The sequence below is a fragment of the Streptomyces sp. NPDC085866 genome (genome assembly GCF_044541035.1).
Taxonomy (GTDB): Bacteria; Actinomycetota; Actinomycetes; order Streptomycetales; family Streptomycetaceae; genus Streptomyces.
This window is the reverse complement of sequence record NZ_JBITSQ010000009.1, coordinates 1-451,923: the sequence shown is the minus strand read 5'-3', so window position 1 is coordinate 451,923 and position 451,923 is coordinate 1. Positions and strand designations below refer to the sequence as shown.

405 protein-coding genes, 1 tRNA gene and 20 pseudogenes (1 of these 426 only partly in view) are annotated in these 451,923 nt (G+C 71.4%); 209 read left to right on the top strand and 217 right to left on the bottom strand.

Annotated elements, in window-relative coordinates:
- Positions 1-58: the start of a hypothetical protein gene (locus tag ACIF83_RS25165; RefSeq protein ID WP_399730150.1), read on the bottom strand. The gene continues 236 nt to the left of window position 1, outside the view; 58 of the gene's 294 nt are visible here — the first part of the coding sequence; the start codon lies at positions 56-58; its stop codon lies off the left edge, out of view.
- A gap of 118 nt (positions 59-176) precedes the next feature.
- Here ACIF83_RS25165 and ACIF83_RS25160 point away from each other — a divergent pair, with 118 nt between their 5' ends.
- Positions 177-512, top strand: a complete 336-nt coding sequence (locus tag ACIF83_RS25160; RefSeq protein WP_399730147.1) for an FG-GAP repeat protein — start codon at positions 177-179, stop codon at positions 510-512.
- On the top strand, positions 482-859 hold the full coding sequence (locus tag ACIF83_RS25155; protein ID WP_399730144.1) for an FG-GAP repeat protein: 378 nt from the start codon (positions 482-484) through the stop codon (positions 857-859). Before ACIF83_RS25160 ends, ACIF83_RS25155 begins: the two co-directional genes overlap by 31 nt.
- Here ACIF83_RS25155 and ACIF83_RS25150 read toward each other — a convergent pair.
- Positions 854-1,885: a saccharopine dehydrogenase family protein gene (locus ACIF83_RS25150; protein ID WP_399730142.1), complete on the bottom strand. Its 1,032-nt coding sequence runs from the start codon at positions 1,883-1,885 to the stop codon at positions 854-856. The two genes, ACIF83_RS25155 and ACIF83_RS25150, sit on opposite strands and share 6 nt — an antisense overlap.
- Before the next feature lie 104 nt (positions 1,886-1,989).
- Here ACIF83_RS25150 and ACIF83_RS25145 point away from each other — a divergent pair, with 104 nt between their 5' ends.
- On the top strand, positions 1,990-2,934 hold the full coding sequence (locus ACIF83_RS25145) for a helix-turn-helix domain-containing protein (protein ID WP_399730139.1): 945 nt from the start codon (positions 1,990-1,992) through the stop codon (positions 2,932-2,934).
- A 39-nt stretch (positions 2,935-2,973) separates the two neighbouring features.
- Entirely contained in the window at positions 2,974-3,312 is a 339-nt protein-coding gene (locus ACIF83_RS25140; protein WP_399730137.1) for a hypothetical protein, read from the top strand.
- Positions 3,313-3,319: 7 nt separating this feature from the next.
- On the opposite strand, the pseudogene ACIF83_RS25135 reads toward ACIF83_RS25140, so the two are convergent.
- Positions 3,320-3,496, bottom strand: a pseudogene (locus ACIF83_RS25135) (IS5/IS1182 family transposase); the annotation flags it as partial.
- Positions 3,497-3,775: 279 nt separating this feature from the next.
- On the opposite strand from ACIF83_RS25135, the gene ACIF83_RS25130 reads away from it, so the two are divergent.
- Positions 3,776-4,591, top strand: coding sequence for a class I SAM-dependent methyltransferase (locus ACIF83_RS25130; protein ID WP_399730190.1), 816 nt, complete (start codon positions 3,776-3,778; stop codon positions 4,589-4,591).
- 94 nt (positions 4,592-4,685) lie between these two features.
- Here ACIF83_RS25130 and ACIF83_RS25125 read toward each other — a convergent pair whose 3' ends face one another.
- From ACIF83_RS25125 to ACIF83_RS25110, 4 genes are all read right to left on the bottom strand, one after another.
- A complete protein-coding gene (locus ACIF83_RS25125; protein ID WP_399730135.1) occupies positions 4,686-4,922 on the bottom strand; it encodes a DUF6192 family protein in 237 nt (78 codons plus the stop codon).
- Positions 4,923-5,164: 242 nt separating this feature from the next.
- Positions 5,165-6,496: a cytochrome P450 gene (locus ACIF83_RS25120; protein ID WP_399730133.1), complete on the bottom strand. Its 1,332-nt coding sequence runs from the start codon at positions 6,494-6,496 to the stop codon at positions 5,165-5,167.
- A gap of 133 nt (positions 6,497-6,629) precedes the next feature.
- A complete protein-coding gene (locus ACIF83_RS25115; RefSeq protein ID WP_399730131.1) occupies positions 6,630-6,908 on the bottom strand; it encodes a hypothetical protein in 279 nt (92 codons plus the stop codon).
- Positions 6,909-7,556: 648 nt separating this feature from the next.
- Positions 7,557-8,360 carry a DUF427 domain-containing protein gene (locus ACIF83_RS25110; protein ID WP_399730129.1) on the bottom strand — a complete coding sequence of 268 codons (804 nt, stop codon included), beginning with the start codon at positions 8,358-8,360 and terminating at the stop codon, positions 7,557-7,559.
- 302 nt (positions 8,361-8,662) lie between these two features.
- Here ACIF83_RS25110 and ACIF83_RS25105 point away from each other — a divergent pair, with 302 nt between their 5' ends.
- Complete coding sequence (locus ACIF83_RS25105; protein WP_399730126.1) at positions 8,663-8,818, top strand: hypothetical protein; 156 nt, start codon at positions 8,663-8,665, stop codon at positions 8,816-8,818.
- 219 nt (positions 8,819-9,037) lie between these two features.
- Here the strand turns inward: ACIF83_RS25105 and ACIF83_RS25100 are convergent.
- Positions 9,038-9,338 (bottom strand): annotated as a pseudogene (locus ACIF83_RS25100) (transporter); the annotation flags it as partial.
- A 129-nt stretch (positions 9,339-9,467) separates the two neighbouring features.
- On the opposite strand from ACIF83_RS25100, the gene ACIF83_RS25095 reads away from it, so the two are divergent.
- Entirely contained in the window at positions 9,468-10,688 is a 1,221-nt protein-coding gene (locus ACIF83_RS25095) for a PP2C family protein-serine/threonine phosphatase (RefSeq protein ID WP_399730123.1), read from the top strand.
- A 371-nt stretch (positions 10,689-11,059) separates the two neighbouring features.
- On the opposite strand, the pseudogene ACIF83_RS25090 reads toward ACIF83_RS25095, so the two are convergent.
- Positions 11,060-11,575 (bottom strand): annotated as a pseudogene (locus tag ACIF83_RS25090) (GNAT family N-acetyltransferase); the annotation flags it as partial.
- 400 nt (positions 11,576-11,975) lie between these two features.
- Complete coding sequence (pknB, locus tag ACIF83_RS25085; protein WP_399730121.1) at positions 11,976-13,919, bottom strand: Stk1 family PASTA domain-containing Ser/Thr kinase; 1,944 nt, start codon at positions 13,917-13,919, stop codon at positions 11,976-11,978.
- A gap of 650 nt (positions 13,920-14,569) precedes the next feature.
- On the opposite strand from pknB, the gene ACIF83_RS25080 reads away from it, so the two are divergent.
- The 6 genes from ACIF83_RS25080 to ACIF83_RS25055 all read left to right on the top strand — a co-directional run bounded on the left by ACIF83_RS25080 (position 14,570) and on the right by ACIF83_RS25055 (position 19,903).
- The gene (locus ACIF83_RS25080) at positions 14,570-15,841 is read left to right on the top strand and encodes a hypothetical protein (protein ID WP_399730118.1); all 1,272 of its coding nucleotides are present in this window, start codon (positions 14,570-14,572) and stop codon (positions 15,839-15,841) included.
- Positions 15,842-16,248: 407 nt separating this feature from the next.
- Entirely contained in the window at positions 16,249-16,740 is a 492-nt protein-coding gene (locus tag ACIF83_RS25075; protein WP_399730115.1) for a hypothetical protein, read from the top strand.
- A 420-nt stretch (positions 16,741-17,160) separates the two neighbouring features.
- On the top strand, positions 17,161-17,364 hold the full coding sequence (locus ACIF83_RS25070) for a hypothetical protein (protein WP_399730112.1): 204 nt from the start codon (positions 17,161-17,163) through the stop codon (positions 17,362-17,364).
- Positions 17,365-17,720: 356 nt separating this feature from the next.
- Positions 17,721-18,137 (top strand): hypothetical protein, encoded by a 417-nt coding sequence (locus ACIF83_RS25065; protein ID WP_398140567.1) that lies wholly within the window; start codon positions 17,721-17,723, stop codon positions 18,135-18,137.
- Between the two features lie 268 nt (positions 18,138-18,405).
- On the top strand, positions 18,406-19,107 hold the full coding sequence (locus tag ACIF83_RS25060; protein WP_399730109.1) for a DUF6193 family natural product biosynthesis protein: 702 nt from the start codon (positions 18,406-18,408) through the stop codon (positions 19,105-19,107).
- A 208-nt stretch (positions 19,108-19,315) separates the two neighbouring features.
- Positions 19,316-19,903: a histidine phosphatase family protein gene (locus ACIF83_RS25055; protein WP_399730187.1), complete on the top strand. Its 588-nt coding sequence runs from the start codon at positions 19,316-19,318 to the stop codon at positions 19,901-19,903.
- Positions 19,904-20,198: 295 nt separating this feature from the next.
- Here ACIF83_RS25055 and ACIF83_RS25050 read toward each other — a convergent pair whose 3' ends face one another.
- Both ACIF83_RS25050 and ACIF83_RS25045 read right to left on the bottom strand, forming a co-directional pair.
- Positions 20,199-20,603 (bottom strand): cupin, encoded by a 405-nt coding sequence (locus ACIF83_RS25050; protein ID WP_399730107.1) that lies wholly within the window; start codon positions 20,601-20,603, stop codon positions 20,199-20,201.
- Positions 20,600-22,048 carry an MFS transporter gene (locus ACIF83_RS25045; protein WP_399730184.1) on the bottom strand — a complete coding sequence of 483 codons (1,449 nt, stop codon included), beginning with the start codon at positions 22,046-22,048 and terminating at the stop codon, positions 20,600-20,602. The genes ACIF83_RS25050 and ACIF83_RS25045 overlap by 4 nt, the downstream gene beginning before the upstream one ends.
- 57 nt (positions 22,049-22,105) lie before the next feature.
- On the opposite strand from ACIF83_RS25045, the gene ACIF83_RS25040 reads away from it, so the two are divergent.
- Positions 22,106-22,774, top strand: coding sequence for a TetR/AcrR family transcriptional regulator (locus tag ACIF83_RS25040; protein WP_398140564.1), 669 nt, complete (start codon positions 22,106-22,108; stop codon positions 22,772-22,774).
- Positions 22,775-23,010: 236 nt separating this feature from the next.
- Here the strand turns inward: ACIF83_RS25040 and ACIF83_RS25035 are convergent, their stop codons facing one another.
- Entirely contained in the window at positions 23,011-23,406 is a 396-nt protein-coding gene (locus tag ACIF83_RS25035) for a hypothetical protein (protein ID WP_393479916.1), read from the bottom strand.
- A 160-nt stretch (positions 23,407-23,566) separates the two neighbouring features.
- Positions 23,567-24,319: an ANTAR domain-containing protein gene (locus tag ACIF83_RS25030; RefSeq protein ID WP_399730103.1), complete on the bottom strand. Its 753-nt coding sequence runs from the start codon at positions 24,317-24,319 to the stop codon at positions 23,567-23,569.
- A gap of 212 nt (positions 24,320-24,531) precedes the next feature.
- Here ACIF83_RS25030 and ACIF83_RS25025 point away from each other — a divergent pair, with 212 nt between their 5' ends.
- Complete coding sequence (locus tag ACIF83_RS25025; protein ID WP_399730100.1) at positions 24,532-24,864, top strand: helix-turn-helix transcriptional regulator; 333 nt, start codon at positions 24,532-24,534, stop codon at positions 24,862-24,864.
- A gap of 200 nt (positions 24,865-25,064) precedes the next feature.
- On the opposite strand, the gene ACIF83_RS25020 is transcribed toward ACIF83_RS25025, so the two are convergent.
- Together ACIF83_RS25020 and ACIF83_RS25015 are read right to left on the bottom strand one after the other, a co-directional pair.
- The gene (locus ACIF83_RS25020; protein ID WP_399730097.1) at positions 25,065-25,304 is read right to left on the bottom strand and encodes a hypothetical protein; all 240 of its coding nucleotides are present in this window, start codon (positions 25,302-25,304) and stop codon (positions 25,065-25,067) included.
- Between the two features lie 244 nt (positions 25,305-25,548).
- The gene (locus ACIF83_RS25015) at positions 25,549-26,673 is read right to left on the bottom strand and encodes a S8 family peptidase (RefSeq protein ID WP_399730094.1); all 1,125 of its coding nucleotides are present in this window, start codon (positions 26,671-26,673) and stop codon (positions 25,549-25,551) included.
- 533 nt (positions 26,674-27,206) lie between these two features.
- On the opposite strand from ACIF83_RS25015, the gene ACIF83_RS25010 reads away from it, so the two are divergent.
- Together ACIF83_RS25010 and ACIF83_RS25005 are read left to right on the top strand one after the other, a co-directional pair.
- Complete coding sequence (locus ACIF83_RS25010; protein WP_398140559.1) at positions 27,207-28,091, top strand: nuclease; 885 nt, start codon at positions 27,207-27,209, stop codon at positions 28,089-28,091.
- Positions 28,092-28,475: 384 nt separating this feature from the next.
- Positions 28,476-28,982 carry a hypothetical protein gene (locus ACIF83_RS25005; protein WP_399730091.1) on the top strand — a complete coding sequence of 169 codons (507 nt, stop codon included), beginning with the start codon at positions 28,476-28,478 and terminating at the stop codon, positions 28,980-28,982.
- Between the two features lie 150 nt (positions 28,983-29,132).
- Here the strand turns inward: ACIF83_RS25005 and ACIF83_RS25000 are convergent, their stop codons facing one another.
- From ACIF83_RS25000 to ACIF83_RS24990, 3 genes are all read right to left on the bottom strand, one after another.
- Positions 29,133-29,501 carry a nuclear transport factor 2 family protein gene (locus ACIF83_RS25000; RefSeq protein WP_399730088.1) on the bottom strand — a complete coding sequence of 123 codons (369 nt, stop codon included), beginning with the start codon at positions 29,499-29,501 and terminating at the stop codon, positions 29,133-29,135.
- Positions 29,502-29,765: 264 nt separating this feature from the next.
- Entirely contained in the window at positions 29,766-33,551 is a 3,786-nt protein-coding gene (locus tag ACIF83_RS24995) for a type VII secretion system-associated protein (RefSeq protein ID WP_399730085.1), read from the bottom strand.
- The gene (locus ACIF83_RS24990; RefSeq protein WP_393479895.1) at positions 33,548-33,955 is read right to left on the bottom strand and encodes a hypothetical protein; all 408 of its coding nucleotides are present in this window, start codon (positions 33,953-33,955) and stop codon (positions 33,548-33,550) included. Before ACIF83_RS24990 ends, ACIF83_RS24995 begins: the two co-directional genes overlap by 4 nt.
- 688 nt (positions 33,956-34,643) lie before the next feature.
- On the opposite strand from ACIF83_RS24990, the gene ACIF83_RS24985 reads away from it, so the two are divergent.
- On the top strand, positions 34,644-35,210 hold the full coding sequence (locus ACIF83_RS24985) for a MepB family protein (RefSeq protein ID WP_393479892.1): 567 nt from the start codon (positions 34,644-34,646) through the stop codon (positions 35,208-35,210).
- Positions 35,211-35,699: 489 nt separating this feature from the next.
- Positions 35,700-36,068 carry a hypothetical protein gene (locus ACIF83_RS24980; protein WP_393480230.1) on the top strand — a complete coding sequence of 123 codons (369 nt, stop codon included), beginning with the start codon at positions 35,700-35,702 and terminating at the stop codon, positions 36,066-36,068.
- Between the two features lie 213 nt (positions 36,069-36,281).
- Here ACIF83_RS24980 and ACIF83_RS24975 read toward each other — a convergent pair whose 3' ends face one another.
- The 5 genes and pseudogenes from ACIF83_RS24975 to ACIF83_RS24955 form a co-directional block, all read right to left on the bottom strand.
- Positions 36,282-36,938: a hypothetical protein gene (locus ACIF83_RS24975; RefSeq protein WP_398140555.1), complete on the bottom strand. Its 657-nt coding sequence runs from the start codon at positions 36,936-36,938 to the stop codon at positions 36,282-36,284.
- 78 nt (positions 36,939-37,016) lie between these two features.
- Positions 37,017-37,145, bottom strand: a pseudogene (locus ACIF83_RS24970) (IS630 family transposase); the annotation flags it as partial.
- 111 nt (positions 37,146-37,256) lie between these two features.
- A complete protein-coding gene (locus tag ACIF83_RS24965) occupies positions 37,257-37,592 on the bottom strand; it encodes a hypothetical protein (protein ID WP_393479887.1) in 336 nt (111 codons plus the stop codon).
- Positions 37,593-37,710: 118 nt separating this feature from the next.
- Positions 37,711-37,809 (bottom strand): annotated as a pseudogene (locus ACIF83_RS24960) (helix-turn-helix domain-containing protein); the annotation flags it as partial.
- Positions 37,810-37,886: 77 nt separating this feature from the next.
- A complete protein-coding gene (locus tag ACIF83_RS24955) occupies positions 37,887-38,438 on the bottom strand; it encodes a nucleotidyltransferase domain-containing protein (protein ID WP_399730081.1) in 552 nt (183 codons plus the stop codon).
- A gap of 131 nt (positions 38,439-38,569) precedes the next feature.
- On the opposite strand from ACIF83_RS24955, the gene ACIF83_RS24950 reads away from it, so the two are divergent.
- From ACIF83_RS24950 to ACIF83_RS24935, 4 genes are all read left to right on the top strand, one after another.
- A complete protein-coding gene (locus ACIF83_RS24950; protein ID WP_399730078.1) occupies positions 38,570-38,965 on the top strand; it encodes a DUF6000 family protein in 396 nt (131 codons plus the stop codon).
- Complete coding sequence (locus tag ACIF83_RS24945) at positions 38,932-39,126, top strand: DUF6000 family protein (RefSeq protein ID WP_399730075.1); 195 nt, start codon at positions 38,932-38,934, stop codon at positions 39,124-39,126. Before ACIF83_RS24950 ends, ACIF83_RS24945 begins: the two co-directional genes overlap by 34 nt.
- A 414-nt stretch (positions 39,127-39,540) precedes the next feature.
- Positions 39,541-40,665: an FAD-dependent oxidoreductase gene (locus ACIF83_RS24940; protein WP_399730072.1), complete on the top strand. Its 1,125-nt coding sequence runs from the start codon at positions 39,541-39,543 to the stop codon at positions 40,663-40,665.
- Between the two features lie 198 nt (positions 40,666-40,863).
- Positions 40,864-41,112, top strand: coding sequence for a hypothetical protein (locus ACIF83_RS24935; RefSeq protein WP_399730069.1), 249 nt, complete (start codon positions 40,864-40,866; stop codon positions 41,110-41,112).
- 286 nt (positions 41,113-41,398) lie between these two features.
- Here ACIF83_RS24935 and ACIF83_RS24930 read toward each other — a convergent pair whose 3' ends face one another.
- From ACIF83_RS24930 to ACIF83_RS24920, 3 genes are all read right to left on the bottom strand, one after another.
- A complete protein-coding gene (locus tag ACIF83_RS24930; protein WP_399730066.1) occupies positions 41,399-42,160 on the bottom strand; it encodes an SDR family oxidoreductase in 762 nt (253 codons plus the stop codon).
- Between the two features lie 38 nt (positions 42,161-42,198).
- Positions 42,199-42,891: a thiamine pyrophosphate-dependent enzyme gene (locus tag ACIF83_RS24925; RefSeq protein ID WP_399730063.1), complete on the bottom strand. Its 693-nt coding sequence runs from the start codon at positions 42,889-42,891 to the stop codon at positions 42,199-42,201.
- Positions 42,892-43,576: 685 nt separating this feature from the next.
- Positions 43,577-44,140: a dihydrofolate reductase family protein gene (locus ACIF83_RS24920; protein ID WP_399730060.1), complete on the bottom strand. Its 564-nt coding sequence runs from the start codon at positions 44,138-44,140 to the stop codon at positions 43,577-43,579.
- Between the two features lie 348 nt (positions 44,141-44,488).
- On the opposite strand from ACIF83_RS24920, the gene ACIF83_RS24915 reads away from it, so the two are divergent.
- Positions 44,489-44,989 (top strand): hypothetical protein, encoded by a 501-nt coding sequence (locus ACIF83_RS24915; RefSeq protein WP_399730057.1) that lies wholly within the window; start codon positions 44,489-44,491, stop codon positions 44,987-44,989.
- Positions 44,990-45,190: 201 nt separating this feature from the next.
- On the top strand, positions 45,191-45,571 hold the full coding sequence (locus ACIF83_RS24910) for a VOC family protein (RefSeq protein ID WP_111004697.1): 381 nt from the start codon (positions 45,191-45,193) through the stop codon (positions 45,569-45,571).
- 206 nt (positions 45,572-45,777) lie between these two features.
- Here ACIF83_RS24910 and ACIF83_RS24905 read toward each other — a convergent pair whose 3' ends face one another.
- A complete protein-coding gene (locus tag ACIF83_RS24905) occupies positions 45,778-46,569 on the bottom strand; it encodes a class I SAM-dependent methyltransferase (protein ID WP_399730054.1) in 792 nt (263 codons plus the stop codon).
- A gap of 91 nt (positions 46,570-46,660) precedes the next feature.
- Positions 46,661-47,803, bottom strand: a complete 1,143-nt coding sequence (locus ACIF83_RS24900; RefSeq protein ID WP_399730051.1) for an ISL3 family transposase — start codon at positions 47,801-47,803, stop codon at positions 46,661-46,663.
- Positions 47,804-47,816: 13 nt separating this feature from the next.
- Here ACIF83_RS24900 and ACIF83_RS24895 point away from each other — a divergent pair, with 13 nt between their 5' ends.
- Complete coding sequence (locus ACIF83_RS24895; protein WP_398140547.1) at positions 47,817-47,990, top strand: hypothetical protein; 174 nt, start codon at positions 47,817-47,819, stop codon at positions 47,988-47,990.
- A 302-nt stretch (positions 47,991-48,292) separates the two neighbouring features.
- On the opposite strand, the gene ACIF83_RS24890 is transcribed toward ACIF83_RS24895, so the two are convergent.
- The 5 genes and pseudogenes from ACIF83_RS24890 to ACIF83_RS24870 all read right to left on the bottom strand — a co-directional run.
- Positions 48,293-49,765 carry an FG-GAP-like repeat-containing protein gene (locus tag ACIF83_RS24890; protein WP_393479850.1) on the bottom strand — a complete coding sequence of 491 codons (1,473 nt, stop codon included), beginning with the start codon at positions 49,763-49,765 and terminating at the stop codon, positions 48,293-48,295.
- A gap of 281 nt (positions 49,766-50,046) precedes the next feature.
- Positions 50,047-51,207 carry an oxygenase MpaB family protein gene (locus tag ACIF83_RS24885; protein ID WP_399730047.1) on the bottom strand — a complete coding sequence of 387 codons (1,161 nt, stop codon included), beginning with the start codon at positions 51,205-51,207 and terminating at the stop codon, positions 50,047-50,049.
- Positions 51,208-51,302: 95 nt separating this feature from the next.
- Positions 51,303-52,355 carry a polyprenyl synthetase family protein gene (locus tag ACIF83_RS24880; protein ID WP_393479845.1) on the bottom strand — a complete coding sequence of 351 codons (1,053 nt, stop codon included), beginning with the start codon at positions 52,353-52,355 and terminating at the stop codon, positions 51,303-51,305.
- On the bottom strand, positions 52,348-52,632 hold the full coding sequence (locus ACIF83_RS24875; RefSeq protein WP_393479844.1) for a polyprenyl synthetase: 285 nt from the start codon (positions 52,630-52,632) through the stop codon (positions 52,348-52,350). The genes ACIF83_RS24880 and ACIF83_RS24875 overlap by 8 nt, the downstream gene beginning before the upstream one ends.
- A gap of 237 nt (positions 52,633-52,869) precedes the next feature.
- Positions 52,870-53,100 (bottom strand): annotated as a pseudogene (locus tag ACIF83_RS24870) (response regulator transcription factor); the annotation flags it as partial.
- A 72-nt stretch (positions 53,101-53,172) separates the two neighbouring features.
- Between ACIF83_RS24870 and ACIF83_RS24865 the strand changes: the two are divergent.
- The 3 genes and pseudogenes from ACIF83_RS24865 to ACIF83_RS24855 all read left to right on the top strand — a co-directional run.
- A complete protein-coding gene (locus ACIF83_RS24865; protein ID WP_399730043.1) occupies positions 53,173-54,204 on the top strand; it encodes an ABC transporter permease in 1,032 nt (343 codons plus the stop codon).
- Positions 54,205-54,456: 252 nt separating this feature from the next.
- Complete coding sequence (locus ACIF83_RS24860; protein ID WP_393479839.1) at positions 54,457-54,978, top strand: GNAT family N-acetyltransferase; 522 nt, start codon at positions 54,457-54,459, stop codon at positions 54,976-54,978.
- An 89-nt stretch (positions 54,979-55,067) separates the two neighbouring features.
- A pseudogene (locus ACIF83_RS24855) lies at positions 55,068-55,169 on the top strand (IS5/IS1182 family transposase); the annotation flags it as partial.
- A gap of 4 nt (positions 55,170-55,173) precedes the next feature.
- Here ACIF83_RS24855 and ACIF83_RS24850 read toward each other — a convergent pair.
- On the bottom strand, positions 55,174-55,932 hold the full coding sequence (locus ACIF83_RS24850) for a class I SAM-dependent methyltransferase (protein WP_399730039.1): 759 nt from the start codon (positions 55,930-55,932) through the stop codon (positions 55,174-55,176).
- Between the two features lie 104 nt (positions 55,933-56,036).
- On the opposite strand from ACIF83_RS24850, the pseudogene ACIF83_RS24845 reads away from it, so the two are divergent.
- A pseudogene (locus ACIF83_RS24845) lies at positions 56,037-56,176 on the top strand (site-specific integrase); the annotation flags it as partial.
- A gap of 3 nt (positions 56,177-56,179) precedes the next feature.
- On the opposite strand, the gene ACIF83_RS24840 reads toward ACIF83_RS24845, so the two are convergent.
- Complete coding sequence (locus ACIF83_RS24840; RefSeq protein WP_399730036.1) at positions 56,180-57,289, bottom strand: FAD-dependent monooxygenase; 1,110 nt, start codon at positions 57,287-57,289, stop codon at positions 56,180-56,182.
- 166 nt (positions 57,290-57,455) lie between these two features.
- Here ACIF83_RS24840 and ACIF83_RS24835 point away from each other — a divergent pair, with 166 nt between their 5' ends.
- Positions 57,456-58,418 carry a TetR/AcrR family transcriptional regulator C-terminal domain-containing protein gene (locus ACIF83_RS24835; RefSeq protein ID WP_393479835.1) on the top strand — a complete coding sequence of 321 codons (963 nt, stop codon included), beginning with the start codon at positions 57,456-57,458 and terminating at the stop codon, positions 58,416-58,418.
- 78 nt (positions 58,419-58,496) lie between these two features.
- Here ACIF83_RS24835 and ACIF83_RS24830 read toward each other — a convergent pair whose 3' ends face one another.
- A complete protein-coding gene (locus ACIF83_RS24830; protein ID WP_399730033.1) occupies positions 58,497-60,722 on the bottom strand; it encodes a hypothetical protein in 2,226 nt (741 codons plus the stop codon).
- A gap of 433 nt (positions 60,723-61,155) precedes the next feature.
- Here ACIF83_RS24830 and ACIF83_RS24825 point away from each other — a divergent pair, with 433 nt between their 5' ends.
- The 3 genes from ACIF83_RS24825 (at position 61,156) to ACIF83_RS24815 (ending at position 64,057) form a co-directional block, all read left to right on the top strand.
- On the top strand, positions 61,156-62,295 hold the full coding sequence (locus ACIF83_RS24825) for an anion permease (protein ID WP_398140538.1): 1,140 nt from the start codon (positions 61,156-61,158) through the stop codon (positions 62,293-62,295).
- A 41-nt stretch (positions 62,296-62,336) separates the two neighbouring features.
- Positions 62,337-62,564 carry a hypothetical protein gene (locus ACIF83_RS24820; protein ID WP_393479827.1) on the top strand — a complete coding sequence of 76 codons (228 nt, stop codon included), beginning with the start codon at positions 62,337-62,339 and terminating at the stop codon, positions 62,562-62,564.
- Positions 62,565-62,881: 317 nt separating this feature from the next.
- On the top strand, positions 62,882-64,057 hold the full coding sequence (locus tag ACIF83_RS24815; protein ID WP_399730030.1) for a hypothetical protein: 1,176 nt from the start codon (positions 62,882-62,884) through the stop codon (positions 64,055-64,057).
- Between the two features lie 20 nt (positions 64,058-64,077).
- Here ACIF83_RS24815 and ACIF83_RS24810 read toward each other — a convergent pair whose 3' ends face one another.
- A complete protein-coding gene (locus tag ACIF83_RS24810; protein ID WP_399730181.1) occupies positions 64,078-64,446 on the bottom strand; it encodes a nuclear transport factor 2 family protein in 369 nt (122 codons plus the stop codon).
- Between the two features lie 361 nt (positions 64,447-64,807).
- Positions 64,808-66,427 (bottom strand): amidohydrolase, encoded by a 1,620-nt coding sequence (locus tag ACIF83_RS24805; RefSeq protein ID WP_399730027.1) that lies wholly within the window; start codon positions 66,425-66,427, stop codon positions 64,808-64,810.
- A 185-nt stretch (positions 66,428-66,612) separates the two neighbouring features.
- On the opposite strand from ACIF83_RS24805, the gene ACIF83_RS24800 reads away from it, so the two are divergent.
- Positions 66,613-67,572 (top strand): Lrp/AsnC family transcriptional regulator, encoded by a 960-nt coding sequence (locus ACIF83_RS24800; RefSeq protein WP_398140534.1) that lies wholly within the window; start codon positions 66,613-66,615, stop codon positions 67,570-67,572.
- 336 nt (positions 67,573-67,908) lie between these two features.
- Here ACIF83_RS24800 and ACIF83_RS24795 read toward each other — a convergent pair.
- Positions 67,909-68,097, bottom strand: a pseudogene (locus ACIF83_RS24795) (kinase); the annotation flags it as partial.
- An 85-nt stretch (positions 68,098-68,182) separates the two neighbouring features.
- On the opposite strand from ACIF83_RS24795, the gene ACIF83_RS24790 reads away from it, so the two are divergent.
- Positions 68,183-69,007 carry a M55 family metallopeptidase gene (locus ACIF83_RS24790; RefSeq protein ID WP_399730024.1) on the top strand — a complete coding sequence of 275 codons (825 nt, stop codon included), beginning with the start codon at positions 68,183-68,185 and terminating at the stop codon, positions 69,005-69,007.
- An 89-nt stretch (positions 69,008-69,096) separates the two neighbouring features.
- Here the strand turns inward: ACIF83_RS24790 and ACIF83_RS24785 are convergent, their stop codons facing one another.
- A complete protein-coding gene (locus tag ACIF83_RS24785; protein ID WP_399730021.1) occupies positions 69,097-70,710 on the bottom strand; it encodes a phospholipase D-like domain-containing protein in 1,614 nt (537 codons plus the stop codon).
- Between the two features lie 200 nt (positions 70,711-70,910).
- Between ACIF83_RS24785 and ACIF83_RS24780 the strand changes: the two are divergent.
- Positions 70,911-71,008 (top strand): annotated as a pseudogene (locus ACIF83_RS24780).
- A 21-nt stretch (positions 71,009-71,029) separates the two neighbouring features.
- Here ACIF83_RS24780 and ACIF83_RS24775 read toward each other — a convergent pair.
- A complete protein-coding gene (locus tag ACIF83_RS24775) occupies positions 71,030-71,389 on the bottom strand; it encodes a hypothetical protein (RefSeq protein WP_398140531.1) in 360 nt (119 codons plus the stop codon).
- A gap of 454 nt (positions 71,390-71,843) precedes the next feature.
- On the opposite strand from ACIF83_RS24775, the gene ACIF83_RS24770 reads away from it, so the two are divergent.
- Together ACIF83_RS24770 and ACIF83_RS24765 are read left to right on the top strand one after the other, a co-directional pair.
- Entirely contained in the window at positions 71,844-72,536 is a 693-nt protein-coding gene (locus ACIF83_RS24770) for an alpha/beta fold hydrolase (protein ID WP_399730018.1), read from the top strand.
- A gap of 165 nt (positions 72,537-72,701) precedes the next feature.
- Positions 72,702-73,490 carry a hypothetical protein gene (locus tag ACIF83_RS24765; RefSeq protein ID WP_399730015.1) on the top strand — a complete coding sequence of 263 codons (789 nt, stop codon included), beginning with the start codon at positions 72,702-72,704 and terminating at the stop codon, positions 73,488-73,490.
- 168 nt (positions 73,491-73,658) lie between these two features.
- Here the strand turns inward: ACIF83_RS24765 and ACIF83_RS24760 are convergent, their stop codons facing one another.
- The 3 genes from ACIF83_RS24760 to ACIF83_RS24750 all read right to left on the bottom strand — a co-directional run bounded on the left by ACIF83_RS24760 (position 73,659) and on the right by ACIF83_RS24750 (position 75,475).
- A complete protein-coding gene (locus tag ACIF83_RS24760) occupies positions 73,659-74,129 on the bottom strand; it encodes a ricin-type beta-trefoil lectin domain protein (RefSeq protein WP_393479803.1) in 471 nt (156 codons plus the stop codon).
- Between the two features lie 62 nt (positions 74,130-74,191).
- Entirely contained in the window at positions 74,192-74,671 is a 480-nt protein-coding gene (locus ACIF83_RS24755; protein ID WP_393479801.1) for a hypothetical protein, read from the bottom strand.
- Positions 74,672-75,148: 477 nt separating this feature from the next.
- Positions 75,149-75,475, bottom strand: coding sequence for a hypothetical protein (locus ACIF83_RS24750; protein ID WP_393479798.1), 327 nt, complete (start codon positions 75,473-75,475; stop codon positions 75,149-75,151).
- Between the two features lie 164 nt (positions 75,476-75,639).
- On the opposite strand from ACIF83_RS24750, the gene ACIF83_RS24745 reads away from it, so the two are divergent.
- Both ACIF83_RS24745 and ACIF83_RS24740 read left to right on the top strand, forming a co-directional pair.
- Positions 75,640-76,143, top strand: a complete 504-nt coding sequence (locus tag ACIF83_RS24745; protein WP_393479796.1) for a DUF1877 family protein — start codon at positions 75,640-75,642, stop codon at positions 76,141-76,143.
- Between the two features lie 144 nt (positions 76,144-76,287).
- Positions 76,288-77,979, top strand: coding sequence for a tetratricopeptide repeat protein (locus ACIF83_RS24740; protein WP_399730010.1), 1,692 nt, complete (start codon positions 76,288-76,290; stop codon positions 77,977-77,979).
- Positions 77,980-78,073: 94 nt separating this feature from the next.
- Here ACIF83_RS24740 and ACIF83_RS24735 read toward each other — a convergent pair whose 3' ends face one another.
- Positions 78,074-78,847, bottom strand: coding sequence for a helix-turn-helix transcriptional regulator (locus ACIF83_RS24735; RefSeq protein WP_399730007.1), 774 nt, complete (start codon positions 78,845-78,847; stop codon positions 78,074-78,076).
- Positions 78,848-78,968: 121 nt separating this feature from the next.
- Here ACIF83_RS24735 and ACIF83_RS24730 point away from each other — a divergent pair, with 121 nt between their 5' ends.
- From ACIF83_RS24730 to ACIF83_RS24705, 6 genes are all read left to right on the top strand, one after another.
- Positions 78,969-79,517, top strand: coding sequence for a DUF2231 domain-containing protein (locus ACIF83_RS24730; protein WP_393479788.1), 549 nt, complete (start codon positions 78,969-78,971; stop codon positions 79,515-79,517).
- A gap of 75 nt (positions 79,518-79,592) precedes the next feature.
- Positions 79,593-80,051: a hypothetical protein gene (locus ACIF83_RS24725; protein WP_399730004.1), complete on the top strand. Its 459-nt coding sequence runs from the start codon at positions 79,593-79,595 to the stop codon at positions 80,049-80,051.
- A 266-nt stretch (positions 80,052-80,317) separates the two neighbouring features.
- The gene (locus ACIF83_RS24720; RefSeq protein ID WP_399730001.1) at positions 80,318-81,061 is read left to right on the top strand and encodes a class I SAM-dependent methyltransferase; all 744 of its coding nucleotides are present in this window, start codon (positions 80,318-80,320) and stop codon (positions 81,059-81,061) included.
- 677 nt (positions 81,062-81,738) lie between these two features.
- Positions 81,739-82,263, top strand: a complete 525-nt coding sequence (locus ACIF83_RS24715; RefSeq protein ID WP_399729998.1) for a hypothetical protein — start codon at positions 81,739-81,741, stop codon at positions 82,261-82,263.
- 170 nt (positions 82,264-82,433) lie between these two features.
- Positions 82,434-82,925, top strand: coding sequence for a cupin domain-containing protein (locus tag ACIF83_RS24710; RefSeq protein WP_399729995.1), 492 nt, complete (start codon positions 82,434-82,436; stop codon positions 82,923-82,925).
- Positions 82,926-83,068: 143 nt separating this feature from the next.
- A complete protein-coding gene (locus ACIF83_RS24705; protein ID WP_393479776.1) occupies positions 83,069-83,551 on the top strand; it encodes a DUF4232 domain-containing protein in 483 nt (160 codons plus the stop codon).
- A gap of 87 nt (positions 83,552-83,638) precedes the next feature.
- Here the strand turns inward: ACIF83_RS24705 and ACIF83_RS24700 are convergent, their stop codons facing one another.
- The 3 genes from ACIF83_RS24700 to ACIF83_RS24690 form a co-directional block, all read right to left on the bottom strand.
- Entirely contained in the window at positions 83,639-83,788 is a 150-nt protein-coding gene (locus ACIF83_RS24700) for a hypothetical protein (RefSeq protein WP_399729992.1), read from the bottom strand.
- 39 nt (positions 83,789-83,827) lie between these two features.
- Positions 83,828-84,145, bottom strand: a complete 318-nt coding sequence (locus ACIF83_RS24695; RefSeq protein ID WP_399729989.1) for a hypothetical protein — start codon at positions 84,143-84,145, stop codon at positions 83,828-83,830.
- Positions 84,146-84,320: 175 nt separating this feature from the next.
- Positions 84,321-84,509 carry a hypothetical protein gene (locus tag ACIF83_RS24690; protein WP_393479769.1) on the bottom strand — a complete coding sequence of 63 codons (189 nt, stop codon included), beginning with the start codon at positions 84,507-84,509 and terminating at the stop codon, positions 84,321-84,323.
- A gap of 214 nt (positions 84,510-84,723) precedes the next feature.
- Here ACIF83_RS24690 and ACIF83_RS24685 point away from each other — a divergent pair, with 214 nt between their 5' ends.
- Positions 84,724-85,863: a glutathione-independent formaldehyde dehydrogenase gene (locus tag ACIF83_RS24685; protein ID WP_393479767.1), complete on the top strand. Its 1,140-nt coding sequence runs from the start codon at positions 84,724-84,726 to the stop codon at positions 85,861-85,863.
- Between the two features lie 113 nt (positions 85,864-85,976).
- On the opposite strand, the gene selD is transcribed toward ACIF83_RS24685, so the two are convergent.
- Positions 85,977-86,996, bottom strand: a complete 1,020-nt coding sequence (gene selD / locus ACIF83_RS24680; protein ID WP_398140521.1) for a selenide, water dikinase SelD — start codon at positions 86,994-86,996, stop codon at positions 85,977-85,979.
- Positions 86,997-87,068: 72 nt separating this feature from the next.
- On the opposite strand from selD, the gene ACIF83_RS24675 reads away from it, so the two are divergent.
- The 7 genes from ACIF83_RS24675 (at position 87,069) to ACIF83_RS24645 (ending at position 96,523) form a co-directional block, all read left to right on the top strand.
- A tRNA-Sec gene (locus tag ACIF83_RS24675) sits at positions 87,069-87,163 on the top strand.
- Between the two features lie 42 nt (positions 87,164-87,205).
- A complete protein-coding gene (gene selA, locus ACIF83_RS24670; RefSeq protein WP_399729984.1) occupies positions 87,206-88,558 on the top strand; it encodes an L-seryl-tRNA(Sec) selenium transferase in 1,353 nt (450 codons plus the stop codon).
- Positions 88,549-90,351, top strand: a complete 1,803-nt coding sequence (locus ACIF83_RS24665; protein ID WP_399729981.1) for a SelB C-terminal domain-containing protein — start codon at positions 88,549-88,551, stop codon at positions 90,349-90,351. The genes selA and ACIF83_RS24665 overlap by 10 nt, the downstream gene beginning before the upstream one ends.
- 79 nt (positions 90,352-90,430) lie before the next feature.
- Positions 90,431-93,718 (top strand): formate dehydrogenase, encoded by a 3,288-nt coding sequence (gene fdh, locus ACIF83_RS24660; RefSeq protein ID WP_399729978.1) that lies wholly within the window; start codon positions 90,431-90,433, stop codon positions 93,716-93,718.
- Positions 93,715-94,647, top strand: a complete 933-nt coding sequence (locus tag ACIF83_RS24655) for a 4Fe-4S dicluster domain-containing protein (protein ID WP_393479754.1) — start codon at positions 93,715-93,717, stop codon at positions 94,645-94,647. Before fdh ends, ACIF83_RS24655 begins: the two co-directional genes overlap by 4 nt.
- A 26-nt stretch (positions 94,648-94,673) precedes the next feature.
- Entirely contained in the window at positions 94,674-95,576 is a 903-nt protein-coding gene (gene nrfD, locus ACIF83_RS24650) for an NrfD/PsrC family molybdoenzyme membrane anchor subunit (protein WP_399729975.1), read from the top strand.
- Positions 95,577-95,758: 182 nt separating this feature from the next.
- Positions 95,759-96,523: an SDR family oxidoreductase gene (locus tag ACIF83_RS24645; RefSeq protein ID WP_399729972.1), complete on the top strand. Its 765-nt coding sequence runs from the start codon at positions 95,759-95,761 to the stop codon at positions 96,521-96,523.
- A gap of 12 nt (positions 96,524-96,535) precedes the next feature.
- Here ACIF83_RS24645 and ACIF83_RS24640 read toward each other — a convergent pair whose 3' ends face one another.
- The 7 genes and pseudogenes from ACIF83_RS24640 to ACIF83_RS24610 all read right to left on the bottom strand — a co-directional run bounded on the left by ACIF83_RS24640 (position 96,536) and on the right by ACIF83_RS24610 (position 104,320).
- Entirely contained in the window at positions 96,536-97,495 is a 960-nt protein-coding gene (locus tag ACIF83_RS24640) for a redoxin family protein (RefSeq protein ID WP_393480225.1), read from the bottom strand.
- Positions 97,496-97,620: 125 nt separating this feature from the next.
- A pseudogene (locus ACIF83_RS24635) lies at positions 97,621-97,734 on the bottom strand (GNAT family N-acetyltransferase); the annotation flags it as partial.
- A 28-nt stretch (positions 97,735-97,762) separates the two neighbouring features.
- A complete protein-coding gene (locus ACIF83_RS24630) occupies positions 97,763-98,134 on the bottom strand; it encodes a DUF6193 family natural product biosynthesis protein (protein ID WP_399729969.1) in 372 nt (123 codons plus the stop codon).
- A 529-nt stretch (positions 98,135-98,663) separates the two neighbouring features.
- Positions 98,664-100,499 (bottom strand): GMC family oxidoreductase N-terminal domain-containing protein, encoded by a 1,836-nt coding sequence (locus ACIF83_RS24625; protein ID WP_399729966.1) that lies wholly within the window; start codon positions 100,497-100,499, stop codon positions 98,664-98,666.
- Complete coding sequence (locus tag ACIF83_RS24620) at positions 100,496-101,935, bottom strand: hypothetical protein (RefSeq protein ID WP_399729963.1); 1,440 nt, start codon at positions 101,933-101,935, stop codon at positions 100,496-100,498. The genes ACIF83_RS24625 and ACIF83_RS24620 overlap by 4 nt, the downstream gene beginning before the upstream one ends.
- Complete coding sequence (locus ACIF83_RS24615) at positions 101,932-102,618, bottom strand: FadR/GntR family transcriptional regulator (RefSeq protein WP_393479740.1); 687 nt, start codon at positions 102,616-102,618, stop codon at positions 101,932-101,934. The genes ACIF83_RS24620 and ACIF83_RS24615 overlap by 4 nt, the downstream gene beginning before the upstream one ends.
- A gap of 121 nt (positions 102,619-102,739) precedes the next feature.
- Entirely contained in the window at positions 102,740-104,320 is a 1,581-nt protein-coding gene (locus ACIF83_RS24610; protein WP_399729960.1) for a hypothetical protein, read from the bottom strand.
- Positions 104,321-104,610: 290 nt separating this feature from the next.
- Between ACIF83_RS24610 and ACIF83_RS24605 the strand changes: the two genes are divergently transcribed.
- Both ACIF83_RS24605 and ACIF83_RS24600 read left to right on the top strand, forming a co-directional pair.
- Positions 104,611-106,155, top strand: a complete 1,545-nt coding sequence (locus tag ACIF83_RS24605) for a carboxylesterase/lipase family protein (RefSeq protein WP_399729957.1) — start codon at positions 104,611-104,613, stop codon at positions 106,153-106,155.
- Positions 106,156-106,292: 137 nt separating this feature from the next.
- Positions 106,293-107,522 (top strand): annotated as a pseudogene (locus tag ACIF83_RS24600) (serine hydrolase domain-containing protein); the annotation flags it as partial.
- A gap of 138 nt (positions 107,523-107,660) precedes the next feature.
- On the opposite strand, the gene ACIF83_RS24595 reads toward ACIF83_RS24600, so the two are convergent.
- Positions 107,661-110,462: a SpoIIE family protein phosphatase gene (locus ACIF83_RS24595; RefSeq protein WP_398140513.1), complete on the bottom strand. Its 2,802-nt coding sequence runs from the start codon at positions 110,460-110,462 to the stop codon at positions 107,661-107,663.
- 32 nt (positions 110,463-110,494) lie between these two features.
- Positions 110,495-111,610, bottom strand: coding sequence for a PP2C family protein-serine/threonine phosphatase (locus tag ACIF83_RS24590; RefSeq protein ID WP_393479733.1), 1,116 nt, complete (start codon positions 111,608-111,610; stop codon positions 110,495-110,497).
- Between the two features lie 205 nt (positions 111,611-111,815).
- Between ACIF83_RS24590 and ACIF83_RS24585 the strand changes: the two genes are divergently transcribed.
- Positions 111,816-112,889: a fatty acid desaturase family protein gene (locus tag ACIF83_RS24585; protein WP_399729953.1), complete on the top strand. Its 1,074-nt coding sequence runs from the start codon at positions 111,816-111,818 to the stop codon at positions 112,887-112,889.
- 79 nt (positions 112,890-112,968) lie between these two features.
- Here ACIF83_RS24585 and ACIF83_RS24580 read toward each other — a convergent pair whose 3' ends face one another.
- From ACIF83_RS24580 to ACIF83_RS24570, 3 genes are all read right to left on the bottom strand, one after another.
- On the bottom strand, positions 112,969-113,913 hold the full coding sequence (locus ACIF83_RS24580) for a chitinase (protein WP_399729950.1): 945 nt from the start codon (positions 113,911-113,913) through the stop codon (positions 112,969-112,971).
- A 371-nt stretch (positions 113,914-114,284) separates the two neighbouring features.
- Positions 114,285-115,373 carry a sugar ABC transporter substrate-binding protein gene (locus tag ACIF83_RS24575; protein ID WP_393479726.1) on the bottom strand — a complete coding sequence of 363 codons (1,089 nt, stop codon included), beginning with the start codon at positions 115,371-115,373 and terminating at the stop codon, positions 114,285-114,287.
- On the bottom strand, positions 115,370-117,901 hold the full coding sequence (locus ACIF83_RS24570; RefSeq protein ID WP_399729946.1) for a SpoIIE family protein phosphatase: 2,532 nt from the start codon (positions 117,899-117,901) through the stop codon (positions 115,370-115,372). Before ACIF83_RS24570 ends, ACIF83_RS24575 begins: the two co-directional genes overlap by 4 nt.
- A gap of 189 nt (positions 117,902-118,090) precedes the next feature.
- Here ACIF83_RS24570 and ACIF83_RS24565 point away from each other — a divergent pair, with 189 nt between their 5' ends.
- The 3 genes from ACIF83_RS24565 to ACIF83_RS24555 are packed head-to-tail and all read left to right on the top strand — an operon-like array spanning position 118,091 to position 121,279.
- The gene (locus tag ACIF83_RS24565; protein WP_393479721.1) at positions 118,091-119,179 is read left to right on the top strand and encodes a substrate-binding domain-containing protein; all 1,089 of its coding nucleotides are present in this window, start codon (positions 118,091-118,093) and stop codon (positions 119,177-119,179) included.
- Between the two features lie 40 nt (positions 119,180-119,219).
- Positions 119,220-120,002, top strand: coding sequence for an ATP-binding cassette domain-containing protein (locus ACIF83_RS24560; protein WP_399729943.1), 783 nt, complete (start codon positions 119,220-119,222; stop codon positions 120,000-120,002).
- A gap of 5 nt (positions 120,003-120,007) precedes the next feature.
- Positions 120,008-121,279, top strand: coding sequence for a sugar ABC transporter permease (locus ACIF83_RS24555; protein WP_393479716.1), 1,272 nt, complete (start codon positions 120,008-120,010; stop codon positions 121,277-121,279).
- Positions 121,280-121,321: 42 nt separating this feature from the next.
- Here ACIF83_RS24555 and ACIF83_RS24550 read toward each other — a convergent pair whose 3' ends face one another.
- The 6 genes from ACIF83_RS24550 to ACIF83_RS24525 all read right to left on the bottom strand — a co-directional run bounded on the left by ACIF83_RS24550 (position 121,322) and on the right by ACIF83_RS24525 (position 126,281).
- Positions 121,322-122,968, bottom strand: a complete 1,647-nt coding sequence (locus tag ACIF83_RS24550) for an APC family permease (RefSeq protein ID WP_393479714.1) — start codon at positions 122,966-122,968, stop codon at positions 121,322-121,324.
- Positions 122,969-123,076: 108 nt separating this feature from the next.
- The gene (locus tag ACIF83_RS24545; protein WP_393479712.1) at positions 123,077-124,033 is read right to left on the bottom strand and encodes a hypothetical protein; all 957 of its coding nucleotides are present in this window, start codon (positions 124,031-124,033) and stop codon (positions 123,077-123,079) included.
- A gap of 92 nt (positions 124,034-124,125) precedes the next feature.
- Positions 124,126-124,884: a PIG-L deacetylase family protein gene (locus ACIF83_RS24540; RefSeq protein WP_399729938.1), complete on the bottom strand. Its 759-nt coding sequence runs from the start codon at positions 124,882-124,884 to the stop codon at positions 124,126-124,128.
- Positions 124,885-125,272: 388 nt separating this feature from the next.
- Complete coding sequence (locus tag ACIF83_RS24535; protein ID WP_393479710.1) at positions 125,273-125,503, bottom strand: hypothetical protein; 231 nt, start codon at positions 125,501-125,503, stop codon at positions 125,273-125,275.
- A 144-nt stretch (positions 125,504-125,647) separates the two neighbouring features.
- On the bottom strand, positions 125,648-126,061 hold the full coding sequence (locus ACIF83_RS24530; protein ID WP_393479707.1) for an arsenate reductase ArsC: 414 nt from the start codon (positions 126,059-126,061) through the stop codon (positions 125,648-125,650).
- Positions 126,062-126,092: 31 nt separating this feature from the next.
- Positions 126,093-126,281, bottom strand: coding sequence for a hypothetical protein (locus ACIF83_RS24525; RefSeq protein ID WP_393479705.1), 189 nt, complete (start codon positions 126,279-126,281; stop codon positions 126,093-126,095).
- Between the two features lie 81 nt (positions 126,282-126,362).
- Here ACIF83_RS24525 and ACIF83_RS24520 point away from each other — a divergent pair, with 81 nt between their 5' ends.
- Complete coding sequence (locus ACIF83_RS24520) at positions 126,363-126,707, top strand: hypothetical protein (RefSeq protein WP_399729933.1); 345 nt, start codon at positions 126,363-126,365, stop codon at positions 126,705-126,707.
- Positions 126,708-126,728: 21 nt separating this feature from the next.
- A complete protein-coding gene (locus ACIF83_RS24515) occupies positions 126,729-127,502 on the top strand; it encodes a hypothetical protein (protein ID WP_399729930.1) in 774 nt (257 codons plus the stop codon).
- A 309-nt stretch (positions 127,503-127,811) separates the two neighbouring features.
- Here the strand turns inward: ACIF83_RS24515 and ACIF83_RS24510 are convergent, their stop codons facing one another.
- The 8 genes from ACIF83_RS24510 to ACIF83_RS24475 form a co-directional block, all read right to left on the bottom strand.
- Positions 127,812-128,423, bottom strand: coding sequence for a TetR/AcrR family transcriptional regulator (locus ACIF83_RS24510; protein ID WP_393479700.1), 612 nt, complete (start codon positions 128,421-128,423; stop codon positions 127,812-127,814).
- 47 nt (positions 128,424-128,470) lie between these two features.
- The gene (locus tag ACIF83_RS24505) at positions 128,471-129,370 is read right to left on the bottom strand and encodes a 3-hydroxybutyryl-CoA dehydrogenase (RefSeq protein WP_399729927.1); all 900 of its coding nucleotides are present in this window, start codon (positions 129,368-129,370) and stop codon (positions 128,471-128,473) included.
- Between the two features lie 36 nt (positions 129,371-129,406).
- Positions 129,407-130,579 carry an acyl-CoA dehydrogenase family protein gene (locus ACIF83_RS24500; protein WP_399729924.1) on the bottom strand — a complete coding sequence of 391 codons (1,173 nt, stop codon included), beginning with the start codon at positions 130,577-130,579 and terminating at the stop codon, positions 129,407-129,409.
- Positions 130,580-130,617: 38 nt separating this feature from the next.
- Positions 130,618-131,790, bottom strand: coding sequence for an acyl-CoA dehydrogenase family protein (locus tag ACIF83_RS24495; protein ID WP_393479693.1), 1,173 nt, complete (start codon positions 131,788-131,790; stop codon positions 130,618-130,620).
- Between the two features lie 44 nt (positions 131,791-131,834).
- Positions 131,835-133,889 (bottom strand): acetate--CoA ligase family protein, encoded by a 2,055-nt coding sequence (locus tag ACIF83_RS24490; protein ID WP_399729921.1) that lies wholly within the window; start codon positions 133,887-133,889, stop codon positions 131,835-131,837.
- 1 nt (position 133,890) lies between these two features.
- A complete protein-coding gene (locus ACIF83_RS24485; RefSeq protein WP_399729918.1) occupies positions 133,891-134,082 on the bottom strand; it encodes a ferredoxin in 192 nt (63 codons plus the stop codon).
- Positions 134,083-134,214: 132 nt separating this feature from the next.
- Positions 134,215-135,468, bottom strand: a complete 1,254-nt coding sequence (locus ACIF83_RS24480) for an NADH-ubiquinone oxidoreductase-F iron-sulfur binding region domain-containing protein (RefSeq protein WP_399729915.1) — start codon at positions 135,466-135,468, stop codon at positions 134,215-134,217.
- A complete protein-coding gene (locus ACIF83_RS24475) occupies positions 135,465-135,893 on the bottom strand; it encodes a hypothetical protein (RefSeq protein ID WP_398140498.1) in 429 nt (142 codons plus the stop codon). Before ACIF83_RS24475 ends, ACIF83_RS24480 begins: the two co-directional genes overlap by 4 nt.
- Positions 135,894-136,299: 406 nt before the next feature.
- On the opposite strand from ACIF83_RS24475, the gene ACIF83_RS24470 reads away from it, so the two are divergent.
- The 9 genes from ACIF83_RS24470 to ACIF83_RS24430 all read left to right on the top strand — a co-directional run bounded on the left by ACIF83_RS24470 (position 136,300) and on the right by ACIF83_RS24430 (position 147,661).
- Complete coding sequence (locus ACIF83_RS24470; RefSeq protein WP_399729911.1) at positions 136,300-137,478, top strand: aromatic ring-hydroxylating dioxygenase subunit alpha; 1,179 nt, start codon at positions 136,300-136,302, stop codon at positions 137,476-137,478.
- Positions 137,479-137,649: 171 nt separating this feature from the next.
- A complete protein-coding gene (locus tag ACIF83_RS24465; RefSeq protein WP_393479678.1) occupies positions 137,650-138,774 on the top strand; it encodes a spermidine/putrescine ABC transporter substrate-binding protein in 1,125 nt (374 codons plus the stop codon).
- Between the two features lie 3 nt (positions 138,775-138,777).
- Positions 138,778-139,671: an ABC transporter permease gene (locus ACIF83_RS24460; RefSeq protein ID WP_399729908.1), complete on the top strand. Its 894-nt coding sequence runs from the start codon at positions 138,778-138,780 to the stop codon at positions 139,669-139,671.
- A complete protein-coding gene (locus ACIF83_RS24455; protein WP_399729905.1) occupies positions 139,668-140,549 on the top strand; it encodes an ABC transporter permease in 882 nt (293 codons plus the stop codon). Before ACIF83_RS24460 ends, ACIF83_RS24455 begins: the two co-directional genes overlap by 4 nt.
- 3 nt (positions 140,550-140,552) lie before the next feature.
- Positions 140,553-141,623, top strand: coding sequence for an ABC transporter ATP-binding protein (locus ACIF83_RS24450; RefSeq protein ID WP_399729902.1), 1,071 nt, complete (start codon positions 140,553-140,555; stop codon positions 141,621-141,623).
- Between the two features lie 33 nt (positions 141,624-141,656).
- Positions 141,657-142,970, top strand: coding sequence for a flavin monoamine oxidase family protein (locus ACIF83_RS24445; RefSeq protein ID WP_399729899.1), 1,314 nt, complete (start codon positions 141,657-141,659; stop codon positions 142,968-142,970).
- Positions 142,963-144,384, top strand: a complete 1,422-nt coding sequence (locus ACIF83_RS24440) for an aminobutyraldehyde dehydrogenase (protein ID WP_399729896.1) — start codon at positions 142,963-142,965, stop codon at positions 144,382-144,384. The genes ACIF83_RS24445 and ACIF83_RS24440 overlap by 8 nt, the downstream gene beginning before the upstream one ends.
- A gap of 156 nt (positions 144,385-144,540) precedes the next feature.
- Positions 144,541-144,741, top strand: a complete 201-nt coding sequence (locus ACIF83_RS24435; RefSeq protein ID WP_393479662.1) for a DUF6229 family protein — start codon at positions 144,541-144,543, stop codon at positions 144,739-144,741.
- 97 nt (positions 144,742-144,838) lie between these two features.
- Positions 144,839-147,661, top strand: coding sequence for a type 2 lanthipeptide synthetase LanM family protein (locus ACIF83_RS24430; RefSeq protein WP_399729893.1), 2,823 nt, complete (start codon positions 144,839-144,841; stop codon positions 147,659-147,661).
- A 10-nt stretch (positions 147,662-147,671) separates the two neighbouring features.
- On the opposite strand, the gene ACIF83_RS24425 is transcribed toward ACIF83_RS24430, so the two are convergent.
- Positions 147,672-148,646, bottom strand: a complete 975-nt coding sequence (locus ACIF83_RS24425) for a phosphotransferase family protein (RefSeq protein WP_399730178.1) — start codon at positions 148,644-148,646, stop codon at positions 147,672-147,674.
- A 289-nt stretch (positions 148,647-148,935) separates the two neighbouring features.
- Here ACIF83_RS24425 and ACIF83_RS24420 point away from each other — a divergent pair, with 289 nt between their 5' ends.
- Complete coding sequence (locus ACIF83_RS24420; protein WP_393480220.1) at positions 148,936-149,877, top strand: Ig-like domain-containing protein; 942 nt, start codon at positions 148,936-148,938, stop codon at positions 149,875-149,877.
- Between the two features lie 120 nt (positions 149,878-149,997).
- Here ACIF83_RS24420 and ACIF83_RS24415 read toward each other — a convergent pair whose 3' ends face one another.
- The 4 genes from ACIF83_RS24415 to ACIF83_RS24400 form a co-directional block, all read right to left on the bottom strand.
- Positions 149,998-150,582 (bottom strand): DUF6434 domain-containing protein, encoded by a 585-nt coding sequence (locus ACIF83_RS24415; RefSeq protein ID WP_393479658.1) that lies wholly within the window; start codon positions 150,580-150,582, stop codon positions 149,998-150,000.
- Positions 150,583-150,623: 41 nt separating this feature from the next.
- Positions 150,624-151,565 carry a CU044_5270 family protein gene (locus ACIF83_RS24410; RefSeq protein ID WP_393479656.1) on the bottom strand — a complete coding sequence of 314 codons (942 nt, stop codon included), beginning with the start codon at positions 151,563-151,565 and terminating at the stop codon, positions 150,624-150,626.
- The gene (locus ACIF83_RS24405; RefSeq protein WP_393479655.1) at positions 151,558-152,205 is read right to left on the bottom strand and encodes an RNA polymerase sigma factor; all 648 of its coding nucleotides are present in this window, start codon (positions 152,203-152,205) and stop codon (positions 151,558-151,560) included. Before ACIF83_RS24405 ends, ACIF83_RS24410 begins: the two co-directional genes overlap by 8 nt.
- A gap of 116 nt (positions 152,206-152,321) precedes the next feature.
- The gene (locus tag ACIF83_RS24400; RefSeq protein ID WP_399729888.1) at positions 152,322-154,037 is read right to left on the bottom strand and encodes a protein kinase; all 1,716 of its coding nucleotides are present in this window, start codon (positions 154,035-154,037) and stop codon (positions 152,322-152,324) included.
- A 210-nt stretch (positions 154,038-154,247) separates the two neighbouring features.
- On the opposite strand from ACIF83_RS24400, the gene ACIF83_RS24395 reads away from it, so the two are divergent.
- Complete coding sequence (locus ACIF83_RS24395; RefSeq protein ID WP_393479651.1) at positions 154,248-154,970, top strand: FAD binding domain-containing protein; 723 nt, start codon at positions 154,248-154,250, stop codon at positions 154,968-154,970.
- Here the strand turns inward: ACIF83_RS24395 and ACIF83_RS24390 are convergent.
- Entirely contained in the window at positions 154,964-155,542 is a 579-nt protein-coding gene (locus ACIF83_RS24390; RefSeq protein WP_393479648.1) for a TetR/AcrR family transcriptional regulator, read from the bottom strand. The genes ACIF83_RS24395 and ACIF83_RS24390 overlap by 7 nt on opposite strands.
- Before the next feature lie 87 nt (positions 155,543-155,629).
- Here ACIF83_RS24390 and ACIF83_RS24385 point away from each other — a divergent pair, with 87 nt between their 5' ends.
- Positions 155,630-156,421: an SDR family NAD(P)-dependent oxidoreductase gene (locus ACIF83_RS24385; RefSeq protein WP_393479646.1), complete on the top strand. Its 792-nt coding sequence runs from the start codon at positions 155,630-155,632 to the stop codon at positions 156,419-156,421.
- On the opposite strand, the pseudogene ACIF83_RS24380 reads toward ACIF83_RS24385, so the two are convergent.
- Positions 156,416-157,782 (bottom strand): annotated as a pseudogene (locus ACIF83_RS24380) (molybdopterin-dependent oxidoreductase); the annotation flags it as partial. The gene ACIF83_RS24385 and the pseudogene ACIF83_RS24380 overlap by 6 nt on opposite strands.
- Positions 157,783-157,935: 153 nt before the next feature.
- Here ACIF83_RS24380 and ACIF83_RS24375 point away from each other — a divergent pair.
- Positions 157,936-158,406, top strand: a complete 471-nt coding sequence (locus tag ACIF83_RS24375) for a GreA/GreB family elongation factor (protein ID WP_399729884.1) — start codon at positions 157,936-157,938, stop codon at positions 158,404-158,406.
- A 20-nt stretch (positions 158,407-158,426) separates the two neighbouring features.
- On the opposite strand, the gene ACIF83_RS24370 is transcribed toward ACIF83_RS24375, so the two are convergent.
- Positions 158,427-159,359, bottom strand: a complete 933-nt coding sequence (locus tag ACIF83_RS24370) for a Dyp-type peroxidase (protein WP_399729882.1) — start codon at positions 159,357-159,359, stop codon at positions 158,427-158,429.
- 69 nt (positions 159,360-159,428) lie between these two features.
- Positions 159,429-160,061 (bottom strand): DUF1345 domain-containing protein, encoded by a 633-nt coding sequence (locus ACIF83_RS24365; protein WP_393479638.1) that lies wholly within the window; start codon positions 160,059-160,061, stop codon positions 159,429-159,431.
- A gap of 125 nt (positions 160,062-160,186) precedes the next feature.
- Here ACIF83_RS24365 and ACIF83_RS24360 point away from each other — a divergent pair, with 125 nt between their 5' ends.
- The 3 genes from ACIF83_RS24360 to ACIF83_RS24350 all read left to right on the top strand — a co-directional run bounded on the left by ACIF83_RS24360 (position 160,187) and on the right by ACIF83_RS24350 (position 163,100).
- Entirely contained in the window at positions 160,187-161,233 is a 1,047-nt protein-coding gene (locus ACIF83_RS24360; RefSeq protein ID WP_399729879.1) for a hypothetical protein, read from the top strand.
- Positions 161,234-161,255: 22 nt separating this feature from the next.
- The gene (locus ACIF83_RS24355; protein WP_399729876.1) at positions 161,256-161,990 is read left to right on the top strand and encodes an aquaporin; all 735 of its coding nucleotides are present in this window, start codon (positions 161,256-161,258) and stop codon (positions 161,988-161,990) included.
- A gap of 162 nt (positions 161,991-162,152) precedes the next feature.
- Positions 162,153-163,100, top strand: a complete 948-nt coding sequence (locus ACIF83_RS24350) for a RimK family alpha-L-glutamate ligase (RefSeq protein WP_393479630.1) — start codon at positions 162,153-162,155, stop codon at positions 163,098-163,100.
- A 63-nt stretch (positions 163,101-163,163) separates the two neighbouring features.
- Here ACIF83_RS24350 and ACIF83_RS24345 read toward each other — a convergent pair whose 3' ends face one another.
- A complete protein-coding gene (locus ACIF83_RS24345) occupies positions 163,164-164,657 on the bottom strand; it encodes a long-chain fatty acid--CoA ligase (RefSeq protein ID WP_398140479.1) in 1,494 nt (497 codons plus the stop codon).
- 148 nt (positions 164,658-164,805) lie between these two features.
- On the opposite strand from ACIF83_RS24345, the gene ACIF83_RS24340 reads away from it, so the two are divergent.
- Positions 164,806-165,987 carry a PucR family transcriptional regulator gene (locus ACIF83_RS24340; protein ID WP_393479625.1) on the top strand — a complete coding sequence of 394 codons (1,182 nt, stop codon included), beginning with the start codon at positions 164,806-164,808 and terminating at the stop codon, positions 165,985-165,987.
- Positions 165,988-166,119: 132 nt separating this feature from the next.
- On the top strand, positions 166,120-166,275 hold the full coding sequence (locus ACIF83_RS24335) for a DUF6131 family protein (RefSeq protein ID WP_393479622.1): 156 nt from the start codon (positions 166,120-166,122) through the stop codon (positions 166,273-166,275).
- 30 nt (positions 166,276-166,305) lie between these two features.
- Here ACIF83_RS24335 and ACIF83_RS24330 read toward each other — a convergent pair whose 3' ends face one another.
- The 4 genes from ACIF83_RS24330 to ACIF83_RS24315 form a co-directional block, all read right to left on the bottom strand.
- A complete protein-coding gene (locus ACIF83_RS24330) occupies positions 166,306-166,455 on the bottom strand; it encodes a MarR family transcriptional regulator (RefSeq protein ID WP_393479619.1) in 150 nt (49 codons plus the stop codon).
- A gap of 27 nt (positions 166,456-166,482) precedes the next feature.
- Entirely contained in the window at positions 166,483-166,770 is a 288-nt protein-coding gene (locus ACIF83_RS24325) for a DUF1905 domain-containing protein (RefSeq protein ID WP_386579901.1), read from the bottom strand.
- Between the two features lie 160 nt (positions 166,771-166,930).
- Positions 166,931-168,568 carry a sigma-70 family RNA polymerase sigma factor gene (locus ACIF83_RS24320; protein WP_393479616.1) on the bottom strand — a complete coding sequence of 546 codons (1,638 nt, stop codon included), beginning with the start codon at positions 168,566-168,568 and terminating at the stop codon, positions 166,931-166,933.
- A 171-nt stretch (positions 168,569-168,739) separates the two neighbouring features.
- Positions 168,740-169,525, bottom strand: a complete 786-nt coding sequence (locus tag ACIF83_RS24315) for an SDR family NAD(P)-dependent oxidoreductase (RefSeq protein WP_393479613.1) — start codon at positions 169,523-169,525, stop codon at positions 168,740-168,742.
- 87 nt (positions 169,526-169,612) lie between these two features.
- On the opposite strand from ACIF83_RS24315, the gene ACIF83_RS24310 reads away from it, so the two are divergent.
- Positions 169,613-170,464 (top strand): helix-turn-helix transcriptional regulator, encoded by an 852-nt coding sequence (locus tag ACIF83_RS24310; protein WP_393484943.1) that lies wholly within the window; start codon positions 169,613-169,615, stop codon positions 170,462-170,464.
- A gap of 6 nt (positions 170,465-170,470) precedes the next feature.
- Here the strand turns inward: ACIF83_RS24310 and ACIF83_RS24305 are convergent, their stop codons facing one another.
- Positions 170,471-171,295 carry an inositol monophosphatase family protein gene (locus ACIF83_RS24305; protein WP_399729867.1) on the bottom strand — a complete coding sequence of 275 codons (825 nt, stop codon included), beginning with the start codon at positions 171,293-171,295 and terminating at the stop codon, positions 170,471-170,473.
- A 99-nt stretch (positions 171,296-171,394) separates the two neighbouring features.
- On the opposite strand from ACIF83_RS24305, the gene ACIF83_RS24300 reads away from it, so the two are divergent.
- Complete coding sequence (locus ACIF83_RS24300; protein ID WP_399729864.1) at positions 171,395-172,375, top strand: Lrp/AsnC family transcriptional regulator; 981 nt, start codon at positions 171,395-171,397, stop codon at positions 172,373-172,375.
- A 228-nt stretch (positions 172,376-172,603) separates the two neighbouring features.
- On the opposite strand, the gene ACIF83_RS24295 is transcribed toward ACIF83_RS24300, so the two are convergent.
- Entirely contained in the window at positions 172,604-173,587 is a 984-nt protein-coding gene (locus ACIF83_RS24295; protein WP_398140475.1) for an ArsR family transcriptional regulator, read from the bottom strand.
- Positions 173,588-173,644: 57 nt separating this feature from the next.
- On the opposite strand from ACIF83_RS24295, the gene ACIF83_RS24290 reads away from it, so the two are divergent.
- Positions 173,645-174,949 (top strand): MFS transporter, encoded by a 1,305-nt coding sequence (locus ACIF83_RS24290; RefSeq protein WP_399729861.1) that lies wholly within the window; start codon positions 173,645-173,647, stop codon positions 174,947-174,949.
- Positions 174,950-174,967: 18 nt separating this feature from the next.
- Here ACIF83_RS24290 and ACIF83_RS24285 read toward each other — a convergent pair whose 3' ends face one another.
- On the bottom strand, positions 174,968-175,909 hold the full coding sequence (locus ACIF83_RS24285) for a LysR family transcriptional regulator (RefSeq protein ID WP_399729858.1): 942 nt from the start codon (positions 175,907-175,909) through the stop codon (positions 174,968-174,970).
- Positions 175,910-175,980: 71 nt separating this feature from the next.
- On the opposite strand from ACIF83_RS24285, the gene ACIF83_RS24280 reads away from it, so the two are divergent.
- Together ACIF83_RS24280 and ACIF83_RS24275 are read left to right on the top strand one after the other, a co-directional pair.
- Complete coding sequence (locus ACIF83_RS24280) at positions 175,981-176,868, top strand: SDR family NAD(P)-dependent oxidoreductase (protein WP_399729855.1); 888 nt, start codon at positions 175,981-175,983, stop codon at positions 176,866-176,868.
- On the top strand, positions 176,868-177,095 hold the full coding sequence (locus ACIF83_RS24275; RefSeq protein ID WP_393484951.1) for a short-chain dehydrogenase: 228 nt from the start codon (positions 176,868-176,870) through the stop codon (positions 177,093-177,095). Before ACIF83_RS24280 ends, ACIF83_RS24275 begins: the two co-directional genes overlap by 1 nt.
- Positions 177,096-177,120: 25 nt before the next feature.
- On the opposite strand, the gene ACIF83_RS24270 is transcribed toward ACIF83_RS24275, so the two are convergent.
- Entirely contained in the window at positions 177,121-178,572 is a 1,452-nt protein-coding gene (locus ACIF83_RS24270) for a purine-cytosine permease family protein (RefSeq protein ID WP_399729852.1), read from the bottom strand.
- A 247-nt stretch (positions 178,573-178,819) separates the two neighbouring features.
- On the opposite strand from ACIF83_RS24270, the gene ACIF83_RS24265 reads away from it, so the two are divergent.
- Positions 178,820-179,707, top strand: coding sequence for a serine hydrolase (locus tag ACIF83_RS24265; RefSeq protein WP_399729849.1), 888 nt, complete (start codon positions 178,820-178,822; stop codon positions 179,705-179,707).
- 22 nt (positions 179,708-179,729) lie between these two features.
- Here ACIF83_RS24265 and ACIF83_RS24260 read toward each other — a convergent pair whose 3' ends face one another.
- Positions 179,730-180,434: a DUF4232 domain-containing protein gene (locus ACIF83_RS24260; protein ID WP_393484954.1), complete on the bottom strand. Its 705-nt coding sequence runs from the start codon at positions 180,432-180,434 to the stop codon at positions 179,730-179,732.
- Positions 180,435-180,690: 256 nt separating this feature from the next.
- On the opposite strand from ACIF83_RS24260, the gene ACIF83_RS24255 reads away from it, so the two are divergent.
- The 4 genes from ACIF83_RS24255 (at position 180,691) to ACIF83_RS24240 (ending at position 186,269) form a co-directional block, all read left to right on the top strand.
- Positions 180,691-181,770 carry an NAD(+)/NADH kinase gene (locus ACIF83_RS24255; protein WP_393484955.1) on the top strand — a complete coding sequence of 360 codons (1,080 nt, stop codon included), beginning with the start codon at positions 180,691-180,693 and terminating at the stop codon, positions 181,768-181,770.
- A 97-nt stretch (positions 181,771-181,867) separates the two neighbouring features.
- Positions 181,868-182,671 (top strand): intradiol ring-cleavage dioxygenase, encoded by an 804-nt coding sequence (locus ACIF83_RS24250; RefSeq protein WP_393484956.1) that lies wholly within the window; start codon positions 181,868-181,870, stop codon positions 182,669-182,671.
- A 267-nt stretch (positions 182,672-182,938) separates the two neighbouring features.
- Entirely contained in the window at positions 182,939-185,182 is a 2,244-nt protein-coding gene (locus tag ACIF83_RS24245) for an ATP-binding protein (RefSeq protein WP_393484957.1), read from the top strand.
- Between the two features lie 307 nt (positions 185,183-185,489).
- Positions 185,490-186,269, top strand: coding sequence for a CAP domain-containing protein (locus ACIF83_RS24240; RefSeq protein ID WP_393484958.1), 780 nt, complete (start codon positions 185,490-185,492; stop codon positions 186,267-186,269).
- A 29-nt stretch (positions 186,270-186,298) separates the two neighbouring features.
- Here ACIF83_RS24240 and ACIF83_RS24235 read toward each other — a convergent pair whose 3' ends face one another.
- The 5 genes from ACIF83_RS24235 to ACIF83_RS24215 form a co-directional block, all read right to left on the bottom strand.
- Entirely contained in the window at positions 186,299-186,625 is a 327-nt protein-coding gene (locus ACIF83_RS24235; protein WP_399729844.1) for an SCO4225 family membrane protein, read from the bottom strand.
- Positions 186,626-186,731: 106 nt separating this feature from the next.
- Complete coding sequence (tatA, locus tag ACIF83_RS24230) at positions 186,732-187,010, bottom strand: Sec-independent protein translocase subunit TatA (protein ID WP_393484960.1); 279 nt, start codon at positions 187,008-187,010, stop codon at positions 186,732-186,734.
- A 115-nt stretch (positions 187,011-187,125) separates the two neighbouring features.
- A complete protein-coding gene (locus ACIF83_RS24225; protein ID WP_399729841.1) occupies positions 187,126-188,805 on the bottom strand; it encodes an LCP family protein in 1,680 nt (559 codons plus the stop codon).
- A gap of 213 nt (positions 188,806-189,018) precedes the next feature.
- Positions 189,019-189,378, bottom strand: a complete 360-nt coding sequence (locus ACIF83_RS24220) for an ArsR/SmtB family transcription factor (protein WP_393484238.1) — start codon at positions 189,376-189,378, stop codon at positions 189,019-189,021.
- A 131-nt stretch (positions 189,379-189,509) separates the two neighbouring features.
- Positions 189,510-191,633, bottom strand: a complete 2,124-nt coding sequence (locus tag ACIF83_RS24215; protein ID WP_399729837.1) for a peptidoglycan recognition protein — start codon at positions 191,631-191,633, stop codon at positions 189,510-189,512.
- Positions 191,634-192,169: 536 nt separating this feature from the next.
- On the opposite strand from ACIF83_RS24215, the gene ACIF83_RS24210 reads away from it, so the two are divergent.
- Positions 192,170-192,871: an esterase/lipase family protein gene (locus tag ACIF83_RS24210; protein ID WP_393484232.1), complete on the top strand. Its 702-nt coding sequence runs from the start codon at positions 192,170-192,172 to the stop codon at positions 192,869-192,871.
- 274 nt (positions 192,872-193,145) lie between these two features.
- Complete coding sequence (locus ACIF83_RS24205; protein WP_399729834.1) at positions 193,146-195,035, top strand: ATP-binding cassette domain-containing protein; 1,890 nt, start codon at positions 193,146-193,148, stop codon at positions 195,033-195,035.
- 4 nt (positions 195,036-195,039) lie between these two features.
- Here the strand turns inward: ACIF83_RS24205 and ACIF83_RS24200 are convergent, their stop codons facing one another.
- Positions 195,040-195,945, bottom strand: coding sequence for a YegS/Rv2252/BmrU family lipid kinase (locus ACIF83_RS24200; protein WP_393484226.1), 906 nt, complete (start codon positions 195,943-195,945; stop codon positions 195,040-195,042).
- A 48-nt stretch (positions 195,946-195,993) separates the two neighbouring features.
- Positions 195,994-197,583: an FAD-binding oxidoreductase gene (locus ACIF83_RS24195; RefSeq protein WP_399729830.1), complete on the bottom strand. Its 1,590-nt coding sequence runs from the start codon at positions 197,581-197,583 to the stop codon at positions 195,994-195,996.
- A gap of 83 nt (positions 197,584-197,666) precedes the next feature.
- Here ACIF83_RS24195 and ACIF83_RS24190 point away from each other — a divergent pair, with 83 nt between their 5' ends.
- Positions 197,667-198,275 (top strand): TetR/AcrR family transcriptional regulator, encoded by a 609-nt coding sequence (locus ACIF83_RS24190; RefSeq protein ID WP_393484220.1) that lies wholly within the window; start codon positions 197,667-197,669, stop codon positions 198,273-198,275.
- The gene (locus ACIF83_RS24185; protein ID WP_399729827.1) at positions 198,272-199,852 is read left to right on the top strand and encodes a glycerol-3-phosphate dehydrogenase/oxidase; all 1,581 of its coding nucleotides are present in this window, start codon (positions 198,272-198,274) and stop codon (positions 199,850-199,852) included. The genes ACIF83_RS24190 and ACIF83_RS24185 overlap by 4 nt, the downstream gene beginning before the upstream one ends.
- A gap of 6 nt (positions 199,853-199,858) precedes the next feature.
- Here ACIF83_RS24185 and ACIF83_RS24180 read toward each other — a convergent pair whose 3' ends face one another.
- Positions 199,859-201,220 (bottom strand): tannase/feruloyl esterase family alpha/beta hydrolase, encoded by a 1,362-nt coding sequence (locus ACIF83_RS24180; RefSeq protein ID WP_399729824.1) that lies wholly within the window; start codon positions 201,218-201,220, stop codon positions 199,859-199,861.
- Positions 201,221-201,516: 296 nt separating this feature from the next.
- Here ACIF83_RS24180 and ACIF83_RS24175 point away from each other — a divergent pair, with 296 nt between their 5' ends.
- Both ACIF83_RS24175 and ACIF83_RS24170 read left to right on the top strand, forming a co-directional pair.
- Positions 201,517-202,749, top strand: coding sequence for a cytochrome P450 (locus ACIF83_RS24175; protein WP_399729821.1), 1,233 nt, complete (start codon positions 201,517-201,519; stop codon positions 202,747-202,749).
- 20 nt (positions 202,750-202,769) lie between these two features.
- Entirely contained in the window at positions 202,770-205,049 is a 2,280-nt protein-coding gene (locus ACIF83_RS24170; protein WP_393484208.1) for an FUSC family protein, read from the top strand.
- Between the two features lie 251 nt (positions 205,050-205,300).
- Here the strand turns inward: ACIF83_RS24170 and ACIF83_RS24165 are convergent, their stop codons facing one another.
- The 16 genes from ACIF83_RS24165 to ACIF83_RS24090 form a co-directional block, all read right to left on the bottom strand.
- Positions 205,301-205,699 carry an ACT domain-containing protein gene (locus tag ACIF83_RS24165; RefSeq protein WP_393484205.1) on the bottom strand — a complete coding sequence of 133 codons (399 nt, stop codon included), beginning with the start codon at positions 205,697-205,699 and terminating at the stop codon, positions 205,301-205,303.
- 25 nt (positions 205,700-205,724) lie between these two features.
- The gene (locus ACIF83_RS24160) at positions 205,725-206,648 is read right to left on the bottom strand and encodes an L-tyrosine/L-tryptophan isonitrile synthase family protein (RefSeq protein ID WP_398141175.1); all 924 of its coding nucleotides are present in this window, start codon (positions 206,646-206,648) and stop codon (positions 205,725-205,727) included.
- A 27-nt stretch (positions 206,649-206,675) separates the two neighbouring features.
- Complete coding sequence (locus tag ACIF83_RS24155; protein WP_399729816.1) at positions 206,676-207,905, bottom strand: cytochrome P450; 1,230 nt, start codon at positions 207,903-207,905, stop codon at positions 206,676-206,678.
- A gap of 9 nt (positions 207,906-207,914) precedes the next feature.
- Entirely contained in the window at positions 207,915-209,741 is a 1,827-nt protein-coding gene (asnB, locus tag ACIF83_RS24150; RefSeq protein WP_399729813.1) for an asparagine synthase (glutamine-hydrolyzing), read from the bottom strand.
- A gap of 352 nt (positions 209,742-210,093) precedes the next feature.
- Entirely contained in the window at positions 210,094-211,482 is a 1,389-nt protein-coding gene (locus ACIF83_RS24145) for an MFS transporter (protein WP_399729810.1), read from the bottom strand.
- Positions 211,445-212,329, bottom strand: coding sequence for an ABC transporter ATP-binding protein (locus ACIF83_RS24140; RefSeq protein ID WP_399729807.1), 885 nt, complete (start codon positions 212,327-212,329; stop codon positions 211,445-211,447). Before ACIF83_RS24140 ends, ACIF83_RS24145 begins: the two co-directional genes overlap by 38 nt.
- Positions 212,326-213,396, bottom strand: coding sequence for a FecCD family ABC transporter permease (locus ACIF83_RS24135; protein WP_399729804.1), 1,071 nt, complete (start codon positions 213,394-213,396; stop codon positions 212,326-212,328). The genes ACIF83_RS24140 and ACIF83_RS24135 overlap by 4 nt, the downstream gene beginning before the upstream one ends.
- Positions 213,397-213,398: 2 nt before the next feature.
- Positions 213,399-214,463 carry an ABC transporter substrate-binding protein gene (locus tag ACIF83_RS24130; RefSeq protein ID WP_399729801.1) on the bottom strand — a complete coding sequence of 355 codons (1,065 nt, stop codon included), beginning with the start codon at positions 214,461-214,463 and terminating at the stop codon, positions 213,399-213,401.
- A 143-nt stretch (positions 214,464-214,606) separates the two neighbouring features.
- Positions 214,607-215,230 (bottom strand): sigma-70 family RNA polymerase sigma factor, encoded by a 624-nt coding sequence (locus ACIF83_RS24125; protein ID WP_393484182.1) that lies wholly within the window; start codon positions 215,228-215,230, stop codon positions 214,607-214,609.
- A gap of 169 nt (positions 215,231-215,399) precedes the next feature.
- The gene (locus ACIF83_RS24120) at positions 215,400-216,047 is read right to left on the bottom strand and encodes a hypothetical protein (RefSeq protein WP_399729798.1); all 648 of its coding nucleotides are present in this window, start codon (positions 216,045-216,047) and stop codon (positions 215,400-215,402) included.
- 157 nt (positions 216,048-216,204) lie between these two features.
- On the bottom strand, positions 216,205-216,714 hold the full coding sequence (locus ACIF83_RS24115) for a copper chaperone PCu(A)C (protein WP_399729795.1): 510 nt from the start codon (positions 216,712-216,714) through the stop codon (positions 216,205-216,207).
- Positions 216,711-219,008: a heavy metal translocating P-type ATPase gene (locus tag ACIF83_RS24110; protein ID WP_399729792.1), complete on the bottom strand. Its 2,298-nt coding sequence runs from the start codon at positions 219,006-219,008 to the stop codon at positions 216,711-216,713. The genes ACIF83_RS24115 and ACIF83_RS24110 overlap by 4 nt, the downstream gene beginning before the upstream one ends.
- A complete protein-coding gene (locus ACIF83_RS24105; protein ID WP_393484173.1) occupies positions 219,008-219,259 on the bottom strand; it encodes a hypothetical protein in 252 nt (83 codons plus the stop codon). The genes ACIF83_RS24110 and ACIF83_RS24105 overlap by 1 nt, the downstream gene beginning before the upstream one ends.
- Positions 219,260-219,429: 170 nt before the next feature.
- Positions 219,430-220,086 carry a ScbR family autoregulator-binding transcription factor gene (locus ACIF83_RS24100; RefSeq protein ID WP_393484170.1) on the bottom strand — a complete coding sequence of 219 codons (657 nt, stop codon included), beginning with the start codon at positions 220,084-220,086 and terminating at the stop codon, positions 219,430-219,432.
- A gap of 277 nt (positions 220,087-220,363) precedes the next feature.
- On the bottom strand, positions 220,364-221,602 hold the full coding sequence (locus ACIF83_RS24095; protein ID WP_399729787.1) for a cytochrome P450: 1,239 nt from the start codon (positions 221,600-221,602) through the stop codon (positions 220,364-220,366).
- Positions 221,603-221,723: 121 nt separating this feature from the next.
- Positions 221,724-222,407 (bottom strand): ScbR family autoregulator-binding transcription factor, encoded by a 684-nt coding sequence (locus ACIF83_RS24090; protein WP_398141186.1) that lies wholly within the window; start codon positions 222,405-222,407, stop codon positions 221,724-221,726.
- A 393-nt stretch (positions 222,408-222,800) separates the two neighbouring features.
- Between ACIF83_RS24090 and ACIF83_RS24085 the strand changes: the two genes are divergently transcribed.
- Complete coding sequence (locus ACIF83_RS24085; protein WP_399729784.1) at positions 222,801-224,747, top strand: acyl-CoA dehydrogenase; 1,947 nt, start codon at positions 222,801-222,803, stop codon at positions 224,745-224,747.
- A gap of 94 nt (positions 224,748-224,841) precedes the next feature.
- On the opposite strand, the gene ACIF83_RS24080 is transcribed toward ACIF83_RS24085, so the two are convergent.
- Positions 224,842-225,447 (bottom strand): TetR/AcrR family transcriptional regulator, encoded by a 606-nt coding sequence (locus tag ACIF83_RS24080; protein ID WP_393484161.1) that lies wholly within the window; start codon positions 225,445-225,447, stop codon positions 224,842-224,844.
- A gap of 80 nt (positions 225,448-225,527) precedes the next feature.
- Here ACIF83_RS24080 and ACIF83_RS24075 point away from each other — a divergent pair, with 80 nt between their 5' ends.
- Entirely contained in the window at positions 225,528-226,349 is an 822-nt protein-coding gene (locus tag ACIF83_RS24075; RefSeq protein ID WP_398141188.1) for an SDR family oxidoreductase, read from the top strand.
- A gap of 39 nt (positions 226,350-226,388) precedes the next feature.
- Here the strand turns inward: ACIF83_RS24075 and ACIF83_RS24070 are convergent, their stop codons facing one another.
- Positions 226,389-228,851 carry a SpoIIE family protein phosphatase gene (locus tag ACIF83_RS24070; protein ID WP_399729780.1) on the bottom strand — a complete coding sequence of 821 codons (2,463 nt, stop codon included), beginning with the start codon at positions 228,849-228,851 and terminating at the stop codon, positions 226,389-226,391.
- A gap of 176 nt (positions 228,852-229,027) precedes the next feature.
- On the opposite strand from ACIF83_RS24070, the gene ACIF83_RS24065 reads away from it, so the two are divergent.
- From ACIF83_RS24065 to ACIF83_RS24055, 3 genes are all read left to right on the top strand, one after another.
- Positions 229,028-231,094 carry a SpoIIE family protein phosphatase gene (locus ACIF83_RS24065; RefSeq protein ID WP_393484152.1) on the top strand — a complete coding sequence of 689 codons (2,067 nt, stop codon included), beginning with the start codon at positions 229,028-229,030 and terminating at the stop codon, positions 231,092-231,094.
- A gap of 92 nt (positions 231,095-231,186) precedes the next feature.
- Positions 231,187-232,665: a glutamate-cysteine ligase family protein gene (locus tag ACIF83_RS24060; RefSeq protein ID WP_386578705.1), complete on the top strand. Its 1,479-nt coding sequence runs from the start codon at positions 231,187-231,189 to the stop codon at positions 232,663-232,665.
- A gap of 90 nt (positions 232,666-232,755) precedes the next feature.
- Positions 232,756-233,439 (top strand): DUF6215 domain-containing protein, encoded by a 684-nt coding sequence (locus ACIF83_RS24055; protein WP_393484149.1) that lies wholly within the window; start codon positions 232,756-232,758, stop codon positions 233,437-233,439.
- 12 nt (positions 233,440-233,451) lie between these two features.
- On the opposite strand, the gene ACIF83_RS24050 is transcribed toward ACIF83_RS24055, so the two are convergent.
- The 5 genes from ACIF83_RS24050 to panD form a co-directional block, all read right to left on the bottom strand.
- Complete coding sequence (locus ACIF83_RS24050) at positions 233,452-234,351, bottom strand: EamA family transporter (protein ID WP_399729776.1); 900 nt, start codon at positions 234,349-234,351, stop codon at positions 233,452-233,454.
- Between the two features lie 204 nt (positions 234,352-234,555).
- Positions 234,556-235,683, bottom strand: a complete 1,128-nt coding sequence (locus tag ACIF83_RS24045) for a hypothetical protein (RefSeq protein WP_399729773.1) — start codon at positions 235,681-235,683, stop codon at positions 234,556-234,558.
- On the bottom strand, positions 235,680-236,432 hold the full coding sequence (locus tag ACIF83_RS24040; protein WP_398141191.1) for a TauD/TfdA family dioxygenase: 753 nt from the start codon (positions 236,430-236,432) through the stop codon (positions 235,680-235,682). Before ACIF83_RS24040 ends, ACIF83_RS24045 begins: the two co-directional genes overlap by 4 nt.
- A gap of 35 nt (positions 236,433-236,467) precedes the next feature.
- Positions 236,468-237,886, bottom strand: a complete 1,419-nt coding sequence (locus tag ACIF83_RS24035; protein ID WP_399729770.1) for a DUF6002 family protein — start codon at positions 237,884-237,886, stop codon at positions 236,468-236,470.
- 135 nt (positions 237,887-238,021) lie between these two features.
- Positions 238,022-238,441, bottom strand: coding sequence for an aspartate 1-decarboxylase (gene panD / locus ACIF83_RS24030; RefSeq protein WP_393484134.1), 420 nt, complete (start codon positions 238,439-238,441; stop codon positions 238,022-238,024).
- Positions 238,442-238,719: 278 nt separating this feature from the next.
- Between panD and ACIF83_RS24025 the strand changes: the two genes are divergently transcribed.
- Entirely contained in the window at positions 238,720-239,328 is a 609-nt protein-coding gene (locus ACIF83_RS24025; protein ID WP_393484131.1) for a flavin reductase family protein, read from the top strand.
- Positions 239,329-239,361: 33 nt separating this feature from the next.
- Here the strand turns inward: ACIF83_RS24025 and ACIF83_RS24020 are convergent, their stop codons facing one another.
- Positions 239,362-240,138, bottom strand: coding sequence for a cache domain-containing protein (locus ACIF83_RS24020; protein ID WP_393484128.1), 777 nt, complete (start codon positions 240,136-240,138; stop codon positions 239,362-239,364).
- Between the two features lie 38 nt (positions 240,139-240,176).
- A complete protein-coding gene (locus ACIF83_RS24015) occupies positions 240,177-240,938 on the bottom strand; it encodes a FadR/GntR family transcriptional regulator (RefSeq protein ID WP_393484126.1) in 762 nt (253 codons plus the stop codon).
- Positions 240,939-241,048: 110 nt separating this feature from the next.
- On the opposite strand from ACIF83_RS24015, the gene ACIF83_RS24010 reads away from it, so the two are divergent.
- The 15 genes from ACIF83_RS24010 to ACIF83_RS23940 all read left to right on the top strand — a co-directional run bounded on the left by ACIF83_RS24010 (position 241,049) and on the right by ACIF83_RS23940 (position 254,388).
- Positions 241,049-242,080, top strand: coding sequence for an ABC transporter ATP-binding protein (locus ACIF83_RS24010; protein ID WP_393484123.1), 1,032 nt, complete (start codon positions 241,049-241,051; stop codon positions 242,078-242,080).
- 59 nt (positions 242,081-242,139) lie between these two features.
- Positions 242,140-243,333, top strand: coding sequence for an ABC transporter substrate-binding protein (locus ACIF83_RS24005; protein ID WP_393484121.1), 1,194 nt, complete (start codon positions 242,140-242,142; stop codon positions 243,331-243,333).
- 3 nt (positions 243,334-243,336) lie between these two features.
- Entirely contained in the window at positions 243,337-244,230 is an 894-nt protein-coding gene (locus ACIF83_RS24000; protein ID WP_399729765.1) for an ABC transporter permease, read from the top strand.
- Positions 244,231-244,242: 12 nt separating this feature from the next.
- Positions 244,243-245,058: an ABC transporter permease gene (locus ACIF83_RS23995; RefSeq protein ID WP_399729762.1), complete on the top strand. Its 816-nt coding sequence runs from the start codon at positions 244,243-244,245 to the stop codon at positions 245,056-245,058.
- A gap of 210 nt (positions 245,059-245,268) precedes the next feature.
- Positions 245,269-245,790, top strand: coding sequence for an FG-GAP repeat protein (locus ACIF83_RS23990; RefSeq protein ID WP_399729759.1), 522 nt, complete (start codon positions 245,269-245,271; stop codon positions 245,788-245,790).
- 49 nt (positions 245,791-245,839) lie between these two features.
- Positions 245,840-246,688, top strand: coding sequence for a DMT family transporter (locus tag ACIF83_RS23985; RefSeq protein ID WP_399729756.1), 849 nt, complete (start codon positions 245,840-245,842; stop codon positions 246,686-246,688).
- Positions 246,689-247,015: 327 nt separating this feature from the next.
- Positions 247,016-248,197 (top strand): ATP-binding protein, encoded by a 1,182-nt coding sequence (locus ACIF83_RS23980; RefSeq protein WP_399729753.1) that lies wholly within the window; start codon positions 247,016-247,018, stop codon positions 248,195-248,197.
- Positions 248,194-249,036: a roadblock/LC7 domain-containing protein gene (locus ACIF83_RS23975; RefSeq protein WP_398141199.1), complete on the top strand. Its 843-nt coding sequence runs from the start codon at positions 248,194-248,196 to the stop codon at positions 249,034-249,036. The genes ACIF83_RS23980 and ACIF83_RS23975 overlap by 4 nt, the downstream gene beginning before the upstream one ends.
- Positions 249,033-249,416 (top strand): DUF742 domain-containing protein, encoded by a 384-nt coding sequence (locus tag ACIF83_RS23970; protein WP_145884578.1) that lies wholly within the window; start codon positions 249,033-249,035, stop codon positions 249,414-249,416. Before ACIF83_RS23975 ends, ACIF83_RS23970 begins: the two co-directional genes overlap by 4 nt.
- Positions 249,417-249,419: 3 nt before the next feature.
- The gene (locus tag ACIF83_RS23965; RefSeq protein ID WP_393484100.1) at positions 249,420-249,980 is read left to right on the top strand and encodes an ATP/GTP-binding protein; all 561 of its coding nucleotides are present in this window, start codon (positions 249,420-249,422) and stop codon (positions 249,978-249,980) included.
- 13 nt (positions 249,981-249,993) lie between these two features.
- Positions 249,994-251,355 carry a cytochrome P450 gene (locus tag ACIF83_RS23960; RefSeq protein WP_393484097.1) on the top strand — a complete coding sequence of 454 codons (1,362 nt, stop codon included), beginning with the start codon at positions 249,994-249,996 and terminating at the stop codon, positions 251,353-251,355.
- 96 nt (positions 251,356-251,451) lie between these two features.
- A complete protein-coding gene (locus ACIF83_RS23955) occupies positions 251,452-252,699 on the top strand; it encodes a cytochrome P450 (protein WP_393484094.1) in 1,248 nt (415 codons plus the stop codon).
- Positions 252,696-253,493, top strand: a complete 798-nt coding sequence (locus tag ACIF83_RS23950; protein ID WP_393484091.1) for an enoyl-CoA hydratase/isomerase family protein — start codon at positions 252,696-252,698, stop codon at positions 253,491-253,493. Before ACIF83_RS23955 ends, ACIF83_RS23950 begins: the two co-directional genes overlap by 4 nt.
- 92 nt (positions 253,494-253,585) lie before the next feature.
- Positions 253,586-253,984: a DUF4440 domain-containing protein gene (locus tag ACIF83_RS23945; protein WP_398141203.1), complete on the top strand. Its 399-nt coding sequence runs from the start codon at positions 253,586-253,588 to the stop codon at positions 253,982-253,984.
- Positions 253,985-254,013: 29 nt separating this feature from the next.
- Positions 254,014-254,388 carry a hypothetical protein gene (locus ACIF83_RS23940; RefSeq protein ID WP_398141204.1) on the top strand — a complete coding sequence of 125 codons (375 nt, stop codon included), beginning with the start codon at positions 254,014-254,016 and terminating at the stop codon, positions 254,386-254,388.
- A 120-nt stretch (positions 254,389-254,508) separates the two neighbouring features.
- Here the strand turns inward: ACIF83_RS23940 and snpA are convergent, their stop codons facing one another.
- Positions 254,509-255,192: a snapalysin gene (gene snpA, locus ACIF83_RS23935; protein WP_398141205.1), complete on the bottom strand. Its 684-nt coding sequence runs from the start codon at positions 255,190-255,192 to the stop codon at positions 254,509-254,511.
- A gap of 187 nt (positions 255,193-255,379) precedes the next feature.
- On the opposite strand from snpA, the gene ACIF83_RS23930 reads away from it, so the two are divergent.
- The 3 genes from ACIF83_RS23930 to ACIF83_RS23920 all read left to right on the top strand — a co-directional run bounded on the left by ACIF83_RS23930 (position 255,380) and on the right by ACIF83_RS23920 (position 258,732).
- Positions 255,380-256,348 (top strand): LysR family transcriptional regulator, encoded by a 969-nt coding sequence (locus ACIF83_RS23930; protein WP_393484080.1) that lies wholly within the window; start codon positions 255,380-255,382, stop codon positions 256,346-256,348.
- A 111-nt stretch (positions 256,349-256,459) separates the two neighbouring features.
- Positions 256,460-257,317 (top strand): alpha/beta fold hydrolase, encoded by an 858-nt coding sequence (locus ACIF83_RS23925; RefSeq protein ID WP_393484077.1) that lies wholly within the window; start codon positions 256,460-256,462, stop codon positions 257,315-257,317.
- Positions 257,318-257,430: 113 nt separating this feature from the next.
- Complete coding sequence (locus tag ACIF83_RS23920; protein WP_399729745.1) at positions 257,431-258,732, top strand: hypothetical protein; 1,302 nt, start codon at positions 257,431-257,433, stop codon at positions 258,730-258,732.
- A gap of 36 nt (positions 258,733-258,768) precedes the next feature.
- On the opposite strand, the gene ACIF83_RS23915 is transcribed toward ACIF83_RS23920, so the two are convergent.
- Positions 258,769-260,328, bottom strand: coding sequence for a hypothetical protein (locus ACIF83_RS23915; protein WP_398141207.1), 1,560 nt, complete (start codon positions 260,326-260,328; stop codon positions 258,769-258,771).
- A 761-nt stretch (positions 260,329-261,089) separates the two neighbouring features.
- Between ACIF83_RS23915 and ACIF83_RS23910 the strand changes: the two genes are divergently transcribed.
- The 4 genes and pseudogenes from ACIF83_RS23910 (at position 261,090) to ACIF83_RS23895 (ending at position 264,499) form a co-directional block, all read left to right on the top strand.
- Positions 261,090-261,740 (top strand): DedA family protein, encoded by a 651-nt coding sequence (locus ACIF83_RS23910; RefSeq protein ID WP_393484243.1) that lies wholly within the window; start codon positions 261,090-261,092, stop codon positions 261,738-261,740.
- Positions 261,741-262,017: 277 nt separating this feature from the next.
- Positions 262,018-262,112, top strand: a pseudogene (locus ACIF83_RS23905).
- Positions 262,113-262,241: 129 nt separating this feature from the next.
- Positions 262,242-263,357 carry an aromatic acid exporter family protein gene (locus tag ACIF83_RS23900; RefSeq protein WP_399729741.1) on the top strand — a complete coding sequence of 372 codons (1,116 nt, stop codon included), beginning with the start codon at positions 262,242-262,244 and terminating at the stop codon, positions 263,355-263,357.
- On the top strand, positions 263,354-264,499 hold the full coding sequence (locus ACIF83_RS23895) for a PP2C family protein-serine/threonine phosphatase (RefSeq protein WP_399729738.1): 1,146 nt from the start codon (positions 263,354-263,356) through the stop codon (positions 264,497-264,499). The genes ACIF83_RS23900 and ACIF83_RS23895 overlap by 4 nt, the downstream gene beginning before the upstream one ends.
- A gap of 36 nt (positions 264,500-264,535) precedes the next feature.
- Here ACIF83_RS23895 and ACIF83_RS23890 read toward each other — a convergent pair whose 3' ends face one another.
- Entirely contained in the window at positions 264,536-265,357 is an 822-nt protein-coding gene (locus tag ACIF83_RS23890) for an aminoglycoside adenylyltransferase domain-containing protein (protein ID WP_399729735.1), read from the bottom strand.
- A gap of 10 nt (positions 265,358-265,367) precedes the next feature.
- Positions 265,368-265,718: a DoxX family protein gene (locus ACIF83_RS23885; protein ID WP_399729732.1), complete on the bottom strand. Its 351-nt coding sequence runs from the start codon at positions 265,716-265,718 to the stop codon at positions 265,368-265,370.
- Between the two features lie 61 nt (positions 265,719-265,779).
- Between ACIF83_RS23885 and ACIF83_RS23880 the strand changes: the two genes are divergently transcribed.
- The 9 genes from ACIF83_RS23880 to hypA all read left to right on the top strand — a co-directional run bounded on the left by ACIF83_RS23880 (position 265,780) and on the right by hypA (position 273,365).
- On the top strand, positions 265,780-266,676 hold the full coding sequence (locus ACIF83_RS23880) for a LysR family transcriptional regulator (protein ID WP_393484061.1): 897 nt from the start codon (positions 265,780-265,782) through the stop codon (positions 266,674-266,676).
- A 184-nt stretch (positions 266,677-266,860) separates the two neighbouring features.
- Positions 266,861-268,417: a hypothetical protein gene (locus ACIF83_RS23875; protein ID WP_399729729.1), complete on the top strand. Its 1,557-nt coding sequence runs from the start codon at positions 266,861-266,863 to the stop codon at positions 268,415-268,417.
- A gap of 57 nt (positions 268,418-268,474) precedes the next feature.
- Positions 268,475-269,536: a hydrogenase expression protein HypE gene (locus ACIF83_RS23870; RefSeq protein ID WP_393484057.1), complete on the top strand. Its 1,062-nt coding sequence runs from the start codon at positions 268,475-268,477 to the stop codon at positions 269,534-269,536.
- A gap of 76 nt (positions 269,537-269,612) precedes the next feature.
- Complete coding sequence (locus ACIF83_RS23865; RefSeq protein ID WP_393484055.1) at positions 269,613-271,406, top strand: nickel-dependent hydrogenase large subunit; 1,794 nt, start codon at positions 269,613-269,615, stop codon at positions 271,404-271,406.
- Positions 271,399-271,971: a NifU family protein gene (locus ACIF83_RS23860; protein WP_399729725.1), complete on the top strand. Its 573-nt coding sequence runs from the start codon at positions 271,399-271,401 to the stop codon at positions 271,969-271,971. The genes ACIF83_RS23865 and ACIF83_RS23860 overlap by 8 nt, the downstream gene beginning before the upstream one ends.
- Positions 271,968-272,564: a DUF5947 family protein gene (locus ACIF83_RS23855; protein WP_393484050.1), complete on the top strand. Its 597-nt coding sequence runs from the start codon at positions 271,968-271,970 to the stop codon at positions 272,562-272,564. Before ACIF83_RS23860 ends, ACIF83_RS23855 begins: the two co-directional genes overlap by 4 nt.
- A gap of 21 nt (positions 272,565-272,585) precedes the next feature.
- Entirely contained in the window at positions 272,586-272,792 is a 207-nt protein-coding gene (locus ACIF83_RS23850) for a hypothetical protein (RefSeq protein ID WP_393484047.1), read from the top strand.
- Between the two features lie 59 nt (positions 272,793-272,851).
- A complete protein-coding gene (locus ACIF83_RS23845) occupies positions 272,852-273,001 on the top strand; it encodes a hypothetical protein (RefSeq protein ID WP_386578740.1) in 150 nt (49 codons plus the stop codon).
- 7 nt (positions 273,002-273,008) lie between these two features.
- Positions 273,009-273,365 carry a hydrogenase maturation nickel metallochaperone HypA gene (gene hypA / locus ACIF83_RS23840; RefSeq protein WP_393484043.1) on the top strand — a complete coding sequence of 119 codons (357 nt, stop codon included), beginning with the start codon at positions 273,009-273,011 and terminating at the stop codon, positions 273,363-273,365.
- Positions 273,366-273,423: 58 nt separating this feature from the next.
- Here the strand turns inward: hypA and hypE are convergent, their stop codons facing one another.
- The 7 genes from hypE to ACIF83_RS23805 form a co-directional block, all read right to left on the bottom strand.
- Positions 273,424-274,413, bottom strand: a complete 990-nt coding sequence (hypE, locus tag ACIF83_RS23835; RefSeq protein ID WP_393484240.1) for a hydrogenase expression/formation protein HypE — start codon at positions 274,411-274,413, stop codon at positions 273,424-273,426.
- Between the two features lie 103 nt (positions 274,414-274,516).
- Positions 274,517-275,662, bottom strand: a complete 1,146-nt coding sequence (gene hypD, locus ACIF83_RS23830) for a hydrogenase formation protein HypD (RefSeq protein ID WP_393484040.1) — start codon at positions 275,660-275,662, stop codon at positions 274,517-274,519.
- On the bottom strand, positions 275,659-275,955 hold the full coding sequence (locus tag ACIF83_RS23825; protein WP_393484038.1) for a HypC/HybG/HupF family hydrogenase formation chaperone: 297 nt from the start codon (positions 275,953-275,955) through the stop codon (positions 275,659-275,661). The genes hypD and ACIF83_RS23825 overlap by 4 nt, the downstream gene beginning before the upstream one ends.
- Before the next feature lie 3 nt (positions 275,956-275,958).
- Complete coding sequence (hypF, locus tag ACIF83_RS23820) at positions 275,959-278,361, bottom strand: carbamoyltransferase HypF (protein ID WP_399729719.1); 2,403 nt, start codon at positions 278,359-278,361, stop codon at positions 275,959-275,961.
- The gene (gene hypB, locus ACIF83_RS23815; RefSeq protein ID WP_393484033.1) at positions 278,358-279,083 is read right to left on the bottom strand and encodes a hydrogenase nickel incorporation protein HypB; all 726 of its coding nucleotides are present in this window, start codon (positions 279,081-279,083) and stop codon (positions 278,358-278,360) included. The genes hypF and hypB overlap by 4 nt, the downstream gene beginning before the upstream one ends.
- Positions 279,084-279,144: 61 nt before the next feature.
- Positions 279,145-279,735 (bottom strand): hydrogenase maturation protease, encoded by a 591-nt coding sequence (locus ACIF83_RS23810; protein WP_399729716.1) that lies wholly within the window; start codon positions 279,733-279,735, stop codon positions 279,145-279,147.
- Complete coding sequence (locus ACIF83_RS23805) at positions 279,732-281,459, bottom strand: hydrogenase maturation protein (protein ID WP_393484027.1); 1,728 nt, start codon at positions 281,457-281,459, stop codon at positions 279,732-279,734. The genes ACIF83_RS23810 and ACIF83_RS23805 overlap by 4 nt, the downstream gene beginning before the upstream one ends.
- Before the next feature lie 706 nt (positions 281,460-282,165).
- On the opposite strand from ACIF83_RS23805, the gene ACIF83_RS23800 reads away from it, so the two are divergent.
- Together ACIF83_RS23800 and ACIF83_RS23795 are read left to right on the top strand one after the other, a co-directional pair.
- A complete protein-coding gene (locus ACIF83_RS23800) occupies positions 282,166-282,585 on the top strand; it encodes a DUF2267 domain-containing protein (protein ID WP_393484024.1) in 420 nt (139 codons plus the stop codon).
- 160 nt (positions 282,586-282,745) lie between these two features.
- A complete protein-coding gene (locus ACIF83_RS23795) occupies positions 282,746-283,858 on the top strand; it encodes an AI-2E family transporter (protein ID WP_393484021.1) in 1,113 nt (370 codons plus the stop codon).
- Between the two features lie 100 nt (positions 283,859-283,958).
- Here ACIF83_RS23795 and ACIF83_RS23790 read toward each other — a convergent pair whose 3' ends face one another.
- The gene (locus ACIF83_RS23790; RefSeq protein ID WP_399729712.1) at positions 283,959-284,516 is read right to left on the bottom strand and encodes a TetR/AcrR family transcriptional regulator; all 558 of its coding nucleotides are present in this window, start codon (positions 284,514-284,516) and stop codon (positions 283,959-283,961) included.
- A 95-nt stretch (positions 284,517-284,611) separates the two neighbouring features.
- Here ACIF83_RS23790 and ACIF83_RS23785 point away from each other — a divergent pair, with 95 nt between their 5' ends.
- The gene (locus ACIF83_RS23785) at positions 284,612-285,769 is read left to right on the top strand and encodes an FAD-dependent monooxygenase (protein WP_399729709.1); all 1,158 of its coding nucleotides are present in this window, start codon (positions 284,612-284,614) and stop codon (positions 285,767-285,769) included.
- A gap of 178 nt (positions 285,770-285,947) precedes the next feature.
- Here ACIF83_RS23785 and ACIF83_RS23780 read toward each other — a convergent pair whose 3' ends face one another.
- The 5 genes from ACIF83_RS23780 to ACIF83_RS23760 all read right to left on the bottom strand — a co-directional run bounded on the left by ACIF83_RS23780 (position 285,948) and on the right by ACIF83_RS23760 (position 289,948).
- A complete protein-coding gene (locus tag ACIF83_RS23780) occupies positions 285,948-286,604 on the bottom strand; it encodes a hypothetical protein (protein WP_399729706.1) in 657 nt (218 codons plus the stop codon).
- Positions 286,605-286,674: 70 nt separating this feature from the next.
- Positions 286,675-287,178 (bottom strand): molybdenum cofactor biosysynthesis protein, encoded by a 504-nt coding sequence (locus tag ACIF83_RS23775; protein ID WP_399729703.1) that lies wholly within the window; start codon positions 287,176-287,178, stop codon positions 286,675-286,677.
- Positions 287,179-287,187: 9 nt separating this feature from the next.
- The gene (locus ACIF83_RS23770) at positions 287,188-288,084 is read right to left on the bottom strand and encodes a hypothetical protein (RefSeq protein WP_399729700.1); all 897 of its coding nucleotides are present in this window, start codon (positions 288,082-288,084) and stop codon (positions 287,188-287,190) included.
- A 42-nt stretch (positions 288,085-288,126) separates the two neighbouring features.
- Entirely contained in the window at positions 288,127-289,302 is a 1,176-nt protein-coding gene (locus tag ACIF83_RS23765; protein ID WP_399729697.1) for a DUF2306 domain-containing protein, read from the bottom strand.
- Positions 289,303-289,417: 115 nt separating this feature from the next.
- Complete coding sequence (locus ACIF83_RS23760; RefSeq protein ID WP_398141225.1) at positions 289,418-289,948, bottom strand: PadR family transcriptional regulator; 531 nt, start codon at positions 289,946-289,948, stop codon at positions 289,418-289,420.
- A gap of 170 nt (positions 289,949-290,118) precedes the next feature.
- Between ACIF83_RS23760 and ACIF83_RS23755 the strand changes: the two genes are divergently transcribed.
- The 3 genes and pseudogenes from ACIF83_RS23755 to ACIF83_RS23745 all read left to right on the top strand — a co-directional run.
- Positions 290,119-291,318 carry a hypothetical protein gene (locus ACIF83_RS23755; protein ID WP_399729694.1) on the top strand — a complete coding sequence of 400 codons (1,200 nt, stop codon included), beginning with the start codon at positions 290,119-290,121 and terminating at the stop codon, positions 291,316-291,318.
- A gap of 45 nt (positions 291,319-291,363) precedes the next feature.
- Positions 291,364-291,984, top strand: a complete 621-nt coding sequence (locus tag ACIF83_RS23750) for a hypothetical protein (protein ID WP_393483997.1) — start codon at positions 291,364-291,366, stop codon at positions 291,982-291,984.
- Between the two features lies 1 nt (position 291,985).
- Positions 291,986-292,474, top strand: a pseudogene (locus ACIF83_RS23745) (phosphotransferase); the annotation flags it as partial.
- A gap of 136 nt (positions 292,475-292,610) precedes the next feature.
- Here ACIF83_RS23745 and ACIF83_RS23740 read toward each other — a convergent pair.
- From ACIF83_RS23740 to ACIF83_RS23715, 6 genes are all read right to left on the bottom strand, one after another.
- Positions 292,611-293,066 (bottom strand): DUF5959 family protein, encoded by a 456-nt coding sequence (locus ACIF83_RS23740; RefSeq protein WP_399729690.1) that lies wholly within the window; start codon positions 293,064-293,066, stop codon positions 292,611-292,613.
- 11 nt (positions 293,067-293,077) lie between these two features.
- The gene (locus ACIF83_RS23735) at positions 293,078-295,366 is read right to left on the bottom strand and encodes a lantibiotic dehydratase (protein ID WP_399729687.1); all 2,289 of its coding nucleotides are present in this window, start codon (positions 295,364-295,366) and stop codon (positions 293,078-293,080) included.
- A gap of 101 nt (positions 295,367-295,467) precedes the next feature.
- The gene (locus ACIF83_RS23730; protein WP_399729685.1) at positions 295,468-295,716 is read right to left on the bottom strand and encodes an acyl carrier protein; all 249 of its coding nucleotides are present in this window, start codon (positions 295,714-295,716) and stop codon (positions 295,468-295,470) included.
- A complete protein-coding gene (locus ACIF83_RS23725) occupies positions 295,713-296,864 on the bottom strand; it encodes a threonine/serine dehydratase (RefSeq protein WP_399729682.1) in 1,152 nt (383 codons plus the stop codon). The genes ACIF83_RS23730 and ACIF83_RS23725 overlap by 4 nt, the downstream gene beginning before the upstream one ends.
- Positions 296,861-298,465, bottom strand: a complete 1,605-nt coding sequence (locus ACIF83_RS23720; RefSeq protein ID WP_399729679.1) for an amino acid adenylation domain-containing protein — start codon at positions 298,463-298,465, stop codon at positions 296,861-296,863. Before ACIF83_RS23720 ends, ACIF83_RS23725 begins: the two co-directional genes overlap by 4 nt.
- Positions 298,465-300,789, bottom strand: coding sequence for a lantibiotic dehydratase (locus tag ACIF83_RS23715; RefSeq protein WP_399729676.1), 2,325 nt, complete (start codon positions 300,787-300,789; stop codon positions 298,465-298,467). Before ACIF83_RS23715 ends, ACIF83_RS23720 begins: the two co-directional genes overlap by 1 nt.
- A 267-nt stretch (positions 300,790-301,056) precedes the next feature.
- On the opposite strand from ACIF83_RS23715, the gene ACIF83_RS23710 reads away from it, so the two are divergent.
- The 3 genes from ACIF83_RS23710 to ACIF83_RS23700 all read left to right on the top strand — a co-directional run bounded on the left by ACIF83_RS23710 (position 301,057) and on the right by ACIF83_RS23700 (position 302,958).
- Complete coding sequence (locus tag ACIF83_RS23710) at positions 301,057-301,308, top strand: MbtH family protein (RefSeq protein WP_393483078.1); 252 nt, start codon at positions 301,057-301,059, stop codon at positions 301,306-301,308.
- Positions 301,301-302,071 (top strand): 4'-phosphopantetheinyl transferase family protein, encoded by a 771-nt coding sequence (locus ACIF83_RS23705; protein ID WP_399729673.1) that lies wholly within the window; start codon positions 301,301-301,303, stop codon positions 302,069-302,071. The genes ACIF83_RS23710 and ACIF83_RS23705 overlap by 8 nt, the downstream gene beginning before the upstream one ends.
- Before the next feature lie 146 nt (positions 302,072-302,217).
- A complete protein-coding gene (locus ACIF83_RS23700) occupies positions 302,218-302,958 on the top strand; it encodes a Type 1 glutamine amidotransferase-like domain-containing protein (RefSeq protein ID WP_393483083.1) in 741 nt (246 codons plus the stop codon).
- A 37-nt stretch (positions 302,959-302,995) separates the two neighbouring features.
- Here ACIF83_RS23700 and ACIF83_RS23695 read toward each other — a convergent pair whose 3' ends face one another.
- Both ACIF83_RS23695 and ACIF83_RS23690 read right to left on the bottom strand, forming a co-directional pair.
- Positions 302,996-303,604: a response regulator transcription factor gene (locus tag ACIF83_RS23695; RefSeq protein WP_399729670.1), complete on the bottom strand. Its 609-nt coding sequence runs from the start codon at positions 303,602-303,604 to the stop codon at positions 302,996-302,998.
- Positions 303,601-304,212, bottom strand: a complete 612-nt coding sequence (locus ACIF83_RS23690) for a LuxR C-terminal-related transcriptional regulator (protein WP_393483088.1) — start codon at positions 304,210-304,212, stop codon at positions 303,601-303,603. Before ACIF83_RS23690 ends, ACIF83_RS23695 begins: the two co-directional genes overlap by 4 nt.
- A gap of 470 nt (positions 304,213-304,682) precedes the next feature.
- On the opposite strand from ACIF83_RS23690, the gene ACIF83_RS23685 reads away from it, so the two are divergent.
- From ACIF83_RS23685 to ACIF83_RS23660, 6 genes are all read left to right on the top strand, one after another.
- On the top strand, positions 304,683-307,775 hold the full coding sequence (locus tag ACIF83_RS23685) for a type 2 lanthipeptide synthetase LanM family protein (protein WP_399729667.1): 3,093 nt from the start codon (positions 304,683-304,685) through the stop codon (positions 307,773-307,775).
- A gap of 102 nt (positions 307,776-307,877) precedes the next feature.
- The gene (locus tag ACIF83_RS23680; protein ID WP_399729664.1) at positions 307,878-308,081 is read left to right on the top strand and encodes a hypothetical protein; all 204 of its coding nucleotides are present in this window, start codon (positions 307,878-307,880) and stop codon (positions 308,079-308,081) included.
- Positions 308,082-308,215: 134 nt separating this feature from the next.
- Positions 308,216-311,131: an AAA family ATPase gene (locus ACIF83_RS23675; RefSeq protein WP_399729661.1), complete on the top strand. Its 2,916-nt coding sequence runs from the start codon at positions 308,216-308,218 to the stop codon at positions 311,129-311,131.
- A 76-nt stretch (positions 311,132-311,207) separates the two neighbouring features.
- Positions 311,208-311,987 carry a calcium-binding protein gene (locus ACIF83_RS23670; RefSeq protein WP_399729658.1) on the top strand — a complete coding sequence of 260 codons (780 nt, stop codon included), beginning with the start codon at positions 311,208-311,210 and terminating at the stop codon, positions 311,985-311,987.
- A gap of 143 nt (positions 311,988-312,130) precedes the next feature.
- Complete coding sequence (locus tag ACIF83_RS23665; RefSeq protein WP_399729655.1) at positions 312,131-312,352, top strand: hypothetical protein; 222 nt, start codon at positions 312,131-312,133, stop codon at positions 312,350-312,352.
- A gap of 166 nt (positions 312,353-312,518) precedes the next feature.
- Positions 312,519-313,964, top strand: coding sequence for an alpha/beta hydrolase (locus tag ACIF83_RS23660; protein WP_398140991.1), 1,446 nt, complete (start codon positions 312,519-312,521; stop codon positions 313,962-313,964).
- A gap of 127 nt (positions 313,965-314,091) precedes the next feature.
- On the opposite strand, the gene ACIF83_RS23655 is transcribed toward ACIF83_RS23660, so the two are convergent.
- Positions 314,092-314,964 carry a helix-turn-helix domain-containing protein gene (locus ACIF83_RS23655; RefSeq protein WP_398140992.1) on the bottom strand — a complete coding sequence of 291 codons (873 nt, stop codon included), beginning with the start codon at positions 314,962-314,964 and terminating at the stop codon, positions 314,092-314,094.
- A gap of 247 nt (positions 314,965-315,211) precedes the next feature.
- On the opposite strand from ACIF83_RS23655, the gene ACIF83_RS23650 reads away from it, so the two are divergent.
- From ACIF83_RS23650 to ACIF83_RS23630, 5 genes are all read left to right on the top strand, one after another.
- On the top strand, positions 315,212-315,631 hold the full coding sequence (locus ACIF83_RS23650; RefSeq protein WP_393483109.1) for a hypothetical protein: 420 nt from the start codon (positions 315,212-315,214) through the stop codon (positions 315,629-315,631).
- Positions 315,632-315,765: 134 nt separating this feature from the next.
- Positions 315,766-316,641, top strand: coding sequence for a hypothetical protein (locus tag ACIF83_RS23645; RefSeq protein WP_399729651.1), 876 nt, complete (start codon positions 315,766-315,768; stop codon positions 316,639-316,641).
- A gap of 19 nt (positions 316,642-316,660) precedes the next feature.
- Positions 316,661-317,848: a hypothetical protein gene (locus ACIF83_RS23640; RefSeq protein ID WP_399729648.1), complete on the top strand. Its 1,188-nt coding sequence runs from the start codon at positions 316,661-316,663 to the stop codon at positions 317,846-317,848.
- Complete coding sequence (locus ACIF83_RS23635; protein ID WP_393483117.1) at positions 317,845-318,534, top strand: ABC transporter ATP-binding protein; 690 nt, start codon at positions 317,845-317,847, stop codon at positions 318,532-318,534. Before ACIF83_RS23640 ends, ACIF83_RS23635 begins: the two co-directional genes overlap by 4 nt.
- Positions 318,531-319,823 carry an ABC transporter permease gene (locus ACIF83_RS23630; protein ID WP_399729645.1) on the top strand — a complete coding sequence of 431 codons (1,293 nt, stop codon included), beginning with the start codon at positions 318,531-318,533 and terminating at the stop codon, positions 319,821-319,823. The genes ACIF83_RS23635 and ACIF83_RS23630 overlap by 4 nt, the downstream gene beginning before the upstream one ends.
- Positions 319,824-319,931: 108 nt before the next feature.
- Here ACIF83_RS23630 and ACIF83_RS23625 read toward each other — a convergent pair whose 3' ends face one another.
- From ACIF83_RS23625 to ACIF83_RS23610, 4 genes are all read right to left on the bottom strand, one after another.
- Positions 319,932-321,182 (bottom strand): MFS transporter, encoded by a 1,251-nt coding sequence (locus ACIF83_RS23625; RefSeq protein WP_393483123.1) that lies wholly within the window; start codon positions 321,180-321,182, stop codon positions 319,932-319,934.
- A gap of 73 nt (positions 321,183-321,255) precedes the next feature.
- Positions 321,256-322,485 (bottom strand): cytochrome P450, encoded by a 1,230-nt coding sequence (locus ACIF83_RS23620; RefSeq protein WP_393483126.1) that lies wholly within the window; start codon positions 322,483-322,485, stop codon positions 321,256-321,258.
- Entirely contained in the window at positions 322,482-329,882 is a 7,401-nt protein-coding gene (locus ACIF83_RS23615) for an amino acid adenylation domain-containing protein (RefSeq protein ID WP_399729640.1), read from the bottom strand. The genes ACIF83_RS23620 and ACIF83_RS23615 overlap by 4 nt, the downstream gene beginning before the upstream one ends.
- A gap of 160 nt (positions 329,883-330,042) precedes the next feature.
- Entirely contained in the window at positions 330,043-336,327 is a 6,285-nt protein-coding gene (locus ACIF83_RS23610; RefSeq protein WP_399729637.1) for an amino acid adenylation domain-containing protein, read from the bottom strand.
- A 457-nt stretch (positions 336,328-336,784) separates the two neighbouring features.
- On the opposite strand from ACIF83_RS23610, the pseudogene ACIF83_RS23605 reads away from it, so the two are divergent.
- Positions 336,785-336,961 (top strand): annotated as a pseudogene (locus ACIF83_RS23605) (5'/3'-nucleotidase SurE); the annotation flags it as partial.
- Between the two features lie 240 nt (positions 336,962-337,201).
- Here ACIF83_RS23605 and ACIF83_RS23600 read toward each other — a convergent pair.
- On the bottom strand, positions 337,202-338,230 hold the full coding sequence (locus ACIF83_RS23600; protein ID WP_399729633.1) for a peptidase: 1,029 nt from the start codon (positions 338,228-338,230) through the stop codon (positions 337,202-337,204).
- 25 nt (positions 338,231-338,255) lie between these two features.
- Entirely contained in the window at positions 338,256-338,783 is a 528-nt protein-coding gene (locus ACIF83_RS23595; protein ID WP_399729631.1) for a WxL domain-containing protein, read from the bottom strand.
- 847 nt (positions 338,784-339,630) lie between these two features.
- Between ACIF83_RS23595 and ACIF83_RS23590 the strand changes: the two genes are divergently transcribed.
- On the top strand, positions 339,631-340,194 hold the full coding sequence (locus tag ACIF83_RS23590; protein ID WP_393483143.1) for a DinB family protein: 564 nt from the start codon (positions 339,631-339,633) through the stop codon (positions 340,192-340,194).
- Positions 340,195-340,316: 122 nt separating this feature from the next.
- A pseudogene (locus tag ACIF83_RS23585) lies at positions 340,317-340,409 on the top strand.
- Between the two features lie 443 nt (positions 340,410-340,852).
- Here ACIF83_RS23585 and ACIF83_RS23580 read toward each other — a convergent pair.
- The 6 genes and pseudogenes from ACIF83_RS23580 to ACIF83_RS23555 all read right to left on the bottom strand — a co-directional run.
- A complete protein-coding gene (locus ACIF83_RS23580) occupies positions 340,853-341,698 on the bottom strand; it encodes a lysozyme (RefSeq protein ID WP_393483145.1) in 846 nt (281 codons plus the stop codon).
- Positions 341,699-341,855: 157 nt separating this feature from the next.
- A complete protein-coding gene (locus ACIF83_RS23575; protein ID WP_399729627.1) occupies positions 341,856-343,718 on the bottom strand; it encodes a M1 family aminopeptidase in 1,863 nt (620 codons plus the stop codon).
- 240 nt (positions 343,719-343,958) lie between these two features.
- Positions 343,959-344,651 carry a YoaK family protein gene (locus ACIF83_RS23570; RefSeq protein WP_399729624.1) on the bottom strand — a complete coding sequence of 231 codons (693 nt, stop codon included), beginning with the start codon at positions 344,649-344,651 and terminating at the stop codon, positions 343,959-343,961.
- A 75-nt stretch (positions 344,652-344,726) separates the two neighbouring features.
- Complete coding sequence (locus ACIF83_RS23565; protein ID WP_399729621.1) at positions 344,727-345,383, bottom strand: 1,4-alpha-glucan branching protein; 657 nt, start codon at positions 345,381-345,383, stop codon at positions 344,727-344,729.
- A 27-nt stretch (positions 345,384-345,410) separates the two neighbouring features.
- Positions 345,411-346,043, bottom strand: a pseudogene (locus ACIF83_RS23560) (NDP-sugar synthase); the annotation flags it as partial.
- A pseudogene (locus ACIF83_RS23555) lies at positions 346,039-346,267 on the bottom strand (hypothetical protein); the annotation flags it as partial. The pseudogenes ACIF83_RS23555 and ACIF83_RS23560, both read right to left, overlap by 5 nt.
- Positions 346,268-346,999: 732 nt before the next feature.
- On the opposite strand from ACIF83_RS23555, the gene ACIF83_RS23550 reads away from it, so the two are divergent.
- Positions 347,000-347,905, top strand: coding sequence for an SGNH/GDSL hydrolase family protein (locus ACIF83_RS23550; RefSeq protein ID WP_393483158.1), 906 nt, complete (start codon positions 347,000-347,002; stop codon positions 347,903-347,905).
- A gap of 77 nt (positions 347,906-347,982) precedes the next feature.
- On the opposite strand, the gene pgm is transcribed toward ACIF83_RS23550, so the two are convergent.
- Positions 347,983-349,623 (bottom strand): phosphoglucomutase (alpha-D-glucose-1,6-bisphosphate-dependent), encoded by a 1,641-nt coding sequence (pgm, locus tag ACIF83_RS23545; protein ID WP_393483160.1) that lies wholly within the window; start codon positions 349,621-349,623, stop codon positions 347,983-347,985.
- A gap of 196 nt (positions 349,624-349,819) precedes the next feature.
- Between pgm and ACIF83_RS23540 the strand changes: the two genes are divergently transcribed.
- The gene (locus ACIF83_RS23540) at positions 349,820-350,437 is read left to right on the top strand and encodes a DUF4328 domain-containing protein (RefSeq protein WP_399729616.1); all 618 of its coding nucleotides are present in this window, start codon (positions 349,820-349,822) and stop codon (positions 350,435-350,437) included.
- Between the two features lie 4 nt (positions 350,438-350,441).
- On the opposite strand, the gene ACIF83_RS23535 is transcribed toward ACIF83_RS23540, so the two are convergent.
- Positions 350,442-351,284, bottom strand: coding sequence for a chitosanase (locus ACIF83_RS23535; protein WP_398141003.1), 843 nt, complete (start codon positions 351,282-351,284; stop codon positions 350,442-350,444).
- 271 nt (positions 351,285-351,555) lie between these two features.
- Here ACIF83_RS23535 and mgrA point away from each other — a divergent pair, with 271 nt between their 5' ends.
- The 4 genes and pseudogenes from mgrA (at position 351,556) to sph (ending at position 354,627) form a co-directional block, all read left to right on the top strand.
- Positions 351,556-352,599 (top strand): L-glyceraldehyde 3-phosphate reductase, encoded by a 1,044-nt coding sequence (gene mgrA / locus ACIF83_RS23530; protein WP_398141004.1) that lies wholly within the window; start codon positions 351,556-351,558, stop codon positions 352,597-352,599.
- 103 nt (positions 352,600-352,702) lie between these two features.
- A complete protein-coding gene (locus ACIF83_RS23525) occupies positions 352,703-352,885 on the top strand; it encodes a hypothetical protein (RefSeq protein WP_393483171.1) in 183 nt (60 codons plus the stop codon).
- Between the two features lie 109 nt (positions 352,886-352,994).
- Positions 352,995-353,448: pseudogene (locus ACIF83_RS23520) on the top strand (cation:proton antiporter regulatory subunit); the annotation flags it as partial.
- A 195-nt stretch (positions 353,449-353,643) separates the two neighbouring features.
- Positions 353,644-354,627, top strand: coding sequence for a sphingomyelin phosphodiesterase (sph, locus tag ACIF83_RS23515; protein ID WP_399729611.1), 984 nt, complete (start codon positions 353,644-353,646; stop codon positions 354,625-354,627).
- Here the strand turns inward: sph and ACIF83_RS23510 are convergent.
- The 7 genes from ACIF83_RS23510 to ACIF83_RS23480 all read right to left on the bottom strand — a co-directional run bounded on the left by ACIF83_RS23510 (position 354,600) and on the right by ACIF83_RS23480 (position 361,796).
- A complete protein-coding gene (locus tag ACIF83_RS23510; protein ID WP_393483405.1) occupies positions 354,600-356,237 on the bottom strand; it encodes an MFS transporter in 1,638 nt (545 codons plus the stop codon). The genes sph and ACIF83_RS23510 overlap by 28 nt on opposite strands.
- Before the next feature lie 155 nt (positions 356,238-356,392).
- The gene (locus ACIF83_RS23505) at positions 356,393-356,866 is read right to left on the bottom strand and encodes a MarR family winged helix-turn-helix transcriptional regulator (RefSeq protein WP_393483176.1); all 474 of its coding nucleotides are present in this window, start codon (positions 356,864-356,866) and stop codon (positions 356,393-356,395) included.
- Positions 356,867-356,938: 72 nt separating this feature from the next.
- Positions 356,939-357,937, bottom strand: coding sequence for an MASE1 domain-containing protein (locus tag ACIF83_RS23500; protein WP_393483179.1), 999 nt, complete (start codon positions 357,935-357,937; stop codon positions 356,939-356,941).
- Between the two features lie 59 nt (positions 357,938-357,996).
- A complete protein-coding gene (locus ACIF83_RS23495) occupies positions 357,997-358,866 on the bottom strand; it encodes a PP2C family protein-serine/threonine phosphatase (RefSeq protein WP_398141005.1) in 870 nt (289 codons plus the stop codon).
- Between the two features lie 105 nt (positions 358,867-358,971).
- Positions 358,972-359,565, bottom strand: coding sequence for a DUF998 domain-containing protein (locus ACIF83_RS23490; RefSeq protein ID WP_399729606.1), 594 nt, complete (start codon positions 359,563-359,565; stop codon positions 358,972-358,974).
- A gap of 196 nt (positions 359,566-359,761) precedes the next feature.
- A complete protein-coding gene (locus ACIF83_RS23485) occupies positions 359,762-360,454 on the bottom strand; it encodes an alpha/beta fold hydrolase (protein ID WP_393483188.1) in 693 nt (230 codons plus the stop codon).
- A 133-nt stretch (positions 360,455-360,587) separates the two neighbouring features.
- Positions 360,588-361,796 (bottom strand): hypothetical protein, encoded by a 1,209-nt coding sequence (locus ACIF83_RS23480; RefSeq protein ID WP_393483191.1) that lies wholly within the window; start codon positions 361,794-361,796, stop codon positions 360,588-360,590.
- Positions 361,797-361,940: 144 nt separating this feature from the next.
- Between ACIF83_RS23480 and ACIF83_RS23475 the strand changes: the two genes are divergently transcribed.
- A complete protein-coding gene (locus tag ACIF83_RS23475) occupies positions 361,941-363,386 on the top strand; it encodes a glyceraldehyde-3-phosphate dehydrogenase (protein WP_399729602.1) in 1,446 nt (481 codons plus the stop codon).
- Between the two features lie 76 nt (positions 363,387-363,462).
- Here the strand turns inward: ACIF83_RS23475 and ACIF83_RS23470 are convergent, their stop codons facing one another.
- The 3 genes from ACIF83_RS23470 to ACIF83_RS23460 form a co-directional block, all read right to left on the bottom strand.
- Positions 363,463-365,400, bottom strand: coding sequence for a collagenase (locus tag ACIF83_RS23470; protein ID WP_399729599.1), 1,938 nt, complete (start codon positions 365,398-365,400; stop codon positions 363,463-363,465).
- Positions 365,401-365,549: 149 nt separating this feature from the next.
- The gene (locus ACIF83_RS23465) at positions 365,550-366,503 is read right to left on the bottom strand and encodes a LysR family transcriptional regulator (protein WP_393483200.1); all 954 of its coding nucleotides are present in this window, start codon (positions 366,501-366,503) and stop codon (positions 365,550-365,552) included.
- A gap of 196 nt (positions 366,504-366,699) precedes the next feature.
- A complete protein-coding gene (locus tag ACIF83_RS23460) occupies positions 366,700-367,587 on the bottom strand; it encodes an NAD(P)-dependent oxidoreductase (RefSeq protein ID WP_399729596.1) in 888 nt (295 codons plus the stop codon).
- Positions 367,588-367,653: 66 nt separating this feature from the next.
- Between ACIF83_RS23460 and ACIF83_RS23455 the strand changes: the two genes are divergently transcribed.
- The 6 genes from ACIF83_RS23455 (at position 367,654) to ACIF83_RS23430 (ending at position 373,946) form a co-directional block, all read left to right on the top strand.
- Entirely contained in the window at positions 367,654-368,004 is a 351-nt protein-coding gene (locus ACIF83_RS23455) for a winged helix-turn-helix transcriptional regulator (protein WP_393483206.1), read from the top strand.
- A 215-nt stretch (positions 368,005-368,219) separates the two neighbouring features.
- Positions 368,220-369,746: an alpha-N-arabinofuranosidase gene (locus ACIF83_RS23450; RefSeq protein ID WP_399729593.1), complete on the top strand. Its 1,527-nt coding sequence runs from the start codon at positions 368,220-368,222 to the stop codon at positions 369,744-369,746.
- A 12-nt stretch (positions 369,747-369,758) separates the two neighbouring features.
- Positions 369,759-371,051 (top strand): glycoside hydrolase family 27 protein, encoded by a 1,293-nt coding sequence (locus ACIF83_RS23445; RefSeq protein WP_393483212.1) that lies wholly within the window; start codon positions 369,759-369,761, stop codon positions 371,049-371,051.
- A gap of 2 nt (positions 371,052-371,053) precedes the next feature.
- The gene (locus ACIF83_RS23440; RefSeq protein WP_399729590.1) at positions 371,054-372,061 is read left to right on the top strand and encodes a LacI family DNA-binding transcriptional regulator; all 1,008 of its coding nucleotides are present in this window, start codon (positions 371,054-371,056) and stop codon (positions 372,059-372,061) included.
- A gap of 98 nt (positions 372,062-372,159) precedes the next feature.
- On the top strand, positions 372,160-372,729 hold the full coding sequence (locus tag ACIF83_RS23435) for a TetR/AcrR family transcriptional regulator (RefSeq protein ID WP_399729587.1): 570 nt from the start codon (positions 372,160-372,162) through the stop codon (positions 372,727-372,729).
- 35 nt (positions 372,730-372,764) lie between these two features.
- Positions 372,765-373,946 (top strand): GDSL-type esterase/lipase family protein, encoded by a 1,182-nt coding sequence (locus tag ACIF83_RS23430; RefSeq protein ID WP_399729584.1) that lies wholly within the window; start codon positions 372,765-372,767, stop codon positions 373,944-373,946.
- Between the two features lie 25 nt (positions 373,947-373,971).
- Here ACIF83_RS23430 and ACIF83_RS23425 read toward each other — a convergent pair whose 3' ends face one another.
- The 3 genes from ACIF83_RS23425 to ACIF83_RS23415 all read right to left on the bottom strand — a co-directional run bounded on the left by ACIF83_RS23425 (position 373,972) and on the right by ACIF83_RS23415 (position 377,026).
- A complete protein-coding gene (locus ACIF83_RS23425; protein ID WP_399729581.1) occupies positions 373,972-374,643 on the bottom strand; it encodes a class F sortase in 672 nt (223 codons plus the stop codon).
- 110 nt (positions 374,644-374,753) lie between these two features.
- Entirely contained in the window at positions 374,754-375,407 is a 654-nt protein-coding gene (locus tag ACIF83_RS23420) for a hypothetical protein (protein ID WP_393483224.1), read from the bottom strand.
- Between the two features lie 215 nt (positions 375,408-375,622).
- The gene (locus tag ACIF83_RS23415) at positions 375,623-377,026 is read right to left on the bottom strand and encodes a glycoside hydrolase family 43 protein (RefSeq protein ID WP_399729578.1); all 1,404 of its coding nucleotides are present in this window, start codon (positions 377,024-377,026) and stop codon (positions 375,623-375,625) included.
- A gap of 273 nt (positions 377,027-377,299) precedes the next feature.
- On the opposite strand from ACIF83_RS23415, the gene ACIF83_RS23410 reads away from it, so the two are divergent.
- Both ACIF83_RS23410 and ACIF83_RS23405 read left to right on the top strand, forming a co-directional pair.
- Positions 377,300-378,301, top strand: coding sequence for a hypothetical protein (locus ACIF83_RS23410; protein WP_398141017.1), 1,002 nt, complete (start codon positions 377,300-377,302; stop codon positions 378,299-378,301).
- 102 nt (positions 378,302-378,403) lie between these two features.
- A complete protein-coding gene (locus tag ACIF83_RS23405; RefSeq protein WP_393483232.1) occupies positions 378,404-379,279 on the top strand; it encodes a hypothetical protein in 876 nt (291 codons plus the stop codon).
- 76 nt (positions 379,280-379,355) lie between these two features.
- Here ACIF83_RS23405 and ACIF83_RS23400 read toward each other — a convergent pair whose 3' ends face one another.
- Together ACIF83_RS23400 and ACIF83_RS23395 are read right to left on the bottom strand one after the other, a co-directional pair.
- On the bottom strand, positions 379,356-380,564 hold the full coding sequence (locus ACIF83_RS23400) for a cytochrome P450 (RefSeq protein WP_399729574.1): 1,209 nt from the start codon (positions 380,562-380,564) through the stop codon (positions 379,356-379,358).
- Complete coding sequence (locus ACIF83_RS23395) at positions 380,561-381,271, bottom strand: tRNA-dependent cyclodipeptide synthase (protein WP_399729571.1); 711 nt, start codon at positions 381,269-381,271, stop codon at positions 380,561-380,563. The genes ACIF83_RS23400 and ACIF83_RS23395 overlap by 4 nt, the downstream gene beginning before the upstream one ends.
- Before the next feature lie 189 nt (positions 381,272-381,460).
- On the opposite strand from ACIF83_RS23395, the gene ACIF83_RS23390 reads away from it, so the two are divergent.
- The 4 genes from ACIF83_RS23390 (at position 381,461) to ACIF83_RS23375 (ending at position 384,631) form a co-directional block, all read left to right on the top strand.
- Complete coding sequence (locus ACIF83_RS23390) at positions 381,461-382,327, top strand: fructosamine kinase family protein (protein ID WP_399729569.1); 867 nt, start codon at positions 381,461-381,463, stop codon at positions 382,325-382,327.
- Positions 382,328-382,506: 179 nt separating this feature from the next.
- Positions 382,507-382,698, top strand: coding sequence for a putative ATP-grasp-modified RiPP (gene tgmA, locus ACIF83_RS23385; protein ID WP_014670659.1), 192 nt, complete (start codon positions 382,507-382,509; stop codon positions 382,696-382,698).
- A gap of 17 nt (positions 382,699-382,715) precedes the next feature.
- Entirely contained in the window at positions 382,716-383,699 is a 984-nt protein-coding gene (tgmB, locus tag ACIF83_RS23380) for an ATP-grasp ribosomal peptide maturase (protein WP_393483243.1), read from the top strand.
- 35 nt (positions 383,700-383,734) lie between these two features.
- Positions 383,735-384,631: a Gfo/Idh/MocA family protein gene (locus ACIF83_RS23375; protein ID WP_399729565.1), complete on the top strand. Its 897-nt coding sequence runs from the start codon at positions 383,735-383,737 to the stop codon at positions 384,629-384,631.
- On the opposite strand, the gene ACIF83_RS23370 is transcribed toward ACIF83_RS23375, so the two are convergent.
- Positions 384,628-384,954 carry a hypothetical protein gene (locus tag ACIF83_RS23370; protein WP_393483248.1) on the bottom strand — a complete coding sequence of 109 codons (327 nt, stop codon included), beginning with the start codon at positions 384,952-384,954 and terminating at the stop codon, positions 384,628-384,630. The two genes, ACIF83_RS23375 and ACIF83_RS23370, sit on opposite strands and share 4 nt — an antisense overlap.
- A gap of 44 nt (positions 384,955-384,998) precedes the next feature.
- Positions 384,999-385,907, bottom strand: a complete 909-nt coding sequence (locus ACIF83_RS23365; protein WP_393483251.1) for a GNAT family N-acetyltransferase — start codon at positions 385,905-385,907, stop codon at positions 384,999-385,001.
- A 227-nt stretch (positions 385,908-386,134) separates the two neighbouring features.
- On the opposite strand from ACIF83_RS23365, the gene ACIF83_RS23360 reads away from it, so the two are divergent.
- A complete protein-coding gene (locus tag ACIF83_RS23360; protein ID WP_393483254.1) occupies positions 386,135-387,241 on the top strand; it encodes a PP2C family protein-serine/threonine phosphatase in 1,107 nt (368 codons plus the stop codon).
- 33 nt (positions 387,242-387,274) lie between these two features.
- Here ACIF83_RS23360 and ACIF83_RS23355 read toward each other — a convergent pair whose 3' ends face one another.
- Together ACIF83_RS23355 and ACIF83_RS23350 are read right to left on the bottom strand one after the other, a co-directional pair.
- Positions 387,275-387,715 (bottom strand): Lrp/AsnC family transcriptional regulator, encoded by a 441-nt coding sequence (locus ACIF83_RS23355; RefSeq protein ID WP_399729560.1) that lies wholly within the window; start codon positions 387,713-387,715, stop codon positions 387,275-387,277.
- Between the two features lie 37 nt (positions 387,716-387,752).
- The gene (locus ACIF83_RS23350) at positions 387,753-389,102 is read right to left on the bottom strand and encodes a transaminase (RefSeq protein WP_399729557.1); all 1,350 of its coding nucleotides are present in this window, start codon (positions 389,100-389,102) and stop codon (positions 387,753-387,755) included.
- A gap of 279 nt (positions 389,103-389,381) precedes the next feature.
- On the opposite strand from ACIF83_RS23350, the gene ACIF83_RS23345 reads away from it, so the two are divergent.
- The 3 genes from ACIF83_RS23345 (at position 389,382) to ACIF83_RS23335 (ending at position 392,935) form a co-directional block, all read left to right on the top strand.
- On the top strand, positions 389,382-389,849 hold the full coding sequence (locus ACIF83_RS23345) for a hypothetical protein (RefSeq protein ID WP_393483261.1): 468 nt from the start codon (positions 389,382-389,384) through the stop codon (positions 389,847-389,849).
- A 486-nt stretch (positions 389,850-390,335) separates the two neighbouring features.
- Entirely contained in the window at positions 390,336-391,586 is a 1,251-nt protein-coding gene (locus ACIF83_RS23340) for a serine hydrolase domain-containing protein (RefSeq protein WP_399729554.1), read from the top strand.
- 116 nt (positions 391,587-391,702) lie between these two features.
- The gene (locus tag ACIF83_RS23335) at positions 391,703-392,935 is read left to right on the top strand and encodes a cytochrome P450 (RefSeq protein WP_399729551.1); all 1,233 of its coding nucleotides are present in this window, start codon (positions 391,703-391,705) and stop codon (positions 392,933-392,935) included.
- A gap of 118 nt (positions 392,936-393,053) precedes the next feature.
- On the opposite strand, the gene ACIF83_RS23330 is transcribed toward ACIF83_RS23335, so the two are convergent.
- A complete protein-coding gene (locus ACIF83_RS23330) occupies positions 393,054-394,592 on the bottom strand; it encodes a helix-turn-helix domain-containing protein (protein WP_399729548.1) in 1,539 nt (512 codons plus the stop codon).
- Positions 394,593-394,909: 317 nt separating this feature from the next.
- On the opposite strand from ACIF83_RS23330, the gene ACIF83_RS23325 reads away from it, so the two are divergent.
- From ACIF83_RS23325 to ACIF83_RS23315, 3 genes are all read left to right on the top strand, one after another.
- Positions 394,910-395,530, top strand: a complete 621-nt coding sequence (locus ACIF83_RS23325; protein WP_399729545.1) for an L-threonylcarbamoyladenylate synthase — start codon at positions 394,910-394,912, stop codon at positions 395,528-395,530.
- 112 nt (positions 395,531-395,642) lie between these two features.
- A complete protein-coding gene (locus ACIF83_RS23320; RefSeq protein ID WP_393483274.1) occupies positions 395,643-396,398 on the top strand; it encodes a dienelactone hydrolase family protein in 756 nt (251 codons plus the stop codon).
- Between the two features lie 148 nt (positions 396,399-396,546).
- On the top strand, positions 396,547-397,746 hold the full coding sequence (locus ACIF83_RS23315; RefSeq protein WP_393483277.1) for a glycoside hydrolase family 64 protein: 1,200 nt from the start codon (positions 396,547-396,549) through the stop codon (positions 397,744-397,746).
- A 55-nt stretch (positions 397,747-397,801) separates the two neighbouring features.
- Here ACIF83_RS23315 and ACIF83_RS23310 read toward each other — a convergent pair whose 3' ends face one another.
- Positions 397,802-400,195 (bottom strand): M4 family metallopeptidase, encoded by a 2,394-nt coding sequence (locus tag ACIF83_RS23310; RefSeq protein WP_399729542.1) that lies wholly within the window; start codon positions 400,193-400,195, stop codon positions 397,802-397,804.
- 299 nt (positions 400,196-400,494) lie between these two features.
- Between ACIF83_RS23310 and ACIF83_RS23305 the strand changes: the two genes are divergently transcribed.
- The 4 genes from ACIF83_RS23305 to ACIF83_RS23290 all read left to right on the top strand — a co-directional run bounded on the left by ACIF83_RS23305 (position 400,495) and on the right by ACIF83_RS23290 (position 403,170).
- Positions 400,495-400,800: a hypothetical protein gene (locus tag ACIF83_RS23305; protein WP_399729539.1), complete on the top strand. Its 306-nt coding sequence runs from the start codon at positions 400,495-400,497 to the stop codon at positions 400,798-400,800.
- A gap of 24 nt (positions 400,801-400,824) precedes the next feature.
- Positions 400,825-401,028 carry a MerR family transcriptional regulator gene (locus ACIF83_RS23300; protein ID WP_399729536.1) on the top strand — a complete coding sequence of 68 codons (204 nt, stop codon included), beginning with the start codon at positions 400,825-400,827 and terminating at the stop codon, positions 401,026-401,028.
- Positions 401,029-401,088: 60 nt separating this feature from the next.
- Positions 401,089-401,217 carry a hypothetical protein gene (locus ACIF83_RS23295; RefSeq protein ID WP_399729533.1) on the top strand — a complete coding sequence of 43 codons (129 nt, stop codon included), beginning with the start codon at positions 401,089-401,091 and terminating at the stop codon, positions 401,215-401,217.
- 150 nt (positions 401,218-401,367) lie between these two features.
- Positions 401,368-403,170: an alkaline phosphatase family protein gene (locus ACIF83_RS23290; protein ID WP_399729530.1), complete on the top strand. Its 1,803-nt coding sequence runs from the start codon at positions 401,368-401,370 to the stop codon at positions 403,168-403,170.
- Between the two features lie 44 nt (positions 403,171-403,214).
- On the opposite strand, the gene ACIF83_RS23285 is transcribed toward ACIF83_RS23290, so the two are convergent.
- Positions 403,215-405,620 carry a zinc-dependent metalloprotease gene (locus ACIF83_RS23285; RefSeq protein ID WP_399729527.1) on the bottom strand — a complete coding sequence of 802 codons (2,406 nt, stop codon included), beginning with the start codon at positions 405,618-405,620 and terminating at the stop codon, positions 403,215-403,217.
- A gap of 3 nt (positions 405,621-405,623) precedes the next feature.
- Here ACIF83_RS23285 and ACIF83_RS23280 point away from each other — a divergent pair, with 3 nt between their 5' ends.
- Positions 405,624-407,126: a metallophosphoesterase family protein gene (locus tag ACIF83_RS23280; protein ID WP_393483293.1), complete on the top strand. Its 1,503-nt coding sequence runs from the start codon at positions 405,624-405,626 to the stop codon at positions 407,124-407,126.
- A 91-nt stretch (positions 407,127-407,217) separates the two neighbouring features.
- Positions 407,218-408,297, top strand: a complete 1,080-nt coding sequence (locus tag ACIF83_RS23275) for an LLM class flavin-dependent oxidoreductase (RefSeq protein WP_399730173.1) — start codon at positions 407,218-407,220, stop codon at positions 408,295-408,297.
- A 153-nt stretch (positions 408,298-408,450) separates the two neighbouring features.
- Here ACIF83_RS23275 and ACIF83_RS23270 read toward each other — a convergent pair whose 3' ends face one another.
- Positions 408,451-409,425 (bottom strand): TauD/TfdA dioxygenase family protein, encoded by a 975-nt coding sequence (locus ACIF83_RS23270; protein ID WP_399729524.1) that lies wholly within the window; start codon positions 409,423-409,425, stop codon positions 408,451-408,453.
- A gap of 56 nt (positions 409,426-409,481) precedes the next feature.
- A complete protein-coding gene (locus ACIF83_RS23265; protein WP_399729521.1) occupies positions 409,482-411,056 on the bottom strand; it encodes a glycoside hydrolase family 32 protein in 1,575 nt (524 codons plus the stop codon).
- A 180-nt stretch (positions 411,057-411,236) separates the two neighbouring features.
- Here ACIF83_RS23265 and ACIF83_RS23260 point away from each other — a divergent pair, with 180 nt between their 5' ends.
- The 4 genes from ACIF83_RS23260 to ACIF83_RS23245 are packed head-to-tail and all read left to right on the top strand — an operon-like array spanning position 411,237 to position 415,931.
- Positions 411,237-412,646, top strand: a complete 1,410-nt coding sequence (locus ACIF83_RS23260; protein ID WP_393483409.1) for an extracellular solute-binding protein — start codon at positions 411,237-411,239, stop codon at positions 412,644-412,646.
- Complete coding sequence (locus tag ACIF83_RS23255) at positions 412,643-413,665, top strand: carbohydrate ABC transporter permease (protein ID WP_399729518.1); 1,023 nt, start codon at positions 412,643-412,645, stop codon at positions 413,663-413,665. Before ACIF83_RS23260 ends, ACIF83_RS23255 begins: the two co-directional genes overlap by 4 nt.
- A 14-nt stretch (positions 413,666-413,679) precedes the next feature.
- A complete protein-coding gene (locus ACIF83_RS23250) occupies positions 413,680-414,534 on the top strand; it encodes a carbohydrate ABC transporter permease (RefSeq protein ID WP_393483304.1) in 855 nt (284 codons plus the stop codon).
- Entirely contained in the window at positions 414,531-415,931 is a 1,401-nt protein-coding gene (locus ACIF83_RS23245; RefSeq protein WP_399729515.1) for a glycoside hydrolase family 32 protein, read from the top strand. The genes ACIF83_RS23250 and ACIF83_RS23245 overlap by 4 nt, the downstream gene beginning before the upstream one ends.
- Here ACIF83_RS23245 and ACIF83_RS23240 read toward each other — a convergent pair.
- Both ACIF83_RS23240 and ACIF83_RS23235 read right to left on the bottom strand, forming a co-directional pair.
- Complete coding sequence (locus ACIF83_RS23240) at positions 415,894-416,976, bottom strand: LacI family DNA-binding transcriptional regulator (protein WP_393483309.1); 1,083 nt, start codon at positions 416,974-416,976, stop codon at positions 415,894-415,896. The two genes, ACIF83_RS23245 and ACIF83_RS23240, sit on opposite strands and share 38 nt — an antisense overlap.
- 73 nt (positions 416,977-417,049) lie before the next feature.
- Complete coding sequence (locus ACIF83_RS23235; protein ID WP_399729512.1) at positions 417,050-417,925, bottom strand: helix-turn-helix domain-containing protein; 876 nt, start codon at positions 417,923-417,925, stop codon at positions 417,050-417,052.
- A gap of 149 nt (positions 417,926-418,074) precedes the next feature.
- Here ACIF83_RS23235 and ACIF83_RS23230 point away from each other — a divergent pair, with 149 nt between their 5' ends.
- Positions 418,075-418,938, top strand: a complete 864-nt coding sequence (locus ACIF83_RS23230; RefSeq protein ID WP_399729509.1) for an oxidoreductase — start codon at positions 418,075-418,077, stop codon at positions 418,936-418,938.
- A gap of 154 nt (positions 418,939-419,092) precedes the next feature.
- Here the strand turns inward: ACIF83_RS23230 and ACIF83_RS23225 are convergent, their stop codons facing one another.
- Positions 419,093-419,860, bottom strand: a complete 768-nt coding sequence (locus ACIF83_RS23225; protein WP_399729506.1) for a dienelactone hydrolase family protein — start codon at positions 419,858-419,860, stop codon at positions 419,093-419,095.
- Positions 419,861-420,257: 397 nt separating this feature from the next.
- On the opposite strand from ACIF83_RS23225, the gene ACIF83_RS23220 reads away from it, so the two are divergent.
- On the top strand, positions 420,258-420,692 hold the full coding sequence (locus tag ACIF83_RS23220; protein ID WP_393483319.1) for a cupin domain-containing protein: 435 nt from the start codon (positions 420,258-420,260) through the stop codon (positions 420,690-420,692).
- Here the strand turns inward: ACIF83_RS23220 and ACIF83_RS23215 are convergent, their stop codons facing one another.
- The 4 genes from ACIF83_RS23215 to ACIF83_RS23200 form a co-directional block, all read right to left on the bottom strand.
- Entirely contained in the window at positions 420,693-423,032 is a 2,340-nt protein-coding gene (locus ACIF83_RS23215; protein WP_399729502.1) for a SpoIIE family protein phosphatase, read from the bottom strand.
- A 54-nt stretch (positions 423,033-423,086) separates the two neighbouring features.
- Complete coding sequence (locus ACIF83_RS23210; protein ID WP_393483324.1) at positions 423,087-423,554, bottom strand: peroxiredoxin; 468 nt, start codon at positions 423,552-423,554, stop codon at positions 423,087-423,089.
- Entirely contained in the window at positions 423,551-423,931 is a 381-nt protein-coding gene (locus tag ACIF83_RS23205; RefSeq protein WP_393483327.1) for a DoxX family protein, read from the bottom strand. Before ACIF83_RS23205 ends, ACIF83_RS23210 begins: the two co-directional genes overlap by 4 nt.
- A gap of 169 nt (positions 423,932-424,100) precedes the next feature.
- Positions 424,101-424,625: a MarR family winged helix-turn-helix transcriptional regulator gene (locus ACIF83_RS23200; RefSeq protein WP_399729498.1), complete on the bottom strand. Its 525-nt coding sequence runs from the start codon at positions 424,623-424,625 to the stop codon at positions 424,101-424,103.
- 174 nt (positions 424,626-424,799) lie between these two features.
- Between ACIF83_RS23200 and ACIF83_RS23195 the strand changes: the two genes are divergently transcribed.
- The 3 genes from ACIF83_RS23195 to ACIF83_RS23185 all read left to right on the top strand — a co-directional run bounded on the left by ACIF83_RS23195 (position 424,800) and on the right by ACIF83_RS23185 (position 426,716).
- Complete coding sequence (locus tag ACIF83_RS23195) at positions 424,800-425,180, top strand: hypothetical protein (RefSeq protein WP_399729496.1); 381 nt, start codon at positions 424,800-424,802, stop codon at positions 425,178-425,180.
- A gap of 40 nt (positions 425,181-425,220) precedes the next feature.
- Complete coding sequence (locus tag ACIF83_RS23190) at positions 425,221-425,763, top strand: hypothetical protein (RefSeq protein ID WP_393483332.1); 543 nt, start codon at positions 425,221-425,223, stop codon at positions 425,761-425,763.
- 194 nt (positions 425,764-425,957) lie between these two features.
- Positions 425,958-426,716, top strand: coding sequence for an XRE family transcriptional regulator (locus ACIF83_RS23185; RefSeq protein WP_393483335.1), 759 nt, complete (start codon positions 425,958-425,960; stop codon positions 426,714-426,716).
- A gap of 47 nt (positions 426,717-426,763) precedes the next feature.
- Here the strand turns inward: ACIF83_RS23185 and ACIF83_RS23180 are convergent, their stop codons facing one another.
- The 7 genes from ACIF83_RS23180 to ACIF83_RS23150 form a co-directional block, all read right to left on the bottom strand.
- On the bottom strand, positions 426,764-428,089 hold the full coding sequence (locus tag ACIF83_RS23180) for an MFS transporter (protein WP_399729492.1): 1,326 nt from the start codon (positions 428,087-428,089) through the stop codon (positions 426,764-426,766).
- 150 nt (positions 428,090-428,239) lie between these two features.
- Positions 428,240-429,190, bottom strand: coding sequence for a VOC family protein (locus ACIF83_RS23175; RefSeq protein ID WP_399729489.1), 951 nt, complete (start codon positions 429,188-429,190; stop codon positions 428,240-428,242).
- Positions 429,171-430,286: a 4-oxalomesaconate tautomerase gene (locus tag ACIF83_RS23170; RefSeq protein WP_399729486.1), complete on the bottom strand. Its 1,116-nt coding sequence runs from the start codon at positions 430,284-430,286 to the stop codon at positions 429,171-429,173. Before ACIF83_RS23170 ends, ACIF83_RS23175 begins: the two co-directional genes overlap by 20 nt.
- Positions 430,283-431,065 carry a 4-carboxy-4-hydroxy-2-oxoadipate aldolase/oxaloacetate decarboxylase gene (locus tag ACIF83_RS23165; protein WP_399729483.1) on the bottom strand — a complete coding sequence of 261 codons (783 nt, stop codon included), beginning with the start codon at positions 431,063-431,065 and terminating at the stop codon, positions 430,283-430,285. Before ACIF83_RS23165 ends, ACIF83_RS23170 begins: the two co-directional genes overlap by 4 nt.
- Positions 431,062-431,820 (bottom strand): PIG-L deacetylase family protein, encoded by a 759-nt coding sequence (locus tag ACIF83_RS23160; RefSeq protein WP_399729481.1) that lies wholly within the window; start codon positions 431,818-431,820, stop codon positions 431,062-431,064. The genes ACIF83_RS23165 and ACIF83_RS23160 overlap by 4 nt, the downstream gene beginning before the upstream one ends.
- Positions 431,821-431,928: 108 nt before the next feature.
- Positions 431,929-432,579, bottom strand: coding sequence for a GntR family transcriptional regulator (locus ACIF83_RS23155; RefSeq protein WP_399729478.1), 651 nt, complete (start codon positions 432,577-432,579; stop codon positions 431,929-431,931).
- Positions 432,580-432,666: 87 nt separating this feature from the next.
- Entirely contained in the window at positions 432,667-433,530 is an 864-nt protein-coding gene (locus ACIF83_RS23150) for a LysR family transcriptional regulator (RefSeq protein ID WP_393483355.1), read from the bottom strand.
- A gap of 155 nt (positions 433,531-433,685) precedes the next feature.
- On the opposite strand from ACIF83_RS23150, the gene ACIF83_RS23145 reads away from it, so the two are divergent.
- Positions 433,686-434,498 (top strand): EamA family transporter, encoded by an 813-nt coding sequence (locus tag ACIF83_RS23145; protein ID WP_399730170.1) that lies wholly within the window; start codon positions 433,686-433,688, stop codon positions 434,496-434,498.
- Between the two features lie 99 nt (positions 434,499-434,597).
- Here the strand turns inward: ACIF83_RS23145 and ACIF83_RS23140 are convergent, their stop codons facing one another.
- Both ACIF83_RS23140 and ACIF83_RS23135 read right to left on the bottom strand, forming a co-directional pair.
- Positions 434,598-434,792 carry a hypothetical protein gene (locus ACIF83_RS23140; RefSeq protein ID WP_399729475.1) on the bottom strand — a complete coding sequence of 65 codons (195 nt, stop codon included), beginning with the start codon at positions 434,790-434,792 and terminating at the stop codon, positions 434,598-434,600.
- 155 nt (positions 434,793-434,947) lie between these two features.
- Positions 434,948-435,112 (bottom strand): hypothetical protein, encoded by a 165-nt coding sequence (locus tag ACIF83_RS23135; protein ID WP_399729472.1) that lies wholly within the window; start codon positions 435,110-435,112, stop codon positions 434,948-434,950.
- Between the two features lie 137 nt (positions 435,113-435,249).
- Between ACIF83_RS23135 and ACIF83_RS23130 the strand changes: the two genes are divergently transcribed.
- The gene (locus ACIF83_RS23130; protein WP_399729469.1) at positions 435,250-436,293 is read left to right on the top strand and encodes a zinc-binding dehydrogenase; all 1,044 of its coding nucleotides are present in this window, start codon (positions 435,250-435,252) and stop codon (positions 436,291-436,293) included.
- A gap of 4 nt (positions 436,294-436,297) precedes the next feature.
- Here the strand turns inward: ACIF83_RS23130 and ACIF83_RS23125 are convergent, their stop codons facing one another.
- Positions 436,298-436,948: a TetR/AcrR family transcriptional regulator gene (locus tag ACIF83_RS23125; protein ID WP_399729466.1), complete on the bottom strand. Its 651-nt coding sequence runs from the start codon at positions 436,946-436,948 to the stop codon at positions 436,298-436,300.
- A 229-nt stretch (positions 436,949-437,177) separates the two neighbouring features.
- Here ACIF83_RS23125 and ACIF83_RS23120 point away from each other — a divergent pair, with 229 nt between their 5' ends.
- The 5 genes from ACIF83_RS23120 (at position 437,178) to hemC (ending at position 442,393) form a co-directional block, all read left to right on the top strand.
- On the top strand, positions 437,178-438,650 hold the full coding sequence (locus ACIF83_RS23120; RefSeq protein ID WP_393483367.1) for an MFS transporter: 1,473 nt from the start codon (positions 437,178-437,180) through the stop codon (positions 438,648-438,650).
- Between the two features lie 79 nt (positions 438,651-438,729).
- A complete protein-coding gene (locus tag ACIF83_RS23115) occupies positions 438,730-439,374 on the top strand; it encodes a LuxR C-terminal-related transcriptional regulator (RefSeq protein ID WP_399729463.1) in 645 nt (214 codons plus the stop codon).
- A gap of 173 nt (positions 439,375-439,547) precedes the next feature.
- A complete protein-coding gene (locus ACIF83_RS23110) occupies positions 439,548-440,501 on the top strand; it encodes an ATP-dependent DNA ligase (RefSeq protein ID WP_393483413.1) in 954 nt (317 codons plus the stop codon).
- Positions 440,502-440,607: 106 nt separating this feature from the next.
- Positions 440,608-441,384, top strand: a complete 777-nt coding sequence (locus tag ACIF83_RS23105; protein ID WP_393483373.1) for an NPP1 family protein — start codon at positions 440,608-440,610, stop codon at positions 441,382-441,384.
- Positions 441,385-441,457: 73 nt separating this feature from the next.
- Positions 441,458-442,393 (top strand): hydroxymethylbilane synthase, encoded by a 936-nt coding sequence (hemC, locus tag ACIF83_RS23100; RefSeq protein ID WP_094222204.1) that lies wholly within the window; start codon positions 441,458-441,460, stop codon positions 442,391-442,393.
- A 6-nt stretch (positions 442,394-442,399) separates the two neighbouring features.
- Here hemC and ACIF83_RS23095 read toward each other — a convergent pair whose 3' ends face one another.
- From ACIF83_RS23095 to ACIF83_RS23080, 4 genes are all read right to left on the bottom strand, one after another.
- A complete protein-coding gene (locus ACIF83_RS23095; protein WP_393483378.1) occupies positions 442,400-442,939 on the bottom strand; it encodes a hypothetical protein in 540 nt (179 codons plus the stop codon).
- A gap of 189 nt (positions 442,940-443,128) precedes the next feature.
- Complete coding sequence (locus tag ACIF83_RS23090; protein WP_393483381.1) at positions 443,129-443,986, bottom strand: ABC transporter permease; 858 nt, start codon at positions 443,984-443,986, stop codon at positions 443,129-443,131.
- Positions 443,946-444,785 (bottom strand): ABC transporter ATP-binding protein, encoded by an 840-nt coding sequence (locus tag ACIF83_RS23085; protein WP_393483384.1) that lies wholly within the window; start codon positions 444,783-444,785, stop codon positions 443,946-443,948. Before ACIF83_RS23085 ends, ACIF83_RS23090 begins: the two co-directional genes overlap by 41 nt.
- A complete protein-coding gene (locus ACIF83_RS23080; RefSeq protein ID WP_399729458.1) occupies positions 444,782-445,234 on the bottom strand; it encodes a MarR family winged helix-turn-helix transcriptional regulator in 453 nt (150 codons plus the stop codon). Before ACIF83_RS23080 ends, ACIF83_RS23085 begins: the two co-directional genes overlap by 4 nt.
- 194 nt (positions 445,235-445,428) lie before the next feature.
- Between ACIF83_RS23080 and ACIF83_RS23075 the strand changes: the two genes are divergently transcribed.
- Complete coding sequence (locus ACIF83_RS23075; protein ID WP_393483390.1) at positions 445,429-446,244, top strand: RNA polymerase sigma factor SigF; 816 nt, start codon at positions 445,429-445,431, stop codon at positions 446,242-446,244.
- A gap of 91 nt (positions 446,245-446,335) precedes the next feature.
- Here the strand turns inward: ACIF83_RS23075 and ACIF83_RS23070 are convergent, their stop codons facing one another.
- Positions 446,336-446,692, bottom strand: a complete 357-nt coding sequence (locus ACIF83_RS23070) for an ANTAR domain-containing protein (protein ID WP_399729455.1) — start codon at positions 446,690-446,692, stop codon at positions 446,336-446,338.
- Between the two features lie 127 nt (positions 446,693-446,819).
- On the opposite strand from ACIF83_RS23070, the gene ACIF83_RS23065 reads away from it, so the two are divergent.
- Positions 446,820-447,629 (top strand): VOC family protein, encoded by an 810-nt coding sequence (locus ACIF83_RS23065; protein ID WP_393483396.1) that lies wholly within the window; start codon positions 446,820-446,822, stop codon positions 447,627-447,629.
- A 66-nt stretch (positions 447,630-447,695) separates the two neighbouring features.
- Here ACIF83_RS23065 and ACIF83_RS23060 read toward each other — a convergent pair whose 3' ends face one another.
- The 3 genes from ACIF83_RS23060 to ACIF83_RS23050 are packed head-to-tail and all read right to left on the bottom strand — an operon-like array spanning position 447,696 to position 450,614.
- Entirely contained in the window at positions 447,696-447,878 is a 183-nt protein-coding gene (locus ACIF83_RS23060; RefSeq protein ID WP_398141049.1) for a hypothetical protein, read from the bottom strand.
- Between the two features lie 58 nt (positions 447,879-447,936).
- Positions 447,937-450,078: a glycogen debranching protein GlgX gene (gene glgX / locus ACIF83_RS23055; RefSeq protein ID WP_398141055.1), complete on the bottom strand. Its 2,142-nt coding sequence runs from the start codon at positions 450,076-450,078 to the stop codon at positions 447,937-447,939.
- Positions 450,079-450,101: 23 nt separating this feature from the next.
- On the bottom strand, positions 450,102-450,614 hold the full coding sequence (locus ACIF83_RS23050) for a pep a2 (RefSeq protein WP_393483399.1): 513 nt from the start codon (positions 450,612-450,614) through the stop codon (positions 450,102-450,104).
- Positions 450,615-450,918: 304 nt separating this feature from the next.
- Between ACIF83_RS23050 and ACIF83_RS23045 the strand changes: the two genes are divergently transcribed.
- A complete protein-coding gene (locus ACIF83_RS23045; RefSeq protein WP_097256616.1) occupies positions 450,919-451,218 on the top strand; it encodes a DUF5133 domain-containing protein in 300 nt (99 codons plus the stop codon).
- A 109-nt stretch (positions 451,219-451,327) separates the two neighbouring features.
- Positions 451,328-451,923, top strand: a 596-nt coding sequence (locus ACIF83_RS23040) for a maltotransferase domain-containing protein (RefSeq protein ID WP_393483402.1), incomplete at its 3' end; no start/stop codon positions are given.

The window sequence follows — 451,923 nt, the reverse complement described above, 5'->3', positions numbered from 1 at the left end:
CCAGGCTGGCCGTGGTGGGGGCTACCTCCAGACGTGCGGCCAGTTCATCGGCGGTCATGGGTCCGTCGAACAACAGATACGACAGCAAGGAGAGGTGGCGGGGCGCCAACGACTGGGACGGCAGCGCCTCGGAAGCCGATCAGCCCGCCGCCGCGGGCTCGAACGGAGATTCCACCATGCCGCACGTCACCGTGCACATCAGCGAAACCGCCCTCGACGGGAAGGCCCATTCCTCAGCACCGGCGCGTCATCGGCGGGGCGCCGACCCGTCGTTCACCGTACGGTACGGCAAGGCCGCCGGACTGCCCGCCACGGGCACCAAGTACACCCAGGACAGCGCCGGTGTGCCGGGCGCCGACGAGGACTACGACAGCTTCGGCGCCGCCGTCGCGGTGGGCGACGCGACCGGCGACGGCTACGCGGACATCGCGGTCGGCGCCCGTACGAGGGCGTGGACGGCCACCGAAGCGTCGGCGACATCGTGTTCTTCAGGGGCAGTTCGGCCGGACTGACCACGAACGGGGCCCAGTCCTTCCACCAGGCCACGCCGGGCGTACCGGGCGCCGCCGAGGCCGGCGACCACTTCGGCTCCTCGCTGCGGCTGCGCGACATCAACGGCAACGGCAGGGCGGACCTGGCGATCGGCGCGGTCGGCGAGGACGTGGTGCCCGGGGGGTACGACGACGGGGCGGCGTGGGTGCTGCGCGGCACGACCTCGGGCCTGACGGCCTCGTACGCAACCGCCTTCAACGCGAGCGACTTCGGCTATCCAGTGGTCGAGTTCGCAGAGGATCGGCCCGGTCATCGGTCCGTAAGGCGCGCCGTCCGCGGGGCCGTGCGGGCGGGCCGCCCGTTATGAGTGCATTTCCAGGGTGATGTGCGGGGTCAGTGCGCTCAGGAAGTCGGGCGCGTCGAAGATCTCGCCGGCGGAGGCCACGCCGACCGTCTTGGCCTGGCCGGTGAGGATGCGGTCGACCGCTTCCACCGCGAGCGGTGCGGTGACGGCGTAGATGTCCTGGCCCCGGGCGACGGCGCGCCGCCTGGTGTCGCCGGAGCGCACGACGACGTCGACGAGGAAGGTCTGTGCGGAGCGCCCGTATGCGTCGACCGCGGTGGGAGTCGGCGCGTCCGGGGCCACGACACCGCCGGCCGCTTCGGTCGTCATGTAGGTGCGCACTTCGGGGATGGACAGGTGGCTGGGGATGGTGACGACGTCGGCCATTGTGAACTCGGCGATGACGGCCCGGGGGCCCATCGGTTCGGGGAAGGACCACTTCAGGGTGGGCAGTTCGTCGTCGTGGTACTCCAACTGCCCGTTCGTGAAGCGGACGCGGCGGCCGCCACGCCGCTCGACGGAGACCTTGCCCGCGGCGCGCGTGCCCTCCGTGGGCTCCCAGCTGTTCAGACCGTACGCGATGTGCGCCTCGTCGGCCTCGGTCCAGTCGCCCATCGCGGCGGTGGCCAGCAGGTCGCCGAGGCCGCCGTAGAAGGCCATCGCGGGGACGATCACCGTGCCCACGTCGTGGGCGCGGTCCGCAAAGTGCGCGAAGGTGTCGGCGTTGGCCTCGATCTCGGCCGCCACATCGACGTATGGGATTCCAGCGCGCAGGGCTGCTTCGATCACGGGGGCGGCCGTCGTGGCGAAGGGCCCCGCACAGTTGATGACGGCTGCCACTCCGTCCAGCGCGCGGTCGAGCGAGACCGAGTCGTCGACCGACGCAGGACGGACGTCGAGTCCGGGGCACTCGTCCGCCAGCACCTTCAGCTTGTGGACGTCGCGCCCGGCCAGGACCGGGACGAATCCGCGCTCCTGAAGGTGTGCCACGACGAACCGGCCGGTGTGCCCGTATGCGCCGTACACCGTCACCGTCTGCCCCGCTGCCATGACTTCTCTCCTGTGCTCGGAACTGGTCAACTGCTAACCATCCTGGCGTGATTGAACTGTCAACCATGAGTGTCTGGAACGACATGTGCCGTACAGTTTCGGACATGCGAGCTGTCGCGCTGGCCGTCACCGACGGGATGCTGCACTTCGAACTGTCCGTGGCCCACGAGGTCTTCGGCTCCGCCCCGGCTGCGGTCACCGTCCCCTGGTACGACCTCACGGTCTGCGGGCCGGACATCGTGCCCTTCGGCCGGTTCCACCTCGAGCCCGACCACGGCCTCGACCACCTCCGGAGCGCCGACACCGTGATCGTCCCCGGCTGGGCCGACGTCGACGTGGACCCGCCCGCCGAACTGATCGACGCGGTGCGTGCGGCCCACGACGCGGGCGCCCGCGTGGCCTCCCTGTGCACCGGCGCGTTCGTCCTGGCCGAAGCCGGCCTGCTGGACGGGAAGCGCGCCACCACCCACTGGGCGCACACCGACGTCCTGGCCGCCCGCTACCCCGAGGCGGATGTTGACCCGGACGTGCTCTACGTGGACAACGGGAGCGTGCTCACCTCCGCCGGCAAGGCCGCCGCGCTGGACCTGTGCCTGCACCTGGTCCGCCTCGACTACGGCTCGTCGATCGCCAACGCCGTCGCCCGCCGCCTGGTCGTCCCACCGCACCGGTCCGGCGGCCAGGCCCAGTTCGTCACCGCCCCGGTGCCCGCCCAGGACGACCACCCGCTCACCGCCCTGTTCCCCTGGATCGTCGAGCGGCTCGACCAACCGCTGACCGTGGAGGACCTGGCCCGCCGGGCCCGGATGAGCTCACGCCACCTGGGCCGCCAATTCCGCGCGGCAACCGGCACCACTCCCCTGCAATGGCTGCTGGCCCAACGGATCCGCCACGCCCAGGAACTGCTGGAGAGAACTGACGACAGCATCGACACCATCGCAGCGGCCACCGGCATGGGCACCGCCACGACACTGCGCCGTCACTTCAACCGCACTCTCGGCGTCCCCCCGGACACCTACCGCCGCACCTTCCGCTCACGAATCCTCTAGGTTCTGTCCGGCAGATCATGGCCTCTTAGGCTGTCGGTCATGCACAGCACGTTGACGGAGCACGCCCGGTGTCTTTACGGAGACGAGTACCGACCCACGCCAAAGTGCGCGAAGGAGCACGCGGAGTTCTACTTCGTGGAGGAGCTGACCTTTGCCGATGCGGATGCAATCCTGGCCATGCTGCGGGAGCTTTGTCCGCACCTGGTCGACGGTTGCCTGCCGGTGTGGGTTCGGAACCTGGCGTATCGGCTCGTGCTGTTGCAGCGGCCGGATGAGCCGGCGCTGTTGCGGGAGGCGGCACAGAGCCTCTGGGCGCACGGCCCGGACTGGGACGACATCGCGGTGGACTTGGAGAGGCGGGCCGACCTGCTGGAATAGGCGTGACTTACGGTCTGAGCCACAAGCGGATCGAGGCAGCGGTGACGGTGCCGGTGAAGACGTAGGAGTGTTTGTCGTAGCGCGCTGCCGCGGCTCGGGAGTGCTTGAGCTGGTTGATGGTGCGCTCGACCTCATTGCGACGCATGTACATCTCCTTGTCGAAGCCGGCGGGTCGGCCTTGTCCGCGCGCACCTGCTGGCCGCCGGCAAAGACCTGGCGAGTCGGCCCAGCGTCTCCGTCGCCCGCCTCGACGCACAGGAAGCCCGACCTGGTGGACGACTCGTTGAGCCGACACGATCGATGTGGATGATCGATTCCAAGGGGTTTGGTGTTCGCAGGCGGTCGGTGCGCGCATGACCGGCTGGCCGCGCATGAACCTGGCTCCACTCATCAGGCCCCCTTGGAATCGATCATCTAGGCTGGCGCGGTGACTGATGAGCAGGAGCGGGTGCAGCCGTCGGGAGTGTGGGCCACGGCGGTGGGGGTGGCCAGGGTGCGGGCGCTGGAGACCGAGCGGGAGAACGCGCTGTTCCGCGACCCACTGGCACAGGCCTTCGCCACCGTCGGCGGCCTGTGGCCCTCCTCGCCGTCGCTGTCCGATGACGAGGCCGCGCGACGCCGCCGGCTGGCCGTGTCGTTCTCCATCGTCATCAGGACGAAGTTCCTCGACGACCTGTTGCAGCAGGCCTCCGCGTCCGGGGTCCGGCAGGTCGTGCTGCTCGGCGCCGGCATGGACAGCCGGGCCTTCCGGATGGACTGGCCCGAGGGCACCCGGCTGTTCGAGGTCGACACCGCCGCGCCACTGGACTTCAAGGATTCGGTGCTGCGCCAGGAGCGGGCCGTCGCACGCTGCGAGCGGATCACCGTCGCGGTGGATCTGCGTGAGGACTGGCCAGGCGCGCTGGCCGCCGCAGGGCACGACCCGGCCGTGCCGACCGTGTGGATCGCCGAAGGACTGCTGATCTATCTGCCCGAGGATGCGGTGGACCTGCTGCTGGCCCGGATCACCGCGCAGTCGGCGGCAGGCAGTCGGATGGGGCTGACGTTGGGCTCGCGCGGCGTGATCGAGCGCTTCGGCGCGGACGCCGTGCCGGGATCGGCGGCGTCCATGTGGGTCTCGGAAATGCCCGACGACCCGGTGGGCTGGCTGGCCGGGCATGGCTGGGAGGCCAACAGCCACACCCTGCGCGAGCGCGCTGCCGCCTACGGCCGCCCGATCAGCACCCCGCCGCAGCGCGAGGAGCGGCCCGGCGGACTGATCTCGGCGGTCCGCCGGTAGAGCGCCTCCCGGTTCCCTGGATGATCGATTCCAGGGGCCTGATGAGTGGAGCCAGGTTCATGCGCGGCCAGCCGGTCATGCGCGGACTAACCGCCTACGACCACTGAACCCCTTGGAATCGATCGTCTAGAGGCTGACGACGAATCGCCGGTTCGAACGGCTCCTCATTGAACGCGACGTCCGGGCGGCGCAGTAGCCCCGTCGTCACCTCGGTCGCGACGACCGTGGGGCGGCGCAGGATGTCCGGGGCGATGGCGGCGGCGACGTCGTCCTCGCGGGACAGATCCGCCGCTGCCCTCACCTTGTCCTCGGGACCGGCGGACGACGGCATTCACGCATGGCCCACGGCTTCCGCAGCCGGCGTGCGCAGTACGGGGAGGGGTTTGGGTTGGTCTCCACGGGAGGCCGACTGGAGCAGTCCGGCGATGACGATGATCTGTGCGACTCATCCGGTCTCTGTGTTGAGTACCACCCGATCGAGACACCCGTTCCACGCATACCGCTCGGGATCGGAAAGACACCAGCTGCTGGGAGAACAACTGCGCTGCGGCTATGGGTGGTTGGTGACGGGGTTCACGGTGTGCGCTGTTCGGCGTGCATCAGCAGCGGGCCTGGAGTGAGCGTGGTGAAAGCGCGTGGACGGACGGTGTGGGACCGCTCCGGGCACAGGCGCCAGCGGGGCAGGATGGCAGCCAGGGTCAGGTGGACTTCGGCGAGGCTGAACGCGTTGCCGATGCACTTGTGGGGGCCCGCGCCGAAAGGCAGGAAGGCGGAACCGATACCGGTGTAGGACAGCTCCGCCTCGGGCCGGTCCGGATCGAAGTCGTCCGGGCGGGGGTGATGGTCGGGTGCGTGGTGGAGGGCGTAGGGGCTGTAGAAGACGTAGGCGCCCTCCGGGATGCGGTGTCCCCCGAGTTGAGCGTCGGTCGCGGCCCGGCGTGGGGTGAGCCAGGCCGGTGGGTACACGCGCAGGGCCTCGGCGACGACCCGGCGCAGGAGGCCGAGACGGGGCAGGTCGTACAGGGTGGGGGGCTTGTCGCCGAGTTCTTGGCGGAGTTCGGTGTGGAGGCGTTGGTCGACGTCGGGGTGCGCGCCCAGCAGGTGCAGGGTCCAGGCGAGGAGAGCAGCGGTGGTGTCGGTGCCCGCGAGGAGGAGGGTCATGACCTCGTCGTGGATCTGCTGTTGGGACAGGGGCTGGCCGGTGTGTTCGTCTCGGGCGGCGAGCAGCGCGGTCAGCAGGTCGGGGCTGGGGGTGGGGTCGTTCCGGCGGTCGTCGATGAGTTGCGCCACCAGGGCGTGCAATCGGCGTACGGCGGTGGTGTAGGCGCGGTTTTCGCGGGTGGGCAGTACGTGGAGCCAGCTGATGGGCAGCGCAGCGCGCTTGCCGACGCCGGCGAAGGCGATGGGCAGGTGCGTGGTGATCTCGTGGACCGCGTTGTCGGGCAGGCGTGCCGAGTACAGGCAGCGGGTCATGGCGGAGGCGGCGACCCTGTACATCTCCCGGTCGATGCGCAGGCGTTGGCCGTGGCGCCAGGCGGTGCTGCGTTCCTCGGCGACAGCGGTCATGATCTGGGCGTAGTGCTCCATGCAGTGGGGATGGAACAGCGGCTGGAGCGTGCGGCGCTGTCGCATGTGCGTTTCGCCTTCGCTCGTACCCAGGCCGTTGCCCACCAGGACGCGCACGGTCTCATACAGCGGGCTGCCGGTCTTGGTGAACTCCTGGTGCCGTACGACGAGCAGCTCGTGGACCAACCTGGGCTGGTTGACCAGGTATCCCTGGATCGGGCCCAGCCGAAGGGCGACCAGGTCGGCCTGTCCGCGCAGGGAGTCGAGGAACCGCAGCGGACGGAAACGCAGTTGCCAGGCATGTCCGAGCAGGGGAAGACCACCTGGGGCAGTGGCCAACGTCGCGGGGCGGGGGCGGGGGTCGGTGTCAGTCAGGGAGGGCCCGGCAATCATCGTCAAAATGCCCTTTCGATGCATCGTTCACTGGGTGTGCCGCCGACGTGGGATGCCGCGCTTACGGTTGTCCATGCGGCTAGGCGCGGTCCTGCGGCACGCTGTCCTGCACGTATGGCGGTGCCGTCGGATCCGTCCACGCGGCGATCTGCTCGTCGTGACCCCTGTGACGGTCCGGCGCCCGCAGCGTTTCTTCGAGAGCGCGCTGCAAGGCGCACCAGGCCGCGGTCCGCCCATGCACTGCGTCGCGGTCGTGCCGGTCGTCCCACACGAAGAACCACACACTGAAGTCGTTGATCGCGCACACGGCCGGCGCCGGCGCCCCGACGTGGTATCCGGTCGGCACATCGATCTCCAAAACCTCAATCGTGCATGACCTCTGTGCTGACATCGAGCGCGTCCTTTCCCCGTCGTCCACCCAAGGACAGGCCGCGCGTCCAACGTGCGGGAACCGGCCTGACGAAGACCATCACCCGCTGCAGCCACCCCGAAAGGCGCCCCGCACAGCGCACAGGCGCACGCGAAGGAGCATCGCGTGTCGATCCGACGCCTTCGCCCAGCCGCGCTCCCGACAATGCGCGGTCCGCGGCGCTCACCTGAGGGACGAGCGAATCGGCCCGAAGAAGGACGGCCTGTAGGGTGCACGGCTGAATGCCCCGCACCAGCGGCTCAAGTCCCAGACAATCGTCGGTTTTCGCCGCGGAGATCCAGGCGATGCAGCTTGGCCCACACCAGAGCCCGTCTTTACTCGGCGAAGCCGACCTGGCCGACCACATCGCCTTCGAGTGTTCCGGCGCAGCGGCAAGGGGCGCTCCCAACTCTGTATGACATGCGAATGCGCCCCAGCGCCTTCGCGGCGGATTCTTTTCGCCGGTCACCTAGTTGGGCTGCGAATGATTCTGGGAACACGGCGAAGGCGTCGCCACAGGCCCATCGCGGCGTGGCCGAGCATGGACTGGCGCAGCCCAGAGACGGATGCGTCGGTCGTCTCTCATCATGCGTGCTGCTACTCCGAGAGCGTCTTGGTGAAGTGGGTGACGGGGCGTTCCTGGCGTTCGCCGTCCACGGTGATGTCGACCGCTTCGTTGTAGAAGGCGAGAAGCCCCTTGATCGGGCCCACCGCGGGCAGCGGGTCCGGGTAGCTCCAGACGACGTTCGGCGGGATGTCGGCCTCGCCGCGCCACGACCAGTACTCGGCGGTGCCCTTGTAGGGGCAGCCGGTGTGGTGGTCGTTGGGTTCGAGCAGGTCGAGTCGTACGTCCTCGCGCGGGACGTAGTACCGCGTGGGCAGACCGGTCTCGAAGAGCAGCACCGGGCGCCGTGTGTCGGCGACGACCGTACCGTCGATCTCGACCTGGACGTGGCGGCTGCTGGGGATGGCGTCCACGCGCTTGTGCGGGTCGCGGGGGTGGATGAAGATCTCTTCCTCCTCCTCGTACCAGTGGTCGAGCCCCTTGCCGCTGCGCCGGAACCACTCGAAGGCGATGTGGTCGGCCAGGTCGGCGGAGGGGAAGGTCCAGGCGGCGTTCTCCAGGAGTTCGCCGTCGACTGCGAGGTCGTAGAAGATCTGCGATCCGGTGTGGGCACCTGTCGGCGGGCTCTTCGCGGGGCGCAGCAGGTCCTCGCGGACCTCCGTGCGGGGGAACGCATACAGCGGGACGGGGGCACCCGGCTCCCAGACGAGGACGGGGTGCCGGCTGTCGACGACGGTGACGTCGCCCCTGCGGCCGCGCACCCAGCGCTCGCTGGGCTCCCACAGGAGGCCCTCCGGTGTGGTCCGCACCGCTTGCGCGGAGGGGAATGTGCTCAAGAGCGGATCTCCTTCGGCTCGATCACGCACTGACTTCGGCGACGTGGGGGGCGGTACTCCCGCGAGGCCGTGAGCTGTCGGGGCGGCCAAACACCCGCAGGTACTCGTCGACGTTGCTACCGGCCCGCTCCCACACTGACACGGGTTCGAAGTAGGAGCCGTCCGGGTCGGCCAAGGCCGGCAGCGGTTCCACGACCGTGTCCAGGCGCGGGTGGACGAACACAGGTGCCGCCGGGGCTCCGGCTCTGCAGGCTCGCGTCATCGGTGTCCCGGCGGAGCACAGTGATCACGGAACTGATGGCGTGCTCCAGGAGGAGCTTCTCCTGTCGGAGCCGCGTCTCGAACTGCCGTACGAGTTCGATCCGGGCGACTACGAGCAGATCCTGCACGATGTGCGTCACCACATCGCGCCCCGGCTGGGCCGGCAGCCTGCCGCTGCGAAAACGGCGGCGGCCTGAACCGCCGACGGCTGTGGCGGACGGGCCGGGGCGCCTCACCCGTTCGCCGGCTCTCCGAGCAGCTTCCAGGTGGGGCTTCGGTCGGCCTTCCCGCCCAGATCTGTCGCGGTGACGCCACCTCCGTCACCCCGGACTCGCGGCACCGCCTCACCTCGGCGGCGACCTTCTCCACGCCGTCGATCACCGCCAAGTCACGGATTCGGGAGCCATCGGAGAGCCGACGGCGTGCACGTCGTAGCAGGTGAAGTCACGGGCAACACAGACCGGCCGAGGCCCGCTCCACAAAGACCTGGGACGCGGCCGGGCCCCCGAGCCGGTCGTCGACCAGGCTCCGGAAGACGTCCTTGTGAGCCATCAGCCACGTCATGCAGTGGAGGCCCCGGTTGATCAGGCCTGCGTCGGTACCGCGCATGTACTCGACGATCACGGGCGAGCTGTTCTCGTCGAGTCCGAGCGAGTCGATCCGCCCACCCTCGACGCAGTCAATGACGGCCGTGATCTTGATACCGGACCGGCTGATCGCCTGGCCGGCGCATGAGGTGCGTCCGGTGGAGCCCCGCTGACCGCCCTGGCCGCCGCTCTCGCCCTCGCCGCGGGCCTGCCTGACGTGAGAGAGGACGGGATCGGGGTGAGACTGGGCACGGAAGGGGTGATCCCCGTGTCGGACCTGCCGCACACCGTGTCCTCCGGTCCCGACACCGCCGTCGACGAGCATCGGCTGGAAGAGCTGATCATCGAGGCGCAAACGGCCCTGCCGGTCGAACTGCCCGCCCTGGCGAACCGGTGCGCCTCGGCCCTCGGCCTGGACACCGCGCTGATCTACCTCGTCGACCTGCAACAACGGCTGCTCATCCCACTCGCCGAGGCCTTGGAGCCACTGCCGGTGGACGGCTCGTCGGCCGGCTGGGCGTACCGAACGGTGTCCCCGCGGGTGGCCGAGGCCGACGACGGCTTGATCGTCTGGATGCCTCTGGTCGACGGTGCGGAGCGGCTGGGCGTGCTCGAGGTGCGGACCGCCTCTCTCGACGGGGTGCTAATGCGCCGCACCCGCATGCTGGCCCACCTGTTCGCCATGCTGATCACCTCCAAGCGCGCCTACAGCGACTGGCTCGCCGCCCGCACCCGCACCGCGACCATGCAATTGCCCGCCGAGATGCTGCGGGCCTTCCTGCCACCCCACACCATCGGCAGCAGCAGGTGCGTCTCGACCGCCGTCCTCGAACCGGCGTACGACGTCGCCGGCGACGCCTTCGACCACTCGGTGGTCAAGAACATCCTGCACACCATGATCCTCGACGCCATGGGTCACGATCTGACCGCAGGCCTGACCACGTCGATCGCCATGGCTGCGGCGCGCAACGCCCGCCGCAGCGGTGGAGACCCGGCCGATGTCGTAGGCGCCGTGGACCGGGCGCTCGCCCGGTGGGTGCCCGACCACTTCTGCACCGGCGTACTGTGTCGGCTCGACGCCGAGACCGGGGTGCTGCGCTGGGTCAATTGCGGTCATCCCCCACCGCTGCTGATCCGTGGCGAGCGGGTGCTCGACGGGGCGCTGGACAGCCCCCCACAGCCGCCGATAGGCCTGGCCGGCCCACTCGCCCCGGCAGCCCGGCAGGTCCATGAGACGACTCTGCAACCGGGCGATTGCGTCCTGCTCTACACCGACGGTGTCGTGGAGGCTCGCGACGCGGACGGTGCGGAGTTCGGCCTCGACCGGTTCACTGACTTCATCATCCGCTCCAATGCCGAGGGCCAGCGCCCGGCCGAGGTGCTGCGGCTGCTCATCCACGCCATCCTCGATTACCAGCGCAACCAATTGCGGGACGACGTGACCATCCTGCTCTTCGAATGGCGCCCGCAGCACCGGTGACGCGGTAGTACGCCGAGGCTCGCTGTGCTCGTGCGCCACCTTAACCTCTGCACTCACCCCGAGCAGCACGACGCTGTGCAAAGCTCACCCGCCCCGCACGCGCATCCACGTCAGCTGTGCCTCACCGACCACTCGCCGGGTGCGGAAACCGCTTGTCCGGCGGCTGGGTACGTACGCGAGTGTGACGTCGTTTCGACGCGAGATCGGGCGTCGCGCGCTTGACGACTACGCGATGCGCGCGGCTTCGGAAGTCACCTGCCTTCGCCGGCCCGCCAAGCCGCGGAACGAGACGCTGCCTGGTCGACGGTGGAGGCCGGAATGCCGATCACATCCAGCCGTCTGGTGTAGGCCGTGCGCATCGCTGCGGGGGTCCGGTACAGCACGCACTGGCGAAGCGGCCCTTCGGGCACGCTCGGATCCTCGAAGTCGTCGGCCGGGTCGTGGGTCATGCCGATGCGGCGCATCACCGACTGGGAACGGAGGTTGTTGACGGTTGTCGACGCAACGACTTCCGGTAGTCCGAGTGCCTCGAAGCCGAAAGCCAGGCAGGCCAGCGCAGCCTCGGTGGCGTAACCGTGACCCCACGCCGAACGCGCCAGCCGCCAACCGATGTCCACTCCCGCGAAGGGCATGTCCTCGCCCACCTCGTCCAAGCCGACGCGGCCGATGAACTCGCCGGACTCCCGTGCTTCCAGCGCCCACCATCCAAAGCCTCGCTCATCGAAATCGGCCTGCATCTCTGCCACCGTGGCATCGCTTTGCTCACGTGTCAGCAACTCCCCCAGGTGTTCTCGGACTTCGGGATCGGCGTTCATCGCCGCCCATGGTGCGAGGTCGGACTCCCGCCACCGGCGCAGGAGGAGACGGTCAGTACGCAGTTCGGGCATGCGGCCCAGCCAACCCGATCAAGATCGGGGTGTCGATCGGTTATGTCGAGTGCCCTGCCGGCTTCCTGGCGGCCGTCCGGGAGCGGATTCTCTCCACCGACTGGTCGTCCGCCACGACACCGCCTCCCGCCCAGCCAGCCCAGACCGTGCCTGACAACCTGACCATGGCGGCCGAAGTGACACCGAGACTCATCGACCGTGGCCCCGCACAGCGCCGCGGGCTACGCCTCGCTGCGCGAGACGTCACGTGCCGTCGAGCGGCGCCTGGCCGAAGCAGTGCCGATTGGAGGCGGCGACCTGCTGGAGCGAGTGGAGCATCCTGCCGGCGTGGGCTGCGCCACTGCTCGGGCGACGGACCGATGAAGGGACGGCCCGCGCCCGCCCACGGCGGGAGGCCCTGTCACGGCGCGCCGGACGAGACCCAGATCCTGATGGTGCCGCCGGGATCGATGTGGCTGGAGCTGCTCGGCTCCTGCCTGACGACCTCGCCGCTCGGCCAGACCTTGTCCGGGACGCGTTGCACCTTCAGCTTGAAATGCCCGATGTCCGCGCAGATGCGGGCGTTCGCCACGGTCATGTACTGGAGTGACGGCGCTTCGGGTTGTTCATCGGTCGCGATGTCGCAGCCGGAGAGCTCGCCAACGGCTCTGGGGTCACCGCCCGTGGAGATCCAGACCTTGACGGTGCCGCCGACGGCGATGTCCTCCGTTCCCGGCTCCTGTCGTGCCACCTGGCCGGCCGGTATGAGCCGGTCCTGGACCTTCCCGGCCTCCTCCAGTTTGAGATGGGCGATGTCCGCGCAGATCCGGGCGGCGGCCGGGGTCCTGCCCTTGAGCCAGGGAGTGGAGACCTTCCCGTGCTGCTCCTCGACCTCGCAGTCGGCAAGGTCGCCCTTGGCCCTGGGATCACCGCCCGTCGACACCCAGATGGTGATGGTGCTACCCCGCTTGACCGACTGGGAGATCTCCGGTTCCTGCCGCGTGACGGTGTCCTTGTCGTACTTGGCCCCGGTGGTGGTCTTCTGGTCGATCTTCAGTCCGGCGATCTCCGCACAGGTCTGCGCCTCGGCGGGCGACATGCCCGTGAACGAGGGCGGGTTGAAGCCGCCGCCCAAGGAAGGCGTCGGATCGCACGAGAGGTACGTTCCGGTCGCCCGCGGATCCGGGGTGTGGGCGAAGTCCGGGAACACGTACCGCGCGCCGAACACGCTCGCGGCCACCAGGAGCACGCCGACGGGAACCGAGGTCCAGGCGACGATCCTGGCGTTGCGCAGGGTCCGCCGGCGAGCCCGCTGCCTGCTCGCGACGAAGCGGAAGGTCGCAGCGAGGGCGTCGGCCGCGTCGGCGTCCGCAGCACCGGTGCGGACCGTGAATGTCTCGGCTGCACCGGTGTCGACGGTGACGTCCTCGGCCGTGGACGTGGGAACGGAGTGCAGCGCGTGGGTGGGTGCTTCGCCCGCGGCGACCCGGCGGATGTCATCGGCCATGGCGCGGGCGCTCGGGTAGCGTCCGGCGGGATCCTTGCTGAGGGCGCGGGCCACGACGGCGTCGACGGACGGTGGCAGCGACGGGTTGAGCGAGGACGGGACCGGCGGCGGCTGCTGGACATGCTGGTAGAGCACGCTCATCGTCGACTCGCCGTCGAACGGCGTTGTGCCGGTGACCAGTTCGAAGAGCATGCAGCCGACCGAGTAGAGGTCGGAGCGGGCGTCGGCGGGCTTGCCCTGCGCCTGCTCGGGCGAGAGGTAGTGGGGCGTGCCGAGCACGGTGCCGGTCCGGGTCATCGCGGTGGCATCCGACTGCAGCGCACGGGCGATGCCGAAGTCCATCACCTTTACCGCGCCGTCGTCCGTCGTCATCACGTTGGCGGGCTTGATGTCCCGGTGGATCAGCCCCTGCTGGTGGCTGCACTCCAGGGCGTCCAGCACGGCCGAGGTCACAGCCAGCGCGCGGTCCAGCCGGACCGTGCCACTGGCGGGGTCCGCGGCCCGTTCCCGGATGAGCTCGCGCACCGATCGGCCCTGTACATACTCCATGACGATGTACAGCACGACTCCGTCGGGCCCGGTGTCCTCACCGCTGTCGTGCACGGCCACGACATTGGTGTGGTTGAGCGCCGCGACCGCCTGGGCCTCACGGCGGAAACGCTCGCGGAAGGAGGGGTCACGGGCCAAGTCCGCGTGCAGCGTCTTCACCGCGACGGTGCGTCCCAGCACCGTGTCGTGGGCGCGGTACACGGACGCCATGCCGCCCTCGCCGAGAGGCGCCTGCAGGACGTAACGGCCTTGCCCGACCGAGCGAATCGGTCCCACCACGTGCAAGTTCTCGGTCTCCTCGACGTCCATCGTCCCGCCACTTCCCCGCAACTGCCGCCTCGGTGCGAGGCCCCCACCGTGCGAACGTCGACGTCGGTGTCGCCCCGCCAGCCGAGCGTGGCGATCGCCACCCCTGTCGACGAGCCTTCACCGATCGTCACCAGTGCTTTCCCAGCCACACGACGTGGGTGGTGTGCATGACAAGCGACCGTAATGTGCGAGTGTAGCCGAGTCGGACCGTTTACCCTCTGCCTGCGTTCGCCTCGGTGCCCACCGACCGGTCGCCCAGCAGTTGTGTGCAGGCGTACGAGAGCCGCTACTTCGTCGACGGCACCCTCCCGCCGGCCGGTACGACCTGCTGCCAGGACAAGCCGCCGTTCCCGGCACCCGAACCCGTCGGCGGCATCGCCACCGGCGAAGGCGCGCCAGCGGCCGAAGTGCCGGGCGTCAGCCCTTCACACAGACGACCTGCTTTGCGCCACATGACGTACCAACGCACCTTCTCTGGCTGCCGACGCACGCCGCGACGGCTGGGTCAGGCAGAGAACGATCCGGCCTGCGGGCGCAGCTGAATTTTCGCTTGTTCGTCATCTCCAGGCCGCCATTGATGCCATGTCGCGCTCCCTGGGCATCCAGTTCACTGGAGCGCCCCCCCTCAACCGGACCTGAAAGAGGGACGCATGTCGAGACGCATGCTGAAGCGCGGGTTTGTCACGCTCGTCGCCGTCGGCCTTGCCTCTTCCGTAATGTCGACCACCACGGCATCGGCGGCCGGCACCCCGCTGACGCTCGCCGTGTTCGGCGACTCGCCGTACGGCAAGTCGGCGTACGCGCCCGCGGGGCAGACCGCGGACACCTCGCAGTTCCAGCAGACCCCGGCATTCATCGGCACCATCAACAGTGACCCGACGATCAGCGACGTCGTCCACGTAGGCGACATCCACTCGGGAAAGGAGTTCTGCACCGACGCCTACGACGCCTCGATCGCCTCCGTGTGGCAGACCTTCACCAAGCCGCTCGTCTACACGCCGGGCGACAACGAATGGGCCGACTGCCACAAGGCGTCGAGTCTCGCCTCGCCCGGTCAGGGCGGCGGCTTCTACGACGCGTCCTCCGGTGCCATCAACTACCTCGGCACGAGCGGCCTGTCGACCAACACGGCAGACTGCGTCAGCTACCACTGCGGCAACCCGCTCGACAACCTCGCCAGGGTCCGGCAGGACTTCTTCGCGCAGCCCGGCCGCACCCTCGGCAGCGGGACACTGAACGTGGTGTCCCAGGCCACCGCCTACGACCCTAGGCACCCGGGCGACGCGCAGTACGTCGAGAACGTGAGGTGGGCGCAGCACGACATCGTCTTCGTGACCATCAACGTGCCGGGCGGCTCGAACAACGACGCCGACCCCTGGTACAAGGTGCCGACCGCGACTCAGGCGCAGACCGACGAGCGAACCAACCGAACCGCGGCCGACGTCCGCTGGCTCGATGCCGCCTTCCACGACGCACGTGCCAGGCACGCCAAGGCCGTGCTGATCACGGCACAGGCCGACATGTGGGACCTCGACGGTAAGACCAAGGACCACCTGACGAACTTCGAGCCGATCATCAGCGAGGTCGCGGCGAAGACGACCGAGTTCGGCCGTCCGGTGTTGATGCTCAACGGCGACTCGCACCTGTACCGCTCCGACAACCCGCTGTCGCCGACGGCGACGTGCACCAGCGAGACGGACCCGGCCACCGGCGCCGGCGTGTGCGCCCACGACCCGGGCAACAACGCCTGGAACGAGCACCCTTACTACAACGTCCCGAACTTCCACCGGATCGTCGTGCACGGCAGCACCACCCCGCTGGAATGGCTGAAACTGACCGTAGACCCGAACGCCAACTACCCCGTCACCGACACAACCTACGGCCCGTTCAGATGGCAGCGGATGCCGCAGCCACAGCTGTAGTACCGCTGAGCGCACACGACCGGTCAGGGTGTCCCATGTGGAGTCCTGGCCGGTCGCGTCCCCAGAGCGTTGCTGCTGGGCGCCGGCCCATTCCTGCCAAGTCGGTTGTCGGAACGGGGGTCGTCGAGGTCTCCAGGCATGGGCACGCCGTGGTACCTGGCACTCGAATACCGGCTGCCTCACAGTCAGGAGGGCTCGCTCGCGTGGAAAGGTGGTCGTCAGGAACCTGAGGGTGTGGGGCGTCGACGCTGCGCACCGTCACCGCACCGCTGCCGAGAGGGCCCGTGCAAGTTGTGAGGATCCGCGGTGCCGGGGCGCTGTCCCCGGCCCTGACCACGGCAAGCTTCCCAGAGACGGGTGCGACCGGTACGGACCTTCACCTGGAGGGATCGCCGGAGAACGTCGACGTGGCCGGTCACTCCGTAGCCTTCGACGCCGACCGCGGGCTGTGGTTCTGCGACATCCCCGTGGCGCCCGGGCACGGCTACGCATCGCTGATCCGACTGGCCCTGGTGCGGTACCAGCCGGATTCGCTGGCTGACCTGCACCTCTCGCCGGTGGTCGTGCTCGATTTCCTGCCACTGCTGCCGGACCGTGAGGTGCGCGTGGAGCGAATCTCGGCCACGACGTACGCGGTGACGGTCACCGGCCCCGGTTACCTTTCGACCGGGGCCGGTGCCTCGCCGACTCAGGTCGTAGTGACCGCAGAAGAACAAAACCCGGACCTGCTTGACGAGATCGGCTGGAGCGCCGCCCAGACCGGCGTGGTCCTGCAAGCCGCCCCACCCGAGCAGCGCGGTCCCTCGGTTGGTCGGGGCAGGTCGAGCTGCCGGGCAGTGCCGGCGCCGACCTGGCCCACTGGCGCCTGTTGGTGGAGGAGTTCGAACGACCACAGTTGAACGCGTTCAAATTTGCTGTCATGATGCGTCTTGCCACCTGGAGGACGCTGGGCGAGAGGATCACGGTCATGACGAGCTCGCTTCTCACGCCGCGAGGCCGTGTCCGCACACGCATGGCCGACAGGGGAACGGCTGCGGGGAGCACGGCCCCAACGCGGATTCTCGACTGGCAGCATCCGAATGTTTCCTCATTGCTCCGATGGATCGACCTCCCGGCGGATACGGGGGAAGCCTCAGATCCCGCCCACCGGATAGCGGCCCTGCGTCAGGCTCACCGCTGGGTCGCCGCAGTTGTGCAGCCGGTGTACTCGGTTCAGGACGAGCGGCCCGTGTCGGAGGTGCTGCGCCGCCGCCGCGGCTCGTGCAGTCAGCGGTTGTGGTGGTTTCACCAACGCCGGCGCGGAGACGCTCTTCGAGGCGTTGTCCAGGACAGCGATCGACTGGGGCGGCGCGACGGTCTGCCCGGCCACCGGCGCCGCGTGCGATCTCTCGGCCTATGTCCTGGCGGACCTCGGCCACTTCGACTCGCGTGACGAACTCTTCGCCCAGCACGGCCAGACCCTGTGCGGGATGGCGAGACTGCTGGCCGAGCCCGTCCTGAGTCGCCGTTCGGCGGGCGCCTAGGCCGCGCCCGACAGGTCTGCCCACACGGTGACGGCCCGGTCGACCACCACCCGTACCAGCTCCAAGGTAAGCCGGTGTCAGGTGCACGTTGGGCACAGGCCTGCGGACTTGGGTAGCCCGAAGGCCGCGCACGGCCCCTGCCTGCCGGTCAGATCCGCCTCGCCCTCGAAGGCGTGGCGTGCTCTGTACGATCGCCCACTGCGCTGCTCGGCCTCACACATAGGCCGAGCTCCGAACATCTGCGCCCGTTACTGCTGCGACCCGTAGTCCGGATGAAAGTGACTGCATACGGCTCCGCCGGTTTCACAGTTCCTCCTACGGTAGGGAGAGATACGAGAGGTGAAGGGGCGAAGAACGTGACGACGTGGGGGCTGGTCATCGAGACGACCGTGGGTGCTGGGGAACGCAAGCACACCGAGGCACACGTGGTGGCTCACATCACCGGACTGCGTGAGGAGGCACTCGCAGAGCTGGAACGGCGGGCGCGGAGCTACTCACCCGAGCACCCAAGGAGCCCCCAGCGCCGTCGGCTCCTGCGACAGAACGACGGGTTCCTGCTCGTCATCGACGGGGCGTGGCAGTCGTTCGTCACCCGGTTCACGGCGGCGGAGCTGCTGGAGGACTCTGCTGCGCCCACCGTCCCGGAACCTGTGGTGGAGGCGTCGGCCGTGCCTGTCGCTGCATCGGCCGAGCCGGTGGAGCAACAGGTCGAGCGGTACGCGGACGGGGTGCCCGTCAAACCGGCGTGGCTGGGGCGCGACGACCTGCCATGAGTATCCGACCAGTAGGGCTCCGCCACCCCGAAGCCGGGGTGGCGGGGGTTCGCGACCACCAGGACGATGAGAACGCCGGAGCATGGATCGAAGATGACGCCGCGTCGACGGGCACACGCCCTGCAACGGCAGTCGGGATGGCCGGCCGGCTGCGCGTCGAAGCCGCCGAGGCCGACCGGAACATCAGTGTCCGACTGCGGCGGCGTGGAAACCTGGCAGACTCGATCACATATCCGAGCAGGTTCCCGGCGCAACGCCGAACGATGTCATGCACGAGTACGCGCTTCTCTATCCCGACGTGGTGCGGGCGGGGTCTCTGCTGAACGCTCTGCAGGCGGAAGCGGATCGGGCGGCCAGCGGACTCACGGTCGAGTCGACGTCCTCACCAGGCTGGCGTCGCGTGGCCGCGGAGGCGGCACTCGGGGATCGATCAGCGAATGTTCTGATGGCACAGCGGGAGCGCACCTTCTCCGTCGACTGCTGGGCCGGCGCGGTCCGCATGGCCACCGGCCGTACCGGCGACTTGTCTGAAGTGGCCGGAGCTTTGCGCTCCTGGCTGCGAGTACCCCGGGTACGCGAACTCGTGGCGCAGTGGCCCTTCCTGCGGCCCTGGACACTGGCCGAGGCCCATGAACGCGGCGAAGCTGTGCCAGAGCGATGGCGCCAACTACGCGAGGCCGCCGCGCGCATGCAGAACACCGCTCTGCACGAGCTCGTGGAGGCGGCCTTCGAGCAGCCACGGCTTCGGGTTCTGTCACCTGGCCGGAGTATGCACTGGGTCAGCTTCAGCCGCCGGGCAGCGCCGCCCATCTGCCGTGACCTGCCTCAGGTCATGCCGTTCGGGGACGGCCGCTACCACGTGCGGTTCGTTGACGGCCGGCTCCAGGAGGTGGACAGCGCGGCCGAGGCCGTCGAGGTGATCGTCGACAGCCTCCCTGACGACGCTGTGCCGCGGCCTTCCGACAGGTGACGCGATCACGCACTGGTCTTCCTGAAGCGGCGCCGGCAGATCAGTGAGCAGACCCGGGAGAAGGAGCGGACCGCATCACCGCGGGCCGGATCTTCCTCAAGTGGTCATCCCGGTCGGTGAGTCAGCCGTCGCAGATGAAGGTGCGGGCGGTGGCAACGAAGGCGAGGAGCGCTCGGCCATGTCGCATGGTCAGATATCGTGCGCGGCCATGGGCGAACTGATAGTGATCAGGCATGGCCAGACCGAATGGAGTTTGTCGGGACAGCACGCCGGCCGCACCGACATTCCGCTGACCGACGCGGGCGAGGCCGCGGCCAAGACACTCGCTCCGAGGCTGGCCCGACGCCATCTGGTGGCGGTGTTCAGCAGCCCGCTGAGCCGCGCTATGCGGACGGCCGAGCTGGCGGGCCTGACCGGCGTCCGGCCCGATCCCGATCTGATGGAGTGGGACTACGGCGGCTACGAGGGCCTGACCGCGGCGCAGATCCAGGAGATGAAGCCGGGTTGGGACCTGTGGCGGGACGGCGTCATTCCCGGCGACGACGACCATCCTGGCGAACAGCTCCTGCAGGTGGCAGCGCGCACGGACGCGGTGCTGGACCGGATTCGGCCGCTGCTGGACGACGGCGATGTCGCCGTCGTCGCGCATGGTCATCTGGCGCGCGTGCTCACGGTGCGCTGGCTCGGCCTCGACGCCTCGGCCAGCCGGGTGCTCGGCCATCCACATCCAGGCACTCTTGGCTTCCTGGCCACCGAGGACGGGCAGCCGTTCCTCGCCGCCTGGAACGTCCCGTAACGGCAGAGCCGCTGCCTCACGCCTGCCGCGAGAGGCGCCGGAAGCACATGAGCGCCGCGGCGATCCCAGCGACGGAGAAGTGCTCCGCTTCCCGCCTGCACGATTCCCTCCTCGCAGTCGTCAACTACCGGTGTGGCACCGCCTGCTCCACGGCCCCACTGGGCGGCGAGACCGGTCCTCCCGGTCCCTCTGCCGCAGCCGGCGCGCTCCGGGTCCGCTGCGCAAGCACCCCTCTGAGCGCGTACTGGGCGAGGTTGTGGTGGCCCGGCAGCGCATCTGCCGGGTCACATTCCGCTCAGCGAGTGCCAGTGCGTTTTTCGAGGCGGGTGCCGTGGCGATGGGTGATCGACATCAGGTTGCTGGGGGCATGCAGCTCCAGGCGGTGCCAGCGACCGCGCGGGACGATCACGGCGGTGCCCGCCTGCAACTGCACCATGTCCTCGTCGCCGTCGGGCGCGGCGGGGCGGAAGTAGAGGCGGATTCCGCCGGTCAGGCAGCACACCGCCTCTTCGGCCTCCGGGTGCATCTCCCAATGGTCCGCGTGGACGTCGGCGTCGGTCTCCACGTGGAACGTCGCGATCTGCCAGGCGCCCAAGTCGTCGCTCGTCATCCGCCGTTCGGCAGCCTGGACGCCGCCGTCGGGGTGCATGTGCAGCGCCGAGGTGAACAGGTCGACGGGTGAGATGGGTGTCGTCGTCATGACGGCGTTCCTTCCAGTCGGTTCTCTGCGGGGGTGGCGCGCCGCAGCGCAGGTGTCTCGGTCCTGCGGCGGGGCAGCACGCCGATGGCCACGACCGCCGCGATCACGAAGAGGGTGGCGGCGATGGCCAGGCCCAGGGCGTAGCCGTCGTTGAGGGTGGCAGGGTTGGCGGCCGTGCCGGTGCGGCGCGCGGCGATGGTGGCCAACACGGCCAGGCCGATGCAGCCGCCCAGTTGGCGGGAGCTGTTCATGAGGCCGGAGGCCATGCCGGCCTCGCGGGGGGCGACGCCGGTGGTCGCGGCGGCGACGATCGGGGCGATGACCAGTCCGACGCCGACACCGGTGATGATGCACGGGCCGAGCACGTCGGTGAGGAAGCCGCCGTCGGGGCTGATGAAGGCGAACCAGGCCAGGCCGGCGGCTGCGAGGAGGGCGCCGGGCACCAGGGATGCACGGGGGGTGCGTGCCGAGGTGACACGGGTCGCGACGAGGCTGCCCGCGACCAGGCTCGCGGAGAAGGGCAGGAACGCGGCGCCGGTCGCTGCGGGACCCATGCCCAGAACCTGCTGCATGTACAAGGACACGAAGTAGAACGCCGCGAACTGCCCGGCAGTGGAAAAGAACACCAGCACATTGGCGCCGGCGACCCAGCGGTTGCGCAGCAGGCCGAGGCGCAACAGCGGTGCGGGAGCCCGGGATTCAGCGACGACGAAGGCGGCCAGGAGCACGGCCGCGGCGACGAGCATCGCCCACGTGGCACGCGAGCCCCACCCTTGGGCGTCGGTGCGGACGACACCGAGTACCAGCAGCCCGACTCCACCGGTCGCCAGGACGGCGCCGAGCACGTCCGGCCTCTCGCGCCGGGCGGGGCGTGCATCGGCGGGCACGCCTGCGAGAACCAGCGCGAGGGCCACCACCACGATGGGCAGATTGATCAGCATCACCCAGCGCCAGCCCGCATATTGGGTCAGCAGACCACCCGCCAGCACCCCCAGCGCTCCGCCCGTGGCGTTCACCCCGCTCCACACTCCGAGCGCGCGTACGCGCTGCGGGCCCTCGGTGAACGAAGTGGTAAGCATCGCCAGCGAGGCCGGGGTGGCTGCGGCGGCCCCCAGACCTTGCCCGGCGCGGGCGGCGATCAGTTGCCAGGGAGCCTGGGCCAGCCCACCCGCCAGCGAGCACAGCCCGAAGACGGCCAGGCCCAGCACGAACAGCCGACGCCGGCCGTACAGGTCGCATGCGCGGCCCCCCAGCAGCAGAAATCCGCCGAGTGCGAGCGCGTATGCGTGCACGACCCACGACAGGTCGAGTGGTGCGAACCCTAACGCGGTGCGCATTGCGGGCAGTGCGACGTTGACCACTGACAGGTCCAAGGCGACGGTGAACTGTGCAACGGCCACTGCCGCCAGAACCGCTCCGGGCCGCCCTCGCGAGTTTTTATACATGTAAAGAAAATAGCCTCGGGGGATCACCGCTGTCGACACCTGGGGGAAGATGAGGGCATGCCGCAACCGCCCGCACCGCGCAGAACGCTCGGCCGACCTCCCCGCATCTCCCGCGAGGAGGTCGTCACAACAGCCCGCCGGATCGTGGACGCGGAAGGCGTGGACCGGCTGACCATGCGGCGGCTGGCCACGGAGATCGGCAGCACGCCGATGGCGCTCTACCACCACGTCCGCAACAAGGAAGAACTGCTCGTCCTGCTGCTGGACGACTACGCCGCGCGGACGCTGCACCGCCCGGAACTGCCTGCCCAGCCTCGCGAGCGGGTGGTCGTCGCCGCTGCCGCGATCCACGAGGCGCTCGCCGCCTGTCCCTGGATCGTGGAGGTGCTGACCGCCGACGACCTGATGTCCACATCCGCCTTGTGGTTCGTGGAACAGATCGTCGACGGCCTGGTCGGGTGCGGACTGACCCCCGAGCGGGCCGTACACGGATACCGCACGATCTGGTACTACACCGCCGGAGAGATCGTGGTCCGGACGACGGCGGCCCGGAGGCGCGCAAACGACGACCGTCCCACCTACCGGGAGCGAGTCTTCGCCGATCTCGACCCGAGCGAGCTTCCCCGTTTGGCGCAGGTCGCCGCGCATTGGGCACCACTGACCGCCGAGAACACCTACCTCGACGGACTCCGAGCCCTGGTGGAAGGCCTCCTCGCTGCCCGCTGACGAGTCTCCCCGAGGAGATGCACCTGACCGCCGACCGGACGCTCCCGGCGTGGATCCCAGGGCCCTCAAGTACCTGCAAGCGATGACGAACTCAAGTGGTCAGCGCATCCCCGAGCCGTGGTGCCGCGGAGCCGGGGGCGACGATCCGCCGACAGCGACGGCTGCGGCGCCCGAGGACTACCACGGCCAGCAACGCGGCTGTGGTGGAAACGAACAGGTCAGTACCCTGCCGCTGCTCATGCTTCTTCCACACCCCGACCGTCAGCACTGGCTCCGACGCCCAGGCACCAGCGCGCCGCGGCCTCAAGTTGCAGCAGGTTCAGCCCGGTCTCCCGGACCAGCTGATCATTGCTCAGTCCCATGCGGTGCTGCTGCATCGCCCGATCGATCATCGCCACCCACAGCTCCTCGGTGACGAAGGGGCGCTCGCCGTACTGCCGCTGGAGTTCGGCCAGGTGATCCGCGCAGCAGGCGGTCACGATGCGGATGCCGTCCTGCTGGGGGTCGACCGGGTGAGCGAACGATGAGTCCTTCACCTGCCCGTTCACAGCCTGCCCAGGGGCGATAGACGCCCGGCAGAGGTCGCAGAACGAAGGAAGCACAGGACCCTCACCTCCGAGGCCGTCGTCCATCACTGACTCCTCCGGCGGGTTCGTGGACAACCCGCCGAGACTCGCGCGCGTGCAGCACCCGCAAAGAGCTGTTCGGCCGATCCCTCTTCGATGTCGGCCCCGGCAGTCCGGCAGGCCCGGGCGCCGACAGGCTGCACAATCCGAACACGCCTCTCCGTGCTCACGCCTCGTCTGGTGAAGTCGCTGCTTGGCTCCCTTCACCGTCCTCCTGGACAGAGTGCCGCCTCGGCATCCCATCGGAACCCGCATGGCCCGTGCGAAGAGTGGCCACGGCCCTGCCCACCTCCTGCTGGACCGCGTCGGACATCGGCCGGCCCCGAACCGCAGTCACCAGTTCCCCGGCGACCACGGCGAGTTCGCTGTCCGTGTTCTGGGAGACCGCGACCAGCACCTGCCACGCGTCCTCGGCGCCGAGACCGTACCTGGCCGTCAGGATCCCGATGGCCTGATCGATGACAGGGCGCGTCTGCACGGCCCGACGAAGCTGAACGAGCTCGGCACGCAGGTCACCGTCGCCGACCGGGGCATCCTCCACAGATACTGCGGCCGGCAGGTCGGGGGTGCATGCCGGATGGCTCGAGACTCGGTGCTGAAGCGTGAACAGCGGCCAGGTGTCCGTGACGCCCAGCAGGCGCTGCACCAGGGGGCTGGCAGCCTGAATCGTCACCGTCTTACCCGCCGCCAGGGCGCGGTGCCGTGCGGCCAGGAAACAGCTCAAGCCGGAGCAGTCGCAGAACACTGTCCCCTTCAAGTCGAGATCCACACCGTAGGTGCTCCGCCTGACGGCGTCCTGCAGCGCGGCTTCGAGTGCCGCTTTCACGCTGATGTCGATCTCGCCGCGAATCGTCACACGGACACGCCCGCCGTGGGGTGACACGTCGATCAGGAGATCCTGCGGTGCTGCACCGGCCACGGCGGAGCAGCTCCTCAGTGGTGATCCGCTCACCGTCTCCACCCCCCTGGCCCGCTGCCGGGGAATCTTCGGCTCCCACATTGGCCGCCTCCTCCGCTGGCGCCCACTGACTCCGAATTCAGGTTCGACTCGCCGACCATAGCCTGTCAAGGAATACGGGAAATTTATTTCGCCCTTTTGGATGCGTGAAAGGTACGTCCTACCCTGGATCCATGGGAGAAGTGCCTGAGCCACACACTGGGTGGACGTTCCTCACCAACCACGCCCGGGTCCTCGCTGCGATCGCGAGCAACAGCCGGCCCCGCGTCCGCGACATCGCTGCACACTGCCGGCTCACCGAACGCGCGGTCCAGAAGATCATTTCTGACCTGGAGGCGGACGGTTACCTCACCCACAACCGCGAAGGCCGGTCCAACGTCTACCAAATCCAGCCGGGAACCATCCTGCGCCACCCGGCCGAGGCGACCCTGACCGTGGCGGACCTGCTCTCCCTCCTGGTCCAGCACGACACCAAGCACACCGAGGGGTCCCGAGAGACCGGATGACAGCCCGACTCGGGTAAGCGGCGTGGCCGAATCTGAGCCGCTGACCCGACCGGGATCGTACGGTTCAGTCGTTCCGGGGAACTGGCTGTGCGGAGGCGCTATGCGCTCGCATGGGAATCCAGCCGCTGTCGAGGAAGGCCCGCGCCGATCCCGCTCGTCTCCAGCACAGCCAGGGTCGCGTCCCGGCTCACCCAGAGGTTCTAGGCGTTCTGCGCGGTGGAGTCGGGGTTGCGGCCGAGCAGGTGGCCGCCCTCACTGACCATGGTCCCCAGCGCCGGGCGGAAGGCCAGGCGCGGTCGCCTGGCCCGGCAGGAGCCGCGGGGTACGCGGCTCTCTACCTCCGGCAGAGCGCGGCTGCCCGGTCGCCAGACGAGGGCGACGGTCCGCTTCACGTCGATCAGGTCCCGGCCGACCAGGAACCGGCCGGCGCCGAGCACCACGGACTCGGCGGGGCCAGGTAGGGGTGAACTCGCTCCAGACTGTCTGCCAGGTACGGACGATCGCCGGTAGCGGCCCCCCCCCCCCCGGATCGGAGGAGGCGAACGTGTCCGGAGTCTGCTCGGCGGCCGTCCCGGCGACGACCCGGTCAGCATGGTGTGGGCGCGGTGGCCGCGCGCCTTGCGCCTGCCAGTCGGGGGAGGCGCGGCTCTTGGGTGGCCCTGCGACCGGGGCGGCCTGGGCGGGTCAGAGGCCCCCGGTGTTGAGCAGCCGGTTGGGAGTGTCGGAGCGGACGCCGCGCACGACACCGCGGGTGGCCGTGTGGTCGAGCCAGACGTGGACCTCGTTGGCCGTGGCGTGCGGGTGTGCCGACAGGTACAGCGCGATCACGCCGGTCGCATGCGGCGCGGCCCAGGACGTCGCGCCGTCGATGTCCGTGGTCGTACCGCCGCCGGCGAGGGCGGCGGTCACCTTCTGGCCGGGGGCGTACAGGTCCACGCAGCGTCCGTAGCCCGATCCGTAGGAGTCGGTGTCGCTCCACGCACGGTCGTTCGAGGTGGAGGCCGCCACGACGATCGTGCCGGGGACGCCGGCCGGGGAGTGCTTGCAGGCGTCGTCATGGAAGTTGCCGGCCGAAACCACCGTCGGGATCCCCGCGTCGACCATCTTCTTCACGGCGGACTCCACGGCCGCCGACCGGTGGTCGAAGTTGAGCGACATGTTCACCACCGCAGGCTTCTGCGCGTGCGCGGTGACCCACTTGACCGACTTCACCACGGCCGCCTCGGCCGCCGCCGGGGAGCCACCGCCCTCGCTCTCGCACAGGACGCCCTGGACCCGTACGAGCTCCGCCTTGGGCGCCACTCCGTACTTCGCCCCGCCGATGATGCCCGCGACGAATGTGCCGTGGCCCATCCCTCCCTCGCTGAAGCAGTCACCGGAGTCCTTCGGGCCCACGAAGTCGGCGCCGAGGTGGGCGCGTCCGCCGAACTCCTTGTGGGCGATGTCCATCCCGGTGTCGATCACGTAGACGTGAACGCCCTTGCCCGTGGCGGTGGTGGTGAGCTTCCCGTTCAGCGGCCGCGACCGCTGGTCCAGAATGTCCAGGTTCCACGGCACGTGCCGGGTGATGGGCGACACCCCGGTCTGCGCCTTCCCGGACAACTTTCCCACGGTGCCGGGAGATGTCGCCGCCGAGCCGGACGACACCCCGTCCCCGGAGAGCGCCACGGACTCCCCCTTCCTGTGCACGGGGAGCTTCCCACCGCTCCCCCCGGCCGCCGCGCCGGCTTCCCCGCCGCAGGCCGAAGCCCCGAGCACCATGGCCATGGCCGCCACCACGAGACCGGCCTTCTTCACGTTCCGCGTCACAACGCCCCCCGACATCCCCGCTTCGTACACAATCAGCGCACAAGACGACGACAGGAAGCCGGCGGTTCCAGCCGGGCATTCGGGCGGGTCGGTTCACGCACTCGGCGGAAGCCTGTCCGGCCGCTCACGGGGCGGGACTTGATGCCGGTACCCCGGAGAGCCCTCCCCCATCCTGCAAAGACCTTTGAGGCCACCGGAGAGGCCATGTCCCAATACCTCGGATGCTCCGACACCGGGGCGGAACTCGCCGCCGAGCTCCTCAAAGGAGTCCGCAAGGGGTGTCCCATGGCACCACAGCCCTCCTCGGGGCGACAGAACTGGTGCGCGCTTGTCGAGCAGCCGCGCCCATCGCCGTAGCCGGCAGCCTTCGAGGACTCGGTCGCAGGCGCCTCGGCGCGCGCTGCCGGGCTCAAGAGGTGGCCCTGCTGCTGAACACTCCCGGCCTGACGGGTGAGGAATGGCCTCGGCGATCGCCTACATGTGTACTGTGCGTAACCAGTGAACACTGACGGTGATGCTGTGAGGGAGTCGCCATGTCGATGCTGCTGATCAGAGGAAAGTTCAAGGTTGAGGGGGGCGCCAAACCCGATGGCGACACCCTCCCGTTCATCCCGGACAACGTGGCCGACTGGAGGCTCGTGCCCGGGGAGGGGCAGATCGTGCCCAAGGCCGACGGCCGCGCGAGCATCCGGCTCGAAGGAATCGACGCCCTGGAGACCCATTACGGCGAGAAGCAGCACGTGGAGCACCAGCCGCGGGGCCTCGCCCACGAGGCCGCGGACGAGCTGCTGAAGTTCCTCGGCTTCGACACCGTCCTCCGGGCCGACGACGAGACCGTCGCCACCACGCCGGACACCGTGCCCGGCTGGATCCTCACCCGGGGCGCCGACACCTTCGGCCGCTGCGTGGCCTTCGTCGGCAAGGGCACCCCGCCGGTGTACAGCGGCTACTGGATCGACGTCGACGACGACCTGTTGAAGCGGACCGCCAACCACCACCTGCTCCTGCTCGGCCTGGCCTACCCGACCTTCTACTCGGGCCTGCCCGTGTACCTGCGCGAGCTCCTCACCGACGCCTCGGAGAAGGCGAGGGCGTCCGCGAAGGGTGTGTGGAAGGTCGACAAGACCCTCGACGGGGCGAAGGTCACCGGAATGACCTCGCTCACGGACGACACGACCGGCGCGGTGATCCTGCCGAAACTGTTCCGCCGCCTGAAGGACTACCTGGACTTCATGGGCGCCGACTCGTCACTGTCCTGTTTCCGAGCCTTCCTGGCCGGGGCCACGGACGACGAGTACCGCCTCCTCCCGGACTCCGAGACGCTTCACAGAGGTCTGCACCAGATCGTCGAGGTCACCGCCGACAACACCGTGAAGATGACCCGCCCGGCCAGGGAGATCGTCTTCAAGGAGAAGTGAGCGGCAACCCGCCGGGGCTCAAGGCCCCGGCGGGCCGGCGCCCGCCCGACTCGGCAACGCCCGGCTCATGCCTCCCGGATGAACAGATGGGCTGGAGCGTGCAGGCCACCACTGCCAGTGACGGATCACCAGCAACATCCAGCGTGGAGAACGGAAACGCAGGTGGTGTCTCCGGAGGGGTGGGTGCGGTGCGGGTGTTGTCAGTGGGATCGGCTTGGATGTGGCTGTGTCCGTCTATGAAGTGATCCGCCAGCTGCCCGAGATCTCGGTCGTTCGTGATCGCTCCCGAGCCATGGCCATGGTGGATGCCATCATGAGCCCGGCCTGGGATTCCCGGTTCACTCATTCAACTCCCGGTGGTCGCCGACGGAGGAGATGGCCTCCATGCGAGACGGCTGCGGCAATGACTACTCGATCGTCTTCGCACCGGCGGGCGCCTATGGCCGGGGCTTCGATCACGAGTCGCCGATGAGCCCCTATCGGTTGGCGACCCCAGCACCGTGGCCCGGGCTGTTCGACGGAGTGCCCGAAGTGTTCCTCCCTCAGGTCACAGAGCCCGCCTTCAGCGAAGTCGACGGGACGCCGCGAGCCACGGTGTGCTTCTGGCGCGAACGGTCCGACACCGGGTGGAAGTGCGGTGCCGTCAAGGCTCTGCCGGAGGGAGTGGAGGACGACGGAGGCGCGGAGTGGCTCTTCGATGTTCTCCTTGACGGCCGGCCAGAGGCATACCAGCAGTTCGCGGAGGAGTACTACGAGGTGGCGGTGAGCCTCGAGGCCGTGCGTCACGTCTATGCCTTGCGGCCTCTCACACAGAGCGTCGTGTCATCGCTGAACCCCGATGTTGACCTTGCCAGCCTTGATGAGGACATGGCCCAGATCGGCTATCCCTGACGGGCGTGAGAGCCTTCGGCGACGGCGGCGCGTTCGTCGTCGGTCAGCGGGATACCGGTGGACAAGGGCCAGCTCCCCCGGGTGGCCGCCTTCTGGCCGACGAGGTTGTCCGGGCAACCGCTGACATTCGATCGTCCCCCGGGCGAAGGCTCATGCCTCGGGGATCCGGTCGAGGAAACCGAGGACGGAGGTGATCCGGCCGTCCTCGGCCAGGGTGACCACGTCCGAGCCCGCGACCGGCGCCAAGCCGTCGGCGGTGGACACCAGCTCCCAGCCGAAGCGAGCGATGTGGTGGTTGCCGTCCACCTCACCCACCAGCCTGAACTCAAAACCGGGGAACTGCTCCTGCGCCGCACGGATGACCGCCGCAATCTCCTCATGACCACGCACATCAGCCAACGGGTCCGTATACGTACCGTCCTCGGACCACGCCACGGCCACCGCCTTGGCAACCGCATCAACGCCCACACCGTTCCACGCCTCGAAGTAACGGGTGACAGCAGCAACGTAGATCGACATGACAGGACTCCCGTTCCGGTGAAATGGCATACCACTCAAGACAATTGACCCGGGCTTCGGACCGGAGTGCGCCGGCCCGAAACCCGATGACCCCACCATGCCCCGCCCCACCCAGACCGCGCGACTACCACCCAGGTAATGACCACCGCCCCACCGACACAAGTCGCCCGCCCCACACTGGAGCAGGCAGCAGCTCAGGAGCGAATACAGCTCTGCCCCTGAGACGCGCGGAGGGCGTCCCGGCCTTGCCCATGCGGCGTGAGTTCAGCCGTAGGCAAGCAGCGCCGAGGCAGGGAGCTGCACGGGATGCGGGCCTTCGTTGTTGACGACCACAAACGTCGCCGGGGGCAGCTGTTTCAGAAGTTCGCCCATCATCGCCTCGGTCAACCGAGCCTCCGAATCGAAGCTCAGGACGTCGGTCGACGCGTATGCGCGCGAGGTGTAGACGAAGACGGCAGGACGCCCGTCGTAGATCATCGCGACACTGAGATGACGGTCGTCGCCGCCCGAGGTGATGTACCAGACGCGGCTTCTGCGCAGTTCGGCCGCGAGTAGAGGGAGAACGGGTTCCCCGCCGACGTACCGGGCGCACAGGCCGGCGATCTTGTCTTCCGGGGGAAGGGGCGGGTCGGCGGGGGCGGGCGGACGTGCAGACGGAGGCGGTGGCTCCGGGGGCGCAGCCGGCCGGACGGACGGGTTTCCGCGCGGCCGGGCCGGTACCGCTGCCTCGTCCGTGCGGCGGTTTGATCTGGTGAACCGGTAGGGGACCGGTGAGGCCGGGTTGATGTGGATCGTCGCCCCCACAGGGAGCGACTTCAACAGGTCCGCGCCGGAGACACGGGTGGTCGTGATGCCGTCGGGAAGATGGTTCGGCGAGCTGAAGACCAGGGGCTCCGGGGTCGCCGTCGTGAACGGGGGTGCCTGAGCCACCGCGACCGTGATCGACCTGAGTGCACGCTCCACCGCCGACTCGGGCCCGTATCCGGTCAGGGCCAACTGGGCGGCCTCGTCCAGCGGGTCCGTGGGCACCGGGAAGTTCAGGGCGACGGGCGAGGGTCGGTAGTGCTCGTTGGCCTGGTATCCGGCGATCTCGCCGTCGGCACCGACGCTGAACGCGCCCTGGATGCCATACCCCGGCACCTCGCCCTGGGGATCGAAGGCGGGGTCGATGGCGTAGAGATAGCCTCCGGCCATGCGCCGTGCCGCGGCTCTGAGTTCGTCGGTCACCGGAGGGATCTCCGCCTTCACCTCGGCCGCTGTCCGCACACGGGAACGGGAGGCTTCCCGCAATTGGGGATCGATGTACCGGGCACACACCTCCTGTGCCCGTGCGTCGTCTCCCGCCTGGCGCAGGGCTTGTGCAAGGTTGTGTGCCGTGGTGGCGAGCTCCATGCCGCCGGGGCGGGCGCCCTGGACTTCTTTCAGAGCCAGCGCCTCCTCCAGAACGCTCACCGCCCGCGCCGGATCGCCGTACTCGCCATACATGGTCCCGAGGTTGGACAGTGCGCTCGCCAGTTCCTTCGCCGCGCGCGCGTCGTCGCTCATGCCGCGCAGTGTGCTGACGGCCTCCTCCAGATGGCGCCGCCCCTCCGGGGACCCGCTCGCGGCCAGGGTCGTCCCCAGCTGGTTGAGCGCGCCCGCGAGATCCAGGGTGGCGTCGGAATCGTGCGCGGCCAGTGTGCGCTGGAGTTCGACCGCTTCCTCCGCGTGAGGGAGCGCCTGGCTCGTCCGCCCGAGATCGTGCAGGACCACTCCGTAGGCGCGCAGTACCTGCACCAGGGCATGGCGGATCTCCGGCCGGTCGTCCGCCGCCAGGTGGCTCCGGTACGCGGCCAGGGCCCCGGCGAGATAGGGCTCTGCCTGATGTGGACGATGTGCCGCCGAGAGCTTCATGCCGTAGTCGGCGCGTGCGCCGGTCAGTGCCAAGTCGTAGCGGCCGGGGTGCTGTTGCGCTGCCTCGCCGTACAGCGACAGCGCTTCCGCGGAGCATCCGGCGGCGGCGTGCGTCTGCCCCAGGGCGTGCAGCCGCTGGGAGTGCGCGTTCAGGATCTCCGCGCGCTCCGCGATGTCCAGGGGTTCCGGGGAGGATTGGGACGTCCAGGCGCCCTCGACCGCTACGGCACTGAGTTCGAGCGCCGCGTCGTCCATTCCGGCTGCGGCGAGTTCGCGGCTCGCTCGTGCCATGGCCTGCGCGATACGGCCGTTGACCGCCGCGTCCCCGGACTCCGCCATCCGGTGTGCCAGGTCCACCGCGTCGCCCGCCACGGTCGAGGCACGCTGGGGGTCGCCGGTCCGCTGGAGCCCCCGGGCGTACCGGGCGAGTGCCGTCAGACGTTCGCTCGCCTGCCAGGGGCCGTCGCCCTGCCATGCATGCGGCGCTGCTTGGACGAGTCTGCCGTAGACGTCCACCGCGATTCTGGCCAGGCTGCCGCTGCCTGCCGGGAAGCGGAGCAGGTGGGAGAGTGCCTCGAGTTCCTTGATGCCCAGCCGGGACGCGGGATCGGCTCCGCCGCGCCCGGCGACCGCCGCACTGATCTGCTGCTCGAACCGGTCGGTGGCCGTTTCCAGCGCGGCCGGCACATAGCCTCGGGGATGGTCGAGGATCAAGGTGCGCAACGCACCGTCGATGCGCTCGGGGACCGTAGCCGAAGCCGCCGATTCCTCCCCCGCCGTCCCCAGCGCTCTGATGAGGACGCGGGCGCAGTCCCTGCCCTCGAACCAGTCGTCCGTTCCGCACAAGGTGCCGAACAGCCGCTCGGCTTCCGCATCCGACCGGCTGCCGGCCGCCAGCGTGTGCAGGACCGAGTCGGCCAGCCGATCCGGCCCGGGGGCCCGCCACAGCGATCGGTCACCGCCGGGGTACAGAGCTTGTAACTGCCTTCCCTTCCTGGCGAGTTCGTTGTCCGTCGCAGTCGTTTCGACACGCTGCAGCGCCCGCAGCACGGCTTGTTCGTCCGGCGGGGCGTACAGGCAGACGAGCGCAAGGAGCAGGCGCGCACGGTCCAGGCTGAGGGACAGGCCCGCGGCGCTGAACGCGCCTGCGACATAACGCTGTTCATGTTCGACCAGCCCCGTGATCGGATGGTCCCGGTGCTCCAGAAGGGCGGCCCGTCCCTCCGTGGCGTCGAGGACGCGCAGGAGTGCCGCGGCATACAGATGCAGAGTGGTCGGTACGACGGTGGGGCAACCCTCGGTCATCGAGCGCGCCGTTCCTGGGGCAAGACTCATGCCCGCCTGCTCCGCGGCCGCTGCGAACCGCGCGGTCGCGTCCCGCCACACCTCGCCGATTCCGGCCGCGCTCATGCCCTCCGTGACGGGTGCCAAACGCGTGACCCGGCGCTCGATCCAGTGATGGCGTTGGCTGCCCACGGAGAGTTCCTCCCACCACTCTCCGGTGTCGCGGGCGAGCAGGAGGATCTTCACCGGCGGAACGCCGTGCGCGGTGGGCAGTTCTGTGACCGTGCGGAGCAGTTCCTCGATCCGCGACCGGTGTACCTCCGCGGAGTCGACCACGAGCAGAGCTCGACCGGACAGCCGTGGCAGAGCCGCGACAGCCGCCAGCTGTCGGTCCCAGCGTCGGATCGACCGCGAGAGCGACCCGGTCAGCGCCGCGCCGCCCGCCGCGTACGGGCTGGGAGCGGGCTCGAGGTCGAGGACACCGGCTGTCCAGCCCAGCTCCCGGAGCCTTGCGCAGACCTGCAGAGCGAGCGTGGTCTTGCCCTGGCCCGAAGGCGCGCAGACGAGTCGAAGGGCGGTGCCACGGCCGTCGCGCGCCCAGTCGACCAGCTGTGCCTCCTCGGGGCGGCTCACCAGAGGGTGCAGTCCGGCCTCCGGGGCGAGCCAGGTCCATGGCCGGTCCGTCAGGGCGGTCCGCTCCGGACCGAAGAGCAGGCGCTCGGCGTCGGCGCGGGAGGCGGGAGGGCCGGGTTCCACGTGGTGGCCGTCGGCGTAGTAGATGACGATGTTTCCGTCACCTGTCACGACGACCGAGTCGACGATGTGCTCCGCGGCCACCCAGCGGTCGCCCGAGCCTGTCGTGTCCGCTGTCACCCGGTGATCCGGTTGTTGTCGCCAGTGACCACGGTGCCGCCCGTCATGTGGCCGACGTTCACGGACCGTTCGCCCAGTGTCGTGACGCGCGCGCCCGACCGGGCCAGCAGGGCGCCGAGTTCGGCGATCAGCTCCGGATCCTGTTCCAGGATACGGCGCAGTTGTCCGCGCAACGCGGCCTGGAAGTCGGGGTCCTGGGGATCCTCGGCCAAGTCGCGGACAGCGGATTCGAGTTCCGGCCGATGCCGGTTCCGTCGTGTGAATCGCTGGAGGATCTCCCGCCCGAGCGTGACGGTCGCGTCCGCCGCCTGCTCCCTGGCCCGGGTGAGCACCGCGCTCCCGTAGGCACCGATCGCGGTCACCACGTATGGCGTGATCTCCGCTGCGGTCAGACTGGCATCCATTGCGCGACCTCCGGTCACACTCGGTCGGCGTCACCCCGGGCGAGCACGCACCGGTGACCTTCCCTGAGGTCAACAGTAGCCGCGCCCACGGGGCGCCGCGGCGCGAAGATCCGGGTTCGCCCGGCCCTCGCCTGCCGCTGCGAAGCACCTCCATCGGGATGCGGCGCATCATCCATGCGCGCACGATGGGAACAGGCCCCTCGGGCAGCTGGAGACGGGGGCGGTTCGCTGGACCAGCTGTTCGACACTCTCCTGGCCGAGCCGACGGACGGCATGTGTGAGGACGACACCGCCCTGCTCAGCGACTTCCTCAAAGAACCGGCTCAGCGACTTCCTCAAGGATGCGGGCCGTACGCACCTCGACGAACGCCAGCGCATTCATGACAGCCGACGGTCAGCCTGGGCGAGGCGGCTGGTCGTGCAGGGCTGTGCCACCCCGGCGCGCTCGAAGATCTCGATCGATCGTTGCAGCGCGCACGTTCGCGTCCTCGGCGTGCGCCTGTTGGACGGCGCGGGCCCTAACCTTCGTTGTGGTGTGAATCGGTGTCGAGCCTGCGCCCTCCCCCCGGCCGCAGTAGCGTCTCCACGGCGGCGAAGACTGTCCGCCACCGACGACCACCACCTGCGTGAGGTCCTGCCGTTCAGTGGGGCGGGACGGCGACACGGACGAGGGTGGCAGGATGGCGGCATGGTGACGAATCTGCCGTGGGCCGGGCTTCACGGTGATCTGCAAACGGCAAAGGCGCTGGTGTACGACGCCAGTGGTTTCGCTTGCTCGCTGCCCGTGCCCGAACCGGAAAGCGCCGAGTACGCTGCGTGCGCGTTCACACTCGATGGCCGCTCGATCCGGTTCCGCGTGGCCAAGACCACCCCGACGAAGGTGGGCCAGTTCGTCACCGTGTGGCAGCGGTCCGAGAAAGGGCCGATCCGCCCCTTCGACACCGACGACGATGTGGACCTCTTCGTCATCAGCAGCCGCCACGAGGACGGCTTCGGCCAGTTCGTGTTCCCTGCCGAGGTGCTGTGCGAACACGGCGTCGTCTCCCGCAACGGATCCGGCGGGAAGCGCGGCTTCCGCGTGTACCCGCCGTGGGTGACCACGACCAACCGGCAGGCCCGCACCACGCAGGCATGGCAGGTGAACTACTTCCTCCACCTCGGCCAGGACGGACCTGCCGACCTGACACGCGCCCACGCCCTCTACCACCCGGTCCCGGATCAGCAGCAGGGGCAGACGGACGTCGTACGTCCCTGAACGGGAGTTCAACACGCGCTGCGATGCTGCCCGAGTCGTCGTGTAGGGCGCCGCTGAAGAGGTTGAAGGCGTTCCGGATGAGCACCGCCCGGCGCTCGGTCCGTCGGCCTCTTCGGCTGCGCCTGCGCACATTCGATCCGATACTGCTCTGCCAACTCCTCGAACTGCCCGGCAGCAGCCGCGCTCATCGTGACTGGCCGGGTTTCACCCACGACACCGCGCACCGGGGCGGGCACGGCCAGCCTCTTCGGCCAGCTGCCAGCAGTTCTTGCGCTCGACGCCGGACAGCAGTCCGAGGATGAACGCCCCTGCCGTCGCCCGCGGTTTCCACTCGGCGAAATCGGCCCGCGATGCGGGTCGCTCGAGGCGGCTGATCCACCTGTCAATCCCTTTGCGCGACAGAGCAGGTCACCCCTAGCGTGCAAGCGCATAGGAACCGTGCGCCAGGACAGCGCGCCACACGCATGAGGAGCAACCGCCGTGGGAACCATGGTCTCGGTCAGGGGCTGGCTGGAGTGTGACGACGGACAGCTGGCCCAGATCAAGGAGATCGTGGAAGCAGACGATCCGGAGCACACCTACAGCGGGGGCTGGGCCTTCCCCGCTCGGCAGTACAACGACGTCAGGTGGGCTTTCTACGGGGGCCACATCCGCGCGGTGTCCCTCGACTGGTTCGAGGAGAGGTTGCGTCAGATCGCCCGGATCCCGGCCTCCTACCAGGATGACGAGTACGACGAGAGGCCCCGGGGGCTGTTTCTGGTCAGCCACGACGTCGACGGCATGAGCGAGTGGAGGGTCCACAACGGCGGCCTGGTGATCGGCCTCCCGGAAGGGGACTACCACTACCTCGACGCCTAGCTGGATCACGAAGTCGCACTGCAGTACTAGGTGATGATGATTCGATACCTCGGCGATGAGCCGGCAGCAGCTCGGTGATCGTCTCCGGTCACAGCACTAGTGCCGTGACCGCATAGGTTCGCCGGGTTGCCGGTTGGGACGGGTGGCCCGGTGTGCTCTCGCCGCGGTAGGGGCACGATCATCAGCCTGGCCCCGGCTGAGGCCGATCCGCTCCTATGACCGCGGTGTGCTGTCCGAGCGCCACGTGGTGAGACGAGGGTGCCCGGGCAGTTCGGCGCGGCCGGTGGCCCACAACAGGGTGAGCCAGGGATCCGCGCCGCCCGGAGCCTGTGGAAACAGACGGGCGAGCACCCGCGAGCAGAGAGCGGAGGGCGGGGTCCAGGCAAGCCCGAAGCCTTCCGCCAGATCGTGCATGTGTACCAGCGTCTCTTGCAGCCCCAGCGCCGCGAAGCCTTCGGGGTCCGACACCCCGGCGGCGTGGTGGGCGCGGACCCGGGGCGGCGTGGTACGCACCATGGCGACCAGCAGCGCGCCGCACGCCTCCAGCACCTGCACCAGGCCGGCCGGACCCGCATCACGGTCCGCGTAGAGGAAGACCGTGGGTCCGTCTGGCCTCTTCTGGCTCAACGCGATGGGCACATGGGTGTCCAGCGGTGGGCTCTGCGGCCCCAGCTGCACGGCGTAGTAGAACAGGTCGTTGGCGAGGTGCTCGGCGGTCTCCCAGCAGTCCCACTCCAGCGAACCGGCCTTACCGCCCCACCCCTCCGGGGGTGCGTCCCGAAGGACGCCCACGGCGAGCCGCACGGCGAGGTCGACGTCGTCCGCGGTGACGGGAGACAACACTGATCCGGTTTCGACTGATCGAGACATCGCAGCAGCGTATCTCGGGGGAAGAGGGCAACCCCTTCCAGCTTCCGAGGATCTGGTGCTGTGACCCCGGGGGCCAGGTCAGGCCGCAAGCCGAAGGGGTCTGCCTCCCCAACGGATGTGTTTCTCGCTGCGGATGCGGGCGCGTTCGCGTCGTTGGGCAGCGAGGACGTCGGGGTGGCGGGCGTTGTTGTTGCGCCAGCGCAGGTGCGGTGGGCCGGGTGGTGGCCGTCTCCGGTGATGCCATACCCGCCCCCTGTCGAACGCCTTCACTGGCACCCAGCGCAACGATCAACCCTGCAAAGGTTCCCGGTCACAGCACTAGCTCTCACCGCCCGACACCGCCCGGAAGCCACGGTCTTGAATCACCGGGAAGGCGTCCTGTGTGGTGGCCACCCACGCGTCGATCTCGGCAGGGGACGTCCGGATGGCGCTGATCAACTGTTTGAGCACGTCCAGCTTCGGCTTGCCGACATTCAGGCTGAGTTGCTCCCACGATACCTCTCGGTACGGCATGCGCAGCTGCCACCAGAACCGCATGAGGTAGCGGCACTCCTGTGGCTCGCGGTCGTCCGCAAGGCGATCATGGATCACCGCTTGGACGCGCCGCCGCTGATCATCGTCCCGAAAGCCGTTCCTCAGGTCCGTCAAGGTCACTGTCGGACACTAGCGCCGCATCAGGCAATGTTCACCCTGTCCATGATCCGGCGAAGGCATTCGTCGGCGGCGTGCTTGTTCCGCCAGATGATGGTGCCCTGCTCCTTGTAGGTCGAACGATCTTCGCCACGGGCATGCCCTGGGCCGCCGGCAGCACCATCTGAGCCCGCCGCCAGGTCACCACCGAGCCGGAACCGCGGCGAACGATTCTCAGCAGCCACTGGCCCTCATCGCCATCGCTCTCACGTCAACGCACCCGTTCTGCCACGCGCAGACGTTAGCTGCTGCGCGTCTTCAAGCCCTCATGCCGGGCCGGGTGTCCTGCTCTCCCAGAGCTTCCTGCAGCCGGGTGACGTCCTCGGCGTCCTTCCTCCGGCGAGGTCGGCCCGGAACCCAGACCGGCATCATCTGCTTGATTTCGATCTGGGCGCGGGGACTGATGATCCGGCACTGCAGCGCCCCGATACGGCCAGGAGGAGCATCGAGCATGCCCTCCGGCCACACCTCCCCCGCCCAGGGCCCGCCAGCGACCACAACGCCGCCGGACCGGTTCTTACTCAAGAGGGCGAAACTACTCTCCACCCTCTGCTTGCAGAAATCGAGCTGCTGGTCAGAAGGCGCCCCGGACAGAGGTTCATAGCCGGAACACAGCAGCCCGTCAGCCAGAGCGGAGGCGTCATCCGCCCAGGCGAACCAGTCAATGTCCACATGGTCACGCGTGACCTCGCCGATGAAGAAGTCCATGGCCCAGCCCCCGCGGAGCCACACCTCCACACCGAGGGCCTTCGCGATCTCCACTGTCTCGCCGATCAGCCGAAGCTGCCGAGCGCTGCGATCCCTGTCCACAACCGTGCAGGCTACGCGGCAACCCCAACCTCAACAGCTCGATTTCCATCTGCGACAAGGGGGCGAACGTTGTCTGATGCGGCACTAGCAACCTCGTTCACTGCGTCTGACGTGTCCCGCAGGCGCTGAGCATGTGTGCCGAGGCATGGCAGTTGTCACTTGCGAAGCAAGCTACTTGGCATGAGTCCGGGGGAAACATGGCAGGTGCTTACTGTGGCGGAGCGCCTCGTTCACCTCTGCAGAAGGCTGCAGCGAGGAGGCCCTGGAGGCGCACTCAAGAGGCCCTGCCCGCTGGTCACTTATGTTGGCGAGCGGGCCGAACCGAGCTCCGCGAGCGCCTGGAAGATCTCCTGCCGGCCAGCGAGGTCTGCTGCGCGGGCTTGGTGTACTGCGTGACCCTGGCCACCTTCGGCACGCCGGATGACGCTGACCTGCTGGCCGCCTACACCTCGATCGCTACCTCCGTCGTCCCGACCTCGCCTACGACCAGCCTGTGGCACTGGGTGCGCTGCTGTACATCGACCTGAACCTCGGCGCCGACCAGGCCGCGCGCTTTCTGGCCCCCAGCGGCCCCTGGCATCAGTGGCTCCAAGGCACGCCCTCAGGCAGCGTGTCCAGGCGCCACGGGAGAGTCCGGCGCGGTACATCACCCACTGCAACTGATGGTCCACCACACCGGGTGCTCTAGCGCTCCCTGGTGACAGCAAGCCTGCCGATGTGTCGACCGTGGCCTCGACGCCGAACGAGAGAGCTTCAGCCGCCGGTCAACCGATCAGCTCGGGGGCCTTGCTGGGCAGCGGCTGCTGTGCCGCATCCTTCGACTCCCACAGCTGGGCTGCGCCCCATCTGCGGTTTGAACTCCCGCTCCGATCGCCGCGGATTCGGAGGGCGGCAGGCTGACCGATTGCCGGGTTGACAGCTTGGAGCGGCCCCAGGAGGTCGGGCCGCCGAAGTCCGGCGTCGGTTGGGGGAGATGACCTGGCCGGCACGTATCGGGGGCCTGTCGGTCCGGTGTCGGCGGCTTGTCGGCGGGGTCCGGCACCTTTCCATCAGATCCTGCCGGGTGCCCGTCCGGCAGGCGTACGACAGGCAAGGAGTCACCATGAGCAATGACGTCACGATCATCGGTGCCGGACTCGGCGGCCTGACTCTCGCCCGCGTCCTGCACGTCCACGGAATCCCGGCCACGGTCTATGAGGCGGAGTCCTCCCCGAGGGCGCGCGCGCAGGGCGGGATGCTCGACATCCACGACTACAACGGCCGGCCGGCTCTCCAGGCGGCGGGCCTGATGGACGAGTTCCGCGGTCTGATCCTGGACGGCCGCGAGGCGACGCGGTTCCTCGCACCGGACGGGACCGTTCTGGTCGACGTGCCCGACGACGGCACGGGCGAGCGCCCCGAGGTGCAGCGCGGCGAGCTGCGTCAGATCCTGCTCGACTCGCTCCCGGCCGGCACCGTCCGGTGGGGTCACAAGGTCAGCAGTGCCCGTGCTCTGGGCGAGGGCCGGCACGAGGTGACCTTCGCCGATGGCGCCACCGTCGTCACGAGTCTGCTGGTCGGCGCGGACGGTGCTTGGTCCCGGGTCCGGCCGCTGCTCTGCGACGCCACGCCCGAGTACACCGGCAGGTCGTTCGTCGAGACCTATCTGTTCGACGGCGACACCCGGCACCCGGCCACCGCGAAGGCGGTCGGCGGCGGCTCGCTGTTCGCGCTCGCGCCGGGCAAGGGGATCCAGGCTCACCGGGAGCGAGGCGGAACCCTCCACACCTATGTGGCGCTCTCCAGGCCGCTCGAGTGGTTCGCCGACATCGACTTCACCGACTCCGCCGCGGCGACCGCGCGGATCGCGCGGGAGTTCGACGGCTGGGCACCGGAGCTCACCGCACTGATCACCGACAGCGAGACCACACCGGTCCTGCGGCCCCTCCACGTCCTGCCGATCGAGCACCGGTGGGACCGGTCGCCGGGAGTGACCCTGCTCGGCGACGCCGCCCACCTCGCGGCCCCGAACGGCGAAGGCGCCAACCTGGCCATGTACGACGGCGCCGAACTCGGCAAGGCCATCGCCGCGCACCCCGATGACGTCGAGACCGCGCTGAGCGGATACGAGCAGGCCATGTTCCCCCGCAGTGCCGCAGCCGCCGCCGAAGGCGTCCAGCTCAACGACCTCCTCTTCGGCGATGACGCGCCCCAGCGCCTGATCACCATGTTCGAGCAGGGCCGGTGAGCCGCTCAAGTCCCGCACCGATGCTCTGCTTCCCGTCCTCGCTCACCCCTCACCGCCTGGGCACCTTCGCTCCGCCGGCCGCGGAAGCCACTCACGCCGAGCGGGCGGTAATGCCGTGGTACCGGACGTGTGTCGGGGCTGTCCATTCGGTGTCGGCTGCTTGTCGGTGAGATTTGGCCGCTTTCAAGAGATCCCGCCGTGTACTCGCACTACCACGCCGACCACCTCGGCGGGTCATCCCTCTCCCACAACATCTACATCCACTTTCCGGACCACGGCACGCTGACGCTGGTCGACATCAACCTGCCGGGCTGGGTGCCGTTCCAGAGCTTCAATCTCAACGAGGACGTCCCCAGCTCCATCGCCGCCCGGCCAAGGTCCTGGTCTACCCGTGGAAGCACCACGTCGGCGGCCACATGGGCCGGATCCGTACCCGTGACGACATGACCGTCCATCAGCAGTACATCGCGGACCCCGTCGGCGGGGTCAGGGCCGCGCTCACCGACGTCGACCCCGCACCCTTCTTCGCCAAGTACGGCGAGGGGCCGCCACCTGCCGAGATCCCAGGTGCCCCGGGTCCGGCATCGTCCACGCCGGAGACCCGGGCGACAGTTGAGGACAGCTCCGCGGCCAGTCGCGTCGCCTCCACTGTCCGAGGCGTCGCGGTTGATGGCATGCCGGGCCCTGAGCAGACAGTTCACAGGCTCCGTCGTGTGGCTCGCCGTGGCCTCGGTCAGAAGCCTTTGCGTACACCGCCGTCGATCGACAGCATCACACCTGTGAGGTACGACGCGGCGGGCGACAGCAGGAAGGCTGCGCTGCGGCCGAATTCGTCCGGGGCTCCGTAGCGGCGCAGTGGGACGCCGGCGATAGCGCGCTCGCGGGCCGCGGCGGGATCGCCGGCGCGCGCGTCGAGTTCGCGCACCCGGTCGGTTTCGATGTGGGCGGGCACGAGGCCGACGACGCGGATGCCTCTCGGACCCAGCTCGTTCGCGAGGTTCTTCGCGTACCCGGCCAGGCCCGGCCGCAGCGCATTGGAGATCGCGAGGCCGGGGATCGGCTCGTACACGGAGCTGGAGAGGACGAAGCCGATGGCACCCCCCTCGCCCAGCTTCGCGGCGACGGCGCGGGAGAGCCGCACCGCACCGAGGAAGACCGACTCGAAGGCGGCGCGCCACTGGTCGTCCTCGATGGTGTCCGACGTACCTGCCGGAGGCCCGCCGACGCTGATGAGCACCCCGTCCAGCCGCTTGAACGCATCGCGGGCCGCGGCGATCAGCCGATCCGCAGCCCCGGGGTCGGCGTTGTCGGCCACGACGCCCACTGCCTGCCCCGGGCCGCCGAGCTCCGCCTCGGTAGCGGCCACCGTTTTCTCGCTGCGGCCGCTGACGACCACCCTCGCGCCGTCCGCCACCAGCTCGCGCGCGGCTGCCTTGCCCAGTCCGCGGGTGCCACCGGTGACGATGTACACCCGGCCCTCCAGTCCGAAGTCCATGACTTCCGTTCCTTGCCAGGGGGTGCTGACCACGTGTCCTACAGCATCGCCGTCTGGGGCTGTGTGGGTACGACGATGACGGTGGTGGTGCCGGCGGTCAGAGCCGACTTGAACTCCCGTTCCAGGTCCTCGGTGGTCTCCACGTCGACGGCTCGGCATCCGAAGCCGCGCGCGACGGCGGCGACGTCGAGTCCGGGCAGGTCGAGTCCCGGAACGCCCGGGGTCTCCTCCAGCGCCGCGAACGACTTGAGGATCGAGTACTCGTGGTTGCGCATGACGACGTAGACGATCGGGAGGTTGTGCTGGGCCGCCGTGTAGATGGCCTGCACGGAGTACTGGAAGGAGCCGTCGCCGATCAGACCGACCACCGGCCGCTCCGCGCCCCGGTCCCGGTCGCCGAGCGCGACACCCACGGCGGCCGGGGTGCCCCAGCCGATGCCTCCGCTGGCCGTGGCGAAGAACGAGCCGGTCCGGTTGAATGCAGCTCGTCGCAGGTCATGGGCAGCCCCGGCACCACGCCCCGCAGCCCGTCCAGGTAGATCTCGTCCTGGTAGTCGGCGAAAGCCACGATCCGGCCCTCCTTGACGCTGCGCCCGCCGGGTGCGGGCCCTTGCAGTCCACAGTGGGAGGGTGCCGTGCGAAAGCCGCCAAACGCAGGAATCTGGCTCATGAGGCGGGACCGTGCAGGGTGATGTACCAGCGTTGCCGACACAGGACGCGTCGGCGCTCATCAGCGGCCTGGGCCGTCTCCTGACTCAGCCGGCGAAGCCGATGTCTCGTAAATGATCTTTAGCTCAGGCGGTGCGCAGTTGGTCACCGGGTAGCGGGAGGCCGGGGGGAACGTAACCGTCGCCGTCTTTGGGGTCGTTGGCGTGCAGCCCTGCACGCAGCTGGTCAGGCAGGAGGGCAACACGGGCCGTGTCGGACAGGCTGCGGGGAAGGTCGGTATCAGGGCCAATCCAGGAGTCGGCGTCCTCAACCGGGGAATCTGCCTCGTATGCGTCGATGACGTCGCTGATCTCCGCGAACCACGGTGAACTCCGTGGCTGCGGCACCGGGTCTACGCTCCTCGTGGCCCCCTCCCCAGGCGACACAGCCGGTGACGGAGGTGACTGCACATGCGGCCGGCACGGTCCGGACCGCCCCATCGACATAGCGTCGAGTCTGTCGCTGCACTCTGGATTCCCCTTTGACACGCCACCGTGACCTGAAGACCGGGACGCGGTCCTTCGCACGCTGGTTCCAGGTCGTGGACCGTAGCGACATCGATCGCCAGCGAGATGATCAACCGCAACGACTGCAAAGCCTGGGCGGAATCCGGCGCCAAGGCCGCCGTCGGCAACACGAAGACGACGGACCCTGACCATGTCAAAGATCATTTACGGGTCGACCCTTGGGGCCCGGCGAACGAGCCGGCTAACGCACCACGCGGTAGCGGAGGTAGACGACTCCCGAGCTGAAGGTGCGGGTCTCGACGAGTTCGAGATCCACCCGGCGCTCGTGCTGGGGAAAGAACGGAATACCACCGCCGACCAGCACCGGGTAGACCCTGGCCCGGTACTCGTCGATCAAACCCAGCGCGGCGGCCTCGGCGGCGAGAGTCGCGCCACCGATCGCGATGTCACCCTCCCCCGGCTCGGCTCGCAACCGCTCGATCTCCTCCGCCAGGCCGCCGGAGACCAGGCAGGCATTGCCCTGCACCGCCGGCAGCGTGGTGGAGAACACCACCTTGGGCAGCGGCTTCCAGATCGCGGCCCACTCGAGCATGGAGTCGTCGAGCGATGGATCCTGGTCGGCGGTCTCCCAGTACAACATCGTCTCGTACAGCCGTCGCCCCAACAGGTAGACACCGACCTCTCGAATCTCGTCGGTGACGAAGCGAAAGACCTCCTCGTCGGGCGGTGTCCAGCCGAAGTCACCGTCCGGCCCCACGATGTAGCCGTCAAGCGAGACTCCCATCGAATAGGTCACCCTGCGCATCAGAAGTCCTCCTCGGTAACGGGATCGACAGTACGACCGCCGGACACCGCATGCCCATAGCGGCTCGCGGGATCCCCTGGGCCGAGTCACCTCACGAGATCATTTCATTGAGAAAACCTCAGTGAGTCACGATTACCGGATGCTGAGGAGTAAAAATACGGCGTCAGGATTTCCGAAGACCGACAGGTGCGACAGAATTGCACCGCTCGTTGGCACGCTGCGGTCAATTTTATTGATCGGCACCGCCACTCGCTCAACTTGCGCGATCGGAACCCGCCTTGGCCTCTGTCGCAATCGAGCACGTCGGCGACGAGCTGCTGATCGCGACCGTCGCCTACGATGTCCACAATGCCGTGGTCGATGGGATCGTGGAAGTGGTCGCCGGTGGGGTGCGGGATCGGCACGGGCATGGTGCGCGGGGTCGAGGAGGCGTTCCAGTTGAAAGTCTGGCTGGAAGGGCTGTTCAGAAAGGAGCGGTCCCTTACGGCGGATGAGACCTCGCCCGAACACGCGGCGGAGAGCCAGGAGGGGATCTCACCCGAGGAACGCGCGGCTCTGCTCGTCGCAATCCTCGACGACCCGACGGCGCGCGAGGACGAGAAGTCCGACGCGGCGATGGACCTGGAGTTCCATTCCGACCCGCTCGTCGAAACGTGCCTGATCCGTATCATTCGCGCCGAGGCCTTCACCAGCGTGCTGGCACAGCAATGCGCGGAGTCCCTTGGCGGGATCTGGGCCAGGACCGGCCGAGTGGACCCGGCCTTCATGACGGAGCTGCGGGGTGCGGCGAAGGACGAAGTCTTCGGCATCCTCGGCATCCGTGCCCCGCACCTGCTGCTCCCTAGCTAGGGCGCATCCGAAGTCAGCTGCCCCACTGCGCGGCCTACGGTCCTCGCCCGGCGGCCGGCCGGGCGAGGCGAGGACCCCAAAAACCCTTCGCACCTGCTCGCCTCCCCCGATACGGTCTCGAGCGCGTTCCCACTGCGGGGAGCCCAAGAGCTCCGCGCGCGGCCGCCCCGGCAGTTCCCACGCTGAGAGTAGGTTTCGTCCATGGCATGTCGTATCAGTGAGCTCGTGCTCGGTTGCCGCGACCCCGAGGTGCTGGCGCGGTTCTGGTGCGAGGTCCTGGACTTCGTAGTGCTCGATCGCGAAGGGGACGACTGCATCGAGATCGGGCCGCGCGAAGGGTTCGGCGGCCCGCAGCCGACGATCATCCTCAGCCGCAGGGACGAGCCGGAGCCGGGGAAGTCCCGGCTGCACATCGACGTCAACGCCACCGACCGCGATCAGGACGCCGAGCTCGAACGCCTCTTGAAGCTCGGGGCGCGCCCGGCCGACATCGGCCAGACCGGCGAGGAGCAATGGCACGTTCTCGCCGACCCCGAAGGCAATGAGTTCTGCCTGCTCAAGGCCCGCCTCAACCCGCTCTGACGGCTCTGTGTCCCCGGTGCGGCCCTAGCGCCTCCAGAGGATCTGCAAGACCGACTGGCCCGGCCTCCTCTACGGCCTCGTCGCCAAGACCGTACTCGATCTCGCCTCCGTAACCCGGCTCAGCGAAGTTGGTGGGGGTCGGGCTGGCACAGCGCTCCACTTGGCCATTCGGAGACACGGCCGTCTCGGCCGGCCCCACGGCTGGGTCAGCCCGGCTTGACCGCCAGCGTCGCAAAGTAGTTCGACATGTATTGAGCGGATGCGTTGGATTGGTGCGGCGCTTCCGCGAAGCCGGTGAGGACGAACCCCGCGGCGAGTTGCCCGCCGATCTGGTCGGTGAGGGTGTGGCTGTATTCAAGAGGGGCATCAGCGCCGAACTTCGTGGCGCGTTCCTCGGCGGAGTACTGCGTGACATCGCTGTAGGGCAGCTTGTGCACGACGATCAGCTCGCCGCGCTCGTCGAGCGCCTCGTGGTCGAACAAGTACACATCAGGGTTGAGGAAGCCCACGAGCAGAGTTCCGCCCGGTCGCAGGACGCGGAAGCACTCACGCCACACCGGTGCCAAGTCTGGTACGAACACGTTAGAGACCGGATGGAATACGACGTCGAATGTTGCGTCACCGAAGGCGCTGAGGTCGCGCATGTCGCCCAGGACGGTGCGCAGCTCGAGTCCGTCGCGCGCCGCCACCATCTGGTCCAGGCCGAGCTGACGGGGTGAGTTGTCGAATACGGTGACCCGCGCCCCTGCGGCGGCGAGGATCGGACCCTGCTGGCCACCGCCGGAGGCCAGGCACAACACGTCCTTGCCGGTCAGGTCCGTCGGCAGCCAGGAGCGGTCGACTGGCTGACGCCCCATGAGAACAATCGACCAGTCGCCCATGCGGGCGCGCTCGACCTCCTCAGCACTCACCGGCCTCGACCACTCGTTGCCCTCTTGGACATACTTGTCCCAGGCTGCCCGATTGTGACCAACGGGGTCGACGACAATGTCCTGCACGTTTAACTCCCTGCTACAGCCAAGCGGACCTGCGGTACTGACAGTTCGGTGCCGCTAGCCAATACCATTGCATCGTGCGGGCTCAACGAAATTAGCGGGCATCGAGGTGTCCACGGGCTCGACGGGTGGTCGCGCAGCGGGTGCGTAAGGGCTGGTTGCCGGGGTTGCGGAAGCCGTAGGCGTCGCGGGCGATGGTCTTGATGACCCGGTTGGCGCCTTCGGAGCCGGCGTTGGTGATCCCAGTGTGCAGAAACGCAAGCATCTCTGGCCACCATGTCTCGACCGTTGTGGCTAGGCGCTGCAGTTCGGGAAGGTCGACGTCGGCGCATCGGCGGTAGAACCGGTACAGCAGATCGCGGACCTGTTCCCGGTCCAGGCGGGTCCGGGCGGTGGCAAGCAGGTCCGGGAGGTCTTCCTTGGCGTTCCACGCAACGGTGATCGGCGCGCCGATCACCCTGGGCAGGTTGGACAGCTCGTCGAGGAGAGCGTCGACGTGCTCGCCGCGTATCCGGACGGCGGAGCGGGTGAGCCGGTTGCGTAGTTCCCACTCGCGGTTGCCCTTGCGGCCGCGCCGGCCGCGGTGGGTCACGGTGATCCGGCGGCGGACCTCGGTGAGGGTCTGGTTCGCCAACTGCACCAGGTGGAAGTGGTCCACGACCAGGGTGGTCTGCGGCAGGACCCGGTGGATCGCCGACTTGAAGATCGTGCACATGTCGATCGCGACGTACTGGACCGCGTCGCGCCAGGCTTGGTCGCGGTCGGCCAGCCAGTCGATTGACCGCCTGGCGGTGCGGCCTTCGACCTGCCCGAGCAGGCCCTGCTTGCCGGACAGGTCGACGAAGCCGACGTGCCAACGGTCCACGGCGGTCTGCCAGATCCGGGTAACCTCGTCGGGGATCCATCTCGGCCGGCTCGGCGGATCGCGTCGATACCGAGCGCCTGCACCGGCTCGGGCTGGGCCGGCAGCACCGCCCGGGCGTGACTGGTGAACGCCGCCGCAAACGACCGGCCGGGAGAGCGCATAGTCGCGGGCCGCCTGGACGACCGTGCGGCCCTGATCGGCCACCGCCGCCCCGGCCGCAGCCCGTAATCGTGTGGTTAGCCGCTTACGTGGCGGCACTGGCGGGACCGACTCGGTGAACGAGCGACGCCGGCACGCCAGCTCGTCGCAGCGCCAGCGGCGCTTGGTGCGTGATGACGTCACCGCAGAGGACTTGATCACCGCAGCTGCCATGGCCTGTCGCCCCATGCCGCACCTGCCTCGTGAAGTAGGCGCAGCTCTCGCCGTCCGGCACGTGGCGGTCTACCTGCACGGACTGCGCCCTGAAGGCGCGGCACCCCTGCCCGCGGCCGCACCCACCCCCGAGGGCATCGGCCGGTACGTCGCCATGGAGCGGCGTGATCCGAAAGAAACGCCCTGACGGCTGTCCCGTAAGGCCGGCAGTTCGGCCTGGCCGCGGTCGCGGTGGTGTGGCCGTGCCACACCACCGCGAGGTTATCGACCGTGTCGGTGTCCCGGAGGCCGGCACCCAGGTCCCAGCGGGAGAAGCCAGATCAGAGACACCCCCGATGCACGCAGCCACTGGCAGACGATCAAGACGCATGGCTGGGCCGCATCAATCCGTGCTGAACCGTCGTCGACCAGTAATCGGCCGCCGAACCCACACGCCGAATCCGAGTCACTGCCTTCGAAGCACCAGAGGCACCAGAGGCACCAGGGGACCTACGGAATCACCAGCCCCGGCCCGTTGTCCCCGCCCAGGTTCCTTCCGAATTCCGCTCCCGCGGCCGGTGCCCCCAGATCCACCGGGTTCTCCGCGAAGGCCCGCGAAGCCGTCAGACCGGAAGCCGTGCCGCGCAGCAGCCACACCGCACCGCCGTTCGCGACCCTGCCCAGGTCCTCCCCCGGCGCACCCGCGGCCAGGTCCGCCTTCCCGTCCCCCGTCACGTCCAGCAGCCGTACCGAGCCGCCGAACAGGTCGCCCTTCTCCACGCTCCCCGGCACACCCGGTGTGTTCTGGTGGAACGCCTGCGCGCCGGTGCCGGTGAGCCCGCCCCTGCCGCCCTTGAGCAGCACCACCGAGCCGGCCTTCGCCACCGAGCCGATCGCCTCGCCCGGGTCACCGACGGCCAGGTCCGCGTATCCGTCGCCGTTCACGTCGGCCGCGCTCAGCCGGGCCCCGAACTGGTCGCCCTTCTCACTCTCGCCGGGCACGCCTGCGGTCTCCTGCGTGATCGTCTTCGTACGGGTCGTGCTGGGCCCGGCCGGCGAGCCGTAGTAGATCTTGACCGTGCCCGGGTCGTCCTCCAGATACGTTTCACCGTTCGGGAAGACCCTGGTGGCGAGGTCGGCGTAGCCGTCCTTGTCGAAGTCGCCGACGGCGGTGGTGTTCGCGGAGGGCAGCCGCCCCGGGACGGTGGACAGGCCCTGTCGCGTGCCGAGCCACAGCTTGCCGCCCTCGGCGTGGTCCTCGTAGACGTAGAACGTGGCGAGGTCGTCGATGCCGTCGCCGTTGAAGTCGCCTGCCGCGGTGGAGCAGATCGTGTTGTCGGTGCTGAAGACGGTCAGCTGCTGCTCGCGCGCGGGTGACCCGTTCCGGCCGAACGGGCCGTAGAGCACCGCGCGGAAGTCGAAGTCCTCGGCGTTGCGCATGAACAGGTCCGTGTGTCCGTCGCCGTCGAAGTCGCCGGCGGTGACGTCCTCGCCGACGAATGCGTTCGCGGGTGCGGGGACGCGGGCCGCGCCCTTGCCGGAGATGCCCGTACCGCTGCCCCATAGGACGATCACGGAACCGCTGATGTTGTTCGCCGGCTGGTGCTCGTTCGTCACCACGGCCAGGTCGGTCAGCCCGTCGCCGTCCAGGTCGCGGGGGATCAGGGCGTAGCCGAAGCCGTGGTTGTCGCCGGAGGTACCGGGCACGCCCGGGGTGTCCTGGGTGATGACCGTGGTACGAGCCGGGCCGAGGCCGTTCGCCGAGCCGTAGCTGATCGCGACGTAGCCCGCCCAGGAGTGGCCGCCCACCGTTGCGGCGGGGGCGGCGACGGCGAGGTCCTGGTAGCCGTCGCCGTTGAAGTCCTCGCGCACGGTGGCGGCGCCCTCCCCGGCGAACGCCGTGTCCCCGGCGAGCGGCACCGTGAACGCCCCGATCAGCGCGGCGGCTGCGGCGGTTGTGACGGCCGGTCTGCGGATGCCCACGGTTCCTCCTTGAAGCGCGAGCGGTGGCATGGCGCGAGCGCACGCGGGTGAGATTCGACTGTGAGACACGCGGCAACGGCCGATGGTTGTGCGGTGAACGGCGCGTGAACGCCTCGCACGACGTCGTAAGCCCGGAACCGCGTGTGGTGCCGGGCCCCGATGAAGCCGAATGCGTCAGTTGGTCGCGTGCGCTCCCGCCGGCGCGTTCGCTTCTGCCCACGCGGTCGGGGCTCGCGAGCAGTCCCGCCCCTGCTCACCTACGCACGCGAGCGCCGGGATGATCAAGAGACTGTGACGGCCGGTGGGGTCCACCGGTGGATGCGGGGCGTCGCGCTGGAGATGCCGTAGTCCTTCTTGAGCTGTTCGGGGATGGCGTAGTGCATGACGCGTCCGCGGGTGAGGGAGGACAGCTCGAGCACGGTGGTGAGGTGGCCGAGACGGTCCAGGGCCCAGGCGCCGAGCGGGGAGCGGTCCTCGATGGTCTCCAGGACGCCGAGGAGATGGGGTACGGCCTTGACGACGGTGTCCCACGGTGTGTGCGGTACGTGCAGCCAGTCGGCGCAGGTGTCGCCGACGAGGTGGCGGATCAGGGCGGAGACGATCGGGTCGAAGAAGGTGCCGGGTACCACCTCTTCGTAGAGGTCGATGAGTTGCCGGGTCAGGTGGGCGCCCTCCTCGGAGGGGCCCATGTGCCGGATCATGTAGCGGTCGAGGAAGTGGCGGGCCTCGTCGAGGGACTTGGGGACGGCGTCCTGGTCGACGCCGAGCATGGCGCCGACGACACGCCAGGCGTAGTAGTAGGCTTCCGCGCCTTCCTGTGACATGTGGATGCCGAGGCGGTGCAGGCTGTCCAGCACGAGCAGCGAGAAGAACATCTGCCCGCCGATCATGTCCTCCTGGTTGATCGGCGTGCCGAGTACGTCGGTGTCCCACCGGTTCTCGCGCCTGAGGTGGTGGCGGATGGAGGCGTGCAGGAGGCGGACCTTCTGTGCGGCGGGGATGAAACGGCTGCCGGCTTCGAAGGCGTCGGGCTGCATCAGGTAGACGGTGAACTGGCCCGTCTCCGCCATTCGCTTGGCCGGGTACTTCAGCCCGTGGGTGGTGGACAGCAGCTTCGCCACGTGCGGGACGACGTAGCAGGCGGGCATGGAGGCGAAGGACAGGGCGGTGGAGATGTGCACGTTGTTGTCGATGAAGAACAGCCGAGCCTGCTCCATCTCGGCCCAGTCCACCCAGGACGGCGGGACACGAGTGGCCTCGAGGTAGTCCCGGGCCACGTCGGGCAGCCCGTCCGGGAGGGGGGCGCCTGCCGTGGAGACGTAGCGCATCAGGGTGTTGAAAGTGCCCACCTCGCCGCGTTCGAAGAGCGCGGCGACGGTGGCGTCGGCGAGTTCGTCACCGACGTTCCGCAGGGCGTCCATCGATGCTTCGGTGTAGGTCATGAGGGGGCTCCTTGTCTTTCGCGGGATCGTCCGCGAGCGGCGGGAGGGGCTGGGGACGACTCAGGTCGGCGAGGGGGGCGGCGTCGGTGTGAGGGTCAGGACAGGCGGTTCGCCGCTGACTGCGCCAGCGAGGTCAGCGCGCCGGCGGCGTGCGCCGGTACGTCCAGCTCGTGCAGAGCGTCCAGTGCCTCCTCGACCCGAGCGCTGATCAGGGCCTCGATGCGGTCGGGTGCCTTCAGTCTGCGCATCACCTCGCGGACCGTGTCCAGAGCAGCCACGTCGAGGCCGCGTCGGCCCAGCAGGGTGCGGAGTCGTTCACGGTCGTTGTCGTCGGCGAGGCGCCAGGTCTCTGCCAGCAGGGCGGTGGGCCGGTGTCCGCGTACGTCGTCGGCGCTGGCCTTGCCGGTGCGTTCCGGGTCTCCGAACAGGCCGAGCAGGTCGTCGCGTAGCTGGAATGCCTCGCCCAGCGGCAACCCGTACGCGGAGTAGCCCTCGCGCAGCCGCTCACCGGCCCCGGCCAGGGCGCCACCGATCAGCAGGGGTTGCTCGACGGTGTACTTGGCGGTCTTGTACCGAATCACCTTCAGGGATACCTCGGTGTCCGGGCCGACGCCGGTGCGCAGGATTTCGAGGCACTCCCCTGCGATCAGTTCCCTGGCCATCACCGCCCACAACGGGCGGGCCCTGGCGAGGTAGGCGGCCGGCAGACCGCTGGTGGCGAACAGCTGCCCGGCCAGCGCCGTCAGCAGGTCTCCCACCAGCATCGCGAGCGACCGCGCGGCGCCATCGGCGTGCGGACGGTGCCGTACGGCACCGCGCAGGGCGATGTGTGCGGTGGGGCGCCCGTGCCGCAGCGGGCTGTCGTCGATCAGGTCGTCGTGCACGACCGCTGCGGCGTGCACCAGCTCCATGGACGCCGCCGCCCGCACCAGCGCGTCGTTGTCCGGCTGTCCCACCGCACGCCAGCCCCAATAGCAGAACGCTGCCCGCAACCGTTTGCCGTCGGCGACCGTAGCCTCGAGCTGATCTGCCACCGGGGCCAGCAGCGGGTCGACAGCGGCGAACTGGTCGGCCTCCTGGGCGACGAACCGATGCAGCACCTCGTCGACGCGGGTCTTGAACGCCTCCGCCTCCCACCGGTCAGACATCGTCCGCCGCTCGTCGTGCCAGGGCGTGCCGGGCGAGGATCTCCAGGTGGGCCGGGGGTACCGCCGCGTACCGGTCCAGCACCAGGCGCCCACGCGCCATGAGGTCCTGCTCCGCCTGCGCCGCCAGCTCCCCTGCGTCCGAGCGGCGCAGCAGGCCCCGCACCGTTCCCATGGCCGAATCCAGCGTGCTCACCGCCAGATCGGCCAGCCCGGCCACCAGCAGCACCGCCTGCTCGTCCAGGCCCCTGCGCCGTCCCGATTCTGTTTCTCGCGTCATGCGCTACCCCCACCCACAGCACGTCCGGACGGCGCCGGTCACGCGCCGCTTCTTCGAGCATCCCGCCGGACCGGGTGCGAGGGCGGAGGAACTCACGATCGGGCGATCACCTCGATTGACCGTACGGATCACCGTTGTTGCAGGCCCCGGGGTCGCTGCCCGGGGAGAGTATTGAGGCAGGGGACGTCGTTGGCCTCCAGGCGGCCGGGAGCGTGGATGCGGATGAGGCGGAGATGTTCATTCGCCGCCGGGAGCGACCAGGCCCGTCTCGTAGGCGAGGACTACGGCCTGGGCGCGGTCACGGAGCGCGAGCTTGGCGAAGATTCGGGCGACGTGGGTCTTCACGGTGGCCTCGCTGAGGGTGAGGGCCTCGGCGAGCTCGGTGTTGGACAACCCGCGGCCCATCAGGGCCAGCACCTCGCGTTCACGGGGGGGCAGTGGGGCCAGGTCGCGGTGGATCGGGGGCGTGCGGGCCGCGGCTGCCGCAGTGGCGGGGCGGCGTGCCGGGCCTCCCCGGTCGGCCTGCTCGGGGTGGCGACGGTGACCTTCTCGACCGGTCTGTGGGCCACCATGGTCTCCTACAGCGACGCGGTCGAGGGCGTCGGCAGGACTCAGGTGGTGGTCTGGCGAGGGGAATCCAGGTTCGGGCAGACCGTGCCGGAGCACGGCGACGCCGCGACTCAGGCTTTGTTGCGCTCGCTGCCGCACGCGGCGGACGTGTCAGGCGTGGGCTTCGCCGGCGTGCGGTTGCTCGGGCAGAGCCAGGACGTGTCGATCGAGTGGGCACGCGGGGGCCGGTCCGTTCTCCAGGACGACCACGCCAGAGGCCGGTGGATGCGCAGGCCCGGCGAGGTGGTGGCCTCCGGCAGGTTCCTGTCCAAGTACGGTCTGCGCATCGGTGAGTCCTTCACGCTGGCAGCGGCGAACGGCCGGCACGAGCGCGTGACCCTCGTCGGCGAGGTCATGTCCGGACCGGCGGACTGGATGCGCGCGGACTGGGCGACGGTGACCGCCCTGGCACCGGACGCGCAGGCCAACCAGTACTGGGTGCGGCTCGCCCCCGGAGCCGATGTCGGCGCCTATACGAAGGCCGTTCGGGCCGCCGATCCCGGGCTCTACCCGACCGAGCAGACCTCGGTGAACGCCGGGGTCGTGACGGTGATCAGCTCCGCGTCCACGCTCACCCTGATGCTGACGGTGGTCGCCGCGATGGGGGTGTTCAACACGGTCGTGCTGAGCGCCCGGGAGCGGCGGCGCGATCTGGGCATGCTGAAGTCGATCGGCATGACGCCACGGCAGGTCACGGTGATGATGGTGGTGTCCATGGCCGGGCTGGGGCTGGTCGGCGGGATCCTGGGCCTGCCGCTGGGTGTCGCGGCGTACCGTGTGGTGATCCCGATGACCGAGCACAGCTCCCATCTCGCCTTCCCCGCGCGGATGCTGGACGTGTGGCATCCGTGGACCGTGGCGCTGCCTGCGCTGGCCGGGGTGGCGATCGAGGGGCTGGGAGCGGTGATACCAGCGCGTGCGGCGGCCCGGCAGACCATCGCACGGGCGTTGCATACCGAGTGAGGGCCGCGTCGCGTCGGGGCGGTCCTCCGGCAGGGCCCTGGTGGCAGGCTTCCTCTCGGAGCACGTCGAGGACCTGGCCTCGTACTAGTTGCAGCCAGGGCAGGACCATCGGGCGCAGCGCGTGACGCAGGTCGTAGCCGGACGGGAGCAGTCGGTCGAAACCGAGGGCACGCAGGCCCTGTGCCGGTTCACCGAGATCCTCGTTCGCTCGCCCACACGAGCACCGTCGGACGGACGTGCGAAGATCTCTGGGTGAATGATCTACGTGTCCGCTCCGCCTCCGAAGCCGACTTGGCTGCCCTCGTCCGTCTTCGCGACGAGGCGGCACGCTGGATGCTCGCCCGCGATATCACCGGGCAGTGGCTGCCCGGAGAGTTGGGCGAGGAGCACTTCCGCCGTGTCATGGCACACGGCGAGGTCTGGCTCGCGGAGGTCGGCGGGCGCATCGCCGGTGCCTGGGAGCTGTGGTGGGAGGACGAAGACGCCTGGGGCCCGCAGCCGCCCGTGGCCGGATACGTGCACCGTCTCATGGTGGACAGGGGTGTCGCCGCGCCCGGCACGGGGAGGCTGCTGCTGAGCGCGGCGGAACACCGAGTGGCTGCGGTGGGACGGACATGTGTGCGCCTGGACTGCTTGGCCGGCAATGCACAGCTCAACGCCTATTACCAGAAAGCCGGTTACCGCCCCGTGGGCCGCAAGGAGGGCAAGCCGCAGCCGAGCGGGAGGCCCAAGTCCTTCACGCTGCTGGAGAAGGAGCTCCTGACGGCAGGGTAGGCCGGAAATGGGGCGACCCTTTCTGATCAGCGCCTGCGTCGACTCCACGGACGTACCAGCCCGTCAGCACGCCTCCGGCACTCAACGGCACCCGGTTCGAGCCGCTGACGGCCCGCATCCGCGTCGAGCGATGCGGGCCTGGCCGCCCTGGAACCCGGCCTGGGCAAGTGGTCACGGACGAGGGAAAGAGCCGCGTCAGCGCAGTTCGAGTGTGAGCAGCGGCTCAGCGAACACAGGTGCCGGTGCGCCCGGATCTGCGGCGACAGCCTGCTCCAGTCGCTGGAAGCCTGCCTCCAGCTCGTCGGGGCTGAGCTGCGCGAAGAACGAGAGGGTGCGCAGGCGCAGCCGTTCGAGCATGGCGCCGCGGGTGCCCGAGGACGGCTCGGTGACCGTGCCGAAGCCGGCAACGCGCCAGCCGGCCGACGTGAACGTCTCGATGACTTCGTGCAGTGGCTGAAATATCGCGGCGTCCGCCTCGTAACCGCGGGGGAAGTACTCCAGCCACCACGGCCGGGGGTGGTGGTCGCTGAAATTCGTGCGCAGGAGCAGCCGTCCTCCGGTCCTGAGCACCCTGGCCAGCTCCCGGGCTGCCCGGGGCCTGTCCTGGACGTGGTGCCAGGACCAGCCCATGAGAGCGTAGTCGGCGCTGTCGGACGGCACGGGTATCTCCTCGGCGGTGCCTGGGAGATACCGCACACCGGGATGCCGGGACTGCGCTTGCGCAACCTCGCGCATGCGAACCGATGGCTCGACGCCGATGACCGGCCCGAACGCTCGTGCCAGCGCGGGGGTGAACCTGCCGGTCCCTGAGCCGACGTCCAGCCCCGCCAGCGGACGCCGTTCGGGCAGTGCCGCTTCGAAAGCGCCCATCCATACATCCAGTTGCTGCTGGGTCAGCGCGCGACCGCGCGCATAGTCCTGATGCTGCTCCGAGTCGTAGTCGATCGATCTCATCGCTTCTCCCCGCGTTGGCCGGACGACCGCAAGTATCGCACCGATATATCGATTTGATACATCGGAACGATATTCGTCGTCGCGTCACTCCACAAGGACGCCTGGTCGTCAGCCTCCGTGACGTCTGCCCGGACACCGGCTTCGCCCGGCTGTCGTACGGGCAGGCCCGCGCCTTGCTCGACGCGTACACCGCCGTACGGGTCCGGGCACCGCTTGGGACCTGCACGAGTACCGTCCCGGCGGGAGATCAGCTGTCCAGCGAGAGTGCGTTCTTGGCGTGCTCGACGGATTCCTCCGAGGCGGGTCCGCCGGGATTCTCGGTGGCCAGGGCCTGGTTGAGGGTGACGAAGTGGCGCATCCGCAGCTCGTGGCGGGCATACGCGGTGCGGTGGTCGCCGTCGGCCCGGGCAAGGCAATCGGCCAGCACATGGGCACCCACGAGGGCCAGGCTGGTGCCCTGCCCCGAGAGGGGGGAGGGGCAGTAGCCGGCGTCTCCGAGCAGGGCCACCCGGCCCCGCGACCACTGGTCCATGCGGATCTGGGCCATGGTGTCGCAGTAGAAGTCGGGCGCCTTCCGGGCGGCCTCGGCCAGGCGGGTCCCTTCCCACCGCATCGACGCGAGCTTGTCCACGACGAGCTGCCGCAGAGTGCCGCCGTCGCGGAGGTCGTGGGCGAGAGGGGCGGACTCGAAGCCGAAGGCGATCCTGAGTTCGGCGTTGTCGCGTACGGGCATGATGCCGAAGCCCGCGTCGCCGTCCCGCAGCCACATCTGCCAGTCGTCCAGGCCGAGGAAGTTGTCCGCGCTGAACACCGAGAGGTAGCTCCCCAGGTGGTGGGCGAAACGCTCCTCCGGACCGAAGGCCAGGCGCCGTACTGTGGAGTGGAGGCCGTCGGCCCCGACCACGAGGTCGAAGATGCGGGACGGTCCGTGCGCGAAGTCGACGCGCACACCGGCCTCGTCCTCGTCGAGCGCGGTGATGCTGTCGCCGAATACGTACTCGACGTCTGCGCGCGTGTGCTCGTACACCATCCGCACCAGGTCCTCGCGCAGCACCTCGAGGTCTTCACTGTCGAGCCGGCCGCTGCTGAAGGTCGCCTCGGTGGAGCGGCCGACCTCGCGGCCGTCGGGGTCGAGTATCGACATGCCGCGCATCCTGGTCCGTACGCGGCTTGCCTGCTCCAACAGGCCCATCCGCTCGACGACTTCGAGCGCGACACCGCGGATGTCCACGGCCTGGCCGCCGGGGCGTTGGCCCGGAGCGCGTTCGACGACGGTGGGCACAAAGCCGTGCCGGCGCAGCCAGTAGGCGAGGACGGGTCCGGCAATTCCGCCGCCGGAGATGAGTACGGTGCGCATGAGAAGCTCCTCCAGTGCTTTGTACGGTGTACGCACTCTGAACGTACGTCGTACGCACAGCCGCCTCAACTGGCAAAAAGCTAGACGTGCACTAGGACAGAGGCCTTCTGTTCGACGTCGCCGCTGCTACCCTCTGCACTAGTACAGGAGGGGAAGGCGGCAGAGCGTGACAAAGGCCACAGGGACAGCCGGTGATCCGCCCTATCTGCGCATCGTCGCCGTGATCCGGCGGCGCATCGCGGACGGTGAACTCGCCCCCGGGGACCGGGTTCCCTCGACCCGTCAGATCGCCGAGGAATGGGGCGTCGCGCTCGCCACCGCCACCAAGGCCCTGACCACCCTGCGTCTGGAGGGACTTGTCGAGGCCCGGCCCCGGATCGGCACGGTCGTCGCCGGGACAGCGCCCGCCGTGCCGACCCGCAGACGCCCCTCACCCGCCGCGGACCCCGAGCAGGAGCTGAACCTCGACCGGATCGTCCGTACTGCCATCGAGATCGCCGACGCCGAAGGGCTCTCGGCGCTCTCCATGCGCGGCGTCGCGGCCCGGCTCGGCGTCGCGGCGATGTCGACCTACCGGTACGTCCCGAGCAAGGAAGTCCTCGTCCTGCACATGGCCGACGCCGCGTTCGGCGAGGAGTCCTACCGCGCGGACGCCCCCGAGGATTGGCGTACTCGCATCGAGATGGGTGCCCGGACCCTGTGGAGCCTGTACCAGAAGCACCCGTGGCTGGCTCAGCTCGGCTCCCTCACGCGTCCGTTGCTCGTACCCAATCTGATGGTCCACGGCGAGTGGGTGCTGGGCGCCCTCGACGGCCACGGACTCGACCCCACGACGCTGTTCGACATCCACGTCCTGCTCTACAGCCATGTCCAGGGCCTGGCGGTGCACCTGGAATTGGAAGCGCACGCCGAAGCCGCCACGGGTCAGTCGGAGGACCAGTGGATGGACAGCCGCGCCCCCGCCCTCCGAGAACTGGTGGAATCCGGCCGCTTCCCGACCTTCACCAAGGTGGTCGGATCCTTCGAGGAGGGCTACGACCTGCGTCTCGACGCGCTCTTCGAATTCGGCCTCAAGGCACTCCTCGACGGCCTGACTTCCATCATCGAAGGTCAGGAAGCCGTCGCGTAGAGACGTGAACGAGTTCAGTCACCGGAATGTGTCAGGGGACTCCGCATCAGGATGTCGTCGAGGCCGGGCGCGCGCCGTTCAGAGCTCCAGTTCCGCCAGCACGCGCCGGGCGACGACGCGGAACTCCGAGTCGTTGTGCATGATCTCGGTCTGGATGCCCGAGCCCACGACGCGGCGTGCCCCGTTGGCAAGTGTCTGCACGCGTTTGAGTTGGGTGGGGGTGAATGCGGTGGGGCCGAGAGCGGCGAGGGCCTCCAGGGCGGTCAGCGCGGAGTTCAGGGACGCGCCTGGCTCGACAGACCGCAGGATGCGGTCGGCAAGGTCGGTGAGCGCGATACCCGCGGGGCGGTCACTGCCCGGGTGCGCGGCCACCAGTGCGTGCGCGGCGACCGCGGTCATGTCCGATCGGTCGAGCATCGGCAGCAGGTGCGAGGTGGCCGGCTGCGCGGCGGGCCCGAGGAGGGCGGCGACCTCGGCCGCGCGGTTGGCGGTTTGGTGGCCCCAGGGATCGGTGGCCCAGGTCAGGCCCTCGATGACCATGGGCAGCACTAGTTCCTGATCGCCAGTCAGCTCCCATACTGCAGCGGCCGCTGCCAACCCCGCTCGGACGGCGGGGATGGTGGTTCGGGTCTCCGCCGGTTCGGACAGCAGTGCCATGAGCTGGGGAAGGAGCGCGCGGGCCTGTTCGCCGACCGAGGCGGCGGCTTGGACGCACTGGTCGCGCGTACCGCTTTGCTCGCCGAGCGCCGGCCCCAAGACGGCGATCAAGGGTCCGGCGTCGTTCGTCAGGGTGTGGAGAGCGGTCGCGGCCGCCTGGCGGTCCGGCCTGGGGCCGGCCCCGGCGCAGGCTCGCAGGGCGGTGACAACGCCGGGGTCGAGCTCCGCATCGGCGACGGCGGCGAGCGCACGGCTGACCGGTACGGCGTGATGAGGCAGGGCCGCCGTCAACTCGGGTATCGCGGCCCGAGCCGAAGGCCCCCAACCGGCCAGGAGACCGGCGAGATGGGCCGGCTCGTTGGCGGCCGCGAGGCCGCCGGCCAGCAGTGACTGACGCTCGCGAGGTGTTGAGGCGTCGGCGGTCGCTACGGCCAGCCGTGCGCGGACCGTGTCGAGCAGCGCCGGAGTGCACGGCAGCGGAGCCGGGGGACGTTGCAGGGTGAGCTGGAAGGCGGCTTTCAGAGCGTGTGGCCGGTCCGCCAGCCGTTGCGCGAGGAGATCCGCCGACTCGGGCGCGCCCAGTGCCACCAGTGCCGCCAAGGCGCGGTCAGCCAACTCGTCTGTCCCCTCGGCGAGGCGGACCAGCGCGGGGACCGCCTTTGGGGCGGGCTCGCCCCAGTCGCGCACCGCGGTGATGACATCGCCGGCGGTGGCCGGTGTGTTCAGCAGCGGCAGCATCGCCGGCAACAACCGCGCCGGGGCTGTCCTGGATCGCAGGGCGAGCGACTCGGCCGCTCGGGTCGCCTCCGCCACCGCCGTCCGGGCATCCGCGTCAACGCGCAGAGCCTCCACCGCGCGATCCAGCGCCGAGACGACGACTTCGATCGCCGCATCCGCATCGCCGCGCTCGTACAGGTCAACGGCGAGGGCCTTCAGCGGCTGCCGTTGCCACTGACCGCCTGCCGTGTGCGGCCCCAGCGGCGACAGCGCCGCCACGACAGCGGCCAGCTCCCCGTCCCACGGGCGACCGGTCTCCACACAGGCCAGAAGCGCCGCCACACGCACCGGCGGCGGCTCTGTCATGCGCAGGCCGGCCGTACACAGCTCCTCGGATGCGTCCCTGTCGACCAGCACGCACGCGATGAGCACGTCCGCTCGCACCACCGGATCAGCCTCCACCTCCCAGCGCTGCCGCAACGCCGCCCAGCCGGCCGACCCCGCCGCCGACCCGCACTGGGCCACCGCCCAGGCCGTGCACTGCCGTACCTCGGCACCGGAGTCCGATAGCAGGGGCAGCAACAGCGGCAGTTGCGCGACGACAGCCGCACGCGCCGCACCAGGCTGGTCCAGGCCGTGCTCGTCCGCACTCTCAGCGACGGCGCCCAGCATGCCGAGCAGGTTCGCACGGCGCACCCCCGCCGCCGCGAAGCGAGCCAGGAAGGGGACGGCCGCCACCGTGGCCTCGTACACCGTGCCCTGATGCACGATGCTGCTCCACAGTTCCTCCTCGGCCTCTGCCGCAGCCTCCTCGTCCGCGCGTGTCACCGCGCGCAGCAGACCGGGCACATCATCGGCGGTGCCATAGGCATGGCCGAGTTCCGGCCAGGCAACCCGGTCAAGGTCTGCGAGCACGGCGGCAAGATCCATGCCGTGGATCCTGTCACGTGGGTCCGACACCACGACATGGCCGCCCCCTCTCTTCAGCTGAGCTCGTGCACCCCGTCGTAGAACTCGTTCCGCAGGGTGGGCTGCGGAGCCGCAGCGGTCCGGTGCCGGTTTCCGCGCCGTCACCGTCGGCGGATGCTGCCGGACGCGAAGCCCGTGGCCGTCGGCGGTGGAGTGGGCCGGCGTGCCGCCCACCGCCGCAGGCAGCACGGGCGCCGTGCAGCAGCCGGACCCTGACGGCCGATCCGCCGTCGGCGGACTTCTCGCGCATGACGTCGCCCGGGCCGTGCCTCGGCCGTAAGCGGTCCCCGAGGTCGCGGGCTCCGGAAACGCCGCTTAGCGTGTAAGGCAAGGCGCGTCCGGGCGGGCACGCACGGCAGGCGCGAGGTCCGGCCCTCCCTCGTGAGGTTTCCCAGTGGGTACCGTCTCGTTCCTTCTCATCGTCGTGGTTCTGACAGCTCTGGCCTTCGACTTCACCAACGGCTTCCACGACACCGCCAATTCGATGGCGACGTCGGTGGCCACCGGCGCCCTGAGACCACGCGTCGCGGTGGCGGTCGCGGGTGTGCTCAACCTGGGGGGCGCATTCCTGTCCACGGCCGTCGCGAAGACCATCTCCGGTGGCATCGTGGACGACTCGAAGGTGTCCCTGGTCATGATCTTCGCGGGTCTCGTCGGCGCACTCCTCTGGAACCTGATGACCTGGCTCGCCGGGCTGCCGTCGAGTTCGTCGCACGCTTTGTTCGGGGGGCTGATCGGCGCCGTGTGGGTCGGTGCCGGCGGATCCGCCGTGCAGTTCGGGGTACTCGTGGAGAAGATCGTGATCCCTGCCGTCCTCTCGCCGATCGTCGCCGGCGTCGTGGCCGTGCTGGCGACCTACCTCGCGTACGTCATCACCGGGCGGGCGGGGCCTGATCGGGTGCGGAACGGATTCCGCAAGGGGCAGGTCGGTTCGGCGTCGCTGGTCGCGCTGGCGCACGGCACCAACGACGCGCAGAAGACCATGGGCGTCATCACTCTCGCTCTCATCTCGGCCGGGGTACTGCCGCACGGCTCCGGGCCGCCCTGGTGGGTGGTGCTCACCGCTGGTCTGACGATCGCGCTCGGCACGTACATGGGTGGCTGGCGGATCATCCGCACCATGGGCAAGGGCCTCACCGACATCGAGGCGCCACAGGGCTTCGCGGCCGAGACCAGCGCCACGGCCGTGATCCTCGCCTCCTCCCACATGGGCTTTCCCCTGTCGACCACGCAGGTGTGCACCGGCAGCATCCTGGGCGCGGGCCTGGGGCGCAGACTGGCGCAGGTGCGGTGGGGCACAGCCGGGCGCATCGCCCTGTCGTGGCTGCTGACGCTGCCCGCAGCGGCGGCCATCGGCGGCGCCGCGGCCTGGATCGCAGATCACGGCCCTCTCGGTGTGGCCCTGGTGGCGGCCGCGGCCGCCGGCTCGGCGACCGGGTTCTGGGCCTTGTCGCGCCGCCGCCCCGTGACTGCTGACAACGTCAACGAACTGCCCACTCCGCTTCCCCAGCAGGCGGAGAACCCGGCGGCGTGAACGGGGCGGCCGTCCGGTTCACGGGCAGAGGGAGGCGACGGATGGACATCGACTGGAGTGCCTTCGGCGGCGTCTTCGGCGTAAGCCTCGGTATCACGCTGCTCACGGTCGTGCTGTTCTCGCTCGGCATCGCCGCCTGGCCCGGCGGCACCGGCGAGGAGCGGACGCGCCGTGCCAACCGGCCGATCGGCACCGCGGTGGCGGTGTTGTGCTTCTGCGCGTGCCTGGCGGTCGCCGCCTACGGGATCGCCCTGATCGTCGGCGGCTGACAGAGGAGTGTCGCCTCCGGGTGGCTGCCGGCGGCGCCACTTCGCACAATGCCAACCGTGATCAGCGACAGCTGCCGGACCTCGGCCCGCTTGCATACCGAGGCCGCGGCGCCTCGCGTCGCTGCACGCCGATGGCGCCCGGCGACGTCGTACATGGACGCGCGCGGTGCGCAGTCGTCCGCTCGTGCGGGCCCGGCTTGCGACGGCGGCTGCGACACGGCCGGGCCCAGCGGGAGAGGACCGGCCGTGAACAGGGACTGCTGCGCGCGGGCGCGCCTATGATGCGTTCAGGTCATGCATCGTGCGGGGCCGTTCTGTTGGGGGTTAGTCTGCGTCGGATCACCTGGGCCCGGGACCTGCCGTTGCGGTACGCGCTGGTCGAGGAGGAGTGGGACGGCGAACAGACGCTGTGGGCCCGCTTCGCCGACCTTGAGGGACTGTTCGCGGAGGGCCCGCCCGCGAAGGAGACGCTGACCATCGTCGGGTGCAGGCCCACCGGGCGACTTCGCAAGGCCGTCGAGCAGTGCAGGCTCTCCCCCGTGCCGCTCGGCGACCTGGAACTCATGGTCGAGGACGTGGCAGCCGGCACGGTAGACGAGTGGCCCCACGACCACTGGTGGTCGCTGGCCGATGTCCTGGTGGTCGACGCCAGAGCCGGGTCGGACGATGACGCGCTCGTCGACGTCGTCGTCGAGGCCGCGGTGTACGACGGGCCGGGTGCAGACGAACCCGCCGCCACCGATGTACGCGCGTTCAACGGGGTCTCCGGTGACCTCATCGGGCGTGCCCGGCGGGTGGAAGGCTTGTACCGGGAACGCCCCGACCCCGATCCGTTGCATCTCATCGGCTGCGAGCCCTCACCGCCGCTGCTCGCCCGACTGGTCCGACCCCGGCACGGTGGAGACGGCAGCCCCGTGGAGCTGTGGGCGTTGGACCGTACGGGGCGGCCGATCCTCGCCCAGGAGAAGCTGAAACTCCGCGTCGACGAGTGCCGCCCCTCCGCCCTCGGCGGCACCCTGATCGACGTGACCCTCCGGCACGGCTCGGAAGACCGACGGCCGCCGGGGACCCGGCCGGTCTGGGACGCCTGGTACGAGGGCCGTCCACGTGAGGGCAACGCGTGGGCGCGGTTCCCGACCGACGGGCGGCACGAGTGGCTGCGGTTCACCGAGCCGCACATGGGACCGGAGGTACCCGGTACGGTGTGCCGGCTGGACGGGCGGTACGTGACCGACGTGCCCGGGTTGAAGTGCGCCCTGGGCGAGGCCATCGCCGGTCCGGGGTATCACTTCAACCAGTGCTGGGCGGTGCTGCGGGGGTGCCCATGCGGCGGCAACCTTCTCCGGGCGCCCTTCACCCTGGTATGGCACGACGCGGACGTCGCCCGAGAGGCACTTGCCTCCATCAGCGTGGACACCGCCGGAGAACTCACCTACTACGAAAGTGTCGTCCGCTTCCTCCAAGGGCTCGGCATCACAGTCCTGCCGCGCTGACTTGATGGAGGAGCGAAGGCTCATGCCTCGGGGATCCGGTCGAGGAAACCGAGGACGGAGGTGATCCGGCCGTCCTCGGCCAGGGTGACCACGTCCGAGCCCGCGACCGGCGCCAAGCCGTCGGCGGTGGACACCAGCTCCCAGCCGAAGCGAGCGATGTGGTGGTTGCCGTCCACCTCACCCACCAGCCTGAACTCAAAACCGGGGAACTGCTCCTGCGCCGCACGGATGACCGCCGCGATCTCCTCATGACCGCGCACATCAGCCAACGGGTCCGTATACGTACCGTCCTCGGACCACGCCACGGCCACCGCCTTGGCAACCGCATCAACGCCCACGGCGTTCCACGCCTCGAAGTAACGGGTGACAGCAGCAACGTAGATCGACATGACAGGACTCCCGATCCGGTGAAATGGCATACCACTCAAGACAATTGACCCGGGCTTCGGACCGGAGTGCGCCGGCCCGAAACCCGATGACCCCACCATGCCCCGCCCCACCCAGACCGCGCGATTACCACCCAGGTAATCGCGCTCCGGCACGGAGTCGGGGACGGGCCCGGCATGAAGGGCCCGGGACGTTTGTGGGGTCAGTTGTGACCACTGAGTCGGCAACTGAGGCGCGGGGAGATCCACGTCCACCAGCACGCCGTCGCGCTCGACCAGGCGGCCGGCGACGAGAACCTTGTCGACAAGGCCGGGGTGGCCGGCGGAGACGATCGTGGCAGCCGGAAGGACGACCGCGACCGGGTTACCGCATGCCGTCGGGTGTGACGAGGAGGCCACCGACGAAGGTGTGGGTGGGGTTGAGGTCGCGCAGGGCGTCGCCGTGGCAGAGGGCGGGGTCCAGGTCCCAGATGGTCAGGTCGGCGAGGCGGCCGGGGGTGAGGGTGCCGCGCAGGCTCTCCTCGCCGAGCAGCCGGACGGCCTGGGTGGTGTGCAGGGTGAGGGCTTCGTCGTAGGTGATGGCATGTTCGGGGCCCTTGACACCGATCACGGTCTGCCGGGTGGTCATGCCCCAGACGGAACGCATGGCACCGAACTGGCCGACGGGGAAGTCGGATCCGGCGCTGACCTGGGCGCCCAGGTCGAGCCAGCCGCGGGCAGGGAAGAGGCGGGCGACCCGTTCCGGGCCCCAGAAACCCTCCTCCACCTCGGCGGTGTCGTGCAGCAGCGGCTGCTGGATGGTGACGGGAACACCCAGGGCGACGGCGCGGGCGCGCTGTTCGGGACCGGCCAGCCCGCCGTGCTCCATCACCATCGTGCCGGCGGGCAGACCGGGGTTGCGCTGAAGGACACGTTCGTAGACGTCCAGGAGGATGCGGACCGCACGGTCGCCGTAGGCGTGGGTGCCGACCCGCCAGCCGCGCCGGACCACGGCCTCGACCGCCTCGACCAGCGCGTCGGGATCCCAGGTCAGCGTTCCGGAGAAGGCGTGGTCACAGGCGTACGGCTCCTCGGTGGCCCCGGCCTCCAGGCCGCCGTCGAGCCCGAACTTCACTCCCCACACCCGCAGCCACGGGTCGGAGCCGTCGCGCCAGTCCTCCATGGCGTCGAGCAGGTCCTCCACCTGCGCCTTGCTGGTCAGGCCGAGCGCCGAGATCAGGGCCCGCACCCGGGTGCTCAGCGCCCCTGCCTCGCGAGCGGCCAGCAGTACGGCGTAGTCGTCGGGGGTGACCGCGCAGTCGCGCACGGTGCCGATGCCGGTGGCGGCGTACTGACCGCCGGCCAGGCGCAGTCCCTCGATGCGCCGGGCCCGGTCCGGGTCGGGGAGCAGGCGCTCCACCAGGGGCATGGCGTTGTCGACAAGTCGTCCGTTGAGGTGGCCGTCGCCGTCGCGGCCGATGACACCGCCCGGCGGTACGGGGGTGTCCTCGGTGATGCCCGCCAGGCGCAGCGCGTAGGTGTTGACGACGTCGTTGTGGCCGCCGCGCTTGACCAGGACCGGGTGCCGGTCGGTGGCCCGGTCCAGTTCCGCCGCGGTGGGCAGGCGCCGCTCGGCCAGGTTGAGTTCCTGCCAGTTGGTGGTGGTGCGGATCCACTCGCCCTCGGGGGTGGTCGTGGCCCGCTGCCGGATCAGATCCAGGAACTCGGGGATGGTGCGGGCCTCCTGGACGGGAACGTCGTGCGCGCCGTACCCGGCGAGGATCAGGTGGGTGTGGGTGTCGTCGAAGGCGGGCAGCACCGTGGCGCCCGGCAGGTCGTGGACGGTGGTGCGTGCGCCCACCCGGTCGTCGAGACCGCTCGGGTCGGGGGACACGGCCGCGATGCGGTCGCCGCGCACCGCCAGCGCCCGCTGCGGGGGCTGACCCGGCACCAGCGTGTGCACCGCACCGGCCCGGATGAGCAGATCAGCTGCTCGATCAGTCATTGCCTTCTCCCATCGCCATCTCAACGTCGTCGTCTGGGGCGGGTCAGGTGCCGATGGTGAACCGCTCCGCTTGTTCAACCCCGCCCGCTGACACAGAACGTTGTATGACCCTTCAGCCGATCCGCGTACACTCGGCGGCTTGCAGCACAGGAAACATGTCACGGTAGCGCCGTATGATGCAGATCATGCGCCAGACGCTGGACGAAACGGACCGCCGGATCGCGGCCGCCCTGCTTGCCTCGCCGCGGGCCTCCTGGCGCGAGGTGGCCCGCTGCCTGGACCTGTCCGAGCGCACCGTCGTACGCCACGTCGCCCCCCTGTACGCCGACGGCACCCTGCGCGCGACGGTCGTGCGCAACCCGGCATGTTTCCCGCACCTCATCCCCATCGCCCTGCGTATCCGCTGCCGCCCCAACAAGATCCTTCAGGTCGCCCGCGCGCTGGCCCGCCGCAGCGACACCGTCTGGGTCGACATCCTCGGCGGCGGCGACGAGATCTCCACGATCTCCTTCCTCGCCGGCCCCGACGCCCGCAACACTCTGCTGCTGCGCGATCTGCCCGCCACCGAAGCGGTCGGCACCTGGACCTCCCACACGCTGCTGCGGGTCTTCCCCACCGCGTTCCGCTGGACCGCCGGTCTCCTCTCACCCGACGAACTGGCCCAGCTCACCCCCGACACCACCCCGCCCACCGCGCCGCCCGCGCCCGTCGACATCGACACCGCACTGATCACGGCACTGACCGAGGACGGCCGGGCCACCTACACGGACCTCGCCCGCCGCGCCGACACCACCGCCCTCACCGCCCGCCGGCGCCTCGACGCACTGGTGCGCGGCCAGGTCGTCCGCCTGGCCACCGAACTCGACCTCGCACTGCTCGGCGCGCACGCCGAAGCCCTGCTGTGGATCGCCGTGCGGCCCGGCGCGCTGCAGGAGACCGCGCAGGCCCTCAGCGCCCACCCTCACGTCCGGTTCTGTGCCGCCACCACCGGTCCCGCCAATCTGGTCGTCGCGGTCGCCGCCGCCGACCTCGACGCCCTGTACACCTTCCTCACCGACTCCGTCGGCCCCCTGGACGGGGTCACCGCCATCGACACCACCCCGCTGCTGGCGACCGTCAAGCGGACGGGCCTGGTCCGCCACTGAGGAGGGTGGAGGCATCCGCCGTATCCACGGTGAACTCATCGACCAGTCCGGCGTCCTGAGCAGAACGACGCAGCAGTCGGTCAGCAGACCGGTCCGAGAATCCGCGAACCCACGGGCTTTTGATCGGCCCCAGGCCGAACCAGGGCCCTCCACCTTCTCGCTCCACCGCACCGACCGGCGTGCGTCACGGACAGGCGACGCGACGGTCAGCACCCGAGCGATGGAAGAGCCCGACCTGCTCGTTGACGACATCCGAGCCCTCTTCCGATTCCTGAGCAGCACAACCCCGTCCTGACGAGACGAGCATCGGCTGCACCCCGCGTCTGCCGTCGGGGCCTCGATGCCGCCGGGCAGCAGATCGCGTTCCCGGCGCCAGCCGCGCATCTCCGCCTCGCCGTAGTGGCCGGCGTACAGGATGCCCTCCACCACGACGTGGAATCCGACGTCGAGGGCGTAGCGGACGGTCGGGTCGATCAAGCCGATGTTCGCGGCGCCGGGCCGGTCCCGTTCGCGCAGGACGACGCGACACCCACTACCGCGCTTCCCCGGCCACGAGCGATGATCCGCCTGGACGCCCGGGATGCTGGTGGCTGTTGAGGGGAGCGCACGGATGAGGGTCTTCATCTCGTCGGACATGGAGGGCACCGCGGGGGTCGTCGGCTGGGACCAGTGCCGGCCGACGGGCTCCGAGTACGGCTACTACCGGGATCTGCTGGAGCAGGAGGTCAACGCGGCGATCGAGGGCGCGGCGGCGGCCGGCGCACGGGAGTTCCTGGTCAACGACTCGCACTCGGCGATGGCCAACCTGCGTCCGGACCGCCTGGCGCACCGGGCACGATATCTGTCCGGCCGGCACAAGCCGCTGTACATGATGCAAGGGCTCGACGAGTCGTTCGACGCGGTGTTCTTCGTCTCGTACCACGGCTCCATGTCCGGTGCCCCGGCCACGCTGTCGCACACGTACAACCCGCGTGCGATCGCCGAGGTCCGGCTGAACGGTGTGCCGACCGGGGAGGCCGGGATCAACGCCCTGGTCGCGCTCGGACACCGGGTACCGGTCGTGCTCATCACGGGCGACGACGTCACCGCCGCGCAGATCGAGCCGTTCTGCCCCGGTGTCCACGCGGCGGTGGTGAAGACATCGGTCTCCCGCTTCGCCGCCGACAGCCTGCACCCGGAACAGGCCCGCGAGGTGATCACGGAGGCCGCCGGTGCCGCGGTGCGACGACTGGCGGACGCCCGACTACCCGCCATCACCATGCCCGCCACCCTGACCGTCCGCTTCCGCAACGCCGACCTGGCCGAGATGGTGACCTGGATCAACGGCGTGGTACGGGCTGACGAACTCACCGTCCGCCTACGCGACGACGATCCCGTCCGCCTGTACCGCACCTTCGTCACCATGGTCCTGCTCACCCGGGGCATCGCCGAATAACTCGCGACCCGGTGTTCAAGCCGGTCGAGATGGCTTCGAGCGGGTGAGTGTCCGGCCTGTCCGCGGACTTCCCTGCGGACAGCGGGACTTCAGATCTGGCAGATCCCCCGCTCGTAGTCGACCGTGGCGGACTCCTTGGAGTAGGACCACTGCGGGCTCAGCAGCTGGGCGTCGAGCTGCTGGGCGGCGTGGGGGCTCTCGACGATGTACCCGAAGTCCTGCAACCACGCCGGGTAGAGGTTCTTCGAGCCGATGTAGAACGCGGAGCCGTCGACCGAGACCAGCTTGTGGTGCTGGGCGTAGGGGTGTCCGTCGGCCCACTTCGCGCTCGCGGAGCTGCGGAAGGACGCGAGCTGCAGGTTGGAGCAGAGTGCCGCCGTGGCGCTGCGCTCGTCCCCGGTGACCTGGCTGAGCCGGCTGCGCAGTACGTCGCTGATCTCGGAGAGGGACTTGATCTGCGAGTAGCCTCCACTGCCGACCGCGCCGCGGTTGGCAGGGTCGCTGACGACGATACGCACCTTGACGCCGGCGGCGAGCTTCGCGGCGAGGGCGTCGTAGACGCGGGTGTCGTAGCGGGGCAGCGGCGGGCAGGTCGCGTTGAGGTCCTGCTGCGAGATCTCGATGTGGCTGGTCGCGCTGGAGATCAGTGAACGCAGGGCGCTCTCTTCGGGGTTGACCGTGTCGTAGTCGCGGTCGGCGTTGGTGTTGTCGTGCAGCCCGACCACGCATCGGGTGCCGGACGTGGACGGCAGGGTCGGATGCCAGGTGGAGGTGGGGTCGGTGTCCTGGATGCCCACGCCGAGCCCGCCGACGGCGATCACCGGTACGTCGCCGGTGGCCGGGACGGCACGCGGGTTTGTGTCCCGCTCCATGGTCGCCATGCAGTCCCCTCCGCCGGAGGCGGCGTACCAGACGCTGGCGATGTTGCTCTGGTTGCGGCAGGTCCAGCCCCACAGCTGGTCCAGGTACCGGCCGGCCGTACCGGCGGCGGGGCCGGTCAGGGCGAGGTCGACGTCGGTGACCGGGTGGGCGGTGTCGAGGTAGTCGCCCTTCCAGTCGTTGATGCCGCCGGCGATCGCGGACTCCCCGTCGACGACGAGGAGTTTGGAGTGGTTCCACGAGAAGGCGGTCTTCGACGTGGTCATCGAGGCGACGTTCAGCGTGACGGCGTCGGCGGCCGGGCCGAGCTTGCTGCGCAGGTCGTCCCGGTACTTCGAGGGCAGCACGTTCATGTGGTACAGCGGTGCGGCCCCGACGAGGACGCGGACCTTGAGCTTGTGGCCGGAGGCCACGGAGGACTTCAGGCCGGCGACGATGGCGTCCTGGAAGGCGCCGTCCGGGAAGGGCGCAAGAGTCGAGATGTCGACGGTCCGCGTCGCCCGGGAGATGTTCTCGGTCATCTTCGCCAACAGCCGCTTGGTGCCGACGCGGTCCTTGCAGTCGGCGTCGCCCCAGCAGCCGGGCGTCTGGAGCAGCCAGCCGGCGGGGTCACCGTCCGCGGCGTCGAGCCGGTTGCCGCTCGTCCGCTCCCACACGTCCCCTTCGAGGCCGGGCGAGACCTCGCGCAAGGTGCGCTCCACGGCGTCGAGATGTGGAGTTGTCGTGTCGGCGGCGGTGGCGGGTGCGGCGGGCAGCACGGCCAGGGAGAGGGCGGATATCAGTGTGACGCGTGCCAGACGGTTTAAGCGGGAGGAAATGATCACCCAGAGAAGTTACCAGGCAGTACATCCGGCGGACCTGCGGGGACCACGCCCCGTCGGACGGGAGACACGTACGTTGCGTCGCGTGGACACGTATGACATGGCCGGGGCCTGGGCATGCCAGAGGCACGTCAGGGCGGCGTCAGTGGGTCCTGTCAAGGTTGTTCACGTGAACGGCGCGGGTCACCCGAAGCCGGGAGCAGGGAGAGGTGCCCGGAGTGGTTGATCGGGGACCAGCGAGCACGCCTCAAGGTCGGGCCTCACAAGGCCCACGCAGGTTCGAATCCTGCCCTCTCCGCCAGTACGACTCCGGACGCACCCCTCATTCATTGCCAGCCGGCGTCCACGGCTTCTCGAGGGGCGGCGGTCCGTCCCAGGCGCTGCGGAACTTCTCCTTCAGGCTTTTGGGCGGGGCTTCCTTCTCCCCCTGTGAATGCATGAGCCGCGCCGTGGTCACACGTATGTGGCACTCCCGGTGCCGCTGCCGCAGCAGCACCACCCACGCACCGTCCGGGGCGAGGAAGGCATGCCGCGCCGGCTTGTCTCCCGGGCGCGCGTGCCGAGCGAGCACCTGTGGCACGTAGTGCAGGGCTGCGTCTTCGGCTACTGCTGCGGCGCGTGCCTCATCCCCCTCGATGTGGTGGGTGCCCACCAGCGTCCAGCGATGCAGCTTCAGTTCCACGCCTCTTTCCACGCGCTCTGTCACTCGAGTGTCCTCTTCGATGAGGACGTACCACTCATCAGTCATGGGCGGTGCCTGCCTGTCTTGCCGGGTCGGACGGGCTGACGAGCGGTCGCACGAGCCCCACCGAGGCCACCGGTGCAGACGCTCTTCGGCCAGCATGAGGCGTGCCGGTTGTTCAGCCCCGCGAATCCTGGCATGTGGATCACCAACAGCAGACACCAGGGGCTCTCCAAGAACTGCCGCGTCGCGTACGAGCTGTCACGGCGAACTCCCCCCGACGTCGGCGGATCGTGCACCGATAAACCTGTCTGCACTTGCGCGTCAACGACAGTTGAGGATCAGGTCCCAGAACCGTGCGAGTACGGGACCGGGTTGGTGGTTCGGCCGCTGGTGAACGCCGATGCTCGGGAAGGCCCTGTCCGCATATGCTCCGGCCATGGTTGATCAACACATGGTCGACGTCGGCGGGGTTCGGCTGGCCTATCAGGTGTCGGGTCCGCCGGATGCTCCACCGCTCGTACTGTTGCACGCGATGGGCGAGAATGCCGCCGACTGGGCGACGGTTGGGCCGACCCTCGCCCGGAGTCGGCGGGTGTACGCCCTCGATCTTCGCGGTCACGGCCGAAGCGACTGGCCGGGGGACTACTCGCTCGAACTCATGCAGGCCGATGTGCTCCGCTTCCTGAACGCACTGGGACTTGACTCAGTGGATCTGATCGGGCACTCCATGGGCGGGATCGTGGCCTACCTGCTCGCGCAGGACTGTCCGCAGCGGGTGAGCCGGCTCGTCCTGGAGGACGTTCCCATCCCGCCCCCACGGAAGCGGACCACCCCGACCAGGCCGGACGGCACCCTGGCCTTCGACTGGGAGATGGTGCTGGCAGTCAGACGGCAGATCGACGTGCCCGATCCCAGGTGGCTGCAGCGACTCAGCCGGATCAACGCCAAGACCCTCGTGCTTGGCGGCGGCCCGAACAGTCATGTTTCCCAGGACGGCGTCGCCGAGCTCGCCCGCTGCATCCCCGGCGCGCGAGCGGCCACCATCCCCGTTGGCCACCTGATCCACCACGCAGCCCCGGAGGCGTTCGGCGAGGCGGTTTCGGCGTTCCTGGAGGAGCGCCTCCGCCCTGCCCACCGATCATGAGCGCGGTCACAGGCCGTGCCGTGGGGATCGCCGTACGGGCACCGCGCCGGCCGAACGGCAGCCGCGATCCGGCTGTGACTCCGCTCATGATCCGCGAGTCTGAATGACTGTCACAGCTGACGTATACGCTGCGAGCGATCTACGTCCAGCTGACCGGAAGGCAAGATGACCCGCACCCCTCGTCCGACGGTCGAAGCGATACTCGCCGTGCTTCCCGAACTCGGTCCCCACGCGCGCGACGCGGTCATATTGCATCCCGAGCGGGCAGAGCCGGACTGCCGGAACAGTTCCATCGGCGGACCACTGCTGTGGCCGAGTGGCGAACCGTGGCCCGAGTGCTCCTTGCCCGACGTGAACTGCCCTGCCGACGCGCCTGCCACGGCCATGGTGCCGGTCGCACAGATCTTCCGACGTGACGTGCCGGGACCCTGGTGGCCCGCCGGTATCGACCTCTTGCAGATCCTTTGGTGTCCCAATGAACACTGGGATCCTCCGGCCCAGCAGGCCGACGTCAGCCCTGTGCTCGAGGTTCGATGGCGTCAGGCCGCCGACGTGGTCGACCAATTGACGACTCCGCCGCCGCCCTCCCGGTACGAGGAGGACGGCTACCTGCCGCAGCCATGCGCCATCACCGCCGAGCGCGTGACCGACTTCCCTTTCCGTGAGGAGCTGTCGGCAGAGCTCCGTCCGCGGCTTGAGGAACTGGTCCGCGAGACCGGCGACGGCGGTGACGTCATCACACGCCTCGCCGGCTGGAAACTCGGCGGCTGGCCAACATGGCACCTGACGCATCCCACAGTCTTTGCCTGCCGTGACTGCGGCACGACCATGACACTCCTGTTCACCGTGGCCAGCGACGACGAGACAGGGGTTGTCGTCGGCCGGTGGGGAGACTTGCGCATCTTCACCTGCCCCGCCGACTACCGTCACGCGTATCAGGTAGACCTGCACTGACCTGCGGCTCATCCCCCGCGGCACGACCCATCGGACGGGCTCCAGCTGGTCCCGCTCCGGAAGTTGGCGGGAAGCGCCCCGGAGCCGGCTGACCCGAAGACCACGGCCGAGGGGCCGGTACCCGACGGCACACCGTCCGGTACCGGCCCCTGGGCAGGGCTTCGGCGCTCAGTACCAGAGCTGGTACTTGTTGCCGTCGTTGCACTCGTGCATGTAGACGGAGTTGCCGTTGCTGTCGAGGCACTCCCGGGTCTGCCGGTTGCGCAGCTTCCAGTTGCCGCCCCCGACGCTGATCTCGTCCCAGCGCTGCCAGTTGTTCCCGCTGCACGGCTCCATGTAGGCGTCATGGTCGGTGTAGGCCGTCAGGCAGTAGCCGGTGTCCGCCGAGCTCTTCTCGAGCCAGCTGCCGTCGCCCTGGTGCACGTCGTGCCACTGGGTCCAGACGTCCGAGCTGTAGGACACCGTGACGTCGTCCGGGTGGTTGCCGGCCCACGTCACCATCAGGGCCTTGCCCGAGTCACGGTGCACCCAGTGCACGTCGCCGTCGGCGTGCGCCGCCGTGGTCATGGTCAGCGCCAGGACCGGTGCGAGCGCGGCGGTTCCGAGAACCTTGGCTATGCGGGCGGTGTTGATGCGCATGGGAAATCCCCCTGTGTGTCGTTGTTCGTGGTCGAAAGGGTGTACGGGAAAGAGCCGACAGCTCAGTACCAGAGCTGGTACTTGTTGTCGTTGTTCCAGCCGCCCGGGCCGAGGTAGACGCTCCTGCCGTTGCTGTCGAGCCAGCGGCCCGTCTGCTTGTGCTGGAGCTTCCAGGAGGAGCCGGTCCAGCGCTCGTACCAGCGCTGCCAGTCGTTGTTCGGCTGGCAGGGCTCCATGTACACGTCGTCGTCGGAGTAGGCGGTCAGGCAGTAGCCCCGCCAGGCCTGGGCCTGCGGCTTCATCAGCCAGGTGCCGTCGTTGCTGTTGTACTGCTCGTACCAGCCGTGGCCGACGTCGCACCCGTTCATGCCGACCTCGTACGGCTGGCCGGCGCCGTTGATGACGATGGCCAGGCAGTTGTCCGACGGCCGATGGTGCCAGGTCACGACACCGTCGGCCGACGCGGTGCCCGCACCGGCAAGGGTGAGCGCCGCAACCGCGAGCGCGGTCACAACTGCCTTGCGGGCATGCTTGATTGACATGGGTTCCCCCGGAGACTGGTGGTCGTTTCGGTGGCGAGCGTAATGGGCCGTTCGCCCTCCGCAGGACGCCCCGAACCGTCCCGCGCCGTCTCGGGACAGCGCGTCCCGCACCCCGTACGTCCCGCACCCCGTACCGTCCCGCGCCGTGGACCGTCCCGCGCCTCGGATCGTCCCGCGTCGTCTCGGGACGGCGCGTCCCGCGTCCCGGGACGGCGTGGGACGGAACCCCCTCGGCCTGGCAGCGGTTGATGTCGGGAACGCAATGCATCGCCTGGTTGGCCATGGCCCGGCCGAAGGAGGAGGTTGGTGCGTCAGTAGTTGCGACCCAGCTGTAGATGGCCTAGGCCAGGGCGTCTTGGCCGGCGGGGGTGCTCCTGCCCCTGGGACAGGCCGCAGCCACCGGCGGGCGTACGGCTTCGAGTCACCTAGCCGGAACCAAGAGCGGCCCGTCGTTGCCACCGGCCGTGCCGAGCCTCCTCACGGCCGCGAACCCTGGCGGTGCATCGGTGGCCGATCGAGGACTTCGACGTACATGATCCGGCCGTCCACGACGTCCAGGCACAGCATGCCTCGCGAGGGCAGGAGCGGCACGCAGCGGTGGCCGGCACCATATGGCTGCCCCTGCGGATGAGGTGCGGTCTGGAAGCTCTGGCAGAACTCGTCGCCACAGCCGCACTCTTCGACCAGACGAAGATCCCATGCACAGATGGCCAGCTCGCGTTCGCCCTCGTTCTCCAGGAGAGTGATCAGCTCTGCGACGAGATCCGGGAACACTTCGCGGACGAGGGGGTGGTCCTGCTCCATGAGCGGAGGCTAGCCGGATGCGTCGTCCAGCGCGCGGGAGATTGTTTGCGGGACAGCCCTTGGCCGGCTGCACGCGGCGGCCCCCACCCGGTGTCAGTGCCCAGGGATACGCTTCCGGCTTTGACGGCCCGCGCACGTCGGGTCGCTTCTGAAGAGGGGGTGCCATGAGCTTCCACATGCATCTGCGCGCCGTCCGGAGCTCCGAGGTCCGGCTCGATTACGCCTGGCTGGAGGAGTTCATGGGGGCTGCCTGGGACTGGGACGTCCATCGAGCGGAGTTTGCCGCGGGGATTGCGGAGTCCATCGAGAAGGACTTCGGTTCGGTGCACAGACTCTACGAGGCGGGCAGTGGTCTCTCCGAGGGGCGAGAGGGAACGTGGGAACTGCCCGTCTTCGGCGGTGACATCGTCTACCACCGTGACGAAGAGCAACCGCCCTTCGTCCATCTGAGCCCGGACATGGTGCGGCAAGCGTCAGCCTTCCTCTCGGAGGTCTCGTTCGACGCTCTCTGGGAGTCGGCGGGTCCCAAGTTGCACAGAGCGTTCGGTCCCGACTGGGCTGAAGAGGATGTCAGGGACATCTACATCCGGCACCATGCTGACCTCCGCGCCTTCTACCAGCGCACCGCCATGGCCGGAGATGCAGTTGTCAAAGCGTTCTGGTACTGAGGGCCGTCCCGGACGCCGCGTCCGGGTATTTTTTCTGCATGAATGGGCGGTATCGCCGCCGTCCGTCGCTAGGGTCGTCGCACCGGCCACCGTCGTGCCGTCCCAGCAACCGGGGCGGCCGGCCGACAGCCTTGAGGAGCTCGTATGCAGTACTACGACCTCGGCAGCCACGGCCGGCGCGTGACGACGTCGTCCGCCGAGGCGCAGAATTGGTTCGACCGTGGGCTGAACTGGACGTACGCCTTCAACCACGAGGAGGCGATCCGCTGCTTCGAGGCCGCCGCCGCGGCGGATCCCGACTGTGCCATGGCGGACTGGGGCGTGGCCTACGCGCTCGGTCCCAACTACAACAAGCCCTGGGAGTCCTTCGACGAGCAGGACCTGGGGCGGAGCGTGGAGCGTGCGCACGCCGCCGTACAGCGCGCCCACGCGAAGGGGGTCGGCGCCACCCCCGTCGAGCAGGCGCTCATCGACGCATTGCACGCTCGCTATCCACGGGCCCAGTCCCCCGATGCCGAGGACTGTTCCGTGTGGAGCGCCGCCTACGCCGACAGCATGGGCTCCGTCCACCGACTGGCGCCCGACGATCTCGACGTGGCCACCCTGTACGCCGACGCCCTGATGAACCTCACGCCCTGGCAGCTGTGGGACATCCGCACGGGCAGGCCGGCCCCGGACTCGCGCACCACCGAGGCCAAGGCGGTACTCGATCGGGCGATGGCCACGGAGGCGGGTGCCCGGCACCCGGGCCTGCTTCACATGTACATCCACCTGATGGAGATGTCCCCGACCCCCGAGGCCGCCCTGTCGGTGGGCGACCGGCTGCGCGGCCTGGTGCCGGACGCGGGACATCTCCAGCACATGCCGTCCCACCTGGAAGTGCTCTGCGGCGACTACCGCCGGGTGGTCTCCGACAACGAAGACGCGATCACGGCCGACGAGAAGTTCCACGCCCGAGCCGGGGCGATGAACTTCTACACCCTGTACCGGTGCCACAACTACCACTTCAAGATCTACGGCGCGATGTTCCTCGGCCGCTTCCAGGACGCGATCGACACGGCGGACCGGCTCGAAGCGGCCGTGCCCGAGGAACTTCTGTGCGTGGACAGCCCGCCCATGGCGGACTGGCTGGAGGGCTTCCTCGCGATGCGGGTGCACGTGCTCATCCGCTTCGGCCGCTGGGACGACATCCTGAGCCTTCCGTTGCCCGCCGACGCGCAGCTGTACTGCGTGACCACGGCCATGCTGCGGTACGCGCGCGGAGTCGCACTCTCTGCCACCGGCCGGGTCGACGAGGCGGACGCGGAACGTGAACTCTTCCGCGAGGCGGTCGCCCGGGTCCCGCAGACACGAATGCTGTTCAACAACACCTGCACGGACATCCTGGCGATCGCCGCGCAGATGCTGGACGGAGAGCTGGCCTATCGCAAGGGGAAGCACGAGACGGCGTTCGCGGCACTGCGCCGGTCGATCGAACTGGACGACGGGCTTCCGTACGACGAGCCGTGGGGGTGGATGCAGCCCACCCGGCATGCATACGGCGCACTGCTTCTCGAACAGGGCCTGGTCGCGGATGCCGAGGCCGTCTACCGCGCCGACCTCGGACTCGACGACACGCTGCCGCGCCCACTGCAGCACCCGGGCAACGTCTGGGCCCTGCACGGTCTCCACGAATGCCTCGTGCGGCTCGGCAAGGAGGGTGAGGCGCTGATCGTTGCCCAGCAGCTGAAGATCGCCGCGGCCATGGCGGACGTTCCGATCGAGGCGTCCTGCTTCTGCCGTCTGGAATCCGCCTCGGGTTCCGCGTCCGGGGACGGTTGCTGTACCGAGGGGTAGCGAGCGGCACAGACCGCGGCCCCGGAGCCGGTACGGAACGGCTGCCTCGTCCCGCCCGGACCATGAACAGAGCGAAGGTCGCTCTTATGCGTCATCAGCCCTGAGCCGGCCGATCATCACGATCGGCGCCGCTCGGGCCCAGCCGTACGCAGCATTCCCCGGGCTCGGCGGCGAGGACGGCCTGGATTCCGTTGACCTGCAGGCCGTCGAGGTAGCCGCTGAGGAACGCCTTGTTCATGCCACACACCAGCTCGGGGGCTTTCGCGGCCAGCGGGTGGAAGGGGCAGTTGTGCAGGCGGAGCTGGGTCGGGGTTTCCCGGACGGGCTCGTAGCCGTACCGGTCCAGCAGGCTCTCGCAGGCGGTCAGCCCACGCTCGGGGCCCAGTCGGCCCGGGCGGGTCTCGTCGCGGGCGGCCTCGCCCATCTGCCGACCGCGCCGCTCGGCGGTCCGTACGGCCGCCTGCGCGGCGTTTTCGCCCGCCTCCTCGGTCAGGACGGCGTCCAGGAGCAGATCCGCCAGGAACTCGTGGCGCCGGTCGGGGATGCTCACGGTGATCTGGGCATCGGTGGGCTCGTACACCTTCGGCTGTCTGCCGACCTTGCGGATCCCGCCGGGCGTTTCGTAGCGGGCCCGCAGCAGGCCGGCGTCGACGAGTTTGTCGAGATGGAAGGCGGCGAGTTTGCGGGAGATGCCGACGCTGGCGGCGGCCTCGTCGCGGGTGACGGCGCGACGGGCGCGCCGAACGAAGGTGAACATGCGCCGCCGCGAGTCCTCGCTCAGGACGCTGACGGAGTCGATCGCGGTGTCGACCGCGGTCCCGGCGACGGTCTCGGTCGCGTCAACTTGCGGAGTCAGGTCTGGAGCCACGAGACCACGGTAACTCCCATGTGGGCGGGCACAAGAGCCGTTTTGACGCCCTGTGCTGTGCATCTTGACGTCCCACCCCAATAAGGCCAACAATTGCTGGTGAAACTAGTGGGAGGTTGCGATGGTCACTGAGTCGCGGCTTCAGGCGAAGCGTCCGGTCAGCGCCTCTCTCGCCGGCCCGTACGGCCACCCGTTCCACCCGATCCTGGTCACGGTGCCGATCGGCGCCTGGGTGACCAGTCTGGTGTTCGACATCGCTTCCCATGTCGTGCACCGTCCCGGATTCCTGACCCAGGGCTCGGAGTGGTTGATCGCTGTAGGCGTGATCGGAGCTCTGTTGGCGGCCGCGGTCGGATTCCTCGACCTGTTCGCGATTCCGACCGGCACTCCGGCCCATCGCACCGCCTTGGTCCACATGACGCTGAACCTGGCGGTGACCGCCGCCTACGCCGTCAACTTCCTGTGGCGCCACAGCACCTACACCGATGGCGGGAGTGTCGGCGTCGGCAAGCTCATCCTGTCCGCGCTCAGCGTGGCGGCCCTGAGCGTCTCGGGTTTCCTGGGCGGCAAGCTCGCCTACCGCTACGGCGTACGGGTCGCGGACGAGAGCACCCAGGCCGAGGGATTCATGCCGGACCACAGCGCGCGTAACGCAGGCTCCGGCATGTGACCGGCCCACACGCACCGTCCACGGCCGCCGGTGTCGCCCGGCTGCCTTCGACACGGTCATCACCAGGAGTTCCCCATGGACATCGCCGCACTGATCGCCTGGGTGGTCACCGCCCTCGGCGGGTTCTACATGCTCGGCACCTGGATCCAACGGGGCGGAGTCCAGCAGCAGCAATCCGGTACCAGCCACCTGCCCGCACCGGCCGTGTTCGGGCACTTCGCCCTGGCCGCGATCGGGCTGGTGGTGTGGATCATCTATGTCGTGGCCGACAAGACCGCCCTGGCCTGGACCTCGTTCGCTCTACTGCTGCCGGTCGCCCTGCTGGGATTCGTGATGCTGGCCCGTTGGATCCCTGTATACCGAGACCGCGCCGCCGCCGGAGCGACACCAGCTACGGCAGCAGCTCAGGGAGCGGAAGGGGCCGTCCCTGCCGAAGGCCACTTCCCGCTGCCGGTCGTGATTGCCCACGGGCTGTTCGCCGTGGCCACCCTCGTCCTGGTCCTGCTCACTGCCCTGGGCATCGGCGGCAGCTGACGAGCCGAGCACTCGTGCGCGTGCGACTGACGATGCGGTCGGGCCCGCCACAGCCGCGCCCGCATCGGCTTCGTCCGCTGCCAGTCGGTGTGAGGTGGTGTTGGGCGATACGAGGGTCACCGGGCCAACTTCTTTGTGTCATCAGCCAGTACGGCGGCCGGACAAGGGCGGAGCAGACTCTCTGCCACGACCGCGCCCCGGCGAGCCTCTGCATCCGGAGGGCGGGCGTGGCCACGTACAGGACGATTCACTGGAGGGGGCAGCACGTGAGCGTGCAGCAGTACGACGAGATCGGCGAGGCATTCGAGGGGTTCAAGTCCCTGCCGCTGATGCGCTGCGGGGAGGTACCGAGCTTCCTGGGCATGGTCGGGGACGTGAGCGGCAAGTCGGTTCTCGACCTGGCGTGCGGCACCGGCTTCTACAGTAGGGAGTTCAAACGGCGCGGTGCCACGGAAGTCTTCGGAGTCGACATCTCGGTAGAGATGATCGCCGCCGCGCGGGAGATCGAGCAGCGTGACCCGCTGGGTGTGCGTTACGAGGTCGGTGGCGTGGCCGAACTGCGGCCGCTCGACCGGCGCTTCGACATGGCGGTGGGAGTGCAGTGCCTCAACTACGCCGCGGACGTCGCGGAGATGGAGCGGATGTGCCACAACATCCACCGGGGCCTGGTGCCCGGTGGAGAGTTCTTCGTGCTGGCCCAGAAGCCCGACTACCGGTTCGACTGCGCGTCCCTGGACAAGTACGGCTTCCTCTGCGAGCCGACCGGCGAGGAAATCGAGACGGGTCCGCAGGTCCGGGTCACAGCTCTCCTCGACCCGCAGCCGATCAGCATCGTCTCCGCGGTCCCGCGCCGCGAGGTCTACGAGAAGTGTCTGCGGGCGGCCGGGTTCAGTGACGTGGAGTGGGTTCCACTGGAGGTGTCCGAAGCCGGCATCCGTGAGTTCGGCGAGGACTTCTGGGCAGACCTCCTCGCGCACCCGCCGCTGGAGATGCTGCGCTGTCGTGCCTGACCGACAGACTGGCCGGACCTTGAGTACGGTTCCGCGCCGCGGAAGGCCTCGGGAGGCCCGAACTCGCTGGAGCTGTCCGGGTGCAGCCAGGGAGGTGGCGGCGGCGATGTCCGCCCGGCCGGTGTCCTGGTGGCGGATCTCGTTGTAGATGTCGGCGGGGAAGCTCCGATCGGGACCGTATGGCACAAGGCGGTTCCTGGAGAGGCATTACTGAGGCGCCTCCCTGGAGATCCAGAGGGAGGCTGTCGCCGATGGCCTGCGCGCGGCAGTCAACCGAGTACGCGTGCCCGCTCCTTGCCGCGCGACTGCGCCGATCCGCCGCGCTCCCCCGCCGACCTACCGTCTCCGCATGCGTGAGGAGACCGACTGGAGAAGCCGGCCAACGAGCCGGCCAAGCTGTCCTGATCGGGACACTGCAGGTTCAGGGGGCGTTTACGCAGGTCACAGCACATAGTTGACGGGCCGTCATGTCGCGCGGACGTGCACCGAAGCCCCGCCCCCGAGCCGGCTGTCAAGGCCGCGTCAAGACTACCCCCCTCACCGCTCTCAGCCGGATAAACGTTCACTCAAGGGAGCCCTCGGTCGGGCAAAGAGGTCTACTCGCATAGATGATCCCGGTGCTGTCATGCTCACGATCGCCCGGAATTCTGCCGGGCACCGCACCGGGAGACCCCCACATGTCCCGAACACCGCGCGCCCTGGTGACCACCCTCTCCACCCTCGCACTCGCCGCCGCGGGCCTCACCGTCACCACCGGCTCCGCCCACGCCGCGAGCTGCAGCCAGGCCTACCTCCCCCTGCCCGACCCGGTCTGTACGCCCGGCGCCCTCAACCCCGACGTCACCCAGGACACGATCGACTCGACCATCTGCGTCTCCGGCTGGACCGCGACCGTACGCCCCTCCACCTCGTACACCAACGCGCTGAAGAAGAAGCAGATCGCCGAGTACGGCTACTCCGACACCAGCCTCTCGGACTACGAGGAGGACCACTTCGTCCCGCTCGAACTCGGTGGCGCTCCGAGGAGCGAGGAGAACCTCTGGCCCGAGCCGCACTACGGCGACGGCACCTCCTCCGAGAAGGACAGCGTCGAGAACAAGCTGAAGAAGGCCGTCTGCGCCGGTGAGGTCAGCCTCGACGACGCCCAGAACGCCATCATGACCGACTGGACGACCGCGCTCTCCAGTCTCGGCCTGGGCTGAGCCGTCGCTGCCGGTAGGGGGCCGACGTCCTCCCCTGGACCAGCCGGTCCCCTACCGCTCCTGCCGCGGAGGCAGGTCAGGTGCCTCCGCGGGCACGGAGAGCTTCGGAGGGACTGCTGCCGTACCAGGACATGATCCGGAAGCAGTGATCCCTGGGCCACAATGCCCCCATGACCGATGATCTGTCCCGCATTCCCGCCCGTCCGCTGCTGCGTAGCCCCGAGGACGGTGAACTCATAGACGTCGCGGGTGTCGCACACTTCTTCCGGCTCACCGGCGAGCACACGGGCGGGCACTTCGCCTTCGAGGAGTTCAGCCTCGCCCCCGGCACCATCGGTGCCAGGCCGCACGTGCATGAAGGCCACGACGAGTACTTCTACGTCCTGGAGGGCGAGTTGACGCTCCACACCGGGGACGGCGAGGTGACCGCCGGTGCCGGGCATCTGCTCGCCGCGACCCGCGGCACCCCGCACGGCTTCCGCAATGCAGGATCGGTCCTCGCTCGCGCCCTGTGCCTCTACACCCCTGCCGGTTACGAAAACTACTTCCGTGACGTCCACGCCGCCGTGAGCGCGGGGGCCGAAGCCACCGATGAGCTGCTGGCCGAGTTCCGCAGCCGTTACCGGACCAAGTCCTACCAAGCTCCCGTGGACAGGCCCTGAAGCGTGTCTCTTTGACGCGACCCGTCCGCCGGAACCTCCCGAAGAGAAGCTGCATCTACCTGTCCGCAGAGGCAGCGGGCCTCTCCACGGGGGATGTTTTGATAGCACAGCGAAAAGCAACGATCCTGATACTCGTCCTGGGGGTGCTGCTCGAGTTGACCGCCTGCCTTTGGGTTCACCCCCGCCCCGCCGCCTGCGGATCACCTCAGCTGCGCTGGAAATGGACTCGCCTGTCCGACAAGCCGGCAGGCGCGCCGGCGGCCATGCTCAGCGCCAGGAACAGAAGTGCAAAGCCCTGCGCTTTCGACGGCTACCCGCAGATGCATGTCTGGGTCGGCAAGGCGCAGGACGTGGAGTCGGAGCCGAAGAAGGAGGCCATACCGGTCCGGCTGGTACTGAACCCGGGCCAGACGGTCGACTTCCCGCTCTTCTACCAACCGAACGACGTCCCGGGCGAGAGCTGCTGGATCGCGGGGAACTACAACGCCTCCAGCGACGTGGCGGCGCCCCACCCCGCCCAGCACGACTACGGTTCCTTCGTGCACGTGACCAACGCGGAGGGACACCGACTGCCGACCCAGGTGTGCAGCGACACCATCCGGTTGGGCCTGCCTCACCTGCGCTGAAAGTTGTCCCGTAAGTGATCTGTGGAGTGTTGGCCGACCTGCTCGTCGTAGCGGGATCGGTGTGTGCAGGTCGGCGACGCAGAGGGGTCAGCTCTGGTTCACCGGCCACACCGCTGCCGGGTCGCAGTGGGCCGGGCACGCCAGCAGGTAGACCTCGTTGCCGAGAAACAGCCCGTAGGTTTCGGCTCCGACACCGTAGGGCTGCTCTGGTCGGCCGGGATGGACGGCGAATTCCATGTCCTCCGGCACCTGGCAGAGGTACACCAGATCGGCGCCTCACGCGCACCTGTAGTACTCGGGATCCTGCGCCCAGGAGGGCGTGCCGCCCATCTTGAAGGTCTGGGCTCCCAGCCCTCGCGGGTTGGGGGTGTCGGTGAAGGGGCGCAGCGTCAGCGGCAGGGCGCACAGGGACGGTTCGGCCTCCGCCGCCGGCAGCGCCGCGTGGCGCTGGAGCAGCACACGCCAGAACGGGCGTGGGTGGGGCGGCTGCGGAGCGTCCCAGTACCGGGGTACGAGCCGACCATTGGCCAACTCGGGGTCGGATGCGTGGCCCTCCGGGTACGAACGGGGGGCGGCGCACCGGGAGGAGGTCATCCCGGTACGGAGCAACTGGATACACATCGCGGAACGTGGGTGGAGGCATGTCTCGGACATCCGGTTGGCGCCGGCGCAGCCGTGTGCCCCAGCGGCCGTGGACCGCATGATCGCCAGACTCTCCGAGGAGCGGCTGATCATCCTGGCGTGAGGCCGACCAGGAGCCCAGGCAGGGTCAGCTGTCGGGAACGCCCTCGGAAAGTCCCTCGGCGAACTCCCACCAGGCGAGGGGGATCCAGTCGCCGTCCACGAAGGCGTCGACGGACGAGCCGCGGCCGCTGATGGCCACCGGTGTGCCCGGCGGGTACATGGTGCCCGAGATGCCGGGCACCGGGACGAGCAGGGTCCCGAAGCGCTGATTCACTTTCCTCGTCCTCCCATTCGGCGCGAGGTTGAAATCGGAATTTAATTGACAATAGCTGGACTGTTTCATGTTCCTCTACAGGGGGACCATGAGAGTTGGGTCACGTGAGGCGAACGGCCGCGACCTTTCTACTGCCCGTTCGCACAAGGCTACGTTCGGTTGACGGCTGTTTGGCCTCCGGCAGCGAGCACGCACCGCTCATCGGAGGTGTCATATGAAGGCTGTCGTCTACAAGGGTCCGTTCGAAGTAGCGGTGGAAGAGGTGCAGAAGCCTCGACTTCAGCACCCGAACGAGGTGATCGTACGGGTGACGTCCACCGCCATATGCGGCTCTGACCTGCACATGTATGAGGGGCGTACCGCCGCCGAACCGGGCATCGTCTTCGGCCACGAGAACATGGGCATAGTCGAGGAGCTCGGCGAGGGGATCACCTCTCTCAAGAAGGGCGACCGCGTGGTCATGCCCTTCAATGTCGCCTGCGGTTTCTGCAAGAACTGTGTGGCCGACTACACCGGATTCTGTCTCACCGTGAATCCGGGCTTCGCCGGTGGTGCATACGGCTATGTGGCGATGGGGCCGTGGACCGGAGGCCAGGCCGAATACCTGCGCGTACCGTATGCCGACTTCAACTGTCTGAAGTTGCCGGAAGGCACCGCGAACGAGTCCGATTTCATTCTGCTCGCCGACATCTTCCCGACCGGCTACCACGGCAACGAACTCGCCCAGGTCTCCCCGGGTGAGAGTGTCGTGGTGTACGGCGGCGGGCCCGTCGGACTCATGGCCGCCTACTCGGCGATGATCCGCGGTGCGTCGAAGGTGTTCGTCGTCGACCGCGTGCTCGAGCGGCTGCAGAAGGCCGAGGAGATCGGCGCGATCCCGATCAACTTCGCCGAGGGCAACCCGGTGGAGCAGATCAAGGAGCAGATGAACGGCGAAGGCACGGACAAGGGCATAGACGCGGTCGGCTACCAGGCCATGGCCAGGGGCGAGAACCGTGAGGAGCCCGCGGCCGTGCTGAACTCGATCATCGAGACCGTCCGGCCGACCGGAGCGCTGGGCATACCCGGCCTCTACGTGCCGGCCGACCCGGGGGCACCGGACGAGCAGGCCAAGCACGGCCGGCTCATGGTCTCGATCGGCAAGCTCTTCGAGAAGGGGCTGCGTCTGGGCACCGGGCAGTGCAACGTGAAGCGCTACAACCGGCAGCTGCGCGACCTCATCATCTCGGGGCGTGCCCGGCCGAGCTTCGTCGTCTCCCATGAGCTGCCTCTGGCCGAGGCGCCCACGGCGTACGAGAAGTTCGACAAGCGCGTCGAGGGCTACACCAAGGTGGTTCTGCACCCGGGGCAGTAGCTCTTCCGCGGCGGCGCCCGCCGGCCGGGGCCAGCCCCGGGTCGGCGGGCGCCGCTCCGCCCTGCTGCGCCTGCGAGAACGCATCGACACGGCCGTCGCCCTTACGGCCGGGCTCAGCGGATCACCAGGGCGTGCTCGCCACGCGGCAGCAGCTCGCCCACGACGGGCGCGCCGGGGATTTCGCCGGCCACCAGCAGGCCGCCGGAGGTCTGTGCGTCGGCCAGGAGCAGCGCCTCGTCCTCGCTCACCGCCGACAGGTCGGTGTGGGGGCGTACCCATGCGAGATTGCGCCGGGTGCCGCCGCTGACGTGCCCCTCGCTCAGCGCCTGCCGGGCCCCGTCGAGGTAGGGCACGGCGTTCGCGTCGATCAGTGCCGTGACCCCGCTCGCCCGCGCGAGCTTGTAGGCGTGGCCGAGCAGCCCGAACCCGGTGACGTCCGTCGCGCAGGTGACCCCGGCGGCCAGCGCCGCTTCGGCCGCCTCCCGGTTGAGCCGTGTCATGGCCTCGACCGCGTGCGGGAACACCTCGCCGGTGGCCTTGTGCCTGCTGTTCAGCACGCCGATGCCGAGCGGCTTGGTCAGGGACAGCGGCGCACCCGGTTTTCCGGCGTCGCTGCGCAGCAGACGGTCCGGGTCGACCAGGCCGGTGACCGCCATGCCGTACTTGGGCTCGGGGTCGTCCACGCTGTGGCCTCCGGCGACGTGACAGCCCGCGGCCGCGGCCACGTCCAGGCCGCCGCGCAGCACCTCGCGGGCCAGGTCGAGCGGGAGGACACCTCGCGGCCAGGCCAGCAGGTTCACGGCGAGGAGGGGACGTCCGCCCGTGGCGTACACGTCCGACAGCGCGTTCGCCGCGGCGATGCGGCCCCAGTCGTAGGGGTCGTCGACCACGGGCGTGAAGAAGTCGGTGGTCGCCAGCACCGCCGTGCCGTCCGGCAGCAGGACGACGGAGGCGTCGTCGCCGTCCTCCAGCCCGACCAGCAGTTGGCCCACGGGATCGCGGACCGGTACGGCGGCCCCGAGGCCCCGCAGCACCTCTTCCAGCTCGCCCGGCGGGATCTTGCAGGCACATCCGCCGCCGTGCGCGTACTGGGTGAGGCGGACGGATGCGCCGGGCGCCGTCGGTGAGGTCATGCAGATCATGATTCCGGATGCGTTCCGTTAGCGCCCGTATACAGCATTTGCGAAGATGGCCGCGTGGCGCGGGGAGGCGTGTCCGGCCTGGTGACCGGCCCGGTCTTCAAAACCGTTGAACGGCAGGAGCTGCCGTTGGCGGGTTCGATTCCCGTCCGCCTCCGCCACGCGTGCCCCGCAGGACGGCCACGGTGAGAGGAAGGGGTGCCATGAGCGATCCGCGCCGTCGCATCCCCGGCACCGACGTCGTGCTGGCCGAGCCGCGCATCGCCGGCGCCGTCCGGAGGCTGGGGCGTCCTCTGGTGAAGGCGGCTGTCGCGGAGGCCCAGCGACGCGCACGAACCGGAGAGATCGCTCCCGAGGACGTGGTGGACGCCGCGCTCGGGCGGCTGCCCGAGCGGGCCTGTGGCCTGCGGCCGGTGATCAACGCCACCGGTGTGCTGGTGCACACCAACCTGGGCCGGGCGCCGCTGTCGGTTGCCGCCCGGGACGCCGTGATGGCCGCGTCCGGATGCACGGACGTCGAGTTCGACCTCGGCGAAGGCCGCCGGGCCCGCCGCGGACGCGGGGCGCTCGCAGCCCTTGCCGAGGCCGTGCCCGATGCCGGAGCGGTGCACGTGGTGAACAACAACGCGGCCGCGCTGCTCCTGTGCGCCCTGGTGATGGCTCAAGGACGGGAGATCGTGATCAGCCGGGGTGAACTGGTCGAGATCGGCGACGGGTTCCGCATTCCGGAGCTGCTGGCTTCCACCGGCGCGCGGCTGCGCGAGGTCGGCACGACCAACCGCACCCATGCCCGGGACTACGCCGAGGCCGTCAACCCCGACACCGGCTTCCTGCTCAAGGTGCACGCGTCCAACTTCCACATCAGTGGTTTCACCGCGGCGGCGGCCGTGGCCGAGCTGGCGGCGCTGGGACCCCCGGTGGTGGTGGACATCGGTTCCGGTCTGCTCGGCCCGCATCCGGTGCTCCCGCAGGAGCCGGACGCCACCACCGCGCTGCGTGCCGGGGCGGCGCTGGTGACGGCCAGCGGGGACAAGCTGCTCGGCGGTCCGCAGGCCGGGCTGCTGCTCGGTGAAGCGGGGCTGGTCGAACGACTGCGCCGGCACCCTGCGGCCCGGGCCCTGCGCGTGGACAAGCTGACCCTGGCCGCGTTGGAAGCGACCCTGCGGGGTCCGGAGCCGCCCGTACGCACCGCACTGGCCGCCGACGCGACCACCCTGCGCGAGCGTGCCGCCCGGCTGGTCGAACGGCTGCGGGCCGAGGGAGTACCGGCGGAGGTGCTGCGCACGGAGGCGGCCGTGGGCGGTGGCGGTGCGCCCGGGGTGACCCTGCCCAGCGCGGCCGTCGGCCTGCCCGCGCCGTACGGCCCGTTGCTGCGCACCGGCGCGGTCCCGGTGATCGGCCGGGTGGAGCGTGGACGGTGCCTGCTGGATCTGCGCACGGTCGGCGCGGAGGAGGAGCAGGCGGTGCTGGAGGCCGTACTCGCCGCACGGCGGTCGCACACGAGCAGTGGACGCCCGGACGCGGACGACCACGGAAGTGAGCGGCCGTGCACGTGATCGCGACCGCCGGCCATGTCGATCACGGCAAGTCGACGCTGGTGAAGCTGCTCACCGGGATGGAGCCGGACCGCTGGGAGCAGGAGCGCCGGCGCGGGCTGACCATCGACCTGGGTTTCGCCTGGACGACCCTGCCCGACGGACCGGAGGTGGCGTTCGTCGACGTGCCGGGCCACGAGCGGTTCGTGCCCAACATGCTCGCCGGTATCGGCCCGGTCCCCGCGGTGCTGTTCGTGGTGGCCGCCGACGAGGGCTGGATGCCGCAGTCGACCGAGCATCTGCAGGCACTGGACGCGCTGGGCGTGCGGCATGCGCTGCTCGCCGTCACCCGCTGCGACCTGGCCGACCCGGAACCGGCCCGGCGACAGGCACTGGCCCGCCTGGCGGCGACCGGCCTGGGGCCGGTCGACTCGGTGACGGTGAGCGGGCGCACCGGCGAGGGCCTGGACCGGCTGCACGAAGGACTGCAGCGGCTGGTGGGAGGCCTGCCACCAGCCGATCCGGATGCGGACGTGCGGTTGTGGGTGGACCGCTCGTTCAGCATCGTCGGCGCCGGCACGGTGGTCACGGGAACGCTGACGGCGGGCACCCTGCGCAGGGATGCGGAGCTTCAGCTGGCGTCCACCGGGGCGGTGACGCGGGTGCGCGGCCTGCAGACGCTGGGCCGGGACACGACCGAGGTCCGCGCCGTGGCCCGCGTGGCGGTCAATCTGCGCGGTGTCGAACACCGGGCGATCGGCCGCGGCGACGCGCTCCTCACTCCGGGCCGGTGGCTGACGACGGCCGAGGTCGACGTCGCGCTGCGCGGCGCCGACGGCAGCGGGGGTGACGCCGGCGAGCGCCGTGACCTTCCACGTGAGCTCGTGCTGCACGTGGGATCCGCCTCCGTCGCCGCCCGGATCCGGCCGCTGGGGACGCACAGCGCCCGGCTGCGGCTGGCCCGGCCCCTGCCGCTGCGCGTCGGCGACCGCGCGTTGCTGCGCGATCCCGGCCGGCACCGGATCGCCGCCGGTGTCGACGTACTCGACGTGACGCCACCCCGGCTGACCAGGCGCGGAGCCGCACGGTTGCGCGCCGCGGAGCTGGCCGGGCTCGCCGATGCGCCACCGAGGGCGGTGGCCGAGGCCATGCTCCGACGGCGGCGCTTCGCGACCGCGGGCGAGCTGCAGGCCATGGGGCTGCCTGAGGTCGGCGAGCCGGTGGGCGACGGCCTGAGGGTTCATCCGGGCGTGTGGCGCGAGTTGGTCGGCTCCCTGCGTGCCGTGGTCGACGAGTGGCGCGACGAGCATCCTCTGGAGTCCGGCATGCCCGTGGAGGCGGTTCGACGGCGGATGCGGCTGCCCGGCGCCGGCGTCGTGGAACGGCTTGCCGGTGCGGCGTCGCTGCCGGTGGTGGAGGGGCGGGTGTGCGTGCCGGGCAGCCTCGCGGTGCTTCCCGAACCCGTCGAGACGGCGATGGCCGCGCTGACCGTCGAGTTGCGGGCTGACCCGTTCGCGGCGCCGGACGCCGCAAGGATGGCGGAACTGCGGCTCGGGGCACGGGAATTGGCTGCTGCGGTGCGCGCCGGCCGTCTGCTGAAGGTGGCCGACGGTGTCTTCCTGCTTCCCGACGGCGACAGACGGGCCGCCGAAGTGCTCGCGGAACTGCCCCAGCCGTTCACCCTCAGTCAGGCGCGGCAGGCGTTGCGCACCACGCGGCGGGTCGCGGTGCCCCTGCTGGAGCTGCTGGACCGCCGGGGTGTCACCGAGCGGCTTCCGGACAACACCCATCGTGTGCGTACCGTGCCGGCCTGATCGGTGTTCCACATGCCCCTGGCGGTTCCCGGCGTTACGTTGGCTGCGACGGCGCAAAGGCACGAGGCGGGAGATCGCCATGGGCCTGTGGCAGTGGATCGACGGATGGCCGGTGTACCGGCAGCTCACCGGTGACGATGCGCTGGGCCGGGGAAGCGCGGCGCGCTCGCGCAGCACCGAACGGATGTCCGCCCGTACCGAGCAGGCCGACAGGGTCGTACGGTCCGTGTGCCCGTACTGCGCCGTGGGCTGCGGCCAGAAGGTCTACGTCAAGGACGAGAAGGTCGTCCAGATCGAGGGCGACCCTGACTCCCCCGTCTCACGCGGCCGGCTGTGCCCGAAGGGCTCGGCCAGCAAGCAGTTGGTGACCGGCCCCGGCCGGATCAGCGCCGTCCTGCACCGGGCGCCGTACGGCACGGGGTGGGAGCGGATCCCGCTCGACCGGGCGATGGACATGATCGCCGACCGGGTCATCGCGACCCGTCGGCAGACCTGGCAGGACACACATCAAGGTGTTCCCGTCCGGCGCACGCTCGGCATCGCCTCGCTCGGCGGAGCGACGCTGGACAACGAAGAGAACTACCTGATGAAGAAGCTCTACACGGCACTGGGCGCGATCCAGATCGAGAACCAGGCGCGGATTTGACACTCCGCCACGGTTCCCGGTCTGGGGACCTCGTTCGGCCGTGGCGGAGCCACGACGTTCCAGCAGGATCTGGCGGAGGCGGACTGCATCGTCATCCAGGGCTCGAACATGGCCGAGTGCCATCCGGTCGGCTTCCAGTGGGTGGTGGAGGCCAGGGAACGGGGTGCCACGATCATCCATGTCGACCCCCGCTTCACCCGCACCAGCGCGCTGGCCGACGTCCACGTGCCGCTGCGGGCCGGGACGGACATCGCCTTCCTCGGCGCCCTGATCAACCATGTGCTCAGCAACGACAAGGACTTCCGCGAGTACGTCGTCGCCTACACCAACGCGCCGGCGATCCTGCGCGAGGACTTCGCCGACACCGAGGACCTGGACGGGCTGTTCTCCGGCTTCGACCCGGAGAGCCGGCACTACGAGACGACCAGCTGGATGTACGAGGGAGCGCGGGCCTCGGCCGCGGCCGGTGACCGGGACCGGTGGCCGGCATCGGGCGACGAGGGCGAACAGGGCGCGGCGGCCCGGCAGCACGGAGGCAAGGAGCTGCGCGAGAGCGGCCGCGCGCACTCGTACGGCTCGGGCGGTCCCGCCCTGGGCGGGAAGCCGGCCATGGACCCGACGCTGCAACACCCGCGCTGCGTGTACCAGGTGCTCAAGCGGCACTTCGCCCGCTACACGCCGGAGTTGGTCGAGGACGTGTGCGGTGTCCCCCGCGAGCTTTTCGCCCGGGTGGCCGACGCGATCACCGCCAACTCCGGGCGCGAGCGGACCACGGCGCTGTGCTACTCCGTCGGCTGGACCCAGCACACGGTCGGGGTGCAGTACATCCGTACCGCGGCCATCCTGCAGTCGCTGCTGGGCAACATCGGGCGGCCGGGAGGCGGCATCCTGGCCCTGCGCGGACACGCCAGCATCCAGGGGTCGACGGACGTCCCCACCCTGTTCGACCTGCTGCCCGGCTACATCCCCATGCCTCACGCCCACCAGCACCAGGACCTGGACGCGTTCGTGGCCGCGGACGCCGGCACGACCGGCTTCTGGGGCAACATGCGCGCGTACGTGGTGAGTCTGCTCAAGGCTTGGTGGGGGGACGCGGCCACCGAGGACAACGACTACCGCTTCGACTGGCTGCCCCGGCTGACCGGCGACCACGGCACGTACCAGACCGTGCTGAACCAGCTCTCGGGCGAGTGCAAGGGATACTTCCTCGTCGGAGAGAACCCGGCGGTCGGATCGGCCAACAGCAAGCTGCAGCGCCTCGGCCTGGCGAACCTGGACTGGCTGGTCGTGCGCGACCTGCGGCTCATCGAGAGCGCGACCTTCTGGCAGGACGGGCCGGAGATCGAGACCGGTGAGCTGCACACCGAGGAGATCCCGACGGAGGTGTTCTTCCTGCCGGCCGCGGCGCACACGGAGAAGGACGGCAGCTTCACCAACACCCAGCGGCTGCTGCAGTGGCACCACACGGCGGTCACCCCGCCCGGGGACGCCCGTAGCGACCTGTGGTTCTACCACCACCTCGGACGGATCATCAGGGAGAAGCTCGCCGGCTCCACCGAGCCACGCGACCGTCCGCTGCTCGACCTCACCTGGGACTACCCGACGTCGGGTCCGCTGGCCGAACCGAGCGCCGATGCCGTGCTGGCCGAGATCAACGGGTACGGCCAGGACGGGCAGCCCCTGTCGTCGTACACCCTGCTGCGGGACGACGGCTCGACCTCCTGCGGCGTCTGGATCTACTGCGGCGTCCACGCCGACGGACACAACCACGCGGCGAACCGCCGGCCGCACGACGAACAGAGCCGGGTCGCCCCCGACTGGGGCTGGGCGTGGCCGGCCAACCGCCGCATCCTCTACAACCGGGCGTCGGCCGACCCCGAGGGAAGGCCGTGGAGCGAACGCAAGCGGTATGTGTGGTGGGACGCCGAGCAGGGCCGGTGGACCGGGGACGACGTCCCGGACTGCGAAGCGGACAAGCCTCCCGACTACCGGCCGCCCCCGGACGCGACAGCCCAGGACGCCCTGTCCGGGACCGACCCGTTCATCATGCAGAGCGACGGCCGCGCCTGGCTGTTCGCGCCGGCCGGGCTGACCGACGGCCCCCTGCCCGCGCACTACGAGCCGTACGAGTCGCCGGTGGACAACCCGCTGTACGGACAGCAGACGAACCCGGCGCTGCAGGCCTACGACCACCCGGCCAACCGGTACCACCGGGCCGGGAGCGAGGTGTACCCGTACGCGTTCACCACCTACCGGCTCACCGAGCACCACACGGCCGGCGGCATGAGCCGTACGCTGCCCTATCTCTGCGAGCTGCAACCGGAGTTCTTCTGCGAGATCTCCCCCGAACTCGCCGCGGAGCGCAGCCTGAAACACCTGGGCTGGGCGACCATCACCACGGCCCGTACGGCGGTCGAGGCGAGAGTGCTGGTGACCGACCGGATCAAACCGCTGCGGGTCCGGGGCCGCACCATCCACCAGGTGGGACTGCCCTACCACTGGGGTCCGAACGGTCTGTCGACGGGAGACGCGGCGAACGAGCTGCTGTCCGTCGTCCTCGACCCGAACGTACGCATCCAGGAGTCCAAGGCGGCGACCTGCGACATCCGGCCCGGCAGGCGTCCACGGGGCCCGGCACTGCGGGCCCACGTGGCGGCCTACCGGCGGCGCGCCGGCCTCCCCGAGGACATCCCGCCGGGCGCAGGAGAGGGGCAGCGATGACTTCCGACCGCAACAGGCTGTCCGGCCCGCTGGCCGACCCCGCCGCGGACGCCGGCTACCCGGACACCCACCCGCCCCGGATGGGCTTCTTCACGGACACCTCCGTCTGCATCGGCTGCAAGGCGTGTCAGGTGGCGTGCAAGGAGTGGAACCTCCTTCCGGCCGAGACCGAGGAACTCGACCTGCTGGGGCAGTCGTTCGACAACACGGGCGCGCTGAGCGCCGACAACTGGCGGCACGTGGCGTTCGTCGAGCAGAAGGTGGCACCGGACCGGCCGCCGGTCGACCTGGGCATGCCGGCCGTCGGGCCACCACCCGGGCACGACGCGGGCTCCGGGGACGGCCAGGTGCGCTGGTTGATGTCCAGCGACGTGTGCAAGCACTGCACCCACGCCGCCTGCCTGGACGTCTGCCCGACCGGGTCTTTGTTCCGCACCGAGTTCGGGACCGTGGTGGTGCAGGAGGACATCTGCAACGGCTGCGGATACTGCGTGCCGGCGTGCCCGTACGGCGTGATCGACATCCGCCCGGGCGACGGCCGGGCCTTCAAGTGCACGCTGTGCTACGACCGTTTGGGGGCGGGCCGGGAACCGGCCTGCGCCCAGGCGTGCCCGACCGACTCCATCCAGTTCGGCCCGCTGGAGGAACTGCGCGAGCGGGCCGACGGGCGGGTGGCCGAGCTGCACGAGCGCGGGGTGGACCAGGCACGGCTGTACGGCCGAGATCCGGGGGACGGTGTCGGCGGCGACGGCGCGTTCTTCCTTCTGCTGGACGAACCCGAGGTGTACGGACTGCCACCGGACCCGGTGGTCACCACTCGTGACCTGCCGTCGATGTGGCGGCACGCGGCCACGGCCGCGGTCGGTGTGGCGGTGAGTGTGGCGCTGTCCTTTCTGGGGCGGGGGACGTGGGAGAGGACGAGGTCGTGACAGGCCGCGGTGAGCGGGAACGGCCCATGGTTCCGCGCGCGGAGTTCCGGTCGTACTACGGCCGGCCGATCCTCAAACGTCCCACCTGGAAGGTGCCGGACGTGCCGGGGTACCTCTTCCTCGGCGGCACCGCCGGTGCGTCGGCGACCATGGCCGCGGTGGCCGAGCTGACCGGTCGTCGGGAGCTGGCCGGGGCGGGCCGGCGGGTCGCCGGCGCCGCGTCCGTGGCCGGCGTCGCCGCCCTGGTCCATGACCTCGGCCGTCCCGAGCGCTTCACGCACATGCTGCGCGTCCTCAAGCCCACCTCGCCGTTGTCGGTGGGCTCCTGGATCCTCGCTCCGTTCTCCACGCTCGCCACCGCCGCGGCCGCCTCGCAGGCCACCGGAAGGCTGCCCGGGCTCGGCCGCGTCGCCGGACTCGGATCCGCCGTCCTGGGGCCGGCGATGTGTACGTACACCGCGGTCCTGCTCTCCGACACCGCCGTGCCGGCATGGCACGACGCGTACCCGGAACTGCCGTACGTCTTCGCGGGCAGCGCGCTGACCAGCGCCGCGGGTGCGGCACTGCTCTGTGCGCCCGGCGCGGACCACGGTCCGCCGATCCGGATGGGCCTGCTCGGCGCGTGCATGGAACTGGCCGCGGTGCGCCGCATCGAGCGACGGCTCGGGCTGGTCGGTCAGCCCTACGTCACGGGCCGGTCCGGGCGGCTGCTGACCCTGAGCAAGGCGCTGGTCGTGGCCGGAGCCGGCCTGTCGCTTCTCACCGGGTGTCGGGCGGCTCCGCTGCTGGCCGGAGGGGCGTACCTGGCAGCGGGACTGTGCACCCGGTTCGGCGTCTTCGCGGCGGGTGTCGCATCCGCTCAGGACCCGATGTACGTGGTGACCCCGCAGCGGCGGCGCCTCGGGGCGGGGGGTGTGGATGCCGCCTAGGTCGTGTCCGAGGGGCCGTTCCTTGATCACTTCTTCGTGTCGCAGGATCCAGGCACCGGTACCAGAATCGAACTGCGGTCCGGAAGAGGCGCTCAGGGGTGCCCGGAGTCCTGCTTTTGCGGCCCGGGCCCCTCACCCCCTGACCGCCCCCGACACCCCCGTCACGCAAGGAGTCACGCCTCATGGTCACCGCCGTCCCCGACACCCTGGAAGGCAAGCCCGTCTTCGTCGGCGGCGCGTCCCGCAACCTCGGTGCGCTGATCAGCCGCACCCTCTCCGACGCCGGCGCCCGTGTGGCCGTGCACTACAACAGTGAATCGTCCGCGGCCAAGGCCCAGTCCGTCGTCGACGAGATCACGGCCAAGGGCGGCGAGGCGTTCTCGCTGCAGGGCGACCTGACACAGCCCGATCAGGTCGAACGGGTCTTCGACGAGGTCGTGAACCGCTTCGGCTCGCTGCACGCAAGCGTCAACACGGCAGGGATGGTCGTCAAGAAGCCTCTCGTCGACGTCACGCCCGAGGAGTACGACCGCATGTTCGCGGTCAACTCCAAGGCCGCGTTCTTCGTGATGAAGGAGGCCGCAAAGCGAATCGAGGACGGCGGCAAGATCCTCACCGTCGTCACCTCGCTGCTGGCCGGCTACACCGGCCTGTACTCCCTCTACGCCGGCAGCAAGGCACCGGTCGAGGACTTCACCCGCGCCCTGTCCAAGGAACTCTTCGGCCGGAACATCTCCGTCAACGCCATCGCTCCCGGGCCGATGGACACCGGCTTCTTCTACCCGGCCGAGACCGACGACTCCGTCGCCTACCTGAAGGCCCAGGCCATGAACGGCGACCTCACCAAGATCGAGTACATCGTCCCCTGGGTGAAGTTCCTGCTCACCGACGGCTGGTGGGCCAACGGCCAGGTCTTCTTCGTCAACGGGGGCTTCACCACCCGTTGAATTCACGGAAGTTCATGCCACGGGGTTGTCACGCAGCCACGCCAGAACCTGCTGGGCATGCACATCGGGCGGGAAGATCGGGTAGAAGACATGCTCGATCACCCCGTCACGGATGACGAGGGTCAGCCGCTTGAACAGCGTCGTCCCGTCCACGTCGAACGTGGGCAGGCCGAGGGCCGCGGCCAGGTTCAGCCGGGGATCGGAGAGCATCGGGAACGGCAGGCGGAGTCGCTCTACGACCTCGCGTTGATAGGCGGTGTCCTGGCTGGACAGGCCGAAGACCCTCCGCGCGCCGGCCGCAAGAAGCTCTTGATGGTGGTCGCGGAAATCGCAGGCTTCGGTGGTGCAGCCCCGTGCTCCGGGGATGGAGTCCCAGCCGTCGGGGAGGTCGGCATCCGGGCGTCCCGTGAGCGGGTAGATGTAGACGATCGTGCGACCGGAGCCAAGGGCATCGATCCGGACGGTCTCGCCCGTGGTGCCGGCCAGTTCGAGGTGGGGTGCCTTCAGACCGGGAAGATGGTCGGCCGCGCCGTCGTCTTCCGGGACGGGCAGGTCCGCAGGCAGGCGGTGGAAGTCGCTCATGGTGTTTTCTCCGTCGTCGGGCGCTGGGCAGCTGCTGTTGCGATGGGCGGCCTGCCTCAGATGCCGTATCAGGGTCGCTCGGCGGCTGGTCAGGGCCTCGATCCGCTCGGTCAGCTCGTCAATGGCCGCCCGATAGCCGGCCAGCGACGCCGGACAGTCGTCGGCGTGCTGCTGTCCGGACGCCAGACACTCCAGGAACGGCCGCGTGCGCTCGACGGGAATGCCGAGGCTGCCGAGAGCCCGGATCTCACGCACCATCCGCACGTCGTCCTCGTCGTAGTCCCGGTACCCGTTGGCGAGACGGCGCGGCGTGATCAACCCGAGCGACTCGTAGTAACGCACCGCTTTGATTGTCACGCCTGCGCGTCCGGCCAGCTCGCCGATCTTCATGCCGCTCATCTCCACGAACGCTAGACCTTGACCTCGAGGGCAAGGTCAAATCGCTCTCCGGAGACTCTCACGGGGTGCCGTGGGCCGGGCCCAGGGCCGGCCCCTGCGAGCCTGGCGCCAACTCCGTTGACGAAGCCGATCAGGGTGCCGTCTTCCCACGCACAGACCCAGCCGAGGCTGTGACGTTCAAGTCGCGCTCGCCAGCCGGTCTGAGCAACCGGGGGGCCGAAGCCGTCGGCGCCTCAGCCGCTGAGGTCGTCTTCCTTGTCACAGGTCATCGGATCCGGCGACGGCTGGACCGAGACCCTCGGGAAGGCGGGCGATCGCAAGGGCGACAGCCTGTTCAGCGGTCTCGGCTTCACCGATCACCCCCTCGTGGAGGAACTTCCGAACCTGATAGGGGCGGCCGTTGTACGCGGGGGTCACAGCAACCTCGACCCTGGACGAATGGCTGGTGCTCGCGCTGAAACCCAGCGTCCAGTGGCTGGAGAACGCAGACGGCTGCCGAAGCCTCGGCTCCGCATGGGCCGCTTCCACGAGCAGGCCGAACTCGGGGAAACCTTGCTCACCGGCAGCTTGCTCCCGCAACGGCCGCCACTGGAGGTCGACCACTGCGGCCGGCCCGATTTCATGCGCCATCGCCAGCTCACCCGAGGACAGAAAGGGCAGGCCACTGCCGCCGGAACGACGTCCGTGAGGTCCGGAGTCGATCCCCGGATGAATTCGACTCCTCGACTCCCTCCGCCCACCAGGAACAGGCGCGTGTCTGCCGCGAGGAGAACGTCGAGCGGTCGGCGGAACGGAACCGGAGGCGGGCTGACCGCCACGACAGACGTCCCCCGGTCGCCGGGCACCACACTCACCTGCCTGGGATTGTCTCCAACTCCCGCTCTGGGGGGTCGACTTGGTCATGGCAGCTTGCTTCCGCCTCCACTGCCGCCGAGTCTGTGACCGGCTACCAACGGGATGGTCCCAGTGAGCATGGGGGTGCTTGCCATGGCGGCAGTGGACGTGTCGAGGATCGATCGTCGCGTGCGGGCCGAAGTGGCGCTGAGACGGGCTGGCCCCACTCCATGGTCTCGACACCATCGTGATCGACGGGACCCCTGGCCATCATGAAGATGCCTCCCTGGCAGGCGACCCTTCTCCCACTTGGCGGTCCTGGTTCTCACGCCCGGACAGCCGCCTCGGCGATCGCCAATGCCCCCGCCATGATGCTCAGTTGGGGATTCACCTGAGGGCAGCTGGGGAGCACAGAGGCATCCGCGAGCAGTACGCCGTGTACTCCGCGGAGCCTGCCCCACGGGTCGGCCGGGAAGCGGTGCGGGTCCGCGCCCGCGGCGACCGTGCCGGTGGGGTGGTAGGCCGAGAGATGGAGGTGGCGTGCGCTCGTGCCGGCCAGGACGGCGTCCAGTTCCGTGAGGCTGCGTACCCGGGGTGTCCGGGGGATGCCGGTGAGCACTTCCTCGGCACCGGCGGCGAACAGCAGCTCTCCCATGGCGCGCACCGCGCTCAGCAGGCGGCCCGCGTCGCGCTGGTCCAGGTCGTAGCGGATCAGTGAGCGGTCGCGGCCGAGGACGCGACCGGAGGGGCGGTCGGCGATCATGGCGCCCAGCGTGGCGAGCCGGTCTGCGGTCTCCAGTTCGCGGCGCAGTTCGGTGCCCAGTCCGGGGAGGATGAAGGAGCCCATGCCGGGCGGGGTGGCGGTGGCCTCGATGAGGATGCCTCGCGAGTGGTGCTCTTCGACCCCGACGCTCTGCAGCACGCCTTCCCAGGCGGTGACCGGTTCGGCGAAGCGTCCGGCGAGGCTCGTGGCCGGGTGGACGCTGAGATTGCGGCCGAGGCGGGGGTGCCGGCCCAGGCCGGAGCGGCGTAGGAGCGGTGGGGACTGCAGCGCGCCCGCGGCGACGACGACCAGGGGCGCGAGGATCTCGAAGCCGCCGTTCGCCTCGCAGCGTGCCCGTACCCCTGCCGCGCGGGGGCCTCCGGGCCGGTCCGTGTCGACGAGGATGCGCTCGACTCGGGCTCCGGTGACGATTCGGGCCCCCGCGGCGCAGGCTTCGGGCAGCACGGACAGCTGCACGCTCTGTTTGGCGCCGGTCGGACAGCCCACCACGCACTGGCAGGAGCCCTGGCAGCCGGGGGCGTTACGGCGCAGGGGCGCGGCCTGCCAGCCGAGTTCACGCGCGCCGCCCAGCGCGATGTGGCCGTTGTTGCCGAGGACGTCGACGGGTTGGACGGCCACCCGCAGGGTGCGCTCGGCCTCCTCCAGGTACCGGTCGAAGCCGTCGGCGGGAGTGAATCCGAAGTCCTTGCTCCAGCGGGCCAGGACGTGGCCCGGAGTGCGGTAGCAGGTACCGGAGTTGACGACCGTGGTGCCGCCGACTGCTCGGCCCGTCGGCAGCAGCAGCGGTGGGTTGCCGACGGCGACGGTCGCTCCGCCGTCCCGGTAGAGGTCGGTGAAGCGGTCCAGGGGCGGGCGCCGGCCGAACGACTCGGTGGAGTGGTGCTGCCCCTCCTCCAGGACGACGACGTCCAGTCCGGCTCGGGCCAGGGTCCGTGCGGCCGTCGCCCCGCCCGCGCCCGAGCCGATGACGACGGCGTCGGCGGTGGTGCGAGCGGGCCAGTCGGGCGCCGGTGTCAGGTCGAGCGGCGGGTCCTGGCGGGTGAGGCCGCGCGGTGTGGGACCGTCCTGGAGCATCCGCTCTGTGCCGGCGGCCAGGAGGACGGGCACCTTCAGTACGTCGAGGAGTGGGAGAAGGGCGGGCCGTGCGGCCAGTTCGGCCAGTACGGATTCCCGTTCGGGCGTGGTGAGTGCGCCGAGCGTGCGTCCGGTGCGTGCCATGGCGTAGGCGTCCACCCCGCGCGCTGCTGCCCTCAGGCCGGCCCGCGCGGCGAGTGGCATCGCGGTGAGGACCGTCTCCAGTCTGGCGGGGACGCGACGGGGCCAGTCGGCTGTGCCGTCGTCGGCGATCAGGGCGGACACGAGGCCGGTGAGAGTCATCGTGTGCCCACCTCCGCGTGAGCCGTGCCCTCCAGCGTCCACTCGGCCTCGGTCCGCCAGCCGCCGAACCACCACCGCTCCAGCAGGACGTGCGCGTCGGCACGCTCGCTGTTGTGACATGTGGCGTGTTGGCCGTCGGGGTCGGTGTAGTCGAGGGCGAGGGTACGGTCCGCTCGCTGGGTGACCTCGACCCGGATCCGGCGCAGGCCGGTGCGGCCGGTGACCGTCCACGTGGGCAGGGCGACATCGGCGCGGAAACGCCCCGCTCCGGCCCAGCCGGCCGCCGACCGCTCGGGGCGGCGCGGCCACGTGCGACCCTGCCGGCGCAGTCGGAGGAAGACCAGAGGGGGAAGCCGGCGCAGGCCCGGGCGCATGGAGACGGCGGCCACGATCTCCAGGACGTCCCCGCCGCCGAGGTCGGCGTGCAGCCAGGCCCAGCGGCGGGCGTTGCCGTGGCCGTAGATGCGGGCGGAGGCGCCCGGGGCGGCGGTGAGGGTCAGCGTGGTGTCGTCGTGGGTGAAGGTGCCGTCGTAGGTGGCCCTGGCCGCGGGGAGTATCTGGGCGGCCGGAAGCAGGGGCCGGCGCCAGGACCAGCGCGGGAAGGTGAACAGCGGTTCGTCCGTGGGACGTTCGGTCAGGTCCCAGCGCAGGGCGCCGCCCTCGGCCGCTCCGGACAGGCGTCCGGGTCGCACCGCGACCCCGTCGGCGCTGAAGCCGGAGTCGTCGGGAGTCCGCTTGGCGGGTCCGAAGCGGGCGTGCCGCACGGGGCCGTCCTTGGGGAAGACCGCGGCCCACCCGTGCGCGTACGGCTCGGATCCGTCGGCCGGCGCGGTCAGTTCGTGGTGCAGCCACAGTCCGCTGCCGGTGGCCGGGTCGGTGATGGTGGTGTACCAGACCTCGGTACGGCCGGGTTCGCCGCGCCAGCGGGGCGCGAGGAACGCGTCGGGATCTTCCTGCCGTGGGAAGCGGAAGCCGGCCAGGAAGGGGATGAGTTGCGTGCGGAGGGGGAAGCGGAGGGTGCCGGTGCCGATCCGCTCGCCGTCCTCGTGGAGGGTGTACGGCAGCACGGTCATCGAGGCCACGGGCCTGCGCGGGGTGACGGACTTCCAGCCGTCGAGGGTGAGTCGGCGGCCTTCGGCGGTGAAGGTGATGCGGTAGCGGATACGGCGTCGTGCGAGCGGTGAGATCTCCAGCTCTCCCTCGGCGCACGGGTCGTCGGCCCAGCCCGCGATCCGTATCCGGCCGGTGGCGCGGGCCTCGGTCGTACCGAGGAGGCGGAGAAGGCGGTCGGCCGAGACAGTCAGATCGAGGCGGACCCGGCGCGTACGGTCCTCGTCGTCGAGCCGCAGCGTGCCGAGCATCGTCTCGCGAAAGACCGTGCCACGAGCGGGTGAGCCGGTGTCCGCGGCCGTGCGTGAGGTCGTCTGCCTGCTCATGAGAGCCCCTCCAGCATGATCCGCTCGGTCGCCGTCAGGTACTGCCCGGCCGCCCGCCGGGCGGCGGCCTCGTCGCCGCACGCCACCGCTTCGACCACCGGCTCCAGGCGCCCGCGAGCGACCCCGGCGTCCGTGAACGGGCCCCTGAGTGCGGCACGCACCGGCAGATAGGCGTTGAAGAGGGTGTTGGTCAGCAGGACGTAGACGCGGTTGCCGGTGGCGCGGGCCAGGGCCCGGTGGACCTCGATGTCCGCGAGCTGTACGGCATCGGCGTCCGCCGCGTCCCCCACGGCTGCCAGGAGGGCGCGCAGCTCGGCCCGCTGCCGGTCGGTCGCCCGCGTCGCGGCCCGCTCGGCGATCAACGCGCCGATGCTGCGCCGTACTTCGAAGACCTCGCCGATCCAGTCGGGGCTGTGCCGTACGAGCATGGGCAGCAGGTCGGCCCCGCCCAGGCGCAGGTAGTCCCGCACACGGGTGCCGACGCCGTGCCGGGTCTCCAGCAGTCCGGCCTGCATCAGGCGGCCGAAGGCGTGCTTGAGGGTGGTGCGGGTGACGCCGTAGCCGTCGGCGAGCGTGCGCTCGGGCGGCAGGTAACTGCCCGCCGGGTGGCGCCCGGTGAGGATGTCCTCACGCAGTCGGTTCTCCAGAACATCGACGATGGTCTCGCGGGGCAGTGCCTCCACGCCGTCCTCCCGAGTGGCTCAGTGGATGAGCCACTCAACCAATAGGCGCTCGTGGAGTCAATGGTCCAGCCGCGACGAATGGGAGTTCATCCGAACTCCGTCAAGACGCGGCAGCTGACGCTCAGTTGCCGTCGTGCACGGTGGTGAGGCCGTTGAACACTCCGACGTAGGCCGTACCGTCGGGGCCGAGAGTGATCGGGGCCCAGTTGTTGTCGTAGTCGATGCCGGTGCCCACCAGTTGCTTGAAGCGGGTTTCACCCGTGCGGAAGTCGACGGCGGTCAGGTACCAGGCGTCGATGCCCAGCGGGTTCGGGTCCTTCGTGTACAGGTACAGCAGGCCGTTGGCGGTGGACAGCTTCGGCACGGTGGAGGGTGAGCGTTCGCCGCTCTCCCACACGGTGTCGCAGCCGCTGCCGTCCTTGCGGACGTCGATGCGGGTGACTCCGCCGATGACGCTGCGTCCGAAGGTGAGCGAACTGATGTTCTCGTAGCCGTAGTTGTTCTCGACCACGAGGCTGTTGCCCCAGCTGATCAACGAGTTGTCCGTGGTGGAGGCTCCGGAGCCGAAGACGGGGATCTCGCAGACCAGGCGGCGGTCGTCCGGGACGGCGGCGTCCCGACGGTAGACCAGGACGTGCATGCGGTCGTCGGCGTTGTCGGTGATGGCGACGTACTTTCCGCCCTCGCCGAAGATGTCCGGTGTGGTGCCGGATCCCTGGTTGACGGAGCCGGGTTTGGTGCCGGTTCCGCGGTCGTAGGTCTGCCGCCAGACCACCTCGGGTGTGCCGTCGGCCGTGGCACGGAAGTCGTACAGAGCGTGGTCGGAGACGATGGCGACGCCGTCCTCGGAGACGGAGAAGGAGTTCTGGATCTCCTCGCCGGCGAGCCGGACGGACCGGATGGTGCCGGAGGCGGGGTCGACGGTCCCGACACGGCCCTGCCGGGTGACCCACCAGATGCGGCCGGCCCAATCGGGCATGACGGACGTGACCGGGTCGCATTCGCCGCTGGGGTGCAGGTTGGTCCAGGTGACGCAGTCGTGGGGTACGTGACTGCCGAGGTCCCAGTCGTCGGTGACGCTGAAACTCCAGGTTCCGTCAGGGGCCTGGCGGTGCGCCAGGCGCAGGAGGTGCTGGCGGGAGTCTGCGAGCACCAGCCGGTCCTGGTCGTCGAGGTAGGAGTAGGCGCCGCCGGACGTGTCCTTGAAGATCCGGGAGAAGTCGAGACGGGTGATCGCCTCGACGGTGGACGGCCGTTGCGGCAGCTTGTACTCGGCCAGGGTGGCAAGAGTGTGCGGGTCGAGCAGCTTGACCAGGAAACCAGTGAACGTCCCGCAGACAGTGACGATCCGGCCCTCACGGTCGAAGGTGACGTTGGCGCACTCGCCACCGAGCAGCGCCATGCGTTCGCTGCCGACCTGGGGTTGCCTGCCGAGCGGGCCGTTCCACGGGTAGGTGGCGCTGCCCCAGGCATCGGCGTGCATGCCGCTGCGTCCGTTGGCCGCGAGAAACGGGTGCTGCGGGGGCTGCTTGCCGGACAGGGGCCGGGCGATGGTGGGGGCGCCGTCGTAGGCGTCGACCAGCCGGTGGCCCGGCGCCTTGGGTATCGGCTCGGCCTGGGCGGGGGCGGGCCCGGCGACGGCTGTGGCTGCCGCCATGGTGAGGGCGACGGCCAGGGCACGGCTGAGTCTCCTGCGGGACATGCGACTCCTCGGGTGCGTACGACAGTGGTCGCGCCGACGGCGACCATAGGAGCGCCGTGTCGAGGAGTCCACAGAAAGATGAGGATTGTTCATGATCCTGCAATGACCTGGGCAGGGGCGTGTTGTCGTGCGTGCGGAGCCGCCCAGTGCGACCGCGGCGGCCTGCTCCGTAAATGACTGGCCCTCGGCCTGACTCGGCGGGATGATCCCCGGTGGCAGCTGTGCGACCGCCGCCCTGGCACAAGGGGGGCCGCGTACTGGTGCTTTCTCCTGCCCGGGAAGGGACTGTGATGACCACTGCCGCGTCCGAGCCGACCGGTTCCGAGCCGGAGCCCGAGGTGCGCACTGCAGCAGGGGTGCTGCGCGGCAGCGCGGACGAGGGCGTGGCGGTCTTCCGCGGCATCCCCTTCGCCGAGTCGCCGGTGGACCAGCTCCGATTCGCCGCACCACAGCCGGTGACGGGCTGGGACGGCGTACGCAGGGCCGTGTCGTACGGCCCGCCGCCTCCGCAGGCAGGGCACTTCGGCATGGACGCGCTGGCACGGGAGTCGGTGGGCACCGACTGGCTGACGGTCAACGTCTGGTCGCCCGAACCGTGCCGGGGGGCGGGGCTGCCGGTGATGGCGTGGATCCCCGGCGGCGCCTACAGCATCGGCATGTCCAGCCTCCCGGAGTACGACGGGGCCCGTCTCGCACGGGAGGGCGGTGTCGTCGTGGTGACGCTCAACTACCGCGTGGGCATGGAGGGGTTCGCGCACCTAGACGGAGCGCCCGCCAATCGGGGACTGCTCGATCAGGTGGCCGCGCTGGAGTGGGTGCGCGACAACATCGGGGCTTTCGGGGGCGACCCGGACCAGGTCACGGTCTTCGGCCAGTCGGCCGGCGCGGGGTCGGTCGCCGCGCTGCTGGCGATGCCGCGCGCGGCTGGGCTCTTCCGCCGGGCCATCGCGCAGAGCATGCCGGGGACGTTCTTCTCAGCGGCGCTCGCTGCCGACATCGCCGCCGCCTGCGCGGCCGAGCTGGGACTGCGGCCCACAGTGGCCGACCTGACCACCGTGGCCCCGGACCGGCTGCCGGCCGCCGGCGACGCGATCATGGCCAAGTGCGCCTCGTTCGCGGAGCGCTGGGGCCCCGTCGCACACCGGTCGATCCCGTTCTCGCCCGTCGTCGACGGTGATGTTCTGCCCGTCACTCCATGGCAGGCCCTGGCCGACGGAGCGGGCCGGGACATCGACCTCCTCGTCGGGCACACGCGTGACGAGCAGCGGCTGTTGACCGCGCTCGACGGCATGCTGGGGCAGGTGACGGAAGAGCGGGCCGAGACTGCTCTGGAGGTCTTCGCCCCCGGCCCGGACGGTGCACGCCGGTACCGAGACGGTTTCCCGGGCGCAGGCCCGGACGAGCTGTACGAACTGGTCAACTCTGACTGGCTGTTCCGCATGCCGAGCCTCCACCTCGCCACCGCGCAGATCACCGGCGGCGGACGTGCCCACCTGTACGAACTGGCCTGGTCCGCCCCGGGAATGGGCGGTGTCCTCGGCGCATGCCACGGCCTCGACGTACCTCTCGTGTTCGGCAACCTGGGCAGCGGTCAGCCTGCGGCGCTGATCGGGGAGGACCCCTCCCCCGCTGCGGAAGAGCTGTCCGCACGTATGCGCACCGCGTGGACCGCCTTCGCCGCGCAGGGTGACCCCGGCTGGGCCCCGTACGACGTCGAGCAACGCCTCACGCAGCTCTTCGACACGCGACCGACCGTCACCGCGTATCCGGAGGAGACCTCTCGCCTCATCTGGCGAGACCACTCCATTCCTGTGCTGCCGCTGTTGGACCGGTAGCAGCCCGGTCCCTCGACGGCTCCCCCGAAGCGTCGACTGGTCGGCATCACCCCGAAGACGATAAAATCGCTCTTTTGTTCAGGTATTCACTCTCGCCGAGGGACCGAACCGCCAGGCAAGAGGGCTGTGACGCCGTCATGAGGAATTCTCAAGTGTGTACCGCCCGTCGCATGGATCTGCTGGCGCCGTGCGCAGCCCTGCTGATCGTGGGATGCGTCCTTCCCGGAGAGGCGAGCCGCACCACGTTGTCCGCCGCGTCGGCCACACCGGCGGTGACAGCACACGCCCCTGCCCCCTCTCCGACGGCGCTGAATCCCGTCGATCCCGCCGCCTTCCGGGCCACCGTCGAGCGTGCGGCCAAGAAGCTCATGGTTCCCGGCGCGGTGGTGCTGCTCCGCACCCCGCAGGGGACCTTCCGGGCGGCCGTCGGTACCACCGAGCTGGGTACGGCCACACGGCCCACCACGAGTGACCACTTCCGGATCGCCTCCAACACCAAGACGATGACCTCGGCGCTGGTCCTCCTCCTTGCCCAGGACGGCAGGCTCCGGCTGAGCGACCCGGTGTCCGACTACGTCCCCGGGGTGCCGGGCGGCGCCCACATCACCATCGCCGACCTGCTGAAGATGCGCAGCGGGCTGTACAACTACACCAGCGCGCCCGAGCTCTCGGCAGCCCTGGACGCCGATCCGGGCAGGGCTGTGACGCCGCAGGAGATGCTGGACATCGCGTTCCGGCGCCCGCCGAACTTCGCGCCCGACGCGTCGTACGAGTACAGCAACACCAACTACGCGCTGCTGGGCCTCGTCGCCGAGAAGGCGGGGGGCCGGCCGCTGGCCCAGCAGTTCCGGGACCGGCTGTTCGCCCCGCTCGGCCTGGTGGGGACCTCACTGCCCGGCTCGGACGATCTGTCCCTGCCTGTTCCCTGTGCACATGGCTACATGTACGGCGGAACCGCCTATGCGTTGGTCGACCGGCCCTACCCCGCCGACCTGCAGGCGGCGGCCCGGTCAGGGAAGCTCGAGCCGCTGGACTACACCCACCAGAACCCCTCGTACGCCACCGCCGCCGGAGGCGTCATCTCGACCTCGGACGACCTGGCCACCTGGATCCGGGCTCTGGTGACGGGCAAGGTCCTGGGGCCCGCGTTCCAGCAGCAGTGGCTCCACAGCCCGCAAGCCGAAGACCCGGCCGCGCCCGACGGGCAGAAGTACGGGTACGGCATCAGCCACCAGCGCTTCGGCCCCCACGCCTCGATGTACTACCACGGCGGTGAGCTCCCCGGCTTCAACTCCTTCATCGGCTACGACCCGGACAACAAGGTCACGCTCGTGATCTGGACGAACCTGACCCTGTCGCCCGAGGGCCGGACCACTGCCCAGGCCCTGCTGCCCACCGTCCTCGACCAGATCTACGCCGGCCTCTCCCTCCCCACCCGTGCCGCGGCACCGCCGGCCGTCACCCGCCCGGAGCGCGCCTCCTCCACCGGTCCGCACCAGGCGGTGTCACCACGCCACGGCGTCGAACAGAGCCGCCGTGTCCGGTTCCCGGCTGTGGTTCAGGGTCTGCTCGGCCCAGATCACCTTGCCTTGGGCCGCATAGCGGGTGCCCCAGCGGTCCGCGAACTGGGAGACGAGGAACAGGCCGCGGCCCCCCTCGTCGGTGGTGGCCGCGCGCCGTATCCGGGGTGAGGTGTTGCTGCCGTCCGACACCTCGCAGACCAGGGTGCTTCCCAGCAGGATCCTGACCCGCACGGGCGGAGCGCCGTACCGGATCGCGTTGGTGAGCAGCTCGCTGAGGATCAGTTCCGTGGTGAACGCCGACTCCTGCAGCCCCCAGTCGTCCAGGCGGCGGCTGACATCCGTGCGCACCCGGGACACGGCCTGCACATCGGAGGGCACGTCCCAGGTCGCCACCTGGGAAGGGTCGAGCAGCCGGGTCCGGGCTACGAGCAGCGCCACGTCGTCACCGGGTGTCTCGGGCAGCAGCGTCTCCATGAGAGCGCGGCAGGTCTCCTCCGGTGTCTGGTCCGCGTGGGCGACGGTCGAGCGGAGCAGGTCCAGGCCCTCGTCGATGTCCCGGCTGCGGTTCTCGATCAGGCCGTCGGTGAACAGGACGAGGCGGCTGCCCTCCGACAGGGCCAGCTCGCCGGCCTCGAAGGGGTGCCCACCCACCCCCAGGGGCGGCGACAGGGGGACGTCGGGCATGGTCACCGTGCCGTGTTCGTCGACCACGGCCGGTGCGAGGTGGCCGGCCCGGGCGACGGTGCAGCGCCCGCCGACCGGGTCGTAGATGGCGTAGAGGCAGGTGGCGCCGGTGAGGGGCGCACGGTCGTCGTCCGCGTTCGCCGTCTGCGTGTCCAGGCGGGTCACCATCTCGTCGAGACGGGTCAGCAGCTCGTCCGGGGCCAGGTCCAGGGAGGAGAAGTTCAGCACGGCGGTCCGCAGCCGTGCCATGGTCACCGCGGCGTGCAGCCCGTGCCCGACGACGTCGCCGACGGTCAGGGCCACCCGGAAACCGGGCAGGGGGATGACGTCGAACCAGTCGCCGCCGACGCCGGACCGGGCCGGCAGGTAGCGCGAGGCGATCTCCAGTGCGTCCTGGTCCGGCAGGTCCAGGGGCAGCAGGCTGCGCTGCAGGGTCACGGCCATGGCGTGCTCGCGGGAGTACCGGCGTGCGTTGTCGATCGCGACGGCCGCCCGGGCGACCAGTTCCTCGGCGACGGCGACGTCCTCCTCCTCGAACCGGGCGGAGTCGGCGCCGCGCCAGAAGTTGACCATGCCGAGGACGATCCCCCGGGCCCGCAGAGGGACCGTGACCAGTGAGTGGATGCCGTACTCCAGGGCCTGTCGTGCTCCTTCCGGGTCCTGGGCCCGCCAGTCCTGGGCAGTGTGCAGGTCCGGCACCAGGACGGCCTTGCCGCGTTGCAGCGCCGCCACCATCGGTGTGTCCGCCACCACGAACTGGATCAGGTCTCCCACCGGCTGCAACGGATGCCCGGCGCGTGATTCGCTCAGCGCGGTGCGCCGCATGCGCAGTACGGCGCCGGTGGGTTCCTCGCCACGCAGCACGGAGTCGAGGAGTTCCACGGTGACGAAGTCGGCCATGCGCGGGACCGCGACCTCCGAGAGCTCCTCGGCCGTACGCCGTACGTCGAGCGTGGTGCCGATCCGCGTGCCGGCCTCGTACAGGAACGACAGCCGGCCCCGTGCCACCTCGGCCTGGCCGGACAGGGCTCTCAGCTCCGTGGTGTCCCGGAAGGTGGCCACCAGGCCCTGCGCGCCGTCGTACGGTGCGATGTGCCGTGTGTTCACCGCCAGCAGCCGGTCCCCGGCCGGCATCACCTCGTCGGAGACGGCCTCGCCCGACGCCAGCAACCGTCTCAGGCCGGACCCCAGCCCCAGCTCCGTCACATGCCGCTGGTCGGCGTCCTCGGGCAGGTCCAGCAGCCGGTGCGCCTCGTCGTTGGCGAGCAGCAGTCGCCCGTCGCCGCCGACGATCAGGACTCCCTCACGCACCGCGTGCAGCACGGCGTCGTGGTGCTCGTACATCTGGGTCATCTCGGCGGGCCCTAGCCCGTGGGTCTGCCGCAGCAACCGCCTGCTCACGAGAGCCGCACCGCCGGTCGCGAGCACGAGTGCCCCCGCCGCCGCGCCGAGCAGTATCGGCAGCTGCTGGCTCAGCACGTGGCCCAGGGTCTCGTACCGGATCCCGGCGCTGACCATGCCGATCACACGTCTGCTCGCGTCCGTCACGGGAACGACCGCGCGCACGGCGTCGGTCGGCCGGCCGTGGAACGTCTCCGTGAACGTCTCCCCCGCGGCGGCTCGGCCGACACCCTGTGCCTTCGTGCCGATCAGGGCGGGGTCGGGGTCGGTGAGCCGGACCCCGTGCTTGTCCAGGACGGTGATGAAGTCGACGCCGGATCCCAGCATCGCCCGCTCCACCGGCGCCTGCAGCCGTGCCGTCGGATCCGGTGACCGCAGCGCGAGTACCGTGCCGGGTGCGTGCGCGAACGCCTCCGCCGCGGCCAGTGAACGGCCCTTGGCGCTGCGCTCGGCGTCGTACCGCCCCTGCACCACCAGTGCGGCCGCCGCCACCGCGACCAGCAGCAGCATGATGAGGGCCTGCAGCAGGAAGACCTGCGCGGCGAGCGTGCGGACACTCAGGGACGGCCAGAGGCGGCGTCCCTGAGACGGCCAGGGGCCGGTACGACCACGGCGGGTACGGCGGGGCGGATCGGACGGCCGCCCGGGGCCGGGCGGCGGCACCGCTCTCCTCCATGGCCGGCGGGAGCGTCCGCTCATGCCCCTTTTCTAACACTGCGGCAGCATCCGCTCTACGTGGACCGCTCCTCGCCCGGTGGGGTCCGGCAGCGTATGGCGAGAGCCGCGATGTCGTCGTCGAGCCGTCCGCCGCTGTAGTGGAGCAGGTCCCGGTGCAGCCGGTCCAGCAGCTCGCGGGGCGGCGCCGGGCCGAGCTGCCGCATCCACTCCGGCAGGGGGAAGAACGCGCCGTCGCGGTTCCGGGTCTCCGTTACGCCGTCCGTGTAGAGAAGCAACTGGTCGCCGTCGCAGAAGGTGACGGTGTCAACGATGTAGTGGTCGCCGAGGAGCGTCGCGAGGTTGAGAGGCGGCGAGGGCATGCTGGACTCGAGGACGCGGATCTCCCCGTTCTGCACGAGCAGGGGTGGCGGGTGCCCACAGTTGAGAATTCTGACCTGCCCACCGCCGTACGGGATCTCGGCGATCAGTGCGGTGGCGAAGTGCTCGGGCTGGTCCGGGGCGGGGGTAGCAAGGCTGTGCCGGGCTATGCTCGCTTCCAGGCGACGGATGATGCTCCTCAGGTCGGGTTGGTCGTACGCGTTCTCCCTGAAACAGTTGATCACCGCCGAGGCCGCTCCCACCGCCTTGAGTCCCTTGCCGCGCACGTCACCGATGAGGAGCCGGACCCCGTACGGGGTGTCGGCCGCCTCGTAGAAGTCGCCACCGATCCGGGCCTGCTCCTGGGCCGCCAGATACAGCGACTCGATCTCGACGTTCTGGATGCGGCGCGGCAGCGGGCGGAGCAGTACTTTCTGGGCTGCGTCCGCGACCAGCCGGACCTGGAAGAGCATCTCCTCGCGCTCGAGGCGTAGATGGCTGGCGTATGCGGCCGCCAGGGTGACCGCGACGATCGCGGCACCCGTGTACGGCGTTCCCAGGTCGGAGTAGACGAGACTGAGTCCGATCATGACCAGCAGGCAGAACGCCCCCAGCAGGATCGTCGGCACGACGGCCCACAACGCGGCCGCGAGGGCGGGTGCTGCGGGCAGGAGGCGGCTGAAGGCGATCTCCCTCGGTGTGGCGAAGGCCAGGCCGCTGATGAGAAGGGTCAGGATCACCGGTGACAGCATCACCGGGTCCCGTCGGCCACCGACTGGAGGGCGACGCTGGTGCCGTCCCGACCTGATCACAAAATGCATCTTATCGGGATGATGCAGACAGCACGCCATGGAAGGCCACACACCCACGGTCGGTGATCAGCCGCTCGAAGCGGCAAAAGGCCGGCTGCGGGCACGCACGGGGGAAAACCCCCGGAGGTCAGGCGGGGCAGCCCTCGTGTCCACTGGGTGGCTGGCAGGCTTCTTCGGGCGGTGGACCGTCCCCAGAATTTTCGGCATGACGATTTCCCCTGATGCCTCCGTGGCGCCCCGGGCCTCCGACGCGTGTGCGGACACGCCCGCCCCCGGTGCCGGCAGCGACTTCGCGAGACTGTCCCAGCGCATGAGCGAAGCCGGCCTGCTGAAGCGGCGCCCCGGTTACTACACGGTACGGCTCGGACTCGTGGTCGGGCTCTTCGCCGCGGGCTGGGGGACCTTCTTCGCGCTGGGCGACACCTGGTGGCAACTGGCCGTGGCCGCCTTTCTGGCCGTGATGTTCGGGCAGGTCGCCCTGGTGGCGCACGACCTGGCCCACCGGCAGGTCTTCCGGCGGCGTCGGCACAGCGAGATCTGGGGACGACTGTTCGGCAACCTCGGCATAGGTATGAGCTACGGCTGGTGGATGAACAAGCACACCCGCCACCACGCCAATCCCAATCATGAGGAGCTGGACCCCGACGTCGCCCCGGACATCCTGGTGTGGTCCACCGAGCAAGCCCGCGCCAGCAGTGGCGTGGCCCGTCTCCTCGGTGGTCACCAGGCACTGCTGTTCTTCCCGCTGCTGACCCTGGAGGGCTTCAATCTGCACGTCGCGAGCCTGCGGGCGCTGCGCTCGCCCTCCATGAGGAACCGGCTGCTCGAAGCCGCTCTGTTGCTGCTGCACATCGCGGCTCTGCTCACCGCCCTGTTCCTGGTGCTCTCGCCCGGGAGGGCGGTGGCGTTCCTCGCCGTGAACCAGTGCCTGTTCGGCGTCTACCTGGGCTGCACCTTCGCCCCCAATCACAAGGGCATGCCCACGATCACCGGTGCACAGCGGCTCGACTTCCTGCGCCGCCAGGTGCTGACGTCGCGCAACGTGCGCGGCGGTTGGTTCACGGATGTGATGCTGGGTGGGCTCAACTACCAGATCGAGCACCATCTGTTCCCGAGCATGCCCACGGTCCACCTGCGCCGGGCCCAGGTGATCGTGCGGGAGTACTGCACCGAGATCGGGGTGCCGTACCACGAGACGGGGCTGATCCAGTCCTATCGCGAGGCCCTGGCACACATGCATCGGGTGGGAGAGCCGATCCGGCAGCAGCGCAGGGCGTGATCGCGCCGGGCTCGGCACCCCCGGTCATGAACCCGGGGGTGCCGAGCCGATCGGGTCGGCCCGACCGACGACTTACGACTCAGTGGGCGTGGTGGCCCCGGGTGAACGGCGCGAAGGTGTGGCTGAACTGCCAGGTGTCCTGGGCGATTCCGGAGCAGGAGTTGGCGCCGGCGGTGCCGACACAGCCGCCGTTGTCGCGCTGAAGGGCCCAGAAGGAGAGGGTGTCGATCCCCTTGGCCTCGGCCCACTTCTCGACCGTCGCCGCGTTCTGCGTGGTGAAGGCCTCCTCGGGGCCGTAGTCGTCGATGCCGGGCATCTCGGTGACGCCGACCATGCCCCACAGCTTCGCCGGGCTCTTCTTCGGGTGGAGGGCGGCCAGTTGGTCGTGCAGGCCGGCGGCGGCGCTCTCCGTGTCGGCCGCCATGTCGTGGGCGGCGCCGTCGTAGTAGTCGAACGTCATGATGTTCACGACGTCCACCCGGGCGTGATTGTCGACGGCGTTCTGCAGCAGGGCCACGCCGCTGGGCGCGAGGCCGGTCTCCGTCGTCGGCAGGGTGTAGGAGAACTGCAGTCTGTGGCCGGTGCGTTCGGCCCAGCGCTCGGCCTTGGCGACGGCCTTGTTGCGGCGGTCGATGCCGGCGGTGTTGGTGATGGAGTCGGCCTCCACGTCGAGGTCGATGCGCGTGATGCCGTAGGTCTTGACGAGGCTCTCGTACACCGCGGCGACGGCGTCGACGCTGGTGCAGCTGTCGGCGAGTTCGGTGCCGGTGGTGTCGGCGCCGTAGCCACCGAAGGAGGGGATGACGTTGCCGCCGCGGGCCTGGATCGCGGCGATGTCGCTGCCGAAGGCCGACGGGGAGATCGGCTGGGTCGTGTCGCCGTTCCAGTACGTCGCGCACGAGCCCGCGGTGGGCGTCTGGAGGAAGGCCATCGTGAGGTACTTGTTGCCCGACTCCGCGGCGAGCACCGCCGGACTCTCACCGGTCCACGCCTCGAAGTAGGGGGCCGACACGTGTGCGGGCATGGGCCCGGCGCGGTGCGGGGACAGTTGCGACGAGGCGTGTGCGCCGCCTCCCCCGAGAGCAACCAGCGTGGCCGACAAGGCAGTTACGGTCACGCTGGACAGCAGCGCGTGGACAGGACCGGTTCGTCGCATTGACGCTCCCATGGCGAAATGAGCAGGCGGGACAGCGGGAAGACCGCGCGGACAGAGGTGGGTGAGGTCGAACCGGGTCCATAGTTGGACTAGACCAATTAACTGTCAAGGTTCTTTACAATTAACTGACCAAGTCGGGGCGGGTCAACAGCGGGTGAGTGTCCGGCCGTTCGCCGGTTCGCCGATGCGCGCGCGGCGCCGCGAGCACCGTCAGATGCGGGACGGAGCAGAGGGAGCGGTCAGTCCGCTGCTCCCAGGCCGACCTTGTCGCATGCGCGGCGGAGCGCCCGAGTGCAGAGCTGCTCGATGGTGTAGACACGGTCCTTGAGCAGCGTTCGCCGGATGTCGGCCGCTGTCACTGCCCTGGGCGTGAGCAGGACGGTCGGGATGTGCTCGGTGGTGGGGCTGTCGATCGTCGTCGTGGCGATGTCGCGCACACTCTCGCCGCGCCCGAGGGCGACGGCCATGGCGGTTGCCGTGGCGGCTTCGACCGCGAAGGGCTTGTAGACCGTCATCAGCTGTTCGCCCTTGATGATGCGGTGTACGGCGTCGAGGTCGGCGTCCTGGCCGGTGACGGGAGGAAGTTTCCGCAGCTGGGCGCTCTTGAGCGCGGAGATGACACCGGCCGCAATGGAGTCGTTGGCCGCCAGGACGCCGTCGATCCGATGCGGGCCCAGGGCGGCTATGGCGGCGGACATGTTGGCGTGGGCGGTGTCCGTGCTCCAGCCCGGGGTGTCGTACGACCGGCGGATGTTCACCCTGCCGGTGAGGACGGACAGCGCCCCCTTCCTGAACCATGCCGCGTTCGGGTTGGTCGGATCGCCGTTCATCATGACGACGTTGCCGCCGTTCGCCCTGTGGCCCATGGCCCTGAGGAGCGCCTCGGCCTGGAGCTTGCCGACCTGCGCACCGTCGAAACTGACGTAGCCCGAGATCGGCCCCTCGGCGAGCCGGTCGTAGGCGACGACCGGGACGCCTGCCGCGTGCGCCTGCTGGATCGAGGAGCGGAGCGCCTTGGGGTCCGTGGCGTCGATGATCAGGACCCTGACCCCCTTCGTGACCATGGAGGTCATCTGTTGCTGCTGTCTCGTCACGTCGTTGTCCGCGTTGGCGTATTCCAGGCGGCACCGGGAACACAGATCATCCAGCCGCTGCTCGATCAGCGGCTTGTCGAAGTGCTCCCAGCGGGGCAGCGTCCGGCTGGGCAGCAGCAGCCCGACGGTGAAACTGTCCGCGCCCGTCCTGCCGTCGCCCGCGCAGGCGGCCGCGGGCATCGCCAGGAACCCCGCGACGAGCATCGCCACGACGTGCCGGGTACGGGCTCTCATGGCAGATCCTCCTGGTCCGCCCAGAGCCCCGGACCCGGGCGATCCGGATCGGGTGGCGGTACGACGATCTCGCTCCACACCTGCTTGCCGCTGGCCACCGGCATGGAACCGAAGGACTCCGACATCGCCTCCACCAGCATCAGGCCCCGGCCACCGGTGGACTCCCAGTCCACGATCACCGGTTTGGCGGGCGCACGCGGGGAGGAGTCGCTCACGCAGACCCGCACCCGGTCCCCGCGGAGCGTCAGGTCGACATGGACCGGCCCCTGGGTGTGCACCAGGGCGTTGGTGACGAGTTCGGAGACGACCAGCAGCACCGCGTCGGCGACTTGCTCGATGCGCCAGCGGCGCAGCGTGCGCGCGGTGAAGCGGCGGGCGTGCATGACGGCGTCCGGCAGCCGCCACACCGCCCAACCGGCCCGTATCGGCCGGGTCTTCATGCCGTCGTAGCGCAGCAGCAACAGCGCCACGTCGTCCTCACGACGGCCGGCGTCACCGAGCAGTTCGTCGGCCACCTGGCCCGGGTCCGACGGATCCGCGGCGGCCAGGGCGGCGCGCGTGCGCTGCATGCCCTCGTCCAGGGGCAGGTCGGCGGCCTCGACCAGACCGTCGGTGACCAGGGCGAGCAGGGAGCCGGGGGCCAGTGCGACCGATGTCATGGGGAACTCCGCCTCCGCGGAGATGCCCAGCGGCAGCGAGCCCTCGACCTGCACCTCCTCGGTGCTGCCGTCGGGATGCCGTACCAGCGGTGCGAGATGTCCGGCGCGGACGAACAGGGTGTTGCCCTGCTCCATGTCCAGTTCGGCGTAGCAGCAGGTGGCGAACAGGTCGGTCTCCATGCCGACGAGGAGTCGGTTGGCGTGGGAGACGACCACGTCGGGTGGGTGGCCCTCCACCGCGTACGCCCTGACCGCGGTGCGCATCTGGCCCATGATCGTCGCCGCGCCGGCGCTGTGTCCCTGCACGTCCCCGATGACCAGTGCCACCCGGTCCTCGGAGAGGGCGATGACGTCGTACCAGTCGCCGCCCACCTGCAACCCGCGCCGGGCCGGCAGATAGCGGGCGACGGCCGTCCCGCCGGACAGTTCGGGCAGGCGCCGGGGCAGCAGGCTGCGCTGCAGCATCGTGGCGAGTTCCTGCTCGGCGTCGTGCGCGTGGGCACGTTTGAGCGCCTGACCGACCAGCGCCGCGGTCGCCGTCAGCAGGGAGCGCTCCTCGGGGGCGAACTCGTGCGGCCGGTCCCAGCCGATCAGGCACAGGCCGGCGGGGCGGCCCTTGGCGGGCAGCGGCAGGACGGCGAGACCTCCGGGGCCGATGCCGCTGAGTCCGGGTTCGAGGGCTGTGCCCGCGGGCCACAGGTCCATGCGCCCGTCCCGCAGGGCCAGCCGCAGGGTGGGCAGGGCGCTGACCGGTGCGTCGGGCCACTGCGAGCGCCACTCGGAGCGCCACGCCTCGGGCCAGGCGGCGGGCTCCGGCGGGTCGAGGACGGTGACCATGAGCCGGTCGTCCAGCAGCTCGGCGAGCGCGACCCGGTCGGCGCCGAGCGGCTCCCGGAGCGCGGTGACCACCACCTGGCTGACGTCGGCGACCGTGGCGGCGTCGTCCAGTGCGGCGGTCAGCCACTGGATCCTGGAGACGTCGTCCGTGCTCCTGGGCAGGACCGAGGTCGCCGTCACCATGCCCACCACCTGGTCGGGCCGGTCGTCGGCGCCGGCGATCACCCGGCAGCTCAGGCTCAGCCAGCGCATCTCGCCGGTGGGACGGCGGACCCGGAACTCCAGCAGCCGGCCGCCGAGCGCATGGGCGGACGGCTCCAGGACCGACATCAGTGCATGCATGTCCTCCGGCAGGGTGTGCGCGAGCAGGGTGTCCGCCTTGCCGTCGAACTCGTCCGGCGTGATACCGACCAGTTCGAGGAGGGTCTCGTCCGCCTCGACCAGGCCGGTGTCCGGCACCAGGGCGAACGAGCCCACGCGCAGCCGCCGCAGTGCGGGCCCCAGCGGCGGCGACGGCGTGGTGCCGCCGGCCGCCGACTGGAGCAGGCCGGCGATCGCGTCGGCGTATCCCTCCAGGAAGCGCTGCTGCTCGGGCTCGAAGCCATCCGCGCACGTGCCCACGACGACGAGGCAGCCAAGCCGCCGGCCCTCCGCGCGCAGCGGCAGTGCGCCCAGCGACGTCTGTGCGCGCGGGGGCGTCGGGCCGCCCTCGGAGAAGGAGGCGAGTGCCGTGGGATTCAGCCACAGAGGACGGTCGGTGCGGAAGGCCTGGGCCGCGGGTGAGCCACCGGACAGGCTCAGGCGCTCGGGCAGCCCGCACTCGGCAGCGGCGCGACCGGTGGTCTCCACCAGTCGCAGCTCGTCCGTACCGGCACCGAGCACGTAGACCGCTGCCAACGCCGCTCCGGCGAACGTCAGTACGCGCACACTCGCGGCACCCTCGGGCACCGGCGGCGGGCCGGTACCGGCCGGGTCGGCGTCGGATGCCCGCAGCTGTGCGACACCGGCCCGGGCGCTGCCGTCATGAGGCATGTCCGCACCCACCTCCCGTCCAGGCCGAGGTGCCGACAGGGTGTGATGAGGGCCTTACACCAGAATCGCATATGCGGACCGACCGGACAGGTTGACGCTGTGGTGGCCGGGTTCGCAGATCACTGCGGCCGGTGTCACACTGACGACGTGGTCGTCCTCCGGGCCAGCCCGTTCAGAGAGGTCTGTCCGATGAAGACCTTCATGGGGAACGCGGCCATGGCGATGGCCGTTGTCTCGGCGATGGTCGCCGTCGCGGCCTGCGGGACGGAGGCCGGGAACGCCTCCGCCGGGGGGAACTCGCCGAAGATCGGTGTGCTGCTGCCGGACGCCACCACGGCCCGCTGGGAGACCCAGGACAGGCCCCTGCTCGAGAAGACGATCAAGGACCTGTGTCACGACTGCGTGATCGAGCACGCCAACGCCAAGAACGACGTGGCCATCCAGCAGGAACAGATGGACTCGATGATCACCGAGGGGGTCGACGCCATCCTGCTCGTGCCCGTGGACGCCAGGTCGATGCGCCCCACGGTCCAGAAGGCGCATGAGGCGGGCATCCCGGTCATCGCCTACGACCGGCTCGCCGAGGGCCCGATATCCGGATACGTCTCCTTCGACGGGAAGGAGGTGGGCAGGCTCCAGGGCCGCGCGCTGTTGCAGGGCATGGGCGACAAGGTGCACGACGGCCAGATCGTCATGATGAACGGCGACCTCAGCGACCCCAACGCGGTGGCGTTCAAGGAGGGTGCTCTGTCCGTCCTCAGAGGGAAGGTGAAGATCGGCAAGTCGTACGACACGGTCCAGTGGCGGCCGGAGGCGGCCAACATGAACATGAACGGTGCCATCGCCGCACTCGGCGCCGAGAACATCCAGGGGGTCTACTCCGCCAACGACGGCCTCGCCGGCGGGATCATCTCCGCGCTCAAGGCGAACAAGGTCCGTCCCCTGCCCCCCGTCACCGGCCAGGACGCCGAACTTGCCGCCGTGCGGCGCATCGTCGGCGGTGATCAGTACCAGACGGTCTACAAGCCGTTCACACCCGAGGCCTCCTCCGCCGCCGCCATGGCCGTGGCCGCGGCCCGCGGTGAGAGCCTCGACGGGGTCGCCACGACCAAGGTGAGGACTCGCAGCGGGACAGAGGTGCCTGCCGTCATGCTCGCCCCGGTGTCCGTGACCGCCTCCAACATCAAGCGCACCCTGGTGAAGGACGGCGTGTACTCGGTCCGGCAGATCTGCACCCCCCGGCTCGCGGCCGCCTGCGAAAAGGCCGGGCTGACCTGACAACGCGGTCCCCCGACCGCGGCCGTGCCCCGGGAAGGAGATGGTTCTCGTGCCGGCTCCCCCGTTGCTGGCGCTGCACGGCGTGTGCAAGCGCTTCGGTGTCGTCGATGTGCTGACGGACATCGAACTGGAGATCCACGCCGGCCAGGTTCTCGCTCTGATGGGCGACAACGGGGCCGGCAAGTCCACTCTGGTCAAAGTGATCTCCGGCGTCACTCCCGCGGACACGGGCACCATCGAGTGGGAGGGCCGCCCCGTCCACATCAAGCGTCCCCAAGACGCCCGCGCCCTCGGTATCGCCACCGTGTACCAGGACCTGGCACTGTGCGGAAACCTGGACGTCGTCGGCAATCTCTTCCTCGGCCGGGAGATCCGCAGGTTCGGGTTCCTCGACGAGGTGGAGATGGAACGCCGCAGCAGACGCCTGCTGGAACGGCTGACCCGGGGCATCCCCGATCTGCGCGGCCCCGTCGTCTCCCTGTCCAGCGGCCAGCGGCAGACCGTCGCCATTGCGCGCTCCCTCCTCGGTGAGCCGCGGGTCCTGCTCCTGGACGAACCGACCGCGGCACTGGGAATCGAGCAGACCGCCGAGGTCCTGGACCTCATCGACCGGCTGCGCGACCGCGGTCTGGGCGTGCTGCTCATCAGCCACAACCTGGGGGACGTCAAAGCCCTCGCGGACCGGGCCGCCGTGCTGCGGCTGGGCCGCAACAACGGGTTCTACGACGTGAACACCGCGTCTCAGGAACAGATCATCTCCTCCATCACCGGTGCCACGGAGAACGTGCCCCGTCGGATGGCTCACCAGGAGTCGGGGTGGTGAAAGGGATGCACGACATGGCGGACCACACGCGAACCGAATCCTCCGCACCCACCGCCGAGGCCCCCCGGCCGCACCCCATGCGGGCGGTCACCCGGGCCCTGGAGCGCGGGACCGCCGTCTTCCGCCACAAGCTGCGCGCCGGCGAACTGGGCTCGCTCCCCGTCATCCTCGTCCTCGCCGTGGTCTGGATCATCTTCCAGTCCCTCAACCAGAACTTCCTCTCCCCCCGGAACCTGTCCAATCTCAGCGTGGACATCGTGGGTACGGGTCTGATCGCGGTCGGCATCGTCTTCGTGCTGCTCCTCGGTGAACTCGATCTGTCGGTCGGCTCGATCAGCGGCCTCGCGGCAGCGGTCTTCGCCGTCCTGAACGTGAACCAGGGCGTGCCGGAATGGCTGGCGCTCATCATCGCGCTGCTCTCCGGGACCCTGGCGGGAACCATCCAGGGCTTCTCCTTCGCCAAGATCCGGGTCCCGGCGTTCGTCGTCACTCTCGCCGGGCTGCTGACCTGGAACGGCGTCATGCTCGCCGTCCTCGGGACGAGCGGCACCGTCAACCTCGACGAGAACGGACTCCTCGCCAAGCTGACCAGCTACTACTTCACCAACCCCGCCGCCGCCTACGGCCTGGCGGCCTTCGGCACGGGCATGGTCTTCCTCGGGTCCTACCTGGACCGACGGCGCCGCAAGGCGGTCGGCATGCCGTACCGCTCGCTCCGGGGCATCGCGGCACGTACGGCGGTCCTCGCGGTGATCACCTTCGCCGCCGCCTACGTGCTCAACCAGTTCCAGGGTCTGCCGCTCGCCCTCCTGATCTTCCTCGTGGTGGTGGCCGGGCTCGACATCCTGCTCCGGCGCACGCACTACGGACGGCAGGTCTACGCCCTGGGCGGCGGGGTCGAAGCGGCCCGTCGGGCCAGTCTCAGCGTGCTGCGGGTACAGACCGCGGTGCTCGCGATCTCCGGCACCATGGCCGCGCTGGGCGGCCTGTTCCTGGCCTCGCGCATCACCTCGGTGAGCCAGGGTTCAGGCTCGGGGGTACTGCTGCTCAACGCGATCGCGGCCGCCGTGATCGGCGGCACCAGCCTGTTCGGAGGACGCGGTACGACCTGGTCCGCGGTGCTCGGCATCCTGGTCATCCAGTCGATCGCCTCGGGCATGGCGCTCACGGACACCCCCACCGCCGTCCAGCTCGTGATCACGGGCGGGGTGCTGTTCGCCGCGGTGGTCATCGACTCGCTGTCGCGACGCTCGCAGGAGGCACACGGACGTGCTTGACGCGTGCGCCGGCGGACGGGCAGAGCCTTCGGTGGCGGACGGTCAGAGGACGGTTTCCTCCTCCGGGACGACGACCTGGTCGACCATGTGCTGGATCTTCTCGGTCGGCAGGGCGACCGCCAGGGCCCAGTAGTAGACGAGGAGGCTGAACACGGCGACGACGCCGATGTCCCACCACAGCGGGAACCAGGGGTGCTTGAGCGGCCCGAAGTCGCTGAGGTAGACGATGAGGCCCATGCCCACGAGGTAGACGGGCAGCCACTGTGCGGCGCGCAGGTCGAGCTGGGGCGTGATCGGGTTCATCTTGAACACGCGGTTGGCGATCAGGATGACGTAGCCGATGAGGATGGCGACGCCGAGCTTCCAGTCGGTGTCCCACCCGGACCACAGGATCAGCAGGTTGGCCACGACGAAGGCCAGCGGCGACATCCAGCTGCCGCCGGGCAGCCGGTAGGGGCGGTGGGCGTCCGGCAGGCGGTTGCGGAACACGCCGAAGGACAGCGGGGCACCGGCGTACATGAGCACGCTGGCGCTGGTGATCAGCCCGACCAGGGAGCGCCAACTCGGGAAGGGCAGGAAGCAGATGCAACCGATGACGAACGCGGAGATCAGGCCGACCCACGGGACCCCGCGCCGGTTGGTGGCCTCGAACACGGTGGGCACGTAGCCGTTGCGGCTGAGACCGTACGAGACCCGCGAGGAGCCGGTGATGTAGATCAGACCGGTACCGGCGGGCGACACCACGGCGTCCAGGTAGAGGACCGTCGCCAGCCAGCCGAGGCCGATGAGCGTGGCGACCTGGGCGAACGGTCCGCTCAGGGCCGTGAACGCGGAGGTGGCCCAGTTGCTGCCGATCTGGGACGCGGGCAGAGCGGCGAGGAAGGTCACCTGCAGGAGGATGTAGATGATGATGCCGAGGACGATGGATCCGATCACGGCGCGCGGGATGTCGCGCTTGGGGTTGGCGCTCTCGCCGGCGAGCTGGTCGGCCTGCTCGAAGCCGAGCAGCGCGAAGATGATGCCGCTGGTGGAGACGGCGGACAGGATGCCCTTGGCCCCGTAGGGGTTGAATCCGTCGGCCGCGGTGAAGTTGCTGGTGTGGAACTGGGCGACGGCCAGCACGAAGATCGTCAGCAGCGGCACGCCGACCTTCCACCACGTGGCCGCGCTGTTGGTGCGGGCCAGCAGACGGATGCTCAGGAAGTTGATGGCCGTGATGACCGCCATCAGACCGACCGCGACAGCGATGCCGGTCGGGGTCAGGACGTGCTCGCCGCCCTGGACCTTCTCCCAGCCGCTCGCCCAGGAGTAGTGCTGGGCGTACGTGATCATCGCCAGCACCTCGATGGGTGCCACGGTGGCCGCCTGCAGCCAGGAGAACCAGCCGAAGGAGGCCCCGGCGGCCCCGCCGAAGGCGTAGTGCGGGAAGCGGGCGGTGCCGCCGGAGACCGGATACATGCCACCGAGTTCGGCGTGCACCAGCGCCAGGATCAGGATGGCGAGGCCGCCGATGGCCCAGGAGATGATGGCCGCGGGCCCCGCTGCCGCCAGTGCCGTCTGAGCACCGAACAGCCACCCGGATCCGATGATCGACCCCTCCGAGGCCCAGATGAGCCCGACGAAGCCGATCTCGCGCCGCAGCCCCGGGCGGTGGGTTCCTGAGGCAGGTGCCCTTTCCGATGTGGCCATGCCCCACACCCCCTCAGTAGGTGATGCTCACCACCATCGTGCCACGGTGTGGCCCAACCGGCGGTTGGGTTGCGACGCCGAGGACTTGGCGGTGCGGCGGGGGTCCGATCACTGCCCGGCGGTGGCCCTCCGCTGAGCCTGGTCGAACTCCGTCACAGGGTCGCCGCCGGCCTGCCAGGGCCACCCGGTGACGGTGCCGCCGAGGGCCTCGAACACCGGACGGGCCTCGTGGCGCCGGTCGGCGGCCATCAGCGCGTAGGCCAGGACGTTGAGGTCGGCCAGAGCCTTGGCATGGCGCAGGAATCCCGGCTGCACCCAGGTCCGGGCCACGCGGTCGAGTGCCTGGGCGGCCATCGCCTGGGACCAGTGGTTCCGCGCCACCAGCGCTTCGAATCCGCCCCGGCCGAGGACGGACTGGTACTGCAGGACCTGGGCGGTGAGTTCCGTGACCGCGCAGGGCGCGTTGGCCGGCATGCGGGCGCACAGGGCGTCCACGAAGTCCAGGACCTGCATGCGGGAGCCCGCTTCCTCCGGCGTGAGGTAGCCGAGCATGCTCAGGTAGGCCTCGCGGTTCCAGCGATCACGCGCGAGTACCTCGTTCCACACGCCGAACACCTGGGACTGCTCCCAGCGTTGCAGGCGGCCCAACCCGAGGAGCACCACCCAGGGAATGGGGTCGTCCGGGGCGATGTCGGCGGCACGGAGGCAGGCGTCCGTGGCGTCGCCCGTGTCCTCCGGTCGCCCCGACGAGCGGGCGCGTGCCAGCTGGGTCCAGGCGTGCAGCACGAGCGCGCTCGCGTTGCGCGGCTCGCGCGTGGCCCAGGACCGCGGCAGATGCGAGTCGGCCAGGAAGTCCGCCAGGGTGCCCAGGCGGTGCGTCCGGCGGTCCCAGTCTCCCGGCTCCTGGTCGAGGAGACGGGAGATCTGCGCCGCGCACAGGTCCGTCGTCGCGATCGTTCCGGTCCTCGTGGTCGCCAGCAGGGACTTCAGCAGCCTGCCCAGGTCCTGGTCGTCGAGTTCCGGGGCGAGGCGAGCCCGTTTGCGCCGACTTGAAAGAAAAGCCATGTCGGGAGGCTAGAGGCGGCCAGGAATAACGCAAGGTTTCAGCCAAGATCGTTATGGATTACACGAATCACCTGGGTCACCCCGTACGTGGCTCAGGCGGTCAGTTCCGTCTGGGCGGCCGACGCGGAGACGAGGGTCTGGCGGATGTACCACTCGGTCGAGAGGAGCCGCTCCCGAGCCCCCTGAGGAAGGCCGGCGATCAGGCCGGGAACGGCTCCCCGTTCCACCTCGGTCCGATGGGCCAGTACGGCGGCGATCTTCTGTTCCGTCCAGGGGCCGACGTCGACGGTCGCGGTGACCCGTTCGTCCGGAACGCTGTACACGGCCTTGCGCACACCGACCACGTCCCTCAGCGCCTGCACGGCGGAGTGCGGGTGCGTGGCCAGGTAGAGGGCATGCGGCCGCCAAGGACCACCCGCATCGGGGTAGAGGTGCTCATGTCCGGCCGCCTGGGCCGCGAGCACGGCCACCCGGTGAGTATGCACGTGGTCCGGATGGCCGGTCAGCCCGCCGTAGGCGTCGTGGGTGACCATGATCTCCGGACGGAAGTCCCGGATGTGCGTCACCAACCGCCCCACCGCCTCGTCGAGCGGCGCATCGCAGAACCGGGCACTGTCCGGGGACGACTGAGGCACGCGCGCATCGGCGTACCCGAGCATCCGCGGCGTGCCGGCCCCGAGGATGCGCAGCGCATCGGCCAACTCCGCGGCGCGCGGGGTGTCGGCCGCCCAGGTCGCCGTGACAACGCCGACGCGCGCACCCGCGGCCGCGTGACGGGCGAGCACTCCCCCCGCGGACAACGACTCGTCATCCGGATGGGCGAAGACCGCGAGCAGGCTCGGCACGGGCATGGGTGCCGCCTTCCGGTGAGGGGCTGGATCGTAGACCTGCGGGCGAGGACACCGATCGTACGCCCCGTTGATCTACTTGTTCGACGACTGGACGAGCAACTCAGTGCCGTCGTAAGCCATTTGTCGGGGTCGCCGCCGCCCCGTAACCCCGATCCCTCCGTCGCGGCGGGCTCGTCCGAGCTCGCCGCGACCGCATGCCCCCGCTCCCACGCCATCAGCACGCGCTCGCCGCCGTCCGCGTCCTCGGCGAGCCGGATGACGACCTTCTCGTCGCTGCCGTACAGCCCGACCCAGTCACGCCACGTGCGGCGGGCGGTCGCGCGATCGGCCCACTTCCCCGTGACCGTCGGGCCGCCGGCCACGAACTGGAGGCGGACCAGATGCGTCGTCATGGCAGCGGCTCCAGGGCGCGAGCCCGGCGGCGCAGCTCCACCCGCGCCGCCGGCGTTCCGGCCGGGCCGGACCAGTACGGGTGCCACAGCAGCCGCCCGGACAGTGCCAGCAAGCGGCGGCGCAGGGCGGTGGGGCGCACCGGGTGCGGTGCGGCGAGTGCAGCGTACGTACGGTGCCAGTCCGCCTGGAGCTGCAGGAGGTCGGGCGGGAAGGGGACGTGCTCCATGCCTTCAATTAGGCCACATGTTCGATTTTCGAGCCAAGCCGACACGGGGGTCCCGTGCTGCTGCGCCTGAGTGCTTCAGCTGCCAGTCCGCCACGATCCGCCCGCGGACGGGTCGGCCCGCGCCGTCGCCGCCCACCTCGTCGTTCAGGCGGGCGCGATTTCGGCGATCAGGCCTTCGACCAGGGTCCTGATCCCGTCCCGGATCTGCCGGACGGACTCGACGCCCTGGCCCGCCGGGTCGTCGAGCTTCCAGTCGAGGTAACGCTTGCCCGGGAAGACGGGGCAGGTGTCGCCGCAGCCCATGGTGATGACGACGTCCGGTGCCTGGACCGCCTCCGTGGTGAGGATCTTCGGAGTCTCGGCGGAGATGTCGATGCCGACCTCGTCCATCGCCTGCACGACGGCAGGGTTGACCGTCTCGGCGGGAGCGGAGCCGGCCGAGCGGACCTCGATGCGGTCACCGGCGAGGTGGGCGAGGAAGGCAGCGGCCATCTGGGAGCGGCCTGCGTTGTGGACGCAGACGAACAGCACGGACGGGCGGGGGGTGGCAGTGCTCATGAGCGGGATCTTTCTCCTGAGAACGGATCGGTCAGGAGGCGGCGGGTTCCGGCTCGCCGTGCGGAAGGACGACCTCATCCGCTGCGGGGGCGGGGCGGCCGTAGACCGCCGCCACGACCCCCAGCCCCAGCCCGGCGCCGAGCACTTGAGCAGCGACGAAGGGGGCGACGGAGGCGGGCGCAATGCCGGCGGCGTCGGCGGTGAAGGCCGTGCCGGCCACGAACCTTCCGGAAGCTGATCACCAGAGCGTAATCTCCTTGCCGCGCACAAGATCTTCACGCGACGGTCAGGGGGAGACCGCATGCAGCACCGTTCCACACCGCTCGCCAGGACCCTGGGTGCGGCGGCCCTGCTGTCGGCAGCCGCTGCATGGGGTGCGGCCTCGATCCAGGACTACGCCGACGGCCCGCGCCCGGACGTTCTCGTTCCGCTGGCCCTGGCTGCGGTGTTCGTCGTGGGCTGGCTGCTGGCCTCTCGGTCGGCGCCCCTCGTGAAGCCGCTGCCGACGACCGCTCCTCCCCGGGAGACGATCCCCGGCAAGCTGGGAGCGCTGCGCCGTGACTGGGGGCTCATCGCCACGGCGTACCTCACCGTCTGGGCGCCCTTCGCGGCGGCCAACAGCGCCTTCTACAGCGGGCCGGGCTGAGCTCTCCCCGCCGCATACTGCTTGCTCACCTTCGTCCTCGGTGTCGTGCTGTCCCTGTGCAATCTCTGCCTGTTCCAGGGCTACCTCGATCGCGCGCAACGCATGCTCAGGCAGGACGCCGCCGCGGGCAGCGTGCACGCGGTGCGGGTCCGGTTCGGTACCCCGGTGCAGGAGACGTACCGGTACCCGACAGGGAAGGGTGTCGGTCGGATCGGCGTCAAAAGCACCTACTGCATCGAGCTGGTGCCCGAGGACCACACCGGCGTGCAGCAAACAGTCCGGCTCCAGACCACGCACATCGGTCACAGCATCATCGTCAGCGAGAAGCACCTCACCCATGCCGCCGCCCGACTCGGGGGCCACGGCGGCTGGCTGTGCTGGCCGACCCGGTGGCGGGACATCGCGGGCACGAACAAGGAGCGCAGGGTCCCCGCCGCTTTCGTCTCCGACTCCGGCCATGTGGTCTGGGGCGTGACGCCGGAGGAGGACCACACGCACTACCTGCGCGCCGGTGCCGCACCGGTGTGCCAGACCGACACCGCGCTGGCCGTCGCACCGCTTCCCCGGCCTTCCCGGTATTTCGCCAAGGTGCACGCCTCGCACCTGCGCGTCGCGGCGGTCGGCGCCCTCCTCGCCGTCCCGTTCCTGCTGGATGCCGTCCCGCACTGGGCCGGCCTGCTGTTGGGTGTGATCTCGGGGGCCCTCGGGCTCTTCGCGGGGATGACGATGGACGGGGTCGGCGTGGACCAGGAACCCTGGACCCGTCGCGAGACGTCGCATCCCGCGCTGCAGTAGGCGCAGCGCCCGCCGCGGACGCGGGTCGTGACGTTGTCGACGTTCACGCAACGGGTGCGGGAGTGTTCGTTCCGGTGGCGCCCCGGGTGAGGGCCCCTCGCGCCTGAGCGAGCCTGCGGATCGCCTCGGTGAGCCGACTGGAGGGGAGCGTGTACGGCAGTCGGACATGTCGTTCGAATGCTCCGCCGATCCCGAATCGTGGTCCGGCCGCGATGGTCACTCCGTGGTCGGGCGCGATCGCCGCCGCGCTGCGCACGCTTGCGACCCAGATGCACACCGGCGGCGGCCGGGTGCCCGAGCTGTGGGAGGTCAGCCCACCGGCACCGAGTCCGGCAGGCCCAGCGCCGCGGACACCTGGCGCCAGATGGCCGAGAGGGCGCTGTCCAGGGTGACCGTCGGGTCGCGGAGCATGAGGCGGATGCCGTAGCCGTCGCTCAGGGACAGGACGAGTGTGCTGAGGTCGTCCACGTCGGTCGGTGTGAACTCGCCGGACTCGATGCCGCGTCGTACCGCGTCGGCCACCCAGGTGTGCAGCTGCGCGTACAGGTCGACGGCGAAGGTCCGGGTGGTCTCGTCGCGCAGGGCCCGGGCCCACAGTTCCTGCCACAGCCGCCAGTCCTGGCGCAGTTCGGGATCGGTCGGCAGCAGGTTGCGCAGGATGCGGGCCAGGATGACGGCCGCCGGCGCCGTGTCCGCGTCGCGGTCGACGTCGAGGGCGGTGTTGGCGAAGGAGTGGGTCATCGCCTCGGTGAACAGCTTCTCGCGCGTGTCGAAGTGGTAGTGCAGCAGCGCCGTGGACACACCGGCCCGCTCGGCGACCATGCGCATGCGGATCTTCTCGAAGCCGATCTCGGCGATGACCTCGCACGCCGCGGTCAGGATGCGCTCGCGTGTGTCTGCCGTGCGCACCTTCGTGGACACCCTGCGACTCCCCTCGTTCGGTGGTCGTACGCCGTGACCATTTTCCCTCACCGCGGCCTCGCCGGTGTCACGGCCTCACGCTGTTGTTCTTCGTACACGTGGAAGCCCCGGCCGGACTTCCGCCCCAGCAGGCCCGCCTCCACCATCCGGGAGAGCAGCGGTGGGGGTGAGTACTGCGGCTCGCGGAACTCGGCGTACAGGGACTCGGCGATGGCGCGGGTGGTGTCCAGGCCGATCAGGTCCGTCAGGGCCAGCGGGCCGAGCGGGTGCGCGCAGCCGAGGACCATCCCGCGGTCGATGTCCTCGGCCGTCGCGCTGCCCGACTCCAGCATGCGGACGGCCGCGAGGAGGTACGGGACGAGCAGCGCGTTGACGATGAATCCGGCCTTGTCCCGGGTCCGGACGACCTCCTTGCCGAGGGTGCCGGTCACGAAGTCCTCGGCCCGTGCCGTGGTGGTGGGAGAGGTCAGCAGCGACGGGACGAGTTCGACGAGCCGCAGGACCGGTACGGGGTTGAAGAAGTGCACGCCGACCACGCGGTCGGGGCGGGTGGTGGCGGTGGCGAGCCGGACGACCGGGATGGAGGAGGTGTTGGTCGCGAGGATGGTGTGGTCGCCGGTGATCACGGAGTCGAGGCGGTTGAAGACGTCGAGTTTGAGGCTCTCGTCCTCCGGCACCGCCTCGATCACCAGGTCGTGGTCGTGCAGGGCTTCGATCTGGTCGACCACGGTGATCAGGCCCGCCGCGGCCTCGCGTCGTTCGGCGTCGAGCCTGCCGTGTGCGACGGCCCGGTCGAGCGAGCGGGTGATACGCAGCAGGCCCGCACGGGCCGCCTCCGTGTCGCGTTCCACGATCGTCACCGGCACGTCGGCGCGGGCGCAGACCTCGGCCATGCCGGCGCCCATCAGGCCGCAGCCGACGACCCCCACTCGCTCGATCTCGGTCATCCGTCTTCCTCTCCGAACTGTTGCGACGTACGGGTGTCAGGCGAGGGGCAGGTCCAGAACCCCCGTGCCGCGCCTGATGAGTTCGTTGGCGATGATCAGCCGCTGGATCTCGGAGGTGCCCTCCCAGATGCGGTCGACGCGCAGCTCGCGGTAGAGCCGCTCGACGGCGTACGAGCGGTCGTACCCACGGCCGCCGTGGATCTGCAGGCAGCGGTCGATCACGCGGCCCGAGGCCTCGCTCGCCGCGAGCTTGGCGATGGCCGCCTTGGCGTGCAGCGTCTTGCGGTCCTCGGCCGAGGCCTGGTCGATCTCCCAGGCGACCTGGTGGGTGTAGGCGCGGTTGACGGCGATGTCGACGGCGCAGTCGGCGAGCATGCCCTGGATCAGCTGGTACGACGCGATCGGCGCCCCGAACTGCTCCCGCTCCACGGCCCAGTCACGGGCCAGCTCCAGGGCCCGCTCGGCCGCGCCCGTCGTGCGGGCCGCGATCATCAGGCGCTCCTCGGTGAACCAGGAGCGGGTGATGTCGTATCCCTCGCCGATGCCGCCGAGCACGGCGTCCTCGTTCACCTGCACGTCGGCGAAGGTGAACTCGGGGTGCTCGTAGACGAAGGTGTGCATGAAGCGCGGCACTCGTGTCATCTCGATGCCGGGGGTGTCCTTGTCGACGAGGAACAGCGTGGGCGCGCGATCCGGGCCCGCCGCGGCGAGCACGATCATGAAGTCGGCGTGGTCGCCGACGGTCACGAACCACTTCTCGCCGTTCAGCACCCAGCCCTGGTCGTTCTTCGTGGCCGTGGTGGCCAGGTTCTGCGGGTCCGAGCCCGCGCCCGGCTCGGTGACGGCGTAGCAGTCGCGCCGCTCGCCCTTGATCACCGGGACGAGGAAGCGCTCGCGCTGCTCGGGGGTGCAGAACCTGAGGGCGTTGGCGGGGCGCCACACCATGTCCCACAGGGCTCCGGTGAGCCGGCCCAGCTCCTCCTGCACGGTGACCTGCTCGGCGATGGTGAGTCCGGCGCCGCCCCACTCGGCCGGCATGTTCACGGCCTGGAGTCCGGCGTCGAGGACCGCGTCGCGGATCTTGGCGTGGGCGCTCGCGGGGAGGCCGTTGTCCTCCTCGCACTGCAGCTCGTAGGCGGCGATGACGTCGGTGAGGGCGCGTGCGTCGGCCTTCAGCTGTGCCTGGCGCGGGGTGAGGCGGAAGTCCATGGAAGTCCTCGCTGTGGGGTGATCGGGGGTGGGCGGTTTCAGTGCGTGGGCAGGGCCAGGGCGCGGGTGCCGCGTTTGATCAGCTCGTTGGCGATGATGAGGCGCTGGATCTCGGAGGTGCCCTCCCAGATCCGGTCGACGCGCAGCTCGCGGTACATGCGCTCGACGGCGTACGAGCGGTCGTAGCCGCGGCCGCCGAAGATCTGCAGACAGCGGTCGGCGACCCGGCCTGCGGCCTCGCTGGCGGCGAGCTTGGCGGTGGAGGCCTTGGCGTGCAGCGTCTTGCGGTCGGTGTGCGGCTGGTCGGCTTCCCAGGCGACCTGGTGGGTGTAGGCGCGGTTGACGGCGATGTCGACGGCGCAGTCGGCGAGCATGCCCTGGATCAGCTGGTACGACGCGATCGGCGCCCCGAACTGCTCCCGCTCCACGGCCCAGTCACGGGCGAGTTGCAGGGCCCGCTCGGCCGCGCCGACGGTGCGGGCCGCGATCATCAGGCGTTCGTCGGTGAACCACTCCTTGGTCAGCTCGTAGCCGTTGCCGACGCCGCCGAGGACGTCCTCGTCGGCCACGAAGACGTCGGTGAAGGTGAACTCGGGGTGCCCGTTGACCGCGGAGTGCATGAAGCGCGGGACCCTGGTCATCTCGACTCCGGGCGCCGCCTTGTCCACGAAGAACAGCGTGGGCTGCCGCTCGGAGCCGGCGTCCGCCTGCACCAGCAGGAAGTCGGCGATGTCGCCGCAGGTGACGAACCACTTCTCCCCGTTGAGCAGCCAGCCGCCGTCGGTACGGGTGGCCGTGGAGGTGCCGGAGGACGGGTCCGAGCCCGCGCCCGGCTCGGTGACGGCGAACGCGTCGAACTTCTCCGCGCGGATCACCGGCAGCAGGTACTTCTCGCGCTGCCGCTCGTCGCCGTACGCCAGGACGTTGGCGGGCCGCCACGGGATGTCCCAGAGGCAGTTGGTGACCTTGCCGAACTCCTCCTCGACGATGACCTGGTCGAGGAGGCTGAGGCCGGCGCCGCCCCACTCGGCGGGCATGTTGATGGCGTAGACGCCCGCGTCCATGGCGGCGCGGGTCAGTTCGGTGACGAGCTCCTGCGGCAGGGGTCCGCCGGCCTGCTCGGACTGGTCCTCGTAGCGCATGAGCAGGCGCGCGTACGCGGCGGCGCGGCGCTTCAGGTCTGCCTGTTCGGGGGTGTAGCGCATGTCCATGGGTGCCTCTTCGGTCGGCGGGACGGCGGGTGGGGCGGTGCCGGTCAGGCGAGTACGGCTCGGGAGTCCAGGGCGAGGACGCCGTGCGGGCCGACGAGCAGGGGGTTGACCTCGATCTCGGCGATCTCCGGGTGGGCTGCGGCGAACGTCGTGATCGTCTCGACGGCCGCCGCGGCCGCGGCAATGTCGACGGGTGGGCGGCCGCGCACGCCGGCGAGCAGGGCGGCGGTGCGCAGTCCGCGCAGCAGGCTCAGGGCGCGGTCGGCGGGTACGGGGGCCACGGTGAAGGCGACGTCGTGCAGGGCCTCGGCCAGCACTCCGCCCAGGCCGACCATGGCGACCGGGCCGAAGCGCGGGTCCCGGTTGACGCCGACGATCAGCTCGATGCCGTCGGTCAGGTCCGCCATGGCCTCCACGGAGTAGGAGGAGGCGCCGAGCCGGGCGCGCATCTCGCGGAAGGCGGCGAGCAGTTCGTCGGGCCCGGCGAGGCCGAGTGCCACGCCGCCCGCGTCGGACTTGTGCAGCAGATGAAGGGCCTTGAGGACGTACGGGCCGGTGAACTCCGTGGTCGCGGCGAGCAGTTCGGCCTCGTCGTGGATCTCCCGGGCAGCCGGGAAGGCGAGCCCGGCCGCTTCGAGGGCTCTGCGGGTCTGCAGGTAGCCGCTCTCGCGCAGGGGTGACGCAGGAGGGGGAAGGGGCCTGACGCCGGTGCGAAGCGCGCGGGGTGCGGTCGCGGCGAGGGCGCGGGCGGCGTCCTCGGCGGCGGCGAAGACCGGGATGCCGGCCGCGGTGAGGGTGCGGCAGCTGGGGGACTCGGGGTACATCGACTGCACCACGAGGGGTTTCGCGGTGGCGCGGTGCCGGGCGGCGATGAGGCGCGCGGCCTCCTGTTCCCCGTCCGCGAGCACGGTGCCTCCGCCGCCGAGCCCGCCGTCGAAGGCCGCGTAGCCGCCGAAGTAGCCGGTCATCAGGACGGCGTCGACCTCCTCGGCCGCCAGCAGCGCGGCGACGGTCTCCGCGTACGAGCCGGGGTCCTGCTCCCCCATTCCGGCGAGGTCCACCGGGTTGGCGACGGCCGACTGCGCCCACAGGGCCTCGCGCAGCTGTTGCCGCGTGGGTTCCCGGAGTTCGGGCACGGTCAGGCCCGCCGTCTCGACGGCGTCGGCGGCCACCACCCCGTGGCCGCCGCCGTCCGTGAGTACGGCGACCCGGCGGCCGGCCGAGCGTCGGGCGTTGTTCAACGCGGCGAGGACGACGGTGAGTTCACGGGGCGTGGCGACCAGTTCCACACCGGCGTCGCGGCAGGCAGCGGTCACGACGTCGGCGGAAGTGGTCAGCGCGCCGGTGTGCGACTGGGCGCTGCGTGCGGAGGCGTCACCGCGTCCGGCGGTGAGGAGCACCACGGGCTTTCCGGCTTCGGCGGCCGCCTCGGCGAAGGCGCGTCCGTCGGCGAAGTCCTCCGCGTAGACCGCGATGGCGTTCGTGCCCTCGTGCCGGGCACAGTCGGCGAGCAGGTCGACGAGGGTGACATCGGCCTGGTTGCCGAGCGAGACGAAGCGGGAGAAGCCGAGACCGTGCGGGCCGAAGCGGAGCTGGAGTTCGAGGGCGAGGTTGCCGCTCTGGCTGAGGAGCGCGATGCCACCGGCTCTGAAGGTGTCGGAGGCCAGGAAGAGGTCGGTGGTGTTGTCGGCCAGGCCCAGGCAGTTGGGGCCGATCATCACGGCTCCGGCGGCGCGTACACGTTCGGCGACGGCACGCTGGCGGCTGCGCCCCGCCTCACCGGTCTCGGCGAACCCGGCGGTGATCGCGACGATCGCCCGCGCCCCGCACCGCAGCGCCTCGTCGACGGCGTCCGCGAAACCGGCGGCGGGCACGGAGACCACCGCAAGGTCGACGGGCTCGCCGATCGCACTCAGGCTGGGGGCGGCGGTACGGCCGAGCACCGTGCCGCCGCGGCGGTTGACCAGGTGGACGGGGCGGCGGCCGTTCGCACGGATGGCCTGGGCGGCGATGGCATGGCCGTACTTGGCCGGGTCGTCACTGGCTCCGACGACGGCTACGGAGACGGGGTCGAAGAGGGCCGACAGGTCACGTCCCATGTCACTTCACCAGCCGCAGGGCGGAGTTGGGGCAGGCGGCGACTGCTGCCAGGGCGGCGGCCTCGCCGCCCTGCGGGACCTCGTGCGCGCGCACCTGCGCGTAGCCCCACTCGTCGAGGTCGATCAGCTCGGGCGCGGGTTCCTGGCAAAGGCCGTAGCCCTGGCAGCGGGTGGAGTCCAGCAGGAGCTTCATGGTGCGGTCCTTTCGGTGCGGCGGGGTGAGGGTGCGTGGCGGGGGTCCGGTTGCGGGTCAGGAGGCGGATGGGGCGCAGGGTCCGGACCGCGGCTCAGGGGGCCGGACGAAGCACAGGAGTCCCGATGCGGCTCAGGGCACCGGCACCGTGAACCGGCGCCCGTCCTCGGGTGCCGCGCCTTCGCAGGCGGGGCAGCCGGAGCGACGGTGGGCCTCGACGCGGTCCGGGAAGTGGGCGAGCAGGGTGGCGACGACGCGGGCGGCGGCGTCGAGCAGCCCGCAGGCCCCGCGGCCGGGCAGCTGCCGCGACCAGCGGTGCAGCTTGTCGGCCGCGTCGTCGCCCGCCTGACCGCGAGCGACTGCCGTGAGGGTGCGGGCCATCGCCCCCGTGCCGGAGACGCACACCCCGCACTGCCGGGCGCTCTGCGCCGCGAGGTAGGCGGTTGCCTCGGTGGCGACGGCGACCGGGCAGTCCTCGGGGTGCAGGAAGTGCAGCGCCCCGCAGCCGAGGGCTCCGCCGGCCGCGCGCAGGCGGTCGTGGTCGAGGAGCAGGTCCCTCCAGCCCGTGCCGTGCAGGCCGCCGAAGAGGCCGCCCAACAGGACCGTCTGCGCTATGCCGTGCCGGCACAGGTCGGCGAGGACCTTCAGGTGGGTACCGGCGGGCACCTCGGCCAGCGCGGACGTACCGCTGCCGCCCGAAAGGGTCACCAGATGGGCTCCGGCGACGGCGTCCGCGGCCTCGGGGCGCGAGCAGATCAGCGCGATCCGGGCCAGCGTCTCCACATTGGCGACGAGGGTGGGCGCGCCGCCGACACCGCTCTCGAAGGGGCGCGGGGGTTTCGCCGCGGGCAGCGCCGGACCACCGTCGATGCGCCGTACGACCGCGCTCTCCTCGCCCGCCACGTAGGTGTGCTCCGTGCGTACGACGTCGAGGCGCAGCGTGGGGGGACACTCGGCGAGTGCCCGGCGCACGGCCTGCTCGGCGGGGCCGTCGGAGAGGTACACGCAGCCGCGCTCGGCGCCGGTCATGCCCGCGACCAGGCGGATGCCGTCCAGGACCAGGTGGGGCCGGTGCCGCAGCAGCCAGCGGTCCTTCACCGAGCCCGGCTCGCCCTCCTCACCGTTGGCGACGACGACGTGCGGGCCCGGTGCGTCGCGGACGGCTCGGATCTTGACCGCGGCGGGGAAGCCGGCCCCGCCGCGGCCGCGCAGCCCCGCGGCGGCGATCCGGTCGAGCAACCGCTCGGGCGAGGTCAGCGGGGCGTAGCCGCCCGCGGCCAGGTACCGGGAGCCGTCCTCGCTGCCGCCGGACAGCCAGACGCCGGACAGCAGCGGGGTGAGGAGGCCGGGCTGGCCGTCGGGGAGGAGGGAGAAGACGCCGGTCATGCCGTGCTCCTGGGGTCGGGGTGGCCGGCGGGGCCGGTGTCGCCGCGGGCTCTCAGCCGCAGCAGCGCCATTTCCAGGTCCCGTCGCTGCGTGGCCGTACGTACGTATCCGGCCCCGGGCAGGCCGATCAGCATGCGGTGGTGGTCGAGGACGACCTCGCCGGCCACCAGCGCCGGCCGTGGGTCGGCGGGGGCGGTTCCCGCAGCGGCCTCGACGACCAGGTCGGTGACCTCTCGGAGGTAGCGGAGCCAGCCGGCTTGCGTGCCGCGCAGCACCAGCCGCTCGACGCGGTGCCGCTCGGCGGCGACGAGGGCCGCCGGCGGGCGGTCGTCCGCCGGGGCTCGCAGGGCGGCCACCGCGGCGGGCAGTTCCTGTTCGGGCTCCGGCGTGAGACCGAGCCAGACGAGACTTCGGCGAGCGCTCATGCGTGCCTCCGGGGGCGCACCGGGTCCGGGTGGTCCGGAGACGGTGTGGCGCGGCGATGGCGTGGACGGGGAGCTCCGGCACCGCGAGGAGAGGGGTGGGGAGCTGTGCGGGGTGCCCGGCCGGGACCGGGCACGGCGTGGACGGTGACAGGAGGTGTCCGGACCGGTGCGAGGTGCCCGGTCGTCCGTCCACCACGACACTAACTAACTAATTAGTCAGCACACAAGTCTTGACTTGATCCCGCCGTCGCCGCACTCTGACTAACCAATTAGTCAGCCGGATCCCGGCAGGTCCGGCCACCTCACCCGACGTCGTACGCGACGCCGTACGTGACGCCGCACCTGCCGTCGTTCCGGGCAGAGCCTCACCGCCGATCGCCGCCGCCGCGGCGCGGAGGAGGACCCCATGCACCCCTCGACCACCCGGGCAGCCGACGCCGTCTCCGCTGCCCCGCCGGAGCCGCCCCCCGAGCACCCCGGGGAAGCCCTGCCGGCCCGCTACTACACGGATCCGGCCATCGCCGGGGCCGAGACCGAACGCATCTTCGCCAAGTCCTGGCAGCTCGTCTGCCACGAGTCCGACCTCCCCGGACCCGGCGCGCGCCTCACCGCCACCGCCGCCGGCCGGGAGGTACTGGTCGTACGTACCGAGGACGGCGGTCTCGCCGCCCACCTCAACGTCTGCCGGCACCGCGGCACCCGCCTGGTCACCGCCCCGGAGCCGTCCGGCAAGGCGATCCGCTGCCCGTACCACGGCTGGACCTACAAACTCGACGGGCGGCTCGTCGGAGCCCCCGAGGCGCGCCGGATCCCCTGCCTGGACAAGCCACGGCTCGGACTGCACCCGGTCAACGTGGAGTCCTTCCTCGGGTTCGTCTTCGTCAACCTCGACATGGAGGCGACCCCGCTCGCGGAGAGCTGCGCCGGGCTCGCCGAGGCCGTCGGCCGCTACGCCGACCCCGGTCTGGTCCCCGTCGGCAGGCACCGCATCCACGACCTGGCGGGCGGCGAGGAGCAGAACGCCAACTGGAAGGTGATCGTCGACAACTACCTCGAGGGCTACCACGTCCCCGTGGCCCACCCGGCACTCATGCGGTTGCTGGACTACCAGGCGTACACGGTGGACGTGCAGGAGAACTACGTCCTGTTCGAGTCCCCGCTGCGCGACAAGCCCTCCTCGAACTGGACCGAGCGGCTCTACCAGCGGCTCGCGACGCCGATGCCGGGGCTGACCGAGGCCGACCGGCGGGTGTGGCGGTACGCCGTGATCTATCCGAACACGCTCATCGACTTCTACCCTGACCACGTGCTCGCGTGGACCGCCCTGCCCACCGCCCAGGACCGGGCGGCGATCCCCGGCGGCTTCTACACCCGGCACGGGGAGAGCGTCCGCACCCGGCTGGCCCGGCGGCTGAACATCCACATCGGCTGGGTCACCAACGACGAGGACGCCGAGCTGGTGGAACGTGTGCAGGCCGGCCTGCGGACGCCCGGTTTCGAGCCGGGGCCGCTGTCGCAGCGCGAGGCCGCCGTGGGCTGGTTCGCCCGCCGGGTCCGGGACGACCTGGAGGGGGACACCCGGTGACGTCCTCCCGCGCACTCCACGCCGTACGCCTCCCGTCGGGGTTACCCCGCGTCCGCTGACGCACGCACGCACCCTCCCCAGACCGGTCCTCCCTACGGAGTCAGGGCCTCCGTGAGCCGACCAACCGGTCCCGCCCTGGAGTTGTGCCGTTCCTCGACGGAGAGGACGTTCATGTCCCCCGAGGTACCACCGCCGACCCGACGCGCCGTGCTACAGGCGGGCGCCTGCGGCCTGCTGGGCGCCGCGGCCGGCGGCTGCGGGTTCATGCCCGCCAAAACGCCCGACGCCGGACAGCTCGCCCCGGTCCGGGCGCGCGTCGACGGCGATCTCGTCTACTTCAACTGGGCCGACTTCGTCGACCCGTCCGTGTTCAAGGGGTTCGAGAAAGAGTACGGCGTCAGGGTCATCCAGTCGAACTTCGACTCGATGGAAGGCATGGTCGCCAAGCTCAACGCCGGCAACCGCTACGACATCGTCTTCCCCACGGCCAAGTGGGCCCAGCGCCTGGTACGCGGCGGCCGGCTGCGGCGCATCGACCACTCCCAGCTCACCAACTCGCACGCCGTGTTCGGCGCGTACGCGTACTTCGCCGACCCCTGGTACGACCCCGGCTCCGCGCACACGGTCCCCTTCACGGCGTACAAGACCGGCATCGGCTGGCGCCGCGACAAGATCGGCGACCTGACCGGGTCCTGGAAGGACCTGTGGAGCGACAAGGCCCACGGCAAGGTCTTCCTGCTGGACGACCGCGACGAGGTCCTCGGCATGGGCGCCCTCGAACTCGGCCTCGGCGTCAGCACCGGAGACACCGGTGACCTCGACCGCATCACCTCCCTGCTGAGCACGCTTCGCCCGCGGCTGCGCGGCTTCTCCAGCGACAGCTACAACAACCTCCTCAACGGCAACGCGGTCATGACCCAGGCCTGGAGCGGTGACATGGCCGCCATGCTCAACCAGGCCAAGGACCCCTCCGTGTTCGGCTTCGAGGCCCCGAGGGAGGGCACGCCGATCAACTCCGACTGCTACGCCATCCCCTGGAACGCCCCTCACCCCGGCACCGCGATGCTGTTCATCGACTACATGCTCCGGCCGGAGAACGTGAAGAAGAACATCGAGTACATCGGCTACCCGATGCCGGTGGCCGGCTCCGAGAAGACCTACGCCGAGCTGGTCAAACCGTTCCCCGAGTGCCTCGTCACCGAGGAGGACCTCAAGGCGGACCTGTTCTTCCGCAACGGCGGCCGCGCGGCGGAGGACGCCCGCGACACCGCCTGGACCCATGTGAAGGCGGGCTGAGCCATGGCACTGCTCCGCCACTCCTCGCGCACCCGCAGCCGGGACACCACCGGAAACCGGATGTGGGTCTGGTTCATGCTGCCCGGCACCCTCTGGATGACCGGGTTCCTGATCGCCTCGCTGGTCCTGGTCGCCGTCCTCGCGGTCGGCACCACCGACGACCTCGGCAACCCGCGCTTCGGCTTCGACCTCTCCGGCGTACGCGCCCTCGCCGACCCCGCCTACACCGAGGTCCTGGCCCGCTCGCTCGGCTACGCCCTGCTGACCTGTGCGATCTGCCTGTTGATCGCCTACCCGGTGGCGTACACCATCGCCCTGCACGGCGGGCGCTACAAGCACGCGCTGATCGCCGCGATCGTGGTGCCGTTCTTCGCCAACTACCTGGTCCGGATGTACGGCTGGTCGGTGGTCCTCTCCGACGACGGACCCGTGCTGCGCGCCCTGCGCGCGGTGGGGCTCGCCGACGGGAACACGAAGATCCTCAACACCGGTGTCGGTGTGGTCGCGGGACTCGTCTACGGCTTCGCCGTCTTCATGATCATCCCGTTGTACGCGGCCCTGGAGCGACTCGACGTCTCCCTCATCGAGGCCGGCCGCGACCTGTACGGCGGTCCGGTCCGCACCTTCTTCCACGTCACCCTGCCCGCCACCCGGCAGGGAGCGGCGGCCGGACTCGTCCTGGTCTTCCTGCCCGCCATGGGCGACTTCGTCAGCGCACAGCTCATGGGAGGACCGGACCAGATCATGATCGGCAACCTCATCCAGGACAAGTTCTTCCAGGGCCAGAACTGGCCGCTGGGCTCCGCGCTCACCATGCTGCTGATGCTGGTCCTGCTGGTCGGGATGCTCGGCTACCTGCGGCGCACCCGCAAGGACGAGGCGGAGGTCCGCAGATGACCCTGCTCAAGCCGCGCTCCGCCACCTCCCCCACCCGGCCGACGGCCCGTAGCCGCCCGCGGCGCGGCCGCGCCGACCGCAAGCCGCGCGTCCTCGTCGCGGTCACCGGGCTCTTCTTCGCCCTCCTCTACCTCCCCATCGCCGTCGTGGCCCTGTTCTCCTTCAACTCCAAGAAGTCCCTGACCGTGTTCGGCGGGTTCAGCCTGCGCTGGTACCGGGCCTTCGTCCACGACGACGTCCTCATCTCGTCGTTGGGCACCAGCCTGCGGATCTCCCTGGTGGCGATGGCCGGTTCGGTCGTCCTCGGTGTGGCGCTGGCACTCGGCCTGGTCCGCTGCCGCACCCGGCTCGGCTCGCTGGCCGGACTGATCATGCTGGTACCGCTGATCACGCCGGAGATCGTCACGGGTGTGGCGTCCATGCTGCTGTTCAAGGGCCTGGGCGTGGCCCTGTCCACCGGCACCGTGATGCTCGCCGAGATCACCTTCTCGATCTCCTACGTCACGGTCATCCTCCGGTCCCGGGTCGCCGCGCTGAACCCGGAGGTGGAGGAGGCCGCGATGGACCTCGGCGCCACCCGGTGGCAGGCGGTCCGCCTGGTGACCCTGCCGGCCCTGCTCCCCGCCGTACTGGCCAGCGCCGTACTGATCTTCGCGCTCGTCTTCGACGACTTCGTCCTCGCCTACTTCACCACCGGCGTCGACCCCCAGCCGCTGCCGGTGCGGATCTACTCGGCGATCCGCTTCGGCGTGCAGCCCACGATCAACGCGGTCGGCACGCTGATGCTCGCGGGATCCATCGCCCTGATCGCCCTGGCTCTGTTCATCCCGCGCCTCTTCGGCCGCCGCGGCGGCCTCGACATCCTCTCCGGAGAGTGACCCATGGACGCGACCCCCGCCGTCCGGCTCGACGGCGTCTCCAAGCAGTTCGCCGACTCCTACGCCGTCCACCGGCTCGACCTGGACATCGAGTCCGGCCACTTCTTCTCCCTGCTGGGCCCCTCCGGCTGCGGCAAGACCACCTCCCTGCGCATGATCGGCGGGTTCAGCGACCCCACCGAGGGCTCGGTGCTGCTCGCCGGTGAGGACGTGACCGCGCTGCCGCCGAACCGGCGCAACGTCAACACGGTCTTCCAGAGTTACGCGCTGTTCGACCACCTCAGCGTCGCCGACAACGTGGCCTTCGGGCTGAAGCGCAAGGGCGTCGCCAAGGCCGAGACACGGCAGCGCGTCGGCGAGATGCTGGACCTGGTCCAGCTCGCCGGCCTGGGCGACCGCAAACCCCCTACCCTCTCCGGCGGCCAGCGGCAGCGTGTCGCACTCGCCCGCGCGCTCGTCAACCGTCCCGCCGTGCTGCTCCTCGACGAGCCGTTGGCCGCCCTCGACCTGAAGCTGCGCCGGCAGATGCAGGTTGAGCTGAAGCAGATCCAGCGCGAGGTCGGCATCACCTTCGTCTTCGTCACCCATGACCAGGACGAGGCGCTGACGATGTCCGACCGGATCGCGGTCATGAACGAGGGCCGCATCGAACAGTGCGGCACTCCCGAGGACGTCTACGAGCACCCCGCCACGCGCTTCGTCGCCTCCTTCATGGGCACCTCCAACCTGATGACCGGCACCTACCGGGGCGGTGAGGTCGCCCTGGAGCAGGGGCCCGCCCTGCCGGTCGGCGCCCGGACCGGCATCGCGGACGGCACCGCCGTCAGTGTGTCCGTGCGCCCCGAGAAGATCTGGCTGTCGGACTTCGAACCGGGCATGTCGATGCTGACCGGTGTCATCCGCGAAACCGTCTACAGCGGCCCCACCACGACCTACCTGATCGAACTCGCCCCGGGCGTCACGTTGTCCGTGCTGGAGCAGAACACGGCCCGCGCGCGCATGGAGGACCGATGGAGCGGCGGCGAGACGGTGGAGTTCGGCTGGCGGCCCGAACACTGCCTGGTCCTGGCCTGATCCCGACCCGTCCCACTCACGAAAGCGAAGCTGATGCATCACGACGTGATCGTGCTCGGCGCGGGACTGGCCGGGCTCGCCGCCGCCCGGGACCTGGCGGCCGCGGGCACCGACGTGCTCGTCCTGGAGGCCCGGGACCGCGTCGGCGGCCGGGTCGAGCAGACCCGCACGCCCGACGGCCGTACCGTCCAGCTGGGCGGCGAAGTGGTCGGCCATGCCCACACCGCATACCTGCAACTGGCCGAGGAACTCGGCCTGGAGCTGGTCGCCAGCTACGTGGCCGAACCCGGCCGTATCACCCGTTCCACACCCGAGGGTCTCTCGGCCGGCGACCCGCCGCACTGGTTCGGCCCCGGCGACATGGCCCAACACGAGCAACTCGGCAAGGAGTTCGGCGAACTCGCCGCCTCGGTCGACCCCGACGCCCCCTGGTCGCACCCGGAGGCGACCGCCCTGGACCGGCTCTCCGTGGCCGACTGGCTGCGCTCCCGCCACGCCACACCCGCAGTGGTGCGGCTGTGGGACATAGGCCAGCTGGCCCTGGCGGGAGGATCGTACGAGCGCATCTCGCTCCTGGCCGCGCTGCGCAAGAGCGCGGCGGTCCCCGGTACGGGCGACTACGACTACGAGAACTGGGAGGGACTGCGACTGGCGGAAGGGTCGGCCTCGCTCGCCGAGGTCATGGGCCGCGAGCTGGGGCCGCGCATACGGCTCGGCTCGCCCGTCGCCGCGCTGGACATACGCCCGGGCCACTGCGCCGTGCGCCTCGTCACCGGCGAAGTCCTCACGGCGGCGGCCGTGGTGAGTGCCCTGCCGGTGGGGCCGCTTCGTTCGGTCGCCGTCACCGGTGTGAGCGACGCCCGCCTGGCCTCGCTGCACCGGCAACGACAGGCGACGGCCGCGAAGTTCGCCGCCGTGTACGACCGTCCCTTCTGGCGCGCGGACGGGCTCAACGGCCTGTCCGAGACCGAGGGGGTTCTGGGCAGCACCTGGCCGCAGAACGAGGGCGTGCTGTCGGCGCTGATCCCGCCCGAGCGCTACGGCGTCCTGCTCGGCACCCCGCCCCATCTGCGCACTCCCGAGCTGCTCGCCGAGATGGCCGCGATGTTCGGCGACGAGGCACTGCGGCCGACCGCTTGCCATCTGCGGCTGTGGGGCACCGACCCGTGGACCCAGGGCTACGTCACCCAGTGGTCGCCGGGCGACGTCATGGCGGTCGGTCCGCTGCACGGCACCCACGAGCCGCCGTTCTACGTCTGCGGCTCCGACCAATGGGTCGCCGGATACATGGAGGGCGCCGTCCGCACCGGCCGCGCCGCCGCCGAGGAGGCGCTGCGCCGTGGCTGACAACGCCCGCCTCAACCACATCGACGGCAAGCAGGTACCGGCCGCCTCCGGTGCCACCGTGCCGCTGGTCGACCCGGCCACCGGGCTCCCGCACGGGACGGCCCCGCTCTCCGGCCCCGAGGACGTGGACGCGGCCTGCCGGGCGGCCGAGCAGGCCCTCCCCGGCTGGTCGGCCACGACTCCGGCACGGCGGCAGACCGCGCTGCTGCGCATCGCCGACGCCCTGGAACGGGAGGCGGACGCGCTGGCGAGCGCCGAGGTGACCGACACCGGCAAGCCGCGCGCCCTCTTCCTGGCGGACGAACTACCGGCGATCGCCGACGTGTTGCGGTACTTCGCCGGGGCAGCCCGGAACCTGCCGGGCGCCGCCGCGGCCGAGTACACGCCGGGCCGTACCTCCGTCCTGCGCCGCGAACCGGTCGGCGTGTGCGCGCAGATCACCCCGTGGAACTACCCGCTGATGATGGCCGTCTGGAAGGTCGCCCCCGCACTGGCGGCCGGCAACACCGTCGTCCTGAAACCGTCCGACACCACGCCGTCGTCGGCCACGCTCCTCGCCCGGCTGGCCGCCGAGCATCTGCCGCCCGGAGTGCTCAACGTGGTGTGCGGCGACCGCGGCACCGGGCGCTCTCTCGTGGCGCACCCGGACGTCCGGCTCGTCGCCGTCACGGGCAGCGTCCGCGCCGGGCAGGAGATCGCCGCGGCGGCGGCCGCCGACCTCAAGCGGCTGCACCTCGAACTCGGCGGCAATGCACCGGTGTTGGTCCACGAGGACGCCGATCTCGACGACGCGGTCGAGCAGTTGTCGGCGCCGGCCTTCTACAACGCGGGGCAGGACTGTACGGCCGCCACCCGGATCCTCGTCCACCAGCGTGTGTACGAGAGCTTCCTGGACGCCTTCGCCGACCGGGCCGCACGGCTGCTGCCCGGCGGCCCCGACGACGAGCGCGCCGACTTCGGTCCGCTCGCGAACGCCGCCCAACTCGCCGCCGTGCGCGGCCTGCTGGAGCGGCTCCCGGACCACGCCGAGGTCGTCACAGGCGGCGGGGCGCTGGACCGCCCGGGCTACTTCCACCAGGCCACGGTGGTCGCCGGAGTCCGGCAGGAGGACGAGATCGTACGGAGCGAGGTGTTCGGCCCGGTCGTCACCGTCCAGCCCTTCACCGAGGAGTCCGAGGCCTTGCGCATGGCGAACGCCGTGCCCCAGGGGCTGGCCGCGAGTGTCTGGACCCGCGACCACGACCGGGCCATGCGCGCGAGCCGGGCACTGCACACCGGCATCGTCTGGGTCAACACCCATGGCACGACAGTCTCGGAGATGCCGCACGGCGGTGTGCGCCACTCCGGTTACGGCAGCGACCTCTCTCTGACCGGCCTGCTCGACTACACACAGGTCAAGCACGTCATGTTGTGAGAGGGGTTCGGCACGCGTCGAACGCCTCAGTTTCCTACAGGAGGCATCAGGATTCCCGCACGACTGTGGCTGGATTGCGCATCTGACGGGTGTTCGAACGTCGCGATACTCAGGGCTGGGCAATCCGCCCCAAACTCCCGCCTTCGGAGGCCACTGATGCCCCAGACCAGTGTTCAGACCGCGGCAGTGCTCGAAGCCTGGCTGTCGGGAGCCGAGAGCGCCTACGGCCAGCCCAACCCCGCCGGGCCGCTCTACGTCGGCGGCGCGGCCGCGGAGGCCGCGCTCACCGACCCGAGCGACTCCCTGTACGGCTTCTGTTCCAGCCCGAGCGGGTCGCACGGCAGCTGGTGCTGCTGATCGTCCACGGTGCCTTCGGGCCCCGGCCGGGGAACCGCGCGCTGCTCGCGCGGTTCCCCGCGTCTCGTTCGGTGAGCTGCAAGAGGGAGGGTGGAAGGTGAGCGGATCGGCGCCGGACGGCGTGGACGAGTCGGAGTGGTTCGCCGGGCCCGTACGGAGCATCGCGCGGCCGTGGCGGGACGAGTTGGCGGGGCGACTGGCGGACGTGACCGCCCTGGACCGGGACGAGCGGGACGTCGTGCTGGAGGCCGGCCACACCGCTCTGCTCAGGTCGTTGCACGCCAAACTCTCCCGCCTCTTCCTGGTCGAACTGCACGCGCTGCGCCTGGCCCAGGGCGCCGCTCCGGACGCCGAGGGTGCGGCGGACACCAGGACGTGGGCCGCGTTCGTCGAGCAGGCCGGTGCGGAGGGCTATCTCGACAAGTTGGCCGACCGGTACCCGACTGTCGGCCCGCGGATCGCCGCGGTGGCGCGGATGTCGGTGGCGGCCACGGCCGGGTTCGCGGAGCGGCTCGCCGCGGACCGGGCACTGCTGCAGCTGCTGCTCGGGGGACCCGCGGGGCCGCTGCATGCCGTGACGTTCGGGGCGGGCGACAGTCACCGGGGCGGTCTGACGGTGAGCCGGGTCGACTTCGCCGGCGGGAGCGTCATGTACAAGCCCCGGCCGTCCGAGGCCGACGTGGCTCTGGGCGCGCTGCTGGGCGAGCTGTTCTCGGACTTCCCCGGCGCCCCGGCGCCGGACGAACGGATCCGCGTGCCACGGACGTTGGCGCGCGTGGGCTACGGCTGGGCCGAGTTCGTCCACCACCGGTACTGCGCGGACGACGCCGAACTCGCCGCGTTCTACCTCAACGTGGGGCACTGGCTGGCCGTGCTCCGCTTCACCGGCGGCACCGACATGCATGCCGAGAACATGATCGCCGCGGGCCCGGTGCCGGTGATCGTGGACGCCGAGACGCTCTTCGACTCCCCCGCGCCCTTCCCGCCCAGCGGCCGGGGTGACGCGGTGGACGTGGCGGCGGCGGCCATCCGCCGGACGGTGCTGCGCACCGGGCTGCTGCCCGTGCGGGGCACCGGGTTCGCGCTCGGCGGCGTGGACATCTCCGGGGTGGGGGCACTGCCCGGGCAGCAGCCGCTGATCCCGAACCCGGTGATCGCGGACGGCGGCACCGCGGCGGCCCGCTTCCAGGTGGACCTGGTGGCGATGCCCACCGCGGGCAACCACCCGAGCCCGACTCCTGTGCTGAGCGCGTACTGGGACCTGATCCTGGCCGGCTTCCGTGAGATGACCGCACACCTGCGCCGGCCCGGCGCGGATCCGTACCGTCTGCTGGCCCGCTTCGAAGGCGTCCGGGCGCGCCGGATCCTGCGACCGACCCAGGCCTACGTCGACATCGGCCGCATGCTGTGGCATCCCGCGTCGTTGCACGACGAGGCCGCGGCCGTCGAGCGGGCCCGGGACATCCTGCGGCGCAACGCCGAGGTGCTGCCCGGTGCGCCGACGGAGCGCGCGGCCGTCGACGGCGAGATCGCGGACCTCCTGGCCGGCGACGTGCCGATGTTCGGCTTCACCGTGGACGCGGCCGCCGTACGGAACACGGTCGAGGACTGGCACACCGCCGACTTCGCGCTGGAGGAGTCGGTGATCCAGGACGCGCTGGTGGGCGCGTACCTGAACGAGCGTTCGCTGCCGGCGCGGGTGCAGGTCGCCGCCCGCGACCCGCACGCCCGTGACCGGGAGCGGCGCCGCCGGGAGCTGGCCGCGCGGATGGTGCGGCGGCTGTGCGACGGGGCGGTGCGCGGCGAGGACGGTACGGCGACCTGGATCAGCCCGGTCTTCACCCCCGCGGGATGGTCCATCAGGGTGCTGCCCGCCGACCTCTACACCGGGCAGGGCGGGGTGGTGCTGACGCTCGCGGAATACGCGGCCGAGGTACGGGCCGGGCGGGCGGACGAGGTTCCCGGCGTCACCGAGACGTTCGAGGGCGCGCTGCGCGTGCTGATGAGCACCGAGGAGCGGACGCCGACACCGTCACCCGGGGCGTTCAGTGGCGCCGCGTCGCAGGTGTGGACGTGGCTGGCGTTGCACCGGGTGCTCGGTGAGCGCCGGCTGCTGGAGCGGGCCGCCGCGAGGGCGGTGCTGCTGGAGGGCCGACTGGTCGAGGACGACGTCGAGGTCGATCTCCTCAACGGAGCGGCCGGTGGCATCGTCCCCCTGCTCAACCTGGCCAGAGCGACCGGGCAGGACCGCTGGCTCGCCGTGGCGGCGCACATCGGCCGCCGGCTGACCGGGCTGGCCACGGTCGACGCGAGCGGTGCGCGCTGGACGACCCGGCTCAACCCGGAGGGCATCGGCGGCTTCGCCCACGGAGCGACCGGCATCGGCTGGGCGCTGACCCGGCTCGCCCTGAGCGACGCGGGTTCCGCGGCCGAACGCCAGGGCTGGGCCCGCCTTGCCGAACGGGCCTTCGCCTACCAGGAGTCCCTCTACCAACCGGACCACGGAAACTGGCTCGACGTCCGCGTCGGCGCCGAGGAGGACTTCTTCACCAGCTGGTGTCACGGCAGCGCGGGGATCGGGATCGGCATGCTGGACCTCCACCGGCGGCTCGGCGATCCGACCCACCTCGACATGGCTCGCCGCGCCGCACAGGCCTGCGCGGCCGAGGGTTTCGGCTGGAGCCACACGCTGTGCCACGGCGACCTCGGCCTCTGGCAGTTCCTCACGTCCATGAACGCCGGCGACCCCTCCGACCTGGACGGCGAGATCCTCACCAGCCTCGAACAACGCGGCCCGGTCGGCGGCCTGGCTCGGGAGGCGTTCTCGCCCAGCCTCATGTCGGGCCTCTCGGGAGTCGTCCACACCCTCCTGCGGATGCACGGTTCGGCGTCCTTGCCGGATCCCCTGGTCCTCGACTGACCCGGGGCGTTCAGGCGTGGAGCAGGGTCAGCGTCTCCCTCAGGTTGTGCTCGGCGATGTCCGCCATCGCCGCCCGGTGGGGGAAGTCGCCGTCGAGCAGCCGCAGCGGCCCCGCCGTCAGGGAGAGACGCTGGGCGAGCGTGTAGAGCGCGAGGCGGTTCTCGTCCAGGCCGTTCACCGCCAGTGGACGGTAGGCGTCGTGCAGGCGGATCCGCAGGAAGACGTGCTCCCACTCGACGTCGAAGTACATCAAGCCCTCGATGTCGATCGCCACGGGGTTCCCGGCCGCGTCGACCAGCACGTGGTCGGGCCCGAGTTCGCCGTGCACGACCGCGTACTCCGCGCGGGGCCGCACAGCCGCCGCGAGGTCCGTCAGCCGCTCCTCCAGCCGGTCGCGGGCTTCCGCGATCCGCGGATCTCGCGACGCGGCCTCGGCGAGGTCCCGCAGTGCGCGGTCCAGGACGACTGCCTCGCACGACGTCCCCCGCGATGTGCCGCCGCCGTCGACCACGGCCACCTTGCCGTACGTGGACGCCCGGTGCCGCCCCATCGCCTTCAGCGCCTCCCCGAGCCGGTCCATGACGGGGGCTGCCGCGCTCGGGTCACGGGCGAGCAGGTGCTCCAGGTTCTCACCGGGGACGTCCTCGACGATCGCGAGGTCGGCCGGACCGTGGGTGCCCTCGCGGTCGACGAGGCGGATGGCCGGGACGCGGACGCCGAGCGTGTCCAGCCGGGTGTGGGCGGCCTCGAACAGGTCGAGCCCGAGGCCGGGCGAGAACGGGTCGGTGAGGTCGTCGTCGCCCTCGGCCGCCGGCCAGTAGTTCTCGGCGTCGTGCCAGAGGTAGGCGATCGCCGTCGTGGCGTCGTCCAGCACCAGGCGGTACACGCCCTTCTTGCTTCCGCCCGCGACCCGCTCGACCGCCTCCAGCCGCCGTCCGCCGCCCAGCGCGGCCCGAGCCGCCCCCGCCAGCTGCTCCCGTGTCACTGCCCCGGCTGTCACGCCCGCCCCCACCTCTCCGTCACGGCAACCCGTGCACCCTAGGGGAGCGTCGGCGTGTAATCGAACCAAATCAGCGGGCAGAAGAGTGTCATCGGCCCCGACCCGGCGGTGCGCGCCGAGTTTTGGGACACGCTTTACACGACACGTGCAACTGAGGCCCAGGTCTACTCCGTCTGACAGGGAGTCGGGCCCGTCAGGGCCGAAGAGCGAGAGAGCGGGGCGGGGCGTGGGACGGCGCAAGGGCAGCATAGGGATCGCACTTGTCACGGGTGCGATGCTGGTGGGCGTGACTGCCTGCGGTGGCGGGAGCGGCAGCGACAAGGCCGGTGGGGACGACGCGAAGGCGTCGGGCAAGCCGAGCGCGAGCGCCTCTCCGTCGCCGAAGAAGCCCGCGGGCCCGCCGATGCTACTGGAGACGATCACCCCGCAGACGGGCACCACGGTCGGTGTGGCCATGCCGATCTCGGTGGTGTTCACCAACCCGGTGGCGGCGAAGGCACGGGCCGCGGTCGAGAAGCACATGAAGGTGAGCGCCTCGCAGCCGGTGGCCGGCGCCTGGCACTGGTTCGGTGACAGGCGCGCGGACTGGCGCCCGAAGTCGTACTGGCCCTCCGGCACGACGGTGAAGATCGACGCCGACATGACGGGCGTCAGCAACGGCAACGGACGCTACGGCGTGCGCACCTACACGCACACCTTCAAGGTCGGCGACGACGTGCGCGCGGACGTCTCGGTGACCGGCCACACCATGAAGGTGAGCCGGAACGGCAAGGCGGTGCGCACCCTGTCGATCAACGCGGGCAGCCCGCAGTACCCGACGTGGAACGGCACGATGGCCGTCATCGACAAGCAGGAGAAGGTCCACATGACCTCCTGCAGCGTCGGCATCAGCTGCGACAAGGGCAGCCCCAACTACTACGACCTGACGCTGCCCTGGGACGTCCACCTGACCCAGTCCGGCACGTACGTGCACTTCTCGACCGGCGACCCCAACCCGGGCAGCGGCAGCGCCCGCGGCTCGCACGGCTGCGTCCACCTGTCCATGTCGGACGCCAAGTGGTTCTACGGCCAGGTCAAGCAGGGTGACCCAGTCACCATCACCGGCTCGACCCGTGCCAAGGCCTCGCCCGACAACGGCTACGCGGACTTCAACCTGGGATGGGACGAGTGGCTCGCGGGCAGCGCGTCCGGCGAGGGGTCGACCGCGACCCTGTGACGCGATGCGGTGGCGCCGCGGTCGGCACTCGATGATGCCGACCGCGGCGCCACTGCCGTACGCGCCCTTCGCGCTCACCGGAATGGGCTGAATCCGTCCTCGCCCGACGTGCGCATGCCGTCAGCCGCCGCTGGGGGGCTTGGGGAGTGCGCGGTGGGCGTACCAGGCTTCGAGGGCCTGGGCTCGGGTGCCGGCCGGGTTCCCGCGGTGCCAGGCACTGGTGAAGCGGTTGAACTCGAACTGTTCCTCGATCTCGCGGGGCCGGGCCGCGTCCGGGCGGGTGGCGTGCCAGTGGGCGACCGCGTCCGCCAGGGTCCGTCCAGGATTCTGGGCGATGAAGTCGCGCATGAAGGCGTCGAAGTGGAAGCCGGGGCCGATCGCCTCGACGAAGTACCTCCGCAGGACCTGGCTGCACCGCTGGCCGGCCGGGATCACGGTGCCGCCGTCGACGGGCTCCACCAACTGAGCGGTCGCCGGGCGACGGCGGGCCGCGGCGGCCGGCAGCGGCAGGCCGTCCAGCGCCGCGGCGAGCCGGGCGGTGAGCGCCGCCTTGCCGCCGTGCCGCGCGACGCCCATCGAGCGGGCGAGACCGGTGAGCTCGTCCAGCGTCCAGTACCAGCGCAGCAGCTCGGCACCGGTGAGGTCGGCCGTCAACGGCGGCCTGGACCCGGCAGCTGTCGCACTGGTGTTCTGGTTCTCGTTCATGGCCGTCATTCTGCCGGACTCGCCTGCCGCGGCGGGAAGGCTCAGCCGTGCTGACCGATACGGTCGACCACCTGGATGTCCTGCAGACTCCTGGTCTCGTAGTAGTAGTTGACCTGCTTCCACTCGCCGTGCACCTTCTTCGGGCTGCTCCCCTTCGTACGCAGGCCCAAGTAGTCGTACGTCTTGCGGTCGAAGAGGAAGGTCCATCCCGCCTTGGGGTACGAGACTCCGACGGCGGTCCGGCCGGCCACGTCCACCTCGTCGTAGTCCAGGCGGATCCGGGGCAGCTTCGCCAGCGCTTCGAAGGCGGCGGCCTGCAGGCCGGGGGGCATCACACGCGGCCCCATGAGCAGCATGCTTCCTTCGAGGAACACGTACATGTCGTTCTGGGACGTGGCCGGTCGGCCCCTCCACTGGGCGAGGAGCTTGTCGGGGTCCGTCGGCATGGTCTTGAGCTTGGAGTAGACGGTGGGAGGCCAGCGCACTTCGTGCTTGCCGAGCGGCGGATCGTGGTGGATCTTCCCGTGCTCCTGGCGCAGGGAGGGCTTGGATCCGTCCACCGACATCCAGCTCTCGTCGGTCCACGTCCTGGTCTTCCCGCCCTTGACCGGCGTCTGCGTGATGTAGGTCCTGGTGTAGAAGTACTGGTCGTTGCGCGGAACGGGCAGATCGTTCCCAGCGGCGCGTGATCTGTCAGCGGCCTTCTGCAGCACCTCCGTTGCGCCGATCGCGCCCAGACGGGGCTTGTGGTCGTCCTTGGCGTCCTGGGCCACCACTACGGTGACGCCCACCGCCGCCGCGGTCACACCGACGAGCGCGGTACGGAAAACGAGTCGTCGGCTCAGTGCGCGTCCCCGGGATGCGCCGCTGCGGGACTCCTCGACCATGGCCGCTCCGAGGCGGGCTCGGGCGGCGACGCGGGCATCGTCGGACAGCCCGTGCTCGTCGGTGTCCCATCCGCGCACCATCGTCAGTTCATCCATGATCCGTCTCCTTCTGAGGCGCGGTCGGGGTGGTGAGATCCGGTGCGCCCAGTGCCCGCCGCAGCTTGGTGCGGGCCCTGTGCAGGCGGGAGCGCACGGTGCCGACGGGCACGCCCAGGGCCTGCGCGGCCTCCGTGTAGTCGAGTTCTCCCCAGGCGATCACCAGCATCACGTCCCGGTACCGGGCGGGCAGTGCGGCGAGAGCGCCGGCCAGAACGCCGTGCGTCCCGCCGGTGCTGAGCTTCTCGGCGATCCCGTCCTCGGGACCTTCGTGATCCCGGTCCGCGGACAGTGACGCCATGCGCGCCAGTGCCCGCAGCCGGCGCGCCTCGTCCCTGCGATGACGCCCGATCAGGTTGGTGGCTATCCCGTACAGCCAGGGCCGCGCGTGCGCGTACGACAGGTCGTAGCGCCGACGGCGCTGGAACGCGATCACGAACGTCTCCGCCATCAGGTCGTCGGCGGTGTCGGAGCCCAGACGTCGTGCGATGTAGCGGTGGATGTCGTCGGCGTAGCGGTCGAAGATCAGGGCGAACGCGTCGGGCGTTTGCCAGGACCGTTCGATCACCGAGCCGTCGGAGTCACCGACCGCGTCCGTTGCCGCGGTGAGTGCGGCAGCGGTGCCCGGCAGGAGCGTCACGCCTCACCTCTGTGGTTCATTTCGTACCCCTCGAAAGCCGTGTCGTGGTCACCTCCTGTTCGCCGATGCCGTCTTTCGAGTTCCACCCTGCCAAGTGACCTGCCTCACATGGCGCGTCAGCCGTCGTTGGGCATCATCTTGGTGACCTTGCCCTGGGTGTTCGCCTGGAGGTAGCCGGTCTGGCCATAGGCGTTGGTGAGGTAGACGGACATTCCGGCAGGGTCGCCGAAGGCGTTGCCAGGAAGGATCACCGTCAGGTAGCGGGTCGTGACGTGATCGACCTTCAGTTTCCGCTCGGCTTCGGCCAGCAGGGCCGGGACCTTGTCCCAGTCGAAGTCGTCCAGGCTGACGGGCTTCTCCCCGCCGCTGAGCGTGTCACTGATGATGCCCTTCTGGACGCCCTGGCCGGGGCGATAGGTGTACGAGTCCTTCTTGATGTCGCTGCCCTTCACCATCAGGTCGGCGGAGACGTATTCCGGATACACGACGAAGGACCCGAACCGGGTCCGTCCGGTCTGCTGCCTGAACGCGCTGATGGCGGAGCGGATGCCGGCCGGAGTCAGCATGTTCCCCTTCGTGCTCGCCGTCCCGCCGGTCGGCTCCTTCGCCGACGGCGTGACGTCCGTGGCGCTCGAGCCGCCGCCCGACGGCGACTTGGTGGCGGAGTTGCCGGACCCGGTGGAATCGGACGCCTTCGAGTCTCCGTCGGGGAGCCCCGCCCAGACGAGAACCCCGGCAAGCGCCACTCCGGCGACGGGCAGGCCCACCAGCGTCCAGCGCCGGCCGCGGTCCGGCCGTACCGGGACGGTGGGGGACGCCGGACGCGCGTCCTGCGGGCCCTGCGACGTCGTCGGGGCCGGAGGAGCGCCGTACGACCCCCCGGACATCGCGGGCGCGGGGCCGAAGCCCGTGGGTGCCGTGGCGGGCCCGGGAACGTACGGCGCCGACGGGGGGTGCAGTTGGTAGGAAGTGGGCGCCTCGGGCTCGCGGGCGACCTCCGCCAGCATCCGGTCGAGTTGCCCGGCGTCGGGCCTCGCCGCGGGGTCCCGCACGAGGACCCGCGTCAGGGCGTCCTGGAGCGGACCGGCCTTGACCGGTGGCGGGATCTCCTCGCTGAGGACGGCTGCCAGGGTGGCGAGTGTCGTGCCGCGGCGCAGCGGGTGGTGGCCCTCCACGGCCGTGTAGAGCATCATCGCCAGCGACCACAGGTCCGAGGCGGGACCGCCGTCCTTGCCGGAGACACGTTCGGGCGCCATGTAGTCGGGGGTGCCGATGACCGACCCGGTGGCCGTGAGGGAGGTCGCCTCGCGGATCGCAGCGATGCCGAAGTCCGTCAGCACCGGACGGCCGTCGGGACGCAGCAGGACGTTGGCCGGTTTCACGTCACGGTGCTGGATGCCCACCTGGTGCGCGGCGCACAGCGCGGCCAGCACCTCACGTCCGATCCGTGCCGCCTCCTGGGGGGACATCGGTCCACGGGCCAGGCGGTCGGCCAGGGAGCCGCCGGTGACGAGTTCCATGACGATCCAGGGGTAGGTACCCGGACCTCCGTCGACCACATGATGGATGGTCACCACATTGGGGTGATCGATACGGGCCAGCGCGCGTGCTTCCCGCAGGACCCGCTCGCGCAGCATCCCTGCGGCTTCCGGATCGTACTCGGCGAGGTCGGGATCGGGCGGCCGGACCTCCTTGACGGCCACGCTCCGATGCAGCACCAGGTCCGTCGCGCGCCAGACCATGCCCATACCGCCACCGCCGAGCCGTGCTTCCAGCTCGAACCGCCCGTCGACAACCCGTCTGCCGCTGTTGTCGCTGCCCTCACCGTTCATGCGCGCGAGCTTAGCGGGAGCTCGGATGCCGCCTTCGCCGCAGGGGCCCGTCCCCGATGCCTGTGCGGCGGGGGTTTCGACGATGCCCGGCATGCCCGTGTGAGCCCTGTGTGCGCCCCACGTCGTGCGACAACAATGCGCCATGCCTGTGGGCGGGTGACCGGTTCACGGTCCCGCTGCTCAACTACCCAGAAAGGCAGGTCGGCTGCGATGCAATTGCGACTGCCCAGCTCCGTGTCCGAGGCGCGGGAGTGTCTGGCCGAGGGGGCCGTGCCGATCGGCGGGGCGACGCTGCTGTGGGCCGACTGGCAGCGGGACGGGTTCCCCGAACTGGCCATGTCGCTGCGCAGCCTCCCGGAGGCCAACGTCATCGGGCGCGAGACGCTGGGCGCCGCCGTGGTGCTGAACCGGATCGACGACCGGGTCCCGGACGTCATACGCCTGGCCGCCGCCTCGGTGGGGACCGGCGCCGTACGCCGGACGGCGACGGTCGGCGGCAACCTCGTGGGCAGTACCCTGCGCTGCCTGTTGCCGGCGGCGCTCGTCCTGGACGCGCGGGCGTCGGTGCTGGGACCCGAGGGTGTGCAGGAGATCGACCTGGCCGAGGCGACGGCCAAGCGTCCGCTGCTGCTGAGCATCCGCTGGCGTGAGCCGGTCGCCACGGCCTACCGCAAACTGCCGGCCGAAGCGGGCGGAGCGCCGCCGCTCGTCGTCGCCATGGCACTGCACACCGATGCCGGCGGGCACAAGCTCCTCCGTGTCGCCGTGCGCGACGGATACGACGTGGCCAGCGGCAGCGCCACGGGCGACAACGGCAGCGAGGAGGCGACAGGCGCGCTGCGGTGGACGGCGCTGGGTGATCTCCCGTCCACCGCATGGGACATCATCGCCGAACAGGCCACGGAGCTGCTGCGGCCCGCCGCCGGTCACTGAGCGGGCGGACAGCCTCGTGCGAGCAGCAGGAGGGCGTCGACCAGGTCCTCGGCGGGGCTGCCGGTGGCCAGACGCCGCAGTTGCAAGCCCATCACCACGGCGACCGTGGTGGCCGCAAGGCGTTCCGCGTCCGGCACACCCAGAGCGGTGAGGATCTGGGTGGCGAGCCGGTCGTAGGCGCGGAACGCCTCCGCCGCCGCCTCCCGCAGTCGCTCGTCGCGCCCGGCCTGGATGTACAGCTCGAACGGCGCCAGATGGGCGCTGTCCAGCGCCGTGCCGCACGCGACCTGCCCGGCCAGGGACGCCGCGTCCTCGACGGCGATGCCCTCGGTCTGGCACTGGTCGGCCAGCTCGGTGAAGTACCGGGCCTCCTCGCGCACGAAGTGCAGCAGGCTCTCCCGCAGCAGATCGTGCTGGGTCTCGAAGTGGTACGTGACCGAGCCGAGCGACACTCCGGCTTCCTTGGCGATCCGCCGGTTGGTGACCGCCGCGACCCCGCCCTCGCCGATGATCTGCAGGACGGCTGTGATGATGCGCTGGCGCGTCGTGGCGGAGGGAGCGTCGTTCGGCATGCCCTGCATTCTTCCATCCGCGCTCGGGTGGACAGTCCCCCGCACCCTCTCTATTGTTCGTTCGAACGAACAGTACGGGAGGTAGTCGTGCACATTGCTGGGGCAACTGTTCTGCTGACCGGGGTCACGGGCGGCATCGGCGGCGCGATCGCCGCGGAGATGTCCGCTCGCGGCGCGGACCTGATACTCACCGGCCGACGGCGCGAGGCGCTGGAGCCCCTCGCCGAACGCTACGGCGCGCGCACGATCCTGGCCGATCTCGGCGACGCCGACGATGTGGTGCGCCTCGCCGAGGAGGCCGCCGGTACCGACATCCTCATCGCCAACGCCGCCCTGCCCTCCAGCGGTGACGTGCTCGACTACACGCCGGAGCAGATCGACCGGGCGCTCGCGGTGAACCTGCGCGCGCCGGCGATGCTCGCGCGGCTGCTCGCCCCTGCCATGGTGACCGCCGGACGCGGGCACATCTGCTTCGTCGGGTCGCTTTCGGGAATGGCGGCCACCAAGTCGTCGTCCATGTACAACGCGACGAAGTTCGGGCTCCGCGGCTTCTCGCTGGCCTTCCGCCAGGATCTGCACGGCACGGGCGTCGGTGTCTCGATCGTCCAGCCGGGCTTCGTACGCGAGCTGGGGATGTTCGCGAACACGGGCTCGCCGACGCCCGGCGGGGTGCGGACCGTCGCGCCGGAGCAGGTCGTCAAGGGCGTGACCCGGGCCATCGAGCGCGATGTCGCCGAAGTCAACGTGGCACCGCTCGAGTTGAAGTTCCTCACCAAGATCGCCTCGCAGTTCCCGGGCTTCGCGGAGCGGGTGCAGCGGCTGGCCGGGGCCGAGCAGACCGTCGACACGATCGTGGCGTCCCAGAAGTCGAGCCGCTGAGATGCCGCGTTCCCGCATGTCGCCCTCGTTCATGAAGACAAGCGTGCGCAGGTTCTTGACAGCGGGACGGCGGAGAACTCGGCGCGTCCCGAAGGGGTGAGGAAGACCAGTTCGCGGGCGGGCTGCTTGATGCGGAAGCCGAGCGGCAGGGCGCACCCGCCGGTTGCAGTCCTCGAACCCGTCGAGCACCTGGGCCATGGTGTCGCGGATGCGGGTAGTCCTCTACGTACCACTCCCAGGGGGTGTCGCTGTCCGGGAGGGCGGCGCGGGCGTGTACGGGGTGTCGGGCGCGGCGAGGGCGAAGTTGCCGCCCATGCCGACGAACACCTTCACGTCACCGCAGTGCATGGCCCGGATGGTGCCGAGCGTGTCCAGGCCGTGCTCGCGGGACGGGTCGATCCCGCAGATCCCGGCCGGGCGGTCCAGGAACTCCTCGGTGGGCCGGTGGTCGATGCCACAGGTCCGGTTGCCCTGGACGTTGCTGTGTCCGCGCACCGGTGACGGACCGGCGCCCTCGCGGCCCAGATTGCCGTGCAGCAGAAGGAGGTTGACGATCTCGCGGACCGTGTCGACGCCGTGCTCGTGCTGGCTGACGCCGAGGCACCAGCTGAAGATGGAGCGGTCGGCGTCGCGGTACACGCGCGCGGCCCTGAGGATGTCGTCGCGGCTGAGATCGGACTGGCGCTCGATCTCCGCCCAGGGGGTCGCCTCACACAGGTCCCGGTAACCATGCCGCGCAGCAGCGCCATGTCGCCGCCGACGCGCGGCTGCAGGTTCAGGGTGCTGGTCCGGGTCGTCTTGAAGAGGGCCATGTCCGTGAAGTCGTGCGGCACGATGGTGCGCGTGGCGGCCGCCTCGACCAGCGGTGGCGTCGGTGGTCTCCCAGTCCTTGAGGTCGACGGTCCCCTTGCCGGTGCCCAGGGACGCCTGTAGCGCGCGGCCGCTGGCCTCGTGGCGCATGTTGGAGCGGTCGGGCAGGTTGTTCGTGCCCAGTTCGCGGGCCATCAGCTGGTAGAGGAAGGTGGCCTCGTTGCCGAGGCGGCCGGAGGTGTAGAACGACGCCTGGTCGGGGTCGTCCAGCACGCGCAGGGTGCGACCGACCAGCTCGAAGGCGTCGCGCCGGCGGATCGGGACGTAGTGGTCCGACTCGGGGTCGTAGACCATCGGCTCGGTCAGCCGTCCCTGGTCCTCCAGGTCGCCCGTGGCCCGTCCGCCAGGGCGCCCTCGTGCACCAGCACCTGGCTCACTCTCTTGGCGGCGCCCCAGCCGGCGGCAGGGTGACGGTACGGGTGGAACTCCGGCTCCTCCTTGGGGACGGGGCCCACCCGGGGCTCCCGGCGCTTCTGGTCGTGCCCGGAGATGGCCACGGCTCTCACCCCTTCGGCACACGGAGGCCGGCGGTCGTCGCTCTTGCCCAGGCTATGCCGGGGGATCATCCGCAGCACCTCGACTAACATGGCCGAAAATTCACATTTTCTCCCATTTCATCCCTCACTCACACCCGAGGAGCACGCATGACCAGCGAACCCGAGCCGATCGGCGAAGCCGCCCGTCAGGCGCTCGAAAAGGAACTCGCCGAAGTCCGCGGCGAACGCGACTCGGTCGCGGCGACGCTGCGGGACAGTGACACTGTGGGCGACCTCGCCGACGGAGCGGACGAGTTGCAGCGCGCCGACGAGGTGCAACGCCTGGACGCCCGTATCTCCGAGATCACCACGCGACTACGGCAGGTGGCCGACGCGAGCCGGCCCTCCGCCGATGTCGTCGGGGTCGGCAGCACGGTCACCGTGCGCTTCGAGGACGGCACGCAGGACACCTTCCAGATCGGCGCGGTGGCGGACGTGCTGGACTCCTCCCTGATCACGGCCGACAGTCCGCTCGGGCACGCGCTCCTCGGCCACCGGGCCGGAGACTCGGTGAGCTACCGCGCGCCCGAGGGACAGCTGACCGCGGTGGTGGTGTCCCTCGGCGGGACACCGGGCTGATCCGGATCCGGGTTCGGGGCTCAGCCGGGAGCGGGGGGCGGGTCGTCGAGGAAAGTGACGGTCGGTACGTGGAACAGGCACCCGGTCATCGCGGTGGAGTAGTCGAGGATGCGGTCGTGCGCGGCTCGGCCGTCACCGAGGAACATGTGCCTCAGCATCTGTTCGGTGACGTCCGGTGTACGCGCGTAGCCGATGAAGTACGTGCCGAACTCGCCCTCGGCGAGGTTGCCGAACGGCATGTTCTCGCGCATGATTCTGCGCTCGTCGCCATGCTCGTCGGTGATGGTGTTGAGCGCCACGTGGGAGTCGGCGGGCTTGATGTCGTCGGGGAGCTCGACGTTGGCGAGCTTCGTCCGCCCGATGACCTTCTCCTGTTCGTCCGAGGACAGGTCGTTCCACGCCGCCATGTCGTGCAGGTACTTCTGCACGATCACATAGCTGCCCCCGGTGAAGTCGGGGTCCTCGTCACCGACGAACACCTCGTCGGCCGCGACCTGCCCTTCGGCGTTCTCGCTTCCGTCCACGAACCCGAGCAGGTCGCGCTCGTCGAAGTACTTGAAGGCCTGGACCTCGTCCACCACCGTGACCGCGCCGGTCAGCCGCTCCAGGACCAGCCGGGCCAGTTCGAAACACAGGTCCATGCGGCGGGCGCGCACATGGAGGAGGAGGTCTCCAGGGGTGGCCGGGGCACGGTGGCGGGTGCCGCGCAGTTCCACGAACCGGTGCAGTTCGCGTGGGCGCGGTCCGCCGAAGAGCCGGTCCCAGGCCTCCGAACCGATGCCGACGACACAGGTGAGCCGGTCGTCGGGTGCGCGGAAGGCGACCGAGCGGCGCAGGCCCGAGACGTCCTGCAGCAGCTCGCGGACCGTCTCCTCGTGGCCCGGCACGATCGTGACCACGAGGAAGACGGTGGCTCTGGCCGGTTCGACGATCACTGCCTGCGACTCGGGCACGAACCGGCCTCCTCCTGAGATGGTCCCTGGTCCATCCTGCTGCGTCCGGCGCGAATCCGCGCGAGGACGTCAGCCGGTGACGAGTCCCGCGACGAGGTTGATGGCGGTGGCGAGAATGCTGGTGCCGAAGACGTACGACAGGAGCGTGTGCCGAAGCACGATCGCGCGGATGGCCGTACTCGAGACGGAGGTGTCGGACACCTGATAGGTCATGCCGAGGTTGTAGCTGAAGTAGAAGAAGTCGCGGTACGCGGGCCGCTGGTCGGAGTTGAAGTCGATCCCGCCTCCGCCGGTGCAGTAGACGTAGGCGTAGCGGGTGGCGTACATCAGATGCAGTGCGGACCAGGCCATGAACACCCCGAACAGCGCGAGCGCGGCGCCGACATGGCCGGTGTCGGAGGCGCCGAGCAGGAGCAGCAGCACGATCGCGACCAGTCCGCACGAAGCGACGGCCACGACCGCGAGTTCCTCGCCGAGGGGCCGGACGTCCTCGCGTCGGGCGTTGCGGTGGGTGGCCGTGGCGTCCATGGGCCACAGCACCACCCAGCCCGCCACCACGAAGGCCAGCTCCGTCGCGGCGATTCCGGCCAGCGCACCCAGCAGCGCCCTGGCCGACAGCCCGACGACCGCGCCGACCACGGATCCGAGCGCCACCGAACCGGCCAGCCGGGGCACGGCGTCCAGCGGCAACCAGCTGCTCATGCGCCACCAGGGTAGTTCCGTCCTCGCCGGCCGGCCCGCCGGAGCGCGCCGCCTCCGGCAGGCGCGGGCGGTCCGGTCCGCATACCGACCGCACACCCGGCCGGAGCACGGGGTAGACACCGAGCATGCCGGGTTTGCACCGGTTCTCCCTTCCCGTGCGCGGGCACGGCCGGCGGAGCTCGGTCGCCGGCGCGGGGCGTGCGCTCTCCCCACGCGGCGCGCTGACCGTGCACGCGGTGGACGGAGCGCTCCTGTTCGCCGTACGGGCCGCCCTGGCCATGGGCCTGGTCGCCGTGCCGATCGTGGCGGCGGGTCGGCCCGATCTCGCGGTCTACGCCATGCTGGGGTCCTTCACCACCACGTTCGGCCGCGATCTGCCCTACGCGCGGCGCGCCCGGGTCCTCGCGGTGGTGGCCGTGGCCATGACGGCGTGCGTGGGTTGCGGGTCGGCGCTCGCGGTGAGGGCCCACCCCGGGGAGTCGGCGACCGGTGCGGCCGTGGTGGCGGTGGCGACGGCCCTGGTCGCGGGCGCAGCCAAGTACGTCTGCGACGCCACCCGGCTCGGCGGGCTCGGCGCGGTGCTGCTCCTGTTCTCGTTCGCGGTGGCGGCCAACGCCTCCCCCACGTGGGCCGACGTGCTCCCCTACACGGCACTGGCGGCGGCCGAAGCCGGGCTCGCGTGGCTGTTGGCGGCCTCCGGCCGGATCGTGCATCCCGAACGGCCGCAGCGCCTGGCTGTGGCCATGGCCCCGCGCCGGCTCGCCGAGGTGCTGGAGGCGTCCGCATCGGGGGACGTACCGCGGCAGACCCGGCGCGGGGCCACTGTCGCCGTCCTGCACGCGTACCAGTCCCTCGGCTCTCCGCCGCCGGCCCGGACCCGGAGTGCCGGATCCGGCACCGACGCGGTCTACCTGCACCTGAGCGACCTGTCCTGGACCCTGCTGGTCGGCTCCGCCCGGTGTGAGCCGTGGCCGGCCGGGATCGACCCCGCCGAACTCGCGGCCGCGGAGAAACGCGCCTACGTTCTGCCCGACCGGCTCCATCACCACCGCTGGGGCGCTGCCGCCGACCGCGTCGCCGAGCACCGTGCAACCGACGAGAAATGCCGGGCAAGATGGGATTTTCCTCCACTGTCCCCGGGCTCGGGCGCACACCCAGACTGCGTCCCATGACCCCTCAGGCACCGTGCACCGCATGACCCGTTCCCTCGCCCGCCGCATCGCCGCCGAGGCCGTCGGGACCGGGCTGCTCGTGGTCGTGGCCGTCGGTTCCGGGATCCAGGCCACCCGGCTGTCGCAGGACGCCGGTGTGCGGTTGCTGGCCTGTTCGCTGGCCGCCGTCTTCGGCCTGGGCGTGCTCATCACGCTGCTGGGGCCGGTGTCCGGCGGGCACCTCAACCCGGCCGTCACGCTGTCCGCCTGGTACGTCGGCCGCCGCCGGAGCACCGGACCGACCCTGCGGGAGGTCGCCGCGTACATACCGGCACAGGTGGCCGGAGCGATCGGCGGCGCGATCCTGGGCGACGCCATGTTCGCGAGGCCACTGGTGAGGCTCTCGACCCACGAGCGGTCCGCCGGACACCTCTGGTTGAGCGAGGTCGTCGCCACCGCCGGGCTGATCCTGCTCGTCCTCGGTCTGCAGCGCACCGGCCGCGCCCGGCTGGTACCGGCCGCGGCGGCCGCCTACATCGGCTCCGCGTACTGGTTCACCTCCTCGACCGCCTTCGCCAACCCGGCGATGACCATCGGCCGCGTCGTCACCGACACGGCCGCCGGGATCGCCCCCACCTCCGTGGTCCCGTTCGTCGCGGCCCAACTGCTCGGGGCAGGACTCGGAACGGGCGCCGCGACGGCGCTGTTCGGGCGATCCACGCACACGGGAGACGACGCCGTCGCCCCGGCCGGACGGGCAGAGCCCGCCTCTCTGTGATGCCGCCTGGTCCGCCGGCGAGGAGGCACGGCGCCTGACATGACGTCAGAGATGCGTTCCGCCTGCCGTGTTCCACCGTCCGTGACACCACGATCACGGAACTGCGAGACTGACCGCGTCGACGGCCCGCAGGCGTGGGTGGCGAAGAGGTGAGGAGTCGCAGTGGTCGTACAGCACCGTGCTCTGCCGGCGGTTCCGGTACCTGCCGATGTGTGGTTGCTGGTGCGGCAGCGGCCGGCTGTGCTGCGCCGGTCCACTCACGAACTGGCGGCAGCGCTGGCCGATGACCACGGCCCTCGCTTCGCGGTCTGGCACACCGACGAGCTGCTCTTCGGCATCCAGGGCGGGCGGTTGGTGCTGCGTACCCTCGGCGGCGCGGACCTGCCCGCTCCCGAGGTGGTGTGCGTACGCCAGGTCGCCGGTCCCATGCACAGCGACCGCGAGGTGACCTTGCTACGGCACCTCGAGCGCATGGGCAGCACCCTCGTCAACACGGTCGCCGCCCAGCTCAAGTGCCGTAACAAGGTGTGGCAGTTGCAGGAGCTCGCCCTGGCCGGGCTACCGGTGCCCGACACCGTCTCCTACGCCACGGCTCCGCTCGAAGGCGTCGTGCGCAGCCCCCGGCTGAGGACGCCGTGCGTGGTGAAGTCCGTCAACGGCGCCAAGGGTGGGCAGGTCTTCCTCGCTCCCGACCCGCACCTGCTTCGCGAGGTGGCCGGCAGTCTCACCCAGGAGGCGCCGTTTCTGTTCCAGGAGCATGTGGCCCACTCGCACGGCCGTTCCCTGCGCGTGGTCGTGGTCGACGGCGAACCGGTGGGCGCCGTACTGCACACCTCCCGCAACGGCACCCTCGTGTCCAACATCGCCAAGGGCGGCTCCGCCACACTGTGCGCGGGCCGCTATCCGCAGGCGGAAAAGCTGGCGGTGCGCGCGGTCCGCGCCCTGGGTCTGGACATCGCCGGGGTGGACCTGCTGTTCACCTCCGAGGACACCTACACCGTCTGTGAGGTGAACGCCGTACCGGGCTGGCGCCCGGAGATGACCGCGATCACCCCCGCCATCGCAGCCTGCATCGCCGATCGCCTGTCCACCCGCGGCTGCGCAGGCTGATTCTCGAGCCGGACACCTCGCTCGGGAATCAGCCCCCTGAGCCGGTCGGTTCACCCGGCACGCTCAGTGCGCCGGAGCCGAGATCTCCCGCTTGAGGATCTTGCCGCTCGGGCCCATGGGCAGTGCGTCCACCAGCCACACCCGGCGGGGATACTTGTAGGCCGCCACCCGGTCCCGCACGTACTCCTGGAGTTCCTCGGGGCTCGCCTCGGCTCCCGGGCGCAGGACGACCGCTGCCGCGATCTCCTCGCCGAGCCGTTCGTCGGGCACGCCGAGGACGGCCGCGAGGGCGACCGCGGGGTGCTCGTGCAGGACCTCCTCGATCTCGCGCGGGTAGACGTTGTAGCCGCCGCGGATGATGAGGTCCTTCTTGCGGTCGACGATGTACAGGTAGCCGTCCTCGTCCTGCCGGGCCAGGTCGCCGGTGCGCAGCCAGCCGTCGGGGATCGTGGCGGCGGTCTCCTCGGGGCGGTTCCAGTAGCCCTTCATCAGATTCGGTCCGCGCACCGCGAGTTCGCCGACCTCGCCCGGGGTCACGTCACGGCCGTCGTCGTCGACCAGGCGCACCTCGACGTCCTGGATGGGGGTCCCGATGGATCCGGCCTTGCGCGGGCGGTCGGGGTGGTTGAAGGAGACGACGGGGCTGGTCTCGGACATGCCGAAGCCTTCCAGCACCATGCAGCCGAAGCGCCGCTCGAAGCCGTGCAGGATCTCCACCGGCAGGGACGCGCCGCCCGATATGCACAGGCGCAGGGTGGACACGTCGGCCTCGCCCGCACCCGGGTGCTGGAGCAGCGCGGCGTACATGGTGGGCACACCCTCGAAGACGGTCGCGCGGTGACGGGCGATGGCGTCGAGCACGGTCTGCGGATCGAACCGGGGAACGAGGACGAGCGCGGCACCGCCGTGCACGGCGACGTTCATCGTGCAGGTCTGCCCGAAGATGTGGAACAGCGGCAGACAGCCCACGATCACGTCGTCGGGGGTCATCTGCTGCACGTTGACGACGTTGACCTCGGTGTTGTGGCGAAGTCCCGCGTGGGTGAGCGCCGCGCCCTTGGGACGCCCGGTGGTGCCGGAGGTGTACAGCAGCACGGCGATGTCGTCGCCGGCGACGGTGGCGATCTCGTACTGCGGCTCCAGCCGTGCCAGCTCGGCGGCGAAGGCGGCGGGTTCGACCGACATGTGGCGCACCGAGGCCGCGGCCGCGCCCTGGGCGCCCTCACCGGGCGCCTGGTGCCACTCGAAGAGCAGCACGGACCCGGAGTCGCGCAGGTGGTACTCGGTCTCCCGGGCCTTGAGCAGCGGGTTCATCGGTACGACGATGCCGCCGGCGCGCAGGATGCCGTAGTACAGGACGACGAACTCGGGCACGTTCGGCAGCATCAGCGCGACCCGGTCGCCGGGGCGCAGTCCCTCGGTGCGCAGCAGCGCCGCAGCCTGGGCGCTCAGCCGGTCCAGCTCGGCGTAGGTGGTGGTCGCCGTCCCCAGCCGCAGGGCGGCGCTCTCCGGGTGCCGGCCCGCCGTCTCCGCCAGGAATTCCGCCAGATTGGCCATGATGCCTCCTCGCACGCATGCGCGCCGGGTCCCCGCCGGCGCTCACGGCATCGTGGCGTCCGTGTCCGGAAGCGTCCATGGCCGGGCAAACAGCTCACGCGGCCGGGGATTGTTCCGGGGAACAAAGCGCGGGCCGTACGCTGCAGGGATGAGTCTGTCGGACGTGAGTGCCGCCCTCCTGGGACGGCTGCCGGAACTGGGCGAGCGGATGGCGCGGCGCATCTGTGCCGAGGTGGAGTCCTACGCCGACGAGTCGCTGATCCCCTTCGCGTCGCTGCGGGAGTCGTGCACCGCCAACGCCGACCAGTTGCTGGGGCGTTTCGCGCTCGACGCGGAACCCGATGTGCGGCCCGCGGAGCAGACCGGTCGGCTCCGGGCCGAGCAGGGAGTGCCGCTCGCGGACACCCTGCACGCCTATCGGATCGGGTTCGGGTATCTCTGGTCGCAGATGGTCGACGAGGCGCAGCGGCATCCGGATGTCACGGACGCTCAACTGGTGGCGGGTTCGTCGGAGATCTGGGCCCAGTTCGGGCGTTACGCCGAGGCCGTCGCGGCGGCCTACCGCGAGGCCAGTGCCGAACTCGCGCTCCAGCGCGAGGCGCGCCGTTCGGCGCTGGTCGAGGCGCTGTTCACGGGCGCGCTCGCGGACCGGACGACCCTGTGGGAGACGGCACGGCAACTCGGTCTGCCGGAGCGGGGACCCTACGCGGTCGTGGCCGCCTCCGTGCCGGATCCGGGCGGGGAGCCACTGCCCGGCATCGAGGCGGCCCTGCGCCAGACCGGTGTGCAGTCGGCGTGGCGACTACTGCCGGGCGAGCAGATCGGGCTGCTCTCGCTGGCTCATCCCGACGCCGAGACGGTGAGCCGCAGGGCGCTGCGGCACCGTCAGGCACGGGTGGGGGTCAGCCCCCGGTTCGACTCGCTGCGCGACACACCGCAGGCGCTGCGCTTCGCCCGACTGGCGCTGGCCGGGCTGCCGGGCAACGGGCCGGGCGTGGCCCGCTTCGACGACAGTCCGCTCGCCATGCTGGTCGCCGCCGCGCCTGCCGAGGCGGCGCGCCTGGTAGAGGTCGTCCTGGGGCCGGTCCTGGAGCTGCCGGCGCCCGAGCGGGCACGGCTCCTGGAGACGCTCGGGCACTGGTTCACGGCGGGAGGCGTCGCCGCCGAGACGGCGAACCGGCTCTTCATCCACCCGAACACGGTGCGCTATCGACTCCGGCGGATAGAGAAGCTGACGGGCCGTTCGCTCTCCGACCCCGCCGCCCTCGTCGACCTCGGCACCGCCCTGCACGCGCTGCGACTCGTTCCGCGGTCGGACGGCCGCCACTGAAACCGCCGGGTCGACGCATTCGGTCACGGCGCCGATTCAGCAGCTCGAAGATTCCGGAGTCGTATATGGGTTTATCCGGAATTTCTGGGCAGTCGCGGAGTGGAAACATCCGATACCGGCAGGAGGCACATCATGCTTGTCCTCGGAATCATCCTGCTCATCGTCGGCTTCCTCACCGGCATTTCGATCCTGTGGACCATCGGCATCATTCTCGTGGTGGTCGGCGCGGTCCTGTGGATCATGGGCTCGATGGGCCATGCACTCGCGGGCCGGCGACACTATTGGTGAACGCCGACGCCCCCAGCCGATCGGACGTGGTCACTCCTGGTTTTCCAGGAGTGACAGTTCCGTGTCGACCAGGGCGATCAGGTCCTTGGCGACCAGGCGGTCCACGAGCCGGGAGACGGCTCCGGGATCGACGACCATGTGCTGCGCCACCGCTTTGGTGGTGGCATGACCGTGGAACACGCGGCTTCCGAAAGGCGGCATCCGGCGCTAGAGGCGCACCGACATCTCGACCGTCACGTCGTCACCCTCGGTAAGACCCTGTGGCTTGCGCACGGCGTTCTTGAGCGGCAGCAGGTACGAGCCGTCCTTCGGAAAGAGCGACGTCGTGAAGGTGACCTCGCCGATCCGGGCCTCGACCGGAATCACGCCCCAGCCGTAGGTGGCCATCGCGGCCACCTCGCGGATGTCGGCGGACTCCTCGTCCGGCACGGCGACGAAGTAGTAGGGCGACGGCCCACGCCATTCGATCACGCGACCGGCGAAGGTGAGGTCCATGAGGTCGGTCCCGTTTCTCGCAGGAGGCAGGTCGCGCTCAGCGTACCTGCGCCTTCCTGGCCTCGACGTTCCTTGAACCCGCCTCGGTCGGACGGTGGGGAAGGACACTTGCCGGTGGCGCGGCGCACCCTGCTCGGACGCCCTCCCCGTCCGCCCGGCCTCAGAGCTTGGCACCGAAGTCCTGCGTCCACCAAGGGCCGCCCGAACCCTTGTGGACGCCCACGCCGATCTCCTTGAACGAGCAGTTGAGGATGTTGGCACGGTGGCCGGGGCTGTTCATCCAGGAGTCCATCACGGACTGCGGGGTCTGCTGGCCCTTCGCGATGTTCTCCCCGTACGTGGACCAGCGGTAGCCCGCGGCGGTGATGCGCTGACCGGGGTCGGCGCCGTCCGGATTGGTGTGGTCGAAGAAGTTGCGGGCGGCCATGTCGTCGGAGTGGGCCTGCGCGGCCTTCTCCAGTTGCGCGTTCTCGGTGAGTGGTCCGCAGCCGGCCGCCGCGCGCTCCTTGTTCACCAGCGCGACGACCTGCGCCACATCGCCCGCTGGGGCGGACTGCGCCTGCGGAGTACTGGGCGTGCTCTGCGGGGGTCGAGTGGACTGCCGGGGAGTCGGCGTGGTCCTCTTCGCCGGGTGGGTCTTCTTGGAACTGCTCGCCTTCTTCGAGGTCGACGGGGACGGCGACGGGGAGGCCGAGGCCGACTGCGAGGTCTCGACGACGCGGGGTGCGGAGAGGTCCACCACGGGATCGCCGGCGGCCCGCGCGGCGGTCGCCCTCTCGTTCCCCGACCCGGAGTCCGTCCCGAAGTACCAGAGGCCGCCGCCCGCGACGCAGGCCGCCACGACGGCGCCGCCGACGGCCCGGCGCCGGATGCGCCGACGCCGACGGACCTCGCCCCGGGAAGCCGAGCGGCCGCGTGCAGCGCGGCGGCCGGTCGCCGGGCCCCCCGAGGCGTGGTCTGCGGACGCGTCCAGCAGGGACGCCGAGCCGGCCAGGCCCATCTCGCCCGCGGCGGGGCCCATCTTCGCCAGCAGCGCGGTCGACACCGAGACCAGCCCCAGGCCGGCCAGCAGCCCCTCGGCGGGCATCAACCCGCTCCACAGACCGGAGCAGTGAACGCAGCCGCGGGCATGCCTGGCTATTCGCTTGCGCCACAGTGCGGAGGGCCGGCCGTCCCAGGAGGCCAGTACGCCCTGCAGCTCGGTGCACGGCGGCTGCGCGTCCAGCGCCCGGACCACCACGCGGGCCGCCTCCAGCTGCGCCTTCATCCGCTGCACGCGGACCGCGGTGTGCTGGGGCGACAGCTCCAGGGCCGCCGCGACCTCGCCGCGGGTCAGCTCACCGGCGCACTCCAGCCACCACAGCGACAGCAGTCCCCGGTCGTCCGGCTCCAGCCAGCGGGTGGCGCGCGCGGTCTCCTGGCGCTGGCCGGACAACTGCAACTGGACCATCGTCAGATCCACGAAGTCCGCGCCCGGGTCGGCGAGTTCCTCGGCTTCCTCGACGGCGCCCGGAGCGAACTGCCGGTCCTGCCAGTGCGCCCGGACCTGGTTCATCGCGATGGCCACGAGCCAGGAGCGGAAGCTCTCGGGAGTACGCAGACCGCCCAGCGCGTCGAGGGCGCGGAGCATGGTCTCCTGCACCACGTCGTCGACGTCGACCGAGCCGTTCAAAGCACGCCCCACGATGTTGTACACCAACGGGAGGTAGGCGCTGACCAGGGCGTCCTGGGCCGCCGCGTCACCCGCCCGGGCAGCGGTCACCAGTGCCGCCGACGCCACCGTGTGCTCTGTACTCATCAATCGCTTCCCTGTCCTCGAATGCCGAACGGTGCTGTCCGATACCTGGGAGACCGCCCGGTGAGCCCCCGATAACAGTTCTTCGGAGATTCGTTCGACGAGAGGTTGGCCGCATCGGCCCTTCGGCCGCAATGGGGGAGATCACACACGGTGCGGACGCGATGGTTCCGCTCAGGCCCGCGCCCCGCCGTCGACGCGAAGGACCGTGCCGGTCACGAAGGAGGAGCGGTCGCTGAGGAGCCAGGCGGCGGCCTGGGCGATCTCGTCGGGGTGCGCGGCGCGGCGCAGCGGGGTCTGTGCCCTGATGCGGTCGAGGACTCCGGGCGATTCGGCCTCCCAGGTGCGGATCATCTCGGTCAGCGTGCCGCCGGGGGCGATCGCGTTGACACGGATGCCCTCCGGGCCGTACGTGACGGCGGCCGACTCGGTGAGGCTGTTGACGGCCCGCTTCATCGCGCCGTAGACGGGCAGTTCGGGGTTGCCTCGCAGGCTGCCGATGGACGAGTTGTTGACGATGGCCCCGGTTCCGGCGGTGGCCCGGATCGCGGCGACCTCGGCGGCCATGGCCACCCAGACACTTTTCAGGTTCACGGTGCAGACGTGGTCGAAGTCGGCCTCCGGGAGCTGGTCCATGGGGCCGGGCCGCTGGATGGTCGCGCCGTTGTTGAAGGCGATGTCGAGGCGGCCGTACCGGTCCACGACGCGGTCCACGGCCGCGCGCACCCCGGCCGCGTCGGCCAGATCGCACAGCACGTAGTCCGCGCTGCCGCCCGCCGCCCGGACTTCCTCGGTCACCGCCTCGAGCTGTGCCTCCGTCCGGGCCGCGAGCATCACCTCGGCGCCCTCCCGGGCGAACAGGCGGGCCGCGGCGGCGCCGATACCGCGCCCGGCACCGGTGATGAAGGCGACCTTGCCGGCCAGCAGGCCCAAGGGAGTGGTGGTGGATGTGTTGTTCATGGCAGCGAGCCTGCGTCGGTCGGGGGAGCCGATCCAGGCACCGGCGGTACCTGGATCGGCTCCCCCGACCCTGCGCACACTGGGGACGTGGACAGACGAGAACTGGCGGCCTTCCTGCGCAGCAGGCGTGAGCGGATCGCCCCCGCCGAGGTGGGGCTGCCCACCGGGCCGCGCCGCCGCACCCCGGGGCTGCGCCGCGAGGAGGTGGCGCAGCTGGCGTTCATCTCGACCGAGTACTACACGCGGCTGGAGCAGGCGCGCGGCCCGCGGCCCTCCCGCGAGGTGCTGGCCGGGCTGGCCCGGGCGCTGCGTCTGTCGGACGCGGAGCGCGTCCACCTCCACCACCTGGCCGGCGCGCCGCCGGGCCCGCCGCCCGGGCCGCCGCGAGAGGTGCGGCAGAGCATCCTCGACCTGCTGCACCGGCTGCCGCAGGCCGCCGCGATCGTGACGTCGGCGACCTTCGAGGTGCTCGCCTGGAACCATCTGGCGGCCGCGCTCATGGAGGACTTCTCCGCCCTGCCCCCACGCGAGCGCAACCTCGTCCGCCGGGCCTTCCTCGGGCCGAGCCCCCATGGTCGGCGGTTGTACGGGGTGTCCGACGCGGACGCGTTCGCCCGTGCCTCGGCCCAGCGCCTGCGCGCAGCCGCCGCCCGCTACCCCGACGATCCCGAGCTGACCGGCCTGATCGGAGAACTGCTCGCCGGCAGCGAGGAGTTCTCCCGGCTGTGGGCCTCCCATGACGTGTCGGCCGAGCCCACCCTGAGCAAGACGTTCCAGCACCCGGTGGTCGGCCCGGTGACCGTCGACTGCGACGTCCTCCACATCACCGACCGGGACCAGCAGGTCGTCATCTACACCGCCGCCCCCGGCTCACCCTCCGAGGAGGCGCTGCGGCTGCTGTCGGTCATCGGCACCCAGCGCATGGACGCGTTCCGCTGAGCGGGGTCAGGCCCTGGCGTCGCGGGCGTCGGCACGGTCCGACAGGGCCCGCAGCAGCCGGTCGTGCAGTGCGGGTGCCGCGACGAGGAAGCTGTCCGAGCAGGACGTCCACGGGCGGCCCGCGGTGTCCGTGACGACGGCGCCCGCCTCCCGCGCGATCAGGGCGCCCGGCAGCAGGTTGGCGTGGTCGCGGCCGAACTGCCAGAAGGCGTCGAGGCGTCCGGCGGCGGTGTCGGCGATCTGCCAGCCGGTGGGGCCCAGATTGCGTACGGCGCCCACGCGTGGCAGTACGGCGGCGAGGGACCGGCCCGCCTCCTCGGCCGCCCCGGGGTGCCGCTCGATGAACGGAGGTTGACTGGTGGCCACGAGCGCAGCCGCCGGGTCGGTCTTCGCCGACGGCGCGATCGGCCGGCCGTCGCGCGTGGCGCCGCCACCGCGCGAGGCGAGGTAGGTCTCCCCCAGCAACGGCGCATGCAGGCCGGCCGCCACCGGCTCGCCGTCACGCACCAGCGCCAGGCTCACACAGAAGTGCGGCAGGTCCTGCAGGAACTGCACGGCCCCGTCGATCACGTCCACGACCCACACCTCCCCGTGTGCTGGCAGCACGGCGAGGCCGTCGAGCTCCGGCGCCCAGTCCACCCCCGGCCGCAGGCCGTCGAGGTGGCGCCGCATCAGGGCCACGGCAGGCGCCTCCAACCCGTCGTACACCTCGGCGAGTCGGGCGAGCGAGGTGGCCGGTGCCGGACGCGGGGTGGCGAGCAGCAGCTCACCGACCTCGTGCGCGGCTGCGGCCATGGGAGCGAGCAGTTCCTGGTCTTCCGAGCGTGTCATGTCGGCTCCTGTCCGGGGATCGGTCGGTGTTCACGATCCTCGGACGCCGACGCCCGTTCCCGACTCTCCGGGCCGCCGATGTGAGCGATACTGCCGATCATGAGCATGGAATCGGCGGACGTGGTGCTCGACGAGCGTGACCAACGGCTGATCGCGGCACTGCAGTGCGACGGGCGCCTGACCGCGGAGCGGGCCGGTGCGGTGCTGGGGCTGAGTCCGCGTACGGTGCACCGCCGCTGGCAGGCGCTGATGGCCGACGGGGTGTGCCGGGTGGTGGCGCTGCCGGTGCGCCCGGACGCCGTCGGGGCGCTGTTGCTGCGGATCCGTGTCCTCGGCGGCCGGATCGACGCGCTCACGGCCGCCCTGGCGGCCCGTCCGGACATCCCGTTCATCGACCTGTCGACCTCGGGCGACGAGATTCTCGCCGTCTCCTGGACCCGGCCCGGCAGCCGGGACCACCTGGTGTTCCGGGAACTGCCCGCCAGCCGCGCCGTCACCTCGGTGTCGGCCGACACGATCCTGCACGTCTTCGCCGAGGCTTCCGACTGGCGGCACGCCGTGCTCAGCGATGCCGAGCGCGGCGCGCTGACCCCGGTCCGGACGGCGACCCCACCGGGCGCGCCGGACGAGGTCGACCGCGACATCCTGGGCGCGCTGGAGGAGGACGCCCGGACACCTGCGGCGGCCGTCGCGGCCCGCACCGGGCACCCGGAGTCCACCGTGCGGCGCCGCATCGCCCGGCTCACGCGGACCGGGCGGCTGCGGACCCATGTCGTGACCGACCCCAAGCGGCTGGGACTCAGCATCGACGCCAACGTCATGGCCCGCGTCCCACCCGGCCGCCTCGACGCGGTCGGACGGGCCCTGGCCGGGCACCCCGCGGTGCACGGCGCCTTCGCCACCACCGGCGCGCACAACCTGCATGTGGCCGTCTGGGTACGGGATCTGGCCCACCTGTACCGGTTCATCACCGAGGATCTGGGCGGGTCGGGGGTCGAGAGCGCGGAGACGGTGATCGTCGGCCAGGCGGTCAAGCGGCCGGGGCGGCCGGCGTCCCGACGTCACACGTCCCGGGCCTAGTTGTGTCTCTCCGATCGCGGCCCTCGCCGAGGGCACGCTGCCCCGTCACGGCGTCACGTTCCACCAGAGTGTCACGCTCCGGACCGTCGTCGCGGGCGAGCCGGTCGTGCGTGGCGTGATCGAGGAGAGACGGAGCTCGATCTCGGCGAGGCGCCGGGCCGCCCTTCCCCCTGACCGGTCGCACGACGAGCTGTCCTGCAACGACCGGCGCCAATGCGGTGACGCTCTCTAACGGCACAGCTCGTCGCCCAGGGCCGTGCGCGCGTACCGCACCGTACGGCCGCTGCGGGTCCGGCTGAGCAGCCCCGCGTCGTAGAGGACGGCCAGGTGCTGGCTGACCGCGCCGGGGGTGACGTTCAGGCGGTGGGCGAGTTCGGTCGTGGAGGCTGGTTCGGCGAGCAGGCTCAGCAGGCGGGCGCGGGGACGGCCGAGGAGTCGTATCAGGGCGCGGTCGGTGACCGGTGGCGGTGCCTCGGAGAGGGTGGCGCGGCCGCGGGCCGGATAGATCAGCACCGGCGGGCGCGAGGGGTCGATCACCGTCTGGGCACCGCGGGCGAAGACCGTCGGCATCAGAACCAGGCCGCGCCCGGCGATGCGGATGTCGGCCGGCGGCCAGGGGGCCGTGTCGCGCGTGCGGGTCAGCCGTAGCTGGTCGCCGGTCCACACGAGCCGCGAGTCGAGTCCGGCGAAGAGTGCCGCCGCTCCCTGCTCCGCCAAGGCCCTTGCCTGATGCGCGAGATCGGCCTCCAGGATGCTCTGCACGCGCGGCCACCAGCTGTCGTGGAGGCAGGTGTGCCAGTAGGCGTCGACGGCGTCGGTGAGCCGGGCGAGGAAGGCCGCGGGGTCGGCCAGACCCCGCGCGACGACCGGCGGAAGCGCGTCGTCGGTGCGGTACGTGGCGCGGAAGTCGGCGGTGACCACGTCCGGCGGGGTCCGGCGGACCTCGTCGAGTTCGTCGGCGAACGCGGGGCGGGCGCGGGCCGGGCGCGGGGTGAGGAAGTCGGGCACCCACAGCCAGGGGGCGATCAGGACGGTGAGCATTTCGTGGTCGAGGGTCTCCAGGCGCGGGCGGATGCGGCGCAGCCAGGGCCGGTGGTGCGGGTAGCGGGCCGGGTCGTGCAGGCAGCGCAGCGAGAACACCGCCTCCTGCAGCGGAGAGTAGGCGAAGGAGGTGGTGGCGAGGTCGCCGACGGCGAAGCGGAACTCGATCATTGAGCGCCACGCTAAATCATTGTCGGACGCCGGTGAACACGGGGTTGGCTGTCGGGCATGACCACGACACCTGTCTCACCCGCCCCTGACCGGCACGACAGTCCCGAGGCGAGTCGCGCGACCCGTGCCGGCGGGCTGCTCCCGGCCGACCCGGTCCTGCGCCTCGCCACCGTGCTGACCGCCGTCAACTCCCTCGGCAACGGGCTGTACTTCCCGCTCGGCATCCTGTACTTCACGCGCATCGTAGGACTGGACGCGACCGCGGTCGGTGTCGGGATGACGGTCGCGGGTCTGGTGGGTGTCGCCGCCGGGGTGCCCGCCGGGCGAGCCGCCGACCGGTGGGGCGCCCGGCGGATGGGGGCCCTGCTCTGGGGCGGCACCGGCATCGCCACGGCCGCGTACACGCTGGTCCACTCCTACGCCGGGTTCCTCGTGACGGTGATCTGCGCGACGGCGTTGCAGATGGCGAGCCGCGGGGTGCAGGGCGCGCTCTACGCCGACGTACTGCCTGCGGCCACGCGGGTGGAGGCACGGGCGTATCTGCGGATGGTGACGAACGTCGCGATGGGCCTGGGCGGCGCGCTCGGCGCAGTCGCTCTCCAACTGGACACGCGGGGCGCGTATCTGACGGTGATCCTGGTGAACGCGCTGACCTTCGCGGGCCCCGCGCTGCTGGTGCCGCGGATGCCGCTGGCGTCCCACGTGCGCGAGCGGGCGGCACTGAACGCCGACGCGCCGGCCGTCGACCGCTGGCGGGCAGTGCGTGACGTGCCGTTCCTGGCGGTGACCGTGCTCAACGCGGTGCTGGTCGTGCAGTACACGCTCGCCGAGGTCGGGTTGCCGCTGTGGATCGTGGAACGGACCGAGGCGCCGCGCTGGACGGCGGCCCTGCTGATGATCGTCAACTGTGTGCTGGTGGCGCTCCTGCAGGTGCGGGCCGCCCGCCGTGCCTCCCAGGTGCCCAGCGCGGTACGGGCGATGGGCTGGGCGGGGCTGCTGCTGGCGGTGTCCTGCGCGGTGTACGCCCTGTCCGCGGGCCTCTCCCCCGTGTGGGCCGTGCTGTCGCTGACCGCCGGTGCGGTGGTCCAGGTCTTCGCGGAGGTGCTGTCGGCGGCCGGTGGCTGGACCCTCGGGTACGCACTCGCCGACGCCCGGGCGCACGGCGTGTACCAGGGCGTGTTCGGCTCCGGGATGTCGGCGGGGATGATGGCGGGACCGGCCCTGGTCACGGTCACCGCGATCGCCCACGGCACGCTCGGTTGGGCAGTGCTCGGCGTGGTGTTCGCCGTGGCCGGGCTCGCGGTGGCCCCCGCAGTGCGCTGGGCCCAGCGGGACGGCGCCTGGCGGGGCGAACCGGCCTGACGCCGCACCTCCGCACGGTCAGCGGGACGGCTGTGTCCCCTCTGGCGTGTCGAGGTCAAGGGCCGCGCTGCGGAGGGCTGTTGCCACGCGGGTGACCGCTTCGGCCGGCGGGTGCGGCAGGCGGGCCAGGAGCAGGCGGCGCTGCTCCTGGGGGCCGCCGCGGACCGGCAGGATGCGTACGCCCGCCGGTGCGGCGGGGGCCAGTGAAGCCGGCACGGTGGTCAGTCCGCAGCCGGCGGCGACCAGGTGGAGCTTGGCCAGCCAGTCGCGGGCGGTGTGGCCGATGTCGGGCCGCTCGTCCAGGCCCGGCCACACCCCCATCACCCCGTCCTCTCCGGAGGAGGACCCGGCGATCCAGCGCTGACCACGCAGGTCGGCCACGTCGACGAAGTCGCCACGGGCGAGCGGGTGGGTGGCGGGCACCGCGAGGCGCAGGGCGCGCTCGGTGAGCGTTCGCAGCACCAGCGGGGGTGACTCGGCGTCCGGCGGCCGGAACGGCGGCGCCGACGCCAGCACCGCCAGGTCCAGGCTGCCGGCGCGCAGGGCACGGACCAGGGCCGGGGTGCCACCTTCCCGGCCGACCACGTTCAGGCCGGGGTCCGTGCGGCGCAGCGCGGTCAGGGCCCTGGGCACCAGCACCGCTCCGGCGCTGGGGAACCAGCCGAGCCGGACCGTCCCGGCCTGCCCGGGAAGGCCGGACAGTTCGCGCGCGGCCGTGTCGATCTCGTCGAGCACGACCGTCGCCCGGCGCATGACGACCCGGCCCGCCGCGGTCAGCCGCACGCCGTCCCGTCTGCGTTCCAGCAGTTCGGCGCCCGCCGCCCGTTCGATCGCGGCGATCTGCCGGGACACCGCCGACTGGGTGTAGCCCAGCGACGCGGCGGCCGCGGTGAAGGTTCCCTGCTCGGCCACCGCACGAAAGACGCGCAGTGCAGTGAGCGACACATCCGTGAAGTCCATGACGTTTACGCATACTAGCCGTGCCGAACTTTCGTTGGACTCATGACGCACGCCTTTCTAGCGTGGCCTGCATGAAGACTTCGCGAATCGCCCTCGTCACGGGCGCCAACCAGGGTCTCGGCCGCGCGCTCGTCGAGGGGCTGGCGGCCGAAATGGGCTCCGAGGACCTGGTCCTGCTCACCGGCCGCAACCCGCGGCGCGTCTCCGAGGCCGCCGCCGAGGTGGCCCAGCTGCCCACCACCCGCAGTCAGGTCCAGGGCCGGGTCCTGGACGTCACCGACGCCGACGCCATCGACCGTCTGGCCGACGAACTCCACCAGCAGTACGGCGGCGTCGACGTGGTGATCTCCAACGCGGTCGCCCGGGTGCTGCCCGACGAGTCGCAGTCCGAGCGCGCCGACGAGTTCATCGACGTCTCCAACACCGCCACGCACGCGATCCTGCGTTCCCTCGGTCCCGTCCTGCGCCCGGGTGGGAGGCTGCTCGTCGTGGCCAGCAGCCTGGGCACCCTCGGCCACCTCGATCCGCGGCTGCACCACCTTTTCGACGGCGCGAACCTCGACCAGATCGAGTACGCCGTCGAGTCCTGGCGCAGCGCGGTCCACAGCAGGACCGCGGAGGAGATGGGCTGGCCGCGCTGGCTCAACGTGCCGTCCAAGGTGGCTCAGGTCGCCGCCGTCCGGGCGGTCGCGGCCGAACGCCGCGCACACGACCTCGCCGCCGGCACCCTGATCGCCTCCGTCTGCCCCGGCATGGTCGACACGGCCACCTCCCGCCCGTGGTTCAGCGACTTCAGCCAGGCCCAGTCCCCCGCCGACGCTGCCCGGGCCGTGCTCGACCTGGTGTTCGCCGAGGGCGTCGATCCGGTGCTCCACGGCGAGCTGATCCGCTTCGGCAAGCCCTTGCCCTGGCACGACGGCACGCCCCTGGTGGAGCAGGACCGGATGCTCAAGCCGTGATGGCGGCGCCGCTTCGCACGCCTCGTCACACAGCAGGGAGTTCACTCACGAGAGCCAGCACTACTCCGTTCGGCTTCTCCGGCACGGCCGCAAAGGCCGCCGAGGGGGTCGACCTCACCGGCAGCCGTACGGACACGCGGCACGGTGTCGCCCGCTACGCCGTCGACCCGGACCACGCACGTCGCCTGTGCGCCCTGTCGGAGGAGCTGTCGGCCCGCACCGCCTGACACAGTGCGCGCCGGTGTCCGTGCGTCACGGTTCGCGGTGCTCGTGTGCCGCCCGTTCCAGTGCCGCAGCCTCCGCCTCCGCCACCCGTGTCTCGGCCTCCACGTCGATCGAGCGGGTCAGCCACCAGTACAGCACTGCGGAGACCGGCAGGCCGATGAACAGGGAGATGTCGGCTCCGCCGAGCGCTTCGGCGGCGGGGCCGACGTACAGGGTGCCGACGGAGAAGAACGGGATCATGACGGCGAAGCCGACCAGGTACGCGATGATGCCGTGCCAGCCCCACCGCCCGTAGATGCCGTTCGGGTTGAAGATCTCGGCGACGGCGTAGTGCCCGCGGCGTACGACGTAGTAGTCCATGAGGTTCACCGCGGTCCACGGGATGAACAGGTAGAGCACCAGCAGCAGGAAGTTGTTGAAGTTCGCGAGGAAGTTGGAGGTCGCGGCGAGCGCGCCGACCAGGGAGAGCGCCGCGGTCAGGCCCAGGGTCAGCAGACGCACGCCGAGCGTCGGCTGCACCCGCTTGAACGAGTCGATGGCGCTGATGAGGGTCAGTGAACCGCCGTACATGTTCAGCGCGGTGACGGACACCAGGCCCAGGGCGGAGAAGAGCAACACGATCGCGCCGAATCCGCTGAACACCTTGTCGCCGGCGGCGTTGATCGAGGCGATCGTCTCGAAGTCCTTGCCGGCCCAGGCGGCCAGCAGCGATCCGAGCACCATCAGCCAGATACCGCCGAGGGCGGAGCCGAAGTACGTCCAGTAGAAGGTCTTGGGGACCGTCACGTCCGGCGGGAGGTAGCGCGAGTAGTCCGAGACGTAGATCGCCCAGCTGATCTGGTAGCCGGCGACCACGCCGAACTGGGCCAGGAACGGCGTCCACTTGAAGGCGCCGAGGTCGAAGGAGCCGGCCGGGTAGTGCAGGGTGACCAGGACGCCGACGGTGAAGATCCCGAAGATGAGGAGGAAGGTGTAGGTCAGGAAGCGCTCGGCCTTGTGGATGACGTCGTAGCCCACGAGCGCGATGACGAGCGCGACCACGGTGACCACGACCACCCACAGCTTGACGCCGCCGTGCACCGTGGTGTGCAGGGCGTCGGCGGCGAGGATGCTGTTGAAGACGTTGAATCCCGCGTACTGGACGTAGGCGAAGAGCCACACCAGGAGGGCGCCGACGTAGCCGAACTGGGGCCGCGACTGGATCATCTGGGGCAGGCCCAGCTGGGGGCCCTGGGCGGAGTGGAAGGCCATGAAGAAGGTGCCGATCAAGGTACCGGCGACGATGGCCAGCAGCGACCAGATGAGGTTGCCGCCCTCGGTGATACTGATCAGTCCCACCGCGAGGGTGGCGATCTGGGCGTTGGACATGAACCACAGGGGGCCCAGGTGCCACAGCTTGCCGTGCCGCTCGTCCAGGGGGATGTAGTCGATCGACCGGATCTCCAGGCCCGACACTCTCGGCTCAGCTGATGTGCTCATGACGCCTCCCGGGCCCGGTGTGCCTCTCTGGTCACTTTCTTCCCCGTGGGTGAGGAGGGCAAGCCGTTCCGGTCTTCACGCAGTGTGAGCAGCGGTCGCGTTCGGTCCGCGCGTGCCCGTTGTTGCTCTACTCACAATTCCGCCCTGAAGGGGCCTGTCGTGGCAGCGGTCACTTCGCGGAGCGGGCGTTTTGTTTACGTTCGCAGTTCTGTGTTCCCTGTCCCCTGAACTGCCGAGGCCCCTCCCCATGGCGTACCGAATCCGCTCCTCGTCGCACCCCCGAGGCCCCCGCGCGGCGATCTGCGGCGTGCGCGCGGCCGCGGCGTCGGCTCTGCTCGCGGCCGGTGCGCTCGCCCCGGCACCGGCAGTCGCGGCCACCACCTCGACGGGGTCGGGCTCCGCCCCGGCCGACTTCTCCGCATCGGTGCAGGCCAAGGGCAAGGCGCGCGTGGCGGCCGCGGTGCTCGACCTGGACGGCACGGGCCGGACGCCCACGGTGTACGGCGACGACACCGCCTACGACACGGCGAGCATCATCAAGGTCGACATCCTCGCCACGGTGCTGCTCCAGGGGCAGGACTCCGGGCACGCCCTGACCGCGAAGGAGCGCGCCCAGGCGGAGGCGATGATCGAGCACAGCGACAACACGGCGGCGAACGCCCTGTGGCGGCGCATCGGCCTCGCCCCGGGGCTTCAGGCGGCGAACAAGCGGCTGGGGCTGACCTCAACCCAGGGCGGCCCCGACGTCCGGTGGGGACTGACCCGGACCACCGCGAGCGACCAGATACGGCTGCTCCGCGCGGTCTTCGACACCGGGACCGCCCCGAAGGCGGGCTCCGCGCCCGCACTCAGTGACACGTCCCGCGGCTACATCCGTACGCTGATGGGCCGCATCGCCCCCGAGCAGTCCTGGGGCGTCTCGGCTGCCGCCGGCTCCGAGTGGGCCCTGAAGAACGGCTGGCTGCAGCGCAACACGACCGGGCTGTGGGACGTCAACAGCGTCGGCCGGATCACGACCGGCGGACACCACTACCTCGTCGCGGTCCTGTCGGACGGCAACACCTCGATGAAGGACGGCGTCGCACTCGTGGAACGGGCGGCCCGTGCCGCCGTCTCCTCGACGACGGCCCACTGACGCCGCCCGGCTCCCGACGAGGTCAGGAAGGCTTGACCGCCGACACGGCGGTCGCGGTGACCGTGTTGTCGCACTCGGCGATCTCACCGTCCGACAGGGCGACCTGGTGGGCTCCCGACCCGGGCAGGCCGACCACCAGCGTCGGGTACACGGTGGGCTTCGCGCCGGACGCGCAGTAGCCGTCGCCCTCGCCCTGCACCTGGACGAAGGTCAGCTTCACCCATGCCTTGCCGCCCGGCGCGACCTTCACGCTCGACGCGGAACCGGCAGGGGTGACCTTCAGCGGCGCATTGTGGTCGGGCGAGCCGTTGCCCGCCCCCGCCACCGTCGGGTGGCCCTGCAGGACGCATGCCTTTCCGGAGACGTTGCTGAACTCGACGATCGCCGCTCCGGTGCCGGTGCCGTTCGGGCGGTTGGCAGCCTGGTACGCCTTCGCCTCCAGGGCGGTGACCGGACACGTCGGCGCGGTGCCGCCCGACGGGTCGGACGCCGGCGTGGCGGTCGCGCCCGAAGGGGTGGAGGTGCCGCCGCCGGAAGCCTGCGAGGCAGCGGTGGCCGGGCTGCTGGGAGAGGAGGCCTTGGGGGATGCGGCCGCGGTGGACGGGGCCTGGGACGACTTCTCGGCCGACGGTTCGCCGCCGCCCGACTGGCACGCGGTCAGCGACACGGCGGCTGCGATCGTGACCATCGCCGACGCGGTGACGCGGATGGTGTTTCGGTGCTGCATGGGGTCCCCCGATTTCGGAAGTAAACAGGTCGTCCGGCTTGGTGCCGGTGGTCACGGACAGAGACAGACCAACCTGACCAGGGGTTCCGCTGTGGATCATCTGTGACATGGCAGTGACAGAAATCCAGCCGGATCGGCACGTGAGCACAGGGTAGGGCCCGGAGGGCCCTGCCCCCGGCAGCGGCGTGGCGTGTCAGGTGCAGGCCGGGGATCGTGGTGTTGAGGGCCCCCTGTACGAACCGGTTGGGAGGCGGGTATGACCGTGCACCGCATCGGCCTGGTCGTGCACGGCGGACGGGCGGAGGCCGTGGCCGCCGCCAGCGCCGTGCGTGAGTGGAGCGCCGAGCACGCCGTGGAGTGTGCCGACATCGACGTGTGGCAGGAGGGCGCGCGGCACAGCGCTCGGGAGGAGCTCGACGCCGCGGGCGATCCGGATCTCATCGTCACCCTGGGCGGGGACGGAACCTTCCTGCGCGGCGCCCGGCTGGCGGCCGAGAACGACGCCCTGGTCCTCGGCGTGGATCTCGGCCGGGTGGGCTTCCTGACGGAGGTCCCCGCCACGGCCGTGCGCGCGGCACTGGACGCCGTTCAGGAGGACCGGATCACCGTCGAGAGCCGGATGCTCCTCACCATGCGGGCGTCCTGCCGGCTGGAAGTGCCCGATCAGGTGGAGGCGCTGGTGCACTACGCCCGTGGGCCGATGCTGCCCCCGCCCCCGGTGCGCATGGAGTGCGAGACCGGTGACGACTGGGGCGTCGCCCTGAATGTCACCGCGCTGAACGACGTCGTCGTGGAGAAGCTGGCCAGGGACCGGCAGGTGTCGGTCGGCGTCTATCTCGCCGGGCGGCTCCTCGCGTCGTACTCCGCCGACGCGCTGCTGGTGGCCACGCCCACGGGTTCGACCGCGTACAGCTTCGCCGCCGGTGGTCCGGTCGTCTCGCCCCGCGCGGAGGCCCTCATCTTCACTCCGGTGGCCCCGCACATGACATTCAACCGGTCGGTCGTGGCCGCTCCGGACGAGCCCATCGCGCTGCGGATCCTGGAACGGTCGGGCCAGGCCGCCGTCAGCATCGACGGCCAGGTGCGCGGGGTGCTCAACCCCGGGGACTGGATCGGCGTGTACGCCGCTCCCCGCCGGCTCAAGGCGGTACGGCTCGGCCCCATGGACTTCTACGGCCGGCTGCGTGAGCGCATGAACCTCACCGACGCACCGGCCGCCCTCGCCGACGGGGTCGCCGCTCCGCTCTGGCCGGTGACGACGCCCCCGCCGGGCGACCTCGCGCACCTGGCCCTGCCGACGGCTCCCGACGAGGCAGAGTGGCAGCGGCTTCCCTGAGGTCTGCCGCACGGGCCTCGGGGGTTTCGTAACGCCCCCGATTTCATCGGTCGTCCGTACGATCCCAGGCGTCGGCGCACGCGCCATCTTTCACAGCATGACTGACACCCCCCACCACAACACCGCGGAACCGCAGCGCGCCCCCGAGCCGGCCGACACCCCGGCCGGCGCCACCCGCAGATCGGTCATCGCCACCCTGGGCGGCGCCACCCTCGGCGTGGCCGCACTGGGCCTCGCCGCCACGCAGCCGGCGGCCGCCGCGGATCCCCGCACGCCGGCCCGGCTCGCCGCCGCGTGCGTCCTCACGCCCGAGCAGACCGAGGGGCCCTACTACCTGAACCTGGAGACGGTCCGCAAGGACATCACCGAGGGCAAGGCCGGCGTCCCGCTCACCCTGCGCGTCACGGTGACGGACAGCACCACCTGCACCCCGCTGCCCAACACGGCGGTCGACATCTGGCACTGCGACGCGCTCGGGATCTACTCCGGTTACGTGGCCGGCGGTTCCACCCCGGACACGACCTTCCTGCGCGGTGTGCAGCTCACCGACGCCACCGGCGTCGCCGAGTTCACCACCGTCTACCCGGGCTGGTACGTCGGCCGGGCTCTGCACATCCACGTCAAGACGCATGCGGGCGGCACGGTGTCCAACGGGACGTACCACGGCGGCCATGTGTCCCACACGGGCCAGCTCTACTTCCCGGAGACCTACAACACCAGGGTCGCCGCCCTGTCCCCCTACCGGAACAACACGGCGACCCGCACGCTCAACGCCAGGGACGGCATCTACCGCAACGGCGGGTCCTCGACCCTGCTGACCCTCACCCAGGCGGGCAGCGACCTCGGCAAGGGAGTGACCGGAACCGTCGTACTCGGGATAGACCCCGCCGCCACGCCCTGACGGGATGGTTTCCTCCCCGGAGCGGGCGGCCAGGAATCCGGGATGACCCGGAGTCGAACGTGCGAGGCATGCGGCGCAGCACTGATCACGAGACCGCACGGCGGTCGGCCGGCCCGGTACTGTTCCAACGCCTGCAGACAACGGGCGCTCCGGCGACGACTGGCAGCACGGCGGGCCTCGCCGTCCGAACCGCCGACCAGTGCCACCCACGACCACGGCCCCCTCCTGCTGTCGGCGCTCGACTCCTTCGTCGGCCGGCAGCAGGAGATGTCCCGCCTGCGCACCCTCCTGAGAAGCACCCGTCTGCTGACGCTGACCGGTGCGGGCGGGGTGGGCAAGACGCGGCTGGCGCTGGAGTTCGCCCGGGGGTTGCCGAACCGCTTCGCCCGGGTGGACCTCGTGGAGCTGGACTCGCTGCGGGACGGCTCTGTGCTGACGCAGTCCGTGGCGGCCGCGCTGGGCGTGGGCGAACGAGCGGGCCGGACCGGTGCCGACGGTCTGGTCCGGGCGATCGGCGACGCCCCCCGGCTGCTGGTCCTGGACAACTGTGAGCATCTGGTCGAGCCGTGCGCCCGGCTGGTCGCGACCTTGCTCGGCCGCTGTCCTCGGCTGCGGATCCTGGCCACCAGCCGGGAGGCACTGCGGGTGCCCGGAGAGACGGTGTTCCGGGTCGGCGAGCTGTCCCTGCCCCCGGCCGACGCCGGGGACGACGTGGCGGCCCTGCTTCGGGCGGATGCCGTGCGGCTGTTCGTCGAGCGTGCGTCGAGCCGCTCGCCCGGTTTCTCGCTCGACCGGGGCAACGGCCGTCCGGTCGCCGAGATCTGCCGGCGGTTGGACGGGCTGACCCTGGCCGTCGAACTCGCGGCGCGGCACGTCGGTGCCCTCGCGCCGAGCGACATCCTGACCGGGCTGGACGACCAGCTGTCCCAGCTGGACCTCCTGGCCGACGGAAACAGAACCGGGCCCCTGCGCCACAGCGGGCTCGCCGCCGCCGTCGACTGGAGCCATCGGCTGCTGGACCCGGCGGAGCAGACCGTCTTCAGGCGTCTTGCGGTCCTGGTCGGCGGGTTCGACGTGGCCGCGGCACGGTCGGTGTGCGTGGGCGACGGCATCGGACCGGGGCAGGTCTTCCGCATTCTGTGTGCCTTGGAGGCCAAGTCCCTGGTGGTACGTCTTCCGGGAGACGCAGCGCCCAGCCGCTTCAGGCAGCTCGGTGCCATCCGCGCCTACGCCCTGGAACGGCTGCGCGCGTCCGGCGAGCTGCCGGGCACCCTGCAGCGAGCCCTCGCCTGGCTGACCGGGCTGGCCGACCAGGGCCGCGCGGATGTGTTCGCCGACCAGGCGAGCAGCCCACTGGCGGTGGAGCGGGACAATCTCGCCTCGGTACTGGCCTGGGCCACCGGCCACGACGAGGCCTTACAGGCGCGGCTCACGCTGGAGCTGGCCCGCGTGCACTACCAGCAGGAGCAGCCGTCGGCCGCCCACGCGCTGCTGACCGGACCGCTGCGCGAAGTCGACGGCCGGGCGCCGGGCGGAGAGGCGCCCGCGCTCGCCGCTCGGGTGGCCTGCCAGCAGGCCGACCTGGACGAAGCGCTGCGCCGGGGCGAGCAGGCCGTGGCCAGGGAGCGATCGCGCCACGACCCCGCCGGACTGGCCAACGCCCTGGACGCCCGGGCGGCAGCGCGGCTGTGTCGCGAGGAGTTCGCCGAGGCCGTCGCGGACCTGCGCGAGTGCCGGGACGTCCTCGCCTCGCTCGGCACACCCGAGGAGATCGCGTGGTGCACCCATCACCTGGCCTGGGCGCTGCTCCAGGCGGGTCTGGCGCCGGAAGCCGACGCACTCATGGCGCGGTGCCTGCCGGTGCTCAGGGAGCACGCGCCCTGGCCCCGGACCGCGGCCGCGCTGCACACCGCGGGGGCCGTACGCCTGGCCCTCGGGCAGCTGGACAGCGCCGAGCGACTGTTCACCGACGTCCTGCGGATCACCCCCGGCACGAGCTTCCACTCGCTGTATCCCGTCGAGGGCCTGGCCCTCGTGGCCGTCGAGCGCGGGGACCCGCAGCGCGCACTGAGGTTGTACGAGGCGAGCGCACAGGCACGGCGCCGGCTCGACACCGAGCCCGAGGCACCCTGGCGACGCACGATGGAGCAGGCGGCGGACCGAGCCAGGAGGCTGCTGTCGCCTGCCGCGCGGGAGGCCGCCGTCGCCGGCGCACAGGGGCTGCGCGGGGAGCGGCTCGTCGCGTACGCCCTGCGGACGAGGAGCGGCGCGGACGAGCGGTCGAGGCTGACCGCGCGGGAGTTCATGGTGGTCGAGCTGGTGACGGAAGGGCTGACCAACCGGCAGATAGCGGAGCAACTCAGACTTTCGGTGCATACGGTCGCCACGCACCTGGACAAGGTGCGCGACAAGTTGGGCCTTCGCTCGCGCACACAGATCGCCCTCTGGGCGGCCGACGAGAACCGGAAGCTTTGGTTCCGTGACATCCGTCACGCCGCCCCGGAGAGCTAGGGGTACCGAATAGTAGATACCGCTCTGGCGACATATGGGATTTGTCCGGCTTGGCGTGGGTGCCTGCCGGGTCAGGCAGGACGGCATTCCATCGGCTCGACGTTCTCACCCGTTCTCCGAAACCGATGGGGTTTCTGACGGGGCAACAGCACTCCACGCAAACTGCAAACGCGGGACCAGCACGCTCCCCTGCGCTTGGCAAGGGCCTTCCACCACTACGAAGCAAGGTAGTACGAAGGCTCTTTGCGCTCTCTGTGAGGCCTTTCTAAGAATGACGGCCCGCAGGAAGTTACCGGTGAGGTCACGCATGGCGAAGCATCGTAAGAAGCAGCACTACCGGCGGCTGGTCATTGGGGCTGTCGCCCTCGGCGCGGTGGGCGTACCGTCCGTCGCCATGGCCTGTGGCGACTGGGGGAACGACGGCGGGCCCCAGGCCGGCGGGGTCGGGAACTACACGGCCCAGAACTGGCAGTACCACGCACACCACGATCACCACCGGAAGAGCCACTGGAATCACCACTGGCGAGGCGGCGAGAGCAGCGCGCCCACTGCGGTGCCGTCGAAGACTCCGGCCGCCTCCGCGACCCCCCACAAGGCCGCCAGGCCGAAGCCCGAGCCCAAGCCCACCGCGACGCACAGCACCCCCAGGCCGACCACCTCCGTGGCTCCCACCCCGCCGCCGAGCACCCCGAAGCCGACCGCCACGGCCTCCGGGGTCGTCGCTCGCATCGTGGCGCTCGTCAACGCCGAGCGCAGCAAGGTCGGTTGCTCGGCCCTGACCCTGAACTCGACTCTGACGAAGGTGGCACAGGCGCACAGCCAGGACATGGCAGCCCACCAGAACATGTCGCACACCGGGTCGGACGGGTCCTCTCCCGGCGACCGGATCACGAGCGCCGGCTACAACTGGAGCACCTACGGCGAGAACGTCGCCTACGGCTACTCCACTCCCGAGCAGGTGATGGCGGGCTGGATGTCCAGCCCCGGCCACCGGGCCAACATCCTCAACTGCTCGTTCAAGGAGATAGGCGTCGGCCTGGCACAGCCCAACAGCTACTGGACCCAGGACTTCGGGACCGCCCGCTAGCCGGCGGACGACAGGCCTTCGGCCGCCCCTCACGCACCGCTCGGGCGGGTGCGGTGCCGGGGGCGGCCGGAGAGCTTTCGGTACGCGACACCGAGCACCGCGGCCTGGAACAGGGCACCCACGACGATCCCGGTCGCGGGCAGGGGCTCCGGCAGCATCAGGAACAGCCAGGACGTCGGCGCCGTGACCACGAACAGCAACAGGCCGGCGAAGCTCGCGTCCTGGTGCTCGACGAAGTGCGCGTCCACCTCGACATAGGCCAGGACGCCGACCACCAGCGCCAGATAGCCCAGTGCCGCCGGGTTGAGCAGGTAGTGGCGCACCTTCGCGGCGAGGGAACGCGGCGAACCGTCCATGTCGAAGAACCTCCTGAGATCGCTTCCTGCTTTCAACGATCCCGGAGGACGGCGAGGCAAGCCTGAGTAGCCGTAATCACGTTCGCACGGGCGGCTACCCAGGACTTCAGCGAGCGGCGGTCTCCTCGGCGACCGTGCGCGCCGCGGCCGCTTCGCCCGGGGCGGTCTGGATGACCTTGGCGGCCGGCTGGTCGGGCGCGCCGTCGGCGGGGGCCGCGGACTGCGCGACCCCGTCGTCCTTCATGGCCTTGGCCTCGCTCTTGAGGATGCGCATCGACTTGCCGAGCCCGCGAGCGGCCTCGGGCAGCTTCTTCGAGCCGAACAGCACGATGACGACGATCGCCACGATCAGCAGGTGCCAGGGTTCCAGTCCGTTGCGCAGCATCCCACCCACCCCTTCTCCACGCCGGACACCGGTGCGCGCCGGACGGCCGCACCTGTTGCCATGATTGCTACATTGCGCAACTGTACAACGGCTATATCCGCACCGGGACTTCAGGTCATTTGTCGGAGTCGGGCTTGGTGCGTGCCGCCGCGTAGGCCTGGGCCGGTGTCATGGGGACGCCGTTGAGCTCCACCGTCTTGTAGGGGCTGACCTTGGCGCAGGTTTTGGCCTGGTCGGCGGTCTGGGCGTGGGCGTTGGAGACGGCCGCCTTGGTGTCCGCGGGTGCGGAGGCGCCGCCGGGGTAGGTGGTGCCGCTGGGCCAGTCGCTGCCGATGATCAGGGTCAGGCCGGGGCCGGTGCCCTTCTTCAGGTGCGAGGCGGACAGGCCCAGCGCCTTCGCGGCCGTCTGCGCCTCCCCCTTGTGGCCGGTGCCGTAGGCCAGGGTGGTGGTGGTCGCGGGGCTGGGCGCGTTGGCGGTGGTGGTGTCCGGGCTGAAGCCCTGGCCGGTCAGCGCCGTCGCGACGGCGGAGGCACGGCCGGTGACCGCGGTGCCGTTCTCCACCGTCACCGCGATCCGGGACCTGGGCACGGCCGGGGCCTTCGCGGTCGCCGAGGCCGCCGCCGACTTCCTGCCCGAGCCGGTGGTCAGGGACTGGTCGTTCGCGATGGTCGCGAACAGCGTCCTGGCGCCCGCACCCACCACCACACGGTTGCTGTCGTTCGGGTCGCTGCCGGTCTGCATCGTCGTGAAGGTCATCCGCTTGGTGGGGACCTTGTTCAGATCCGCCGCCAGCGCGATCAGCTTCTTCACCGTGCCCAGCCCGTCGTCCACGGTCAGCGCCTTGGTGGCCGCGTCGGCGAGGTCGTAGACCGCGGCGGGATCGGTGAGCGTGCCCGCGCTCTTGAACTTGCGGATCATCGCACTGAGGAAGATGTGCTGCGAGACGGTGCGCCCCAGATCGCTGCCGTCACCGAAACCATGCCGGGAACGCACGAACTCCAAAGCCGCCACCCCCTTGAGCGTGTGACCGCCCTTGGACAGCTTCAGATGCGAGTACGTGTCGTAGACGTCGTCACTGACACACACGGAGACACCGCCGACCGCATCCGACATCTTCACCACACCCGAGAAGTCCAGCTTCACGAAATGGTCGATGGGAATCCCGGTGAGCTGGTGGACGGTGGCCACCTGGCAGGCCGGACCGTACTGCAGCGCACTGTTGATCTGCCCGTAGTAACCCGCCGTCGACCGACCCGTCGCACGGTCCTTGCACGCCGGAACCCGGGTCATCGTGTCCCGCGGGATACTCATCACCGTCGCGTTCGAACGGTCCGCGGATATGTGCACCACCATCTGCACATCCGCGTTGCTGCCCGTCTGCACCCCGGTCCGCGAACAACCGCCACCCAGCTTGCAGTCCGCCTTGCTCGTCCGCCCGTCCGACCCCATCACCAGGATGTTGATCGGCGTACGGCCGAACGCATCGGCCTTCTCCGTACCGCCCTTGCCGTCCAGCGACACACTCTGGATGTTGCCGTTCAGATGCTGGTAGAACCACCAACCCACGCCGGCGGTGCCGAGTACCAGGAGCGACAGGCACACCGCGGCGATCTTCAGTACCCGCTTGCCGCGCCCTGCACGGGCTCGGCGCCGCGATCGCACACCGGCACGTGAACGAGAGGCGGCCCGGCCTCCCGGGCGCGGTCCGTCGGGCTCGCCCGTACGCGGACCGGGCACCCGGGCGCTGCGGTCGCGCGTGGCCTGGCCGCCCGGGCCGTCCCAGGGGTCGCTCATCTACCCACTCCCATGAACGGTCGGGCTCGGCAGGCCGGGCCGTCGGGTGTGCGGCCGGGCAAGCGCGGCGGTATTCGGGCAGGCGGGAAGCGGTGGCTCCACCTGAATTGCGTGATTGCGCAATCTAACAAACCCGTGGCCCGAACAGCACGGATCCTGTGGGAATTCACAGGTGAGGGATCTCATGGAACCGGGGAGCGGGTCCCGGTGGGCTCAGACGTCGACCCCTTGCAGCTGCCGTACGGAAGCGGACGCGTGCTGCGAGCGAGCGGTGAGCTGTCCGACCAGCACCCGCACGACGGTCACGATGTCGGGGTCGTCGATGTAGTAGACCTGCCGGCGACCCTCACGGCGGGACCTGACGAGCCCGGCGAGCTTCAGCTTGGCCAGGTGCTGGCTGACCGCGGGCAGCGCACCGCCCACCCGGTCGGCGAGGTGCGTCACATCGCACTCGCCCTGCGCCAGCGCCCACATCAGGTGCAGCCGGGCCGACGAGGCGAGCAGCGCGAAGGTCGCGGCCGCCGCCGCCAGCACCTCGGCCGACGGGTCCTCGAAGCCGCCGTTCTCCGCCACAGTCCTCTCCTGCCCCCGCCCACTTCACCGTTCACGCACACGCGGGCACCCAGTGTAGGGGTCCGCCCAGGGTTCTCCCTGGGCGGACGAGGACTGCGTGTGCGGTTATTCGATGAGGACCGCGTGTGCGGTCACTTGATGTAGACCAGGCCGTCCGTGGTGACGGTCGGACGGCCGCTGGTGCCGACCACGACGATCTTCACGGTGTGCTTGGCGCTGCTGGACCAGGTCTTGGTCCAGATGGCCTGGCGGTACTGGGTGGTGGTGGACTTCAGGTCGATCGTGGCGGTCTTCGTGCCGTCCACGTAGACGTACGCCTGCCCGGAGGTGGAGGCGCGGGAGACCACCCAGGCGGCGGAGCGGCCGGTGAAGGTCCAGGTGAGGGCGGCGCCCTTGGAGCCGCTGGAGTACGACTTGCCGCCCAGGTAGCTGGTGGACGAACGGGTCGTCCAGCTGCCGGACTTGGTGGCGGAGGTCTCCTGCAGGATCACCGGGGTGAAGGGGGGCGAGGAGGTGCGGTAGTTGCCGGCGTAGTCGTAGGCGCGCATCGACCAGGTGGCGGCGGTGCCGGACGCGGCCGTGCGGTTGGAGCTGGTGGTGGTCGGGCCGAAGGTGGCCGTCGTCGGGGACAGCAGGTCCACCCGGCGCAGTGCGGCGTCGTCGGTGGCCTTCCAGCCGAGGGTGACCGGGACCGCGCCGGTGCTGACCGTGCCGGTGCGCAGGGAGAGCTTCGGGGCGGTGGTGAAGGTCGGTGCGGTCGTCTCGGCCACGACCTTCAGCGCGGCGCTCGTCGTGGACTTTCCGGACTGGTGGACGGCCCGGACGGCGACGGTGTGCGTGCCCGCGGCCAGTGTGGCGCCGGCCGAGGTCGCGTCACCGGACACGCCGGCGGCGGGCGCGCCGTCGACCAGCAGCTCGAACTTGGAGATGAGCGAGCCCGGCGTGGTGGTCGTCCAGTGCAGCGTGACGGCGCCCTTGGTGTAGTAGGTCGAGCCGGAGAAGCCCGCCTTGTCGACCGAAGTGACCTTCAGGCCCTGTACCGGGCCGGCCGCCCAGGAGCGGATGGTGGGCAGCTGGGCGTAGAGGGAGCTGCCCGGGCACTCGGTGTTGTAGCCGTCGCGGTGCCCGGAGATCCGCTGGAAGGCGTACGTGCTGCCCGCGGTGAACTTCGTGCCGAAGTAGTTGGTCTGGGTGGCGCCGGCGGTCAGCTGGGCGGTCCCGTCGGGGTCGAGGCCGTACTGGCCGAGCTTCCACGCGGCCACGCGGGCGATCGAGGCCAGCGCGGCGTCGGTGGCGCCGGTGGTGGTGTAGTCGCCGAGCACCGCGATGCCCGCGGCCTCACGGTTCCAGCCGTAGGTGTGGGCACCGAGCACCGGCAGGTCGACACCGCCCTTGCGGCCCTCGAAGACGGTGCCGCACTTGTCGACCAGGAAGTTGTAGCCGATGTCCTTCCAGCCGTTGACCTGCACGTGGTACGCGTAGATGCTCCGCACGATCGACGCCGAATCGGTGCAGGAGTAGTCGTTGCTGCCGTCCGTGTGGTGGACGAAGACGGCCTTGACGTCCGCGTTGTACTCCGGCGCGTCGGGGCTGATCGACTCGTCGGCGCCCCAGCCGGCGCGGGAGGTGATCGGCGGTTCGGGCACGGTGGACGGCGGCGCCGTCGGAGTGGTGGCCGACGGGCTCGCCGTGGGGGATTCGGACGGGCTCGTCGAGGACGATTCGGTCGGGCTGTCCGAGGGCGATGACGTCTCGGTCGCGAAGGCGGCCGGATGGGCGTCACCGGCACCGGACTTGGTCTCGGCGTCGGTCACCACGCCCGGGTCGACCAGGTTGACCTGCAGGCCCTTCGGCAGCGGGGCGGTGGAGCCGTCCTTGTGGACGACCTGCGCCTGCACGCCGTCGGAGGAGCCGACCCACAGCGGCTCGGACGCGCCGCGGACATCGGCGTCGGGACGCTCCAGCGGATCGACGTTCACCTCGAGGTCACGCCATGCGCTCCAGTCCCCGGTCTCCCGGTCACGGGTGCGCACCTGGGCCGTGCCGTCGAGCCGCTTGGCGGCGCCGGTCCAGGACACACCGAGCATCGAGAACTGCGCGGTGTCGGTGCGGGGCAGCTCCCGCCTGCCGTTCGCGGTGCCCTTCAGCGCGAGGTCGTAGACCTTCACCGGCCGCTTGGCCCGGCCGGCGCCACCCGAGTCGTGGGAGGGGCTGGCCACCGCGTAGGAGACCACTCCCCCACCGCCCAGAACCACCGCACCAAGTGTCAGCCATGCCCGCCGTTTGAGGTTCAACGGTCTGTACGCATGCGCTGTACGACGGCTCACGGAGAGTCCACCCCCACAATCGGCCGGGAACGGCCATAGAAGTAACGTCACGTCAGGCCCGCCTGCCACACAGGCAACCCCTCCCGAAAGCGCATTCCGGTCCGTGATCATCACGGGTGCACGAGATGATGTGAGCCATGCCACACTTCGCCTACCTCGGCGAAATGGTCTTGGCCTGATAGCGCCACAAATGCCCGCGAGTCATGGGCACATGAAGGTCAATGTCATGGTTTGACACCAAGGGCTCAGATGGTGATCGCGAGTTCCTGGTCCGTGAAAGCGCCGTACCACGGGTTGGCGCCACCCCGCAGGCCCGGCGCCTCTCGCGGTCAGGGTGACGTGCCGGCCTTGCTCACGCTGCGTGTGGCGGATCGAAGCTGAGGGATGTTCTTTTTCACCGGGGGCCTTCATCATGTGTCCGCTACGAGCCACTGCGACAGCCGACGCCCCACCAGGAGGCTCCCGTGGTACGCCTGCCCGCCCGCGCGCGAGTCCTCCTGGCCGCCCTCGCTCTGCTGCTCTGCTCGGCGGCACCCGTGTCGGCTGCCGTGCCGCAACGGGGTGCGGACAGCGGGGTCACGCCGGTAGTCCTCGTGCACGGCTACAACGCGGATCCCGGCGTGTGGGGCTCGTTCCGGGCCGATCTGCTCGCCTCCGGATACCGCGAAGGGGACGTGTTCGCCTGGGGGTACGACACCAGTCAGTCCGTCAACGAGACCCTCTCCGGCCGCTTCGCCGCGTACGTCGATCAGGTCCGGGCCCAGACCGGCGCCCGGAAGGTCGACATCGTGGCGCACTCCTTCGGCAGCCTGGTCACCCGTTGGTACGTCAAGTACGGCGGCGGCACCGCGACCGTGGACCACTGGGTGTCGCTGGGCGGCCCCAACCACGGGACCGGCGTCGCCTGGGCCTGCGCGCTGTGGTCCCAGGCGTGCCGGGACATGACGCCCGGGTCGTATGTGCAGACCCGGCTGGCCCAGGGCGACGAGACCCCCGGCGAGGTGCGCTACGGCACCTGGTGGTCGAACTGCGACGAGGTCATCGACCCGGACAGCAGTGTGCTCCTGAACGGGGCCGACAATCACCCGGCCGGCTGCCTGGCCCACAACGACCTGCTCACCGACGACACGGTCTCCCAGCAGGTCCGGTCCTTTCTGCACGGCTAGGCCCTCCCTCCGTCTCAGGCCTGGTCCGCCGGTTCGGCGGTGCCCGGCAGGGCACGGATGGCGGGATGCGACCGGCTGATCGGGCCACTGGCCGGCGTTTCGGCCAACCCCCGTCCTCCTGACTCCTGTTGTGCGGCAAGGGTCGGTGCATCGGGCACGCTCCGCGGCGGGCTCTGTGCCGCGGTTCGGAGCACGGCCGAAACACGTGTGTTCGATATCGGTGCCGGATCGTTGAGCCACGTGACCAGCCGGAGCGACCGTCAGGGGGATCACGTTGACCTCGGCCGACACACGCGATCAGCAGGACGCGGCACCTCCTCCGCCACCGCCGGCGGAGATCAGATACAGCGGGCAGTACTCGGTCAACCCGTTGGCCGAGGTGTCCTTCCGGCGGATGTGCGGGCAGATTCCCGCGGTACTGGCCCGGATCGGACGGTTGTCCTGGCGCACCGACCGGTGTGCGGTGCGGTTGCTGCTCGGCTGCCAGGTGGTGACGGGGGTGTCCGCGGCGGTCCAACTCGCAGCGACGGCCGGGGCGATGGGGTATGTCTTGGGGCCGGGCCCGGTCGGCGGACGGCTGGGCGCGGCCGTGCCGGCGCTGGTGGTCGTGGCCGCCGCTGCCGCGCTCGCCCGGGGTGCGGGCGCGGTGGCGACGTACGCCGAGCGCCGGATCACGCCGCTGCTGACCACGGAGACCGACAGTGCGCTGGTGGAGGCGGTGTGCCGGGTGGAGGCGGCGGCCTACGCGGTCGACGGCTTCACCGACCGGCAGGAGGCGGCGGAGATGGGGGTGATGCGCACCGTTGTGATGGTGGCCGACGCCCAGCGGTTCATGTCCGCGCTCATCCGCATGATCACCGCCAGCGGTGTCCTGTCCGTGCTGAACCCGATGATGCTCCCGCTGCTCCTCCTCGCCGTGCTGCCCGCGGGGATCGGTGCCGTCCTGACGGCCCGGGTGGACTACGAGATCCACTACGCCAACGTGGCCGACCGCAACGCACGCGGAATGATGCGCTGGTGGGCGACGACCGCGAAGTACGGGGACGAGGTCCGCGCCAACTCGATGACGGACTACCTGGTGTTCTGGTATCGGTCGCTGTCCGACCGGTGTGACCGGCGCACCCTCGCCGCGGCCCCGCGTACGCTGCGGATCGCGCTGCTCACCTCACTCGCCGGCGGGGTCTTCCTGGTCACCACCTGGGCGGCGCTGGCCTGGCTCGCGGTGACCGGCCGGATCGCACTCGCGATCGCCGCCACCGCGATCGTCGCCGTCCAGACCACCCTGGCCGCGCTGTCGCAGGTCGTCGTCAACGGCGCCGCCGTCTTCCACACCAGCCTCTACCTCGGCGACATGCAGGCCTTCCTGGACGACGCGGCGGCCCGTGCGCCGCGCCGGGGTGACCGCGCCGTCGCCGGGCCGGTGGAGGAGATCCGGCTCGACGAGGTGGTGTACCAGTACCCCGGCAAGGACACACCGGCCGTGGACGGTGTCTCCCTCACACTGCGCAGGGGGTCGATCCTTGCGATCGTCGGTGTCAACGGCTCGGGGAAGTCGACCCTGACCCGGCTGCTCACCGGGATCTACCTGCCGGACAAGGGCAAGGTCACCTGGAACGGCACGGACCTCGCCCATGCCGACCCCGCGGCCGTGTGGGCGAGGACCGGGCTGGTGCCGCAGATCTTCGCCCAGTGGCCGCTGCGGGTCCGCGAGAACATCACGCTCGGTCAGCCCCGCAGCAACGACGACGGACCCGTGTGGGAGGCCGTCGACGCGGTCGGCATGCGGGCGGCGGTGGAGAACCTCCCGGCCGGCCTGGACACCCTCCTCGCCCGGGAGATCTTCGGCGGGGCGGAACTCTCCGGCGGCCAGTGGCAGCGGCTCGCCTGCAGCCGTGCCCTGTACCGCCGGCCGGAGCTGCTCATCCTCGACGAGCCCACCTCACAGATGGATCCCCGGGGTGAGCACGGCATCTTCGAGCGGATCAGGACCATCGCCGCCGACCGGATCACGGTGGTGGTCACCCATCGGCTGGAGAACACCAAGGTCGCCGACCACATCGTGGTGCTGGACGACGGCCGCATCACCGAGCAGGGTTCCTACGACGACCTGGTCCAAGCGGGCGGCACCTTCGCCGAACTCCTGGCCCTGTCCCACGACCGCTGAGAGGTCAGGGGCGGTCCGCGGCGGCCGGGCGCCAGAGCACCGGCAGGTCCGCGGGCCGTACCCGCACCGTCACCGGCAGCGTGGCCTCCACCTCGCCGTCGGCTCCGTAGGGGACGGGCCGGGTGGCCTCGATGCGGATCTCCTTTCCGCGCAGGACCCTTACTTCGGGACGGTGGACGTGGCCGCCGGTCTTCAGTTCGTTCATCAGGGCGAAGAACAGCCGGCGCGGCGCCTCACGGATCATGACGATGTCCAGCAGTCCGTCGTCGACCCGGGCGCCGGGGGCGATGAGCCGGCCGGAGCCGTAGTAGGGGGAGTTGGCGGCCACGACGGTGTAGCCGCGGTGGTCGTGTTCCTCGCCGTCGACGGTGACGCGGTAGTCCGCCGGCCGCCAGGTGGTCACCGCGCGCAGGCCGCCCGCGTAGTACGAGGCGGACCCGCGCAGCAGCCGGGCCTCGTTGGCGTGCCGGTTGGCCAGCGCGTCGACCCCTGCGTAGACACTGCCGAGGACCACGGTGCGATCGTGCACGGCCGACTCCACCTCGATGGTGTCGACACGGCTGGGCTCGGCGTGCAGGAGGATGTCGGCGAGCTCGGCCGGGTCGGACGGCAGGTTCAGCGCCCGGGCGAAGTCGTTGCCCCGCCCGGCGGGTACGAGGCCCAGGACCGTACCCGTGCCGCTCAGCGCTCCGCCGATGCCACCGGCCATGCCGTCACCGCCGACCGCGAGGACCACCCGGCCCCGCTCCCCGGCCTGCCGGGCGATGTCCTGGGCGTGGGCGAGGCTGTGGCTGTACTCCGTCTCCAGTTCGGCCCCGGCCTCACGGAGCAGTCGGGCCAGGCGGAGCAGCGATGCCGCCCCGGTCGAGTCGCCCGCGGTCGGGTTGACGACGGCGGTGAACTGTCGCATCGGTGGGCCTCCGGGCGATGACGAGAGTGACGGGCTGGGCGGGGTGGATCAGTCGGTGGGCAGCAGGACGCCCGGGTTGAGGAGTCCCTCGGGGTCGAGGCGTCGCTTGACGGCACGCAGGGCCTCGACGGCCAGGGGTCCGGCCTCCCTGACATACCAGTCGCGGTGGTCGGTGCCCACCCCGTGGTGGTGGCTGATGGTGCCCCCGGCGGCGAGCAGGGCGTCGTTGGCGGCGTGCTTGGCGCGCGTCCAGTGCGCGACGGGCTCCTCGCCCTGGGCGCTGACGACCGTGAAGTACAGGGAGGCGCCGTTCTCGTACACGTGGGAGATGTGGCACATCACCAGGGGCGGGGTGCCGGCCTCGGTGAGGGTGTCGGTGAGGGCGGTGCGGACCGCGGTGTACAGGTCGGGGATCCGGGACCAGAAGGCGGCGGTCTCCAGCGTCTCGGCGAAGGCTCCCGCGTCGAGCAGGGAGTCGCGCAGGTACGGCGCGGAGTAGCGGCCGTGGGCCCAGCGTTCGCCCGGTTCGGATCCGACCAGGGTGCCGCCGGCGTCCCGCAGGACGGCCGCCGCCTGCTCACGGCGCTGGGCCGTGTCCTCGGCCGTGCCCTCGTAGCCGGTGATCGCCATGCATCCGGCGTTGCTCTCCAGACCGGCGCCGATGGCGTCCGGCTGGGCGAGGCCGATGAGCGTCTCGGTCTCGTCGGACAGGCGCAGCACGGTCGGCCGCGGTCCGTCCTGGGCGAGCCGGCGCAGGGCCGCCGCTCCCTCCTCGAAGGAGGCGAACCGCCAGCCCTCGTAGACGCGCACCTCGGGCAGCGGACGGATCCGTACGAGAACGGAGGTGATGACGCCGAAGGCTCCCTCGGAGCCGAGGATCAGCTGGCGCAGGTCGGGTCCCGCGGCGGAACGGGGGGCGCGGCCCGCCTCCACGGTTCCCTCGGGGGTGGCGAGGGTGAGGCCGAGCACCATCTCGTCGAAGCGGCCGTATCCGGCGGAGGCCTGTCCGCTGGAGCGGGCGGCGGCGAAGCCGCCGATGGTGGCCCACTCGAAGGACTGCGGGAAGTGGCCGAGGGTGAAGCCCTCTTCGTTGAGCAGGGCCTCGGCCTCGGGGGCGCGCAGACCGGGCTGGAGCACAGCGGTGCGGGAGACCCGGTCCAGGAGCTGCAGGCGGTTCATGCGGCGCAGGTCCAGGGCGACGAACGCGCGCCGCTCGGGGGCGAGTCCGCCGACGACGGAGGTGCCGCCGCCGAAGGGGACGACGGCCAGGCTGTGCGCGGCGCAGGCTCGCAGTACGGCGAGGACTTCGTCGTGGGTCGCGGGCAGCACCACGGCCTGCGGGACGTCGGAGACGTCGCCGGCGCGCAGCCGCAGCAGGTCGGGGGTGGACTTGCCGCGGGTGTGCCGGATGCGGCTCTCGGCGTCCGTGCGGACGTGGTCCTCGCCGCCGACGGCCTGGGCGAGCGCCTTCAGCGCAGCGGGGTCGGCCGTGGGCGCGGGCAGGTCGATGTCCTCCAGGGCGAGCGCCGGCGTGGTGCGCAGTTTGACGCCGAGCAGGTCGCGCAGCAGTCCGGTCACCGAGTCGGGCAGCGGTGCCGACTTGGCCGGGTCGCCCCAGCCGTTCCACAGCATGTCCATCGAAGGGTCGTCCTCACAGATCGGTGTGCTCGGTTCGCGCGGCGGCGTCTCCGCCCGGCCCCCGGGGCGTTACACTGTGACACATGACGCCTATTCGTCACAACGGTGCGGACAGTTCTGGCAACGATCACGTGCTCGACGCGGTGCGCGACTGTGTGCTGGCCGTCGGGGTCCGCCGCACCACCCTCGCCGACGTGGCCCGCCGCGCCGGCGTCTCGCGGATGACGCTGTACCGGCGCTGGCCCGACCTGCGCACGCTGGTGGGCGATCTGATGACCCGTGAGTGGATCGACGTCGCCACCCGCGCGATACCGGAGCCCGCCCCCGGCACCGACACGCGCGGCCGGATCGTGGCGGGTCTGGTGACGGGGGTGGAGGCGTTCCGCGCCCACCCGCTCTTCCGCAAGATCGTCGACGTCGATCCCGAACTGCTGCTCCCCTACGTGCTCGACCGGCGCGGGGCGAGCCAGGAGGCGCTGCTGGAACTGCTGGCCGGCGCACTGCGCGAGGGCCACGCAGACGGATCGGTACGCGCCGCTCACGTCCAGCGGCAGGCGCGGGGCCTGCTGCTGATCGTGCAGTCCTTCGCCCTGTCCCTGCGCACGATGACCGACGAGGACGATCCCGACCTCGACTCCACCGCCCTGCTGGGCGAGCTGCGCACCCTTCTGGAGAGGACCCTGACGCCATGAGCCACCACGAGGCCGTACGAGGCTCGTCCCTCAGCGCGGGTCGACGGACCCGGGAACTGGCCGAGGCCAGCGACGGCAGGGTCGCCGACGTCCTGGTCGTCGGGCTCGGCGCCACGGGGGCCGGAGCCGCCCTGGACGCGGCCGCCCGCGGTCTCGACGTCGTCGCGGTCGACGCTCACGACCTGGCCTTCGGCACCTCCCGCTGGAGTTCCAAGCTCATCCACGGCGGGCTGCGCTACCTGGCCTCCGCGCAGTTCGACGTCGCCCACGAGAGCGCGGTCGAACGCGGGGTCCTGATGACCCGCACCGCCCCGCATCTGGTCGCCGCCCAGCCGTTCGTGCTGCCACTCACCCCGTTGGTGTCGCGGGCTCAGGCCTCGCTGGCCTGGGCCGGGTTCCGGGCCGGTGACATGCTGCGGCTGGCCGCCCGGACCCCACGGCAGGTGCTGCCCGCCCCGCGCCGGCTGTCGGCGACGGAGGCCCGGCACCTGGCGCCGTCGGTGCGCGCGGCCGACCTGCGCGGCGGACTGCTGTCCTGGGACGGGAAAGTCACCGACGACGCCCGGCTGGTGACCGCGCTGGCGCGCACCGCCGCCGCGCGGGGCGCCCGGGTGCTCACCCGGGTCAGGGTGCTTGAGTCGACCGGGACCGGCGCCCGCATCCGCGACGAACTCACCGGTGAGGAGGGCGAGATCCGCGCCCGCGCCGTGATCAACGCCACCGGCGTGTGGGCGGGTGACCTGGTCGAGGGGATACGGATCCGGCCCTCCCGCGGCACCCACCTGGTCCTGCGCTCGGAGCGGCTCGGCGCGCTGCCGGCCGGCCTGCACATCCCGATCCCCGGCGAGACCAACCGCTTCGTCCTGGTGCTGCCCCAGGGGGACGGCCGGGTCTACGTCGGACTCACCGACGAGCCCGTCGACGGCCCGGTCCCCGACGTGCCGGAGGTCCCCGAGACCGACATCGGCTTCCTGCTCGACGTGCTCGGGTCCGTACTGGACACGCCGGTACACCGGGACGAGGTCGTCGGCGCCTTCGCCGGGCTGCGCCCCCTGCTGGACACGAGCGGGCACGACGGCCCGGGTGACGCACCCACCCGTACCTCCGACATCTCCCGCCGGCACGCGGTGCTGACCTCGCCCGACGGGGTGACCACCATCGTGGGCGGGAAGCTCACCACCTACCGCCGGATGGCGCAGGACGCCGTGGACGCCGCGGTCGAGGCCCGTGGCCTGCCCTTGCGCCCCTCCCCCACCGCCACCCTGCCGCTGGTCGGCGCCACCGCACCGGACCGGCTGCGCGCCGTGGCCGCGCCCCGCCGCCTGGTCCGCCGCTACGGCACCGAGGCCCCGGCCGTCCACGCCCTCATGGAACGGGACCCGGCCCTGGCCGAGCCGGTGCTGCCGGGGTATCCGGTCACGCGGGCCGAACTCGTCTGGGCCGCCCGGCACGAGGGCGCACTCGACGCGGCGGACCTCCTGGACCGGCGCACCCGGATCGGCGTGGTCCCCGAGGACCGCGCCGAGGCGCTCGCGATCGCCGGGGAGGTCCTGGCCCGGGCCGGCACCCCGGCCTGACCAAGGTCAGGTGAGTGAGCCGGTGTTGACCGGATCGCCGGAGCGCGGCCGGGGAACGGTGCCGCTCGGCGGCGGCACCTCGCCCCGCTCCACCCAGGCCGTCAGCGCGGTGAAGGCGGCGCGGTAGCAGGGCAGGATCGGCCGCAGCCGGTCCGGGAAGGTGTCGTAGAGGCTGTCGACGTGGGTGCCGCCCTCGATCCGGTAGTACCGGTGCAGCCCGGACCTGCCCTGCTCGGCGATCATCCGCGCGTAGACGTCCGACTGGACGGCGATGGGCAGCAGCGCGTCCAGGGTTCCGTGCAGCGTGAACATCGGTCGGCCGATGCGGCCGGTGAGCGAGATCCGGGCGACGGCGTCATGGACGGGGCGGGGCCGTGCGGCGTAGTCGTACGCGGCGTCGGAGGGGCAGGGGGCGAGGATCTCCTCGGGGGTCGTACCGGCCGAGGCGCCGGGGCAGGCGGGGTCGTGGCCGGGGTCGAACTCGGCGCGGTAGATTTTCTGGGTCAGGCCCCAGTACACCTTCTCGTGATACGGCCACAGGAACTCCGACCCGCGTGCGAAGCCGGCCGCGTACATGTCCTCGTCGTCGGCCCGGCCCAGTTGGCGGGCGACGGCGGTGGGCAGGAAGGTGAGCAGGTTCGGGCCCTCGGGCCGCCACAGCGGGCCCTCCCAGTCGACGCCGCCGTCGTACAGCTCGGGATGGTTCTCCAGCTGCCAGCGGGTGAGATAGCCGCTGTTGGAGATCCCGGTCATGTACGTGCGGCGCGGGGCGTGTCCGTAGTGCTGTGCCACCACGGCCTTGGCGGCCCGGGTCAGCTGGGTCGTGCGCCGGTTCCACTCGGCGACGGCGTCGCCGGGACGAACGCCGTCGGTGTAGAAGTCCGGTCCGCAGTTGCCCTTGTCGGTGGCGGCGAAGGCATAGCCCTGGGCCAGCACCCAGTCGGAGACGAGGGTGTCCATCGAGTACTGCCGGCGGACGCCGGGAGCGCCGGTGACGACCAGCTTGCCGTTCCAGTGCTCGGGCAGCCGGACGACGAACTGGGCGTCGTGGTTCCAGCCGTGCGTGGTGTTCAGGTGCGAGGAGCCGGGGAAGTAGCCGTCGATCTGCCATCCGGGCACACCGGAGGGGTTGTGGGTGCCCCGGGCGGCGAGTCCGGCCCAGTCCGCCGGGTCGGTGTAGGGCGTGCCGGTCAGGGCACTGGTCGTCAGGTCGTCGTGGCGGGAGACCAGCTGCCGTTCGGCACCGGGGACCGTGATCCGGCGCCGGCGGGTGGACCCGGCGTCGGCTCGGGCGGCGGCCGCGGGCGTGACCGCCGATGCCGCCAGCAGGGCGGCGGACAGGAGAGTGGTTCGTCGACTGGGGCGCATGACGCACATCGTTGGCCTGCTGCGCCGGGTCGGCCATGGAGGGAGCCCACACTCCCGTGACGTCCGTAGTAGAGCCGACGAACATGATGCGACGGGCGTCTCCGGCGTGCGGGCCGTCGGTGCCTGCGGCACGCTACGGGGAGAGGCAGAGAAGGGACAGAGCGTGGCCGAGGGTGGCAGGCCGCTCCCGCCGTCCGGCCAGGCAGAAGAGACGACGACGGACATGAGCACGAGCCGGAGTCGCAGCCGGACGGGGATCGGTGTCCGGGAAACGGGACCTTCAGGAGTGATGCGACATGACCCTCGAACCAGACCCCGCGTCCGCGTCACCTCCTCCACCGGTTCGGCCCTGGGCCGTCGACGACCTGCCGGCCCTGGACCCCGATCCCTTCCTGGACGAGGTGCTCCGCGACGAGCCGATCACCCGGATCAGCCTGCCGCACGGCTCCGGGCACGCCTGGCTGGTCACGCGGTACGAGGACGTCCGCTTCGTCACGTCCGATCCGCGCTTCTCCCGTGAAGAGGTCGTCGGCAGCTCGGTGACGAGGATGGCACCGCAGGCCGTGGCCTCGCAGACGGCGGGCCTGCAGTACATCGACCCGCCCCGGCACACCCGGCTGCGCAGGGTCGTGGCCAGGGCATTCACCGGCAAGGGCATGGCCAGGCTGCGCCCGCCGGCGGAGCGCACCGCCCACCGGATGCTCGACGGGATGGAGCAGGCCGGCCCTCCGGGCGATCTGATGGAGCATCTGCACACGCCCTTCCCGATCGCCGTGGTCTGCTTCTTCCTCGGCGCGGACGAGGACGACTGGCACGAGTGGGCCGGGAACTCCGAAGCGCTCCTGTCCAAGGCGTCGGACGACGGCGAACGCAATCAGGCGGCGCGCCGGACCACGTACAGCCGCGTGGTCGACCTGCTCGAACGCCGCCGCACCGAACCCCGCGACGACCTGGCGGGAGTGCTGGCCCACGCCGCCCATGCCGGTGAGATCACCGACGAGGAGGCGATCTCGCTGGCCATGGCCGTCTACGTCAGCGGCGGTCACGCGGTGCGCAACAACAGCGGCTCGATGATGTACGCGCTGCTGACCCATCCGGAGCAGCTCGACCGGCTGCGCCGCACACCCGAACTGCTGCCCGAGGCCGTGGAGGAGCTGTTCCGTTTCGTCCCGCACCGCAACGGTGTCGGGATTCCCCGCATCGCCACCGAGGACGTGGAGATCGGCGGCCATCTCATCCGCAAGGGCGAGGCCGTGTACAACGCCTATGTCGCCGCGAACCGCGATCCCTCGGTCTTCCCCGAACCGGACGTGCTGGACCTCGGCCGGGACGGTGCCGGGCACCTGGCCTTCGGGCACGGCCCCCACTTCTGCCTGGCGGCCCTGATGGCCCGCATGGAGGCCGAGGTCATGATCAAGGCCGTGCTCGACCGCTTCCCCGGCATCCGGCTCGCCGTACCCGCCGACGAGGTCGAGTTCCAGCGCGAGGGACTCCTCCGCGGTCCGAGGGCCCTGCCGGTCACCTGGTAGCGCGCAGGCGGTCGGGCCCGATGCCGAGGTGGTGGACGAGGATCCAGGTGTGGCTGCGCTCGCACGACCCGGAGCTGGCCGCCACGCGCAGGGCGGCCCGCACCGCCCTGGTCATGCCGGCGCTGTTCGCGCTGTGCACGCAGGTGTTCCACTCGTCGGCGATGGCGACCTTCGCGGCGTTCGGCTCCTTCTCGATGCTGCTGCTGGTCGAGTTCACCGGACCGATGGTGCAGCGGCTGCGCGCCCATGTGGGCCTCGCGGTGGCCTGGTTGCTGCTCATCTGTCTGGGCACGCTCGCGGCCCGCGAGAGCTGGGTCGCGGTCACCGCCACCGTCGTGGTCGGCTTCGTGGTGCTGTTCTCGGGAGTGGTCAGCTCCGTGCTCGCCGGCGCCTCGACCGCGCTGCTCCTCGCCTTCGTGCTGCCGGTGACCACGCCCGCGCCACTGTCGCAGTTGCCCGAGCGGCTCGCCGGCGCGGCCCTCGCCTCGGCCGCCGCCCTGCTCGCCGTCCCGCTGCTGTGGCCGCGCCCCACCGCGGACCCGCTGAGCGCGCCCGCCGCCCTGGTGTGCCGGGCGGCCGCGGCCCAGCTGCGCACCGACGCGTCCCACCTGGCGGCCGAGACCGACGCACCCGGCGTGCGCACCTGCCGGGATGCCGCCGACGAGACCGCCGTCGCCACGGCCGATCTGCGCACCGCGTTCGACGGCACCCCCTACCGGCCCACCGGGCTGTCCGCCGGCTCGCGTGCCCTGGTACGGCTGGTCGACGAACTGACCTGGCTCAGCACGATCGTGGCGGACAGCGCTCCCCCGCCGGGCGGCCACCCGGTCTGCGATCCGCAGGCCCTGGTGGTGCGACAGGCAGCCGCGTCCGTGCTGGAGCGGACCGCCGATCTGCTGGACGCACCGCGCGGCTCCCCCGACGCGCTGCGCGCGGAGACGGCACGGCTGCGCGCGGCCATGGACCGGATGGAGCGCAGCGCCACCGCACTGCTGCCGGTCCACCTGCCCGGTCCGAGTACGGAGCCGGGGGTCCGCGCCTTCCTCGAGAGCCTGGACATGTCGTTCCGCGCCCAGGAACTGGGATTCGCGACCCTGCAGATCGCGGGCAACGTGGATCTGGCGGCAGCGGCGGAACGACGCAGCTGGCCGGAGCGCCTCCTCGGCCTCGAACCCGGCGGTCCCGGCCGGCCGCTGACCGCGGCGTGCGAGCGGGCCGTCGCCCACCTGCGGCCCAACTCGGTGTGGCTGCACAACAGTCTCCGGGGCGCGGTCGGTCTGGGCATCGCGGTCACCCTGGCGCTGCAGACGGGCGTGCAGCACTCGTTCTGGGTGCTGCTCGGCACCCTGTCGGTGCTGCGCTCGAACGCCCTCAGCACCGGGCAGAACGCGATCCGCGCACTCGGCGGAACGATCGCCGGCTCCGTCATCGGCGCCGGGCTGCTGCAGCTCATCGGTCATCACGGCACCGTGCTGTGGTTCCTGCTGCCCGTCGCCGTGCTGATCGCCGGCATCGCCCCGGCCGCCGTGTCGTTCGCCGCCGGTCAGGCGGCCTTCACCATCACGCTGGTGATCCTGTTCAACATCAACCAGAACCCCGACTGGCACATCGTGCTGCTGCGGGTCCAGGACATCGGGATCGGGTGCGCCGTCAGCGTGCTGGTCGGGCTGTTCTTCTGGCCACGCGGTGCAGCGGCCGCCGTGGACCGGGCGCTGGCCGAGGCGTACACCGGCAGCGCCCGCTATCTGGCCGGGGCCGTCGAGTACGCCGTGGGCCGGTGCGGTGTCCGGCCCACGGCAGCGGACGCTCCGCTGGAGGAGGGCCGCGAGGCGGCGGCCGCGGCGCGCAGGCTCGACGACGCCTTCCGCAGCTTCCTGGCCGAACGCGGCGCGAAACCCGTCTCCCTGGCGGACCTGACGACCCTGGTCACCGGCATCGTGGGCCTGCGGCTCGCTGCGGACGCGGTGCTCGGGCTGTGGCAGCGCGCGAGCGAGCGGCACGCGGGCACGGACCGCGCCGAGGCACGCCTGGTGCTGCTGGGTGCCGCGGGCCGGGTGGCCGGCTGGTACCGGGATCTGGCCGTGAGCCTGGCCGGTCGCTCCGCCGTCCGGGATCCGCTGCCGCGCGACCCCGCGGCCGAGGCGAGCCTGGTCGAGTCGGTCCGCCGCGACCTGCGGGACGCCGACGGGCGGGCCTCCGACACGGCCGTACGCGTCATCTGGACCGTCGACCACCTCAACGCGGCCCGGCGCCTCCAGCCGAGCCTGGCCGCCGCGGCCCGGCCCGGTGAGACGGCCTGACCCCCGCTCAGGCGGCCGGGAAGGTGCGCCACACGCGGTCGGTGCTCGGCGGTGCAGCGCCCGCGGCGGCCGGTGCGGCGACCGCGGTGGGGGTGAGGGCGACGGCGGTGGCCGTGACGATGCGCACGATGCGTCCTCCCGGTGCGCGCCTGTGGGGTCCTCCACCGTGGCCGATGGCGCCGTACCCGCTCCATCCGGCGAGCCGGTGCGTCGAGAGCAGGGACAACCCCTCCCCGTGCCCCGGTGCCGGATCAGCCGGAGCGCCGGGCCAGACTCTCCAGGACGGCCACCGCCTGGTGGGCGTGCTCGTACGGCACGAAGAGGTGGTCGTGGTGGAACCCGGCGACCACGTTGCAGCTCAGGCCGGCGTCGGCGAGTTCCCGTGCGACCGCGGCGGTCAGCCCCACCGCCTCCAGTGCCGAGTGGACGCGCAGGGTGATCCAGGCGGCCACGTAGTCGTACGCCAGCCCCGCCGCGTCCGCCTCGTCCAGCCGCGCCACCAGGGTCAGGCCCTCCTGCTCGGCGACCGTGACCACAGGGGTGATGCCCGAGGGCACACCGCCCTCGACGGGGGTGAACACGTAGCGGCCCGGATTCAGCTCCGGACGCATCCCGCTCAGCAGCTTCTGCAGATCTCTCTCGCCGGTCATGATCCCCACGTTACGGAACGTGCGATCAGCGCTGCTCGAAATGGCTCGGTCTGTCGTCGTGGTCGACCAGACGGCCCAGCCGGGCGGCCCGCTCGCGGGGCATGAGGGTCCAGGTGCCGTCGGTGCGGCGGAGGGCCGCCGAGTGCCACGGGGTGGTCCAGGCGTCCGGTGCGTCGAGCAGGCGGATGCCGAACTTGGCGTCGCCGGCGGGCTGTGGGTGGATGGACAGCCGGACGGCACGGGGGTGGTGCTCGGCGATCAGGGCACCCCAGGCGCGGCTGCGCCGGATGACGCCGTAGGCCCGCTGACGGCACTCCCGTTGGAGGGCGGAGCGCGTGCCGGGGAAGTCGGCGGTGTCCTCGACGAGGAAGCGGGTGATGCCGCGGTAGAGGGCACGGGTGGCGTCGTCGGACCGGACCAGGGCGCGCAGGGCCTCGGCCGTCGGGGCGTACCGGTCCTGCACATGGGCGCGCTGCACGTCGTACGGGAGAGCGCCGTGGACGTCCCGGAGGTCGAAGACCGACAGTCTGTCGAGGGCCAGGTCGTGGATGAGGGTGCGCAGTTCGTCGGCGTACGCGTCGATGTGCCCGTCGGGCACCCGGACGAGATCGCCGAAGACATGGCCGTCGGAACAGATGACCACCCGGGCGCCGGGCGGGTGGATCCGCTCGATCTCGGTGCACAGGGTGTTCAGGAAGCGCAGGGACAGCCGCTCCGCCTGGTCGGGCAGGTGGCCGAGGACCTTGGCCGGGTTGGGTGACTTGCAGGGGAAGCCGGGCAGGGTGAACTCGACGGGTGCGCCGTCGCGTACGAAGCCGGCGATCCGGCGCCGCTGGTGCGCGAACGCATCGGCGGGGGCGGGGGCGCGGTCGGTGGTGCGGTGGTGGGGCAGCAGCAGGTTCAGGATGTCGGTGCTGATGCGCGTGGGCGAGGCGGTCGTCAGCAACATGTCGCTCCTTGGGAGGGGAGGTCTCGGTCAGCGGCGTCGGTCGTAGCCGACGGGCAGGTGGTGGGTGCCGCGGCCGAGGACGGCCGGGATCCAGGCGAGGTCCTCGTCGGCGACGGCCAGGTGCAGGCCGGGCAGCCGGGCGAGCAGCGTGCCGAGGGCGATCCGGAGTTCGGCGCGGGCGAGGGCGGCGCCGGGGCAGAAGTGGATGCCGTGGCCGAAGGCGAGGTGGGGGTTGGGGCTGCGGTCGAGGTCGAGGGTGTCGGGGGCGGGGAAGCGGCGCGGGTCGCGGTTGGCGGCGCACAGGGAGACGATCACGGAGTCGCCGGCCGGGATCGTGGTGCCGTGCAGGTCGCTGTCCCGGTCGAAGAAGCGCCAGGTGGTCAGCTCGAAGGCGCTGTCGTGGCGCAGGAGTTCCTCGACCGCGCGGGGCAGCAGGTCCGGGGTGTCGCGCAGACGGGCGAGCTGGTCCGGGTGGCGGAACAGGGCGATCAGGGCGGTGGTGATCTGGTTGGTGACCGGTTCCTGGCCGGCCACCAGAAGCTGGAAGATCATGGAGTCCAGCTCCTCCTGGGACAGTTCGTCCCGGTCACGGGCCGCGACGAGGCGGCTGAGCAGGTCGTCGTCCTCGTGGTCGCGCTTGTGGGCGACGACGTCGGCGATGTAGCTCTGCAGGCCGTGCAGCCGGGCCTCGTACGCGGGCCGTCCCGGATCGGTGGGTCCGACCGGCCGGACGACCTTGCCCCAGTCGCGGTCGAAGCGGTCCGCCAACTCCTTCGGGAGACCGATGACTTCGGCGAGGACCTGGAAGGGGAAGGGTGCGGCGAAGGCGCTGACGAGGTCTGCGGGGCCGGTCTCGGGCAGCGCGGCCACGAGTGCGTCGGCCAGTTCCTGGAACCGGGGGCGCAGGCTCTCGATGCGGCGCGGAGTGAAGGCGTCGGTGAGGAAGCGCCGCATACGCGTGTGTTTCGGCGGGTCCTGGTGCAGGAGATGGACCTGGAGCCGAGAGTGCTGCGGCTCGGGCATGATCGAGGCGCGGGCGCGCCAGCGGTCGTTGCCGCGGTCGTGGCTCTTGCCGAGCCGGTCGTCGGCGAGGGCGGCGTGGGCGGCGTCGTAGCCGGTCACCAGCCAGGCCTGTACGCCGCTGGGGAAGAGGACGGGGTGGACCGGGCCGGCCTCGCGCATCCGCTCGTAGAGGGGGTAGGGGTTGCTCTTGTAGGGGCAGCCCATCAGTGGGACCGGGTCGGGCAGTGTCGTCATGGGGGTTCCTCAGAGGGCGAGTTCGGGGCGGTAGTGGTCCAGCCAGAGGGCGAGGTCGACGACGCGTTCGAGGCGCAGTCGGTGGCCCCACTCCAGCCGGTCGGGCGGTGTGTCCAGGCAGGGCTTGAGGCGGGTCTCGTCGGTGAGGGCGCGGACCTGCTCGGCGGCGAGGGCGTCGCGGGCCAGCTGCTGCAGGCCGCGGTTGTAGTCGGGGTGGTGGGTGGCCGGGTAGTGGTTCTTGGGGCGGTGGAGCACCGAGTCCGGGGCCAGCCCGGCTCCCGCGGCGCGCAGCAGGCTCTTCTCCCTGCCGTCGTGGCTCTTCAGGGCCCAGGGGGTGGTGAAGGCGTACTCGACGAGCCGGTGGTCGCAGTACGGCACCCGCACCTCCAGACCCTGTGCCATGCTCAACCGGTCCTTGCGGTGCAGGAGTTGGCGCAACCAGCGGGTCAGGGACAGGTGCTGCAGCTCGCGCTGCCGGTGCTCGGCGGGGGTCTCGCCTTCCAGGTGGGGTACGGCGGCCAGGGCGGTGCGATAGGTGTCGTCGCGGAACTCGGCGATGTGCAGGTCGAGTTCGGGGTTGAGTGGCATCGCGGCCTCGTCGCCCGTCACCAGCAGCCAGGGGAAGGTGCCGGCGGCCAGCGCCTTGGGGCTGTGGAACCAGGGGTAGCCGCCGAAGACCTCGTCGGCGGCCTCACCGGACAGGGCGACGGTGGAGTGCTGCCGTATCTCGCCGAACAGCAGATACAGCGAGGTGTCCATGTCGCCGACGCCGATCGGCGAGTCCCGGGCGACGACGACCGCCGTCCGGTGCCCGGGGTCCAGGAGGGAGCGCGGGTCGAGGACGACCGTGCTGTGGTCGGTGCCGATGAAGGCACCCGCTTCGACGGCGTACGGGGTGTCGTGGCCGGTGCGCAGGACGTCGCCGGTGAACTCGACGGCCTGGTCGCTGTAGTCGACCGCGTAGGAGCGGATCCGGGCTTCCGGCCCCTGCCGCGACCGAAGTTCACCGGCGAGCAGGGCGGTCAGGACGGTGGAGTCGAGCCCTCCGGAGAGCAGGCTGCACAGCGGGACGTCTGCCTCCAACTGGCCGTGCGCGGCGGCGCCGACCAGCTCGCGGATCCGCTCGACGGTCGTGTCCCGGTCGTCGGTGTGGGGCCCGGCTTCCAGCTGCCAGTACCGGCGCTCGCGGATACCGTCCCGGTCCAGGACGAGCAGTCCGCCGGGGTCGACCTCCCGCACCCCGGACCACACCGTCGGCCCGGTGTTGAACAGCAGGCTGTACGCCTCCCGCAGCCCGTCCGCGTCGACCCGGGGCCGTATCTCCGGGTGGGCGAAGAGGGCCTTCGGTTCGGAGGCGAAGGCCAGGCCACCGTCGACGGCGGCCCAGTGGAGGGGCTTGACGCCGAGCCGGTCCCGCACCAGCAGCAGCCGCTGCTCGCGCTCGTCCCACACGGCGAACGCGAACATGCCCTCCAGGTGCTCGGCCACCGCCTCGCCCCATTCGGCGTAGGCGCGCAGCACCACCTCGGTGTCACTGCGGGTGCGGAAGACATGTCCCCTGCGGCGCAACTCGGCACGCAGGCGGTGGTGGTTGTAGACCTCGCCGCTGTAACTGAGCACGATCGTCGGCTCGTCGGGTCGGTCGGCCATCGGCTGTACGCCGCCCTCGATGTCGATCACGGCCAGCCGCCGGTGGCCGATGGCGGCGCGCTCGCCGAGCCAGACACCTCCGGCGTCGGGGCCGCGCGGGGCGAGAGTGGCGGTCATGGCCTCGATGACCGGGGTCTGTGTGCGGGCGTCGCTGTGGAAGGACACCCAGCCGGTGATTCCGCACATGGGAACGGCTCCTGGGTCAGGGGGAGATGGGATCGGTGGGCTTCTCGGGGACGGCTGCGGGGCGTCGGCCGGGCACGGCGAGCGGGGGAACGACTCCTGGGTCAGGGAGAGACGGGATCGATGGCCTTCTCGGGGACGACGGCGGGACGTCGGCCGGTCAGGGGAGGCGGAGGAACGACTCCTGGGTCAGGGACAGGCGGGGTCAGTGGTCTTTTCACGGACGGCGGCGGGGCGCCGGCCGGGCACGGCGAGCATGGGTCGGCTCCTGGCCAGGGAGAGCCCAGGTGGGTGGTCTTCTCGGGGGGCGGCAGTCCGCCTGCCAGGGCGAGCAAGCATCGGGAACGGCTCCTGGTCAGGAGGAAACGGGGTCGGTGGTCTTCTCGGGGACGGCTGCGGGGCTTCGGCCGGGCACGGCGAGCAGCGGTACGGCGAGGCAGGCGGCGACGGCGGCCAGGTACAGCCCGGCCCGGGCGCCGGCCAGGGACCAGGCGGTGGTGGCCAGCGCGGGGCCGAGGATGAAGCCGAGGCCGCGGGCGAGCTGCACCGTGGACCCGACGGTGGCCGTCCGGTCCGGCGGGGCGGCGCCCATGACCAGGGCTTGGGCCGGTCCGCCGTTCAGGCCCATGCCGAGGCCGGCCAGCGCGAGCCGCCAGGCCACCTCCAGCGGCGACCAGCCGTCGCCCAGCGGCACGCACAACAGCAGGCCGGACGCGGTGAGAACGGCTCCGGTCACCGCCACCCGCCGGGCACCGTACCGATCCGCCAGGCGCCCGCCGAAAGGTCCGGCCAGGCCCATGGCGAGCGGGAAGGCGAGGACCGTGAGGCCGGTGGCCGTGGCGCTGACACCGTCGTCACGCTGGAGGTGCAGGGCGACGACATAGTGCAGGGCGGCGAAACCGGTCGCGAGGGCCAGCACGGCGCCGTGCGGCCGCAGCAGCCCCGAGGCCCGCAGCACGCCGGCCACCGGACGGCCGCCGGGTCCGCGCAGCCACCACCACACCGGCGGTACGGCGGCGAGCGTCAGCACCAGCCACGCCGGGGTCTCCGCGGCCAGGGTCAGCGCCAGCAGGAGCACGGCCACACCGACCGCGACCAGGAGCGCGTCCACCGACTCGCGTCGGCCGGGCAGGCGCAGCCGCCCGTCGCGCGGCAGCGCGCGCCACGCCACCACCAGCGCGAGCGCGCAGAACGGGAGCTTCACCAGGAACACCGAGTGCCAGCCGAAGTGGTCCAGCAGCAGACCGCCCACGGCCGGTCCGGTGACCGCGCCCAGGGGGCCCAGGGTCGCCGGCACGCTCATCGCCCGGCCGCGTGACTCGGGCCGTACGGAGCGGATGGCGAGGACCGGCATCAGGACGAACAGCGCGGCGGCGAAGGCGCCCTGGGCGAGGCGGGCGGCGATCAGCCAGACCGCCCAGGGTGCGAGGGCCGCGAGCGCGCTGCACAGGCCGAAGCCCGCGGTGGCGGCCAGCACGGCCGGGCGCAGGCTCACCCCGTCCAGCCATCGCCCGGCAGGCAACAACAAGGCCACCACGGGGAGTTGGTACCCCAGCACGGCCCACTGGGCGGTCGCCGAGGACACCCGCAGGCCGTCGGCGATGTCCGCGAGGGCCACGTTGACGATGTTCATGTCGAGCATCGCCACGAACGACAGCAGGCCCGCCAGCCCCACCAGCGGCCAGCGGTCCGTGCCGCCGGGTATGTCACCGGGTTGTTCCGAGCCGGGCCCCTGGTGTGTCACCCTTCCGCCCCTCACCTTCGCACGTGGACCGCCGGTCGGCGGCCTCGTCCCACAAGTCGGGGCGAACGGCCCGCGAGTTCCCGGCTCGGTGGTCGAAGGCGATCAGCGGGTCGCCGGTGAGGGGGTGGTCGACGACGGCCGCCCGTACGCCGAACACCTCGGCCATCAGTGCCGGGGTCAGGACGTCGCGCGGCGGCCCCGAGGCGACCACGGATCCGGCGTGCAGCACGTGCAGCCGGTCGCACACGGAGGCGGCCGCGTTGAGGTCGTGCAGCGACACCAGGGTCGTACGGCGCCGGGCGCGCAGCAGGGCGAGCAGTTCGACCTGGTGCCGGACGTCGAGGTGGTTGGTCGGCTCGTCCAGGACCAGCACGTCCGGGTCCTGCGCGAACGCGCGGGCCAGCAGCACCCGTTGACGCTCGCCGCCGGACAGGGCCGTGAACCGGCGTCCGGCGTGCTGCGCCATGCCGACGTCGGCCAGCGCCCGCAGGACGATGTCCCGGTCGGCGGCGTCCTCCCCGGCGAAGGCGCGCTTGTAGGGCGTACGGCCCATGGCGACGACCTCGCGCACGCTCAGCTCGAAGTCGCCGCCGCGCTCCTGCGGGAGGGCCGCGATGTGCCGGGCCGACTCGACGGGGGTCAGGTCGCGCAGGTCCGTGCCGGCCAGCAGCACGCGTCCGGCGACGGGTCTCAGGTGCCGGTAGACGGTGCGCAGGAGCGTCGACTTGCCGCTGCCGTTCGGGCCGACCAGGCCGGTGATCTCGCCCTGGCCGGCGACGAGCCGGGCGCCCGCCACGACCGTGCGCCCGGCGTAGGCGACGTGCAGGTCCTCGATGTCGATCCTCAACTGCCGCTCCCCAGGCGTCGGTCCAGCAGATACAAGAGGGCGGGAGCCCCGAGCAGCGACGTCACCACGCCGACCGGCAGCTCCTGCGTGTCCATGGCTGTCCGGCACACGACGTCGACCACGACCAGCAGCAGGGCACCGCACAGCGCGGAGACGGGCAGCAGGCGTCGGTGGTCGCCGCCGACGAGCAGGCGGCACACGTGCGGCACCATCAGCGCGACGAAGGCGATCGCACCGGAGACCGCGACCAGGACGCCGGTCAGCACGCTGGTCACCGTGAACAGCTCACGGCGCAGGCGACCGACGTCGATACCGAGTCCGGCGGCCGTCTCGTCGCCCATCAGCAGGGCGTTCAGCCCCCGGGCGCGGGCCTGCAGCCACAGCAGGGCGATCGGCACGGTCACCGCGGGCACGGTGAGCAGCTGCCAACTCGCGCCGCTGAGGCTGCCCATGAGCCAGAACAGGACACTGTGGGTCTGCTGCTCGTCCCCGGCCTGCAGCACCAGGTAACTGGTGAAGCCGGACAGGAACTGGCCGACCGCCACCCCGGCCAGCACGAGCCTGAGCGGTGCGAAGCCGCCGCCGCGCCGGGCCACGGCCCAGACGAGGGCGAAGGTGGCCAGCGCTCCGGCGAAGGCCGCGCCGGACAGACCGAGGCCCAGCGCTCCGCCCGCGCCCAGCCCGAGCACCAGCGCGGCGACCGCGCCGAGCGAGGCGCCGTTGGAGATGCCCAGCAGGTACGGGTCGGCCAGCGGGTTGCGCACCAGGGCCTGCACCGCCGTACCGACGAGACCGAGGCCGGCGCCGACGAACGCCGCCAACAGGGCCCGCGGGACACGCAGTTGCCACACGATGAGGTCGTCGGTGCCCGGCCGCGGCGCCTCGCCGGACAGCCGGCGCCACACCACGCTCCACACCTCGCCCGGCGCGATGGGGGTCGAGCCCAAGGCGACGGCCGCGGTCAGCGCGGCCAGCAGCGCCCCGCCCAGGACCAGTGCGAGCGGCACCACGGGAAGAGTCCGCGTCTGCGTCCTCGTACGGCGGGACACGGTCGGCGTGGACAACACCGTCAGCGGACCTTCCCGGGGTAGAGGGTCCGGGCGATCGCCTCGACCGTGTCGGCGTTCTCGACCCCGGCGATGGTGGTCCGCTCCGAGCCGGCGCGCACGAAGTGGCCCTCCTTCACCGCCTTCAGCCCCTTGGTGGCCGGGTTGGACTTCAGCCACCTCTCCGCCTCGTCGAACGCCTTCTCGTCGGCCGCGTCGCTGCCCCGGTCGCGCACCCCGAGCTGGATCCAGTCCGGGTTCCGAGCGATCACGTCCTCCCAGCCGACCGGCTTGAAGTCACCGTCGCAGTCGGCGAAGACGTTGCGGGCGCCGGCCAGGGTGATCACCGCGTTGGCGATCTGACGGTTGCAGGTGACGGTGGGCTGCTTGGTGCCGGCGTCGTAGTCGAAGAAGAAGTACGTCGGCCGCGCGCTCTCCGCCGTACCGCGGACCGCCTTCCGGACGGCGGCCACCTTCTGCCGCATCCCGGCGACGAGTTCCACGGCCTTGGCACTTGTGCCGGTGACCGCACCGAGAGAGGTGATGTCGGACTCGACCGCCGACAGGTCGGTGACGGGACCCTTGCTCCCGGCCGCGCAGGCCGTCGACTTCAGGTGGACGTGCTTGATCCCGGCCGCCTGGAACTCCTCCTCGGTCGGCGCGTCTCCCATGCCCCCGCCGCCCATGCTCCCCATGGAGGCGAAGGTGTCCAGATACAGATCGGCGCCGGAGCCGAGAAGCTTCTCCTTGGGAATGACACTCTCACTGAGCACCTCGACCTTCCGCGCCTTCGCGTCGAGGTCGCGGGGCAGGGTGCCCTTGCCGGGCGGAAAGCCGGTGCCGACCACGCGGTCCCCTGCGCCCAGGCGCAGCAGCAGCTCCAGGGCGGAGGCGTTGCTGGTGACGATCCGCTTCGGTGCGGCGGAGAACGTCGTCCTGGCGCCCGTGCAGTCGGTGACCGACACCGGATATCCGCCGGAGACGGCCTTGCCCGCGCTCTCGTCCGCCGTACCCTTCCCGCCGCAGCCCGCCGTCAGCAGGCCGCCGAGCACGAGGGCCGCGGTACCGCCCCACACACGCACACGCATCGAATGTCTCCAGGTCCACTTGGTACTCGGGCGAACGTCCGTCGCCCGGTCCAGTAGTCGGGGCGGACGTGCCTGGAGTTCCCGCCCGGTCGACATCGGCGAAGCCGAGGGTGCCGGCAGACGCCGGCACCCTCACGGCGGTCTCAGGCCGCCACGACGGCGGCCGCGTCTGCCTCGTCGAGCAGATCCATCAGCGTGGCGCGGGCCCGCGCCACGCGGGAGCGAACCGTCCCGACCGGACAGCCGCTCGCCGCGGCCGCCTCCGCGTACGGCAGCCCGGCCAACTGGGTGAGGACGAACGCCTCGCGGCGCTCCTCCGGCAGGGCCGCCAGCAGATCCAGCAGGGCGATGCCCTCGTCGAAGCCGGGCAGGTCGCGCGGCTGGGCCAGTTCCACGGCCATCTGCCAGTCCGGGACATCGGACAGCCGGGGCCGGGCGGCCGCGTACCGGTAGCTGTCGATGACGGCGCGGCGGGCGATGGACAGCAGCCAGGCGCGTGCCGAGGAACGGCCTTCGAAGCGGTGCAGGCTGCCGAGCGCCCGCAGGAAGGTGTCCTGCGCCAGGTCGTCCACGGCCTGGGGGTCGGCACACAGATGGGCGACGTAGCGCAGGACGTCGCGGTGCAACGCGCGCACGAAACGCTCCACGGCACGGGGGTCGCCGCCCCGGGCCGCAAGGGCCCACGCGGTGATCGACTCGTCGGTCGACACCGGTTTGTCGTCGACGGCGCTGTCTTCGCGCGAGGTGGGCAGGGCAGGAGTGATCACCTGGTGTCCTTCTCGGGTCATCCGGGATCCGGGCCGCGGGCACGATCGGGTGCCGGCGGTCCGGTGAGAGGGGAAAGGGCCCTACGGCGCTCACGCGGGGGTACGGCGTGGCGCGGGCGTACGGCCGAGGCCCGAGGCGCACAGGGCGACCTCGGGAAACCGGCTGTCGTCAGGCGACAGCGACCCCTGCGGGCGGCCCCCGCGAGATGATCGAGTGGACGAGGAGAAGCAGCCGCGGCGCACGCCGCGAGCGACGACGGCGAACGCGCAGCCGCGGCCGGACCGGTGTGTCGGGCAGGGCGAGCAGCAGCCGCAGCGGTGCCGCCAGCCGGGCTGCCGCGGCCCGCAGGATGCGGAACGCGGCCCGCTCGCCGTACGCCAGCCACACACCGCACAGCAGGGCGGCGAACAGGTGGGCGGCGAGCATCCCGAACGACGACGAGCCGCCGCCCATCGAGTGCCCCATGTGATCCATGCCGCTCATGTCCATGTGACCCATGGAGCCCATGTCCATGGAGTCCGTCGGCATCGACGCCATGTCCATGGAGGCCGTATCGGCGGAGGCCGACTGGGCGAACGAGAACGCCTCGTGCAGCGCCGCCTGCGCGGCGACCACGACGGTCACGATCAGCGGGAGCCCGCGCTCACGGCCCGCCAGCGACCAGCCGGCGGTACCGGTCACGGCCAGGCCTGCGACCAGTGCCTGTCCGGGCACGTGCTGACCCGACATCATGACGTGGCCCAGGGCGGCGAGCAGCACACAGACGGCCGCGAACACCGCGGCCCGTACTGTGCGAGAACACCACCCTGCTGTCATGGCGTCTCATCCTCGCATCCGACTGTCCGTCATCACCCGTCGGTACGGAATTTGCCCTGCCGTGTCGCTCAACCGGCGTGACGTGATCCAGAACACGTCAAATGCCGGGAACGGGCGAGGCGTTCGATCCGACATCTGTGGGAGGCCGGTACCGCCGTCAACCCGGGCGGACGACCACCGCGAGCGCCTCGATTGCCCCGCTGCGCTCGAAGTGCAGCGTGAACGGCACGAGGTCACCGGTCCGCCACCCGGCACCGGCCCGCAGGTTCACGTCCAGACCGTGCGGCGACATGGACAGGGTGCGGCCCGCGGGGACGACCGCCGAGTCCGCGTCGGTTTTGGCGGCGGCTCCGGAGCCGGCACTGCGATGCCTGCTGAGCGTGATCCCACCGTGGGTGCGGGAGGACGTGACCTTGACGAGCAGGTCGTCGGCACCGCCGGCGTTGGCGAGGTCGAAGAAGGCGGCCGTCTCCTTGGTGTCACCGTACGGCAGGAGGACCCGCGCCTTGGAGACGGTGACGCGGGCCGGGCTGCCCGCTTTGCCTGCACCGACCCACGTGGTCAGGCCACCGAGGGCCAGGCTGCACGCCGTGACGGGTGTGAGGGCCGCGAGGAGGCCGTCGGTCAGCCGGCGCCGGGTGGGGCGCCACGGGCTCTGCTCGGTCATCGGGTACGCCTCCCGGCAGAAGACGGCTGCCAGGTGCGCAGCCGAAGGCTGTTGCCGACCACCAGCAGCGAACTGACCGACATCGCCGCCGCGGCGACCATCGGGGTGAGCAGACCCACCAGGGCGAGCGGCACGGTCACGAGGTTGTATCCGAACGCCCAGACGAGGTTGGCGCGGATCGTGCCCAGGGTACGCCGGGCCAGGCGGACCGCGTCCGCGAGGGCCTCGATGTCGCCGCGCACCAGAGTCACGTCGGCGGCACCGACGGCGGCATCCGTGCCGCCGCCCATGGCGATGCCCAGGTCGGCGGCGGCCAGGGCGGCCGCGTCGTTCACGCCGTCCCCGATGACGGCGACCCGATGGCCCCGCTGCTGGAGGTCTCGTACGAGGGACGCCTTGTCCTCGGGTGTGCAGCGGGCGTGCACCTCCTCGATGCCCAGCTCCGCCGCGACCGCCTGTGCGGCTGCCTCGCGGTCGCCGGTGGCGAGCACCGGCCGTACGCCGCGGCGCCTCAGCCGGTCCACCGCTCGGTAGGCCCCGGGTCGTACCACGTCGCCGACCTCGATCAGTGCCTCGGCGATCCCGTCCACGCGGACCAGGACCGGCGTGTGTGCGGCGGCCTCCGCCACCGGGAGCGCCTCGGCCAGCGCCGTGGGCAAGTGGTCCTCGGGGGCCAGGACTTCGACCAGGCGGCCCTCGACCCGGCCGCGCACGCCCCGGCCGGCCTCCGCCCGGAAGTCGCTCACGGCCGGAAGCGCCCCGGGCTCGTGAGCGGTGACGGCCCGGCCGAGGGGATGCTCCGAGCCCTGTTCCACCGCGGCGGCCAGCCGCAACGCCGCGTCCTTCCCGAGCCCGCCGGGTACGGCGGTGACCCTGGCGACGCTCATCCGGCCGGAGGTGAGGGTGCCGGTCTTGTCCAGGACGACGGTGTCGACGTGCCGCAGCCCCTCCAGGGCCTGCGGTCCGCCGACGAGGACGCCCAGTTGGGCCCCGCGACCGGTGGCCGCCATCAGCGCGGTCGGGGTCGCCAGGCCCAGCGCGCACGGGCACGCCACCACCAGGACGGCCACCGCGGCCGTGACGGCGGCCTGCGGATCGGCGCCCGCACCGAGCCAGAACCCGAGCGCCGTGACGGCCAGGGCGAGCACGACCGGTACGAAGACACCGGCGACCGAGTCGGCCAGCCGCTGCGCCCGGGCCTTGCCCGCCTGCGCCTCCGTCACCAGTGCGGTGATCCGGGCGAGTTGGGTGTCGGCCCCGACCGCCGTGGCCCGTACGAGCAGCAGTCCGCCGGCGTTGAGGGCCCCGCCGGTCACGACGGAGCCCGGCCCGGCCTCGATGGGCTCGCTCTCCCCGGTGACCAGGGACAGATCCACCGCGGAACGGCCCTCCACCACCTGACCGTCGGTGGCGACCCGCTCCCCCGGCCGCACGACGAAGATCTGCCCGACCGTCAGCTCCTCGATGCGCAGCAGTCGTTCGACGCCGTCCTCCCGCACCGCCACCTCCTTGGTGGCGAGTTCCGCGAGCGACCGCAGCGCGGACCCGGTGCCGCGCCGGGCCCGTGCCTCCAGGAACCGGCCCGCGAGCACGAACAGCGGTACGCCGACGGCCGCTTCGAGGTAAAGATGCGCGGCACCGTGCGAGGCGGAGGGCAGCAGGGTGAACGGCATCCGCATGCCGGGATCCCCGGCGCCGCCGAGGAACAGCGCGTACGCCGACCAGGAGAAGGAGGCCAGCACGCCCAGGGAAACGAGGGTGTCCATGGTGGCCGCGGAGTGCCGCAGCCCGCGTACCGCCCGCTCGTGGAAGGGCCAGGCCCCCCACACGGCCACCGGGGCGGCCAGCACGAAACACAGCCACTGCCAGTTGCGGAACTGCAGGCCGGGCACCATGGACAGCACGAGCACGGGCAGCGCGAGCAGCGCGGTGATCAGGAGCCGGTCACGCTCCTGCCGCGCCGCGTGCCGGACTTCCTCCCCCGGACTCGCCCCTCCCCCGCGCTCGCGCAGCCGCTTCTCCGGGCGCTGCGGGATCTCGGCCGTGTAGCCGGCCTGCTCGACGGTCGAGACGAGTTCCTCGGGGCTGATCCGTGCCGGGTGGCTCACGCGAGCCCGCCCGGTCGCCAGGTTGACGACCGCCGTGACCCCGTCGAGTCGGCCGAGCTTCTTCTCGACGCGCTTCACACAGGCCGCGCAGGTCATCCCGCCCACGGTCAGGTCGGTGCTCGTCAGGTCGGCGGTGGTCGGGGCGGCGGTGGTCGTCGGGTCCGCGACCACGGGTTCCGTGCCCATCAGTGGCTTCCCCCGTGCATCTGCCCCATGTCGCCGCCGTCGCCGATGCCCCCGCCTCCGCCGTCACCGCCGCCACGGCCGGTGCCGGTGCCGTGCATGCCGGGAGCAACGGGTCCGGCCGCGGCGCCGACGCCGTACGACAGCGTGAAGAGCAGGGCCAGCAGCAGCAGAAACCCGCAGAGGGCGGGCGGGGGCGCCGCTGTGCGCAGCACCGCGCCCGCGCCGGAGGGGGACTGACGGGACTCGTCCATCAAGCGCGTCTCCAGATCACGTCGTACGGCATCACCTGGTGGGAGCCGTAGCGCTTCAGGAGTCGGGCCGTCGAAGGACCTGGTTCCGCAGTCCGGGTATGGCACGCGTCACGCGAGCGGCAGGCGTGTGCCGCCGGGCCGCCTGCCCCACGGAGCTGGGCTGGATCGTCCTAGAGACCGGCCATGCTGTTCTCGGCGTCCCGGTCGCCGGTCGCCTCGCTCTCCAGCACCCGGGCGAGGTCCGGTCCGGGCACGGTCGCCAGCCGCGGTAGCAGACAGGTCCAGAACTCCACCATGCGGTCCTTCGACAGCCAGTCCCGGTCCCCGCTGCCGAGGACCTCGAAGCCGACCGTCGCGGCCACCACCGCCCCGGCCACGCACTCGGGCGAGAGGTCGTCCGTCAGCTCGCCCGCCATCTGTGCCTGGCCGATCACGTCGCACACCCAGCCGTGCCACGAGTCCACCACCGCGGTCCCGCCGTTGCGTGCGGGGTCGCCGCTGAGCGCCAGCCCGGCCCGCATGACCGGGTCGGCCGCTAACGCGACCACCAGTTGGCGGATCGCGGCCACCAGTGCCCCGAGCGCGCTGCCGCCCGTGGCCCGGCAGTGCGCGGTCATCTCCTCCACCGCGCGCGCCGCCGCGCACTCGATCTCGCTCGCGAGAGCGTCCTTGCTCGGGAAGTGGAAGTGCAGCGCGCCGGCGCTCACCCCGGCCCGCCTGCTGATCGCAGGCAGGGACGCACGGGCGTATCCGTCGTGGGCGAAGGCTTCCGCCGCCGCGCGGATGAGGGCCTGCCGTGTGCGAACCGCCCGTACCTGCTTGACCATGACGCCCTCCTCTAATAACCGCATGTTCAGTATGTTTATGTGGGTGCGGTGCGGCAAGACCTGACGGGATGCCAGGGCGAAAACATCGAGGACCAGGCAAACTCGTCCGCCGGAGTGATCCGGCACCCCACCGGCCACGAAGCAAACCGCGTGCTTGGTTTGGCTTACGGAAGCAAGACGGGCAGGTGAAGGACCCGACTTCGCTCCCGTGGCACACAAGGAAGTCCGCCGCCCGCGACGGGCGGCGGACTTCCGGCGGGCGCACCCGCCCGCGCGTTCAGGACGCCGACGGACGCAGCAGCACGGGCAGCGACCGGTATCCGTTGAGCATGAAGGTCGGCAGCGGGGCCAACTCCTCGGGTGCGCAGGCCAGCTGCACGTCCGGGAAGAGGTCGAAGAGCTTGGCGAGAGCGGAGGCGGCCTCGATCTCCCCGAGCGGTGCGCCGAGGCAGCGGTGGGTTCCGTGGCCGAAGCCGAGGACGTCCCGATCGCCGCCACGCAGCAGGTCGAAGCGGGCCGCGTCCGAGCCGTGCCGGTCCGTCTCGTGGCCGCCCGCCGCGAAGTTGACGAGGATGCAGTCGCCCTTGCGGATCCGCACCCCGTCGAGGTCGATGTCCTCGACCGCGAACCGCATCGGCGCGTAGGCCCCGGGCGTGTGCACCCGCATGGTCTCGGAGACCACGTCCGCCCAGGTCGCCCGGCCCGCGCGCAGGTGCGCCAGCTGCTCGGGGTGGGTCAGCAGGGCGCCGGCCGCGTTGGTGATGAGCGTGGCGGTGGTGTCCTGTCCCGCGGCGATGAACATGAAGAGGGAGCCGAGCAGTTCGTCCTCGGTGAGCCGGTCGCCCTGGTCCCGGGCGGCGATCAGCGAGCTGGTGAGGTCGTCACCGGGGCGCTCCCGCTTGGCCTTGACCAGTGCCGCGAGCCGCCCGAAGGCCTCCAGCCGGGCGGCCTCCATCTCCTGGCCGCTCACGGTGGAGCTGAACACCGTGCTCAACGCCGCAGACAGCGCGTCCGTCTCGGCGCCCTGCGGCACGCCGAACAGTTCGCAGATGACCCTGAGCGGCAGCACCTCCGCGTACGAGGTGCGCAGGTCGACCGGGGTGCCGGGCGGGAGGGCGGCCAGTCGGCCGAGCAGCTCGGCCGACAGCTCCTGCACCCGGGGGCGCAGCGCCTCCGAGCGTCGCGCGGTGAACGCACCGGCGACGAGCCGGCGCAGCCTGGTGTGGTGCTCCCCGTAGGCGAACAGCATGTTCTCGTTCGCCACCCATGGGTAGAGGGGCCACTCCTGCGTTATCTTCCCCTCGATGAACGGCGGCCAGTGCAGGCGGGCGCTGCGCGAGACGCGCGGGTCGGTCAGGAGCTGCTCCACGTACCTCTGCTGGACGACGGCCCAGGCGAGCACGCCTCCGGGCAGCTCCACCTGGACCGCGGGGCCCTGGGCGCGCAGCATCGCGGCCTCCCCCAGGTGGTCCTGGCCGGTGAGGTCGAGGGCGTAAGGGCAGGCGGTCTCTTCCATCGATGTGCTCCCTGGGTCGGTTCTGCATCACGTTGTGGCGTTGCGACGTGCCCATGGCAGCGATGTCCGCTCCCCCGGTTCCCGGCGGTGCCGGTGTACGAGGTCCGCGGAGAGACCCCGTTCAGCCGGCGGCCGGCGCCTCCTGCGGTTCCCGGCTCAGCTCCATGGCCTCTTCGTAGACACGCCGGCCCCGGTCGAGCGACATGTCCAGGCGCACCAGCACCGCGGGGACCGCGATGCTGGTCATCAGGTGCCGATAGAGGTCGACCACGCGTTCCATCAGGTCGGCATGGTTGTTCATGATCTTGGACAGCACCTGTGCCCCGGTGAACGCGGCCACGAAAGCCTTCGCCGCGGCGTCCACGTCGACCTGGGGCAGCACCTCTCCGTTCGCCTTCGCCCGTTCGAGCAGTGCGGCGTTGTAGTCGACCCAGGAGGCCATCGGCACCCGCCGGTCCAGCCCGTCGTGCGGCGATCCCTGGTCCACGGTGAGGCGGATGCTGCCGCGCACCATGGGGTCGCCCGAGCCGAGCAGATGAGCGAGGAGGAAGCCGGCGTCCAGTCCCTCCTGGAGCACCAGCTCCCGCGACGGCGAGTCCGGCACCGACTTCAGCTGGTCGGTCAGCACCGCCTGGGCGAGCTGCTCCTTGGAGGAGAAGTGGAAGTAGAGGGCGCCCTTGGTGACGTTCGCCCGCTGGAGGATCTCCGAGATGGTCGCCGCCTCGTAGCCGACGTCGGCGAACACGTCGGCGGCTGCCACCAGGATGTTGCGCCTCGTCCTGATCGCTCGTTCCTGCAGGGCCACGGCACATCCTCCGCACTGGCTTCACGGACCGGTCGGCCACAAAAAGAAACCGACAGGTACGTATCCTGCCACCTCGGAAGATGGCCTTTCAACCATGCGGATGCCCCCTCCTCACCAGGTACGCGGGAACCCATCGAGCCGTCGCTGACCGCCACAATAAAACCTGTCGCCCGGTATCTCAACGTTCCCGCAGCATCTGTCGGTACAGGGAAGTCCACCGGACCGGACCGGAGTTGAGCGTCGCGCTTACTTCTGAGGCCGATGAGTGCCCCCAAGACATCGAAGTTCGGCCACCGTTGGCAGAAATTTGGCTTGATAAGCAAACCGGGAGGTCCGTATCTTCTGACTCTGCGCATCCCCACCCTTCCGGTTCTGCGACGACGGGAGAGGGCCATGACCCTTCTGACACCCCAGGTACATCTCCCCTCTTTGCCGGAGATCGAGCACTACGACACGGATCAGACACTTGGTCCGGACATGTTCCGAGCCGCCGGCCTGCACACCGGGCCCGGCGGAGCGTTCTCCGGCACCGTGTCCGGCGAGTTGGCCCGGCTCCTCTTCGACGGCGACGACCGGGAGCACATCCATGGGATGTGGCGCGACCTCATCTCGAAGGACACCTTCCGCCACCGTCCCGGGCTGGGTCCCTCCGAGCGCGCCGCCCTCTCCTACGAGTGGCTGCGGCTGGTGAACGACACGGCCGGCGGGGCCGAACGGCTGGCGGACGACCCACAGCTGCTGGCGGGGCTGCACGAGTGGGCTGCGATCGTGGACGGCGGCGGGGGCCTGTGCACGGTGGCGAGCATCCACTACAACCTCTTCCTCGGCAGCCTGCTCGACCACGAGGGTGCCGAGCGCCGGGACCTGTCGGACTTCGCGACCCTGCGGCGCACCGGCACGTTCCTGTGCACCGAGCTGGACCACGGCAACGACGCCTCGGCCCTGGCGACCACCGCCGAACTGGACCCGGCCACCGGCGGGTTCGTGCTGAACACACCGCACGTCGGCGCCCAGAAGTTCATGCCCAACACCAGCATGACCGGCGGGCCCAAGAGTGCCGTGGTGGCAGCCCGCCTCATCGTCGAGGGCCGGGACGAGGGCGTCTTCCTGTTCCTGACCCCGCTGAGCGACGAGCGGGGCCTGCTGCCGGGGGTGCGGGTCCGCCGGCTGCCCCTGCGCACCGGCGCCCCGGTGGACCACTGCCTGACCGCGTTCGACCGGGTGCCGCTGCCGCGTGACGCCCTGCTGGAGTCCGAGCACGGCCGTCTGGACGCCGACGGCCGTTTCCACAGCAGCCTCGGCAACCGGCGCAAGCGGTTCCTGCAGTCCATCGGCCGGGTCACGATGGGCAAGCTGTGCATGAGCGGTGCCGCCGTGGGCGCGACCCGGGCCGCGCTCGCCATAGCCGTCCGCTACGGCGACCACCGGCACGTCAGCGGGCCCCGCGCGGGCGAGCGGATCCCGGTCAACGCCCACCGCTCGCACCACGGACGGCTGTTGAAGGGCCTGGCCGCGGCCTACGCCATGACCTTCCTGCACCGCTCGGTGCTCGCCCGCTGGGCCGCCGTGCACGCCGGCCAGGACGCCGGGCAGCAGGCGGAGACGGAGCGGCTGGTCGCGATCACCAAGAGCTGGATCACCTGGCAGGCACGGGACATCACCATCGAATGCCGGGAACGCTGTGGCGCGCAGGGCCTGTTCGCCGCCAACGGCCTGTCCGAGTTCCCGCAGTACGTCGAAGGCACGATCACCGCCGAGGGCGACAACCTGGTGATCTGGGTGAAGGCCGCCGCCGAGATGCTCTTCGAGCACCAGCCGCCCCGGGAGGCACCCGAACACCCCGGTGGCGTTGAGCGGTTGACGGATCCCGGGCATCTGCGCGGGCTGCTGGCCCGGGCCGAGGCCGGCTGGCAGGACCGGGCCCGGGCCGCGCTGCGCCGGGGGCCGTCCGGGGACCCGGTGGAACGCTGGAACGGCGCTTCCTCCGCCGCCCTGGAGATGGTCTCGGTGCACGCCCGGCTGCGGGCGGCCGACGCCTTCCTGGACGCGGTCGCCCGGGCGACGGACCCCGGGGCCCGCGAACTGCTCGATCGGCTCTGCGTGTTGTTCCTGCTGCAGCAGATCGGCGAGCACACCGGGGATCTGCTGGCCGACGGTCATCTGTCCGCCGACCAGGTACGCGCTCTGCCCCAGCTGCTGGACGACGTGCTGCGCGACCTCGCCCCGCACATGACGGACCTGGCCGAGGGCTTCGACCTGCCCGCCGCCTACCTGGAGGGGATCCCGCTGGCCAACTCGGGCCACATCTCCCTCGCGGACTACGCGACGGCGGCCGAGTAGCCGGCCGGCCGCACGCCCCACGAGAAGCGGCAACACGTCAGAGAAGTGACCGGGGCTACCCGGCCTCCTGCATCAGGGGGCGCCCGAGCCTGGATCAGGGCTGTGCGAAGCCGTCGATCCAGGCTTGGAGGCGCTCGCCCTGGGTGGCCATCAGCCCGGGGTCGCGCAGAGTGTTGGTGAGCACCGACATGCCCTGATAGGCGGCGACCAGCTCGACGGCGAGGGCGCGTGCGTCGGGTCGGCCCAGTTCGGTGAACTGGCCCTCGACCCAGTCGAGCAGGGCCCGCATGACCTTGGCAGCGGCCCGGTCCAGGCCGTCGTCGCGCTTGTCGAGTTCGGTGGCCAGGGTGCCGAAGGGGCAGCCGAAGCGGGCAGCCGTCTCGCGTCCCTCGACCCAGCCGGCGACCAGGGCCTTCAGACGGGTGGCCGGGTCGTCGAGTTCCTCAAGTCGGGCCGTGAGCCTGGTGAGCTGATCGCAGTGGGCGTCCACCGCAGCCTCGACCAGCTGGTCCTTGGTCTTGAAGTAGTAGTAGACGTTGCCGAGCGGTACGTCGGCGGCCCGCGCGATGTCCGAGAGGGTGGTCTTCTCCACGCCCTGCTGGTGGAAGACCTGGACGGCCGCTTCGACCAGGCGTTCACGCTTGCCGCCCCGCCGGGAGGTGGCGGCTCCGGCCGCCGTACCGGATTTTGAGTCAGTCACCTGACTAAGGATAGACAGCGCCGGACGGACCGGCTAGCGTAGCGACTTAGTTAGTCAACTAACTCAATCGAGGGGCTGTCATGATCGTCGTAACGGGTGGTACGGGGAACGTCGGGCGGGCTCTGGTCGCGAAGCTGGCCGGGGACGGGGCGGCCGTGACCGCGGTGGCCCGGCGCATCACCCCCGAGGACGTCCCGGCGGGGGTGCGGGCCGTGGCCGCCGACCTCGGGCGGCCGGCCGGTCTCGGTCCCGCGCTGGAGGGGGCCACGGCACTGTTCCTGCTCGTCGCCGGGGACGATCCGGAAGGAATCCTGAAGCAGGCGGCCGCGGCCGGCGTCACCAGGGTGGTCCTGCTGTCCTCGCAGGGCGTGGGCACCCGGCCGCACAGCTACGCGCACGCCGCCGGCTTCGAGGCGGCCCTGGCCCGATCCGGGCTCGCCTTCACCGTGCTGCGCTCGGGCGGGCTGGCCTCCAACGCGTTCGCCTGGGCCGAGCCCGTCCGGCGCCACCGCACCGCGGCGGCACCCTTCGCCGACGTGGCACTGCCGTTCGTCGATCCGGACGACGTCGCCGCGGTCGCCGCCGCGGTCCTGCGCGAAGAGGGGCACGACGGCGTCACCTACACCCTGACCGGCCCCGAGGCCACCACACCCCGGCAGCGGGCCGCCGCCCTCGCACAGGCCGTCGCCGAGCCGGTCACCTTCGTGGAGCAGAGCCGCGAGGAAGCCCGCGCGCAGATGGCGCAGTTCATGCCGAGCGCCGTGGTGGAGGGAACCCTGTCCGTCCTCGGCGATCCGACCCCCAAGGAGCAGGCGGTCAGCGGGGACGTCGAGCGGATCCTGGGACGCCCCGCGGCCCCCTTCGCGGCGTGGGCGGCTCGCAACGCCGCGGCGTTCCGCTGAGACTCGCTCATAAAGGGGCCCGCCGGTGCCGTGCAGGTCTCAGGGGATCTCCTGCTCGGTCCAGATGATCTTCCCCTCGGCCGTGTACCGGGCGCCCCAGCGGAGCGCGAGCTGGGCCACCAGGAAGAGTCCGCGGCCGCCCTCGTCCGTGCTGCGGGCGTGCCTCAGGCGGGGGGCGGTGCTGCTGCCGTCGGCGACCTCGCAGGTCAGACGGGCGTCGCGGAGCAGCCGCAGGCGGATGGGCGAGTCGGCGTAGCGGATCGCGTTGGTGACGAGTTCACTGACGATGAGTTCCGTCGTCAGAGCCTGTTCCGCGAAGCCCCAGTCCACCACCTGGCGGGTCGCCTCGGCCCGGACGTGTCCGACGGCTGCCGGGTCGGGGGGCACGTCCCACGACGCCACCTGGTCCGCGGCGAGGGCGTGGGAGCGGGCCAGCAGGAGGGCGATGTCGTCGGGCTGCGGTGCGGACACCAGCTCCTGCACCGTGGAGGTGCACAGCGTGCCGAGGTCCGTCCCGGTCCGGACCAGCACCTCGCCGAGCCGGGCCATGCCCGACTCCACGTCCCCGTCGCTTCCTTCGATGAGGCCGTCGGTGTAGAGACCGAGGAGGCTGTTCTCGGCCAGCTCGATCTCGGCGGCCTCGAAGGCCATGCCGCCCAGCCCGAGCGGTGGCCCGGCCGGGATGTCGGGGAAGTAGGCGCGTCCGTCCGGAGTGACGACGACGGGTGGCGGGTGCCCGGCCCGGGCCATCGAGCACCGCCTGGAGACCGGGTCGTAGACGGCGTAGAGACAGGTCGCGCCGATGAAGGTCGCCGTGCTCCGGTCGGCCGGGGCGCGATCGGTCTCCTCGTCGCTCAGCCGCAGCACCAGGTCGTCGAGGTGGGCGAGCAGTTCGTCGGGAGGCATCTCCATGTCGGCGAGGGTCTGCACCGCCGTACGCAGCCGCCCCATGCTCGCCGCCGCGGTGATGCCATGGCCCACCACGTCGCCGACGACGAGGCCGACGCGCGCGCCGGACAGGGGGATCACGTCGAACCAGTCACCGCCGACGCCGCCCGTGGGGTCCGCCGGAAGGTAGGAGGAGGCGACCTCCACCGCCGTTCCTCCGGCCAGGACGTGGGGCAGCAGGCTCCGCTGCAGGGTGACCGCCGCGGTGTGCTCCCGCGTGTAGCGGCGGGCGTTGTCGACGCACACCGCCGCCCGTGCCACCAGCTCCTGGGCCAGCAGGACGTCGTCGCGCCCGAACGGGACCGTGTTGAGCGAGCGGGCGAACGTGGTCAGGCCCAGCACCGTGTTCCGCGCCCGCATCGGTACGGAGATGAGGGAGTGCAGGCCGAACTTCCGGATGCGGGCCACGCGCTCGGGCTGTTCGGCGACCCACAGGGGATCGTTCGGGTCGAGGATCGGGATGAGGAACGGCTCGCCGCTGATCAGGAGGTTGATGTCGTTGGGCGGCGGCAGGAAGTCGACCTCCTCGCCGATCCCCACCACGGCCTCGGGGCAGCCCTCCCGCACCGACTGCAGTCCCGCGCGGCGCATCACCGGCCGGACGGGCGCCGGTCCGGCATCGGTCAGCCAGGTTCCGTGGCCCTCGGTGCTGAGCACGGGCTCCAGGAGGTCGACGGTGACGAAGTCGGCGAACCGGGGCACCGCGAAGTCGGCCAGTTCCTGGGCCGTCCGCAGCACGTCGAGGGTCGTGCCGATGCTGGTGCCGGCCTCGTTGACCAGGGACAGGAGCCGACGGGCGGTGAAACGCTCGGTGACGTCCAGCACCATGTAGCAGACCCCGGTGACGGTGGCCCCGGCGTTCACCAGGGGGAAGAAGGAGGTGGAGTAGGCGCGCTGGCGGTGCGGATCGGCCCAGCTCCAGCCGAGATACTCGTAGTCGGTGACCGGCTCCCCCGTCGCCAGCACCTTGCGCATCAGGCCTTCCAGGGTGTCCGCCTGCAGCCCGGGCAGCAGCTCGCTCAGCCGGCGTCCCAGCCGCTGGTCCCGGGGCACACCGCCGAAGCGTTCCAGCGTGTCGTTCAGCCAGATGTAGCGCAGCTCCAGGTCCATCACGGCCATGCCGACCGGTGAGCGGGTCAGGAATCCGTCCAGGACGGACTGGCCGACAGTCCACTGCGGCCGCTGCTCCCGCGCCGAGAGCAGAAAGCACTCCTGCCCGCCCATGCGGAAGGCCGCCGAGACCCGGAGATCGAGCTCGACACGGTGGCCGTCCCGGTGCCGTACGGGGACGAGGCCGTTCCATCCCATTCCGGCGCGGCACCGCTCCGCGATGCCGGCGGCGCGGGCCGGGTCCGCGGGCACCGCCAGCAGGCGTGCGGCGGGGTGGCCGACGACCTCGGACGCGCGGTGGCCGAGCAGCGCTTCCGCGCCCCTGGTCCAGCCGACCACGACGCCGTCCGCCGAGATCACCGCCGCGGCGTCGGTGGAGGCGTCCAGGAGATCACGCGGTTCCACGGATGCGGACGCGTCGAAGTCCTTTCGCGGTGGTTCCATGTGCTCCATCCTCTTTCTTCCCCATGGTCCTGCTTGTCTGCTGGATGCGCACGGGCCGGTGCTGCGGTTGGGGCGAACGGAACCCTGGAGGCAGCATGGAGGTGACGGTCATCAGCTCTCGTCCGTGCCGCCGTACCGGCACGGACGGGTGACCGGCCGCTGGAGGTGGTTCTGGCATGGCAGTGGAATCCTTGCGCGCCGGCGACGACGACCAGAGCCCCGAGCCGCCCCGGCCGACCGGCCTGCTGGACATGCTGAGCGTGGCCGCTGTGGCGCTGGACACCCGAGGCCGCATCGTCTTCTGGACCCCGCAGGCCGAGGACCTGTTCGGCTACACGGCGGAGGACGTCCTCGGGAAGTACGCGGCGCGGCTGCTGATCCGTCCCGAGCATCTGCAGGCCGTGGTGAGCCTGTTCACGGAGGTGCTGGAGACCGGCCGGGGGTGGGCCGGCGCCTTTCCCGTGCGGCACAAGGACGGCAGCAGCCGGCTGACCGAGTTCCGCACCATGCGGCTGCTGGACGACCTCGGCGACGTGTACGCCCTGGGCATCGCGGCCGACCACACCCTGCTGCAGCGCGTCGAGACCGACCTGGCGCTGTGCGAGCGGCTGATCAACCAGTCCCCGATCGGGCTGGCCCTCATGGACCCCGATCTGAAGTACTTGCTGGTCAACCCGGCGCTGGAGCGGATCGACGGGATCCCGGCCGAGGACCACATCGGCCGTCATCTGCGGGAGACCCTGCCCTTCCTCGACGTCAACACCGTCGAGTCCGCGCTGCGCCAGGTGCTCACCACCGGCACGCCCCTCCTCGACCAGTACCACGTGGGCCGTCCCCCGGCCGATCCCGAGCACGAGCACGCCTGGTCGCTGTCCTTCTACCGGCTGGAGGACCCGGGCGGGCGGGTGCTGGGCGCGGCCGCGTCGGTCGTCGACGTCACCGAGCGGCACCACGCGGCCGCCGAGGCCGACCGGGCCCGGCGGCGCCTGGCGCTGATCGCGGATGCCTCCGCCCGTGTGGGCACCACGCTGGAGGTGGATCAGACCGCCCGCGAGCTGGCCGACATCTGCGCGCCCGTGCTCGCGGACGTGGTCGCCGTGGACGTCCTCGACTCCGCGCTGGCCCTGCGCCGCGCCCGCCGGCCGGACAACGGCCCGGAGCTGTTCCGTGCCCTCGCCCTGAAGGCGGCCCACCCCACCGTGGCACTGCGCGCCGCCGACTCGCCCGGCAACGTTGCCTCGTACGACGGCGACCGCCTGGTCACCCTGTGCGTCCACACCGGCCGGCCGGTCATGGTGCGCCATGTCGGCGCCCGGGATCTGCGGCAGATTGCCCGGGACCCGGAGGCCGGCGCGCTCCTGGCCCAGGCCGGCGTGCACTCGTATCTGGCCGTGCCGCTGATCGCGCACGGCGAGGTGCTCGGCGCCCTCGATCTCAAGCGCACCCGCAACCCGCTGCCCTTCGACGAGGACGACGTCATCCTGGCCGGTGAGCTGGCCAGCCGTGCCGCCGTCGCCATCGACAACGCCCGCTGGTTCCAGAGCGTGCGCAACACCGCCCTCACCCTCCAGCGCAGCCTGCTGCCGGACCACTCGCCGCACCACACGGGCCTGGAACTGGCCTCCCGCTACCAGCCCGCGCAGGCCACCAGCGAGGTCGGCGGCGACTGGTACGACGTCATCCCGCTGGCAGACGAGAAGACCGCCCTGGTGGTGGGCGACGTCATGGGCAACGGCATCGACGCGGCCGCCACCATGGGCAGGCTGCGCACCGCCACCTGTGCGTACGCGGACCTGGACCTCGCCCCCGGCGCTGTGCTCCAGCACCTGGACAAGATCACCTGCGATCTGGAGCACTACATCGTCACCTGTCTGTACATGGTCTACGACCCCCGCACCAGGCAGTGCACGATCGCCAACGCGGGACACATGCCGCCCGCCCTGGCGCGGCCCGGTCAGGCGCCCGTTTACCTCGACCTGCCCGCCGCGGCTCCGCTCGGTGTCGGCGGCATCCCGTTCGAGACCACGACGACCGAACTCGCCCCCGGCGACCTGCTGGTGCTGTACACCGACGGCCTCGTGGAGACCCGGCAGCACCCCATCGACGACCGCCTCTCCGTCCTCCTCGGCTTCCTCGACGAGCCCGGCCGGCCGCTCGAGGAGACCTGCGACAAGCTGCTGTACGGCCTGCGCCATCCCGACGACCACGACGACGTGGCCCTGCTCGTCGCACGGGCCCTGTAGGTCGCGGCACCGCTCCATCCGCTTGGTGGGGTTCGCCCGTCGGTGGGACTCTGGGTGGAGAGGTGTCCGAGGAGCGGAACCCAGGAGGGCCGATGGGACGCGACGTCCCGGCGCTCGTCTTCACCCGCGAGGACCGCCGCCGGTACCGGATCAAGATGCAGGAGTGCCTCGACGCGTTCGCCCAGATGCTCCGCGACGCACGCTTCGAGTCCGAGCGACCTCAGGTCGGACTGGAGATCGAGCTGAACCTGGTCGACGACCGGGCCGAGCCCGCGATGCGCAACACCGATGTGCTGGAGGCGATCGCGGACCCCGCCTGGTCGACCGAACTGGGCCGGTTCAACCTCGAGATCAACGTTCCGCCCCGTGGGCTGACGACGGGCGGACCCGACGCCTGGGAGTCCGAGATACGCGCCGCGCTGAACCACGCCGACGAGCGGTCCAGATCGGTCGGCGCCCGGCTGGTCATGGTGGGCATCCTGCCCACCCTGCGCCAGGAGGACATCGGCGAGGAGTCCCTGTCGGAGAACCCGCGCTACCGGCTGATCAACGACCAGATCTTCGCGGCCCGGGGCGAGGACCTGCGCATCGAGGTGGACGGCGTCGACCGGCTGCGGACCTACGCGGACACGATCACTCCGGAGGCCGCGTGCACCAGCACGCAGTTCCATCTGCAGGTGTCCCCGGAGACCTTCGCCGGCTACTGGAACGCGGCGCAGGCCATCGCCGGGGTCCAGATCGCGCTGTCGGCCAACTCGCCGTTCCTGTTCGGCAAGGAGCTGTGGCACGAGACCCGTATCCCGCTGTTCGAGCAGGCGACCGACACCCGCCCGGAGGAGATCAAGATCCAGGGGGTACGGCCGCGGGTGTGGTTCGGGGAGCGGTGGATCAACAGCGTCTTCGACCTCTTCGAGGAGAACCTGCGCTACTTCCCGGCCCTGCTGCCCCTGTGCGACGAGCAGGACCCCGGGGAGACGCTGGACCGCGGGGACATCCCCGAACTCTCCGAACTCACCCTGCACAACGGCACGATCTACCGCTGGAACCGGCCCGTCTACGCAGTCGCCCACGACAAGCCGCACGTCCGGGTGGAGAACCGGGTGCTGCCCGCCGGGCCGACCGTCGCCGACACGCTCGCCAACGGCGCCTTCTACTACGGGCTCACCCGCGCCCTGGTGGAGGAGGACCGCCCGGTGTGGTCGCGGATGTCGTTCTCCGCGGCCGAGGAGAACCTCCACACGGCGGCCCGGCACGGCATCGAGGCGCTGCTGTACTGGCCGGGCATGGGTGAACTGCCGGTGCCCGAACTGGTCCTGCGGCGGCTGCTGCCGCTGGCGCACCGCGGGCTGGAGCTGTCCGGCATGGACGCGGCCTGGCGGGAACCGCTGCTCGGCATCATCGAGCAGCGCTGTGTGACGGCCCGCAACGGGGCCGTGTGGCAGAAGGAGATGCTCCACCGCATCGACGCCACGACGCATGCCGGCCGCCACGAGGCCCTGCGGCGGATGACCGAGCTGTACATCGACTTCATGCACCTCAACGCCCCGGTGCACACCTGGCCGGTCGACTGACGGGGCCCGCGAAATCGGGGATACCGTCGAAGACGATCACCGGTTAGGCTCCTCCGGCGTTTGTCGGGGGAACGACTGAGGTGGGGGAACATGGTTGACGTTGACGATCCCGCGTCCGAGAGGGACCGGAGACCCTGGGTCCAGGCGCTCGTGGCGGTACTGGTCTTCGGGGGGACGGCGGGAGTCCTGTTCGGGCAGAAGGCACTGGAGGGCTCCTCGGACTCGGGACCGGCCACGTGCTCGTACGATGACGAGCCGGTGTCCGAGCGCGTGTCCGCGAAACAGCTGTGCAAGGCGCTGAACCGATCGGACCTGCCCGCGCTCCTCGGCACACCGCAGGAACAGGCCGAGACCGCCTACGGGTCCGAGAGTTCGTTCAAGGACGCCGACGGCAAGAAGACCCCCTCACCCGATGCGGAGGTCTCGCTGAAGACGTACTCCGTGAAGCTGTGGGCGTCGGACGACGATCTGCGGGTCGGCGAGTTCTCCGGACTTCTCGGCAGGTCAGCGGAGTCGAAGACGATCCTCGGTCACCCCGCGGTCCTGTTCTCGGGCCAGACCATCGGCCTCAAGATCAATCTCGGCGGCGGCAAGATCGACACCGGCCCGGGTGGCATCGCCCGTCATCTGCTGGTCGCCCGTGACGCCAAGGACGGGGGCGGCTCGTTCGAGGTCGCCATCTGGCGCCAGGACGACGTACCGCCCGACGACACGGCACTGCTCCGCGTCGCCGAGCGGGTGCTGCCGACGGTCCCCGGCTGGAACGGCGGCTGAGGCCGGTCTCTGTCACGTGCGCTTGCCGAGCAGGCGCGGGCCCTGCGTCGCGGGCCGCGATCCCGTGTCCTCGGGCAAACCGTCGTCCGCGCCCTCCACCGCGTCATCCGGGTCGGCGGGTCCGCCCCTGCGCGTGGCTCCCACCGAGGCGAGGGCCACGGCGCCGACGCCCGCCCACTGGGTCGCGGCGAGGTGCTGGCCCAACAGGAGCAGACCCATCAGGGCGCCGACCGCCGGCTCCAGGCTGGTGAGCACACCGAACACGCGAGGCGGGAGCCGACGCAGCGCCTCCAGGTGGAAGGTGTACGGCAGGACGCTGGAGAGGACGGCCACGGCTGCGGCCAGGGCGAGAGTTCCGGGGGCCAGGAGCCGACCGCCCGCCTGTGTGATGCCGTAGGGCAGGCTCAGCAGGGCCGCCCAGGTCACCGCGACAGCGAGACCGCGTCCGTCGGGAACTCGCTCGGCCAGCCGCTTGCCGACCAGGATGTAGCCGCCCCAGCAGCAGCCGGCGGCGGTGGCGCAGGCGACGCCCACTGCGTCGAGGGCGGTCGCGGAACGGCTGAGCAGCACGACTCCGGCGGCCGCCAGGCACGCCCACAGCAGATCGGGCACGCGCCGCGAACCGCACAGGGCGATGACGAAGGGGCCGAGGAACTCCAGGGTGGTGGCGGCGCCCAGCGGCAACCGGTCGACCGCCTCGTAGTAGGCGAGGTGGTGCAGGGCGAGCAGGGTGCCCGCCACCGCGGCGATGCCCAGGGTGGCCCGGTCGCCCCGGATACGGGGCCGCCACAGGGCGGTGAGGACGACGGCGGCGATGCACAGCCGCAGGGTCACCACCCCGGCCGGCCCCACGGCGGGGTACAGCCGAGTGGTGAGCGCGGCCCCGCCTTGCAGGCCGAGCACACCGCCCATGACGAGTCCCGGGGCGGGTACGGCACCGAGCCCTCGGCTGATGGCCGTGGCGGCGCGAGCGCGGGGGGTGTGGAGCCGGCTGATGAGGGGCCTCCTTCCGGCGGCCCTGCCTGCAGGGCACGGGGCCGCCTTCCTTGGTGGATCATTGCCGGGCTGCCGCCTGCCCCAGGGGGCCGGGCGGGGCCCGGAGGACGGCTTACGACGTCACGCGGCCGAGTCCGCGTGCACGGCGGGTCGCTGCGTTCGCAGGATGCCGCGCAGGCTCAGGAGCCGCTGCGTCAGGGGTGCGATGTCCCTGGCGTGGCAGACTTCGGCCAGGTCCGGCAGACGGGCGGTCAGAGCCTGGTGGGCCCGTGGGCCGAAGCGGACCTCGCCGGACGGGCACACCGTGACACCGTCGTGTGCGGCCATCCTCGTCTGCCACGCCACCGCATCGTCCCGCGTGAGGCCGGCAGGCAGGTCGAGGCCGATGCGGCCACCGGTGATGCGGACGGGGTAGCCGCCGGGCAGTCCCAGCGGCCCGGGCAGGTCGGCGTGCACCTCCTGTTCCGCTGCCAGCCGGGCGGCGAGCACCGCGGCGGTGTGTCCCGTCACCGCGTTCAACTCCTCGCGGGAGCAGGCGCGGTGGGCCGAGAGCAGTTCCCCGACGTGCGGCACCGGCCGGTCGTCCAACCAGACGCGGGCCTCGTCCGAGGCATCGGCGGGCTCGTGCAGATGGGCGTGGTGGGCGAGCACCCTGAGCCGTTCGCCGTCCTGCGGCCGCAGTACGGCGCGCAGGGACGCCGCCAGCGTGGCGGAGTTCCCTACGCCGCAGAACACGGGCAGTCCCTCGGCATGCAGCAGGGGGTTGACCGCGTCGGGGTAGCAGGCGTTGACGAACAGCGAGGCGACCCGGCTGCGCCGGATCGCCCGTGCCACGCTCCGGGCCAACACGGCGTGCAGCGGCAGAGCGATGCCGAAGCCGCCGGCCGAAAGCAGGTCCGTCCACGCCGACGCAGCCCGTGTGGTCTCCCAAGGCGACTGTACGGAGGCGCAGTTGAGCACGACCCGGGGCCGGGTGCGGGCCAGGACCGCGGTGAGCGCCTCCTCGTCGGCCGCGTCGACGGGCTCGGCCGTGAATCGGGTGGGGGAACCGGAGACCGCTGCCCGGGCGCCCGCGATGCAGGCGATCTCGTGTGCGGCCCGGGCGGACCGGGCGAGCACGGTCACCGTGCCGGGCGACGGCACGGCCGCGACGGCAAGTGAGTAACAGATGGCGCGGGCCAGGGACCCGCCCCCCACCACGGCGATGCCCTCCGCCTCCCGGTGCCGGAGGGCCTCTTCGGTCGTCATGCCGTGACCCGCTGGGCGATCTGGATGCGGCGCAGGTGGCGTCCCGTGTCGGTGAAGGAATTGCGGGCGTGCAGCATGCGCCAGTTGTCGAAGACGAGCATGTCGCGCCGCTCGTACTGGATCGCGACATGCTCCCGCTCGAAGTACGCCTTCGCGTCGTCGAGCAGCGGGCCGATGCGCTCGTCGGCGCCGCGGACCAGGTTGTTGAAGGAGTAGCGCACGATGCTGCCGTCGGGGTGGTCCTCGATGACCGGGTGCTCGGGATGCAGGTCGAGGCCGAGGTGGCGCATCGCGTCCGTGGTCTCCCAGGTCCAGATCCGCTCGCGCAGGAAGGAACGGTCCTCCTCGGTGAGCGACCCGGTCCAGGCGTGCGCGTCGGCGAGCGTGGTCTCACCGCCGGCTCCCGTGTTGGGGGTCTCGCACCACAGGGCGAGGTAGCGCGGGGGCAGGCCTTCGAAGTCATAGCCCTCGGAGTGCGGGTAGAGGGGTTTGGTGTTGCCCGCGTGGTAGAACTCGTCCATGCCCGGTTCGGGTCGGACGTCGCCGACCAGGACGCCGGTGTACTGGGGGACGAAGTCGCCGAGCCGCTTGCAGAAGGCCACGGGATCGAAGGTTTCGGGTACGCGGCTCATGAAGACGTAACCGTGTCGGTCCATCAAGGCGTGGAAGCTCTGCCACACCATGTCGTCGGCGAGCGGTGCTCCGTTGAAGTCGGTCAGGGACAACAGGCTGTCGGCGTGCCTGGGCATGGTTCCTCCTGTGTGTGGTCCGGTCCGTGGCCGGTTCAGCGGGTGGCCGTGGCGCGGACCGCGTCCTCGATGTGGCCCGCGAGTTCCGTCACGTCGGCCGCGGCGCGGCGGTGTGCCTCGGGGACCGGCCGGTAGTCCTGGTCGCCGTAGCTGCCCGAGCCGTGGATCAGCAGGTCGTCGCTGTCCGGGAGCAGCCCGCGGTCGGCGGCGTTGAGGGTGCCGGTGACGGCCATGACCAGCGACCACTCGCGCAGCCTGCGGGGATCGGCGGGCAGGGCGAGGCCGGCGGCGGCGAGGAGCGCACGCACCTCGGCGTAGCGGCTCAGGCACTCGTGCAGGGAGACGACCACGCCACCCCCGCCGTGTGCGGCGATCAGTGGGTCCATCCGGGCGGAGGTGACGGGGCGGCGGGTGTAGAAGGTGGGGTCGAGCTGTTCCTCGGGATGGAAGGTGGTCGTCGGGAAGTGCGGGTCCTCCTCCTGCCGGTAGAGGCCCGCGGCGGTGTCGAAGCGGTACGCCGGAAGGTTCGCCCGGTCGTGGGTGCCGTGGCGCAGGCTGAGCACCATGTCAGGGGTGCCGAGGTGCTGGACGAGGAAGTAGCGGGCCTGCGGCAGGCTGCGTCCGCCGGCCGTGACCGTGCGGTGGCCCAGCTCGTGTCCGAGCAGTCCGAAGGCGCTGGAGACGGAGTGCACATGGGTGCGGCTGTGCGTGCCGTCGTCGCCCGTGGGAAGCAGGTCCCGCTCGGCGAAGGCCCGCAGGACGTCCGCGGCCCGGTAGTTGTCGAGCCCCAGGGTGTACCAGACGCGTGTGCCGTACTGCCTCCACAACCGGTCGGCGTGGGTGACGGCGAACTCGGTGGCCAACTCCTTGACCGCGGCCGGTTCCTCGCAGGGGTGCACCACGAGGGGGTTGCGGCGGCGCAGTGCGGGGTCCTCGCTCAGCGGTGACGCCCACAGCTTGGCCGTGGACTGGGCCGGCACCACGGCGGCGATGTGCAGCTGATCCGCCGTCACCAGCCCGCTGTCGACGGCCCGGTGGACGGCGTCGCGCAGTGCGGTGGCCTTGTTGGCGGAGGACGGGGTCACGATCAGGACGCGCTCGCCGGTCTCGGTGATGTGGCGCACCGCCCGGGCGACGATCACGAGCGAGGCAAGGGTCTTGGTGGTGCGGGTCGCCGGGTTGCCCATCAGGTCGAGCAGGCGCAGGCGGTGGCCGCGGTAGGCGGGCAGGTCGGCGACGCCGATGTCGGAGACGGCGAAGAAGCGTTCCAGAGCGGGGCTGGGGTCGGGCAGCCGGAAGGCCGGCGCGAACATCGGGGCCCCGCCGGGGCCGTCGGCACGGTCGTGTCCGAGAGCGGTCAGCGCCTGCCGCAGTTCGGCGTCGTAGTGCGTGAGGGCGCTCTTGAGGACCGTGGCGGTGGAGGTCTGTGCGGATGCGGAGAGGGTGGGGGTCACGTCGTTCCCGTTCAGGTCGAGGGACGGTCGCCGGGGCGGCCGTTCTGGGGGCTGCCGGGCAAAGGAGGGTGTGGGGGGCGGGTGCGTGCGGGGCCGGGCCCCGGGGCCGGGCGTGGCCCCGGGACCCGGTCCGGGTCAGGCTCCGGCGACCTGGTCTCCGCGGATCAGGCCGCTGCCCGGCGGGACCTCGGCCGGGTCGCCGCCGAATCCGGTGATCTTGTTCTTGCCGTCGACGAAGACGATCTTCGGCTCGAACTCATCGGCCTCCTCGGGGGTGACGGAGGCGTACGACACGATCAGCACGAGGTCGCCGACCTGTGCCTGGCGGGCCGAGGGGCCGTTGACGCCGATGACGCCCGACCCTCGGGGTCCTTCGATGACGTAGGTCGACAGGCGTGCGCCGTTGGTGACGTTGACCAGGTCGACCTTCTCGTGACGGCGGATGCCCGCCGCTTCCATCAGGTCCGCGTCGATCGTGATCGAACCGACGTAGTTGAGGTGGGACTGGGTGACGGTGGCACGGTGGATCTTGGCTTTGAGTGTCTCGAAACGCACGGTGGCCCTTCGCGATTGCGTCCGGTCAGTCGATGATCTCGGTGTCGCGACGGAAGGGAGCGTGGCATGCGCCGAGCACAGGGACAACCCCCGAACGATCGACGAAATCCGAAGTAAAGAACGGGATTTGACCTTGCGATCGCATCTCCAGGACCGTGATCACTGCCGCCCACGGGCCTGCCTATTCAGTGGCGCGCTCACCGGGGAAGGGTCACACCTTTGCTGGCTCTTTGCAGAACGTATCAGTTGCCTTCTGGGGCTCCGCATAGCCTTCTGTCATGCGCGTCGACTACTCACCCCAGTCCCTGGACCCGAGAGCGTTCTACCGGTTGCTCACCGCGGTGGTCGTGCCCCGGCCGATCGCATGGGTCTCGACCCTGACCGCGGACGGCAGGACGGCGAACCTGGCCCCGCACTCGTTCTTCACCGTGGCCTGCACGGCGCCGCCGATCGTCCAGTTCACCTCCGTGGGCCGCAAGGACTCGCTGCGCAACGTCGAGGAGACCGGGGAGTTCGTCGTCAACTTCGCGCCCGAGCAGCTCTTCGAGCAGATCAACGCGACCGCGACCGACTTCCCCAGGCACGAGGGCGAGTTCGACGCGGTGGGCATCCGGCCCGAGCCGTCGCTGCGGGTGAAGCCGCCGCGCGTGGCCGCCTCCCCGGTCGCACTCGAGTGCACGCTGCACTCGACGCTGCGGCTCGGCGACTCGACGGTGGTGTTCGGCCAGGTCGTGCACGCGGCCGTCAGTGACGACGTCCTGACGGACGGCCGGCCGGACATCGGACTGCTGCGCCCCCTGGCCCGGTTGGGCGGGAACGAGTGGAGCACGATCGGGGAGGTGCGCGAGGCGGCGCGCGTACCGTACCGGGAGTGGACGGCCGACTGAGGACGGCCGCGTCCGCGTCCTGCCGGACAGGCCTCAGGTCAGTACGAGGACGAGCGGGATGCCGTGGCAGGGCACCAGCCGCAGACCCGCGTACTCGGCGGGTGTGGCCTCGGTGAGCAGTTGGCCGAAGTCGGGGCCCTTGGTGAGCGAGCCGGCCAGGTGGGCGGGGTCGGCGGAGGCGGCGACCCGGCCGCGGGCGTTGACCAGGTGGGCGGGCCGGGGCAGCCGCCGCAGCAGCGGGAGTACGGCCGTCTCGAAGTGCCGTAGGTACACGTCGGCCGCGGCGACGCCGGCGAAGCGCCCCTCGGTCTCGACCGGTGCGGACAGGGTGAGGCTGTACTCGTCGGAGCAGAGGTAGTCGACGTACGGCCCGGCCACGGCGCGGCGCCCGGTGTCGCGGGGCAGGGCGAACCAGTCCCAGTGCGTGTAGTCGGAGTACGCCGAGTGCCCGGGGTCGAGGTCGAGCAGCAGGGGTCGTACGTCACCGTCGGCGCCCGTCTGCCACCACTCGAGCCATGCCGGTACGTCGGTCAGCAGGCCGGGGGCGGCCACGAAGCCGACACCGGAGACCAGTTCCTGGCGGGTGAGCCGCTGGTGCAGTCCGGGGCGGAGGGCGGCGAGGTCCGCGCTCGCGGGGCGACGGCCCTGTGCGGCCGCCTTGACGAGCAGGGCCGCGGTGTCGGCCCGGGTGGCGGCGACGGCCTCGAACACCGCCTCCAGCGCACCGCCCACCTGTGAGGCCACCCACGCCTCGGCGTCCGTGTCGAGCGTCGCGGCAGCCGAGTGGACCTGCCCGGGGCTCCAGCCCATGGTGTCCTCCAGCGGGACGGGAACCGGAAGCGGCCCGTTCAGAGGGTGAGGCGTACGGCGACGAGCCGCGCAGTCGACTCCCTGACGCACCGCTCGGCCAGCGTGCCGGCCGATTCGTGGGCCCCATCTTGCACGGCCGAGATCACGGAGCGGTGACGGTCCGCCACTTCTTCACGATATTCGCCGCTCCCCAGGACCAGGCACAGCAGCGCACCCACCTCGCTCTGCAGCGCGACCTGCTCACGGGTGAGCCGGGCGGACTGGGCGGCCGCGGCGAGTTCCACGTGGAAGCGGCCGTACAGGCGGCTGCGCGCCGCCGTCTCCTCCGCGTGCGCCAGCTCCTCGGCCGTACGGCGCAGGGGGTGGAGGTCCTCGGGGTCGGTGCGCTGGGCGGCGAGGCGGGCGGCGGCGCCGGACAGGGCGGCCCAGTGGTCACCCAGGTCGCGCAGTTCCTCGGTGCTCCAGCCGCGCAGCCGGGCCTTGAGCCGGTCGTCGGCGGGGACCTCGGGCAGCGACACGAAGCTGCCGCCGCCGCGGCCCCTGCGGGTGGTGACCAGGCCCTGCTGCCTGAGTGCCATCAGCGCCTCACGCAGGGTCACCGTCGACACACCGAGCTGTCCGGCCAGTTCGCTCTCGCCGGGAAGCTGCTCGCCGTCGGCGAGGAGCCCCAGCTCTATGGCGTCGCCGATGCGGCGGACGACCGTGTCCACGCGGGCCCGGTTGTCCACCGGCGCGAAGAGGGCCCGGCGGGCGCCGCCGCCCGCTCCCCGGGCGCCGCCGTCGATCTCGTGCTGCCTCACGGCCACCACCTTGTGCGTTGACTCAAGCTTTACCCTAAGGGGACCTTGAGCTTAGAACTATGACTTCATATGTTTGCGGTCAACGTAGAGCGCGCCAGAAAGGTTCCCGCATGGAGGGAATTGCGATCCGGCTGCAGGACTTGCGGAAGTCGTTCGGGGAGACGACCGCCGTGGCCGGTGTGGACCTGGAGATCCGGGACGGGGAGTTCTTCTCCATGCTCGGCCCCTCCGGCTCGGGGAAGACCACGGTCCTGAGGCTCATCGCCGGGTTCGAGACGCCCACCGCGGGCCGGATCGAACTGGCCGGGCAGGAGGTCACCGGCCTCGCCCCGTTCGAGCGGGACGTGCACACGGTCTTCCAGGACTACGCCCTGTTCCCGCACATGACGGTCGAGCAGAACGTCGCCTACGGGCTCAAGGTCCGCAAGGTGCCGAAGCCCGAACGCCTCGTCCGCGCCCGCAAGGCGCTCACCGAGGTCCGTCTGGAGGGCTACGGCCAGCGGCGCCCCGCCCAGCTCTCCGGCGGACAGCGCCAGCGCGTCGCCCTCGCCCGCGCCCTCGTCGGCCGCCCCCGGGTCCTGCTGCTCGACGAGCCCCTCGGCGCCCTCGACCTGAAGCTGCGCGAACAGATGCAGGTCGAACTCAAGGCACTCCAGCGGGAGGTGGGCATCACCTTCGTCTTCGTCACCCACGACCAGGAGGAGGCCCTGACGATGAGCGACCGCATCGCCGTCTTCGACCAGGGCCGCATCGCCCAGGTCGGCACACCCGCCGAGATATACGAGCGCCCTGCGACCTCCTTCGTCGCCTCCTTCGTCGGCACCTCGAACCTGCTGGAGGGCGAGGCGGCCCACCGGATCGTCGGCACGCCCGGCACGTACAACATCCGCCCGGAGAAGATCCGTGTCCTGAAGGAGTCCGCCGAGGGGGACGAGCCCGGACACGCGACCGTCGCCGGCACGGTCGCCGAGGTCGTCTACCTCGGCGACGCCACCCGCTTCCTCGTCGACCTCGACGGCGGCGGCCGCCTCACCGCCCTCCAGCAGAACCTCGAGACCTCCTCCGAGGACGTCGCCGCCTACCGCGGCGCCCGGGTGTGCCTCCAGTGGCACCGCGGGCACGCCGTCCGGATCCCTTCCTGACCCCCTACTCCCCCGAACCCTCCGCTCCGCGCAAGGCTCCCTCACTCATGGAGAACGTCGTGCGTCTCACCCGAACCCTCGTGGCCGCGGCCGGCACCGCGGCCCTGCTGCTCACCGCCGCCTGCAGCTCCTCCGGCAGCGGCTCCTCGGCCACCGGCCTCAATCCGCCCGACCTCAAGGCCCCGACGAAGCTCGGCAAGACCGAGGGCCAGGTCAACCTGATCGCCTGGGCGGGCTATGTCGAGGACGGTTCCAACGACCCCAAGGTGGACTGGGTCAGCGACTTCGAGAAGCAGACCGGCTGCCAGGTCAACTCCAAGGTCGCCGCCAGCTCGGACGAGATGGTCAAGCTGATGAAGACCGGGGAGTACGACGCCGTCTCCGCCTCCGGGGACGCCTCCCTGCGCCTGATCGCCTCCGGCGACGCTGCCCCCGTCAACACCGACCTCGTCCCCAACTACAAGGACGTCTTCAGCGGCCTGAAGAACGGCTCCTGGAACTCGGTCGACGGGCAGATGTACGGCATCCCGCACGGCCGGGGCGCCAACCTGCTGATGTACAACACCGAGAAGGTGAAGCCTGCGCCCACGTCCTGGTCGGCGGTCTTCGACGACGCCCCGAAGCACCAGGGGCACGTCACCGCGTACGACTCGCCGATCTACATCGCCGACGCGGCGCTGTATCTCAAGGCCACCAAGCCCGAACTGAAGATCAAGAACCCGTACGCGCTCGACCAGAAGCAGTTCGACGCCGCCGTGGCCCTGCTGAAGAAGCAGAACGCGAACATCGGCGAGTACTGGAGCGACTACCTCAAGGAGATCTCCGCCTTCAAGAGCGGGGACTCGGTCGTCGGCACCACCTGGCAGGTCATCGCCAGCCTCACCGCCGGCGAGGGCGCCAAGGTCAAGGCGTTCGTCCCGAAGGAGGGCTCGACGGGCTGGTCGGACACCTGGATGGTGTACGCCAAGGCGAAGCACCCCAACTGCGCCTACAAGTGGCTCGACTGGATCGTCTCCCCCAAGGTCAACGCCCAGGTCGCCGAGTACTTCGGCGAGGCCCCGGCCAACTCCAAGGCCTGCGCCGAGACCAGCGACAAGAGTTTCTGCACGACCTACCACGCCGCCGACGAGGGCTACTGGAAGAACATCGCCTTCTGGAACACGCCCATCGAGCAGTGCCTCGACGGCCGCACGGACGTCAAGTGCGTGCCGTACGCGAAGTGGGTGCAGGCCTGGACCGAGATCAAGGGCTGAGCCGTGACGAGTGAAGTGACGCCCGCCGCCGGACGGGGCACCGTCCGGCGGCTCGCCGGAGCGCTGCACACGAGACCCCGGCTCCGCCTCGCCCTGCTGCTCACCGCGCCGTTGCTGTGGCTGACCGTCCTCTACCTGGGCTCGCTGACGGTCCTGTTCGTCTCCGCGTTCTGGACGACCAACTCCTTCACCTCCCAGGTGGTGAAGGTCTGGTCGACGGACAACTTCCACGCCCTGTTCACGACCCCGGTCTTCCGTCAGGTGATCCTGCGCAGCGTGGGCGTGGCGTTCGCGGTGACCGTGCTGTGCGTCGTGATCGCCTTTCCGGTCGCCTTCTACACCGCGCGGGTGGCCCGCCCCAAGTGGCGCCCGCTGCTCGTGGTGGCGATCCTCACCCCGCTGTGGGCGAGCTATCTGGTGAAGGTGTACGCCTGGCGGCTGATCCTCTCCGAGGGCGGCCTCGCCGACTGGATGCTCAAGCCTTTCGGCCTCAGCGGACCGGGCTTCGGCCTGCCCGCCACCGTGCTCACGCTGACGTACCTGTGGCTGCCGTACATGATCCTGCCGATCCACACGGCCCTCGAACTGCTTCCGGGCAACCTGCTCGACGCCTCGGCGGACCTCGGGGCGAAGGCCGGCCGCACCTTCCGTTCGGTGGTGCTGCCCATGGTGCTGCCGTCCGTGGCCGCCGGCTCCGTGTTCACCTTCTCGCTCAGTCTCGGCGACTACATCACCGTGCAGATCGTCGGCGGCAAGACCCAGCTCGTCGGCAACCTCGTGTACTCCAACATCGAACTCAACCTGCCCATGGCGGCCGCGCTCGGCACCGTCCCCGTACTCGTGATCGTCCTGTACCTGCTGGCGATCCGCCGTACGGGTGCCCTGACCAGCCTGTAGGAGAAGAGCGCCATGCATCTCAGCCGCACCGCGCGCACCGCCCTGCGCATAGGCGCCGCACTCGGCTTCGCGGTGATCTACGTCCCGCTCCTGCTCGTCCTCGTCAACTCCCTGAACCCCGACCGCAGTGCGAGCTGGCCACCGCCCGGATTCACGCTGCACTGGTGGTCCGTGGCCCTCGACAACTCCGGCGCGCGCGAGGCTCTGTGGGTGTCCGTGAAGGCGGGCCTGGGCGCCACCGCGATCGCGCTGGTCCTCGGCACGCTCATCGCGTTCGCGGTGGCCCGGCACCGGTTCTTCGGCCGCGACACGGTGTCGTTCATCGTGGTCCTGCCGATCGCGCTGCCCGGCATCGTCACGGGCATCGCGCTCAACTCGGCCTTCGGGACCGTCCTCGCGCCGCTCGGTGTGGGCCTCGGGCTGTTCACCGTGATCGTCGGCCACGCCACCTTCTGCATCGTGGTGGTCTTCAACAACGTGGTGGCGCGGCTGCGCCGTACGGCCTCCTCGTACGAGGAGGCGGCGATGGACCTGGGGGCGACCACCTTCCGCGCCTTCGCCGACGTCACCTTCCCGCTGGTCCGCTCCGCGCTGCTGGCCGGCGGCCTGCTCGCCTTCGCCCTGTCCTTCGACGAGATCGTCGTGACGACCTTCACGGCGGGACCCGGCATCGAGACCCTCCCCATCTGGATCTTCGACAACATGACCCGGCCCCAGCAGGCGCCCGTGGTGAACGTCGTGGCCGCCGTCCTCGTTCTGCTGTCGGTCGTCCCGATCTATGTCGCCCAGCGGCTTTCCTCGGACACGGCGACGTCGAGCCGGGTGTGAGGGGCACCCGCGAGGGGGACCCGCCCCGGACACCGCGGCGACCCCAAAAGTTCACCCAAGTCCCGGGCAACCCTCGCCACTTACCGGGTGTCTCCGGATCGCCCCGGCGGCCCCCGCGAAGTACGCGGACGACTTCAACGGCGACGGCTACCGCGACTATGCCGCCTTCTCCTACGGCCCCGACTCCTCCGCAAGGACGGCGGGGTCCTGGTGACCTTCGGGACCGCGAACGGGCCCGGCACGAAGACCCAGTTCATCGACCAGTCGAGCCCGGGCGTCCCCGGCACCGACGAGACCGACGACGACTTCGGCACCGTGCGCACCGCGGCCGACTTCAACGGCGAAGGCTACGGCGACCTGGCGGTGTCCGCCCCCCACGAGGACGACGGCAGCCACAAGGACGAGGGTGCGGTCACCGTCCTGTGGGGCTCGCGCACGGGCCTTTCCGGCGGCACCGCCGTGCCGAACAAGGGCTCCCGGGGGTCGTACGACGACATGGGCAACGACACGGCCACCGACGACTTCAACGGCGACGGCAAGCAGGACCTGGCCGTCGCACCGTGGACGGGGAGATCATTCCGGGCATGCTGCAGTAAGGCCGGAAGCGGCTTCCGGGGCATGCGGGTCGGCCCGGCCCGGGCTCCGCGGCGCGCGGGGCGGCCGGGTCCGGGCTCCGCGGCACGAGGCGCGCCCGGCTTCGGCGGCGGCCCGGGGAGGGCTTTCGTAGGCTGAGGGTGCCCGAAACTCCTTTGGGAGGTGTGCCCGCAGGCGGGAGACGGTCGTGATCGAACTGGCCTCGGCGTTCGCCGTCGCGGGAGCGGCGAGCAACGCCGTCGGCACGGCGTTCCAGCGCAAGGCAGCGTCCACGAGCCGTCGCGGCGGGGTGCGGCTCCTGGCGGAGCTGGTACGCCGGCCGGCCTGGCTGATCGGCATGACCGGGGTGGTCGGCGCCGCGCTGTTCCAGAGCCTGGCCCTCGTCAACGGCCCGCTCGCGCTGGTCCAGCCGCTGTTCATCCTGGAGCTTCCCTTCGCCCTGCTCGTCGCCGGGCCGCTGATGCACCGCCGGCTGCCCCGCTCGGGCTGGTGGGGTGTCGGCGGCGTGGTGACGGGCCTGGCCGTCCTGCTCACGGCGGCCGCCCCGCACGGCGCCACCTCCCAGGCGCCGCTCGTGCGGTGGATCCCGGCGCTCGGCCTGTGCCTCGGCGGAATGGCCGCCATGGTCCTGCCGGCCGGCCGGGGGCGACCGGCGGTGCGCCGTGCCGCGCTGCTGGCGGCCGCCTCGGCCACGGGCAACGCGCTGACCGCCGCGCTGCTGAAGTCGGCCTCGGGTACCTTCGCCGACCACGGCTTCCTGGCGTTCCTGCGGTCCTGGCAGACGTACGGCTTCGCGGTGACCGGCGCGGTCGCCGTGCTCCTGCTGGAGAACGCCCTGCAGGCCGGTCCGCTGGCGGCGGCGCAGCCCGCGCTGACCATCGGGGACGCGATGGTCAGTCTGGCCCTCGGTATCGCCCTGTTCGGCGAACGCATCCGCACGGGCTGGTGGCTGGTGCCCGAAATATGCGGTGCCGTACTGATCGTCACGGGCGTGGTGGTCCTGAGTCGAGCCGTCCAGCAGCTCGCCGTCCGTTAAGTCCACGAAAGGGCAATCAGTCCTTCATGGTGCCTAATAAATACCCCACACCCTCACGGCTCGGCCGCACTCCCGTTGACTGTCGTTCAATCAATAACCTCTGCGGCGAACATGCAACGGTTACCGTTCGACTCCGCGTTGTGAAGGTTCCCCTATCTCAGTGATAGCATCCCCGCGTCTGCGACCTTGGTCGACTCGGCTCAGGCGCTGTTTTGAGATCGGGCCGGTTCTCGACACGACGGCGACCGAGTCGTGCCAAGCGGTTGTGCCACGGATTCCCCCGATCCGTCCGCCGACGACTGCAGGCTACATATAGGAAAGGTTTCCATGAATCGAGACGCACTCGTGTGGTGCCTGGTTGCGGCGACGACCATCGCCGTCGCCGCGGCCCTGGTGCTCAGTCGTCGCAACAAGGCCATAGCGGCGAAGAAGCAGCAGGCCGAGGCCGCGCTCACGCAGCGGCTGAGCGAGGCCGACGTGCAACTGGCCGCCTTAAGAGCGCAGTTGCAGCAGCACCAGGACGAGCACGACAAGACCATCCAAGAAGCCGAGGAGGCGGCCGAGGAGAGCACCAAGGCTGTTCTCAAGGGTTCCGCGCGCTTTCTGCAGAGCCTTGCCGCGGAACAGCTGGCGCTTCTTGAGGAAATCCAGCGCAAGTACGGCGGCCATTCCGTCCTGAGTGATTTGCTGGAAGTCGGTCACGCCAATGCGCAGATGGCTCGCAAGTCACAAGGTATTGCAGTTATGTGTGGCGCTCCGCTGGGTCGCCGCAATAGGCCCGCGAGCGTTTATGACGTGGTGCGCAGCGCGCAGGGTCAGATTCGCAACTTCCGGCGCGTCGAAATCATGCAGCAGACCGGTTTTGCATTGAAGGCATCGGCCGTTTCTCCGGTCGCGCTCGCCGTCGCCGAACTTCTCGACAACGCTGCCAGTTTTTCTCAGCAGGGTTCGCCGATCGAGGTCACTTTCCAGCGGGTGCAGAAGAACCTGTGCATCGTCATCGACGATGCCGGTGTCGGTATGAACGACGAGGACCGGCAGAAGGCCTCCGCGTTGCTCTCCGGTGACTTCCGGCCCCGTCTCTCGCATCTCGGCAACCAGCCGAAGTTCGGTTTCCCCGTCATCGGCCTGCTCGCGCAGCAGTACGGATTCCGGGTGGACGTGACCGGTGTCTCCCGCTACGGGGGCGTGCGCGCTGTCGTGTTGCTACCGGAGGAGCTGTGGACCGAGGAGGAGGCGGCCCCGGCCGAGGACTCCCAGGTCAGCGGTATCCGCGGCAGCGTCGGCCGGCCGGAGCCCGTCAGTCGTACCGCGCACGGACTGCCGCGGCGTGGCGCCCGCCAGGTGCCCATCGCCAGCGTTCCCGACCGGAACAGCCCGGAGCCGCCCGCCGCGGCGCCGGAGGACGCAGGCCGTGCCGCGGGCCGGAGCCTCGGAGCCTTCCAGCGCGGCACGCTCTCGGGCCGCAACCTCGCCTCGGCGCCGTCCGAAGGGTCCGATGAGGCATGACCACAGACCTGTCGTGGATGCTCGAGGACATCGTGCACAACGTGCCGAAGGCGCGTCACGCCGTCCTGCTGTCCGCGGACGGCCTTCCCCGGGGCGCGACCGACGGCCTGGCCCAGAAGGACGTGCGGACGATCTCCGCCGCCATGGCCGGCATGCAGTCGCTCAGCCGTGCGACCTCCCACTTCGCCGGGCCGGGGGAAGACAGGCAGTGGAACCAGACGATCATCGAGTTCTCGCACGGCTGGATCTTCCTGATCGGCGCCGGGCAGGGCGCCTACCTGGCGGCGGCCGCGGCGCCGGACGTCGACATGCAGCAGATCTCCTTCCGCATGCACCGGCTGGTCGCCCGGCTCGGCAACAACCTCACCTCGCCGCCCCGGGTGCACGCGGACGGCCTCGCCGGGCAGTCCGGCGCGGGCCGGGCGCAGCAGGAGACGGGCGGCAGGGGGATCCCGATCGCGGACCTCGACGAGGTGGTCGCCGAGGTGCAAGGCGCCCGCCACGCAGTCCTGTTGGGCTCCGACGGCCTGCCCCGCGGCGCCACCACGGGAATGAGCCAGGACCTGGCGGACACCATCTCCGCGGCCATGACGGGGATTCACGCCTACAGCCGGGCCACCTCGCAGTTCGCCGGTGTGGGCCAGGATGCGCAGTGGCGGCAGACAGTGATCGAGTTTCAGCACGGCTGGATCTTTCTCATCTCGGCCGGCCGCGGGGCGTTCCTGGCCGCGGCGGCCGAACACGATGCCGATATCGAGGAGTTCACCACCCGGCTGCATCAGGTGGTGCCCCGGCTGAGCGCATATATGGCACCACTCGGGGAGGCGAGCCGTACGTGAATGACGGGCCGGATCAGGAACTTGAGCTGACCTCAGCATTAGTCCCGCTCTTCGTGATCACGAACGGGCGAGCCCTGCCCCCGGACAATGCCTACGAGCGCACCACCCTGGTGTCCGCGCAAGAGGGTGCCACTGCTTCGGCTCGCACGCTTTCCCCGGAGGCGAGGCAGGTTCTGGAGCTGGTGACGGAAGGTTTTCTCTCCGTCGCCGAAGTGGCCGCCCACACGCATCTGCCCCTGGGGATCGTGCGGATTCTCCTGGCGCAGATGGAGGAGAGCGGTCTCATCATCGCGCGGAAGCCCGTGCCCCGCGCCGAACGTGTCGACCGAGAAGTGCTCAACGCCGTACTCGACGGCCTCAAAGCCCGATTCGGAGCGTGATTCGTGTACCTGGATTCAGGTGTCCTCACGGCGGTGAAGATCCTCGTGGTGGGGCACTTCGGGGTCGGGAAGACCACGTGCATCGGCAGCATCTCCGAGATCGAGCCCCTGCGGACCGAAGAGGAGATCACCGAAGCCAGCCTGGGCTTTGACGATCTGTCAGGGACTCCGGACAAGACCACCACGACGGTCGCCATGGACTTCGGCCGCCTGACCATCAGTGACGAGGTGGTGCTGTACCTCTTCGGCACGCCGGGTCAGGAGCGCTTCAAGGAGATGTGGGAGGAGCTGTCCAGGGGGGCACTGGGCGCGCTCGTCCTCGTCGACCCGGAACGGCTGTCGGAGTCCTTCCCGGTCCTGGACCTGGTCGAACGGTTCGGCCTGACGTATGCCATCGGCGTCAACCACTTCGACGACACGACCAACTACCCGCTCGCGGAGATCCGCGAGGCGCTGAACCTGTCCGACCGGACACCCGTCGTCTCCTGCGACGTACGGGACCAGCAGTCGTCGGCGCAGGCCCTCATCACCCTCGTTCACCACCTACTGTCCCTTCTCGACTAGGAGCCTCCCCCACATGCAGCAGCGTCCCGGCATACAAGGGCCACCGCCCGGCTGCCCTGCGCACGGCAATGTTCCGCTCTACGGCCCGCAGTTCGGCTCCGATCCCGACGCCACCTACGCGTACCTGCGCAGCCTCGGGCCGAGTGCGCCGGTCGACATCGCCCCGGGCGTGGAGGTCGAGCTGGTCACCAGCTACGACGCCGCCCTGTACATCCTGCAGAACCCCGCTTCGTTCGTCCGGGACTCGCGGCGCTGGCGGGCGCTGAACGAGGGGCGGGTGCCCGAGGACAGCCCGGCGCTGCCCATGATGGGGTACCGGCCCAACGCGCTGTTCAGCGACGGAGCGGCACACGCCCGCCTCCGCCAGGCCGTCACCGACAGTCTGGCCACCGTCAACGAGATCCAGCTGGTCCGGCAGACCCAGCAGTCCGCCGACTACCTGGTCAGCCGGTTCAGCTCCGACCGGCTCGGGCAGGCGGAGCTGATGGCCGAGTACGCGCAGCCGCTGCCACTGCTGGTCTTCAGCGACCTGTTCGGGTGCCCGCCCGAGATCGGCGACCGGGTGATCGTCGGGATCAGCGGCATCTTCGACGGTACGGCCGGTGCGGACCAGGTGCTGGGCGAGGCGCTCGGGGAGCTGATCGCGCTCAAGCGGCGCAGGCCCGGCAGCGACCTGACGACCCGACTGATGGAGCACTCCGCGGCACTGACCGACGAGGAGGTGCTGCACCAGCTCGTGACGCTGCTCTCGGGCGGCACCGCGCCCCTCTCGGCGACGATCGGCACCAGCAGCGCGCTGATCCTCGGCGATGACTGGCAGACCGGCCTGCCGGTCGAGGACGCGGTCGGCCAGGCCCTGTGGAACTACGCGCCGATCGCCAACTACGCGGCCCACTACCCCGCCCACGACGTGGAGTTGGGCGGCCGGATGCTCCGCGCGAACGACCCGGTGGTGATCTCCTTCGCGGCCGCCAACACCGATCCCCGGCTGGCGGAGCACCGCGAGCAGCTCAGTGCCAAGGCCCATCTGTCCTTCGGGGCCGGGCCGCACGCCTGCCCCGCCAAGGACCCGGCCTTCGTGATCGCCGTCACCGCCGTCGAGTCCCTTCTCAACCGGCTGCCCGACATCGAGGTCCGGGTGCCGTTCAAGGACTTGAGCTGGGTGCCCGCTCCCTGGAGCCGGTCCCTGGTGGCGCTGCCGGTCCGGTTCACGCCGCGCACCGTGGCGCCGACGCCCGCCCAGGCACCGCAGCAGCCTGCCGCGGCCACCGCGCACCACGGCCCGGGCACCGTGCCACAGCCTGCGGCGCCGGCCGCGTCCAAGCCCAAACCGGGTCTCTTCAGCCGGTTCCTGGCATGGACCAGGGGAGAGTGACGTAGTCAACTCTCCACGCCGATAGTCATCTTGTATGTATCAGCAAACGGGGGGGTATGCATGGCGGCTGATACGTGAGAGCAAGAAGGGGACATCGTGGAGATTGCGATAACTCCGCCCGTCGACAGACGTTTTGCCGTTTCGCTGTTCTCCCGCTTAAGGACGGCGAAGGGCCAGGCCAATCCCTTTCCGATCTATGGAGAGCTGCGGTCGAGGGGCGGAGTCGTCGCAGCCCCCTGGGGCGGGCACCTCGTGACCGCCTTCGACGTGTGCGACCAGGTGCTGCGCAGCCGTGACTGGCTGGAGCCCGACGCACGATGGCGGGAGCAGCAGGGAGACGGCACACGCTGGACGGCCCTGTCCTCGCGCGAGATGAGCCGGACACTGCCCGCGCTCAATCCTCCGGACCACACCTGGGTGCGCCGGTCGGCAGGCATGTTCGACCGCACCTCACTGGAGCAGCTGCGCGGGACGGTGAGCATCAGCACGACCAGGCTCCTCGACTCGCTCGCCGAGCGGCTGCACGACGGCGAGGCGGACTTCAACGCCCTGGTCGGCGAGGAGCTGCCCGTCGCCACCATCGGGCACTGGCTCGGGCTGCCGACCGCCGACTTCCCCCGGCTGCGGGAACTGACCCACGACCAGGTCTTCACCCAGGAACTGCTGCCGTCGGCCAGCCAGCTGGCGAAGTCGGACGCGGCCACGGCGGAGCTGCGGACCTACTTCATGGACCTGGTGCGCCGACGCAGGACCCGACCCGGCGACGACCCCGTCTCACGGTGGATCACGGTGTGGGACGCCATGGAGACCGACCAGGACAAGGCGGACGAGGCGGTCTACTTCCTCGCGTTGTTCGTGCTGCTGGCGGCGCTGGAGACGACGGCCACGCTGCTGTCGACGATGACTCTCCTGCTGCTGGAACATCCCCGGCAGTGGGACTGGCTCACCGTGCACCCCGAACTCGTTCCCGCTGCCGTCGAAGAATCGTTGCGCTACGACCCGCCCACACATGTCATCAGCCGCGTTTCCTCCCGGGACGGCGTCCTCGGCGGCGTCGAGGTCCGCAAGGACGAGATGGTCCACCTCATGGTGGGCGCGGCCAACCGGGACCCTGCCAAGCACGAGGATCCCGAACTGTTCAACCTGCACCGCAAACCGGCGCACCTCGCCTTCAGCGGTGGCATCCACTACTGCCTCGGGGCTCCCCTGGCCCGTATGGAGGCACAGACCCTGCTCCACCAGCTGGTCAGGCGCTTCCCCCGCCTCACCCTCGTACGCAGGCCGACCTGGGCGCCACGTGTGGCCTTCCGGCGCCTGCTGAACCTGGACGTCGCCCTCTCATGACCGACATGATCAACACCTCCCCCCACTTCCCCTACAAGGCGCTGCACGTCGAACACGACGGACCGGTCCTCCGGGCCTGCTTCAACCCCTCGGCACAGGACAGCACGCTGACCGTCGCCGCCCTCGACGACCTCGCCGCCCTCCTCCACAGCCTCCACGACCGGCCCGACATCCGGGTGCTGATCCTCTCTGCCGCAGGTGCGGACTTCTGTCTCGGCGCGGACCGGGTCGAGTACCAGGCGGCGCTGGCCGAGGACCCGACCGGAGCCGCCATGCGCCGGATCGCGGACAAGGCTCACCGCGTGTGCGACGCGCTGGAGAACACGCACGCGGTCACTGTCGCCAGGCTCCACGGCAAGGTGGTGGGCGCCGGTCTCGCGCTCGCCTCCTTCTGCGACCTGCGCGCCGGAGCCGACAGCTGCCGGTTCCGCATGCCCGAGATCGGCCTCGGTCTGCCGCCCGCCTGGGGAGGCGCCATGGGCCGCCTGATCGCCGAGGGCGGAGCCGCCAGGATCCGCGAACTCATGCTCACCTGTGAGACCTTCGACGCGGCCACCGCCCACCGGCTCGGCCTCCTGCACAAGGTCGCCCCGCTCGACGAACTGGACGCGGCCGTGGGCGCCTGGGTACGCCCGCTCGTCCGGCGCCCGCCCGAAGCCCTCACCCTCACCAAGCGCATGTTCGCGGGCTACTCACGGGCCAACCGCACGGCCGACGTCGCCCTGCTGGACGCGCATCTCCTCACCGCACAGCTCAACCAGGCCCGCCCCCAGCGCATGGCCGAGCACTCCTAGGGAATCAGCGCCCGGTCAACGGCGACCGGGCGGCACCCCGGCCCCACCCCTTTTCCCTGTGCGGACCTTCGGGTGCGTGGTAGCTTCGCACGGTGTCCAAGATCGAGATCGACGCGGTGACGGCCGAGTTCTTCGGCGCCTTCGACAACCGCGGCGGCAGACCTGCCGAGGTGGCACGCATCCGACGGCTCGTCCTCCCCTCCGGCGTCATCGTCATGACCGGCCCGGAGTTCACCGTCTACACCGTGGACGAGTTCATCGAGCCCCGCCGGCAGTTGCTCTCCGACGGCCGGCTCGTCGAGTTCTCGGAGTGGGAGACCTCCGAACACACCGAGATCGTGGGCGACATCGCGTCCCGTGTGAGTGAGTACCGCAAGTCCGGGATCATGAACGGTGAGCCGTTCGAGGGCGGCGGTACCAAGACCCTGCAGTTCGTGCGCACTCCTGACGGCTGGCGCATCGCGGCACTCGCCTGGTTCGACCGGCCGTGAGGAAGGAGCGCCGTCTCCGTCGCCTCGTCTTGGGTGAGACGGTCTGGTACTGGACCGTCCGGCAGCACATCAGGCCCGCTTACGGCGACTGCCGCCTCACTCTCTCCTTCATCACCGGCGGAATCACCGAGGACACCGGCCGCCGGCTTTCCCTGGTCTTTGTTCCCCGCACGAACGGGGTTGTCTCGAACACCTACTTCGAGTCGGGCACCGTGGTGCGCCTGCCGGACCGCAGCCACCTCAACCTCTACGAGCCCGGGACGGCACGCCGCCTCCTGGACGCCGCGATGCCCGCCCTGGAGGCACAGCCGGCGGTGCGGACCGTGGCGGTGGACGGCTGGCCGTACTTCGCCGAGGTCGTCGACCGCGGGGACCAGTCGGCCGGCGGCCACGAACCCGCGTGAGGGGGGCCGTGCCCGGGTGGCACGGCCCCCTCCGGTCGCAGACGGATGGGTCTCGGACGGTCGGCGCACCTTGTCGTGCGTCAGTGCGCCTTGGTCCGGGTCAGTGCACCATGTTGCAGATCAGTGCACCTTGTCCAGCTTGTCGAGCGCCTTGGCGAGGCCGCCCGCCCACAGCTGGTTCACGCGGGCGCGCTCGGCCGCGTTCGGGTAGCGGTTGGTGCAGGACGGGCCGGGGCCACCGCCCGACATCAGTTCGCTGCACGGGCCGCTGTAGTGGTCCGGCAGCCCCAGCACGTGACCGGTCTCGTGCGCGGCGACGCGGATCGAGTCGTACTGCCTGTTCTGCGCGTAGTCGAGGAAGATGTAGCCGTTGCCGTGGCCGTCCGTGGAGGCGTAGGACCCCTCGGGGTCGTTGCCCTCGTAGTAGGCGAAGTCGGCGCCGCCCGAGGTCGCCTGCAGCTTGACGTTCGAGACGGAGCTGTTCCATATCGACGCGGCGCTCGATATCTGCGAACGGAAGCTCGGCGCCTGGGAGGCGTCGTAGTAGACGGTCACCGACCGCAGGCCCGGGTGTGCCGCCTGCTTCTTGGCGACCGAGGCCAGCACGGCCTCGAAGAACGCCTTGTTGTTGCCCGCCTCGCCGGCCGGGCCCGTGTAGCGGGCGTGCGGTATGGCCGTGGAACCGCTGGTCCGGGCGCTCGCCGGGATCGCGGTGCCCAGTGCCGCGAACGCCAGACCCAGGCCGAGCGCCAGCGCTCTCCTGGAGGCCTTCACGGAAGGGGAGGACGTACGGGTCGACGTCATGTGGGGGGTGCTCCTACTCGTTCGTGTGGGGTGGTGAACGATCGGTTGACCCTGAGTTTCCGCCGGACCGGCAGTCGGCGGATGATGGCAACTGGGGATAGCGTCCGGCTATCACGCCCAACTCCGGCCGATCCGTTGGTGTTTGAACATCTGGCGCCTCATCAGCCACTGCCCTTACGCTCCGTGCATGGAGCTCGAGGTGAGGCACTTGCGCGTCCTGTGCGCCATCGCCGACGCCGGCAGTCTGCACCAGGCCGCTCGCGAACTGGGCATGGCCCAGCCCTCGTTGAGCACCCAGCTGCGCCGCATCGAGCACACGCTCGGCGGCCGGCTCTTCACCCGTGACCGTACCGGCAGCCGCCTCACCCCGCTGGGACACCTCGTGGTCAGCCGCGCCCGGCCGCTCGTCGCCGAACTCGCCGCGCTCGTGGCCGAGACGAGGGCAGCGGCCGCTCGTGCCGCGGGCGGTCCCCGGCTGCGCATCGGGGCCACGGCCAGCCGGGCCCTGCCGGGCTGGCTCCGCCGGTTGCGCGCCCGGGTCCCCCCGGTCGAGCCCAGCCTCCAGATGGACGTGTCCGCGAACTCCCTGCTGTTGATGGTCGCCGAGGGCAGGCTCGACCTGGCCTTCGTGCACGAGGTCGAGGGCAGCCCGCTGCGTGTTCCGGCCGGACTGCGCCTGCGGGTCCTGGTGGAGCGCGAACCGCAGTTCGTCACCCTGGCCGCCGACCACCCCGCGGCGGCGCAGCACGAGATACCCCTGACCGACCTCGCCCACGAGCGCTGGATGATCGACTCCACGGTCGACGGCGAATGGGACGGGCTGTGCCGGGTGCTGCGCAAGGCAGGGATCGAACCCGACCTGCTGCACGGCGACTATCTCAGCGCCTACTCCCTGGCCGCCATCGGTGAGGTCGTCACGGTCAGCCAGCCGACCGCGCGCCCCCGCCCCGACCTCGCCATCCGCCCGCTGCAGGGCGACCCGATAGGGGTACGGCTGCTGCTCGCGGCCCGAACGGCGGCCGAACTCGACAACGGCGTCGTCGAGTTGGAGGAGTCCTACTGGGAGGCGGCCCATCAGGCCCCGGCGTATCAGGAATGGCTGGAGCGCAGAAGACCCGGACGACCGGTCCGGCCGCTCCGCTCGGTACGGTCCTGAGGGTGCCGGCCTCACGGACCGTCGCCCACTCTGCCGAGCGATGAGTTCCGGGAGTCCGCGGGGTCAGTTACGCAGCCGAGCACCCGGCACCCACCCGGAAGGACCCGCGCAGTGACGAACGTCCACGTGACCGAATCCGACCTGGAGCTGCCCGACGGGCGCAGACTGCACGTCTACGACACCGGCGCCGGCGGATCCGGCGCTCTCCCCGTCTTCTGGCATCACGGCACACCCAACGTGGGCCTGCCGCCCAGGCCCCTCTTCCCCGCCTCCGCCCGGCTCGGGGTCCGCTGGGTGTCGTACGACCGCCCCGGATACGGCGGTTCGACCCCGCTCGACGCCCGCAGCATCGCATCGGCCGCCGCCGACGTCACCCACATCGCCGACGCCCTCGGCATCGACCGGTTCGCCGTCATGGGTCACTCCGGGGGCGCCTCGCACGCCCTGGCGTGTGCCGCCGTACTGCCGGAGCGGGTGCTCGGCGTGGTCGAGGTGTCGGGTCTGGCCCCGTTCGACGCCGAGGGGCTCGACTGGTTCGCGGGCATGGCCGCGTCCTGCCGGGCCTCACTGACCGCGGCAACGGCCGGCCGCCAGGCCAAAGAGCGGTACGAGACGGAGGCGCTGTACGACCCAGAGATGTTCACCCCGGCCGACCACGCGGCCCTGGCCGGTGACTGGTCCTGGTTCGAGGAAGTCGTCAAGCCGGCCGTGGCCGCCGGTCCGGGCGGGCTGGTCGACGACGACCTCGCCTACGTCCACGCGTGGGGCTGCGACCCCGGGTCGGTCACCGCGCCGGTCCTCGTCCTGCACGGGGGTCAGGACAGGATCGTGCCCAGCACGCACGGCGAGTGGCTGGCGAACCGCTGCCCGCGCTCGGAACTCCGGCTTCGACCGGACGACGGCCACCTCTCCGTCCTGAGCGACGCGGCCGCGGCTCTGGAGTGGCTGGTTCGGCACGCGAGGCAGTGACCTGCGGTCGGGCTCGGTACAACCCATGGACGGTGACGGAGGTCTCCTGTGCGGGAACGCCCGTTCCCGGACAGTTCAGCTGTCCGAAGCAGCCCATTCATACAGAGGATTTCATGCCCCCCACGCTCTCCGGCCCCCGTTTACTTCGCCGGACCGCCGGTGCCGTCGGCGCCGTCGCCCTGATCGCGCTCGGTGCCGCGCCCGCCGGCGCCACGGACGCGAGACCCGGTCTGGTGCTGGGCAGGATCGCCCCGATCGACGGAGTGCGACCCGGCAGCGAGCTCAAGGTCCCGGCCTCCTTCACCAACACCGGCACCGTGGCGCTCGACAAGGTCTGGATGTCGTACTCCGTCACCCGCGGGCTCAGCCACACCGAGGTGCCCTCCAACTGCCTGCGCTACGAGATCCCGTCCTTCGACGAGGCGCCCAGCTCCTCGGACGTGGTCTGCGAGTTCGACCAGCAGGTGGAGCCCGGCGTCGTCTACACGCCCGACCGGACCCTGGCCCTGAAGGCACTCGACCGCGCCCTGTACGACGAGTTGCGGGTGACGGTCGCCACGTACGATCCCGCGTTCACGGACGCCGGCCCGCCGCCCGTGCGGGGTACGGGCCCGGCGGTGAAGCTCGTCGAGCGGCCCGACGAGACCCCGGCCGCCCCGGGCTCCGCCCGGCACGAGGAGTGGGACGCGGCGACCGTGAAGGTGACCGCGAAGAACACGGCCGACTTCCAGGTGACCGGCGCCCGGCTGAAGGGCAAGGTCGGGGACACGGTCCCGCTGGTGGTGCAGTTCACCAACGCCGGGCCGGGCTGGGTACTCCGGGAGATCGGCTCGGGGGCGACCCGCGTGCACATCAAGGTGCCGGCCGGTACGTCGGTCACCAAGACCGACGGGTTCTGCAAGAGCGTGGGTTCGCGGACGTACGAGTGCGGCACCAGCGAGGCGTGGGTCGACGAGAACAGCGGGGAGACGTACGAGTTCCGGCTGAAGATCAACAAGGTGGTGTCCGGGGCCAAGGGCTCGGTGGCACTCGCGGGAGAGCCCCGGCCGTTCGACACCGAGAAGGCGAACGACACCGCGGACATCCTGCTCGACGTCTCCGGTGACGGCTCCACGGGCGGCAGCGGCTCGACGGGCTCCACCGGGGGCTCCGCCACGGGGTCCACCGGCGGATCCGGTTCCGGCACCGGCTCCGGGTCCGGGTCCGGATCCAGTTCAGGTTCGGCTTCCGGCTCCTCCTCCAGCGCCACGGGCGGCACCACCACCGGCACCTCGGGTTCCTACTCCACGGGCGGTCACCTGGCGAGCACCGGCACCGGCTCGGTCCTGCCGCTCACGGCAGCCGCGGTCGGGGCCGTGGTCCTCGGCACGGGCACCGTCCTGGTGGTACGCCGTCGCGCAGGCCGGCGGGACTGACGAGCGGCGGGGCGGGCCTCGGCCCGCCCCGCACGGTCAGTAGCTGGAGCCCAACGTCCGTGTCGTGTAGGCGCATTCCGTGTAGATGTACCCGGACCGGAGCTTGGCCGTGTCCGAGGCCGGTGTGGCGGTGCTGTCGCCGTGCGGCTTGTGCACGAAGTACGTGGTCCCGACGGGAAGGCTGAGCGTCCGCTGCGGGTAGTTCTTGCCGCCGTTGCAGGGCTTGAAGCCGATCCTCAGCGTGTCGGCGAGGCCGTACGACTTGCAGCTGCCGCACCCCTTGAGTGTGAAGCTGCCGGTGACCGGTCCGGTGTAGAGGACGGTGACGTCGTCGGGGCTGTCGTTCTTGACCGTGACGGTGATGCTGCCGCCGGAGGCGGTGGTGGGCAGCTTCTTCCCGGCGGCCGGCAGGGTCTGGGCCACCTCGGCTCCGATGGCGATCTTCTTGGCCCGATCCCGGTTCTTGCCGCTCTTGTTGTCGGAGACGTACTGCTCCATGGTCTTTTGGGCCGCGTCGAAGTCGCCGTCCTTGTACTGGTCGACGCCGCAGGCGTACTCCCCCGCGTCACCGCTCCGGTCGGCCCGGTCGGCGGACTTCGTGAGACCGCCGACCCCGTTCCCGGCCGACCCGGAGAGGTCGGTGATCCGAGTGTTCAGGTCTCGCAGCTTCTCGACGGCGCTGCAGGGTGCGTCGCCGTGGACGTCCTTCTCGGCCTTCTTCACCGCCGCGTCCACGGCGGGTGCGACCTTGGTCGCCGACTCGGACTGCGGGAAGGTCGTCAGCAGGTCGTCGAAGCGTGCGACCCAGTCGGCCCGACCCGCCGCCAGGCCGGCCGTTCCGCACTCGTACAGCGAGGTGGCGAGCCGGTCGTCGGGCCACTGGGTGAGCGAGCCGAGTTCCTTCTTCGGCATGAAGCGGGGCACCGTACGCAGGTACTTCAGAGGCTCGATCGCGTCGCAGTACTCCTGGTGTCCGTAGGCCGCGCCGACCGTGGTGTAGAAGCTCCGCATCCGGTCGGGTACCTGGGCGGCGGCGCGGGAGCCGGAGTGCTCGGCCGCCAGTTCCCGGTAGATCTCCAGGGCCGAGCCGTAGTCGTCCCGGTCGGTGGCGAAGCTGTGCCGTCCCGCCTTGGTCACCAGATGGTCGGCCTGCTCAAGGCGGCCGAGGAGCGCCTGCTGCACGGCTTCCTCGTGCGCGTCGTCGTACCACACCACGCCTGCGGCCGGTACGGCGAGCAGCAGCACGCCGAGCAGGAGGGCGAGGGGCGCTCGGCCCGGCCAGGTGAGTCGGGTGCGCAGTCCGGCGATCGCTCCGTGGACGGCGGCCAGGAGCAGGAGCAGGACGTAGCCCGTGAGCGCGGCCCCCGGGACGCCGTCGGCGTCGGCGGGCAGGGCCACGAACAGCAGGACGACGGTGGACGCCAGGCAGGCGGCCATCAGGACCCATCTTCGCAGGAGTGCGTACCCGAGGCCGAGTCCGCTCAGGTTGAGTACCGCCACGGCGACCGCCCGCCCGCCGTCCGGCGGCGCGGGTGGCGGAGCCGTGGGCATCGGTGGTGCGACGAATCCCTGGTACGGACCGTACGGATCGGACATGTTGGGCTCCCCCCGTCAACTGCCCCCGAAATACTGCGGATCGGCAGTGTAAGGCTGGGGCCACGGACCTGACAGAGGGTGTCCGGACAATGGTCCGGCTGGGGACGGAGGGCCTGGTGACGGCGTGGGAAGGCCCTCCGACCCTGTCTGCCGCCAGCCGCGCAGGGCGGCCATGTTGCGGTAGCCGATCGCCGCATGTTCCAGGGACTGCCCCGGGTTGGTCGCGCACGGCCTACGGCTTCCTCCTCGACGGCGGCCCGCTCGACGCACAGGGCCACCCGACCCGCAGCTCCGGCATCCGCGAGCTGGAGTACATCCTGGACCATCCGGTCGACGGCGAGTCCTTGGGGCAGCTGATCGTCATGGCCGCCGGCGCCGACGCCCGGGTCAGGGTGGCCGCGCTCCGTGCACTGGCGTGCGGCCGGTGCAAGGGCGACACCTGTGCGCCCGGCCGGCGCGGACGGCCGGGTCGTGACGGCCCGGACCGGCACGGACGGCGTCAACAGCGGCGGAATCGCGGCGCAGCAGCTCACGGTGGGCCGCCAAGGCACGCTGCGGGTCGCCCGGGCAGGAGACGAGAGCGTCGTTTGTCGGTTCTGACGAATCCGAGCACGACGTCAGCCTCGGGGCGCGCGAGGGAGCCCGGCAAAAGAGTTTCCGGCCCGTTGCGGTCCCGTCCACCCGGCTGTCCGGGCACCTGGACCGCGGCCACGTGACACTTGAGGGAAGCGACGGACGAGCGGGGCCGGGAGGCGAGGGCGGTGATCGCGGTCAATCCGACCGACAGCGCCTCGCTGCTCGCTGCCTTCGGTGCGCTGGCCGTCCTGATGGTGATCTTCGCCGAGTCGGGTCTGCTGGTCGTCGGCTTCTTCCTGCCGGGTGACACGCTGCTGTTCCCGGCCGGCGTGCTGTGCGCGGCGAGCGCTCAGCACTCGGCGCGGCTGGAGCTGTGGCAGGTGCTGCTGTGCGCGGCCGTCGGCGCCGTGGCGGGAGGCCAGGTGGGCTATCTGCTCGGGCGGCACGGCGGGCGGCCCCTGCTGGCCCGCACCTCGCGGCGGCGGGTGAAGGAGGGTACGGCCCAGGCGGAACGACTGCTGGCCCGCTACGGATACCGCAAGGCGCTGGTGATCGGCCGCTTCGTCCCGATGCTCCGCTCCGTGCTGCACCCGGCGGCCGGCGCACTCGGCGTTCCCGTACGGACGTTCACCGTGTGGCAGACCATCGGCGGACTGCTCTGGTCCCAGAGCCTGGTACTCGCCGGATATCTCCTGGGTTCCTCGGTGTCCCACGTCGACGACTACCTGTTGCCGGTGGTCGCGCTCATCGTCGTCGTCTCCTTGCTGCCCCTGCTGGCGGAGGCCCGCCGAACGCGGCGCGAACGGCGGGACCGCCCCGGTCAGACCGGCAGTTGACCGTGGTCAGCCGAACCCGCGGGCGAGGCCGAGCCGGCAGGCGGCGCACAGGTGGACGTCGAGGACGTACGGGGCCGTGGTCCCGCACCCGGTCGCCGCGGAACATGCGCAGCGCACCGGGATTGGAACCGAACCCGGTGACTTCGCCGAGGGGGGCGGCAGCGGCCGCCGTGCACGGCAAGGGGCTCGGCACGTCAGCGAGACATCACCGGCACGTCAGCGGTGCCTGGCACCGTAGTTGATGTGAACGGCACGGGAAACCGGAGGCCGGACACGGGGAGAGGTGCCCGGAGTGGCTGATCGGGGACCTACGAGCACGCCTCAAGGTCGGGCCCCACGGGGCCCACGCAGGTTCGAATCCTGCCCTCTCCGCCCACCACAGGCCTGACGCACTCCTTATTTGCCAGATGCCCTATTTGTCCGATTACCCTGGGGGGCTGTTGCCTCGAACCCGTCCAGGCGGGCTCGGGAAGTCCGGCAGAGGGAAGGAGCACGAAAGGCATGCGCAGCGCACGGATATCCGCCCTCGCTATGCCCTTCGGACGAGCCGGCTGCGCCGACGCCGCGCGGGCGACGGTGGCAGCAGGGCTGACCTGGCAGGTGTGCGTGAACCTGCTGCACACACCCCACCCCTACGTGGGCGCCGTGGCGGCACTGCTGATCGTCGAGGCGACGGTGGTGCGCACGGTCGCCGCCGCGACCCGGTACGCCGCGGGATGCCTGCTCGGCGTGATCGTCGCCGTACCCGCCGCCCTCTACGTCGAGCCAGGAATGGCGGGTCTGGGTCTCGTCGTCTTCGCCTCCGTCCTGCTGGCCCGGCACGAGCTGCTGGGCCACCACGGGCTGCACCTGCCGACGACGGCCCTGATCACCTTCGCCCTGGTCCGTGGCCGGCATCCCGCCGAGGTGGTCTCCCATCTCGCGGAGATCATGCTGGGCATCGCGTTCGGCCTGGCGTGCAGCGCGTTGCTGTTCCCGGCCGTACGGGTGCGGTCCGCGGAGCACGCCGTGGAGAGGCTGCGCACCCTGCTCGCCCGCCACCTCGACGGTCTCGCCGACGCGGTCGCCCGGCGGGAGCGGCCGCGGAACGTGCTCGGCTCCGGCTGGGAACGGGAACTCGACGTCGCACTGGCGCAGGCCCGTACCGCCGTGGACGAGGCGCACGAGAGCGTGCGCTGGAACGTACGCCCCATGGCTCGGCGCCGCCGCTGGCACCTGGACCGTCGCGTCATACGGACGCTCGCCGACGTGGAGCAGCAGGTGTGCGCGGCCGGACGACTCCTCGACACGCGCCCCGCGGTGAGCCGGGCCGGCCCTCGGGGCGAGGACACTCCCGCCGCCGACGGGTTCGCCGGACCGTACGCACGGTTGCTGCGCACGACGGCCCTGTGTGTCTACGGCTGCCGGGGCGGGCGGCCCCATCCCGCGCTGCCGGCGGCCCGTCACGCCCTCGCCCGCCTCGACAGACCCGGCCGTGATTCACCGGTCGACCGCGAAGCGGACCGCCATCTCGTCCATCACCTGGACGCGGTGCTGTCCTGCCTGACCACGTCCGTGCCCACCCCGACCCGACGGCACCGGGTGCTCAGCCCGCTGCGGCCCTCACGGCGACGATGACCTCTCACCCCACGGATCACCCGTACGGCAACACCGCGCCCACCGACATCACCGGCCGTACCCCGCCCGCCTGGAGCAGGCTGCCGCTCACCCTGACCCCCGTCCTGCTCCTGGTGGTCGTCGCCCTCACGGACCTGCTGACACCGGACTGGCTGCACGTCTCGCCGGCGATGGCCGCCGTGCCGGTCCTGGCCGCCGCCCTGCTCCCCGTGTGGGCGACGGCGACGCTCGCCTGCGCGGCGCTCTCGGTGACGGCGCTGCTGCAGACGGTCGCGGGACAGCTCGGCCGGCCGGACTCGGACGTCATCCTGGGCACCCTGGCCGTGGTCGGGCTCGCCTCGCTCGCCACCTGCTCGCTGCGCCGGCGCCGGGAACGGCAGCTGCGCCAGGTCCGCTCCGTCGCGGAGACCGCCCAGCGTGCGCTGATGCACCCGCTGCCGGGGCGGATCCGCTCGCTGGCCCTGTGCGGCGTGTATCTGCCGACCGAGTCGGAGGCCCGGATCGGCGGCGACTTCTACGAGGCCCTGCAGACGCCGTACGGCACCCGGATCCTGATCGGCGACGTGCGGGGCAAGGGACTGACGTCCGTCGGGGCCTCCGCGAACCTGCTCGGCGCGTTCCGGGAGCTGGCCGACCGTGAGGCCTCCCTGGCGACGGTGGCCCAGGGCTTGGACGAGCGCGCCCGACGGCAGATCGCGACGCTGGACGGCCAGGGCACGCAGGCACTGTTCACGGAGCGGTTCGCGACCGCCCTGCTGGTGGAGTTCCCGCCCGGCGAGGCATCGGCCCGCATCGTCCACTGCGGTCATCCCGAGCCGCTCGTCATGCGCGCGGGCCGGGTCCAAGCCCACCTGCCCGACCGGCCCGGGCCACCACTCGGCCTCGGCGACCTCCTGGCCGCGGCACCGGTCGCGACGACGTTGCCCTTCACCCCGGGCGACCGGCTCCTGCTGTACACGGACGGATTCATCGAGGCCCGGGACCGACTGGGCCGGTTCTACGACCTCCCCGCGCACGCCCGTACCCACGCGGACCGCCCGCTTCCGGCCATGGTCTCCGCCCTGCGCCGCGCCCTCCTGCACCACGTCGACGGCGACCTCGGCGACGACGCGGCGCTGGTGGCGCTGGAGCGGCTGCCGTGAGAGCGCCTGCACGCGTCCAGGGGCGAGCTGCACACTTCAGGGGCCGAGCCGCAGGCCCTCCTCGATCGCCATTGCGGCGAACGCGATCGTGTCCCGCAGGCGGGCGATCGGGTCACCCTCGTACTTGGAGGTGGCGGTGCCTTCGCGGATCCGCAGCGCTTCTTGGACGATCGGCTGCCAGCGCTCGTCGAATGCGGTCAGGGCATGGTGCCCGGCCCCGGTCTTCGAGGTGAGCCGATCGGTGGCCAGCATGTGGTGCAGGCGCGCGATACCGAGCACGAACCACTCGGTGACCCACTCGCCCCGCTCGACCGGGCCGTCGAAGACCCACTCCTGTCCGGCGCGGAGTTCATCGAGTTTCGACTTCCAGTACTCGTCGAGGTTGGCGTGGCTGTAGGCGCGGAGCGCGGTCCGGTCCGTCCATACATCGTCCGCTGTCAGCTGGGGGCCGCGTACGGTGACGGCTCGCTGGGCGAGTTCGTGCCAGGTGACCGGGTTGCGACTGAAGTGACCTGCGGGCCGGAAGTCCCACTCCTGGACGCACGGCACGTCCGGGCAGCCCTTCGGCGAGCCGGCCAGATCCGCGTGCGTGACGTGCAACCCGTCGAAGTACGGTCGTGGGTGACGACTGCTCAGCTCCACGAAGACCTCGCGGAGCGCGTCCATTGCCTTCTTTGAGGGCCGCTCGCTCAGCACCGCCAGGAAGTCGATGTCGCTGCGTCCGGGACGGAAGTCGCCGTACGTGAGCGACCCGTGCAGATACAGGCCCTGGACGAGCCCGGGGACGGCCTCGTCGGTCAACTGCAGGTAGCTCTCGACGGATCGGCGGACCTCGTCGGGCAGCGACAGCGGCGTCATGACGCCCACGCTAGACGATCACGGCCATCGCCAGCGCTCCCGAGGCCAGTACGAGGAACAGGCCCGGGAACGCGATGTTGTGGAGGACGCGTGCCCGTACGTGGACGGCCAGGGCGCCGATGTAGAACAGCACCAGGCCGAGACCGGCGGCGACGCCCAGGGGGCGAAGGCCCAACAGTCCCAGCAGGAGTCCCGCGGCCCCGGCCGCCTTCAGCAGAGCCAGGGGCCGGAGCCAGGCCGCCGGCACGCCGACCTCGCTCGAGTTGGCGAGGACGAACGGCGCCTCGGCGAAGTCGGCCGCCGCGATGCCGGCGTTGGCCAGGACGGCCGCACAGGTGACGAAAACGTAGGCGAGTTCCATGTCCCCACCCTCCCCGGGAAGCCGACACGCCGTCCAATACCTGTGTCTATAACCTGGTGGAATGGATGTCGACACCCGTCTTCTGCGCTCCTTCCTGGCCGTCGCGGAGGACGGTAGCCTCACCCGCGCCGCAGAGCGCGTCCATGTGTCCCAGCCGGCGCTCACGAAGCAGATCCGGCAGCTGGAAACCCAGCTCGGTGTACGGCTGTTCGACCGCTCGCGAGCCGGGATGGCACTGACCGGGCCCGGCCGCGAGCTCGCCCGTCTCGCCCCGAAGGTGCTCACGGCGTGGGACGGCGCCCGACGCGCCACCCGGGCCGCCGACCGGCAGGCCTCCCGGGTGCTGCGGGTCGGGTTCCTGGCGAGCGCGGCCAACGAGGCGACGCAGGAGATCGTCGCCGCGTTCGGCCGGAGCCGGCCCGGGTGGCGCGCCGAGCTGCGCCAGGCGGCCTGGACGAACCCGAGCGCCGGACTGGCCACCGGGGACGTGGACGTCGCACTGCTGCGGCTGCCCTTCCCGGGCCAGGATGCCCTGCGCGTCGAGCCGTTGTTCAGCGAGCCGCGCCGGGTCGCCCTGCCCGCCACGCACCCGCTGGCCGCGCGCGACACGATCGCCTTCCGCGAGCTGTGGGACGAGCCGTTCGTCGCCGCCCCGCAGGAGACCGGCGCGTGGCGCGACCACTGGCTGGCCGCCGACGAACGCGAGGGTCACCCCGTCCGCGTCGGCGCGGTCACCGAACAGCCCGACGACTGGCTGAACGCCATCGCCAACGGGTACGGAATCGCCCTCGCGCCCCAGTCCGCCGCACGGTTCTACGCCCGGCCCGGCGTCGTGTACCGACCGGTCACCGGGGTGAGCCCGACGCAAGTGGGCGTCGCGTGGGCACCCACCGACGACCGCAATCCGGTCGTACAGGACTTCGTCCGCTGCTGCCTCGACCTGGCAGGACAGGTGTGAGCGCCGGCCCGGACCGGTGACCGACTCCGGCCTCCCGCACGCTCCGAGTCGGCCGGGCCCGCACCTCGAACGCGGCCTTGTCCCCCGCCCGGCCCAATCCCGGTCCGCCGGAAGGGCGAGCACCCGTGAGGGGTGTGACCGTGGTGGAAGGGATCGGCGGGTGCACCTGTGACAAGGAGGCGGAATGGCCGAGACGGGCGGCGTGAGTGGCGTGGCGTGTACCACCGTGACGGGAGGCGACCCGTCCGGCGACGCCTTCGCGCAGGTGAGCGCGGTCGCCGATGCCGTCCTCTACGAGGGCTATCTGCTCTACCCGTACCGCCGCTCCTCGGCCAAGAACCGCGTCCGCTGGCAGTTCGGGGTGCTGTTGCCCCGGGACTGGGTGGAGGCGGACGGGCCCGTCACCCCGGGCCTCTCCGGTTCCGCGGACTCCTGGTACCAGCAGACCGAGTGCCTGGTGCGCGTGCGGCAGCCCGGAGCGGTCGTACGAGTGCGGATGCGGTACCTGCAGATGCAGCACAAGCAGGTGCAAGCTGCCGGTGCGGACGGGCGGTACCGCCCGGTCGAGTCGCTGCGCACCGACGACGGGACGGCCCATCTCACCTTCGACGAGGCGGTGCCGCACGAACTCGGTCTCGAGTGGCCGCTCGCCGATCTGCTGCGGGGCGAGTGCCGCGCCGAGGCCGGGGCGCCGCCCGCTGAACGGACGGAGCCGCTGCCCGGGGGTGCCGGTCGCGTGGTGCGGCGACGCGAACAGGTGCGGGCGCGGACGACGGTCGTGGCCGAGCGGATCACCGACGACGTGTGCCGGCTGCGGGTGCGCACCGAGAACACCGGGCGCGCACCGGATACCCGGGCCGCTCGGGGCGATGCGCTGCGGCATGCGCTGCTCGCCGCCCACACCCTGCTCGGCGGCGAGGGCGTGGAGTTCGTCTCGCTGATCGATCCGCCCGCGGATCTGCAGGGCCCCGTGCGCGACTGCCGTAACGCGTTCACCTTTCCTGTCCTGGGCGGCGAGCCGCAGGAGACGGGACCGGTCGGTCGGGTCGTCCTGTCCTCCCCGATCATCCTCCCGGACCGTCCGCAGGTGGCGCCGGAGAGCCCGGGCGACCTGCACGACGCGGCGGAGATCGACGAGATCCTGACGCTGCGCACGATGCTCCTGACGGACGAGGAGAAGGCCGAGGCGCGGGCCACCGACCCGCGGGCCGCGCAGATCCTGGACCGTGTCGACAGCATGCCCCAGGCGGTCTTCGCCCGGCTGCACGGCGCCATCCGCTCACTCACTCCGGTCACGCCCGCCGCCGTCGCCGAGGATCCGGCCGAACGGCCCGCGTGGTGGCAGGAGGGCGCCGACGAGGGGCTGTCCCCGACCACCGACACGGTGTTCGTGGACGGCGTCCCCGTCGGCGGCGGCAGCCGGGTGCGCCTGCGGCCGCGCGGCCGGGGTGCCGACGCCCAGGACATGTTCCTGGCCGGCCGGACCGCGCAGGTGGCGGCGGTCTTCCACGACGTGGACGGCAGCGTGCACCTCGCGGTGACCGTCGACGACGATCCCGCGGCCGAACTGCACGGCTGGTACGGCCGTTTCCACTACTTCCGGCCCGACGAGGTCGAACCGCTCGCAGGCGCGCACGCGCCGGGTCCCGCCGACCCGGTCCAACCACCCCGGCCGCAGTCCCCGCGGCCCCGATGTCCGGCCGACGGGCCGGAGGAGGGACGGCTCGATGGACGCCCCTGACCTGCCGGCGCACCCCGCTCACCGACTCCCTGACCGACCGCAGCAAAGGCGGACGACATGACCACCCAGACCAGTGCCACCCAGGAGCGCGACGCGATCGACGAGATCCATATCCTCTGGATCTCCGAGGGCATGAGCTGCGACGGCGACACCGTCTCCCTGACCGCCGCCGACCAGCCCTCCCTCGAGGATGTGGTGCTCGGTCTCATCCCGGGCCTGCCGAAGGTCAACCTGGTCAACAAGGTGCTCTCGCCGAGCCTGGGCGGCGAGGACTTCCTCGCCCCGTACCGGGCGGCGGCGCGCGGCGAGCTGGCCCCGTTCATCCTCGTCATCGAGGGCTCGATCCCGAACCAGAACATCATCGAGGGCGACGGCTACTGGACGTCCTTCGGCAACGACCCGGAGACCGGGCAGCCGCTGCCGCTGAACTGGTGGATCGACCAACTGGCGCCCAAGGCCTGGGCGGTGGTGGCCGCCGGCACCTGTGCCACCTTCGGCGGCATCCACGCCATGGCCGGCAACCCCACCGGCTGCATGGGCCTCGCGGACTACCTGGGCTGGGAGTTCAAGTCGCAGGCCGGGCTTCCGGTCGTCAACGTGCCCGGCTGTCCCATCCAGCCCGAGAACTTCATGGAGACCCTGATCTGGGTGCTCCAGCACGCGGCCGGTGCCGCTCCCCCGCCCCCGCTCGACCACATGCTGCGTCCGCAGTGGCTGTTCGGGAAGACCGTGCACGAGGGCTGCGACCGGGGCTCGTACTACGAGCAGGGCGACTTCGGCCTGGACTACAACTCGCCCAAGTGCCTGGTGAAGACGGGCTGTTGGGGCCCCGTTGTCAACTGCAACGTGCCCAAGCGGGGCTGGATGTCCGGGATCGGTGGCTGTCCGAACGTCGGCGGGATCTGCATCGGGTGCACGATGCCCGGGTTCCCGGACGCGTTCATGCCGTTCATGGACGAGCCCCCGGGGGGCACCCTGTCCTCCCTCGTCATCAAGCCCTACGGCGCCGTCATCCGCCGCCTGCGCGGCCTGACCAACGACATGGTGAACCACGAGCCCAAGTGGCGCCACAACAAGCACAAGCTGACCAGCGGTTACGACCCGCGCTACCGCCCGTGACGCCGGCCACGACAGCACTCGTCCCGCGTCCCGCCACCGACCCGCCGAACCCGAACAGCAAGGGGCAGTACCGCAGATGACGACCACCGAGTCCCGGTCCACCAAACGCAAACCCGAGCAGATCGTGGACATGTCCTGGGATCCGATCACGCGGATCATCGGCAACCTGGGCATCTACACGAAGATCGACTTCGCAAACCGGGAAGTCGTGGAATGCCACAGCACCTCGTCGCTGTTCCGCGGCTACTCGGTGTTCATGAAGGGCAAGGACCCGCGCGACGCGGGCTTCATCACCTCGCGCATCTGCGGCATCTGCGGCGACAACCACACCACGTGCTCCAACTACGCCCAGCAGATGGCCTACGGTGTCAAGCCGCCCAAGCTGGCCGAGCACATCACCAACCTCGGCGAAGCGGCCGAGTACATGTTCGACCACACGATCTTCCAGGACAACCTGGTGTTCGTGGACTTCTGCGAGGCGATGGTCAAGGCCACCAACCCCGCTGTGCTGGCCCGTGCCGAGCGCACGAACGCGCCCCGCGGGGACGTCCACGGCTTCAGGACCATCGCCGACATCATGAGGGCCTTCAACCCCTTCGAGGGCGAGGTCTACAAGGAGGCGCTGAAGGTCAGCCGGGTCACCCGGGAGATGTTCTGCCTCATGGAGGGGCGGCACGTCCACCCGTCGACGCTGTACCCGGGCGGGGTCGGCACGATGCCGCAGCCCAACACCTTCACCGACTACCTCAGCCGGCTCATGCGCGTCATCGACTTCGTCAAGAAGGCCGTGGCGATGAACGACGACGTCTTCGACTTCTTCTACGAGGCGCTGCCCGGCTACGAGGAGGTCGGCAAGCGCCGCATCCTGCTCGGCTGCTGGGGCGCCTGGCAGAACCCGGACGTCGTCGACTACCGCTACGCGACGATGAACGAGTGGGGCAAGGCGATGTACGTCACCCCCGGCATCGTCGTCGACGGCGAACTGGTCACCAACAACCTGGTCGACATCAACCTCGGCCTGCGGATCATGCTCGGCAGCTCCTTCTACGAGGACTGGGTCAACGAGCAGCCGTTCGTCACCCACGACCCGCTCGGCAACCCCGTCGACATGCGCCACCCGTGGAACCAGACCACCGTGCCGGTGCCGCAGAAGCGGGACTTCGACGGCAAGTACAGCTGGGTGATGAGCCCGCGCTGGCACCACTCGGGGACCGGCGAGCACCTCGCCCTCGACACCGGCGGCGGGCCCCTCGCCCGGCTGTGGACGACCGCGCTGAGCGGCCTGGTCGACACGCCGTACGTGAAGGCCACCGGCAGCAGCGTGCGCATCTCGCTGCCCAAAGGCGAGACTCTGCCGGAGACCACACTCGAGTGGCACATCCCCAAGTGGAGCAACACCATCGAGCGGGACCGTGCCCGGCCGTACTTCGTCGCCTACGCCGCCGCCATGGCCCTGCAGTTCCTGGAGGAGGCGATGGGCATGCTCCGCGACGGCGACTCCAAGGTGTTCGAGAACTTCGAGGTGCCCGACGAGGCGATCGGCTGCGGCTTCCACGAGGCCGTGCGCGGTGTCCTCTCCCACCACCTGGTGATCCGCGACAAGAAGATCGCCAACTACCACCCGTACCCGCCGACCCCTTGGAACGCCAGCCCGCGCGACATCTACGGCACCCCGGGGCCGTACGAGGACGCCGTCCAGGGCCAGCCGATCTTCGAGGAGAACGGGCCCGACGACTTCAAGGGCGTCGACATCATGCGCACCGTGCGCAGCTTCGACCCGTGTCTGCCCTGCGGGGTGCACATGTACATGGGCAAGGGCAAGACGCTGTCGACCGTCCACTCGCCCACGTACGGAGCCGGGCATGCCTGATCCCGCCGTACGGCTCCCGGATCCGGCGGTGGAGGCGCGGCTCGCCCGGCTCGACGAGGTGCTGGCCGGGCTGGAGTCCGCGCCCGGCCCGGCCGCCCGTGAGGCGCTGGAGTCGGTGACGCTGCTGACCGAGGTCTACGGCGAGGCACTCGCCCGGGTCCTGGACCACGCGGACGAGCGGCAGCGCGAGCGCCTGGCCGACGACGAGCTGCTGGGGCACCTGCTGGTGCTGCACGCGATCCACCCTGAGTCCGCCGACGCGCGGGCCGCTCGCGCGGTCGAACGGCTGCGGCCCGCGGTCCGCGAGCGCGGCGGCGACCTGGAGTGGGCCGGTGTGGAGGGGCGGGTGGCCCGGGTGCGGGTGAGCACCGGCGGCGGCTGCGGCTCCGGGTGCGGCAGCGGGTCGGCCGACGTCACCGCTGTCGTCCGCGCGGCGGTGCTGGCCGCCGCCCCCGAGCTGGAGGCGGTGGAGCCGGTCACCGACGAGCGCCGTGCGGCCCCGGCCTTCGTACCCCTGACGACGCTGACGCGCCGGACCGCGCAGCAGCCGCAGGAGACACGGTGATCACGGACGGGGCACTGGCCCGCGTCATCCGCTCGGCGGCCGACCGCACGGCGACCGCCGAGGCCGAGGTGTGCGAGCTGTGTGCCGCCCCGGTGGCCGACGCGCACCCCCACCTGTACGACACCGAGGCCGCCGAGGTGCGGTGCGTGTGCGGCCCGTGTTCGGTGCTGTTCGCCGGGGACGGGGCGGGCGAGGGGCACTACCGGCTCGTGCCCCGGCGCCGGCTGCGGCTGCCGCCGGTCGACACGGCTGTGCTGGGCGTGCCGGTGGGCCTGGTGTTCTTCGTGCCGCGCTCCGACGGCACGGTCACCGCGCAGGGGCCGAGCCCGGCCGGGGCCATGCGCTGGGAGGTGGACACGGCGGCCTGGCAGCGGCTGACCGCCACGTTTCCGCAGCTCGCTTCCATGGCACCCGACGTGGAGGCGCTGCTGATGAACACCGTGCGGGGCCTCGACGAGCACTGGATCGTGCCGGTCGACGACTGCTTCCGGATGGTCGCCCTCGTCCGCCGCGAGTGGCGGGGCCTGTCCGGTGGCGACGGGGTCTGGCCGGCCGTGGAGCGGTTCTTCGCGGAGCTCACCGAGCGTTCGTGAGGACCTGGAAGGAGAACAGACATGGGCAGCATCAGAGTGGGCCGCCCCCAGGCGAAGCCCGACACGCCCAGCCATGTGCCGGGCCTGCACCAGGGCAACCGGGGCCCCTACGAGCACCAGAACGGACACCACAAGGACGGCACCGCCGACGCGCGCCGCTCCACCGGGATCCACTGGAAGCGGCATGACGCCCTGCTGGACGCCATGCCGAACATCTCACCGGGATGAGAGAGCAGGGAGTGAGCGTGAACAAACGCTGCCGAACAGCGAAGAGAGCGAGGTCGGCGATGTCCGGACGTCAGGTGCTGCTCGCACAGGCCGCTCTGGTGGGCGGTCTGGCACTGGCCCTGTTCCTGAAGGAGCTGCCCGGCGTGGTGCGCGAGCTGCGGATCTACCGGATGACCGGTGGTGTCCGCGCGAACCGCCGCTACCCCTGATCCGGCCGTGCACGAGCTGTCGATCGCCACGGCGATCGTGGAGCAGGCCGAGGAGATCGCCCGGGCGGACGGCGCCGACGACGTCTCGTCGGTGACCGTCCGGGTCGGCGAGCTGGCCGGTGTGGTGCCGGACGCGCTGCACTTCGCCTTCGAGGTGGCCCGCGACGGCACGGCCCTCGCCGCGGCCCGGCTCGTGGTCGAGCAGGTGACGGCGCGGGCGTGGTGCGGCGGGTGCGCGGAGGAGTTCGCGGTGGGCATGCCGCCGTTCTTCTGGTGCCCGCGCTGCGACCGGCCCTCGCAGGATCTGCGCAGCGGCAGGGAACTGGAGATCACGGACGTCGAGGCGGCCACGGCCCGGCCCTGACGTAGGTCGACCCCGCCGGAGTTCGGGCTCCGGCGGGGTCGACCGCTGTCCGGACCGCTCAGCAGATACGGGGCAACTGCTCCCCCAGCGGCAGGTCCACCACCCGGGTGCCGCCGAGCCCGGTGGCCACGACGACCATGCCGGGATGCTCCTCGACGCACTCGCCGATCAGGGTCGCGCCGGCGCCCTGCGGATGGGCACGCATCGCCGCCAGCACCGCCTCGGCCTCCTCCCGGGGCACGAAGGCGACGAGCCGGCCCTCGTTGGCGACGTACAGCGGGTCAAGGCCGAGGAAGCCGCAGGCGTTCGCGACCTCGTCCGGGACCGGGACGGCCCGCTCCCGCAGCCGTACGCCGGTGCCGGAGGCGCGGGCGATCTCGTTGAGCGAGGCACCGAGCCCGCCCCGGGTGGGGTCGCGCAGCACATGGATGTCCCGGGTGACCGCCAGCATCGCCTCCACCAGGCCGGCCAGCGGCGCGGTGTCGGAGGCGATCTCGACCCCGAACTCCAGCCCCTCCCGCACGCTCATGATGGCCACCCCGTGCAGGCCGATCGGGCCGCTGACGATGACGGCGTCGCCCGGCCGGGCGCGCTGCGGGCGGATGTCGACTCCGTCGGGGACGAGGCCGATACCGGCGGTGGTGACATAGACGCCGTCGCCGTGCCCGGACTCGACCACCTTGGTGTCTCCGGTGGCGACGGTGACGCCCGCCGCCTCGGCCGCCGCCCCGATGGCCCGGGCGATCCGCCCGACGACGGCCAGTTCCACGCCCTCCTCCAGGACGAAGGCGGTGGAGAGGTAGGCGGGGCGGGCGCCGCTCATGGCGAGGTCGTTGACGGTGCCGTTGACCGCGAGGTCGCCCAGGCTGCCGCCGGGGAAGAACAGCGGCCGTACGACGTAGGAGTCGGTGGAGAAGGCCAGCCGGGCGCCGCCCAGGTCGAGGACGGCCGAGTCGGTGAGGGCGGCCAGGGTGGGGTTGCCGTACGCGGGCGCGAAGACCTGCTCGATCAGCTCGGCGGACAGGGCGCCGCCTCCGCCGTGGCCCATGACCACGACCGGCTGGTCGCGTAGGGGTGCGGGGCAGGTCCAGTTCGCGGGGTCGACGGCCGCTTCCGTCGCTTCGGCCACGTCGGCCGCTTCGGTGGCGAGGTCAGCCAACGGGGTTCATCTCCTCCTGCGGGATGCGGGATCCCTGCCGTGCCGGGGTGTCGGTCATCCGGCGGTACAGGTAGTAGGCGGCGCAGGCGCCCTCGCTGGAGACCATGGTGGCGCCCAGCGGGGTGCGCGGGGTGCAGGTCGTGCCGAACGCCGCGCACTCGGTCGGCTTGATCAGGCCCTGCAGCACCTCGCCGGCCCGGCATGCGGCGGGCTCCTCGGTGCGGATGCCGGTGACGTCGAAGCGGTGCTCGGCGTCGTAGGCGCGGAAGGCGTCGGTCAGGCGCCAGCCGCTGGCCGGGATCCGGCCGATGCCGCGCCAGTTGCGGTCGGTGACCTCGAACACCTCCTCGATCATGCGCAGGGCCGCCGGGTTGCCCTGCTCGCGTACGGCCCGGGGGTAGGCGTTCTCCACCCGGTGCTCACCGCGCTCCAGCTGGTGGACGGCGCGCCGGATCCCCTCGAGGATGTCCAGCGGCTCGAAGCCGGTGACGACGACCGGGACCCGGTGCTTCTCGGCCAGGTCCGGGTACTCGGTGGTGCCCATCACGCTGCACACGTGCCCGGCGGCGAGGAAGCCCTGCACCCGGCAGGCGGGCGCCGACATGATGGCTTCGATCGCCGGGGGGACCCGGACGTGGGACACCAGCAGGCTGAAGTTGTCCACGCCCAGGCGGCGGGCCTGGTGGACGGCCATCGCGTTGGCGGGGGCGGTCGTCTCGAAGCCGATCGCGAAGAAGACGACCTGCCGGTCCGGGTTCCTGCGGGCGAGGTCGAGGGCGTCGAGCGGCGAGTACACCACCCGCACGTCACCGCCCTCACCCTTGACCCGGAACAGGTCCCGGTCGGTGCCGGGCACCCGCAGCATGTCGCCGAAGGAGCAGAAGATCACGTCCGGGCGGGCGGCGATCTCCAGTGCCTTGTCGATCATGTCGAGGGGTGTGACGCACACCGGGCAGCCCGGACCGTGGATCAACTCCACCTCGTCCGGCAGGAGCTGGTCGATGCCGTGCCGGATGATGGAGTGGGTCTGGCCGCCGCAGACCTCCATCAGCGCCCAGGGGCGGGTGACGGTGGCCCGGATCTCGTCGAACAACCGGCGGGCCAGATCCGGGTCGTTGAACTCGTCGATGTACTTCACTGGACCTCGCTCCCGCTCCTGCTCCCCTGCCGTGCCGCCTGTTCCCAGGCGTCACCGAACTCCTCCTCCAACAGCCCGAGTTGCTCGAACAGCTCCAGGGACGCCCGGGCCGACTCCTCGTCCAGACGCTGCAGGGCGAACCCGACATGGACGATGACGTACTCCCCCACCCGCACGTCGGGCAGGTACTCGAGGCACGCCTGCTTCTGCACTCCGCCGAAGTCGATCAGCCCGGTGAGCGGGTCTGCGCCGTCGTCGATGGCCACGACCTTGCCGGGCACTGCCAGACACATGGGTCACTCCGTCTCGTGGTTGGTTGCTGTTCCCGCGACCATGAGCTGACCGAGCGCCAACCCGCCGTCGTTCGGGGGTACTTCGCCGTGCCGCAGGACGGTGAACCGGTCCGCGGCCAGCAGGGCGGCACACTCCTCCTCCAGCAGGGCGTTGGCGAAGACGCCTCCGGTGAGGGCGACCGTGGTCAGGCCGGTCGTTCCGCGGGCCCGCCGGCAGACCTCCGTGACGGCCCGGGCCACGCCCCGGTGGAAACGGGCCGCGAGCACGGGGGTGGGGGTGCCGCTCCGCAGATCGGTGAGGACGGCCTGCAGCGGGGGCGCGATCTCCCACCTGCCCGCCCGGTCCAGTCGGCCGAGAGGCCGGTCGGACGGGACCGTGTCGGGTGGCGGGAGGGTCCGGAACCCGAAGCGGTACGCCCTGGTGTCCGCGTGCCACGCCTCCGTCGCCGCGGCCTCCAGCTCCAGCGCGGCCTGCGCCTCGTACCCCGCGCGGTGGCACACGCCGACCAGGGACGACACGGCATCGAAGAGACGGCCCATACCGGACGTCGGGACACATGCCACCTGGCGTTCCAACTGCTGCCGCAGTACGACGAGTTCCGACTCGGAGCACGCGGCGACACTCGGCAGGTCCCGTTCCCACGGCAGCCCCGCCGCCCACAGCCGGGCCAGCGCCAGCCGGCAGGGGTTGGCGACGCCCGTGTCCCCGCCGGGCAGCGGGGCAGGGGTCAGGTGGGCGAAGCGCCGGTAGCCGGTGTAGTCGGCGAGCAGCACCTCGCCGCCCCAGACGGTGCCGTCGTCGCCGTACCCGGTGCCGTCGAAGGCGACCCCGATGACGGGTGTGGTGCCGTCGAGACCGTGTTCGGCCATGGCCGAGGCGATGTGGGCGTGGTGGTGCTGGACCAGCGTCGGTGACCGGAGTCCGAGTTGGGACGATCGTGTCCGTGCCCAACCCGTCGAGTGGTAACCGGGGTGCCGGTCGGCGGCCACCAGCCGCGGGGTGACTCCCGTGAGGCGGCCGAGGTGCCGTTCGGCCCTCCCGGCCGCTTCGAGGGTGGCCAGGTCACCCATGTCGCCGATGTGCGGCCCGAGCCAGGCGAGGTCCCCCTCACCCAGGCAGGGCGCGTTCTTCAGATCGCCGCCGACCGCGAGCGTGGGACGGACCGGGAGCGGGAGGCGCAGCGGGCGGGGGACGTAACCGCGGGAGCGCCGCAGCACCTGGTGGGTGCCGTCGGCGCGGACCCGCAGCAGGGAGTCGTCGCACGGGGAGGCGACGGGCCGGTCGTGGGCGAGCCAGGCGTCGGCGAGTCCGGCCAGCCGGGTCAGCGCCTCGGCGTCGTCGGTGACGATGGGTTCGCCGGAGCGGTTGCCGCTGGTCATGACCAGTACCCGGGGGCCGGGGGGATCGCCGGGCAGTCCGAACAGCAGGGTGTGCACGGGGGTGTAGGGCAGCATCACGCCCACGTGCGGGCTGCCGGGGCAGACCTGGTCGGCGAGGTGGAGCCCGTCCGCGGGGGTGCGTCTGCGCAGCAGGACGACGGGGCGCCGGGCGCCGGTGAGTGCGGCTCGTTCGGCGTCGGAGAGGTCCGCGACTCGCTCCGCCGTGTCGAGGTCGGCGCACATCACGGCGAAGGCCTTGCCGCCGCGTTCCTTGCGGGTGCGCAGGGTGGCCACGGCGCGTGAGTCGGTGGCGTCGCAGGCCAGGTGGTAGCCGCCGACGCCCTTCACGGCGACGATCCGGCCCGCGGCCAGCAGCGCCCGGGCCGTGGCCAGGGCGTCCGCGTCCCGGGCCGGGCGGACGCCGGTTCCATCGGCGGGGACCAGGCGGAGCCGCGGGCCGCAGTCGGGACAGGCGACGGGCTGGGCGTGGAAGCGCCGGTCGACGGGGGCGTCGTACTCCCGGGCGCAGGACGGGCACATCGGGAAGCCGGCCATGGTGGTGGCCGATCGGTCGTACGGCATCCCCGTGGCGATGGTGAAGCGGGGGCCGCAGTGGGTGCAGGTGATGAAGGGGTGGCGGTGACGGCGGTCGGCCGGGTCGGCCAGCTCGCGCAGGCAGTCGTCGCAGGTCGCGGTGTCGGGCGGGAGCTGGGTCCGGCCGGCCGACTGCTCGGTGGGGCGGATGGTGAACGGGCCGGTGATGCCGGTGGCGGGGACGTCCTCGCAGCCGACGCCGGTCACGGCCGCGAGCGGGGGCGGCTGCTCGGTCAACCGGTCGAAGAACCTGCCCACTTCGCCCGCCGGGCCCTCGACCTCGATGAGCACGCCGTTCGCGGTGTTGCTGACGAACCCGGCCAGCTCCAGGTCGGCGGCCAGCCGGTGCACGTACGGCCGGAAGCCGACCCCCTGCACCGTGCCGCGGACGGTGATCCGGCGGCGGACCGGGCCGGTGACGGGCGCGGTCACGAGACGGGGGCTGAGGCGGGGTGGTGGTGACCGTGGGGATGCGGGGCGAGCGGAGGCCGGTGCGGCGGGGCGCCGTGCCGGGCGGCGAGCGCGTGGGCCAGGAGGGTGTCGACGCCGTCGCCGGTGCGCGCGCACGACCGTACGATCTCCACCCCAGGGTTGACCCGCTGGACGTTCGCCCGGAAGGCCATCTCGTCGAAGCCGGCCGGCTCGGCCAGGTCGGTCTTGGTGACGACGACCAGGTGGGCCGATCCGAACGCGGTCGGGTACTTCAGCGGTTTGTCCTCGCCCTCGGTCACCGCCATCAGGACGATCCGCAGGGTCTCGCCGAGGTCGTACGAGGCCGGGCAGACGAGGTTGCCGACGTTCTCCACGAAGAGCACCGCGGTGTCCGCCGGCAGCCAGCCTTCCAGGCGCCCGCGTACCTGCCGGGCCTCCAGATGGCACAGTCCGTCGGTGAGCAGCTGCTGGACGGGGGCGCCCGAACGCGCCAGCCGGACGGCGTCGTTCTCGGTCGCGAGGTCGGCGGTGAGCGCGGCGACCGGAACGCCACGCTCCACCGCTCTGGCCAGGATCCGGCCGAGGAGTTCGGTCTTGCCGCTGCCCGGGCTGGACAGCAGGTTGACCACCGTGACGCCCTGTCGCGTCAGATCGTCGCGCAGGCTCGCGGCCAGGTCGTCGTTCTTCGCCAGGACGGCCTGCTTGACGTCGGACCGGCACATGGGCGCAGCTCCTCGGAGTCGGGCGGCGGAGCCCCGGCCGTGTCCCGTACGGCCCGGGGTCTCACCGATCTTCGGCTCCGTCGGCCGCGAGGCCGGGCAGCGCAGCCGCGTGCAGGGGCCCGGATTCCATCGGGCGGCCCAACGGCGGTGCGGGCGCGGCGGGGTCGGCCAGCAATACGGGGACCAGGGTGTGCAGCGCGTCCACGGCCCGATCGACCGCCTCCCGCACCGGTGCGCTGATCCCCGGCAGGATGTCCTCGTCGCCGCTCGGCAGGACGCCGGGCTCACAGGCCAGGACGAGGACCCGGGGCAGCGGCTCGTCGCCCAGGTGTGCGGCCAGGGCCAGCACCTTCTGCGGGTCCATGCCGTGCGCCTCGGGCACGGCGGCGCCGTCGGGCGGTTCCGCCTCGATCAGGGTGAGGGTGCCGGGGCGGTGTCCGCGCGGGGCCGCGTCGACCAGGACGGCGGTGGCACAGCCGTCCAGCAGCGCGTAGGCGAGGTCCATGCCGCGGATGCCGAAGTCCCGCACCCGCGCCTCCGGCGGCAGCGGGCGCCGGTCGAGGGCGCGGATCACCTCGGGGCCGAACGCGTCGTCGCCCAGGAAGATGTTGCCGACGCCCGCCACGAGCAGCGGGGAGCGTGCGGGGTTCACCGGACGGCTCCGACGGCCGGTGCCAGGGGGCGGGCGTCGCCGGTGGGCTTCTTCCGCACGAAGGCCGACCGCAGGTCGTGGTACGGGGCCGTGGGGTCGAAGAAGATGGCGTACATGCGGGCGAGTTCGTCCCGCCGGTAGTCCGCGAGCGGCCGTACCTGCTCGTCCGCGTGGCGTGCCGCGGCCTTGGCGGCGATACGTCGTTCGAGGTCCGGGGCGGCGGCGAGACCGACGGCCAGTCGCTCGGCCTCGGCGGCGAACTCTCCCGGCCCGGTGGGCACGAGCCGGTCCACCAGTCCCAGCCGCCCGGCCGACGCGGCGCTCAGCGGCAGCGCCTCTTCCGTCAGCCGGTGGGCGGTGTCGGCCCCGGCCCGGCGGGGCAGCGAGTACGTCCAGAACTCGGATCCGTACAGGCCCATCCGCCGGTAGTGCGGGTTGAGCACGGCGCCCGTACGGCACCAGACCTGGTCGGCGGCGAGGGCGAGCATGGCGCCGCCCGCGGCCGCGTTGCCGGCGAGCGCGGCCACCACCAGCCGGTCGGTGGTGCGCAGCACCGCCTCGACGAGGTCGTCCATGGCGGTGAGATTGGTCCAGGACTCCTCGGCCGGGTCGGCGGAGGCCTCGATGACGTTCAGGTGGATGCCGTTGGAGAAGAAGTCGCGCGCGCCGCCGAGCACCAGGACGGAGGTGGGGCGGGCGAGCGCGTACCGGTAGGCGGCGAGCAGCCTGCGGCACTGGTCGGTGCTCATCGCTCCGCCCGGGAAGGAGAAGCCGAGGAAGCCGACGTCGCCGCGCTGCCGATAGCGGATGTCGGTCCAGGTGCGGCGGCGCCGGGGCAGTTCGAGCGGGACGGCGGCTTCCGGGAGGCCGAGCGTGCCGGCGAACGAGGCGAGCACGGAGGCGGCGGGGCGGCGGAAGGGCGCCGGGTCGCCGGAGTTCTTGCGCGGGCGCAGTTCCGGGATCCACACGGCGCCGTCCCGGGTGGCCCGGCAGACCGCGCCCGCCCGGGTCGCGAGCAGCTCGCCGGGGCGGCCGCGCAGCCGGTCCTCGGGGTGCCCGCCGTGCAGGAACACCTCGTGGCCGAGGAGTTCGTCCAGGACGCCGGGCTGCGAGTCGGCGCCGCGTAGCTTGCGCAGCACGGTCTCGGTGCTGTCGTGCGCCCAGTCGATCCGGCGCCGCTCCTGCCGGAAGAAGTCGCGCCACACGACGTGGACGGGGGTGTGGGACGCGTCGGGGTCGCCGGTCTGCGGGCGCGGTTTGAACGAGGCGTCGGCGAACCGGCCTACGGCGAGCAGGACGGCGGTCACGGCGGCGTCGGAGGCCTCGTTGCGGTACAGGTCGCTCTTGCCGACGGACGGCACGGGAAAGGACTCGGCGGCCCAGATGTCCCCGGCGTCCATGGCCGCCTCGGCCTGGAGCACCGTCACACCCCAGCGCGGCGCCTGATCGGCGATGGCCCAGTCCAGCGCGGACGGGCCGCGGTCGCCGGGCGGCCCCGGATGCACGATGAGGCAGGTCTGCTGCCTCCAGACGTCCTCCGGCAGGGCCGTCTTCAGCATCGGCGCGACGACCAGGTCCGGGCGCAGTTCGTGCACGGCGGCACGGACCGGGTCGGCACCGTGCGTGGCGAGGACGACGTCCACACGGTGTCCCAGGTCGGAGAGTTCGGCGTACAGCCGCTGGGAGAGGCTGTTGAACGCGCTGGCCACGAGCAAAATGTCCATGCCATGGCATGTTCGTCCCTCTCGGGGGAGTCGTGAAGAACCCCTGCGGCGTTTCCTTCGCCTCGGCGAGGTCTCTTCCTCCATCCGGATCGCGTTGCGGGCGGCCCCTCGGGCACCGCGGGCGCGGATGCGCGGGCCGTGTCCCGGCGGCACGATGGAAGGACGGGCCGGGCCCCCGACGGACCCGCCCCCGCGCTGGAAGTGATCCCATGGCACAGCAATCGGCGACCAGGGACCGGACGGCCGCACCGGTCGGGTACGGCAGCGTCTTCCTCTTCTTCGCGCCATGGATCGCCGTCTTCTTCGCGGTGATCTGCGTGCTGGCGCTGGCCCTGGGACGGCAGCAGTTGCTGTGGCTGGAGACGTACGCGCAGGTGATCGCCAACGGGGTCATCGCCGTCGTGGCTCTCGGATCGCTGTTCTTCCAGCCGTTCACGGAGCAGTACGCCCGGCGGTCGGCGCCGCCCGAGGTGTGGGACTCGCCGCTGTTCAAGCACGTCAACCGGGTGCTGACGGCGGTGTGGGGCGCTTGTCTTCGCGGTCATCACGGTGCTGGGCCGGCCGGCCACACGGACGCCGTCGGGGAGCGACTGGCTCAACTGGGTCTTGCCGGTGGCGCTGCTGGCGTGGGCCGTCAACTTCACCCGACGCTACCCGGAGTCCCAGCGCGGTCGGGCCCTCGCATCGTGAGGAAGGAGCCGGCCTCATGCATCACGACGAGATCATCGGAAAGGTGCAGGCACTCGCCCAGCTGCCCGACCGGGGGACGGCCGAGCGGGCGACGCACGCCGTGGTCAGCACGCTCTCGGAACGGCTGCCGTCCGGGCTCGCCCGCCATGTGGCCGCTCAGCTGCCGCCGGATCTGGCGGCCGACATGCGGCTCGCGGCGGACACGTCGGGCGGCGCCGACTCGGGCACCGCGGGTGAGCGGTTCGGGCTGACCGTCTTCGCCGGACGGATCGCCGACCGGGCAGGCACCGACGAGGACACGGCCCTGCGCGACGCCGCGGCCGTACTGGAGGTGCTGGACGCCGCTCTGGCTCCGGAGCTGACCGAGCGGATCGCCGGGGCGCTCCCGTCGGACATCCGGGAGCTGCTGCCCGTGGAGCGCGCCCACGGGTTGTGAAGTCCTCGTCACCGCGCGTTGTGCCGTCCCCTTCTCCGGCCAGCCTTTACCGTTCTCTGAATGTGACCAGCAGTCAGGATGCGGGCGCGAAGAGGAGGCGGGAGGCCTGGTGGGCGGTGCGGGTCGGCGGACGGGTGGAGGACGTCGCTCGGGTGCGGCGGTGCTGGGCAGCCGGCCGGCGCACTCCGTGCGGCTCCCGGCGGTCGCCCGGTCCGAGCCGGACGGCCTGGTGGCCGCGCGCACGGTGCCATGGCTGCGGGTCGCCGCGGCCTACGCCTGGCGCCTCATCCTCGTCGGCATCGTCGTCTACGGCGTCTTCAGCGTCCTCGGCCGCTTCCAGCTCATCGCCGTCGCCCTGTTCCTCGCCCTCGTCGTCACCTCGGTCCTGCGCCCTCTCGTCGATTTCCTCAATCGCGTGCTGTCGAGGCCGCTGAGCGTCGCCCTCGCACTCGTCGGCAGCCTGCTGATCCTGCTCGGCCTGCTGGCGCTCGTGGGCAACGCGGTGGCGGGCGAGTCGGCGACGCTGGCCGGCGAGTTCCGGGGCGGCATCCACCGCATCGAGCAGTGGCTGCAGCGTCCGCCGTTCCGGCTCAGCCCCAGCCGGCTCTCCGATCTGCAGCGCCAGGTGACCGACTACATCTCCGCGCACCGGGCCAGCCTGCTCAGCAGCGCGCTGTCGGGACTGGGCAGAGTCGTCGAGGTGATCGCGGGCGCCGCGCTCGCACTGTTCGCCTCCGCCTTCTTCATGCATTCCGGCGAGCGCATGTGGCGCTGGGCGCGCGACCAGCTGCTGCCGGCCCCTGCCCGGCCGGCCTGGGACCGGGCGGGGAGCGCCGCCTGGCGGACGTTCGCCGGGTACACGCGCGGGATCATCATCGTGGCGGCCACCAACGCCGTGCTGGTCGGCATCGCGCTGCTCGTGCTGCGGGTGCCGCTCGCGCTGCCGCTGACGCTGCTGGAGTTCTTCGCCGCGTTCGTGCCCCTGGTGGGCTCACCGGTCGCCCTCGGCGTGGCCACCATCGTCGCTCTCGCCGGGCGCGGGCCGCTCACGGCCGCGGCGGTGCTGGTGCTCATCGTCGTCATCGGCCAGCTCGAAGGGCATGTGCTGCACCCGCTGGTGATGAGCTGGGCGGTCCGGCTGCACCCGCTCGTCGTCGCCGTGTCCGTCATCGCGGGCAGCATCGTCGCGGGGGTGGTCGGAGCCGTCGTCGCCGTGCCGCTCATCTCGGTCGCCTGGGCGGTACTGCGCGCGCTGCGGGCGGTGCCGCCGTGACCGCGGTCGCGACAACTTCCCTTTGTTCCCGAGGGAGACCGCGGTTTCGGAGGGAGACGGCTGCTTACGAGGAAGACCGCGCCGTGGCCGTCGTACGGGCTCAGCGCAGGGCCGCTGCCACGAGGCCGTGGATCTCCGGCCCGGTCACGCTCCCGCCGTTCACCAGCCGGTCGAAGACCAGCCCGTCCACGCAGGTCAGCAGGGTGACCGTACGTTCTTCGGCATCCTCCACGCCCTGCGCGGCCAGGAAGTCCTGCAAGGCCTGGCGCGCCAGGTTCTCGCGGGGCAGGAGGATCTCGCGCAGCTCGGGCTGGTGCACGCTCTCGATGGCACACGCGTATCGCGCCAGGGACCGCCGCCGCCCCTCCCCGGCGAGCCGGAGCGCGGTGAAGGCCAGGAGGCCCGCCGTCACCTCGGCGGCGCTCCGGATCTCCGGTGTCCTGCTCCCGATCTCCTGCAGCTCGGCCTGGTCGAGTGCCACCAGACGCCGGATCAGTGCGGTGAGCAGCGCCTGGCGGGTGCGGTAGTAGGCGGAGGTGGTGCCGGGCGGCAGGTTCGCCGCGCGGTCCACGGCGCGGTGCGTCAGTCCGCGCATGCCGACGTCGGCGAGCACGCCGATGGCCGCGTCGGCGAGGAGGGTACGTCGATCGGTGGACACCCCCTCTTTCTACACCCCCGCTTCTACAGCCGTAGAGGGCACGAGTACGCTCCTTCTACATCTGTAGAAGACCTGTGCACTGGGGAGGGGCCGACATGGGCGGTACCGCGGTGGTGGTCGGTGGAGGGATCGGGGGCCTGTCGGCGGCGGTCGGTCTGCACCGGATCGGCTGGAAGGTGACGGTCCTCGAACGTGCCGCCACCCTGGCCGACGCGGGTGCGGGCATCTCCCTGCACGCCAACGGACTGCGCGCACTGGACGTCCTCGGCATCGGCGCGGCGGTGCGTGCGGCGGCCCGGCCGCAGTACAGCGGGGGCACCCGCACCCCCTCGGGCGGCCTGCTGGCACGCATGGACGGAGCCGCGCTCGCGCGTGAGCTGGGCACGCCGATCGTCGGCATCCCGCGCACCGCACTGCACCGCCTGCTGCGCGCCGCGCTGCCCCCGGAGTGCCTGCACGTGGGCGTCACCGTGCCGTCGGTCGACCGCTCGGCTCCCGACCGGGTCGAGGTGCCGACCGGAGCGGGCGTCCTGGCAGCGGATCTGGTCGTCGCGGCGGACGGCGTGGGCAGCCGGCTGCGCGGCCAGGCGTTCCCGGACCATCCCGGCCCCGTGTACAGCGGGTCCACGGTCCTGCGCGCCATCACCGCACGCCCGGTGGAGCTGAGCAGCGACTTCGAGCTGACCTGGGGACAGGGAGCGGAGTTCGGCCACATCGCCTTCACGGACGGGCACGCCGAGTGGCACGCGGTGCTCAACTCCCCACCCGGAGTACGTCACACGGACCCGCTCGGCATGCTGCGCGACCGCTTTTGTACCTGGCACGAACCGATCCCGGCACTGCTGGAGGCGACCCGGCCCGAGGCCGTACTGCACCACGACATCCACGAGTTGGTGACACCCCTGCCGGCGTTCGCCGCGAGCCGGATCGCGTTCCTCGGCGACGCGGCCCACGCCATGACCCCGCATCTCGGCCAGGGCGCCTGCCAGGCCCTGGAGGACGCCGCCACGCTGACCGCGGCGCTGGCCGACGCCCCCACCGTCGCAGCGGCGCTGGCCCGGTACGACGCCGAGCGCCGGCCCCGCGCGCAGTCGGTCGCCCGCGCGGCCCGGCAGGCCGGCCGGATGGGCCAGCAGCTGTCCCATCCCGCGGCCGTCGCCCTGCGCAACACGGCCCTGCGGCTCGCCCCGTCCCGGGTGACGGTCCGAGGCATCCTGCGTCACGCCGACTGGGCACCGCCGAGCCTGGGGTGAGGCCTGCGCGCCGGAGGACACCAGGCAACTGCCGCTCGGTGTCCTCGGCCACGAGGGCTCGACGGTCGTTGTCGGCCCCAACGGCCTGCGGCTGCTCCGTGAGGTGGCCTGGGCGAAGGCCGGTGCCGGCGAGGGGCAGTCGGTCGCGTCCGGTTCCCGACCCCGAGGACCGACGTCGTCAGGCGACGGTGGCGTCGGCGACGACCGCGTGGATGTCGGCGGTGGTCTGCGTGTCGGCCTCGTTGGTGGTGACTCCGAGGAGGAAGGCGGTGCGTCCGCCGTCGACGGTCACCAGGGTCATCTCCAGGCGGGCGGTGCCGTCGTCGCCGTTGCGGATCCGCAGGACGGCCGTGTGGGCGGGCCGGCCGTCCACCTCGGTGGCGTGCGACTCCGCCAGGGTGGCCGGCCGGTCGGGGTAGAAGAACTCGGCGTTGGAGCGGGCGGCGCTCTCGGCCGCCCGGCGCAGCTCCGCGCGCGGCACGGCCTGTGCGGCACGCCCGACCAGCACGGTGCCGCCACCCGAGGAGGCCGCGCCGGAGGTCCTGCTCATCGTCGAGGAGAAGGCGTCGATCAGGTCCTTGTCCTTGGCCGCGTCGTGCTTCCACCCTTCCGGCACGGCGTAGGAGAGTCCGGCGCGCATGTCGGTGACCCGGGGACGGCCCGCCAGCGGGTCGTTCTCCGCGCCCTTGCTCCACCAGACGGCGGCCACCGCGCACGCGGCGGCGAGGATCAGCGCCACCGCGCCCACGAGCAGCCGACGGCGCGGCCGGGGCGGCACGGGCTGCGGCGCCTGAGCGGGGTACGGGAGCGGGGCGATCGGCGAGGGGCTTGTCATGCCCCCAGGCTTCATGATCTCCGGAGCGCAGCGCCTGAGTCGTCGTACTCATCTGCCGTGCCTGGTTCGCCTACGTCTGCTGCGCTTCCCGTACCCCGAACACGGCGGGTCCCACGGTCAGGATCCCGTCGCTCAGCGGCCGGCAGCGCACTCCCCCGCCGCCGCGCAGCGCCCGCTGCGCTCCGGGTCCAAGCGTGGTGTCCATCCAGGCGCAGGGCCGGGCAGCACTGCGAACCTCCAGGTCCACGGGCCCGGGGCCGCAGTCGAGGAAGACCGTCGAGCCGATGTACGCGTCGATGTCCACACCGCGCAGCAGGACGTTACGACGTGTGCGCAGCAGGTCGGACTCGCCCGGGTTCTGCTGCGGCAGGCGTTCGACGGCCATGAGGGTGATCGACGCGTTGCGGTGGGCGGGGTGGTGGAAGTACCGGTCCCCGACGATGCCCAGTCCCGCGCGGACCTCGGCGGTCGTCACCAGGTCGTCGGGCGGCAGCTCGGGCAGCCCGTCGCCCGGGCGGCCCTCGAACCGGTGCACGGGCGAGACCAGCAGTTGAACGATTTCCACATGCGGCACGCCGCGAGCCTAACCAGTGCTCCGCATCGCCCCGTCGGCGGCGCCACCCTTCAGCAGGAGGCGGCCGCTCGCCCCGGCGGTCAGCAGTCCGGCCACCATCACGACCAGGCCCAGGGCGGGCCCGGAGGACCAGTCGACGTGCGGGGCGCGGGCCGCCAGGACGACCGTCATGGCGAGAGCCGTGCCGGGCAGGGACAGCAGGGCGGGGCGGGTGCGGTCGAGGTCGTCCTCGGCGAGGGCGCCCAGCACCCCCACCCCGAGCGCGAGGGCCCAGACGCCGAGGGCCTGGGCGTCCACCCGGTTGGTGTGCCAGGGCACGAAGTCCGCCCAGAAGCCGGGGCGGAACAGCAGTCCGGTCCCGATGCCCAGCCAGGACGAGCCGAGCACGGCGAGGGGTGGCTTGGACCAGCCGGGCAGCGGGGCGGTGCGCGGGATCTGCGGCCCGGACCGGTGCAGGAGCTGCCCGGTGACGCAGACCGCCGCGCCCACGCACAGCAGTCCCAGCACGAACAGCCAGCCCAGGCTGAACAGCACGGAGACGATCGGGCCGCCGCGGGCGAGGTACAGCCGGCCGGCGTTGAGCAGGCTGACCGCGAACAGACCGGCCAGGACCACAACGAGCGGCAGGACGAGGGTGCGGGCCTGCTCCCAGGTGCGGGTGCGGCCGAGCCCGAACAGGGCCGGGGCGGTGCCCAGCATGCCCGCGCCGATCAGTCCGGGGCTCAGCGGGTCCGGCGAGGGCCAGGCGCCGAGGACGTGCCCGGTGAGGGCGACGGCGGTCAGGGTGCCGCCGACGAGCAGGTTGATCACCGCGACCGCGGTGGCCAGGATGGCGACCCCGGCGGACAGCGGTCTTCCCGGTTCGGGTGCGGAGGTGGCGCGGGGCGGGTCGGCGGACTCTGCCATGGGAGGTTCCGTTTCCGAGGAGGGCTGGTGGGCGGGGATCCGCTATGCCACGGGAGTCGTCGGCCGAGCGGCGGGTAGCGGCTCCGGCGCGGCGCGCCTGCGGACCTCCCGGGCGTACAGCAGGCGCAGGCTCACCGCCTGGGTGGCGCCGAAGGCCGTGAGTCCGCAGCCGATGGCGACGCCCGCCGTCAGGGCGGTGAACCGGCCGAGTCCCAGGCTGTGTTCGAAGAGCGCGACGGCCCCGGCGGAGACCACGGGTGCCAGGCACAGCCCGGTCAGGTGGATCCGCCACTCCTCACGGACCCAGGGGCGGCCCCGCCGGGCGGCTCGCCGGGCGCCGAGGGCCATGACGGCGTGGGCGACGGCGTACGGCACCAGATAGGCGACCAGCAGCCGACGGCCGGCCGTGCCGTACGCGCAGAAGGCGCGCACGATCCAGACGAGGGCGGCGGCAGCGGCAAGGTGCGCGGCGGCGGTCACGGGCAGCGGCGCCCAGGACCGGCCGAGCCCCGCGACAGTGTCCCGGCGGTCCCGGGCGCGCGAGGCGAGCAGCGCGCCGAACACGACCAGGGATCCGAGGTGCATGATGGCCACCCGGTTGATCTCCGTCATCGGCAGCCCGGGCAGCACGGCCGGCAGGGCGCCCCACTCCAGGCGCAGCAGGGGTGCGGTGAGCAGGAGGCCGTAGCACAGGAGCATCCAGCGCTGGTGCAGGTCGGGGAGGCCGGCGACGGCCGCGAGGATGCCGAGGGTGACGCTCAGGACGGTGCCGACCAGGATGGTGGCGAGGACGATCCAGAAGGCCGCTCCGCTGAAGGCGTCCCGGGGCGCGGTCCGGGCGAGGTAGAGCCCGGCGCCCGCCATCGAGGCGTAGACGGTCACCGCGAACAGGATCCCGAGGCCGCGGTGGAGGCGGCTGCGCCGGCGCGTGGCGGTGAGCAACTGCACGGGCCCGAGCAGCATGAGCAGTCCGCCCAGGACGGAGTGCACGATCATCGGGACCAGGCTGTGCCGGTACGGGGCCACACGGGTCGCGAGGGCGTCGGCGACGTAGCGGGGTGAGACCGCGTGCGCGAGCAACGACTCCCCGAACGCGGGGGCGCCGGGGCGGGCGTACGGCCACAGCTCGGTCATCGCGATGGGCGCGTAGCCGACGCACACGGCGGTCACGGTCACGGCGGCGACACGGCGCCAGGTGCTGCTCGTCCAAGGACGCACGACGACTCCCTGCTCTCGGTCGGCCCCGACCCGACCCGCCATAGTCTCTTCTGGACTATCGAAGGGTTACCGACGGTAGAGCCGCCCGTCGCAGAGGTCAACGGTGTGCGCGCGGTCAACGGCCCGACGCGCGTTCGTCCCGGCGCCGGACCCAGTCCCAGAAGTCGACCATCATCCGCTCGTAGCGGATGCCGAACTCCAGCGCCTCCCGCTGGCCGGGGGTGAGCAACTCGCCGACGTCCTCGGCCAGTTGCTCGTACTCGCCCAAGGTGGTCTCGTGTTCGGCGTGTTGGGCGGGCGCGAGCAGCTCCGGGCGGGCCCCGAACCAGAGTTTCAGGATGCCGCGCTCGCGGGCCTCCACGGGGACGAACTCGGGGTCGGCGAGCCACCTCCGCAGGGCTCGCCGACCTCCGTCAGTGAGTGTCAGGACCCGGCGGTTGCGCCCGCTCTCCTGGCGCACCTGCGTCAGCATCCCGGCCGCGAGCAGCCGTTCGCACTGCGCGTACACCTGCGCGTGCGGCACCGACCAGAAGGGTGCGACGGTGCGGCCTGCCTCCACCTTCACGTCGTACGCGCTGGCCTCACCCAGCTTGTCGATGATGCCGAGTACGAGGAAGGAGGAGGTGGTCAGCCGCGTGTCAGCCATGGGGCCGACCGTACCGCGATCCAGGCGTGGAACGGTCTCGGGGTGCTCCCGGTGGAGTGCTCGGCGTGCGGACGGTGCCGGTGAAGGCCGCCGACCGCAGGGGAGTGACCGACGATGGTGACGCCGGTGGCAGAATCCCGCCCATCCGATGATCAACCCGGAGGACGCACGTGACCGTGGACCTGGCCGAGTTCGCCGAGCCGGACGCCGAACGCCCGCCCGCCCCCGTTCCCGTCGACTGGACGGCCGTGGAGGAGTGGCTGGGAACGCGGCTGCCGACCGACTACAAGCTGCTGGCCGACCGGTACGGACCGGTGGACTTCGGGGAGTTCCTCTGGATCCATGTGCCGTGCGCGCAGCCGGGCAGGTTCGACTTCGGACAGTGGCTGCGGGCCACGCAGCGGGAGGCCCGGATCGAGGCGCGCGCACTCCCGGCGGGCGAGCGGCCGTTGTTGCACCCCGAGCCGGGCGGGCTGCTCGCCTGGGGCTGCAGCCGGGGCAGTGACACGCTGTTCTGGGACACCTCGGTCTCCGACGACCCCGACGAGTGGACGGTGGTCGTCACCCACCAGGGGCCCGTGCCCGGCAGCGGCCTGCTCCCCTGGCACCGGTACGATCTCACGCTCACCGAATATCTCCGTCACACCGTCCGCGACGCCTGGGAACTCTCCTCCCCGCCGGGCCCGTTGATGGGCCCCCTGCCCGGCACCTTCGCGCGCACCGCCTTCCTCGGCACCGCAGCACCGTGGACCCCGCCCGCCCCCGTCCCGCCCCGGCTGACCGAGGCGGAGCGCCGGGTCGCCCTGGAGACCGGCACGGGACTGGACGCACTGCGGCTGCTGACTCCACCACCGGCCGAGCCCCGCCTCGGCGACGGCACCTGGGAGAGGTTGTTCGAGCAGTTGGGTACGCCCCTGCCCGGGGAGTACATGCGACTGATGGAGACGTACGGCAGCGGCTGCTGGAGCGGCTGGCTGCGGTTCCCGGAGCCGCTGCGCACGACGGCACCGCGCTTCACCGCCTTCGTGGACCAGACGCTCGAGGCCTACGAGTCACTGAAGTCCGGCCACCCGCAGTGGTATCCCCTCGCCACCTTCCCGGCGCCCGGCGGTTTCCTGCCCTTCGCCGACTCCATCGACGGCGACTACCTGGGCTGGCTCACCGAGGGCGACCGGCCCGACGACTGGCCGCTCGTGTTCTGGCCCCGGCACGCGGACCAGGGGCCGCCGCTGGAGCAGGGTCTGGTCGACACGCTGCTGGCCTGGCAGCGCGGGCGGCTCGGCACGGCCGGTCTGTGCGTCCTGGACGAGGACGACGACCCGGTCGAGTTCGCGGACTTCGAGTCCTTCGGCGATGAGGACGACGACTGAGCCTCGGCGGTCGGCGGGTCGTCCGCACACGGCATGATGATCACCATGACTCCGATCACCGGCCTGGATCTGACCGGCTTCACCGAGCGTGAGCCCGGCGTATGGACGGACGCGGCGGGACTCGTCCTGTCGGTCCACTTCTTTCCTCTCGTCCCCGATCTGCCTGCCCCGCTGCACGAGTTCGCACACCTGCGGACCGGGCTCGCGGCGGGCGTGGCCGGCGCCGGCGGCGGGCTCATCGAGGCGGTGCCCGGCACCGTGCACGGCGTTCCGGCGGTACGTCAGCTGGTGAAGGTGCCCAGGCCCGGCGGGCCGCACGGGCAGGTGTTCCTCGGCTCGTGGACCGTACCGAAGGCCGGCTGCAGCACGGTCCTGAAGGTGCAGGCCGCCGAGGGCGCGATGACCGGGATGCGCGAGGCCACGGTGATGGCCCAGGTGGGGCCCGAGGCCTACTTCCGTCCCCACCCGTACGCCGTCGGCGGGCAGTTCGGCGGGCTCCCGTGCCACGCCGCCGACGACGAGCAGTGGGACACGCTCTTCCCCGACCACCCGCTCACCCTGGTGCGGGCCGCACTGCACCGCATCACGCCGACGGTCACCCTCGACGAGCGCTTCCGGCAACTGGCTCCGTTCGCGGGACCGGTACCGCCCTCGCAGCACGGGTAGCCTGCCCCGTGTGACGACCGAGGGTGCGACGGGAGACGGCCGGGCGCTGCCCGGAGGCACGGTGAACGCGGGCGCGGTCTTCCGCCGGGGTGCGGTGGTCGACCGTCCCGCACCCCCTACCGCACGCGCCCTGCACCACCATCTCCAAGCCTTGCGGGAACACGGCTTCGACGCGGCTCCCGTCCCGGTCGGTCTCACCCCGGACGGCCGGGAGCAGCTGACCTTCATCGCGGGTGAGGTCGCCCTGCCGCCGTTTCCTCGGTGGGCCAAGACGGAGTCCGCACTGAGGTCGGTGGGCGTCCTCCTGCGCCTCCTCCACGAGGCCGGCGCGGCCGTCCCGGCCGACCCTCACGTCGACTGGCCCCGGGACCTGGCCGACCCACAGGGCGGAACACTCCTGTGCCACAACGACGTGTGCCCGGACAACGTCGTCTTCCGAGACGGCCGCGCCGCCGCCCTGATCGACTTCGACCTGGCAGCCCCGGGCCGGCCGGCCCCTGTGGCACGTCGCCATGTGAGTGAGCGGGAACGCGTCGAACTGCCAGGCCTCATCGGGACCCTGGTACGACGAGGCCGACGAGGTCCGGCAGAACTCCGTCGAGCGGATCACATCATCTGACCCTCGTTCAGTCCTCCTTCGGACGCCAGGTCTTCCAGATCAGGTCGAGGCGGTCGTACGCCTCGTCGAACCAGGCATCGGTCAACGGGACGGTCACGGTCACTGTCGTCAGGGACATCGAGTGGTCCCTGATCGTGACTCGGCAGCGGTCGTCGTCCTCGGCCCGCTCGATGAACAGCCATGGGGCGCGTGTGCCTTCACGCCATGCGATGTCCTGTCCCGCGTCGAGCATGTCCAGAGCCTGCTGCCACTGTCGCAGGTGCTCCGGGAAGAGCCAGGTTTGGAGGCTGCCGCGCACGAAGCGTGTGTCGACCTGGAACTCCCCGGCCAGGACGTCGGTTTCGTCGGGCCCCTTCCCCGCCTCCTTCCCGGTGATCCGGAGGATGACGCTGTTGCCCCCACCCTCCAGACGGATCAGGTCGATCGGCTCCTCGACCATGAAGGCACCTCCCAGCTCGCGCACGTGATCGAACTCTACGGCCTGGGCTCGGTGTCGAAGGCGACGAACCTCAGCTCCGAGGTGTAGCGCCGGCCCTCGTCGTCGGTGAGCCAGGTCTGTTCCGGGGTGGGCAGCATCTCGGTGATCGTGACCTTGCCCTCCGGGTCCTTGCGGGCGAGGCGGCGCAGGGCCTTGGCAAGGATGGTGACGTAGACGGGGCTGTCGAAGTCGACGTAGAACGGCCGGGACTCGGTCGGGGAGACGACGAACACGAACCGGGGCAGCCCGAGTTCGGAGCGCCAGTGACGGGCGCGGACGAAACGGCGGGCCTCGTCCTTGTCGTCCGCGAACTCCGCCCGGGCGGCGGCCACCCGCCAGGTCTCCCGGGCGATCACCAGGCGGTCCACGCTCACCCGGGGCGAGTGGTCCGTCTCCGGGAGGAGCCGGAACAGGTCCATCGCCAGGGTCGTCAGGACGTGGGAGAAGACGTCCACCGCCGGGAATTCCGAGCCGTCCGGAAGCCGGACGACCAGTCGACCGTCGCGCTCCTCGACCGTGGCGTCCGCGCTGCGGACGGTGCGGGGCCGGGCCGGGTCCGCCGTGAAGTCGGCCAGGGCCACCTGATGGTCCTCGGGCCGAACGAGGGTGTGGCGGATCCTGGCCGACAGGCGGGCACGATGCTCCTTCGGGATCAGGGGCATGAGGCGCGGCCCAGGATGGTCGCGGTCGGTGAGGCGCAGCAGTTCGTCCGGGTCGGGGTGCTGGTGGGTGAAGAGCGAGGCTCCCAACGTGTTGGCGGCGACGTGCAGTTCACCGAGGACGAGGGTGAAGTCGCCGCGCGCGACCGACTCCGCGCCGTCGGCCGCAAGCATCACGTCCGGGCTGAGATAGCGGGCGGCCGTCCAGCCGCCGCCGATCGTCCCGAACTCCACCCCGACCTGAGCCTCGATGTCGGACAGGCCTACGTCCACGCGACGGGCCCCGGCCGGCACGGCGAGGACGCGCTGCCAGCGCTCGGCGAACTCCCGCTGGAGTTCGGTGGCCGCGGTGCGCGCCGTGCCGTGCAGTACGGGCAGGCACGCGAACCAGAAGGAGGCCAGGTCGACCGGGCCCTTGGCGGCCAGGCGCCCGTACACCTGCTGCGCCTGGGCCGTCACCGTCTCGGCCAGGCGGGAGGTGAGCCACCCGGCGCTGTCCATGAGGGGCCGCAGCGGGCGCAGGGCGTCGAGAACGGCCGGGCCGATGCGGGCGGTGGCGGCCCGGCGCGCGTCGGAGTACACCAGCGCCCGGCACGGGGCCGTCGACGCGGACTTCTCGCGCACGGCCGGAGTGTCGGTGATCTCCACGAACGTACGCTCCAGGCCGTTCATCGCCTCGACCAGCTCGTCGACGTCACGGGCCGCCGCCACATGGGCGCGGCCCTCCTCCAGCCGGTCCAGGGCCGCGAGGCCGCGGCGGCGGGGCTCGGGCGCCCCGACGGACTCGAGCCAGGAGCGCAGGGCGCGGTCCGGGTGAGTGTCGGCGGGGACCTCCAGCCGCCACACCACCCAGCGGCGGGCGACCAGGTCGTGCAGGACGGCGGGCACGTCGGCGTCGGGCAGTTCGGCGGCGATGTGCCGGGCCGTGCGGATGCCGTCGCAGCGGGCGAGGACGGCTGCGGCCGCGGCCGACAGGTTCAGCGGGCGCCGCCCCGGCACCCGGACCCGCTCCCCGTCCAGGGCGACGAACGGCACGCGCCGGGGTGCGATCCACTCGCGCAGGGCCGGGTCGGCGTCCAGGGTCTTCGCCAGCGCGTCGATTCCCCAACTGGCCCAGTAGACGGTCGAGTCGGCGATCAGACCGTGCCCGCTGTCCAGCGCGACGCCCGGCACGGCCGGGTCCCAGTGGCCCCAGCCGACCGGGCCGAAGAAGCCGATGGTGTCGTTCTTCACGCAGAACCGCTGCCAGTAGTGGGCGACCAGCTCCTCACGCTGCCGGGGCATGCTGCTGCGGCTCTCGGCCGTGGGCGTCCAGCGCAGGAACGGGGCGATGCCGGTGCGCAGCACGGTCGGGTTCTGCCAGGCGACCGCCTCCCGGAAGGCGGGAATGCGGGCGACGTTCTGCAGGGTGTGGGCGGTCTCCACCGCGCCCTCGGCGAAGAGGCGGGCGAAGTCCGCCCAGTGGGCACCGTCCAGGGCGTCGCCGACGGCGAACTTGTCGGCCGCCTCGGCCAGTCCCGGCGGGGCGAGGCGCAACACACCGTCGGCGGGGAAGCCCGGCCCGCGCAGGGCGAACTGCTCCCACAGCCGCCAGCGGCCGAGGGACGGCACGAGGTCTTCGGTCATGGCAGGGCTCTCCTTGGCGAACGCGGGTGGACTGTCCTTGCCTTTCTTGCCTTTCTTGCCTCGAGGGGTGCGACCTGACGACCGGACCCCCCGGGGGGGCGTCAGGCGGCGCCGTAGTCCGAGTCCACGACCTCGGCCAGGTCGCGGGGCGTGGGGTAGGCGAAGACCAGGGAGACCGGGAGGTCCACGCCGAGTGCCTCCTGGAGGCGGCCGGTGATCTGGAAGGCGGTGAGCGAGTCGCCGCCCGCGTCGTAGAAGTCCGTGTCGGCGGTGAGGTCGGCGAGGGCCAGGACGTCCTGGAAGATGCCGACGAGCAGGTCGAGGGTGCTGGTGGCGGTGTTCGTGGTCATGACGTGTGCTCCTTCGAGTGAGGGTGGGTGAGGTGGAGGTCGTGCAGGCGGGCGGGCGTGTTGCCGCCGGAGACGACGGCCACGGCGCGTTCGCGGCGGCCGGCGCGCAGGGCACCGGCCAGGGCCACGGCCCCGCTGGGCTCGGCGTCGATGCCGTACCGGCGCAGCAGGGCCGCGGCAGCGAGGATCTCGGCGTCACCGACGGCGATCAGGTCGTCGACACGGTCGCGGATGATCGGGTAGGGGACGGATCCTGGGCGCTGACCGCGCAGCCCGTCCGCCACGGTGGTGCTGGGCGGCAGCTGGAGGGGACGGCCCGCGGCCAGGGAACGGGCGTAGCGCGGGGTGGCCGCGGGCTCGACGCCGACCACGCGCACCGGGCGGCCGTCGGTGGCGAGGCAGACGCCGGCGAGGAGTCCGCCGCCGCCCGTCGGGACGTAGACCGTCTGCGTGTCGGGGGCGTCGGCGAGCACTTCCGCGCCGACCGTGCCCTGTCCGGCGACGACCAGCGGGTGGTCGGAGGAGGGGATGAGAACGGCGTCCTGCTCGCTCGCCAGAGCGCGGGCGCGTTCCTCCCGCTCGGCCACTCCGCCGCCCACCCGCAGGGTCTGGGCGCCGAGCGCCCGGATGGCGGCGGCCTTCGCGGGGGCCGCACCCGCCGCAAGGACCACCGTCAGCCGGATGCCGAGCGTGCGGGCGAGGCGGGCCAGGGCGATGCCGTGGTTGCCGGAGGATCCGGTGACGACCCGGTCGGCGCCCAGCGCGAGAACGGCGTTGGCGGCGCCGCGCACCTTGAACGAGCCGGCGGGCTGGAGGTGTTCGGCCTTCAGCAGCAGACACGGGCCGCCCACCGCCGTCGCCGGACCGGGCAGGAGCGGGGTGTGCAGGACGTACGGCGCGATGCGCGCGGCGGCGGCGCGCAGGTCGGCGGGGCCGGGGTGCGAGTCGGCGAGGCCGGAGCGCGGATCGCCGAGGCCGGAGCGCGAGTCGGCGAGGCCGGAGCGCGAGTCGGCGAGGCCGGAGCGCGAGTCGGCGAGGCCGGAGCGCGAGTCGGCGAGGCCGGAGCGCGAGTCAGCGGGTCCAGAGCCCACCTCGGCGGATCCCGGGAGGCGCACGGTCGCAGCCTGGCGCACGCCGGTGGCGGTCATCCGGCGCTCCCGACTCGTTCGGCGCTCCCGACTCGTTCGGCGCTGCCGACTCGTTCGACTCCCCCGACTCGTTCGGCTCCCCCGGTTCTCCCAGAGCACTCGACTCTCTCGGCGCTCCCCGCGTCGGCAAGGAGCCTGCGGTCCGCCTTGCCGCCTCGTGTGGTGGGCAGCGCGTCGAGTCGTACGAAGCGGCGGGGCATCAGGTGCGGCGGCAGCAGGCGGGCGAGATGGGCGCGCAGCGCCGTGTCCGTGGTACCGGACAGCTCACCCGTGACATGGGCGAGGAGATACCCGCGTCCCCGGTCGTCGGTGTGGGGCGTGACCACGGCTCCGGTGACCGTCGGGTGGGCCAGCAGCACACCCTCGATCTCCGCCGGGTCGACTCGGTAGCCGCGTATCTTCACCTGCCGGTCGGTGCGGCCGGCGTAGTGCAGGCCCTCGGGTCCCCACCAGCCGAGATCGCCGGTGCGGTAGAGGCGGGCGCCGGGCGGACCGTAGGGGTCGGGTACGAAGCACTCCGCCGTACGGGCCGGTCGCCCACCGTAGCCACGGGCCAGGCCGGCGCCACCGATGTACACCTCGCCCACGGTTCCGTCGGCCACGGGCGCCAGGTCGGCGTCCAGGATCCGGATCACGGCTCCGGCGCGGGGCGTGCCCACCGGGTCGGCGGACGGGTCGGGTCGGGCGGGGACGGCGTACCGGGTGGTGGTCATGGTGCACTCGGTCGGGCCGTACTGGTTGACCAGCGTGCCGGGCACGAGGGAGCGGCCGCCCGCGGCGAGGAAGGGCCGCAGCGACTCCCCGCTGGACGCCACCAGGCCGACGCCCGCCAGCGGTTCGCCCAGGCCCTGCTGCCCGGACAGGTGGGACAGGAAGGAGGGGGTGGTGCTCAGCACTGCGGTGATGCCGTGCGCCCGGACCGTGCGGGCGAACTCCTCGGGGCGCAGCAGCCGGGCCCGGTCCACGACGACCAGGCGGGCGCCGGCGAGCAGCGGGACGAAGGTGTCCCGGATCGAGGCGTCGTAACCGAGGGGTGCCGTCTGCAGGGCCACCGTGTCCGGGCCGAGGCCGAACGCGGAGGCCGTGTCGCGCAAGTAGGCGTCGAGGCTGCGGTGTTCGACCAGGACGGCACTGGGTTCCCCGGTGCTGCCGGAGGTGTGGCTGACGTAGGCGAGGGCGTGGGGATCGACCGGGCCGGGCGGTGTGTCGTCCGGGGTTCCCGGGTGCGGCCGGTCGAGGAGGACGGACGGCATCCGCAGGCCCAGGGCGGGGGCCAGGCCGGACGTGGTCAGCAGCAGGGTGGCGCCCGCGCTGCGGGTGAACGCGGCCAGCCGGTCGCGCGGTTGCCCCACGTCGAGCGTCAGGAAGGCCGCCCCGCAGCGCAGGACCGCGGCCATGGCCGCGACCGCCCGGGTGCCGTGCTCGACGGCCACGGCGCACACCGTCTCCGGGCCGAGGCCGTGGGCCCGCAGGATCCGGGCCGTCTCCTCGATGTGCTCGGCGAGTCGGGCGTAGGTCACCTCACCGGAAGGCGTGGTGAGCGCGATGCGCCGTGGGTGAAGCCGGGCGTGTGCGTCGATGTCGTCGGCTACGGTACGCATCACGCCTCCCCGGTGCCGACCGCGGTCTGGTCGACGGCCACGAACCGGAGTTCGGAGGTGTAGCGGCGGCCCTCGCCGTCGGTGAGCCAGGCCTGTTCCGGGGTGGGCAGCATCTCGCTGACCTTCAGCCGGGCCTCGGGGTCCTTGCGGGCGAGCCTGCGGGCCGCCTTGGCGAGGATGGTGACGTACACGGGGCTGTCGAAGTCGACGTAGAACGGGCGGGGTTCGGTCGGGGATACGACGAAGACGAACCGGGGCAGCTCATGGCGGCGCTGCCAGTGCCGAGCGCGGACCAAGCGGGCGGCCTCCGCCTTCTCGTCCGCGAAGTCCACTCCGGAGACGGGGAGTTGCCAGGTCTCGCGGGCCACGGTCATGCGATCGATGGTGATGCGCGGGGTGTGCTCAGCCTCCGGGCGCAGGGTGAAACGGTCCATGACGCGCTGGGTGAGCGTGTTGGCGTACACGTCGAGGAGGTCGTACGCCGTGCCGTCGGGCAGGACGGCGGTGAGCCGGCCGGCGCGGTCCTCGACGGTGACGTCCGCGCCGAGCACGGTGCGGGGCCGGTGCGGGTCGCCGGTCTGGTCGACGAGGGCGACGTAGTGGTCCTCGGGCCGGTCCAGGGCGGGGCGGCTGCGCGAGGACCACTTCAGGGGCAGTTCCTTCGGCAGCATGGGCAGCAGCCGCGGGCCGGGGAAGTCGCGGGTGGTCTCGGCGAGGAGCACATCCCGGTCGGGATGCTGGTACACGAACAGCGAGGCGCCCATCGTGTTCAGCGCGCAGTGCATCTCGCCCAGGACCAGTTCGACGTCGCCGCGCGCGAGGGCCTCGTCGTCCTCGGCCATCACCAGGACGTCGGGGCTGATGTACCGGGCCAGCGACCAGCCGTCGCCCGGTTCGTCGAACTCCCGCCGCACCCGGTCGGCCAGCTCCGCCGTGGACAGCCGGACCCGGCGCGCCCCCGGCGGCAGGTCGAGGATCCTCGACCACTTGGCGCGCAGCTCGGCCTGGGCGGTGTCGATGAGGTCGCCGGCGTCCGGGTGCGGGGAGGGCAGGGTGTGCAGCCACAGGGTGGCGAGGTCCACGCTCGCGCCGTCGGCGTGCAGCCGGTCGTGGACGGTGTGCAGGCGGGTGCGGATGGCGTCGGCGAAGCGGTTGGTCATCCAGCGGGCGGCGGTCAGGCACAGCTGGAGCGGCTCCAGATGGGCGAGGAGTCCGGCGCCGGCCGTGGCGGTCGCCGCCCGGCGGGCGTCGGAGTACACCAACCCCCGGCAGGGTGCGGTGCGTTCGCCCTTGGCGCGCTGGGCCTCGCTGTCGGTGAGCGCGGCGAAGTCGGCCTCCAGGGCGCCGATAGCGGCGGTCAGCGCGGTGGCGTCGGCACCGGCGTCGCGTACGGCGTCCCGGCCGCGTTCCAGCACGACGAGCTTGGCGAGCGCACGCTCGCGGGCCGCCTCGTCGGGTACGCGCTCCAGGATGCGGCGCAGGACGCGGTCGGGGTGGGTGGCGGCGGGTACCTCCAGTTTCCAGTGCACCCAGCGGCGGGAGACGAGTTCGCCCACGATCCGGGCCGTCTCGGCCGGTTCGATGCCCAGGGCGCCGGCGATCGCGTCCGGGTGACGGGTGCCGTCGCACAGCTCCAGCACGGCCAGCTCGGTGGCGCCGATCTGCTGGGCCGGCCGCCCCGGCACCCGCACCGCGCCGTCCGCGCCGCGTACGAAGGACACCCGGCGGGGCGGGACCCAGCGCATCAGCTCCCGGTCCTCGGCCAGCACCTTCGCGAGGGCGTCGATCGCCCAGCCGGAGAAATACACCTCCGACGCGGCGAGGAAGCCCTGCCCCGGGTCGACGGCGACGGCCTGCGGGGTGGACAGGTCCCAGTGGCCCCAGCCGACCGGGCCGAAGAAGCCGATGGTGTCGTTCTTCACGCAGAACCGCTGCCAGTAGTGGGCGACGAGTTCCTCACGCTGCCGGGGCATGCTGCTGCGGCTCCCGGTCGTGGGCGTCCAGCGCAGGAACGGGGCGATGCCGGTGCGCAGCACGGCCGGGTTCTGCCAGGCCAGGGCCGCCTGGAAGCGGGCCTGGGCGGCGATCTCCTGCAGGTGGCGGGCGGTGCGTACGGCGGCCTCGGAGACGTCCTCGGTGAAGGCCTGCCACTCGGTGCCGGACAGGTCGTCGTCCGGGCCGAACTTGTCGGCGGCCTCGGCCAGTCCGGGCGGGGCGAGGCGCAGGACGCCGTCGGCGGGGAAGCCCGGGCCGCGCAGCGCGAACTGTTCCCACAGCCGCCAGCCTCCGCCCGGCAGCAGGACAGGTGCGTGCTCGTCCGACATCGCGTGGCTCCTTCCGGAAAGGGGGTGCGCGGGAATCGCGCGGCTCGGCCGGGCGACAGGCGCCGCCGGGGGTGTTCCGGGTGCCGGGCTCCCCGCGACCGGTCAGCACCGTCCCGCGGCACGGCCACCCGCCACCAGAGAAGATCCGGCAGCAACGCGCGCCGGCGGATCGGCGCGTTCGTCCCTGCCCCGGGTGCGCGGCCGCGGGCACGCTGACCTCGTCGGCCCCTGACCTGCGGCCGGCCCATCACCTGCGGGAGGTTCACCATGACGCACGACAACCTGGCGACCGGTACGGGCGGCGAGGAGGCCGGCCCGGACGGCGACGAGGTGTACCTCGTGGTGCGCAACGACGAGGAGCAGTACTCGATCTGGCGCGCGGACCGCGAGCTGCCCGCGGGCTGGTACCCGGAGGGTCGGCGGGGCGGTCGGCAGGAGTGCCTTGACCACATCGACGTGATCTGGACGGACATGCGCCCGCTCAGCCTGCGCCGCCGGCTGGCCGGGGCTGATGTCTGAGCGCCACCCGGGTCCGCTCCTGACCCGCCCCGCCGACGCCCCGCCGCCGGGCTGGCTCTGCCCCGCCGTGCTGGACCTGTCGGGTCTGCGGCGCCAGACGTACGTCCCTCGGCCCCGGACGCTGGACGGGCCGTTGGAGCTGTACCAGGCCCGGGTCGGCGCCCTGGACGAACACGCGCTGCGCTGTGCGCAGGAGCTGCTGGACGCGGAGGAGCGGGCGCGTGCCCGTGCGTTCCGGCACGCCCGGGACCGGGACGCCTACGTCGTGGCGCACGCGGCACTCCGCAACGTCCTCGGCGTCCTGCTGGGCATGCGGGCCGACGCACTGCCGCTGGTGCGCGAACCGTGCGCGGGCTGCGGCGGACCGCACGGCCGGCCGGCGCTGAGGACCCCGGGGGTGCACTTCTCGCTGTCGCACAGCGGAGGTCTGGTGCTGGTGGCGCTCGCCGCCGCTCCGGTCGGAGTGGACGTGGAGGGGCTGGCCACGGCGCAGGCGGTGCTGAGCGCGCAGTCCGCGCTGCACGTGGCGGAGCGGGACGAACTGGCCCTGGTGCCCGCGCACGAGCGTCCGGCTGCGTTCACCCGGGCCTGGGTCCGCAAGGAGGCCTACCTCAAGGGCCTGGGCACGGGATTGGTGCGCGATCCCGCGCTGGACTACGTCGGCACCGGACCGCTGCCGGTCGCACCGGCGCCGGACTGGACCCTGCGGGACGTCCTCGTGCCGGCCGGGTACGCGGCCGCCGTGGCCCTGCGCGGCTCATAGGGGAAGCTCACCGGAGGGGAGCAGTGGGGGCCGGTCCAACGACCGGCCCCCACTGGGCTGTTCGGCTGCGCCACCCGAGGCTCGCCGGGTCCACTTCCACGATTTCTCCGTGCCTCCCCCGGAGTCACCGCGATACGATCACGCGCGTGACGGCACCCGAACCGACCATCCTCGCCACCTCCGGAGGGCACCGCGTCGGCGGACGCACCCGGGTGCTCTTCGACGCCCTGGTCCACCACGCGGTCGACCTCTCCGGCGTGCACGGCAGGCGCCCGCGGATCCTGTACGTCGGCACGGCCACGGGGGACGCGGAACACGTCACGGCGCGGGTGTCCGAGGCGGCCCGGGTGGCGGGCTTCGACCTCACCCCGCTGCAACTGTTCCCCATGCCGAACGTCGACGACGTCGAGGGCACCGTCCTCGGCCATGACGTGGTCTGGGTGATGGGCGGCTCGGTGGCCAATCTGCTCGCCGTGTGGCGGGTGCACGGCCTGGACGCCGTGATGCGCCGCGCCTGGCGGGCGGGCGTGGTCCTCGCCGGGGTGAGCGCCGGTTCCATCTGCTGGTTCCGGGGTGGCGCGACGGACTCCTTCGGACCCGAGCTGCGCCCCGTCACCGACGCCCTCGGCCTGCTGCCGTACGGCAACGGGGTGCACTACGACTCCGACGAGGGCCGGCGCCCGCTGATCCACCGCCTCGTCGCGGACGGCACCCTGCCGGCCTCCCACTGCACCGACGACGGGGTGGGCCTGGTCTACCGGGGCACCGAGCTGGTCGAGGCCGTGACGGAACTTCCGGGCAAGGGCGCCTACCTGGTCTCCCGGCAGGGCGATCGGGCGGTCGAGGAGCGCATCGAGCCGCGGCTGCTGCCGACACCGTCGTTCTGAGACGCCGTCAGGGCGTCGGCAGGCCTGCCGCACGGCGTCAGATGAGGCCGTGGCGTACCGCGTGGGCCACCGCGTGGGCGCGGTTGCGGGCCTGGAGGCGGGACATGACCTCGTAGATGACGTTCTTGACGGTGTGTTCGGAGCAGGACAGCAGCCGGGCGATGTCCGCGTTGGCGTGCCCCTCGGCCATCAGGCGCAGCACGGAGGTCTGCCGGGCCGTCAGGGCGGGGTTCGCCCCGGTCCGCGCCGGGGCGCCGTGCTGCGGGCCGTTGGTGAGGACTTGGGACAGCACCGGGTAGGGGATGCTCCGGTACGGATGGCCGGTGCTGCGGAGGGCTGCCGTCAGGGTGTCCTCGGTGAGGTCCGCGGTCCTGAGGACGACAGCTCCGGCGCGGAGGGCCAGCATCAGGCCCCTGCGCGTGACGTTGTCGCACACGAGCAGCAGCGGGCCGGGGTCGCGGACGGCCCGCAGCGCCTGCTCCGCGTCGTCGGCGACGATCACCGTGGGGGTGGCGGATTCCTGACCGGGCGTCTGGTGCAGACCGGCGCGGCGGGCGAGGGTGCGGACGCGATCCGCGTGGCGCGGCGACAGGACGCGCATCCGGAGCGCACCGCTGGTGGTGGGGCCGGTCGAAGCAGTCGTCACAGCAGGCCCGCCCTCAGTGCGTAGGCGACCGCGTGGGCGCGGTTGCGCAGCCGGAAGCGCTGGGTGATGTCGTGGACGACCGTGGTCACCGTGCGCGGGGAGTAGGCGAGGCGCTGGGCTATCTCCGCCGTCTCGTGCCCGTCGGCGACCAGCTGCAGGACCGATCGCTCGCGCTCCGACAGGGCACTGCCCGCCCAGCCGCCCGCCGTGTGCCGGGCCGAGCCCGGCCGGTCGAGGACCTGTTCGAGCAGGTCGGGGGGCAGGGTGCAGTCGTCCCGGGCGGCGGCCAGCACCGCGTGGGCGAGGCGCGCGGAGTCGGCCTCCCGGCGCAGCAGCAGGCCGCGAGCGCCGGCGGCGAGGGCGTGCAGTGCGTCACCGGAGGCGAGGGCGCCGGCCACCAGGACGACGGCCGGGCGGTTCGGGTGGGCGCGGGTCGTGCGCACCATGTCGAGTTCGGCGGGGCCGAGCCGGTCCACGGTGAGGACCGCGACCCGTGCGTCGCCGGGCTCGCACACGGCCAGCCCCGGGCACACGAGCAGGCTACTGCGGGTGCCGGCCTCCAGCACCGGGTCGAGGGCGACCACACCGACGGGTACGGGTGCTCCCATCTGCTCTCCTTGGAAGGTCGTCCGCCCGGTCGTCGGAGTGACGGGCGGTCTGGGGTACTGCACGACACCCTGCTGTCGCCGACAGGTGCGGAGCATCGGTAGGAGTCCCCCACCTTTCCCGCCCGGTGGCTGTCGGCCCCGGACGAGGGGCGGGCGGGAGCCGGTCGTGGCGCCGTGGAGGGGGTCCGGGGAGGTTGTGTGAAGGCCGGGTGGGGGTGGGAAGTGCGGGGGCATGGGGGTCGCGCGCCGTCCGAAGGGCGGGTCCGAGGGCCGTACCGGCGGGTGAACCGGGTTGTCACGAACCCGGAAGGAACTCGCCACCCCCATCTGGGGGTTACGTGGGCACCCCTGCCGACCTGCGGATTCTTCCGCCCGGGGCGGGGCCGTTCCCCAGTGGGGTGGGGGCCCACGGAGAATATGGGGGTCGCTTCCCCATGTGGGGGACGTACCGGCTCTGCGACCTTCGTCTCGTGACTGAGACCGCCAGCCTCCCGACTCCCCGGAGCGCCGGCCTGCCGCTCGACTGGTGGGCCCCGGCGCTGACCCTTGCGGAACGGCTCGCCGCCCGGGACCTCCCCGCGGCGCCGACCGGGCCCGCCGCCGTCCGCGCCCCCTGGGCCGCCGGCGACGCGGAGGGGTTCGCCGCGCGGCTGGCCCACCTGGGAGTGGACGCGGGCACGGCGGCGGCGCTCGCGCTGGAGCCCACCGAGCGGCTGGCGGCCCGTGCGGACAAGCCCCGTTGGGCGTGGTACGTCGAACAGGCCCTGGACGCGGCCACCGAGGAAACGGTGGAGGGGAGCACGGACGGCGGTGCGGGACCCGATGCGTTCGCCCCCGTCGTACGACCGCTCGTCGCCCCGGCGGCCGCGCGGCTGGACAGCCTGCTGGAGGGGCTGCCGGCGGCCGAACGGGCGGTCTGGCGGGGCGCGTTCGAGGAGCGCCTGACGCACCAGCTGGTCCGGCAGGCCGCGCGCACCCTGGTCCACGAACTCACTTCGGCGCGGCGGACCGGCCGGCTGGCCGGAGCCGGACCGCGCGAGCGGTTCACCTCGTTCCTCTCCGTGACGCGCACCCGGCAGGGTCTGGGCGGGCTGTTCGCCGCCTACCCGGTGCTGGCCCGGATGCTCGGGCAGACCGCGCTGGACGCCGCCGAGGCCACCGCCGAACTCCTGCGCCGGTTCCAGGCCGACCGGGACGACCTGACCGCCGGTCTCCTCGACGGGCGGATCCCCGGCGCGCTCACCCGCGCCGACCTCGGCCTGGGTGACGCGCACCAGGGCAACCGGGCGGTCGCGGTCCTGCACTTCGCGAGCGGCGACCGGATCGTGTACAAGCCCCGGCCGCTGGAGCAGCACGCTCTCCTGGACGACCTGGTGGGCTGGCTGAACGCCAAGGTGCCCGGGCTCGGGCTGCGCAGCCCGCGCGGTCTTCGCCGGGACGGGTACGGCTGGCTGGAGTTCGTGGAACACCGCTGGTGCCGGTCGGTGACCGAGACCGACGCCTTCTACCGGCGGCAGGGCGCGCTGCTGGCCCTGCTGTACGCGGTGGACGGCGCGGACATGCACTACGAGAACGTCATCGCCTGCGGCGACCAGCCGGTTCTGGTGGACGCCGAGACGCTGCTGCACACCGGGCTCCCGCAGGCCATGACGGCCGGTGCCGACCCGGCCGCGGACGCTCTGCACGCGTCCGTGCACCGCACCTGCCTGCTGCCCCACCTGCTGATCGGTGAGCACGGGGCGCTCGACATCTCCGCGCTCGGCCGGTCCACCGACGGCACCTATCCGAGCGAGGGGCTGCGCTGGGAGGACAGCGGCACGGACACCATGCGGGCCGTGCGCGCCCCGGTGCTCAGCCCGGCCGCGCAGAACCACCCCCTGCCCGACGGCCGTCCGCTGGACGGCGCCGACCACCGGGCCGCCCTGCTGGAGGGCTTCCGCACCGCCTACGCGGCCATCGCCACACACGGCCGCGAACTGATCGGTGCCGACGGGCCGTTGGCCGTCCGTGCCGACAGTCCGGCGCGCCTCATCGTCCGCTCGACCCGGCTGTACGCGACGCTGCTGGAGGAGTCCACCCATCCGTCGCTGCTCGGTGACGCGCTGGCCCGGGAAGGTGTGTTCGCCGTCCTGTGGACCGAGTCCGAGCAGGACGAGACGCGCCGGCGGCTCGTCGAGCACGAGACGGCGGACCTGTGGCGCGGTGACGTACCCCTGTTCGCCCATCGGCCGTCCGGCACCGGGGTCCGGGCGGCCGATGGGACCTGGCTGCCCGGTCTGCTGCCGGTGGCGAGTCTGACCGCGGTCCGGGAGAAGATCGCCCGGATGGACGAGGTCGACTGTCACGACCAGGAGTGGATCGTCGCCGCCACGCTCGCGGCCCGCGGCACCCACGCTCCGCAGGACCGGCCCAGGTCCGAGCTGACCGTGGCGCCGGTGCCCGCCGTCGTGCCCGAGCCGTCCCGGCTGCTCGCCGCGGCCTGCGGGATCGCCGACGAGATCGCCGCCCGCGCGGTGCGCTCGGAAGGCCGGACCAACTGGCTGGGTCTGGAACGGGTTTCGGGCCCGCACTGGGCGGTGCTGCCCATGGGCGCCGGACTCGCGCAGGGCTACTGCGGGGTGGCGCTGTTCCTGGCCCAGGCGGACGCCCTGACCGGGAGCGGCAGGTACGCGCCGCTGGCCCGGGAGGCCGTGACGCCGCTGCCGGCTCTGCTGAAGGCGCTGGCCGCCGATCCCGAGTCGAGTGCGGCGGCCGGTCCCGGGGCGTACGACGGGCTGGGCGGCATCCTGTACGCCCTGGTGCGGCTGTCGGTCCTGCTGGACGAGAACCTGACGGACTGTCTGCCGGACGCGCTGACCGCGCTCGGCCACGCCGTGGCGGCCTGCCCGGATCCGGGGCTGGCCGGCGGTACGGCCGGAGCGCTGGCCGCCGCGGTCGCGGTGCACGAGGCGACCGGGGCACCCGCCGCTCTGCGGCTGGCGGACGCGGTGGCTGACCGGCTGCTGGCCACGGCGGCGGACGCCGACGGGGTCCCCGGATTCGCGGACGGCGGCGCGGGCGTCGGCTGGGCGCTGCTGCGGTACGCGGCCCGTCGGCCCGGACATGCCGCCGCGCACGCGGCCACCGCGCACGCCATGCTCCGTGCCACGGTGCAGGACGCACCCGCCACGGCACAGGACCCGTCCTGGTGCTCCGGACTCGCCGGGGTGGCGGCCGCCGCCGTCGGACACGACGCACCGTCGGTCCGCAACCGACTGACGGAGACCGAGGTGTACCCCGATCTGAGCCTGGGACACGGCACCCTCGGCACGCTGGAGGCCCTGGCCGTGCTCGCCGAACGGGGTGACACGACCGCGGCCGCGACCCTCACCCGGCGCACCGGCCAGGTGCTCGCCCTCGTCGAGGCTCAGGGCCACCGATGTGCCACTCCCGACCACGTGCCCTCCCCCGGGCTGCTGACCGGACTGTCCGGCATCGGCCACGGCCTGCTCCGCCTGGCCCGCCCCGAGACCGTCCCCTCCGTTCTGCTCCTGGGACATCCCGACCACCGACCGCTCCACTGACCGACCCGCGCACCCAAGCTCGACCGCTCGTCAGCACCACGGCTTTCCTCCGCCTCCCACCCCGTGCTCGCCCGCACGGGTCATCCGAAGGGGATCACCGTCATGGACAAGCAGCTCACCACCACCGCCACCGACGCCGACCTCACCGAGGCCGCCACCGTCGAGCAGGACGCGGCGGGCGGGATCGCCCTCAAGGGCCGCAACCGCGCCTGCGCCCGCGCCCGCGTGCTGGCCGGGATGGTGCTGACCAGCGGGATCGTCATCACGCTGAGCACGCTGGACACCTCGGTCTCCGCGCCGCGGTGACGCCTCGTCGGCAGTGACACCCAGCGGTGGTGCGGGCCCCTTCGGCGGGCCCGCACCACCGCTTTCGCACGGGAATTGGAACGTGTGCGGGCGACCTGCCACACGTCCCGAAATTCCGATTATCATCTGCGTTCATGCGTTCCCATGCGCCTTCCTTGGTCGGGCGGGATCCCCAACTGGGCTTGCTTGAGCGTGCCTTGTCCGACGCCCGGCAAGGTCGCGGTGGTGTCGTCTTCCTGGTCGGCGAGGCCGGGGTCGGCAAATCACGGCTGGCGGCAGAGGCCGTGGGCGGTGCGCTCGGGTCCGGGATGCGGGTGCTGCGCGGCCGCAGCAGCACGACGGGTCCGGCCGTGCCGTTCCGGCCGCTCACCGAGGCGCTGATGTCGCTGTTCCGTAGCGGAGAACCCCTCGACGACCTGGCCCTCGGGCCCTACCGGCCGGTCCTCGGGCAGCTGATTCCCGACTGGGACACCGGGGAGCGGGAGAGCAGCTCGATGGTGATCCTGGGCGAGGCGGTCCTGCGCCTGCTCATCGCCGCCGCCCGCGGCCAGGGCCAGCTCCTGCTGCTGGAGGACCTGCACGACGCCGACCCGGAGACGCTCGGCGTCCTCGAGTACCTGGTGGACAACCTGGAGTACACGCCGGTCCTGCTGCTGGCCACCGTGCGGACGGACTTCAGCGACGCCCTGGACCTGGCGCAGTCGGCCCGCCGGCGCGGTGCCGCCACCCTGGTCGAACTGCCGTCGCTGACCCGCCCTCAGGTCCACGACATGATCGCGGCCCAGCTCGGCGTGTGCGCCCCCGACGAGGTGCCCGCACCGGTGCTGCGGCGGCTGTGGGAGGACAGCGCGGGCAGCCCGTACCTGGTCGAGGAGCTGCTGCAGTCCATGATCGGGGCCGGCACGCTGGTGCAGGGCCCGGACGGCTGGCGGGCGGTCGGGGATCTACGAAGTGACGTTTCCTCCGCTCTGGCCCGCGGCATCCTCCGCCGTATCGACCGGCTCGGCGCACAGGGCCTCACCCTGCTGTCGGCCGCCGCCGTCCTCGGCCGGCGCTTCCCGCTGACCGTGCTGCAGCGCATGACCGGCATCGACGACCGTGCCCTGCTCAGCCACCTGCACGCGGGTGTGGCCGCCCGGCTGGTGCTGCCCGACGAGCCCGCCCCGGACTGGTACTCCTTCCGTCACTCGCTCACCGTGGAGGCCCTGTTCACCCAGATGACGCCCGGCCGGCGGGCCGAGCTGGCCCGCCGGGGCGCCGAGGCGGTCGAGGAGCTGCATCCCGAACTCGCCGGTGACTGGTGTGCGTTGGCCGCGGGGCTGCGCTGCGAGGCCGGTGACACCGCCGAGGCCGGGCGGCTGTTCGCGGAGGCCGGTGGGCGGGCGCTGGCGGCGGGCGCGCTGGGCTCGGCGGTGACCCTGCTCAGCCGGGCCGAGGACCTGCTGGCGTCCGGCAGCGATCCGCAGGCCCGGGCCGGGGTGCTCGAACACCTGCTGCCCGCGCTCGCCGAGGCCGGTGACTTCGCCCGCGCCTTCGACCTGGCCGAGGACCTCCATGTGCTCGACGGCTCCGGCCTGAGCCCGGCCCGGCTGGCGACCCTGCACACCCGGCTGGCCAAGGTCGCGCACACGGCGGGCCGCTGGACCGACGGCAACCGGCAGATCGCCAGGGCCCGGGAGGTGCTTGCGGCGGCTCCGGACGACGCGACCGCGGCCGCCGTCGACGTCACTGCCGCCTACCTCGCCCTGGACACGCCCGGATCCGACCGCACCCAGCACGCCGAGAAGCTGGCCCGCTCGGCCGCCGACACCGCCGAGCGGTACGGGCTGCCCGTCGTCGCCTGCCAGGCCCGGGAGTTGCTCGCCACCGTGGCCCGCGAACGGGACCCGGAGGAGTCGCAGGCGATGCTGGAGCAGGCCCTCACCACGGCCGAGCGGCACCGGCTGCCGTTGCAGCGCATGTACGCGGCCACCCGCATGGGCGGCAACGCCTGGCTGGCCGAGGGCGACACCTCGGGCCTGCTCGCGGCCCGTGCGGAGGCCCTGCGGCTCGGCTCGGTCAACATCGTGCACACGGTGGACGGCATCCTTGTCCTCGACGGTGTGCTCCGCGGCCGCTACGACACCGCCCGCGCGGCCGCCGCCGAGTGCCTGGCCGTCGTACGCCGGCTGCGGCTCGCCCCCGCGGTGCGCTACGTCCTCATGGCGCAGGCCACGCTGGAGGCGCACCTCGGCGACCGTACCGCGATGGAGGCGGCGCTGGCCGCGTTCGCCGAGTGGGACGGGTCCGGTTCACAGGAGGAGCCGCTGTGCTCCGGCCTGGCCCGCGCCTTCTGCGCGCTGATGGAGGAGGACCGCGAGCTGGGCCGGGCGGAGTTGCGCGAGGTGCTGGCCCTGGAGGCCGGCAACCCCTCCACCTACCACCTCAGCGGCACCCACGGCCTCGTCCTGCTGCTGGACCTGCTCGCCGGGGAGGCGGACCGGGCCCGGCACGAGGAGATCACCGCCACCGCGGTCGCCCGGATGCGCTGGAACCGTCAGTTCGTGATGCTCGCGGACGCCGTGCTGCTGGGCCGCGAGGGCGAGGGCGCACGCGCCGCCGCCACGGTCGAGGCGGCGCTGGCGGTGGCGGAGCCGTATCCGATGGCCCAGCACCTCGGGCTGCGGCTGATCGCGGACGCGGCACACCAGGACGGCTGGGGCGATCCGGTGGGGTGGCTGCGGCGGGCGGAGCACTACTTCCACGAACGGGACGTGGCGGCCGTCGCGGGCGCCTGCCGGGCCGGGCTGCGCCGGCTCGGCGCTCCCGTGCACCAGCACCGCTCGGGCACCAGCGGCATCCCCGAGCACCTGCGCGCGCAGGGCGTCACCGTCCGGGAGTTCGAGGTCTTCCGGCTGCTCGCGGAGCGGCTCGGCAACAAGGACATCGCGGACCGCCTGTTCATCTCGCCGCGTACGGCCGAGAAGCACATCGCGAGCCTCATGACGAAGACGGGGGCGGTCAACCGAGCGGACCTGTGCGCCCGCTCGGCCGCGCTGCGAACCGCCTGACGCCGTCCGGCGTCCCTAGTTGTCGTCCGGCCTCAGTCCGGATCCCGGGCGGACCACTCATCCCATGCGAGGACACATGCTCATACGTTCTGCCGTCACCGCCCTGTCGGGCGCGCTGGTCCTGTCCGCCCTCGCCGTGACGACGGCCGACGCCGACTCCGGCCAGGGGGACACCCACATCGTCCAGGTCGTGGTCAACGACGGAAAGCCGGTAGTGGTCGGTGCCACCGGCTACAAGACCTTCACGCTGAGCATCACCGCCGCCGACAACTCGGGAATCAAGGACGCCTTCGGATTCGTCTACCACGGCTCGTTCGACAACCCCGACGGAAACGCGGGGCCCGGTTCCGACACCCCGATGACCTGCTCCCCCGACCCCGGCAGCGAGACCACCTCCACCTGCACCACCGACATCACCATCGGCCCGCGTACGGCCCACAGCAACTCCACCGCCGGCATCTGGCACGTGTGGACCTCCGTCGACGCCTACGACTTCGACTACATCAACCTGGACAGCGCGGGCACCTTCTCGATGAAACGTTCCGCCAGGCTGACCGCCGACGCCTCCCCGGAGCCGGTGGCCGCGGGCAAGACCCTCACCGTCAAGGGTGCGCTGACCCGCGCCAACTGGGACCGCGGCACCTACGACGGCTACGCGGGCCAGAAGGTGAAGCTGCAGTTCCGCAAGGCCGGGGCGACCACCTACACCACCGTGAAGACGGTGACCAGCGGAACCGGCGGCGCCCTGAAGACCACGGCGACGGCGACCGCGGACGGCTACTGGCGCTGGAGCTTCGCGGGGACCGGCACGACCGGGTCGGCCAATGCCCCCGGCGACTACGTGGACGTCGGCTGAGGCTTGCCGAGCGGCCGAGCGGCATCGTCGTGACATCCTTGGCTCACCGTCACCTACGGGAGCGCCATGGTGAATCCGGGTGAGTGGGACGTGATCGGGTCGCATGACCAGTACCTGGATCACGCGCGCCGAGACCCGCGCCGATGTCCCCGCCGTCCGTGAGACCCGAGCAGCAGAGGAGCGGCGCCGGCTCCGCGGCCGTCCGCGCCGCCCTCGAGGCGGCCAAGGACATGGGCGAGCGCTACGTCGTCGTCCTGGGGCACCCGACCTACTGCCCCCGGTTCGGCTTCACCCGCGCCTCCCCCCACGGCATCGGCCTGACCATCGACGTCCCGGACGACACCGCGGCGACGTCACGGTGCTGAGCAGCGTCCCCTTCCGGGTGGGCGCTGCCGCTGCGCACGTTCGTTCTGCCGCGACACAACGCTTCGGCCCTCCGCCCCGTCTTGCTTTCCGGCGACAGCAGAACCGACCAGAAAGCAGGAACACTTGACCAGCGCGACCTCTCCCCTCCTACGGCGTAGTGCGGCCGTGGCTGCCGCCTTCGGGCTCATCGCCCTCGCCGGGCCGCAGGCGGCCGACGCCGCTCCGGCCGCCACCGTCACCGGGCCCGCGGCCCTCCACTGGTCCACCTGCCCCGCAGGCTCCGACGCTCCTCGCGGTACCTACTGCTCCACCCTCGAGGTGCCCCTCGACCCCGCCGAACCGAGCGGCCGGCAGATCAAGCTCACCCTGTCGATCGCCGGCGATCTGAACGCGCCGCGCACCCTCGTGGTCAACCCGGGCGGGCCGGGTGAATCGGGTATCGGCACGGCGAAGCTGGTGTGGAGTTCACTGCCCCAGGACGTCGGCGCGCAGTACAACGTGGTCAGCTTCGACCCGCGCGGCGTCGGTGTCAGTACCCCGGTCTCCTGCGGCGACACCAGGAAGCTGATCAAGCATCCCGCCCTGCCGTACTCGCCCGCGACAAAGACGCAGGAGCAGGCGCGACGCACCGTGGCCCGCAAGATCGCCGAACAGTGCCAGGCGAACTCCAAGGACCTGCTGCCGTACATCACCACCGAGAACGCGGCCCGCGACATGGACCGGATCCGTACCGCGTTCCACCGCGACAAGCTGGACTACCTCGGGTACTCGTACGGGACGAAGCTCGGCGCCACCTACGCGACGCTGTTCCCGTCGCACACCGGCCGCATGATCCTGGACAGCGTCGTCGACCCGACCGTCACCACCTACGCCTCGCAATACGAGCAGAATCCAGCGCTCCAGCACCGGGCCGAACAGTTCTTCGCATGGGCGGCCAAGAAGGACGGTACCTACCACCTGGGCGCCAGTGCGGCGAAGGTGTCGGCCGCGTGGAACGCCGTCCGCAAGCAGGTGGACACCCACCCCGCCGGGGGCAGGGCCGGCAGCGCCGAACTCGACGATCTGCTGGCCTCCTCCATGTACACCGATCTGGTCTGGGGCGACGTGGCCCAGGCCGTATCGGACTACCGGCGCGGGGATGCGAGCACCCTGCTCGGTGCGACCGACCAGCTCGCCCTCGGCGGCGTGGACCCGGCCCAGCTCGCCTACAACTGCGTGGACGACGCGTGGCCCCGCGACTGGGCGACCTGGCACCGGGACACGACGGCGGCGGCCCCCAAGGCTCCGTTGTTCGCCTGGCTGAACACCTGGTACAGCGCGCCGTGCGCGTTCTGGAAGGCGCCGACAGCCCGGCCCGTGAAGATCGGCTCGGTGAAGGTGCCACCGGTCCTGCTGCTCCAGGCGAAGGACGACCCGGCGACCCCGGTCGAGGGCGCGCGGCGCATGCACCAGGTGCTGGCCGGTTCCCGCCTCGTCGTCGCAGGAGGTGGCAACCACGGCCAGTACCTGTTCGACGGCAACACCTGCATGGACCGACACGGCAGCCGCTATCTGCTGACCGGGCGGCTCCCGGCCGCCGACGCCACGTGCCCGGCAACCCCGGCGCCGTGAACGACTCCGCGAGAATCGGCGGGAGGTCGTCCCTCTGCGCAGCACGTCGTGAGGAGAACCGGTGACGGTCCCGGCTGACGATCGCCGCCGCGGCTGCTGCGGAGGATGGGTGACAGGGCTACCCGTCTCACCACCCAGGACACGGCCAGGTCCGGCGTGTCAGGATGGCGCTCGTCACCTGACCCGGCACGAAGTCCTGGGCGTCGCACGGGGACGCGGCCGTACGGTCGGCGCGGAAGGCGCTCGGCGTGCGGCCCGTCATCGCCTTGAACGTGCGGTCGAAGTGCGGCTGGTCGTGGTAGCCGGCCTGCGCGGCGGCGTCGGCCCAGCTCGCGCCGGCCTCCTTCAGCCGCAGGGCCGCCTGCAGCCGCATCACCTGCGCCGCGCCCTTCGGGGTCAACCCGGTCTGGGAGCGGAAGCGCCGTTCGAGGTGGCGGCGGCTCCAGCCGGTCCGGTCGGCGAGTTCCTCCACCCGTACCCGCCCGGCCGTGCCCTGGAGGGTGTGCCAGGCCCAGGCCACCTCGGGGCTGGCGGCGGGGCCCGATTCCAGTGCCGCCCGCAGCACCCGGTCCAGCAGCGCGAACCGGCCGCGCCAGTCCGGGACTTCCGCCAGCCGGGCGGCGAGGTCGGACCAGGGTGAGCGGCAGAGGTCGTCCGGGCGCACACACAGCTGAGCCCACTCGGACATGGGCACCCCGAACAGCCGGTAGGCGGCGAGCGGGGTGAGCAGCACGGTCACCCCGTGGATACCGCCGGTGTGCTCGCCGATCGCGGCGGTGGTTCGGACGCCGTTGGCGAGGGAGACGGCGCAGTAGGAGCGTGTCGGGTCGGACGGGTCCAGCACGCGCAGTGTGTCGCCGAAACCCAGCATCACCTTCACGACCCCGTCGGGTACCAGGAGTCTGCGCCGCGCTCCGATCGCGTCGAAGCGGAAGCCCCGATAGCCGAGGACCTGGTCGCGCAGGCCCATCTCCGCCGGGCACGCGAGGAATTCGTGCATGAGCCGATCCCCCCTCGATCGACGCGGACACGGCAGCGAGCCTAGGGGGTTCAGGGGACGAGCGGGTCAATCGGCAAGGAGTTGGCCGATATCCGGCGTCAGGGACGCACGGGTCGCATTCGTACAAGCCGCGGTCCCGCCGCTCCGGCGACGCTGGCCCGGCACGGCCCAGCCGACGACGGCGGCCGTACCGGGCGCCCGGGAAGGGCAGCCCGGCGAACCGGACCCGATGAGAGAGGACGCCTGCATGCGTCTGCGAGGGATACGCAAGAAGGCCGGCCTGGTGGCCGCCATGGCGCTGGTGGGGGTCGGCGCGGCCGTCGCGCCGGCCTCGGCCACCGGCTGGAACGTCGACAGCTGGTCCGACCACTGCAACTACACCGGCGCGTACGGCTGTCTCTACTACAGCCCGAACGGCGCAGGGGGGATCTTCAAGGGCTACGGCTACTACTCCGACCTGTCCGGCTACAAGTTCAGCGACGGCCACGCCGTCCGCAACAACGCCGCCTCGATCGGGAGCTACACGACCAACTGCGGCGCCACGACGTGGGTGTCCGCCGGCTCCGTGGGCAACTACAACTGGGTGCACGCCGGTCGCGGGGGCAACCTGAACTCCGCCCTGCGCAACAACGAGAACTCCTTCGACGCCACCGCCAACTGCACCTGACACGGATCGCGCGAGAACCGTGAACGGCTCGGCCGGACGGCTGAGGCCGCCCGGCCGGGCCCGTTCCGGGCGGCCTCCGGCTCGACCTCGTTGGGAGACGGCTTGTGTTTTCCTCTTTCGCACGCGGGACTTCGGTGGCACTGCTGGTGCTGGCGTCCACGGCGGCATGTTCCTCGGGCGGCGGCGTGACCGCGACGGCCGGTGCGCCGATGGCCACGCCCACGCCGAAGAGCATGGCCGAGCTGCGTCTGCCGCTGGAGACCTACCTTCTCGACCACGAGCACGCGGGAAAGCTGGAGGTGCTGCTGCTCGGGCTGCGCGACGCCTGTGTGCGGGACAAAGGGTTCACTCCCCCGTCGATGACCGTCACCGGGCAGCAGGCGGCGGCCGGCTATGTGCGGCTCTGGCAGTACTACGACACCCGCCGGTACGCGATCAGCGACCGGGCCACGGCACGCCGGTACGGCTATCACCTCCCGCCGTTCACCCGGGGAACCGCCCCGCCCGTCTCCCTCGGTTCGCTGTCGAAGCCACTGCGGGAGGCAATGACGACGTGTGGGGAGCAAGCGGCCAAGGAGCAGCGGGACAAGGGGCTTTCGCCCGCGCAGGAGCAGAGCGACCTCGCCGCGGATCTCAAGGCCAGGGACTTCAAGGCCTCGCAGTCGGATCCCCGCGTACTCGGGGTGTTCAGGAAGTGGTCCACGTGCATGGGGCGGAAGGGCTACCCCTACGCGACACCCCTGGACGCGGCCTCGGACAGCCGGTGGAAGCAGTCCGGCCGGCGCACCCCGGCGGCCCTGCGGGCCGAGGTCACCCCGCAGGAGGCCGGGGCGGCGGCCGCCGAGGTCGACTGCGTGTACGAGACGAACGTGCTCGGTGTCTCCTTCGCGGTCGAGGCGGAGTACGAGAACAGGGACATCGAGAAGAACGCCGAAGCGCTTGACGGGCTGAAGACGGACAACGAGCGGGCGGCCCGGAACATCGATCGGCTGTGGGCCCGCGATGAGTGAGCGAGGGAGCGGGAGCCGGATGAACCGACGGCAGCGGACCCTGTTGTGGGGCGCCACCCTGGCGGCCGTGCTGTCCACGGGCGGTCTGGGCGCCTCCGCCTGGATACGGTCACCGGCCGAGGCGGCAGCCGATACCGGGCCGCCGACGCCGACCGTCCTCACCGCACCCGTGGTGTACCAGCGGCTGACGTCCGCCACCGTCTTCCGGGGCACGTTCACGGCGCGCGGGACGGTGAGTTTCACCCCGAGGGCTCCGCTCGCGCCGGACGGCACCGCCGCTTCCGGGAACGGCGCCGACACCGCCGTGGTGACCGCCGTGAAGGCGCGGACGGGGCAACGCGTCCGAGCCGGGAAGGTGCTCGTGGAGGTGGGCTACCGTCCCGTCGTCGCCCTGCCCGGCCGGGTACCGGCCCTGCGTGACCTCGCCGAGGGCGACACCGGCCCGGACGTCGCCGAACTGCAGCACGCACTGGGCGAGTCGGGGTACGGACACGGCACCGATCGGACGGGTACCTTCGGCAGCGGTACCGCCGCCGCGGTCGGCAGGCTCTACGCGGCGATCGGCTACCCGGTGCCCACCCGGCCCTCCGGCGGGCGGAAGAAGGCCGTCATGATGCCCGCCTCCGAGGTGATGTTCGTCCCTTCCTTCCCCGCCACCGTCACGCGGCTCGACGGCGGAGTCGGCGAGAAGGCGGGAACTCCCCTCATCACGCTGGCCACGAACGGCCTGCGGCTGCGCGGGCGTCTGGATCCCGCGTTCGAGGGTGTCGTCAAGGCCGGTCAGTCGGTGAAGGTGTTCGACGAGACCCTGGCAACCACCTACAAGGGCCGGATCGACACGGTCGGGCGGCTGGTCACACCGGGCGCGGGCGGCGACGGGCGGTCGGCCGAGTCCGACGCGGGCGCGCCGTACCTTCCCGTCGACACCAGCCCCGCGTCCGGCCCCTGGGACGTGCGTCTCCTCGGCGAGGACGTACGGATCACCGCGTACGCGCAGGTCTCCCACGGCGGGGTCCTCGCGGTGCCCGAAGGTGCCCTCACCACGACGGCGGGCGACATCGCCTCCGTCACGGTGGTCGGGCCGGGCGGGCGTGAGCGCCGTGTCGAGGTGACTCCCGGTGCCTCCGCCGACGGGCTGGTCGCGGTCGACCCGGCCGCCGGACAGGCCCTCGCGGCGGGCGACCGAGTGGTGGTGGGCGAGCGATGAGCGCCGCCATCGCGCTGCGCGGCATCGCCCGGGTCTTCCCCGGCCCTCCTCCCGTGGAGGCGCTGCGCGGGGTCGACCTGACCGTCCCGCGCGGCGAGTACCTGGCCGTCATGGGGCCGTCCGGCGCCGGAAAGTCCACGCTGATGAACGTCCTGGGGCTGCTGGACCGGCCCACCACGGGCGTGTACGAGCTGGACGGCGTCGATGTCGCCGCGCTCGGGGAAGCGGAGCGGTCGGCGGTGCGCGGCCGCCGGATCGGTTTCGTCTTCCAGCACTTCCACCTGCTGCCCCACCGATCCGCGCTGGAGAACGTCATGGTGGCCCAGCTCTACAACCGCTCTCCGCGCGGCGAACGTGCCGGACGCTGCCGACGGGTGCTCGAACTCGTCGGTCTCGGGCACCGGTTGCACGCGCTGCCGGCCACCCTGTCGGGCGGTGAACGCCAGCGTGCCGCCATCGCCCGCGCCATCGTCAACGAGCCGAGCATCCTGCTGTGCGACGAGCCGACGGGCAACCTGGACTCGGACACGGCGAAGACCGTCCTCGGTGTCCTCGAGGAGATCCACGCCGCCGGGCAGACCGTCGTCGTGATCACTCACGATCCCGAGGTCGCGGCCGGTGCGGGGCGGACCGTCGTGATCCGTGACGGGCTGCTGTACGACGACACACCGGCGGAGGGCACGTGACACTCCGTCGACGCCCGACGATCCGCCCCCGGACGACCACTCTCCCGACCGTCGGTCATGCCTCCCGTTTCGCCCTGCGCGACCTGCTGGCGGAGACGCTGGCCGGACTGACCCAGCGGCCCGGCAGGTCGCTGCTCACCATGCTCGGGACCGTGCTGGGGGTCGGCGCGTTCGTCGCCGTACTCGGCCTCACCTCGACCGTCTCCGGGCAGATCGGCCACCGGTTCACGGTCCTGGACGCGACCACCGTGACGGTCGCAACGGCCTCATCGGGCGGCGGTGACGGCACCGGTTCCGGCGAGCCGCGGACGTTCCCGGCGGACGCCGACGCACGCATCGGCCGGCTGAACGGAGTCGTCTCCGCCGGAGTCTGGTGGCCGGTGACGACCGCCGCCCAGCCGGTGATCGCCGGCACCCCCGGCGTGCGCGCCGGGACGCGGCCGGACGCGGGCGGATCCGCCCAGGTGTACGCGGCCTCACCGGGACTGCTGCGCTCCGTCCGGCCGAGCGTGCGCGGGGCGCTCTTCGACGCCTTCCACGACCGGCGCGCGGAACACGTCTGCGTCCTGGGCGGCACGCTCGCCGGGCGGCTGGGCATCAGCCGGGTCGACACCCGACCCGCCGTGTTCGTCGACGACGTGGCCTACACGGTCGTCGGCATCCTCGACGATGTGCGCCAGGTCCCCGAACTGCTGACCGCAGTGACCGTCCCCAGGCGGACCGCCGAGCAGGTGTACGGGCCGCCGCCGGCCAACACCCCCACCAAGATGATCATCCGGACGCGGCTGGGAGCGGCACCGCTGATCGCCGGGCAGGCAGCGGTCGCGCTCCGGCCCGCGCACCCGCGGGACTTCGTGGCCACTCCCCCGCCCAACCCCCACGAACTGCGGGACCACGTCGAGGTGGACCTGACGGGTCTCTTCCTCGTGCTGGCCGGCATCTGCCTGGTCATCGGCATGGTGGGCATCGCCAACACCACGTTCGTCGCCGTGCTGGAGCGGACCGCGGAGATCGGGCTGCGCCGGGCTCTGGGTGCCCGGGCGCGGCACGTCGCCGCCCAGTTCCTCACCGAGTCCACCGCACTCGGCCTGATCGGCGGGCTAGTGGGGACGGCCTTGGCGGTGGCCGCCGTTCTGGCCGTCGCCCTCGCCGAGAACTGGACGGCCGTCCTGGACCCGGCCACCGTGCTCCCCGCGCCTCTCATCGGGGCCGGTGACGGTCTCCTCGCCGGTCTCTACCCCTCGGTCCGCGCGGCCCGTATCGAACCTCAGGAAGCGCTCCGCCGCTGATGCCGGGCGCACCGCGGGCAGGCCCTTCACGACGGCGCACCGGCGCCGGCATCGCCTCCTTCCGGGGCGGCCGGACCCGGCCGCCCCGGAATCCGGCGGACAGCACACCTAGCGCATCTCGCGCACCGCCCGTGACCCGAGCACCGCCACACCGGTCGCGGCGAGCACGCAGGCCACCACCCCGAACAGCGCGAGCGTGTCGACACGGGCCAGCGCGCCGCACACGATGAGCGACAGGGGGGCGGCCGCGTAGCCGAGGACCATGTCGACGGAGACGACCCGGCTGAGCACGTTCTGCGGGATGTTGCGCTGGATCCAGCTCAGCCCGAACACGCCCTGGAAGCCGATGGCGAAGCCCATGGCGAGTACGGTCGCCACCACGGCCGACGTGCTGTGCACCAGCCCGAGCACGGCCATCCCGGCCCCGAGCCAGCCCGCGAGACCGGCCACCAGCAGGCCGACCCGGGGCCGGCCGCCGAGCGCGCCGCCGGCCAGGGTGCCGAGCATCGCACCCCCGGCGAGGGAGCCGTTGAGCACGCCCAGCGTGGCCGAGCCGCCGCGCAGCACCTGGTCGGCGAGGGTGGCGAAGCCGACCGTGAAGGGCCCGGCGTAACAGAAGTTGACGGCGGTGTCGAGGGCGACGACGGTGCGCAGGCGGGGGTCGCGCAGGGTGTAGGTCACGCCCTCGCGGATGCGGGCACCCAGCGACTTGGGCGTGTCCGCGGCCTCGTCGGCCTCCGGGCCGGCCGCTCGCGGCCGGGTGCGGATGCTCGCGACGCACCAGCCGCACAGCGCGAAGCAGACGGCGTCGACGAGGAAGGCGACCGGCGCCCGGGTCAGGGCGATGACCACACCGCCGACGGCCGGGCCGACGACGGCGGCCGTCCGCGATCCGGCACCCAGCAGCGCGTTGGCCGGAGTGAGGAGCTGTTCGTCGACCACGGACGGCAGGATGGACACGCGGGCGGGCTGGAAGAAGGCGTCGACCGCGCCGAAGGCGGCGGCCGCCGCGCACAGCATCCACACCGTCAGATGGCCGGTCAGCCCGGCCAGTCCGACTCCGGCCATCAGTGCGGCACGGGTCCAGCTGGAGGCGACCATCAGCGTGCGGGTGGACCAGGAGTCGCTGAGGGTGCCGCCGACCAGGGTGAGCAGGGCGCGGGGTACGGCCTGGAAGGCGAGGACGTAGCCGAGGGTGAGGGTGGAGCCGGTCAGGCCGAGGGTGATCCAGGAGAAGGCGACGACGCTGAAGCCGTCGCCGAGCAGGGACAACGACTGTCCCAGCCACAGGAGTTGGAAGGGGCGGTGCCGGGCGGGCGCCCACAGCCGTGGACCGGCGCCGGCGAGGGTGGTGGCCATGGTGGAGCCTTTCGTGGTCGGCGGGGTGCGGCACCCGGCGGGAGGGGCCGGGTGCCGCGGCGCGGGTCGGCGGTCAGTAGCGGACGGGCAGGGCGGTGAGGCTGCGGTTGAGCAGGGAGGGCTGCCAGGTGAGCCGGTCGGGATCCGTCAGGGTGAGGTCCGGGTGGTCGCGGACCAGCGTCCCCACGGCGGCCACGGCCACGAGCCGGGCCAGGGCGGCACCGATGCAGAAGTGGGCGCCGAAACCGAAGCCGAGGTGGGTGGCGCCGGTGCGGCGGACGTCGAACCGGTCGGGCTCCGCGAAGCGGGCCGGGTCGCGGTTGGCGGCGGCGGTCACCAGGAAGATCCGGTCTCCGGCGCGCAGGGTGTGGTCGTCGAGGTCGAGGTCGCGGGCGGCCGTGCGGATGGACATCTTGGACGGGCCGTCCAGCCTCAGCGTCTCTTCGACGGCTCCTGGCACCAGCTCCGAATCCTCGCGGACGGCGGCCAGTCGGTCGGGGTCGGCGTGCAGGGCCAGGACGGTGTTGGCGATGAGGTTGCTGGTGGTCTCCCCGCCGGCGAACGCCATCTGGGTGAGCATCCCGACGAACTCCTCCTCGGTGACCGAGTCCCCCACCCGGCCTTCCTTCAGCACCTGGCTGATGAGGTCGTCGGCCGGTTCGGCGCGGCGCCGGGCGACCAGGCCGGCGAGGTAGTCCTCCAGGCTCACCAGCGCCTGCAGGGAGGCCCGGTACTCGCTCTCCTCCTGGGCGGTGCCGAGGACGAGGTCGGCGACGCGGGCGTTCCAGTACCAGAAGGAGGGGGCGTCGGTGCGCGGGATGCCGAGCCAGCGGGCGAAGACCAGGGCGGGCAGCGGCTTGGCGACGTCGGCCGTCAGGTCGCCGGAGCGGCCGGGGGTGGCCCGGCGGGCGAGGACGGCCGCCGTGGCCTTCTCGGTGAAGGCGCGGTAGCGGGCCACGGCCCGGGCGGCGAACGCCTCCTGGAACACCTGGCGCAGTCTGCGGTGCTGCGGCGGGTCGTTGAAGACCATCCAGCGGGACAGGATCCCGAAGGCCCGTTCGGCGTCCGCGCGGGCGCCCTGCGGGACCGCGTCCATCAGGGGCCGTACCCGGTCGGCCGAGACGGCCGGGTCGCGCAGGCAGCGCATGACCTGGTCGTAGCCCGTGACGAACCAGGCGTGGTGCATCGGGCTCCAGTGGACCGGCGCATGCTCGCGGAGCCCGTTCAGGTAGCCGTAGGGCTCGGCGACCATGTCCGGGGAGAGGAGGTAGCGCTCGGTGAAGGCGGGGGCGACGGTGGTCATCGGGCCTCCTGCGCCTCGATCTCGGCGAGCAGTCCGGCGATGCCGGCCACCCTGGGCTCGGCCATCATCGACATGTGGTCGCCGTCGCTGATGTGCAGGGTGAGGCCGCCCTCGGCCACCTCCCGCCAGCGTGCGACGTAGGTGTCGTAGTCGACGTCGAGGCCGGGCATCGTACGGCCGCGGGGCAGTGCGGCGGCCTCGCTGCCCACCACCAGGTGCACATGTCCCGGGTAGGGCCGGACCTCGTAGGCGGCGAGCGCGGCGAGCAGGGAGTGCCAGACCTCGATCGGCGCGTCCTCGACCAGGGCGGCCTCGGCGGGGCTCATGCCGGCGCCGAGCAGGGTGGCGGTGAGTTCGGCCGTGGCCCGGTCGCGCCGCGGTGAGGGCGGCAGTTCGCGCAGCCGGTCCCGCAGGCGCAGTGCCTCGCGCAGGTCCTTGGTGACGCCGGTGAGGCGGGCGCGGGCCGCTGCGTTGGGCAGGTACGGCTCGATGAGGACCAGCGGCTCGGCGCGGTGTCCGGCCCGGTGCAGCTGGGTGGCCATCTCCAGGGCGATGTTGGCACCCATGGACCAGCCGAGCAGGGCGTGCCGGCCCGCGCCGCCCCGGTCGGTCATCTCGGCGACGTAGTTGGCGGCGATGCCCGTCACGGTGCTCGGGTCCACGCCGCCGAGCAGGCCGCGCGCCTGGAAGGCATGCACGGGGCGGCCGGGCGGCAGCGCCCGGGCGAGCGGCACGAACCAGGCGGCGCTGCCGCCGGTGGGGTGCACGCACCACAGGGGTTCTCCCGCGCCCTCGCGCAGCCGGACCTCGGAGGTGACGGCTGCGGGCACGCCGGCCGTGGCGGTGCGGGTGGCGTGGGCGGCGAGCTGGGCGATCGTCGGATGCTCGATCAGGTCGCCGACCGACACGGTCAGACCACGTCCGGCAGCCGTCAGGGAGACCCGGACCGTGGAGAGCGAGCTGCCGCCGATCCGGAAGAAGTCGTCGTGGACACCGATACGGGACAGTCCGAGGACTTCCCGCCACACCTCGGCGAGGATCTTCTCGGCGGGCGTGGCGGCGGCGACGTACTCGGTGTCGCTCCCGGCCTGCTCCGCCGTGGGCAGCGGCAGCGCCCGTTTGTCGATCTTGCCGCTGCGGTTGACGGGCATCTCGTCCAGGAAGACGAACCGGGCGGGCAGCATGTAGGCGGGCAGCGAGGCGCGCAGGGCACGACGCAGGTCCTCGGGAGCGGGCTGTTCCGGGCCGCGTACGACGAGGTAGGCGACCAGGGCCGGTTCGCCGGGCAGGTCGGTGCGGTGCAGCACCACGGCCTGGCCGACCTCGGGCAGCGCACGCAACGCGTGCTCGATCTCGCCGAGTTCGATGCGGAAGCCGCGCAGCTTGACCTGGGAGTCGCGGCGGCCGAGCCATTCCACCGAGCCGTCGGGCCGGTGAGTGCCGAGGTCGCCGGTACGGCACAGGCGCTCGCCGGGGACGCCGTACGGATCGGGGACGTAGGTGGCGGCGGTGAGGGCCGGGCGGCCGAGGTAGCCGCGGCCGACCGCCTGGCCGCCGAGGTAGATCTCGCCGGGGACGCCGGCCGGGACCGGCTGGAGGTCCTCGTCCAGGACGTGGATGCGGGTGTTGCGGATGGGGTTGCCGATGGGCGGGCGGCCCTGGCCGGGTGTCAGTTCCGCGGCCACGGACCACACGGAGGTCTCGGTGAGCCCGTAGACGTTGTGGAAACGGCGGCCCCGGGACCAGACGTCGGCGAGTTCGGCCGGGCAGGCCTCACCGGCGACCTGGAGCACGCGCAGCTCGGGGAAGTCGTCCTCGCCGAGGACCGCGAGGGCGCTGGGCGGCAGCATGGCGCCGGTGACGTGGTGCTCGCGCAGGGTGCGGGCCAGGTCGGGGCCGGGGCGCAGCGCGTCCTTCGGGGCGGTGACCAGGCGGCCGCCGTTGGCGAGGGACCAGGTGAGTTCCAGGATCGAGGCGTCGAAGCCGAAGGAGGCGAACTGGAGCACCCGGTCCTCGGGGGTGGGCCGCACCAGGTCGCGCTGGCCTTCGAGCATGTTGGACAGGCCGCGGTGCGGGATGGCGACGCCCTTGGGGGTGCCGGTGGAGCCGGAGGTGTAGATGATGTAGGCGAGGGTGTCGGCGTCGGGTTCTCCGGTGGCAGGTTCTGCGGTGCAGGATTCTCCAGTGCCGGGTTCTCCGGTGCCGGGTTCTCCGGTGCCGGGTTCTCCGGTGCCGGGTTCTCCGGTGCCGGGTTCTCCGGTGCCGGATTCTCCGGTGCCGGATTCTCCGGTGCCGGGTTCTCCGGTGCCGGCAGCGCCGGCCGGGTCGGTGGGCGTGTCGGCGTCGAGGAGCAGCACCGGGCCGTCGAAGGGCACCGTTCCGTCGAGCGCCTGCTGTGTCAGCAGGACGCGCATGCCGCTGTCCTCGGCCATGAAGGCGAGGCGGTCGGTGGGGTGTTGCGGATCGAGCGGCAGGAAGGCGCCGCCCGAGCGCAGCACGGCGACGGCTGCACGCACCAGGTCGGGTCCGCGCTCGACACAGATGCCGACCACCGTCTCGGGGCCCACCCCGAGCCGGCGCAGCCGTCGCGCCAGCACCCCGGCCTGTGCCTGCAGTTCGGCGTACGTCAGCCGGTGCCCGCCGTGCTCGACGGCGACCGCGTCCGGGGTGCGGGCGGCGTGGACGGCGATGTGTTCGTGGAACAACAGCGGCGAGGAGGGGGTGTCGAGTCCCCGGGCCCAGACGTCGAGGGCGACGGCTCGGGCGGCGCCGGTGAGCGCGGGCCGGGTCACCCGGGCGTGCGGGTCCTCGGTCATCGCCTCCAGCTGGGCGCAGAACACGTCGGCCAGCTGCTCGGCGGTGGCGGGTGCGACGAACTCCGGGTCGGCGTCCAGCGTGAAGGCGTTGACGCTCGCGTTCACCAGCAGTGGGAACATGGTCCGGGCGATCTCCAGGGAGTCGTCCCAGGACTCGTGCGAAAGCCGGTGGAAGTTGACGTAGTTGAAGACGGTGTCGGTCCAGCTCGGCTCCGTGGGCCGCAGTTGGGCGATGCGCACCAGCGGGACCCTGCGGTGCGGCAGCATCTCCTGCTCGGCGGTGAACACGTCCCGCAGATGGGCGAGCCAGCTGCCGCCCGGGCGGGACACGCCGAACGGCACGGTGTTCAGGAAGAGTCCGCGCATCCGGTCTGCGCCCGGAACCTCGGGCCGCCCGTTGGTGACCAGGCCGATGCTGTGGCCGAGCGCGCTGTCGTCGCGCTCCGCGAACAGGCTCATCGTGTGGTGGAAGGCGGTCAGCAGGACCGTACGGCGGGGCACTCCGGCCTCCTTGGCCAGCCTGCCGATGCGCTCGGCGAGGTGCGCGTAGGAGCGCCGTACCTCGTGCACCGGCGGCTGCCCGGCGTCCGGGCCCGCCGGGCGCCGGCCCAGGCGGACCGGCCGCAGGTCGGCGAGCCGCCCACGCCAGTACTCCAGCGACTCTTCGCTGTCGAGCGCGGCCCGTTCCAGGGCGACGTACTCGGCGAAGGCCGGGGCGCTCGGCGGCCGTGGTGCGGTGCGGTGCGCGACGGCCTCCCGGTGCAGGGACAGCAGGTCGGCGACGAGCGAGGTCAGACTCCAGCCGTCCAGGACGACGTGGCAGTCGGTGAGGACGAGCCGCAGGTCGTGGTCGGTCACGTGGTGGAGGTGGATACGGACCAGGGGCGCGGCGGCGAGGTCGAAACGGCGGCCGAACTCCTCGTCCACGTACCGGCCGAGCCGCGCCCGCTGCTCCTGTCGGGGCAGTTCGCGCAGATCGGTGTAGCCGACCGGGAGGTGGGCGCTGCGGTGCACGAGCTGGAGCGGTTCGCGGTACGAGACGAGGTCGACGGAGGTGCGCAGGATGGGGTGTCCGGCGACCACCGCGTCCACGGCGGCCTGGAAGGCGTCCAGGTCGAAGCCCTCGGGGACGGTGATCTTCAGGTCGGTGACGTTGTGGTAGGCGCCGCGCCGCGGGTCGGCGAGCATCTCGTGCAGCATGCCGGCCTGGAGCATGGTGAGCGGGTAGGCGTCGGCGAGCCCGTCGGGCAGGCGGTCTGCGTCGGCGGGGTCGAGCTGGGAGAACGGGGCGACGGGGGCCGGGGTGTCGACGTCGTCGGTGACGAGCGTGGCGAGGTCGGCGAGGGTGCGGGCGCGGAAGACGTCGGCGACGGTGAGGCCGAGGCCGGCCTGCCGGGCCAGGCCTACGAGGCGCAGGGCGAGGATGGAGTCGCCGCCCAGGTCGAAGAAGTTGTCGGTGCGGCTGACGTGTTCGGCGCCCAGCACCTGGGTCCACACGCCGGCCAGGGCCTGCTCCACGGGCCCCTCGGCCGGCGCGTGCGTGGTGCCCTGCCCGGTCGTGGTGGGTACGACGGCGGTCAGCGCGGCGCGGTCGACCTTGCCGTTGGCGGTCAGCGGCAGCCGTTCGTGGCGGACGAAGAGCGCCGGGACCATGTAGTCCGGCAGGGTCAGGCGCAGCCCCTCCCGCAGGGCGGGCGCGTCGAGCGGCCGGGCCTCGGGGGTGACCACATGGGCGACCAGCCGGGCTCCGTCACCGTCGCGTCGGGCGACCACGGCGACGTCGGCGACGCCGGGCAGGGTGCGCAGGGCGGTCTCGATCTCGCCGGGCTCGATGCGGTAGCCGCGGATCTTCACCTGGTGGTCGGCGCGTCCGACATAGGCGAGCTGGCCGTCCGGCAGGACCCGTACCAGGTCGCCGGTGCGGTACATGCGGGTGCCGGGCTCGCCGAAGGGGTCGTCGAGGAAGCGTTCGGCCGTCAGCTCCGGCCGGTTGCGGTAGCCGCGGGCGACCCCGCCCCCGAAGACGTACAGCTCGCCGACGCTGCCCGTCGGGACCAGCCGGCCCCAGCCGTCGAGGACGTAACCGTGCTGGCCGGACAGCGGGCGCCCGATCGGCGAGCGGACCGCCCCCGTCACGTCCTCCTCGGTGATGGTGCGGATGGTGACGTGCACGGTGGTCTCGGTGATGCCGTACATGTTCACCAGGGCGGGACGCCGTCCCGGGGTGGTGAACCAGTCACGGTAGTCACGCACGTCGAAGGCGTCGCCGCCGAAGATCACGGTGCGCAGGGCGAGTTCGGAGACATCCGCGCCGGCACTCCCGAGGTGGGCGCGCAGGCCCTTGAAGGCCGCGGGGGTCTGGTTGAGGACGGTGACGCCCTCGTCCCGCAGCACGCGGTGCACGGCCGCCGGGTCACGCACCTCGTCCGCGCCGAGCACCACGACGCGCCCGCCGCTGGTGAGCGGGCCCCACAGCTCCCACACGGAGAAGTCGAACGCCGGGGAGTGCATGAGCGTCCACACGTCGGCGGGCCCGAAGTCGAAGTGCCGGTCGGCCGCGCCGAGCAGCCAGGCGAGGTTGCCATGAGTGATCTCTACGCCCTTGGGGCGGCCCGTCGAGCCGGAAGTGTAGATGACGTAGGCGAGGTCCTGCGGGCCGGGGCGGACGTCCTCGCCGTCGGCCCCGGTTCCGGTCTCGGTGCCCAGCTCTACGAGGTTCACCGGCAGCCCCTCCACCGCGGGACGGGTGGCCGCGTCGGTGACGACCCAGTCGATGCCGGAGTCGCTGACGGTGAACTCGCGCCGGGCCCGGGGGTGGGAGGGGTCGAGCGGCAGGTAGGCGGCTCCGGCGCGCCAGACGGCGAGCAGGGCGACGGCCAGGTCGGGCGTGCGGTCGAGGCAGACGCCGACGAGGGAGCCGCGGGTGACGCCCGACGCGCGGAGCCGGGCCGCCAAGGCCGATGCCCGGGCGTCGAGCTCGGCGTAGGTGAGGGAGCGCCCGGAGCCGGTCGCGGCCACCGTGTGCGGGGTGCGGCCGATGTGCTCGGCGAGGCGGTCCGGCGCGGTGCGGGGGGCCGGGAGGAGGTCGCTGCCGGCGTTGGCGGGGCCGTCGGGTCCGAGCAGGTGGGCGCGTTCGGCGGGGCTGAGCGGTTCGATGGCGCCGAGCGGGGTGTCGGGTGCTGCGCAGAAGGCCTCCAGCAGGGCCACGGTGTGCCGGGCGAGGGCGGCGACGGAGGCCTCCTCGAACAGGTCGGGCCGGTAGACGAACACCAGGTCCGTACGGCCGTTGCCGTCGCGCAGGTCCAGGGTGAGGTCGAACTTGGCGGTGGTGAGGGAGATCCGGTACGGCGTGCCGCTCGCACCGCCCAGGCCGAACCCGGCCTGCGTGGCGTCGGTGTGCGTGTAGAGGACCTGGACGAGCGGGTTGCGGGCGAGGTCGCGTTCCGGGCTGAGCGCGTCGACGACCTGCTCGAACGGCAGCGACTGGTGGGAGAACGCCTCCAGGACGCGGTCGCGGGTCCGCTCCAGCAGGGCCGCCGGGGTCGGGTCGTCGGAGAGGTCGCCGCGCAGTACCAGGGTGTTGACGAAGAAGCCGACCAGTTGTTCCGTCTCGGCCTGCTCCCGGTTGGCGACCACGGTGCCGACGGCGATGTCGCTCTGCCCGCTGTGGAAGGCGAGCGCGGCCTGGAAGGCGGCCAGCACCGTCATGTACGGAGTCGTACCGACACGTTCGCCCAGCGCGGCGAGCCCGTCGGTGAGCGCGGGCGGCAGGGTGACGGTGTGGGCGGCTCCGCGTCCGCCCGGCGTGTCGGGGCGGGGGTGGTCCGTGGGCAGCTCCAGCGGGGTCAGGCCGGCGAGCCGGGAGCGCCAGTGGTCCAGGGCGGCGGACCGGTCGCTCTCGCGCTGCCACAGCGCGTAGTCGACGTAGTCGAGGGGCAGTTCGGGCAGGCTCGCGGCACGGCCCTCGGTCCTGGCCCGGTACAGCTCGGTCAGGTCGCGGACGATCAGGTCGAGGGACCAGCCGTCGGAGACGATGTGGTGCATGCCGAGGACCAGCACATGGTCCTCGTCGGCGGCCCGTACGAGGGTGGCGCGGAAGGCCGGTTCGCGGGCTAGGTCGAAGGGGCGTACGGCGGCCGCGTGCACGGCGGCCCCGAGGCGCCGCTCGCGGTCGGCGCCGGCCGGGCCGGTCACGTCCGTCACGTCCAGCACCGTGCTGTCGGCGGGCAGCACACGCTGGTACGGAACGCCCTCCTGCTCGGGGAAGACCACCCGCAGCTGCTCGTGCCGGGCGACCAGGTCGGCCACGGCGGCCCGCAGCGCCGGCACGTCCAGCGGGCCGGTGAACCGCCAGGCGGCGGGCAGCAGATAGGTCGGCGCGCCGGGGTCCAGCCGGTCCAGGAAGTACAGGCGCTGCTGGGCGGCGGACAGCGGGATCCGGTCGGGGCGGGGCCGGATCCGTCGCGGGCCGTCGGCCCGGGCGGCGGCCCCGCGCAGCCGCTGCTCCAGCAGGCGGCGTGCCGCCGGTGACAGGCCGCTGCTCGGGGCGAGGGGGCCGGGACGCACGTCCGAAGTGGTCATGAGGGCACTCCGTTCTCACTCTTGGAAAGAAGCTGGCGAAAGGTGGGGCCGGGCCCCGGCGCTCGGCAGGCGGGCCTCGACGCCCGGAAGACGGGCCGCGCCGCGAGGGCGGGCTCCGGCGCCCGGAAGGCGACCGCGGCGTCAGAAGTCGGCCGTGGCGTCAGAAGTCGGCCGTCAGGGAGAGATCGATCTCGTCGTCGCTCATCTGCGAGATCAGCTCCAGCAGGCGGCGCTCCACCTCGGCGGCGAGCCGCTCGACCGTGGGGTGCTCGAAGAGGTCCCGGACCTGCAGCGGGCAGTCGAAGGCGGCCCGCAGGCGGGAGGTGACGGACACCGCGCGCAGGGAGTGTCCGCCCAGGGCGAAGAAGTCGTCGTGGACGCCGACCCGCGGCAGGTCGAGCACCTCGCACCAGATCTGTGCGACGACCGTCTGCGCAGGGGTGCACGGCGCCACGAAGGCGTGCGGTGCGGGTGCCACGGGGTCGGGCAGGGCGGCGGTGTCCAGCTTGCCCTGCACGGTCAGCGGCAGACGGTCGAGCAGCACGAAGGCCGACGGGACGAGGTAGTGGGGCAGGCGGGCCCGGCTGTGGGTCTCCAGGGACTCCGCGGAGAGGCCGGTCCCGGCGGCGTATCCGACGAGGGCCGGTTCGCCGTGCAGGGTGCGGACCACGACGGCCGCGGCCCGGACGCCGGGATGACGGCGCAGCACCGCCTCGGCCTCTCCCGGCTCGACGCGGAACCCGCGGATCTTGACCTGGTCGTCGTTGCGGCCGAGGAACTCCAGCTCCCCGGAGGGCAGCCGGCGTACCACGTCACCGGTCCGGTAGAGCCGGCCACCCGGCGCGCCGAACGGGTCGGGTACGAAGCGCTCGGCCGTCGGAGCGGGCCGGTCGAGATAGCCTCGCGCCAACTCGCTTCCGCCGACCAGGAGTTCACCGGGCACGCCGTCGGGGACGAGGTCGCCGAGGGTGTCCGTCACGTAGGTGCGCCGGCCGCCCAGGGCACGTCCGATGGGCACCCGGCCGTGCGGGGCCTCGTCGACGCGGTGTGCGGTCGCGGAGATCACCGTCTCGGTGGGGCCGTAGGTGTTGGCCACGGGCACGCCGGGCAGGTGCGCGAACCAGCGCTGCAGCGGGTCGGCCGGCAGGGCCTCTCCCCCGGTCACCAGCAGCCGCAGCGAGGCGAGTCGAGGTGCCAGGGTGTCCAGGCGGGCCACCAGCTCCGCCCAGTAGGACGGCGTGAGCTCCATGACGGTCACCCGCTCGGCGGCGACGCGGTCGGCGAGTTCCTCCGGGGACCAGATCTCGTCCGGGCGCACGATCACCGTCGCTCCGATGCTCAGCGCGGGCAGAATCTGCTCCAGCGAGGCGTCGAACGAGGTCGACGCGAAGGTGAGCACCCGGTCGTCGGACGTCAGCCCGAACTCCCGCTGGGCAGCTGCCACATGGGCGCTCAGGGCGTGGTGCTCGACACCTACGGCCTTGGGGCGGCCGGTGGAGCCCGAGGTGAAGATGACGTAGGCGAGGTCGCCCGGGTCGGGGACGTGCCGGGGGCCGTCGGACGCCGGTCGCACCCGGTCGACGTCGACCGCCACGACCCCGAGCCCGGTGACCGTCCCCCGGGTTCCCGCGTCCGCGACCGCGTGCCGCACTCCCGCCTCCTGGATCATGAACCGCATACGCTCCGCCGGGAGTCGGGCGTCGAGCGGGACGTACACCCCGCCCGCCCGCCAGACGGCGAGCATCGCGGCCACCGACCACACACCCCGGCCCACGCACACGCCCACGGCAGCACCCGGCGCGACCCCGGCGGCGGCCAGTTCGGCGGCCAACCCGCCGGTCAGCGCATCCAGTCGGCCGTAGTCGACGGTCCGTCCCTCGCACCCGACCGCCGGTGCGTCCGGCCGGCCCGCCACCCGGAACGCCGGCGCCGGCCGCGCGTCCCGGCCCGCCCCGGCCACCAGCCGCTGCCGCTCCCGCGCGGTGAGCAGCGGTGCCTCGTCGACCCGGGTTCCGGGGTCGGCGAGGACGGAGCGGAGCAGCCGGCCGACGTGGTGGGCGAACCGGGTGGCCGTCTTCGGGTCGAAGAGGTCGGCGGCGTACTCGACGTTCAGCGCGAACCGGCCGGGCCGGACCAGGAAGGTGGCCGTCAGGTCGAACTTCGCCGACGACCAGGGCAGTTCGAAGCCGGTGGCGTCCGTCCCGGGCAGTCCCGCGCCGCCCGTGCTCGCGTCCTGTACGTCCACCATGACCTGGAACAGCGGGTTGCGGGACAGGTCGCGCTCCGGGCGCAGCCGCTCGACGACCCGCTCGAACGGCACCTCCTGGTGGTCGAAGGCACCCAGCACGACGTCCCGCACCCGGTCCACGAGCTCGGCGAAGGCGGGCCGCCCGGAGAGGTCGGTGCGCAGCACCACGGTGTTGACGAAGAAACCGACCAGCGGCTCCAGTTCGAGGCGGCCGCGTCCGGCGACGGGGGTGCCGACCGACACGTCGGTCTGTCCGGACCAGCGGGCGAGGACGGCCTGTGCGGCGGCCAGCAGCACCATGAATCGGGTCGCGCCGCGCTCGCGGGCGTACGCGTCCACCCGGTCGGCCAGGTCGGCGGGCAGGTCGACCTCGACGGCGCCGCCGCGGCCGGTGAACACCGACGGCCGTGGCCGGTCGGTGGGCAGCTCCAGGGCGGGCGCAGCCTCCAGGGTGCGCTCCCAGTAGGCGAGTTGGGGCTCCAGCGCGCCGCTGTCGGCGCGGTCGCGCTGCCAGACGGCGAAGTCGCCGTACTGCACCGGCAGCGGCGGCAGCTGGGCACGTTCTCCCGTCCGCCGGGCCCCGTAGTGCAGGGCGAGTTCGTCGAGGAGGACACCCTTGGACCAGCCGTCGGTGACCGCGTGATGCAGGGCCAGGACGACGACGTGGTCGTCCTCGGCCAGCTCCCACACACCGGCCCGCAGCAACGGCGGCCGGGCGAGGTCGAACCGGCGGGTGGCCAGGGCCGCGGCCCGCTGTCGTACGGCCGCCAGCCGGGCCGGCTCGTCCGGGGCCGCCGGTGCCTGTTCCCAGTGGAGCGGGACCTGTACGGGGTCGCAGACCTCCTGCACGGGGCGGCCGTCGGACTCGATCAGTGCCGTGCGCAGCACCTCGTGCCGCTCGACCAGGTCGTCCAGGGCCTGCTGCCAGGCGGCGCGGTCGAGGCCGCCGCGGACCCGCCAGCAGTACCAGAGGAGGTAGGAGTCGCCCCGGTCCGAGGTGCGGTCCAGGAACCAGAGGCGCTCCTGCGCGAAGGACAGCGGCAGCGGGCGGGTCCGGTCGACGGGGACCACCTCGGTGGTGCCGGACGCGCGGGCGGCGGCGACGCGCGGCGCGAAGCCCCGGACGGTCGGGTGCTCGAAGACCGTGCGCAGCTCGATCTCGCGGCCCAGGCGCTGGGCGATCCGGGAGACGGCCATGGTGGCGAGCAGGGAGTGGCCGCCGAGGTCGAAGAAGCTGTCGTCGATGCCGATCCGGTCCAGGCCCAGCACGTCCGCCCACACCTCGGCGACGATCCGCTCGGTCTCGTCGCGGGGCGGCGCGTAGGCGGCGTCGGCGGAGCGGGCGTGGGCGGGGTCCGGCAGGGCGGAGCGGTCGAGTTTGCCGGAGACACCGACCGGTAGGGCCTCCAGGACGACGAACTCCGAGGGCACGGCGTAGTGCGGCAGGTAGCGGGCACACCAGGCGCGCAGCTCCGCCCGGTCCACGGCGGCCCGGGCGTCCCCGGCCGGTACGACGTAGCCGACGAGGCTGCGTCCCGTGGCCCGGTCGGGGCGGGTGGCGGCCGCGGCGACCAGCGGGCAGGCACGCAACACCGTCTCGATCTCGCCGAGTTCGATCCTGAAGCCCCGGATCTTGACCTGGTCGTCACGGCGGCCGAGGAACTCCAGGTCTCCGGTGGCCTGCCAGCGCACCAGGTCGCCGGTGCGGTACCTGCGGCTGCCGGGCGGTCCGTACGGGTCGGGCACGAAGCGCTCGGCGGTGAGGGCGGGGCGGCGCAGGTAGCCGCGGGCCACTTCCGTGCCCCCGATGAGGAGTTCGCCGGACACGCCGACCGGGACCGGCTCGCCGTCGGCGTCGACGACGTACACGCGGCGGTCGCCGAGCGGGCGGCCGATGGGCACGCTGCCGGCGGGCGGGTCGGCGGCCTCGTAGGTGGTGGCGGTGACCGTGGTCTCGGTGGGCCCGTAGGCGTTGCACACGCGCACCCACGGGACGGCGGCCCGCCAGACGGCGAGGGTGTCGGCCGGGACGGCCTCGCCGCCGAGGACCAGCAGGCGCAGGGAGGCGAGCGCCGCGGCCAGACGCCGGTCGAGGGAGAGGGCCAGCTCCGCCCAGTACGTCGGGGGAACGTTGACGACGGTCAGGGCGTGCCGCTGGACGACCTCGGGGACCTGGGTGGGCAGCCAGGGTTCGTCGGGGCGCAGGACGACGGTCGCGCCGGAGGTGAGCGCGGGCAGCACCTGGTCCAGGGAGGCGTCGAAGGAGAAGGAGGCGAAGGCCAGCACCCGGTCGGCGGCGGTGATGCCGAGCCGCTCGCGGGCGGCGGTCACATGGGAGGCCAGGGCGGCGTGTTCGACACCGACCGCCTTGGGACGTCCGGTGGAGCCGGAGGTGAAGATGACGTGGGCCAGTTCGCGGGGGTCGGGGCGGTGCCGGGGCCCGTCCGCGGCCGGGGTCACGACCGTGACGTCGACGGTGGCCGGAGCCAGGGCCGCGGCAGCCTCGACGGTCGCGGAATCGGCGACCACGCACGCCAGTTGCGCCTCCTCGGCCATGAACCGCAGCCGCTCCGTGGGGAGTTCGGGGTCCAGCGGGACGTACGCTCCGCCCGCTCGCCACACTCCCTCGATCGCGGCGACCGACCACGGGCTGCGGCGCAGCAGCACACCCACCGGGCTGCCGGAGCCGACCCCGGCGGCGTTGAGCGCGGCGGCGAGCCCACCCGTCATGCCGTCCAGGTCGGCGTAGGTGACGCGGTCGTCACCGCAGATCAGGGCCGTCGCCTCGGACGGCCCGCAGAAGGCGACCGGGGTCGGCGGGCCGGCGGGCCGGTCGGGGGCGTGCCGCCACTCGGGGCGGGGCCGGGCCGGACCCGCCGTGGGCAGGCTGCGCGCCAACTCCTGTACAGGGGTGTCCGGTTCGGTCAGGACGACCCGCAGCAGGGCCACGTAGGCGTCGGCGAACGCCCGCATGGTGGCCGCGTCGAAGAGGGCGGTGGCGTATTGCAGGACGGCGGCGATGCTGCCGTCCGTGCGCAGGGTGAGGTCGAGGAACACGTCCAGCGGGGTCTCGGTCAGCGGTGGCTCGACCAGCTCCACGGCCAGGCCGGGCATACGGACCGGGCGGATCGGGCTGTTGAGCAGGGTGAACGAGGCCTGGGCCAACGGGTGCCGGGACAGGTCCCGCCCGCCGCCCAGCGCTGCGACCACGTGGTCGAACGGTGCCTCGGCGTGCGAGAGGTCCGCCAGCACCCGCCCGCGCACGCGGTCCAGCAGCGCGGCGAAGCCCGGCCGGCCGGCCAGGTCGGTGCGCAGCACGACCGTGTTGACGAGCGGGCCGATGAGACCTGAGGCACCGCGCTGGGCACGGTCGGCGAGCGTGCTGCACACGGCGACGTCGGTGCGGCCCGACCAGTGCCCGAGGAGCGCCTGGTAGACGGTGAGCAGCAGCATGTAGCGGGTGGCGCGCCGGGAGCGGGCCAGGGCGTCGACGTCGGCGACCAGGTCGGCGGGCAGGTCGAAGCGGACGACGCCGCCGGACCCGTCCCAGACCTGGGGGCGCGGCCGGTCGGTGGGCAGGTCGAGCGGGGTCAGACCGGCGAGGCGGTCGCGCCAGTGGCCGAGCAGCCGCTCCATCCGGGCCCCGGAGAGCCGCAGGGCCTGGGAGCGGGCGACGTCGGCGTACCGTACGGCGGGCTGGGCGACGGGCTCGCCGCGGTATCCGGCGGCTAGTTCGTCCAGCAAGACGCCCCAGGACCAGCCGTCCACGGCGATGTGGTGGACCTCGACCAGCAACAGGTGCTCGCCGGGCGCGACCCGGGCGAGCGTGACCCGGACCGGGTGCTGTGTGGACAGGTTCACGGGGCGGCCCAGGTACCGGGCGAAGAGGTCGTCGGGGCCGCCTGCCTCGGTCCGTTCCAGGACGATCCCGCCGGGGGCGTCCACGACCGGCACCGGCTCCCCGCCGACGGAGGTGAACCGGGTGCGCAGTACCTCGTGCCGCTCCACGATCCCGGACAGGGCCCGTTCCAGGCGCGGCACGTCGAGGCTCCCGCGCAGCCTGAGGACGAGCGGAAGCATCGACCCGGTCGAATGTCCGGCCAGCTGGTCCAGGAACCAGAGCCGACGCTGCGCGAAGGATGCCGTGAGGGTGTCGCCGTCGGTCGGTGCCCCCGCGGGGGCCGGGCCTGCTGTCACTGTGCGCCTCCAAGCCGTGTTTTCCAGCAGACTGCCGTCGCCGCACGAGGGCCCATAGGGAAGAAGACGCAGCACCGGACGCAGACCGGGTTGTCCGGCTGTCCTTCCGGCCGGGTCGCCGGAATCTCCCGGTCGCCCCCGCTCCGTGCCCCGCGCACCGGCCGGGGACGGGTTCGTTTCGGCCGATTCGCTCGGCGCGACCGACGGGCACCGCGACCGCGAGGGCGGCGCGGAGCGGAGCGAGCGGGGGTGAGGGCCTGGTGGATCAGACCGCGGCTGTGCATCTCCTCGTCGGCGCCGGCCGGGAGCAGGGAGAGCAGCCGGCCGACGAAGGCCGTGGCGCTGCCGTCGCGCCCCTGGGCGACGTAGGAGCAGGCGATCACGCGCATCGGCGCGGCCGACCCCCGGCGGCCCACGTGGCCCAGCCCGGCCACCCCCGGCAGGCGCAGCCGGCCCCATCGCGACCGCGCAGAGCCTTCGGAGTCTCCACCGTGTTCGGCACCCACGCGCCCGACCTCGTCGTCTCGGAGGGACGAACTTCGGCCCCAACGTCGGGGCCATGGCGACCCGTTCGGGCACGGTGGGCGCCGCGATGACGGCCGTCGAGGAGGGGGTGCCCGCGATCGCGGTCAGCACGGGTGGCTCGAACCGCCCGAGTCCACCCGGATCCTCAACGCCGTGCGCCCGACCGTCGACTTCGCGGTCAGGCTCATCGACCGGTTGCGCGGCCGGGCACACGGCTGACGCCTCCTGCCGGAGGGAATGGGCCTCAATATGGGCGCCTGGACTCCCGTTTGATGGACCGGCACTCGTGTCGGGGCCGCCGCGGCCGACCGCGGCAGCGCATACCGCACACCGCACACCGGGCGTCATCTCACGTGCGCTGTGCCGCTGCCTTTCGGCGGCGCAGCATCACGGTGACAGGCAGGACGGCACCAGCAAGGAGGAGCCCGGCCGCTCCTCCGTAAGTGGCCATGGCGCTGCCGGTGACGGCGTGCGCCCTGGCCGACCGGCTTTGGCCTGGGTGACGGGGGAAGGTGATGGAGGCGCGGTAGGTGTCCTCGTACAGGCCGCTCTTGAGGTGGAATGTCGCCGTCCAGGGGCCGTTGGCCACCTGGTCGGTCACCAGGACGGTCACGGTCTCTGACTGGCCGGGTGCGAGAGTGGTGCCGAGCTGTACCGGGTAAGGGCCCGCGCTGATGCTCCCTCGCACTTTGGTCAGGCTCAGGGTTCCGCTCAGGTCCAGGGCGCGGCCCCCGGTGTTGTGGACCTGAGCCCTGACGATGGCGCGGCCTGCCCGGTCGCGTTCGGCGGTCATCGTGCCGACCCTGAATCTGGTCGGTGGCGGGTTGTGACCGCCGACTGAGAGATACAGCCGGATGCCGGCGCGGTTGACCAGGGTGACGCCGGGGCCGTGGCCTCCGGATACCTGTGCCCAGACGACGCCGTATCTCTCGCCGGGGGCCGCGTCCCTGGGTACGTGGATCGTCACGGACGTGCGGGCCGTGGAGTGGGGCCGCACGATGAGCCGCCGCCTGTTCAGGGAGGTCCAGGAGGTCAGTTCATTTCTGCGTCTTCCGAGCGCTCCGACGAACGACCCGTGCCTGATACGCGCGGAGCTGGGATACATCACCACGCGCGCCGGTTCGTCGGAGGTGTTCGCCACCTCCACGCGCCGGCGGATGGTGGTGCCGGGTCGCAGGTTGTCGATGATGTACTGCCGTGCGCGCGTGTCGTTGACCAGGGCCGCGGGGACGTCGAGGAGCCGCACGGAGAAGCTGCCGTAGCCGCCTGAGCCCCCCGCCCCCGCGACACGGGGTGCCGCGATCGCGGACGGAGGGCCGCAGATGGTCCCGGCCAGCGCCAGCAGACACAGCGCTCCAGCCGGATTGTACTTGTGCACCAGAAGAATCCTCGGATCTGTTACGTCACGCCACGGAATGCGTGATGGTCGAGGTGTACGTGCCCGCAAGCGAGTTCGCGGGGACCCTGATCGAGATCGTCGGGTTCCAGGTGGCCGAGTTCGAGCCGGAGACCTGGGTGGCGACCTGCACGGGGCCCGGCGGGTACATGGGGCTCAGGTCGCTCGGGGTCACCGTGGCCGTACCGATCACGCTCGCCTGAGGGGCGTGGTACGTGCTGGAGTTCGGCGCGGAGACCGAGATGGTCGTGTTGTTGGGCCCCGTGAAGTCCACGGCCTGTGCCGTGACGGTCCACCCGGCAGTGCCGCCACGCTGGTCCGTCACAGTGACGTTACCCAGCTGGTTGGAGACCGTCTGCGGGCTGGAACTCACAATGGTCGAACCCAGGTCGACCGATCCCGACGGCACGGTGATACCCAGGCCGCCACCGGTCACTTCCAGCGTCACCGGGGTGTCTTCGGCGGAGGCCGATGTGGGGCAGGCCAGAACTGCCAGGGTTGACAGCATCACCGACAGGTGAATGCCACGACGCATTCTCTTCGTTCCTCTCTGAGTAGAGACGCAACAGCGCCTCGCTTCATGATCACTGGCATGGTGAGGGTCGGCGCCGCCACCTGGGGCTTTTCTCCGATCCGACACGGCGACAGCTAGCCGACCGGCTCAATAGGCACACCAGTGCCCCACTGCCCCGACCAGGCCGAATACTTCCTTCCGGCAAGCTGCGAACGCCCCGGACGGAGAACGCCTCCCGACAGGCGCCATGTCCGGCAGCAGGGTGGAGAGCCCCATCAGGGCGGAAGTCCGACCTGGACGGGAGCAGATGCCCAGTTGCGAGAGAGGCACCGACATCACCACGCAGGATCCGCACCCGTACTGAAGTCCGCCTGCGCCGACAACGGGGACGGCACCTGGAAGGTGACCGTGAGCGTGACGGACTCCCCCGCGCGACGGGCCTGGTCAGCGGCCTGCGCTCCTGAGCGGGCCGTACGCAGGAAGCCTGGTGGGCGACGGTGAGGATGTACGGCCGGACCGGGGTGCCGACTCCGCGGTTGCAGGAGCGGCGGATGCAGAAGAACGCCGCCGCGGTGTAGGCGAGGGCGAGTCCGAGAGGCCAGTGGACCGGCGACCCCTGCGTGATCACGGTGCAGCCGCTGCCTGTCGCGGGGCGTTCGTGAGCGCGCCGAGCAGCAGAGGGAGAACCCGGGCGCCGCGTCGGGGGGTGTGGACCTTGCGGGTCAACTCGCCCAGGCCGGTGAGGACTTCGTGTGGACTGTTCCCGGCGACGGCAGGAGACCTGTTCCGGACGGCAAGCGAAGGCGCCACCTCGAAGCGAAGACTCAAGCGATAACTCGGTGGCGAGGCCGGGCCCTCACAGACGACCATGCGACGCATGAGTGACGAACCCGCGCGGTGGACCCAGGCGACCGTCTACCCCGACATGTGGGCCGATCCCGACGACGACCCCCGCGAAGGCCCCGTTCCGGACGGCGAGTCGGCGACGCTGCTGGACTACCTGAAAAACTACCGCCTGACCCTGCGGATGAAGTGCGAGGGCCTGGACGCGGAGCAACTGGCCCGTCGGTCGGTTCCGCCGTCCACGATGTCGCTGCTCGGCCTGGTGCGGCACCTCGCCGAGGTGGAGCGGGACTGGCGCAACTGGATCACCGACGGCGACCCGCTGCCGAAGCTGTACGGCGTGCGTGACGGGGACTTCGACGGAGCCGTCGCCGAGCAGGCCGTGGTCGACGCCGCTTACGCCGATCTGGAGCGCGAGCAGGCCGAGACCGACGCCGCGCTGGCCGAGCATCCGGATCTGGGCGAGCGGGTGGGGAAGGACGGGATCTCGGTCCGGGAGCTGATGGTGCACAGGATCGAGGAGTACGCCCGGCACTGCGGCCACGCCGACCTGTTGCGCGAGTGCGTCGACGGAAGGGTGGGCCAGTGACGAGGGCCGCCTCGGAGGTGACCTGACGGCAGGCCGGTCCCGACCCGGCGTGTCAGCGTGCCGTCAGCGGTCCCTGTCACTGTTGTTCTCGTGAACGGCACGGGAGACCGGGCCGGGAGCGAGGAGAGGTGCCCGGAGTGGCTTATCGGGGACCGGCGAGTACGTCTCGAGGTCGGGCCTCACGGCCCGCGCAGGTTCGAATCCTGCCCTCTCCGCTCGGCTCGAACCAGGGCGGGACGGCCGTTGTCAGTTCTGGGAAACGGACTCCCCCGGCATCCACGACGTGCACGCCCGGCTGCTCATGCTGCTGCCCGCGCTCGGCAACGAGGATTTGCCGGACGGCGAGGACCTGCCGGACGACGCGGCCCGCACCATCGCCGAGGCTCCGGTGCGGGCGGGGGTGCCGGCGGACCACACTCCGTGGCTGATGAGGTGCCTGCTCGACCACCCGCTGTGGGACCCGGCGCGGTGGACGCCGCCCGGTCCGCCGCCGCTCAGCGGGGGCCCGGATCCGTACACGGGCATCATGGTCTGTGACGGTCCCACGAGCCCGCGTTGCGGAACACGGTCGGCGCAGGGCGTCTCCCGGGAGCACAGCGACCGCCAGGCCAGGGCACTCGGCACCTGGGGCGGCCGCCTGAGCGCTGCCGAGGGCGTGTCAGCCGTCGGCGAAGCTCTTCACCTTGTCCAGGGAGCCGTTGAACCTGTCGTGGTCCCCGACGGTCGGGCCGGAGGAGGTGTACTGCCACATCGTGTACGACGACCAGCCCGCCGGCAGCGTCCCCGCCGACGAGGCGTACCTGGCGACCCAGAGCGGGTTGGTGGCGCCGAAGCCCGCGTAGTTGCCGGTGCAGTCGCTCCACCAGCTGGTGGCGGTGTAGATGACGGCGTTGCGGCCGGTGCGGGCCTTGTAGCGGTCCAGGAAGTCGCGGATCCAGCTGACCATGCCGCTCTTGGACTTGCCGTAACAGGCGTCGCCGTACGGGTTCCACTCGATGTCGAGCGCGCCGGGCAGGGTCTTGGCGTCCTTGGACCAGCCGCCGCCCTGGTCGACGAAGTAGTCGGCCTGGGCCGCGCCGCCGGTGGTGTCCGGGGTCGCGAAGTGGTAGGCGCCGCGGATCAGGCCGGCGTCGTAGGAGCCGTCGTACTGCTGGCTGAAGTTGGTGTTCGTGTAGTACGTGCCCTCCGTGGCCTTCGTGTAGGCCCAGCGCACGCCACTGTTCCACAGGGTGTTCCAGGCGACGTCGCCCTGGTAGCTGGCGACGTCCACGCCCTCGGTCTGGGTCACCCGGGGGATCGACTCGGAGGCGTCGTCGGTGGCGGCTTCACCGTCGTGGGCGAGTACTCCCATGCCCATGTAGGCGCTGCCGCGCTCGACTGTGGACTCGGCCGCCGAGGGCACGGCCGCGGGGATCGACAGGGTCAGCAGGAGGCCGGTCAGGGCGCTGGCCACGGACCAGCGTGAGCGGCGGCGGTTTCGGGATATATGGCTCACGGGATCCATCAGACCCGCAGGCGGACCGCCCCGCACTCCGGATCCCGTCCAACTACGCCATACCGGCCGGGTATTTACGCCAAGTGAGTGGCTGGGCAGTCCTACCCGCATGGTCATGGGCGGCGCCGGGCAAGGCGCCGCCCATGACCGGCCGGTCCGGTGCGGGTCAGCCGTCGATGCGGTGCTGGGTCCAGAAGGAGGTCAGGTCGGTGCTGGTGGCGGCCTGGGCGGCCGCCTTGAACTCGGCCGTGGTCGAGACGCCGTACCAGTGCGCGGCTGCGTAGTCCTTCAGCAGCTTGGTCATGGCCGTGTCGCCGAGGACGCGCCGCAGGTCGTGCAGGGCGCACTTGCCGTAGCCGTAGACCACGGTGGAGTACCGGGACGAGTGAGCGTCCCAGTAGGCCATCGAGTTGGTGATCTTCTCCGCGCTGGAGGACCAGGAGACACTGCTCCAGCAGTTGCTGCCGGTCTTGCCGAGGGCCAGGTCGGTGGCGTAGTCGGTGAAGGCCTCGTCCAGCCACGGGCTGTTGTACTCGTCGTCGCCGACGATGCCGTACCACCACTGGTGGCCGATCTCGTGGGTGAGCGCCGTGGTGCTGACCAGGTCGAGGACGAAGCCGGGGTACTCCATTCCGCCGAACCAGTAGTTGTTGTCGATGACCGCGTCCAGCTCACCGTAGGGGTAGGCGCCGAAGCGTGCCGCGTGGGCGTCGACGGCGGTCTTGGCGGTGCTGAGCATCGACTGGGCGCTGGAGGAGCTGATCCCCGAGACGGAGTAGATGTTCACCGGGACGCCGCCGGGCGAGGTGCCGGAGATCTTGGTGAAGGGCCCGGCGCCCCAGGCGAAGTCACGGACCTTGGACGCGGTGGCGGTGGTGACCGTACGGCCGCTGGAGCCGGGGGTGTCGGTGGAGGTGCCGGTGGCCGGGACCAGCAGGGTGCTGGGGTGGTCGAGGGTCACCTTGAAGTCGGCGGCCAGGGAGTAGAAGGACTCGCCGTTGTTGGTGTACGGGTCCAGGTGCCAGCCCGCGCTGTCGCGGACCGCGAGGACGGGCAGGGCGTTGCCGATGAAGCTGAAGGCGCCGTCGTGGCCGAACCGGTCGGCGCCGCTGGGCACGGTGATGCCCAGGTCGAAGCCGATGGTGGCGGTCTGACCCTGGTTCAGCGGTGCCGGCAGGGTGACCTTCAGGGCGGTGCAGTCCACCGAGAGGGCGCCCGCGGTGCCGCCGGTGACGTTGGTGACCGTGATCGGCATCGCCGAGCAGGTGCCGTGGTAGTTGTCCCACAGCCTCAGGTACACCTCACTGAGTGCGGTGGCCGAGGCGTTGGTGAAGGACACGCTCTCGTGCCCGTTCCAGACGGTGCCGCTCGTGTCACTGCTGAGGCTGACGGTGTAGGAGGGCGCGGCGGGGGTGCGGGTCGAGTCCGCCGGGGGCGGGGTGGTGTCGCCGGAGGTGGCGAGGGCTACGTCGTCCAGGACGAAGCTCGTCTGGAGGCTGGAGTCCTCGGTTCCGGTGAACGACACGTTCACGGTCTGACCCGCGAACGACGACACGTCGAACGACTTCTGCACGTAGCCGGTGTTGTCGTCGAGGTTCGAGTAGGTCGCCAGCGTGGTGCTGCCGATCTTGGCCGTCAGCTTGTCGTACGCGACGGACGAGGTCGTCTCGTCGGTGTCGATGTGCAGCCAGAAGGTGAGGGTGGCGGTGCTGCAGCCGCTCGGGATGGTGACGCTCTGGGAGAGCGTGTCGGTGTGGGTGCTGCCCACACCGTTCAGCCAGGCGAAGGAGGAGCCGCCGTGGGCGCTCTCGCCGGTGCGGCTGGTGATCACGCTGGACGAGGACGGGCTCCAGGGCGAGGTACCGCTCTCGAAGCCGCCGTTGATGACCGTCTGCGCCGGAGTGCAGGCGGCGGCCACCGGTTGCCCGGCGGGCTGGGCGACGGCGGGGGTGACGGGGAGGGAGAGGGCGACCAGCGCGGCGACGGTGAACGCACCGGCGCCGAGGGCCTTGTGGGGGGTCGATCTCACACGCTACTCCTTTGCGGCGGCCGGGATTCCGGCCTGCTCGATGGCCGCCCGGCCGGCTGGGGTGCGCCGGGGCGGCCGCGGGGTTGGGGTTGCGCGATCGCTGTACGGGGTGGTGCGCCGCGCCCTCATGGGGTCAGGACGAGGACTGCCGAAAGAGTGACAGATTTGACCAGGGCATGCCAGAAGGCCACAGAAAGTGGGTGGCGGTGCTCCTGATGCCGTGCGGTGGTGCGGTGGGGCTCAGGACCGCGACGCCGGAAGGGCCACGTATCCCCCGATGCCCACGAACACGCCCGCCGCGGCGAGCAGCAGGGCCACGGTCATGCTCACCCGCAGCAGCAGGGCTCCGGCGACCGCGCCCACCAGGACCGCCAGCAGGCCGCCGACGCGGTAGCGCTGGGCGCTGTCCCCGGTCCCGCCGCCCAGGGACGACCACCTGATCAGAGTGACGAGGGTGCCGGTGATGAGCGTGGTGTTCAGGACCGCTCCGAGGCGCCACATCGTCGCACTGCGCAGCCCCATGGCCAGCGCGATCAGCGCGGTCACCGCGTAGTGACGCGGTTCCGGGTGCCGGCCGACGGGGCGCAGGCCGATAGCTGTCAGCGCCGCGGCCACGAGCAGGGTGGCCGCGAGGGCGGCCGAGGTGAGCAGCCAGCGGCGCCGCCGCTCGGACGTGGCGGCGCCCAGACGGCTGCCGGCCACCGCGCCGACGCCGAACGCCGTGAGCGCGGTACCGGATCCGATCGGCGAGAGTCCTTGCGCGCCGGCGAGGGAGAAGCCGAGGAAGAGGATGTTGCCGGTCATGAAGGCGGTGAAGACCTGCCCGAGGCCCAGGTAGGCCACCGCGTCGACGATTCCCGTGGCGGCCGTCACTACGAGGAGCGCCTTCGGGAGCGGATCGGGGCGACCGGGTCGTCCGGGTCGTCCGGGCATGGGCTCACCTTCCTCCGCCCCACTACACCCCGGCCGTCGGCCCCCGGCATGTCGATCTCCCCGGGGGCGGTGGGATCAGCGGCCGTCCAGGACCATGAACACCGCCCGCAGCCGGGTGCCGTCCGCTCCCGGCCAGCCGCTCGCGACATGGCCGAGCGCTCCCTGCGCGGGCAGCGGCGGGTTCTCCGGGACCGGCTGCAGGACGCGGTTCAGGTGGAGGGTCGTGCCGTGCGGTGCGGGGAGGTGGGTGCCCTGCTCGTCGTCGGTGGGCCGGGGGGTGAAGTCCCGCAAGGAGAACGGCTCGCCCTCGTAGGAGCGGGTCACCTCACGGTCGGGGCTGTCGCTGATGCTCTGGGCCATCGCCTGCGCCCTGCCCTCGATCAGCGAGAGCAACTCGGTGACCAGCACCGGGTCGTGGCAGCCGTCGTAGACCCAGCGCTTGCCCAGCACGCCGTGCTCCATCGTGCCGACGAGCGCGTGCTCCGCCCCCTCCGGCGGCGCGCCACGGTAGGTGAGCGGGACCAGGTAGGCGGTCGGCTCGGGGGTGGAGGTGTCGGTGGCCACCATGATCTCGATCCCGACCTCGCCCTCCGGGTCGTCCAGCCGGAAGCCGCCGGACTTCGTCAGCACCGGGGCGTCCGGACCGCCGCGGTACCAGGGCCGGGTGGGCAGCCAGTTGGTGAGGAGTTCGACCTTGGTCGGCTTGAGGGTGGTGTGGTGGATGACGGCCATGCCGGGGGGCTCTCCTCCGTCGGGCTGTTACGGACCCTCGAAGCTTTCCACACCGGCTGAGCTGGTCACTCCTGCTCCCTTGAGCAGCAGCGACTTGCGGGTGGTGAACTCGGCGTTCGCACGGTCGTAGTCGTCCGGGCGGCCGATGTCCAGCCAGTGCCCGTCGAACTCGTAGGCGTGCGGCGGGTTCCGGGCCGCCAGGAGGTCGAGGACGAGTTCGTCGAAGCCGAGCGGCAGGCCGGGCGGGTAGCCGTCGAGGGTCGAACGGCTCAGGCCGTACATGCCCATGGAGACGCGGCAGTCCATGCTGGGCTTCTCCGTGAAGGCGACGACCTTGTTCGCGTCGGTGGTCAGCACACCGAAGTCGATGTGCACCTTGCGGGCGTACGTCGCGATGGTCAGCGGCGCCCCGCAGGCCTCGTGCCGGCGCAGGACGTCGGCGTGGTCGAGGTCGGTGAGGACGTCACCGTTCATGACCAGGAAGGTCTCGGGCAGCCGGTCGCGCAGGGTGAGCAGCGGGCCCATGGTGCCGAGGGGGCTCTCCTCGGTGGCGTAGTCGACGGCCATGTCCCACTGGGAGCCGTCGCCGACGCAGGCGGGGATGATCTCCCCGAGGTGGCCGATCGCGATGGTGCAGCGGGTGAAGCCGGCGGCCGACAGTGGGCCGGTCGGACCGGGTGAGGTCGACCTCGGTGGACGGCGTTCCCGCCGCGTCGAGTTCGGCGGCGATGGCGTCGGTGGCCGGACCGCCGTCGCCGACCATCAGAACTCTCGGATCGATACGAGGCGCCGCACTGTCGGCCTGGGCCGCGCCGGCCGGCGGGCCGAGCGCGGCGATGAGCGCGCCCACCGTCAGCGCGGTGGTGGCGTAAGGTCCGCTTCATGCGGTGAAGTCCCCTCCCCGGGCAGGGGTGAACGCGGCTCCGTGGAGCGGACGCACCCCCTTGCGTGACGCCGGCGCCCCCTCAGAGACCGGTCGTCGACGCTTCCGTCGCGTCACATGGTGATGTCTCTGTGTAGCTTTTGTGGTCGTGTCACGAAACCTGACGGAAAACGCAGGCACCCAACGGCTCGTCAGGGAACCCGATGGGCCGTTTTCCCGTTGGCCCGGCGTGCTGGACGGCGGCGGGCCGACGGCTCGGTGCGCCGACCCAGGCCCCGGACGACCACCGGCGGGCCGCTGGGGCCCGCCGGGCGAAGTGCCAGTGGTCAAGACCAGATGGAGACCCGACCCGAGGGTCCGGTTCAGGCCACTCGCACCCTCCGTCCGGTTCGCCCGTCAGGCGCAGAACGCGCGCGTCTCGGGCGTGTGGACGGGTCCGGAGCGGATGTTGCTGCTGTCGCTGAACTCGGCGCAGTAGTACGAGGAGAAGCCGATGTTGCCAGGTACGAGTCCGCCCCGAGCGCACGGAATGTGGGCCGCCGTTTGTGTATTGGGGCGACTCTTTGCCGAACACCGCTTTCCGGCCGCCGCACCCATCCCCCTTCCCGGCGCGAATGTTGCTTCCCGCTTCTGGTCCGTGAGACCTACCGGACGGTATACAGACCCAGTTGAACGCGCGGACCGCTCTTCACTGCGGGGCCGTGCGATGTCACGGCCTCAGGGGGAGGAATCCATGGCGAACGACACACATGCGACGGGCGGGGCGAGAGGCCGGCGGCGAACCGCCGCGCTGGGGGCGGCGCTGGGGGGCTGCGCCCTCGTCGCCGCGTCGACGGTGCCCGCGGCGGCACACGGCCGCGATCTCACCTACGTCTCCCTCGGGGACTCCTACACCTCGGGCCCGGCCATCCCGCACCAGACGGACGCCAACTGCGCCCGCTCCGACCACAACTATCCCTCGCTCGTGGCGGCGCAGCGCGAGGCGACCGTGTTCAAGGACGTGAGCTGCGCCGGGGCCACGACGAACGAGATGTGGAAGCCGCAGGGCACCAACGCCCCCCAGCTCGACGCGCTGGGACGGGACACCGACCTGGTGACGGTGCAGATCGGCGGCAACGATGTCGGTTTCGGCTCGATCATCGGCACCTGTGCCCGCCTCGGCGCCCAGGACCCGACGGGCAACCCCTGCGAGCGCTCCTACAAGGCCGAGGGGTACGACCAGTTGGCGCTCACCGTCCTGGAGACCGCGCCGAAGATCGACCGGGTGCTGCGGGCCGTGCACGCCCGCGCCCCGCACGCGCGGGTGGTCCTCGTCGGCTATCCGGACCTGCTGCCGGACGACGGCAGCGGCTGCTTCCCCTCGGTGCCATTCGCGCAGGGGGACTTCCCCTATCTGCGGGACACCGAGAAGCGGCTGAACCTGATGCTGCGCCTGGTCGCCGCGTGGAACCGGGCCGAGTACGTCGACACCTACGGCCCCACGGTCGGCCACGACATGTGCAAGGCGCCCGCGGACCGCTGGATCGAGCCGCTGCAGCCGGCCTCGCCCGCGGCCCCCGCACACCCCAACGCCAAGGGCGAGGCCGCCATGGCACAGGCCGTGCTGGACCGGCTGGAGCGGGGTCGCGGACGCGGCTGAGCAGACCGTAACGGCCTCCGCGCACCGGTCGCATCGGGCGTGGAGGCCGTCGTACCGTCGTCGTACGGCCCTGGGGCTCAGCCGCCGAGCGCGGCCAGGACCACGCCCTTGGCCTCCTCCTGCACCCGGGCGAGGTGGTCGGAGCCGAGGAACGACTCGGCGTAGACCTTGTAGACGTCCTCGGTGCCCGAAGGGCGGGCCGCGAACCAGGCGTTGGCGGTGGTGACCTTGATCCCGCCGATGGCGGCGCCGTTGCCCGGTGCCTCGGTGAGGACGCCGGTGACCGCCTCTCCGGCGAGGGTGTCGGCGGTGACCTGGGCCGGGGACAGCTTCGCCAGCAGCGCCTTCTGCTCGCGGGTGGCGGGGGCGTCGATGCGGGCGTAGGCGGGTTCGCCGAAGCGGGCGGTCAGGTCGGCGTAGTGCTCGGACGGTGTCCTGTCCGTGACCGCCGTGATCTCGGAGGCGAGCAGGGCGAGGAGGATGCCGTCCTTGTCGGTGGTCCACACCGAGCCGTCGCGGCGCAGGAAGGACGCGCCGGCCGACTCCTCGCCGCCGAACCCGATGGTGCCGCCGGCCAGTCCGTCCACGAACCACTTGAACCCGACGGGCACCTCGACCAGTTGACGGTTCAGGTCGGCGGCGACGCGGTCGATCATCGTGGAGGAGACGAGCGTCTTGCCGACGCCCGCGTCGGCGGGCCACTGCTCGCGGTGCCGGTAGAGATAGGAGATGGCGACCGCGAGGTAGTGGTTGGGGTTCATCAGACCCGCGTCGGGGGTGACGATGCCGTGCCGGTCGGCGTCGGCGTCGTTGCCGGTGGCGATGCGGAAGCGGTCGCGCTGCTCGATGAGCGAGGCCATCGCGTAGGGCGAGGAGCAGTCCATGCGGATCTGACCGTCCCAGTCCAGCGTCATGAACCGCCAGGTGGGGTCGGTGTGCGGGTTGACCACGGTCAGGTCGATGCCGTGCTCCTCGGCGATCCGGCCCCAGTAGGCGACGGAGGCTCCACCGAGCGGGTCGGCGCCGATGCGCACGTCGGCCGCGCGGATCGCGTCGAGGTCGAGGACGTTCGGCAGGTCGCCGACGTAGGTGCCCAGGAAGTCGTACCTCTGGGTCGTGTCCGCTGCGAGCGCACGGGCGTAGGGCAGCCGCTGTACGTCCTTCAGGCCGCCGGCGATGATCTGGTTGGCCCGGTCCTGGATCCAGGAGGTCGCCTCGGAGGCCGCCGGGCCGCCACTGGGCGGGTTGTACTTGAAGCCGCCGTCGGCGGGCGGGTTGTGCGACGGGGTGACGACCACGCCGTCGGCGTGGCCGGAGGTGCGGCCCCGGTTGTGGGTGAGGATCGCGTGCGAGACCGCGGGCGTGGGGGTGTAGCCGTCCGCGCTGTCGATGAGCACGGTCACGCCGTTGGCCGCGAACACCTCCAGGGCGGTGACTTTCGCGGGCTCGGACAGGGCGTGCGTGTCGGCGCCGAGGAACAGGGGGCCGTCCACTCCCTGGGCGGCGCGGTACTCGCAGATGGCCTGGCTGGTGGCGGCGATGTGGTCCTCGTTGAAGGCGGTCGCCAGGGACGAACCCCGGTGCCCCGAGGTGCCGAACGCGACCCGCTGCCCCGGGTCGGCCGGGTCGGGGTGCAGCGCGTAGTACGCCGTGACCAGCCGGGCCACGTCGACAAGGTCCTCGGGACCGGCCGGCCGGCCGGCTCGCTCGTGCGGCATGAGTCCGCTCCTCCGCATCGGTGTGATCGATCGCTCGGGGCCCATCTTTCCTCGTCAGGGGCCCTGCGTGCGAGTACGCCACCGACACGGGGAGCGGCCCCGGGCCGGCTGGCCTATGATCCGGTCCTCCGATCTTCCGACTCGACCGCCGCCGCGCACGCACCCGCGCGCCGCCTCCGACAGGCAGGTGTCCCCCGTGTCCGCACCCACCGTCAAAGCCCCATGGCCGCTTGCCCGTTGCGCCCAGGCCGCCGTGGCCGCGGCTGTCGCGGCGGACGTCCACCGGGCGGTGACCGCGCGGGCGCACCTCCTTCATCCGCGGGACACGCCCCTGAGCGAGTCGGGGCGGGCCTCGATGGTCTACGTGTACCTGATGACGGCCGCGGTCGTGCTGTTCCTGGTGTGGTTCGCCCGTTGCCGGCGCAACGCCGAACTCCTCTCCCCCGGGACCGTCCGCGGTTCCGCCGTCTGGGCCGTGCTCGCCTGGCTGATCCCGGTGGTGAACCTCTGGGTTCCGCGCGGGCTGCTCCTCGACGTGCAGCGCGCGCGCGGCCCCGGTACACCCGGGAGGCGGGACCGGGTCCTGGTGAACGCCTGGTGGGCGACCTGGGTCGGGCACGCGCTGGTCGTCCCTGTGGGCACCCGGCTGGGCCAGGGGACTTCGCTCGTCCTGCTCCTCGTGGCCGAGGCCCTCCACCTGGCCGCGGGTGCCCTGGCGATCGCCGTGATCCAGCGCATCACGGCACGGCAGGCCACAGCGCTCACCGCGACGCTCCCCGTCCCGGGCGCCGTGGACCTGCCGCGTCTCTCCTAGACCGTCAGCCGATGTGGTAGCTGTCTCCGTACACCTTCCAGTCCAGCGGGGTGTTCAGGTCGAGGTTGCCCTTGCGCAGGAAGACCCGCTGTTCGGTGTCGACCCTGCTGGTGTCGCTGTGCGCCTCCTCCTGCTTCATGGCCCACACCCGGGCGTCGAGGAAGGCGTTGAGGTACGTCGTCTCGTTGCCGCCCTGCGCCGGCGGCTTGGCGCTGCGCAGGGCCCGCTTGCGGATGTTGCGGAAGCTGGTGGGGTCGTCACCGTCGCCGTGCATGACGAGGGCGTCGTAGTAGGTGAACTGGCCGAGGGCGCGCAGCCCGTCCGTCTTGCCCTGGGCGACCGCGGGGTTGAAGTAGACACGGTCGCGTTCGTCGTTCTGCGCCTGCTGGAACGCGGAGTCCTGTGCGGCCTTGCGCCAGTCCTTGGGGTAGTTGGGGTCGAGGCCGTCGTGCGAGTCGCTGCCGTTGACCCGGCGCAGGGCCGGCAGGTACTTGGCCAGGACGTTGCCGGGCTTGCGGTCGGTGTAGAGCTGGACGAGGTCGAGCATGTCGCCGGTGCCGGAGCAGAAGCCGATGATGCCGGCGGTGTAGCCACGGCCGTCGCCGATGTCCTCGATGTACTTGTACTGGGCCTTCCAGTCGAGCGAGGAGTTCTCCGCGCTGGAGACCAGCTGCATGGCTATCTCCTTCTTCGCCGGGTCGTCGAGGCCGGGCGCGGCCGCCGCAGGTGCCGCCGCGACGCGTTCGACGCCGAGCAGGGCACCGGAGGCGACGGCGCCGAGGACGGCGACGACGGCCCGGCGGGAGAGACGGGCGGAGACTGCCGATTCGTGCTCTGTGTGCTCCACTAGGACTCCAAGTAGGGGTGGGGGGTGGGAAGTTGGTCCGTACCGGCACTGGTAGGAAAGTTTCCTATCAAACACTGCGGGGACCGGTAACCCGTCTCGGGAGAAGTTCGTAGGATCGAACAGCACAGCCGCACCGCGTCAGATTCAGAAACCGGACCACTCAATGCCATGCGGCGCAGCGGTTGGACTTACGAATCATGAAGGCGCAGGGTGGACGAGCCCCCTCGCACACGAAGGGCACCCCCCTACGGCACCACCCGGAGACGACCCGATGAACCACGTCGCGGACCCCGACCGCTACAACGGCACCATGCGCTACCGCCGCACCGGCCGCTCGGGACTGGACCTCCCGCTCCTGTCCCTGGGCTACTGGCACAACTTCGGCGACGACCGCCCCTTCGAGACCCAGCGCGAGATCGCCCTGCGCGCCTTCGACCTGGGGATCACCCACCACGACCTGGCCAACAACTACGGTCCGCCGTACGGGGCGGCCGAGATCAACTTCGGCCGGCTGCTGAAGCAGGACCTCGCGCCGTACCGGGACGAGCTGGTGGTCTCCACCAAGGCGGGCTGGGACATGTGGCCCGGCCCCTACGGGCAGGGCGGCGGCTCCCGCAAGTACGTGCTGGCCTCACTGGACCAGTCCCTGCGCCGCATGGGCCTGGACTACGTGGACATCTTCTACTCCCACCGGCTGGACGCGAGCACGCCGCTCGAGGAGACGATGGGCGCGCTCGACACGGCCGTCCGCCAGGGCAAGGCCCTGTACGTCGGCATCTCCTCCTACGACGCCGAGCGCAGCCGGCAGGCGGTCGCGATCCTGCGCGAGCTGGGCACCCCGCTGCTGATCCACCAGCCGTCGTACAGCATGGTCAACCGCTGGATCGAGACCGACGGCCTGCTGGACGCGGCCGAGGAGGAGGGCTTCGGCGTCATCGGGTTCACGGCGCTCGCCCAGGGCCTGCTGACCGGCCGCTACCTCGACGGCGTACCCGAGGGCTCGCGAGCCGCGGCCGGCACGTCGTTCGACCCGGCATGGCTGACCGAGGACATGCGGCAGCGGCTGCGCTCGCTGAACGACATCGCCGCCCGGCGCGGGCAGACCCTGGCCCAGATGGCACTGGCCTGGGCGCTGCGGGACGAGCGGGTCACCTCGCTGGTCATCGGCGCCTCCCGCGTCGAGCAGCTGGAGCAGAACGTGGCCGCGCTGGAGAACCTCGACTTCAGCGCCGAGGAACTGGCCGAGATCGACAAGCACGCCACCGACGGCGGTGTGGACCTGTGGCGGGACGCGCGGCTGGGAAATCTGGGCTGAAAAGTGGCACGCAGTGACACCTGTCACTGACGTAAGGGAAAAAATAGGACATACTGGAAGTAATCCGGCCGCGACCCCGCGATTTCAAGGAGCCGCTTCCCGCATGGCGTACGGAGCCCACCGCAGCCCCTTCCCGTCCCCCCACCCCGACCTGCACCTCGCCCGCGACTGCACGCAGTGCCTCGGATGGGGAACCGTCGTCACCCGCGACGGGGATCACGAACTGTGCCGCACCTGCCAGCCCGACCAGGGCGACGGCGAGAAGGGCCTCCGCTCCGCCTCGTAACCTGCCCACCTCCTGCCCCACCGGAACCCTTCACGCGGCCGATCGCCGTCAGGTTGGGCTTCCGGTAATGGTTTCACCAAGAAACCTTCAAGTCGGGCAGGGGGCAGCCATGAGTGCCGCACGCACGAGTACGACACCGTTGCCGGGCATCGGAGTCCGGTACGACCTCACGACCCGGGAGCGGCGCCGCCTGTCGGTGGTGGCCCACCACGACGGGTCGAGAACACTGAGCGCCTACCGCGGTAACGACCCCGACGCCTGCGCGCTGTCCGTCCGGCTCACCGGTGGAGAGGCGGAGGCGCTGGTCGAGGCGCTGAAGCCGACGCACCACAGCCCGAACCTGCTGTCCACCACCGAACTGGGTCTGGTGGCCGAGCGGGTCCGGCTGTCCGCGACGTCCCACTGGAACGGACGGCTGCTCGGCGACACCCGGATGCGCACCGAGACAGGCGTGTCGATCGTGGCCGTACTGCGTCCGGCGAGGCGATCCCCTCACCGGCCCCGACTTCCGGCTGGTCGGTGGGAACACGCTGATCGTGATCGGCACCCTTGAGGGTGTCGACCGGCCGAGGACGCGGCACCGCTGGAGGACGCGGTGGGGCGCCCCTGACTCGACGAGGTCGCGGTCGCCGCCCGACCGGACTCCCCACCTCCTCCGCTGTGTGCCATCTGTTGCCCGCATGGGTGTTACCTATGGGTAATCGCAGGTGATTTGATGTGCGGCGCCACTCAACCCCCTTCACCCACAGGGAGATCCAGTGACGCTCTTCGCACCCCGCCGTGCCCTCGGCGCGGCCGTGCTCGCCCTCGCCCTGCCCTCGGCGGCGCTCGCCGGTGCCACGCCGGCGACGGCAGCCGGGCAGGCACCGGCACTGAAGGTCCTGACGTACAACGTCTTCCTCATGAGCAAGAACCTGTACCCGAACTGGGGCCAGGACCACCGGGCCGCGGAGATCCCGAAGACGGCCTTCTTCCACGGCAACGACGTGGTCGTCCTCCAGGAGGCCTTCGACAACTCCGCGTCGAACGCGCTGAAGAGCGCGGCCGCGGCCGAATATCCGTACCAGACACCGGTGGTGGGCCGCAGCAAGGACGGCTGGGACGCGACAGGAGGCGCGTACTCGTCGACCACGCCCGAGGACGGCGGGGTCACCGTGCTGAGCAAGTGGCAGATCGTGCACAAGGAGCAGTACGTCTACAAGGACGCGTGCGGCGCGGACTGGTGGTCCAACAAGGGCTTCGCGTACGTCGTCCTGGACGTGAACGGCACCAGGGTGCACGTGGTCGGCACGCACGCGCAGTCCACGGATCCCGGGTGCGGTGCGGGTGAGGCGGCGGCGATGCGCAGCCGGCAGTTCAAGGCCATCGACGCGTTCCTGGACGCCAAGAACATCCCCGCCGACGAGGAGGTGCTGCTCGCGGGCGACCTCAACGTCGACTCGCGCAGCGGCGAGTACGCGTCCATGCTCTCCGACGCCGGTGTCGTCGGCGCCGACGCGCGCACCGGGCACCCGTACTCCTTCGACACGCAGGAGAACTCCATCGCTCACGACCGCTACCCGAACGACCCGCGCGAGGACCTCGACCACGTCCTCGCCCGCGCCGGTCACGCTCGCCCGGCGGAGTGGCGCAACGAGGTCGTCAAGGAGCGGTCGGCGCCCTGGACGGTGACCAGCTGGGGGACGTCGTACACGTACACGAACCTCTCGGACCACTACCCCTTGCGGGCGTACGCCGGATAGGAGCCCTTCGGGGTGTCGTCGCCGACGGGCTCGTGGCTTCCGCGCAGGGCGGAGGCGACGGCCGAGACCAGGGCCATGCCGGCGGCGACACCGAAGACGATGGTCAGGCCGTGGTGGAAGGGGCCGGAGACCAGCTGCGGGAAGAACGTGTGACCGGTCAGGGTGGCGCGCTGGGCTGCTGTCAGGTGGGCCGGCGCGCCGCCGGATCCGAGCAGGTGGCCGATGGGGTTGTTCCCCAGGAAGGTCGCGAAGAGGGTGCTGACCGGGGGCAGTGAGGCCACCTCGTGAGCGGTGCCGGCGGGCACCCCGTGCGCCTGGAGTCCGCTGCTGAGCGTCGACGGCAGCGAGGAGGCCAGCCCGGAGACCATCAGCGAGAAGAAGACGCCGATGGACAGGGCCGTGCCCGAGTTCTGGAAGGTGGACCGCATTCCGGAGGCCACCCCCCGGTGGCGGGCGGGGACGCTGCCCATCACGGACGAGGTGTTGGGCGCGGAGAACATGCCCTGGCCGAAGCCGTTGAGGAACAGCAGCGTGGCGAACGGGCCGTACGCGAAGTTCACGGGGAGCGCCAGCAGGCCCAGGAAGGAGCCCGCGACCACGATCAGGCCGGCCGTGGAGAACAGGCGGGCGCCGAACCGGTCCGAGAGGTAGCCGGAGACGGGGCCGGCGATCAGGAAGCCGAGGGTCAGCGGCAGCATGAAGATGCCGGCCCACAGCGGGGTGTCCTCGAAGTCGTAGCCGTGCAGCGGAAGCCAGATGCCCTGCAGCCAGATGATGAGCATGAACTGCAGCCCGCCGCGGGCGATCGCGGTCAGCAGGGCGGCCAGGTTGCCCGCGGCGAAGGCCCGCACCCGGAACAGGGACAACCGGAACATCGGCTCCGCGACCCGGGTCTCGGCCACGCAGAAGGCGAGCAGCAGGAGGACGCCGCCGATCAGACCCGTGAGCACCCAGGGGTTGGTCCATCCGGTGGCGTGGCCCCCGTAGGGCTGGATGCCGTAGGTGATGCCGGCGAGGAGGATGCCGGCGCCCGTGGCGAAGGTGATGTTGCCGAGCCAGTCGATCCGGCCGCGGCCGCCGGCCGCGGTCTCGCGCAGGCTGAGGTACGACCAGATCGTGCCGGTCACGCTGACCGGGACGCTGACCCAGAACACCGCGCGCCAGTCGACCGCGGCCAGCAGGCCGCCGGCGAGCAGGCCGAGGAACTGCCCCGCGAGCGCGGTGATCTGGTTGATGCCGAGGGCCATGCCGCGCTGCCGGGCCGGGAAGGCGTCGGTGAGGATGGCGGCCGAGTTGGCGGTGAGCATGGAGCCGCCGAATGCCTGCACTATGCGCCACAGGATCAGCCACAGGGCACCCGCGCCCGCCCGGAACGGGTCGAGGGACAGCGCGACGGAGGCACAGGCGAAGACCAGGAAGCCGAGGTTGTAGATGCGGACCCGGCCGAACATGTCGCCGAGCCGGCCGAGGACGACGACCAGCACGGCCGAGACCAGCAGATAGCCGAGGATCATCCACAGCAGGTAGCCGATGTTGCCCGCGGCGAGCGGGTCCAGGCCGATCCCGCGGAAGATCGCGGGCAGCGAGATGATCACGATGGAGGCGTCCATCGTGGCGATCAGGACGCCGAGCGTGGTGTTGGACAGGGCGACCCACTTGTAGCCGGGTCCTGGTGGGGTGTCCCGGAGGCGGGGGGAGCCGGCGAGCAGCCGGCCGCGCGGACTTTCGGCGGACCCGCCCGGAACGCTGCCCGGCGCCCGGCCGCTCACAGCTGTTCCGCCAGCCGGTCGAGGAGGGGCAGCGTGGCGCGCAGTGCGTCGCGCTCCTGCGGGGTGAACTCGTCCAGGGCGTGGGCGAGCCGTGCCACGGACTCGGAGCGGCGCTCCTCCAGAACGGCCCGGCCCGCGTCGGTGATCGACACGATGGCCCGTCGTCCGTCGGCCGCGTCGGGGGCACGGCTGACCAGTCCGCGCTGTTCGAGCCCGGCGAGCGTGGTGCCCATCGCCTGGGGGCGGACGCGCTCCAGCTCGGCGAGCGAGCCGGGCGAGTCCGGTCCGGCGGTGGCCAGCCGGGACAGCACGGACACACCGGAGAGGGTCACGTCCCCGACGGCGTGTGCCTGGCGCAGCCTGCGGACGGTCCGGCCCATGGCCAGCCGCAGTGCGGCGGCGAGCGCCGTGTTGTCCTGCGGCGCGCTCGGGGTGCGGGTGCCGTTCTCGGTCCTGTTCTCCACGTCCACGATTACTAACAATAGGTTTATCAGTCTGGACTGTTCAACCAAGTGTGCGTAATCGATGCCGGGCCGGGTTGGCTACGCCTCGGGCCACGGCCGGTCGTCGGGTTTCGGAGGGGGGCGGGGTGGCGGGGGCTCGCCCGCGGTGAGGTGTTCCAGGACCTGCACCAGTTCCTGGCAGGCCTGCTCGACGGAGCGGCGGGTGTTGCGCTGCTCGGTGATGACGGCCGACAACAGCAGCGCGGTGAGGGCCATCGCCCCGTTGAAGGCCTGGAGTTTCACCATGACCTCGATCCGGGTCAGCCCCGCGAACGCCCCGACGCTGTCCGTCGCGGCGACGGTGGCCAGCACGGACGTCATCAGCGCGCAGAGCATGCTGCCCACGAGTTCGAAGCGCAGGGCGGCCCAGATGATGAGCGGATAGACGAGGAAGAGCAGGCTGATCGAGCTGTAGGCGGCCAGCGGTACGACACAGAAGGCCACGATCGCCAGCGCGGTGGCCTCCTTCCAGCGCGCGAGCGACGGTGGCCAGCGGGCTCTGAACAGCAGCAGCAGGAGGGGAGTGACGATCAGGACGCCCATCGCGTCGCCCACCCACCACGCCAGCCAGACGGCCCAGAAGCTGTGCCCGGCCAGCTTGCCCGTGAGTACGAGGAGGCCGACGCCGATGGTCGAGCTGATCAGCATGGCGGTCAGCGCGCCGAGGAACACCAGGGCGAGGCCGTCGCGCAACCGGCTGAGGTCGGTGCGGAAGTGGGCTCGGCGCAGCAGCAGCGCCGCGCACACGGGTGCCGCGGTGTTGCCGAACAGGAAGCCGAGCACATCGGGGCTGAAGGTGGTCAGGTACAGGATGGCGAAGAGCGCCCCGAGTGCGACTCCGGGCCAGCAGCCCAGCCCGAAGAGCAGCAGGGCGGCGACGGCGACGCCGGTGGGCGGCCAGATGGGGGTGAACACGGAGCCCTCGACCACGAGCCGGCGCAGGAGCCCGAGCCGCGCCGCACCGTAGTAGCAGGCCGCGACGGCCAGCACCTGGACGACGTAGCCGCCCGGTCGGCGCAGATCCTCGAAACCCACCACAGCAGCAATCTCACACCGATGGCCCGCCCTCGGCGAGGCGAGAGCCGTCCGCTCCCGCTCTATGGCTGAAAGCCCGGCCTCCGACCGCCCCACCGGTCCGACAGCCACGCCCCCGGCCCGTCGAGGCCCACGACGAGCACGGCGGCGTCGTCCTCGTGTCCCACGCTCTCCGCACCCTTGATCACGGCCGCGGCCAGCGCGTGCGCCTCCAGTCCCGCGACGGCCGCGATGCCCGCGAGCCGCACCACCTGGTCGAGGCCGTCCTCGATGCTCAGCGACGGGCCCTCCACGACACCGTCGGTGAGCAGGACGAACACCCCGCCGGTGGTGAGCCGGTGCCGGGTCACCGGGTACTCCATGTCCGGCTCGATGCCGAGCGGTGGCCCGCCCTGGTCGTCCACCACGCCGGACTTTCCGTCCGCCGTGGCCCAGACGAAGGGGATGTGCCCGGCCCGCGCGCTCTCCAGGACGCCCGTGGCCGGGTCCAGGCGCATGAAGGTGCAGGTGGCGAACAGGTCGCTGCCCAGGGAGAGCAGCAGCTCATTGGTCCGGGCGAGGAGTTCGCCCGGCTCGCTGGTGACCGAGGCCAGGGCGCGCAGTCCGGCCCGGACCTGGCCCATGAAGGCGGCGGCCTCGATGTTGTGGCCCTGTACGTCGCCGATGCACAGTCCGATGCGGCCGTCGGGCAGGGCGAAGGCGTCGTACCAGTCGCCGCCCACGTTGAGGCCGTAGCAGGCGGGCGCGTACCGCACCGCGAGGTGCAGACCCGGGGCGGCGGGCAGGTCCCGGGGCAGCATGCCGCGCTGCAGCGCGATGGCCAGCTCGACCTGGGTGCGCTGCAGCTCCGCGCGCTCGCGTGCCTGGGCGGTGAGCGAACCGAGTCTGGCCAGCAGCTCGTCGCCGTCGTCCGTGGAGCGCTTGCGGGGCATCGATCACTTCCGGATGGGCGGTGACCCGTCGGGGCAAACGCCTAGATTTTATCTTTATAGGAGGATCCTGCCCCAGGGGCATTTCCCGCCCTGACACAGAGCTGGTCACCGAGCGTCCCGCACGGCCAGGCCCCGGGCGCCGAGGGCCGCCGCCCACACCAGCAGCGGGAACGCCGCGACCCGCTCCATGCCGCCCATGCCGAGCCCGAGGTAGTGGTGGGAGAGGAAGAGCCCGAAGGCGGTGAGTGCCACGGCGCCGAGCAGTCCGCTCCCCCACCGCAGGGGACGCGGCACGTCCAGAGCGGCTCCCGAAAGCAGCAGGCCGAGGTTGCCGGTCGCCATGATCAGCAGGGCGCCCAGGACGTGCTGGTTCTCGTGCACGTCCGCGGGCGCGAGCCCGGCCAGCACGAACCCGGCACCGGCACCGGCCAGCAGCAGCCGGGAGGCGGTCGCGGCCGCGCCGCGCCGCCACAGGGCACCGGTCAGCAGGACACCGGCGACGAACAGCACACCGAGGGTGACGAAGGAGACGTTCATCAGCGTGTGCTCGGGCGAGCAGATGTAGCGCGGTTCGGGGTCCGGTTGCCAGGCGCAGTGCGCATTGCCCAGATCACTGATGTTGTTCCGCGCCCAGCTGTACGGCCTCGCCCACGCCGACTCGACGACGCCGTGCAGGACGAAGAACTGCACCACTCCCACGACCCACGCCGCACACCCCCACCGATACCGCACCTGTCCGCCACCCCTCGGCTGCCCTCGTTCGACTCCGGTGCACACAGCCGATCACGCGGTAGGCACTCGGGGCACTGCGGCAGACCCCCGGAAGGCGGGTGAGGTTTTCCCCAGGGTGCGACTCAGCCGTACCGGGCCCGGCGTCCCAGCGGCGGACGCACGTTCACATCCATCCGTCCAGCGCCGACATGAACCCGTCGAAGTCGTCCCGGTAGAGGGTGTGCCCCGCCCCCGGGACGGTGCGGATCTCGAAGCCCCTGCGCGCCAACTCGCCCGCCGCCTGCGGGGACACGAGCCGGCTGGGGTCGGCCAGCATGACGAGTGAGGGCACCACCGGGCGGGCCGGGGTCCGGCTGACCGCGTAGGCGTCGGGGAGGGCGTGGGCGGTCGCGGGGTCCCAGTCGGCGAGCGTGGCCAACTCGATGTCCACGTCGGCCTCTTCCCACCGCGGGTTGAAGCCGGTGATCATCGCACGGGGCGCGTCCTTGAAGGACGGGAAGGCGGTGGCGGCCGCGGCGGCGTTGCCACCCAGCTCCCAGGCCGGGTCGCAGTAGACGGCCCGGTCCGGTGCGAGGCGCTCGACGGCGAGGGCCAGCGCCATGGCGCCGAGCGAGTGGCCGATCGCCAACTCCGGGCCCTTGGGCAGGGTTTCCACCAGATCGTCGGCCCAGATCTCGGCGCCGTACTCCCCCCGGCCGCTCGCGCCGTGCCCGCGCAGATCCACGCCGATGACCCGGTAGCCCTTGTCCGCCAGGGCCGGCGCGACCCGGCGCCAGGTCCTGTGGTCGGACATGATCCCGTGGACCAGGACAGCGATCCGGTCCCCGGTCCCCCACTCACGGGTGTGCAGCTTCATCAACACGCCTCTCTCGTCAGGACTCCGCACGATCTTTTCGGTGAACCGGTCCCGGATCCAGCCCATTCCGGGCGCGGGAGCCGCGTTTCCCTTGAAAGGCGGCCGACTTCCGCCCGCGCCCGGTCGCGGTGGCTCACAGCGGGGAGTGGGCCACCACCGTCACGTAGGCGCCGTACAGCAGGGACACGACGGCCAGGGCGCCGCCGACGAGCAGGGCCTGGGCCGGGCGTACCCGCCAGGTGCGGGCGAGGGCACGGGCCGGAGGGATCAGCAGGGGGAAGACCGGGAGCAGGAAGCGCGGCTTGGACGAGAACGAGCCGGAGCCGCCGACCACGAGCAGCACCAGCACCCCGGCGAAGACGACCAGGACGAGCGGGGCGCGGTCCAGGCAGAGCAGCCCGAAGAGGACGACGGAGACCGCGACGATCATCAGGGCGGCCGGGTAGACGAAGCCGCCGCCGTGCAGGAACAGCGCTCTGAGGAAGCGCAGGGCGCCGACGCCGAAGTCGAAGCGCGAGTCCCAGGCGCTCTGGATCTTGAAGTAGCCCCCCAGGGGGTCGCCGGTCTGCTGCCCCACCCACAGGACGTAGGCGAGCCAGCCCAGCGGGGCCATCAGGGCGCCGGCCCACAGGGTCGCGGGCACCCGGCCTCGCCGCCGCAGCACCTCCTGCGCGGCGGCGAGGCCGACGGCCGCCGCCACCGCGAATCCGGTCGGCCGGGACAGACCCGCCAGCGCGGCCAGCGAGCCTGCCCACAGCCAGCGGCCCCTGAGCACGCAGTACAGGGACCAGACGGCGAGCGCGGCGAAGAGGGACTCGGTGTAGGCGATGGTCAGCTCGACGGCGTGCGGCAGCACGGCCCACAGTCCGACCAGGGCGGTGGCGACGGCACGCCCGTACAGGTGGTGGGCGAGGACGTAGACGCCGTAGGCGGCCACGCCCGCGGCGGCCCAGGCGACGAGCAGCCCGGCCTGGCCGGGGGTGAGCGGGAGGACGGTGGTCAGGGCGCGGATGAGCCCGGGGTAGAGCGGGAAGAACGCCCAGTCGGCCTGTACCCCGCCGCTCGGGGTGATCCAGATGAGGTGCCCGTAGCCATGGGTGGCGATGTGCAGGTACCAGCGGGAGTCCCATGAGTGGGCCAGGCTCCTGACCAGCGGGTGCCCGGTGAGGTGGTTGGCGACGATCACGACGAGGATCCCGGCGATCCGGACCGCCGCGAACACCGCGAGGGCCGGCAGGGCGCCTTCGGGGATCCGGTGCCGGGCGACGAGGGGCAGGGCGGGGCCGCGGAAGGGGCGGGACGGGGCGGCCGGCTCGGGTCGGGGTACGGAGGACGTGCTCACCCTCAGACCATGGTCACGGCACTGCGGGCGTGCAATCCGCGACCCGGCTTTCTTACGGTCTTCCACCCTGATTCAGGACCCCCGTAAAGACCAGAAGCGGTTGTTGTTATCATCTGAGCGCTGCCTAGCTCGAAAGATGGATCTGTGACTGTCAACGACGACTCGTTCACCAACTGGAAGAACCGCGAGGAGATCGCGGAGTCGATGATCCCGATCATCGGGAAGCTGCACCGCGAGCGGGACGTGACCGTCCTGCTGCACAGCCGCTCCTTGGTGAACAAGTCGGTGGTCAGCATCCTGAAGACGCACCGCTTCGCCCGGCAGATCGCCGGCGAGGAGCTCTCGGTCACCGAGACCATGCCCTTCCTGCAGACCCTCACCACCCTCGATCTCGGCCCGTCCCAGATCGACATCGGCATGCTCGCCGCCACCTACAGGACCGACGACCGCGGTCTGTCGGTGGCCGAGTTCACCGCCGAGGCCGTCGCCGGCGCCACGGGTGCCAACAAGATCGAGCGCGGTGCCGGCCGCGACGTCGTCCTGTACGGCTTCGGCCGCATCGGCCGCCTCGTCGCCCGCCTGCTGATCGAGAAGGCCGGCTCCGGCAACGGCCTGCGCCTGCGTGCCATCGTCGTCCGCGGTGGCGGTGAGGCAGACCTCGTCAAGCGCGCCTCGCTGCTGCGCCGCGACTCGATCCACGGCCAGTTCAACGGCACCATCACCGTCGACGAGGCGACCAGCACGATCGTCGCCAACGGCAACGCGATCAAGGTGATCTACGCCAACGACCCCTCCGAGGTCGACTACACGGCGCACGGCATCAAGGACGCCATCCTCATCGACAACACCGGCAAGTGGCGCGACCGCGAGGGCCTCGCCAAGCACCTGCGCCCCGGTGTCGACAAGGTCGTCCTGACCGCCCCGGGCAAGGGCGACGTCCCGAACATCGTCCACGGCGTCAACCACGACACGATCAAGCCGGACGAGCAGATCCTGTCCTGCGCATCCTGCACCACCAACGCGATCGTCCCGCCGCTGAAGGCCATGGACGACGAGTTCGGCGTCCTGCGCGGTCACGTGGAGACCGTCCACTCGTTCACGAACGACCAGAACCTGCTGGACAACTACCACAAGGCCGACCGCCGCGGCCGCTCCGCGCCGCTCAACATGGTCATCACCGAGACCGGTGCCGCCTCCGCCGTCGCCAAGGCGCTGCCGGACCTCAAGGCCCCGATCACCGGCAGCTCGATCCGCGTCCCCGTCCCGGACGTCTCGATCGCCATCCTGAGCCTGCGTCTGGGTCGTGAGACCACCCGCGACGATGTCCTCGACTACCTCCGCGACGTCTCGCTGAACTCGCCGTTGAAGCGCCAGATCGACTTCACCACCGCCCCCGACGCCGTGTCCATGGACTTCGTCGGCTCGCGCCACGCCTCGATCGTCGACGCCGGCGCGACCAAGGTCGACGGCGACAACGCCATCCTCTACCTCTGGTACGACAACGAGTTCGGCTACTCCTGCCAGGTCGTCCGGGTCGTCCAGCACGTCTCGGGCGTCGAGTACCCGACGTACCCGGCGACAGCGGTCTGACACCGGGGACCCGCGTGACACGTGCGGCCGCCGACCGGGGTTCCGGTCGGCGGCCGTTCTGCTCGGGCGCGGGCGGTCAGGCCACCGAAGGCCTGGCGCAGGCGCCCGCGGCGCACGCCGTGAGCCACTGGTCGAAGTCGGCGTCGTAGCGGGTGCCGATGCCGTCGTGGTAGACGGCGTATCCGCCGGCGTAGTCACCGACACGGAAGCGGTCGAGCATGCGCTGCACGTCGTCGGGGTGCCGCTCGATCATGTAGCGCGCGGCGAGGTAGCCCCACGGATAGGTGCGGGTCACGTCGCTGTTGGCGTAGGTGTTCTCGAACAGGGTGCTCAGCCTGTACGTGTGCTTGGCGGCCTCCTGGATCGCCTGGTCGTCGGCGAGGCTCCGGTAGCTGTAGGAGACGTACTCGGCGAGGCCCTCGATCCACCACACGTCGGGCACCGAGGTCTGCTGGGTGAAGTCGCCCTTCATGTCGTCGCGGGCGTCGAGGAAGTGCGTGTACTCGTGGTTGAGGTTCCAGATCCGGGCCACGAAGCCGTCGTCGTAGTTCTTCTGGTACATGATCGACGTGACGTGGTTGGCCGGGTCGGACGGGTCGCCGTCGAGGGTCATACCGCCGTTGTCGGTGCTGATGCCGTAGATCGGACCGGCGTAGGTCTGGTAGTCGGTGCGGCTTGCGAAGACCACGAGCTGGATCATGGACACGTACTGTCCCGGTATCGCTCCGCCGGCCTTGACCAGGCCGCGGAAGTAGGTGCTCTGGTTCAGCACGCTGGCGCAGGCGGCGTCGAGGTCGTCGGCGGTCAGGGACTGGGCGAGGATCGTGACGTTCGCGTCGCAGTGGCGGCTGATCGGCAGAACGGCCTTGGTCAGCTTCGCCGGCAGGTCGCAGACGTCGTAGTAGGCGCAGTCGGCGCTGTCGTAGTAGTTGGCCTGCGTGGCCACGGCGACCCAGAGCCCGGCCGTGGGGCCGGTGATCCCGGTCCGGTCCAGCAGATCCTTGGTCAACGGCTGGACGGTCTCCCGCAGTTCCGGGTGCTCGACGTAACGGGCCAGGTTCATCCCGGCGTTGGAGTCCAGGAAGGCCAGATCGGTGCCGAGCTGGTCGGTGTTGGCCAGCGCGAAGTCGTACAGGGTGTCGATGATGCGCGGGTCGGCGTCGACCGCCTGCACGTACGCCGGGTTCCAGTTGCCGCGCCACAGCGGCGTGTAGACGTCGTTGACGGCCCTGACCATGCTGTCGACGGCGTCGTAGGAGCTGTCGTAGTCGCCCAGCAGCCGCCGGTAGACGGAGAGATAGCGGCCCTGCTGGTCGGCGCTGTCGGTGAGGATGACGGTCTCGCCGAGGATGTCACCGTTCGCGGCCGTCACGTCCCGGGAGCGGGACCGGGCGAAGAAGGTGTCCAGGCCGCCCGTGACGGCGGTGGTGAGCCGGGAGGTGTACGACCCCACGTCACCGGGGTGGTTGAACTGCACGTAGTAGCCCGCGCGCAGGAAGAGGACGAGCTGCAGCAGGCTGCCGGAGTTGTCGCCCTGGTACTGCCCGGCCGTACGCGTGAACGCGTTGGCGACGGTCAGCATCTGTGCCTGGCGGAAGATGTCGTGCGCGTCCCTGCCGGTGACCGAGAAGAGGGTGTTCACGCAGTCCGTGGAGGACACCTTCACGAACGAGACGAGGGCGGATCCGGTACGGCTGCCGAAGTCGGCCGGAGTGCAGGAGGCCGCCTTGGTCACACCGTGCGGGGCGGTCTCCATGCTGCGGGTGAACGTCGGTGCCTGGGGTGGGAGTTGGGCGGGGCTGAGACTCCTCGCCTGGGTCGCGGGTCGTTCGGTGCCACCGGTGGTCGGGCCGGTGGGGGGTGGCGCCGGGGTGTGCCTGCCGGGTGTGTGCGCGGCGGTACCGGAGTTCGACTGGGGTGCTGCCAGCGCCGGTGTGGACAGCAGGCCGGCCACGGTGACGCAGACGGCGGCGGCGCCGGCCATGCGTCTGGGCAGCGCGAAGCGATAGCGCATCGGGATTCCTCCACGAAGGGATGCGCCTCGGTGGGGTGTTGAGGCGTGTGTGGCACTGTCTCAGCGCGCCATCCGCACAAACAATGGCGTGTGACATAGCACATGGCACTACGGGCCCATAACATCGCGGCCTGCTGCGCCGACGGCCGCTACGCCCCGGCGATGCTCCAGGTGCGCGACGCCCAGGTCCTCAAGTGCGGTGCCTGGGCGACCAGATCGCGGTAGGCGCCGAGGGCCGACTGGAAGAGCGCCTCCACGACGTCGGCGGTGACGGTGTCGGGGCGCCAGGCGAGCACATAACGGCACCACAGCGGCGAGCCGGCCAGCGGCTTGACCGTGACGTGCGGGATCGGACGCAGCGTCGGCTGCACCAGGGACACACCGAGACCGTCGGCGATCATGCTCTGCAGCTGGGTCTGGTCGCCGAGGAACTCGTGTACGGCGACGGGGGTGAACCCGGCCGCGGCGCAGGCGTCGTAGAACACCCCGGGCCAGCCGGCGCCGTCGTCCGGGGTCACGAACCAGTCGTCCTCGGCCAGGTCGGCCAGCTGCACCTGGGCGCACTGGCGCAGGCGGTGGCGCGAGGGCAGGGCGACAAACGTCGGCTCGGTGACGATGCCGCGGTGTTGCACGTCGGTCGAGTGCCGCAGCTCCATGCCGGGGTAGTCGGCGGCGATGGCCGCGTCCACCGTGCCCTCCTCCAGCAGTTCGACGATCCGCGAGGAGGCGTAGACGCTGGTCACGGCGAGGGAGAGATCCGGCAGCCGGGTGCGGACGCGGGACACCGTGCCGGAGAGCATGGGCGAGTTGGTCGCGGCCACGCGCAGTGTACGGCGCGGCCGGGCGGTGGCGGGGCGGTGGCCGATGGCGTCGGCGCGAGCCAGCACGTCCCGGGCCTGGGCGACGACCTCGGCGCCGTACCGGGTGGGCCGCACTCCGCTCGCGCTCCGTTCGAAGAGCGGCTCGCCCAGGTGGCGCTCGATACGTCTGAGCTGGGTGCTCACGGCGGGCTGCGAGTACCCGAGGTGCGCTGCGGCACGGCCCACGCTGCCCGCGTCGGCGATCGCGCACAGCACACGCAGGTGCCGAAGCTCCAGCTCCATCGGTCCACTCCCCGTTTCGTCCCACGACCGGCTCCGGGAGACCGACCGTCTCCCGGGAAACCCATGCTCACAGCTTCGCCGGCCGTGGTCGCGGCCGGCGGACGGAAGCGTTCCATCGCACGGACGTGCGCACAAGTCGCAGGTCCGCGTCCGTTACGTTCCGTCCACCCGTCGGCACGGGGAGTCGCGGCCGGCTTCAGTGCCGGCCGAGTACCTCCGCGACCCGGATGAAGCCGTCCGTGCCGTGGCCCAGGCCGACGACCCGGCGAGCCATGCCCTCCGCCGCGCGCATCACGCCCGCGTCGATGCCGTGGACCTCGGAGAGGGCGACGACATGGGCCATGGTGGAGACGGCCGAGGTGATGGGGTTGATCGCCCCGGAGTAGGTGCCGCTGTCGGCGTCGTCCGCGAACTCCGCGAAGAGCGGCGGCAGGATGGTGCCGATGCCCTGGGCGAAGGGTGCCAGCTCCCGGGCGGTGACACCTTCCGCCCGGGCGATCGCCACGGCGTGCGCGTAGCCCGCCATCGCGGTCCAGAAGATGTCGAGCAGCGCGATGTCGAACGTGGCGGCGCGCCCGATCTCCTCGCCGAGGTGGGTGTGTGTTCCGCCCAGGGCCTCCAGCACCGGCAGCTGCTCCCGGAAGAGGTCCCGCGGGCCGCTGTGCAGGAACACGGCGTCGGGCGTGCCGACGCTCGGTGCGGGGGTCATGATCGCGCCGTCCAGGTAGCGGATGCCGTGGGCTGCGGCCCAGTCGGCCGTGTCCCGGGCGCGGTCGGGGGTGTCGGCGGTGAGGTTGACGACGGTACGGCCGTTCAGTGCCCGGGTGACGGCGCCCTGGCGCAGGACGGCGTCGGCCGCGTCGTAGTTCACCAGGCAGATGACGACCAGGTCGCTCGCGGCGGCGGCCTCCTCGGCGGTCGCGGCGCCGGCGGCGCCCTGTCCGAGCAGCTCGAGATCCCTGCCCGGCGTGCGGTTCCAGACCGTGGTGCGCAGCCCGGCCTTCAGGAAGGCGCCGGCCAGCGAGCGGCCCATCGGGCCCAGACCGAGCACGGTGACGGTGAAGCGTGCGGAGGGTGCAGACATGATTCGACTCCCGTACAAGTGAGAAATACGGCCGAACGGCCGGGCGGACGAACGAAGAGGACGAGGATGACGCGCAGCCGTGCCCAGGATCCGAACGTGTGCGGAGTGACCGCCGCGATCGCGGTGATCGACGGCAAGTGGAAGACCTCGCTGCTGTGGCTGCTGGAGTCCGGCCCGCACCGGCCGGGCGAGCTGCGGCGCCGGCTGCCGGGGCTGAGCGAGAAGGTGCTGACTCAGGCGCTGCGCGAGATGGAGTCGGACGGGCTGGTGCACCGGGAGGTGCACGACGTGCTGCCACCGAAGACCGTGTACTCGCTGACCGAATTCGGCCGCGACCTGGCCGAGGCCCTGGGCCCCCTGTCCGACTGGGGCCACCGCCGCCTGGAGCGGCTCGTCGCACCCCGGCCGACTTCCTGACGCCCCGTCAAGCTCACCTCCACTCCCCCCTGTCCGGTATCCCCTGACCTCGAAGAACAGCCTCTCCCGGTGGGGCGGGGCTGCCAAGTACCCACAAAAAGGTGGGTGTTCGCGGCCGGCCTCCGGTTCGCTGCCGCCCTCCGCTCCCTTGACGCGGCCGCGCCTTGATGCAAGCTTTTTTATCGATACAAACGATCTCGGATTGGAGTACCGTCGTGCCCACCGCCACCGCGATCATCAACCTCGACATCGAGGGTCCGACGATCAGCCGTCATCTCTACGGTCACTTCGCCGAGCATCTCGGGCGGTGTGTGTACGGCGGCTTCTGGGTCGGCGAGGACTCCCCGATCCCGAACGAGGGCGGCATCCGGCTCGACGTCGTCGAGGCGCTGCGCGCCCTGGACATCCCCAACCTCCGCTGGCCGGGCGGCTGTTTCGCCGACGAGTACCACTGGCAGGACGGCGTCGGCCCGCGTGAGCAGCGGCCCCGGATGGTCAACACCCACTGGGGCAACGTCGAGGAGAACAACCACTTCGGCACCCACGAGTTCATGGCCCTGTGCGAACTACTGGGCGCGGAGCCGTACATCAGCGGCAACGTCGGCAGCGGCACCGTCCGTGAGATGAGCGAGTGGGTCGAGTACCTGACCCGCGACGGCGACAGCCCCATGGTGCGACTCAGGAAGGCCAACGGCCGCGAGGAGCCGTGGCGGGTCAGGTTCTGGGGCATCGGAAACGAGACCTGGGGCTGCGGCGGCAACATGCGCGCCGAGTACTCCGCCGACCTGGCCCGGCAGTACGCCACGTACTGCCGCGACCACGGCGACAACAAGCTGTACCGCATCGCCTCGGGCGCCTCCGACGACGACTACAAGTGGACCGAGACGCTGATGCAGCAGATCAGCTGCTTCGGCTGCGAGGCCACCCCGCGCACGTACTTCCAGGGCGTCTCCGTCCACCACTACACGCTGACCGGACCGTGGGAGGCGAAGGGCAGCGCCACCGGGTTCGGCGTCGACGATCACTACCGCACGATGCTGTCCGCGCGAGGCGTGGACCGGATCCTCACCGGCCACTCCGCCGTCATGGACGTCTACGATCCACGGCGCACGGTCGGTCTCGTCCTGGACGAGTGGGGCACCTGGTGGGACGTGGAGCCCGGCACCGACCCCGGCTTCCTGTTCCAGCAGAACACCCTGCGGGACGCGCTCGTGGCGAGCACCCACTTCGACGTGTTCCACCGGCACGCGGCCCGCCTGTACATGGCCAACATCGCCCAGACGGTCAACGTCCTGCAGGCGATGCTCCTCACCGACGGGGACGCGCTGGTACTGACCCCGACGTACCACGTGTTCGAGATGAACAAGGGCCATCAGGACGCCACTTCGCTCCCCGTCCACCTGCGGACGGAGTCCGCCCGGCGCCGGGTCGGGGACGCCGAGCTGGAGACGGTGTCGGCCTCCGCCAGCGTCAAGGACGGATCGCTGCTCGTCTCGCTGAGCAACCTGGACGCCGAGGAGCCCGCCGAGGTGAGCCTGGACCTGCGCGGCGGCCGCGCCGGTGAGCCGTACGCCCGCGTCCTCACGGCCGACAAGCTGCAGACGCACAACACCCCGCAGGCACCTACGGCCGTCACACCCCGCCCCTTCGCGGACGTGACCGTCACCGGCCGGGGGCTGTCCCTCACCCTCCCGCCGCACTCGTTCGTCACGGTCCAGGCGCCCGTGACCCTCGCGGACTGAGCGGAGTCGAGCATGGACCGACCGATCCCCGCCCGGCACCTGCGCCCTCCGATGGGCTGGAACAGCTGGGACTGCTACGGCACCACGGTCACCGAGGACGAGGTGCTCGCCAACGCCGGGTTCCTGCGGGACCATCTGCTCGCACACGGCTGGGACACCGTGGTGGTGGACATCCAGTGGTACGAACCGACGGCCCGCGCCCACGGCTACAACCCGGACGCCCCGCTGGTCCTCGACGCCCACGGCCGCCAGCTCCCCGCCCCGAACCGGTTCCCGTCCGCCGCCGGCGGGGCCGGATTCGGCCCGCTCGCCCGGCGGGTGCACGACCTCGGCCTGCGCTTCGGCCTGCACATCATGCGCGGCATCCCACGCCGGGCCGTCGCCGCCCGGCTGCCCGTCGCCGACACCGGCTTCACCGCCGACGAGATCGCCGACACCGGCTCCGTCTGCCCCTGGAACTCCGACAACTACGGCCTGAACCACGACCATCCGGGCGCCCAGGCGTACTACGACTCCCAGGTCGCCCAGTTCGCCCGCTGGGGCGTGGACTTCGTCAAGGCCGACGACATGCTCTTCCCGTACCACGAGCGGGAGATCGCCGCGTACGCCCGGGCCGTCGAGCGCAGCGGCCGGCCGATCGAGCTGAGTCTCTCCCCCGGCACCGACGTCTCCCTCGCCCGTCTGGACCATCTGCGGGCGAACGCCACCATGTGGCGGGTCTGCGACGACCTGTGGGACCGCTGGGAGGACGTCGAGGCCCAGTTCGCCCGGATGGCCCGGTGGGCTCCCTGGCAGGACGAAGACGGCTGGGCGGACGCCGACATGCTGCCCCTGGGCCGGATCGGCATCCGCGCCGAGCGCGGCGAGGAGCGGCTGTGCCGGCTCACCCGGCCGGAACAGATCAGCCTGCTCACCCTGTGGCTGATCTCCCGCTCGCCGCTGATGATGGGCGGCGACCTGCCCGGCAGCCCGCCGGAGACGCTCGAACTGCTCACCAACGACGAAGCGTTGGCCGTGCTGTGGCACAGCACCGGCAACCGCGAGGTGCTCCGCGAGGGCGACCTCGTCCTGTGGACCGCCCGCGACACCGACGGGGCCACCCGCTACGCGGCCGTGTTCTGCCTGGCCGACGAACCCCGCCGGTTCCGGGTGCCGCTCGGCTCGGTCGGCTCCCGCCCCGGCGACCGCGTCCGTGAACTGTGGACCCGTACCGGCACCCCGCACGACGGCCGCCACCTGACCGTCGACCTGCCCGCCCACGGTGCCGCCCTCTATCGTCTTGCGGAGGACACCGGGCGGGAGTGAGCGTGGCGACGATCCAGGACGTGGCGAAGGCGGCCGGGGTGTCGGCGATGACCGTCTCCAACGTCATCAACGACCACCCCAACGTCCGCCCCGCCACCCGGCAGCGCGTCCTGGAGGCGATGGCCCGGCTCGACTACCGCGTCAACGTGGCCGCCCGCAATCTGCGCAAGGGCCGTACCGGAACCATCGGTCTCGCCGTCCCCGAGGTGAACCGCCCGTACTACGGCCGGCTGGCCGCCGCCATCATCACGGCGGCGGCCCGGCACGGCCTGCGGGTGAGCATCGAACAGACCGGTGCCCGACGGGAGGACGAGCTGGCGGCTCTGTCCCTGTCCCGCAACCGGCTCTACGACGGGCTCATCCTGGCCACCGTCGGCATGGGCCCGGCCGACGTCGGCTCCCTCAGGGTCGACCACCCCGTGGTCATCCTGGGTGAGCGGATCTTCGGCGGCCCCGTGGACCACGTCGCGATGCCCAACGTGGAGGCGGCCTCGGCCGCGACCCGGCACCTGATCGAGCGTGGCTGCCGGCGCATAGCCATCCTGTGCGGGGAGCTGCGCGACGAGGTCGACGTGTCGAGCCTGCGCCATGCCGGCTACCGGCAGGCGTTGGAGGCGGCGGGCCTGCCCGTGGATCCGGAGCTGGTGCAGAGCGTGCCGTCGCTCACCATGGACGCCGCCGCCCGGCGGGCCCGGGCGATGGCGGCGGACGGACTGCGCTTCGACGGCGTGTTCTGTGTGACGGACACCGTGGCGATGGGCGCGCTGCGCGGCCTGGCCGATGCCGGGGTGCGGGTGCCCGGGCAGGTCAAGGTGATCGGCTTCGACAACGTCGACGAGAGCGCGTTCCTCGTGCCCTCGCTGTCCACCGTGGACCCGGACCACGACCTGATGGCCGAGCGGGCGGTCGCTCTGCTGGCCGCACGGATCGGGCGGGCGGGGCCGCCGGTGGACCAGGAGGAGTTCGTCAGCCGTTTCTCCCTGGTCGTCCGCGAGTCGACGGGCGGCTGACACCTTCCTCAGGCATCGAGTCCCACTACAGCGCTATCCCGTTTGCCTAAAAGTTTTAGGCAGCTGCATAATCAGTATCGGTAAATGGGAGGAAGCTTATGGTGCGCGCAGGACTGACCGCGGAGCGTCTCGTCCGTGCGGGAGCGGAGCTGGCCGACGAGGTCGGCTTCGAACAGGTGACGGTGTCCGCGCTGGCCCGGCGTTTCGACGTCAAGGTCGCCAGCCTGTACTCGCACCTGAAGAACTCCCAGGAGCTGAAGACCGGGATCGCCCTGCTCGCGCTGGAGGAACTCGCCGACCGCGCCGCCGACGCGTTGGCCGGCCGGGCCGGCAAGGACGCCCTCCAGGCCTTCGCGAACGTCTACCGCGACTACGCCCAGGAGCACCCCGGCCGCTACGAGGCGGCCCGGTTCCGGCTCGACCCGGAGGCCGCCGCCGCGAGCGCCGGCGGCCGGCACGCCCAGATGACCCGGGCGATCCTGCGCGGCTACGACCTGACCGAGCCCGACCAGACCCATGCGGTCCGGCTGCTCGGCAGTGTCTTCCACGGCTACGTCAGCCTCGAGTCGGCCGGCGGGTTCAGCCACAGCGCACCCGACTCGCAGGAGTCCTGGACCCGGATCCTGGACGCCCTCGACGCACTGCTGCGCAACTGGCCGACGCCCTGACTCCCCCTCCCCCTCCTATCGACAGGCTCGCACCGATGTCCTCGTACGACTGGCTCACCGTCCCCCTGACCGCCGACCTCATACGCGGCGCCCTCGACCTGGAGCGCACCGAACACGGACTGCTGCCGCACCGGCTTCCGGCCCGGGCCCGGGCCCAGTGCGCCGACCCGCAGCTGCGCATGGTGGAGGCCCAGCCGTCGGGCGTGCGGCTGGCCCTCCGCACGCGCGCCACCGCCGTCGAGCTCGACACGCTGCCGACCAAACGGGTCTACGTCGGCGCCCCGCCGCGCCCGGACGGCGTGTACGACCTGCTCGTCGACGGGCGCCCGGCCGGCAGCGCGTCCGTCACCGGCGGCAACACCCTGACCATCGACATGGCCGCCGGCACCGCCGAGCAGCGGCCCGGCCCGGTCGGCACCGTGCGCTTCACCGGCCTGCCCGCCGCGATGAAGGACGTCGAGATCTGGCTGCCGCACAACGAGACCACCGAACTGGTCGCCCTGCGCGCCGACGCGACCGTCGAGCCGGTGCCGGACCGGGGTCGCAAGGTGTGGCTGCACCACGGCAGTTCCATCAGCCACGGCTCCGACGCCGCGAGCCCCACCACCACCTGGCCGGCGCTCGCCGCCGCGCTCGGCGGGGTGGAGCTGATCAATCTCGGCCTGGGCGGCAGCGCTCTCCTCGACCCGTTCACCGCCCGCACACTGCGCGACACTCCCGCCGACCTGATCAGCGTCAAGCTCGGCATCAACGTGGTCAACACCGACCTGATGCGGCTGCGCGCCTTCGGCCCCGCCGTGCACGGCTTCCTCGACACCATCCGCGAGGGCCGGCCGGACACCCCTCTCCTCGTGATCTCCCCGATCCTGTGCCCCATCCACGAGGACACGCCGGGCCCGTGCGCCCTGGACCTCGGCTCCCTGAGTTCGGGGCAGTTGCGGTTCCGGGCCACCGGCGATCCGGCGGAGCGGGCGTACGGCAAACTCACCCTGGGAGTCATCCGGGAGGAACTGGCCCGGATCGTACGGCAGCGGTCCGCCGAGGATCCGCACCTCTACCACCTCGACGGCCGCGACCTGTACGGGGAGACAGACAGCGCCGAGCTGCCGCTGCCCGACGACCTCCACCCGAACGCCGCCACGCACCGCCGGATCGGCGAGCGCTTCGCCGCGCTGGCCTTCGCCCCGGGCGGCCCCTTCGCGGACGGCGCCGTCTGACCCGTGCTACCGGTCCGCCGGGGCGTCACACGAGGTGGGCGAAGACCACCAGGTTGTCGGTGTAGTCCTTCACCGAGTGGTCGTAGTCCCCCGCGCAGGTGATGAGCCGGGCCTCGGGGCGCGCCGTGTCGGCGTACACGCGCTTGCTCGGGAAGTCGTCCTTGGCGAAGGTCTCCGTGTCGTCCACGACGAAGTTCGCCCGCCGCCCGTCGGCCCGGTCGACGGAGAACCGGTCGCCGGCCTCCAGCTGATCGAGGTTGGCGAAGACGGCCGCGGAGGTCACCGTGTCGACGTGTCCGGCGATGATGGACGTGCCCGCCTCGCCGGGCGAGGCGCCTTCGGAGTACCAGCCGACCAGGTTGGTGTTGGCCGCCGGCGGGGGCTCGAGCCGGCCGGAGGGGTCGAGGGAGAGGGCCGCGAAGGGGGCGTCCACGGAGATCTTCGGGATGAGGAGCCGGATCGGCACGGAGTGGGGCAGCGGCAGGCCCGCCCGGTGGGAGTCGCCCGTCGCGGCGCCGGTCGCGCCCGCGGTACGGGATACGTCCGGGGTGTCGTTCACACCGTGATGCCCGCCGAACAGGCTGACGGCGAGGACGGCGATCGCCACGCCCCACAGGGTCAGCCGGCCGCCGAAGCCGGGGGTCGGCTGGTCCGTCGCCGGTTCGGCGGGGGGCGGGGAGGAGGGATCTGCTGACATCGGACACCACCTCACTCGGGCACGGCAGCAAGCGGATCGGGGTTCGGGGGCGGGCCGCCGGCACGGTGTGCGCCGGCGGCGGCCGCATCCCCTGGCATGTGGGAGTCCGGTCAGGACGCCGGCTCGGCGGCCTTCTTCCGACGCAGTGCGTACATGCCTGCGGCGCCTACCGCGAGCACGGCGAGCCCGCCCGTGGTGACACCGGGCGTGGCGAGGGCGCCGCCTCCGGTGTGCATGCCGCCGCGCGGCTTGTCCTGGTCGTCACCGCCGCCGCCCCAGTCGTCCTTGTCCCCCTTGCCGCTGCCGCTGTCCTCCTTGTCCCCCTTGCCACTGTCTCCCTTGTCTCCCTTATCTCCCTTGTCCCCGCTGTCCTCGTCCTTGTTCTTGTAGGTCTCCGGGTCGAACCTGCTGTCGTCGCTGCTCGAACTCCAATCGTCGTCACCCCGCACCGCGGCGAGGGCACCGCCGCCCGTGTGCATTCCGCCGCGCGGCGAGTCGTGGCTGCCGCCGTTGTCGCGGTCCGTGCTGTAGTCGTTGTCGTGGTCGCTGTCCGACCCCTTGTCGTGGCCGCCGCCGGAGCCCTTGTCGTGGCCACCGCCGGAATCACTGTCGTCGCCGGAATCGCTGTCTTGGTTCCTGCTGTGCGAGGAGTCGTCACGGCCGCCGTCGTCCCCGGCCGATACGGCGAACACGGCGCCGGGTGTGGCAAAGGAGAGGGCGGCCGCGGCGGCAGCCGTGGCGAGCAGGATGCGGGCAGAACGCATGTCGAGGTCCTTCCGCCGTGGCCGGGCAGCGGATTCGACATCGGCTGAATGAACCCGGCCTCGACATGAACCACCGTCAGTCAGGCGGTTGCCGCGCACCATCCGGGCCGCCCAGCCGGGTCACCGCTCCACCCGTCTGTCCCATCGACACGCCGGAACACCCCTCGTTCGGACCAGCCCCCGTCACCCGTCCGCCCGCCGCCCGGCCCGCGCCGTCAGTAGCCCACGAAGAACGTCGCGTCAGCCTGGTCCGTGGCCGTGGAGATCGGGTCGATGCGCAGGACGTAGTCCGAATGCCTGATGTAACGGGTGGGGTGGTTGTACGAGCGGAAGGAGGTCCAGCCGGCGTCGGCGAGGCCCGCGGCCCGATAGAAGGTGGCGTCCTGGGCAAAGGCCGAGGTGCCGTCGTTCACGTCGAGGCGCAGCTGGTACGCGTAGTGCCGCAGATAGCGGGTCGGGTAGTTCACCGACTGGAAGGAGACGCCGGAGCCGTCGGCCAGGCCGGGCACGAGCTTCCACTGGGAGTCGGCGTACGGGTCGAAGGGGTAGGCGTCGATCCGGCCCACGTAGTCGGCATGGCGGATGTAGCGGTCCGGGTGGTTGTAGGACTTGATCCGGTTCCAGGCGGGTGCGCCCCACTTGGCCACGAGGTTGGTGTACTCGGTGGTGGTGATGGGCTGGATGGTGCCGTGCTTGGAGTTGACCGGCTGGGTGTAGGTGCGCTGGTCGAGAGCGCTCCAGGTGCCTGCGGCCAGGTCGGTGCTCTGCCAGGCGTAGAAGACACCGTTCGGCGTGTACGTGTCTCCCCACAGCCACCAGGTGCCCGAGGTCTGGGACTTGACGAGGACGGGGGCCTCGGTGCCGCCGTGGGCGACCGGCGTGCTGAAGACGGCGAAGCTCCCGGGGTCCAGCGAGGTGGACCTGGCGCCGACCAGTGCCTGCGCCGAACTGCTCTTGAAGTAGAGGTAGTTGACACCGTCGACACCTACGGCCAGGTCTGCGTCGATGACGTCGTAGCCGGGGTCGAAGAAGACCTGGGGGGCGGAGACGGTCCGGAAGTCGCCGGTGTAGTTCACCATGATCACGTTGTGTCCGCTGGAGTTCACGGACGAGTAGATGATGCCGTACCGGCCACGGCCCGCGTCCCAGAATGCCTCCGGAGCCCAGCTGTGGGTGTTCATGTCGTGCAGCTCGAGGCGGCGGTAGTTGGTGAAGGTGCGCAGGTCGGCGGAGTCCCAGACGTGGATGTACTGGCTGACGTAGCTCCAGTCGGTGCCCTTGAGGTCGGTGGCGAGGACGACGAAGGCGCCGTTCTGCTTGCGCAGGACGAACGGGTCGCGCAGTCCGCCGGCGCCTTCGGTCGGGGTGACGACGGGGTCGTTCTGGTTGAGCGGCATCCAGCGCAGCGCGTCCGTGCTGACGGCGAGGTGCAGGCCGTAGTCGGTGCCGGTGCCGTTGGGTGACTCGGTGAAGTACCCCATGACGTAGGCGGAGTCCGCGGCGTGGGCGGGGCGGGCACCCAGGGCCAGGTCGGTGGCCGCGGCCAGCGGCACGGCCGCTGCCATGCCGAGGAACAGCCGACGTGAGGGCAGGCCTGGGCGGTGGGGGGTTGCGCGCATGTGGTCTCCCGGGACTCGTCAACTGCCGGTATTTCGAACGAAGTTCGGTAAGTCGGTCAGAAAGTAGAGGTGTGGGAGGGACGCGTCAATGTTTGTGACAGGGACAGGGCTGTGAGGCAGGGGCGCTCCCCCGGGGGCAACCGCTCCGTCCCCCGTCCGGGTCGGTGCGGTCGTACGGCCGTGCGGGCGCCCCTAGCCTGAGTCCGACGATCCACCACGGCACGGCGGCGCCCTCCTTCCCTCGCCCCGCCGAGAACGAGAAGGGGCCGCCCCATGCCCGCCGCCGCAGCCGTGCCCGGACGCGGCATCCGCCGACTGCTCACGGCGTCGCTGGGTGCCCTGGTCGGGGTCTCCGCCGTCGCCGCCCCGGCCCGGGCCGACGTCGGCGATGTGACGGAGTTTCCGATCACGACCACGGCCGACACCCTCCCCGCCGGCCTCACCACGGGACCGGACGGAGCCGTGTGGTTCGCGGCGTCCGGAGTCGGCCGGATCGGGCGGGTCACCGTCGAAGGCAAGGTCACCGACTTTCCCACCGCCGGTCCGGACAGTTTCCCGCTCGCCGTCACCACGGGCCCGGACCAGGCGCTGTGGTTCACCGAGGGGAAGGCGAACAGGATCGGCCGGATCACCACCTCCGGACAGCTCACGGAGTTCCCGGTACCGACGGCCGACGGCTTCCCGACCGGGATCGCGACCGCACCGGACGGTGCCCTCTGGTTCACCGAGGCGGACGGCAACAGGATCGGCCGCATCACCGCCTCCGGCCGGATCACCGAGTACCCGGTCCCGACCCCGAGCGCCTCCCCGAACTCCATCGCGGCGGGCGGGGACGGAGCGCTGTGGTTCACCGAACTGACCGGCGGGAAGATCGGGCGGATCGACGGCTCCGGCCGGATCACCGAGTTCGCGCTGCCTCCCGCGTCCGGCTTTCCCGACGACATCGTCTCCGGCCCCGGCGGCATGTGGTTCACCACGTCCGGCTCCAGCTCGGTCGAGCGGATCGACTCCACCGGACGCGTCACCGGGGTCCCGCTGCCCGACCCGGACAGCAGTCCCAGCGGCATCGCCCTCGGGCCGGACGGACAGGTGTGGTACGCCGATCAGGCCGGCCGGATCGGTCGCGTCGACGCGGCCGGCAGGATCACCGACTTTCCGGTGCCGGGCGGCGCGGACAAGGTGCCGTTCCGTATCGCCGCGGGTCCCGACCACGCGGTGTGGTTCACGGGGCTGCTCGGCAATGTCATCGGACGCGTCCAGGCCCTGCCCGAGTGATCACGAGGGGCCGGAACCTGCCCCGTATCCGCTTGTTATGACAGCGGTCATGGCGCAGGCTGGTGCCGACAGCACGGCAGGCCGGCGCGGTGGGAGGAAGCAGTGGCGGGCGGGACGGCACGGACGATGTGGGAGCGGTACGAGCCGGTGCACGATCTCGTGTACTTCGCGCCCGAGGCGAGGCAGGCGGCGGACCGGCTGGGGATGCGCGGGTTCTGGATGGGGTACTTCGCGCTGCGGGCGGCCCCGCTGGGCGCGGTGTCGCCGTCCGTGGTCACCGGCTCCTTCTATGTCTTCCACCCCGCCCGGGTGGCCCGTGCACTGCCCGACGCCTGGGGGTACGCGGCTCCGGAAGAGGTGCTGGCGGCTCGCGGAGAGGCCATGGACGCGGCCATGACCCGCCTGTTCGGGCCGGACGTGACGCGCTCGGCGGACCTGGCGGAGGCGGCCGATCTCGCGTGGGAGGCGGCGGCCGCGGCGGACGTTCCGGGACGAGTGCTGGCCGCGGCCAACCAGGCGCTGGAGCGGCCCGAGCGGCCGACGGTGCGGCTGTGGCAGGCCCTGACGACCCTGCGCGAGCACCGGGGCGACGGGCATGTCGCCGTCCTGGTGGGCCTGGGCCTCGGGCCGGTCGAGGCCATGGTGCTCAAGGCGGCCGCCGGGGAGTCGGACGGGGCGTTCCTGCGGGAGACCCGCAGGTGGGAGCCGGAGGACTGGGCGGCGGCCGAGGCCGCCCTGCGGGAGCGCGGCTTCCTCGCCGAGGACGGATCGCTGACCCGCGCGGGTGTCGCCGGGCGCGCGCACATCGAGACGCGGACCGACGAGGCGGCCGAGCGCCCGTGGACCGCGCTCGGTGCGGAGCGCACCGCACGCCTGGCCGAGCTGCTGGAACCGCTGGCCCGCACCGTCGAGGACTCGGCGCTGCTGCCGCCCGGCAATCCGGTGGGGCTGACGCGACGGGAGTCCGCGCGCCGGTGACGGTGGCGTACGTCGGCGTCCCCGTCCGGGGTGCCGGACCGGGGACGCCGTACAGGACGTACGGAGAGCCTGTGGGTTACCAGGCCACCGGGAGCCGTTCGGGGATCCGCTTCATGAAGCCGGTGCGCCAGACCAGTTGACTCGACGGCACGGCGAGCGCGAGGTCCGGCAGGCGTTCGAGCAGGACCTCCAGGGCGATCCGGGCATGCGCGCGGCCGAGTGCGGTGGCGGGGCAGTAGTGGGCGCCGCCGCCGAAGGAGAGGTGGTCTGCGGTGTTGTCGCGGTGGACGTCGAAGCGGTGCGGGTCGGGGAACTTCTCCGGGTCGAGGTTGGCGCCCTCCACCAGGACCAGGACGAGTTCGCCCCGGCGGACCTGCACGTCGCCGAGCCGGACGTCCTCCAGGGCGAGGCGCGGCAGGGCGTCGCCGATGGAGAGGTTCACCCGCAGCAGCTCCTCGACGCCCGGGCCGATCAGGTCGGGGCGGTCCCTGAGGAGGTCCCTGGCTATGGGGTGGGTGAGCAGGTAGACCAGGGCCATGGCGAGGAAGCCCGAGGTGGAGATGGTGCCGGCGCCGAACATGGTGACGCCGACGGTGGCCAGCATCTCGTCGGTCAGGTGGGCGTAGTCGGGGTCGTCGCGCAGTGCGGCGAGCTCACCCATCAGCCCGTGGGTGGCCGGGGCGTCGAGCAGGGCGGTCATCCGGGTGATGTCCCGGTCCCAGTTGATCTTCGCGCCGGTGATCGGGCACGCAGAGTTCATGAAGGCGATGTCGAGGCTGCGCAGGAAGGCCGGGGCCTCGGTCTGCGGGATGCCGAGGATGCGGCAGTGCATGCCCGCCGAGTACGGCTCGCAGAACGCGTCGCGCAGGTCCACCGTCGGCCCTTCGGCCGCCATCAGGTCCACCAGGCGGTGAGCCTCCTCGCGCAGCCAGTCCAGCAGGCCGGGGGTCTTGGGGTTGAGCGCCTTCAGCACCGCCCGGCGCAGCCCCGCCCCGGTGATGTTGCCCATGTTGTTCACGACCTCGGGCGGGATCGTGAGCGCGTACTGGCGGGGGACGCCGGGCGCGGAGGTGTCCTTGAGGGAGAACCGGTCGTCCTTGAGGACCTGCCGGCACAGGTCGTAGGAGGAGACCAGCCATGCCTCGTCGCCGGCGATGGTCCGCACGGGCCGTACGGGGGTGGCGGCGCGCAGGTCCTCGACCTCGGCGGGCACGCGGGTGCCGTCCCAGGAGAACGGGAAGTCCAACAGCTGTGCCTCGGTGCGGATGTCGGGGGCGGTGGTCATGCCGCGGCTCCTTGCTGGGCGGCGGGCGTCACGATGGCGTGGCCCTGGTTGCGGGAGGCGCGCAGTCCGGCGCCGCGGGAGTACAACAGCTCGGCCATCGGCAGCAGTTGGTGGTAGCAGTTGAGCGACGAGGGCACCTTGAGGATGGCGGGGGTGTCCAGGAACAGGGGCGCCTCGGCGCACACGTACTCCAGGCACACCTCGCGCTGCCGCTCGCTCGCCTGCTCGCCCCGGGCCGACAGGAAGCGGCTCACCAGAGCGTTGCAGACGCGCCGGAAGTCGCCGTCGGACTGCAGCCTGTGCTGCAGCTGCCGGTGGATCTCCTGGTAAGCGGGGTTGGTGCGGAAGGCCGACATCGGGTGCCAGTCGAGCCGGGCGCCGTCCGGGTCGGCCTCCGTCACCGCGTCGCGGACCTTCGCGCGCACGCCCCGCAGGTTCTTCACGGCCTTGCGGCGGGCCTCGTCCGGCGCGTAGCCGGACGCCTCGTACATCTCGGCCACGTACAGGTCGGTGTAGACGAAGTCGACCCTGTCGAAGTGGTCCAGCCCCCAGCGGGCGAGGTCGTGCAGGCGTTGGGCGGAGAAATAGCTGTTGCCCGGCGACACGCCGATGACGGCATGTGCGCCCTCGCCGAAGATGACTTCGCAGTGGGAGGTGTAGGGCTGAACCTCGAAGACGTCGGCCATCAGCACGGATGCTGTGGTCAAGGGGGAAACCCTCCGCCGCGCGCTAGTCCCGTCAGGGCCCTGTGCCCCTGGTGTGGCGACGCGGCGCCCTCACGCTAGCCGTACGACGTCAACACGGGTAGTTACTGCCTGGGTTTGGCCGAAATCAGTCGTATCAATGGTCGAAGTGCCCTCAGGGGAACCTCATTTACGGGCCGTACGCTGGGGCCCGTGGTCAACCGAGACGAGGATCCAGGGCAGGCGGCGTCCAGGCTCACCGGGCGCCGGGTCACGGCCTCGCGGACGCCGTCCGGGGCGCCCGCGGAGGTGACGCTGGAGGGTGGAACGGCGGTGATGGTCAAGCGTGGCGACGCCCCGGGCGCGGTATGCGCCGAGGTGGCCGGGCTGCGCTGGCTCGGCGCGGCGGGCGCGGTCCGGGTGCCGGAGGTGCTCGGCCACGACGAGCGGTGGATGGTCACCGAGCGCGTGCCGACCGGGCGGCCCGACGGCACGGCAGCGCTACGTTTCGGCCACGCCCTCGCCGCCCTGCACGCCGCCGGGGCACCGGCGTTCGGCGCGCCGCCGCCGGGCGGCCCGGAGGAGGCGTACATCGGCCTCGCGCCCATGCGCAACACACCCGGGGAAGACTGGCCCGGCTGGTACGCCGAGCACCGCGTGCTGCCGTATCTGCGCGGTGCGGTGGACGCCGGCACGCTGCGGCCCGCGGAGGCCGCCGTGATCGAGCGATTCTGCGAGCGGCTCCCGGAACTCGCCGGACCGGCCGAACCGCCCGCCCGGCTGCACGGCGACCTGTGGAACGGCAATGTGCTGTGGGCCACAGACGGGGCGGTCCGGATCATCGACCCGGCGGCGCACGGCGGGCACCGGGAGACCGACCTGGCGATGCTCCAGCTGTTCGGCTGCCCGCACCTGGACCGGGTACTGGCCGGATACCAGGAGGCGGCACCGCTGGCCGACGGCTGGCGGCGGCGCATCGGCCTGCATCAGCTCTTCCCGCTGCTCGTGCACGTGGTGCTGTTCGGCCGCGGCTACGCCGAACAGGCCCTCGCCGCGGCCCGCGGCGCCCTCACGGAGTGAAACGGAACGCAAGACACCGCACGTCCACGGGCGGACCGCGCAACTCCCTCCGGGCGGCGTGACGTCCTCCTGTCCGACGCCTCGAACGACCCCTCTCCGGACCCCGGTTACGGAGTGTAAGGAAACCAACCACCCGTTCGATTCGTATAAGGACGTGAAAGCCGAATCAGGGAGAGACCATGCAACCGTTCACGCTCAACTACGCGCGCCCCGCTGTGCAGTTGGACGTCACCGCTCCGTACGCGTACGACTCCGGACTGCAGTTGAACGTCCTCCCGGACGGGCGGATCGCCGCCACCGATCACGCGACTCTGAGAGCACTGGGGACAACGACCTCCACGGCCGGCTCCAAGACGCACTTCGACGACTGAACGCGGGCCTGTGCAAGATGACCGTGCTCATCCTGACCACTGAAGAGGACGTGACGGCGGACATGGTGGTCCTCCAGCTGGGCCGGGCCGGCGTGCCCGTGGTCCGGCTCGATCCCGCCGACCTCACCAACGGCGTGGCGCTGTCGGGCGAGTACGTGCAGGGCGCCTGCCGCGGACACCTGTCCGTCGGCGGGCGCCTCGTGAGCATGAACGGCCTGCGCTCCATCTGGGTACGCAGGCCGGGGGACGCGGCCCTGCGCGCGGGCCAGCCCTCCGCCTGGCTGACGGAGGAGTCCGCCCAGGCGCTGTACGGCATGCTGCGCTGTACCGGCGCGCGCTGGATGAACCATCCGGACGCGGCCCGCCGGGCCCGCCACAAGCCCTGGCAGCTGCGGCTCGCCCAGCTCAGCGGGCTCGCCGTGCCGGCCACGCTGATCACCACGTTTCCGCAGGCGGCCCGGGAGTTCGCCGAGCGTTTCCCGGACCTGGTGGTCAAGCCCGTCTCCGGCGCGCACCCCCAGGAGCCGCCGCGGGCGGTGCCCACCAGCCGGGTCGCTCCGGACGCCGACTTCGCGGCCGTCGCCTTCGGTCCGACCCTGCTGCAGCGGCGGATCCCCAAGCGGGCCGACATCCGGCTCACGGTCGTCGGCGAGCGGCTGCTGGCCGCGCGCAAGCCGGCCGACCCGGACGGCCACCCCGACGACATCGACGTCCGCTTCGCCCCGTCGGTCTCCCCCTGGCTCCCGGCGGAAGTGCCCCCGCGCGTCGCCGAGGCCGTCCTCCGTTACCTGAAGGACGCCGAACTCGCCTACGGTGCGTTCGACTTCGCGGAGGACGCGGACGGGATCTGGTGGTTCCTGGAGTGCAACCAGTCGGGCCAGTTCGGCTTCGTCGAGATGGACACCGGCCAGCCGATCGCCGAGACCATCGCGCAGTGGCTGGCCGGGCACGGGGATCATGCGGTGTCGTACGTCAACGGCGACCGGGACACGGCATCGTGAGGCCGTGGCGGCCGGTCCGCGGAAAGGAACGCGAGATGCGCATCGGACTGCTGGGAACGGGCCCGTGGGCCCGGGCTGCCTACGCCCCCGCGCTCGCCGGGCACACCGGCCTGGACTTCGCGGGGGTGTGGGGCCGCCGCCCGGAGGCGGCCACCGCGCTGGCGGAGCAGTACGGCGTCGGGGCGTACGGCGACGTGGACGCGCTGCTGGCCGACGTGGACGCGGTGGCGGTGGCCCTTCCCCCCTCGGTGCAGGCCGAGTTGGCGGTACGGGCGGCGCAGGCGGGACGGCATCTCCTCCTGGACAAGCCGTTGGCGGTGGGGGTCGCCGAGGCGCGGGCCGTGGCCGAGGCCGCGGAGCGGGCGGGGGTGGCCTCGGTCGTGTTCTTCACCACACGCTTCCAGAAGGAGCCGGAGGCCTGGATCGACGAACAGGCCGCCGCGGCGGGCTGGTTCACGGCACGGGCGCAGTGGCTGGGGGCGGTGTTCACGAGCGACAGCCCGTTCGCGGCCTCCCCCTGGCGGCGGGAGAAGGGCGCGCTGTGGGACGTGGGACCGCATGCCCTGTCCGTCCTGCTCCCGGTCCTCGGCGACGTACGACAGGTCCTGGCGGCGGCGTACGGCCCCTCCGACACCGTGCACCTGGTCCTCGACCACGCCACGGGCGCGTCCAGCACGCTCACGCTGAGCCTGACGGCACCGCCCGCGGCGGCCGGGGCCGACCTCGAACTGCGGGGCGAGGCCGGCGTTTCGCTCCTGCCGAGAAGCTCCGAGGGCGCCGTTCCCGCCCTCACCCGCGCCGCCGACGCCCTGCTGACCTCCACCCGCACCGGTCGCCCATACCCCTGCGACGCCGCGTTCGGCCTGCGGGTCACCGAGATCCTGGCGGCGGCAGAGGCGAAGCTGGCCGGGGAACCGGCCTCCCTCGGCTAGCCCTCGTCCTCCTCGAACGGTTCGTCGCTCCACCGGAACCAAGCCCGGTCCCCCTCGATGTGCAGCAGGAACTCGGGGACCGGGCCCTGCGGCGAGGACAGCGAGACACGCCGCCGTATCTCGTCGTACGCGGACTCCCACTCCTCCCATCGCTCGCCCTCCATCAGGGCCAGCTCACGGGCGAAGAGGTCCTGCACGGCACCGAAGCCGGGGCCGGCGGTGAAGCTCCCCGACAGCCAGGGGAAGTCGGCCTCGTCGATCAGGATCTCGCCGACGGGGCCCTCCCCGGCACGCACCCGCCACACCGCACCGGCGAACCCCATGGCCCCTCCCCCGCTCCACCGCCGTCGATCACCCCGTCAGCTTGTCACCCGGCACCGACAACGCGCTCGGACCAGAGGTTGAGGCGCTCCCGTACGACGGGGTAGCCGGCCCTGGTGAAGTGCGCGGCCATCGGGAAGTTGTCCTGGTCGGTGGCGGCGGCGATGAACTCGGCGTCGCGTTCGACGAGGAAGTGGGTGCACTCGGCGAGCAGGTCGTAGGCATAGCCGTGGCCGCGGTGCTCCGGGAGGACGCCGATGAAGCCGATGCACGGTCCGTTCGGGTTGCGGGCCGGGATGTGGATGCCGACCGGCTCGCCCTCGGGCGTGCGGGCGAGCTGCCACCACGCGCGCGGTGACGGGAACCAGTGGAGGATGTCGAGTTCCTCCTGGGCGGCCTGGTCGACTCCGCCCTGCTCGACGGCCCGTCGGGCGTGGGCGTCCAGCGTGACGGAGTGGATGCGGCACAGGGCGTCGAAGAAGACGGTGTCGTCCGGTTCGGCGGTGAAGACGAGGCGTCCGGGGCGCTCGGGCAGGCCGTGGTCCGGGGTCCAGCGGTAGATGAAGCGTTCCACGAGCGGTTCATATCCGGCTTTGCGGGCGGCGGCGGTGCGGGTGGTGACGGCGGCCGGCAGACCGGCGACGTCCCGCCAGCCGGCGGGCAGGTCGAGTTCGAGCTCCTCGGTGCGCCAGGGGGCCGTTCGCAGGAGTTCGGCTCCCGCGTCCTCCTCGCCCTCGGCCACGTCGAACCAGTTGATGACGAGCGGCTCGGGGTCCTCCGGCCGGGCCCACCACGCGGCACGGGCCACGACCCGGCCGTCACGCAGGGCGACCCGCTTCCAGTCGGGCCGGTACCGGGTCCGCCGGTGCTTCTGGCGGAAGCCCAGCGGGTCGGGCAGGGTGTCGAAAAGGTGAGCACTGCTCGCGTCGAGCGTGCGGATGACCACAGCGGTCATGGACTCCTCCGGGATGCGTGCTGCGTACAGCGGGGCACGCTCCCGGTCGGACGTGTCACGCCCGAGGAACGGGAAGGCGGGAGCGCTGGGTGACTGCGGACTGCATGACGCTCGCCTCCTTCCGGTGCCGTCCAGGGCGTGCTGCACACGCTAGGAGGACGGACGGCCGGGTGTCGACCGCTTTCTCGCGGTGCACCCCCTTCCCGGCGACGGCGTAGCGTGGGGATGTGAGATCGGTGCGCGGCTCGTCGTCGCGGCGGAACCGGGAGGAGCGCGGCTGGCTGCGGGGCGCGCCACCGCCGCGATGGGTGCGGGTGCTGCCGGTGGCACTGCTGGTCGGGGTGACCACGGCCACGCTCGTCACCCCGCACGCAAGCGATCTCGGCTTCCTGCTGGGCGCGATCCCGCCGCTCGCCGTCCTGTCGTACGGGCCGGTGGCGACCGCCGTTCTGGGCGCTCTGGTCGTCGTGGTGCTGAACCTCCCGTCGACGCACCTGAACCGTCCCGGCAACACCGATCTGCTCACCATCGTGTTCGTCGCCCTGCTGAGTGTGTTCCTCTCCTACGTGCGCAGGCTCCGGGACGCCCAGCTGGTCATGGAGCGGGCGATCGGGGAGGCCGTGCAGCAGGCCGTGATGCCGCCGCTGCCGGAACGCGTGGGGCGGGTGGGATGCACGGGCTTCTACCGGGCCGCCCAGGACGGGACGCTGGTGGGCGGGGACTTCTTCGACGTGCGGGCGGGGCCGCACGGCGTCCGGGCGGTGATGGGAGACGTGCAGGGGCACGGGCTGGCGGCGGTCGCGACGGTGGTGTCGCTGCTGGGCGCGTTCCGGGAGGCGGTGCTGGACCAGCCGGACCTGGCGTCGGTAGCGGCCCGCATGGACCGCAGGCTGGGGGTGGACTCGGCGGGTGTGCGGCACGCCGAGCTGTTCGCGACCGCGGTGCTGCTGGAGTTCACACCCGACGCGCGGGCGGTGCGGGTGGTCGCCTACGGGCATCCGGCCCCGGTGCTGCTGCACGACGGCCGGGCCCGCGAGGTGACCGTCACCTCGGCTCCCCCGCTGGGCCTCGGGCTGATCGGCGCCGATCCCCCCAAGGAGGTCACCGTGCCGCTCGGGCCGGGCGACCGCCTGCTGCTGGCCTCCGACGGCATCTGGGAGGCCCGCAACGCCTCCGGCACCTTCTATCCGCTGCCCGAGCGGCTGTCCGACATCGCGGACACCGTCTCCGGCGACCTGGCCGACGCCGTGTGGACCGACCTCGGCCTACAGCACTACGAGGTGCGCGACGACGCCACCCTGCTGGTCCTGACGCCCCAGCCGCCGGGCACCTGACCTCGGCTTCCCGTGTCTGTGCGGAGACACGGGTCAGCCCACGTCCCACAGGAAGCGGTGGGTGTGGATGCCGAAGTACGGGAAGGACTGGATCTCGCGGATGCCCTCGATGGGCCGGACCACGTCGTTGACGAAGTCCAGCAGGTCCTTGGGGCCCGGCGCGACCACCTCCGCGAACAGATCGAACCCGCCGGAGGTGAGCACGGAGTAGACCACCTCGGGGCGTTCGGCGAGGGTGTCGGCGACGACGCGCGGGTCACCGTCGACCCCGATGCCGAGCAGGGCCATGGCCTGCCCGCCCATGGCCATCGGGTCGGTGACGCCGACGACCTGAACGGCTCTGGAGTCCAGCAGGCGTTGCAGGCGCTGGCGGGCCGCCGAGGCGGACAACCCGACCTTCGGGCCGAGGTCGGCATAGGCGATACGGCCGTCGGTCTGCAGCTCGCGCAGGATGGCCCGGTCGATCTCGTCCACAACTCTCCCTTCGTGCAGTGCCGGGGGAACGTCCGGCTCAGCCGGCCAGTTCGGCGAGGGCCGCGGCGAACACCTCGGTGTGCGTGTCGACGTCCTGCTCGGTGGTGTCGGGGCACATGAGCGCCATGTTGTGGAACGGGGTCAGCAGGATGCCCCGGTTGGCGAGGTAGAGGTGCAGGAAGTCCTCCAGCTCCGGGTCGGCGGCCGCGGCGGACTCGGTGCCCGTGCGGGGCGCCGGCGAGGTGAAGCGGTACTCGGTGCGCGCGCCGAGGCGGCTGACGGACCAGGGCAGCCGGTGGGCCTCGATGCCGGCCCGGACACCCGCCTCGAAGCGCTCGGAGAGCTTCGCCATCCGGGCGAAGGCCTCGTCGGTGAGCACGTGCTCCAGGGTGGCCCGGGTCGCGGCGATCGACAGCGCGTTGCCGGCGAGGGTGCCGCCGACGCCGCCCATGTCGACGAGGTCCAGGTCGGCGCGGTCCAGCAGTCGCTCGGCGAGGTCCGCCGAGAGGCCGTAGGCGCCGGCCGGGATGCCGCCGCCGATCGCCTTGCCGATGGTGAGCAGGTCCGGCTCGAGGTCCCAGGCGGCCGTGCAGCCGCCGGGGCCCGCGGAGAAGGTGTGGGTCTCGTCGTTGATGAGCAGGGTGCCGTACCGCCTGGTCAGATCCCGTACGCCGGCGAGGTAGCCGGGCTCGGGCAGGACGATGCCGATGTTGGTGAGCGCGGGCTCCATGAGGACGGCGGCGACGTCCCCGTGGGCCAGCTCGCGCTCCAGCCCGGCGAGGTCGTTGAACTCGGCGACCCTGCTGGTCAGGGTGACGTCACAGGGCGCTCCGACGTTGCCGGGGCGGGCGGTGCCCCGGCCGTCCGGGCCGACGACGATCAGCGACTCGTCGACGCTGCCGTGGTAGCAGTAGCTGTTGACCAGGATCTTCGGGCGCCCGGTGACGGCCCGGGCGAGCCGGATCGCCCATCGGTTGGCGTCGGTCGCGGTCAGCGAGAAGCTCCAGCGGGCCAGGCCGAAGCGACGGGTCAGCTCGGCCCCGACCCACTCGGCGTCCTCCGTGGGCAGCATGGCGGTGGCCCCGCCCAGGCCGGTGAACCGGCGGTCGACCGCCTCGGTGACCGCGGCGGGCGAGTGACCGGCCATCGCGCCGGTGTCACCGAGGCAGAAGTCGATGTACTCGTGCCCGTCCACGTCGGTGATCCGTGCGCCGCGCGCCCCGGCCAGGTAGCGCGGGAAGGCACCGGCCGTCTTGTTCATCCAGGTCATCGGCACCCGGCCGAAGAGGTGGTCGGCCTTCTCGTAGGCCGCCCTGGAGCGCGGGTTGCGGCCTTCGGCCTCGGCGCTCTCGCGGGCCAGGAGGGCGTCCAGACGCGTGCGGTCCATGGGGTACCTCGATGCATGCCGGGGACGGAACGATCCGAGCGTACGAGTGAAAACGTGATGACTTCAAGAGTCGACGCTCGAATCAATTGCCATGACGCTCGAATCGAGCGTCTGCCGGGCACTCGGACGCCATGACAGTGATGCCCCAACCAGCGAACCATTGCCCGGTGTTCGAACGTGATGTCCAAAACGCCAGGGTTCGCCACCCCTTCCGCCAGGTAGAAATATCTAACAGCATGCATATGCCGGGTTGGTGTGCAGGATCACGCGGAGCGGTGCATGACGAACAGGATGTGGAAGCGGGGCGTGGAGTGGCTCGCCGCGGCGGCGGCCGATCCTCGAGCGTGCAAATGGGAGTGGGACCACGGGGAGGGCATCTCGCTGCTGGAGGCGGGCCGCTTCTGGGACGTCCTGAGCGTCCCCGAGCGGCTCGGTCTGCTCACGCTGGACCTGCTGTGGCGGCCCTCGCTGCCCGTGCCGGGGCCGACACTGGTGGACACCGCCGCGGGGCGGGTCGGGTTCTTCCTGCCGCCGGACCCGTCCGGGGGCTGGGTCGGCGCCGGCCTGCGGTACGCGACCAAGGGGTCCTGGGTCTCCGTGCCGCCGCCGTACCGGCCCGCCCGCTCCCTGGAGTGGCTGGTCCCGCCGGACGGCAACGGCACCCTGCACCGGCCCGGCACGCTGGAGGCGGCGCTGCAGGAGGCCAACGGCACGCTGGCGGTCCTCGCGCCGCTGCGCGGGCAGTAGCGGATCAGGGGCGTTCGGGCTCGGGCAGGACGCGCAGCACCAGCCCGGCGAGGGTGACCCAAGAGCACGGTGGGTTGCGCGGGGACGGTGGGCCCCTGGGCCCGCCACTCCGCCACTCCGCTACTCCGCCACGAGTTGGGCGTAGATCGGCTCCCGGGTCCGGTCCACCGGGGCCCTGCGGCTGCTTCGGTCCGTCCGGACCGTCCGGACCGTCCGGTCCGCGCGGTCGATGACGTCCATGCCCGGGCAACGCCCGGGACGCGCCACCGGTACGCTCCGCTCCGCCGGCTCACCGGGTCGGGTGAGCACACCCCTCGAACGGGGCCTTCCGCCGTCCGGCAGGCATCCCTGCACAGGGGCTGCCGGGCCGTCGAGGGGCCCACCCGGCCGACAGGCGCCGCCGGGTGCGCGCTCCTATGCTGGGGGGCCAGGGCTCCGACGTCTCGCCCGCCGCACGTACTGCTCTCACGTGCTTGGAGTCAGCCCATGTCGCATTCATCCGCACGCCTGCGCCGGGGGGCCGCGGTAGCCGTCGTGGTGGGGACACTGATGGTGCCGTTCGGTGGCGCTCCCGCAGGGGCGGCGCCGGTCTCCGTGCCCACCGCGTTCGCCCCCGACCAGCCCACCCCCTCCCCTTCGGGGGCGGAGGTCCGCACGATCACGCCGGACGTGGCCCGCCAACTCGACGCCGCCGTGCAGAGGGTGATGACCGAGGCGAACGTGCCCGGCGTGATGGTCGGCATCTGGACGCCGCACCAGGGCAGCTACGTCAGCTCGTTCGGTGTCGCCGACAAGAGCAGCGGTCGGCCCATGACACCCGACCTGTACCTGCGGATCGGCAGCGAGACGAAGACGTTCACCGTGACCGCGCTGCTGCAGCTGGTGGACCAGGGCAAGGTGGGCCTGGACGATCCGATCGGCAAGTACGTCGACGGGGTGCCGAACGGGAACGAGATCACGCTGCGGCAGCTCGCCGGGATGCGCAGCGGGCTCTTCAACTACACCGCGGACGACGACTTCTTCAAGGCGCTCACGTCCGATCCGCAACGCCCCTTCACGCCCCAGCAGCTGCTCGCCTACTCCTTCAAGCACCCGGTGCTGTTCCCGCCGGGACAGAAGTTCTACTACAGCAACACCAACCTCATCCTGCTCGGCCTGGTCGTCGAGCAGCAGAGCGGACAGCGTCTGGGCGACTACATCCGTCAGCACATCCTGGAGCCCGCCGGGATGAGGAACACCCTGTTCCCGGCCGGCGCGGAGTTCCCCGCCCCGCACGCGCAGGGTTACACGAACCAGACGGCCGACGGCAAGATCGCGGACACGGCCGACTGGAACCCGTCCTGGGCGTGGGCGGCCGGCGCGATGATCTCGACCCAGGACGACCTGCGGGTGTGGGCGCGTACGGTGGCGACCGGCCAATTCCCGGACGGCAACTGGATGGTCAGCCCGGTCACACAGAAGCAGCGCCTCACCACACCGCCCACACCGATCCCGGGGGCGGGGTACGGACTGGGCATCTTCAACGTGCAGGGCTGGATCGGCCACAACGGCTCCCTGCCGGGCTACGAGTCCCTGACCGTCTATCTCCCGGCGGCACAGGCGACCCTCGTGGTGCTGCTCAACACCGACATCGACCACAACGGCCAGGAACCGAGCACCCTGTTCGGCCAGGCGATCACGCAGATCATCTCCCCGAACCACGTCTTCGACCTGCCCGCCGAACCCGCGGCCAGGTAGGTCCCGACCTGGGCGGTTTCCGGTCGAGTCGAGGACGCCCTGTTCGCTGCCGGACGACGACGGTGTGTACTGGAACGCGCCTGCCTCGCGAGAGCCGACCAGCCAGGAGAGCCGTCGTGACCGTCACCGACCGCATCCCGCTCGACCCGTTCGGCACCGACATCGTCGCGGAGAGCGCCCGGTTGCGCGCCCTCGGCCCGGTCGTCCCCGTGGAGCTGCCCGGCGGCATCCCCGCCTGGGCGCCCACCGGGTACGACGTCCTCAGGGAACTGATCCTCGATCCCCTGGTGAGCAAGGACGCGCGCCGGCACTGGCGGCTGTGGCCGCAGACCGGTGAGCGCCCCGCCTGGAGCTGGATCGTGACCTGGGTCGGCGTGGTCAACATGCTGACCACCTACGGTCCCGACCACACCAGGCTGCGCAAGCTGGTGGCGCCGAGCTTCACGCTCCGGCGCACCGAGGCGCTGCGTCCGCGCGTGGCGGGCATCACCGCCGAGCTGCTGGACGCGCTGGCGGCCGAGGGCGCCGACGGCCGCGCGGTCGACCTGCGGGCGGGCTTCGCCCATCCGCTTCCCATGCGCCTGATCTGCGAACTGCTGGGAGTGCCCGACCAGTTGCGCGCGGACGCCGCACGTCTCATCACCGACATCTTCGACACCTCCGACCCGAGCCCGGAGCACGCGGCGTCCGTACAGGAGCGGATCGGCACGGTGCTGGGGGCGCTGCTCGCGTACCGGCGGCAGGAGCCGGGCGACGATCTCACCACGGAGCTGATCCGGGTCCGGGACGAGGACGGCGACCGGCTCTCCGACGAGGAGCTGCTGCACACGCTGCTGCTGGTGGTCGGAGCCGGGTTCGAGACCACCGTCAATCTCATCGGCAACGCGGTCGTCGCCCTGCTGGCGCATCCGGCGCAGCTGGCGGCGGTTCGCTCGGGGGAGACGCGCTGGGAGGGGGTGGTCGAGGAGACGCTGCGGGTGCATCCGTCGGTCGCCGCGCTGCCACTGCGGTTCGCGGTCGCGGATCTGAAGGTCGGGGGCGTGACGATCCCGGCCGGGGACGCGATCATCACGACGTACGCGGCCGCCGGCCTGGACCCGGCGCGCTACGGGACGGACGCGGCCGGCTTCGAAGCGGGGCGTGGCGCCGACGACCATCTGGCGTTCGGCATCGGCGTGCATCGCTGCATCGGCGCTCCGCTGGCCCGCATGGAGGCACTGACCGCGCTGCCGGCGCTGTTCGCCCGCTTCCCGGAGCTGCGTCTGGCCGTCGGTACCGACGAGCTGCGGCAGCTGCCGTCGTTCATCGCCCACGGCTGGCAGGAGGTACCGGTCCGGCTCGGCGGCTGAGACACGTGCGGGGCTCCGACCGGTCCCCCGTTCCGGTCGTGCCCCGCGACTGCTGAACCTACGCGCGGGGACACGGCGGTGGGTATCGCGCCGGTGCCCTTTTCGGGGCGGCGAGGACTCACTCGTGCACAGGGGAGTCCGGTTGGCCCCGGTTCGCCCCTCCGACGGCGGGTGCGGCGAGGGCACCGGTGGCCAGGTGGGCGAGGACGACCTCGTACAGGTCGCTGCCCATGGCCAGCAGCTGGCGTTCCAGAACCGGTTCGGCGGCCCGGACGTGGTCGCGCACGGTCTGGGCGTGCACGCCCAGGTCCCGGGCCGTGCGTTCGGCGTTCGAGTCCGCGGCGATCCAGGCGCGCAGGGTGCCGCGCAGGTCGCGGCCGTCGCCGTCCAGGCGGCCGAGGAGGTCCTGCGCCCACAACCGCAGCGCGGCCGAGGTGAGCAGGTCGCCGAGTCCGTCGGCGGGCGGGCGCGGGGCCGTGCCGTCGGGGTCGTACGGGCCCTGCACCGCCTCGGTGTTGAGCGCGAGACGGACGGCGGCGCGGTTGGTGAGGTGGGAGAAGTCGGTGCCGAGCAGTGCCTCGACGCGGTCCATGCGGGCACGGACGGTGTTGCGGCTGACGCCGAGGACCTTGGCCGCGTTGACGGCGGTGAACTCCAGGCCCAGCCGGGTCGTGGCGAGCAGTTCGGCGCGGATGTGGTGGGGCAGCATGTCGAGAGGGCGCAGCACGCCCGCGGACCAGGCGCGCAGGGCGACGGGATCCATGAGCCGTTCGGGGTGGGTGCGTTCGGCGTAGACGGCCGTCTGGTCCGGGCGGAAGCGGGCGACGGCGAGGGCACTGATGGCCTGCCCGTAGGCGGTGGCGGTCCGGGCGAGGCGCTGACGCAGACTGCCGCCGAGGAAGGTGCCCGGCCGGCCGTCCACGAGGGAGCGCAGCCGGTCCCCCGCCGCCGGCCGGGGGCCGACCACGATGACGTGTCCGTCCATCGCGGGGCAGCGCACGACGAGTGCCAGCCCTTCGGTGATGTGCGCGCAGGCGTCGGCGACCGCGTCCCGCTCGGCAGGCGAGACCTCGACGACGTAGACACACGCGGTGTCCTCCTCGAGCAGGCCCGGCCACAGTCCTGCCGCGACCCGGCGGGCGGAGACGGTGTCCTCCACCATCAGCAGCTGCAGGATGGCCAGTCGCAGGTCGGCAGTGGCCCTCCGCAGCCGGCGCCCGTCGTCCGTCAGCTTCCGTTCCCTCAGGAGGAGTTCGAGGACGGACGCGGTGCGGTTCACGATGTCTGCGGCACGCCGGTCGAAGGGGTCGCGGCGGGCCACGGCGAGCACCGCTCCCGCCGCCGGGTCCCGTTCGGGGTGCCGGATCCCGACCAGGCGGACATGGCGCTCGCCGTCCTCCAGAGCGGCCGCGGAGATCCGGCCGGTGACCACGTCGGCGAGCACGGTGCCGTCGAGCGGCAGGCGCTCACCGGCGAGGAGGCTTCCCCGGGCGTCCTGGAGGCAGACCGTGGCGCCGACGGTCCGTCCGAGCCAGGTGACGACCCGGCGCGGGTCACGGCCGGCGGGACGCAAATGGTCGAGCAGCTGCTCCGCCCACGCGGTGTCGGAGTCACACGGCTGCTGGGCCCGAGGGCCCTCGTCGGCTCGGCCGGCCACGTCGCCCTTCTCCTCGTCGTCGGTTTGACCTCGGCTTTCGAACGTGGACGTTACCCCAAGCGGGGCCGTACGCCTCCCGACGATGGCGAGCGCGCATGCGGCGGCGGAGACACGGCACCCGGGGCCGGGCCTGAGCATCAGCCGCCCTCCCCGCAACTCCATTATCCCAGGCGGCAGTTCGCCAGTCCGCCACCGCGCCCGCATCCGGGCGGCCGCGAGAGCGCGGCCCGCACACCGAGCACCCCGGCCCTCACGGGCGTCGCGGCGCAGCGCGCCGGAGCCGCGCACGGTGCCCGGCGACGGCATAAGCTCGGCGGATGGCGAAGTACTTCGACGTGCACCCCGAGAACCCCCAGCCGCGCAGCATCACTCAGGTCGCCGACGCGGTCCGCTCGGGTGCGCTCATCGCATACCCCACCGACTCCTGCTACGCGCTCGGCTGCCAGCTGGGCAGCCGGGACGGCATCGACCGGATCCGTTCCATCCGCCACCTCGACGACCGGCACCACTTCACTCTGATGTGCCGGGACTTCGCGCAGCTCGGCCAGTTCGTCCGCGTCGACAACGACGTGTTCCGGGCCGTCAAGGCGTCGACTCCCGGCAGCTACACCTTCATCCTGCCGGCCACCCGCGAAGTGCCGCGCATGCTGCAACACCCCAAGAAGAAGACCGTGGGCGTGCGCATCCCCCACCACGTGGTGACCCAGGCGCTGCTGGCCGAGCTGGGCGAACCGCTGCTGTCCAGCACGCTGCTGCTGCCGGACGAGGAGGAGCCGATGACCCAGGGCTGGGAGATCAAGGACCGGCTCGACCACGCGGTGGACGCGGTGGTGGACTCCGGGGACTGCGGGACCGAGCCGACCACGGTCGTGGACTTCTCCAGCGGCGAGGCGGAGATCGTGCGGCGGGGCGCCGGCGACACCTCCCGGTTCGAGTAGAGGGCGGAAGTCCGGTCCCGGCGGTGTGGATCTTGCATGGCAGCATGAGACGTACCCGCAGCACCGAGAGGCATCCGCCTCCCGCCGCTGATGCCTCAGGAGGCTTCTCAGCATGACCGCCGTACAGGGAACAGCCGTCGACATCCCGACCGAGGACGGCTCCGCCGACGCCTACCTGGCCCACCCCGCGGACGGGAACCCGCATCCGGGCGTCCTGCTCTACCAGGACGCCTACGGCCTGCGCCCGCAGCTGAGGGCGATGGCCGACCGGCTCGCCGGCGCCGGTTACACGGTCCTGGTGCCGAACGTCTTCTACCGGCACGGCCGCACCCCGATCGGAGAGCTTCCGGAGTTCATCGACCCCGCGGCCGACCCGACCATCTGGGAGCGGATCGGCCCGGTCATGGCCTCCCTCACCCCCGAGCAGACCCGGCGGGACGCGGACGCCTATCTGGGCTGGCTGGCCGCCAGCCCGCTGGTCGCCGACGGCCCGGTCGCACTGACGGGTTACTGCATGGGCGCCCGCCTGGCGCTGCGCACGGCGGCCACCCATCCCGAGCGGGTGGCCGCGGCGGCCGGCTTCCACGGCGGCCGGCTGGCCACCGACGCCCCGGACAGCCCGCACCGCGGTGCCGAGCACGTCACCGCAGAGCTGTACTTCGGCCACGCCGACCAGGACCGGTCCATGCCCGAGGAGCAGATCCGTCTCCTGACGGACACGCTCACGGCCGCCGGCGTACGGAACACCTGCGAGGTCTACCCGGGGGCGCAGCACGGTTACACGCAGGCCGACACTCCCGCCTACGACCGGCAGGCCGACGAGCGGCACTGGGGGGCACTTCTCGACCTGCTGAAGCGCACCTTCTGAGGTCTACGGGGCGCCCGCCAAGCGGCGGGCGCCGCCCGGATCCCGTCCAACTCATTGACATGCACCCGCCTGACAGCAACTCTGAGAGCGCTCTCAAACAGGTACGGACCAATGTCCGTACGACCCCGACCCCACACGGAGGTGGAGAGTGCCCCCCAGCATCACACGCCCCGCGCTGCCCCTGGCGGCCGCGGCGGCCCTGGTCGGCGGACTGCTCACGCTGGTCGCACCGGACCACGCCGGTGCCGCCGTACCGGACACCATCCCACTGAAGATCACCAACAACTCGGGCCGCTCCGACCCGGTGTACGTCTACGACCTCGGCACCGAGCTGTCCTCGGGACGGCAGGGCTGGGCCGACGCGAACGGCACCTTCCACGCCTGGCCGGCGGGCGGCAACCCGCCGACTCCCGCGCCGGACGCGGCGATCGCGGGACCCTCCGCCGGGCAGTCGAAGACGATCCGCATCCCGAAGTTCTCCGGCCGGATCTACTTCTCCTACGGCCAGAAGCTCGACTTCCGGCTGACCACCGGCGGGCTGGTGCAGCCGGCCGTGCAGAACCCGTCCGACCCCAACCGGAACATCCTGTTCAACTGGTCGGAGTACACGCTGAACGACTCGGGGCTGTGGCTCAACAGCACCCAGGTGGACATGTTCTCGGCGCCGTACGCGGTCGGCGTGCAGCGGGCCGACGGCGGTGTGAGCAGCACCGGGCACCTCAAGTCCGGTGGCTACACCGGCTTCTTCAACGCGCTGCGCGGACAGCCGGGCGGCTGGGCGAACCTGATCCAGACGCGCTCCGACGGCACCGTGCTGCGGGCGCTGTCACCGCTGTACGGCGTGGAGACCGGGGCACTGCCGGCGAACGTGATGGACGACTACGTCAACCGGGTCTGGCAGAAGTACTCGACGTCGACCCTCACGGTCACGCCGTTCGCCGACCAGCCGGGCACCAAGTACTACGGCCGGGTCTCGGGGAACGTCATGAACTTCACCAACTCCTCCGGCGCGGTCGTCACCAGCTTCCAGAAGCCGGACGCGTCCAGCATCTTCGGCTGTCACAAGCTGCTGGACGCCCCCAACGACGCCGTGCGCGGCCCCATCTCCCGCACGCTGTGCGCCGGGTTCAACCGCTCCACCCTGCTGGTGAACCCCGACCAGCCGGACACCTCGGCGGCGAACTTCTACCAGGACCCGGTGACCAACCACTACGCACGCAAGATCCACGCGCAGATGGCCGACGGCAAGGCGTACGCGTTCGCCTTCGACGACGTCGGCAACCAGGAGTCGCTGGTCCACGACGGCAGTCCGCAGCAGGGCTATCTGACGCTGGATCCGCTCTCCTGACATGCCACGGTCCCGCACCCGGAAGCCTCCGGTGTGCGGGACCGCGACGTGGGGGTCAGCCGGTCGTCAGGGCGGTGTCGTCCACGACGAAGCTGGTCTGGAGCGAGGAGTCCTCGACTCCGTTGAACTTCAGCGTGACCGTCGAGCCCGCCAGCGAGGACAGGTCGAAGGACTTCTGGCTGTAGCCGGAGGCCTTGTTGAGGTTCGAGTACGTCGCCAGGGTCTTCGAACCGGCGGTCACCGTCAGCTTGTCGTACTGGGTGCTGCTGGTGGTCTCGGCGGTGTCGATGTGCAGGTAGAAGGTCAGGGTCGCCTTGCAGCCCGCGGGGATCGTCACCGACTGGGACAGGGTGTCGGTGTGCGAGGAGCCGTAGCCGTCGAGCCACGCCTTGTAGGAGCCGCTGTGGGCCGCCTCACCGCTGTCGGTTCCGATGACCCCGCTGGTCGCCGTCCAGCCCGTGCTGCCCGACTCGAAGCCCGGGTTGCTGAGCAGCTGGGTCGACGAGCAGCCGCCACCGGTGGAGCTGACCGTCCAGCCGAAGGTCGCGGTGCCGGTCGCGCCGGTGGAGTCGGTCACCGTGACCGTGGTGCTGGAGCTGCCCGCGGTGGTGGGCGTGCCGGAGATCAGGCCGGTCGAGCTGTTGATCGACAGACCGGCCGGCAGCCCGGAGGCGCTGTAGGTGAGGGCACCGCTGTTGGTGCTGCTCGCCTGGATCTGCAGACTGACCGCGGTGCCGACGGTGGCGCTCTGGCTGCCCGGGTTGGTGACCGTCACTCCGTTGCTGGGCGGGGTGATGTGGCCGCCCACGTTGATACCGGCGAAGGCGTTGCCCACCCCGGCGTACTGGGTGGAGTTGGTGCCGTAGAGCGCGGCGGCCGCGTTGAGGGCCGCGGTGCGGGCGGCGGCGTAGTCCGTGCTCGACGTCATGTACGACGTCAGCGCCTTGTACCAGATCTGCAGGGCCGCGGCCCGGCCGATGCCGGTGACGGCGACGCCGTCGGAGGTCGGGCTGTTGTAGGTGACGCCGTTGATGACCTTGGTGCCGCTGCCCTCGGACAGCAGGTAGAACATGTGGTTCGCGGGGCCCGAGGAGTAGTGCACGTCGAGGTCGCCGACGCCGGAGTACCAGCTGTCGGCGGATCCGCCGTCCTTGCTGGGCTTGTCCATGTAGCGCAGCGGGGTGCCGTCGCCGTTGATGTTGATCTTCTCGCCGATGAGGTAGTCGCCGACGTCCGAGCTGTTGTTGGCGTAGAACTCCACGCCGGTGCCGAAGATGTCGCTGGTGGCCTCGTTCAGGCCGCCGGACTCACCCGTGTACTCCAGGCCCGCGGTGTTGGAGGTGACACCGTGGCTCATCTCGTGGCCCGCGACGTCGAGCGAGGTCAGCGGGTCGTTGTTGCCCGAGCCGTCGCCGTAGGTCATGCAGAAGCAGCTGTCGTCCCAGAACGCGTTCACGTACGCGTTGCCGTAGTGGACGCGGGAGTAGGCGCCGACGCCGTCGTTCTTGATGCCGCTGCGGCCGAAGGTGTTCTTGTAGAAGTCCCAGGTGACCGCGGCACCGTAGTGGGCGTCCGCGCCCGCGGTGGCGGCGTTGGACGTGGTGCCGTTGCCCCAGGTGTCGTTGGTCTGGGAGAACAGCGTGCCGGTGCCCGAGGTGCCGTGGTTCAAGTTGTACGTCTTGTGGCCGCCGCGCGCCCCGTCGGTCAGCGTGTAGTTCGACCCCGACTGGGTCGTGGTCAGCGTCACCTGGCCGCTGTACTGCGTGTTGCCGGTGCCCGTCTTGACGGCCTGGTAGCGGTACAGCTCCTTGCCGGTGGTGGCGTCGGTGACGACGTGGAGCCGACTGGGCGTGCCGTCGTCCTGGAAGCCGCCGACCACCGTCTCCCAGGCGAGCTTCGGGGTGCCGTTGCCGGCCCAGATCACCTTGCGGGCGCTGTCGGCGGTGGCCTTCTTCCCGTCGAGGGCCTTCGCGGTCTTGAGGGCCTTGGTCTCGGCGGCGGACTTGGTGAAGGTCGCGGCGGTGGAGGTGACCTTGATCCTGTGCTTGTTGTTGAAGGTCGTGCTCACCGTGCCCGCGGCCAGGGAGGCGGGCGGAGTGTGCACGACGAGGTCGCCACCGAGGACCGGCAGGCCGGCGTAGGTGCGTTCGTAACGCGTGTGCAGGGTGCCGTCGTTGTCCTTGACGACGTCCTTGACGACCAGCTTCTCCTTGGCGCCGAGCCCGAGCGTGCGGGCCGTCGCGGCGGTCTTCTCCTTGGCGCTCTTCATCAGCGCGGAGTGCTGGGCGGGGCTGAGCTCGGCCTCCAGGCCTCCGGTGCGAAGGGGGCTCGGGTGGGGGCCTGCGGGCTTGGCGGTCGCCGGGACCGACTGGATGCCGACGGCGAGGAAGGCGGCGGTGGAGACCAGTGCGGCTCCGACCGTGGCCCGTCTGTGGGGAAGACGTCTCACTCGTACTCCTCCTGCTGCGGCCGCCGGGTCGCGGCCGGTGACAGACCGGACAGACGGGTGTGCTGCCCGGGACGAGCTGAGCTGTGCGGGGACCGTTATCCGTGCACACACTTGGAGGATCCGTGTGCGGGGGGAGGATTTCAGTTTTGACCCGCACATGTCAGCCATGGCGGGGGCAATCGAGGGTTTTCCCTATGCCGGCGGGGCAGCCCGGGACACTCCCGTAGGTATGGCCCCCAAGTGTTCTCGCAGGAACCGGACCTGATGGTCCAGAAGGTTTCCGGCCAGGCCGTACCGCGGTGTGCGGGGCGCTCAACCGGCAGCGCACGGGCCGTCCCGACGACGGGCCCGGCGATCTGCTCGGCGTCGCCGGCAAGCGCCTGACGATTGGGGGCTTCACCCTGTTCGACCATCTGGACCGGGCCGCGGAGTTCGGTGAGCAGTTCCGCGGCTGGCTGCGGGAGGGCTCCATCGTCTACGACGAGACGGTGGTCGAAGGGCTGGCGAGCGCGCCGCAGGCACTCCTCGACCTGGTCGGCGGCCGGTACACCGGAAGGACCGTCGTTCGCCTCGTCGGAGCTCGTGCGTCAACGCCGGCAGCCTGAACGGAACTTCACGGGAGAGACACGATGCTCATCGGCGAGTTGGCGGAACGCACCGGTACCACGACCCGCGCCCTGCGCTACCACGAGGAGCAGGGGCTGCTGGAATCCGGCCGGACCCCGGCGGGGTACCGCGTCTACGGCCCCGCCGCGGTGACCCGGGTCCGCAACGTCCGCGACCTGCTGGTCTCCGGGTTCACCGTCGAGGACGTGAAGTCGTTCGTCCGCTAGCTCGACACCGATCCACCCGAGGTCTTCGCCTACTCGGAGGCGTGCGCCGACGCCTACGCCGTGGGCGCACACCGGGTGGCCGAGCTGGAGGAGAGGATCGCGTCCCGCACCCGGGTGCGGGACGTCCTCGTCCGTCGGATGCCCTGGCCGGCGGCGCCCGGCGATGCCCCGAAGCAGGGCGCCGCCTGACCGACACCATGCCAACTTGTCTGGTCAAGTTTGGTCTCGGTTCTTCCGTTCGACAGCGCAGACCGATACCCATGTCCCGTTCATCGTGCACAGCCGGGCCCCAAGGCCCTCACCCTCACCACACCCTCTTGAACGGGACGAGGTACACGCATGCGACTGCGCTGGAGATCCCTCGGCGGGCTCCTGGCCCTCCTCGGCGCACTGATCGTCTCCGCTCCCCCGGCCCACGCGGCCGGGAGCAGCGGCAATCTGATCGTCAACGGCGACGCGGAGGCCGGAGGTTACTGCACCGACGACTGGTCCGCGGCCACCACGGTGCCCGGCTGGACCACCCAGGCCGGCGGCCCGGACGTCATGTGCCACACCGCCGGATCCTTCGGGCTGCCCGGCGACGGCAAGACCGCCGGCAAGGCCTTCTTCGGACCGGGCAACTTCGGTGACGGCTCGATGTCGCAGACCGTGGACGTCTCCTCGGCGGCCACGGCCATCGACGGCGGCGGCGTGAGCTACAACCTCTCCGGCTGGCTGGGCGGCTGGACGGTCTACGGCGGCTATGTCGCCGTCGGCCTGCACTTCCAGGACGCGAGCGGTCACCCGCTGGGCGCGACGGCCAAGCTGCCGACGGTCTCCGCGTCCGACCGGGGCCTGGCCACCAAGTTCCTGTCCCGCAGCACCACCGGCCAGGTGCCCGCCGGAACCCGGTCGATCCAGGTCGAGGTGCAGTTCCTGTCGACGTCGCACGAGACCGGCTATCTCGACAACCTCTCCCTCACCCTGAACACCCCGGTCACCGCGCCGGCGCCGCTCACCCCGCCCGTGTCCCGGGTGCCCGGCTACGACCACGTGTTCATGGTCATGATGGAGAACACCGACTACTCCGAGGTCATGAACGACCCGGCCGACACGCCCTACATGCACAGTCTGATGAACCAGGGCGCGACGCTGACCGACTTCCACGGCGTCTACCACCCGAGCGACGAGAACTACCTCGCCGTCGCGGGCGGTGACACCTACGCCAAGGGCGCCACGTACTGGCCCAACATCAACTCCCCGCAGCGCAACCTGGGCGACACCCTGGAGGACGCCGGGAAGACCTGGAAGGCCTACGAGCAGGGTATGGGCACGCCCTGCAACACCAAGAACAACAACGACAGTTACTACGAGCCCGACGACGCCCCGTTCATCAACTACACCGACGTCAGCGGCAACGCGTCGCGTTGCGCCGCCCACCTGTTCGACACCTCGCAGCTGACCACCGACCTGCAGTCGGCCGCGACCACGCCGAACTTCTCCTGGATCGCCGCCGACGACTACTACGACGGCGAGGCCTCCGGCAACGGCAGCGCCACCAGCCTGAAGACGCAGGACGGCTGGCTGAAGCAGACCCTCGCCCCGGTACTGTCCTCCCCCGCCTGGACCCAGCAGCGCTCGCTGCTCGTCCTGACCTGGGACGAGAGCCAGAGCGAGGCCTACAACCACATCGTCACCACGGTCGTCGGCTCGCAGGGCACCGTCCCGGCCGGCACCAGCAGCCCGGCCCACTACGACCACTACGGCATCGCCCGCACCATCGAGTCGGCCCTCGGCCTGCCCGGTCTGACCGCCAACGACACCTACGCGACGCCGCTCAACGCCGCCTTCGCACCGTCCACCGCGACCGCGCCGACGCTCACCGGTGACCTGAACGCGGTCGCGAACGGCGGCAACGTCACCTTCCGGTACTCGGTTCCGTCCGCCGCGCAGATCAGCGCGAAGAACTGGATCGGCGTCTACCCGGCCGGTGTCACCCCCGGCCAGCGGTCCGCACTGACCTGGGCCTACACGCCCAACGCCAGCGGCGCGGCCACCTTCTCCACCGGCAAGCTCAACGGCGCGGGCAAGTACGACGTGTACTACCTCGCCAATGACGGCTACTCGGTGTTGGCCGGGCCGTTCTCGCTGACCGTGGACTGATCGAGACCGTGGGCTGATCAGGGCTGTGGACTGATCAGGCACCCTCAGTTCGGCGCCCCGGGCGGTACCCGGGGCAGCGGGTCGAGCCTCACCGTGCGTGGGTCGGCCAGGTAGGCACCGACCGACCTGGCCGCCTCACGCCGCTGTTCCCCGCCCTGCACGCGCAGAGTGTCGGCGAGTCGCCGCAGGGCCTCCCGGAGGGTGGCCCTGACCGGAGCGTGCAGCCCGGGCGATTCGAGGACGGTGAGCAGATGGTTCAGGACGGTCCAGTCGGCCGTCTGCTGCACGCCCTCCCCGCCCGGCACCTGTGCGGCGCCGTCCTCCTCGTCGCGCAGCCAGGTCACGGCCAGCAGCGCGTCCACGACATCCCCGACGCCCGGCATGGCCGGGTCCTCGGCGTGCTGCCACGCCACGCGGCCGAGCCGCGCGGGATCGAGCAGTTCGGCGGTGACGAGGGTGACAGCGGTGCGTACCGCCTCGAAGGGGTCGGACAGCCGTCCGGTGCGGGTGTCGAAGTACTGGTCGGTCCGCTCGTACCGGACGGCGGGCGGGGTGAGGGCGTCCAACACGGATCCAGGGAGAGCGAGTTGATCGGTCCGGAGCAGCTCGGCCAGACGGTTCAGGGCGGTCCGCTGGGTGGCCGCGTCGACGGCCTCCACGCCCGGGCCGTCGTCCCCGGCCTGCGCATAGCCGTACCGGACCCCGCCGACGAGGCGGGCCACGGCAGTGACCTCGTGACGGTGGAGCAGGTGCAGCAGCACCGCCCGTTCCTCCAGTTCACCGGTCTGCCGCCCGGGCGGCAGCACCCCACGTGAGAAACCCTCCATGGCGATGCGGCGCACCCGCAGCACGGTCTCCAGGGTGCGGAGCGCGTCTCCCCCGGTCACCCAGGGCACGCCGTCCGGGTGCGCTGCCGCGGTGCCCTGGGCGTCCACGTCGCTCACATAGATCAGGCCCGCCACCGCGACCTCGCGGCGCAGCGCGGTCAACTCGCCTTCCTCGTCGGCGAAGTGTCCGTAGCCATGAGCGACGAGGAAGTGGTCCCAGGGGCCTGGGCCGGTGGGGTAGGCGTCGGTGAGATCGAGGTCGCCGGTGTCGGTCACGGTGACGCGGGCGTGCGGGTAGTCCATGACGGACGGTGCCGGGTGCCGTGTACTGGCGAAGTTGTGCATGAACCCGAGGGCGTGGCCGATCTCGTGCGCGGCGAGCAGGCGGAGCCGGGCGAGCACCAACTCCTCGACTGTGGCGAGGCGTTCTGCTTCGTCGGGGCGGCCGTACGGGGCGAGCAGCGCCTCGCCGAGGGCGCGGACCTGGTCGAGGCGCTGGGAGCCGAGCCGGACTCGGGCGTGCAGGATCTCACCGGTGCGCGGGTCCGTCAGGCCCTGCCCCAGGGACCAGCCGCGGCCGGAACGGTGCACCCACACCACGCCGTTGACCTCCGGGTCGTGCGGGTCGAAGTCGTCGCCCGCGGCCTCCACGCGGTAGGCGTCCGGCAGACCGATCCGGGCGAAGGCCTGCCGCCACCAGTTGCCGCCCTCGACGACCGCCGTACGGAAGGGCTCGGGGACGGCAGGGTCGACGCGGAAGACGATGGGCGCGCCAGCGGGCTCGGCACGGAACCGGGGCTGGACCTTCACCTGGGTGTCCGCACGACCGGCCAGGCCGTGGTCGGCCCACCCGACGCCGTAGCTGCCGGAGGCCGGGTGGTAACGGCGCGCGGGCAGAGGGAACTTGGGCAGGCGCAGAAGGACCAACTGCTGGACGACGGTCACCGCGCGCGGGTCGGCGGCGACCGCCCGGAGGGCCGGGCCGCGGCCGGGACCCCGGAAGGTGAGCAGGGCGGGCAGGCGGGTGGCGTCCGGACCGGTGCGGCTGTCGGCGACGAGCGGGAGACTCGTTGCGGCGTCGAGGGCGTACTCGCCCTGCCCCTCGTCCTCCAGGTGCTCGGCGACACGGTCGTGGTCGTACAGGACGAGCCCGGTCGCGTCCACGACGACCGCTCCCGCCTCCTCCCGCAGCACCGGTCCGCTCCACACCACGGACACGGCGAAGGACTCCTGACCCGCCCGCACGGCGGCCGGCTCGCCGCTGGTCAGGAAGTGCTTGTTGCGTACGAGGAGCAACACCCGGCCGCCCGCCCGGCGGAACTCCGCGAGGCGGGCCTTGCCCGCCCGGCCCCGGTCCAGCTGCAGCTCGCTGGAGCCGACGCCCTGGGAGAGGGAGACGGTGAGCAGGAACGGCTCGTCGAAGTGGCGGATGCCCAACAGCAGCCGCTCCGGGCCGCTTTCGTGATCGGGTACGAGGTCGAGGAAGTCGGGGGCGGAGGTGTCGTCGCCGGTCATGCGGGCCTCTCGGTCGGTGCGGGTCCGGGAACGCTCGGTGCGGGTCCGGGGACGCATCGTGTCAGGCCCCGCCCTGCGGGCCGTGATCGGCACGTTGTTACCGTGCATCGCGTGTCTGACTCCTCACGCGATACCGCACAGGGCGCCGGCTGGGGCGCGGCCGAACGCGGCGCCTACCAGCAGCTGATGCCCGACCACGTCGAGAAGCTGTCGTGGCTGAACCCGAGGACCCTGTGGGCCGCCCGCAACGGGGTGCTGGCGTCCTGGTTCGGCGACCCGACGGGCCGTATCCGCAGCCGCCTGGTGGCCCGGCAGGCCGAGGCGGGGGCTCCCGTCGACAAGGTGGTCCGGCGGGAGGTGCCGGACCGGTTCTCCTTCATGGTCATCGGGGACACGGGAGAGGGCGACGACTCCCAGTACGCCGTCGTGCCGGGCTTTCTGAAGGCTGGTCAGGACTCGGAGTTCGCGGTGATCGCGAGCGATGTCATCTACCCCGTCGGCAGCGCGGACGACTACGCCACCAAGTTCTTCCAGCCGTACCAGGACTACCCGGCCCCCATATACGCGATACCGGGCAACCACGACTGGTACGAGGACCTCGGCGCGTTCATGCGCGTCTTCTGCGCCGACGCCCCGCCGCCGGCCCCCGAGCCCACGCCCCGCCCGCTCACCGGTGCCTGGTGGCAGAACCTGCTCTGGCACCGGCCGCGCCCGGGGGACGGGCAACGCCTGGCCGAGGCACGGAAGTTGCGGTCGGCGCCGGGGCAGCAGGCCGTTCAGCCGGGGCCGTACTGGGCGATCGACGCCGGTCCGGTGCGGATCGTCGGCATCGACACCGGGCTGCTCGGCACGATCGACGCCGAACAGGGCGCGTGGCTGCGGGAGGTCTCCCGCGGGCCGAAGCCGAAGATCCTGATCACCGGCTCGCCGCTGTACGTGGACGGCGAGCACCACCCCTGTGCCATCGAGGGCGGCGGCACGGTCGACGACATCGTCCGCGACCCGGCGCACCACTACGTGGCCGCGATAGGCGGCGACATCCACAACTACCAGCGCTATCCGGTCGACGTGGACGGCCGGACCATCCAGTACGTGGTCTCGGGCGGCGGTGGCGCGTTCATGCACGCCACGCACACCATCCCGCGCGTATCGGTCGCGGGCGTCACCGAGCGGGACTTCCGCTGCTATCCGCTGCGCGGCGACTCGCTGGCCTTCTACAGCCGCCTGTACGGCCGCCGCCTGCACCTGCGCCGCTTCTTCACGCTCACCGAGTCCGAGGCGACGGCCGTCATCGCCGAACGGCTGGGCATCGAACCGGGCCGGGCACCTGGCCCGGACACCCGGGTCACCCGGCGCACCCGCCTGGTCGCGAGCCTGCTGGGCACCGGCGGCCGCCCCGACCGCACCTCCCGCTTCCGGCTGCCCGTGCGCAAGCTGTACACCCAGCTGTTCTCGCCCGGCTCGGCCACCTACAGCCCGCCGTTCTTCAAGTGCTTCCTGCGCCTTGACGTCACCCCGGAGGCGGTACGGCTGCGCTGCTTCGCGGCGACGGGCAACCGCGTCCAGGAACTCGATCCGCCGGTCGAGGACGAGGTCACCATCCCGCTGAACTGATCACACGGTTGTCACACTCGCCTGCCAGAATCGGGGCAGGGCCGACGCCAGAACCGTGGGCGGAGCCGACGTACGACCGCTGGAGGAGCCCGTGCCGTCCACCGCCCGCCCGCTGCGCAAGCTGGGCTTCCTCACCATCGGTCTGTTCGACGCGGCCGACCCTGGCCGGGGCCACGAGACCACGCTCGAGATCATCGAGCTGGGCGAGCGGCTGGGCTTCGACAGCGCCTGGGTCCGCCACCGGCATCTGCAGTACGGCATCTCGTCCCCGGTCGCGGTGCTGGCGGCGGCCTCACAGCGCACCCGGCGCATCGAGCTGGGCACCGCGGTGATTCCCCTGGGCTGGGAGAACCCGCTCCGCCTCGCCGAGGACCTGGCGACCGTGGACATCCTGTCCGGCGGCCGGCTGAACCCCGGCGTCAGCGTGAGCCCGCCGATCCACTACGAGCAGGTCAAGGAGGCCCTGTACCCGGACACCGCGGACGCCGAGAACTTCGGCTACGAGCGGGTACGCCGCCTTCTCGACTTCGTGCGCGGCAAGCCGGCCGGCGACTTCAGCGGGGCGGAGGGCTTCGAGGCCACGCGGGGGCAGTCGCCCATCGAATACAGCTCGGACGTGGTCCAGCCGCACTCCGCCGGACTCGGCCGACGCCTGTGGTACGGCGGCGGCAGCCTCGGCTCGGCGCGTTGGGCGGGCGAGCACGGCATGAACTTCCTGACCAGCAGCGTGGTGAAGGCCGAGAATCCGGAAGGACCGCTGGACTTCGCGGAGATCCAGCTGTCCCAGATCCGCGCCTTCCGTGCCCGCCACCCCGACGGGGACGCGGCCCGCGTCTCCCAGGGCCTGGTGGTGATCCCCACCGACTCCGCAAGCCCCGAGCAGCGGGCCAAGTACGAGGCGTACGCCGCCAAGCGCCTCCCCCGGACAGCCTCCCCACAGGGCCCGGCGCGACTCCTCTTCGCCCCGGACCTGGTCGGCACCTCCGACGAACTCGCCGAGCGCCTGCACGCGCACGCCGCGTTCCGCGAGATCGACGAGGTGGCGTTCGCGCTGCCGTTCACCTTCGCGCACGAGGACTACGTCCAGATCTTGACGGACATGGCGACGAAACTGGGCCCGGCGCTGGGGTGGCGGCCGGCGGGCCGATCCCGCGTGTCGCCAGGATCTTGATCCGGCCGGCGCGGGGTTCGCACCCCGCTGACCAGGTCGGTCACCACCTGCGGCGAGGTCACGCTGCACCTCGCCGACATCCCCTCCTCCACCCCGACCGGCATGGCCCCGGGCTTCAGCACCGAGGATCTCCCTACGACCGCCCGCATCCGGTCACCAGCGGCCCACCTCCGTACCGGTGACCGGCTCGGACGGTCTGCCGTCCACGCCCACCGGTACGTCTCCCGCGAGCATCACCCGGTGCATGATCCGTGGAAAGCCCAGATGGGCGTTGTCGCTGGGGGCCAGATGGATGCTGGACCGGTTGTCCCAGAAGGCGACGCTGCCGGGCTCCCACCGGAAGCGGACCGTGTACTCGGGGCGGACCGCCTGTGCCAGCAGCATCTCCAGCAGTGCCGCGCTCTCGGGGCGGGAGACGTCGGTGATCTGCTCCAGGTAGTAGCCGTTGACGAACAGCACACGCTCGCCCGTCTCCGGGTGCACGCGCACCAGCGGGTGCACCGAGGCGACCTGGTGGTCCAGGAGGTGCCGAACGTACCCGTCGTCGCCGGGCCGCGGCTGGTAACCGACGCCGAGCCGGTGCTCGGCACGCAGCCCGTCCACGAAGGCACGGACCGGCTCCGACAGCCCGGCGTAGGCGGCGGCCAGGTTGGCCCAGGTGGTGTCGCCGCCGTAGGGCGGTACGGTCTCGGCGCGCAGGATGGTCGCGGCCGGCGGGTCGACGCGGGCGCCGTGGTCGCAGTGCCAGCCGCGCAGCAGGGTGTGGCGACGGCGCCGCAGCCACTCCTCGTGCTCCATACCGAAGCGCCCGCCCAGCTCCAGCCGGTCGGCGGTGGTCTCCACCTCCGGGAAGTCCGACGGCGAGGCACTGCCACGCCGACCGAGAACGACGGGCTCACCGAAGCGGCGGGCGAGGGCCACGTGCCCCTGGTGGTCCAACTCCTGCCCACGGAAGAACACCACCTTCCAGCGCAGCACCGTCTCACGCATCAGCGCGACCACGGCGTCGTCGAGGGGCCCGGCGAGGTCGACGCCGGTGATCTCGGCACCGATGTGCCCGGCGACCGGATGCACCTCGACACCTTTGATCCGCTCCGTCTGCTCCGCCGTGTCCCTGTGCGTCGTCATGTGCGCTCCGATGGTCGTCCGAACCGGCTCCACGGAGATCGTGACACCGTGTGCCCTCAGACCGCGAACTCCCGTACGACCGTGTTCCGGAAGACGGCCGGGCCACCGATGGTGAAAAGCGCCAGCCGGTCGTCCACGAGATACGGAAACACCTCCGACGAGTGCACATACCGCCCGTCGTCCACGAACATCTCGACGGACGTGCGGTCGACGAGGATCCGCAGCCGCACCCGCCTCGCGGACGGGTCGAACGGCGAACGGCTCTCCTGCCGGTTGCCGCTGGTGTCGGGGTTGACGGTGCCGCGCCGGTTGAGGAAGGCGAAGTCGTCGTAGACGCCGGCGTCGATGTGCCGTCCGCCGTCCGGTGAGCGGCGCAACTGGACTCCGGCGCCGGTGAGTCGGGACCAGGTGATCTCCGTGGTCAGCTCGTAGGAGACGCCCGTGCAGTCGAGGAGGCGGGTGCCGTCGACGGTGAGGTCGCCGAGGTTCAGCGTGCGGGAGACGTACGAGTCGAGGGCGGCGACCGGCCGGGAGGCGAGGTAGTAGGCGCCTGAGGCGGACTTCCTGAGCGTGACCTCGCGGACGACGGAGTCGGTGCCGTTGAAGCCGTCGGCGTCGATGGTGGGGGTGGTCTGGGCGTAGGCCCAGTTGTTCAGCCAGCCGAGGGCGTACCGCGCGGCGGGGTCCACCGATCCCACCGCGTCCCGCTTCTCGAAGGTGACCGCCCCGTACCAGTCCCAGCCGTGGTCGAGCCACTGCGGATCGGCCGAGTCGGCCGTGAACGCGCCGCCGTCGAAGGAACCGGTCCAGTACGCGTACGTGTTGGGCTGCCCGAACCCGGTGCCGTCGGCGCTCGCGCCCAGCACCCACTTCCCGGTGCCGTCGTCGGCGGTGATGCGGAACAGGTCGGGGCACTCCAGGACGCCGACGCCGTCCTTGACGAAACCGCCCGCGTACGTCCAGGACTTGAGGTCGCCCGAGTGGTAGAAGCCGATCTTGTCGTGCTCGGCCAGGGCCATCACCCAGCGGTCGCGGTCCTCGTCGCGGATCACCTTGGGGTCACGGAAGTCGGCCACGCCCGGGTTGGGCAGGACGGGGCCGGTGCCGTGGTTGGTGAAGGTGCGGCCGCCGTCGGTCGAGTAGTACAGGAACTGCTCCTGGTGGTCGGTGCCGCCGCCGGGCGACATCGTGACGACGGCGACCACCGCGCCCGCACCGAAGCCCGCCGTGTCGCCCGCGTCGACCACGGCCGAGCCCGACCACACATCGCCGTTGACCGTGGTGTCCTTCGGCACGGCGACGCCCCGGTCGGTGAAGGAGACCAGGTCGGTGGTCGTGGCCAGGCGCCAGGCGGTGCCCGCCTCGCCGCCGGCCAGGTAGTCGGCGTTGTAGAGGTAGTAGTAGTGATACTCGCCGTCGATCCAGACCGGGCGCTGCGGATCGTTCTTCCACTGGTCGGGGACGGTGAAGTGGTAGTCGGCACGGTAACTGACGCAGCTGCCGGACGACTTGCGCCCGGCACTCCCCGCCTCCGGCCTCGGCCTCGCCGCCGCGGACGCTGCGGGCAGCAGCGCCGCGGCCGCTCCCGCCCCCGACCCGGCGAACAGTGCTCTCCTGGTCAACCCACGCATCACAGCACGCCCCTCTCGTGACGAACACCCGTCGCTGCGGCTCAGGACGGCAGCCCATGTGGCACCAGGACTGTAGACCTAACTCGTTAAAGGTCAAGCGTTCGCACACCTTGACAGGGGTGTGACCCGCTTCTCATCATCTGGGGCGTCAAACCTTTACTAACACGAGTTAGGCACATGATGACCGACTCGCACCTCTCCCGCCGCGTACTCCTGCGGTACGGGGCCTACGGCGCGGGAGCCGCCGCGCTGGCCGGTACCGCCGCGAGCTGGGACCGGCTCACCGGGGCCGACATCCCGGGCCGGGACGACGGCTCGCTCGTCGTCGCGACCCTGGGTTCCGCGTTCTCCCCGGAGGGGGTCCGTGCCCTCGTCGAGGGCTTCCGGAAGCTGCACCCCGACATCAGGGTCCGGGTCAACGCGGTCCAGGCCGTCGACTGGTCGGACTTCTTCGCCAAGATCCTCACCCAGATAGCGGCGGGCACCGCGCCCGACCTGGTCTACGTGGCCACCGAGGGCGTGCAGTTGTTCGCCCGGCGCCTCGGTGTCCCGCTGGACCGCTGGGTGGAACGGGACGCGGCGGAGCTGAAGGAGTACTTCGCCGACGTCCATCCCTCGCTGGTCGAGTCGATGATGTACGAGGGCAGCCTGTACCAGCTGCCGATCGAGTTCAACGCGGCCGACATGTACCTCAACACGCAGGTGCTGAGGCGGGCGGGCGCCGACCTCCCGGCGGACGACTGGACCCGCGACGACTTCACCGCCCTGCTGCGCCGGATGAAGCGGGCGAGCGACTCCCACTTCACGCCGTACTTCTGGACCAACCGGCTGTGGGGCGGCGTGGTGCCCTGGCTGTTCGCGAACGGCACCAACCTGCTGGCCGAGTCCAAGGCGCCGGGCGGCGACTGGCTGTGGGACTCCTTCTATCCCGCGGCGCAGCGGCAGGGACGCGGGGGCGGCTTCCGCTGGACGACCCCGCAGGCCACCACCGACCGGGTGGCGGAGGCGTACGACTACCTGGCCCAGCTCATCCAGGAGGACCTGTGCACCCGCCCCGAGGGCGGCAACGGCCAGAACCTGATCGGGGTGTTCTCGACCGGCCGGGTCGGGGTCACCCCCGCCGGCGGCTTCTGGGCGGGCGGTCTGCACCTGGCGGGCATGCGGGACGACGGCTTCGACGTGCGGTACTTCCCCCGCTGGCGCACCCAGCGCCACCAGTTCGGCGCCGCGGGCTACGCGCTGCTGCGCACCTCGAAGAAGCAGGACGCGGCCTGGGAGTTCATCAAGTACTCCGCCCGCCGGGACACCCTGACCCGGCTGTTCACGACGAACCAGACGACCCCGGCGCGTCGTTCGATGCTGACCGACGCCCGCTACCGGGAGACCGGCCCGGCGCACTGGCGGGTCTTCTACGACACCGTCGACAAGTTCCCCGACACCGGGCCCATACCGGCGCCGCCGCAGGTCGCCGAGGTCACACAGGTGCTGCTCAAGCACACCGGGACGGCCCTGGCCGGCCCACGTTCGGTCGGGCCCGCGCTGCGCCGGATGCAGGGCGATCTGGAGAAGGCCATGGAGCGTGACGTATGACCGATACGACCAACACGAGCAATGCGAGCGACGCGCGCGGGACGACGGGCACGTCGAAAGCGGCGGACGCGACGCGGACCCGGTCGTCCGCGAGACGGTCGCGGCACTCGGCCCCGCCCTCGGCGGCGGTGCGGCCCTCCGCGCGGGAGCGGGGGACGCGGCTGCTCGCCGCACTGTTCCTGGCGCCCACGGTGGTCGGCATCGTGGTCTTCACGGTCGTACCGATCATCGGCTCGGTCGTGCTGAGCCTCTTCCACTGGAACGTGATCGACTCGCCCGGTTTCGCCGGAACGGCCAACTACCGTGAGGTGTTCACCGACTCGACCGTGCTGGTGTCCTTTCGCAACACGCTCGTCTTCATGGTCTTCGCGGTCGCCGCGCAACTCCTGATCGCCCTGGCGCTCGCGCTCACCTTGAACGGCCGGATGCCGACATGGCTGCGCTCGGTGTTCCGTTCGGCGTTCTTCTTCCCGCTGGTGCTGTCGGCCGCGTCCATCTCGGTCGTGATGAAGTACCTGTTCAACCAGGACTTCGGCGTGATCAACTGGCTGATCGGGTTGTTCGGGATCGCTCCCGTGCCGTGGCTGACGTCCGAGCACGGCGCTATGGCCACGGTGATCATCGTGTACGTGTGGCAGCAGTTCGGTTTCTCGTTCCTGCTGTTCGTGGGCGGGCTGAACAACATCCCGAAGGAGATCCACGAGGCCGCCGCCCTCGACGGCGCGACCGGGCTGCGCAAGCACCTGTCCATCACGCTGCCCCTGCTCTCCCCCACCCTGCTGGTGGCCTCGGTGGTCGGCATCATCAACGCGCTGCAGGTCTTCGAGCAGCCGTACGTGCTCACCGACGGCGGTCCCGGCGACTCCACCCGCACGGTGGTGATGGTCATCTACGAGAAGGCCTTCGAGCAGCTGCGCTTCGGTGAGGCGTCCGCGGTGGGCGTGCTGCTGTTCGTGCTCATCATGGCGGTGACCGCCGTCCAGTTCCGGCTCAGCCGGCGTTTCGTCCACTACCAGTGAGCCGGGTGAGTCCCTTGAGCCAAGCAACCCTGTCCCTCAGCCGTGCCCGGTACTCGCTCGGGCCGTGGGCGCGGATCGCCGGCCTGACCGTGTGCGCGCTGCTGACCCTCGGCCCGGTCGTCTGGACCGTCTCGACCTCGCTGCGCACGCCGGCGGACTCGTTCGACCTGCCGCCGCAGATCATTCCGACCCGTCCGAGCACCGCCGCCTATCACGGGGTGTTCGACCAGATAGACGTCTGGCTGCTCGCCCTCAACTCGACCCTGGTGACCGCTTTGATCGCGGTCGGCCAGATGATCACCGCGGGTCTTGCGGGTTACGCGTTCGCCCGGCTCGACTTCCGTTTCAAGAAACCGCTGTTCGGGTTGGTCCTGGCGACCATGATGGTCCCCTTGCAGGTCACGATCGTTCCGGTGTTCCTGGTGCTCAAGTCGATGGGCCTGACCGACACGCTGCTCGGTCTGATCGTTCCGGCGTTCCCGACCGCCTTCGGCACCTTCCTGATGCGCCAGTACTTCCTCGGCATGCCGAAGGACCTCGGCGAGGCGGCGATGCTGGACGGCGCCGGGCCCTGGCGGATCTTCCGGTCGGTGTACGCGCCGCTGGCCACTCCGGGCCTGGCCATCGTCGGCGTCCTGGCCTTCAACTACCACTGGAACGAGTTCTTCCGCCCGCTGATCCTGGAGACCTCCGGGCAGAACTACACACTGCCGCTGGGGCTGGTCTCCCTCCAGGGCAACCTCGGCACCGGCTCCATCTCGGTGGTGCTGGCCGGTGTCGTCCTCTCGATGCTCCCCGCCGTCGCCGTCTTCCTCGTCGGCCAGCGCCCTCTCCGCGAGGGCATCACCTCCGCAGGAGTCAACCGTTGAGCCTCGCCGCTCCCGCCCCGGACCCGCACGCCCCGCGCTTCCGGGTCCGCCCGCCCGCCAACTGGATCAACGACCCCAACGGACCCTTCCGTTGGCGCGGCCGACACCACCTCTTCTACCAGCACAACCCGGCGGCACCGGTGCACACGAACGTCCACTGGGGCCATGCCTCCAGCGCCGACCTGGTCCACTGGGAGCACCACCCGGTCGCCCTCACCCCGGCACCCGGCGGCCCGGACGAGGCCGGCTGCTGGTCGGGCTGTGTGGTCGACGACGCGGGCACACCCACCGCCGTCTACACCGGTGTGGACCGCACCCACACCGGCCTCGGCACGATCTGCCTGGCCCGGGCGGCGGACCCGGACGACGACCGGCTCCTGCGGTGGCGGCCGCTGCCCACCCCCGTGGTCACGGGACCGCCCGCCGGACTCGACGTGGTGATGTTCCGCGACCCCTTCCTCTTCCGGCACGCGGGCCGGCGCTGGGCCCTCGTCGGCGCGGGACACGCCGACGGCACCCCGTCCGTCCTGCTCTACGACTGCGACGAGCTGACCGAGTGGCGCTTCGCCGGGGTGCTGCTGGCCGGCGACGACCCGGTGGCCGCCGACGCGTTCGGCGGCAAGGCGGTCGGCTGGGAGTGTCCGCAGCTGTACGAGACACACGGCGGCGATCACGTCCTGGTGGTGTCCCTGTGGGACGGCACGCCCTGCGGCACCGGGTACCTGACGGGACGTCTGGAGGCTTCGGAAGACAGCCGGTTGCGGCTCGTGACACGCTCCGGCGGCCGCCTCGACCAGGGCCGGGACTTCTACGCCCCCGCGGTTCTCCAGGAGCCCGGTCGCGCCCTGATGTGGGGCTGGTCGTGGGAGGCTCGGGACGACTCGGCGGTCCTGGCAGCCGGTTGGGCCGGTGTGCTCACCGCGCCCCGAGTGGTCGACGTCCACCAGGACGGATCGCTGCGTGTCACCCCGGCCCCGGAGCTGGAACTCCTGCGTGCGCAGCGGCCGTTCGCGAGCGGGCCGGGCCGGGCGCCGCTTCCGGTGTCGTACGACCTGGTCGTCACCGCCCGTGACCGCACGATGGTCACCCTGCTGCGGGCGGCGGACCGTGCGCTCACGATCCTGCTGGACCCGGCGGCGGGCACGGTGGTGCTTGACCGCAGCGGCTGGCCCAGGGAGCGCGCCGAGGGATCCGCCCCGATCACGGTGGACGTCCGGCCCGGCCCGGACCTGGCGGTCCGGGTGCTCGTGGACGGCTCGCTGCTGGAACTGTTCGTCGAGGACCGGGCGACGGTGACCGAGCGGGTGTACCGCGGCCCGGGGGACGTCGCCGAGCTGGTCGTGGACGGGGATGCCGAGGTCAGCGGGTGGGAGCAGGTCCCACCGAGGCACGGCTGACCACGGGGCAGGCGAGGCGACGGACGGTGGCGGGCGGGGTGCGGCCGGTGTCGATGGCGTCCAGCAGCAGCCGGGCCGCGGTCTCGCCCATCGCCCGGTGCGGCAGCGCGACCGTGGTGAGCGCCGGGGTGAGGTAGGCGGCCATGTGCTCCTGGTCGTCGTAGCCGACCACCGACAGATCGTCGGGTACCGCGATGCCGAGCCGGGTCGCGGCGTGCAGGACGCCTGCCGCGACCCGGTCGTTGTAGCAGAAGATCCCGGTGGGACGGCGGTGCGGTTCCGTGCCCTCGAGCAGCCGGGTGGCGCCCTCGTGGCCGCTGCTGATCTCACCGCCGGTGCGGACGACCCACTCCTTGGGCACGGTGACGCCCTCGGCGCGCAGGGCGTCCCGGAAGCCGCGCAGCCGCTCGACCGAGGCGATGTCGTCCTGTCCGCCGACCAGCGCGATCCGGTGGTGGCCCGCCTCCAGCAGCAGCCGGGCGGCAGTACGGCCGCCGGCCCGCTCGGCCGGGATGACGGACGGCAGCGAGTCGTCCTCCGGCAGGCAGTTGGCGAGCACGGAGTGGGTGCGGTGGAGGCCTTCGGGGACGCGGACCCGGCGCAGGGACATCGCGGCGTAGATGATGCCGTCGACCCGCCGGTCGAGGAGTTCGGCGACAGCCGCGTCCTCCTTGGCGGGGTCGCCGCCGGAGTCCACGGTCAGCACGAGGTGGTCGCTGTCCCAGGCGGTCTCCATCGCGCCGCGCAGCAGCCGCCCGGCGAACGGGGACGAGGCGATCTCGTCGGTGACCAGTCCGATCACGGCCGTACGGCGGCGGCGCAGACCGCGGGCGACGGGGTCGGGCCGGTAGCCGAGCTGGGCGGCGGCCTGGCGGATGCGTTCCTGGGTCGCGGGCGAGAGGTTGCCCTCGGCACGGCCGTTGAACACGAAGGAGACCGCGGTGTGGGACACGCCGGCGAGCCGGGCGACGTCCCGTGACGTAGGCCGTCCGCCGCCCCCGGTGCTCCTGTCCGTGCCGCCGCCCATGCCGTCCGCTGCCCTCATCCCCACCCGTCCGGTTGATCACTGCTCACCCTATCCGTGAGGCCGGGTGGAGGACACCGGGTCCGGTGCCGGTCTACTGCTCCTCGACGCGCTCGGTCCGGGCGTCGGATCGGGGAGCGGAGAGGCTGCCGAGGATGTCGAGGAGTTCGGCGCTGCGGCTGCCGGGCTCGGCGTGGAAGACGACCAGGGTGAGTCCGTCGGTGCCGTCCACGGAGAGTTTGTTCGAGTGCAGGTCCAGGTCGCCGACCTGCGGGTGGCTCAGGTGGCTGACCCGGCCGCGCCGGGGCCGTACGTCGTGCCGGGCCCAGAGCATGCGGAAGCGTTCGCTGCGCAGGGAGAGGTCGCCGACCAGGTCGCGCAGCCGGGGGTCGTCGGCGTCGGGCCCGGCGTACGCGCGCAGGGTAGCCACGCCCTCCTCGGTCAGGTCCTCCCAGTCCCGGCGCAGTGCCCGCTCGGCGGGGTCGAGGAAGACGGCCCGCAGCAGGTTGACGCCGGGCCGGCAGTTCGGGGTGAGGGCCGTGGCGAGGGCGTTGGCGGCGAGGACACCGGTGTACCGGTTCTGGATGTAGGCGGGGTTGCGGGGCCAGCCGTCGATGAGCTGCAGAAGGCTGGACGGCACCGGTTCCCGGCCGCGCGCCGCCCGGGTGCGGGACGGGGGCCGCGCGCCGCTGGGCCGCTCCTGGGCCAGACCGAGCAGGTAGGAGGTGGCGTCGGCGTCCAGCCGCAGCACCCGGGCGATGGCCTCGAGGACCTGCGCGGACGGGTTGCGGTCGCGGCCCTGCTCCAGGCGCAGGTAGTAGTCGGAGCTGATGCCGGAGAGCATCGCGACCTCCTCGCGGCGCAGCCCCGGCACCCGGCGCAGGCCCGAGCCGGGCAGCCCCACGTCCTCGGGCCGGACCTGCGCCCGGCGGGCGCGCAGGAACTCGCCGAGCGCGTTCGTACCGTCCATGACACCACCGTACGGCCGTGCCGCCGGCCGTGACTGTCCCTGCCACTCCCAGGAACGCGGGGGCACTGCCGCCCAGGCGGGGTTCGGCGCACCGTGGAGACAGGGCACCGGACGTACCGGTGACCCTCGCACAGCACGAGAGGTACGACATGACTGCACAGCTCGGCGGCACCGTCACCCCGGCCGACGGTCTGACCCTGACCCGCATGGGCTACGGCGCCATGCAGCTGGCCGGGCCGCATGTGTTCGGCCCGCCGAAGGACCGGGCGCGGGCCGTGGCGTTGCTCCGTGCGGCGGTGGAGGCGGGCATCACCCACATCGACACTGCCGACTTCTACGGCCCCGTGGTCGTCAACGAGATCATCAGGGAGGCCCTGCACCCCTACCCGGACGAGCTGCACATCGTGACCAAGGTCGGCGCGCGGCGGGGAGCCGACGGCAGCTGGACCGTGTCCCGTCATCCGGAGGACCTGAAGGCGCAGGTGCACGACAACCTGCGGCACCTGGGGCTGGAGACGCTGGACGTGGTCAATCTGCGGCTCGGCGACATGGACACCCCGAACGAGGACTCCGTCGCCGACCAGTTCGGCGCCCTGGCGGAGCTGCGGCAGCAGGGCCTGATCCGGCACCTGGGGCTCAGCGCCGCGTCCGTCGCGCAGCTGGAGGAGGCGCAGGCGATCGCGCCCGTGGTCACGGTGCAGAACCTGTACAACCTGGCCGACCGGCAGGACGACCCGCTCGTCGAGCGTACGGCGGCGGAGAACATCGTCTTCGTGCCGTACTTCCCGCTGGGCGGGTTCACGCCGTTGCAGTCCGAGACGCTGTCGAAGGTGGCCGCGCGGCTGGGCGCCGCACCGCAGCAGGTCGCCCTGGCCTGGCTGCTGCGCCGCTCGCCGAACATCGCGCTCATCCCCGGCACGTCGTCCCCGGACCACCTGCAGAAGAACATAGCCGCGGCCGCTCTGGTCCTCCCGGAGGACGCGGTCGCGGAGCTGGACGGCATGTCCGGCTGAGCGGACCGTACCGGGTTACTCGGGCGAGCGGCAGTCCTGGTCCGTCCCGCGGGGTCCGTCGGCCCGACGGTCGGCGGGCGGGTGGACGGACCGGTGGGTCAGGCGGCGCGGCCCGGTACATCGGCCGCAGCTCTCCCCTCGGTCTCCGTGGTGCTCATGACTCCGGTTTCCCGGGGGCGGGGTGAGGGGTGAGGTGGGTGTCGAAGAAGGTCTCGATGCGCTGCCATGCGTCGGCGGCCGATTCGGGGTGGGGTCCCGTGCCGGTGACCCGTAGCAGCGGGCGCAGGAGCTTGGGGCCGACTTCGGCGTCGTTGAGGAAGGAGTGGCCGGCGTCCGGGTACTCCTTGACGTCGTGGACGACGCCGAGCCGGTCCAGGGCGGTCTCCAGCCGGGCGGCGGCCCCCCGGAGCATGCGGTCCCGGCCGCCGTAACTCCCCACGACGGGGCAGGCGTCGGTCAGGACGGCATCCAGGTCCTTCGGCAGCAGTCCGTAGTTGACGGCGGCCGCGTCGAACCGGCCGCGGCCGGCCGTCATCAGGGCGAACGAGCCGCCCATGCAGAAGCCGATGATGCCCACGGCGCCGGTGCAGTCGGGGTGCCCGGCGAGATGGTCGCGGGCGGCTTCGATGTCCTGGTAGGCGCGCCCCTTCCCCGACAGCGCGGCCCGCAGGGTGGCCACCAGGCAGCGCCGCGCGCCGCCCTGGGTGAACAGGTCCGGCATGAGCGCCAGATAGCCCGCGTCGACCAGCCGCCGTGTCTGGCGCAGCATCACCTCGTCCACGCCGATGGCTTCGTGGACGACCACGACACCCGGCCAGGGGCCGTCACCTGCCGGTCGGGCGAGATGCCCGGTGAGCTGCCGGGAGCCACCCAGCCGGCTGCTCAACGGGCCCAGTTCCACTGCTTCTTCGGGAAGGGGCATCGACTACCTCCGGCGCTTGGACTTCCGAACGGGCGGGGCACAGGTCGAGGTCCAGCAGGGCGTTGCGGTCCTGCGGGCGTACCGTCATCGCTTCGCCGTATGCGGCGACGGAACGTCAGCCTCATGACGTCATCGACGGCTTCGGCCCGTTCCGCGACGACGAGTGAACCCACCTGTTCGGGACGAGGGAGGACGCTCAAGCTCTGATGTCGCAGCGGACGGCGTTTGCGTGGTGAACCTCGGTGGACACACAGAGCAGGTGTTTACCGATTCGCCATTTTCCGAAACGGGGTCAGGGGCGGTTTCAGGAAATCCGGATTACCGGGTTCCGCCCCCGACTCGCCCTCCCCGGGCCTATGTTCACGGCGGTACCCCCTCGCGTCCATGGAGGCTCCGCATGCGCACCGCACTCCGCCTGGCCGTCACCGGCGTGCTGACCGCCGCCACCGTCCTGACCTGCGGCACCGCCGGGGCGACCCCGCCGGGACCCGGGGTGACGGCCCGGATCATCAGCCAGACCACTGTCGGCGACACCGACTACACCCTGCGGGAGATCACGGTCCCGCCCGGTCAGAGCACCGGATGGCACTACCACGACGGTCCGTTGTACGGCTTCGTGAAGCAGGGCACTCTCAGCCACTTCGACTCCACCTGCGCCTCGGACGGCGTGTACCGGAAGGGTTCGACGATCCAGGAGCCGTCCGGCCCGGACCACGTCCACATCGGCCGCAACCTGGGTGACATCCCGCTCGTCCTCTATGTGCTCTACGTGCTGCCGCACGGCTCCCCGTTCTCGGAGGACGCGCCGAACCCCGGCTGCCCGTTCCAGTGATCAGGTGTCGGGCAGCGGCTGTTCCGCCCAGATGGTCTTGCCGCTGCCCGTCTGCCGGCTGCCCCAGCGCTGGGTGAGCTGGGCGACCAGCAGCAGTCCGCGGCCGCCCTCGTCGTAGGCGTGCGCCCGGCGCAGGTGCGGTGAGGTGGAACTGCCGTCGGAGACTTCGCAGATGAGCGCACGGTCGCGGATCAGGCGCAGTTTGATGGGCGGTTCGCCGTAGCGGATGGCGTTGGTGACGAGTTCGCTGACGACGAGTTCGGTGACGAACGCGGCCTCCTCCAGTCCCCAGGCAGCCAGTCGTTCGGTGGCCGCCTGCCGGAAGCCGGCCACACGGGCCGGGTCGGGCGGTACGTCCCAGGTGGCCACGCGGTCGCCGCCGAGGGCACGGGTGCAAACCATGAGCAGCGCGACGTCGTCGGTGGGGTGTTCGGGCATGACGGCCTTGAGGACGTTGTCGCTGAGCGCTTCCAGGGAGTCGGCGGGTACGCCGAGGGCGCGGAGCAGTTCGTCGGTGGCGCGGTCGAAGTCCCGGTCGCGGTCCTCGATCAGTCCGTCGGTGTAGAGGGCGACGACCGATCCTTCGGGCAGTTCGAGTTCCGTCGCCTCGAAGGGCAGCCCGCCGACCCCGAGAGGCGGTCCGGCGGTCATGGGGACGAACTCAGGGACGTCGCCGGGCAGGACGACGGCGGGGGCCGGGTGGCCGGCGGCGGCCATCGACAGACGGCGGGAGACGGGGTCGTAGACGGCGTACAGGCAGGTGGCGCCGAGTTCGGCGACCTCCTCACCACCCTCGTCGGAGGCCAGGTGGGTGACCAGGTCGTCGAGGTGGGTGAGGAGTTCGTCCGGGGGCAGGTCGACATCGGCGAGGGTGCGGACGGCCGTGCGCAGCCGGCCCATGGTGGCCGAGGACTGGATGCCGTGGCCGACCACGTCGCCGACGACCAGCGCGACCCGGCTGCCGGAGAGCGGGATCACGTCGAACCAGTCGCCGCCGATGCCGGCCAGTGACCCACTGGGCAGATAGCGGTGGGCGACGTCGACCGCGGCCTGTCCCGGCAGTCCCCTGGGCAGCAGGCTGTGCTGGAGGGCGTGGGCGGTGCTGCGTTCGCGGGCGAAGCGACGGGCGTTGTCGACACAGACGGCGGCGCGGCTGCCGAGCTCCTCGGCGAAGACGGCGTCGTCGGGGCCGTAGTCGTCCGGGTGGGCCGTGCGGATGCACACCGCGACGCCCAGGGCGGTGCCGCGGGCACGGAGCGGCACCGCGATCATGGAGTGGACTCCCTGCCGGTGGGGGCGGCCGGCGGGCGCACGCGCATCGTGCTCGGCGAGCCACTGGACGAAGCCCGGCTCACCGGCGTGGGCGAGCACGGCACGGCCCTCGCGCAACGCCCGGGCCGGCGGCGAGGACGGCTGGTAGACGTGCGTCTCGCCCAGCTTGAGGGCCGCACCGGGGGTGCCCTCCCGAGTGGAGCCGTGGGCGACGCGGCGCAGCTCGACACCCCCGTCCGGGATCGCCGGCGGCTCGTCCGCGCCGAGGACCCAGTCGAGCAGGTCGACGCTGGCGTAGTCGGCGTACTGCGGGACCAGGAGTTCGACCACCTCCTCGGCGGTGCGCACCACGTCGAGGGTGGTGCCGATGCCGGTGGCCGCCTCGTTCAGCAGGGCGAGCCGGCGGCGGGCCCAGTACTGATCGCTGCTGTCGAATGCCGACAGGGCGACGGCGGTCAGCTCGCCGGAGTGGTCCCGCAGGGGCCACATCTCGATGCTCCAGGCGTGCTCCCGATTCAGGGCCGGGGCGCCGGTGAAGCTCTCGTAGCGCAGCGGCCGGCCGGTCTCGGCGACCTCGCGCAGATGACCGAGAAAGCCCCGGCTGTGCTCGGAGTCCGCCACGGTCTCCGGGTAGAACCGGCCGACCAGCGCCTCCTCCGGTACGCCCATCACCTGGCAGGCGACATGGTTGACGCGCAGAAAGCGTTGCTCGAGGTCGAGGACCGACATGGACATCGAGGCCTGCTGGAAGGCCTGGGCCGCCAGCTCGGCACCGGCCGGGTCGAGCGGGGCGACGGTGACCACGTATCCGGTGGGCGCGCCGTCGGGGCCGACGACCGGGCAGGCGGTCAGAGCCAGCTCGACCCGGTGTCCGTCGCGGTGTCGCAGGGCGAGGGTCCCGGCCTGCGCGGCGAGAACCTCGGAGGGAACGTCCTCGGCGAGCAGGTCGGTCGCCGGCCGGCCGACGACCTCCTGCGCCGTGCGGCCCGTGAGCAGTCGTGCGCCCTCGCTCCACCCCGTCACCCTGCCCTGGGCATCGATGATCGCCGCGGCCGCGACACGCTCCATATGCCCAAGGATGATCCGATTGTTCCGGGGCATCAAGCGCGGCAGCGGCCCGCTTCAGCCCTTGTGGGCGCGCAGTGCGGACAGGGCCCGGTCGGCGTGGGTGTTCATCCGCAGCTCGCTGCGGACGATCTCCAGGACCGAGCGGTCCTCCGCGATGACGAAGGTGACCCGCTTGGTGGGGGCGAGCGTGAAGCCCCGCTTGACCCCGAACCGCTCGCGGACCGCTCCGTCGGCGTCGGAGAGCAGCGGCATGCCGAGGGTGTGCCGACCGGCGAACTCCTGCTGGCGTTCGACGCTGTCCCCACTGATTCCGACCGGGCGCGCACCGACGGCGGCGAATTCCGCGGCAAGGTCGCGGAAGTGGCAGGCCTCGGCGGTGCAGCCGGGCGTCAGGGCGGCGGGATAGAAGAAGAGGACCACCGGGCCCTCGGTCAGCAGCTCGGTGAGCCGCCGGGTGGTGCCGGTCTCGTCCTGCAGGGCGAAGTCCTCGACCTTGTCCCCGACCTCGATACGCTCGCTCACGACCGTCCCTCTCCGTTCCTTGCCACACTGCGGGCCCACAGTACGAGGGGTACCTGGAGGGGCAGCCGGGCCAGGGCCGCGTTCCGCTGCGGAGCGGGCCGGTGCCGCCAGTCGACGGCCATCTTCACGTTGGCGGGGAACACCCCGACGAAGAAGGCCGCGGCCGCCTTCGCGGCGACGGCGCGGGTACGGGGCGATGCCAGCCCGGCCGCCAGTGCCAGTTCCACGGCCCCGCTGCCGTAGGTCCATGCCCGGGGCGAGCCCGGCAGCACCTTCGGAATCGTGGCGTCGAACTGCCTCGGGGCGGCGAAGTGGGCGACCCCGACCGAGGCCAGCAGACCGGCCAGCAGCAGGGGTGAGCGTTCGGACCGGGGCACGGATCCTCCTCTGGTGTCCTGCCGCCGGATATTACTCGACGGTAGACACTGGGGCCGCCGCTTCGGGATGAACAGATGGGGCCGCCGCTTCGGGAGGAACGGCCGGAACCACCACTGCGGAGGAACGACCGCGACCACTACCCCCGGGAGGAAGCCACGGCCGCTGCCGTCACGCCGTCGCCGCGCGGGCGTCGGCCTCCTGGCCGGACTCGTCGTCCACCGCGCAGGCGAGGAAGTCGTCGACCATGCGATGGAACAGCCCGGCCAGCTGCCGCAGCTCCTCGGGCTGCCAGCCGGAGAGAGCGAGCTGCATCCCGCGGGCCCCGGCCTCCCGGACCCGCGCGACGGCCTCCCGGCCGACGTCGGTGAGCTCGATCCGCTGGGCCCGGCGGTCGTCGGGGTCGGGGACCCGGGTGACGTACCCCGACCGCTGCAGCTGCTGCACGGTCCGCGTCACATGGGAGGCCTCCACGCCCAGCCGCTGTGCCAGCTCCCCCGGCCTGAGCGGCTCGGAGTCGGCGATCTGCCGCAGCAGCGCCACCGCGGCCCGGTCCAGCGGCACGCCGGCCAGCGCCGTCAGCCGCTCGTGCCGGCGGGCACGCGTGGCAAGGTACGTGATGCGCGTCAGGGCACGCTCGATCTCGATGACCTCGGCAGAGGCGGGCGGGACGTCGGACAGCGGTTCCGTGGGCATACTCGCGAGTTTACCATATAGTTGCGTAACTTAAGTAAGTTAATGAAGTGCCCGCAGCCGGTGATCAGCAGGGCGTTCCGGCGATGACTGCGGCCCTGCGGGTCGTCCGAGTGGAAGGCGGCGCAGATCGGCGCGCCGTCGAGCACGCCGGTGAGCAACTCGAAGGCGAGCGACATGCCGGATCCCTTGGCGCCGCCCAGCGGCAGCGGCAGCGGCAGCGGAATGAGCGCGTATCCGGTGGGCTCCGGCACCGAGATGTGGGTGGACGGCGAGGTGACGAGGCCGGAGCGGTTCGGCACCACCTACGTCCCGTCACCTGTCCCTCACCTGTTCCGCAATGTGGGTGACACCCCGCTGCGGTTCCTGCGGGTGCACTCCTCGGGGCACGTCACCGGGACGTTCACGGAGACGGGCAGGACCGTGGAACGCCTCTCGGCACAGGACCGGAAGGGCCGAGACACGGGGCGGCGCCCGTCCCCGGGAACGTCCCCGGCGTCCCGGGGGACGCGGGAACGGCATCCTGACGGCCCGTCACGGCAACGCTGGCTGTTGTGATCACGGTTCGTGGTCACGAGAACGACAGCCGGAGGTTTCCATGATCCGACGGACTCTCAAGAGCGGGGTGCTGGCCACGGTCGCGGTACTCGCGTTCCTGCCCACGGCGGCCGGGGCCGCCTCGGCGAGCGCGACCACCGCCCCGCGCCCGGTGCCCAGCGTCGCGGCCCAGCACACCACGCACCACGCGAAGCAGCGCACGCACCACGCCAGGCACCGCGGCCACCACGCCAAGCGCACCGTCCGCCGCGTCCACCACCGCCGGTACCGCACACGCCACATGCACCACTTCGTCGCCGCGGGAGTGGCGCGGGCGGTCGCGCAGGGCATGTCGTACCGCCGCACCCTGCCCACCCTCGGCCGGGTCTCCACGCACGGCGCCCGGCTGAACGTCCGCTCCGGTCCCGGCACCCACTACCGCGTGATCGGGCACCGGCACACGCACCGACTGCTCACGCTCAGCTGCAAGACGTACGGCTCCTGGGTGTACGGCAACCACACCTGGTACCGCCTCCCGCACCACCGGGGCTACGTCTCCGCCCGCTACGTCCGCACCGGCCGCACCGCCGTCCCGTGGTGCTGACGACCACTCACACACGCACCGTCTGACCGTCGAAGGCCTGCTCGGGATCCCCTTCTCCCGAACAGGCCTTCGACGTACACATGCCTCACCGTCCTCATACCTCGGCCGGTGTTGCGGATCCCGATTGCCTGGGAAGCCATTCCGACAACAGGGGCGAAAGCGCCCATAGCGGAATGGGAGTCGAGGGACGCACGATGCGGCATCCCCAAGGATCGGCCACGCCGGACGAGCCACTGGTGGTGAGACTGCGCGAACTGAAGGACGGTACGGGACTGAGCCTGGCGGCACTCGCCGCGCGCACCCCGTACAGCAAGTCGGCCTGGCACCGCTATCTGACCGGCACCAAACGGCCCCCACGGGCCGCGGTGGAGGCGCTGAGCCGACTGGCCGGCGCCGATCCCGAAGCCGTACTGGCCCTGTGGGAGGCGGCCGAGGAGCCACCCGCACCGGGTCCGCCCGAACAGGCGGTCCGGCCCCGCCCCCGATGGCTGCCGCTGTCGGCGCTCGCGCTGCTCGGCACGGCCGCAGCGGTGGCCGCCGCGGTCACCGTCTCCGGCCGGCAGGGCTCCCCCGCGCCCGCCGCGCAGACCCTCCTGACCGCGCCCCGCTGCCACGCCCGCTCCTGTCAGGGCCAGTTGCCCGACGCGTCGGTGTGCGCCCGGGACGCGCAGACCACGAGCACGGTGTCCGACCCCGACTACGACGTCCGGCTGCGCTACTCCCCCGCCTGCGGCACCGCCTGGTCGGAGGTGCGGGTGCGCACACCGATGGCGCGTGAGGTGTCGGTGCGGGCCGGGCAGGACGTGCTGTCGGCGAGCTATCCGGCGGGCGACTCCGCCCAGGACACCAGCCCGATGCTCGCCGTCCGCTCGCCCAAGGGCGTGGAGGCCTGCGCCGAGGTGGGCGGGAAGCTGGCGTGCACGGGTCTGGACGTGGAGCCGCCCGGCGAGTGAGGCAACGGCGGTGCCGCACCCGGGGTCCGGGTGCGGCACCGTGCCGGTCACCGGGCGGCGACGAGCTGCTGCTCCACGCCGCTGCGCTCCGGCCCCCGGGCCGAACGCAGGGCCGCGAGGCCGATGAAGACCATCGACGACACACCGGCCAGGGCGAAGGCCGTGAAGCCCCAGTCGCCGTTGCCCGCGGCGAGCAGCTGACCACCGAGCCACGGACCGAAGACGGCGCCGAAGCGGCCCATGCCGGAGGTCCAGCCGACGGCAGTGGCGCGGTTGTCCGGGGTGGAGCGGATGGAGACGGTCGCATAGATCATCGTCTGGGCGCTGTTGAGGAACACACCGGTGAGGAAGACGACCAGGAAGGTCACACCCAGCGGCATGTGGATGCTGAGCAGGAAGACACCGGCCGCGGCGAGCGCGAACCAGACCGCGGAAATGCGCGGGGCGCCGAAGCCGTCGGCGGCGCGGCCCGCGACCAGCATGCCGACGATGCCGCCGAGGTTGAACAGGACCACGAAGGTCAGCGCGGAGCCGAGGTTGTAGCCCTCGCCGCGCATCAGGGTGGGCAGCCAGGTGGCGACGCCGTAGACGAGGAGGAGTCCGCCGAACGAAGCCAGCCAGTAGAGCAGGGTCTGGAGCCACTCGCCGCCGCGGAACAGGTTGAGCAGGGCGTCCCAGCGGTCGGCGGGCATCTTCCTGTCGGCCGCGGCGGGCAACTCGACGTCGTAGCGGTCGGCCAGCGCGCGGGCCTGTTCGGTGCGCCCCTTGGCGACCAGGAAGCTCAGCGACTCGGGCAGCACCTTGGCGAGCACCGGGACGAAGAGCAGCGGGAGCACGCAGACCCAGAACGCGGAGCGCCAGCCGACGGGCTCCACGAGCCACTTGGCCACGTAGGCGGAGAGGATGCCGCCGGCGTGGTGGGCGGTCATCAGCAGGCCGATGGTCAGGGCGCCGCGGCCGCCCCTGGCGTAGTCGGAGACCATGCTGATCGCGGTGGGCAGCAGACCGCCGAGGCCGACACCGGCCAGGGTCCGGCCGAGACCGAAGACCGCGACGCTGTCGGCTGTCGCGCACACGCCGGAGGCCAGCGAGAACAGCGTGACGCAGGCGATCATCAGCCTCTTGCGGCCGATGCGGTCCGCGACCGTGCCCACCGTCAGGGCGCCCACCAGCATGCCGAAGGTGGCGTAGCTGCCGAGGTCGCCGGCCCGGTCGGGGGTGAGGCCGAAGGTCTTGGTCGCCAGCAGGTGGGGCAGCACCGAGCCGTAGATGAACATGTCGAGGCCGTCGAAGAGGACGGCGAGCCAGCACAGACCGACGACCAGCAGCGCGAGTCTGCTGCCGCGAGCCGAGGGGGCGGGGGAGGAGGACATCGTTGTTTTCCTCTCGTCCAGGGGGCGTTCCCTGGAGGGGGTCAGTGAGTGTGCCAGACGCCAAGGACCCGCCACGCACAACGTCAACATTTTTGTCAACAATTGCATCGACAATGAGGCGCCGGCGTGGGGACTCCGGGCGGTCGGCGGTCAGCCCACCGGCGGTGTGCCGTGGGTGTGGAAGGACTCGATGGTCTTCAGCCCCCAGGCCTGTCCCTTGGCCCGCTCGGCCTCGGTCCAGGTGATCAGCGGCCAATCCGGGGCCAGGACGAGCCGGGTGAGCGGGTTGCACAGCTCGATGCGGTTGCCGCCGGGCTCGTAGACGTAGAGGAAGAACGTCTGCTGGATGGCGTGCTTGTGCGGTCCGGTCTCGATGAAGACGCCGGTGTCGATCGCGAGGTCGGCGGCGCGCAGGATGTCCTCGCGGGTGTCGGTCGCGAAGGCGATGTGGTGCAGCCGGCCGGTCGAACCGGTCCGGTCCTCCGTGTACACGACGTCGTACGACTTGTTCGTGAAGGTCAGCCAGCGGGCCGCGATCCGCCCGGTGTCGAGCCGGATCTGCTCGGTGGGCCGGGCGCCGAGCACGTGTTCCTGGAACTCGGCGGCGGCGAGCACGTCGGCGGCGAGGAAGTTGACGTGGTCGAGCCGCCGCACCCCCGCGCCCCGGTTGGGCTTGGCCTGCGGCTGGTTCTTCAGCGCCGGTTTCAGCTCATCGGGGGCCTGGTAGTGCTCGCTCTCCCAGTACAGGGCGTGTTCGTGTCCGTCCGGGTCGGTCGTGACGTACAGCGCGCCGAGGCCGGGTTCGTCCTCGGCCCAGCGTCCCTTGCCGCCCGCCGCCTCGATCGCCCTGATACGGCGGTGGAGGGCCTCATCGCCGGAGGTGCGCAGCGCGAGCCGGCCGAGGCCGGGCCGGTCCCGGGCGGTGAGGACGAGGCTGTGGTGCTCGTAGTCGTCGAACGTGCGCAGGTAGACGGTGTCGCCGTCCTCCCCGTTGACCGTGAGCCCCAGGTAGTCGGTGAAGAAGGCGACACTGGCGTCCAGGTCCGGGGTGAACAGCTCGACGTGGCCGATATGGGCGATGTCACCGAGCGGCGGAGCCATCGTTGCCTCCAAGGGGTTGTACGGGTGCGGGTGCGGCGGCACGTGGGAAGACGATGCCGTCGATGATCTTTCGGGCCGTGCGGACGACGGCGGTACGACGCGCCGTGGGCGGGGAGGCGGCCGGGTCGACGGCCGTCTCGACGTCCAGGAAGCCGGTGGGGTGCTCGATGCGGACACGGTCGCCTCGCTCGGGCGGCCGGGCGATCCCCTCCCCCACCCCGCCGGGCAGCCGCAGCCCCGCCGCCACGCTCGCGGCGCCGAGGACGCCGATGGAGGTGTGGCAGCGGACGGGGATGAAGGTGCGGGTGGTGACCGCGCCGCCGGCGCGGGGCGGGGCGAGCAGGGTGAGCTTGGGGACGGTGGCGGTCTCCACATCCCCGAGCCCCATCAGCCGCCCGGCCTCGAGCCGGATCTCATGGAGGCGGTCGGCGAGTGCCAGGTCCTCCTCCAGGTCCTTCGGTTCCTCGTATCCGGTGACCTTCAGCGCGGCCGCAGGGATGAGCACGGTCGGCATCCCGTTGTCCACGCAGGTCACCTCGGTACCGGCGACGGTGTCGCGGACGCGGCCCGTGGGCAGCAGCGGGGTCTGCCCGGCCGGGAACTCGATCACCACGGGGGCCGCGGTGCCGGGGACGCCCGAGATCTCGGCGTCACCGGTGTAGTCGACGCGCCGGGCCGGGGTGGGGAAGGTGGCTACGGCCCGCTCCCCCGTGTTCAGCATGCGGACCCGTACGGAGGTCTCGCCGTCACCGGGGGTCACGAGCCCCCGCTCGACCGCGAACGGGCCGACTCCGGCGAGGATGTTCCCGCAGCTCTGACGGTCGCTCACCTCGCCCCGGTCCACGGCCACTTGGAGGAAGAGATAGTCCACGTCTGCGTCCGGAGCGCCGGACGCGGAGACGACTGCCACTTTGCTGGCGAGCGGGTGGGCTCCGCCGAGTCCGTCGATCTGGCGCGGGTCGGGGCTGCCCATGACCCGCAGCACCAGGTCGTCGCGGGCCGCCGGGTCGGCGGGCAGGTCCTCGGCCAGGAAGTAGGCGCCCTTGGAGGTGCCGCCGCGCATCAGCATGCAGCGCACCTCCGTGGGACCGCTCACGCCCCGGCTCCGTCCCGGGCGTGGGCCCCATCCCGGACGCAGGCCCCATCCCGGACGTAGGCCCCATCCCGGACGCAGGCCCCACCCCGGACGTAGTCCTCGTATCTGGTGTACGTGACGCCCAGTTGGGCGAGCCTCTCCCGCAAGCCGTAGCGGTCCAGGCCGAGTTGGCCCTCGACGAAGGCGGCGCGGGAGGCGGCCTCCCTGGCCTCCCGGGCCGCGGATGCGTCGACGGCCTCGCGGGCCTTCTCGCGCGGCACGACCACGACTCCGTCGTCGTCGGCGAGGATCACGTCACCGGGCCGGACCAGCTGACCGCCGACGGCCACGGGTACGTTGACCGAGCCGCCGGTCGCCTTCACGGTGCCCTGTGCCGAGACGGCGGCGGACCAGGCGGGGAAGCCGAGTTCGCGCAGCTCCTGGGTGTCCCGGATGCCGGCGTCGATGACCAGGCCGCGCACGCCCCGCCACTTCAGTGCGGTGGCGAACAGTTCGCCGAACATGCCGTCGGTGGAGGGCGAGGTGGTGGTGACGACCAGCAGGTCGCCCTCGCCGCACTGCTCGACGGCCGCGTGAATCATGAGGTTGTCGCCGGGCCAGGACAGCACGGTGACCGCGGTGCCCGCGACCCGGGTGCCCTGCTGGATCGGGCGCAGCCGCGTCGGCAGGAGTCCGGTGCGGCCCATGGCCTCGTGCACGGTGGCCACGCCGTACCCGGCGAGGGCCTCGACGTCCTCGGCGTCGGCCTTGGGTGGGCCGGTGACGATCACGCCGCTCATACCAGCTCCTTGGTGACCTGCGGGTAGGGGCGCATGTAGGCCTCGGCCATGGTCTTGTGCGGCAGGCCGAGGTTGGGGCCCGCGTTCCGCTTGAGCTGGACGCCGCGGCGGACGGCGAGGTCGGTGTAGTAGTCCCACAGGTGCTGCTGGGCGCCGAGGCACTCCATGGCCTTGCGCTTGGTGTCCCACACCTCGGTGATGTCGAGCAGGACTTCGGGCCGGAAACCGCTCATCTCCGGCTGGTGCGGCTCGAAGTAGAAGACGGGCGGGGCGCCGATGATCTCGCCGGGGCCGGGGTAGCCGACGGCCTGGGCGAGGACCCGGGCCTCCAGCGCCATGCGGTTGGCGGCCGGGTGGTCGCCGTTGTAGGGGTCCTCGACCGGGTGGGTGAGCACCACGTCGGGCTGGGTCTCACGGAAGACCGCGACGAGCCGGTCGGTCAACTCGGCGCCGGCGACGAGCGGGTAGTCGCCTGCGTCGAAGAAGCGGACCTCGGCGCCGAGCGTGCCGGCGGCCTCCTCGGCCTCCGCCCGGCGTATCGCCTTGATCTCCGCCAGGGTCTTCCCCTCGCGCCACGCCTTGGCGGACTCGCCGCGCTCGCCGAAGGTGAGGCAGGCGATGGTGACCTTCTCCCCGCGCGAGGCGGCCAGGGCGACGGCTCCGCCCGCGCGCCACACGAAGTCCCCGGCGTGCGCGGTGACGACCAGGGTCGAACGTGGTGGGGTGGGGGGCACGGGCGCGTGGGCGTGCGTCATTGCGGAAATCTCCCTTTTCAGGCTCGGTTCACCGCAGGGGTGTGCCCCTGCGGTGCCCTCGCCTCGATGGACAGGTGTGCGCCCGCCCCGAGTCCCGCGCGCGGTGCGTCAGTCGCTGAGCGCCTCGATCACGCTGGCGAGGTGGGCGCGGACGGCCGTTTCGGCCGCCTGCGGGTCCCTGGCCCTGATCGCCTCGATCATCGCCAGGTGCTCGTTCAGGGATTGCTGAGGACGCCCCGGCCTGAGCGCCAACTGGAAGCGATGGCGGACCAGTTGGGCGTTCAGCCGCTCCAGCAGCTCGACAGCGGTCTGCTGTCCGGAGATCTCCCGGATCCGGTCGTGGAGTTGGTGGTTGAGTTCGGAGTACGTCACCGGCTCGCCGTCGGCGACGGCCTTCTGCATCGCCGCGCCGAGGTCGGCCAGCCCGGCCAGCTGCTCGTCGCTCGCCGCGACGGCCGCCTTCGCCGCGCACAGTCCTTCCAGGACCATGCGGCACTCCGTGATCGCGACCGCTTCCTCCACGGTCACCACCCGCACCCGCGAGCCGCGGTTGCGGATCCGTTCGACCAGCCCCTGCGCCTCCAGATCGATCAGTGCCGCCCGGATGCTGGCCCGCGTCACACCGAACTGCTCGGCGAGTTCGTTCTCCACCAGCCGCTGGGCCGGTGCCATCCCGCCGTGCAGGATCGCCTGCCGCAGCTGCGCGAGCGCATGCTGTTTGGCCTGCTCTCCGGTGGTCGGACGGGCTTCCTTCGGCATCGTGCCCTCCCTGAGTGAGTGCCTGTCGAACGTAAATCTAGCCAAACAAGATTGTCAACAATTTTGTTCGCGCTTTCTGCCGCCGCCTCAGCCCGCCCGGTACAGCTCGGTGAGCAGTTCGCGCACGGCCGGGTGGGCGGGGTGCGGATCGTCCCGCCACCAGGCGAGGCGCACGGCGACGGGTTCGGCGTCGCGCACCGGCCGGTAGACGATGCCGGGCCTCGGGTACTGGTTCGCGGTGGACTCGGCCGTCACACCGATGCCGCGCCCGGCGGCGATGACGGTGAGCCAGTCGTCCACGTCGTACGTCTCCTCCACGGCAGGCCGGGCGTCCGGCGGCCACAACTCCGGCGTGGCCGTGCCGGTGCGGCGGTCGATGAAGAGCGTGCGCCCGGCGATGTCGGCGAGCCGGACCGAGCGGCGCCTGGCGAGGGGGTCGTCGGCGGCCAGCGCACACAGGCGCCGCTCCAGGCCGACGATGGCGGAGTCGAAGCGCCGGTCGTCCAGCGGCCTGCGGACGACCGCGAGCTCGCAGGCGCCCTCGGCCAGCCCCGCGGACGGGGAGTTGACCCGCACCAGGTGCAGGTCGGTGTCGGGGTGCGCTGCGGTCCAGCGCCGCTGGAAGGCCACGGTGTGGCGGCCGAGCGCCGACCAGGCGTAGCCGATCCGCACCCGCTCGTGCCCCGAAGTGGCCTCCAGGACCAGCTCGGTCACGTCCGCGAGCACCCGCCGGGCCTGCGCCACCACACGCAGCCCGGCCGCGGTCGGGGTCACCGCGCGCGAGGTGCGCCTGAGCAGCCGTACGCCCAGGGCCCGTTCGAGGGCGGCGAGGGTGCGGGAGACGGCGGCCTGGGAGACGCCGAGGGCGATGGCCGCGTCGGTGAAGGTGCCCTCGTCGACGATGGCCACGAGGCAGCGGAGCTGGCGCAGGTCGATGTCGGCTTCGTGCATACGTTCAGCGTATAGATGGAACTGAGCATGCATTTTGCGTAAGCATCCTGGCGGCGCACCATCCAGGCATGCCTCAAGCTCTCGAACGCCCGGCCGCCGCGACCGGGCCCACCACTCCGTCCGGCTCCCCGCCACAGGCCCGGCGGCCGGCCGGGGTGGCCACCATGTTCGGCAGCGGCCTGTCCAATCAGACCGGCGCGGCCATCGGGGCGCTGGCCTTCCCCACGCTCGGCCCCCTCGGCGTGGTGGCGATGCGCCAGTACGTCGCCGCGCTGGTCCTGCTGGCCGTCGCCCGACCGCGCCTTCGGTCCTTCACCTGGAGCCAGTGGTGGCCGGTGCTCCTGCTTGCGGCGGTCTTCGGCACGATGAACCTCACCCTGTACAGCGCGGTCGACCGGATCGGCCTGGGGCTCGCGGTGACCCTGGAGTTCCTCGGCCCGCTCGCCGTCGCCCTGGCCGCGTCCCGGCGTCGGCTGGACGCGGGGTGCGCGGTGCTGGCGGCGGCCGGGGTCGTGGTCCTGATGCGTCCGCAGCCCTCCACCGACTACGTGGGCATGGGCCTCGGTCTGGTGGCGGCCTGCTGCTGGGCCTCGTACATCCTGCTCAACCGGGTCGTCGGCCGCCGCACCCCCGGCGCCCAGGGCGCGGCCGCCGCCACGGGCGTGTCGGCGCTGGCCTTCCTCCCGGTCGGCATCGTCGTCGCCGTCCGACATGCGCCCACAGCCGGGGCCGTCCTGTGCGCCGTGGCCGCCGGGGTGCTCTCCTCGGCCGTGCCGTACCTCGCCGACCTGTTCACCCTGCGAACCGTGCCCACGCAGACGTTCGGGCTCTTCATGAGCGTCAATCCGGTGCTCGCCGCCGTGGTCGGCTGGATCGTCCTCGGCCAAGGGCTCGGGGCGCCGGAGTGGGCAGGCGTCGGCGCGGTTGTCGCCGCGAACGCGACCAGCATACTGACCACGCGAAACTGACGCTCGCCCCGGTGCGGGCCGAGAGCGGGACCGATCCACGGCCGCTCACCGGCCGGCGCCCGACACGGGGGCGGTCCACCGCCCCCGGCCAGGCGCCGGTCAGCCGACAGCCTCCCCCCAGCCCGCCCCCCCCCCGCCGCGACGGTCTGCCGCCATCTCCGTGTCGTCCAGGACGAGATCGGCGTAGTGCAGCACCCCACCTCGCCGCTCGCCGCCGCCGAAAGCACCGGAGGGGTCGGCACGCAGTAGAACCTTGATCCTGGCCAGGACTTCGGCGATCCGGACCGGCTTCATGACACAGTCCCGCTCCGAGCGCGGGGACGAGCCGGGGCAGCGCGTCGCAGCCGGTGAGCAGGAGCGCCGGGGGACGGTAGGCGACCGCCCCCGTGTGCGCCAGATCGGCCAGTCCCGGCAACTCCACGTCCTCTCCCACCAGTTGGTACGGTCGCTCAACGAGTCGCCGGGCGACGTCGGGCCCGGCGTCCGCCCCTGCCGATCCGGTACCCCGCCAACTCCAGCGTGGCGGCGATCAGTACGGCGGTGTCCGGCTCGCCGGCGGCGACCAGGAGGTGCTGCCCGCCGTCGCGGGCGGACGCCCGGAGATCTACCGGCATGACCACCGCTCCTCTCTCACGCCTGCCACCCACCTCAATGAGCTTGCTTGACTCAAGTAACTCACACATGTTTGCCTAACTCAAGCAAGCCAGCTCGGAGCCCCACCCCCCTTGACCTCCGGAAAGCGAGTCACCCCATGGCCACCATGAAGTCCGTACAGACCGGCGCCGTCGGCAAGGTCGAGGTGGTGGAAGTCGAGCGCCCCGCGCCCGGTCCGAAGGACGTGCTCGTGCGGATCCGCGCCTGCGGGATCTGCGGCACCGACGTCACCTTCCTGCACATGGGCGGCATGCCGGCCCGCGCACACCTGGGCGGCGAGCTGGTCCCGGTCGCCCTGGGGCACGAGCCGGCCGGCGAGATCGTCGAGGTCGGCGCCGAGGTCACGGAGTTGAAGGTCGGCGACCGTGTGGTCGTCAATCCGCAGGACGCGCCCACCGGCATCATCGGCTGCGGCGGCCGGTACGGCGGCATGAGCGAGTACCTGCTGGTGGAGAACGCCACGGTCGGCCGGAGTGTCGCGGTGTTCCCCGACACCGTGCCCTTCGACGTCGCCTCCCTCAACGAGCCGATGGCGGTCGCCCTGCACTGCGTCAACCGGTCCGAGGCGCGGCCGCAGGACAAGGTGGTGGTGTTCGGCTCCGGGCCGATCGGCCTCGGGGCCACCATCTGGCTGAAGCTGCGCGGGGTCGAGCACGTGGTGGTGGTCGACGTCCTGCCCGGACGCCTGGAGAAGGCGCTGGCCGTCGGCGCGGACGCCGTGATCGACTCTGCCGAGGAGGACGTCACAGCGCGCCTGACCGAGCTGCACGGCGAGGCCGCCAACGCGCTCGGCCAGCCCCGGCCCGGCACCGACATCCACATCGACGCCGCAGGTGCCGCCGCCGTCTTCAACACTGTGGTGGCCTCGGCGAAGTGGGGCGCCAAGCTGGTGATGGTGGCCGTACAGAAAAAGGGGTCCGAGATCGACCTCGGAGGCATGCTGCGCAGCGAGCTGACGCTCGTCGCCTCGCAGGGCTACCCGACGGAGATCTTCGAGGTCACGCCGCAGCTCGTCGAGCACCACGAGCGCTTCGCGAAGCTCATCAGCCACCGGGTCCCGTTCTCCGCGGCCGACCGGGCCTTCGAGCTGGCGCTCACGCCGGGGGCCGCGGAGAAGGTCGTGGTGACCTTCGATGCGTGAGCGGTCAGCGGGCGCGGGTGACGGGCCCCAGCCACAGACCCACGATCGCGTCGGCGAGCCCCGTAGCTGCCTCGCTCCAGGTGGCACGTGGAGTGGGGGTGCCCTCGGCGAGGGCCCGCTCCCGCTCGGCGCAGGTGTGCAGGATCAGCGTCCGGACCATCTGGCCGCGTTCGGCGCGGACTTCGGCGGGCAGCTCGGGCAGGGTGCGGTTCAGGTTGTCGATCGCCTCCCGCAGCGCCGGCGAGGTCAGGGACTCCTCGACCATGATCTCGTGCAGCGCCGGGTCGGTCATCACCTGGGCGCAGAACCGGGCGTACCAGGTGGGGCTGCCGAGGCCGGCCAGGTGCTCGGTCACCGGGCGCACCAGGCAGTCGACCCAGTCGCGCACGTCGGAGGAGCCCTCGGCGGCCGCCAGGGCCCGCTCCCGCAGCACCTCGATGGGCGCGGCGTGCCGGCGGGCCACCGCGCGGACCAGGTCGGCCTTGGTGCCGAAGTGGTAGCCGACCGCCGCGTTGTTGCCCTGGCCGGCGGCCTCGCTGACCTGGCGGTTGGACACGGCGTACACACCGTGCTCCGCGAACAGCCGTTCCGCCGCGGTCAGGATCGCCTCCCGCGTCGCGCTGACCTGCTCCGCCCGCGCCGTCCTGCGCGCCATGCTCACCACCGCTCCGGGACTGCGCACCGCCCTGGGGCGGCCAGTCCCGCGCACCGCCTCAGGTCCTCGACCGGGGCGGCGAGGTCCAGCCAGGGAAGCCTACGGGGCGCGTCGCACCCTCGGCCGACAGGCCCGGACCGGACCGCCTTTTCACCTCGCTAAAGTAAGTCAAGCAGTTGACTTAAAAGTCAAAAAGTCTCCCGCTCCCCTACGGAAGGTCCCGTCTCCCATGTCCGACGCCCCCGTCCGGCCCGCCGAGGTCGGCAGATCCGCCCCGTCACGCTCGAACGCCGTGGTCGCGGTGCTCGCCCTGGCCGGTATCACCGTGTCGCTGATGCAGACCCTGGTGATTCCGATCGTCCCGGAGCTGCCCGTCTATCTGCACGCCTCGGCGTCCAACGCGGCCTGGGCGGTCACGGCGACGCTGCTGGCCGCCGCCGTCGCCACTCCGACGGCCGGCCGGCTCGGCGACATGTTCGGCAAGCGGCGCCTGCTGCTGGTGAGCCTGGTGCTGCTGGTGGCCGGCTCGGTGGTCTGCGCGCTCAGCGACGCGCTGGTCCCGATGATCGTCGGCCGTACCCTGCAGGGTCTCGCGGCCGCCGTGGTGCCGCTGGGCATCAGCATCATGCGCGACGAGCTGCCGCCGGAGCGGCTGGCCGGCTCGACCGCGCTGATGAGCGCCTCGCTCGGCGTCGGCGGCGCCCTCGGTCTGCCCGCCGCCGCCTTCATCGCCGACCACTTCGACTGGCACGTGCTGTTCTGGACCTCGGCCACGCTCGGCGTCGTCGCCTTCGCGCTGGTGCTGACCCTGGTGCCGGAGTCCCGCGTGCGCACCGGCGGCCGCTTCGACCTGGTCGGTTCGCTCGGCATGGCGGTCGGGCTGGTCTCGCTGCTGCTCGCCGTCTCCAAGGGCGCCGACTGGGGCTGGGGCAGCGGCACCACGCTGGGCCTGTTCGCCCTCGCGGTCGTGGTCCTGCCGGCCTTCGGCCTCTTCGAACTGCGTACGGCGCAGCCGCTGGTGGACCTGCGCACGACCGTCCGCCGCCAGGTGCTGTTCACCAACCTGGCCTCCATCGCGTTCGGTTTCTCGATGTTCGCGATGTCCCTGGTCCTGCCGCAGCTGCTGCAGTTGCCCACGCAGACCGGCTACGGCCTGGGCAGGTCCATGCTGACCGTGGGCCTGGTGATGGCACCGCAGGGCCTGGTGATGATGGCCACGGCTCCCGTCTCCGCCGTGATCACCAAGTCGCGGGGTCCGAAGGTCACACTGATGATCGGCGCGGTCGTCGTGGCGGCCGGGTACGGCCTCAACATCGTGCTGATGAGCGAGGTCTGGCACCTGGTCCTGGTGTCCTGCGTCATCGGCGCGGGCGTCGGCTTCGCCTACGGCGCCATGCCCGCCCTGATCATGGGCGCCGTACCGGCGTCGGAGACGGCCGCCGCCAACAGCCTCAACACGCTGATGCGGTCTATCGGCACCTCGGTGGCCAGCGCGGTCGCGGGTGTGATCCTCTCGCAGATGACGATCAGCCTGGGCGGTCACGCGCTGCCGTCCGAGAACGGCTTCAAGGCCGTCATGGCGATCGGCGCGGGCGCGGCCGTCCTGGCCTTCGTCCTCGCCTCCTTCCTCCCCCGCCACCGCCCCACGGGCACGGCCGAGGCCCCGGCGCAGGCGGAGCCGTCGGCCGAGACGGTGGGCTAGAAGACGCGAGAGTGCCTCCGGCGCAGTGACGACCGTGATCAGCCGGCCCCGTCGAGGGTGCGACCAAGGTGGAGTTGCCGTGCGTGTGGTGATCGCCGAGGACCACGCGCTGCTGCGTGAGGGTCCGGTGCTGCTGCTCGGCTCAGCCGGGCACGAGGTGGTCGCGGTCGTCGGCAGTGGGCCGGAGATCCTTCCCGCGCTCCTGGAGCACCTCCCCGACATCGCCGTACCGGACGTACGGATGCCGCCGCTCTTCCGGGACGAGGGGCTGCGCGCGGCCCTCGACGCGCGCCGATACCTGCCCGGGCTGCCGGTGCTGATGCTCTCGCAGTACGTCGAGGAGTCGTACGCGGCCGAGTTGCTGAGCGGTGGCGCCCGCGGCGTCGGCTATCTGTTCAAGGACCGTGTGGGCCGGGTCGACGAGTTCCTGGACGCGCTGGAGCGGGTCGCGGGCGGAGGCACGGCACTCGACCCGGAGGTGGTGACGGAGCTGATGACCCGGCGCGAGGACTCGCCCCTGGACGCGCTGACCCCGCGCGAGCGGGAGGTGCTGCAGCTGATGGCCGAGGGCCACGACGACACCACCATCGCCAGGACCCTCGTCATCACCGAACGCTCGGTCAGCAAGCACATCGGAAACGTCTTCCTGAAGCTGGGGCTGCCGCCCAGCGACAGCGGACACCGCCGGGTGCCGGCCGTGCTCGCCTGCCTGCAGCACGCGTGAGCAGCTCGGGACCGTGCGCAACTCGTGCTGTCGGACTGCCACTCGGCGCCGGTGGCACCGAGGCGACCGGACGGGCCCGTTCAGGGGAACCGGTGGCGAAAGGCGCGTGCGGGCGCCGGGCGCGGTCGACACCTTCTGCCGTGACCGCCGTGACCCTGCCGTTGATTCCGCCGATGCTCGCCACCCCGGGCAGGCTGCCGCCCGCCGCCCAGGACGAACGGTGGGCGTACGAGACCAAGCAGGACGGTCAGCGGGTGATGGTCTACCTGCCCGGCGACGGCAGCGTGCTGCTGCGCGCCCGGTCCGGTGAGGAGATCACCGGCGCCTACCCCGAACTCCGGCCGCTCGGCGGCGCCCTGGGCAGCACGGCCGCCGTCCTGGACGGCGAGGTGCTGGCCCTGGACGAGCAGGGGCGGGCGGACTTCCAGTTGCTGCAGAGCCGGATGGGCCTCGCCCACTCCCCCGCGCGAGCGGTCCGCCGGGCCGCCCAGGTGCCGGTCCACCTGGTGCTGTTCGACGTGCCCCACCTGGAGCGCCCGCTGCTCAGGCTCCCTTACGCCGAGCGGCGGGCGCGGCTGGAGGAGCTGGGCCTGGCGGGGCCGTACTGGTCGACGCCGGGCGCGGTGACCGGGCACGGCGCCGAGGCGCTCCGGGCGACCCGGGAGCACGGTCTCGAAGGGCTGGTGTGCAAGCGGCTGGACTCGGTGTACGAGCCCGGGGTGCGCTCCCGCGCCTGGATCAAGATCCGCAACATGCGCAGCGAGGACGTGATCGTCGGCGGCTGGCTGCCGGGCAAGGGGCGGCTGACCGGGCTGCCCGGCGCGGTGCTGGTCGGCCAGCGAGCGGGCGGCCGGCTGCGCTACGTGGGCGGGGTGGGCACCGGCTGGAGCGAGGCGGAGCGGACGGAGCTGGCGGCGCTGCTGCGGGCCGCCGCCAGCTCCGAGTGTCCCTTCGACCCGGTGCCGCGGATCCCGGACGCCCACTGGGTGCTGCCCCGGCTGGTCGGCGAGGTCAGCTACAGCACCCGGACCCGGGCCGGGCTGCTCCGCCAGCCGTCGTGGCTGCGGCTGCGTCCCGACCTCACCCCGGAGGAGTCGGCGGCGGACGTCCCGGAGGGCCGGCCCTAGGGGTTCTGCGGGGCTTCACTCGTGGGGCGCGTGTGATCTCTTGGCAGCACGGCCTGCGCCCGGGATGCTGAACTCCCTTGACCCCCACCGCTGTTGGAGGACCCTCGTGTCGTCGCTCACCTCCCGTGTCCGGCGCGGCAGATGGCTCGGCGTGCTCGCCGGTGCCGCCGCACTCGTCGTCGTCTTCCCGGCCGCCGCCTTCGCCGCACCGCCGCTCGCGCTGCCCACGAACGCCGAGCCCGCCGAACTGACGTACCAGCCGGCCTTCGACTACGACACCGACGGCTGCTACCCCACACCCGCGATCGGTCCGGACGGCACCGTCAACGGCGGCCTCAAGCCGACGGGCGCCCTCAACGGCAGCTGCCACGACGCCTCGGACCTGGACAACACCAACAGCTACTCGCGCTACAAGTGCAACAACGGCTGGTGCGCCTACCTTTACGGCCTGTACTTCGAGAAGGACCAGGCGCTCCCCGGCAGCAGCATCGGCGGGCACCGGCACGACTGGGAGCACGTGGTGGTGTGGGTGCAGGACGGGCAGGTACGGTACGTGTCGACGTCCAACCACGGCTCGTTCACCGTGCACCCGGCCTCCGACGTCCGCTTCGAGGGCAGCCACCCGAAGGTCGTGTACCACAAGGACGGCATCGGCACGCACTGCTTCCGGCTGGCCAACGCGAACGACGAGCCGCCGGAGAACCACAAGCACACCTGGCAGTACCCGCCGCTGGTCGGCTGGAACGGCTATCCGGCGGGCCTGCGCGACAAGCTGAGCGCCTACGACTTCGGCAGCGCCCACTTCGGCCTGAAGGACGCGAGTTTCCCCTCCCACCTGGCCTCGGCCGAGCCGTCCGGGATCCCCTTCGACCCGAACGCCTGAACCGTATCCGAACGTCTGATTTCTGGTGGGGGACATGCCGGGGCATCGCACCCGAGGGTCTATCGTGTCCCCCATGTCCGTCCCGGAACTGATCCGCATCGTGTCCCGCGACTCCCCGATGGCCCTCGCCCAAGTCGAGCGCGTGCGCGCCGAGTTGGGCGTGCTGCATCCAGGGGTCCGTACCGAGGTCGTGCCCGTGAAGACCACGGGTGACAAGTGGCTCGGCGACCTCTCCAAGGTCGAGGGCAAGGGGGCGTTCACCAAGGAGGTGGACGCAGCCCTGCTGGCCGGGGAGGCGGACCTCGCGGTGCACTGCGTCAAGGACGTGCCCGCCGACCGGCCGCTGCCCGCCGGCACGGTGTTCGCCGCGTTCCTGAAGCGCGACGACATCCGGGACGCGCTGGTGCACCCGGGCGGGCTCACCCTCGACGAGCTCCCGGCGGGCACCCGGATCGGCACCTCATCGGTGCGCCGGGTCGCCCAACTGGCCGCCACGCACCCGCACCTGGAGTGCGTGCCGTTCCGCGGGAACGCCAACCGCCGGCTGGAGAAGCTGGCCGCCGGTGAGGCGGACGCGCTGCTGCTCGCGGTGTCCGGTCTGGAGCGGATCGGCCGCCAGGACGTGATCAGCGAGGTGCTGTCCCCGGAGGCGATGATGCCGCCGATCGGCGCGGGCATCCTCGCCCTGCAGTGCCGGGAGGGCGACACCGAGCTGATCGACGCGGTCAGCGGGCTCGGCGACCCGGCCACGCACCGGGAGGCCACGGCCGAGCGGATGTTCCTGCATGTGCTGCAGGGGCACTGCAACAGCCCGATCGCCGGCTACGCACACGTGGACCGCGGCGGTGAACTCTCGCTGCGAGCCTGCGTGTTCACCCCGGACGGCAAGACACGGCTGAACGCCCACGAGTGGGCGGGCCGGCTGGACGCGGCCACGCTCGGCACCTCGGTCGCGGTGGCGCTGCTGCGGCAGGGGGCGCGGGAGATCATCGACGGCATCCCGCACTGACCCGGGTCAGGCGGTGCCGGGCTCCGTCTGGTCCTTCACCGTCTGGTCCTTCAGGAAGGCGCTGACCTGATGGGCCAGGCTGCCCTGTCCGGTGCCCGCGGGGGCGGCCGCCGTGGTCGCCTCCAGGATGCCGATGCCGCCCGCCCACAGCCGGCGGTCGGCCCACTCCTCGTCCACCCGCAGCTGGACCTGCACGTCCACGTGGGTGAGGGCTGCCTCCGGCGCGGCCGCATAGAGCACGGCGGTGGCCCGGCGCAGCGGATAGACGTCGAAGCCCTCGATGAACTGGGAGTTGCGCCAGTCGATGAACGCGCCCTCCCCGTCCGGGCCGACCCGGACGTCCATCTGACCGTCCTCGAGATGGATGCCGTAGTGCCGCGCACCGCGGTTCTCGACCGTCACCCGGACACTGAAGTACGTCAGCCCGGCCGCGGCGTCGTCACGTCCGCGCGGCGGCTCGGCCGCCTCCAGGCGGTGGACGCGGACCCGCAGACCGGCATGCTCGTCGTACTCGTGCCAGTCCCCGACCACGTTCGGCTCGTACACAGTGCCCCTCTCGACCTCGGAGAGCTGCTGTCTATCTGTGCGCTCAGCGCACTGTCAAATGAGCGGAATGCGCTATGGCCAGGGGGTTCGCCCGCTTTGATCGGTGATCAAGCGCTGCCCAGGAAGAATCCCCTCACGGGGGTCTCGGGCGGGGTGCGGCCGCGTGCCGCATTTCACTCCGCGGCAAGATCAGCGGGCCAGCCGACCGAGCAGTGAGGAAGCCGCGGCGATGCCCAGGGCGGCGGCCACCGCCAGGACGCCGAAGTCGGCCGCGAGGTGGGCGGGCGTGCCCAGCAGCAGGCCACGCAGGGCGTCGACCTGGTAACTGAGCGGGTTCGCCTTGCTGACGGCCTGGAGCCAGCCCGGCATCAACGAGACGGGGTACAGGGCGTTGGAGGCGAAGAACAGCGGCATCGTGATCGCCTGCCCGAAGCCCATCAGCCGGTCGCGGCTGAGGACGATGCCCGCGATGGTCATCGACAGGCAGGAGAAGAACGCGGAGGCGAGGACCACGGCCGCGGCGACGCCGAGCAGCTTCAGCGGGTTCCAGGTGAGGGCCACACCGAGCAGGGCTGCGATGAGGATGACCACGACGGCCTGGATCAGCGACTTCACTCCGGCCGCGAACGCCTTGCCGGTGATCAGTGCCGAGCGCGGGGTCGGTGTGACGAGGAGCTTGTTCAGGATGCCCGCGTCCCGCTCCCAGATGATCTGGATGCCATAGAAGATGGCGATGAACATCGCGGACTGGGCGATGATGCCGGGCGCCAGGTAGTCGATGTAGGGGATGCCGCCGGTGGGTATCGCGTGGATCCGGGTGAAGGTCTGGCCGAAGATCAGCAGCCACAGGGCGGGCTGGACGGCGCGGGTGTACAGCTCGGTGCGGTCGTGGCGCAGCTTCTGCAGTTCGACGGCGCACATCGCGGCGACCCGGGCGGGCAGCAGTCGCCAGCCCGCGCGGGGCCGGGGCGGGGTGAGCAGCAGGGCGGTGCCGGCGGCGGTGGGGTCAGCCGACGCGGTGCGCGGTGCGGCGGGTGCTTCGGACATCGCGGAAACCTCCTCCGGAGTCGAGGCCGCTGCCGGCGACGTCCCGGAAGACGTCCTCCAGCGTGGGCAGGGTGTCCCCACCCCGGCGTTCGGCGAGCCCCCGGCGCAGCTCGGCCGGGGTACCCAGGGCGCGGACGCGGCCGCGGTGCATCAGGCCGACCCGGTCGCAGTACTGGTCGGCCTCGTCCATGTAGTGGGTGGTGACCAGCACGGTCATGCCGGTGGCTGCGCGTACGGCGTTGATGTGCTCCCAGACGCCGGTGCGGGCGATCGGGTCCAGGCCGATGGTGGGCTCGTCCAGGATCAGCAGCCGGGGCGCGCTGACCAGGGCCTGGGCGAGCTCGAGGCGGCGGACCATGCCTCCGGAGTAGGTGCCGGCGAGCCGGTCGGCGGCGTCGGTGAGGCCGACGGCGGCCAGGGCCTGGGCGACGCGCTCGGCGCGCTCGCGGCGCGGTACGTCGAAGACCCGGGCGAACAGGGCGACGTTCTCCCGTCCGGTGAGCCCGCTGTCGGCGGACAGCTGCTGCGGGACATAGCCGAGGAGGCGCCGTACCGCCATGCGCTCCTTGGCGACGTCGTACCCGAAGACGCGGACCATGCCGGCCGGCACCGGGAGGAGCGTGGTGATGCAGCGGATGGCGGAGGTCTTTCCGGCGCCGTTGGGCCCGAGCAGTCCGAACACCTCGCCCTCGCGGACGGCCAGATCGAGTTCGTCGACCGCCCTGGTGTCCCCGAAGGCGTAGGAGAGGCGGGTGCAGGCGACGGCTTCGGCGGGCGGGGCGGGGGTGTCGCTCGTCATGTCTCCTCGGCCTCCTCGTGCAGGGTGACGGCCAGCTTGCGCAGCGCCGGCAGGGCCGCGCGCAGGGCCTCCTGGTCGGCCTCGTCCAGCCGGGCGACGTGCCGGCCGACCAGTTCGGCCCGGCGGCGCTGCCAGTCCCCGAGCCGCTGCTCGGCTGCCTCGGTGAGCAGCAGGCGGGCGGCCCGCCGGTCGGCGGCGTCGGTCTCGCGGATCAGGTAGCCGTCCCGGACGAGGTGGTTGACCAGGGTCGACACGGAGTTGCCCGCCAGGTGCAGGGCCCGGGCGGCCTCCGAGATTCCGATGCCGGGCCGACCCTCGACCAGCCGCAGCAGCTCCACCTCGGCACCGCGCAGCCGCGGCAGGGTCAGCCCGCCGCGCAGCCTGCGCCGGATCAGCCGCTGGATCCGAACGAGTGCGTCGGCCAGCTCCTCGGGGAAATCGGATTCCACTCCTGAAGATTACCTCTGATACAGAGGTATCGCGCCTCAAAGGGCGGTCAAGAGCATGCCGGGCGCATCTTCCGCGCACGCCATGTCCGATATCAACCGAATTGTTTGATCTATTCATCAGCGGGAATCCGCACAACAGTGCTTCGGACAGAAGGCACGCCCGGATCCAGCGACCGCTGAGGGGAGTGCGCGCGATGCCTGTCACCGGCAGCACGAAGCCTCACCCCCATGACGACGCCCCCGACACGACCGAGTCCTTCGAACGGCTCGCACAGCTGCCGGACGGTCCCGAGCGCCGGGCGCTCCGGGACGAGCTGGTCCGGCTCTGGCTGCCCATGGCCGAACGGATCGCCGTACGGTTCCGGGGCCGCGGGGAGTCCCTGGAGGACCTTTACCAGGTGGCCGCCCTCGGCCTGGTGAAGGCGGTCGACCACTACGACCCGGCCCGGGGCCGCGCCTTCGAGGCATACGCGGTACCCACGGTCACCGGTGAGATCAAGCGCCACTTCCGCGACCACATGTGGACGTTGCATGTGCCGCGCCGGGTGCAGGATCTGCGCAACCGGGTCCGCGGCGCCCTCAAGGAAATGGCGCAGACCGCGCCCGGCCGGGCACCCACCGTCGCCGAGATCGCCGCACACACGAAGCTCAGCGAGGCCGAGGTGCGCGCCGGCATGGAGGCCCTGGAGTGTTTCTCGGCCCTGTCGCTGGACGCCGAGGTGTCCGGGACGGAGGGGTACGCGCTCGGTGACTCGCTCGGCGAGCCGGACCCCGGCTTCGACCTCGTGGTCGACCGCGCCGCGGTCAAGCCGTGCCTCCAGGCGCTGCCCGAGCGTGAGCGGATCATCCTCTACCTGCGGTTCTTCGACGGGATGACGCAGAGCCGGATCGCCCAGCAGCTGGGTATCTCGCAGATGCACGTCTCGCGGCTGCTGAGCGGCTGCTTCGAGCGACTGCGGGAGGAGCTGCTCGCGGAGGCGCCGGCCGAGCACCTCGCGGAGGCCGGCTGAGCACCCGTCGGGGGCCGGCCGGGCACCTCGCGGAGCTGGTCGGGCACCTCGCGCAGGCCGGCCCGGTACAGCGCGGACGCAGGCTGAGCCCTCAGTCCTCCACGCTGCCGGGGCTCTCCTCCGTGCCGGCGGGGATGGCCTCGGCCGTCCCGGGGATCTGGACGGGTCCGTGCCGGTCCAGGGCGTCATCCAGTGCGGCACGGATCGCGGGCGGGATGTCGCCCCGGCGGCCCCAGATGAGGATCAGCTCCGCGATGTTGCGCAGCTTGATGTTGGTGTGCTGGGAGGCGTCCTTCAGCACCTCCCACCCCTGGTCGGGTGTCACCCGACCGAGGGCCACCATCATCCCGATGGCCTGGTCGATGACAGCGTGGGAGGCCACGGCCTCCTTCAACTGGTCCACTTCGGCCTGCAGCTCGGCGATCCGGTCGGGCTCCGTCTCTCCCATGCCTCCATCGTGCTCACCCGCCTGGCCCCCCGCCACCGGGGTACTCGACAGGCACCGCACCCCGTTCCGGTTGGACACTGGTGCCAGACCGGTGGGCGCCGGACCCCGAGACCAGGACGCGACTGCCATGAACCATGACACGCCTGCCAGCGGTGGACCGAGGACGAGGGACATCATCTCCACGCACTCCGTCTTCGGTGCACCGTGCTGGGTGAGCCTGACCAGCCGCGACCTGGAGGCCACCCAGGAGTTCTACTCGGCGCTGCTCGGCTGGCGGTGGCGCGGCGCCAAACTCGGCGAGCACTTCCGGATCGCGCTGGCCGACGGTGTGCCCGTCGCCGGGATCGCCGCGGTCGCCGCCATGTGGCAGATGGCGGTGGCCTGGACCCCGTACTTCGCCGTGCCCGACGCGGACGAGGCCGCGTCACGGGCCCGGGAGCGCGGCGGCACGGCGGCCGTCGGGCCTCTGTCCTTCCCGCCGGGGCGGGCGGCACTGCTCGCCGACCGGGACGGGGCCACCTTCGGGATCTGGGAGGGCGAGCTGGTCGGCAACTGGGAGGCCTGGCGTCGAGCGGCCCCGACCTTCATCCGGCTGCACACCCGCGACGCCTTCGACTCCGCGCTCTTCTACGGCCAGATCCTCGACTGGGCCTCCGGCAAACCGGGCTGCTGCGAGGTCGAGTACGAGGGCCACGAGGTGGTGCTGCGCAGCCGGGGTGACGTGGTGGCGCGCATCGACTCGGGCGCGGTGGAGTCGGCCCCCGACCCCTCCGTACGGCCGCACTGGCAGATCCACTTCGCGGTGGCCGACGTGGCGGGCTGCGCGCGGACCGCCGAGAAGCACGGCGGCAGCGTCCTGAGCGAGCAGGAGGACGAGGCGATCCTGCGGGATCCGGACGGCGCCCAGTTCACGGTCACGTCCCGCCGCTCACGCTGAGCAGGCTCGGCGGACCGGTCCGACCCGACCGGTCCAGGAGGCCGGCTCCCGGGAGGGGGGCCCAGGTCACTTCGACGCCGGCGCCTTCGGCGGGGTCCCTGACCAGCTCGACGGCAGCGGCCCGCGCCGCTTCGGCTTCCGCTCGGCCGGTACCCCGCCGAGGCGTCCGCAGAGCATCCCGCCGTCCGCGGTGCGGATGTTGTGGCGCCGGCCGTCCGGGGTCGCCGGCAGGACGATGCTCTCGGGCACGCCGAAGAGCGGCCTCCGCTTCCTGTGCCGTTTCGCCGTACGGCCATCCAACGTCACGTCACCGGCGACGAACTGACCCGGCCCCTCCCCCGCCGCGCGACGGCCTCGACAGCACGATCAGGCTTCGGGGCTCCACGCGGAGTCGGGTGCCCGCCTTGCGTTCGCGTTCGTCGGGGATGCCGTCCGGGTCGGCGGTGTCGATCAGGGTCGTCCAACGCTCTCCGTAGGACGCGTCGGGGAGGCGGAAGACGACGGGCTCCCAGTAGCCGTTCAGGAGGAGCAGGAAGGAGTCGTCCAGCACGCGGCGGCCGTAGGGGTCGCGTTCGGCGATCGCGTCGCCGTTGAGGAACACGCCGACCGAGTGGGCGTCCTCGCGCTGCCAGTCCCGGGCGGTCATCTCGCGGGCGTCGGGCCGCAGCCACATCAGGTCGGGCAACGGCTGCTCGACGTTGGTCGCGGTCTCGCCGCGGAAGAAGCGGCGCCTGCGCAGCACGGGATGCCCGGCCCGCAGGTTGATGACGTACCGGGTGAAGTCCGTGAGGGTTTGCTGCTCGTCCGTCAACTTCCAGTTGACCCAGGAGACTTCGTTGTCCTGGCAGTAGGCGTTGTTGTTGCCGCGCTGGGTGCGGCCGAGTTCGTCGCCGTGGCTGAGCATCGGTATGCCCTGGGACAGCAGCAGGGTCGCGAGGAAGTTGCGCTGCTGGCGGGCGCGGAGTTCGAGGACGGCCGGGTCGTCGGTGTCGCCCTCGGCACCGCAGTTCCAGGACCGGTTCGCGCTCTCGCCGTCCCGGTTGCCCTCGCCGTTGGCCTCGTTGTGCTTGTCGTTGTACGACACGAGGTCGCGGAGGGTGAAACCGTCGTGTGCCGTCACGAAGTTGACACTCGCCCGCGGCCGGCGCCGGCTGTGCTGGTACAGGTCGGAGGAGCCGGTCAGCCGGGAGGCGAACTCACCGAGCGAGCCGGGTTCCGCCCGCCAGAAGTCCCGTACGGCGTCCCGGTAACGGCCGTTCCACTCCGACCACAGCGGCGGGAAGTTGCCCACCTGGTAGCCGCCCTCCCCCACGTCCCAGGGCTCGGCGATGAGCTTGACGCGGCTGATCACGGGGTCCTGCTGGATCAGGTCGAAGAACGCCGAGAGCCGGTCCACCTCGTGGAACTGCCGGGCCAGCGTGGCCGCGAGATCGAAGCGGAAGCCATCGACGTGCATCTCGGTGACCCAGTAGCGCAGCGAGTCCATGATCAGCTGCAGTACGTAGGGGTGCCGCATCAGCAGGCTGTTGCCGGTGCCGGTGGTGTCGTAGTAGTGCCCCCAGTCCCCGTCGACGAGGCGGTAGTAGGAGGCGTTGTCGATACCGCGCAGGGACAGGGTGGGGCCCATCTCGTTGCCCTCGGCGGTGTGGTTGTAGACCACGTCGAGGATGACTTCGAGGCCGGCCGCGTGCAGCGCCCTCACCATCGCCTTGAACTCGTTGACCTGCTGGCCCAGGCTGCCGAAGGCGGCGTAGGCGTTGTGCGGGGCGAAGAAGCCGATGGTGTTGTAGCCCCAGTAGTTGGCGAGGCCCCGGTCCTGCAGGACGCCGTCCTGCACGAACTGGTGGACCGGCATCAGCTCCACCGCGGTGACGCCGAGCGAGGTCAGGTGCTCCAGGACGGCGGGGTGCGCGAGGCCCGCGTAGGTGCCGCGCAGTCGCTCGGGGACGTCCGGGTGGGTGCGGGTCAGGCCCCGCACGTGGGCCTCGTAGATGACGGAGTCGGCGTACGAGTGCCGCGGCGGGCGGTCGTCGCCCCAGTCGAAGTACGGGTCGGTGACCACGCCCAGCATCGAGTGGCCGGCGCTGTCCCCCGACGAGGGGCCGTCCGCCGCGCGCTCGTAGAGCGAGGCGTGGTTGTCGATCTGGCCGTCCACCGCCCGCGCGTACGGGTCGAGCAGCAACTTCGCCGGGTTGCACCGGTGGCCGAGGTCGGGCTGCCAGGGGCCGTGCACGCGGTACCCGTAGCGCTGCCCCGGGCCGACGCCGGGCAGGTAGGCGTGCCAGACGAACCCGTCGACCTCGCTCAGGGGGACGGGGCGCCCGGTACCGGCTTCGTCGACCAGGATCAGCTCGACGCCCTCGGCGACCTCGCTGAACAACGCGAAGTTGGTGCCCTGCCCGTCGAAGGCGGCGCCCAACGGATAGGGGTGCCCGCTCCAGACGGGCACCCCTTTCCGGGACTTCCGTGCCGTCACGGGGCGCCCTCCAGGAGGCCGTCCACGGCGGTCGCCGGGGCGGCCAGGGCGAGCACCGGGAGCTCGCGGGGCACCTCGAGCCCCTGGCTCAGGCTCGGCGCCGGGGCGGTCGGGACCAGCGGGACCCGCTCGCCGGCGCGAGCCCGCTGCGAGAACCAGATGATCTTCGCGCCGCCCTCCGAGGCACAGCAGCCCCAGCCGTCGCTCATGGCGGCGATGTCCGCCAGGCACGCCCGCAGGTCCTGGTCAGGGCGCAGGTCACGGTCGTCGCCGCCGACGGCCGTGATGAGATGCTGGCCGTTCCACCACATCTCGATCGACGTGTCCTTGTCCGAGGCGTGCTCGTCGATCGCATGCAGCAGCAGTTCGGCACCATGGCAGACGGGAACCACGAGGTTCTCGAGGTCCCAGTAGCGGAGATGGGCGGCCAGGATGCGGCTGACCTGTCCCACCCGTTCCGGGCTGACTTCCACGTCCAGGTGGTAGTAGCAGGGCACTGCGGTCTTCATCGTCGCTTGCTCCTCACCCGCGAAGCTCCCGCTCCCCGTGCCGGTGCCCGGGAGGGTCCCGGACACCGAGCGTGAGCGCCGATCGCTTCTGAGTCACCCTCCACAGTGGGGTCACTACGCCATTCGTGCAACACGAGCATCCCGAACGGCGGATGGTTGAAGATCCAACAGGACGTTGCGTGGCCGTACGTGCACCATGAGTGAAAGCCTCGATCGCCGTAACGGTGCCGTGCCCTCCCCTGCGCGGACACCACCCGACCGTCGGGAACGCGCCCAGTCGAGAGCGTGGAAGGTGAAGAGGGTCATGCTGCTACCCGCCAAGGCCGAAGTGGCCCGGCAGTTGCGGCGTTACCGGGCGTGGGAGCGTGTGATGCTCGCCAAGCCCCACGACCGCACGGTCCGGGCCACTTTCGAGGACTCGGGCTACACCTTGTGCGTGCTGATGGGAAAGCGCTGCGCCCGGGAGGCAGCGGACGCGGCGGAGCGCTATCTGCGCTCCAGCCTGGCCGGCTATCTGCGCGAGCAGGACGGGCGGCCGCAGTCGGGACGCGCGGCTCGGCGGGCACCACCACCGGAGCGGCGTTCCACGGCACCAAGCCCCTGACGTGGCACCGTACTCGGCAATCCCCACGGGGCGGCAGCAGCCGAACCGTTTTCTCGGATCGCGAAGCCGGGCCGGAGGCCCGGCTTCGCGCACGGCGGAGGTGAGATCCATGCGCAGGACCCCGGCCATCGGCCGTGTACCGGTACGAGACGTCCGGCCGGCCGTGGAGTGCGGCAGGCGCCCGGCGAAGGCGGTGGCCGGAGAGACGTTCCAGGTCACGGCCACCGTGTTCCGCGAAGGGCACGACGCCGTCGGGGCCAACGTCGTCCTGCGCGATCCGACGGGCCGCCGTGGCCCCTGGACTCCGATGCGCGAACTGTCCCCCGGCAGCGACCTGTGGGGCGCGGAGGTCACCCCGGACGCCACCGGCCGCTGGACGTTCCGCGTGGAGGCGTGGAGCCATCCGCTGGCGACCTGGCGGCACACCGCCTCCGTCAAGATCCCGGCGGGCATCGACACCGGCCTGGTCCTGGAGGAGGGCGCCGACCTCTACGAGCGTGCGGCCGCGGGAGTGCCCAAGGGGCCGCAGCGGGACCTGGTCCTGGCCGCGGCGCGGGCTCTCGGCGACGACACGCTGTCGGTGCACCACCGCCTGAAGGCCGCGTTGTCACCCGAGGTGGACGCGGTGTTGTCCCGTCACCCGTTGCGGGAGTCGGTGACCGCGTCCGACGCGATGCCCCTGCTCGTGGAGCGGGAGCGGGCGCT

Coding starts and splice junctions, on each gene's coding strand:
- ACIF83_RS25160 (WP_399730147.1), top strand. CDS start 177: ATGCCGCACGTCACCGTGCACATCAGCGAAACCGCCCTCGACGGGAAG.
- ACIF83_RS25150 (WP_399730142.1), bottom strand. CDS start 1,885: ATGGCAGCGGGGCAGACGGTGACGGTGTACGGCGCATACGGGCACACC.
- ACIF83_RS25145 (WP_399730139.1), top strand. CDS start 1,990: ATGCGAGCTGTCGCGCTGGCCGTCACCGACGGGATGCTGCACTTCGAA.
- ACIF83_RS25140 (WP_399730137.1), top strand. CDS start 2,974: ATGCACAGCACGTTGACGGAGCACGCCCGGTGTCTTTACGGAGACGAG.
- ACIF83_RS25125 (WP_399730135.1), bottom strand. CDS start 4,922: ATGCCGTCGTCCGCCGGTCCCGAGGACAAGGTGAGGGCAGCGGCGGAT.
- pknB (WP_399730121.1), bottom strand. CDS start 13,919: ATGGACGTCGAGGAGACCGAGAACTTGCACGTGGTGGGACCGATTCGC.
- ACIF83_RS25080 (WP_399730118.1), top strand. CDS start 14,570: ATGTCGAGACGCATGCTGAAGCGCGGGTTTGTCACGCTCGTCGCCGTC.
- ACIF83_RS25060 (WP_399730109.1), top strand. CDS start 18,406: ATGCACGAGTACGCGCTTCTCTATCCCGACGTGGTGCGGGCGGGGTCT.
- ACIF83_RS25055 (WP_399730187.1), top strand. CDS start 19,316: ATGGGCGAACTGATAGTGATCAGGCATGGCCAGACCGAATGGAGTTTG.
- ACIF83_RS25050 (WP_399730107.1), bottom strand. CDS start 20,603: ATGACGACGACACCCATCTCACCCGTCGACCTGTTCACCTCGGCGCTG.
- ACIF83_RS25045 (WP_399730184.1), bottom strand. CDS start 22,048: ATGTATAAAAACTCGCGAGGGCGGCCCGGAGCGGTTCTGGCGGCAGTG.
- ACIF83_RS25040 (WP_398140564.1), top strand. CDS start 22,106: ATGCCGCAACCGCCCGCACCGCGCAGAACGCTCGGCCGACCTCCCCGC.
- ACIF83_RS25035 (WP_393479916.1), bottom strand. CDS start 23,406: ATGGACGACGGCCTCGGAGGTGAGGGTCCTGTGCTTCCTTCGTTCTGC.
- ACIF83_RS25025 (WP_399730100.1), top strand. CDS start 24,532: ATGGGAGAAGTGCCTGAGCCACACACTGGGTGGACGTTCCTCACCAAC.
- ACIF83_RS25010 (WP_398140559.1), top strand. CDS start 27,207: ATGTCGATGCTGCTGATCAGAGGAAAGTTCAAGGTTGAGGGGGGCGCC.
- ACIF83_RS25005 (WP_399730091.1), top strand. CDS start 28,476: ATGCGAGACGGCTGCGGCAATGACTACTCGATCGTCTTCGCACCGGCG.
- ACIF83_RS25000 (WP_399730088.1), bottom strand. CDS start 29,501: ATGTCGATCTACGTTGCTGCTGTCACCCGTTACTTCGAGGCGTGGAAC.
- ACIF83_RS24990 (WP_393479895.1), bottom strand. CDS start 33,955: ATGGATGCCAGTCTGACCGCAGCGGAGATCACGCCATACGTGGTGACC.
- ACIF83_RS24985 (WP_393479892.1), top strand. CDS start 34,644: ATGGTGACGAATCTGCCGTGGGCCGGGCTTCACGGTGATCTGCAAACG.
- ACIF83_RS24980 (WP_393480230.1), top strand. CDS start 35,700: ATGGTCTCGGTCAGGGGCTGGCTGGAGTGTGACGACGGACAGCTGGCC.
- ACIF83_RS24975 (WP_398140555.1), bottom strand. CDS start 36,938: ATGTCTCGATCAGTCGAAACCGGATCAGTGTTGTCTCCCGTCACCGCG.
- ACIF83_RS24950 (WP_399730078.1), top strand. CDS start 38,570: ATGTGTGCCGAGGCATGGCAGTTGTCACTTGCGAAGCAAGCTACTTGG.
- ACIF83_RS24940 (WP_399730072.1), top strand. CDS start 39,541: ATGAGCAATGACGTCACGATCATCGGTGCCGGACTCGGCGGCCTGACT.
- ACIF83_RS24930 (WP_399730066.1), bottom strand. CDS start 42,160: ATGGACTTCGGACTGGAGGGCCGGGTGTACATCGTCACCGGTGGCACC.
- ACIF83_RS24925 (WP_399730063.1), bottom strand. CDS start 42,891: ATGAGCGCCGACGCGTCCTGTGTCGGCAACGCTGGTACATCACCCTGC.
- ACIF83_RS24920 (WP_399730060.1), bottom strand. CDS start 44,140: ATGCGCAGGGTGACCTATTCGATGGGAGTCTCGCTTGACGGCTACATC.
- ACIF83_RS24915 (WP_399730057.1), top strand. CDS start 44,489: ATGCCGTGGTCGATGGGATCGTGGAAGTGGTCGCCGGTGGGGTGCGGG.
- ACIF83_RS24910 (WP_111004697.1), top strand. CDS start 45,191: ATGGCATGTCGTATCAGTGAGCTCGTGCTCGGTTGCCGCGACCCCGAG.
- ACIF83_RS24900 (WP_399730051.1), bottom strand. CDS start 47,803: ATGGCAGCTGCGGTGATCAAGTCCTCTGCGGTGACGTCATCACGCACC.
- ACIF83_RS24895 (WP_398140547.1), top strand. CDS start 47,817: ATGCCGCACCTGCCTCGTGAAGTAGGCGCAGCTCTCGCCGTCCGGCAC.
- ACIF83_RS24885 (WP_399730047.1), bottom strand. CDS start 51,207: ATGACCTACACCGAAGCATCGATGGACGCCCTGCGGAACGTCGGTGAC.
- ACIF83_RS24880 (WP_393479845.1), bottom strand. CDS start 52,355: ATGTCTGACCGGTGGGAGGCGGAGGCGTTCAAGACCCGCGTCGACGAG.
- ACIF83_RS24875 (WP_393479844.1), bottom strand. CDS start 52,632: ATGACGCGAGAAACAGAATCGGGACGGCGCAGGGGCCTGGACGAGCAG.
- ACIF83_RS24850 (WP_399730039.1), bottom strand. CDS start 55,932: ATGAGATCGATCGACTACGACTCGGAGCAGCATCAGGACTATGCGCGC.
- ACIF83_RS24840 (WP_399730036.1), bottom strand. CDS start 57,289: ATGCGCACCGTACTCATCTCCGGCGGCGGAATTGCCGGACCCGTCCTC.
- ACIF83_RS24830 (WP_399730033.1), bottom strand. CDS start 60,722: ATGGATCTTGCCGCCGTGCTCGCAGACCTTGACCGGGTTGCCTGGCCG.
- ACIF83_RS24820 (WP_393479827.1), top strand. CDS start 62,337: ATGGACATCGACTGGAGTGCCTTCGGCGGCGTCTTCGGCGTAAGCCTC.
- ACIF83_RS24810 (WP_399730181.1), bottom strand. CDS start 64,446: ATGTCGATCTACGTTGCTGCTGTCACCCGTTACTTCGAGGCGTGGAAC.
- ACIF83_RS24805 (WP_399730027.1), bottom strand. CDS start 66,427: ATGACTGATCGAGCAGCTGATCTGCTCATCCGGGCCGGTGCGGTGCAC.
- ACIF83_RS24800 (WP_398140534.1), top strand. CDS start 66,613: ATGCGCCAGACGCTGGACGAAACGGACCGCCGGATCGCGGCCGCCCTG.
- ACIF83_RS24790 (WP_399730024.1), top strand. CDS start 68,183: ATGAGGGTCTTCATCTCGTCGGACATGGAGGGCACCGCGGGGGTCGTC.
- ACIF83_RS24770 (WP_399730018.1), top strand. CDS start 71,844: ATGGTCGACGTCGGCGGGGTTCGGCTGGCCTATCAGGTGTCGGGTCCG.
- ACIF83_RS24765 (WP_399730015.1), top strand. CDS start 72,702: ATGACCCGCACCCCTCGTCCGACGGTCGAAGCGATACTCGCCGTGCTT.
- ACIF83_RS24760 (WP_393479803.1), bottom strand. CDS start 74,129: ATGCGCATCAACACCGCCCGCATAGCCAAGGTTCTCGGAACCGCCGCG.
- ACIF83_RS24755 (WP_393479801.1), bottom strand. CDS start 74,671: ATGTCAATCAAGCATGCCCGCAAGGCAGTTGTGACCGCGCTCGCGGTT.
- ACIF83_RS24750 (WP_393479798.1), bottom strand. CDS start 75,475: ATGGAGCAGGACCACCCCCTCGTCCGCGAAGTGTTCCCGGATCTCGTC.
- ACIF83_RS24745 (WP_393479796.1), top strand. CDS start 75,640: ATGAGCTTCCACATGCATCTGCGCGCCGTCCGGAGCTCCGAGGTCCGG.
- ACIF83_RS24740 (WP_399730010.1), top strand. CDS start 76,288: ATGCAGTACTACGACCTCGGCAGCCACGGCCGGCGCGTGACGACGTCG.
- ACIF83_RS24730 (WP_393479788.1), top strand. CDS start 78,969: ATGGTCACTGAGTCGCGGCTTCAGGCGAAGCGTCCGGTCAGCGCCTCT.
- ACIF83_RS24725 (WP_399730004.1), top strand. CDS start 79,593: ATGGACATCGCCGCACTGATCGCCTGGGTGGTCACCGCCCTCGGCGGG.
- ACIF83_RS24715 (WP_399729998.1), top strand. CDS start 81,739: ATGTCCCGAACACCGCGCGCCCTGGTGACCACCCTCTCCACCCTCGCA.
- ACIF83_RS24710 (WP_399729995.1), top strand. CDS start 82,434: ATGACCGATGATCTGTCCCGCATTCCCGCCCGTCCGCTGCTGCGTAGC.
- ACIF83_RS24700 (WP_399729992.1), bottom strand. CDS start 83,788: ATGGAATTCGCCGTCCATCCCGGCCGACCAGAGCAGCCCTACGGTGTC.
- ACIF83_RS24695 (WP_399729989.1), bottom strand. CDS start 84,145: ATGACCTCCTCCCGGTGCGCCGCCCCCCGTTCGTACCCGGAGGGCCAC.
- ACIF83_RS24685 (WP_393479767.1), top strand. CDS start 84,724: ATGAAGGCTGTCGTCTACAAGGGTCCGTTCGAAGTAGCGGTGGAAGAG.
- selD (WP_398140521.1), bottom strand. CDS start 86,996: ATGACCTCACCGACGGCGCCCGGCGCATCCGTCCGCCTCACCCAGTAC.
- selA (WP_399729984.1), top strand. CDS start 87,206: ATGAGCGATCCGCGCCGTCGCATCCCCGGCACCGACGTCGTGCTGGCC.
- ACIF83_RS24655 (WP_393479754.1), top strand. CDS start 93,715: ATGACTTCCGACCGCAACAGGCTGTCCGGCCCGCTGGCCGACCCCGCC.
- nrfD (WP_399729975.1), top strand. CDS start 94,674: ATGGTTCCGCGCGCGGAGTTCCGGTCGTACTACGGCCGGCCGATCCTC.
- ACIF83_RS24645 (WP_399729972.1), top strand. CDS start 95,759: ATGGTCACCGCCGTCCCCGACACCCTGGAAGGCAAGCCCGTCTTCGTC.
- ACIF83_RS24640 (WP_393480225.1), bottom strand. CDS start 97,495: ATGAAGATCGGCGAGCTGGCCGGACGCGCAGGCGTGACAATCAAAGCG.
- ACIF83_RS24630 (WP_399729969.1), bottom strand. CDS start 98,134: ATGGCGCATGAAATCGGGCCGGCCGCAGTGGTCGACCTCCAGTGGCGG.
- ACIF83_RS24625 (WP_399729966.1), bottom strand. CDS start 100,499: ATGACTCTCACCGGCCTCGTGTCCGCCCTGATCGCCGACGACGGCACA.
- ACIF83_RS24620 (WP_399729963.1), bottom strand. CDS start 101,935: ATGAGCAGGCAGACGACCTCACGCACGGCCGCGGACACCGGCTCACCC.
- ACIF83_RS24610 (WP_399729960.1), bottom strand. CDS start 104,320: ATGTCCCGCAGGAGACTCAGCCGTGCCCTGGCCGTCGCCCTCACCATG.
- ACIF83_RS24605 (WP_399729957.1), top strand. CDS start 104,611: ATGACCACTGCCGCGTCCGAGCCGACCGGTTCCGAGCCGGAGCCCGAG.
- ACIF83_RS24595 (WP_398140513.1), bottom strand. CDS start 110,462: ATGAGCGGACGCTCCCGCCGGCCATGGAGGAGAGCGGTGCCGCCGCCC.
- ACIF83_RS24585 (WP_399729953.1), top strand. CDS start 111,816: ATGACGATTTCCCCTGATGCCTCCGTGGCGCCCCGGGCCTCCGACGCG.
- ACIF83_RS24580 (WP_399729950.1), bottom strand. CDS start 113,913: ATGCCCGCACACGTGTCGGCCCCCTACTTCGAGGCGTGGACCGGTGAG.
- ACIF83_RS24575 (WP_393479726.1), bottom strand. CDS start 115,373: ATGAGAGCCCGTACCCGGCACGTCGTGGCGATGCTCGTCGCGGGGTTC.
- ACIF83_RS24570 (WP_399729946.1), bottom strand. CDS start 117,901: ATGCCTCATGACGGCAGCGCCCGGGCCGGTGTCGCACAGCTGCGGGCA.
- ACIF83_RS24565 (WP_393479721.1), top strand. CDS start 118,091: ATGAAGACCTTCATGGGGAACGCGGCCATGGCGATGGCCGTTGTCTCG.
- ACIF83_RS24560 (WP_399729943.1), top strand. CDS start 119,220: ATGGTTCTCGTGCCGGCTCCCCCGTTGCTGGCGCTGCACGGCGTGTGC.
- ACIF83_RS24555 (WP_393479716.1), top strand. CDS start 120,008: ATGCACGACATGGCGGACCACACGCGAACCGAATCCTCCGCACCCACC.
- ACIF83_RS24550 (WP_393479714.1), bottom strand. CDS start 122,968: ATGGCCACATCGGAAAGGGCACCTGCCTCAGGAACCCACCGCCCGGGG.
- ACIF83_RS24545 (WP_393479712.1), bottom strand. CDS start 124,033: ATGGCTTTTCTTTCAAGTCGGCGCAAACGGGCTCGCCTCGCCCCGGAA.
- ACIF83_RS24540 (WP_399729938.1), bottom strand. CDS start 124,884: ATGCCCGTGCCGAGCCTGCTCGCGGTCTTCGCCCATCCGGATGACGAG.
- ACIF83_RS24535 (WP_393479710.1), bottom strand. CDS start 125,503: ATGGAGCACGTCCCCTTCCCGCCCGACCTCCTGCAGCTCCAGGCGGAC.
- ACIF83_RS24530 (WP_393479707.1), bottom strand. CDS start 126,061: ATGAGCACTGCCACCCCCCGCCCGTCCGTGCTGTTCGTCTGCGTCCAC.
- ACIF83_RS24520 (WP_399729933.1), top strand. CDS start 126,363: ATGCAGCACCGTTCCACACCGCTCGCCAGGACCCTGGGTGCGGCGGCC.
- ACIF83_RS24505 (WP_399729927.1), bottom strand. CDS start 129,370: ATGACCGAGATCGAGCGAGTGGGGGTCGTCGGCTGCGGCCTGATGGGC.
- ACIF83_RS24500 (WP_399729924.1), bottom strand. CDS start 130,579: ATGGACTTCCGCCTCACCCCGCGCCAGGCACAGCTGAAGGCCGACGCA.
- ACIF83_RS24495 (WP_393479693.1), bottom strand. CDS start 131,790: ATGGACATGCGCTACACCCCCGAACAGGCAGACCTGAAGCGCCGCGCC.
- ACIF83_RS24490 (WP_399729921.1), bottom strand. CDS start 133,889: ATGGGACGTGACCTGTCGGCCCTCTTCGACCCCGTCTCCGTAGCCGTC.
- ACIF83_RS24485 (WP_399729918.1), bottom strand. CDS start 134,082: ATGAAGCTCCTGCTGGACTCCACCCGCTGCCAGGGCTACGGCCTTTGC.
- ACIF83_RS24480 (WP_399729915.1), bottom strand. CDS start 135,468: ATGACCGGCGTCTTCTCCCTCCTCCCCGACGGCCAGCCCGGCCTCCTC.
- ACIF83_RS24475 (WP_398140498.1), bottom strand. CDS start 135,893: ATGAGCGCTCGCCGAAGTCTCGTCTGGCTCGGTCTCACGCCGGAGCCC.
- ACIF83_RS24470 (WP_399729911.1), top strand. CDS start 136,300: ATGCACCCCTCGACCACCCGGGCAGCCGACGCCGTCTCCGCTGCCCCG.
- ACIF83_RS24465 (WP_393479678.1), top strand. CDS start 137,650: ATGTCCCCCGAGGTACCACCGCCGACCCGACGCGCCGTGCTACAGGCG.
- ACIF83_RS24460 (WP_399729908.1), top strand. CDS start 138,778: ATGGCACTGCTCCGCCACTCCTCGCGCACCCGCAGCCGGGACACCACC.
- ACIF83_RS24455 (WP_399729905.1), top strand. CDS start 139,668: ATGACCCTGCTCAAGCCGCGCTCCGCCACCTCCCCCACCCGGCCGACG.
- ACIF83_RS24450 (WP_399729902.1), top strand. CDS start 140,553: ATGGACGCGACCCCCGCCGTCCGGCTCGACGGCGTCTCCAAGCAGTTC.
- ACIF83_RS24445 (WP_399729899.1), top strand. CDS start 141,657: ATGCATCACGACGTGATCGTGCTCGGCGCGGGACTGGCCGGGCTCGCC.
- ACIF83_RS24435 (WP_393479662.1), top strand. CDS start 144,541: ATGCCCCAGACCAGTGTTCAGACCGCGGCAGTGCTCGAAGCCTGGCTG.
- ACIF83_RS24420 (WP_393480220.1), top strand. CDS start 148,936: ATGCTGGTGGGCGTGACTGCCTGCGGTGGCGGGAGCGGCAGCGACAAG.
- ACIF83_RS24415 (WP_393479658.1), bottom strand. CDS start 150,582: ATGAACGAGAACCAGAACACCAGTGCGACAGCTGCCGGGTCCAGGCCG.
- ACIF83_RS24410 (WP_393479656.1), bottom strand. CDS start 151,565: ATGGATGAACTGACGATGGTGCGCGGATGGGACACCGACGAGCACGGG.
- ACIF83_RS24400 (WP_399729888.1), bottom strand. CDS start 154,037: ATGAACGGTGAGGGCAGCGACAACAGCGGCAGACGGGTTGTCGACGGG.
- ACIF83_RS24395 (WP_393479651.1), top strand. CDS start 154,248: ATGCAATTGCGACTGCCCAGCTCCGTGTCCGAGGCGCGGGAGTGTCTG.
- ACIF83_RS24390 (WP_393479648.1), bottom strand. CDS start 155,542: ATGCCGAACGACGCTCCCTCCGCCACGACGCGCCAGCGCATCATCACA.
- ACIF83_RS24375 (WP_399729884.1), top strand. CDS start 157,936: ATGACCAGCGAACCCGAGCCGATCGGCGAAGCCGCCCGTCAGGCGCTC.
- ACIF83_RS24365 (WP_393479638.1), bottom strand. CDS start 160,061: ATGAGCAGCTGGTTGCCGCTGGACGCCGTGCCCCGGCTGGCCGGTTCG.
- ACIF83_RS24360 (WP_399729879.1), top strand. CDS start 160,187: ATGCCGGGTTTGCACCGGTTCTCCCTTCCCGTGCGCGGGCACGGCCGG.
- ACIF83_RS24355 (WP_399729876.1), top strand. CDS start 161,256: ATGACCCGTTCCCTCGCCCGCCGCATCGCCGCCGAGGCCGTCGGGACC.
- ACIF83_RS24345 (WP_398140479.1), bottom strand. CDS start 164,657: ATGGCCAATCTGGCGGAATTCCTGGCGGAGACGGCGGGCCGGCACCCG.
- ACIF83_RS24340 (WP_393479625.1), top strand. CDS start 164,806: ATGAGTCTGTCGGACGTGAGTGCCGCCCTCCTGGGACGGCTGCCGGAA.
- ACIF83_RS24335 (WP_393479622.1), top strand. CDS start 166,120: ATGCTTGTCCTCGGAATCATCCTGCTCATCGTCGGCTTCCTCACCGGC.
- ACIF83_RS24325 (WP_386579901.1), bottom strand. CDS start 166,770: ATGGACCTCACCTTCGCCGGTCGCGTGATCGAATGGCGTGGGCCGTCG.
- ACIF83_RS24320 (WP_393479616.1), bottom strand. CDS start 168,568: ATGAGTACAGAGCACACGGTGGCGTCGGCGGCACTGGTGACCGCTGCC.
- ACIF83_RS24315 (WP_393479613.1), bottom strand. CDS start 169,525: ATGAACAACACATCCACCACCACTCCCTTGGGCCTGCTGGCCGGCAAG.
- ACIF83_RS24305 (WP_399729867.1), bottom strand. CDS start 171,295: ATGACACGCTCGGAAGACCAGGAACTGCTCGCTCCCATGGCCGCAGCC.
- ACIF83_RS24300 (WP_399729864.1), top strand. CDS start 171,395: ATGAGCATGGAATCGGCGGACGTGGTGCTCGACGAGCGTGACCAACGG.
- ACIF83_RS24295 (WP_398140475.1), bottom strand. CDS start 173,587: ATGATCGAGTTCCGCTTCGCCGTCGGCGACCTCGCCACCACCTCCTTC.
- ACIF83_RS24290 (WP_399729861.1), top strand. CDS start 173,645: ATGACCACGACACCTGTCTCACCCGCCCCTGACCGGCACGACAGTCCC.
- ACIF83_RS24285 (WP_399729858.1), bottom strand. CDS start 175,909: ATGGACTTCACGGATGTGTCGCTCACTGCACTGCGCGTCTTTCGTGCG.
- ACIF83_RS24280 (WP_399729855.1), top strand. CDS start 175,981: ATGAAGACTTCGCGAATCGCCCTCGTCACGGGCGCCAACCAGGGTCTC.
- ACIF83_RS24275 (WP_393484951.1), top strand. CDS start 176,868: ATGGCGGCGCCGCTTCGCACGCCTCGTCACACAGCAGGGAGTTCACTC.
- ACIF83_RS24270 (WP_399729852.1), bottom strand. CDS start 178,572: ATGAGCACATCAGCTGAGCCGAGAGTGTCGGGCCTGGAGATCCGGTCG.
- ACIF83_RS24265 (WP_399729849.1), top strand. CDS start 178,820: ATGGCGTACCGAATCCGCTCCTCGTCGCACCCCCGAGGCCCCCGCGCG.
- ACIF83_RS24260 (WP_393484954.1), bottom strand. CDS start 180,434: ATGCAGCACCGAAACACCATCCGCGTCACCGCGTCGGCGATGGTCACG.
- ACIF83_RS24255 (WP_393484955.1), top strand. CDS start 180,691: ATGACCGTGCACCGCATCGGCCTGGTCGTGCACGGCGGACGGGCGGAG.
- ACIF83_RS24250 (WP_393484956.1), top strand. CDS start 181,868: ATGACTGACACCCCCCACCACAACACCGCGGAACCGCAGCGCGCCCCC.
- ACIF83_RS24245 (WP_393484957.1), top strand. CDS start 182,939: ATGTCCCGCCTGCGCACCCTCCTGAGAAGCACCCGTCTGCTGACGCTG.
- ACIF83_RS24240 (WP_393484958.1), top strand. CDS start 185,490: ATGGCGAAGCATCGTAAGAAGCAGCACTACCGGCGGCTGGTCATTGGG.
- ACIF83_RS24235 (WP_399729844.1), bottom strand. CDS start 186,625: ATGGACGGTTCGCCGCGTTCCCTCGCCGCGAAGGTGCGCCACTACCTG.
- tatA (WP_393484960.1), bottom strand. CDS start 187,010: ATGCTGCGCAACGGACTGGAACCCTGGCACCTGCTGATCGTGGCGATC.
- ACIF83_RS24225 (WP_399729841.1), bottom strand. CDS start 188,805: ATGAGCGACCCCTGGGACGGCCCGGGCGGCCAGGCCACGCGCGACCGC.
- ACIF83_RS24200 (WP_393484226.1), bottom strand. CDS start 195,945: ATGCGACAGTTCACCGCCGTCGTCAACCCGACCGCGGGCGACTCGACC.
- ACIF83_RS24195 (WP_399729830.1), bottom strand. CDS start 197,583: ATGGACATGCTGTGGAACGGCTGGGGCGACCCGGCCAAGTCGGCACCG.
- ACIF83_RS24190 (WP_393484220.1), top strand. CDS start 197,667: ATGACGCCTATTCGTCACAACGGTGCGGACAGTTCTGGCAACGATCAC.
- ACIF83_RS24185 (WP_399729827.1), top strand. CDS start 198,272: ATGAGCCACCACGAGGCCGTACGAGGCTCGTCCCTCAGCGCGGGTCGA.
- ACIF83_RS24180 (WP_399729824.1), bottom strand. CDS start 201,220: ATGCGCCCCAGTCGACGAACCACTCTCCTGTCCGCCGCCCTGCTGGCG.
- ACIF83_RS24175 (WP_399729821.1), top strand. CDS start 201,517: ATGACCCTCGAACCAGACCCCGCGTCCGCGTCACCTCCTCCACCGGTT.
- ACIF83_RS24170 (WP_393484208.1), top strand. CDS start 202,770: ATGCCGAGGTGGTGGACGAGGATCCAGGTGTGGCTGCGCTCGCACGAC.
- ACIF83_RS24165 (WP_393484205.1), bottom strand. CDS start 205,699: ATGACCGGCGAGAGAGATCTGCAGAAGCTGCTGAGCGGGATGCGTCCG.
- ACIF83_RS24160 (WP_398141175.1), bottom strand. CDS start 206,648: ATGTTGCTGACGACCGCCTCGCCCACGCGCATCAGCACCGACATCCTG.
- ACIF83_RS24155 (WP_399729816.1), bottom strand. CDS start 207,905: ATGACGACACTGCCCGACCCGGTCCCACTGATGGGCTGCCCCTACAAG.
- asnB (WP_399729813.1), bottom strand. CDS start 209,741: ATGTGCGGAATCACCGGCTGGGTGTCCTTCCACAGCGACGCCCGCACA.
- ACIF83_RS24130 (WP_399729801.1), bottom strand. CDS start 214,463: ATGCGTGTGCGTGTGTGGGGCGGTACCGCGGCCCTCGTGCTCGGCGGC.
- ACIF83_RS24120 (WP_399729798.1), bottom strand. CDS start 216,047: ATGACAGCAGGGTGGTGTTCTCGCACAGTACGGGCCGCGGTGTTCGCG.
- ACIF83_RS24115 (WP_399729795.1), bottom strand. CDS start 216,714: ATGACCGAGCAGAGCCCGTGGCGCCCCACCCGGCGCCGGCTGACCGAC.
- ACIF83_RS24110 (WP_399729792.1), bottom strand. CDS start 219,008: ATGGGCACGGAACCCGTGGTCGCGGACCCGACGACCACCGCCGCCCCG.
- ACIF83_RS24105 (WP_393484173.1), bottom strand. CDS start 219,259: ATGGACGAGTCCCGTCAGTCCCCCTCCGGCGCGGGCGCGGTGCTGCGC.
- ACIF83_RS24100 (WP_393484170.1), bottom strand. CDS start 220,086: ATGGTCAAGCAGGTACGGGCGGTTCGCACACGGCAGGCCCTCATCCGC.
- ACIF83_RS24095 (WP_399729787.1), bottom strand. CDS start 221,602: ATGGAAGAGACCGCCTGCCCTTACGCCCTCGACCTCACCGGCCAGGAC.
- ACIF83_RS24085 (WP_399729784.1), top strand. CDS start 222,801: ATGACCCTTCTGACACCCCAGGTACATCTCCCCTCTTTGCCGGAGATC.
- ACIF83_RS24075 (WP_398141188.1), top strand. CDS start 225,528: ATGATCGTCGTAACGGGTGGTACGGGGAACGTCGGGCGGGCTCTGGTC.
- ACIF83_RS24070 (WP_399729780.1), bottom strand. CDS start 228,851: ATGGAACCACCGCGAAAGGACTTCGACGCGTCCGCATCCGTGGAACCG.
- ACIF83_RS24065 (WP_393484152.1), top strand. CDS start 229,028: ATGGCAGTGGAATCCTTGCGCGCCGGCGACGACGACCAGAGCCCCGAG.
- ACIF83_RS24060 (WP_386578705.1), top strand. CDS start 231,187: ATGGGACGCGACGTCCCGGCGCTCGTCTTCACCCGCGAGGACCGCCGC.
- ACIF83_RS24055 (WP_393484149.1), top strand. CDS start 232,756: ATGGTTGACGTTGACGATCCCGCGTCCGAGAGGGACCGGAGACCCTGG.
- ACIF83_RS24050 (WP_399729776.1), bottom strand. CDS start 234,351: ATGGGCGGTGTGCTCGGCCTGCAAGGCGGGGCCGCGCTCACCACTCGG.
- ACIF83_RS24045 (WP_399729773.1), bottom strand. CDS start 235,683: ATGACGACCGAAGAGGCCCTCCGGCACCGGGAGGCGGAGGGCATCGCC.
- ACIF83_RS24040 (WP_398141191.1), bottom strand. CDS start 236,432: ATGCCCAGGCACGCCGACAGCCTGTTGTCCCTGACCGACTTCAACGGA.
- ACIF83_RS24025 (WP_393484131.1), top strand. CDS start 238,720: ATGCGCGTCGACTACTCACCCCAGTCCCTGGACCCGAGAGCGTTCTAC.
- ACIF83_RS24020 (WP_393484128.1), bottom strand. CDS start 240,138: ATGGGCTGGAGCCCCGGGCAGGTCCACTCGGCTGCCGCGACGCTCGAC.
- ACIF83_RS24010 (WP_393484123.1), top strand. CDS start 241,049: ATGGAGGGAATTGCGATCCGGCTGCAGGACTTGCGGAAGTCGTTCGGG.
- ACIF83_RS23995 (WP_399729762.1), top strand. CDS start 244,243: ATGCATCTCAGCCGCACCGCGCGCACCGCCCTGCGCATAGGCGCCGCA.
- ACIF83_RS23980 (WP_399729753.1), top strand. CDS start 247,016: ATGAATCGAGACGCACTCGTGTGGTGCCTGGTTGCGGCGACGACCATC.
- ACIF83_RS23975 (WP_398141199.1), top strand. CDS start 248,194: ATGACCACAGACCTGTCGTGGATGCTCGAGGACATCGTGCACAACGTG.
- ACIF83_RS23960 (WP_393484097.1), top strand. CDS start 249,994: ATGCAGCAGCGTCCCGGCATACAAGGGCCACCGCCCGGCTGCCCTGCG.
- ACIF83_RS23950 (WP_393484091.1), top strand. CDS start 252,696: ATGACCGACATGATCAACACCTCCCCCCACTTCCCCTACAAGGCGCTG.
- snpA (WP_398141205.1), bottom strand. CDS start 255,192: ATGACGTCGACCCGTACGTCCTCCCCTTCCGTGAAGGCCTCCAGGAGA.
- ACIF83_RS23930 (WP_393484080.1), top strand. CDS start 255,380: ATGGAGCTCGAGGTGAGGCACTTGCGCGTCCTGTGCGCCATCGCCGAC.
- ACIF83_RS23920 (WP_399729745.1), top strand. CDS start 257,431: ATGCCCCCCACGCTCTCCGGCCCCCGTTTACTTCGCCGGACCGCCGGT.
- ACIF83_RS23915 (WP_398141207.1), bottom strand. CDS start 260,328: ATGTCCGATCCGTACGGTCCGTACCAGGGATTCGTCGCACCACCGATG.
- ACIF83_RS23900 (WP_399729741.1), top strand. CDS start 262,242: ATGCGCAGCGCACGGATATCCGCCCTCGCTATGCCCTTCGGACGAGCC.
- ACIF83_RS23895 (WP_399729738.1), top strand. CDS start 263,354: ATGACCTCTCACCCCACGGATCACCCGTACGGCAACACCGCGCCCACC.
- ACIF83_RS23890 (WP_399729735.1), bottom strand. CDS start 265,357: ATGACGCCGCTGTCGCTGCCCGACGAGGTCCGCCGATCCGTCGAGAGC.
- ACIF83_RS23885 (WP_399729732.1), bottom strand. CDS start 265,718: ATGGAACTCGCCTACGTTTTCGTCACCTGTGCGGCCGTCCTGGCCAAC.
- ACIF83_RS23880 (WP_393484061.1), top strand. CDS start 265,780: ATGGATGTCGACACCCGTCTTCTGCGCTCCTTCCTGGCCGTCGCGGAG.
- ACIF83_RS23875 (WP_399729729.1), top strand. CDS start 266,861: ATGGCCGAGACGGGCGGCGTGAGTGGCGTGGCGTGTACCACCGTGACG.
- ACIF83_RS23870 (WP_393484057.1), top strand. CDS start 268,475: ATGACCACCCAGACCAGTGCCACCCAGGAGCGCGACGCGATCGACGAG.
- ACIF83_RS23865 (WP_393484055.1), top strand. CDS start 269,613: ATGACGACCACCGAGTCCCGGTCCACCAAACGCAAACCCGAGCAGATC.
- ACIF83_RS23860 (WP_399729725.1), top strand. CDS start 271,399: ATGCCTGATCCCGCCGTACGGCTCCCGGATCCGGCGGTGGAGGCGCGG.
- ACIF83_RS23850 (WP_393484047.1), top strand. CDS start 272,586: ATGGGCAGCATCAGAGTGGGCCGCCCCCAGGCGAAGCCCGACACGCCC.
- ACIF83_RS23845 (WP_386578740.1), top strand. CDS start 272,852: ATGTCCGGACGTCAGGTGCTGCTCGCACAGGCCGCTCTGGTGGGCGGT.
- hypE (WP_393484240.1), bottom strand. CDS start 274,413: ATGGGCCACGGCGGAGGCGGCGCCCTGTCCGCCGAGCTGATCGAGCAG.
- ACIF83_RS23825 (WP_393484038.1), bottom strand. CDS start 275,955: ATGTGTCTGGCAGTGCCCGGCAAGGTCGTGGCCATCGACGACGGCGCA.
- hypB (WP_393484033.1), bottom strand. CDS start 279,083: ATGTGCCGGTCCGACGTCAAGCAGGCCGTCCTGGCGAAGAACGACGAC.
- ACIF83_RS23805 (WP_393484027.1), bottom strand. CDS start 281,459: ATGGACATTTTGCTCGTGGCCAGCGCGTTCAACAGCCTCTCCCAGCGG.
- ACIF83_RS23800 (WP_393484024.1), top strand. CDS start 282,166: ATGCATCACGACGAGATCATCGGAAAGGTGCAGGCACTCGCCCAGCTG.
- ACIF83_RS23785 (WP_399729709.1), top strand. CDS start 284,612: ATGGGCGGTACCGCGGTGGTGGTCGGTGGAGGGATCGGGGGCCTGTCG.
- ACIF83_RS23780 (WP_399729706.1), bottom strand. CDS start 286,604: ATGACAAGCCCCTCGCCGATCGCCCCGCTCCCGTACCCCGCTCAGGCG.
- ACIF83_RS23770 (WP_399729700.1), bottom strand. CDS start 288,084: ATGGCAGAGTCCGCCGACCCGCCCCGCGCCACCTCCGCACCCGAACCG.
- ACIF83_RS23760 (WP_398141225.1), bottom strand. CDS start 289,948: ATGGCTGACACGCGGCTGACCACCTCCTCCTTCCTCGTACTCGGCATC.
- ACIF83_RS23750 (WP_393483997.1), top strand. CDS start 291,364: ATGACTCCGATCACCGGCCTGGATCTGACCGGCTTCACCGAGCGTGAG.
- ACIF83_RS23735 (WP_399729687.1), bottom strand. CDS start 295,366: ATGACCGAAGACCTCGTGCCGTCCCTCGGCCGCTGGCGGCTGTGGGAG.
- ACIF83_RS23730 (WP_399729685.1), bottom strand. CDS start 295,716: ATGACCACGAACACCGCCACCAGCACCCTCGACCTGCTCGTCGGCATC.
- ACIF83_RS23725 (WP_399729682.1), bottom strand. CDS start 296,864: ATGACCGCCACCGGCGTGCGCCAGGCTGCGACCGTGCGCCTCCCGGGA.
- ACIF83_RS23720 (WP_399729679.1), bottom strand. CDS start 298,465: ATGCGTACCGTAGCCGACGACATCGACGCACACGCCCGGCTTCACCCA.
- ACIF83_RS23715 (WP_399729676.1), bottom strand. CDS start 300,789: ATGTCGGACGAGCACGCACCTGTCCTGCTGCCGGGCGGAGGCTGGCGG.
- ACIF83_RS23710 (WP_393483078.1), top strand. CDS start 301,057: ATGACGCACGACAACCTGGCGACCGGTACGGGCGGCGAGGAGGCCGGC.
- ACIF83_RS23705 (WP_399729673.1), top strand. CDS start 301,301: ATGTCTGAGCGCCACCCGGGTCCGCTCCTGACCCGCCCCGCCGACGCC.
- ACIF83_RS23690 (WP_393483088.1), bottom strand. CDS start 304,212: ATGGGAGCACCCGTACCCGTCGGTGTGGTCGCCCTCGACCCGGTGCTG.
- ACIF83_RS23680 (WP_399729664.1), top strand. CDS start 307,878: ATGGACAAGCAGCTCACCACCACCGCCACCGACGCCGACCTCACCGAG.
- ACIF83_RS23675 (WP_399729661.1), top strand. CDS start 308,216: ATGCGTTCCCATGCGCCTTCCTTGGTCGGGCGGGATCCCCAACTGGGC.
- ACIF83_RS23670 (WP_399729658.1), top strand. CDS start 311,208: ATGCTCATACGTTCTGCCGTCACCGCCCTGTCGGGCGCGCTGGTCCTG.
- ACIF83_RS23665 (WP_399729655.1), top strand. CDS start 312,131: ATGTCCCCGCCGTCCGTGAGACCCGAGCAGCAGAGGAGCGGCGCCGGC.
- ACIF83_RS23655 (WP_398140992.1), bottom strand. CDS start 314,964: ATGCACGAATTCCTCGCGTGCCCGGCGGAGATGGGCCTGCGCGACCAG.
- ACIF83_RS23650 (WP_393483109.1), top strand. CDS start 315,212: ATGCGTCTGCGAGGGATACGCAAGAAGGCCGGCCTGGTGGCCGCCATG.
- ACIF83_RS23640 (WP_399729648.1), top strand. CDS start 316,661: ATGAACCGACGGCAGCGGACCCTGTTGTGGGGCGCCACCCTGGCGGCC.
- ACIF83_RS23635 (WP_393483117.1), top strand. CDS start 317,845: ATGAGCGCCGCCATCGCGCTGCGCGGCATCGCCCGGGTCTTCCCCGGC.
- ACIF83_RS23625 (WP_393483123.1), bottom strand. CDS start 321,182: ATGGCCACCACCCTCGCCGGCGCCGGTCCACGGCTGTGGGCGCCCGCC.
- ACIF83_RS23620 (WP_393483126.1), bottom strand. CDS start 322,485: ATGACCACCGTCGCCCCCGCCTTCACCGAGCGCTACCTCCTCTCCCCG.
- ACIF83_RS23615 (WP_399729640.1), bottom strand. CDS start 329,882: ATGACCACTTCGGACGTGCGTCCCGGCCCCCTCGCCCCGAGCAGCGGC.
- ACIF83_RS23595 (WP_399729631.1), bottom strand. CDS start 338,783: ATGCGTCGTGGCATTCACCTGTCGGTGATGCTGTCAACCCTGGCAGTT.
- ACIF83_RS23590 (WP_393483143.1), top strand. CDS start 339,631: ATGCGACGCATGAGTGACGAACCCGCGCGGTGGACCCAGGCGACCGTC.
- ACIF83_RS23580 (WP_393483145.1), bottom strand. CDS start 341,698: ATGGATCCCGTGAGCCATATATCCCGAAACCGCCGCCGCTCACGCTGG.
- ACIF83_RS23570 (WP_399729624.1), bottom strand. CDS start 344,651: ATGCCCGGACGACCCGGACGACCCGGTCGCCCCGATCCGCTCCCGAAG.
- ACIF83_RS23565 (WP_399729621.1), bottom strand. CDS start 345,383: ATGGCCGTCATCCACCACACCACCCTCAAGCCGACCAAGGTCGAACTC.
- ACIF83_RS23550 (WP_393483158.1), top strand. CDS start 347,000: ATGGCGAACGACACACATGCGACGGGCGGGGCGAGAGGCCGGCGGCGA.
- pgm (WP_393483160.1), bottom strand. CDS start 349,623: ATGCCGCACGAGCGAGCCGGCCGGCCGGCCGGTCCCGAGGACCTTGTC.
- mgrA (WP_398141004.1), top strand. CDS start 351,556: ATGAACCACGTCGCGGACCCCGACCGCTACAACGGCACCATGCGCTAC.
- ACIF83_RS23525 (WP_393483171.1), top strand. CDS start 352,703: ATGGCGTACGGAGCCCACCGCAGCCCCTTCCCGTCCCCCCACCCCGAC.
- ACIF83_RS23510 (WP_393483405.1), bottom strand. CDS start 356,237: ATGGACGCCTCCATCGTGATCATCTCGCTGCCCGCGATCTTCCGCGGG.
- ACIF83_RS23495 (WP_398141005.1), bottom strand. CDS start 358,866: ATGCCCCGCAAGCGCTCCACGGACGACGGCGACGAGCTGCTGGCCAGA.
- ACIF83_RS23485 (WP_393483188.1), bottom strand. CDS start 360,454: ATGAAGCTGCACACCCGTGAGTGGGGGACCGGGGACCGGATCGCTGTC.
- ACIF83_RS23470 (WP_399729599.1), bottom strand. CDS start 365,400: ATGCGCTATCGCTTCGCGCTGCCCAGACGCATGGCCGGCGCCGCCGCC.
- ACIF83_RS23465 (WP_393483200.1), bottom strand. CDS start 366,503: ATGGAGCTGGAGCTTCGGCACCTGCGTGTGCTGTGCGCGATCGCCGAC.
- ACIF83_RS23460 (WP_399729596.1), bottom strand. CDS start 367,587: ATGTCTGCACCCTCCGCACGCTTCACCGTCACCGTGCTCGGTCTGGGC.
- ACIF83_RS23455 (WP_393483206.1), top strand. CDS start 367,654: ATGACGCGCAGCCGTGCCCAGGATCCGAACGTGTGCGGAGTGACCGCC.
- ACIF83_RS23445 (WP_393483212.1), top strand. CDS start 369,759: ATGGACCGACCGATCCCCGCCCGGCACCTGCGCCCTCCGATGGGCTGG.
- ACIF83_RS23435 (WP_399729587.1), top strand. CDS start 372,160: ATGGTGCGCGCAGGACTGACCGCGGAGCGTCTCGTCCGTGCGGGAGCG.
- ACIF83_RS23430 (WP_399729584.1), top strand. CDS start 372,765: ATGTCCTCGTACGACTGGCTCACCGTCCCCCTGACCGCCGACCTCATA.
- ACIF83_RS23425 (WP_399729581.1), bottom strand. CDS start 374,643: ATGTCAGCAGATCCCTCCTCCCCGCCCCCCGCCGAACCGGCGACGGAC.
- ACIF83_RS23420 (WP_393483224.1), bottom strand. CDS start 375,407: ATGCGTTCTGCCCGCATCCTGCTCGCCACGGCTGCCGCCGCGGCCGCC.
- ACIF83_RS23415 (WP_399729578.1), bottom strand. CDS start 377,026: ATGCGCGCAACCCCCCACCGCCCAGGCCTGCCCTCACGTCGGCTGTTC.
- ACIF83_RS23410 (WP_398141017.1), top strand. CDS start 377,300: ATGCCCGCCGCCGCAGCCGTGCCCGGACGCGGCATCCGCCGACTGCTC.
- ACIF83_RS23400 (WP_399729574.1), bottom strand. CDS start 380,564: ATGACCACCGCCCCCGACATCCGCACCGAGGCACAGCTGTTGGACTTC.
- tgmA (WP_014670659.1), top strand. CDS start 382,507: ATGCAACCGTTCACGCTCAACTACGCGCGCCCCGCTGTGCAGTTGGAC.
- tgmB (WP_393483243.1), top strand. CDS start 382,716: ATGACCGTGCTCATCCTGACCACTGAAGAGGACGTGACGGCGGACATG.
- ACIF83_RS23375 (WP_399729565.1), top strand. CDS start 383,735: ATGCGCATCGGACTGCTGGGAACGGGCCCGTGGGCCCGGGCTGCCTAC.
- ACIF83_RS23370 (WP_393483248.1), bottom strand. CDS start 384,954: ATGGGGTTCGCCGGTGCGGTGTGGCGGGTGCGTGCCGGGGAGGGCCCC.
- ACIF83_RS23365 (WP_393483251.1), bottom strand. CDS start 385,907: ATGACCGCTGTGGTCATCCGCACGCTCGACGCGAGCAGTGCTCACCTT.
- ACIF83_RS23350 (WP_399729557.1), bottom strand. CDS start 389,102: ATGGACCGCACGCGTCTGGACGCCCTCCTGGCCCGCGAGAGCGCCGAG.
- ACIF83_RS23345 (WP_393483261.1), top strand. CDS start 389,382: ATGACGAACAGGATGTGGAAGCGGGGCGTGGAGTGGCTCGCCGCGGCG.
- ACIF83_RS23340 (WP_399729554.1), top strand. CDS start 390,336: ATGTCGCATTCATCCGCACGCCTGCGCCGGGGGGCCGCGGTAGCCGTC.
- ACIF83_RS23325 (WP_399729545.1), top strand. CDS start 394,910: ATGGCGAAGTACTTCGACGTGCACCCCGAGAACCCCCAGCCGCGCAGC.
- ACIF83_RS23320 (WP_393483274.1), top strand. CDS start 395,643: ATGACCGCCGTACAGGGAACAGCCGTCGACATCCCGACCGAGGACGGC.
- ACIF83_RS23300 (WP_399729536.1), top strand. CDS start 400,825: ATGCTCATCGGCGAGTTGGCGGAACGCACCGGTACCACGACCCGCGCC.
- ACIF83_RS23290 (WP_399729530.1), top strand. CDS start 401,368: ATGCGACTGCGCTGGAGATCCCTCGGCGGGCTCCTGGCCCTCCTCGGC.
- ACIF83_RS23285 (WP_399729527.1), bottom strand. CDS start 405,620: ATGCACGGTAACAACGTGCCGATCACGGCCCGCAGGGCGGGGCCTGAC.
- ACIF83_RS23270 (WP_399729524.1), bottom strand. CDS start 409,425: ATGACGACGCACAGGGACACGGCGGAGCAGACGGAGCGGATCAAAGGT.
- ACIF83_RS23265 (WP_399729521.1), bottom strand. CDS start 411,056: ATGCGTGGGTTGACCAGGAGAGCACTGTTCGCCGGGTCGGGGGCGGGA.
- ACIF83_RS23260 (WP_393483409.1), top strand. CDS start 411,237: ATGACCGACTCGCACCTCTCCCGCCGCGTACTCCTGCGGTACGGGGCC.
- ACIF83_RS23255 (WP_399729518.1), top strand. CDS start 412,643: ATGACCGATACGACCAACACGAGCAATGCGAGCGACGCGCGCGGGACG.
- ACIF83_RS23240 (WP_393483309.1), bottom strand. CDS start 416,976: ATGAGGGCAGCGGACGGCATGGGCGGCGGCACGGACAGGAGCACCGGG.
- ACIF83_RS23235 (WP_399729512.1), bottom strand. CDS start 417,925: ATGGACGGTACGAACGCGCTCGGCGAGTTCCTGCGCGCCCGCCGGGCG.
- ACIF83_RS23230 (WP_399729509.1), top strand. CDS start 418,075: ATGACTGCACAGCTCGGCGGCACCGTCACCCCGGCCGACGGTCTGACC.
- ACIF83_RS23225 (WP_399729506.1), bottom strand. CDS start 419,860: ATGCCCCTTCCCGAAGAAGCAGTGGAACTGGGCCCGTTGAGCAGCCGG.
- ACIF83_RS23220 (WP_393483319.1), top strand. CDS start 420,258: ATGCGCACCGCACTCCGCCTGGCCGTCACCGGCGTGCTGACCGCCGCC.
- ACIF83_RS23215 (WP_399729502.1), bottom strand. CDS start 423,032: ATGGAGCGTGTCGCGGCCGCGGCGATCATCGATGCCCAGGGCAGGGTG.
- ACIF83_RS23200 (WP_399729498.1), bottom strand. CDS start 424,625: ATGCCCACGGAACCGCTGTCCGACGTCCCGCCCGCCTCTGCCGAGGTC.
- ACIF83_RS23195 (WP_399729496.1), top strand. CDS start 424,800: ATGCCGGATCCCTTGGCGCCGCCCAGCGGCAGCGGCAGCGGCAGCGGA.
- ACIF83_RS23190 (WP_393483332.1), top strand. CDS start 425,221: ATGATCCGACGGACTCTCAAGAGCGGGGTGCTGGCCACGGTCGCGGTA.
- ACIF83_RS23185 (WP_393483335.1), top strand. CDS start 425,958: ATGCGGCATCCCCAAGGATCGGCCACGCCGGACGAGCCACTGGTGGTG.
- ACIF83_RS23180 (WP_399729492.1), bottom strand. CDS start 428,089: ATGTCCTCCTCCCCCGCCCCCTCGGCTCGCGGCAGCAGACTCGCGCTG.
- ACIF83_RS23175 (WP_399729489.1), bottom strand. CDS start 429,190: ATGGCTCCGCCGCTCGGTGACATCGCCCATATCGGCCACGTCGAGCTG.
- ACIF83_RS23165 (WP_399729483.1), bottom strand. CDS start 431,065: ATGAGCGGCGTGATCGTCACCGGCCCACCCAAGGCCGACGCCGAGGAC.
- ACIF83_RS23160 (WP_399729481.1), bottom strand. CDS start 431,820: ATGACGCACGCCCACGCGCCCGTGCCCCCCACCCCACCACGTTCGACC.
- ACIF83_RS23155 (WP_399729478.1), bottom strand. CDS start 432,579: ATGCCGAAGGAAGCCCGTCCGACCACCGGAGAGCAGGCCAAACAGCAT.
- ACIF83_RS23150 (WP_393483355.1), bottom strand. CDS start 433,530: ATGCACGAAGCCGACATCGACCTGCGCCAGCTCCGCTGCCTCGTGGCC.
- ACIF83_RS23140 (WP_399729475.1), bottom strand. CDS start 434,792: ATGAAGCCGGTCCGGATCGCCGAAGTCCTGGCCAGGATCAAGGTTCTA.
- ACIF83_RS23135 (WP_399729472.1), bottom strand. CDS start 435,112: ATGCCGGTAGATCTCCGGGCGTCCGCCCGCGACGGCGGGCAGCACCTC.
- ACIF83_RS23130 (WP_399729469.1), top strand. CDS start 435,250: ATGGCCACCATGAAGTCCGTACAGACCGGCGCCGTCGGCAAGGTCGAG.
- ACIF83_RS23125 (WP_399729466.1), bottom strand. CDS start 436,948: ATGGCGCGCAGGACGGCGCGGGCGGAGCAGGTCAGCGCGACGCGGGAG.
- ACIF83_RS23120 (WP_393483367.1), top strand. CDS start 437,178: ATGTCCGACGCCCCCGTCCGGCCCGCCGAGGTCGGCAGATCCGCCCCG.
- ACIF83_RS23110 (WP_393483413.1), top strand. CDS start 439,548: ATGCTCGCCACCCCGGGCAGGCTGCCGCCCGCCGCCCAGGACGAACGG.
- hemC (WP_094222204.1), top strand. CDS start 441,458: ATGTCCGTCCCGGAACTGATCCGCATCGTGTCCCGCGACTCCCCGATG.
- ACIF83_RS23090 (WP_393483381.1), bottom strand. CDS start 443,986: ATGTCCGAAGCACCCGCCGCACCGCGCACCGCGTCGGCTGACCCCACC.
- ACIF83_RS23085 (WP_393483384.1), bottom strand. CDS start 444,785: ATGACGAGCGACACCCCCGCCCCGCCCGCCGAAGCCGTCGCCTGCACC.
- ACIF83_RS23075 (WP_393483390.1), top strand. CDS start 445,429: ATGCCTGTCACCGGCAGCACGAAGCCTCACCCCCATGACGACGCCCCC.
- ACIF83_RS23070 (WP_399729455.1), bottom strand. CDS start 446,692: ATGGGAGAGACGGAGCCCGACCGGATCGCCGAGCTGCAGGCCGAAGTG.
- ACIF83_RS23065 (WP_393483396.1), top strand. CDS start 446,820: ATGAACCATGACACGCCTGCCAGCGGTGGACCGAGGACGAGGGACATC.
- ACIF83_RS23050 (WP_393483399.1), bottom strand. CDS start 450,614: ATGAAGACCGCAGTGCCCTGCTACTACCACCTGGACGTGGAAGTCAGC.
- ACIF83_RS23045 (WP_097256616.1), top strand. CDS start 450,919: ATGCTGCTACCCGCCAAGGCCGAAGTGGCCCGGCAGTTGCGGCGTTAC.